At 71.0% G+C, this 458989-nt stretch carries 411 protein-coding genes, 4 tRNA genes and 3 pseudogenes (2 of these 418 only partly in view); 236 read left to right on the plus strand and 182 right to left on the minus strand.

Annotation, left to right across the window (positions count from 1 at the left end):
• From AB0N80_RS03140 to AB0N80_RS03165, 6 genes are all read right to left on the minus strand, one after another.
• Window positions 1-1434: the 5' portion of a DUF4118 domain-containing protein gene (locus AB0N80_RS03140; RefSeq protein WP_363577503.1), read on the minus strand. Its footprint begins 1140 nt before the window's first position; the window shows 1434 of its 2574 coding nt (coding positions 1-1434); the start codon lies at window positions 1432-1434; its stop codon lies beyond the left edge, outside the window.
• Window positions 1435-1616: 182 nt separating this feature from the next.
• Window positions 1617-2207 (minus strand): K(+)-transporting ATPase subunit C, encoded by a 591-nt coding sequence (gene kdpC / locus AB0N80_RS03145; protein ID WP_363577505.1) that lies wholly within the window; start codon window positions 2205-2207, stop codon window positions 1617-1619.
• Window positions 2208-2219: 12 nt separating this feature from the next.
• A complete protein-coding gene (gene kdpB / locus AB0N80_RS03150) occupies window positions 2220-4457 on the minus strand; it encodes a potassium-transporting ATPase subunit KdpB (RefSeq protein ID WP_363577507.1) in 2238 nt (745 codons plus the stop codon).
• On the minus strand, window positions 4457-6142 hold the full coding sequence (gene kdpA / locus AB0N80_RS03155; protein ID WP_363577509.1) for a potassium-transporting ATPase subunit KdpA: 1686 nt from the start codon (window positions 6140-6142) through the stop codon (window positions 4457-4459). Before kdpA ends, kdpB begins: the two co-directional genes overlap by 1 nt.
• 2 nt (window positions 6143-6144) lie before the next feature.
• Complete coding sequence (kdpF, locus tag AB0N80_RS03160; RefSeq protein WP_363387959.1) at window positions 6145-6234, minus strand: K(+)-transporting ATPase subunit F; 90 nt, start codon at window positions 6232-6234, stop codon at window positions 6145-6147.
• Entirely contained in the window at window positions 6231-6371 is a 141-nt protein-coding gene (locus AB0N80_RS03165; RefSeq protein ID WP_363387956.1) for a hypothetical protein, read from the minus strand. Before AB0N80_RS03165 ends, kdpF begins: the two co-directional genes overlap by 4 nt.
• A 395-nt stretch (window positions 6372-6766) precedes the next feature.
• Here AB0N80_RS03165 and arfB point away from each other — a divergent pair, with 395 nt between their 5' ends.
• On the plus strand, window positions 6767-7195 hold the full coding sequence (gene arfB, locus AB0N80_RS03170; RefSeq protein ID WP_315993963.1) for an alternative ribosome rescue aminoacyl-tRNA hydrolase ArfB: 429 nt from the start codon (window positions 6767-6769) through the stop codon (window positions 7193-7195).
• Window positions 7196-7303: 108 nt separating this feature from the next.
• Here arfB and AB0N80_RS03175 read toward each other — a convergent pair whose 3' ends face one another.
• From AB0N80_RS03175 to AB0N80_RS03190, 4 genes are all read right to left on the minus strand, one after another.
• Window positions 7304-7663, minus strand: coding sequence for a PLD nuclease N-terminal domain-containing protein (locus AB0N80_RS03175; RefSeq protein WP_315993962.1), 360 nt, complete (start codon window positions 7661-7663; stop codon window positions 7304-7306).
• Window positions 7664-7763: 100 nt separating this feature from the next.
• Window positions 7764-9857: an APC family permease gene (locus AB0N80_RS03180; protein WP_315993961.1), complete on the minus strand. Its 2094-nt coding sequence runs from the start codon at window positions 9855-9857 to the stop codon at window positions 7764-7766.
• 146 nt (window positions 9858-10003) lie between these two features.
• Window positions 10004-10420: an ester cyclase gene (locus tag AB0N80_RS03185; protein ID WP_315993960.1), complete on the minus strand. Its 417-nt coding sequence runs from the start codon at window positions 10418-10420 to the stop codon at window positions 10004-10006.
• A gap of 205 nt (window positions 10421-10625) precedes the next feature.
• Window positions 10626-11474, minus strand: coding sequence for a serine hydrolase (locus tag AB0N80_RS03190; protein ID WP_315993959.1), 849 nt, complete (start codon window positions 11472-11474; stop codon window positions 10626-10628).
• Between the two features lie 48 nt (window positions 11475-11522).
• On the opposite strand from AB0N80_RS03190, the gene AB0N80_RS03195 reads away from it, so the two are divergent.
• Window positions 11523-12626: a VanZ family protein gene (locus AB0N80_RS03195; protein ID WP_363577512.1), complete on the plus strand. Its 1104-nt coding sequence runs from the start codon at window positions 11523-11525 to the stop codon at window positions 12624-12626.
• A 62-nt stretch (window positions 12627-12688) separates the two neighbouring features.
• Here AB0N80_RS03195 and AB0N80_RS03200 read toward each other — a convergent pair whose 3' ends face one another.
• Together AB0N80_RS03200 and AB0N80_RS03205 are read right to left on the minus strand one after the other, a co-directional pair.
• Window positions 12689-13270, minus strand: a complete 582-nt coding sequence (locus AB0N80_RS03200; RefSeq protein ID WP_315993957.1) for a GNAT family protein — start codon at window positions 13268-13270, stop codon at window positions 12689-12691.
• Window positions 13271-13317: 47 nt separating this feature from the next.
• Window positions 13318-14067: a LysM domain-containing protein gene (locus tag AB0N80_RS03205; protein WP_315993956.1), complete on the minus strand. Its 750-nt coding sequence runs from the start codon at window positions 14065-14067 to the stop codon at window positions 13318-13320.
• Window positions 14068-14246: 179 nt separating this feature from the next.
• On the opposite strand from AB0N80_RS03205, the gene AB0N80_RS03210 reads away from it, so the two are divergent.
• The 4 genes from AB0N80_RS03210 to AB0N80_RS03225 all read left to right on the plus strand — a co-directional run bounded on the left by AB0N80_RS03210 (window position 14247) and on the right by AB0N80_RS03225 (window position 17640).
• Complete coding sequence (locus tag AB0N80_RS03210; RefSeq protein WP_363577515.1) at window positions 14247-15500, plus strand: wax ester/triacylglycerol synthase domain-containing protein; 1254 nt, start codon at window positions 14247-14249, stop codon at window positions 15498-15500.
• A gap of 149 nt (window positions 15501-15649) precedes the next feature.
• The gene (locus tag AB0N80_RS03215; protein ID WP_315993954.1) at window positions 15650-16240 is read left to right on the plus strand and encodes a hypothetical protein; all 591 of its coding nucleotides are present in this window, start codon (window positions 15650-15652) and stop codon (window positions 16238-16240) included.
• A 66-nt stretch (window positions 16241-16306) separates the two neighbouring features.
• Window positions 16307-17053 (plus strand): YcnI family protein, encoded by a 747-nt coding sequence (locus AB0N80_RS03220; protein WP_363577517.1) that lies wholly within the window; start codon window positions 16307-16309, stop codon window positions 17051-17053.
• A gap of 2 nt (window positions 17054-17055) precedes the next feature.
• Window positions 17056-17640: a copper resistance CopC family protein gene (locus AB0N80_RS03225; protein WP_363578170.1), complete on the plus strand. Its 585-nt coding sequence runs from the start codon at window positions 17056-17058 to the stop codon at window positions 17638-17640.
• A 136-nt stretch (window positions 17641-17776) separates the two neighbouring features.
• Here AB0N80_RS03225 and AB0N80_RS03230 read toward each other — a convergent pair whose 3' ends face one another.
• Complete coding sequence (locus AB0N80_RS03230) at window positions 17777-18649, minus strand: neutral zinc metallopeptidase (RefSeq protein ID WP_363577519.1); 873 nt, start codon at window positions 18647-18649, stop codon at window positions 17777-17779.
• Window positions 18650-18917: 268 nt separating this feature from the next.
• Between AB0N80_RS03230 and AB0N80_RS03235 the strand changes: the two genes are divergently transcribed.
• From AB0N80_RS03235 to AB0N80_RS03250, 4 genes are all read left to right on the plus strand, one after another.
• Window positions 18918-20225 (plus strand): extracellular solute-binding protein, encoded by a 1308-nt coding sequence (locus tag AB0N80_RS03235; protein WP_315993951.1) that lies wholly within the window; start codon window positions 18918-18920, stop codon window positions 20223-20225.
• 91 nt (window positions 20226-20316) lie between these two features.
• Window positions 20317-21189, plus strand: a complete 873-nt coding sequence (locus AB0N80_RS03240; RefSeq protein ID WP_363577521.1) for a sugar ABC transporter permease — start codon at window positions 20317-20319, stop codon at window positions 21187-21189.
• Window positions 21186-22085 carry a carbohydrate ABC transporter permease gene (locus AB0N80_RS03245; RefSeq protein ID WP_315993949.1) on the plus strand — a complete coding sequence of 300 codons (900 nt, stop codon included), beginning with the start codon at window positions 21186-21188 and terminating at the stop codon, window positions 22083-22085. Before AB0N80_RS03240 ends, AB0N80_RS03245 begins: the two co-directional genes overlap by 4 nt.
• A gap of 2 nt (window positions 22086-22087) precedes the next feature.
• A complete protein-coding gene (locus AB0N80_RS03250) occupies window positions 22088-22837 on the plus strand; it encodes an alpha/beta fold hydrolase (protein ID WP_363577523.1) in 750 nt (249 codons plus the stop codon).
• Window positions 22838-23154: 317 nt separating this feature from the next.
• On the opposite strand, the gene AB0N80_RS03255 is transcribed toward AB0N80_RS03250, so the two are convergent.
• The 3 genes from AB0N80_RS03255 to hisD (AB0N80_RS03265) are packed head-to-tail and all read right to left on the minus strand — an operon-like array spanning window position 23155 to window position 25981.
• Window positions 23155-23913 carry an aldolase/citrate lyase family protein gene (locus AB0N80_RS03255; protein ID WP_363577525.1) on the minus strand — a complete coding sequence of 253 codons (759 nt, stop codon included), beginning with the start codon at window positions 23911-23913 and terminating at the stop codon, window positions 23155-23157.
• Entirely contained in the window at window positions 23910-24668 is a 759-nt protein-coding gene (locus AB0N80_RS03260; RefSeq protein ID WP_363577527.1) for an SDR family oxidoreductase, read from the minus strand. Before AB0N80_RS03260 ends, AB0N80_RS03255 begins: the two co-directional genes overlap by 4 nt.
• Window positions 24665-25981, minus strand: a complete 1317-nt coding sequence (gene hisD, locus AB0N80_RS03265; RefSeq protein WP_315993945.1) for a histidinol dehydrogenase — start codon at window positions 25979-25981, stop codon at window positions 24665-24667. Before hisD (AB0N80_RS03265) ends, AB0N80_RS03260 begins: the two co-directional genes overlap by 4 nt.
• 110 nt (window positions 25982-26091) lie before the next feature.
• Between hisD (AB0N80_RS03265) and AB0N80_RS03270 the strand changes: the two genes are divergently transcribed.
• The 4 genes from AB0N80_RS03270 (at window position 26092) to AB0N80_RS03285 (ending at window position 30195) form a co-directional block, all read left to right on the plus strand.
• Window positions 26092-27090, plus strand: coding sequence for a LacI family DNA-binding transcriptional regulator (locus AB0N80_RS03270; protein ID WP_363387897.1), 999 nt, complete (start codon window positions 26092-26094; stop codon window positions 27088-27090).
• A gap of 126 nt (window positions 27091-27216) precedes the next feature.
• Window positions 27217-28197 (plus strand): ester cyclase, encoded by a 981-nt coding sequence (locus AB0N80_RS03275; RefSeq protein ID WP_315993943.1) that lies wholly within the window; start codon window positions 27217-27219, stop codon window positions 28195-28197.
• Between the two features lie 19 nt (window positions 28198-28216).
• Window positions 28217-29383: a cupin domain-containing protein gene (locus tag AB0N80_RS03280; RefSeq protein ID WP_363577530.1), complete on the plus strand. Its 1167-nt coding sequence runs from the start codon at window positions 28217-28219 to the stop codon at window positions 29381-29383.
• Complete coding sequence (locus AB0N80_RS03285; protein WP_363578172.1) at window positions 29383-30195, plus strand: nitrilase-related carbon-nitrogen hydrolase; 813 nt, start codon at window positions 29383-29385, stop codon at window positions 30193-30195. The genes AB0N80_RS03280 and AB0N80_RS03285 overlap by 1 nt, the downstream gene beginning before the upstream one ends.
• Before the next feature lie 57 nt (window positions 30196-30252).
• Here the strand turns inward: AB0N80_RS03285 and AB0N80_RS03290 are convergent, their stop codons facing one another.
• Entirely contained in the window at window positions 30253-31167 is a 915-nt protein-coding gene (locus AB0N80_RS03290) for a LysR family transcriptional regulator (RefSeq protein ID WP_363577532.1), read from the minus strand.
• A gap of 78 nt (window positions 31168-31245) precedes the next feature.
• On the opposite strand from AB0N80_RS03290, the gene hisD (AB0N80_RS03295) reads away from it, so the two are divergent.
• Window positions 31246-32565: a histidinol dehydrogenase gene (hisD, locus tag AB0N80_RS03295; RefSeq protein WP_363577534.1), complete on the plus strand. Its 1320-nt coding sequence runs from the start codon at window positions 31246-31248 to the stop codon at window positions 32563-32565.
• 117 nt (window positions 32566-32682) lie between these two features.
• Here the strand turns inward: hisD (AB0N80_RS03295) and AB0N80_RS03300 are convergent, their stop codons facing one another.
• Window positions 32683-33897 carry an amidohydrolase gene (locus AB0N80_RS03300; RefSeq protein WP_363577536.1) on the minus strand — a complete coding sequence of 405 codons (1215 nt, stop codon included), beginning with the start codon at window positions 33895-33897 and terminating at the stop codon, window positions 32683-32685.
• A 208-nt stretch (window positions 33898-34105) separates the two neighbouring features.
• Between AB0N80_RS03300 and AB0N80_RS03305 the strand changes: the two genes are divergently transcribed.
• Window positions 34106-35299 (plus strand): FAD-dependent oxidoreductase, encoded by a 1194-nt coding sequence (locus AB0N80_RS03305; RefSeq protein WP_363577538.1) that lies wholly within the window; start codon window positions 34106-34108, stop codon window positions 35297-35299.
• Window positions 35300-35333: 34 nt separating this feature from the next.
• On the opposite strand, the gene AB0N80_RS03310 is transcribed toward AB0N80_RS03305, so the two are convergent.
• The 6 genes from AB0N80_RS03310 to AB0N80_RS03335 form a co-directional block, all read right to left on the minus strand.
• Window positions 35334-37913: a glycoside hydrolase family 78 protein gene (locus AB0N80_RS03310; protein WP_363577540.1), complete on the minus strand. Its 2580-nt coding sequence runs from the start codon at window positions 37911-37913 to the stop codon at window positions 35334-35336.
• On the minus strand, window positions 37910-38950 hold the full coding sequence (locus AB0N80_RS03315) for an NAD(P)-dependent alcohol dehydrogenase (protein ID WP_363577542.1): 1041 nt from the start codon (window positions 38948-38950) through the stop codon (window positions 37910-37912). The genes AB0N80_RS03310 and AB0N80_RS03315 overlap by 4 nt, the downstream gene beginning before the upstream one ends.
• Window positions 38947-39843 carry a carbohydrate ABC transporter permease gene (locus tag AB0N80_RS03320; protein WP_315993935.1) on the minus strand — a complete coding sequence of 299 codons (897 nt, stop codon included), beginning with the start codon at window positions 39841-39843 and terminating at the stop codon, window positions 38947-38949. The genes AB0N80_RS03315 and AB0N80_RS03320 overlap by 4 nt, the downstream gene beginning before the upstream one ends.
• 5 nt (window positions 39844-39848) lie before the next feature.
• Entirely contained in the window at window positions 39849-40733 is an 885-nt protein-coding gene (locus AB0N80_RS03325) for a sugar ABC transporter permease (protein WP_315993934.1), read from the minus strand.
• Between the two features lie 68 nt (window positions 40734-40801).
• A complete protein-coding gene (locus AB0N80_RS03330) occupies window positions 40802-42091 on the minus strand; it encodes an extracellular solute-binding protein (RefSeq protein ID WP_363577545.1) in 1290 nt (429 codons plus the stop codon).
• Between the two features lie 93 nt (window positions 42092-42184).
• Entirely contained in the window at window positions 42185-43210 is a 1026-nt protein-coding gene (locus AB0N80_RS03335) for a LacI family DNA-binding transcriptional regulator (RefSeq protein WP_315993932.1), read from the minus strand.
• A gap of 456 nt (window positions 43211-43666) precedes the next feature.
• Here AB0N80_RS03335 and AB0N80_RS03340 point away from each other — a divergent pair, with 456 nt between their 5' ends.
• Window positions 43667-44989: a septum formation family protein gene (locus AB0N80_RS03340; RefSeq protein WP_363577547.1), complete on the plus strand. Its 1323-nt coding sequence runs from the start codon at window positions 43667-43669 to the stop codon at window positions 44987-44989.
• A gap of 28 nt (window positions 44990-45017) precedes the next feature.
• On the opposite strand, the gene AB0N80_RS03345 is transcribed toward AB0N80_RS03340, so the two are convergent.
• Window positions 45018-46019: a LacI family DNA-binding transcriptional regulator gene (locus tag AB0N80_RS03345; protein WP_363577549.1), complete on the minus strand. Its 1002-nt coding sequence runs from the start codon at window positions 46017-46019 to the stop codon at window positions 45018-45020.
• A gap of 37 nt (window positions 46020-46056) precedes the next feature.
• The gene (locus AB0N80_RS03350; RefSeq protein WP_315993929.1) at window positions 46057-47736 is read right to left on the minus strand and encodes a glycoside hydrolase family 13 protein; all 1680 of its coding nucleotides are present in this window, start codon (window positions 47734-47736) and stop codon (window positions 46057-46059) included.
• 190 nt (window positions 47737-47926) lie between these two features.
• On the opposite strand from AB0N80_RS03350, the gene AB0N80_RS03355 reads away from it, so the two are divergent.
• Window positions 47927-48451, plus strand: a complete 525-nt coding sequence (locus tag AB0N80_RS03355; RefSeq protein WP_315993928.1) for an adenine phosphoribosyltransferase — start codon at window positions 47927-47929, stop codon at window positions 48449-48451.
• 127 nt (window positions 48452-48578) lie between these two features.
• On the opposite strand, the gene AB0N80_RS03360 is transcribed toward AB0N80_RS03355, so the two are convergent.
• Entirely contained in the window at window positions 48579-49802 is a 1224-nt protein-coding gene (locus tag AB0N80_RS03360; protein WP_363577552.1) for an FAD-dependent monooxygenase, read from the minus strand.
• A gap of 64 nt (window positions 49803-49866) precedes the next feature.
• On the opposite strand from AB0N80_RS03360, the gene AB0N80_RS03365 reads away from it, so the two are divergent.
• On the plus strand, window positions 49867-50358 hold the full coding sequence (locus AB0N80_RS03365) for a MarR family transcriptional regulator (protein WP_315993926.1): 492 nt from the start codon (window positions 49867-49869) through the stop codon (window positions 50356-50358).
• A 51-nt stretch (window positions 50359-50409) separates the two neighbouring features.
• Here the strand turns inward: AB0N80_RS03365 and AB0N80_RS03370 are convergent, their stop codons facing one another.
• Window positions 50410-51450 carry an Lrp/AsnC family transcriptional regulator gene (locus AB0N80_RS03370; RefSeq protein ID WP_363577554.1) on the minus strand — a complete coding sequence of 347 codons (1041 nt, stop codon included), beginning with the start codon at window positions 51448-51450 and terminating at the stop codon, window positions 50410-50412.
• Window positions 51451-51613: 163 nt separating this feature from the next.
• On the opposite strand from AB0N80_RS03370, the gene AB0N80_RS03375 reads away from it, so the two are divergent.
• The 6 genes from AB0N80_RS03375 to AB0N80_RS03400 are packed head-to-tail and all read left to right on the plus strand — an operon-like array spanning window position 51614 to window position 57861.
• Window positions 51614-52513, plus strand: coding sequence for a polysaccharide deacetylase (locus AB0N80_RS03375; RefSeq protein ID WP_315993924.1), 900 nt, complete (start codon window positions 51614-51616; stop codon window positions 52511-52513).
• A gap of 27 nt (window positions 52514-52540) precedes the next feature.
• Entirely contained in the window at window positions 52541-53854 is a 1314-nt protein-coding gene (locus tag AB0N80_RS03380) for an MFS transporter (protein WP_315993923.1), read from the plus strand.
• Window positions 53854-54639, plus strand: coding sequence for an SDR family oxidoreductase (locus AB0N80_RS03385; RefSeq protein WP_363577556.1), 786 nt, complete (start codon window positions 53854-53856; stop codon window positions 54637-54639). The genes AB0N80_RS03380 and AB0N80_RS03385 overlap by 1 nt, the downstream gene beginning before the upstream one ends.
• Complete coding sequence (locus AB0N80_RS03390; RefSeq protein WP_315993921.1) at window positions 54636-55643, plus strand: 2-dehydropantoate 2-reductase; 1008 nt, start codon at window positions 54636-54638, stop codon at window positions 55641-55643. Before AB0N80_RS03385 ends, AB0N80_RS03390 begins: the two co-directional genes overlap by 4 nt.
• Window positions 55640-56797: a M20 family metallopeptidase gene (locus tag AB0N80_RS03395; RefSeq protein WP_363577559.1), complete on the plus strand. Its 1158-nt coding sequence runs from the start codon at window positions 55640-55642 to the stop codon at window positions 56795-56797. Before AB0N80_RS03390 ends, AB0N80_RS03395 begins: the two co-directional genes overlap by 4 nt.
• Entirely contained in the window at window positions 56794-57861 is a 1068-nt protein-coding gene (locus AB0N80_RS03400) for an oxidoreductase (protein ID WP_363387858.1), read from the plus strand. Before AB0N80_RS03395 ends, AB0N80_RS03400 begins: the two co-directional genes overlap by 4 nt.
• A gap of 44 nt (window positions 57862-57905) precedes the next feature.
• Here the strand turns inward: AB0N80_RS03400 and hpxO are convergent, their stop codons facing one another.
• The 4 genes from hpxO to AB0N80_RS03420 all read right to left on the minus strand — a co-directional run bounded on the left by hpxO (window position 57906) and on the right by AB0N80_RS03420 (window position 60834).
• The gene (gene hpxO / locus AB0N80_RS03405) at window positions 57906-59090 is read right to left on the minus strand and encodes an FAD-dependent urate hydroxylase HpxO (protein WP_363387855.1); all 1185 of its coding nucleotides are present in this window, start codon (window positions 59088-59090) and stop codon (window positions 57906-57908) included.
• 8 nt (window positions 59091-59098) lie between these two features.
• A complete protein-coding gene (gene uraH / locus AB0N80_RS03410; protein ID WP_363577561.1) occupies window positions 59099-59419 on the minus strand; it encodes a hydroxyisourate hydrolase in 321 nt (106 codons plus the stop codon).
• Between the two features lie 46 nt (window positions 59420-59465).
• Window positions 59466-59993, minus strand: coding sequence for a 2-oxo-4-hydroxy-4-carboxy-5-ureidoimidazoline decarboxylase (gene uraD, locus AB0N80_RS03415; RefSeq protein ID WP_363577563.1), 528 nt, complete (start codon window positions 59991-59993; stop codon window positions 59466-59468).
• 214 nt (window positions 59994-60207) lie between these two features.
• Window positions 60208-60834, minus strand: a complete 627-nt coding sequence (locus AB0N80_RS03420; protein ID WP_315993915.1) for an XRE family transcriptional regulator — start codon at window positions 60832-60834, stop codon at window positions 60208-60210.
• A 160-nt stretch (window positions 60835-60994) separates the two neighbouring features.
• Between AB0N80_RS03420 and AB0N80_RS03425 the strand changes: the two genes are divergently transcribed.
• From AB0N80_RS03425 to AB0N80_RS03465, 9 genes are all read left to right on the plus strand, one after another.
• Window positions 60995-62683 carry an NCS1 family nucleobase:cation symporter-1 gene (locus AB0N80_RS03425; RefSeq protein ID WP_315993914.1) on the plus strand — a complete coding sequence of 563 codons (1689 nt, stop codon included), beginning with the start codon at window positions 60995-60997 and terminating at the stop codon, window positions 62681-62683.
• Window positions 62680-63666, plus strand: coding sequence for an aspartate/glutamate racemase family protein (locus AB0N80_RS03430; protein WP_315993913.1), 987 nt, complete (start codon window positions 62680-62682; stop codon window positions 63664-63666). Before AB0N80_RS03425 ends, AB0N80_RS03430 begins: the two co-directional genes overlap by 4 nt.
• Before the next feature lie 10 nt (window positions 63667-63676).
• Window positions 63677-65011 (plus strand): allantoinase AllB, encoded by a 1335-nt coding sequence (allB, locus tag AB0N80_RS03435; protein ID WP_363387846.1) that lies wholly within the window; start codon window positions 63677-63679, stop codon window positions 65009-65011.
• Between the two features lie 104 nt (window positions 65012-65115).
• Complete coding sequence (locus AB0N80_RS03440) at window positions 65116-66237, plus strand: acetamidase/formamidase family protein (RefSeq protein ID WP_363578174.1); 1122 nt, start codon at window positions 65116-65118, stop codon at window positions 66235-66237.
• Window positions 66234-66419 carry a hypothetical protein gene (locus AB0N80_RS03445; RefSeq protein ID WP_363577566.1) on the plus strand — a complete coding sequence of 62 codons (186 nt, stop codon included), beginning with the start codon at window positions 66234-66236 and terminating at the stop codon, window positions 66417-66419. The genes AB0N80_RS03440 and AB0N80_RS03445 overlap by 4 nt, the downstream gene beginning before the upstream one ends.
• A 23-nt stretch (window positions 66420-66442) precedes the next feature.
• A complete protein-coding gene (locus AB0N80_RS03450) occupies window positions 66443-68113 on the plus strand; it encodes an AtzH-like domain-containing protein (protein WP_363577568.1) in 1671 nt (556 codons plus the stop codon).
• A 232-nt stretch (window positions 68114-68345) separates the two neighbouring features.
• Entirely contained in the window at window positions 68346-69578 is a 1233-nt protein-coding gene (locus AB0N80_RS03455; RefSeq protein WP_363387837.1) for an alanine--glyoxylate aminotransferase family protein, read from the plus strand.
• A 43-nt stretch (window positions 69579-69621) separates the two neighbouring features.
• Complete coding sequence (locus AB0N80_RS03460; protein WP_363577570.1) at window positions 69622-70905, plus strand: allantoate amidohydrolase; 1284 nt, start codon at window positions 69622-69624, stop codon at window positions 70903-70905.
• Between the two features lie 237 nt (window positions 70906-71142).
• Complete coding sequence (locus tag AB0N80_RS03465) at window positions 71143-72000, plus strand: PhzF family phenazine biosynthesis isomerase (protein ID WP_363577572.1); 858 nt, start codon at window positions 71143-71145, stop codon at window positions 71998-72000.
• Window positions 72001-72226: 226 nt separating this feature from the next.
• On the opposite strand, the gene AB0N80_RS03470 is transcribed toward AB0N80_RS03465, so the two are convergent.
• The 3 genes from AB0N80_RS03470 to AB0N80_RS03480 all read right to left on the minus strand — a co-directional run bounded on the left by AB0N80_RS03470 (window position 72227) and on the right by AB0N80_RS03480 (window position 76783).
• Window positions 72227-75247, minus strand: a complete 3021-nt coding sequence (locus AB0N80_RS03470) for a molybdopterin cofactor-binding domain-containing protein (protein ID WP_363577574.1) — start codon at window positions 75245-75247, stop codon at window positions 72227-72229.
• Between the two features lie 85 nt (window positions 75248-75332).
• Complete coding sequence (locus AB0N80_RS03475; protein ID WP_363577576.1) at window positions 75333-76166, minus strand: FAD binding domain-containing protein; 834 nt, start codon at window positions 76164-76166, stop codon at window positions 75333-75335.
• A gap of 2 nt (window positions 76167-76168) precedes the next feature.
• Window positions 76169-76783, minus strand: coding sequence for a pyridoxamine 5'-phosphate oxidase family protein (locus AB0N80_RS03480; protein WP_363577578.1), 615 nt, complete (start codon window positions 76781-76783; stop codon window positions 76169-76171).
• A 108-nt stretch (window positions 76784-76891) separates the two neighbouring features.
• On the opposite strand from AB0N80_RS03480, the gene AB0N80_RS03485 reads away from it, so the two are divergent.
• On the plus strand, window positions 76892-77914 hold the full coding sequence (locus tag AB0N80_RS03485; protein ID WP_363577580.1) for a methylenetetrahydrofolate reductase C-terminal domain-containing protein: 1023 nt from the start codon (window positions 76892-76894) through the stop codon (window positions 77912-77914).
• A 177-nt stretch (window positions 77915-78091) separates the two neighbouring features.
• On the opposite strand, the gene AB0N80_RS03490 is transcribed toward AB0N80_RS03485, so the two are convergent.
• Window positions 78092-78757, minus strand: coding sequence for a methyltransferase domain-containing protein (locus tag AB0N80_RS03490; protein ID WP_315993903.1), 666 nt, complete (start codon window positions 78755-78757; stop codon window positions 78092-78094).
• A gap of 38 nt (window positions 78758-78795) precedes the next feature.
• Here AB0N80_RS03490 and AB0N80_RS03495 point away from each other — a divergent pair, with 38 nt between their 5' ends.
• Window positions 78796-80253: an FAD-dependent oxidoreductase gene (locus AB0N80_RS03495; RefSeq protein WP_363577583.1), complete on the plus strand. Its 1458-nt coding sequence runs from the start codon at window positions 78796-78798 to the stop codon at window positions 80251-80253.
• Between the two features lie 51 nt (window positions 80254-80304).
• On the opposite strand, the gene AB0N80_RS03500 is transcribed toward AB0N80_RS03495, so the two are convergent.
• Both AB0N80_RS03500 and AB0N80_RS03505 read right to left on the minus strand, forming a co-directional pair.
• Window positions 80305-80931, minus strand: a complete 627-nt coding sequence (locus AB0N80_RS03500) for a CDP-alcohol phosphatidyltransferase family protein (protein ID WP_363387809.1) — start codon at window positions 80929-80931, stop codon at window positions 80305-80307.
• Complete coding sequence (locus AB0N80_RS03505) at window positions 80924-81619, minus strand: TVP38/TMEM64 family protein (RefSeq protein WP_315993900.1); 696 nt, start codon at window positions 81617-81619, stop codon at window positions 80924-80926. The genes AB0N80_RS03500 and AB0N80_RS03505 overlap by 8 nt, the downstream gene beginning before the upstream one ends.
• A 73-nt stretch (window positions 81620-81692) precedes the next feature.
• Between AB0N80_RS03505 and AB0N80_RS03510 the strand changes: the two genes are divergently transcribed.
• From AB0N80_RS03510 to AB0N80_RS03525, 4 genes are read left to right on the plus strand one after another with little or no spacing between them, the layout of a single operon-like run.
• Window positions 81693-82937: an ABC transporter substrate-binding protein gene (locus AB0N80_RS03510; protein ID WP_363577585.1), complete on the plus strand. Its 1245-nt coding sequence runs from the start codon at window positions 81693-81695 to the stop codon at window positions 82935-82937.
• Window positions 82934-83809 (plus strand): ABC transporter permease subunit, encoded by an 876-nt coding sequence (locus AB0N80_RS03515; protein ID WP_363387800.1) that lies wholly within the window; start codon window positions 82934-82936, stop codon window positions 83807-83809. Before AB0N80_RS03510 ends, AB0N80_RS03515 begins: the two co-directional genes overlap by 4 nt.
• Window positions 83806-84642, plus strand: a complete 837-nt coding sequence (locus AB0N80_RS03520; protein ID WP_363578176.1) for an ABC transporter permease subunit — start codon at window positions 83806-83808, stop codon at window positions 84640-84642. The genes AB0N80_RS03515 and AB0N80_RS03520 overlap by 4 nt, the downstream gene beginning before the upstream one ends.
• Window positions 84639-85679, plus strand: a complete 1041-nt coding sequence (locus AB0N80_RS03525; RefSeq protein ID WP_315993897.1) for an ABC transporter ATP-binding protein — start codon at window positions 84639-84641, stop codon at window positions 85677-85679. The genes AB0N80_RS03520 and AB0N80_RS03525 overlap by 4 nt, the downstream gene beginning before the upstream one ends.
• A gap of 113 nt (window positions 85680-85792) precedes the next feature.
• On the opposite strand, the gene AB0N80_RS03530 is transcribed toward AB0N80_RS03525, so the two are convergent.
• The 4 genes from AB0N80_RS03530 to AB0N80_RS03545 form a co-directional block, all read right to left on the minus strand.
• Window positions 85793-87262 carry a hypothetical protein gene (locus tag AB0N80_RS03530; protein ID WP_363577588.1) on the minus strand — a complete coding sequence of 490 codons (1470 nt, stop codon included), beginning with the start codon at window positions 87260-87262 and terminating at the stop codon, window positions 85793-85795.
• Between the two features lie 204 nt (window positions 87263-87466).
• The gene (locus AB0N80_RS03535) at window positions 87467-89353 is read right to left on the minus strand and encodes an FAD/NAD(P)-binding protein (RefSeq protein WP_363577590.1); all 1887 of its coding nucleotides are present in this window, start codon (window positions 89351-89353) and stop codon (window positions 87467-87469) included.
• On the minus strand, window positions 89350-90702 hold the full coding sequence (locus AB0N80_RS03540; RefSeq protein ID WP_363577592.1) for an NtaA/DmoA family FMN-dependent monooxygenase: 1353 nt from the start codon (window positions 90700-90702) through the stop codon (window positions 89350-89352). The genes AB0N80_RS03535 and AB0N80_RS03540 overlap by 4 nt, the downstream gene beginning before the upstream one ends.
• A complete protein-coding gene (locus AB0N80_RS03545) occupies window positions 90699-91904 on the minus strand; it encodes an LLM class flavin-dependent oxidoreductase (RefSeq protein ID WP_363577594.1) in 1206 nt (401 codons plus the stop codon). The genes AB0N80_RS03540 and AB0N80_RS03545 overlap by 4 nt, the downstream gene beginning before the upstream one ends.
• Window positions 91905-92219: 315 nt before the next feature.
• Between AB0N80_RS03545 and AB0N80_RS03550 the strand changes: the two genes are divergently transcribed.
• From AB0N80_RS03550 to AB0N80_RS03575, 6 genes are read left to right on the plus strand one after another with little or no spacing between them, the layout of a single operon-like run.
• Window positions 92220-93635, plus strand: coding sequence for an FAD-linked oxidase C-terminal domain-containing protein (locus AB0N80_RS03550; RefSeq protein ID WP_363577596.1), 1416 nt, complete (start codon window positions 92220-92222; stop codon window positions 93633-93635).
• A gap of 43 nt (window positions 93636-93678) precedes the next feature.
• Window positions 93679-95325: an ABC transporter substrate-binding protein gene (locus tag AB0N80_RS03555; protein ID WP_363577598.1), complete on the plus strand. Its 1647-nt coding sequence runs from the start codon at window positions 93679-93681 to the stop codon at window positions 95323-95325.
• Between the two features lie 35 nt (window positions 95326-95360).
• Window positions 95361-96377, plus strand: coding sequence for an ABC transporter permease (locus AB0N80_RS03560; protein WP_315993890.1), 1017 nt, complete (start codon window positions 95361-95363; stop codon window positions 96375-96377).
• Complete coding sequence (locus tag AB0N80_RS03565; RefSeq protein WP_363577601.1) at window positions 96374-97282, plus strand: ABC transporter permease; 909 nt, start codon at window positions 96374-96376, stop codon at window positions 97280-97282. Before AB0N80_RS03560 ends, AB0N80_RS03565 begins: the two co-directional genes overlap by 4 nt.
• Entirely contained in the window at window positions 97279-98925 is a 1647-nt protein-coding gene (locus AB0N80_RS03570; protein WP_363577603.1) for an ABC transporter ATP-binding protein, read from the plus strand. The genes AB0N80_RS03565 and AB0N80_RS03570 overlap by 4 nt, the downstream gene beginning before the upstream one ends.
• Window positions 98922-100106: a PLP-dependent aminotransferase family protein gene (locus tag AB0N80_RS03575; protein WP_363577605.1), complete on the plus strand. Its 1185-nt coding sequence runs from the start codon at window positions 98922-98924 to the stop codon at window positions 100104-100106. The genes AB0N80_RS03570 and AB0N80_RS03575 overlap by 4 nt, the downstream gene beginning before the upstream one ends.
• 136 nt (window positions 100107-100242) lie before the next feature.
• Here AB0N80_RS03575 and AB0N80_RS03580 read toward each other — a convergent pair whose 3' ends face one another.
• On the minus strand, window positions 100243-101253 hold the full coding sequence (locus AB0N80_RS03580) for an LLM class flavin-dependent oxidoreductase (protein ID WP_363577607.1): 1011 nt from the start codon (window positions 101251-101253) through the stop codon (window positions 100243-100245).
• A complete protein-coding gene (locus tag AB0N80_RS03585) occupies window positions 101250-101966 on the minus strand; it encodes a GNAT family N-acetyltransferase (RefSeq protein WP_363577609.1) in 717 nt (238 codons plus the stop codon). Before AB0N80_RS03585 ends, AB0N80_RS03580 begins: the two co-directional genes overlap by 4 nt.
• Before the next feature lie 169 nt (window positions 101967-102135).
• Here AB0N80_RS03585 and AB0N80_RS03590 point away from each other — a divergent pair, with 169 nt between their 5' ends.
• Both AB0N80_RS03590 and AB0N80_RS03595 read left to right on the plus strand, forming a co-directional pair.
• Window positions 102136-102636, plus strand: a complete 501-nt coding sequence (locus AB0N80_RS03590) for a GNAT family N-acetyltransferase (protein ID WP_315993884.1) — start codon at window positions 102136-102138, stop codon at window positions 102634-102636.
• A gap of 99 nt (window positions 102637-102735) precedes the next feature.
• Entirely contained in the window at window positions 102736-104034 is a 1299-nt protein-coding gene (locus AB0N80_RS03595; protein ID WP_363577611.1) for a SpoIIE family protein phosphatase, read from the plus strand.
• Between the two features lie 16 nt (window positions 104035-104050).
• Here AB0N80_RS03595 and AB0N80_RS03600 read toward each other — a convergent pair whose 3' ends face one another.
• The 7 genes from AB0N80_RS03600 to AB0N80_RS03630 form a co-directional block, all read right to left on the minus strand.
• Window positions 104051-104566, minus strand: a complete 516-nt coding sequence (locus tag AB0N80_RS03600) for a GNAT family N-acetyltransferase (RefSeq protein ID WP_363577613.1) — start codon at window positions 104564-104566, stop codon at window positions 104051-104053.
• Between the two features lie 67 nt (window positions 104567-104633).
• Window positions 104634-105635, minus strand: a complete 1002-nt coding sequence (locus AB0N80_RS03605; RefSeq protein ID WP_363577615.1) for an ABC transporter substrate-binding protein — start codon at window positions 105633-105635, stop codon at window positions 104634-104636.
• Between the two features lie 199 nt (window positions 105636-105834).
• On the minus strand, window positions 105835-106617 hold the full coding sequence (locus AB0N80_RS03610) for an amino acid ABC transporter ATP-binding protein (RefSeq protein ID WP_315993880.1): 783 nt from the start codon (window positions 106615-106617) through the stop codon (window positions 105835-105837).
• The gene (locus tag AB0N80_RS03615) at window positions 106614-107642 is read right to left on the minus strand and encodes an amino acid ABC transporter permease (RefSeq protein WP_363387708.1); all 1029 of its coding nucleotides are present in this window, start codon (window positions 107640-107642) and stop codon (window positions 106614-106616) included. The genes AB0N80_RS03610 and AB0N80_RS03615 overlap by 4 nt, the downstream gene beginning before the upstream one ends.
• Window positions 107643-107953: 311 nt before the next feature.
• Entirely contained in the window at window positions 107954-109279 is a 1326-nt protein-coding gene (locus AB0N80_RS03620; protein ID WP_363577617.1) for a M20/M25/M40 family metallo-hydrolase, read from the minus strand.
• 12 nt (window positions 109280-109291) lie between these two features.
• A complete protein-coding gene (locus AB0N80_RS03625) occupies window positions 109292-109642 on the minus strand; it encodes a carboxymuconolactone decarboxylase family protein (protein WP_363387702.1) in 351 nt (116 codons plus the stop codon).
• A gap of 122 nt (window positions 109643-109764) precedes the next feature.
• A complete protein-coding gene (locus tag AB0N80_RS03630) occupies window positions 109765-110472 on the minus strand; it encodes an SDR family oxidoreductase (RefSeq protein ID WP_315993876.1) in 708 nt (235 codons plus the stop codon).
• A 231-nt stretch (window positions 110473-110703) separates the two neighbouring features.
• Here AB0N80_RS03630 and AB0N80_RS03635 point away from each other — a divergent pair, with 231 nt between their 5' ends.
• Both AB0N80_RS03635 and AB0N80_RS03640 read left to right on the plus strand, forming a co-directional pair.
• On the plus strand, window positions 110704-111735 hold the full coding sequence (locus AB0N80_RS03635; protein ID WP_363577620.1) for an alpha/beta hydrolase fold domain-containing protein: 1032 nt from the start codon (window positions 110704-110706) through the stop codon (window positions 111733-111735).
• Between the two features lie 270 nt (window positions 111736-112005).
• Window positions 112006-113382, plus strand: a complete 1377-nt coding sequence (locus tag AB0N80_RS03640) for an amidohydrolase family protein (RefSeq protein ID WP_363577622.1) — start codon at window positions 112006-112008, stop codon at window positions 113380-113382.
• Between the two features lie 147 nt (window positions 113383-113529).
• On the opposite strand, the gene AB0N80_RS03645 is transcribed toward AB0N80_RS03640, so the two are convergent.
• The gene (locus tag AB0N80_RS03645) at window positions 113530-113901 is read right to left on the minus strand and encodes a hypothetical protein (protein WP_363387692.1); all 372 of its coding nucleotides are present in this window, start codon (window positions 113899-113901) and stop codon (window positions 113530-113532) included.
• A 141-nt stretch (window positions 113902-114042) separates the two neighbouring features.
• Complete coding sequence (locus AB0N80_RS03650; protein ID WP_363577624.1) at window positions 114043-114801, minus strand: SDR family NAD(P)-dependent oxidoreductase; 759 nt, start codon at window positions 114799-114801, stop codon at window positions 114043-114045.
• A gap of 68 nt (window positions 114802-114869) precedes the next feature.
• Between AB0N80_RS03650 and AB0N80_RS03655 the strand changes: the two genes are divergently transcribed.
• On the plus strand, window positions 114870-115454 hold the full coding sequence (locus tag AB0N80_RS03655; RefSeq protein ID WP_363577626.1) for a TetR family transcriptional regulator: 585 nt from the start codon (window positions 114870-114872) through the stop codon (window positions 115452-115454).
• An 84-nt stretch (window positions 115455-115538) separates the two neighbouring features.
• Here the strand turns inward: AB0N80_RS03655 and AB0N80_RS03660 are convergent, their stop codons facing one another.
• The 8 genes from AB0N80_RS03660 to AB0N80_RS03695 all read right to left on the minus strand — a co-directional run bounded on the left by AB0N80_RS03660 (window position 115539) and on the right by AB0N80_RS03695 (window position 125069).
• Entirely contained in the window at window positions 115539-116750 is a 1212-nt protein-coding gene (locus AB0N80_RS03660; protein ID WP_363387683.1) for an MFS transporter, read from the minus strand.
• Window positions 116751-117009: 259 nt separating this feature from the next.
• The gene (locus AB0N80_RS03665) at window positions 117010-117789 is read right to left on the minus strand and encodes a creatininase family protein (protein WP_315993869.1); all 780 of its coding nucleotides are present in this window, start codon (window positions 117787-117789) and stop codon (window positions 117010-117012) included.
• Window positions 117786-119117, minus strand: a complete 1332-nt coding sequence (locus AB0N80_RS03670) for an FAD-binding oxidoreductase (protein WP_363577628.1) — start codon at window positions 119115-119117, stop codon at window positions 117786-117788. The genes AB0N80_RS03665 and AB0N80_RS03670 overlap by 4 nt, the downstream gene beginning before the upstream one ends.
• A gap of 212 nt (window positions 119118-119329) precedes the next feature.
• Window positions 119330-120511: an ABC transporter substrate-binding protein gene (locus tag AB0N80_RS03675; RefSeq protein WP_315993867.1), complete on the minus strand. Its 1182-nt coding sequence runs from the start codon at window positions 120509-120511 to the stop codon at window positions 119330-119332.
• A gap of 125 nt (window positions 120512-120636) precedes the next feature.
• A complete protein-coding gene (locus AB0N80_RS03680; protein WP_363577630.1) occupies window positions 120637-121527 on the minus strand; it encodes an ABC transporter permease in 891 nt (296 codons plus the stop codon).
• A complete protein-coding gene (locus AB0N80_RS03685; protein ID WP_167494159.1) occupies window positions 121524-122300 on the minus strand; it encodes an ABC transporter ATP-binding protein in 777 nt (258 codons plus the stop codon). The genes AB0N80_RS03680 and AB0N80_RS03685 overlap by 4 nt, the downstream gene beginning before the upstream one ends.
• Window positions 122301-122328: 28 nt before the next feature.
• Entirely contained in the window at window positions 122329-123594 is a 1266-nt protein-coding gene (locus AB0N80_RS03690; RefSeq protein ID WP_363577632.1) for an amidohydrolase family protein, read from the minus strand.
• Between the two features lie 281 nt (window positions 123595-123875).
• On the minus strand, window positions 123876-125069 hold the full coding sequence (locus AB0N80_RS03695; RefSeq protein WP_363577634.1) for a glycosyltransferase: 1194 nt from the start codon (window positions 125067-125069) through the stop codon (window positions 123876-123878).
• Between the two features lie 233 nt (window positions 125070-125302).
• Here AB0N80_RS03695 and AB0N80_RS03700 point away from each other — a divergent pair, with 233 nt between their 5' ends.
• A complete protein-coding gene (locus tag AB0N80_RS03700; protein ID WP_363577636.1) occupies window positions 125303-126550 on the plus strand; it encodes a glycosyltransferase in 1248 nt (415 codons plus the stop codon).
• 4 nt (window positions 126551-126554) lie between these two features.
• On the plus strand, window positions 126555-127568 hold the full coding sequence (locus tag AB0N80_RS03705; protein WP_363577638.1) for a glycosyltransferase: 1014 nt from the start codon (window positions 126555-126557) through the stop codon (window positions 127566-127568).
• A gap of 53 nt (window positions 127569-127621) precedes the next feature.
• On the opposite strand, the gene AB0N80_RS03710 is transcribed toward AB0N80_RS03705, so the two are convergent.
• From AB0N80_RS03710 to AB0N80_RS03725, 4 genes are read right to left on the minus strand one after another with little or no spacing between them, the layout of a single operon-like run.
• Entirely contained in the window at window positions 127622-128569 is a 948-nt protein-coding gene (locus AB0N80_RS03710; RefSeq protein ID WP_315993861.1) for a PDR/VanB family oxidoreductase, read from the minus strand.
• A gap of 16 nt (window positions 128570-128585) precedes the next feature.
• The gene (locus AB0N80_RS03715; protein WP_315993860.1) at window positions 128586-129236 is read right to left on the minus strand and encodes an XRE family transcriptional regulator; all 651 of its coding nucleotides are present in this window, start codon (window positions 129234-129236) and stop codon (window positions 128586-128588) included.
• Window positions 129233-130531, minus strand: coding sequence for an amidohydrolase family protein (locus tag AB0N80_RS03720; RefSeq protein WP_363577640.1), 1299 nt, complete (start codon window positions 130529-130531; stop codon window positions 129233-129235). The genes AB0N80_RS03715 and AB0N80_RS03720 overlap by 4 nt, the downstream gene beginning before the upstream one ends.
• Window positions 130528-131547, minus strand: a complete 1020-nt coding sequence (locus AB0N80_RS03725; RefSeq protein ID WP_363577642.1) for an XdhC family protein — start codon at window positions 131545-131547, stop codon at window positions 130528-130530. Before AB0N80_RS03725 ends, AB0N80_RS03720 begins: the two co-directional genes overlap by 4 nt.
• 50 nt (window positions 131548-131597) lie before the next feature.
• Here AB0N80_RS03725 and AB0N80_RS03730 point away from each other — a divergent pair, with 50 nt between their 5' ends.
• From AB0N80_RS03730 to AB0N80_RS03750, 5 genes are all read left to right on the plus strand, one after another.
• Window positions 131598-132167: an NTP transferase domain-containing protein gene (locus AB0N80_RS03730; protein ID WP_315993857.1), complete on the plus strand. Its 570-nt coding sequence runs from the start codon at window positions 131598-131600 to the stop codon at window positions 132165-132167.
• A 234-nt stretch (window positions 132168-132401) separates the two neighbouring features.
• Entirely contained in the window at window positions 132402-133520 is a 1119-nt protein-coding gene (gene chvE, locus AB0N80_RS03735) for a multiple monosaccharide ABC transporter substrate-binding protein (RefSeq protein WP_315993856.1), read from the plus strand.
• A gap of 117 nt (window positions 133521-133637) precedes the next feature.
• Entirely contained in the window at window positions 133638-135167 is a 1530-nt protein-coding gene (gene mmsA / locus AB0N80_RS03740) for a multiple monosaccharide ABC transporter ATP-binding protein (RefSeq protein ID WP_315993855.1), read from the plus strand.
• Between the two features lie 5 nt (window positions 135168-135172).
• Window positions 135173-136393: a multiple monosaccharide ABC transporter permease gene (gene mmsB, locus AB0N80_RS03745; RefSeq protein ID WP_315993854.1), complete on the plus strand. Its 1221-nt coding sequence runs from the start codon at window positions 135173-135175 to the stop codon at window positions 136391-136393.
• 123 nt (window positions 136394-136516) lie between these two features.
• Window positions 136517-137728, plus strand: a complete 1212-nt coding sequence (locus AB0N80_RS03750; protein WP_315993853.1) for an ROK family transcriptional regulator — start codon at window positions 136517-136519, stop codon at window positions 137726-137728.
• A 159-nt stretch (window positions 137729-137887) separates the two neighbouring features.
• On the opposite strand, the gene AB0N80_RS03755 is transcribed toward AB0N80_RS03750, so the two are convergent.
• The 6 genes from AB0N80_RS03755 to purS all read right to left on the minus strand — a co-directional run bounded on the left by AB0N80_RS03755 (window position 137888) and on the right by purS (window position 142567).
• The gene (locus AB0N80_RS03755; RefSeq protein ID WP_315993852.1) at window positions 137888-138817 is read right to left on the minus strand and encodes a 2-hydroxyacid dehydrogenase; all 930 of its coding nucleotides are present in this window, start codon (window positions 138815-138817) and stop codon (window positions 137888-137890) included.
• The gene (locus tag AB0N80_RS03760; protein ID WP_363577645.1) at window positions 138814-140286 is read right to left on the minus strand and encodes an FAD-dependent oxidoreductase; all 1473 of its coding nucleotides are present in this window, start codon (window positions 140284-140286) and stop codon (window positions 138814-138816) included. Before AB0N80_RS03760 ends, AB0N80_RS03755 begins: the two co-directional genes overlap by 4 nt.
• Window positions 140287-140288: 2 nt before the next feature.
• Window positions 140289-140783 carry an ureidoglycolate lyase gene (locus tag AB0N80_RS03765; protein WP_363577647.1) on the minus strand — a complete coding sequence of 165 codons (495 nt, stop codon included), beginning with the start codon at window positions 140781-140783 and terminating at the stop codon, window positions 140289-140291.
• 102 nt (window positions 140784-140885) lie between these two features.
• Complete coding sequence (locus tag AB0N80_RS03770; protein WP_363387641.1) at window positions 140886-141599, minus strand: GntR family transcriptional regulator; 714 nt, start codon at window positions 141597-141599, stop codon at window positions 140886-140888.
• A gap of 12 nt (window positions 141600-141611) precedes the next feature.
• Window positions 141612-142319 (minus strand): phosphoribosylformylglycinamidine synthase subunit PurQ, encoded by a 708-nt coding sequence (gene purQ, locus AB0N80_RS03775; RefSeq protein WP_315993848.1) that lies wholly within the window; start codon window positions 142317-142319, stop codon window positions 141612-141614.
• Entirely contained in the window at window positions 142316-142567 is a 252-nt protein-coding gene (purS, locus tag AB0N80_RS03780) for a phosphoribosylformylglycinamidine synthase subunit PurS (RefSeq protein WP_076673305.1), read from the minus strand. Before purS ends, purQ begins: the two co-directional genes overlap by 4 nt.
• A 403-nt stretch (window positions 142568-142970) precedes the next feature.
• Between purS and AB0N80_RS03785 the strand changes: the two genes are divergently transcribed.
• From AB0N80_RS03785 to AB0N80_RS03805, 5 genes are all read left to right on the plus strand, one after another.
• Window positions 142971-144245, plus strand: a complete 1275-nt coding sequence (locus AB0N80_RS03785; protein WP_315993847.1) for an extracellular solute-binding protein — start codon at window positions 142971-142973, stop codon at window positions 144243-144245.
• 150 nt (window positions 144246-144395) lie between these two features.
• A complete protein-coding gene (locus AB0N80_RS03790) occupies window positions 144396-145481 on the plus strand; it encodes a sugar ABC transporter permease (protein ID WP_363577649.1) in 1086 nt (361 codons plus the stop codon).
• On the plus strand, window positions 145478-146383 hold the full coding sequence (locus AB0N80_RS03795; RefSeq protein WP_315993845.1) for a carbohydrate ABC transporter permease: 906 nt from the start codon (window positions 145478-145480) through the stop codon (window positions 146381-146383). The genes AB0N80_RS03790 and AB0N80_RS03795 overlap by 4 nt, the downstream gene beginning before the upstream one ends.
• Before the next feature lie 29 nt (window positions 146384-146412).
• Window positions 146413-147867: a family 1 glycosylhydrolase gene (locus AB0N80_RS03800; RefSeq protein ID WP_315993844.1), complete on the plus strand. Its 1455-nt coding sequence runs from the start codon at window positions 146413-146415 to the stop codon at window positions 147865-147867.
• A 34-nt stretch (window positions 147868-147901) separates the two neighbouring features.
• Window positions 147902-148915, plus strand: coding sequence for a LacI family DNA-binding transcriptional regulator (locus AB0N80_RS03805; RefSeq protein ID WP_363387629.1), 1014 nt, complete (start codon window positions 147902-147904; stop codon window positions 148913-148915).
• Here the strand turns inward: AB0N80_RS03805 and AB0N80_RS03810 are convergent, their stop codons facing one another.
• Window positions 148916-149707, minus strand: a complete 792-nt coding sequence (locus AB0N80_RS03810) for a MerR family transcriptional regulator (protein ID WP_363577651.1) — start codon at window positions 149705-149707, stop codon at window positions 148916-148918.
• Window positions 149700-150212 (minus strand): VOC family protein, encoded by a 513-nt coding sequence (locus AB0N80_RS03815; RefSeq protein WP_363577653.1) that lies wholly within the window; start codon window positions 150210-150212, stop codon window positions 149700-149702. Before AB0N80_RS03815 ends, AB0N80_RS03810 begins: the two co-directional genes overlap by 8 nt.
• A 129-nt stretch (window positions 150213-150341) precedes the next feature.
• On the opposite strand from AB0N80_RS03815, the gene AB0N80_RS03820 reads away from it, so the two are divergent.
• Window positions 150342-150962, plus strand: a complete 621-nt coding sequence (locus AB0N80_RS03820) for a hypothetical protein (protein ID WP_363577655.1) — start codon at window positions 150342-150344, stop codon at window positions 150960-150962.
• Between the two features lie 10 nt (window positions 150963-150972).
• Here AB0N80_RS03820 and nhaA read toward each other — a convergent pair whose 3' ends face one another.
• The 3 genes from nhaA to AB0N80_RS03835 all read right to left on the minus strand — a co-directional run bounded on the left by nhaA (window position 150973) and on the right by AB0N80_RS03835 (window position 154930).
• Window positions 150973-152304 (minus strand): Na+/H+ antiporter NhaA, encoded by a 1332-nt coding sequence (nhaA, locus tag AB0N80_RS03825; RefSeq protein ID WP_315993839.1) that lies wholly within the window; start codon window positions 152302-152304, stop codon window positions 150973-150975.
• 216 nt (window positions 152305-152520) lie between these two features.
• Window positions 152521-153858 carry a solute carrier family 23 protein gene (locus tag AB0N80_RS03830; RefSeq protein WP_315993838.1) on the minus strand — a complete coding sequence of 446 codons (1338 nt, stop codon included), beginning with the start codon at window positions 153856-153858 and terminating at the stop codon, window positions 152521-152523.
• Between the two features lie 139 nt (window positions 153859-153997).
• Window positions 153998-154930, minus strand: a complete 933-nt coding sequence (locus AB0N80_RS03835) for a phosphoribosylaminoimidazolesuccinocarboxamide synthase (RefSeq protein WP_315993837.1) — start codon at window positions 154928-154930, stop codon at window positions 153998-154000.
• Between the two features lie 122 nt (window positions 154931-155052).
• Here AB0N80_RS03835 and AB0N80_RS03840 point away from each other — a divergent pair, with 122 nt between their 5' ends.
• The 3 genes from AB0N80_RS03840 to AB0N80_RS03850 all read left to right on the plus strand — a co-directional run bounded on the left by AB0N80_RS03840 (window position 155053) and on the right by AB0N80_RS03850 (window position 159268).
• Entirely contained in the window at window positions 155053-156819 is a 1767-nt protein-coding gene (locus tag AB0N80_RS03840) for a BCCT family transporter (protein WP_363577658.1), read from the plus strand.
• Between the two features lie 254 nt (window positions 156820-157073).
• A complete protein-coding gene (locus AB0N80_RS03845) occupies window positions 157074-157694 on the plus strand; it encodes a helix-turn-helix transcriptional regulator (RefSeq protein ID WP_363577660.1) in 621 nt (206 codons plus the stop codon).
• Window positions 157691-159268 (plus strand): DHA2 family efflux MFS transporter permease subunit, encoded by a 1578-nt coding sequence (locus tag AB0N80_RS03850; RefSeq protein WP_363577662.1) that lies wholly within the window; start codon window positions 157691-157693, stop codon window positions 159266-159268. Before AB0N80_RS03845 ends, AB0N80_RS03850 begins: the two co-directional genes overlap by 4 nt.
• A 67-nt stretch (window positions 159269-159335) precedes the next feature.
• Here the strand turns inward: AB0N80_RS03850 and AB0N80_RS03855 are convergent, their stop codons facing one another.
• The 3 genes from AB0N80_RS03855 to AB0N80_RS03865 form a co-directional block, all read right to left on the minus strand.
• Window positions 159336-159548 (minus strand): hypothetical protein, encoded by a 213-nt coding sequence (locus tag AB0N80_RS03855; RefSeq protein WP_363577664.1) that lies wholly within the window; start codon window positions 159546-159548, stop codon window positions 159336-159338.
• 39 nt (window positions 159549-159587) lie between these two features.
• The gene (locus tag AB0N80_RS03860) at window positions 159588-159926 is read right to left on the minus strand and encodes a class I SAM-dependent methyltransferase (protein WP_363577666.1); all 339 of its coding nucleotides are present in this window, start codon (window positions 159924-159926) and stop codon (window positions 159588-159590) included.
• Window positions 159927-160010: 84 nt separating this feature from the next.
• Window positions 160011-160973, minus strand: a complete 963-nt coding sequence (locus AB0N80_RS03865) for a LacI family DNA-binding transcriptional regulator (protein ID WP_363577668.1) — start codon at window positions 160971-160973, stop codon at window positions 160011-160013.
• Between the two features lie 88 nt (window positions 160974-161061).
• Between AB0N80_RS03865 and AB0N80_RS03870 the strand changes: the two genes are divergently transcribed.
• From AB0N80_RS03870 to AB0N80_RS03895, 6 genes are all read left to right on the plus strand, one after another.
• On the plus strand, window positions 161062-162585 hold the full coding sequence (locus tag AB0N80_RS03870; protein ID WP_363577670.1) for a mannitol dehydrogenase family protein: 1524 nt from the start codon (window positions 161062-161064) through the stop codon (window positions 162583-162585).
• A gap of 75 nt (window positions 162586-162660) precedes the next feature.
• Complete coding sequence (locus AB0N80_RS03875; RefSeq protein ID WP_363577672.1) at window positions 162661-163665, plus strand: L-idonate 5-dehydrogenase; 1005 nt, start codon at window positions 162661-162663, stop codon at window positions 163663-163665.
• 44 nt (window positions 163666-163709) lie between these two features.
• Window positions 163710-165110, plus strand: coding sequence for an MFS transporter (locus AB0N80_RS03880; RefSeq protein WP_315993828.1), 1401 nt, complete (start codon window positions 163710-163712; stop codon window positions 165108-165110).
• Window positions 165111-165198: 88 nt separating this feature from the next.
• Window positions 165199-166425 (plus strand): D-mannonate dehydratase ManD, encoded by a 1227-nt coding sequence (manD, locus tag AB0N80_RS03885; RefSeq protein WP_315993827.1) that lies wholly within the window; start codon window positions 165199-165201, stop codon window positions 166423-166425.
• Window positions 166415-167038 carry a bifunctional 4-hydroxy-2-oxoglutarate aldolase/2-dehydro-3-deoxy-phosphogluconate aldolase gene (locus tag AB0N80_RS03890; protein WP_363577674.1) on the plus strand — a complete coding sequence of 208 codons (624 nt, stop codon included), beginning with the start codon at window positions 166415-166417 and terminating at the stop codon, window positions 167036-167038. Before manD ends, AB0N80_RS03890 begins: the two co-directional genes overlap by 11 nt.
• Window positions 167035-167967, plus strand: coding sequence for a sugar kinase (locus AB0N80_RS03895; RefSeq protein ID WP_363577676.1), 933 nt, complete (start codon window positions 167035-167037; stop codon window positions 167965-167967). The genes AB0N80_RS03890 and AB0N80_RS03895 overlap by 4 nt, the downstream gene beginning before the upstream one ends.
• Before the next feature lie 125 nt (window positions 167968-168092).
• On the opposite strand, the gene purD is transcribed toward AB0N80_RS03895, so the two are convergent.
• Complete coding sequence (gene purD / locus AB0N80_RS03900; protein ID WP_363577678.1) at window positions 168093-169364, minus strand: phosphoribosylamine--glycine ligase; 1272 nt, start codon at window positions 169362-169364, stop codon at window positions 168093-168095.
• 257 nt (window positions 169365-169621) lie between these two features.
• Between purD and AB0N80_RS03905 the strand changes: the two genes are divergently transcribed.
• On the plus strand, window positions 169622-169978 hold the full coding sequence (locus tag AB0N80_RS03905; protein WP_076673345.1) for a sterol carrier family protein: 357 nt from the start codon (window positions 169622-169624) through the stop codon (window positions 169976-169978).
• Between the two features lie 102 nt (window positions 169979-170080).
• Window positions 170081-170416 carry a potassium transporter Trk gene (locus tag AB0N80_RS03910; protein ID WP_363577680.1) on the plus strand — a complete coding sequence of 112 codons (336 nt, stop codon included), beginning with the start codon at window positions 170081-170083 and terminating at the stop codon, window positions 170414-170416.
• Window positions 170417-170419: 3 nt separating this feature from the next.
• Here the strand turns inward: AB0N80_RS03910 and AB0N80_RS03915 are convergent, their stop codons facing one another.
• Window positions 170420-171031: a zinc-binding alcohol dehydrogenase gene (locus AB0N80_RS03915; protein ID WP_315993822.1), complete on the minus strand. Its 612-nt coding sequence runs from the start codon at window positions 171029-171031 to the stop codon at window positions 170420-170422.
• Window positions 171032-171123: 92 nt separating this feature from the next.
• Here AB0N80_RS03915 and purM point away from each other — a divergent pair, with 92 nt between their 5' ends.
• Genes purM through AB0N80_RS03930 form a run of 3 tightly spaced genes read left to right on the plus strand, consistent with a single transcriptional unit; the run spans window position 171124 to window position 174965 of the window.
• Window positions 171124-172266 (plus strand): phosphoribosylformylglycinamidine cyclo-ligase, encoded by a 1143-nt coding sequence (purM, locus tag AB0N80_RS03920; RefSeq protein WP_315993821.1) that lies wholly within the window; start codon window positions 171124-171126, stop codon window positions 172264-172266.
• 6 nt (window positions 172267-172272) lie between these two features.
• Window positions 172273-173748, plus strand: coding sequence for an amidophosphoribosyltransferase (gene purF, locus AB0N80_RS03925; protein ID WP_315993820.1), 1476 nt, complete (start codon window positions 172273-172275; stop codon window positions 173746-173748).
• A complete protein-coding gene (locus AB0N80_RS03930) occupies window positions 173745-174965 on the plus strand; it encodes an MFS transporter (RefSeq protein WP_363387566.1) in 1221 nt (406 codons plus the stop codon). The genes purF and AB0N80_RS03930 overlap by 4 nt, the downstream gene beginning before the upstream one ends.
• A 150-nt stretch (window positions 174966-175115) precedes the next feature.
• Here the strand turns inward: AB0N80_RS03930 and AB0N80_RS03935 are convergent, their stop codons facing one another.
• Window positions 175116-175298 carry a DUF3073 family protein gene (locus tag AB0N80_RS03935; protein ID WP_116537293.1) on the minus strand — a complete coding sequence of 61 codons (183 nt, stop codon included), beginning with the start codon at window positions 175296-175298 and terminating at the stop codon, window positions 175116-175118.
• A gap of 178 nt (window positions 175299-175476) precedes the next feature.
• Between AB0N80_RS03935 and AB0N80_RS03940 the strand changes: the two genes are divergently transcribed.
• Window positions 175477-175992: a universal stress protein gene (locus AB0N80_RS03940; RefSeq protein WP_315993818.1), complete on the plus strand. Its 516-nt coding sequence runs from the start codon at window positions 175477-175479 to the stop codon at window positions 175990-175992.
• Window positions 175993-175996: 4 nt separating this feature from the next.
• Here the strand turns inward: AB0N80_RS03940 and AB0N80_RS03945 are convergent, their stop codons facing one another.
• From AB0N80_RS03945 to AB0N80_RS03955, 3 genes are all read right to left on the minus strand, one after another.
• Complete coding sequence (locus tag AB0N80_RS03945) at window positions 175997-176602, minus strand: PadR family transcriptional regulator (protein WP_315993817.1); 606 nt, start codon at window positions 176600-176602, stop codon at window positions 175997-175999.
• Window positions 176602-177447 (minus strand): DUF4097 family beta strand repeat-containing protein, encoded by an 846-nt coding sequence (locus AB0N80_RS03950; protein ID WP_315993816.1) that lies wholly within the window; start codon window positions 177445-177447, stop codon window positions 176602-176604. The genes AB0N80_RS03945 and AB0N80_RS03950 overlap by 1 nt, the downstream gene beginning before the upstream one ends.
• 363 nt (window positions 177448-177810) lie before the next feature.
• Window positions 177811-177975 carry a hypothetical protein gene (locus AB0N80_RS03955; RefSeq protein ID WP_298870623.1) on the minus strand — a complete coding sequence of 55 codons (165 nt, stop codon included), beginning with the start codon at window positions 177973-177975 and terminating at the stop codon, window positions 177811-177813.
• A gap of 237 nt (window positions 177976-178212) precedes the next feature.
• Between AB0N80_RS03955 and AB0N80_RS03960 the strand changes: the two genes are divergently transcribed.
• The 5 genes from AB0N80_RS03960 to AB0N80_RS03980 all read left to right on the plus strand — a co-directional run bounded on the left by AB0N80_RS03960 (window position 178213) and on the right by AB0N80_RS03980 (window position 183606).
• On the plus strand, window positions 178213-178482 hold the full coding sequence (locus AB0N80_RS03960; protein WP_363577682.1) for a Rho termination factor N-terminal domain-containing protein: 270 nt from the start codon (window positions 178213-178215) through the stop codon (window positions 178480-178482).
• Between the two features lie 5 nt (window positions 178483-178487).
• Window positions 178488-179453 (plus strand): DNA topoisomerase IB, encoded by a 966-nt coding sequence (locus tag AB0N80_RS03965; protein WP_363577684.1) that lies wholly within the window; start codon window positions 178488-178490, stop codon window positions 179451-179453.
• Window positions 179454-179622: 169 nt separating this feature from the next.
• A complete protein-coding gene (locus tag AB0N80_RS03970) occupies window positions 179623-179985 on the plus strand; it encodes a CrcB family protein (RefSeq protein WP_363389413.1) in 363 nt (120 codons plus the stop codon).
• Window positions 179982-180347 (plus strand): fluoride efflux transporter CrcB, encoded by a 366-nt coding sequence (gene crcB / locus AB0N80_RS03975; protein ID WP_363387554.1) that lies wholly within the window; start codon window positions 179982-179984, stop codon window positions 180345-180347. Before AB0N80_RS03970 ends, crcB begins: the two co-directional genes overlap by 4 nt.
• An 82-nt stretch (window positions 180348-180429) precedes the next feature.
• Entirely contained in the window at window positions 180430-183606 is a 3177-nt protein-coding gene (locus tag AB0N80_RS03980; protein ID WP_363577686.1) for an efflux RND transporter permease subunit, read from the plus strand.
• A gap of 592 nt (window positions 183607-184198) precedes the next feature.
• On the opposite strand, the pseudogene AB0N80_RS03985 reads toward AB0N80_RS03980, so the two are convergent.
• The 3 genes and pseudogenes from AB0N80_RS03985 to AB0N80_RS03995 all read right to left on the minus strand — a co-directional run.
• Window positions 184199-184822 (minus strand): annotated as a pseudogene (locus AB0N80_RS03985) (DUF998 domain-containing protein); the annotation flags it as partial.
• Between the two features lie 241 nt (window positions 184823-185063).
• Entirely contained in the window at window positions 185064-185969 is a 906-nt protein-coding gene (locus AB0N80_RS03990; protein ID WP_315993811.1) for an aldose 1-epimerase family protein, read from the minus strand.
• Window positions 185966-186589, minus strand: coding sequence for an antibiotic biosynthesis monooxygenase (locus tag AB0N80_RS03995; RefSeq protein WP_315993810.1), 624 nt, complete (start codon window positions 186587-186589; stop codon window positions 185966-185968). The genes AB0N80_RS03990 and AB0N80_RS03995 overlap by 4 nt, the downstream gene beginning before the upstream one ends.
• 364 nt (window positions 186590-186953) lie before the next feature.
• Here AB0N80_RS03995 and AB0N80_RS04000 point away from each other — a divergent pair, with 364 nt between their 5' ends.
• Window positions 186954-189152: a DEAD/DEAH box helicase gene (locus tag AB0N80_RS04000; RefSeq protein ID WP_363577688.1), complete on the plus strand. Its 2199-nt coding sequence runs from the start codon at window positions 186954-186956 to the stop codon at window positions 189150-189152.
• Between the two features lie 88 nt (window positions 189153-189240).
• Here AB0N80_RS04000 and AB0N80_RS04005 read toward each other — a convergent pair whose 3' ends face one another.
• Complete coding sequence (locus tag AB0N80_RS04005) at window positions 189241-190344, minus strand: Rv2578c family radical SAM protein (RefSeq protein WP_363577690.1); 1104 nt, start codon at window positions 190342-190344, stop codon at window positions 189241-189243.
• A gap of 127 nt (window positions 190345-190471) precedes the next feature.
• On the opposite strand from AB0N80_RS04005, the gene AB0N80_RS04010 reads away from it, so the two are divergent.
• The gene (locus AB0N80_RS04010) at window positions 190472-191164 is read left to right on the plus strand and encodes a hypothetical protein (protein ID WP_315993807.1); all 693 of its coding nucleotides are present in this window, start codon (window positions 190472-190474) and stop codon (window positions 191162-191164) included.
• A gap of 46 nt (window positions 191165-191210) precedes the next feature.
• Here the strand turns inward: AB0N80_RS04010 and AB0N80_RS04015 are convergent, their stop codons facing one another.
• Window positions 191211-193184: an AAA family ATPase gene (locus tag AB0N80_RS04015; RefSeq protein WP_363577692.1), complete on the minus strand. Its 1974-nt coding sequence runs from the start codon at window positions 193182-193184 to the stop codon at window positions 191211-191213.
• Window positions 193185-193299: 115 nt separating this feature from the next.
• On the opposite strand from AB0N80_RS04015, the gene AB0N80_RS04020 reads away from it, so the two are divergent.
• On the plus strand, window positions 193300-194457 hold the full coding sequence (locus AB0N80_RS04020; protein ID WP_315993805.1) for a M15 family metallopeptidase: 1158 nt from the start codon (window positions 193300-193302) through the stop codon (window positions 194455-194457).
• Window positions 194458-194545: 88 nt separating this feature from the next.
• Here the strand turns inward: AB0N80_RS04020 and AB0N80_RS04025 are convergent, their stop codons facing one another.
• Window positions 194546-195568 (minus strand): pirin family protein, encoded by a 1023-nt coding sequence (locus AB0N80_RS04025; RefSeq protein WP_363577694.1) that lies wholly within the window; start codon window positions 195566-195568, stop codon window positions 194546-194548.
• A complete protein-coding gene (locus AB0N80_RS04030; RefSeq protein WP_315993803.1) occupies window positions 195565-195876 on the minus strand; it encodes a GNAT family N-acetyltransferase in 312 nt (103 codons plus the stop codon). The genes AB0N80_RS04025 and AB0N80_RS04030 overlap by 4 nt, the downstream gene beginning before the upstream one ends.
• A gap of 189 nt (window positions 195877-196065) precedes the next feature.
• On the opposite strand from AB0N80_RS04030, the gene AB0N80_RS04035 reads away from it, so the two are divergent.
• Genes AB0N80_RS04035 through AB0N80_RS04060 form a run of 6 tightly spaced genes read left to right on the plus strand, consistent with a single transcriptional unit; the run spans window position 196066 to window position 202352 of the window.
• Window positions 196066-198330: a carbon starvation CstA family protein gene (locus tag AB0N80_RS04035; protein ID WP_363577696.1), complete on the plus strand. Its 2265-nt coding sequence runs from the start codon at window positions 196066-196068 to the stop codon at window positions 198328-198330.
• An 11-nt stretch (window positions 198331-198341) separates the two neighbouring features.
• Complete coding sequence (locus AB0N80_RS04040; RefSeq protein WP_363577698.1) at window positions 198342-198578, plus strand: YbdD/YjiX family protein; 237 nt, start codon at window positions 198342-198344, stop codon at window positions 198576-198578.
• 13 nt (window positions 198579-198591) lie between these two features.
• Window positions 198592-199764 (plus strand): histidine kinase, encoded by a 1173-nt coding sequence (locus AB0N80_RS04045; RefSeq protein ID WP_315993800.1) that lies wholly within the window; start codon window positions 198592-198594, stop codon window positions 199762-199764.
• On the plus strand, window positions 199761-200465 hold the full coding sequence (locus AB0N80_RS04050) for a LytTR family DNA-binding domain-containing protein (protein ID WP_363387526.1): 705 nt from the start codon (window positions 199761-199763) through the stop codon (window positions 200463-200465). The genes AB0N80_RS04045 and AB0N80_RS04050 overlap by 4 nt, the downstream gene beginning before the upstream one ends.
• 43 nt (window positions 200466-200508) lie before the next feature.
• Window positions 200509-200901, plus strand: coding sequence for a heavy metal transporter (locus tag AB0N80_RS04055; protein WP_315993798.1), 393 nt, complete (start codon window positions 200509-200511; stop codon window positions 200899-200901).
• Entirely contained in the window at window positions 200898-202352 is a 1455-nt protein-coding gene (locus AB0N80_RS04060) for a cation acetate symporter (protein WP_363577700.1), read from the plus strand. Before AB0N80_RS04055 ends, AB0N80_RS04060 begins: the two co-directional genes overlap by 4 nt.
• Window positions 202353-202392: 40 nt before the next feature.
• On the opposite strand, the gene AB0N80_RS04065 is transcribed toward AB0N80_RS04060, so the two are convergent.
• Window positions 202393-202908 carry a CGNR zinc finger domain-containing protein gene (locus tag AB0N80_RS04065; RefSeq protein ID WP_315993796.1) on the minus strand — a complete coding sequence of 172 codons (516 nt, stop codon included), beginning with the start codon at window positions 202906-202908 and terminating at the stop codon, window positions 202393-202395.
• 25 nt (window positions 202909-202933) lie between these two features.
• Between AB0N80_RS04065 and AB0N80_RS04070 the strand changes: the two genes are divergently transcribed.
• The gene (locus AB0N80_RS04070; protein ID WP_315993795.1) at window positions 202934-203128 is read left to right on the plus strand and encodes a hypothetical protein; all 195 of its coding nucleotides are present in this window, start codon (window positions 202934-202936) and stop codon (window positions 203126-203128) included.
• Between the two features lie 92 nt (window positions 203129-203220).
• On the plus strand, window positions 203221-204480 hold the full coding sequence (locus AB0N80_RS04075; RefSeq protein WP_363577703.1) for an FHA domain-containing protein: 1260 nt from the start codon (window positions 203221-203223) through the stop codon (window positions 204478-204480).
• A gap of 169 nt (window positions 204481-204649) precedes the next feature.
• Here AB0N80_RS04075 and AB0N80_RS04080 read toward each other — a convergent pair whose 3' ends face one another.
• The 10 genes from AB0N80_RS04080 to AB0N80_RS04125 all read right to left on the minus strand — a co-directional run bounded on the left by AB0N80_RS04080 (window position 204650) and on the right by AB0N80_RS04125 (window position 213432).
• Window positions 204650-205981: a S8 family serine peptidase gene (locus tag AB0N80_RS04080; protein WP_315993793.1), complete on the minus strand. Its 1332-nt coding sequence runs from the start codon at window positions 205979-205981 to the stop codon at window positions 204650-204652.
• Window positions 205978-207315: a type VII secretion protein EccB gene (eccB, locus tag AB0N80_RS04085; protein WP_315993792.1), complete on the minus strand. Its 1338-nt coding sequence runs from the start codon at window positions 207313-207315 to the stop codon at window positions 205978-205980. The genes AB0N80_RS04080 and eccB overlap by 4 nt, the downstream gene beginning before the upstream one ends.
• 4 nt (window positions 207316-207319) lie before the next feature.
• Window positions 207320-208654 carry a type VII secretion integral membrane protein EccD gene (eccD, locus tag AB0N80_RS04090; protein WP_363577705.1) on the minus strand — a complete coding sequence of 445 codons (1335 nt, stop codon included), beginning with the start codon at window positions 208652-208654 and terminating at the stop codon, window positions 207320-207322.
• A 155-nt stretch (window positions 208655-208809) separates the two neighbouring features.
• Complete coding sequence (locus AB0N80_RS04095) at window positions 208810-209097, minus strand: WXG100 family type VII secretion target (protein WP_315993790.1); 288 nt, start codon at window positions 209095-209097, stop codon at window positions 208810-208812.
• A 1-nt stretch (window position 209098) separates the two neighbouring features.
• Window positions 209099-209416 (minus strand): WXG100 family type VII secretion target, encoded by a 318-nt coding sequence (locus tag AB0N80_RS04100; protein ID WP_076673392.1) that lies wholly within the window; start codon window positions 209414-209416, stop codon window positions 209099-209101.
• A 41-nt stretch (window positions 209417-209457) separates the two neighbouring features.
• Window positions 209458-210999 (minus strand): hypothetical protein, encoded by a 1542-nt coding sequence (locus AB0N80_RS04105; RefSeq protein ID WP_363577707.1) that lies wholly within the window; start codon window positions 210997-210999, stop codon window positions 209458-209460.
• Window positions 210996-212297, minus strand: a complete 1302-nt coding sequence (locus tag AB0N80_RS04110; RefSeq protein ID WP_363577709.1) for a S8 family serine peptidase — start codon at window positions 212295-212297, stop codon at window positions 210996-210998. Before AB0N80_RS04110 ends, AB0N80_RS04105 begins: the two co-directional genes overlap by 4 nt.
• The gene (locus tag AB0N80_RS04115) at window positions 212294-212692 is read right to left on the minus strand and encodes a hypothetical protein (RefSeq protein ID WP_363577711.1); all 399 of its coding nucleotides are present in this window, start codon (window positions 212690-212692) and stop codon (window positions 212294-212296) included. Before AB0N80_RS04115 ends, AB0N80_RS04110 begins: the two co-directional genes overlap by 4 nt.
• Before the next feature lie 112 nt (window positions 212693-212804).
• The gene (locus AB0N80_RS04120; RefSeq protein WP_315993786.1) at window positions 212805-213092 is read right to left on the minus strand and encodes a WXG100 family type VII secretion target; all 288 of its coding nucleotides are present in this window, start codon (window positions 213090-213092) and stop codon (window positions 212805-212807) included.
• Between the two features lie 28 nt (window positions 213093-213120).
• Window positions 213121-213432: a WXG100 family type VII secretion target gene (locus AB0N80_RS04125; RefSeq protein WP_055831852.1), complete on the minus strand. Its 312-nt coding sequence runs from the start codon at window positions 213430-213432 to the stop codon at window positions 213121-213123.
• Window positions 213433-213792: 360 nt separating this feature from the next.
• On the opposite strand from AB0N80_RS04125, the gene AB0N80_RS04130 reads away from it, so the two are divergent.
• The 8 genes from AB0N80_RS04130 to AB0N80_RS04165 all read left to right on the plus strand — a co-directional run bounded on the left by AB0N80_RS04130 (window position 213793) and on the right by AB0N80_RS04165 (window position 229679).
• Window positions 213793-215091: a hypothetical protein gene (locus AB0N80_RS04130; protein WP_363577713.1), complete on the plus strand. Its 1299-nt coding sequence runs from the start codon at window positions 213793-213795 to the stop codon at window positions 215089-215091.
• Entirely contained in the window at window positions 215088-216128 is a 1041-nt protein-coding gene (locus AB0N80_RS04135) for an FHA domain-containing protein (protein WP_363577715.1), read from the plus strand. The genes AB0N80_RS04130 and AB0N80_RS04135 overlap by 4 nt, the downstream gene beginning before the upstream one ends.
• The gene (gene eccCa, locus AB0N80_RS04140) at window positions 216125-220129 is read left to right on the plus strand and encodes a type VII secretion protein EccCa (protein WP_363577717.1); all 4005 of its coding nucleotides are present in this window, start codon (window positions 216125-216127) and stop codon (window positions 220127-220129) included. Before AB0N80_RS04135 ends, eccCa begins: the two co-directional genes overlap by 4 nt.
• A 107-nt stretch (window positions 220130-220236) precedes the next feature.
• Window positions 220237-222273, plus strand: a complete 2037-nt coding sequence (recQ, locus tag AB0N80_RS04145) for a DNA helicase RecQ (RefSeq protein WP_363387482.1) — start codon at window positions 220237-220239, stop codon at window positions 222271-222273.
• A gap of 167 nt (window positions 222274-222440) precedes the next feature.
• Window positions 222441-224543 (plus strand): acyl-CoA dehydrogenase, encoded by a 2103-nt coding sequence (locus AB0N80_RS04150; RefSeq protein ID WP_363387479.1) that lies wholly within the window; start codon window positions 222441-222443, stop codon window positions 224541-224543.
• A 166-nt stretch (window positions 224544-224709) separates the two neighbouring features.
• On the plus strand, window positions 224710-225279 hold the full coding sequence (locus AB0N80_RS04155; RefSeq protein WP_363577719.1) for a DNA-3-methyladenine glycosylase I: 570 nt from the start codon (window positions 224710-224712) through the stop codon (window positions 225277-225279).
• Between the two features lie 196 nt (window positions 225280-225475).
• A complete protein-coding gene (locus AB0N80_RS04160; protein WP_363387473.1) occupies window positions 225476-227029 on the plus strand; it encodes a DEAD/DEAH box helicase in 1554 nt (517 codons plus the stop codon).
• A 310-nt stretch (window positions 227030-227339) separates the two neighbouring features.
• Window positions 227340-229679, plus strand: a complete 2340-nt coding sequence (locus tag AB0N80_RS04165; protein WP_363577721.1) for an excinuclease ABC subunit UvrA — start codon at window positions 227340-227342, stop codon at window positions 229677-229679.
• 125 nt (window positions 229680-229804) lie between these two features.
• Here AB0N80_RS04165 and AB0N80_RS04170 read toward each other — a convergent pair whose 3' ends face one another.
• The 8 genes from AB0N80_RS04170 to AB0N80_RS04205 form a co-directional block, all read right to left on the minus strand.
• On the minus strand, window positions 229805-230281 hold the full coding sequence (locus AB0N80_RS04170; protein ID WP_315993777.1) for a dehydrogenase: 477 nt from the start codon (window positions 230279-230281) through the stop codon (window positions 229805-229807).
• Window positions 230282-230562: 281 nt separating this feature from the next.
• Window positions 230563-231315, minus strand: coding sequence for an SDR family oxidoreductase (locus AB0N80_RS04175; RefSeq protein ID WP_363387464.1), 753 nt, complete (start codon window positions 231313-231315; stop codon window positions 230563-230565).
• Between the two features lie 95 nt (window positions 231316-231410).
• Window positions 231411-233159: a sodium:proton antiporter gene (locus AB0N80_RS04180; protein ID WP_363577723.1), complete on the minus strand. Its 1749-nt coding sequence runs from the start codon at window positions 233157-233159 to the stop codon at window positions 231411-231413.
• Between the two features lie 46 nt (window positions 233160-233205).
• On the minus strand, window positions 233206-234450 hold the full coding sequence (locus AB0N80_RS04185) for an aminotransferase class V-fold PLP-dependent enzyme (RefSeq protein ID WP_363578178.1): 1245 nt from the start codon (window positions 234448-234450) through the stop codon (window positions 233206-233208).
• A 31-nt stretch (window positions 234451-234481) separates the two neighbouring features.
• A complete protein-coding gene (locus AB0N80_RS04190; protein WP_363577725.1) occupies window positions 234482-235405 on the minus strand; it encodes a hypothetical protein in 924 nt (307 codons plus the stop codon).
• Window positions 235406-235410: 5 nt separating this feature from the next.
• Window positions 235411-235668, minus strand: a complete 258-nt coding sequence (locus AB0N80_RS04195; RefSeq protein WP_055959528.1) for a glutaredoxin domain-containing protein — start codon at window positions 235666-235668, stop codon at window positions 235411-235413.
• Between the two features lie 79 nt (window positions 235669-235747).
• Complete coding sequence (locus AB0N80_RS04200) at window positions 235748-236875, minus strand: glycosyltransferase family 2 protein (RefSeq protein WP_315993773.1); 1128 nt, start codon at window positions 236873-236875, stop codon at window positions 235748-235750.
• Window positions 236876-237034: 159 nt separating this feature from the next.
• Window positions 237035-238189 (minus strand): xylanase, encoded by a 1155-nt coding sequence (locus AB0N80_RS04205; protein ID WP_363577727.1) that lies wholly within the window; start codon window positions 238187-238189, stop codon window positions 237035-237037.
• 106 nt (window positions 238190-238295) lie between these two features.
• On the opposite strand from AB0N80_RS04205, the gene AB0N80_RS04210 reads away from it, so the two are divergent.
• The 3 genes from AB0N80_RS04210 (at window position 238296) to AB0N80_RS04220 (ending at window position 242187) form a co-directional block, all read left to right on the plus strand.
• Window positions 238296-239252: a Gfo/Idh/MocA family oxidoreductase gene (locus AB0N80_RS04210; RefSeq protein WP_363577729.1), complete on the plus strand. Its 957-nt coding sequence runs from the start codon at window positions 238296-238298 to the stop codon at window positions 239250-239252.
• A gap of 53 nt (window positions 239253-239305) precedes the next feature.
• Window positions 239306-240499 carry a chromate efflux transporter gene (chrA, locus tag AB0N80_RS04215; protein WP_363577731.1) on the plus strand — a complete coding sequence of 398 codons (1194 nt, stop codon included), beginning with the start codon at window positions 239306-239308 and terminating at the stop codon, window positions 240497-240499.
• 104 nt (window positions 240500-240603) lie between these two features.
• On the plus strand, window positions 240604-242187 hold the full coding sequence (locus tag AB0N80_RS04220; RefSeq protein WP_315993769.1) for an AMP-binding protein: 1584 nt from the start codon (window positions 240604-240606) through the stop codon (window positions 242185-242187).
• Between the two features lie 51 nt (window positions 242188-242238).
• Here the strand turns inward: AB0N80_RS04220 and AB0N80_RS04225 are convergent, their stop codons facing one another.
• From AB0N80_RS04225 to AB0N80_RS04240, 4 genes are all read right to left on the minus strand, one after another.
• Window positions 242239-244299 carry an MDR family MFS transporter gene (locus tag AB0N80_RS04225; RefSeq protein ID WP_363577734.1) on the minus strand — a complete coding sequence of 687 codons (2061 nt, stop codon included), beginning with the start codon at window positions 244297-244299 and terminating at the stop codon, window positions 242239-242241.
• Between the two features lie 550 nt (window positions 244300-244849).
• Window positions 244850-244922, minus strand: a tRNA-Phe gene (locus AB0N80_RS04230).
• Window positions 244923-244986: 64 nt separating this feature from the next.
• Window positions 244987-245060, minus strand: a tRNA-Asp gene (locus AB0N80_RS04235).
• A 30-nt stretch (window positions 245061-245090) separates the two neighbouring features.
• Window positions 245091-245163 (minus strand) — tRNA-Glu (locus AB0N80_RS04240).
• A gap of 213 nt (window positions 245164-245376) precedes the next feature.
• Between AB0N80_RS04240 and AB0N80_RS04245 the strand changes: the two genes are divergently transcribed.
• On the plus strand, window positions 245377-246825 hold the full coding sequence (locus tag AB0N80_RS04245; protein ID WP_363577736.1) for a M23 family metallopeptidase: 1449 nt from the start codon (window positions 245377-245379) through the stop codon (window positions 246823-246825).
• A gap of 57 nt (window positions 246826-246882) precedes the next feature.
• Here the strand turns inward: AB0N80_RS04245 and AB0N80_RS04250 are convergent, their stop codons facing one another.
• Window positions 246883-247416, minus strand: coding sequence for an inorganic diphosphatase (locus AB0N80_RS04250; RefSeq protein ID WP_136586076.1), 534 nt, complete (start codon window positions 247414-247416; stop codon window positions 246883-246885).
• Between the two features lie 204 nt (window positions 247417-247620).
• Between AB0N80_RS04250 and tilS the strand changes: the two genes are divergently transcribed.
• Window positions 247621-248643: a tRNA lysidine(34) synthetase TilS gene (tilS, locus tag AB0N80_RS04255; protein WP_363577738.1), complete on the plus strand. Its 1023-nt coding sequence runs from the start codon at window positions 247621-247623 to the stop codon at window positions 248641-248643.
• On the opposite strand, the gene AB0N80_RS04260 is transcribed toward tilS, so the two are convergent.
• Window positions 248636-249940 (minus strand): MFS transporter, encoded by a 1305-nt coding sequence (locus tag AB0N80_RS04260; protein WP_363577740.1) that lies wholly within the window; start codon window positions 249938-249940, stop codon window positions 248636-248638. The genes tilS and AB0N80_RS04260 overlap by 8 nt on opposite strands.
• Before the next feature lie 131 nt (window positions 249941-250071).
• Here AB0N80_RS04260 and hpt point away from each other — a divergent pair, with 131 nt between their 5' ends.
• The 12 genes from hpt to lysS all read left to right on the plus strand — a co-directional run bounded on the left by hpt (window position 250072) and on the right by lysS (window position 261210).
• On the plus strand, window positions 250072-250623 hold the full coding sequence (gene hpt / locus AB0N80_RS04265) for a hypoxanthine phosphoribosyltransferase (RefSeq protein WP_315993764.1): 552 nt from the start codon (window positions 250072-250074) through the stop codon (window positions 250621-250623).
• A gap of 123 nt (window positions 250624-250746) precedes the next feature.
• The gene (gene ftsH, locus AB0N80_RS04270) at window positions 250747-252750 is read left to right on the plus strand and encodes an ATP-dependent zinc metalloprotease FtsH (RefSeq protein ID WP_315993763.1); all 2004 of its coding nucleotides are present in this window, start codon (window positions 250747-250749) and stop codon (window positions 252748-252750) included.
• Window positions 252751-252756: 6 nt separating this feature from the next.
• On the plus strand, window positions 252757-253344 hold the full coding sequence (gene folE / locus AB0N80_RS04275) for a GTP cyclohydrolase I (protein WP_363387412.1): 588 nt from the start codon (window positions 252757-252759) through the stop codon (window positions 253342-253344).
• A complete protein-coding gene (gene folP, locus AB0N80_RS04280) occupies window positions 253341-254132 on the plus strand; it encodes a dihydropteroate synthase (protein WP_315993761.1) in 792 nt (263 codons plus the stop codon). Before folE ends, folP begins: the two co-directional genes overlap by 4 nt.
• The gene (gene folB, locus AB0N80_RS04285) at window positions 254132-254500 is read left to right on the plus strand and encodes a dihydroneopterin aldolase (protein ID WP_363577742.1); all 369 of its coding nucleotides are present in this window, start codon (window positions 254132-254134) and stop codon (window positions 254498-254500) included. The genes folP and folB overlap by 1 nt, the downstream gene beginning before the upstream one ends.
• Window positions 254501-254538: 38 nt before the next feature.
• Complete coding sequence (folK, locus tag AB0N80_RS04290; RefSeq protein ID WP_363577744.1) at window positions 254539-255024, plus strand: 2-amino-4-hydroxy-6-hydroxymethyldihydropteridine diphosphokinase; 486 nt, start codon at window positions 254539-254541, stop codon at window positions 255022-255024.
• A complete protein-coding gene (locus AB0N80_RS04295; RefSeq protein WP_363577746.1) occupies window positions 255021-255506 on the plus strand; it encodes a DUF3180 domain-containing protein in 486 nt (161 codons plus the stop codon). The genes folK and AB0N80_RS04295 overlap by 4 nt, the downstream gene beginning before the upstream one ends.
• Before the next feature lie 154 nt (window positions 255507-255660).
• On the plus strand, window positions 255661-256215 hold the full coding sequence (locus tag AB0N80_RS04300; RefSeq protein WP_363578180.1) for a PH domain-containing protein: 555 nt from the start codon (window positions 255661-255663) through the stop codon (window positions 256213-256215).
• Window positions 256212-257963 carry a PH domain-containing protein gene (locus AB0N80_RS04305; protein WP_363577748.1) on the plus strand — a complete coding sequence of 584 codons (1752 nt, stop codon included), beginning with the start codon at window positions 256212-256214 and terminating at the stop codon, window positions 257961-257963. Before AB0N80_RS04300 ends, AB0N80_RS04305 begins: the two co-directional genes overlap by 4 nt.
• A complete protein-coding gene (locus tag AB0N80_RS04310; protein WP_363577750.1) occupies window positions 257960-258682 on the plus strand; it encodes a DUF2520 domain-containing protein in 723 nt (240 codons plus the stop codon). Before AB0N80_RS04305 ends, AB0N80_RS04310 begins: the two co-directional genes overlap by 4 nt.
• Window positions 258679-259533, plus strand: a complete 855-nt coding sequence (gene panC / locus AB0N80_RS04315) for a pantoate--beta-alanine ligase (protein WP_363577752.1) — start codon at window positions 258679-258681, stop codon at window positions 259531-259533. The genes AB0N80_RS04310 and panC overlap by 4 nt, the downstream gene beginning before the upstream one ends.
• A gap of 156 nt (window positions 259534-259689) precedes the next feature.
• A complete protein-coding gene (lysS, locus tag AB0N80_RS04320) occupies window positions 259690-261210 on the plus strand; it encodes a lysine--tRNA ligase (RefSeq protein WP_363387392.1) in 1521 nt (506 codons plus the stop codon).
• Here lysS and AB0N80_RS04325 read toward each other — a convergent pair.
• Window positions 261161-262315 (minus strand): DUF4192 family protein, encoded by a 1155-nt coding sequence (locus AB0N80_RS04325; RefSeq protein ID WP_363577755.1) that lies wholly within the window; start codon window positions 262313-262315, stop codon window positions 261161-261163. The genes lysS and AB0N80_RS04325 overlap by 50 nt on opposite strands.
• Before the next feature lie 114 nt (window positions 262316-262429).
• Here AB0N80_RS04325 and AB0N80_RS04330 point away from each other — a divergent pair, with 114 nt between their 5' ends.
• From AB0N80_RS04330 to AB0N80_RS04340, 3 genes are all read left to right on the plus strand, one after another.
• Entirely contained in the window at window positions 262430-262627 is a 198-nt protein-coding gene (locus AB0N80_RS04330) for a hypothetical protein (RefSeq protein ID WP_315993752.1), read from the plus strand.
• Between the two features lie 65 nt (window positions 262628-262692).
• A complete protein-coding gene (gene cls, locus AB0N80_RS04335; RefSeq protein ID WP_315993751.1) occupies window positions 262693-264159 on the plus strand; it encodes a cardiolipin synthase in 1467 nt (488 codons plus the stop codon).
• Between the two features lie 87 nt (window positions 264160-264246).
• Window positions 264247-264999, plus strand: a complete 753-nt coding sequence (locus AB0N80_RS04340; RefSeq protein ID WP_363387385.1) for a hypothetical protein — start codon at window positions 264247-264249, stop codon at window positions 264997-264999.
• 17 nt (window positions 265000-265016) lie between these two features.
• Here AB0N80_RS04340 and AB0N80_RS04345 read toward each other — a convergent pair whose 3' ends face one another.
• Both AB0N80_RS04345 and AB0N80_RS04350 read right to left on the minus strand, forming a co-directional pair.
• Entirely contained in the window at window positions 265017-265250 is a 234-nt protein-coding gene (locus AB0N80_RS04345; RefSeq protein WP_315993749.1) for a helix-turn-helix domain-containing protein, read from the minus strand.
• Entirely contained in the window at window positions 265247-265873 is a 627-nt protein-coding gene (locus tag AB0N80_RS04350; protein ID WP_363577757.1) for a hypothetical protein, read from the minus strand. The genes AB0N80_RS04345 and AB0N80_RS04350 overlap by 4 nt, the downstream gene beginning before the upstream one ends.
• A gap of 189 nt (window positions 265874-266062) precedes the next feature.
• On the opposite strand from AB0N80_RS04350, the gene AB0N80_RS04355 reads away from it, so the two are divergent.
• The 3 genes from AB0N80_RS04355 (at window position 266063) to AB0N80_RS04365 (ending at window position 269932) form a co-directional block, all read left to right on the plus strand.
• Window positions 266063-268588, plus strand: a complete 2526-nt coding sequence (locus AB0N80_RS04355; protein ID WP_315993747.1) for an ATP-dependent Clp protease ATP-binding subunit — start codon at window positions 266063-266065, stop codon at window positions 268586-268588.
• 71 nt (window positions 268589-268659) lie between these two features.
• A complete protein-coding gene (locus AB0N80_RS04360) occupies window positions 268660-269169 on the plus strand; it encodes an amino-acid N-acetyltransferase (protein WP_363577759.1) in 510 nt (169 codons plus the stop codon).
• 100 nt (window positions 269170-269269) lie between these two features.
• Window positions 269270-269932 carry a hypothetical protein gene (locus AB0N80_RS04365; protein ID WP_315993745.1) on the plus strand — a complete coding sequence of 221 codons (663 nt, stop codon included), beginning with the start codon at window positions 269270-269272 and terminating at the stop codon, window positions 269930-269932.
• Between the two features lie 139 nt (window positions 269933-270071).
• Here AB0N80_RS04365 and AB0N80_RS04370 read toward each other — a convergent pair whose 3' ends face one another.
• Window positions 270072-271607, minus strand: a complete 1536-nt coding sequence (locus tag AB0N80_RS04370) for an amino acid permease (RefSeq protein ID WP_363577761.1) — start codon at window positions 271605-271607, stop codon at window positions 270072-270074.
• A 151-nt stretch (window positions 271608-271758) separates the two neighbouring features.
• On the opposite strand from AB0N80_RS04370, the gene AB0N80_RS04375 reads away from it, so the two are divergent.
• The 6 genes from AB0N80_RS04375 (at window position 271759) to AB0N80_RS04400 (ending at window position 277435) form a co-directional block, all read left to right on the plus strand.
• A complete protein-coding gene (locus AB0N80_RS04375; protein WP_363577763.1) occupies window positions 271759-273114 on the plus strand; it encodes a glutamine synthetase family protein in 1356 nt (451 codons plus the stop codon).
• On the plus strand, window positions 273095-273871 hold the full coding sequence (locus AB0N80_RS04380) for a gamma-glutamyl-gamma-aminobutyrate hydrolase family protein (protein WP_363577765.1): 777 nt from the start codon (window positions 273095-273097) through the stop codon (window positions 273869-273871). The genes AB0N80_RS04375 and AB0N80_RS04380 overlap by 20 nt, the downstream gene beginning before the upstream one ends.
• A complete protein-coding gene (locus AB0N80_RS04385) occupies window positions 273868-275223 on the plus strand; it encodes an aldehyde dehydrogenase family protein (RefSeq protein ID WP_363577767.1) in 1356 nt (451 codons plus the stop codon). Before AB0N80_RS04380 ends, AB0N80_RS04385 begins: the two co-directional genes overlap by 4 nt.
• A 118-nt stretch (window positions 275224-275341) precedes the next feature.
• Window positions 275342-276121, plus strand: a complete 780-nt coding sequence (locus tag AB0N80_RS04390) for a 3-oxoacyl-ACP reductase (protein WP_363577769.1) — start codon at window positions 275342-275344, stop codon at window positions 276119-276121.
• Between the two features lie 24 nt (window positions 276122-276145).
• The gene (locus AB0N80_RS04395) at window positions 276146-276862 is read left to right on the plus strand and encodes a GntR family transcriptional regulator (RefSeq protein ID WP_363387362.1); all 717 of its coding nucleotides are present in this window, start codon (window positions 276146-276148) and stop codon (window positions 276860-276862) included.
• A gap of 162 nt (window positions 276863-277024) precedes the next feature.
• Entirely contained in the window at window positions 277025-277435 is a 411-nt protein-coding gene (locus tag AB0N80_RS04400) for a dehydrogenase (RefSeq protein WP_315993738.1), read from the plus strand.
• Between the two features lie 484 nt (window positions 277436-277919).
• Here AB0N80_RS04400 and radA read toward each other — a convergent pair whose 3' ends face one another.
• Both radA and AB0N80_RS04410 read right to left on the minus strand, forming a co-directional pair.
• Complete coding sequence (gene radA / locus AB0N80_RS04405) at window positions 277920-279287, minus strand: DNA repair protein RadA (protein ID WP_363577772.1); 1368 nt, start codon at window positions 279285-279287, stop codon at window positions 277920-277922.
• Window positions 279288-279454: 167 nt separating this feature from the next.
• Window positions 279455-280408 carry an L-lactate dehydrogenase gene (locus AB0N80_RS04410; RefSeq protein ID WP_363577774.1) on the minus strand — a complete coding sequence of 318 codons (954 nt, stop codon included), beginning with the start codon at window positions 280406-280408 and terminating at the stop codon, window positions 279455-279457.
• A gap of 125 nt (window positions 280409-280533) precedes the next feature.
• Here AB0N80_RS04410 and AB0N80_RS04415 point away from each other — a divergent pair.
• Window positions 280534-280623: transfer RNA gene (locus tag AB0N80_RS04415), tRNA-Ser, on the plus strand.
• A gap of 90 nt (window positions 280624-280713) precedes the next feature.
• Entirely contained in the window at window positions 280714-281190 is a 477-nt protein-coding gene (locus AB0N80_RS04420; RefSeq protein ID WP_363577776.1) for an SRPBCC family protein, read from the plus strand.
• Window positions 281191-281313: 123 nt separating this feature from the next.
• Here AB0N80_RS04420 and AB0N80_RS04425 read toward each other — a convergent pair whose 3' ends face one another.
• Genes AB0N80_RS04425 through AB0N80_RS04465 form a run of 9 tightly spaced genes read right to left on the minus strand, consistent with a single transcriptional unit; the run spans window position 281314 to window position 290823 of the window.
• Window positions 281314-282324: a LacI family DNA-binding transcriptional regulator gene (locus AB0N80_RS04425; protein WP_315993735.1), complete on the minus strand. Its 1011-nt coding sequence runs from the start codon at window positions 282322-282324 to the stop codon at window positions 281314-281316.
• A 12-nt stretch (window positions 282325-282336) separates the two neighbouring features.
• Window positions 282337-283170: a hypothetical protein gene (locus AB0N80_RS04430; protein WP_363577778.1), complete on the minus strand. Its 834-nt coding sequence runs from the start codon at window positions 283168-283170 to the stop codon at window positions 282337-282339.
• Entirely contained in the window at window positions 283167-284081 is a 915-nt protein-coding gene (locus tag AB0N80_RS04435) for a sugar kinase (RefSeq protein ID WP_363577780.1), read from the minus strand. The genes AB0N80_RS04430 and AB0N80_RS04435 overlap by 4 nt, the downstream gene beginning before the upstream one ends.
• The gene (locus AB0N80_RS04440; RefSeq protein ID WP_363577782.1) at window positions 284081-285361 is read right to left on the minus strand and encodes a DUF4038 domain-containing protein; all 1281 of its coding nucleotides are present in this window, start codon (window positions 285359-285361) and stop codon (window positions 284081-284083) included. Before AB0N80_RS04440 ends, AB0N80_RS04435 begins: the two co-directional genes overlap by 1 nt.
• A 31-nt stretch (window positions 285362-285392) precedes the next feature.
• Window positions 285393-286658 (minus strand): enolase C-terminal domain-like protein, encoded by a 1266-nt coding sequence (locus tag AB0N80_RS04445; protein ID WP_363577784.1) that lies wholly within the window; start codon window positions 286656-286658, stop codon window positions 285393-285395.
• Complete coding sequence (locus tag AB0N80_RS04450; protein WP_363577786.1) at window positions 286655-287536, minus strand: NAD(P)-dependent oxidoreductase; 882 nt, start codon at window positions 287534-287536, stop codon at window positions 286655-286657. Before AB0N80_RS04450 ends, AB0N80_RS04445 begins: the two co-directional genes overlap by 4 nt.
• Window positions 287533-288462 carry a carbohydrate ABC transporter permease gene (locus tag AB0N80_RS04455; RefSeq protein ID WP_315993729.1) on the minus strand — a complete coding sequence of 310 codons (930 nt, stop codon included), beginning with the start codon at window positions 288460-288462 and terminating at the stop codon, window positions 287533-287535. The genes AB0N80_RS04450 and AB0N80_RS04455 overlap by 4 nt, the downstream gene beginning before the upstream one ends.
• Complete coding sequence (locus tag AB0N80_RS04460; protein ID WP_363577788.1) at window positions 288459-289403, minus strand: sugar ABC transporter permease; 945 nt, start codon at window positions 289401-289403, stop codon at window positions 288459-288461. Before AB0N80_RS04460 ends, AB0N80_RS04455 begins: the two co-directional genes overlap by 4 nt.
• Before the next feature lie 58 nt (window positions 289404-289461).
• Window positions 289462-290823: an extracellular solute-binding protein gene (locus AB0N80_RS04465; RefSeq protein WP_363577790.1), complete on the minus strand. Its 1362-nt coding sequence runs from the start codon at window positions 290821-290823 to the stop codon at window positions 289462-289464.
• Between the two features lie 202 nt (window positions 290824-291025).
• On the opposite strand from AB0N80_RS04465, the gene AB0N80_RS04470 reads away from it, so the two are divergent.
• Window positions 291026-293986, plus strand: coding sequence for a sugar-binding protein (locus AB0N80_RS04470; protein ID WP_363577792.1), 2961 nt, complete (start codon window positions 291026-291028; stop codon window positions 293984-293986).
• A gap of 58 nt (window positions 293987-294044) precedes the next feature.
• Complete coding sequence (locus AB0N80_RS04475; protein ID WP_363577794.1) at window positions 294045-296795, plus strand: family 78 glycoside hydrolase catalytic domain; 2751 nt, start codon at window positions 294045-294047, stop codon at window positions 296793-296795.
• Between the two features lie 14 nt (window positions 296796-296809).
• Here AB0N80_RS04475 and AB0N80_RS04480 read toward each other — a convergent pair whose 3' ends face one another.
• The 3 genes and pseudogenes from AB0N80_RS04480 to AB0N80_RS04490 all read right to left on the minus strand — a co-directional run.
• Window positions 296810-297838 (minus strand): agmatine deiminase family protein, encoded by a 1029-nt coding sequence (locus tag AB0N80_RS04480; RefSeq protein WP_315993724.1) that lies wholly within the window; start codon window positions 297836-297838, stop codon window positions 296810-296812.
• Window positions 297839-297897: 59 nt separating this feature from the next.
• Window positions 297898-300771 carry an aminotransferase gene (locus AB0N80_RS04485; RefSeq protein ID WP_363577796.1) on the minus strand — a complete coding sequence of 958 codons (2874 nt, stop codon included), beginning with the start codon at window positions 300769-300771 and terminating at the stop codon, window positions 297898-297900.
• A 365-nt stretch (window positions 300772-301136) separates the two neighbouring features.
• Window positions 301137-302810, minus strand: a pseudogene (locus AB0N80_RS04490) (amidase); the annotation flags it as partial.
• Between the two features lie 120 nt (window positions 302811-302930).
• On the opposite strand from AB0N80_RS04490, the gene AB0N80_RS04495 reads away from it, so the two are divergent.
• Both AB0N80_RS04495 and AB0N80_RS04500 read left to right on the plus strand, forming a co-directional pair.
• A complete protein-coding gene (locus AB0N80_RS04495) occupies window positions 302931-303611 on the plus strand; it encodes a phosphatase PAP2 family protein (RefSeq protein WP_363387313.1) in 681 nt (226 codons plus the stop codon).
• Window positions 303612-303627: 16 nt separating this feature from the next.
• Complete coding sequence (locus AB0N80_RS04500) at window positions 303628-304437, plus strand: DUF1206 domain-containing protein (RefSeq protein WP_363577798.1); 810 nt, start codon at window positions 303628-303630, stop codon at window positions 304435-304437.
• Window positions 304438-304447: 10 nt separating this feature from the next.
• On the opposite strand, the gene AB0N80_RS04505 is transcribed toward AB0N80_RS04500, so the two are convergent.
• A complete protein-coding gene (locus tag AB0N80_RS04505) occupies window positions 304448-305074 on the minus strand; it encodes a TetR/AcrR family transcriptional regulator C-terminal domain-containing protein (RefSeq protein ID WP_315993720.1) in 627 nt (208 codons plus the stop codon).
• Window positions 305075-305269: 195 nt separating this feature from the next.
• Here AB0N80_RS04505 and AB0N80_RS04510 point away from each other — a divergent pair, with 195 nt between their 5' ends.
• Window positions 305270-306382, plus strand: coding sequence for a PQQ-dependent sugar dehydrogenase (locus AB0N80_RS04510; RefSeq protein WP_363387306.1), 1113 nt, complete (start codon window positions 305270-305272; stop codon window positions 306380-306382).
• Window positions 306383-306388: 6 nt separating this feature from the next.
• Here AB0N80_RS04510 and AB0N80_RS04515 read toward each other — a convergent pair whose 3' ends face one another.
• A complete protein-coding gene (locus tag AB0N80_RS04515; RefSeq protein WP_363387303.1) occupies window positions 306389-307195 on the minus strand; it encodes a DeoR/GlpR family DNA-binding transcription regulator in 807 nt (268 codons plus the stop codon).
• A gap of 234 nt (window positions 307196-307429) precedes the next feature.
• On the opposite strand from AB0N80_RS04515, the gene AB0N80_RS04520 reads away from it, so the two are divergent.
• The 5 genes from AB0N80_RS04520 (at window position 307430) to AB0N80_RS04540 (ending at window position 312787) form a co-directional block, all read left to right on the plus strand.
• Window positions 307430-308722 (plus strand): sugar ABC transporter substrate-binding protein, encoded by a 1293-nt coding sequence (locus AB0N80_RS04520; RefSeq protein ID WP_363577800.1) that lies wholly within the window; start codon window positions 307430-307432, stop codon window positions 308720-308722.
• 73 nt (window positions 308723-308795) lie between these two features.
• Entirely contained in the window at window positions 308796-309725 is a 930-nt protein-coding gene (locus AB0N80_RS04525; protein WP_315993716.1) for a sugar ABC transporter permease, read from the plus strand.
• A gap of 1 nt (window position 309726) precedes the next feature.
• Complete coding sequence (locus tag AB0N80_RS04530) at window positions 309727-310626, plus strand: carbohydrate ABC transporter permease (protein WP_363387296.1); 900 nt, start codon at window positions 309727-309729, stop codon at window positions 310624-310626.
• A 33-nt stretch (window positions 310627-310659) separates the two neighbouring features.
• On the plus strand, window positions 310660-311523 hold the full coding sequence (locus tag AB0N80_RS04535; RefSeq protein WP_076673539.1) for a ketose-bisphosphate aldolase: 864 nt from the start codon (window positions 310660-310662) through the stop codon (window positions 311521-311523).
• A gap of 19 nt (window positions 311524-311542) precedes the next feature.
• Complete coding sequence (locus AB0N80_RS04540; RefSeq protein ID WP_363577802.1) at window positions 311543-312787, plus strand: ADP-dependent glucokinase/phosphofructokinase; 1245 nt, start codon at window positions 311543-311545, stop codon at window positions 312785-312787.
• A 15-nt stretch (window positions 312788-312802) separates the two neighbouring features.
• Here AB0N80_RS04540 and AB0N80_RS04545 read toward each other — a convergent pair whose 3' ends face one another.
• Together AB0N80_RS04545 and AB0N80_RS04550 are read right to left on the minus strand one after the other, a co-directional pair.
• A complete protein-coding gene (locus AB0N80_RS04545) occupies window positions 312803-313906 on the minus strand; it encodes an FUSC family protein (protein ID WP_363387288.1) in 1104 nt (367 codons plus the stop codon).
• Between the two features lie 96 nt (window positions 313907-314002).
• The gene (locus AB0N80_RS04550) at window positions 314003-314968 is read right to left on the minus strand and encodes an alpha/beta fold hydrolase (RefSeq protein WP_363577804.1); all 966 of its coding nucleotides are present in this window, start codon (window positions 314966-314968) and stop codon (window positions 314003-314005) included.
• Between the two features lie 79 nt (window positions 314969-315047).
• Here AB0N80_RS04550 and AB0N80_RS04555 point away from each other — a divergent pair, with 79 nt between their 5' ends.
• A complete protein-coding gene (locus tag AB0N80_RS04555; protein WP_315993711.1) occupies window positions 315048-315287 on the plus strand; it encodes a DUF3072 domain-containing protein in 240 nt (79 codons plus the stop codon).
• Between the two features lie 31 nt (window positions 315288-315318).
• Here AB0N80_RS04555 and AB0N80_RS04560 read toward each other — a convergent pair whose 3' ends face one another.
• The gene (locus tag AB0N80_RS04560) at window positions 315319-315807 is read right to left on the minus strand and encodes a MarR family transcriptional regulator (RefSeq protein WP_363577806.1); all 489 of its coding nucleotides are present in this window, start codon (window positions 315805-315807) and stop codon (window positions 315319-315321) included.
• 148 nt (window positions 315808-315955) lie between these two features.
• Between AB0N80_RS04560 and AB0N80_RS04565 the strand changes: the two genes are divergently transcribed.
• On the plus strand, window positions 315956-316483 hold the full coding sequence (locus AB0N80_RS04565; protein WP_315993709.1) for a MarR family transcriptional regulator: 528 nt from the start codon (window positions 315956-315958) through the stop codon (window positions 316481-316483).
• A 93-nt stretch (window positions 316484-316576) separates the two neighbouring features.
• Window positions 316577-316831 (plus strand): hypothetical protein, encoded by a 255-nt coding sequence (locus tag AB0N80_RS04570; RefSeq protein WP_363577808.1) that lies wholly within the window; start codon window positions 316577-316579, stop codon window positions 316829-316831.
• Window positions 316832-316873: 42 nt separating this feature from the next.
• Here AB0N80_RS04570 and AB0N80_RS04575 read toward each other — a convergent pair whose 3' ends face one another.
• The gene (locus tag AB0N80_RS04575; RefSeq protein ID WP_363387277.1) at window positions 316874-317185 is read right to left on the minus strand and encodes a hypothetical protein; all 312 of its coding nucleotides are present in this window, start codon (window positions 317183-317185) and stop codon (window positions 316874-316876) included.
• A gap of 127 nt (window positions 317186-317312) precedes the next feature.
• Here AB0N80_RS04575 and AB0N80_RS04580 point away from each other — a divergent pair, with 127 nt between their 5' ends.
• Window positions 317313-317630, plus strand: a complete 318-nt coding sequence (locus tag AB0N80_RS04580) for a hypothetical protein (RefSeq protein WP_055959437.1) — start codon at window positions 317313-317315, stop codon at window positions 317628-317630.
• Window positions 317631-317633: 3 nt separating this feature from the next.
• On the opposite strand, the gene AB0N80_RS04585 is transcribed toward AB0N80_RS04580, so the two are convergent.
• Window positions 317634-317960: a hypothetical protein gene (locus AB0N80_RS04585; protein WP_315993706.1), complete on the minus strand. Its 327-nt coding sequence runs from the start codon at window positions 317958-317960 to the stop codon at window positions 317634-317636.
• Between the two features lie 115 nt (window positions 317961-318075).
• Here AB0N80_RS04585 and AB0N80_RS04590 point away from each other — a divergent pair, with 115 nt between their 5' ends.
• The 7 genes from AB0N80_RS04590 to treZ all read left to right on the plus strand — a co-directional run bounded on the left by AB0N80_RS04590 (window position 318076) and on the right by treZ (window position 326890).
• Entirely contained in the window at window positions 318076-318228 is a 153-nt protein-coding gene (locus AB0N80_RS04590; RefSeq protein WP_315993705.1) for a hypothetical protein, read from the plus strand.
• A gap of 43 nt (window positions 318229-318271) precedes the next feature.
• On the plus strand, window positions 318272-318949 hold the full coding sequence (locus AB0N80_RS04595; protein ID WP_315993704.1) for a GTP pyrophosphokinase family protein: 678 nt from the start codon (window positions 318272-318274) through the stop codon (window positions 318947-318949).
• A gap of 43 nt (window positions 318950-318992) precedes the next feature.
• Entirely contained in the window at window positions 318993-319844 is an 852-nt protein-coding gene (locus tag AB0N80_RS04600; protein WP_363577811.1) for a transposase, read from the plus strand.
• Window positions 319841-320323 carry a glutaminase gene (locus AB0N80_RS04605; RefSeq protein ID WP_363577813.1) on the plus strand — a complete coding sequence of 161 codons (483 nt, stop codon included), beginning with the start codon at window positions 319841-319843 and terminating at the stop codon, window positions 320321-320323. Before AB0N80_RS04600 ends, AB0N80_RS04605 begins: the two co-directional genes overlap by 4 nt.
• A 97-nt stretch (window positions 320324-320420) precedes the next feature.
• The gene (gene glgX / locus AB0N80_RS04610; RefSeq protein WP_363577815.1) at window positions 320421-322643 is read left to right on the plus strand and encodes a glycogen debranching protein GlgX; all 2223 of its coding nucleotides are present in this window, start codon (window positions 320421-320423) and stop codon (window positions 322641-322643) included.
• A gap of 5 nt (window positions 322644-322648) precedes the next feature.
• Window positions 322649-325054 (plus strand): malto-oligosyltrehalose synthase, encoded by a 2406-nt coding sequence (gene treY / locus AB0N80_RS04615; RefSeq protein WP_363577817.1) that lies wholly within the window; start codon window positions 322649-322651, stop codon window positions 325052-325054.
• Between the two features lie 84 nt (window positions 325055-325138).
• Window positions 325139-326890, plus strand: a complete 1752-nt coding sequence (gene treZ, locus AB0N80_RS04620; protein ID WP_363577819.1) for a malto-oligosyltrehalose trehalohydrolase — start codon at window positions 325139-325141, stop codon at window positions 326888-326890.
• Between the two features lie 39 nt (window positions 326891-326929).
• Here the strand turns inward: treZ and AB0N80_RS04625 are convergent, their stop codons facing one another.
• Window positions 326930-328048 carry an ROK family transcriptional regulator gene (locus AB0N80_RS04625; RefSeq protein WP_363577821.1) on the minus strand — a complete coding sequence of 373 codons (1119 nt, stop codon included), beginning with the start codon at window positions 328046-328048 and terminating at the stop codon, window positions 326930-326932.
• 53 nt (window positions 328049-328101) lie between these two features.
• On the opposite strand from AB0N80_RS04625, the gene AB0N80_RS04630 reads away from it, so the two are divergent.
• On the plus strand, window positions 328102-330240 hold the full coding sequence (locus tag AB0N80_RS04630; protein ID WP_363577823.1) for an alpha-galactosidase: 2139 nt from the start codon (window positions 328102-328104) through the stop codon (window positions 330238-330240).
• 27 nt (window positions 330241-330267) lie between these two features.
• Here AB0N80_RS04630 and AB0N80_RS04635 read toward each other — a convergent pair whose 3' ends face one another.
• The 4 genes from AB0N80_RS04635 to AB0N80_RS04650 all read right to left on the minus strand — a co-directional run bounded on the left by AB0N80_RS04635 (window position 330268) and on the right by AB0N80_RS04650 (window position 334187).
• Window positions 330268-331308, minus strand: a complete 1041-nt coding sequence (locus AB0N80_RS04635) for a sodium:calcium antiporter (protein ID WP_363387253.1) — start codon at window positions 331306-331308, stop codon at window positions 330268-330270.
• 157 nt (window positions 331309-331465) lie between these two features.
• A complete protein-coding gene (locus tag AB0N80_RS04640; RefSeq protein ID WP_363577825.1) occupies window positions 331466-332281 on the minus strand; it encodes a tryptophan-rich sensory protein in 816 nt (271 codons plus the stop codon).
• A 246-nt stretch (window positions 332282-332527) separates the two neighbouring features.
• On the minus strand, window positions 332528-333256 hold the full coding sequence (locus AB0N80_RS04645) for a GMP synthase (protein WP_363577827.1): 729 nt from the start codon (window positions 333254-333256) through the stop codon (window positions 332528-332530).
• 208 nt (window positions 333257-333464) lie between these two features.
• Window positions 333465-334187 carry a LysR substrate-binding domain-containing protein gene (locus AB0N80_RS04650; RefSeq protein ID WP_363577829.1) on the minus strand — a complete coding sequence of 241 codons (723 nt, stop codon included), beginning with the start codon at window positions 334185-334187 and terminating at the stop codon, window positions 333465-333467.
• A gap of 34 nt (window positions 334188-334221) precedes the next feature.
• Here AB0N80_RS04650 and AB0N80_RS04655 point away from each other — a divergent pair, with 34 nt between their 5' ends.
• Entirely contained in the window at window positions 334222-334611 is a 390-nt protein-coding gene (locus tag AB0N80_RS04655; RefSeq protein ID WP_363577831.1) for a DUF1304 domain-containing protein, read from the plus strand.
• A gap of 111 nt (window positions 334612-334722) precedes the next feature.
• Here the strand turns inward: AB0N80_RS04655 and AB0N80_RS04660 are convergent, their stop codons facing one another.
• From AB0N80_RS04660 to AB0N80_RS04680, 5 genes are all read right to left on the minus strand, one after another.
• Entirely contained in the window at window positions 334723-335130 is a 408-nt protein-coding gene (locus AB0N80_RS04660; RefSeq protein WP_076673580.1) for a transferase, read from the minus strand.
• A gap of 398 nt (window positions 335131-335528) precedes the next feature.
• Window positions 335529-336305, minus strand: coding sequence for a DNA-formamidopyrimidine glycosylase family protein (locus tag AB0N80_RS04665; protein ID WP_363577833.1), 777 nt, complete (start codon window positions 336303-336305; stop codon window positions 335529-335531).
• Window positions 336298-340989, minus strand: coding sequence for an ATP-dependent helicase (locus AB0N80_RS04670; protein WP_363577835.1), 4692 nt, complete (start codon window positions 340987-340989; stop codon window positions 336298-336300). Before AB0N80_RS04670 ends, AB0N80_RS04665 begins: the two co-directional genes overlap by 8 nt.
• Window positions 340990-341169: 180 nt before the next feature.
• Window positions 341170-342765: an ABC-F family ATP-binding cassette domain-containing protein gene (locus AB0N80_RS04675; RefSeq protein ID WP_363577837.1), complete on the minus strand. Its 1596-nt coding sequence runs from the start codon at window positions 342763-342765 to the stop codon at window positions 341170-341172.
• 278 nt (window positions 342766-343043) lie between these two features.
• A complete protein-coding gene (locus AB0N80_RS04680; RefSeq protein WP_363577840.1) occupies window positions 343044-343709 on the minus strand; it encodes an alpha/beta fold hydrolase in 666 nt (221 codons plus the stop codon).
• Window positions 343710-343871: 162 nt separating this feature from the next.
• Between AB0N80_RS04680 and AB0N80_RS04685 the strand changes: the two genes are divergently transcribed.
• Window positions 343872-344486: an NUDIX hydrolase family protein gene (locus AB0N80_RS04685; RefSeq protein ID WP_315993683.1), complete on the plus strand. Its 615-nt coding sequence runs from the start codon at window positions 343872-343874 to the stop codon at window positions 344484-344486.
• Window positions 344487-344568: 82 nt separating this feature from the next.
• Window positions 344569-346491, plus strand: a complete 1923-nt coding sequence (locus AB0N80_RS04690) for a M3 family metallopeptidase (protein ID WP_363577842.1) — start codon at window positions 344569-344571, stop codon at window positions 346489-346491.
• 89 nt (window positions 346492-346580) lie between these two features.
• Here the strand turns inward: AB0N80_RS04690 and AB0N80_RS04695 are convergent, their stop codons facing one another.
• Window positions 346581-347648 (minus strand): low specificity L-threonine aldolase, encoded by a 1068-nt coding sequence (locus AB0N80_RS04695; RefSeq protein WP_315993681.1) that lies wholly within the window; start codon window positions 347646-347648, stop codon window positions 346581-346583.
• Between the two features lie 101 nt (window positions 347649-347749).
• Here AB0N80_RS04695 and AB0N80_RS04700 point away from each other — a divergent pair, with 101 nt between their 5' ends.
• Window positions 347750-350947: a DEAD/DEAH box helicase gene (locus AB0N80_RS04700; RefSeq protein ID WP_363577844.1), complete on the plus strand. Its 3198-nt coding sequence runs from the start codon at window positions 347750-347752 to the stop codon at window positions 350945-350947.
• A 114-nt stretch (window positions 350948-351061) separates the two neighbouring features.
• Here the strand turns inward: AB0N80_RS04700 and AB0N80_RS04705 are convergent, their stop codons facing one another.
• Entirely contained in the window at window positions 351062-351607 is a 546-nt protein-coding gene (locus AB0N80_RS04705) for a TetR-like C-terminal domain-containing protein (RefSeq protein ID WP_363577846.1), read from the minus strand.
• 57 nt (window positions 351608-351664) lie between these two features.
• Here AB0N80_RS04705 and AB0N80_RS04710 point away from each other — a divergent pair, with 57 nt between their 5' ends.
• Both AB0N80_RS04710 and AB0N80_RS04715 read left to right on the plus strand, forming a co-directional pair.
• Entirely contained in the window at window positions 351665-352489 is an 825-nt protein-coding gene (locus AB0N80_RS04710) for an SDR family NAD(P)-dependent oxidoreductase (protein ID WP_363577848.1), read from the plus strand.
• Window positions 352490-352562: 73 nt separating this feature from the next.
• Window positions 352563-354137 carry an MFS transporter gene (locus tag AB0N80_RS04715; RefSeq protein ID WP_363577850.1) on the plus strand — a complete coding sequence of 525 codons (1575 nt, stop codon included), beginning with the start codon at window positions 352563-352565 and terminating at the stop codon, window positions 354135-354137.
• Window positions 354138-354139: 2 nt separating this feature from the next.
• Here the strand turns inward: AB0N80_RS04715 and AB0N80_RS04720 are convergent, their stop codons facing one another.
• Both AB0N80_RS04720 and AB0N80_RS04725 read right to left on the minus strand, forming a co-directional pair.
• Window positions 354140-354862 (minus strand): SDR family oxidoreductase, encoded by a 723-nt coding sequence (locus tag AB0N80_RS04720; RefSeq protein WP_363577852.1) that lies wholly within the window; start codon window positions 354860-354862, stop codon window positions 354140-354142.
• A gap of 219 nt (window positions 354863-355081) precedes the next feature.
• The gene (locus AB0N80_RS04725) at window positions 355082-356479 is read right to left on the minus strand and encodes a DUF6421 family protein (protein ID WP_363387208.1); all 1398 of its coding nucleotides are present in this window, start codon (window positions 356477-356479) and stop codon (window positions 355082-355084) included.
• A 108-nt stretch (window positions 356480-356587) separates the two neighbouring features.
• Here AB0N80_RS04725 and AB0N80_RS04730 point away from each other — a divergent pair, with 108 nt between their 5' ends.
• The 3 genes from AB0N80_RS04730 to AB0N80_RS04740 all read left to right on the plus strand — a co-directional run bounded on the left by AB0N80_RS04730 (window position 356588) and on the right by AB0N80_RS04740 (window position 359047).
• A complete protein-coding gene (locus AB0N80_RS04730; protein WP_315993674.1) occupies window positions 356588-357076 on the plus strand; it encodes an Lrp/AsnC family transcriptional regulator in 489 nt (162 codons plus the stop codon).
• Between the two features lie 86 nt (window positions 357077-357162).
• Window positions 357163-358350 carry a histidine kinase gene (locus AB0N80_RS04735; protein WP_363577854.1) on the plus strand — a complete coding sequence of 396 codons (1188 nt, stop codon included), beginning with the start codon at window positions 357163-357165 and terminating at the stop codon, window positions 358348-358350.
• Between the two features lie 46 nt (window positions 358351-358396).
• Window positions 358397-359047, plus strand: a complete 651-nt coding sequence (locus AB0N80_RS04740; RefSeq protein WP_315993672.1) for a response regulator transcription factor — start codon at window positions 358397-358399, stop codon at window positions 359045-359047.
• A gap of 9 nt (window positions 359048-359056) precedes the next feature.
• On the opposite strand, the gene AB0N80_RS04745 is transcribed toward AB0N80_RS04740, so the two are convergent.
• Together AB0N80_RS04745 and AB0N80_RS04750 are read right to left on the minus strand one after the other, a co-directional pair.
• On the minus strand, window positions 359057-359566 hold the full coding sequence (locus AB0N80_RS04745) for a GNAT family N-acetyltransferase (protein WP_363577856.1): 510 nt from the start codon (window positions 359564-359566) through the stop codon (window positions 359057-359059).
• On the minus strand, window positions 359563-360072 hold the full coding sequence (locus tag AB0N80_RS04750) for a hypothetical protein (RefSeq protein ID WP_363577858.1): 510 nt from the start codon (window positions 360070-360072) through the stop codon (window positions 359563-359565). Before AB0N80_RS04750 ends, AB0N80_RS04745 begins: the two co-directional genes overlap by 4 nt.
• Window positions 360073-360211: 139 nt before the next feature.
• Between AB0N80_RS04750 and AB0N80_RS04755 the strand changes: the two genes are divergently transcribed.
• Window positions 360212-360832: a 2-phosphosulfolactate phosphatase gene (locus tag AB0N80_RS04755; protein WP_363577860.1), complete on the plus strand. Its 621-nt coding sequence runs from the start codon at window positions 360212-360214 to the stop codon at window positions 360830-360832.
• A gap of 142 nt (window positions 360833-360974) precedes the next feature.
• On the opposite strand, the gene AB0N80_RS04760 is transcribed toward AB0N80_RS04755, so the two are convergent.
• The 3 genes from AB0N80_RS04760 to AB0N80_RS04770 form a co-directional block, all read right to left on the minus strand.
• Window positions 360975-361463 (minus strand): SprT-like domain-containing protein, encoded by a 489-nt coding sequence (locus tag AB0N80_RS04760; RefSeq protein ID WP_363577862.1) that lies wholly within the window; start codon window positions 361461-361463, stop codon window positions 360975-360977.
• Window positions 361464-361493: 30 nt separating this feature from the next.
• Window positions 361494-362021, minus strand: a complete 528-nt coding sequence (locus AB0N80_RS04765; RefSeq protein ID WP_315993667.1) for a hypothetical protein — start codon at window positions 362019-362021, stop codon at window positions 361494-361496.
• Between the two features lie 108 nt (window positions 362022-362129).
• Window positions 362130-362996, minus strand: a complete 867-nt coding sequence (locus AB0N80_RS04770; RefSeq protein ID WP_315993666.1) for a fused MFS/spermidine synthase — start codon at window positions 362994-362996, stop codon at window positions 362130-362132.
• A 235-nt stretch (window positions 362997-363231) separates the two neighbouring features.
• Between AB0N80_RS04770 and AB0N80_RS04775 the strand changes: the two genes are divergently transcribed.
• The 5 genes from AB0N80_RS04775 to AB0N80_RS04795 all read left to right on the plus strand — a co-directional run bounded on the left by AB0N80_RS04775 (window position 363232) and on the right by AB0N80_RS04795 (window position 374130).
• Complete coding sequence (locus tag AB0N80_RS04775; RefSeq protein ID WP_363577864.1) at window positions 363232-363984, plus strand: 5-oxoprolinase subunit PxpA; 753 nt, start codon at window positions 363232-363234, stop codon at window positions 363982-363984.
• Complete coding sequence (locus AB0N80_RS04780) at window positions 363978-365576, plus strand: urea amidolyase family protein (RefSeq protein WP_315993664.1); 1599 nt, start codon at window positions 363978-363980, stop codon at window positions 365574-365576. Before AB0N80_RS04775 ends, AB0N80_RS04780 begins: the two co-directional genes overlap by 7 nt.
• A 273-nt stretch (window positions 365577-365849) precedes the next feature.
• A complete protein-coding gene (locus AB0N80_RS04785) occupies window positions 365850-369347 on the plus strand; it encodes a DNA-directed RNA polymerase subunit beta (RefSeq protein ID WP_315993663.1) in 3498 nt (1165 codons plus the stop codon).
• A gap of 56 nt (window positions 369348-369403) precedes the next feature.
• Complete coding sequence (rpoC, locus tag AB0N80_RS04790) at window positions 369404-373279, plus strand: DNA-directed RNA polymerase subunit beta' (protein ID WP_315993662.1); 3876 nt, start codon at window positions 369404-369406, stop codon at window positions 373277-373279.
• A gap of 251 nt (window positions 373280-373530) precedes the next feature.
• On the plus strand, window positions 373531-374130 hold the full coding sequence (locus AB0N80_RS04795) for a hypothetical protein (RefSeq protein ID WP_315993661.1): 600 nt from the start codon (window positions 373531-373533) through the stop codon (window positions 374128-374130).
• Between the two features lie 18 nt (window positions 374131-374148).
• Here AB0N80_RS04795 and AB0N80_RS04800 read toward each other — a convergent pair whose 3' ends face one another.
• Window positions 374149-374733, minus strand: a complete 585-nt coding sequence (locus AB0N80_RS04800; protein WP_315993660.1) for a hypothetical protein — start codon at window positions 374731-374733, stop codon at window positions 374149-374151.
• 118 nt (window positions 374734-374851) lie between these two features.
• Here AB0N80_RS04800 and AB0N80_RS04805 point away from each other — a divergent pair, with 118 nt between their 5' ends.
• From AB0N80_RS04805 to AB0N80_RS04875, 15 genes are all read left to right on the plus strand, one after another.
• On the plus strand, window positions 374852-375970 hold the full coding sequence (locus AB0N80_RS04805) for an ABC transporter (RefSeq protein WP_363577866.1): 1119 nt from the start codon (window positions 374852-374854) through the stop codon (window positions 375968-375970).
• 16 nt (window positions 375971-375986) lie between these two features.
• A complete protein-coding gene (locus tag AB0N80_RS04810) occupies window positions 375987-376469 on the plus strand; it encodes a hypothetical protein (RefSeq protein WP_363577868.1) in 483 nt (160 codons plus the stop codon).
• A gap of 123 nt (window positions 376470-376592) precedes the next feature.
• Window positions 376593-377255: a spermidine/putrescine ABC transporter substrate-binding protein gene (locus AB0N80_RS04815; protein WP_363577870.1), complete on the plus strand. Its 663-nt coding sequence runs from the start codon at window positions 376593-376595 to the stop codon at window positions 377253-377255.
• 123 nt (window positions 377256-377378) lie between these two features.
• Window positions 377379-378515: a serine/threonine-protein kinase gene (locus tag AB0N80_RS04820; RefSeq protein ID WP_363387172.1), complete on the plus strand. Its 1137-nt coding sequence runs from the start codon at window positions 377379-377381 to the stop codon at window positions 378513-378515.
• Window positions 378512-384487 carry an Ig-like domain-containing protein gene (locus tag AB0N80_RS04825; protein WP_363577872.1) on the plus strand — a complete coding sequence of 1992 codons (5976 nt, stop codon included), beginning with the start codon at window positions 378512-378514 and terminating at the stop codon, window positions 384485-384487. Before AB0N80_RS04820 ends, AB0N80_RS04825 begins: the two co-directional genes overlap by 4 nt.
• Before the next feature lie 41 nt (window positions 384488-384528).
• Window positions 384529-385494 carry a MoxR family ATPase gene (locus AB0N80_RS04830; RefSeq protein ID WP_315993654.1) on the plus strand — a complete coding sequence of 322 codons (966 nt, stop codon included), beginning with the start codon at window positions 384529-384531 and terminating at the stop codon, window positions 385492-385494.
• A 39-nt stretch (window positions 385495-385533) separates the two neighbouring features.
• The gene (locus AB0N80_RS04835) at window positions 385534-386910 is read left to right on the plus strand and encodes a DUF58 domain-containing protein (protein ID WP_363577874.1); all 1377 of its coding nucleotides are present in this window, start codon (window positions 385534-385536) and stop codon (window positions 386908-386910) included.
• Window positions 386907-389417, plus strand: a complete 2511-nt coding sequence (locus AB0N80_RS04840) for a transglutaminase domain-containing protein (protein WP_363577876.1) — start codon at window positions 386907-386909, stop codon at window positions 389415-389417. Before AB0N80_RS04835 ends, AB0N80_RS04840 begins: the two co-directional genes overlap by 4 nt.
• Entirely contained in the window at window positions 389414-391096 is a 1683-nt protein-coding gene (locus AB0N80_RS04845; protein WP_363577878.1) for a DUF5684 domain-containing protein, read from the plus strand. Before AB0N80_RS04840 ends, AB0N80_RS04845 begins: the two co-directional genes overlap by 4 nt.
• Complete coding sequence (locus tag AB0N80_RS04850) at window positions 391093-391956, plus strand: hypothetical protein (protein WP_363577880.1); 864 nt, start codon at window positions 391093-391095, stop codon at window positions 391954-391956. The genes AB0N80_RS04845 and AB0N80_RS04850 overlap by 4 nt, the downstream gene beginning before the upstream one ends.
• A gap of 352 nt (window positions 391957-392308) precedes the next feature.
• Complete coding sequence (gene rpsL, locus AB0N80_RS04855; protein WP_013584051.1) at window positions 392309-392677, plus strand: 30S ribosomal protein S12; 369 nt, start codon at window positions 392309-392311, stop codon at window positions 392675-392677.
• A 5-nt stretch (window positions 392678-392682) separates the two neighbouring features.
• On the plus strand, window positions 392683-393153 hold the full coding sequence (gene rpsG, locus AB0N80_RS04860) for a 30S ribosomal protein S7 (RefSeq protein ID WP_013584050.1): 471 nt from the start codon (window positions 392683-392685) through the stop codon (window positions 393151-393153).
• A gap of 87 nt (window positions 393154-393240) precedes the next feature.
• Window positions 393241-395355, plus strand: a complete 2115-nt coding sequence (gene fusA / locus AB0N80_RS04865; RefSeq protein WP_076673646.1) for an elongation factor G — start codon at window positions 393241-393243, stop codon at window positions 395353-395355.
• Window positions 395356-395516: 161 nt separating this feature from the next.
• On the plus strand, window positions 395517-396710 hold the full coding sequence (tuf, locus tag AB0N80_RS04870) for an elongation factor Tu (RefSeq protein ID WP_076673648.1): 1194 nt from the start codon (window positions 395517-395519) through the stop codon (window positions 396708-396710).
• A gap of 225 nt (window positions 396711-396935) precedes the next feature.
• The gene (locus tag AB0N80_RS04875) at window positions 396936-397823 is read left to right on the plus strand and encodes a hypothetical protein (RefSeq protein WP_363577882.1); all 888 of its coding nucleotides are present in this window, start codon (window positions 396936-396938) and stop codon (window positions 397821-397823) included.
• A gap of 16 nt (window positions 397824-397839) precedes the next feature.
• Here the strand turns inward: AB0N80_RS04875 and AB0N80_RS04880 are convergent, their stop codons facing one another.
• Genes AB0N80_RS04880 through AB0N80_RS04895 form a run of 4 tightly spaced genes read right to left on the minus strand, consistent with a single transcriptional unit; the run spans window position 397840 to window position 402215 of the window.
• Window positions 397840-399069, minus strand: coding sequence for a hypothetical protein (locus tag AB0N80_RS04880; protein WP_363577884.1), 1230 nt, complete (start codon window positions 399067-399069; stop codon window positions 397840-397842).
• Window positions 399050-400426, minus strand: coding sequence for a hypothetical protein (locus AB0N80_RS04885; protein WP_363577886.1), 1377 nt, complete (start codon window positions 400424-400426; stop codon window positions 399050-399052). Before AB0N80_RS04885 ends, AB0N80_RS04880 begins: the two co-directional genes overlap by 20 nt.
• On the minus strand, window positions 400423-401517 hold the full coding sequence (locus AB0N80_RS04890) for a glycosyltransferase family 4 protein (RefSeq protein WP_363577888.1): 1095 nt from the start codon (window positions 401515-401517) through the stop codon (window positions 400423-400425). Before AB0N80_RS04890 ends, AB0N80_RS04885 begins: the two co-directional genes overlap by 4 nt.
• Window positions 401514-402215, minus strand: a complete 702-nt coding sequence (locus AB0N80_RS04895) for an acyltransferase (protein WP_363577890.1) — start codon at window positions 402213-402215, stop codon at window positions 401514-401516. Before AB0N80_RS04895 ends, AB0N80_RS04890 begins: the two co-directional genes overlap by 4 nt.
• A 386-nt stretch (window positions 402216-402601) precedes the next feature.
• Between AB0N80_RS04895 and AB0N80_RS04900 the strand changes: the two genes are divergently transcribed.
• Complete coding sequence (locus AB0N80_RS04900) at window positions 402602-404371, plus strand: DUF4012 domain-containing protein (protein ID WP_363577892.1); 1770 nt, start codon at window positions 402602-402604, stop codon at window positions 404369-404371.
• Window positions 404372-404560: 189 nt separating this feature from the next.
• Here the strand turns inward: AB0N80_RS04900 and AB0N80_RS04905 are convergent, their stop codons facing one another.
• Both AB0N80_RS04905 and AB0N80_RS04910 read right to left on the minus strand, forming a co-directional pair.
• On the minus strand, window positions 404561-404845 hold the full coding sequence (locus tag AB0N80_RS04905) for a hypothetical protein (protein ID WP_363577894.1): 285 nt from the start codon (window positions 404843-404845) through the stop codon (window positions 404561-404563).
• The gene (locus tag AB0N80_RS04910) at window positions 404842-405258 is read right to left on the minus strand and encodes a GtrA family protein (protein ID WP_363577896.1); all 417 of its coding nucleotides are present in this window, start codon (window positions 405256-405258) and stop codon (window positions 404842-404844) included. Before AB0N80_RS04910 ends, AB0N80_RS04905 begins: the two co-directional genes overlap by 4 nt.
• A 155-nt stretch (window positions 405259-405413) precedes the next feature.
• On the opposite strand from AB0N80_RS04910, the gene AB0N80_RS04915 reads away from it, so the two are divergent.
• From AB0N80_RS04915 to AB0N80_RS04925, 3 genes are read left to right on the plus strand one after another with little or no spacing between them, the layout of a single operon-like run.
• Entirely contained in the window at window positions 405414-406178 is a 765-nt protein-coding gene (locus AB0N80_RS04915) for a glycosyltransferase family 2 protein (protein WP_363578182.1), read from the plus strand.
• Window positions 406179-406180: 2 nt separating this feature from the next.
• Window positions 406181-406657 carry a VanZ family protein gene (locus AB0N80_RS04920; RefSeq protein WP_363577898.1) on the plus strand — a complete coding sequence of 159 codons (477 nt, stop codon included), beginning with the start codon at window positions 406181-406183 and terminating at the stop codon, window positions 406655-406657.
• 32 nt (window positions 406658-406689) lie between these two features.
• Window positions 406690-408192 carry a hypothetical protein gene (locus tag AB0N80_RS04925; RefSeq protein WP_363577900.1) on the plus strand — a complete coding sequence of 501 codons (1503 nt, stop codon included), beginning with the start codon at window positions 406690-406692 and terminating at the stop codon, window positions 408190-408192.
• Window positions 408193-408211: 19 nt separating this feature from the next.
• On the opposite strand, the gene AB0N80_RS04930 is transcribed toward AB0N80_RS04925, so the two are convergent.
• Both AB0N80_RS04930 and AB0N80_RS04935 read right to left on the minus strand, forming a co-directional pair.
• Window positions 408212-408817, minus strand: a complete 606-nt coding sequence (locus AB0N80_RS04930) for a low molecular weight phosphatase family protein (protein ID WP_363577902.1) — start codon at window positions 408815-408817, stop codon at window positions 408212-408214.
• Window positions 408814-410238 (minus strand): polysaccharide biosynthesis tyrosine autokinase, encoded by a 1425-nt coding sequence (locus tag AB0N80_RS04935; RefSeq protein ID WP_363577904.1) that lies wholly within the window; start codon window positions 410236-410238, stop codon window positions 408814-408816. The genes AB0N80_RS04930 and AB0N80_RS04935 overlap by 4 nt, the downstream gene beginning before the upstream one ends.
• A 160-nt stretch (window positions 410239-410398) precedes the next feature.
• Here AB0N80_RS04935 and AB0N80_RS04940 point away from each other — a divergent pair, with 160 nt between their 5' ends.
• From AB0N80_RS04940 to AB0N80_RS04950, 3 genes and pseudogenes are all read left to right on the plus strand, one after another.
• Window positions 410399-411817, plus strand: coding sequence for a hypothetical protein (locus tag AB0N80_RS04940; protein ID WP_363577906.1), 1419 nt, complete (start codon window positions 410399-410401; stop codon window positions 411815-411817).
• Window positions 411814-413688, plus strand: a complete 1875-nt coding sequence (locus tag AB0N80_RS04945) for a DUF4012 domain-containing protein (RefSeq protein WP_363577908.1) — start codon at window positions 411814-411816, stop codon at window positions 413686-413688. Before AB0N80_RS04940 ends, AB0N80_RS04945 begins: the two co-directional genes overlap by 4 nt.
• 115 nt (window positions 413689-413803) lie before the next feature.
• A pseudogene (locus AB0N80_RS04950) lies at window positions 413804-414733 on the plus strand (IS481 family transposase).
• Between the two features lie 592 nt (window positions 414734-415325).
• Here the strand turns inward: AB0N80_RS04950 and AB0N80_RS04955 are convergent.
• Window positions 415326-415511, minus strand: a complete 186-nt coding sequence (locus AB0N80_RS04955; protein WP_363577910.1) for a hypothetical protein — start codon at window positions 415509-415511, stop codon at window positions 415326-415328.
• Window positions 415512-416470: 959 nt separating this feature from the next.
• Here AB0N80_RS04955 and AB0N80_RS04960 point away from each other — a divergent pair.
• The 3 genes from AB0N80_RS04960 (at window position 416471) to AB0N80_RS04970 (ending at window position 419341) form a co-directional block, all read left to right on the plus strand.
• Window positions 416471-416878 (plus strand): hypothetical protein, encoded by a 408-nt coding sequence (locus AB0N80_RS04960; protein WP_363577912.1) that lies wholly within the window; start codon window positions 416471-416473, stop codon window positions 416876-416878.
• A gap of 422 nt (window positions 416879-417300) precedes the next feature.
• Entirely contained in the window at window positions 417301-418383 is a 1083-nt protein-coding gene (locus AB0N80_RS04965) for a glycosyltransferase (protein ID WP_363577914.1), read from the plus strand.
• Between the two features lie 49 nt (window positions 418384-418432).
• The gene (locus AB0N80_RS04970) at window positions 418433-419341 is read left to right on the plus strand and encodes a glycosyltransferase (RefSeq protein WP_363577916.1); all 909 of its coding nucleotides are present in this window, start codon (window positions 418433-418435) and stop codon (window positions 419339-419341) included.
• Window positions 419342-419361: 20 nt separating this feature from the next.
• Here AB0N80_RS04970 and AB0N80_RS04975 read toward each other — a convergent pair whose 3' ends face one another.
• The 4 genes from AB0N80_RS04975 to AB0N80_RS04990 form a co-directional block, all read right to left on the minus strand.
• Complete coding sequence (locus tag AB0N80_RS04975) at window positions 419362-420801, minus strand: lipopolysaccharide biosynthesis protein (RefSeq protein ID WP_363577918.1); 1440 nt, start codon at window positions 420799-420801, stop codon at window positions 419362-419364.
• On the minus strand, window positions 420798-421841 hold the full coding sequence (locus AB0N80_RS04980; RefSeq protein ID WP_363577920.1) for a polysaccharide pyruvyl transferase family protein: 1044 nt from the start codon (window positions 421839-421841) through the stop codon (window positions 420798-420800). Before AB0N80_RS04980 ends, AB0N80_RS04975 begins: the two co-directional genes overlap by 4 nt.
• Complete coding sequence (locus AB0N80_RS04985) at window positions 421841-422713, minus strand: glycosyltransferase family 2 protein (protein WP_363577922.1); 873 nt, start codon at window positions 422711-422713, stop codon at window positions 421841-421843. Before AB0N80_RS04985 ends, AB0N80_RS04980 begins: the two co-directional genes overlap by 1 nt.
• A gap of 106 nt (window positions 422714-422819) precedes the next feature.
• On the minus strand, window positions 422820-424211 hold the full coding sequence (locus AB0N80_RS04990; protein WP_363577924.1) for an O-antigen ligase family protein: 1392 nt from the start codon (window positions 424209-424211) through the stop codon (window positions 422820-422822).
• 318 nt (window positions 424212-424529) lie between these two features.
• On the opposite strand from AB0N80_RS04990, the gene AB0N80_RS04995 reads away from it, so the two are divergent.
• Genes AB0N80_RS04995 through AB0N80_RS05005 form a run of 3 tightly spaced genes read left to right on the plus strand, consistent with a single transcriptional unit; the run spans window position 424530 to window position 427821 of the window.
• Window positions 424530-425615 carry a glycosyltransferase family 4 protein gene (locus AB0N80_RS04995; protein WP_363578184.1) on the plus strand — a complete coding sequence of 362 codons (1086 nt, stop codon included), beginning with the start codon at window positions 424530-424532 and terminating at the stop codon, window positions 425613-425615.
• Complete coding sequence (locus AB0N80_RS05000; RefSeq protein ID WP_363577926.1) at window positions 425612-426583, plus strand: glycosyltransferase family 2 protein; 972 nt, start codon at window positions 425612-425614, stop codon at window positions 426581-426583. Before AB0N80_RS04995 ends, AB0N80_RS05000 begins: the two co-directional genes overlap by 4 nt.
• Complete coding sequence (locus AB0N80_RS05005) at window positions 426559-427821, plus strand: right-handed parallel beta-helix repeat-containing protein (protein WP_363577928.1); 1263 nt, start codon at window positions 426559-426561, stop codon at window positions 427819-427821. The genes AB0N80_RS05000 and AB0N80_RS05005 overlap by 25 nt, the downstream gene beginning before the upstream one ends.
• On the opposite strand, the gene AB0N80_RS05010 is transcribed toward AB0N80_RS05005, so the two are convergent.
• Entirely contained in the window at window positions 427805-430357 is a 2553-nt protein-coding gene (locus tag AB0N80_RS05010; protein ID WP_363577930.1) for a FlgD immunoglobulin-like domain containing protein, read from the minus strand. The genes AB0N80_RS05005 and AB0N80_RS05010 overlap by 17 nt on opposite strands.
• A 995-nt stretch (window positions 430358-431352) precedes the next feature.
• Here AB0N80_RS05010 and AB0N80_RS05015 point away from each other — a divergent pair.
• From AB0N80_RS05015 to AB0N80_RS05030, 4 genes are all read left to right on the plus strand, one after another.
• On the plus strand, window positions 431353-431847 hold the full coding sequence (locus tag AB0N80_RS05015) for a hypothetical protein (protein WP_363577932.1): 495 nt from the start codon (window positions 431353-431355) through the stop codon (window positions 431845-431847).
• A gap of 245 nt (window positions 431848-432092) precedes the next feature.
• Window positions 432093-432917, plus strand: coding sequence for a helix-turn-helix domain-containing protein (locus tag AB0N80_RS05020; RefSeq protein ID WP_315993618.1), 825 nt, complete (start codon window positions 432093-432095; stop codon window positions 432915-432917).
• A 144-nt stretch (window positions 432918-433061) separates the two neighbouring features.
• Entirely contained in the window at window positions 433062-433649 is a 588-nt protein-coding gene (locus AB0N80_RS05025; RefSeq protein WP_315993617.1) for a hypothetical protein, read from the plus strand.
• Between the two features lie 152 nt (window positions 433650-433801).
• Window positions 433802-434017 carry a hypothetical protein gene (locus tag AB0N80_RS05030; protein ID WP_363577935.1) on the plus strand — a complete coding sequence of 72 codons (216 nt, stop codon included), beginning with the start codon at window positions 433802-433804 and terminating at the stop codon, window positions 434015-434017.
• Window positions 434018-434107: 90 nt separating this feature from the next.
• On the opposite strand, the gene lepB is transcribed toward AB0N80_RS05030, so the two are convergent.
• On the minus strand, window positions 434108-434824 hold the full coding sequence (lepB, locus tag AB0N80_RS05035) for a signal peptidase I (RefSeq protein ID WP_363577937.1): 717 nt from the start codon (window positions 434822-434824) through the stop codon (window positions 434108-434110).
• Window positions 434821-435906 carry a PqqD family peptide modification chaperone gene (locus AB0N80_RS05040; protein ID WP_363577939.1) on the minus strand — a complete coding sequence of 362 codons (1086 nt, stop codon included), beginning with the start codon at window positions 435904-435906 and terminating at the stop codon, window positions 434821-434823. Before AB0N80_RS05040 ends, lepB begins: the two co-directional genes overlap by 4 nt.
• 485 nt (window positions 435907-436391) lie before the next feature.
• Between AB0N80_RS05040 and rpsJ the strand changes: the two genes are divergently transcribed.
• The 32 genes from rpsJ to AB0N80_RS05200 all read left to right on the plus strand — a co-directional run bounded on the left by rpsJ (window position 436392) and on the right by AB0N80_RS05200 (window position 454429).
• On the plus strand, window positions 436392-436700 hold the full coding sequence (gene rpsJ, locus AB0N80_RS05045; protein ID WP_013584016.1) for a 30S ribosomal protein S10: 309 nt from the start codon (window positions 436392-436394) through the stop codon (window positions 436698-436700).
• Window positions 436701-436708: 8 nt separating this feature from the next.
• On the plus strand, window positions 436709-437368 hold the full coding sequence (gene rplC, locus AB0N80_RS05050) for a 50S ribosomal protein L3 (protein WP_076673698.1): 660 nt from the start codon (window positions 436709-436711) through the stop codon (window positions 437366-437368).
• A 2-nt stretch (window positions 437369-437370) separates the two neighbouring features.
• Entirely contained in the window at window positions 437371-438033 is a 663-nt protein-coding gene (rplD, locus tag AB0N80_RS05055) for a 50S ribosomal protein L4 (RefSeq protein WP_076673700.1), read from the plus strand.
• Window positions 438030-438329 carry a 50S ribosomal protein L23 gene (gene rplW / locus AB0N80_RS05060; RefSeq protein ID WP_013584013.1) on the plus strand — a complete coding sequence of 100 codons (300 nt, stop codon included), beginning with the start codon at window positions 438030-438032 and terminating at the stop codon, window positions 438327-438329. The genes rplD and rplW overlap by 4 nt, the downstream gene beginning before the upstream one ends.
• 24 nt (window positions 438330-438353) lie before the next feature.
• Window positions 438354-439193 carry a 50S ribosomal protein L2 gene (gene rplB, locus AB0N80_RS05065; RefSeq protein ID WP_013584012.1) on the plus strand — a complete coding sequence of 280 codons (840 nt, stop codon included), beginning with the start codon at window positions 438354-438356 and terminating at the stop codon, window positions 439191-439193.
• A gap of 12 nt (window positions 439194-439205) precedes the next feature.
• On the plus strand, window positions 439206-439487 hold the full coding sequence (gene rpsS, locus AB0N80_RS05070; RefSeq protein ID WP_013584011.1) for a 30S ribosomal protein S19: 282 nt from the start codon (window positions 439206-439208) through the stop codon (window positions 439485-439487).
• A gap of 22 nt (window positions 439488-439509) precedes the next feature.
• The gene (rplV, locus tag AB0N80_RS05075) at window positions 439510-439908 is read left to right on the plus strand and encodes a 50S ribosomal protein L22 (RefSeq protein WP_136585944.1); all 399 of its coding nucleotides are present in this window, start codon (window positions 439510-439512) and stop codon (window positions 439906-439908) included.
• Window positions 439908-440666: a 30S ribosomal protein S3 gene (rpsC, locus tag AB0N80_RS05080; RefSeq protein ID WP_058230882.1), complete on the plus strand. Its 759-nt coding sequence runs from the start codon at window positions 439908-439910 to the stop codon at window positions 440664-440666. The genes rplV and rpsC overlap by 1 nt, the downstream gene beginning before the upstream one ends.
• Complete coding sequence (rplP, locus tag AB0N80_RS05085; protein WP_013584008.1) at window positions 440666-441085, plus strand: 50S ribosomal protein L16; 420 nt, start codon at window positions 440666-440668, stop codon at window positions 441083-441085. The genes rpsC and rplP overlap by 1 nt, the downstream gene beginning before the upstream one ends.
• The gene (gene rpmC / locus AB0N80_RS05090) at window positions 441085-441399 is read left to right on the plus strand and encodes a 50S ribosomal protein L29 (protein WP_058623969.1); all 315 of its coding nucleotides are present in this window, start codon (window positions 441085-441087) and stop codon (window positions 441397-441399) included. Before rplP ends, rpmC begins: the two co-directional genes overlap by 1 nt.
• Window positions 441399-441725, plus strand: a complete 327-nt coding sequence (rpsQ, locus tag AB0N80_RS05095) for a 30S ribosomal protein S17 (RefSeq protein WP_076673706.1) — start codon at window positions 441399-441401, stop codon at window positions 441723-441725. Before rpmC ends, rpsQ begins: the two co-directional genes overlap by 1 nt.
• Before the next feature lie 35 nt (window positions 441726-441760).
• A complete protein-coding gene (gene rplN, locus AB0N80_RS05100; protein ID WP_013584005.1) occupies window positions 441761-442129 on the plus strand; it encodes a 50S ribosomal protein L14 in 369 nt (122 codons plus the stop codon).
• 2 nt (window positions 442130-442131) lie between these two features.
• On the plus strand, window positions 442132-442491 hold the full coding sequence (gene rplX, locus AB0N80_RS05105; RefSeq protein WP_076673708.1) for a 50S ribosomal protein L24: 360 nt from the start codon (window positions 442132-442134) through the stop codon (window positions 442489-442491).
• Between the two features lie 2 nt (window positions 442492-442493).
• Window positions 442494-443084: a 50S ribosomal protein L5 gene (rplE, locus tag AB0N80_RS05110; protein ID WP_315993613.1), complete on the plus strand. Its 591-nt coding sequence runs from the start codon at window positions 442494-442496 to the stop codon at window positions 443082-443084.
• Window positions 443085-443176: 92 nt separating this feature from the next.
• On the plus strand, window positions 443177-443575 hold the full coding sequence (rpsH, locus tag AB0N80_RS05115; RefSeq protein ID WP_013584002.1) for a 30S ribosomal protein S8: 399 nt from the start codon (window positions 443177-443179) through the stop codon (window positions 443573-443575).
• A 6-nt stretch (window positions 443576-443581) separates the two neighbouring features.
• Entirely contained in the window at window positions 443582-444118 is a 537-nt protein-coding gene (rplF, locus tag AB0N80_RS05120; protein WP_363577941.1) for a 50S ribosomal protein L6, read from the plus strand.
• Between the two features lie 2 nt (window positions 444119-444120).
• Entirely contained in the window at window positions 444121-444480 is a 360-nt protein-coding gene (rplR, locus tag AB0N80_RS05125; protein ID WP_043361012.1) for a 50S ribosomal protein L18, read from the plus strand.
• Window positions 444481-444500: 20 nt separating this feature from the next.
• Window positions 444501-445157, plus strand: coding sequence for a 30S ribosomal protein S5 (gene rpsE, locus AB0N80_RS05130; protein WP_235561317.1), 657 nt, complete (start codon window positions 444501-444503; stop codon window positions 445155-445157).
• Window positions 445157-445342 (plus strand): 50S ribosomal protein L30, encoded by a 186-nt coding sequence (gene rpmD / locus AB0N80_RS05135; protein ID WP_013583998.1) that lies wholly within the window; start codon window positions 445157-445159, stop codon window positions 445340-445342. Before rpsE ends, rpmD begins: the two co-directional genes overlap by 1 nt.
• Complete coding sequence (rplO, locus tag AB0N80_RS05140; RefSeq protein ID WP_264629984.1) at window positions 445342-445875, plus strand: 50S ribosomal protein L15; 534 nt, start codon at window positions 445342-445344, stop codon at window positions 445873-445875. The genes rpmD and rplO overlap by 1 nt, the downstream gene beginning before the upstream one ends.
• Before the next feature lie 109 nt (window positions 445876-445984).
• Window positions 445985-447307: a preprotein translocase subunit SecY gene (gene secY / locus AB0N80_RS05145; protein WP_315993612.1), complete on the plus strand. Its 1323-nt coding sequence runs from the start codon at window positions 445985-445987 to the stop codon at window positions 447305-447307.
• Complete coding sequence (locus AB0N80_RS05150; RefSeq protein ID WP_363387050.1) at window positions 447304-447891, plus strand: adenylate kinase; 588 nt, start codon at window positions 447304-447306, stop codon at window positions 447889-447891. Before secY ends, AB0N80_RS05150 begins: the two co-directional genes overlap by 4 nt.
• A 1-nt stretch (window position 447892) precedes the next feature.
• A complete protein-coding gene (gene map / locus AB0N80_RS05155) occupies window positions 447893-448732 on the plus strand; it encodes a type I methionyl aminopeptidase (protein ID WP_315993610.1) in 840 nt (279 codons plus the stop codon).
• On the plus strand, window positions 448732-449436 hold the full coding sequence (locus AB0N80_RS05160) for a thioredoxin domain-containing protein (RefSeq protein WP_363577943.1): 705 nt from the start codon (window positions 448732-448734) through the stop codon (window positions 449434-449436). The genes map and AB0N80_RS05160 overlap by 1 nt, the downstream gene beginning before the upstream one ends.
• Window positions 449437-449576: 140 nt before the next feature.
• Complete coding sequence (gene infA / locus AB0N80_RS05165; RefSeq protein ID WP_013583992.1) at window positions 449577-449798, plus strand: translation initiation factor IF-1; 222 nt, start codon at window positions 449577-449579, stop codon at window positions 449796-449798.
• 60 nt (window positions 449799-449858) lie between these two features.
• Complete coding sequence (rpmJ, locus tag AB0N80_RS05170; RefSeq protein ID WP_005050492.1) at window positions 449859-449975, plus strand: 50S ribosomal protein L36; 117 nt, start codon at window positions 449859-449861, stop codon at window positions 449973-449975.
• A gap of 143 nt (window positions 449976-450118) precedes the next feature.
• Window positions 450119-450493, plus strand: a complete 375-nt coding sequence (gene rpsM, locus AB0N80_RS05175; protein ID WP_076673723.1) for a 30S ribosomal protein S13 — start codon at window positions 450119-450121, stop codon at window positions 450491-450493.
• Between the two features lie 36 nt (window positions 450494-450529).
• Complete coding sequence (gene rpsK / locus AB0N80_RS05180) at window positions 450530-450928, plus strand: 30S ribosomal protein S11 (protein ID WP_013583990.1); 399 nt, start codon at window positions 450530-450532, stop codon at window positions 450926-450928.
• Between the two features lie 175 nt (window positions 450929-451103).
• The gene (locus tag AB0N80_RS05185; protein ID WP_058230893.1) at window positions 451104-452093 is read left to right on the plus strand and encodes a DNA-directed RNA polymerase subunit alpha; all 990 of its coding nucleotides are present in this window, start codon (window positions 451104-451106) and stop codon (window positions 452091-452093) included.
• Between the two features lie 43 nt (window positions 452094-452136).
• Window positions 452137-452694: a 50S ribosomal protein L17 gene (gene rplQ, locus AB0N80_RS05190; protein ID WP_315993608.1), complete on the plus strand. Its 558-nt coding sequence runs from the start codon at window positions 452137-452139 to the stop codon at window positions 452692-452694.
• A 116-nt stretch (window positions 452695-452810) separates the two neighbouring features.
• Window positions 452811-453668: a tRNA pseudouridine(38-40) synthase TruA gene (gene truA / locus AB0N80_RS05195; protein WP_363577945.1), complete on the plus strand. Its 858-nt coding sequence runs from the start codon at window positions 452811-452813 to the stop codon at window positions 453666-453668.
• A 68-nt stretch (window positions 453669-453736) separates the two neighbouring features.
• Window positions 453737-454429 carry an endonuclease/exonuclease/phosphatase family protein gene (locus AB0N80_RS05200; protein ID WP_363387035.1) on the plus strand — a complete coding sequence of 231 codons (693 nt, stop codon included), beginning with the start codon at window positions 453737-453739 and terminating at the stop codon, window positions 454427-454429.
• 62 nt (window positions 454430-454491) lie between these two features.
• Here the strand turns inward: AB0N80_RS05200 and AB0N80_RS05205 are convergent, their stop codons facing one another.
• Window positions 454492-455046 (minus strand): hypothetical protein, encoded by a 555-nt coding sequence (locus AB0N80_RS05205; protein WP_363387032.1) that lies wholly within the window; start codon window positions 455044-455046, stop codon window positions 454492-454494.
• A 160-nt stretch (window positions 455047-455206) separates the two neighbouring features.
• The gene (locus AB0N80_RS05210) at window positions 455207-456979 is read right to left on the minus strand and encodes a DUF4012 domain-containing protein (protein ID WP_363577947.1); all 1773 of its coding nucleotides are present in this window, start codon (window positions 456977-456979) and stop codon (window positions 455207-455209) included.
• 78 nt (window positions 456980-457057) lie between these two features.
• On the opposite strand from AB0N80_RS05210, the gene AB0N80_RS05215 reads away from it, so the two are divergent.
• Window positions 457058-457696, plus strand: a complete 639-nt coding sequence (locus AB0N80_RS05215; RefSeq protein ID WP_363577949.1) for a hypothetical protein — start codon at window positions 457058-457060, stop codon at window positions 457694-457696.
• Here AB0N80_RS05215 and AB0N80_RS05220 read toward each other — a convergent pair whose 3' ends face one another.
• Complete coding sequence (locus tag AB0N80_RS05220) at window positions 457697-458812, minus strand: hypothetical protein (protein ID WP_315993602.1); 1116 nt, start codon at window positions 458810-458812, stop codon at window positions 457697-457699.
• Window positions 458812-458989, minus strand: the end of a protein-coding gene (locus AB0N80_RS05225; protein WP_315993601.1) for a PAS domain-containing sensor histidine kinase. It continues 1490 nt past the right edge of the window; the window shows 178 of its 1668 coding nt (coding positions 1491-1668); its start codon lies off the right edge, out of view; the stop codon is at window positions 458812-458814. Before AB0N80_RS05225 ends, AB0N80_RS05220 begins: the two co-directional genes overlap by 1 nt.

Here is a 458989-nt window from a genome sequence, read left to right on the forward strand (position 1 = left end):
CTGATCGACGACGATGCTCACGAGCATCGCGATGATCACGTACAGCCCCAGCGCGATCGCGTGCACGGGGTCGGAGATCGTGACCGTGTACAGCGGCTGGATGAAGAGGAAGTCCAGCGTCACCCCCGACAGCACCGCCGCGAAGACCGCCGGCCAGATGCCGCCGATGAGCGCGACGATCACCACGAGCAGCTGGTAGGCCAGCACGTCGGTCGTGATGGAGTCGTCGGACCCCGTCGACAGCAGCAGCAGCGAGATGAGCGGTCCGCCCGCGAGGGCGGCCACGAAGCCCAGGATGCGACGCTTCGCGCTGAGCGCGGGGCCGGTCAGGCGGGGGAGGGCGAAGCGCCCGCCCGCGCGCGCGTGGTTGACGATGTGCACGTCGATGTCGCCCGAGAGGCGGATGACGGTCGCGCCGATGCCGGGACCGGTGAGGGCGGTGGCCAGGCGTCCGCGGCGGCTCACGCCGATGACGAGCTGCGAGGCGTTCACCGATCGCGCGAAGTCGACGAGCGCGGTGGCGGGGTCGTCGCCCACCACCTGGTGGTAGCTGCCGCCGAGGGTCTCGACGAGCGCGCGCTGCTCGGCGAGGGCACCGGGGGCGCTGGCGCGCAGGCCGTCCTGCGTCGACACGTGCACGGCGAGAAGCTCGCCGCCCGCCGATCGGGCGGCGATGCGCGCGCCGCGGCGCAGCAGGGTCTCGCCCTCGGGGCCGCCGGTGAGGGCCACGACCACGCGCTCGCGCGCCTGCCACGACCCCTCGATGCCGTGCTCGGAGCGGTAGCGCTGGAGCGCCGAGTCGACCTCGTCGGCGAGCCACAGCAGCGCGAGCTCCCGCAGCGCCGTCAGGTTGCCGAGGCGGAAGTAGTTCGACAGGGCCGCGTCGATGCGCTCGGCCGGATACACCGAGCCGGCCGCGAGGCGGTCGCGCAAGGACTGCGGCGCGAGGTCGACGACCTCGATCTGGTCGGCGGCGCGCACCACGGCATCCGGGACCGTCTCGCGCTGGGTCACGCCGGTGATCTTCTCGACGACGGCGTTGAGGGAGTCGATGTGCTGCACGTTCACGGTCGTGATGACGTCGATGCCCGCGTCGAGCAGCTTCTCGACGTCGTTCCAGCGTTTATCGTGACGCGAGCCGGGCGCGTTGGTGTGCGCGAGCTCGTCGACCAGCGCGATGTGCGGGTGCCGCTCGAGCACGGCATCCAGGTCCATCTCGTCGAGCGCGACGCCGCGATGCGCGACGCTGCGGCGCGGAACGACCTCGAGGCCCTCGGCCTGGGCGGCCGTCGCGAGACGACCGTGGGTCTCGACGATCGCGATGACGACGTCGCGCCCCTCGTCGCGCAGGCGGCGCCCCTCTTCGAGCATTTCGTACGTCTTGCCGACGCCCGGCGCCATACCGAGCAGCACGCGCAGCCGCCCGCGCTTCACGCGAGGCTCCCCGGCTTCGGCTGCGCCGGAAGCCCGTCGAGTGTCCAGGACACGCCGGTTCCGCGGCGGGCGCGCGGCGTGTCCTGGACACTCGGCAGGGGTGCTCCGAGCGCACGGCGCCGCCGCCGCGCGGGAGGCGCGACGGCGGCGGGTGACAGACGCATGTCCCTGATTCTCGTCTCTCAGAGCGCGTCGAGCGCGCGATTGAGCGCGACGACGTTCACGCGGGGGTCGCCGAGGTACCCCAGGTCGCGCGGGATCGTGTGCGCGTCGACGAGGGATTCGACCTCGGATGCCGAGAGGCCACGGGCCTCGGCGACGCGGGCGACCTGTCGTTCGGCGTTGGCGACCGAGATGTCGGGGTCGAGCCCGGATGCCGAGGCGGTCAGGGCATCAGCGGGGATCCGACCCGATCCGTCGAGCTCGACCGCGGCGGCCGTGCGCTCCTCGATCGAGGAGATCAGGTCGTCATTCTCGGGGCCGAGGTTCGACCCGCTCGACGCCGCGGAGTCGTAGCCGTCGCCCGCGGCCGAGGGACGGGACTGGAAGTACCGCGGGAGGGCGTTGCCGTCGGCATCCGTGAAGGACTGCCCGATCAGCTGCGAACCCGCGACCTGCCCGTCGGCCGTTCTGATGAGCGAACCGTTCGCCGCGAACGGCAGGGCGATCTGGCCGACGGCGGTGATCAGCAGCATGTAGCCGACGCCGAGGAGCAGGGTGAAGACGAGCATCGCGCGGACGGCGACGCCGGCGGTACGCAGGGTGGTGCGCATCAGGGGGGCCTTTCAGAAGCCGGGGAGCAGGCTCACGACGAGGTCGATGAGCTTGATACCGATGAAGGGGACGAGGACGCCGCCGAGCCCGTACACGAGCAGGTTGCGGCTGAGGATGCTCGAGGCGCTCGCCGCGCGGTACTTCACACCGCGCAGGGCCAGCGGGATGAGCACGATGATGACGATCGCGTTGAAGATGATCGCGCTGAGCACCGCGGATGCCGGCGAGGACAGCTGCATGATGTTGAGCACCGCGAGCCCGGGGAACACCCCCATGAACATCGCCGGGATGATCGCGAAGTACTTCGCGATGTCGTTGGCGAGCGAGAACGTAGTCAGGGCGCCGCGGGTGATGAGCAGCTGCTTGCCGATCCGGACGATGTCGATGAGCTTGGTCGGGTCCGAATCGAGGTCGACCATGTTGCCGGCCTCTTTCGCGGCCGAGGTGCCCGTGTTCATCGCGACACCCACGTCGGCCTGGGCCAGGGCGGGCGCGTCGTTCGTGCCGTCGCCGGTCATCGCGACGAGGTTGCCGCCCTCCTGCTCGCGCTGGATGAGGGCGAGCTTGTCTTCGGGGGTGGCCTCGGCGAGGAAGTCGTCGACGCCCGCCTCGGCGGCGATCGCCTTGGCCGTGAGGGGGTTGTCGCCCGTGATCATCACGGTGCGGATGCCCATCGCGCGCAGCTCGCCGAAGCGCTCGCGCAGGCCGTCCTTGACGACGTCCTTGAGGTGGATGACGCCGAGCACGCGGCCGACGCCGGTTCCGGTCCCTTCAACAGGCTCAGGGACCTCGGTCGCGTGCTCCGCGACCTCGGTTTCAGAGGTGGCTGAGCCCGTCGAAGCCACCGGGCCCCGCGCCGGCGTCCACGTCGCGACGACCAGCGGCGTGCCGCCCGACTGCGAGATGGCATCCGTCGCGTTCTGCAGCTGCGCGCGCAGCGCCTCGGGAACGGGGGAGCCGGATGCCGCCAGCCAGGCCACCACGGCCGACGCGGCGCCCTTGCGCACCTGCGTGCCGTCGGCGAGGTCGAGGCCGCTCATGCGGGTCTGGGCCGTGAAGGGAACGGGCTCCGCGCCGCGGGGCATCTCGGCGACGATCCCCTGGGCCGCTGCGAGCTCGACCACCGAGACGCCCTCGGGCGTGGGGTCGGCCTGCGACGACAGCGAGGCGAACTCGGCGAGCATCGGCCCGCCGACGCCGTCGAGAGGCACGAAGGCCGACGCGCGACGGTTCCCGTAGGTGATCGTGCCGGTCTTATCGAGCAGCAGGGTGGTGACGTCGCCCGCGGCCTCGACCGCGCGTCCCGACATGGCCAGGACGTTTCGCTGCACCAGGCGGTCCATGCCCGCGATGCCGATGGCGCTGAGCAGCGCCCCGATGGTCGTCGGGATCAGGCAGACGAGCAGGGCCACGAGCACGGGGATCGACACGGGGGATGCCGCGTACGAGGCGATCGGGTTCAGCACGAGCACGACGACGACGAACACGATCGACAGGCTCGCCAGCAGGATGTTGAGCGCGATCTCGTTGGGCGTGCGCTGGCGCGACGCGCCCTCGACGAGCGCGATCATGCGGTCGACGAACGTCTCCCCGGGCTTCGACGTGATCGTCACGACGATGCGGTCGCTGAGCACGCGCGTACCGCCGGTGACGGCGCTGCGGTCGCCGCCCGACTCGCGCACCACCGGTGCCGATTCGCCCGTGATGGCCGATTCGTCGACGGTCGCGATGCCGTGCACGATGTCGCCGTCGCCGGGGATCAGCTCCCCGGTCTCCACCAGCACGATGTCGCCGACGCGCAGGTCGCCCGAGGGGACGTCTTCGGTGGCCGCGTTCACCGCCCCGGGGTCCGTGGGGGAGTACGCGACGACCCGCCGCGCCGAGGTCGTCGTGCGCGTCTTGCGCAGAGTCGCCGCCTGCGCCTTGCCGCGGCCCTCGGCGACCGACTCGGCGATGTTCGCGAAGAACACCGTGAGCCACAGCCAGATCGCGATGCCCCAGGTGAAGCCGAAGGGCAGGGAGCCGTCGGCAGCCCCGAGGAACGGCTCGGCGACCGCGATGAGGGTGGTCAGCGCGGCGCCGACCCAGACGAGGAACATCACCGGGTTGCGCCACTGCGCGGCCGGGTTCAGTTTCTTTGCCGCGCCGGGGAGGGCGGCGACGATCTGCGCGGTGCTGAAGGCTCGGCGCGGGGCATCGGAGGTGGGGGCCGACGCTTCGGGCGCCGGGGCGTGGGTGAGGGTGGACATCAGCGGGTCAGTCCTTCAGCGAGGGGTCCGAGGGTGAGGACGGGGAAATAGGTGAGGGCGGTGACGATCACGGCGACACCGGCCAGCAGGCCCGCGAACTGCGGGCGGTGCGTGGGCAGGGTTCCGACCGTCGCCGGCACGGCATCCTGGGCCGCGAGGGCGCCGGCGAGGGCCAGCACGAACACGATCGGCAGGAAGCGGCCGAGCAGCATCGTCACACCGAGCGCGGTGTTGAACCACGGGGTGTTGGCGGTGAGGCCCGCGAAAGCCGAGCCGTTGTTGTTCGCCGCCGACGTGAACGCGTAGAGCACCTCGCTGAGGCCGTGTACGCCCGGGTTCCAGATCGACGTGGTCTCGACGTCGGAGCGGATGGCCGGAACCCCGAAGCTCAGGGCGGTCCCGGCGAGCACGAGGGTGGGGGTGACGAGGATGTAGAGGCTCGCGAGCTTGATCTCGCGCGGCCCGATCTTCTTCCCGAGGTACTCGGGCGTGCGGCCGATCAGCAGGCCGCCGACGAACACCGCGATCACGGCGAGGATCAGCATGCCGTACAGGCCCGAGCCGACACCGCCGGGGGCGACCTCACCGAGCATCATGTTGATCATCGGCATCATGCCGCCCAGCGCCGTGTAGCTGTCGTGCATCGAGTTCACCGCACCGGTCGAGGTGAGGGTGCTCGTCGAGCCGAACAGCGTCGAGCCGAAGATGCCGAACCGCACCTCCTTGCCCTCCATCGCGCCGCCGGCGAGGCCCGGGGCGGTACCCGCCCCCACCGTCTCGGCCCACGTGAGCAGAGCCGTGGATGCCACGAAGATCGCGGCCATCACCCCGAGGATCGTGTAGCCCTGGCGGTCATCGCCCACGATGCGGCCGAAGGCGCGGGGCAGCGAGAACGGGATGACCAGCATCAGGAAGATCTCGAAGAGGTTGGTCCACGGCGTCGGGTTCTCGAACGGATGGGCGGAGTTGACGTTGAAGAAGCCGCCGCCGTTGGTCCCGAGCAGCTTGATGGCCTCCTGGGATGCCACCGGCCCACCCGGGATCGCCTGCGCCGCCCCGGCCAGGGTCGTGGCATCCGTGAAGCCGTTGAGGTTCTGGATGACACCGCCGGCGAGCAGCACGAGCGCGGCCACGATCGAGAAGGGCAGCAGCAGCCGGTAGGTGCCGCGCACGAGGTCGACCCAGAAGTTTCCGATCACGCCGCTGCGGCGGTACGCGAAGCCGCGCACCAGGGCCATCGCGATCGCGATGCCCACGGCGGCCGAGACGAAGTTCTGCACGGTGAGGGCGGCGAACTGCACGGTGTACCCGAGCGTGGTCTCGCCGGAGTACGACTGCCAGTTCGTGTTGGTCACGAACGAGACCGCGGTGTTGAACGAGAGGGCCTCGCTCGGCGCCTCGAGACCCAGGGCGAACGGCAGCAGCGGCTGCAGGCGCATGAGGGCGTAGACGAAGACGACGCTCACGAACGAGAACAGCAGCACCGACCGCAGGTAGGCCTGCCACGTCTGTGCGCTGCGGGCGTCGACGCCGATCAGACGGTAGGTGCCGCGCTCGACGGCGAGGTCGCGCTCGCCGGTGTAGATGCGGGCGATGTGGTCGCCGAGCGGGCGGTAGGCCAAGCCCAGCGCGACGACGAGGGTGAGGCCGGTCAGGACGATCGACCAGATGCTTCCACCGTCCATGGTCAGAACTTCTCCGGTCGGACGAGGGCGACCACGAGGTAGACGACGGCGGCGACCGCGAGCACCGCGGCGAGGATCGAGAAGAAGGTCATGACCGGTCGCCTCCGCGTCCTACGGGGCGGGCGGACGAGGAACGAGCCTCGGGGCCCAACTTCTCGACCCCCTTGGCGACGAGCGCGACCAGCGCGAACAGCGCGGCGGTCACGGCGAGGAAGACGACATCGAGCACGACGACTCCAGGTTCGGGACGGAACCGCGGGCGAGCCGCGGGCGCCGCGGGGCGGCACGTCTGTCGATACAACTCCGCCGGGCCGCGGCATCCTCGGGCCCTAACGCTTTCCCTACGGGTCGCTCACGGACCCATACGGAGTGCTTACGGGGCGGCTGTGCGCACAGCTCCTGCGGAAAGGGGGCCGCCCGACTCTGAACCGCTTGATGAGGTCGGATGCGCAGGAGCTGTGCAGCGGGCCGGTCGAGCCGCCTCCGCGGAGCGCACCGCCGGCGAGCCCCCGGGTTCCGCGGCCGGCAGTGCACGACTCCTGCGCCGTGTCCCGCCGGGGGCATCGAGACCACCGCAGCCGCGGATCCTGCAGGAGATGTGCGCCGACCGCGCATGATGGAGACATGGCCGAGAACGACGTGCGCGTGAGCGCGGGGCTGGTGATCCCCGCGTCCGAGCTGTCGTGGCGGTTCTCGCGCTCGTCGGGCCCGGGCGGTCAGGGGGTGAACACCGCCGATTCGCGCGCGGAGCTGATGTGGGATGCCACGGCATCCGCCGTTCTCTCGACCGTGCAGCGCGAGCGCGTGCTCGAGCGGCTCGGCGACCGGCTGGTCGACGGGGTGCTGACGATCGCGGCTTCCGAGCATCGGGCGCAGCTGCGCAACCGCGACGCGGCCCGCGCCCGGCTCGCCGCCCTCGTGGCCGAGGCGGTGCGGCCCCCGGCTCCGCCGCGCCGGGCGACGAAGCCGACCCGCGGGTCGAAGGAGCGCCGCCTGCAGGCCAAGCAGCGTCGCACCGACGTCAAGCGGATGCGGCAGCGCCCGACGGACTGACGGGCGCGCGCCCGCGTCGGCCCAGCCATCCCCGCCGAGTGTCCAGGACACCCGGACGCTCCGGAGATCCGCCCGGGTGTTGTGGACACTCGACCCTGGTCGGGCGCGTCAGGCGCCGCCCTCGGCGCGGCGGCGACGCACCTGCTCCTCGAGGTCGGCGAGGTGCATCTCGCGCTCGAGGTCGGCGATCTGCTGCTCCGTCGTGCGTGCGTCGCGCGGGGCCGGGGCGGGCGACGGGTCGGGCTGCCTCTGCCACCGCCGCGGGTCACCGAAAGTCAGGGGAGCCGTGCGCTGCTCGTACTCGCGCCCGATCGTGAACCACAGGATCGACCCGATCAGCGGCAGCAGCACGATGAAGAACACCCACACGAACTTCGGCATGTGCTTGACCTGGTCGTCGCGGCGCGTGATGGCATCGATCAGCGCGATCACCATCACGACGAGGGTCAGCAGGGCGAGGATCGGCATGGCCCCCACCCTGGCGGAGCACTCCGCGCGGCGTCCACCTTCTGGCCGCGTTGCGAAACGCCGAACGCCCCCGCCGCGTGGCGAGGGCGTCCGGATCGGTTCAGGATGCCGGATCCGACGGCGTCTTCTTCACGCGCTGCGCCGGGACCTCGGCGATCGGGCGGCCGCTGCGCGATTGGCCGGGCAGGGGGCGCGACCGGCGTCCGTAGATGAGCTCCGACGAGTCGAGCAGCCACGGCACGAGCGTGATCGAGACGCCGTGCACGAGCATGAGCTGCTGGGCCAGGCGGCGCGAGCGGCGGTTGTGGAGGATCGACTCCCACCAGTGCCCCACGATGAACTGCGGCAGGTACACGGTGACGACGGCGGAGCCGTTGTTCGCGCGGTACTTCTTGATGAACGTCGACACGGGCGAGCTGTAGGTGCGGTACGGCGAGTCGATGATGACGAGGGGCAGGGGCATGTTGTGCTCCGCCCACTCCCTCTGCAGCTTCGCCGCGTCTTCGTCGGTGATGGCGACGTGCACGGCGAGGGTCTTGTCGTGGTTGGCGGCGAGGGCGTAGTCGATCGCCTTCATCACGGGCTTCTGCAGGCGGTTGACGAGGACGATGGCGACGTCGCCCGACGAGCCGAAGTGCACGTCGTCGTCCATGCGGATCTCATGCTCGACGTCGCGGTAGTACCGGTTCACGCCGATCATGAGCACCGCCAGGATCGGGATGGCGATGAACACCAGCCACGCGCCGTGCGTGAACTTCGTGATGGTCACGATGAGCAGCACGAGCACGGTCATGGCCGCGCCGACGGAGTTGATCCACAGGCCTGCGATGGCCGAGCGGCGTTCGATCGCCGCCGACTGCTGCTTCGCCGCCTCGGGGGGCAGGTCCTTCAATCCGCGCAGCGTGCGGCGCCAGTGCTTGACCATGCCGATCTGGCCGAGCGAGAACGACACGAAGACGCCGATGATGTAGAGCTGGATCAGCGTGGTGAGGTTGGCCTGGTAGACGATCAGCACACCGATGGCGACGATGCCGAGGATGATCATGCCGTTCGAGTACACGAGCCGGTCGCCGCGGGTGTTGAGCGCCTTCGGGGCGTAGCCGTCGCGCGCGAGCACCGACCCGAGCAGCGGGAAGCCGTTGAACGCGGTGTTGGCCGCGAGCAGCAGCACGCACGCGGTCGCGGCCTGGATGATGAAGAACGGGATGCTGCCCATGCCGAAGGTCGCCGCGGCGACCTGGGCCATGAGGCTCGGCTGCGGGTTGTTCGCGCAGTCGAACCCGATGAGGTGGCAGGGGTTCTCGGCGTAGTGCACGCCCGAGATCAGCGCGAGCGCGGTGAGGCCCACGAACAGGATGATCGCGATGCCGCCCATCATCGTCAGCGTCGTCTGGGCGTTGCGGATCTTCGGCATCCGGAACGCGGGCACGCCGTTCGACACGGCCTCGACGCCCGTGAGAGCGGAACAGCCGCTCGAGAACGCGCGCAGGACGAGCAGGATCAGCGCCGCCTGCGTCAGCGACTCCGCCTGCACCGCGTACTGCGCGCTCGAGGCGACGGGGGCGAAACCGAAGAGGGTGCGACCCAGGCCGACGACGATCATCACGCCGACCGACCCGATGAACAGGTAGGTGGGGATCGCGAAGACGCTCGAGGCCTCGCGCACGCCGCGGAGGTTGACGATGACGATGAGGATGACGAACCCGACCGCGATCTCGACGCGGAACGGGTTGAGTTCCGGGAGCGCCGAGATGATGTTGTCGACACCGGATGCCACCGACACGGCCACCGTGAGCACGTAGTCCACGAGCAGGGCCGCTGCGACGACGACCCCCGGCACTTCGCCCAGGTTCTTGCTGGCGACTTCGTAGTCGCCGCCGCCCGAGGGGTAGGCCTTGATGAGCTGACGGTAGCTGAGCACCACCACGACCAGCAGCACCACGACGGCCACCGCGACCCACGGGCTGAGGGTCAGCAGAGCCGTTCCGCCGATGAGCAGGATCATCAGCAGCTCCTGCGGGGCATAGGCCACGGAGGAGAGGGCGTCGGAGGCGAAGATGGGCAGCGCCATCTTCTTAGGGAGGAGCTGCTCGTCGAGTTTCTCGGACGTGAGAGGCTCGCCGATCAGAATGCGTTTCGCGATCGGCGTCTCTTCGCCGTCAACGCGACTTTCGTCAGTCACGGCGCGCGACATTACGCGCACTCCAGGCTCTGCGCAATCTGACGCGCACGGCGTTCACCGGATGGTCGACCTCCACGGATCCTCCCGGACGACCTCCATCGGGTGAAGGACGTCGTCCGGGAGTGCCGAAGGGTGTTCTCGCGGGTGCGATCTGTCCGTCACGCGTCGGGCGCGAGGCCCAGCTGGGTGAGGATGCCCAGCTCGTCGCTGCTTCCCCAGCGCTCGGCGAGCTTGCCGTCGACGAAGGTGCTGATCTGTACGCCGCGGATCTTCACCGGCCGGCCTGTCGGAGCGTGGCCGCGGAACTCGCCGGTCTGCGTCCCGGTCAGCGTGTACGCGAACGCGACGCTGTCGTCATCCGCGACGAGCTTCTCCACCGCGAGTGCCATGTCGGGGAACGCCGTCCGCAGCTCGCCGAAGAACGCGGCGTACCCGCGCGGACCTTGCTCCTGACCGGGCGCCGGGTCGTGGTCGACCGAATCGGGAGCGACGAGGTCGTCGAACGCGGCGAAGTCGCCCGCGTTCACCGCCTCGCCGAATGCCTGCTGGGATGCGATGTTCTGCTCACGAGTCATGGGATCTCACCTTTTCTGCACGCCACCGGTGCCTGAATCGACCGTGCTGGTCGCGAGCGACGGTATGCCGCCACCTCGGTCGTCACCGGAGGGTTGACCGTCGGCGGTCGGCCTGCTGTGCCGGGTGTCGCGGCGCCACGACGCCGGGCACGAGATGCGGCCCCGTCGAAGGATGGGCCTCGACGCGGGAGCGGTCTCGACGGGGTCAGGCGGCGCAGCGCTCGGCGATGTATGCGGCGATCGCGTCGGCGCCGACGTGGTCGTGCGCGGTGATCGTGACGACGGTGTCGGCGACGAAGACGAGCAGTTGGCCGTGCGCGCCATGCAGCCGCCACGCGGCACCGGGGCCGTCCCATCCCGCGAGCGCGTAGCGGCGATAGCCCTCTCCCGCGCTCCCCGTTCCGATCCACGCCGTGTGCAGCGCATCCACCGTCTGCGCCGAGACGAGGCGGCGCCCGTCCCACATGCCGCGGTCACGGATGAGCTTTCCGAGACGGGCCATCTCCTCCGTGCGGAGGGAGAGTCCCTCGCCACCGAGCACCCGCCCGAGCGGGCAGCGTCGCCATGCGACGTCGTCGAGACCCAGCGGGGTGAACAACCGCGGTCGCAGGAACTCCTCGACGTCGCCCGTGCGCTGCGACAGCGCGTGCATCGCGGTGTACGTGCTCGCGTTGGAGTACTGGAAGACGCGCCCCCGCGTGGGGCGGGAGAGGAACTCGGCGGCGACGTCGGGCCAGTCGGTCATCATCGTCTCGGAGTAGGGGAAGTCGATGCCGCTCGACATCGACAGGAGGTGGCGGAGGGTCACGTCGGTGGCGGCGGGCAGCAGCTCGCCCACCGGGGCGTCCAGCGCCGCGAGACCCTCGTCGGCCGCGATCCCCGCAGCGAGCACCGCGACGGCCTTGGCGACCGAGTGGATCTCCTCGCGCTCGTCGGGCGCCCAGCGGTGTTCCGCGACGGCGTCGCCGACCCGCACGTGCAGTCCGTGGGCGCGGAAGCCCGTGTCGTCGATGCGGGCGACGAGCTCGTCGCGGAGGCGGGTGGCGCGGCACATGTGCACAAGGCTACGGAGGCCCGACCGACCTCCCCCTAAGCTCGCGGGGTGCACAACATCGTCGGATCGGGGCTGCTCGCCGTCTTCGCGGGTGCGGTGGTCGCGGTGCTGGCGTTCGTGCCGTTCGTCGCGGTCAGCTATCGCCGTCGCGGGGGATTGACGCTGTGGCGCACCCTGCTGTGGGCGGGCGCCGCCGTGTACTTCTGGGCGATCTGGACGTACACGCTCATCCCCCTGCCCGACGGCGACGCCTACCGCTGCGCGGGGGTGAACCTCCGCCCCTTCGAATTCGTCGACGAGATCCGCGCGGCGGTCGCCGTCTCGGGCCGCTACCTCACCGACCCCGTCGTGCTGCAGGTGGCGTTGAACGTGCTGCTTTTCCTCCCGCTCGGGTTCTTCCTCCGCGTCCTCGGCGGACGCGGCATCCTGATCGCCGGAGTCGCGGGCCTGGTCGTCTCGGGGGTCATCGAGACCACGCAGCTCACCGGCGTCTGGGGGATCTTCCCGTGCGCCTATCGCGTCTTCGACGTCGACGACCTGATCGCCAACACCTCGGGAGCGCTCCTCGGGTCGGTACTCGCGTTCGCGGTGCCCGCGCAGCACCGGGGAGTGCAGAAGAGCCCGGATGCCGAGCAGCCCCGCCCGGTCACACGTCGCCGTCGGTTGCTCGGCATCGTGTGCGACGTGGTGGGCGTGTGGCTCGTGGGCTTCGCCGTCTCGGTGGCCGTGCAGGCGGCGATCGCCCTCACCCTGGGGGATGCCGCGACCTTCTCGACCGACGAGGTGGCCTCGCTCGCGGGGACGCTGGCCTCGGCCGGCCTGTGGCTGGTCGTGATCCTGACGACGGGGAGGTCGATCGGCGACCTCGCCACGCGCGTGCGGTTCACGAACGGTGTGCTGCCGGCGTGGGTGGCGCGGCCGCTGCGCTTCCTCACCGGGGCTGGAGCGTACGCCGTGCTCGCGGGGCTGCCCGCGCCGTGGTCGTTGACGGCCTTCGTGCTCGCGCTCGCGACCGGGGCGCTCCTCGTCGTCTGGCGTGACGGGCGGGGTCTCACCGGGTGGATCGGGCGCCGCCGCCTGGTCGACGACCGGGCGGGAGTGGTGAGTCCGTCGGTCGACGCGTCGTCGTCGGCCCGCGGCACCCTCGAGTGACGGCGAAGATCGCCATCCGTCACAGCGCGTTCCAGCCCTGGATCTGACGGCCCGGGTGGACGTCACCGGTTCGCGGCGAACTCCTCGGCCAGCACGCCCATGAGCACCTCGTCGTGGAAGCGACCTCCGTGGAACGCCACGGCGCGGCGCACGCCCTCACGCACGAATCCGGCCTTCTCGTAGGCGCGAAGGGCTCGCGTGTTGAAGGCCCAGACCCGCAGTTCAACCTTGTGCAGGCCCAGCTCGTCGAAGCCGTAGCGGAGCATCGTGCGGGTGGCATCCGTGCCGTAGCCGCGGCCGACCGCGTCGGGGCCGATCATGATCGCGAACGTCGCGACACGCGCGGGCAGGTTTCCTCCCCACAGCGTCGCGTGGCCGATGAGGCGCCCCTCCTCGTCGTCGATGCTGTAACCCGCGCCGCCGGGGGAGTCGTTGCGGCTCCACGCCTGGAACATCTCCCGCACGGATGCGACGGGCCGATGCTGCACGCCGCCCTGCTGCAGGACCGCCGCGTCGTCGCGGCGCCACCAGTCCACGAGGGCGTCGAGATCGGCGTCGGTGGTCGCCCGCAGGCGGACGCATTCGCCACGGAGCAGGTCGGCACCGTAGGCGAGCGCGGAGGAGGTGTCGCGAAGGTCGTCCATCCATCGACCGTAACGGGGCGTCGCCAACAGACCCAGAGGAAAGGGCCTCAGGCGAACATCTGCCGCAGCGCGGCGAGATCTCCGGCGTCGAGAGCGCGGGCGATCACGTCCGCGTCGTCGGCCGAGGGGAACAGGCCCGCCAAATCGTCCCGGAAGATCGAGCGCATTTCGTCGAGATCATCGGCATGGGCGGCGACACGCATCGCCTCGATGGCGCGCTGATAGGGGATCTGCTGATAGCCCCCGGGGGCATCGGGGGGACTGAAGTACGGGATCCACGGAAGCGATCCATCGGGATGCAGGAGCAGCACGTCTCCGGGCTGGATCACGCGCGTGTGGTTGAGGTCGGCGATGCTCAGCGGGTTGGCGATGCAGAAACGATCGCCGATCGCGTAGAGCGAGTCGCCCGGTTCGACGGTGTAGGTCATGACGACACCGTCGTCGTCCACTCCCACCGGACCGGCGGCGAGCTCGCGCGGGCCTCGGTCGATCAGGTCGTCGTTCAGGCTCGCGCTCATCCTGCCGAAATGGATCCACCGCGGGATATCGCACCCTTCGGGGTCGTTCCGCCGGATCATGAGGCCGTTGCCGACGTCCACGTAGCCCTCGCCGAGCCCGGTCGCGTCCGTCTCTCCCGCGCCGGATGCCGCGGTCTCGGTCGGGGAGGGAGCGGGCACGGCCGCACCGATCGACGTCACGTGCGTGAAAGCGGCCGACACGGCGGGAGCGGCGAGCGCGAAGAGCCCGCCGACGACGACGATCGACACCCCGCTCGCGATCGCTGCTGCCTTCTTCATGCGCTCACCCTACGGGGGTGCCTTCGCGGATGCCGGCGATTCTGCGGACGCGGGCCGCACCCTCGCAGAGGCGGTGTCCCCTGCCTGGCGATGACCGGAGGGATGCGTGTCGCCACCCCCGAGGCGTCTCGGTCGGGAGAAGGACCGTGCTGCGCCACCCGCCGCGCTACCGTGACCCCATGAGAGAGCCGCTGTCGCCGGCGGACGCGCGCATCCTGGCGCTGGAGTCCGACGTGGTGCGCGGGCACGCCCTGAAGCTGCTCGTGCTCGAGCCGGGCCCGTCCCTCGACCTCGAGGCCGTGCGCGCGAGCGTCGCCGAACGCCTGGGTGCCTTCCCGCGCGGCCGTCAGGTCGTGGTCGACGACGGCGAAGGACCCGCGTGGGTCGACGCGGCCGAGGTCGAGGTCGCGCACCACGTCCGCCGCTTTGCCGCGGGCGACCCGGCGGACCTGCGCGCGGTCGTCGGGCGGCTCATGTCGGAACCCCTCGACCGGTCGCGGCCGTTGTGGACGATCGACCTCATCGGGCCGCTCGCCGACGGGCGCGAGGCCGTGGCCGTGCGCCTGCATCACGCGCTCGCCGACGGACTGACGGCCGTGCGCTTCCTCGAGGCGGTGGTCTTCGAGCCGCACGACGCCCCGGCTCACGAGGTCGGCATCCGCGATCCCGCGGCGCGCCCGACGCGCTGGAGCGAATGGGAGCGGATGCCGCTGACCGTGGCCCGCGAGCTCGGCCACCCGGGATCGCATTCGCCGTTCGACCGCCCTCTCACCGCACGCCGTGCCCTGGCGTTCGTCGACGTGCCCCTCGCCGAGGCGCGGGCGGTCGGTGCGTCTCGCGCCGCGCACGCGACCGTCAACGACGTGCTCCTCGCCGTGATCGCGGGGGCGCTGCGCCGACGGCTCCTCCACCACGGCCACACGCCGCGGGTGAACGCCCAGGTGCCCGTGAGCCTGCACGAGAAGGGGGAGGATGCCGCGGCATCCGGCAATCGCGACTCCTTCGTCGACGTGGGCCTGCACCTGCACGAGCCCGACGACCTGCGCCGACTCGACCTGCTGAGCGCGCAGATGCGCGCACGCAAGAACGGACGCGATGCCCGGGCGCTCGACGAACTGTTCCACGCGCTCGCGTCGGCGGGGCCCCTCGGAACGTACGTGCGCGGCCTCGCCGACGACCCGCGCGAATTCGCGCTCGCCATCTCGAACGTGCCCGGTCCCCGCGTCGCGGTGGCCGTCGCCGGGCGCCGCGTCGGACACGTCTACACGTCGTCGGAGCCGGGCCCCCGCCACGCGCTGCGCGTCGCGGCGATCTCCAACGACCGCTGGCTGGGCGTCGGCTTCTGCGTCGACCCCGCCGCGGTGCCCGACGTCGACGAGCTCGCGGACGCCGCGCACGACGCGTGGGAGGCGCTGCGCGCCGGGACCGAGTGAATCGGTCGCGGTCGCGACCCGCCCCGGCATCCGGCGTTCACGTGTCGCGTCCCGGCCCCGCTCGATGCCGGGACGGCACCCGTTTCGATGCCGTGACACCGCACGCACCGGCACCGGCCGCGCCGCCTAGGCTGGACGCGGAGGGTCGGATGTCGTCGAGAGCAGGGCGCGCGCAACGCGTGGGCCGCGGTGTCGCCGCGGCGGCCGTCGCGACCTTCATCGCGACCGTCTCGCACGCCTCCGTCGGGGCGGAGCTCCCTCCCACGCTCAACGCCGTCCTCGCGCTGTGCCTCGCCGCCCCCGTCTGCGTGCTGCTGGCGGGGCGCACGGCGTCGTGGTGGCGCCTCTCGCTCGCGGTCGTGCTGAGCCAGGCGCTGTTCCACGGCATCCTGGCGCTCGATCTGAGCGGGAGCGGCGCGGGGCCGATGTCGCACCACGGTGCCGCGCCGCTTCTGCTGGATGCTGCCGCCACGGGGCCGGCGCACGCCGCGCATTCGCCCTGGATGTGGGTCGCGCACGCGTTCGCGGCGGCGGTCACGATCCTGGCCCTCGGTCGCGGCGAGCGGGCGGTGCGGGCGATCGCGCGCTTCTTCGTCGCGGTGCTTCTGCGGCTGCGCCCGTTCCGCGGACCGGCGGCGCGCACGGATGCCGTCCGCACGGCACCCGAACCACTGCTGCTGACGACGGCGATGACGGTGCTGTCGCCGATGAGGCATCGGGGTCCGCCGCGCGCGGCGTGACCTCCGACACCCTCCTTCGCGGCGCGTCCGTCTGATCGGCGCGCCCATTCGCAGAAAGCAGCACCCATGTCTCGCAAGACCATCCTTCGTCGTACCCTCGCGGGCCTCGCCGCCGGCGCCGTCCTCGCCATCGGCGCGCCGCTCGCGGCGTCCGCGCACGTCACCGTCAACCCGAACACCGCGACGCCGGGCAGCTACGCCACGGTGAACTTCCGCGTCCCGACCGAGTCCGAGACGGCATCCACCGTCAAGGTCGAGGTCGCCCTGCCCACCGACACCCCGCTCAGTTCCGTGCTCGTCGAGCCGGTGACCGGGTGGACCGCCACGGTCGAGAAGGGCGCCCTCCCCGCCCCCGTCGAGGTCGACGGCAACACCATCTCGGATGCCGCACTGAAGATCGTCTGGCAGGCCGACCCGGGCATCGGCATCGGCCAGGACCAGTTCCAGATCTTCTCGGCCGTGCTCGGGCCGGTGCCCGACACCGGGCACCTGCTGCTGCCGGCGACGCAGACCTACTCCGACGGGGAGGTCGTGGAGTGGGCGGCGACGCCCGACCAGGTCGCAGCCGACGACACGCTCGAGCCCGCGCCGGTGCTCTACATCAACGACGCTCCGCCGGCCGGGGAGCACAGCCACGGGACGTCGACGACGGCGGCCTCCGCCACGGACGACCACTCCAGCGAGGCGAGCGCCACGACGAGCGACTCCTCGTCGGGCGTCGCGCTGGGGCTCAGCATCGCGGCCCTCGTGGTCGCCGCGGCCGGTGCCGTTCTCGGCGCCCTCGCCTTCGCGCGTCGTCCGAAGCGCGCGTGAGCATGCGCTCCCGCACCGCGCTTCGCCGCGCACTCGCCGGGGCGGCGGTGATCGCTGCGGCGATGACCGCCGCCTTCGGCGGGGCCACGGCCGCATCCGCGCACGACAGCCTCGTCTCGTCGTCTCCCGCGGAGGGCGACAGCGTCTCGAGCCTGTCGGAGGTCACCCTCGACTTCAGTGCCAACCTGCTCGGCGCCGACGGGGGGAACCTCGTCATCGTGGTGGGGCCCGACGGCCGGCACTACGAGAGCGAGTGCGCTGCTCTCGCCGGTCCCACACTGACGACCGCCGTCGCGCTCGGGGCACCCGGCGACTATCAGGTCGAGTGGCGCGCGGTGTCGTCCGACGGTCATCCGGTGTCGGGCGTCATCCCGTTCACCTGGACGGGCGAGAGCGCGTCCGACGGCTCGGAGCAGTCGCCCTGCGCCGCCGCCGTCGGCGCGGGGGAGGCCGCACCGGAGACGGATGCGGTGTCGCCGGCAGGGATGTCCGGCCTCACCATCGGACTGCTCGCGGGCGGCGGTGCCGTGGTGGTCGTCGGCATCCTCATCGTCATCATCCTCCGCACCCGCAGCCGCGAGGACTGAGTCCTCGGACCGCCCGCCGTCGGACGTCCACGTCCGCGGCGGGCGGCTCGTGCCGGGGTGAAGTCCTGCGGACGACGGCATCCGGATGCCGGGACGGCGGCTCCGGGGCGCCCGACGCCGGACGCCGGGGCCCGGACTACAGGCTCGAGCCCGCCACCGAGAAGGTGTCGCAGGCGTTCACACCGCCCTGGCGGCCCGCGTCGAACCACCGCGTCCGCTGCTCGCTGGAGCCGTGCGTGAAGCTCTCGGGGTTGGTGACCTGGCCCGCCTCGGCCTGGATGTGATCGTCGCCCACCGCGGCCGCCGCCGAGAGCGCATCGGTGATCTGCTGCTCGGTCGGGGGCTGCAGATACGGCGTGCCGTTCTCATCGACCTGCTCGCCGGCCGCGGCGACCCAGGCGCCGGCGTAGCAGTCGGCCTGCAGCTCGGTGCGCACGCCGTTGCTGTCGGGGCCCGTGCCGTTGTTCGGGTACTCCTGCATCACCCCGGTGAGGTTCTGCACGTGGTGGCCGTATTCGTGGGCGAGCACGTAGAGCTGGGCGAGGGGACCGGCGGTGGTGTCGTACTGCTCCCGCAGGATGGAGAAGAACGTCGGATCGACGTACACGGTCTCATCCGGCGGGCAGTAGAACGGTCCCGTCGCGTTCGACGCCGTCCCGCACGAGCTCGACGTCGCCCGGTCGACGATGATCAGCTGCGGCTCCCGGTACCCGTCGAGGCGCTCCTGCCAGAACTGATCGATGCTGAGGGTCGCCGCCGCGAGGCGGCACGTGTCGTCGTTGTTGGCATCCTGTCCCGTCGAACAGTTGGCGATCGCCTCACCGCCGCCCTGGGGCGCGGCGGGGGCGCCGCCGCCGAGGAGCCCCGACAGGTCGGTGCCGGTGAACGCCGAGATCAGGAACACCACGATCGCACCGAGTCCCACCGCGCCGCCGCCGACGGCGGCGACCGTTCCGCCGCGCCGCTTGGCCGAGTTCCCGCCGACGCGGGCATTGTCGTTGAACGTCACGGCGTTCACGGTACGCGCGCCGACAGCCGCGAACACGGGGCTGGACTTCTCACCGCCGAGTGGGAGCACACCTCCGTGAGCGACCCGGCGCCGGGCGCCGACCTGGCGTGCCCAACGTGTCGATGAGACCGGATGCCCCATCTTCTTGTCTTGCGCCCCGGGCCGCGCCGCCGCCCATGCTCATACGTATTCACGAAACACGATCGTTACCGTCCGATGTGAACGCTTAGGCTTCCCTAAGCGCTATGCATACGTATACGGTTTGGCCATGTCATCCACCAAGAAGCGCGCTATCGCCCTCGCCGCCGTCGCGGCCGTGGGTGCACTCGCCCTCTCCGGATGCGGCGCGGGTAGCCGCACGGGGAACGCGAATGCCACCGAGGTCACCTGCGACTACACCGCCCCCGAATCCGCGACCACGGTCAACGTGCTCGCCTACAACTCCTCCGCCATCGATCCGTTCACCGACACGATGGTCTCCAGCTGCACCAAAGATGATGTCACGGTCAAGCACGACCCGATCGACTTCGGCGGCCAGGTCACGAAGACCACGGCCACCCTGTCGGGGGACACCGGCAGCTACGACATCGTCGAGACCTACGGCTTCGTCATCCCGAGCCTCGCCGTCGACGACAAGCTCGTCCCCCTCGACGATCTGTTCGCCGAATTCGCCGACAAGTACGACCTGAACGCGATCAGCGAGTCGATGCGTCAGGGCATGTCGTACGACGGCAAGCTCTACGCCCTGCCCATGCAGGCGCAGATGTTCGTCATGGCCTACCGCACCGACGTCTTCGACGAGCTCGGCCTCGAGGTCCCCCAGACCTTCGATGACATGATCAGCGCTGCCGAGGCCATCAAGGCCTCGGGCAAGATGCAGTACCCGATCGCGCTGCCGTGGCTCGCCACCGCCGACGTGACGACGAGCTTCCAAGCCGTCATGAACTCGCTCGGCGGCGACTTCGTCGACGCGAACGGCACGGTCACCCTCGACACCCCGGAGGCCAAGGAGGCGCTCCAGGCCATGCAGAGCCTGCAGCCCTACATGGACCCGCAGGTGACCACCTTCGACCAGCCGAAGGTGCAGCAGCAGATGTACAACGACACCGCGGCGATGTCGATCATGTTCTCGGGGCGCATGAGCGATCTGACCAAGTCGGAGAACAGCAAGCTGTCCGAGAACTTCGGCTTCGCGGCACCGCCGAAGGTCTCGACGTCGGCGCCGTACCTGTACGACCGCCTCTCGATCGACGGATGGTCGATCCCGTTCAACACCAAGCTCGACCACAAGATGCTGTTCGAGATGATGGCTTCCGCCGTCAGCGAGGACGCGTCGAAGGCCTCGGTCCCGGCGGCCTACCCCGCTCGCGAGGGCATGGTCACCGCCGACAACTCGCCCTACGGGCAGGCTGCCAACGACTCCATCGCGGGTGCCATGCCGCCCGTGGTCTCGCCGGTGCTGGCCCCGATCAGCAACGAGATCACGCCGATCGTGGCGCAGTTCCTCGCCGGCGGCCTGTCGGTCGACGAGGCGACGGCGCAGATGCAGGCAGCGGGGGAGAAGATCGCGGGCTGACGCCCGCCATCGCCCGCATCCACCGGTGAACAGGAGGGCCCGGCCCGGTCGACGACGACCGGGCCGGCGCCCCACTGAGAGGAGTCGTCCCGTGAAAGCACGCGAGTTCTGGGTGTTGTTCGCCCCCAGCCTGGCCATCATGAGCGCTCTGCTCGTGTTCCCCCTTCTGCGTACCGTGCAGTGGAGCTTCGAGAACGTCCGGTACGGCGTCCCGGGGACCTTCGTCGGTCTCGCGAACTTCACCGACGCCCTGAGCGATCCGCGATTCCATCGGGCCGTCGTCTTCACCATCGCCGTGACGGTGGTCACCACCGCCATCCTGCTCGTCTTCGGGTATCTGATCGCCATCGCGGTCAACACCCTCCGCCTGTCGCGACCGCTGGTCCTCGGCATCATGCTCGTGTCGTACGTGCTGCCCAACCTCGTCGGCGCCGTCGCCTTCTCGTGGCTGTTCGACGACAACTTCGGAGGGGTGGTCAATCGATTGATCGGCTTCTTCGGCGGAACGCAGGTGCTCTGGTTCACCGATCAGGTGCCCAACGCCCTGCTCGTCATGCTGAACACCGTGTGGCAGATGCTGCCGTTCGCGATGCTCATCATCCTCGCCGGTCTGCAGGGAGTGCCGGTCGAGTTGCGGGAGGCCGCTCGTATCGACGGGGCGAACGCGTTCCAGACGCACCTGCAGGTCATCATCCCCACCATCCGCGGGGTGCTGGGCTTCGTCTGCCTCATCACGATCATGGATGTGCTGCGCATCTTCGACGCCCTGATCCCGTTGTCGCCGCAGGCGGAGACGATCGGCAACGAGTCGATCATGCTCTACGTCTATTCCGTGGCCTTCGCCAACGGCGCACAGGAGCTCGGTCTCGGCAGCGCCATCAACGTCCTGACCATCCTGCTGATCCTGGTCATGCTCATCCCCTTCATCCGGGGCATCTTCAAGGAAGCGAAGGCGGCCCGATGACCCTCCGCACCGAAGCGCTCTCCACGCGCGCGATCACCACCGGCGACATCGAGGGCAAGAACCGACGGCCGCGGCCGCGGCGCCGCATCCGAGGTGTCACGGGGTTGCTGCTCGGCATCCTGTGCTTCCTCATGCTCAGCCCGTTCATCTGGATGACGCTGTCGGTGACGAAGCCGACCGACGTCGCCTTCGCCAACCCGCCCGTCCTGTCGGGCTACGAGCCGACGCTGAAGGCGTTCGTCGACCTCTGGGAGACCACCTACTTCGCCGACTATCTCGTCAACACCCTCTCGGTGGCGGTGATCTCCACGTTGATCGCCCTCGTCATCGGCATCCCCGCCGCATATGCGCTCTCGCGGTTCCCCAGCTACATCTCGGCCCTCCTGCTCGTGCTGGCCCTGATCTTCCGGGCCCTGCCGCGCTTCGCCGTGGTGCTGCCGATGTACGACATCAGCCGCGCGCTCGGGATCTACGACACCACCTTCGCGCTGGCCATCGCCCTCGTCGCGATCAATCAACCGTTCACGATCTGGCTACTGCGCAACTTCTTCGCCGAGATCCCCCGTGAGCTGGACGAGGCGGCCATGATCGACGGCTGCACCCGCATCGGCATGCTGCGCCGGGTCATGATCCCGCTGATGGGACCCGGCATCCTGACTGCCGGCATCTTCGTCTTCCTCTTCGCGTTCCAGGAGTATCTGACGGCGCTGGTGCTCACCGACACCTCATCGAAGACGGTCCCCGTCTTCATCGCCACGCAGCTCGGTCAGACGCTGCCGATGCTCCAGCAGGCGGGCGCGGCGTCGATGCTGCTGACGATCCCCGTCGTCGTCATCGCCTTCATCGCGCAGAAGTACCTCGTGGCGGGTCTGAGCGACGGCGCCGTCAAGGGCTGAGGGTGTCGGCTGCGCCCCTCGTCCTGCTGGCGGGGATGAACTGCACGACCGACCTGTGGACGGGGTGCGGTCTTGACGACGCCCTCACCCCGGCGGTGGATGCCGACGACCTCGACGCCCAGGTCGACCGGCTTCTGCGGACGCTGCCCGGACGGTTCGTGATCGGCGGCCTCTCGCTCGGCGCGATCGTCGCGATGGCGCTGGCGGTGCGCGCGCCCGAGCGCGTCGTCGGCCTGTGCGTCACGGCGGCCAACGCGAAGGCGCCCACCCCGCGGCAGCGCGGGGGGTGGGCGGTGTGGCTCGAACGGCTGTCCGCGGGGGAGTCGCCCGCCGCACTGCAAGCCGGCATCCTGCCCGTCCTGCTGTCGGCGAGTGCGCGCGAGACCCGCCCCGACCTCGTCGAGCGGACGATACGCATGGCGGAGGAGACTCCGTCCCGGGTGCTCGAAGCGCAGCTGCGCCTGCAGGGGAGCCGCATCGACCTCCTGCCGCACCTGCGTTCCACCGCCGTGCCGACGCTCGTCGTCGCGGGGGCGGACGACGCGCTGTGCCCACCGGATTTCCACGACGAGATCGCCGCGGCGCTGACGGGTGCGCGTCAGGAGCGGCTCGAGGCGGGGCACCTCGTGCCGCTCGAGCGACCGTCCGAATTCGGCGCCCTCGTGCGCGCGTGGCGGGCCGGGACGGATGCCGTGCCGCGCGGTGCATCGGCACGCTCGGGTCGCACCGGAGCGAGCCACGGTCCGCTCTGACGCCGGCAGCCGGCTGCGCGCGGCCGGGCGCTCAGGTACCGTCTCGGATGGCGCTCGGGTCCTCGCCATCATCGATCCGACCCGGGCGCGTCTCGTCGATGAGCCCCGCCCTGGGGGAGGGTTCCTTTGCCGCGGATGGTCTCTCCCCGGCGCGCGGGGCGACCACGCGGGGCAACTGACGCCGGGCGCGGGAGGCGCGTTCGCCGCAGATGGTCCTCCCGGCGTGCGGGGCGACAACCCGGGGCAACTGGCCGCGGGAGGCGCGTTCGCCGCAGATGGTCAGGGGTGAGAGGGGCGGGCCGGGGGCTCAGGCGAACTCAATCGACAGCCGCCCGAAGGCCGCGGAGGTGCGTCATGAGCGATGACGCGAGGTTGTAGACCACGAGCCTCGCTCCGTCGTCGAAGGCCGCCGCCGCGGCGGCGGGGGTGCCGACGATGTCCATGCGCATCTTGCCCGCCGCCGCCACCGCGCGGTTCACGACTGCGGTCGCCTCGGGGAGGGGGAGGTCGTCCGGGCCCGTGGATGCCCCGAGGTCGGCCGGCCCGATCATGATCCCGTCGAGGCCGGGCGCGGCGGCGATGGCGGCGGCCGCGGAGACCCCTGCGGGCGACTCGATCATCCCGAGCACGAGGGTGTTGCGCAGGTACCAGTCGCGGTGGTCTTCGGGCGCCGTTTCGCCGAAGCGTCCGGCCCGGCTGTAGGTCGCGAAGCCGCGCGTGCCGACGGGCGGGTAGTGAGCGGCCGCGACCACGGCTGCCGCCGCGGCCGCGTCGTCGATGTGCGGCACCAGCACGCCCTGTGCGCCCTGGTCGAGCACGCGCAGGATCGCGCCGGGGTCGTCCTCGCCGACGCGGACGATCACGGGCACGCCGTGCATCGTCGCGACCGCGATGTGCTGACGCAGCGCGATGACGTCGGCGGGGCCGTGCTCCGCGTCGATCAGAACGAAGTCGAACCCGGCGACGGCGAGCATCTCGGTCAACTCTTCGGCGGGCATGCGCAGCAGTGCACCGATGAGCCGTTCCCCGGACTCGGCACGCGCGCGGAGCGAGACCGGTCGGCCCGGCGGGTTCACGCGATCATCCCCGCGGAGAGATCGACGTCGGCGCCGCACATGCCCGGCATCGCCAGCATGGCCACGACCGCCGCTCCGACCTCGGCCTCCGTCACCATGCGCCCGAGTGCTGCGCGCGAGACGAACGCGGCCTCGGCTTCGGCGGCGGTGCCGCCCGAGCGCTCGGCTTCGCGTCGGAAGTTGCGGGCCATGCGCTCCCCCTCGACCGGCCCCGGCGACAGCGTGTTGACGCTGACCCCCGCGGGGCCGACCTCGAAGGCCAGCGTGGCCGTGAGGCCGAGGACCGCCATCTTCGACGCGGTGTAGGGCGTGCGGTGCGCGAGGGGCCTCTTGCCCGAGACGGAGGCGAGATTGACGACGTCGCCGGCTCCTCGCGCGACCATCGCGGGCAGGAACTCGCGGCACATGAGAAAGGTCCCGCGCACGTTGACCGCGAAGACCTCGTCCCATTCGTCGACGCCGATGTCGGTGAGGGCGGCCACCGGGCCCGCGATGCCGGCGTTGTTGACGAGGATCGAGACCTCGGTGCCGGCGAGCGCCTCGCTCAGAAGAGCCACGGAGTGCTCGTCGGCGACGTCGCAGACGAGCGCGCGCGCCGATCCCGGCAGCCGATCCGCGACGGCGTCGAGCGCGTCGCGCCGGCGCCCCACGACGACGAGGTCGGCCCCGGCGGTCGACAGGGCGTGGGCGATCGCCGCTCCGAGACCGCTGCCTCCTCCCGTGACCAGCGCGGTGCGTCCGGTCAGATCGGTCATCGCGCTCCCGCCGTGCTCTGCTCGATCCAGGGGAAGGTCGCGTCGCCGTGGCGCCATGCGCGCGCGTCGCCGGAGCGGGCGTGGCCCTCGAAGAGCTCGACGCGCGCAGCGCGGCCGCAGACCTCGCCGAGCATCGCGGAGGACGCGGGGTCGGTGATCTCCTGGTACGTGATCGTGCGGAGGTACTTGCCCACCCAGAGGCCGCCGGTGTAGCGGGCGGCGCCGAGCGTCGGAAGCACGTGATTGGTGCCGATGACCTTGTCGCCGTACGAGACGCAGGTGTTCTCGCCGAGGAACAGCGCCCCGTAGTCGTGCATCTTCTCGAGCGCGGCGCGGGGCTCGCGCGTGAAAATCTGCACGTGCTCGAAGGCGAACGAGTCGGCGAGGGCGTATGCCTCCTCGAGATCGTCGACCACGATCACCTGGCCCCAGTCGCGCCACGCGGGCTCGGCGTAGTCGCGCGTGGACATGCCGGGCAGGATCTCCTCCACCAGCTCCATCACGCGTTCGCCGAGGGCCCGCGAGGTCGTGATGAGCACGGCCGGCGATTCGGGCCCGTGCTCCGCTTGCGAGAGCAGGTCGACGGCGGTCAGGAACGGATCGGCGTCGTCGTCGGCGACGATGAGGATCTCGGTCGGGCCCGCGAAGAGGTCGATGCCCACCTCGCCGAACAGCTGCCGCTTCGCCTCGGCGACGTAGGCGTTGCCGGGTCCGGCGATCAGGTTGACGGGGGCGATCGTCTCGGTGCCCACCGCCATGGCCGTGACGGCCTGGACCCCGCCGAGGATGTAGATCTCGTCGGCTCCGGCGAGCTTCATCGCCGCGACCGTCGCCGCGGGGATCTCGCCGCGGATCGGCGGGGTGCACGCGACGACGCGCGGGACGCCGGCCACCTTGGCCGTGATGATCGTCATGTGCGCGGATGCCGTGAGGGGGTATTTGCCGCCCGGGATGTAGGCGCCGGCGGCCCGCACGGGAACGTGCTTCTGTCCGAGGTGCACGCCGGGCAGGGTCTCGACCTCGATGTCGACGAGCGAGTCGCGCTGTGCCTGCGCGAACGTGCGCACCTGCTCCTGGACGAAGCGGATGTCCTCGATCACCTGGGGGTCGAGGGTGGCCATGATCTCCGCGACGCGCGCGTCGTCGAGGCGGAAGGGCTGCTCCCACCGATCGAACTGCGCTGCGTACCGGCGCACCGCGTCGTCTCCCTGCGTGCGGATGTCGTCGATGATCGTTCCCACCCGGGCGGCGACGTCGCTCTGCGCGGTGTCGGTGAACGACTTCGTGGGCGCCTTCTTCAGGTAAAGGGGCATCTTCGCATCCTCTCGTTGCATACGTATGCTCACATCATGACTGCGTATGCACGCGGGGTCAACCTTTCGCTAGACTTCGACCCTCAGCACTGAGCCGCCAGGGGGGATCCATGGCCATCACGAGCAGAGACGTCGCTCGACTGGCCGGCGTCTCGCAGCCCACCGTCTCCCGCGCTCTGCGCGACGACCCCCGCGTGTCGGAAGACACCAAGAAGCGCGTCCGCGACGCCGCCGCGCTCCTGGGATACGTGCCCAGCGAGGCGGGGCGCGCGCTGTCGTCGGGGCGGACGCGCCGCATCGGCCTGCTCGTGACCGACCTCGACAACCAGTTCTATTCGCACATCATCGCCCCCCTCCACCGCGAGCTCGAGACCCACGGCTATCAACTGGTGCTGCACACCGAGACCACCGACGAGTCGGTGGCGGAGCGTCTCATCGCCAACGGCCTGGACGGCGTCATCCTCGCCACGACCACGGTGGAATCGGTCGTGCCGCTGCGCCTGCGCGACAGGGGTCTGCCCTTCGTGTACTTCAACCGCACGGCGGCGCTCGTCGACGCGGATGCCACGGTCGTCGCCCCCTCCGTCGGATTGCAGGATGCCGTCGATCGCGGCCTCGCCCTCGGGCATCGGCGCATCGGGGCGGTGCTGGGGCCGCAGAACACCAGCACGGGCCGTTCCCGCGAGCGCGCCTTGCGCGCAGCCCTCGCCGACCGCGGAGTCTCACTGGACGCCGATCTCGTGCGCCACGGACCGTTCGACACCGACGCGGGCGACGCCGCGACCGCGGAGCTGCTGGCGCTCGAGGGTGCTCCCACCCTCATCTTCTGCGGCAACGACGTCATGGCCTACGGGGCGCTCAACGCCGCCCGGCGGGCGGGTGTGCCGGTGCCCGACGGCGTCTCGATCATCGGTTTCGACGACCTGCCCCCGGCATCCTGGCCCATCATCGAGCTCTCAACCATCGCCTACGACTACGTGCAGATGGCGCGCGAGGCGGGACGCCTCATGGTGCGCCGCATCGAGGAGCGCCCGCAGGAGTACGCCCACGTGGAGTTCGCGACGACCTTCATCGAGCGCCGCACGCTCGCCGCCGCCGTCACGCGCTGACCCTTCGGCGCGGACTCGAGCGGGAGATGTCCGGCGTGCGCAGGACTCTTGCGTGGCGGTTGTGCATACGCATACACTGCCGACATCGCCCGCGCCGACCTGGCGCCACACACGAAGGAGCCCCGAGTGCCTCTCGACCCGGTCGCCTACCAGCCGTACGCGGATCCCGATGACTTCATCCGCGAGGTCACCGATCTGATCTGGGTGGACCGTTCCATCAGCTTCATCCGAGACAACTACGAACCCGACTCGATCGTCCACGGGGCGTACGGCACCTCGACCACCCGCGACGAGGTCATCGAGGGCACCCTCATGCGCATCTCGGCGACCCCCGACCGCACCGGACAGGCGGAGGACGTCATCTGGGAGGCGCGCGGAGACGATGCGTTCCTCAGCTCGCACCTGGTGCTGTCGGGGCACCTGCAGTCGTCCGACTACAGCCGCACGATCGCCAACTGCCTGTACCGCCGCGGCCGCATGGTCGAGGAGTGGGTCGTTCGCGACACCCTCGCCGGCGCCCTCGTGCTGCAGAGCGATCTCGACGAGCTCGCCCGTGCGCAGGCGTTCCGCGGCTACACCGGCACCTGGACCGAGCCGGCTCCGGCCGACCCCATCGCGGTGGGCGACTCGGGGCCCCGTCCCGACGACTACCGCCCCGAGGTCGAGCGCGTCGTCGAGATGATCCAGACGGTGTGGAACGACCGCGACCTGCAGAAGGTCGAGAAGTTCTTCCATCGTGACCTGGTGCTGCTGACCGTCGGCAACCGCCTCGTCATCCGTCCCGAGGGGTACCGCCGCGCGCTGCTGCGGTTCCTCGAGTCGTTCCCGGCCGGGCGGTTCGAGATCCGCGACATCCAGACCAACTACGACGTGCGATACGCGGGTCTGCGCGTCGCGGTCACGTGGAAGTTCGTCGGCGACTACAACGGCGTCGCGAACTACGGCCCCCTCACCGGTCGCCCCGTCGACGTACTGGGGATCTCGCAGTTCACCTTCCACCAGGGGGCGCTGGTGAAGGAAGTGCGGCTGTGGGACGACATCGCGCTGCGCGCGCAGATCGCCGGAATGCGAGGCGACGAGCCCGTCGTCCTCGGCAACATCTACTGATCCAACGAAGGAACACATCATGAGCACCGACCACGCGAGCCCCTCCACAGACGTCGACGGGGCCGAGATCCAGCGGCGAACGATCCGCAAGAGCGACTGGGCCCCGCACAACGCGGCCTTCATCGACTGTCGCACCCCCGGGTCCGACCGCAAGTCGAACTACGCCTTCATCGGCGGCGGCGTCTCGCAGAACGCGGGGCAGGTCATCAACCTCACCGAGGAGCACGGCTTCAACACCGGAGCCGCGGGGATGCCGAACGGCATCTCGAACAACCTGCACCTTCACTTCACGGCGGAGGTGTTCGTCAACCTCGGCGGCGAATTCCGCCTGCGCTGGGGGATCGACGGCAAGCAGGGCGAGTACGTCAGCACCGACGGTGACATCATCTCGATCCCGACCTGGATCTTCCGCGGTTTCACGAACGAGGGGCCGGACGACGGCATCCTGTGGACCGTCCTCGGGCGCGACGTGACGGGGGGCATCATCTGGGGGCCGTCCGTACTGAAGGAGGCGGAGTCGTACGGTCTCTATCTCACCGCCGACAACCAGCTCATCGACACCGTCGCCGGTGACGAACTGCCCCAGGACGTGGCGCTCATCAAGCCCATTCAGCAGCGGTACATCGACGAGCTGACCCCGTTCTCGGTCGAGCAGATGCGTGAGCGGGTCGTCCAGCCCGGCGACCGCGTCTACAGCGCCAACGCCCTCTTGTGCGCGAGCCTGCCGGGCGGTGCCGCAGAACTGAGCCTCGCCATCGGCTACGGCATGACCGAGGACCGCCGTCAGGTCCCCCGCATCCACGAACCCCACTCCTTCAACATGGCCTGGGTCCGTGCCGCCGAGGACGAAGGCATCCTGCGCCACCGTCACGACAAGAACCAGGCGATGCTGGTCAAGAGCGGACGCTGGGCGGTCACGCTGAACGGCGACCCCTCCACGACGGTCGAGCTGGACCCCTCGGACTCGTTCTCGGTGCCCGCGGGCGCCTGGCGCGCCTTCCGGTGCATCGAAGCCGGCGACAGCGGCGCCGGAGAGCTGCTCGTGGTCAACTCGGGAGACGACCGGGTGTACCTCGAATGGGCCCCCGAGGTCGTGGACGCAGCCCGCGACGCCGACTGGATGCTCGACCCCAACGGCTACCTCGCGCCCGTCGGCGTGATGGTGACCGCGACCGAGGACGACTGATCTCCCCTCGGGAGCTCGTCGTCGCCGCGACCTCCCCCCGCATCGTCGTGGGGGAGGTCGCGGCCAACCTCGAGGCGGTGCGCGCCGCCGTCGCCGACGCCGCTCATGCCGGTGCGCGACTGATCGTCGTGCCCGAGCTCGCCCTCAGCGGGTACGTCTTCGCCGACGTCGCGGAGGCCCGGTCCGCGGCCGTCGCCCGCGACGATCCCCGCTGGGAGGCGATCGCGCGGGAGCTGCCCGAGGGGGCGGTCGCGGTCATCGGCTACGCCGAGGATGCCGGACCCCGGCTGTTCAACACCGCGGCGCTGCTCTCGCGCGTCGCCCGGCTGGGCGACTATCGCAAATCGCACCTCTGGGGCGAGGAGTCGATGTTCTTCGCGCCGGGGGACACCGCCGGCGCCGTCGTGGAGACGCCCGTCGGTCGGATCGGGGTGGCCATCTGCTACGACAACGAGTTCCCCGAGGTTCCGCGGCGCCTCGCCCTCGCCGGGGCGGAGGTGCTCGCGCTCCCGGTGAACTGGCCCCTGGTCGACCGGCCCGCGGGGGAGCGCGCCCCCGAGACGATCCAGGCGATGGCCGCCGCCCGCTCCTCGCGCCTGGCGACCGTGATCGCCGACCGCCACGGGGTCGAGCGCGGCGTCGTGTGGACAGGGGGCACGGCGATCATCGACGACGACGGGTGGATCGCGGCGGCGCCGGAGGGCAGCGGCGGCTCGGCCGTGGCGACGCTGCGTGTGCGGCATCCGTCCGACAAGTCGCTCCCGCCGTTCAACGACCTGTTCGCCGACCGGCGCCCCGAGCTGTACGGCTGAGGCCGCCGTGCGGAGCGGGACGCGCCGGCGCGCGTCAGCCGCGGACCCGCGGGTGCGTCAGGCGACCGCGCTGCGTCCCGCACGCGCGCGCAGCATGTCCTGCGCCATGTCGGCCAGGCGGCGGGCCGCCGGTGACAGTTCCGTCCCCTCTCGCCGCGCGAGCGCGATCGTGTCGTAGAGGGGTTCGGTGAAGGGAGCGATCCGGATGCCGGCGGGGAACGCCGGCGATTCGGCGATCGAGCGCGAGACGATCGTGTCGGCGGTCCCGGAGCCCACCAGGCCCAACGCCGTCTCGACGTTCTCGACTTCGATCGCGGGCTCGAGGAGGAGCCCCTGGGCGCTCGCGCGCTCACGCAACTGGCGCCGGGTGGGATCGTCCCAGCCCGCGTAGGCGTCGTACAGCACGAGTTTCGCGGCGGCGACCTCGGCCAGGGTCACGGGGTGCGCCGGTGCGTCGGCGCGAGCCGAGGCGTAGACGACTTCGTCGCGCATGAGCGGGGTGATCGTCAGGCCCGCGTCGTCGACGGGGAGCACGAGGAGTCCCGCCTCGATCTCGCCCGCGGCGATGGATCGCGCGACCAGGGCGGAATTGATGCCCACCAGCCGCACCCGCACCCCGGGATACTGCTCGTGGAACCGTTGCAGCAGATCCGACAGCTCGTAATAGGCGGCGTTGCGCAGCACGCCGAAGGTGCAGGTGCCGGACTCGAGCGCGGTGAGTGCACGCATCGCCTCGACCCCGTGATGGATCGCGCCCACCGCGCGCTCCGCATGCGCCCGCAACGCGAGGGCCGACTCGGTCGGTACGAGGCGCCGCCCTCCGCGTTGGAACAGCCGCACGCCGAGCTCGCGTTCGAGGCGGGCCACGAGCTCTGAGACCGAGGCCTGCGTCGAGTCGAGTTCGACCGCGGCGGCGGTGAACGACCCCCGTTCCAGAGCGGTCAGGAAGGCGCGCAGCTGGGTGATGGTCACGAGCCAATGGTAAACCCGATGGTTTGCATCGTATCCATCGTTCTTGTGGGGGTGGACCGGGAGATCTAGCGTCGACTCATGCGATTCACTCCCGCGCTCCTCGAGCGCCTCGACGGCTCCTTCCACCACCTCAAGACGCCGCTCATCGACGCCCCCGCTGCTCAGCGCGACCCGGCGGTCATCGAGACCGTCTCGGCCATGCTCAGCGATATCGGTCGTCGGGGGATGGATGCCGTGCTCGATTACGCGCGTCGACTCGACCGCTACGAGGGCGGCGACATCGAGCTCACCACCGCGCAGATCGCCTCGAGCGGCGACCGCCTCGCGCCCGATCTCCGCGCGGCGATCGAGCTGGGGTCCGAGCGGACGAAGGCGTTCGCCGCCGAGCAGCGCGGTCGTCTGACCGACTTCGAGACCGAGCTGGTCCCGGGACTCGCCACGGGCGTGCGCTATGTCCCCGTGTCGCGTGTCGGCGCCTACCTGCCCGCGGGGCGCTTCCCTCTCACCGCGAGCGCGTTCATGACGGTCGGGGTCGCGAAGGCGGCCGGTGTGCCGACGGTGATCGCCTGCACGCCCCCGCAGCCCGATGGCGGCGCGAACGACGCCGTCGTCTACGCCGCCCACCTCTCGGGGGTCGATCGCGTGTTCGTGCTGGGCGGAGTCCAGGCGCTCGCCGCGATGGCCTACGGCCTGCTCGGCGACCTCCCCGTCGACATGCTGGTGGGCGCCGGCAACGCCTACGTCGCCGAGGCGAAGCGTCAGCTGTTCGGAACCGTCGCGATCGACCTCCTCGCGGGGCCCTCCGAAGTGGCCGTGCTCTCCGACGACAGTGCCGACCCCGAGATCGTCGCGGCCGACCTTCTCGGGCAGGCCGAGCACGGCCCCAACTCTCCCGCGGCGCTGGTGACCACGTCGCACGAGCACGGGCAGGCCGTGATCGCCGCCGTCGAACGTCAGCTCGAGACGCTCGCCACGGAGCCGATCGCGGGTCCCGCGTGGCGCGACTACGGCACCGTGACGGTCGCGGCCGACCGCGAGACGGCGGTCGCCCTCATGGACGACCTGGCGCCCGAGCACCTCGAGGTGATCACGGCCGACGACGACTGGTACCACGACCACCTTCGCAACTACGGGTCGATCTTCCTCGGGCCCTGGAGCACGGTCGCCTACTCCGACAAGGGCATGGCGGGGACCAACCACGTCCTGCCCACCGCGGGCGGCGCCAAGCACAGCGCCGGCCTGTCGGTGTCGCGCTTCGTCAAGCCGCTCACCTACCAGCGCATCAGCCGGGACGCCACGCCGGCCCTCGCGGAAGCGGTGCAGACGATCTCCGATTCCGAGGGCATGGCCGCGCACAGCGCGACGGCGACCATGCGTCTGGCGACCTACGCGGAGTGAGGACGGGGCGGACGGCCGCTCCCCGACCCGTCGCGTATCCGCACGCCGGGTCGGGACGCGGCCGTCCGGGGCTGAGCCGCTCGCGGGGTCGGTCCCTCCCGCGCACGGCGCCCCGCGTCAGTCCAGGAACTCCCGCGCCGCGACGACGAGGTTCTCGACACCGCGATCGATCGTCGGCTGCATGACCGGAGCGAAGAAGGGCGAGTGGTTCGTCGGGATGTCGCGCTCGATCGTGCCGCCGGCCACGGCATCCGCGAATTTCTGCGGGTCCACCCCGCCCCAGAACCAGAACACCAGCGGCGCGCCCGAGTCGCGGGCGAACCATGACACGTCCTCGCTCCCGGTGAACATACCCGGGTCGACGACGCCGGCCTCGCCGAACGCCCGACGGAACGCGGCCGTCAGGCGGGAGGTGGCATCCGGGTCGTTGATGGTGGGCGGCAGGGAGTGGTCGGTGGTGATGGTGGGTTCCTTCTCGGCTCCGGATGCCGCCGCCTCGGCGCGGACGATCCGCTCGACCTTGCCCATCACGCGCTCGCGCGCCGCGTCGTCGGGGTAGCGCAGGCTCAGCTCGAGCTTCGCCTCCGCCGGGATGATGTTGTTCTTCAGGCCCGCGTGGATCGAACCGACCGTCACGACGGCGACGTCGCGCGGGTCGACTTCGCGCGAGACCACGGTCTGCAGGCGCATCACGGTGGCGGCGGCCATGACGACCGGGTCGATCGTGGAGTGCGGGCGCGAGCCGTGACCACCGCGGCCGTGGAGTACCACGGTGAGACCGTCGGATGCCGCCATCTGGGTGCCCGCGCGCACGCCGATGACGCCCGCGGGCAGCGGCGTGACGTGCTGGCCGAGCACGATGTCGGGCTTCGGGTAGCGCTCGAGCACGCCGTCGGCGATCATCGCCTGCGAGCCCGCGCCGTACTCCTCGGCGGGCTGGAACACCGCCACGACGGTGCCCGACCACTCGTCGGTCGTCGCGACGAGCCGCTCGAGCGCCCCGATGAGGGCGGTCACGTGCATGTCGTGACCGCACGCGTGCATGACCGGAACGGCGTTGCCCGCCGGATCGGTGCCGCGGGCGGTGCTGGCGTAGGCGAGACCGGTCTGCTCCTCGACGGGGAGACCGTCCATGTCGGCGCGCAGCCAGACGACGGGGCCCGGGCCGTTGTCGATCCGGGTGACCACACCGGTGCGCCCGACGCCTTCTTCGACCTCGAGGCCGAGGTCGGCGAGGTGGCGGGCGATGACGCCCGCCGTCCGCGTCTCCTGGAACGACAGCTCCGGGTGGGCGTGCAGATCGGTGTAGAGGCTTTCGAGGTCGACGCTCATGGATCGAGCCTAGTTCGCGACCCCTCGCCCGCGCCCGCCCGGCCGCCCTTTCTGTCGAGTGTCCGAGACATGCCGCGAGGCGCGTCCGAGACGCGGCGTGTCCTGGACACTCGACCTGCTTCCTGCCGGACCGGGGCGGGCGCTACCGGATGCCGCGCGCGCCCGCAAGCCGTCCGGTGCGGTCAGGTCGGGCGGGGACGCTGAGCGCATGACCACGACACACTTCGACTACCTCATCGTCGGCGGCGGGATGGTCGCCGACACCGCCGCGCGCGGCATCCGCGAGATCGACGCCGACGGATCGATCGGCATCCTGAGCGACGACATCGACGAGCCGTACACGCGCCCCGCCCTCAGCAAGAAGCTGTGGACCGACGACGAGTTCACGTGGGACAAGGTGCCGCTGGGCACCGCCGCCGACACCGGCGCCGACATCCGGCTGCGCACGCGCGCCACGGCGGTCCGCCCCGAGGAGCACGAGGTGGATGCCGACGGCGAGACCTTCTCGTACGGCAAGCTCCTTCTCGCGACGGGAGGGAAGCCCGTCGCCCTCCCCGTCGACGACGCATCGAGCGGCGAGCGGGTGCTGTCGTTCCGCACCGCGGAGGACTACCGGCGCCTTCGCGCCCTGGCCGAGGACGTCGACCGCATCGCGGTCGTCGGCGGCGGGTACATCGGGTCCGAGCTCGCGGCGGCCCTCGTGCAGAACGGTGTCGACACCGTCCTCATCCACACCGGTGCGGTGCTGGGCGACGCGGTCTTCCCCGCGGCGCTCGCCGAGCGTTTCGAGACGCTGTTCCGCGATGCGGGCGTCGAGATCGTGGCGGGATCCAAGGTCGAGGGCGGATCGGCGGATGCCGACGGCGTCACGCTCGGGCTCGAGAACGGCGACGAGGTGCGCGCCGACGCCGTCGTGAGCGGTCTGGGCATCGAGGTGGCCACCGACCTCGCCGAGAAGGCCGGCCTCGCGGTCGACGACGGCGTGCACGTGGATGCGCAACTGCGCGCCTCGGTCGACGACGTCTACGCCGCCGGCGACGTGGCGAGCTACCCCGACCGCCTGCTCGGGCGTCGCCGGGTCGAGCACGTCGACAACGCCAACGAGCAGGGCAAGGCCGCAGGCCGCAACCTGGCGGGCGCCGCCGAGCCGTACACGCACACCCCCTACTACTACTCGGCGGTGTTCGGCATCCGGTACGAGGCGGTCGGAACCCTGGACTCGTCGCTCGAGACGGTGGAGGACTGGATCGACACCGACCACGGGGTCGTCTACTACCTCGACGACGACCGTGTCGTGGGCGTGCTCCTCTGGAACGTCGAAGAGGCCCGGGATGCCGCCCGCGCGGTGCTGGCGGAGGCCGACACCCTGACGCGCGACGACCTGGTGGGCCGCATCCGCTGACCCGTCTGAGCCGCGGCGGCGCCGACAGGCAGCGTCACACCGGTGCCGGCACGTGCGCGGCCACGGTGTACGTGTGCACTCCGGATCCGACCTCGAACGTCTCGCCCCCCGGCAGTGCGACGACTCCCGTCGTTCCGGTCGGGACCGCGACGTCCACGTGGAGCTCGCCCTCGTCGACGTGCCACGCGATCGAGGCCCGCCCGTAGGGCGTCTCGTGGGCTGCGCGCGCGAAGGTGAGACCGCCGCCCGGCTGGGGCCGGAAGGCGATCCGGCGGTAGCCGGGGTCGATCGGAGCCAGACCTCCGACGGTGCGGTGGATCCAGTCGGCCACCGCGCCCAGGGCGAAGTGATTGAACGACGTCATCCCGCCCGGGTTCACCGTCCCGTCGGGGAGAAGGCTGTCCCAGCGCTCCCACGTCGTCGTCCCTCCAGAGAGGACCGTGTACATCCACGAGGGGCATTCGCGCTCGAACAGGAGGTCGTACGCGGCGTCGAGATGCCCCGAGTGCGTCAGCGCGTCGGTGATCAGCGGTGTTCCGGCGAAGCCGGTGGCGATCCGGTTCCCTCCCCGGCGCACCAACGTCGCCAACCGCTCTCCCCAACGGGCGACCTCCTCTTCGCCCTCGGCCAGGTCGAACTCGATCGCGAGCGCATAGGCGGTTTGGGCGTCGCTGGTCAGGAGGCCCGAGGCGGCCACGTACTCGCGACGGAACGCTGCCTTCACCTCGGCCGCCAGGCGCGCGTACGTGCGCGCGTCATCGACCTTGTCGAGCACCTCCGCCATCTTCGCGAGATGACGGCTCGACCACGCGAAGTAAGCGGTCGCCACGAGGTAGCGATCCGTGGTGGCGTCTGCGGGGTCGTGCGGCGGTGCCGCCGGGTCGAGCCAGTCGCCCAGCTGGAAACCGGTGTTCCACAACCGATCCGGCCCGGCGAGCCGAGCCACCAGATCCACCCACCTGCGGGCCGAGTCGTACTGCTCCCGAAGGATCTGTGCGTCGCCGAACTGGCGATAAAGGGTCCACGGCGTCAGCACCGCGACGTCGCCCCATGCTGCACCCGGGCGGATCGGCGTCCACTCGTCTCCTCCGGGGATGACGGGGACGTACCAGGGCACCGTCCCGTCGGGGAGCTGCTCGACCGCGACGTCGCGCAGCCACGACCGGAGCATTCCCGAGCAGTCGTAGAGGTATGACGCCGCGGGGGCGAACACCTGCAGGTCGCCGGTCCACCCCAGCCGTTCGTCGCGCTGCGGACAATCCGTGGGGATGTCGACGAAGTTATCGCGCATCGACCATCGGACGTTCTCGTGCAGGCGGTTGAGGAGCGGGTCCGACGACTCGAACCAGCCCGTGCGCTCCATGTCGGTGTGGTAGACCCGCGCGACGACCGCGCCGGGCGCGATCTCGCCCGGCCACCCGTCGATCTCGGCGTAACGGAACCCGTGAATGGTGAAACGAGGTTCCCACTCGAGCGGCGAGCCGTCCGTGATCAGCACATCCGTCGCCGCCGCGCCCCGAAGGGGTCGCGTGTACAACTCGCCGTCCTGGAGGACCTCGGCATGGCGGAGTGTGATCTCCCGCCCGGACTCGGCGTGCACGCGCAGGCGCAGCCGACCGGAGATGTTCTGCCCGAAGTCGAGGATCCAGCCTCCGGACGCGCCCCGGACGACGGAGACGGGAGCGAGCTCCTCGGTGCACCGCACGGGTGCGCCCTCGGGCGCGACGAGCGTTCGATGATCGACCGGGAGCGCCCTCGCGGGCCTCCACGACGGGTCGGCGGCGCCCGCCCATTCGTCCTGCTGCAGACGGGCGTCGTACCGCTCGCCCTCGTAGAGACCGGTGGTGACGATCGGGCTCGCCGCGACCTCCCAGGCGTCATCCGTCGCGACGACGACGCGGCCGCCGTCGGCGTATTCGATCTCCAGCTGGGCGATGAGACCGATGTCGCTGCCGTAGAGGTTCGGGTATCCGCCATGGAAGCCCAGCCGGCCGCGGTACCACCCGTCGGCCAGCCACGACCCCACGGTGTTGCGCCCGGAGACGAGGTGCTCGGTCACGTCGTAGGTGTAGTACCTCAGCCGCTCGCCGTACACGGTCCACCCGGGGGACAACGCGTCGTCGCCGACGCGGACGCCGTTAATCTCGACCTCGTACAGGCCGTGCGCGCTCGCGTACAACCGCGCGCGTGCGATCGGACCGACGAGGTCGAAGGCGCGGCGGACGCGAGGCGGGCGCCGCAGGGCCTCCGCGTCCTCCGCCCAGTCGGGACCCACGACCGACGCGATCCAATCGCCTTCGCGCAGGAGCCCCGCCTCGACGGGGGCGGGTGTCGACCACTCCGACGTCGAACCGTCCTCACCGTGCACGCGCACGCTCACCTCGGCCCGCTCCCGCGACGTCAGTGGGGAGAACGGCCAGGTGACCAGCACGGAGTCGGTGTCGGCGATGAGAGCGGTGGTCTCGACTCGCCCGTCCGCGGACAGAGCGACCTCGTACGCGCGCTGGCGCCATCCGGCGGGAGCCGTGGTCTTCCACGACAGGCGGGGTGCGGCGACACCGATGCCGAGGGCGCGCGGCAGGTGCTCGAACGTGACGGGGGATACCTGGATCATGCGGGGGGATTCTCATCCTGCTGGGGGTGGACCATGGGTTTGAGGGCGGACGGATCGCGGCCCGGCAGCATGAGCGCGTTGTGCACATCGCTGAGCGGATGGACGCTGGTGACGAGCCGGCGCAGATCGATGCGTCCGCTCGCCGCCAGTGCGATGGCGTCCGGATATTGGTGCGCGTAGCGGAACGTCCCGGTGAGGGTGATCTCGCGGGACTGGATGACGTCGAGGGGAACGGACGTCTGCCCGTCGGGCGACATGCCCACGAGAACGGCGCGACCGGCGGGACCGAGGGCGGCCAGCCCCGTGCTGATCGCCGCACCGACGCCTGAGCACTCGATGAGCACCGTGAAGCCCGGGGGGAGCTCGTCGGCACTCACGTCGATGGTGTCGGTCGCGCCCGCCTGCATCGCGGCGACGAGGCGATCGCCGGCCACGTCGCTGACGCTCACGTCGGCACCCGCCGCCCGGGCGACCTGGAGGACGAGGAGTCCGATCGGGCCCGCGCCGCTGACCAGAACGCGGTCCCCCACGGTGACCGACGCCTTGCCGACCGCCCACATCGCCACGGCGAGTGGCTCGATCAGGGCCGCCTCGTCGTCGTCCAGGCTGTCGGGGACATCGTGGGCGAAGTCCGAGTGGGTCACCACATGGGTGGCGAAGGCGCCATCCACCGGTGGCGTCGCGAAGAACCGCACGTCGGGACACAGGTTGTAGCGTCCCGCTCTGCACAGGGCGCACCGCCCGCAGGGAACGCCCGGTTCGAGTGCCACGCGGCTACCGATCCGATTCCGTGGAACGCCCTCTCCCACCTCCACGATGACGCCCGACGCCTCGTGGCCGAGGACCAGGGGCGCCGATACGACGGTGCTGCCGATGCGGCCGTCGCGGTACCAGTGCACATCCGACCCGCAGACGCCGACCGATCGGACTTCGACGAGCACCTCGCTCGCCCCGAGCGGTGCGATCGCGCGCGTCTCCACGACGGTCTTCTCGACCGCCGTCATGACGGCGGCGTGCACGGGCTGCGCCGCGCTCACCCCTTGACCGCCCCGCTCGCGAGGCCCGCCATGATGCGCTGGTTGAGAACGAGATAGATCGCCAGGATGCCGAAGACGTTGATGCAGATGGCGGCGAAGAGCGGACCGTACTGGGTGGCGCCGAACTGCCCCGTGAAGTTGAGCAGGCCCACCTGCACCGTTCGGAGCTGCGAGGAGTTGGTGAACGTCAGGGCGATGAGCAGGTCGTTCCAGAAGAAGAAGAACTGCACCAAGCCGACGGTCACGATCGAGTTACGCGCCATCGGCAGGGCGACCGCGCGGAACGAGCGGAAGATCGATGCGCCGTCCAGCGTCGATGCCTCGAAGACCTCGCGCGGGATGGCTCGGAAGTACGTCGCCATCATGAACACCGTCAGGGGGAGCCCGGTGGCGGTGTAGGTGATGATGAGCGGCCACAGCGAGCCCGTGAGGCCTGCCTGGAAGTACACGGAGAACAGCGGGAGGAGGATCATCTGACCCGGGACCATGATCCCTGCGAGGAAGAGGAGCAGGATGCCGCCTCGCCCTCGGAACACCATGACCTCCAGCACGAATCCGGCGGCGACGCCCAGCACGAGCATGAGGAACAACGCGGGGAAGACCGCGAGCACGCTGTTGAGGAGGTAATGGCCGATGTTGCCGGTCACCCAGGCGTCGGCGTAATTCTGGAAGTTCAGTGCCCGAGGAAGGGCCCAGGTGGGCGCATTGAGGAACTCGTCCTGGCTCTTGAAGGAGTTCATGAGCAGCCAGAGCAGGGGCAGCACCTCGATCGCGACGAGAAGCGCGATGAGGAGCGTTCCGGGAAGACGTCGCAGTGACGCGCGGCGCACCGGCGGGCGGCGACGGTCGCGCTCGACGGAAGTCGGGGTCTGGGGCAAGGTGGCGGTGGACATGGAGATCAGCCCTTCGTGACGTCGCGTCGCGACGACCGGAAGATGAAGACGGTCACGATCAGGCAGAGCATCGTCAGCAGAAGCGCGATGGACGCGCCGTAGCCGTACTCGCCGTAGCTGAACGACGTCTGGAACATGTAGAGGGTCAGCGGCGTGGTGGCCGTGCCCGGCCCGCCGTTGGTCAGCGCGACGATCGAATCGAACACCTTGAGCGTGCCGTTGATGGAGAAGATGATCGACGACAGCAGCACGGGCAGCGACAGGGGCAAGACGATGCTGCGGACGAGACGGAATCCGGTGGCCCCGTCCAGACGGGCGGACTCCATGATGTCGTCGGGGATGTCGAGAAGGCCGGTGTACAGCAGCACCGCATAGAAGCCCATCGAGCGCCAGAGGTCCATGATCACGAGCACGACGATCGCGCTGACCGGGCTTCCGAACCAGTCGATCGACTCGACTCCGAACATGTTCAGGATGCCGTTGACGGGACCGGTCTGCGGTGCGACCTCGAACAGCTTCTGGAACATCAGCGCGACGGCCACGGTCGGGATGATCACGGGGAAGAAGACGAGCGTACGCACGACACTGCCGCGGTTGCGCAGGACGAACACGTAGAACAGCGCCAGGAGATAGCCGAGCAGCACCTGGCCGGCGGTGATGATCACGGCGTACAGAAGCGTGAAGCGGAGCGCCTCGCCCACGCGCGGGTCGCTGAACAGGCGTGCGAGGTTCTCCACGCCCACGTACTCGAAGCCCGAGATCGCATTCCCCTCGAAGAGGGTGTAGCCCAACGACCACACCACGGGGATGAGCATGACGAGGGAGTAGACGACCAGCGCCGGGCCGAGCAGCAGCGCGATCGCCCTCTTATCGCCGAGGACCTTGTGCATAGCGGATGTTCCTTCGCATCGATGGCGGAGGCGAGGACCGTTCGCAACGGCCCTCGCCTCCCCGAGGGTCAGCCCAGGTCTGCCTGGACCAGGCTCATGAAGTCCTGCGGCGAGATGGCGCCCGTGACCAGCTGAGCGGCGTTCTTCTGGCTCGTCTCCGTGGCCTTGGCGTTGAAGAGGGCCTCGAACCACAGAACCGACTCCTGCGTCGATGCGATGCGGTCCTGGACGAGCGCGGTGAGGTCGTCGACCTGCACGTCGCCATTGACCTTGAAGCCGGAGATCGTATCGGCCTCGGAGAGCGACTGCGCACCGTAGTTGTTCGCGATGCACGTCAGCCACTTGCCGGTGTCGTCGGTGTACGCCTTCGCCGACAGGGCCATCGGGAGTCCGACGTTCGCCGGGGTCTGGCTCGAGTCGCCCGCACCGCCTGCGACGTCGGGGAACGGCATGAAGCCGATGTTGTCGGAGCCGATCTGGTTCGCGGACTCGTCGGCGAAGTTCGCCAATGCCCAGCTGCCCATGTAGAAGAAGGCGGCCTTCCCGGTCAGGAAGGTGTTGAAGGCCGTGTCGTAGTCGATCGACCCCACGCCCTGACCGAAGTACCCGTTGGCGCCGAGGTCGGCGACGGCCTGAGCGGCCGCGACGTACTCGGGATCGGTGAGCTTGGCGTCACCGTCAGCGACCTTCTGCAGGGCGTCCGGGCCGAGGTCGCGGAAGATGTAGCCGCTGATCAGGCGGGTGATGGGCCACCCCTGCTCGCCGGAGGCGGAGAAAGGCTGGACGCCTGCGGATTGCAGCTTCGCTGCGCCGGCGGAGAGCTCGTCCCAGGTGCTCGGCACATCGATGCCGTTATCGGCGAGCAGCTGCTTGTTGTACCAGACGCCCTCGATGTTGTACTGGTACGGCAGCACGTTGAATCCGCCGTAGAGCTGCTCGATGGTCGAGATGGCGGCCGGCTCGATCTGGTCGATGACCCCGAGGTCGGTCAAGGTCTTGTCGAGATCGAGGACCTGACCGCCCTGGGCGAGCTCCTTGGTCAAGGCGGGGGCGTTGCCCGCCGCGTACTGCGCCGGAAGGGCGTTCTGGCCGGCGAGGAGCTGCAGCTTCTGGTCCAGCTGCGTCTGCGGCACCGTCTCGACCTGAAGCGGCTGGGCGTCGTTCTCGGCCTTGCACTGGTCGGTGCTCAAGCTGGTGAGCAGCTCGGGAATGGTCGTGTTCTCCTGGTTGACCAGGAACGAGAACGATGTCGCACCCGCCGACCCGCCGCCGGCGCACGCGGTGAGGGCGAGGAGCCCGGCGGCACCGAGCGAGGTGATCGCGACCATGCGGCGCGAGCGCGGGAATGCTGTGGACACTTTTCCTCCTTGAAAATGCGCCTCGATCATTGAAGCGCTTCAAGAGGATTATGCATGGGTGCAGAAGACGCGTCAACTCATTTTTGAAACGCTTCAGTCTCGGAGTGGCGTGGCCCGCTCGCGCCCGACGGTGCTTTCGCGCACGACCAACTCGGGGCGCAGCATCGTGGTGACATGTCGGTGCTCAGCAGGGTCCTCATCGATCTCGGCGAGGAGCAGGCGCAGTCCCTCGCGCCCCATGTCGAGACCCTTCATCTGAACGGATGTGAGCGGGATCATGCCGCCCCAGGCGGCGGAGTTGTGGTCGCACCCCATCACCGCCACGTCTCTCGGCACCTCGACGCCCCGGGCGCCGAAGACCTGGATGATCGCCATCGCCAACAGGTCCGTGACGGCGATGACGCCGTCGAGACTGCCGCGACGGACGTCCTCCACGAGTCCCTCGGCCGCCCGCAACCCTCCCGGCGGATCGAGGTTCTCCGTCGGGACCTCCTGCAGGGTGACGCGCCCGCCCTCCTCGGCGACGGCGCGCCTCACGCCGCGGCGCCGAAGCGCGACGGGCTGCAGATAGTCCCGACCGCCGACGAACGCCAAGCGGGTGCGTCCGTTGTCGATGAGATGTCGCGCCGCGAGGTAGCCGACCTCCTCGTTGTCGACGAGGACCTGGCAGCAGTCGTTGCGCCCCGTATCGAAGTTCAGGACCACGGTCGGCCGACCGTGGGTGCGGATGCGCGCGACGTCCTCTCCGGCGTCCTCCATCGGGGCGAGCAGGATCCCCCCCACTCGAGCTCCGTCGAAGAAGTCGAGATCCGCTCGCTGCTGGTCTGCCCTGTTGTCGCTGTTGGCCATCAGGACGTTCATGCCGAGCTCCGACGCGTACCGCTGTGCGCCGCGCGCGATATCGACGAAGAGCGAGTTGCTGATGTCGATCACGACCAGTCCGATGCTGCGCGATCGCCCCGCGGCGAGTTGCTGGGCGTTCGTGTTGCGCACGAAACCCAGTTGCTCGATCGCCCCCTGCACCCTCTCCAATGTGGCGGGGGCGACCTTGTCGGGGTGGTTCAAGACGTTCGACACGGTGCCCAGCGCCACCCCGGCAGCGCGCGCGACATCCGACATGCTCGGCGTTCGCCTCGTGTGCTGCACCACGCCCCCTTCGACCGCCGTGACTCTGAGATGGATGCTAACCGATCGGCGCGATCGATTTGATGCGCTTCAACGCGGACCGGAGCGCTCGACGCCTCCGTGGCGATCCTCGAGGACAAGCCGCGATATCCGCGCAACCCGCTCGCGTCCCGATCCACGGAGGCCGGCCATCACGGGGCGGACGATCCGCGTCGCCCCGCGACGCGCCCCGCGAGCGGCGCGCGCGGGTGATCCTCGCGAGCGATGCGGAGACGCGGCGTTGACCGGCGAGCGGGCCGCGGTCGCACGGAGGGGCGACGCGTGCGGCGCGATGGTCCGTGAGCGGTGCCTCCCGCACTCGCGCGGCCCGGCAGGGGTGTCACACCGCACGACGGGTCTAACCTGGACGCGCGCTGTGAGTCTCGCGGCGCGCGACACCCGGGAGCACCCATGGCCACCGCCGAGCTTCGTCTCACCCTGCCCGTCGACCGTGCCCGCGACGCCGTCGCGGCGGCTCTCACCGAGCAGGGCTTCACGGTGCAGCCGACCCCGGGCGGATCGCTCGACGTCTCGCGCGGCAGCCTGGGCACGACGCTCGTCGCGGGCGCGTTCGCCGGGCAGGACATGCACGTCCGGTTCGACGTGCACCTCGCCGAGATAGCCGAGGGTGCGCTCGCGTCGTTCGAGCACTCGACCGCCGGCGGGTTCCTTAAGGGTGGGGCGATCGGCGCCGCCAAGGCGGGCGACGTCGTTCGCGAAGCCGCGCATCTCGCGGGCCAGCGCCTCGCGTCTCAGGGGCTTCTCGTCGATGCTGCGGAGGCTGCCCCCACCGGATCGGGGGATGCCGCGGCTCCTTCGCCCGGTGATGCCCCGGCCGCGTGGCCCGCGCCGGTCGCTCCGGCGCCGCCGGCCGCCGAGGGAGAGCCCGCGGCCCCCGCCCCGCTGTACGTCGGAGCGCCCCCGGTACCGCCGAGCGGATATCCCGGTTCCTCCGGGTACCCCGGCTATCCGGGAGCGGCCGCGCCGTCGGATACGCCGTACGCGCCCGGAGCCTCGCCCTCCGGGGCCGGAACGTCGCCATACGCCCCCGACGCGGCATCCGGGACCTCCGAACGCACGAACGGCGTGGCGATCGCCGCGATCATCATGGGCTTCGTGCTGCCGATCGGCGGGATCATCGCCGGGGCCGTCGCCCTCGCCCAGATCAAGCGCACCGGCGAGAAGGGCCGTGGCCTCGCGATCGGCGGGATCATCGCGGGCGGCGTCATCACGGTGCTCTCGATCGTCGCGATCTTCGCGCTCGTGCTCCTCGCGATCTTCGGTGCCGGCGTCGCGTCCTCCTCGAGCGATCCCTTCGAGCTGCCCGCCGAACCGGGAGATGGAGGGGTGACGATCGGCCCGAGCGAGCAGGCGCCCGGTGGTGCGTACACGCTGCCCGTGGGGGCGTGCCTCGACGACATCCCCAGCGGCTTCATCTCGCCCTCCAACCTGGTCGACTGCGCCCAGCCGCACACCTACGAAGTCTTCGGCGGCTTCTTCCTCGCCGACGGCGCCTTCCCCGGTGACGACGCGATCGAGTCGTCGGCTTACGAGGGCTGCGACGCCGTCTACCCCGACTACGTCGGTGTTCCGTGGGAGCAGTCGACGCTCGCGTACACGTACGTCTCGCCGACCGCGGAGACCTGGGCCGAGGGCGACCGCGAGATCTCCTGCATGCTCTACGACCCCGAGGTGGATCAGACCACCGGATCGCTGCGGGGCTCCGCTCGCTGAACGCGTCGTCCGCGGCCCGGCCGCCGCGTCACCGAGACGGAGCGGCGGTCGAGCCGCGGTCGACCAGCTCGAACGGCAGCGTTCCGCGACCGCGGGCCGGCTCGGCGCCCTCGAGCTCGGCGAGCACGGCGTCCGCGGCGCGTTCGCCCTGGCCCCGCGCGAACTGGTCGACCGTGGTCAACCCGAACCAGCGGCCGAGCTCATGTCCGTCGACGCCGATGATCGAGACGTCCTCGGGCACGCGCAGCCCGCGTTCGCGCGCGGCGAGGATCGCGCCGATGGCCATCTCGTCGGATGCCGCGAACACCGCTGTCGGTGCATCGGCGGCCTCGAGGGCGCGCGCTGCTGCCGCCGACCCGCCCTCGATGGTGAAGTCGGCCGGCTCGACGCGGGCGTCGGTGATCCCGGCATCGGCGAGCACCTCCTCGAAGCCGCGTCGACGCAACGACGGCACGGTGGATCCGGCGTCGATGACGGCATCCGCGCCGATGTGCGCGAGGCGGCGGTGCCCCAACTCGAGCAGGTGCGTGGTCGCGAGGCGACCGACGGCCAGGTCGTCGACGGTCAGGGTGGTCAGCAGGGGGTTGGGTCCGGCGATCGCGACGATCGGGACGCCGAGGCCGCGCAGCGACGCCGACTCCTCGGCATCCAGCTCGAGGGCGATCGTGATGACCGCGTCGATCCGGCGGCGGCGCAGGTGGTCGTCGAAGACGCGGCGGCGTTCGGCGGGGTCGGCGCTGACGCTGTAGAGCGTGATGTCGTAGCCCTGGCGCACGAGGGCATCGGAGATGCCCGCCAGCACGGTGCTGAAGAACCACCGGTCGAGGAAGGGCACGACCACTCCGACCGCTCGCGTGCGCCCCGAGGCGAGGCTCGATGCGGCGGCTGACGCCACGTACCCGAGCCTCTCGGCCGCGGCGACCACGCGACCGCGCGCCGCGGCCGAAACGGGGCCGCGCCCGCTCAACGCGCGCGAGACCGTGGCCGTCGACACTCCCGCCGCGCGGGCGACGTCGTCGATGCCGACCACGGTCTCGTGCGTCGTCCGAAACGGTGGATGCCGCGGCTCAGGCCGCCGCGATCCAGACGGTCGTGTCGGCGGGCAGGCGGTCGCCGTCGAGGGGGCCGCTCGCGATCAGCACCTCTCCGGCGGGCAGCTCGACGGCGGCATCGCCCAGGTTCGCGACGACGAGCAGCGACCCGTTGCGGAACGCCACGACGTCGTCCCCGAGACCGTCGACCCACTCGAGGTCGCCGGCGCCGAGGTTGCGGGCGCGGCGCTCGGCGAGAAGCGAGCGGTAGAGCGTGAGCGTCGACGAGGGGTCGTCGACCTGCTGGTCGAACGCGAGGTCCGCCCACTCGGCCGGCTGGGGCAGCCACGACGCACCGGTGTCGTTGAACCCGTATGCCGGCGCATCGGCCGTCCAGGGCAGCGGCACGCGGCATCCGTCGCGGCCGTAGCGCTCGCCGTTCGTGCGGAACCAGGTGGGGTCCTGGCGGGCGTCGTCGGGCAGATCGATGACCTCGGGCAGGCCGAGCTCCTCGCCCTGGTAGAGGTACGACGAGCCGGGCAGTGCGAGCATGAGCGACGTGGCGGCGCGGGCGCGACGCAGGCCCTTCACCGGGTCGGGCTGGCCGGGGGAGGCCGGGCCGATGCCGGCGCCCTGCGGGTTCTCGGCCGTCAGTGCCAGGCGCGAGGCGTGACGCACGACGTCGTGGTTCGACAGCACCCACGTGCTCGGGGCGCCGACGGCGCCGTACTCGTCGAGCGACTCCGTGATGACGTCGCGGAGGGCGGCGGCATCCCACTTCGTCTCGAGGTAGTGGAAGTTGAACGCCTGGTGCATCTCGTCGGGGCGCACCCACAGGGCGGTCTGCTTCACCGTCGGCAACCAGGCTTCGGCGCAGAGGGCACGGTCGCCGTCGTACTCGTCGAGCACCTCGTGCCACTCCCGCCAGACGTCGTGCACACCGGGCTGGCCCCAGTAGGGGACCTCCTCGGCGTCGCCGCCCATGGAACCCGCCTCGGGGTCGGGGCTGTAGTCGGGCAGGCCCTCGGCCTTGATGAGGCCGTGCGCCACGTCGACGCGGAAGCCGTCGACCCCGCGGTCGAGCCAGAACCGCAGCACGTCGCGGAACTCCGCGCGCACCTCCTCGTTGGTCCAGTCGAAGTCGGGCTGGCTCTCGTCGAAGATGTGCAGGTACCACTGGCCGGGCGTGCCGTCGGCCTCGGTCACGCGCTTCCACATGCCGCCGCCGAACACGCTCTCCCAGTTGTTGGGGGGCAGCTCACCGTTCTCACCCTTGCCGTCGCGGAAGATGTACCGCGCGCGCTCCGGGCTGCCGGGCGCAGCCTCGAGCGCCTGCTGGAACCACACGTGCTGATCGCTGGAGTGGTTGGGGACGAGGTCGACGATGACCCGGATGCCACGCTCGTGGGCCCCGGCGAGCATCGCGTCGAAGTCGGCCAGGGTGCCGAAGATCGGGTCGACATCGCGGTAATCGGCGACGTCGTAGCCCGCGTCCTTCTGCGGTGAGGTCTGGAAGGGGCTGAGCCAGATGGCATCCACTCCCAGATCGCGCAGGTCGTCGAGGTGCGCGGTGACACCGGGCAGGTCGCCCAGGCCGTCGCCCGAGGCGTCGGCGAAGGAGCGGGGGTAGATCTGGTAGATGACGGCGGTGCGCCACCACTCGGAGCCCGGGGCCGAGACGAGATCGGCGCGCGCGCCCTCCTGCGTGAAAGTCATGCGCCCCACGTTACTGCAAGCGCTTACAGTCACGTCAACCGCTCCCTCATCGCCGCGTACGCCCGCCCCCCTCCGCCGCGTCGAGTGTCCAGAACACGCCGTGATCGCGCGGGCTGCTGCGGCGTGTTCTGGACACTCGACGGGGGAGAGTGCGGGGGCGGCAGGGGAGAGCCGCGATTAGGCTGAGGCGGTGCCCGACGCCTCCGCCCTCTCCCGCGCTGAATCGCTGATCACCAGCATCCCCGACTACCCGAAGCCGGGCATCGTCTTCCGCGACATCACCCCGCTGCTGACGGATGCCGCAGCCCTGCGGACCGTCGTCGAGGCGCTCATCGAGCCCTTCGCGGGCCGCTTCGACGCTGTCGCGGGGGTCGAGGCGCGCGGGTTCCTGCTCGCCGGCGCCGCCGCGATCGCCGCGAACGTGGGTCTCATGCCGATCCGCAAGGCGGGCAAGCTGCCGCGCCCCGCGGCGACGATGTCGTACGACCTCGAGTACGGCTCGGCGCAGATCGAGATGCACGACGACAACGCCGCGGGCGCGCGCGTCCTGCTTCTCGACGACGTGCTCGCGACCGGCGGAACCCTGCGCGCCGGGCGCGACCTGCTCGAGGCGGTGGGCAGCGAGGTCGTCGGGATCGCGACGCTGCTCGAGATCGACGGCCTCGGTGGCCGCGACGTGCTCGGCGACGACGTGCACGCGGTCTTCCGCGTCTGAACGGCTGCGTTTTGCGCGTCTGAGACGCGGCACGGAGATCCGGCTCACCGCGGCGTCCGACGGTGCCCGCCGACGTTGCGAGGTCACCACGGGTCGACTCCTGGCGCGCCTGCTCGCGGCGCCACCGTCATTCGTGCGCGGCACTCCGCGTGAGAAGGTCGGGGAGCGGCTGCTCGGCATCGGCGACCTCCGTGAACGTCGCGGTCACGTGCGACAGGGGCGGAGCGGTCATGACCTTGGTGATCACGGCGCGCGCGGCCAGACCGAACCGGGTGCGCGGGTAGGCGAAGCGCAGCATCCCGCGGGGGATGCCCTGGATGCGGTCGACGAGCGGTCGCATCCAGGCGTCCATCTGCTCCAGTGCGTCGTCGAGAGCGTCGCGGCCCGGTCGCCCCTCGATCTGCGAGAGGAATGCCGCGAGCACGTAACCGCCGGTCAGCGCGAGCGACGCGCCCCCGCCGCCCATCGGTGTGACGCACCACGCCGCGTCGCCGATGACGCACACACGCCCGCGGTGCCATCCGGGCATGCGGATCTGCGTCAGCTCGTCGATGTAGACGTCGTCGGAGTCGTCGAAGCCGTCGAGCACGCGCGGAGCCTGCCAGCCCGCGTCGGCGTACCGCTCGCGCAGTACGCGCAGGGCCTCCTCGCGATCGCGGGAGGCGAGGTGATCGTCGCCGGCGTAGGCGAGGATCGCCCGGGTGGTGCCGTGGGGGTCGGGACGCAGGTGCACCTGCCGGCCCTCGACGGCGTTGTACCAGCGCCAGCGGTCGTCGTCGTCGGGCGTGCGGGGGATCGTGCCGAACGCCATCGTCACCCCGAGGGGGCGGGCGTCGATCTCGGTCGACGCGAAGAGGAGGTCGCGAGTGCTCGAGCGCACCCCCTCGGCGACCACGAGGAGGTCGGCCTCGAGCCGCCGCCCGTCGTCGATGGTCACGACCACCCGATGCTCGTCGGTCTCATCGACCTCGGCGATCGACGCTCCATAGACGACGGGCGTGCCGACGGGGAGGGCGTCGAGGATCGTGCGCGCGAAGTCGCCGCGCAGCACCTCGAGTTCGGCCGTCGCCCCGTCGGCTCCGTCCGAGGGGAGCTCACCGATGACCTCGCCTCTCGCGTCGACGATCACCGTCCCCGTCTCGGTCGTGTTCTTCGCGCGGATGGCGTCGGTGAGTCCCATGCGCTCCAGCACGTCTCTCGCGACCCCGCGGACGTCGACGTTCTGGCCTCCGTCGCGGAACGACGTCGACTTCTCGATCAGCGTCACCTTCCACCCGATGCGGCGCAGCCACCAGGTTGCGGACAGGCCGGCGATGCTCGCGCCGGAGACAAGGGCATGCGGGGCGGTCATGGGAACTCCTCGAGGTCGGTAGAGAAAGCTTTACGGCAAAGTCACTTGACTGTAAAGTCATTGCGTGACCGGATCCGATGCGCTCTCCACCTCGTGGTCGACAGACGAGGTCGCCGTCATGCACGGCCTGCGTGACTGGTCGCTGGCCTCCGAGGAGCTGCACCGCCACCTCTCGGCGTGGATGGCGCTCCCTGTGACGGATGCCGACGCACTCGGCCGCATCGTGTGGGCTGAGCAGTCGGGGCACCCGCTGTCGCCCGCTGAGCTGGCGCGGCAGATCGGGATGACCTCCGGGGCCGTGTCGGTGCTGATCGACCGCCTCGAACGGGCCGGGCACGTCGAGAGGCACCGTGGGGACGCCGACCGTCGGCGCGTGAACCTGCGTCCGACGTCGGCGGCGAGGGCGGGGACGGCGGATTTCCTGGACGCGGCCGGAACGGAGATCGCCGCCGCCGTGCGCGACACCCCTGCCGAGGAACTGCGTGTGGTGCGCGCGTTCCTGGACCGCATGACCTCGGCGTCGGGGGCCGCGAACACACGATTGCGCGCGGGCTGAGCGCGGCCGTCTCTGCTGCGCCGACCCGCGAGGCTCCGGAGGTGGTTCCGCTCAGCGGCGCAGCACACCCTCGACGGAGTCGCCGAGGCGCAGGCCGTCGCGATCGACCCAGTACCGGCGTTCGAGCCGCAGGCCCGCGACCGACTGCACCGATCTGACGCCGGCGAGGGTGCCGAGGTCGTCGCGCACGAAGCGGGCGAGATCGACGGGCCCGGCGAAGACGCCCGCGAGGCTGACCGGCGCCGAGCCGGTGACGGTCGACAGCAGGCGCACGCTGGGGTGCGCGGCGAGGGTGTCGAGCGCGCCGCGGATGTCGCGCGGCCGGACATCGATGGTGACGACCGCGTTGAGGGGGAAGCCCATGAGGTCGGGCTGGATCTCGATGCGGGGGGAGATGGCCCCGGAGTGGATGAGGAGCCGCATCGCGCGGGCGGCGGTCGTGGGCGAGACGCCGAGCGTGCGCCCCACCTCGGCGGCGGTGACGCGGCCGTTCGCGCCGAGCATCCGCATGGTCTCGAACTCGAGGTCCGACAGCTGCTCGAGGTCGCGGAGCGGTTCGCCGTCGGCCACGGAGGAGTGCTTCTCGAGCTCCGCGGTGCGCGCAGCGTCGAGTCGGCGGTACCGCCACGATTGTCCGACCTTCGCGGGCTCCAGGATCATCCGGCTGTCGATGGCGCGCACCCCGGGGATGGAGGGGATCGTCGAGGTCAGCAGATCGTGGGGGTCCGACCCGCGCAGCGGGAACAGGTTGGCGTAGATGTCGGCCGCGCCGCTGGTGCGCAGCACGAACTGCACGTCCGGAATGCGCAAGAGCTCGCTCACGACGGCCTCGGAGTGCCCGGGGGTGGAGGTGACCCACAGCTCGAACGGGTTGCTCGAGGTGATCAGCTCCCAGGCGAACCGACCGACGACCCGGAGAAGGCGTTCGTCCTGCAGGCGCGCGAGGCGCCGGGACGCGGTACTGGTGGGGATGCCGAGGATGTCGGCCAGTGCGGCCGTGGGGACGCGGGGGGCGATGTGCAGGGCCGCGACGATGTCGAGATCGGTCTCGTCGAGCTGGGGTCGGACCGCGCGCGCGTCTGATCGGTGCACGGTCTCAACCTATCTCAGCCGCTTCTCGCTGGCCGGAACGCGAATATCCCATTCGAGGAAACATCGACGACACATTTGCCCATCATGCTTGCCTCCAAGTTTGTTTATTCCTACAGTTGCCTGCATCGATGACGCAGGTGTCGTCGAGGGCCAGGAGGATCGCATGGACGAGCAGCAACCGTGGCAGTGGGACGAGAGCGTGTGGCGCGGCCACGTGGAGCACGTCCGGGCGGGGCGCCGGCTCGTGCACGACGACCCCGCACAGCGATGGCCGTCGGGCGCGCGGGTCGCCGTGCTGCTGTCGTTCGACTCCGACCACGAGTCGATCCCCCTCCGCGACGGGGAGACGTCACCGGGTCGGATGGCGCAGGGCGAGTTCGGCGCACGGTTCGCGGTGCCCCGGATCCTCGACCTGCTCGCCCGGTACGAGGCGCCCTCGTCGTTCTACATGCCCGCGGTCTGCGCTCTGCTGCGGCCGGACGAGGCGCCGTCCTACGTCGCGGGCGGTCACGAAGTCGCCGTGCACGGCTGGATCCACGAGCGCAACACCGCACTCGGCCACGACGACGAGCTCGAGCTCGTCAGCCGGTGCCTCGATGTCTTCGAGCGGCAGATCGGACATCGCCCGACCGGCATCCGGACCCCGTCGTGGGACTTCTCGGGGTCGACGCTCGCCGTCATCCGCGAGCTCGGGTTCGTGTACGACTCCTCGCTGATGGCGGATGCCGACCCCTACGAGCTGCTGGAGCACGGCGAGCGCACCGGGGTCGTCGAGATCCCGGTCGAGTGGATCCGTGACGACGCCCCGTACTTGATGATGGACCGATTCGGCGGCCTCCGTCCCCACATGCCGCCCCGCAGCCTCCTGCAGATCTGGATCGACGAGTTCGACGCGGCGCGCGAGGAGGGCGGGGTCTTCCAGCTGACCATGCACCCGCACATCATCGGGCACCGCTCGCGCCTGCGGATCCTCGATGAGCTGCTCCGTCACATCCGCTCGTTCGACGACGTGTGGATCGGCACCCACGCCGACCTGGCCGCCCACGTGCGCCCCCTCCTCTGACCCGCACCGCCTCGAGAGAGAATGCAGATGACCTCCACCGCACCCGAGACCGTCCACGCGACGAAGCTCAGCAAGAAGGGCAAGAAGGCGATCGTCGCCGGCTCGATCGGCAACGCCGTCGAGTTCGTCGACTGGGCCGTCTACTCGACGTTCTCGTCGATCTTCGCCCACCACTTCTTCCCCGCGGGCAACGACGTCGCGGCCCTGCTGTCGACGCTCGCCATCTTCGCCGTCGGCTTCATCATGCGTCCCATCGGCGCCGCGGTCATGGGGACGTACGCCGACCGTTTCGGCCGCAAGAAGGGCCTGCTCTTCACCATCACCCTGATGGCGGTCGCCACCCTCGTGATCGGCCTCGCTCCGACCTACGAACAGGTCGGCATCTTCGCGCCGCTGCTGCTCGTGCTCGCCCGCCTCGCCCAGGGCTTCGCCGCGGGCGGGGAGTTCGGCTCGGCGTCGGCGTTCCTCGTCGAATCCGCTGCTCCCCAACGGCGTGGATTCGCCGGATCGTGGCAGCAGGTCTCGGTCGCCGCGGGAGTACTCATCGCGTCGGCGCTCGGTTTCACGATCACGACCGCGCTGCCGCCGGAAGCGGTCGACAGCTGGGGCTGGCGCGCCGCCTTCATCTTCGCCGCCTCGCTCGGATTCGTCGGGCTGTGGCTGCGGCGGGGCATCGAGGAGACGCAGTCGTTCGCGACCGGCCGGGAGCGCGTCGACGGCTCCGCGAAGCCCGCCCGCCACAACGCCTTCGTGCGCATGTTCCGCGACCACCCCAAGGCCACTCTGCGCGTCTTCGGCATCACCATCGCCGGCACCCTGCTCTACTACATGTGGGTCAACTTCATGCCCACCTACGCGGCGGTCACCACGGGCATCCCGCTGAACCAGGCACTGCTGGCGAACGTCATCGCGATGATCATCTTCATCGTGCTGCTGCCCTTCGGGGGTCTGCTCTCCGACAAGATCGGTCGCAAGCCCACCATGGCGGCCTTCGCGGGCGGCTTCCTCATCTTCGCGTGGCCCGCCTTCCAGCTGATCGGCGGGGGATTCTGGGCGCTGCTGGCCGTGGAGATCATCGGCATCGTGCTGCTGGTCGGCTACTCGGCGAACTGCGCGGTGATCATGGCGGAGCAGTTCCCGCCCGAGGTGCGCGCGACGGGCATCGGCCTCCCGTACGCCCTCGCGGTCGCCTGCTTCGGCGGCACCGCGCCGTACATCACCACGTGGATGAATACGAACGGCTACGGCGGATGGGTCTGGCTCTACGCGTCCATCGCCGCGGCGATCGGCCTCGCGGTGTACCTCACCATGCCCGAGACCAAGGGCAAGGAGCTGGACTGATGCGTCACGTCCTCGTGACCGGGGCGGGGTCGGGGATCGGCCGCGAGATCGCCCTCGCCTTCGCACGACGCGGCGAGGCGCTCACCGTCGCCGACCTGCACGCCGAGCCCCTCGCCGAAACGGCCGCCCTGGCCCTCGACGCGGGCGCGCCGAGCTGCGCCACGACGACGGTCGACCTCCGCCAGGCCGACGCCCCCGCCGACCTGATGCGCACGGCGTGGTCGACCGCGCCCGTCGACGTGCTCGTCTCCAGCGCGGGCGTGTACCCCGCGACGCCCTTCCTCGACCTCGACGCGCACACCTGGGACCGCGTGCTCGACGTGAACACGCGGGCGCCCGTGCTGCTCACCGTGGCTCTCGCGCGCCGCGCCATCGAGGCCGGGCGTCCGGCATCCGTCGTCAACATCTCTTCCGGAGCGGCGCTGCGCGCTCGACCGGGAGCGGCGCCGTACTCGACGTCGAAGGCGGCGCTGGAGGCCGCGACCCGGGCCTCGGCCCTCGAACTCGGGCCCCATGGCATCCGGGTCAACGCCGTCTCGCCGGGGTTCGTCACCGTCGATTCGCGCGTGAATCCCGTCACAGACGAGTACGCCGCCGCTGTCGGCGACACGCCTCTCGGTCGCCGGGGGACGCCCGCCGACATCGCCCGCGCCGTCGTCTGGCTCGCGGGTGGAGAAGCCGAATGGATCACCGGGGAGGTGCTGCGCGTCGACGGCGGATCGTCGACCGGCGCGTGGCACCTCCCGCAACACTGGGCCGCCACCGGCCAGGGAGAGCACGAATGACCTCGAATTACACGATCATCGGCGCGGGAGCCATCGGCGGCACCCTCGCGGTGCACCTGCATCGGGCCGGGGCGGAGGTACGCCTGATCGACACGGATGCCGAGCACATCGCCGCCGTGCGCGAGCGCGGCCTGCGCATCGAGCACCCCGGTGGGGCGTTCACGGCGCGCCTGCCGATCTCGACCCCCGAGGAGGCTCCCGACGAGCTCGGCGCGGTGCTCCTCGCCGTCAAGGCGCAGGCCACCGACGCCGTCGCCGAGTGGATCGCGCCGCGTCTCGCCCCCGACGGGTGGGTCGCGTCGATGCAGAACGGTTTGAACGAGGCCACCATCGCCCGGCACATCGGCGTCGACCGCACGGTCGCCGCCTTCGTCGACCTGTTCGCCGACGTCGTCGAGCCCGGTGTGGTGCGCGACGGCGGCATCGGCGACATCGCGCTGGGCGAGCACGCCGGCGGGTCCAGTGACCGCGTCCGCGCACTCGCCCACGATCTGCGCGAGTGGGGCACGCCGATCGTCTCCGACAACGTGCCCGGATTCCTGTGGTCGAAGCTGGGATTCGGCGCGATGCTCGTGGCATCCGCCCTCGCCGACGACGACATGGGCGACCTGATCGACCGCCACCGCGCGGGCCTGCACGCCCTCGTGCGGGAAGTGCTGGAGGTCGCGGTCGCCGAGGGGATCCACCTCGAGGGGTTCGACGCCTTCGTCCCCTACGACTACCTCGGCGAGGCGAGCGCCGCCGACGCCGCGACCGACGGGCTCGTGGCCTGGCTCGCCCGCCAGACGAAGAAGCGCTCGGGGATCTGGCGCGACATCGCCGTGCGCGGTCGACGCACCGAGGTTCCGACGCAGTACGCGCCGGTGCTGGAAGCGGCCGAACGCCGGGGGATCCCGGCCCCGCTCACGCGGTGGCTGGTGTCGCGCATCGAGCAGCTCGAGACGCACGCCATCGCGATGGACGAGGCGCACCTCGACGAGCTCGACCGGATGGTGACGGCATGAGCGCGCTGGTCACGGCCGCCGAGGCCGCGCGCGAGGCGCTCATCGCCGACCTGACGGCGTACACGCAGCAGGAGACCCCCTCGGACGACCTCGACGCCCTCGCGGAGGGACTCGCGTGGGTGCGCGCCTTCGTGACGCGTCACCTCGGCGCCCCCGACGCGGAGCGCGTGATCGACGCCGCTCCCCACGGCGATGTCGCCGTGCTCGACTGGGCGGCGACGGGCGGCGGCGCGGGGTCCGTCGCGATCCTCTGCCACTACGACACCGTGTGGCCCCTCGGCACCCTCGCCGAGTGGCCCGTCACGGTCGACGGCGACCGGCTCACCGGCCCCGGCGTCTTCGACATGAAGGCGGGTCTCGTCCAGGCGACGCACGCGATCGCGATCGCCCGCGCTCAGGGACTGCCGCTGCCCGCCATCCGTCTCGTGCTCAACGGCGACGAGGAGATCGGTTCGCTCGGCTCCCGCCCGCACATCGAGGAGGCCGTCACGGGCCGCGACGCCGTGCTGGTCTTCGAGGCGAGCGCCCGCGGCGCGCTCAAGACGGCGCGCAAGGGCGTGGGGATCTTCCGCGTCACGACGCACGGCGTCGAGGGCCACGCGGGGCTCGACCCGGAGCGGGGGGTCAGCGCCATCGACGAGATGGCCCGCGTCGTGCTCGCCTTGCACGCGCTCGCGGACCTCGGTGCCGGGACGAGCGTCAATGTCGGCACCGTCGCGGGTGGGTCCCGCTCCAACGTCACCGCCGGTCGCGCCGACGCCCTCGTCGATGTGCGCGTGACCGACGTGGCCGAGAGCGAGCGGATCGATGCCGCGCTCGCCGCCCTCGAGCCCCACCGCGCGGAGGCGACGCTGGACATCGCCGGCGGGTGGAACCGACCGGTCATGCCGCGGAGCGCATCGACGGTGGCGCTGTTCCGCATCGCGGAGGCGGTGTCGGCGGAGCAGGGATGGGCGGTCGAGGAGATCTCGGTCGGCGGCGCCAGCGACGGCAACTTCGCCGCCGCTCTGGGGCTGCCGGTGCTCGACGGCCTCGGCGCCGTCGGCGACGGCGCGCACGCGCGTCACGAGTGGATCTCCATCGACGGCATGGTGCAGCGCACGGCGCTCGCGGCCGGCATCCTCGTGCGCCTGGGCGGAGGGGATGCCGCGTGACCGGCATCGTCGAGCCGATGAGGCTGCGCGAGCTGACGCTGCGCAACCGCATCTGGATCGCCCCGATGTGCCAGTACTCGGTCGATGCGTACGACGGCATCCCCACCGAGTGGCACCGGGTGCACTACGGCGCGCTCGCCGCGGGCGGCACCGGTCTGCTCGTGGTCGAAGCGACGGCGGTCGTCCCCGAGGGGCGCATCACCCGCCAGGACACCGGGCTGTGGAACGAGGCGCAGGTCGAGGCGTGGCGCGGCATCGTCGCGTTCGCCCACGCGCAGGGCGCGGCGATCGGCGTGCAGCTGAACCACGCCGGCGCCAAGGCGAGCACCTTCGCAGGCTTCGGCCGCGACGGCGACGAGCGGGGCTCCGTCCCCGTCGAGCAGGGTGGCTGGCAGACGGTGTCGGCCTCGGACGCGCCGGTCATGGGTCTGGCGGCGCCGCGCCCGGCCACGACCGCCGAGCTCGAAGCCGTCGCCGAGGCATTCGTGGCCGCCGCGCGCCGTGCGGACGACGCGGGCTTCGACGTGGTCGAGGTGCACGCGGCCCACGGCTATCTGCTTCACCAGCTGCTGTCGCCGCTGTCGAACCGTCGCGACGATCGCTACGGAGGCGACCTCGCCGGCCGGGCGACCCTGTTGCTCGACATCGTCCGTCGCATCCGGGCGGAGCTGCCGACGGTGCCGATCATCGTGCGGTTGTCGGCGACCGACTGGGTCGAGGGGGGTCTCACCCCCGACGATGCCGCCACCGTCGCGGGGTGGGCGGTCGAGGCGGGAGCGGATGCCGTGGACGCCTCATCCGGAGGGCTCGTGCTCGCCGACATCCCCGTCGGGCCGGGCTATCAGGCGCACCTCGCCGAGCGCATCGCCCGGGAGGGTGTCGTCGCCTCGGCCGTCGGTCTGATCGAGACGGCGCAGCAGGCGGAGGAGGTCGTGCAGCGCGGCGTCGCCGCGGTGCGTATCGGGCGCGCGGCCCTGCGCGACCCGAGCACGCCTCTGCGCTGGGCGCGTGAACTCGGCGCGACCGTCGATTGGATCCCGCCGCAGCGCCTTCGGGCGTACTGAACGCGGGCAGGCGCGGCCGCGACGGTCGTCCGGTATCGGCGCCCTCAGCCCAGGACGCTCGCGCCCAGCTCCACCGGGCTGCCCTCGATGTTGCCGACGATCCCCCGGATGACACCCGTCCCGTCCTCGCGGCGCAGGCCCTCGTACCAGGCCTGCGTCGCATCGACGTCGAAGGCGTGCGTCTCGAACGCCCGCTTCCGGGCGCGCAGCACGAGGTCGCCCGCGCGCTCGGTGCGGATGCGCTCATAGCGCTTCAGCGAGTCCTCGACGCCCAGGGTCGAGGTGGCGAAGACGATGCCGAGGGCGAAGCTGTCCTCCAGGGCCGAGCAGGCGCCCTGGCCGATGTCGGGCGCGGTGTTGTGCGCGGCGTCGCCGAGAATCGCGACCCTCCCGCGCACCCAGGTGTCGAAGGGGTCGATGTCCCAGATCTCCACGCGGTTGAGCGACTCGTCGGGGTCGATGCCGTCGAGCAGGGCCCGCACACCGGGGGCGCCCCACGCGCCGAACGCCTCCTCGAGCGCGGCCATGCGGTCCTCGAGCACCCCCGAGGGCCCCGGCACGTCGACGAAGAAGTAGAAGCGGTCGCCCGCGACGGGCATCACCGCGCACCGTTTTCCGTCGCCCACGTACGTCGTCCACTGGTCGAGCGGTCCGATGCGCTCGTCCGCGGCGACCAGACCGTTGTAGTTGACGTATCCGGAGTAGGACCGCTCGGGACGGATGCCGGTGGGCTCCGTCACGTAGTCCCGCACGATCGAGCGCGCCCCGTCGGCGCCGATGAGCAGGTCGGCGGTGTCGGTCGACCCGTCGGCGAAGGTCGCGGTGACGGTCTCGCCGTCGTCGGCCACGGCGACCAGCTGCATACCGAGGCGGATGTTCGCCGGGCCGACGGCATCCATCATCAGGGCCTGCAGGTCGGCGCGGGCGACGGGATAGGGGCGCTGGCCCGTCTGCGCGGTCACGGGGGCGAGGCTGAAGCGGCAGAGCTCGTCGCCGGTGTGGCCGTCGTAGTAGGCCATGTCGTCCATCCGCCCGCCGAGGGCGGCGACCTGCGGACCGAGGCCGAGCCAGTTGAGCACCTTCACGCCGTTCGACCACAGCGACAGGGCGGCTCCCACCGGGCGGTTCTCGCGCATGCGGTCGTAGACCACGACCTCGTGGCCGAGCTTCTGCAGGGCGAGGGCGGCCGAGGTTCCGCCGACACCCGCGCCGATGACGATGACCTTCATGACTCTCCTCAGCTGCCGCGGTAGGTCGAGTAGGCGAACGGGCTCAGCAGTAACGGCACGTGCAGATGAGCCTCACCGGCGACGGTGAACGCGACCACCGCCACGGGGTGGAACGACGCGACGCCGCGCCCGCGGAAGTAGGCCCCCGTACCGAACGTCAACGCGTAGTCGCCGTCGTCGAGCCGGTCGGGGCCGAGGGCGAGGCGACCGTCGGTGTCGGTGGTCGCGGAGTCGATCGTCGCGCCGTCGAGGTGGGCCAGCGTGACGGTGACGCCGGCCGCGGGGGTGCCGGCCGTGGCATCCAGGATGTGGGTGGTCAGGTGCGTCATCGCAAGACTCCTCGGGCGGCTCGTGCGGGGGTGAGGGCGCTGCGGGTCACTCCGCGTCCTCCGGTTCGGCGGGCGCGTCGTCGGCGAACGTGGTTCGCAGGCGCAGCAGGGCGATCTCGGCGAGCTGTCGCGTCGCCTCGATCGTCTCGGCCGCCGGGTCGTTCGTCAGCCGACGCTCGAGCTCGGCCCGCATCTCGCCCGGCGTGCGTCCGGCGGCGCGGATGAGGAAGACACGGCCGAAACGCCCCTCGTACGCGGCGTTCCCTGCGGCGATGGCCGCCACGTCGTCGTCGGCGGCGGATGCCATGGATCCCTGCTCGCGACGGGATGCCGCGGCCTCGGCCCCCTCGCCCGACACCTTCGCGCCGATGCGGGGGTGCGCGTGCAGGGCGGTGGCGAGGTCGTCGGGCGACCACGCCGACGCGAGGTCCGCGGCGTAGGCCGCGAGGGCGTCGACGTCGGCGTACGGCCGGCCGTCGACGATGGCGTCGACCCATCCGGGGACGTCGGCCCACACGCGGACCACGGCCGAGGCCTCCGCGTCGTCGAGGGCGTGGAAGTGGCGCAGGAGCATGCGGGCCAGGCTAGGCGGGCCGCGTTACGGGGCTGTGGCGCGATGTGTCGGCGATGTTGCTGTGGGGAACATTTCGGGCGTGTGCGGCGTCACGAGAACAGGGGATGCCACCGGAACAGGCCAATTCGGCGGATTCCGGCCTGTTCTCGTGCCGGCGCCTGTTCTCATGACGTGGCGGGTGCGCGGCGGGAACCGCCGGTGACGATCGCGCGCGTCAGGCGTGCACGATCAGCCAGTGCGCCACGGCATCCGTCCCGCCGGTGTTGTGCAGACGGTGGGGGACCGAACAGGGATAGCTGATCGCGTCGCCGGCGCGCAGGATGACGCGCTCGGCCTCGAAGTCGATGGTGAGCTCGCCTGCGACGACGGTGCCGACCTCGTATCCCTCGTGGTGGAAGAGGCCGTCGGCGCCGTGCGCGGAGGCCCCGGGCGGGTAGATCGACTCGAAGTAGTCGACGCCGGGGGAGGAGCCCGGGGTCAGGCGACGGAACGAGACGCCGCTGTCGAGCACGATGTCGGGCGATTGCCCCGCGCGCTGCAGGGTGAAGCCCGAGGGCCCGACGGGATCGACGGGACGATCGGATGCCGGATCGAACGCCGCGACGAGCGGCACGCCGAGGGCGTCGGTGATGGCGATGAGCCGCGAGACGCTCGGCTGCATCACGCCGCGCTCGATCTGCGAGACGGCGCTGGGGGAGATGCCGAGGGTCGCGGCCAGCGCGCGTGCGGAGATGCCGCGGGCCTGACGGAGGTCGCGGATGCGCGCCCCGACGGATGCCGACGGCTCGGCCGCCACGGCCGCGTCGTGTTCGACGGCGTCGGCGAGGGGCGGCTGCGTCATGCCCCGAGTCTAGGCAGCCGCCGAGTGTGAAGGAGCGACTTCACATGCTCGTTACATGAGCGAAACCGTCACGGTCGTGTGAACCCATAACTTCACATCAGAGCTCCACTCCGGCCGCGGACTCCACGTCGTGGCATCCATCCGTCCTGAGAGGAATGACATGACATCCACCCCGCTCACCGGCCCCCACGATCTCGTGGAGGCCGCCGGCCACCCCCACGGGGGCGGCAACATGAAGCCGCACTACGACGACCGGCTCGCCAACGAAGACCTCGCTCCGCTGCGGAAGCAGAAGTGGTCGAGCTACAACATCTTCGCGTTCTGGATGAGCGACGTGCACTCCGTCGGCGGCTACGTCACCGCCGGCTCGCTCTTCGCCCTCGGCCTGCAGTCGTGGCAGGTGCTCGTGGCGCTGATCGCCGGAATCGTCATCGTGCAGGTGTTCGCGAACCTCGTCGCCAAGCCGAGCCAGAAGACCGGCGTCCCCTACCCGGTGATCAACCGCGTCGTGTTCGGCATCCGGGGTGCGAACATCCCCGCGATCATCCGCGGTCTCATCGCGATCGCCTGGTACGGGGTGCAGACGTTCCTTGCGGCCGAGTCGCTGAACATCGTGTTCCTGAAGTTCATCCCGGGTTCGGCGGCCCTGCTCGACGTGTCGTTCGCGGGCCTGTCGGCGCTCGGCTGGATCTCGTACGCGATCCTGTGGACCGCGCAGTTCCTGCTGTTCTGGAACGGCATGGAGGTCATCCGCCGCTTCATCGACTGGGCGGGTCCGGCGGTCTACCTGGTGATGATCGTGCTCGCCGTCTACCTCGTGTCGCAGGCCGGCATCGAGAACATCTCGTTCACCCTCTCGACCACCCAGCTCGACTTCTGGGCCTCGATCCCGGTGATGTTCGCCGCGATCGCGCTGGTCGTGTCGTACTTCTCGGGCCCGATGCTCAACTTCGGTGACTTCGCCCGCTACGGCAAGAGCTTCGCCGCGGTGAAGAAGGGCAACTTCTGGGGCCTGCCGATCAACTTCCTCTTCTTCTCGCTCCTCACTGTCATCACCGCCTCGGCCACGGTGCCCGTGTTCGGTGACCTCATCACCGACCCGATCGCGACCGTCGAGCGCATCGACACCCCGTTCGCGATCCTGCTGGGCGGACTCACCTTCGTGACCGCCACGGTCGGCATCAACATCGTCGCCAACTTCATCTCCCCCGCGTTCGATTTCTCCAACGTCGCCCCGAAGAAGATCTCGTGGCGCGCGGGCGGCATGATCGCGGCGGTCGGCTCCACGTTCCTCATGCCCTGGAACTGGTACTCCAACAGCGACGCCATCCACTACTCGCTCGGCGTGCTGGGTGCGCTGATCGGCCCGCTCTTCGGCATCCTGATCGCCGGCTACTACTTCGCGGCGCGTCAGCGCGTGAACGTCGACGCGATGTTCACGATGGATGCCGCGGGCCCCTACTGGTACCGCAACGGATTCAACCCGAACGCGGTGAAGGCCGTCATCGCCGCGGGCGTGCCGACGGTGGCGATCGCGATCTTCCCGAAGCTCTTCGCCGACCTGGGGATGTTCGACGTCTCGGCGGTCAGCGACTACAGCTGGTTCATCGGTTGCGCGTTGGGCCTGGTGCTCTTCCTCCTCTTCGAGCGGCTCGATCCCCGCGTCCCGACCTTCGACGGCGAGACCGAGGGGATCTCCGACGGGACGACGGATGCCGTCGAGGCCCCCGCCGAGGCCGATGCCCTCGTGCTCGCGCGGACGGCTGCGGACGCCACCGACGCCCCCTCGGGCGCGCCGTCGCCGCAGCGGGCGCCGGGCGTCGCCGGTGGGCGTGAGGCGCTCGCGTGAGGATCCTGCTCCTGAACCCCAACACCTCCCGGGCGATGACCGCGAAGATCGCGGATGCCGCTCGGGGGGTGGCGGGGCCCGACGTGGTCATCGACGCCGTATGCCCGGCGACCGGAGCGCCGGCCATCGAGAGCCACGTCGACGAGATCGCGGCGGCGGCGGCGGTCGTGGAGCTGATCGTGGCCGATCGCGACGGCGTCGACCCGGCGGACGCCTATGTGATCGCGTGCTTCGGCGACCCGGGGCTCGACGCGGCGCGCGAGCTGGTCGAGGTACCCGTGATCGGGATCGCCGAAGCAGCCATGCATCTGGCTGCGGTGTCGGGGCGGCACTTCGGCGTCGTGACGACGCTGAGCCGCACCCTCGGCCGGGCTCGCGACCTCGTCGCGCGGTACGGCATGGATCGTGCCTGCGCCTCGCTCGCGGCCACCGGCATCCCGGTGCTCGATCTCGAGGACACGGGCTCCGTGGCGGTGGAGACCATCGCCCGCTACAGCGCGGATGCCGCGGCCTCCGGCGCCGACGTGATCGTGCTCGGCTGCGCGGGAATGGCGGATCTGTGCGCCGAGCTCACGGCCCGCGTCGGGGTACCGGTCGTCGACGGGGTGGCGGCGGCGGTGGGGATGGCATCCGGGATGGTGCGGATGGGCTTGGGGACGAGCAAGCGCGACGAGTATGCGGCGCCGCCGGTTCGCGAGCCGGTGCGCGCGGGGAGCGGCTTCGCGGCGACGGTGGGGCCGGAGCGTCGGGAGGCGGCGTTCGCGGGTGGCCCCGGGGCGTCGGTCGTGCCCGGTGTCGGGGGTGCGGCGTTCGCGGGTGGCCCCGGGGCCACTGCGCACGCCCCGGGGCCACCGGCGGCATCCGGCTGCGAGATCCCGCGCGGGGGCTCCGGACACCGGCGCGACTCCTCCCCAGGTGGCGCAATTCCGGGTGTTCCCACAGATGTTGATGACGGTTACATTCGTGAAACGCAGGGCGCTTAGCGTGAACGGCATGAGCACACGGATCGCCGCGCGTCGGGTCTTCCTCGACGGCGCCTTCGCGCCCGCCACCCTCGTGATCGACGACGGTCACATCGCGGCGCTCGAGTCCTTCGACGCCACCGCCGACACGGTCCTTCCGCAGGACGCGACGCTGCTGCCGGGCCTGGTCGACTCGCACGTGCACTTCGACGAGCCCGGCCGCACCGAGTGGGAGGGCTTCGCGACGGGAACGGCGGCCGCGGCAGCGGGCGGCGTCACGACGGTGGTCGACATGCCGCTGAACAGCGTCCCCGTGACGACCTCGGTGGAGGCGTTGGATGCCAAGCGAGCGGCCGCGCGCGGCAAGCTCGCCGTCGACGTGGCGTACTGGGGCGGCGCGGTGCCCGAGAACCTCGGGTCGTTGCGCGCCCTCTCCGACGCCGGCGTCGTCGGTTTCAAGTGCTTCCTCTCGCCCAGCGGCATCGACGAGTTCGGCCACCTCGACGCTGTTCAGCTCGAGCAGTGCCTCGCGGAGCTCGCGGTCTTCGACGGCCTCCTCATCGTGCACGCCGAAGACCCCGCTCATCTGCCCGCGCACGGCGCGCTCGGACCCCGGTACCGCGACTTCGAGGTCAGCCGCCCGCCTCTGAGCGAGCGCGCGGCGATCGAGCGCGTGATCGGTGCCGCCCGCCGAACGGGCGCCCGCGCGCACATCGTCCACGTCTCCGACGGCGGCGCGCTCGACGCGGTGCGGGCGGCCAAGGCCGAGGGCGTGCGCCTCACGGTCGAGACGTGCCCGCACTACCTCACGCTCGATGCCGAGGAGGTGCCCGACGGCGCGGGGGCGTTCAAGTGCTGCCCGCCCATCCGCGGCGCGGGCAACCGCGATCTCCTGTGGGCCGGAGTCGTCGACGGGACGATCGACGCCATCGTGAGCGATCACTCGCCCGCGACGGTCGAGCTGAAGAGCAACCCCGACTTCGGCCTCGCCTGGGGCGGCATCGCGGGCCTGCAGACCGGTCTCTCGGCCATCCACACGACCGCGCGCGAGCGGGGGCTCGCGTTCGAGACCCTCCTGCCGCTCATGACCACGGGGCCCGCGCGCATCGCCGGTCTCGCAGGCCTCGGAGTGATCGAGCCCGGCGCTCCGGCGCACCTCGTGGCCTTCGCCCCCGACGAGCAGGTCGTGGTCGACGCGGCGAGTCTCGAGTACCGCAATCCGGTGTCGCCGTGGCACGGCAAGACGCTGACCGGCGTCGTACGCGAGACCTGGGTGCGCGGTTCGTCGGTCTATCGCCGAGGGGCGCCCGTCAGCGAGCGGGAGGGGCGCGAGCTCCTGCGCGAGGCCGCGGCGGTGCAGGCGTGACTCCCGCGCCCGAGGCCCACGAGCCCGTCGCCTCCGCCGGAACGAAGGTCCCTGAGCCCGTCGAAGGGACCGGCTCTCACGCCCGCACGTCGACACCCGTCCCCATCCTCCAGCCGGGCGTCGGGTTCGTCCCCGGCGACCACTACCTTCCCGCCACACAAGCCACCGTGATGTGGGGGCGCCTTCCGTGCGCGGCCGATGCGCCCGCGCTCGAGATCGGCTCGGGCGAGAGCGTGACGTTCGACACCGTCAGTCACGAGGGCATCCTCGACGACCAGGGCAAAGACCCCCTCGCCTTCTTCGCGGCCCACGGCGTGCCCGCCGATCACGTGCTCGACGACGCGATCGAGATCGCGGCATCCGTCGCACGGGATCCCTTCGCCGACGGACCGCACGTCGTGGTGGGGCCCGTGCACGTGCGCGGGGCCCGCCCCGGCGATCTGTTGAAGATCACCGTCGAGACCCTGACCCCGCGCGTCCCGTACGGCGTGATCTCGAACCGCCACGGCAAGGGGGCGCTGGTGGGCGAGCTGCCGCGCGGCGAGCACAACGTCAGCGTCTTCGCCGCCGTCGCCGAGCGCGAGGGCGTGCTGCACGGAACCCTGCCGATCGTCGAGGGCGGCGACCCGATCGTCGCTTTCCCGCTCGCCCCGTTCCTCGGCACGATGGGCGTGGCCGTCGCGGCCGACGAGCGACCGCACTCGGTGCCGCCGGGCACGCACGGCGGCAACATCGACATCAACCTTCTCGTCGAAGGCACCACGCTGTTCCTGCCGGTGCAGGTCGACGGGGCCCTCGCGTATGTCGGCGATCCCCACTTCGCCCAGGGCGACGGCGAGGTCGCGCTCACCGCGCTCGAGGCCTCGTTGCGCGCGACGCTGCGCTTCGAGGTGATCCCCGCAGATGCCGCCCGCGCGGCGTTCGGCGAGGTGACCGGCCCGCTCGTGCGAACGCCCGAACATCTCGTGCCGACCGGCATGGACCCGGACCTCGACGCCGCGATGCGCGCGTGCGTCCGTGCATCGCTGGCGCTCATCGGGGGACGGTGGGGCATGGACGAGCACCTCGCCTACGCCTATCTGAGCGCCGCCACCGACTTCGACATCTCGCAGGTGGTCGACATCGTCTCGGGCGTGCACGCGCGGATCCGTGAGGCGGATTTCGCCGAGATCCCGTCCGTGGAGCCCGTGCCGCTCGCATCTGCTCACGAGGGAGGCATCGCGTGAGCCCGATCCTGGCCGCAGCCCTGGCCCGCGCCGAAGCGGCTGACGTGTGCGTCGAGTCGGCGACCGACGTCGCCGCGCCGCTGCCGCCCGCGAATCGCGTGTCCGGAAGTCCCGAACGAATCCCTCGGCTGTCGGTCTTCCGCGGACACCCGACGCAGCAGAAAGGCGGGCGACGCTCGTGACGGATGCCGAACAGGGACAGGCCGTGGCCGTTCCCGCAGACGACGCGGCGATGCCGGACGACCTGCGCGCAGCCTTCGACGCCTACGAGAGCGCGATCGTCGCGAACGACCTCGACGCTCTCGACGCCTTCTTCGCGCCCGGGACGCAGACCCTCCGAGGCGATACCGCGGGTCTGCTGGTCGGGCACGACGCGATCAGCGGTTTCCGGGCTCTGCGCGGCGGCGTTCCGCCGCGCGAGATCGCCGAAATCCTCTACCGCCCTCTCTCCTCGGGACGCCGGGCCGCACCCGTCGCCTCGGACGACGTCCGTGACGATGCCGGCGCCCCGGGCACCCCGGCAGGCGGCGGCGACGGCGATGTGGCCCTTCTCGTCTCGGTCTCGGCGTTCCGAGGCGGTGGGCGCGGTCTGCAGACGCAGATCTGGCAGCGCATCGACGGGCGATGGCTCATCACGGCCGCCCACGTCACCCCGCGGACTCCCGCGCTCGACCGCACGATCTGGCGCAGCGTCGGCGACCCGTTCCTGCAGGGCGCGTGGGAGGGACCGCTCGCGGGCCTCACGGTCGCGGTGAAAGACCTGTTCGCGATCGCGGGCTTCCGCATCGGGGCCGGCAATCCCGCCTATCTCGAAGAGGCACGCCCCGAGAAGGCCACGGCCCCCGCCGTCGCGGATCTGCTGAGAGGGGGTGCCTCACTGCGCGGCATCGCGCGCACCGACGAGTTCGCCTACTCGATCGCGGGCGACAACGTGCACTACGGCACCCCGCCCAACGGTGCCGTCGTCGGAGCCCTCCCCGGCGGGTCCTCGAGTGGACCGGCGTCGGCCGTCGCCCTGGGCCACGCCGACATCGGCCTCGCGACCGACACGGCCGGTTCCATCCGCGTGCCCGCGTCGTACCAGGGTCTGTGGGGGCTGAGAACGACCCACGACCTCGTTCCGCGCCAGGGCATGCTGCCCCTCGCGCAGTCGTTCGACACGATCGGCTGGCTCACCCGCGACGGCGACACGCTGCAGCGCGTGGCCGACTGGTGCCTCAGCTACGACGGCTCGGCCTCGACCGAGAGCGTCTACGGAGCCTCGGGCGATGACCTGCCGTGGCGCTTCCTCGTGCCGGAAGAGATCCTCGACTGCGCCGACCCCGACACGCGCGAGGCCTTCTCGCGGTTGCTGGCGTCGCGCGCGGCATCCGACGATCCGCCGTCGTTCCGCGCCGTGCACACGGGCGAGGTGGATGCCGCCTTCACCGCGTTCCGCACCGTGCAAGGCGCCGAGGCCTGGCGCAACGACGGCGAGTGGCTGCGCGCGCACCCCGGGGCCGTGGGGGAGGCGGTGGCCGAGCGCTTCCGCGCCGCGTCGCAGATCACCGCCGCCGAGGAGTCCCGCGCCCGCGCCGACCTCGAACCGATCGCCGCGCACCTGGCGGAGCTCGTCGACGGCGCCGTGCTGATCTTCCCGACCGTCCCCGGCCCCGCGCCGTTGCGCACCGCCGACGTGGATGCCGTCCGCGCGGCGACCCTGCGCATGACCGCGCCCGCGGCGGCGGCGGGCCTGCCCGCGATCTCAGTACCGCTCCTGACGGTCGGGGGTGCGCCGGTGGGCGTGTGCCTGGTGTCGCGCGCCGGCACCGACATCGCGCTCGTCCGTCTCGCCCGTCGGCTGGCCGCGCTGGTCGGGGCGGGGGACGGGCGATGAGCCGCCGGCCGGCCCCGACTCGGTCCGCGGCCCGCTCCGTTCCGGCGGCGCCTCGCTCTGCGCCGACACAACCCCTGCAGTTGCCCCGTTCGGCGGCATCCGACGCCTCGATCGCCCGGATTGCCGAAGTCGTGCCGACCCGCGGCACCGCTCGCCCCGTGCCGATCCGCGTCGCAGCCCGCCCCGCGTCGCTCCACCCCGCCTCCCGCCCCACCCGCACCACGGAGTCCCGATGACCCACCTCCCCGGCCCGATCGACCCGCCCGCCCGCCTGCTCATGGGCCCTGGCCCCATCTCGGCGTACCCGAGCGTGCTGCGCGCGATGGGCGCCCCGCTCGTCGGCCAGTACGACCCGTTCATGACGGCGACGATGACCGAGACGCAGGAGCTCTATCGGCGGGTCTGGGGCACCGACAACGACGCCACGCTGCTCATCGACGGCACGAGCCGTGCCGGTATCGAGGCGGCCATGGTCTCGCTCATCCGCCCCGGGGACCGCGTGCTGGTGCCCGTCTTCGGGCGGTTCGGCCACCTGCTCGCCGAGATCGCCGAGCGGGCCCTCGCCGAGGTGCACACGATCGAGGTGCCGTGGGGGCAGGTGTTCCCGGTGTCGACGATCCGCGAGGCGATCGAGCGGGTGCAGCCGCACCTCGTGGCGTGCGTGCAGGGCGACACCTCCACCACGATGCTCCAGCCGCTCGACGAGATCGGCGAGATCTGCCGTGCGCACGGCGCGCTGTTCTACACCGACGCCACGGCCTCGCTCGGCGGCAACCCCTTCGAGATGGATGCCTGGGGCCTGGATGCCGCGACCGCGGGACTGCAGAAATGCCTCGGCGGCCCCTCCGGATCGGCGCCGATCAGCCTGTCCGCGCGCGCGGTCGAGGTCGTCCGCTCGCGTGCCCGCGTCGAGGCCGGCATCCGCGAGGAGGGCGATGCCGTGGCATCCGACTTCATCCGCTCGAACTACTTCGACCTCGCGATGATCCTCGACTACTGGGGACCGCGCCGCCTCAACCACCACACCGAGGCGACCACCATGCTCTACGGCGCGCGGGAGTGCGCGCGCGTGCTGCTGCTCGAGGGCCGCGACGAGGTCATCGCGCGACACCGGCTGCACGGCGACGCCATGCTCGCAGGTGTCGAGGGGCTCGGGCTCACCGTCTTCGGCGACGTCGCGCACAAGATGACGAACGTCGTCGCGGTCGAGATCCCGGATGCCGTGGTCGGAGACGCGGTGCGGAGCGAGCTGCTGAGCGACTTCGGCATCGAGATCGGCACCTCGTTCGGTCCGTTGCACGGACGCGTCTGGCGTATCGGGACGATGGGGTACAACGCTCGGAAGGACGCCGTGCTGACGACGCTCGCCGCCCTCGAGGCGGTGCTGCGCCGTCACGGGGCGACGGTGTCAGCAGGTGGAGGTGTCGAGGCAGCGCAGGGCGTGTACGCGGGGGCGGGCGCGTGATGCGCAGCGTCGCCCACCGAGAGACGTCGACGGGACGCCGCGCATGACCGCCGCCAGACGCCTGCAGGTCGCCCCCGAACGCATCGCGGCGGCATCGCGCCGTGTCATGGGTCGCTGCGAGGAGCTCGCGCGGGTCACGGCGACGCCCGGGAGCATCACGCGCGTCTACCTCTCGCCCGAGCATGCACGCGTCAACCGCCTCGCGGCGGAGTGGATGCGCGAGCTCGGCATGACGACTCGCCAGGACGCCGCCGGCAATCAGGTGGGGCGCCTCGCCCCCGCGGGATCCCCCGACGCCCCCGCTCTCCTGCTCGGGTCGCACCTGGACACCGTCCCGGACGCCGGACGCTTCGACGGCATCGTCGGGGTGCTGCTGGCGCTCGAGGTCGTGCGGCTTCTGCGCCGTGTCGACGATGACGGTGCGGCATCCAGTCCCTTCCCCTTCGCGCTCGAGGTCATCGCTTTCAGCGACGAAGAGGGGACGCGCTTCGGCAAGGCCCTGCTGGGCTCGTCAGCGGTCGCCGGGCAATGGGATGCCGCGTGGTGGGACCTCGCCGATGCCGACGGCATCACGCTGCGCGAAGCGTTCCGCGACTTCGGGCTCGACCCGGGCCGCGTGGGCGAGGCCGCGCGGCGACCCGACGAGCTCGTCGCCTACCTCGAGGCGCACATCGAACAGGGACCCGAGCTGCACCGCAGCGGGCAGGCGCTCGCCGCGGTGTCGTCGATCGCCTCGGCCCGGAGGTTCCAGCTGGTCGTCGAGGGCGAGGCCCGACACGCCGGCGGCACGCCCTACGACATGCGGCGCGACGCTCTGCTCGGGGCGAGCGAGGCCGCCCTCGCGGTCGAACGCATCTGCCGGGGCGAGCATCACATCATCGGGACGGTCGGGCAGCTCGAGGCCTTCCCGGGCGCCGTGAACGTCGTGCCGGGGGAGGCGCACTTCTCACTCGACCTGCGCGGGGAGTTCGACGACACGCGCGATCACACGTGGGCGGAGATCTCGAGCGAGCTCGACGCGATCATGGGACGTCGGGGCCTGCGGTGGCGCGCCCGAGAGGTGCACAGCGCTCCCGCGGTGTTCTGCGCACCGCTGCTGCAAGACGTCGTCCGCGCGGGTATCGGGGCCGACGCCCCGACCCTCTTCAGTCGCGCCGGTCACGACGCCATGTCGATCGGCGCGATCACCGGGGTCGGAATGCTGTTCCTGCGCAACCCCGACGGCATCAGCCACCACCCCGATGAGGCGGTCACCGGGGCCGACGTCGCGGCCGGACTCCGGGCGCTCGCCGAGGCGGTGCTGCACCTCGGGGCGGAGGTGCGCTGAGGGGTGCTCCCAGGCGCCGGCCATGGCTCCGGGGCGCGGTGTGCGCGGGTGCGGCAGCCGCAGGGGCGCCGGCCATGGGCCCGGGAGCGCGGTGCGTGCGGTGCGGTAGCCGGAGGGGCGACGGAAGTGGCCCCGGGGCGGCCGCGGTGGCCCCGGGGCCACCTGGGGACAACGCTCCTGACGGGCTTGCAGGGTGAGCCCATCGAGAACCCGCAGTCGCACCGCGAGAATGGACGCATGACCTCCGCTCCCGAGATCCTCGAACTGCTCGCCTTCGCCGCGGAGCCGGGCGGAGGCAATCCGGCGGGAGTGGTTCCGGATGCCGTGGGCCTCGATACCGCGCAGATGCAGCGGATCGCGACCGACCTCGGCCACCCCGAGACGGCGTTCGTGGGGCAGCGCGACGGCCGCCGGGTCGCCGTGCGGTACTTCTCGCCGGGAGCCGAGGTGCCCTTCTGCGGGCACGCCACGATCGCGACCGCCGTCGCGCTCGCCGAGGCCGAGGGTGTCGGCCCGTTCATGTTCGAGACCGCGGCCGGCGTCGTCGAGACGTCGACCGAGCGTGACGCCGAGGGCCGCGTGACCGCCGGCTTCCGCAGCGTCGAGCCGCACCTCGAGGCCCTCGATCCGGAGGTCGCCGACCGCCTGCTGGGCATCCTGGGTCTGCGCTCCGACGACCTCGATGAGCGGATGCCGCTCGCCCAGGCCTTCGCCGGCAACCTGCACCCGGTGGTCGCGATCGCCTCTCGTGAGACGTTCGACGCGTTCACCTTCGATCCCGCGGTCCTTCGCACGCTCATGGACGAGCGCGGATGGAAGGGCACCGTCATCACGGTCCACATCGGGGGCGACCTCGTCGACGGCCTCGTCGCCGAGGCGCGCAATCTCTTCCCCGTCGGTGAGATCACCGAGGATCCCGCGACGGGTTCCGCCGCCGCCTCTCTGGGTGCGTACCTGCGCGAGCGGGGCGGCCTCGCCGCGCCGTTCGCCTTCACGGTGCTCCAAGGTCGGCATATCGGGCGACCGAGCGTGCTCGAGGTCGAGGTCCCGGCATCCGGAGGCATTCTCGTGCGGGGAACCGCGACGCCCCTGTGACGCGGGGTTCGGGGCGCATTCCGTCGTTCGGGGCGCGAGTCGTCCGCCCCGAACGACACGGTGCGCCCCCAGCCCGGCGAGGGCCTCGCCGGCTTCACCGTCATCTCGTTCGGGGCGGGTTCTTGCGTTCGGGGCGTGAATCTTCCGCCCCGAGCGACGAAACGCGCGCCCAGCCCCTCCGCTCGGCCTCAGCCGACGACGCAACGGGAGCCGAGCCGGACCCCGCTCATTTCCCGCCCGCCAGCCGCCACACCCGATCGCGCGAGAACGGCAGCTCGTAGCCGCGACGACCGAGTGCGCGCGAGACGGCGTTGCCGATCGCCGCGCCCACCGGGTTGTACGGCGATTCGCTCATCGACTTCGCGCCGAAGGGGCCGAGGCTGTCGTCGGTCTCAGCGAAGTACACCTCGGTGTCGGGCACGTCGGCGAACTGCGGAACCCGGTAGGTGCGGAACACCGGGTTCTGCACCACGCCGTCCTCGAGGAGCACCTCCTCGTACAGTGCTCCGCCGAGCGCCTGCGCGGCCCCGCCCTCGATCTGCCCGCGGCACTGCGCAGGGTTGATGACGACCCCGGCGTCGGCCGACTGGATCGACTGCAGCACCTTCACGGTCCCCGTCTCGGGGTCCACCGCGACCCGGGCCGCGTGCACGTTGAAGGCGAGAGAGCGCAGGTCGCCGAACTCCGCGCCGTCCGCGGTGAGCTCGTTCCCGCCCCCGGCCGCGACGATCCGTCCCCACGAGACGACCTCTCGGCCCACCCGGATCCCGGATGCCGTGAACTCCATGTCGTCCCTCCCGGATGCCGAGTCCGCGAGGGGCGCCTCATCCCCGTATGCCGCCGCGGGGCGTCCGATCGGCGTCCTCGACCCGACGGCGGATGCCGCGACCGCGAGTTCAGCGGCATCTCCGGTCGCGAGTTCCCGGGCGATGTCGACCATCCGCCGCCGCAGCGCCGTGCAGGCGCCGAAGAGGGCCTTGCCCGCGACCACCGTGCCGGCCGAGGCGAAGGCCCCGGTGTCGTGGCGGACGGCGTCGGTGTCGGCGGCCCACAGCTCGAGGCGCTCGGGAGCGGCGTCGAGCACGGTCGCGGCGATCTGCCGGTGCACGGTCGAGGTGCCGTTGCCGAACTCGGCCGTGCCCACGCGCAGCAGGTACGTGCCGTCGCCGCGCAGGGTGGCGGTGGTGTGGGCGATGTGGCCGCGCGGTGCCATCGTGGCGATCATCGCTGTCGCCATGCCCTCGCCGACGAGCCATCCCTCGGGGGCCTCGACGCCGTTGCCGCGGCGCAGCGCGTCCTGCGCCAGGTCGAGGCACTGGTCGAGGCCGTAACTGCCCCAGATCAGGTCTTCCTCGTGCGTCTCGCCGTCGTCGGGGTGCAGCGGATCGCCCTCGCGCACGGCGTTGATGCGGCGCAGGTCGAAGGGGTCGATGTCGAGTTCCTGGGCGAGGGCGTCCATCGCCGATTCGACGGCGAACACCACCTGTCCGAGGCCGTATCCGCGGAACGCCCCCGACGGCGGGTTGTTGGTATAGACCGCTTCGGCGTCGATCCACTTCGCCGGAACCCGGTAGAGGGTCGTCGACTCCGCGCACGAGTGGAACAGCACACCGATCGCGTGGTTGCCGTAGGCGCCGGTGTCGCTCAGCACGTCGATCTTCATCGCGGTCAGCCGCCCCGCGGCATCCGCCCCCAGCGTCGCGCGCACGCGCATCGGATGCCGCAGCGACGCCCGCACGAACTGGTCGGTGCGCGAGAACTCGTACGCCACCGGGCGCCCGAGCTTCAGCACGGCCAGGGCCGTGAGGTCTTCGGTGAAGAGCTCCTGCTTGCCGCCGAAGCCACCGCCGACTCGCGTGGCGTAGACGCGCACGCGGTCGCGCTCGAGGCCGAAGACGTGCGCGAGCTCGTTGCGGGCGAGGAACGGCACCTGCGTCGATGAGCGGATGACGAGGCGCCCGTCGTCGTCGAGCCATCCCACGGCCGCATGCGTCTCGAGCGCCGCGTGCGTGACGCGCGAGGAGCGCCATTCGCCGGTCACCGTCGCGTGACTGGTCGCGAGGGCGGCGTCGATGTCGCCGCCGTGCCCGGTGTGGAACCCGGCCACGACGTTGCGTCCGGCATCCATCACGCGGTCCGCGGGGGTGCGGTCGGGGTGCAGGAGGGGCGCCCCGGGGCGCCGGGCCTGCTCGGGATCGAAGACGGCGGGCAGAACGTCGTAGTCGATGCGCACCGCGCGGCAGCCGGCATCCGCCGCCTCCGCCGTCTCGGCGACGACAGCGACCACGCGCTGGCCGACGTGTCGCACGACGTCGTCGAGCATGCGGGTGTCGTCGGGGTCGTCGGTGCGGTGCTCGTGCCGGCCCGTGGAGTAGCGCACGTCGGGCACGTCGGCGTGGGTGAACACGGCGACGACCCCCGGTACGGCAAGCGCCTCGGACGTGTCGATCGCGCGCACGCGGGCGTGGGCGTGCGGGGAGGTCACGACCCGCAGCACGAGGGCGGGGCCGCCGGGCACGGGCTCGTCGAGGGTGAACGGTTCGCGTCCCTGCACGATGCGGCGCGCCGCCTCGGGGATGACCGAGGTGCCGACGCCCGCGGTGGGGGAGGCGGCGGGCGCGGACGACTCCTGCAGATCGGTTCCTGCGAGGGCGGACGAAGGTCGGTCGAACCGCTCCGCAGGAGGAGTGCGCGCGATCAGGGCGGGCCCTGCGTCGCCCGGAGTGCGGTGATGGCCGCCGCAGCCGGCGCCGCACGCGGCAGTGTCGGTGTCCGCGCCGCCCGCGTCCGCCCCGCTTCCGGTCTCGCGCACCGGACCGAGCACCGAGGCCCGGATCGCTTCGCGGATCGGTCGGTACCCGGTGCACCGGCACAGGTTGCCCTTCATGCGGCGGTCGAGGTCGTCGAGGTCGTCGGCGGTGAGGGTGGATGCCGTGACGCTCATGCCGGGGGAGCAGAAGCCGCACTGGAACCCGAAGCCGCTCGCGAGCGCCTCTTGCACGGGGTGCAGGTCGTCGCCGGGGGCGAGGCCCGCGGCCGTGGTGACCGCACGCCCCTCGAGGCGCACGGCGGGCACGATGCACGAGTGGGTGGGCGTGCCGTCGAGCAGCACGGAACAGGCGCCGCAGTCTCCGGCGTCGCACCCCTTCTTCACCTCGACGTGCCCCGTCTCGCGCAGCAGCGTACGGGCGCACTGACCGGCCCGCGGCTCCACCTCGACGGGGGAGCCGTTGACGTGGAACCTCATCCGGCTGCCTCCCCGGCGGTCGTCGCCCGGCCCCTCGGCGCGGCGGACGGGTGCGCTCCCCCTCGGCCCGGGAGGGATGCCGCCGTCATGCCGCACCCCGCTGCGGCTCGCGCTGGAACTCCGCGCGCAGGCGCTCGGCGAGCACGATGCTCACTCCGCGGCGCCAGTCGGCGCTGCCGAGCGGGTCGCTGTAGAAGTCGGTGGCGCCGGCCACGGCATCCCGCAGTTCCCCGGCTCCCGGCACCCGTGCGAAGCGCAGCACGCGCGGGCGGCGCACCGCCGCCGTCACGACGAACACGCTCGATCCGTCGGGGTCGACGCGCGCGGTGACCACCGCACCGGAGCGGCCGAGCTCGGCGAGGGCGATCTTGCGCAGGCCGACCTGGGCGGTGAGGGCACGCAGCGGGATGTCGAGCGCGCGCACGACCTCTCCCGGCGCGAGCGAGGTCGCGGCGTTGTCGACGACGAGGTCGGCCACCGCGATGCGGCGCTCGCCGCCGTCGGGCGTCCACACCAGTGCCGTGGCATCCAGGGTCGACAGCAGCGCGATCATCGCGCCGGCCGCGAACGCCTGGCAGACGTTGCCGCCGACGGTCGCGGTGTTCCAGATCTTGAACGACGCCAGCAGGGCGTCGGCGGCGGGGCGGGCGAGAGCGAGGGAGGTCCACGCGAGCGGGGCCTCGTGCTCGACCCACGCCAGCAGGCGCGCGATGGTGCAGGTCGCACCGATCCGCAGGCCCTCGTCGGTCACTTCGAGGTCGGGCCAGTCGAGGCCGGTCAGGTCGACGAAGCCGGTCGTGCCCGGCTGCGGCTCGCTCATGAGCCAGGTTCCGCCGGCGATGACGACCTCGCCGTCGCGCAGCGCGAGGTCGGCGCGCGTCCGGGCGACGCGGTGCGAGGTGACGCTGGTGATGTCCATGCTCAGCCCGCCAGGATCCGGCCGGTCCAGCGCCCGTCGGCGAGCGCGTAGTGCTGGCGCGTGCTCTGCCCGAGGGCGTCGCCCCTCCAGAACGTGAGCGTCACGGGGCGCACGCGGAAGCCCACCCATCGCTCCGGTGGGTCGAGCTCGGGATGCGCGGCGTCGAACTCCGCCCACAGGTGCCTGCGTTCGAGCACGTGCAGGTGGGCGTTCTCGTCGGTGTTCAGCCACGCGAGCAGCTGCAGGTAGCGCGAGCGCCGGCGGTACACCTCGGCGGCGTCGGCGGGGCCGACCCGCTCGACGATCCCCCGCACGACGAGCTGGCGGCCCACGTCAGGCCAGACGACCGACATGGCCGCGACCGGGTTCGCCGCGATCTGCGCCACCTTCGCGCTCGCGGCATCGGTGTGGAAGTACAGCCCGGTGAGGTCGCGATCGCTGACCAGCACGTGCCGCAGCGAGGGCAGGCCGTCGCGGCCCATCGTCGCCAGCGCGGCGAGGGGGCGGAGCTCGCTGTCGTGCGGCGGCAGCCAGCGCACGAGCAGCGTCAGCGGATCGTCGACGAGTGTGTCGACGTCGTCGACGTCGGAACCGAACGTGGTGCCGGCCGTGATCATGGCGACCTCCGAGGATGCTGCGGGTATCGACGAGCGTAGGCAGCGCGCGTTTCGGCGATGTTGCCGCCATGAACATTCGTCGAAACACGGCGTTCGTACACTCCCCGCATGAGCGTGCTGCCCCTCATCGACTCGTGTCCCAAGCGCATGGAGTACGGCCCGTGCGGCGGGGTCGGCTTCGACGGCTCCTGCGAGGTCGACGCGGCGCACCGGTGCGCGTTCGTCCACCGTCCGACCGTGCCGTGGACGGGCCTGGACCGCACCACGGCGGTACGGCCCGCACCGCGCACCGCCGCCGCGACCGCGACCCTCGACGCGCTCGGCACGCGCCCCTGGATCGTGGCCGATCTGCCGGCGCGGGCGCTGAGCGTGGCATCCATCGACGCGTGCGCCGGAATCCTCACGGGAGAAGTGGATGCCGTCCTGGCCGGCGACGCGGGAAGCGCCCGGGTGCAGTTCCCTCCCGCGTACCGCGCGCACCTGCTGCAGCGGCGCGGCCTGCGCGTGTGGACGGGGCTCAACATGCGCGACCGCAACCGGGTGGCGATCGAGGGGGAGCTCGCCGCCCTCGCGGTCGAGGGCGTCGCCGGGGTGCACTGCGTGACGGGCGATCACACGCAGACGGGGCACCGCCCCGACGCCGCACCCGTGTTCGACCTCGACTCCACCGAGGCCGCCGCCCTGGCCCGCGCCGCCGGGCACGTCGTGTCGGTCGCCGCCTCTCCGGCCGCCCCTCCCGTCGACCGGCGCGCGGCGCGGCTGCGCGAGAAGCTCCGCGCCGGCGCCGACGTGTGCTTCGTCAACCACGCCGGTGGGGCGGAACCCGTGCGCCGTTTCATCGACGAGGTCGGGGACGGCATCCGATTCCTCCCCTGCGTGCCGGTGGTGGTCGACCACGCCTCGGCCGATCTGCTGGAGTCGATCACGACGCTCGTGCTGCCCGAGGACTTCCTCGCGCGCGTGCGGCGTGCTCGCGACCCCCGCGCCGAGGGGATCGCCCTCGCGGTGGCGATGGCGCAGGAGATGCTTGCGCTCCCCGGCGTCGTCGGCGTCAACCTGTCGGGCGGACGCGAGGGTGCGGAGGAGTCGTTCGCCGAGGCTCTCGCCGAGATCGGGCGGCGCCTGCGCTGAGCGCGCGGGGGCGGCCGCGGCCCCCGGCGGGTGTCCGGGGGTGCCGCGCGCGTCGCGGGGATGCGACGTGTCCGGGGCGCTCGACGACTGGGCGGTGCCGGGGGCGCGGCGCCGCGGGCGATGCGGGTGGGGCGATGTCGCCGGGCGCGGTGTCCGGCGACGCGGGGCAGCGCCGTGTCAGCGCGTGACGGCGGGGGAGAGGTCGGCCGCCACCGCGACGAGATGGCCGCCCTTGCGCTCGGCGCGGGCGATGCCGCGGGAGTCCGCGGCGTCGCGCTCGAGCAGCCGCCACGGGTGCGCGTCGATGTCGGCGCCTCCGGTCGCGCACGCCAGCAGGGCGAGGGGCTCGAGCACGCGCCAGCGGCCCCGCGGGCGCTGCATGTCGACGATGCCCGCGCGACCGCCCGGGCGCACCGCGGCGCACGCGCGGCGCCAGGCCTCGTCGCGCGCAGGGATCACGCTCAGCGCGTAGGTCGAGAACACGGCATCCGCCGCGCGCCCCCCGTTCGCTGCGACGATCGTGGAGGGGTCGAGGGTCGCGGCATCCGCCGACACCAGGGTCACCGAATCGTTCCACCCCGACGCGGCGACCCGACGACGGGCCACGGCGAGCATGTCGGAGCTGCGGTCGACACCGACCACGCGCCCCGTCGGTCCCACGGCCGCGACGAGCCCGGCGAAGTTCAGACCGGTGCCGCAGCCGAGGTCGATCACGGTGTCGCCGGGTCTCGGGTCGAGAAGGCGGATGCCGGCCTCTCGGCCCGCCCGGTACACCCAGCGTTCGCCCGAGAGCACGTCGTACCAGCGTGCGCCGACGCCGTAGCGGCGCATCGGTGTCGTCATCGCGCCACCCCCTCTTCCGACCACCCTAGGCTTCGGGGATGACCTCCGTCTCGCGTCGCCGCGCCCGTCCGCTGACCGCCGTCGAAGCGGGTCGGGCGGAGTGGGACCTCGTCGTGGTCGGGGCCGGGAGCGCGGGACTGGTCGGAGCCCGCACCGCGGCCGTGCTCGGGGCGAGGGTGCTGCTCGTCGAGGCGAACGGGTTCGGCGGGGAGTGCCTGTTCACCGGCTGCGTCCCGTCGAAAGCGCTCATCGCCGCGGCCGACGCCGCGCACGACGCACGCGTCGCGGCGCGGATGGGCATCCACGTCGACGGGGTGCGAGTGGACTTCGCCGCCGTGATGGCCCACGTGAAGGGCGCGATCGCCGCGATCGAACCCGTCGATTCGCCCGAGACGCTCGCCGAGACCGGCGTGTACACGCTGCGCGGCCGTGCGCGGTTCGACGGTCCCCGCTCGCTGGTCATCGAGGGAGTCGGCATCCGCTTCCGCGATGCCCTCGTCGCGACCGGCAGCACGCCGATCGTGCCGGAGGGCGTCGACGTGCTCACGAACGAGACGCTGTGGGACCTCGACGAGCTGCCCGCGACGCTGCTCGTGCTGGGCGGGGGAGCGATCGGATGCGAGATGGCCCAGGCCTTCGTCCGCCTCGGCTCGCGCGTGACCCTCGTGCACCGCGGTGACCGGCTGCTGCCGAAGGAGGATCCCGCCGCGAGCGCCCTGGTGCTGTCGGCCCTGCGCGCCGACGGCGTCGACGTGCGCCTGGGGATGACGCTCGCCGAGGCCTCCCGCGGCGTGGGGGGCACGACCGCGCGGCTCGCTGACGGCACGACGGTGGTCGTCGACCGCGTGCTCGCTGCCCTCGGCCGCCGTGTCGACACGACGGGACTGGGGGTGGAGGCCGCGGGCGTCGACCTCGACCGCGCGGGCGCGATCGCGGTGGACCGCACCCTCGCCACGAGCAACCCGCGCATCCGCGCCGCCGGCGACGCGACGCCGCTGCCGCGCTTCACCCACACCGCGGGGATGTTCGGCAGCATCGCCGCCACCAACGCGGTGCTCGGCCTGTCGCGTCGCGTGCGTCTCGACGACGTTCCGCGCGTGACGTTCACCTCTCCCGAGGTGGCGGCGGTGGGGACGTCGACGGTGGATACGGCGGACTCGGACGTGCGCATCGTCGAGACCGCGCACCACGACCTCGACCGCGCGATCGCCGAGGGTCGCACCGCGGGGTTCACGCGGCTCGCGGTCGACCGGAAGGGACGTGTGGTGGGCGCGACGATCGTGGGTCCGCGCGCCGGGGAGTCGCTCGGGGAGCTCTCGACGGCGGTGTCGCGCGGGCTCTCGGTGCGCGACCTGGCCGGCGTGCTGCACGCCTACCCGACGTACTCGGATGCCGGCTGGAACGCCGCCGTGCGCGACGCCCAGGGCGCCCTGCGCACGGGGGCGGTCGCGGCGGTGATCCGGCTGCTGCGGCGCGTGCGGCGGCGCCGGGGCTGACTCGCGGCCCGGACCCGCGCGGCGCCTCCCGGGGTCGCCGCTCCCCGGCGGTCACCGCAGCAGGCGGTACCCGACCACGACGCGCTGCACGGCGCTCACCCCGACGAAGAGCGCCCACGCCAGCGCGATCCACCCCGCCCAGAACGGCAGCAGCAGCCAGAGCGCGTGCACGATGATCGTCTCGGTGCCCTCGGCGATGCGCCCCAGGAACGACAGCGATCGCCCGTCGTCGATGCGGCGCCCGGTGCGTTCGGCGATCGACGAGAACGCCAGGAAGGCCGTGCCGTTGACGTAATAGGTCAGCAGCACGAGCAGGAAGGGCCACCACGGGATGCCGAACGCCGCCGTCGCGCCCCACGCGACGCCGAAGACGCCGGCGCCGTAGGCGATGAAGTCGGCCGCGATGTCGAGGAAGCCGCCCGCCTCGCTCTCCCCGCCGTCGCCTTCCGCCCGGCGCCGCCGCGCGAGCGTGCCGTCGAGCCCGTCGGCCACCCGCGACAGCAGCCACAGCACGGCGGCGACGACCCACCATTGCGCAGCGGCCGCACCGGCCGAGGCCAGGGCGAGCACGAGGCCGGCGACGGTGAGCCGGTCGGGCGTGATCCCGGGACGGTCGAGGGCCGCGGCCGCGGCATCCAGGGGGCCCGAGAGCGCTGCGCGCATCGTGCGGTCAAGCACCGGGGGCTCCCCGCTGATCCCGGCGACGGCGCACGATCGCCCCGGCGACGAGTCCGCCGATCACGAGCACGCCGATCGCGGCCAACGCGGTCCAGAAGCCGGGGCCCAGCTCCCACCCGAACGCGCCGAGGGCCACGTACGCGGCCGACCCCGGGAGGATGCCCACCGCGGTGCCGATGGCGTAGTCGCGGCGCCGCACCGAGGTCAGGCCGGCGCCGTAGTTGATCAGCGTGAACGGGATGACGGGGATGAGCCGGGCGCTCAGCACCGCGAGGAGACCGCGGCGTCCGAGCGCGGCATCCAGGCGGGCCACCCGCGCCCCCGTGAAGCGTTCGACGGCCTCGCGGCCGAGGGCGCGACCGATCAGGAAGGATGCCGCGGCCCCGAGCAGGGCGCCGACGTAGACCATCGCGAACGCCACCGGAAAGCCCCACACCAGACCGGCGGCGATCCCCAGCACGTTCTTGGGGGCGGGGCTCAACGTCAGCGCCGCGTACAGCAGCGTGAAGAGCACGACGCCCGTCCAGCCGACCTGGGTCGACCACGCGCGGATCTGTTCGACGTCGTGCGGGACGAAGACGAAACCAACCGTTGCGACGACGGCGACGAAGACACCGAGAAGCACCAGGCGGAGAAGGGGTCGGCGCATCGCACCGCCCGCGGGTGCGTCGGTTCGGTTCGGTTCCATCGATCACCCTCCGCTTCCCCATACCCTAAGTCCGCACGCGACCTGCGGTCGCCGGTCCCGACCGAGGAGCCCCATGACCCCCCTTCGACACCGACGTCGTCTCGCCGCGATCACCGTGGCCGCGGCATCCGCCCTGTTCGCCCTCACCGGCTGCGCCGCGCCCGCGGCCCCCGACACGGCGGAGTTCGCCGACTGGGATGCCGTGCTGTCGGCCGCGAAGGGTCAGACCGTGCAGCTGTGGATGTACGGCGGCGACGACCAGGGCAACGCCTACATCGACGACGTGCTCGCGCCCGCGGTCGCGGAGTACGGCGTGACGCTCGAGCGCGTTCCCGTCACCGACACCCGTGACGCGCTGAACCGCGTCTTCACCGAGCTGCAGGCCGGCCGCGACGACGGCAGCGTCGACCTGGTGTGGGTCAACAGCGACAACTTCCGCACGGGCAAGGATGCCGGGGCGTGGCGCTGCGGCTGGACGGGGATGCTGCCCTCGATGGCGAACACCTCGGCCGACGACCCGCTGCTGCAGTCCGACTTCGGCACCCCCGTCGACGGCTGCGAGGCGCCGTGGCACAAGGCGCAGTTCACCCTGGCGTACAACGCCGAGGCGATCCCCGACCCGCCGACCACCCTCGCCGGGGTGCTCGACTGGGCCGACGCCCACCCCGGCCGGTTCACGTATCCCGCGCCGCCGGATTTCACCGGCTCGGTGTTCGTGCGCGAAGCCCTGGCGAGCGTGTCGGGCGGAGCCGACGAGGTGCCCACGGCCTTCTCCGAGGACGCCTTCGACGAGCTCGCACCGGCCCTGTGGAGCCGGCTCGATACGCTCGCGCCGAACCTCTGGCGCGGCGGCGACACGTACCCCGCCAACGAGACCGAGCTCGGCCGGCTGTTCGCCGACCGTCAGGTCGACATGACCATGACCTACGGCCCGGCGACGCTCACGGGCCTCGTGGCTGACGGCACCTACCCCGCGCAGACGAAGGTGCTGACGCTCGAGGACGGAACGGTCGGCAACGCCAGCTTCCTCGGCCTGCCCGTCAACTCCGACGCCGCAGCGGGCGCGATGGTCGTCGCGAACGTGGCCCTCTCGGCCGAGCAGCAGGCGAAGAAGGCCGAGCCCGACGTGTGGGGGCAGTTCCCCGTGCTCGACCTGAACGCCCTGTCGGCCGAGGACCGCGCCCTCTTCGACGCCCTACCGGTCTCTCCCGTGGTGCCGCCGTACGACGAGATCTCGCGCAACGCGCACGGCGAGCTCGCCGCCGAATGGGTCCCCGCGCTCGACGACGGCTGGCGGCAGAACGTGCTGTCGCGGTGACCTGGGCGCCCGTCGCCCGGCGCGCCGGCTCGCCCCGCGAGAAGCTGCGCGGGGCGCTGCTGGTGCTGCCGGCCGCCGTGCTCTCGCTCGTGGTGCTGGGCGGCGGCATCGGGGCGACGGCGCTGCAGGCGTTCGGGCTGCTGCCGGTGGTGGGGCGGCCCACCCCGGGGGTCGCGGCCTTCACCGCGCGTCCGGGCGAGCTGTTCGCCGCCGTCGGCGTCTCGCTCAGCGTGGCCGCGGTCAGCACCGTGCTGGCGGTGATCATCGGCACGCTCGCGGCGATCGTGATCGTCTCGCGCACGCGCAGCAGCCGCGCGGTGGCCGCCCTCGGCACCCTCACCGTCACCATCCCGCACCTCATCGCCGCGGCCACCGTGGGGCTGCTGCTGTCGGACGCCGGCGTGCTGCCACGCCTGCTCGGCATCCCTCCCGAATCGTGGGCGCCGTGGGTCGGCGGCCCGCTGTGGGGCGCCGCGATCGTCGAACTGGCGTGGAAGGAGTCGGCGTTCATCGCCCTCATCGTCACGGGCACGCTTGCGACCCGCATCCAGACCTACGACGAGACCGCAGCGCTGCTCGGCGCGGGTCGCGCGCAGCGCTTCCGCCACGTGCTGCTGCCGTTGACGGCGCCGACGATCCTCATCGGAGCGGCGATCAGTTTCGTCTACGCTCTCGGCTCCTACGAGGTGCTGTGGTTGCTGGGACGCACCTCGCCCGAGCCGCTGCCCGTGCTCGCGGTGCGCCTGTTCCAGGGCGTGTCGCTCGACTCGCGACCCGAGGCGGCCGCAGTGGCGCTGGTGACGAGCGCGCTCGCCCTGGCCGCGGTGGCCCTGACCTTCGCCGCGCTCCGGCGGACGGCGGCGTGGCGATGACCGCCGTCGACAGCCCCCTCACCCGCTCGCGCGGCGCCGGCAAGGCTCTGCGGCGACTGCTCGCCGTCGTCCTCGCGGTGTGGTTCGCTCTGCCCTTGCTGCCGCTCGTGCTGTGGTCGTTCGCCGACCGCTGGAGCTTCCCGTCCGTGCTCCCCACCGCCCTCGGCATCCGCTCGGTCGACCAGGCGATCGCGTTCGGCGCGGTGCCGGCGCTGGGCCGCTCGCTCGTGCTCGGGATCGTCGTCGCGATCACGGCGACGCTGTTGGGTGCGCTCGCCGCCCGCGCGCTCACCTTCGGGGCCGTGCCCGGGGCGCGGTTCGTCTCGGTGCTGCTGCTCGCGCCGATCGCGCTCCCGCCCTTCGCCGCGGTGCTCGGCGTCAACGTCGTGCTGCTGCGCGCGCACGTGCCCTCGCTCGTCGGGGTGGCGATGGTGCTGACGGTCATGGCGCTCCCCTACACGGCGTTCGTGATGCGCACCGCCTACGGCGCCTACGACCGCTCGTACGAAGAGGAGGCGCGTCTGCTCGGTGCCGGGCGCCTGCAGGTGCTGCGGCGCGTGCAGCTGCCGCTGATCGCGCCGGCGCTCGCGCGCGCCGCGTTCCTCGCCTTCCTCGTGGCGTGGAGCGACTACATCGTCACGCTCATCGTCGGCGGGGGAGAGGTGGTCACCCTGCCTCTCGTCGTGGCGTCGGCGGCCGCGGGCCTCGGTAACGACGCCGCCGTGGCGCTGATGTCGCTGTCGGCGATCGTGCCCCCCGTGATCCTGCTCGTCGGCGTCCTCGCTCTGGGGCATCGTCGGCACCCCCGCACCCGGAAAGAGGTGGTCACGTGAGCGCCGACCTGGTCCTGACGGGCCTGACCAAGACCTTCCCCGCCTCGACGGCCCCCGCTCTCGACGACCTGTCGCTGACGGTCGCCGCGGGAAGCTGCACCGCGGTGCTCGGACCCAGCGGCTCGGGTAAATCGACCCTGCTGCGCGTGATCGCCGGCCTCGAGACCCCGGATCGAGGGACGGTCGCCATCGCCGATCGGGACGTCGCCCCCATCCCCGCCGAGCAGCGCGGCGTCGGCATGGTCTTCCAACGGTCGCTGCTGTTCCCGCACCTGTCGGTGCTCGACAACGTCGCATTCTCGGACCGGGTGTCCGGGATGCCGCGTGCCCGCGCCCGCGAGCGCGCAGAGCGGTACCTCGACACCGTGCGCCTCGCCGGCTACGGCCGACGCCGGGTCGGGGAGCTGTCGGGCGGGCAGGAGCAGCGCGTCGCGATCGCGCGCGCCCTCGCCGCCGAGCCCGCCGTGCTGCTGCTGGACGAACCGTTCAGCGCGCTCGACTCGGCGCTGCGGGCCGACATGCACGACCTGCTCGAAGCGGTGCGCGCCGACGTCGCCCCGACGATCCTGCTCGTCACGCACGACCGCGACGAAGCCGCACGGGTCGCCGACCGCATCGCGCTCGTCGAGCACGGCCGGCTGCTGCACGAGGGCACGGTCGTCGAGGCCTACCGCCGCCCGGGGAGTCTGCGCGCGGCCGAGCTCATGGGCACGCGCAACGCCGTCCCCGGCGAGGTGCGCCGCGGCATCCATCGCAGTGCGCTCGGTGAGCTCGCCGCGACGGGTCTCGCCGACGGAGCGGCGACGCTCGTCTTCCGCCAGGAGGACGTGCGGGTGGGCGACCGACCGGATGCCGCCTCCCTCGGCGTCGTCGGAACGGTCGGGGCGCGGCGGCCGGTGGGTGCGCGCAGCGAGGTGACGGTGCGCGCGGGCGCGCTGACGCTGCACGCGGAGGTGCCATCGGTGTCGGGCCTGCGGCCCGGCGATGAGGTCGCCGTGTCGATCGCGGCCGAGCTCGCGCACGTCGTCGCGGGCTGACGTCGAGCGGGGCGGCCCGGCCGACGGGGCGCGCAGAGCGCACCTGATCAGCCCGTACCGGCAGCATGCGCCGCGAGCCGAGATCCTCCGACCCGCAGCTTCCCGCACGCGGCTCAGGCCGTACGCGCGCCCGTCTCGCGCACCGCGGTCAGACCCGAGGGGCGCGCGGTCACCGTGGCGCCCGGACGCACCGTCGGCAACGGCAGGATGCGGCGGAGCTCCCCATTCTCTCCCGGGTCGAGCACGGAGTGCTGCACGCACGCGGGCACCAGACGGCCGTCCTCGGGGTGCGCCATCGCGTACATGCACGCGCCCAGGCGCTCCTGCGTCTCGCGCAGCAGCGGGTCGTCGGCGACGACGCCCTCTTCCATGAGCTTCCACGCGGGCGCGACCTGCTCGGCATCCATGAAGTTGTGGATCACGAAGGTCTTGAACGACACCTTGCCGCGGCGGGCCGCCGACACGACCTGTCGCAGACCACCCGCGCGGCGCAGCACGCGCGCCATCAGGCCGATCAGCGGAGGGATGTCGCGCGGATGCGACGCGAGAGCGCGCACGACCTTGACGGCCAACACGTGACGGGGGATGCCGCCGAAGATCATGCCGCCGAAGTGCGACAGGAACCTGTCACGGGCCGCGATGTCCTTCGGGTCCTCGGGGTCGAGCACGGGGGCGAAGGTCTTTCCGACGCGCACACCCACGGTCGAGCGGTTGCAGCGCGGGTCGCCGAACTGCGTCGCCTGCCACGGCAGCTTCTGCCCCGCGCCGGCCTCGATCTTCTCCCACACCGCGTCGATCGTGACCTCGCCGAAGTCCTCGCGCCAGCGGCGGTCGTCGCCGATGAACGCCGCCGGCTGGAACGACATCATGTCGAACGGCATCTCGAGCACGTCGCGCGTGACCTGCTCGACCTCCGCGACGTTCGAGGGGGTGACCGTCATGTTGTGCGCGAGGTAGCTGCTCACGCCGTGGTCGCGCTTGAGGTCGACGAACATGCGGGCGAACTTCTCGCGGAACGGGTTGAGCTCCGCCTCGCCGCGGGGGCGCACGGCACCGCGACGGCCGCGCATGAGCGAGTCGAAGTGCGCCGCGAACGACACCTTGTCGAAGCGCGGCTTGCCGTCCTCGTCGAGGACGACGTCGAGCAGGTAGTCGTAGTCGAAGTCGCCGTGCGTCATCGACATGGGCTCACGGCCGACGGCGCGCATGGCGAGCAGGGAGCGGGCGTGGTCCTCGGCGCTGAGCAGGCTCACCTCGCCGCCGATGAGCTGGGCATGGGCGCGTGGTCCGCGCACCTCGCGCAGATAGTCCATCTGGCGGGTGACGTTGTCGACGGTGTGGTCGCCGTCGATGCGTACCTTGTTGGCGTCCGCCGAGTGGTAGCAGGGCGAACACGTGAGGTTGCACTTGGGGAAGACGCCGTGCGTCCCCTCGCACCCGACGGCGCTGCGCCCGAGCAATTGACTCGGCGTCTTGGCGTGTTCAGGCAGTTCCGCCCACCGCCGGTCGAGGGCGCGGCGCGTCTCGGGGTGGATGGGGCGGGTGTCGAGTTCGAACCGCCGGAGGGTCGTCGCCAGTCGCATGTCGTCCTTTCGTGGCGTCGTCGCACTACGAGAAGTCTTCGCCGCGCGCCCGGGTTCGGATTGCGCAGGGCTCCATCCTGCCCCCACGCGGCGTCGATGCGGCGCGCCGGGGCTGATCGGCGCCGAAGAATCCCGTGGATGCGGTCCTGCCGGAGGTCGGGACGCACAGTGGCCTCCGGGCCTCCGCGCGGGTTCCCGATCGGATCAGCGGATGCCGGCGACCCGACGTGTCGTGACGGCGGCCATGACCGCCCCCGCGACGCGGTCGGTGTGGCGGAGCGAAAGGGCGTTGGAGTTCGGTCGGGTGAAGGCCCCGGCCTCGAGCCCCGCGGTGAAAGGACCCAGCGCGAAGAGCGTCTCCTGCGCGATGCCGTCGCGCGAGACCACCCGCCCGTCGGGGTCGACGTCGATGCGGCCGAGGGAGCCGGCGAACTGCTCGTCGGCCACGTGCACCTCCCGCCCGTGCCGGGTCGCGAGCTCGCGCAGGGCCGGGTTGTCGCTCGCTGCCGCGGCGGGTGCGGGCAGCCACGCGTCGACGAGAGCGGCGGCGACGACCTCGCCCCCGCGGCGGAGGGAGGTCGCGACGAAGCCCCGGGGCGGGTCGAGGTGCACCGCCAGGTCGGGACCGAGGAAGCGCACGACGCCCGCGTCGGCGAGCGCGAGCAGCTCCTCCAACCGGTGCGGCGGCGGGCCCGACGCGACGTAGCTGAAGAACGTGTGCCAGGTGACGGGCAGGTCGACCGCGCGCGAGCGTGCGCTCCATCGATCGACCGGGATGTCGCCGAGCGCGAGGAACGACCCGAGGATCGTGAGGAACAGCGCCTGCGTCGTGCTGTGCTCCGCCGAGGTGCGCAGCAGCAGATCGTCGGCGATGTGCCGGCGGACACGCGCGTGCACCGCCCGCTCATCGAGGAAGGTCTCCTCGCCCAGCGGGACGTCGAGGGTGCGCACGTCGAAACGGTCGAGGGGATTCGGCACCACCTCGGCGACGGCGCGACGCAGCGCCGCCGTGTCGCCGTCGACGGCCCGCAGCGTCGCGCGGAACGCCTCCCACGTGGTGCCGACCCGTTCGGGATGCCCGGTGAAGAGCTCGCGATAGTGCGCCCACACGAGCTCCCGCGCGATGAGCGGCCACACGTCGTCGACGAAGTCGATGCTGCCCGGTCGATCCAGCAGCTCGGCGATGGCCGCGGGCGTGAGCACTTCGCGCTCGGGTGCATCGCCCTGCACCTGGGACGCCACCTTCGACCGGTACGGCACACCGCGCCGCGACCCGAGATGCAGACGCGGCTCGCGCCCCGAGGCGGTGTAGGCGAGCTTCCCGTCGGCGCGGCGCGAGAAGCGGCCCCCGCGTCCCTGGGTCAGGAGCACGACGGCATCCACCGACGCCAGTCCCATCCCCCGCACGATGACGTCGGCGCCGGGTGCGAGGCGCGACAGGTCGGCGTCGGCGGTGAAGGCCGGCTCGAGGTAGACGAAACCCGCGGCGGCGGCTGCGGCGCTCACGTCGAGGGCGGTGCCCTCGGGCTCGCGTCCGTTGTGTCCGACCGCGTAGACGACGACGTCGCCGCTCAGGCGCGTGCCGTCGGCGAGTGCGACCTCCCACCCTTCGGGGGTGTCGTCGACCCACTGCACGCTGCCCGGATGCCATCGCACCTCGACGCCGGGCGGGGCGATGGCGACCGTGCGACGCCAGAACCAGTCGAGGTACAGGCTCTGCAGGCGGCGCGTCGGAAAGCTGTCGCCGCGCAGACCGTGCACCTCGTCGGTCAGCGCGGGATCGTCGATCCGCACATCGGGCAGGCGCCCGTCGCGCACGCGCTCCGCCCACTCGATGAGGGAGGGGCCCGAGCGCACCGGACCGGAGATCACACAGCTGTCGTCGGTGAAGACCGTCACGTCGCGCGCCATGGAGTTGAGTTTCAGCAGCGGTGACTGTTCGTACCGCCAGATGCGGCCGCCCCCGGGCGGGAACGGGTCGACGAGCGTGATGCGCAGGGGCGCGGCCGTGGCGCGCGTGCGCCGTGCGAGCAGGCGCTCCACGAGCATCACCGCCCGCGGTCCCGCCCCCACGATCACGACGTCGCTCACGGCGCGGTGACCCGTTCGCGAACCGCCGGCAGCCCCAGCAGGTCGTGCAGCGTCGCACCCTCGTCGTACGAGCGGCGGTACGAGCCCCGCTCCTGCAGCAGCGGCACGACCCGGTCGGCGAACTCGTCGAGACCGTGCGGGGTGACGTGCCCGACCACGGTGAACCCGTCGGTCGCCCGCTCCTGCACGTAGCGGTCGATCTCGGATGCCACGTGCTCCGGCGTCCCGACGAAGGTGTGGTTCGCCGTCAGGCGGATGACGAGTTCGCGGATGCTGAGGTTCTCGGCCGCGGCCTGGTCGCGCAGCTGCCCGACCCGGGCGCGGATCGCGGCGTGCCGGCCCGCGAAGCCCTGTGCGGTCTCGACGCCCGTGTCGGGCTCGACGTCGGGGAGAGGCCCGTCGGCGTCGTAGTCGCTGAGGTCGCGGTTCCAGATCTGCTCGAGATACGTGACCGCCGTCTGCGGGCGCACCTGGGCGAGGGCGATCTCGCGCGAGCGCTCGCGGGCTTCCGCGGCGGTGTCGCCGAGCACGAAGGTCGCGGCGGGCAGGATCTTCAGGGAGTCCTCGTCGCGGCCGTGCGCGGTCAGCCGCCCCTTCACGTCTCGGTAGAACTGCTGCGCGTCGGCGAACTCCGTGTGCAGCGAGAAGATCACGTCCGCGTGCGCGGTGGCGAAGTCGCGACCGTCGGCCGAGTCGCCCGCCTGCACGATGACCGGCCGCCCCTGCGGCGAGCGGGGCACGTCGAGAACGGCGTCCACGTCGAACAGGCGCGACGCGTGCCGCACCCGCGCGATCGCCCCGGCCCGCAGGAACGTTCCGGTCTCGGCATCCGCCTCGATCGCGTCGTCGCGCCACGAAGACCACAGCGCCTTCGACAGCTCGGCGAACTCCGAGGCCCGCACGTAGCGGTCGGCGTGGTCGAGGTAGCCGCCGCGGCGGAAGTTGGCGCCGTGGAAGGCGTCGGAGCTGGTCACGGCGTTCCATCCGGCACGGCCGTTCGACAACAGGTCGAGGGTGCCGAGCTGACGCGCGAGCTCGTACGGTTCGTTGAAGGTGGTGTTGAGCGTGCCGACGAGCCCGATGTGCTCGGTGACCGCGGCCAGCGCCGTGAGGATCGCGAGGGTGTTCGGGCGCCCGGCGACGTCGAGGTCGTGCAGCTGCCCGCGGTGCTCGCGCAGGCGGAGCCCCTCGGCGAGGAAGAGATAGTCGAACAGGCCGCGCTCGGCGGTGCGGGCGAAGTACTCGAACGACGAGAAATCGATCTGGCTGCCCGCGGCCGGGTCGGTCCACACCGTGGTGTTGTTCACACCGGGGAAATGGGCGGCGAGGTGGATCTGCCGACGGGTCATGCGCCGACCTCCTGACGGGCGTAGCGACTGGCGGGGCGGGGGAGTCCGAGACGTTCGCGCAGCGTCGCCGCTGCGTCGTCGGGCCGCAGGATGCCGGCCTCCGCCGCCCGCGGGACGACGCTCGCGGCGATGGCCTCGAGGTCGGCGGGCAGGCGGGCCGGACGCAGGCGGATGCCGTCGACCCCGGCCGCGGCCAGGGCCCGCAGCTCGTCCACGACACCGTCGGCGGTGCCGACGACCACGCGGGCGTCGGTGGTGAGCGTCGCCCGATCCTGCAGGCGGTCCCACACGGCGGAGGCGGCCTCGCGCGTCTCCTCGACGAGCACGAGCACATCGGCGAACACGCGCAGCGGCTCGTCGAGCGTGCGCACCGCGTCCGCGGCATCCCGCAGCTCATTGAGGATGCCGGTCACCGACGCCGCGTCGGAGGGGGTGATGAACACCAGGTCGGCGTGCTCCGCGGCGAAGCGGTAGGGCACGCTCTGGTGCGCGAGGGCGGTGATCAGCGGCTGGCCCTGCGGGGAGCGCGGCACGATCGAGGCGCCGGTGATCGAGAAGAACTCGCCCGCGTAGTCGATGTTGTGCACGCGGTCGCGGTCGAGGAATCTGCCCGTCTCGAGGTCGCGCACGATCGCCTCGTCCTCCCACGAGTCGGCGAGCCGGCGGATCACCTCGGCGACCTCGCCCGCCTCGCGGAACGCACCGAGCAGCGCCGGGTCGTCCTCGACCCGACCCGACGCGGGCAGGCCCGCAGGGCCGCCGGTGCGGCGTCCGAAGTTGGCTCGCTCCTGCTCCGTCGATCCGGCCACGAGCCGCACGCCCCCGCGTCCGCGGCTCGCGTGATCGAGCGTCTGCAGCCCGGTCGCGACGTGGAAGGGCTCCGGGTGCGCCGTCGTCACCGTGGGCACGAGGCCGATCCGGCCCGTGACCGGGGCCAGGAACGACGCCAGCAGCACCGCGTCGAGGCGCCCGCGGACGCGGTCGCGCCGCGTCTCGGCATCCGGTTCGCTCGAACGGCCGCCGAGGCTGAGCGCATCCTCGATCGTGGCGAAGAGCACCCCGGCGCCTTCGGCGGTGCGGATCAGATCGCGCCAGTACGCGGCTGATGTCAGTGCGGTGGGGTGGGCGCCGGGCTCGCGCCAGGCGGCGGGATGCCAGCCGGCCCCGTCCAGGGCGACGGCGAGGTGGATGCGGTCCGGCATCGAGGCTCCTTGTTCTGCGGGCGGCGGATCAGCGGGCGGCGGATCGTCTTCACTGTCGCGCGAGGGTGGCGCGGGCCTCAATCGGTGACGTAACGCAACGCCTCGCAGCGACACGTTCGCCGACGAGGCCGCGGAACTTAGCGCTTCCCGCCGGACGACGCACTCCTCGGAGCGGTCTGTGACGCCGCGCGACGCGGCGTTTCCGACGGTGACGGGGCGCTACGGCCCGTGTCGGCCGAGGTGAGGGCGGCGGCACCGGGGCCTACCTTCGGCCGGAGTCCCGTCGCCCATCGCATCCCGGAGAGAGGTTCGCCCATGAGCACTTCCGTCGTCGTCGCCCCGCTCACCGGTCTGCCCGCCCTGCTCGACGCCGTGCGCGAGGTCGCCCCGCACCTCGACGTGCGCGCGCCCTCGGCCGCGACGGCCCCCTTTGCCTTCGACGCCGGAACCGCTCCCCGTCACGGGGAGGCGGACGAGGACGGGCCCGCGGTCGCCTTCCCCTCCACCGTCTCCGAGGTGCAGCAGCTCGTGCTCCTCGCCGGGCGGCACGGGGTGAGCATCGTCGCGCGCGGTGCCGGCAGCGGGTTGTCGGGAGGCGCCTCGGCGACCCGTCATCAGCTCGTGGTGTCGACGGACCGTCTCGATCGCATCGTCGAGGTCTCGCCCGCCGACGAGGTCGCGGTCGTCGAACCCGGCGTCCTCAACGCCGCCCTCAACGAGAGGCTCGCGCCCCTCGGCCTGTTCTACGCCCCCGACCCCGCGAGCTGGCGCATCTCGACCATCGGCGGCAACATCGCCACCAACGCCGGGGGCCTGCGCTGCGCCAAGTACGGCGTCACCCGCGAGTCGGTGCTCGCCCTCGACGTCGTCCTCGCCGACGGGAGTCTCGTCTCGATCGGCCACCGCTCGATCAAGGGCGTCACCGGCCTCGACCTCGTCTCGCTCTTCGTCGGATCCGAGGGGGTGCTCGGCATCGTCGTCGGGGCGACCGTCCGCATCCGACCACTCCCCGTCGCCCGCCGCACGGTGACGGCGTTCTTCGACTCCACCGCGGCGGGGGCCGCCGGCATCGGCGCCATCACCGCGTCGCGCGTGCGCCCGAGCGTCATCGAGTTCCTCGACGAGCCCACCCTCGTCGGCATCGACGCCGCGCAGGAGTCGGGACTCCGTGCCCGGGGCGCGGCCCTGCTGCTCATCGAACTCGACGGCTTCGGTATCGACGAGCAGACCGCCGAGCTCACCGTCGCCCTCGAGAGCGCCGGCGCTCGCGTGCGCGTCGAGAGCGACGCGGATGCCGAGACGCTGTGGGAGCTGCGACGGTCCGGGCGCCGGTTCGACGACGACTCGTGGTTCGTCGGTGGAGATGTCGCCGTGCCGAAGTCGCGCATCGCCGAGGTCTTCGCGGGCTTCCCCGCCCTCGAGGAGCGCTATGGCGTCGCCGTGAGCGCCGTCGCTCACGCCGGAGACGGCAACCTGCACCCCGTCATCACCCTGCCCATCCCCGCCGGCGCTGATCCCGCCGCCTTTCCCGCGGTCCTGCACGACGCGGCCGACGACCTCGTCCGCGCGGCCCTCGCCGTCGGCGGCACGGTCAGCGGAGAGCACGGCATCGGCACGGTCAAGCGCGAGCTCGCGGCTGAAGAGCTCGCGGAACGCGTGCGCGTGGCCCAGCTCGCGATCAAGGACGCGCTCGATCCGACCGGGCTCTTCAACCCCGGAAAAGCCCTCTGAAACCCGTTCCCCACAGCACCTCCCCACAGCACAAGGACTCGTCATGAACCTTCGTCTCCGACGCCTCCTCGGCGTCGCCTCCGCCCTCACCGTCGGGGCCGTCCTGCTCAGCGGATGCGGCGCCGGTACCGCAGCCGGCCCGGCCGAGAGTTCGACGCCGAAGCCCGGCGGCGACCTCGTCTTCCTGATCGACTCGCTCGGCGCGACCTGGATCCCGAACAACAGCGCGATCTCGAGCTACCAGGGCCAGATCTGGGGCAACCTCACCGACAAGCTGATCTACGTCGACGCCGAGGGCACCCTCAGCCCGTGGATCGCCGAGAGCTGGGACGAGAACGCCGGCAAGACGCAGTTCACCCTGCACCTCAAGGACGGCGTCACCTTCTCGGACGGCACGCCCCTGGATGCCGCCGCGGTCGTCGCGAACATCGACATCTGGGCCAAGGGGCGCCCCGACGACGGCATCAACCGCATCGGCCTGTTCCCCTCGGCGAACTACGTGGGCGCCGAAGCGGTGGATGCCACGACGGTGACGGTGTCGTTCTCGGCTCCGACCCTGAGCTTCCTCCCGACCCTGGCCTACCACGGCTCGATCCTGATCTCGCCGGCGACCCTCGCCCTCCCCGCCGCGCAGCAGGCCGACCTCACGAAAGACATCGGCAGCGGCCCGTTCGTCGTCGAGAAGGTCGCCGAGGGCGACAGCGTCGTGCTGAAGAAGCGCGACGACTACGACTGGGGCCCCGAGGCCGTCGGCCACGAGGGCCCGGCCTACCTCGACACGATCACCTACAAGCAGGTCGCCGAGCCCACCCTGCGCACCGCCTCGGTCGAGTCGGGCCAGGCGCAGGTGGCGTACAACGCCAGCCCGCAGGATCTCGAGGCGCTCAAGGGCGAGGGACTGACCGTCGAGACGCCCCGCTACCTCGGGTTCGTCAACGGGTACGCCCTGAACACCTCGGTGGCTCCCTTCGACGACATCACGGTGCGCCGGGCCGTGCAGCACGGCATCGACCGTGACGAGATCCTCTCGACGGTCTACACCCCCGACTGGTTCGCGGCCGAGTCGCTGTTCCAGAGCACGGTGCCCGAGGCCACCGACCACACGGCCGACTTCGCGTACGACCCCGACAAGGCCGCGGCCCTGCTCGACGAGGCGGGCTGGACGAAGGGCGCCGACGGCGTCCGCACGAAGAACGGCCAGAAGCTGTCGTTCACGCTCTACCCCAACCCCTACCTCCAGGCGTCGCAGTCCGTCGATGAGCTCGTCGACCAGCAGCTGACGAACCTCGGCTTCGAGGTGAACCTCGAGACCTACGACGTTCCGACCTACGGGCAGAAGGTCATCGGCAACGCCGCGGTCCCCGCGAACGAGATCACCCGCAGCTTCGTCGACGTCGGGACGGTGGCCGGCGTCCTGACCTCGCAGAAGAAGGGCGACGAGGACTGGTTCAAGGTCGGCACGTCGGATGCCACGCTGAACGACCTGTCGACGCGCATCGCCACGGCCACCGACCGCGACGCCCGCGCGAAGGTGGCCGACGAGCTGCAGGGCTACATCCTTCAGCAGGGCTACTTCGTGCCGCTCACCCAGATCGTGCAGCGCGTCTACGTTCAGGCGCCCGAGGTGAACGGCGTCTCGTACAACGGCCTCGCCTACGCGTACTACCTGGACGCCTGGCTCACCCGCTGACGTCCTCCCGACCTTCGCGAACGAAAGGAGAGAGCATGCTCGGCACCTACGGCCGCTTCGCGCTGCGGCGCACGGGCCAGGCGCTCGTCGTCGTGCTGCTGGCGTACCTGTTCACGTTCTTCGTGATCAGCATCCTGCCCGGCGACCCGATCACGAGCACCCTGCGCAACCCCGACAACGGCTTCACCGAAGACGACATCGCCCGCATCGTGTCGTACTACGGCCTCGACCAGCCGTGGTGGGTGCAGCTGGGGTCGTCGCTCGGGCGCTTCGTCGTCGGCGATCTCGGCGTCTCCCTGCGCTCGAACCTGCCCGTCGGAACCCTCGTGCTCGACGCGCTCGGCTCGACGCTCAGTCTTGCGGCGGCCGCCCTGCTGGTCGCCGTGGTGCTGGCCGTCGCGATCGCGTACGGCACGCAGTTCCTCCCGCCCCGGTTCGGTCAGGGAGTGCTGCGCTCGCTGCCCTCGCTCTTCCTGTCCGTGCCGAACTTCGTGATCGGCCTGCTGCTGATCCACGTGTTCGCTTTCGGGCTCGGGCTGTTCAGCATGATCGACACCGAGACGCCCTGGGGAACGTTCTTCGCGGCCGTGGCCCTCGGCATCCCGGTCTCGGCGCAGCTCGCCGAGGTGCTCATCGCCTCGCTCGACCACGAGTCGCGGCAGGAGTACGTCGCGGTGGCGCGCTCACGCGGCCTCGGTCAAGGCGCGCTGTTCCTGCGTCACCTCGTGAAGCCCTCCGCGCTGCCGACGGTGACCGTGCTCGCGCTGATCGTCGGCGAGCTGCTGGGCGGCGCGCTCATCACGGAGGCGATCTTCGGTCGCGTGGGCATCGGGACCCTCGTGGAGCAGGCCGTCGCGAGCCAGGACCTTCCGGTGCTGCAGGCGGTGGTCTCTCTCGCGGCGATCGTGTTCGTCGTGGTCAACCTCGTCGCCGACCTGGCATACCCGCTCCTCGACCCGCGGGTGTCGATCGGCTCGCGCGGGAGCACCGTCGCCGCCCCCGCGGCCGATGCACCCGCACCGGCGCTGCGTGAAGAGGTGAGCATCGTATGACCGCCGCACCCCTGTCCCCGGTCGCGGCCCCGGTGCCGTCCGCGGCCGACCCGTCGCCGGGATCGGTGTCGGGATCCGCCCCGGGCGGGCCGCTCGCCCGCATCCGTGGCATCCGTCTGTCCGTTCCGGTCGACGTGATCGTCTCGTTCGGGGTCGTCGCCGTGGTCGTGGCGTTCTCGCTCGCGCCGTGGCTCTTCACCGCGCAGAATCCGGCGCAGGGCGTGCCCGCCGACAAGCTGCAACCGCCGAGCGCGGCGCATCTGCTGGGCACCGACCACCTCGGTCGCGACCTGTTCGCCCGCATCGTCTTCGGCGCGCAGTCGTCGGTGACGAGCGCCCTGGTCGCCGTGGCGATCGGGGTCGTCGTCGGGGGCCTCATCGGCCTGCTCGCCGGGTTCCTCGGCTCGTGGACCGATACCGTGCTCGCCCGCTTCGTCGACGTGCTGTTGGCGATCCCGGCGTTCCTGCTCGCCGTCGTGATCGTCAGCTCGCTCGGCTTCCAGACGATCAACGCCGCGATCGCGACGGGCGTCTCGGCCGTGGCGGTGTTCGCGCGGGTCATGCGGTCCGAGGTGCTGCGCGTGCGCTCGTCGGTGTTCGTCGAGGCGGCGCGGCTGCAGGGCGGATCGACCCTGCACGTGCTGTTCCGGCACGTGCTCCCCAACGCCTCGCGCTCGCTCATCCCGCTCGCCGTGCTGCAGTTCGGGCTGTCGATCCTCGTCATCGCGGGGCTCGCCTTCCTCGGCTACGGCGATCCGCCCCCGGCATCCGACTGGGGTCTGCTCATCTCGGCGGGCAAGGACTACCCGCGCGCGCCGTGGCTCGTCGTGTGGCCGGCCCTGGTGACCGTGGCCACCGTGCTCTCGATCAACCGCATCAGCCGGTGGCTGAGGAGGACGTCATGACCATCACCCTTCCCCTCCGCGAGGAGGCGGGCGCGACGCCCGCGCCCCTGCTGCACGTGCAGAACCTCTCGGTCGCGTACGGGCGCACCCCCGTGGTGCACGACGTGTCGTTCTCGATCCCGCGCGGCGGCAGCCTCGCGCTCATCGGCGAATCCGGGTCGGGGAAGTCGACGATCGCACGGTCGGTGCTGCGGCTTCTGCCGCGCGACACCGGTCGGGCGAGCGGGCGCGTGGAGTTCGCCGGCGACGAGGTGCTGGGGCTTTCCGAGACGCGGTTCCGGCCGTTCCGCGGCCGCCGCATCGGTTTCGTCCCGCAGGACCCCTCGCACGCGCTCAACCCCGTGCGCACGGTCGGCGCGCAGGCGCTCGAGGCGGCGGCGCTGACCGACGCCCCCGGCCGCCGCGCGGCCGTCCTCGACATCTTCGCCCGGGTGGGTCTGCCCGACCCGGCCCGCGTCTACGACTCCTACCCGCACCAGCTATCCGGCGGCATGCTGCAACGCGTGCTGATCGGCCTCGCGGTGCTGCCGCGGCCCGATCTGCTCGTGGCCGACGAGCCCACGAGCGCCCTCGACGTCACGATCCAGAAGCGCATCCTCGACCTCCTCGACGAGCTGCGCGGCGAGCTCGGAATCGGTCTGCTGCTGATCACCCACGATCTCGCGATCGCCGCCGAGCGCACCGACGAGATCGTGGTGCTCAAGGACGGGCGGGTCCAGGAGGCGGGCGCCACCGGAGACGTCTTCGCCGCGCCGACGTCGGATTACACCCGGCAGCTGCAGGCCGACGCCCCGGCCCTCAACCCCGACCGCTACCGTCACGCCGACGGGCGCGGGGTCGACGCGTGGACCACCGACACCACCGCCGCCCGCATCGAGGTGCGCGAGATCTCGAAGAGCTTCGTCGTCGACGGCACCGCTCGCGCCGCCGTGGCCGGGGTCTCCTTCCGCGTCCCGCCGGGCACGACCCACGCGCTCGTGGGCGAGTCGGGTTCGGGGAAGACCACCACCGTGCGCCTGCTGCTGGGGCTCGAGACCCCCGACGCCGGCGAGATCCTCGTCGACGGCGCGGCGGTGACCGGGCGCACCGAGGCGGAGCTCCGCGGCATCCGTCGTCACCTCCAGCTCGTGTACCAGAACCCCTTCACCTCCCTCGATCCCACGTGGAGCGTCGGGCGGATCATCCGCGAACCGCTCGACCGGTATCGCGTCGGCACGCGCACCGAGAGGTCCGCCAAGGTCGCCGAAGCCCTGGATGCCGTGGGCCTGCCGCCGCAGCTCGCTCGCCGCCGCCCCGACGCGCTGTCGGGCGGCCAACGTCAGCGCGTCGCGATCGCGCGCGCCCTGGTGCTCGAGCCCGACGTCATCGTGCTCGACGAGCCGACCTCGGCCCTCGACGTCACCGTGCAGGCGGGGGTGTTCGACGTCCTCCGCCGCCTGCAGCGCGAGCGCGGCCTCACCTACCTGTTCGTCTCGCACGACCTGGCGCTCGTGCGGCAGATCGCCGACACCGTCTCCGTGCTCCGGGGCGGACGCGTGGTCGAGGCCGGGCGCGTGGCCGACGTGCTCTCGCACCCGCGCGAGGAGTACACGCGCGCCCTCGTCGACGCGATCCCGTCCCCCGATCTCCGGAGCTCCCGATGACCGTTCTCGCCCCCTCCCGTCCCGTGCTCGTCCGGGCTTTCAGCGCGCCGAAGGGGTTCGGCGACCAGACCCTGCGCGAGCGCCGTCCGGACGCGATCGAGCTGCTCGGCGGCATCCCGGATCCGTCCGTGCTGCCGACCGCCGAACTCACCGAGGCCACGGCCCGCGTGCTCGCCCGGCCCGGCGCGCCGTCGCTGCAGTACTCGCGGACCGAGGGCATCCCGGCGCTGCGCGAGTGGATCGCCGCCCACGAGGGCGTGGCCGTGGAGCGGGTGCTCGTCACCAACGGCGGATTCCACGGGCTCGCCATCACGGTGCAGACGGTGCTGGAGCGCGGCGACCTCGTCGCGGTCGACAACCCGGTGTTCCCGCTGTTCCTGCGCGGGCTCGAGCTCGTCGACGCGCGCGTGCTGCCCATCCGCGTGGGGGCCGAGGGGCTCGACGTCGATGCGCTCGCCGCGGAGCTGCGCGCCGGAGCCCGGCCCGCCGCGGTCTACACGGTGCCCGAGTTCCACAACCCGTCGCAGTCGTCGCTGCCCACGGCTCGCCGCCGCGAGCTCGTCGACCTGGCCGAGAAGTATGGCTTCGTCGTCTTCGCCGACGACCCCTACCGCGAACTGCGTTTCCACGGCGAGCCCGAGTCGCTCGCCCCGTTCCACGACTCCGACCACGTCATCCACGTCAACACCTTCACCAAGACCCTCGGCCCGGGTCTGCGCCTGGGCTGGGTCGTGCTTCCCGAACGCCTGGTCCGGGATGCCGTGGCCCTGCGCAGTCGCCAGGACTCGCACTCGTCGACGCTCGTGCAGGCCGTGGTCGCCGAATTGTTGACGGGGGACGCCGGGCTGTTCGACCGGGTCCTCACGGGCGCGCGGGAGCTGTACCGGTCGCGGGCGCACGCCCTGGCCGAGGTGCTCTCGGCATCCGGTTCCTTCGACGTCACGGTGCCCGACGGCGGACTGTTCCTCTGGCCGCGACTCGTCGACGACCGGGTGGATGCCGATCGCCTCGCCGCCGACGCGAGCGCCGAGGGCGTGGAGTACCAGCGCGGCTCGTTCTTCCCCTCGGGGCCGGGGACGGATGCCGACCGGCACCTGCGCCTCGCTTACGGCGACGTCGACGAGGAGCGTCTGCGCGAGGCGGCGGCGCGGTTGGAGCGGGCGGTGGCGCGGCAGCTCTGAATCGCGCGGCGGGACCGACCGCACTCGCGCAGGCTGGGCGGTTCGCGGCTCTCGCGAGCCGCGCGACCCCGAGTTCTGCGCGGTTGCGGTGAGCGGCGCCCGGTCAGTGATCGCCGGTCTCACGCCGCGACGGGCGTCAGGTGGCAGGCGCCCATCCCAGCAGCGGCCCGAGACGCCCCGCGATGTCGTCCAGGATCTGCGCGTAGTCATCGGCCGCGAAGTCGAACGGCAGCGCGAAGGCCACCTCGTCGACCTCCGGGAACGCCCGCGACGACAGCAGGCGCTCCGCGATCTGCTCCGCGGTGCCGACGAGGTCTTCGGCGAAGAGCAGCCCGCGCGGGCCCTGGGGGATGCCGACCCGCCCACGCCGCGCATCGGCATAGGCCTCGTAGCGCCGGCGCTGTTCGGGAGTCGCCGAGTCGGTGGGGATGACGACGAGTCCCTGCGAGACGCGGGCGTGCTCGCCCGCGGGATGCGACTCGCGGTACAGCCGGATCTGCGCGTGCTGCTCCTGGTCGAAGTCGGTGCTCTCGCCCGCCTGCACGACGCTGCTGGTCAGCAGGTGGAAGCCGTTCTCGGCCGCCCAGGCCGCCGACCGGGCGCTTCCCGCCCCGTACCAGAGGCGTTCGGCCAGGCCGGGGGAGTGCGGCTCGACGCGCTCGGAGAACTCCTCGATCCCCTCGATGCCGGCGCGGGTGCTCACGGGTTCGCCGGAGATGAAGCGGCGCAACCGCGCGAGGCGTTCGTACCCGAACTCCTCGTGCTCGACGGTGTCGGGGTACAGGGCAGCGGCGACATCATCGAGACGCGGGGGAGGGCCCACCGAGAAACCCGGCTCAAGGCGACCGCCGGAGAGGACATCGACGGTGGCGAGGTCCTCGGCCAGCCGCAGCGGGTTCTCCCACCCGAGGGGGATCACGGCCGTCCCGAGCCGGATGCGACTCGTGCGCTGTGATGCCGCGGCGAGCACCGCGACGGGAGAGGAGATCCCGTACTGCAAGTGGCGATCGCGCAGCCATGCGCTGTCGAAGCCGAGGTCCTCGCCCCGCTCGATGATCGACAGCGTCGTCTCGTGTCCAGCCCGCGGATCGTCGCGGTCGAACAGGCCGATGGTGAGGAAGCCGAGGGAGCGCAGGCGGCGGGTCATGCCGGCGTACGCACCGCCGCGAAGCGGTTGCGCCGCCGCAGCGCGAAGCCGAGCTTCTCGTACGCGGCGATCGCGTTGACGTTCGTCGCGGCGGCGTGCATCATCGCGCGATCGCCGCGCTGCTGGATGTGGAAGGCGACGTCGAGCACGAGGCGCGAGGCGAGCCCCTGCCGCCGGTGGTCGGCATCCACCGCCACCGCACTGATCTCGGTCCAGCCGGCGGGATGCAGACGCTCGCCCGCCATGGCGACGAGACGACCCTCCCGACGGATGCCGATGTACCGACCGAGCTCGTACGTGCGGGGTCGGAACGGGCCCGGCTGGTTGCGCTCGACGAGCGCGATCATGTCGGCGGCGTCATCGGCCCCGAGCTCGATCGCCTCCTCGAAAGGGCGCGTGTGCAGGGCGTCGGTCTCGACGAGCTGCACGCCCTCGCCGCCGCCGAGGTACTCCCAGCCCGCCGGGAGCTCGCCCTCGTAGCCCGACAGGCCGACCTCGGCGCCGGGTCCGACGAGCTCGTGCAGGGCGTCCCACACCCCGGGCTCGTCCCACGAGCGCACGGCGACGAAGGGTGCGACGTCGGCCGGATAGCGCCGCGCGAGGTCGCCCCCGATCGCGAACGAGGCGTGCGGGCCGGCGAGCGAATGCCACGCGGCGTTGTCGAGGACGGTGGCGTCGGCGTGGGGGAGAGGCAGGGTCGAGGCGGAGGTCACCGGGACACTCTGCGCCGGTCGCGGGCGCGGTGCAACTCGTCGGTCATCACGCGCAACCCGGAGCCGCGAGGAGGGCTGCCATTTCGTGTCCCGAGCGACGCTGAGAGGCGTGTTACCGGTCGTTTCGCCGTCTCGTTCCGTCCTCCGGGACGAAGGCGATACTGACCAGATGACGGCTTCGCACGCGACATGGGTCCTCGAGAGCGTCGACTGGGACGACCGCCGCGCGGTCGCGCTGCGCGAGGCGATGGATGCCGAGGTCTCCCCACGCTATGCCGAGGTCTTCGCCGCCTTCGATGCCGAGGTCGCCGCGCTTCTCGCCGAGGACTTCGCGGTCGATCCCGCGAGCATCGTCGACGCGGTGCTGGTGATCGACGCGTCGGGGGAGCCCGTCGGGCACGCGGCGCTTCGTGCCCTCGGCGACGAGCTGGAGGTCAAGCGGGTGTACGTCGACCCGAGGGCGCGGGGCCGGGGCGCCAGTCGCGCGCTGATGGCGGAGCTCGAGCGCCTGGCGCGCGGGCGCGGCGCCGACAGACTGATCCTGCAGACCGGCGATCGTCAGCCCGAGGCGATCGCGCTCTACGAGAGCATCGGGTACCGGGCGGTCGAGGTCTTCCCGCCGTACCAGCGGTTCCCGTCGTCGAGGTGCTTCGCCAAGCCGCTGCGCTGACCGAGCGCGGGGCACCCGACGCTTGCGCGACGCGGCCGAATTCTGTGCGGTTCCGGACCAGATCGGCCGCCATCCCGGCATCCGCTGTTGACTGGGAGGGTGACCCAGGAGCTTCCGCGCACCCGTGTCCGGCCGTCGAGCGCGGGGGCGAGGCTTCTGCCCGCCGTGCAGACCTCGTGGGAACCTCTCGCGAAGCAAGCCGTCGTGGCGGCTCTCGTCGTGGTGGCGGGCGTCGCGAGCGGGGCGATCCCCTGGCTGCTCGTCACCGATGCCGCGCGCATGTGGCAGGGCGTGGGTGTGGCACTCGCCCTGGTCGTGGTGACGCTGCTCATGGCGCGATGGCCCGCCCTTCGCCGGGCCGAGATCGTGGTCCCGCTCGGTGACTTCCTCGCGATCGGGTTGCTGCGGTACGGCACCGGCGACAGCCAATCGGTCTTCTTCGTCATCGTCGTGCTCCCGGTCATCTGGATCGCAGCCGGACGCGGCCGGTGGCGGATCCTCGTCCCGCTGCTCGGGGTCTGCGCGGCGCTCCTGCTGCCGCTGCTGCTCTCTTCGGAGCGCGGCCTGACACCCAGCGAGCTCGTCCGCCTCTCCATCGCGATGCTCGTGTACGCCGCGGTCGGCGGGGTGGTGAACGAGTTGTCGCGTCGGTCCCTGCTCAAGCTCTCGCTTTCGCAGCACCGTCGACGGCTCGCCGAGGCGGAGGTGTCGGAAGCCGCTTTCGTGCAGCGCTCGCTCCAACCCGCCGACGGTTCGGATCTGCCGGACGCGTTCCGGGTCGCGGGTGCGTGCGTTCCGGCTCGAACGGTGGGCGGCGACTTCTTCGACTGGTATCCGACGCCCGACGGGGGCGCGGCCGTCACCCTCGGCGATGTGATGGGCAAGGGCGCGGGCGCCGGCATGATCGCCGCCGCGGTGCGCACGGTCATCCGCAGCGGTCGCGACGATGCGGATCCGGCCGTGGCCTTCGAACGGACGGCGGTCGGCCTGAGCACAGGGCCGACCGATATGGTCGGCGCGCAGTTCAGCACGTGCTTCCATGCGCGCATCGCCCCCGACGGCACGATCCGGTGGGTCGACGCCGGTCACGGTCTGACCGTGCTGCGGCGCAGTGACGGCGCTGTCGAGTTCCTCCGGTCCGGTCACCTGCCCGTCGGTGTCGGCACCAGCTGGTCCAGCTTCGACGCGGCTCTGCATCCCGGCGACAGCCTCGTCAGCGTGAGCGACGGAGTGCTCGACCTGTTCGGAGGCTCCCTCGACTCGATCGACCGCTACGCCGCCCTGGTCGCCGCGCACCACGACATCGACGCCCTCGTGGACGACCTCATCACCCGCGCCGGCGCCCAGGAGCAGGACGACGACGTCACGGTGCTCGCCGTCACGTGGTCGCCACGCTGAGCGGATCCGGAACGTCTCAGAGGTCGTATCCGAAGGCCTTCAGGTCGAGGAAACGCCCCGGTTCCACCTCGACGGGGTTCTCGCGTTCCGTGAGCCGGCGGAACCCCAGCTTGCCGTAGAGCGCGTGGGCGCCGAGCATCTCGGGCCCGCTGTTCATGACGACGCGCGCCGCCCCGCGCTCGCGCGCGATCGCCAGCACGTGCCGCGTGAGCAGCTCCCCGATGCCACGACCGCGCGCCGACGGTGCCACGGCCAGCTGACAGAAATCGAGTTCGCCGTCCTCGGCGAGGGGTGACAGGCGCTCGCCGGGTCGGGGCGTCCACAGCGTGCCCACGATCTCGCCGCCGTCCACCGCGACCCAGACCTCGCCCTGCGAGACGCGGCCCGCGACGTCGGCGAGCGAGTCGAGATACGCCTCGGACAGGCCGTCGTAGCTGTGGCGGTAGGCGTCGGCGGTGACGCGACCGGCCTCGGCGTACTCGTGCGGTTCGACCAGACGGATCGTCACGGTCGATGGGGGCGTGGGGGGCATGGCATCCATTCTTCTCGCAGGACAGGCGGCGGGGCCCGGTCGCTGACGACCGGGCCCCGCCGGAGGGTCAAGACTTCGGGAGTCCGGGAGGGTTGATCTCGCTCTCGTCGACGCCCTCCGACGTCAGGCCCCAGGCGTCGAGCACCTTCGCGTAGGTGCCGTCGGCGATGTAGGCGTTCAGCACGATGCCGACGGGCTCGATGAGGCCGTTGCCCTTCTTCGTCGCCGCGGCGATGTCGGCCGCGAGCGGCCAGCCGCCGGGGATGATGCCGACGAGCTTCGTCTGGCCGGTCTCGCGCGCGGCCCAGGCGGCGGTCGCGTTCGGGCCAAAGGTGGCGTCGACGCGGCCCGACTGCAGGGCGAGGGTCGCGGCGGCGGTGTCGTCGTAGTAGTTCAGCTCGGCGGGGGCCTTGCCCGCGGCGGTCAGCTCTTCGTTCCACTTCAGCAGCACCTTCTCCTGGTTGGTGCCGGAGCCCACGACGATCTTCAGGCCCGAGATGTCATCGGCCTCCTCGATCTTCGAGATCGCGCTGTCGGAGCGCACGTAGAAGCCGAGCAGGTCCTGGCGGTAGCTGGCGAAGTCGTACAGCTCCTTGCGCTCGTCGGTGACGGTGACGTTCGCGGTGATCAGGTCGTACTTTCCCGATTGGATGCCGAGCGGCCAGTCGGCCCACGCGACCACGACCGGGTTGTACTCCAGGCCGAGACCCTCGGCGATGAGCTCACCGATGTTCGGCTCCGTGCCGGCGACATCGGTCGCGGCTGTCGTGCCCTCGGGCTGGTAGCTGAGCGGCGGGACGAAGGCGCCGACCGCCACGGTGAGTTTGCCGGGTTCGATCGGGGTGAAGCCGCTCGCCTTCAGGGCGGCGACGGCCTCGGGCACGGCCGTGCCCGTGATGCGGGGGATGTCGCCCGTTTCGGGGTTCGCGCCGGCGGTGGCCGTGGGGGCGGCCGCTGCCTCCGCCTCGACGGGGCGGGTGAGGCCGATCGTGACGCCCACGCCGACGACGGCGACGAGGGCGGCGGCGATCACGCCGAGGGCGATCCCCTGTTTCTTGCTGAGGGCCATGGTGTGTGTCTCCTTGTGAGGGTGGGGTGCCGCGGCGCAGGGTCGCGTCGCGGGGTCGGAGGTGGCTGAGCCTGTCGAAGCCACCGGGCGCATCGTGGGTGTCGGTCCCTTCGACGGGCTCAGGGACCTGGATTGCACCGGGCGCTTCGCCGGTCCCGGTCCCTTCGACGGGCTCAAAGACCTGTGTCGGGGGTGCGCGTCAACCGAGCACCTTCGCGAGGAACTCGCGCGTGCGCGGGTGCTGCGGGCGCACGAGCACGTCGTCGGGCGTGCCCTGCTCGACGATGCGCCCCTGGTCGAGGAACACCACGCGGTCGGCGACCTCGCGGGCGAAGCCGATCTCGTGCGTGACGATGACGAGCGTCGTCCCGAGCTTCGCCAGGTCGCGGATGACGTCGAGCACCTCGCCCACGAGCTCCGGGTCGAGGGCGCTCGTCGGTTCGTCGAACAGCAGCACCTTCGGTTGCAGTGCCAGGGCGCGGGCGATCGCGACGCGCTGCTGCTGGCCGCCCGACAGCTGCCGCGGGTAGGCGTCGGCCTTGTGCGCGAGCCCGACGCGGTCGAGCAATCCGCGCGCGAGTTCGGCGGCACCATCCTTGCCGAGGCGTCTCAGGGCCAGGGGTGCTTCGGTGACGTTCTCGAGCGCGGTCAAGTGCGGGAAGAGGTGGAAGTTCTGGAAGACGATGCCCACCTGGGTGCGACGTCGCAGCACCTCGCGCTCGCGCAGTTCGTGCAGTCTGCCGTGGCGGAGCTCGTAGCCGATGAATTCCCCGTCGACGGTGACCGAGCCGGCATCCACGGTCTCGAGGTGGTTGATCGTGCGCAGCAGCGTCGACTTGCCCGAGCCGCTCGGGCCGAGCAGCGCCACGACTTCGCCGGGGTGCACCGTCAGGTCGATGCCTTTCAGCACCTCGGTGCCGTGGAACGCCTTGTGGACGTTGCGGACCTCGACGAGTCCGCGGGTGGGGGCGATGGCGCTCATGCGCGCACCCCCTTCGCGGCGGCGGGGCCGTCGGCATCCGTTCCGCCGGGAGGGGCGTCGCCGAGCCGTGCCCATTGCGCGCTGACCCAGCGGCGGGTGCGCTGCACCGGCGTCGGCGGAAGAGCGCGGGCCGAACCGCGGGCGTAGTGCCGCTCGATGTAGTACTGCGCGACGCTGAGGATCGTGGTGATGAGCGTGTACCAGACGACCGCGACCAGCAGCAGCGGGATCACGCGACTGTTGCGGTTGTAGATGACCTGCACGGCGTAGAACAGCTCGGGGATCGCGATGACGAACACCACCGACGCGCCCTTCACGAGCCCGATCACCTCGTTCGTGGCGTTCGGCACGATCGAGCGCATCGCCTGCGGGAGGATGATGCGGAACAGGCGACGGGATGCCGGGATGCCGAGGGCCGCAGCCGCTTCGTGCTGGCCCGGGTCGACCGAGACGAGCCCTCCGCGGATGATCTCGGCGGAGTACGCCGCCTGGTGAAGGCCCAGGCCGAGGATCGCCGCGGCGAAGGCGCTCACGAGCTGCACGGTGGGGAACTCGACGATCCAGAAGTCGGTCGTGAACGGGGTGCCGAGGCCGAGCGTCGGGTAGAGGTAGCCGAGGTTGTACCAGACGATGATCTGCACCACGAGCGGCACCGACCGGAAGAACCAGATGTAGCCCCACGCGACGGCGTTCAGCAGAGGGGAGGCCGACAGGCGGCCGAGGGCCAGCAGGGTCCCGAGCGCGAAGCCGACGACGGCCGAGATCGCGGTGAGCCCGAGCGTGTACCCGATGCCGATCAGCACCGGCTCCGCGAAGAAGTACTGCGCGAAGGTGCCCCACATGTAGCGGTCGTTCGTCACGAGGCTCCAGGCGAACTGGGCGACGACGAACAAGAGCAGGGCGCTGAAGATCCAGCGCCACCAGTGGCGGGTGGGGACCACGGCGATCGTGCCGAGGTCGACCTCGGCGGTCGACGCGGCAGGCGGTGCCGTGCGGTCGGCGGGTGCCGGCGCGGTGGTGGTCATGGCGTGCTCCTCGAGACTCCGGAACGACGCGGGGGCGTCGGTGGGTGAGGGTCACGGTACGACCGCCTCGGAGAGCTCCGCGAGGCGCGGGTTCACGGGTCGAAACGCTCCGCCACGCACCGAAACCCGGTGTCACGGGCGGTAATGCGCTCGACGGCAGAAGGGCGGCGCGCTAGCGGTGCGGACCGGGGTGCCGCGGTCCGGAGAGGCGCGCTGAGACACCGGCATCCGGAAGGCTTCCCACGGTGGGGACCCGACCTCGCCGGAGTCCGGCGCGGCTCGCGGTGCGGACCGGGCTCCCGGGCGGTGTTTCAGGCCTCGCGCAGGATCCGCGCCGTCACCCGCGTGCCGAACGCGAGCGCCTCGACGGGAACCCGCTCGTCGGCGGCGTGGAATTGTCCGAACACGTCGAAATCGGCGGGCACGCGCAACGGCACGAACCCGTACCCGCGGATGCCGAGCCGGCTCAGGTGCTTGTTGTCGGTGCTCGCCGGCAGCAGGTACGGCACGACCACCCCGTCGGCGTCCTCCGCGCTGATCGCGCGCTGCAGCACCCCGACCAGCGGTGCGTCGACGGGCGACTCGATCGCCGCGATGTCGCGCGCCCACGTCACCTCGACGTCGTCGCCGACGACGGCGGCCAGCGCCGCGCGCACCGCGTCGTGCTGCCCGGGGACGATCCGCACGTCGAGGACGGCGCTCGCCGAACCGGGGATGACGTTGGGCTTGCCGCCCGCGGTCAGCACCGTGGGCGACGCGGTGTTGCGCTGCCCCGCGTCGAGGAGGGATGCCGCGAACCCGAGGTCGTCAATCCGCCCGCCCGCGCGCTCCCAGGTCTCGACGAACCGTTCGAGCGTCGCCGTGCGGACCACGGGGAACGTGTGCGCACCGACCGCGGCGACGGCCTGCGCCAGGCGCACGACGGCGTTGTCGGTGGTCGGACGCGAGCCGTGCGCGGCGCGGCCTCGGGCGGTGAGGGTCGCGGTCGAGACCCCCTTCTCGGCTGTGGCGACGAGGTACGCGCGCCGGTCACCGGGCAGCGGTAGCGAGAACCCGCCCACCTCGCTGATCGCCTCGGTCGCCCCGGCGAACAGCTCGGGGCGGTTTCGCACGATCCATCGCGCACCCCACACGCCCCCGGCCTCCTCGTCGGCGAAGAACGCGAAGATGAGGTCGCGGCGCGGCACGATCCCCTCGCGCCGGAATGTCCGCGCGATCGCCAGCAGCATGCCGGCGAAGTCCTTCATGTCGACGGCTCCCCGGCCGTACAGCATGCCGTCGTGGATCTCGGCGCCGAACGGCGGATGCGTCCAGTCGGCGGCATCCACCGGCACCACATCGAGGTGCGCGTGGGCGACGAGGGCACCGGCATCCGGATCCGACCCGGCCAGGCGTGCGATCACGCTCGCCCGCCCGGGAACGGGCTCGACCAGCGTCGTGTCGTACCCGGCGTCTTCGAGCTGCGCCTGCACGAACCGCGCCGCCCGGGTCTCGCCGTCGCCGATCGTCGCGGGGTCGCCGGTGTTGACGCTGTCGATGCGGATCAGGGCGCGGATGAACTCCAGCGCCTCCGCCTCGAGGGCGTCGGGCTGCGGGCCGCCCGGCTGCGGCGACCCGGCCCCGGTCTCGTCGTCCACGGGGAGGAGCCGTCAGTGCTCGTGGGGACGGGCGTCCTCGCCGAGCTTGAACGCCAGGCGGCCGTGCGCGTACCCGCCGCCCGCGCGGATGGCGGTGGCGACCCAGGCGGCCTCGGCCAGCTCGGCCTCGGTCGCACCCGCCTTGACCGCGTTCTGCGAGTGCCCGTCGATGCAGTAGACGCACTGCGTGGTGATGCCGACGGCGAGGGCGATCAGCTCGCGGTACTTCAGCGGGATCGCGCGCCCCTCGGGAGCGAAGACCGCCTGATCGAACGCGGCGAATGCCGCGAGGATGTCGGGCGTCTCGTTCTTGTAGACCTTCGTGTAGGTCTTGTCGGCGGTGCGGTCGAAGTACTCGGACATGTGCTCTCCAGGTCGGGAACGGCGGGACGGATGCCAGAGCCCCACCGTAACCACCGCCCTCCGGCGCGCCGCGGGGCCGCCGTCACGCGCGGTCACACGCCGCTATTCACCGCGCCCCCGCCTCAGTGCATGATCATCCCGCCGGTGACGTTGATCGCCTGCCCCGTGAGGTAACCGCCCGCGGGGGAGGCGAGGAAGTGCGTGACCCCGGCGACGTCCTCGGGCACGCCGAGTCGGCCGAGCGGTGACTTCGCGCTCCACGCCCTCACGTCGTCCTCCGAACGCGTGTCGGCGCCCATGTCGGTGAGCACGTAGCCGGGGCACACGGCGTTGACGCGGACGCCGTGGCATCCCCATTCCTGTGCGCCGGCGCGCGTGAGGGCGACGACCGCCGCCTTCGAGGCGGCGTAGTGCCCCTCGCCGCCGCCACCTTGTTTGGCGGCCATGCTCGCGATGTTGACGATCGTGCCGCCTCGCGCCTCGAGCATCCGGGGGGCGACGGCCTGCATCGTCACGAGCGTCGCTCGGGCGTTGACGTCGAGGACGAGATCCCAGTCGTCGACGGTGATGTCGAGCAGCGATGCGTGCTGGAACACCCCCGCGCAGTTCACGAGCACGTCGATCCCGCCGAGCGCCTCGACGGCTTCTCCGACCGCTCGTCGCGTGTCGAGGGGATCCCGCAGGTCGACGGCGAAGAACGCGGATGCCGCATCCTCGGCCGGGGCGCGGCGATCGAGCACCGCGACCCGGTCCCCGTCGGCGGTGAACCGGGCCACGATGGCGGCGCCGATGCCGCCCGAGCCTCCCGTGACGATGACGCGCTGCGACATGAGGTTCCTCCCGCGGGCATCGGGTCGCCCTGGCGGTCACGGTACGCCCGGCCCCGTACGCCGCGGAGACGGCGCTGTTTCGCGGCGGTAACAGGCGTCGGGGGGTGGGGAGGCGGCGATGTTTCGGCGGCGTGAAGCTTCGTCATGACGGCGGCGACGGCGGCATCCGGCGGTCTACGCTCGGGGCGTCGTGCGATCAGCGGCATCCCGAACCCCACCGGAAGGACCCCCGTGACCGACGCCGTGCACCCGGCCATCACCGATCCGCCCGTGCGTGCGCACCTCGCGCGCCTCGCCGCTCAGGCAGGGACGATCCCGTCCGGGGCGACGGATGCCGACGGCGACGACGCCACGCGGATCGCCGAGCTGCGCGCGAACCCGTCGTGGGTGCGTCTGCCCGACGACCACGACCTCGAGTCGTTCGACCTGGATGCCGACGGCCTCGCCCTGCGCCTGTACCGGCCACGCGCCGGTCACCGCGGCACGCTCGTGTTCGCTCACGGCGGGGGATGGGTCGCCGGGGACCTCGACAACAACGACGCGCTGTGCCGCGCGCTGGCGCTCGCCGCCGGGACGCAGGTGCTCAGCGTCGACTATCGACTGGCGCCCGAGCATCCCTTCCCGGCCGGACTCGACGACCTCGAGAGCGCGCTGCGCTTCGCGGCGACCGGAGTGGATGGGCTGATCGACCCCGCGCTGCTCGGAGTCGCCGGGCACAGCGCGGGCGGGAACCTCGCGGCCGCCCTCGCCCTGCGTGCGCGGGACGGCCGCGCTCCCGGCATCCGGGTGCAGGTGCTGCTGTGCCCCGTTCTCGACGCCCCCGATCCCGACCGTCCCAGCTACCGCGCCCACACCGAGAACCTGCCGCTGACCGCGAAGGGGATGCAGTGGTACTGGGGGCTGTACCTGCAGGATGACGGCGGCGGGGCGCCCGTGGCCGCGTCGCTACCGCGGCCGGATGCGGCCGGTGCGGCGCCGGGTGGCACGACGGGGAACGGCGCGGCTGAGGTTCCCGTGGAGGCCGCGCCGCTGCGGGCGCCGGAGCTCGCCGGCTCCGCGCCGGCGGTGATCGTCGCGGCGGCCGTCGACCCGCTCTCGGACGAAGCCGAGGAGTACGCCGCGCGGTTGGCGGCATCCGGAACCCCCGTCGAATTCGTGCGGCGCGAGGGCGTGCCGCACCTTTTCCTCGTGTTCCCGTCCACGCCCGCGCGCGACGAGGTGCTCGCGCAGATCGCACCGGCGGTGCGGGCGGCGTTCGCCTGACCCGCTCGACCCTCGTCCCACTTGTGGTGGGTTGAGGGGCGCTGCACAGGCCCTTTCTGGGACACGCACCGCCAGAAGTGGGACAAGGTTCTGCTGGGGCGCTGCCTTCGCGCTGCGCTGCGCACCCCTGTCCCACTTGTGGTGGGTTGAGGGGCGCTGCACCGGCCGTTTCTGGGACATGCACCGACATAAGTGGGACGAGGCTCCCTGCAAAACCCCCGCCACCGGCCCGGAACACCGCGGAAACACGCCATTGTTACCGTCATCAACATGTCGCTCCTCGTCTCGAACGCACGTCTCATCACGGTCCCCGCGGGCACCGACGACCCCGGCTACATCGAGCGCGGGTACATGCTCGTGCGGGACGGCCGTATCGCCGCGATCGGTGCGGGCGACCCCGATCCGGGAATCACCGCCGACGAGGTCCTCGACGTCGACGGCAAGTTCGTCGCCCCCGGCTTCGTCTCGAGCCACAGCCACCTCTTCACGAGCGGTTCGCGCGGACTCGGCGTCGACCAGACGCTGTACGGCTGGTGCACCTCCATGTTCAGCGTGCTCAACAACGCCTCGCCCGACCAGATCTATTGGGCGACGCTGCACGGTTCGCTCGACTTCCTCGCCAACGGCGTGACGACCGCCTACAACTTCACCGACCCGCTCCTGCCGTGGGAGCCGATGGTCGAGGGCAAGCGCGCCGACGGCGGCGGCATCCTGCGCGATCACGCCTGGCACACCCGACAGGCCGACGGATGCCATGACGCCGGGCTCCGCTTCGTCGACTCCATCGCGCTCGACGCGACCGTCGGCACCGACGACGAGATCTTCGCCCGGTTCGAGGCCTCCCTCGATCACGTCCTGGCCATGGACCCCGACATCGCGCTCGGTGCCTCGATCATGGGCCAGGTGCAGTGGTCGACCCGCCCCGACGCCGCCGAGATCGAGGTCGCCGTCATGGACCGCTTCGGCGTCACCAACCAGGCGCACTTCCTCGAGACGTACGAGGCGATCGAGCACCAGCAGACGAAGTTCCAGCTGTACAAGAACGCCGGCGCCCTCCGCCCCGGCATGATGTTCGGCCACTTCATCCAGACGACGCCGGAGATCATCGCGGATGCCGCCGCGGGCGGCGCATCGATGTCGTGGCAGCCGGCATCCAACGGGCGTCTGGCGTCCGGCATCGCGCACGTGCCCGAGATGCTGGAGCAGGGCATGAAGGTCGGCATGGGCCTCGACGACCAGGCCTGCACCGACGTCGCGGACCCGTGGCAGAACATGCGCATGGGCATGTTCATGCAGCGCGCCCGCACCCACGACCCGCTGTCGATGATGCCCGAGCGCGTGCTGCGCCTGCACACCCTCGGGGGAGCGGAGATCATGGGTGTCGACGACCGGGTCGGCAGCCTCGAGGTGGGCAAGTTCGCCGACTTCGTGGTCGTTGATCCGCGGAAGCCCGACGTCGGCCCGCTGTGGAACCCGGTGCGCAGCTACGTGCTCGCGTGCGGCCTCCGCAACCTGACGCAGGTCTACGTCGGCGGCAAGCTCGTCAACGAGAACGGCGTCTCGACGAACCCGCTCGCGGTCGAGGCGTCCGAGGTGCTGCACACGCAGCTGCCCGCGCTGGCGGAGGAGTTCGGCGTCATCCTCTAGTCCGACGATTCCGCCAGCCCTGCCGCTCCGTTCTGCCCCGCGCCTCGCGCGCGCGGCGGTTCCTATCGCCCCGAGCGTCCAGAACACCCGGACGTGCCGTGGCAGGCGCCCGGGTGTTCCGGACACTCAACCACGGGGACGCGCGCGTCACCCCCCGAACTCGGCCCGCACCTCGGCGATGTCTCCGAGCTCGTCCCGGAGCCGCGCGACGAGCTCCCCGCCCTCGGCGACCCATCGATCCCGGTCGGGGATCTCCTCGTCGAGGTCTCGGTCCTGCCAGTGCTCGTTCCAGGCCTCGAGCGCGTCCTGCAACTCGGGCGAGAGCGGCAGGACGTCGCGCTCGAAGGGATAGTTCTCGGTGCAGCTCTCCCACAGGGGAAGGCAACTGACCCACTCCGGGAAGACGCGGATGAGCCGACGACCGTCCTCGAGCCGCGGCGGCTGGGTGGATCGCAGGGACCGTTCCTGCCAGCTCCGGTGAGCCAGGCGCGATCGCTGCTCCTCGGTCTCGGGCTCCATGAGAACCACGCTACGCGTCACGTGATCGCCGCCGAGAGGATTCCCGTCCGCTCGACAGGCTCAGAGTCCTCGCTCGCGGGCGCGGCGGAGGCGCTTGAGCTCGCCGGAGCGTCCGGCCGAGCGCGCGGCGGTGAATGGCCGTCAGATCACCGACCATCCCCCGTCGCTCGGCAGCAGCGCGCCGTTGACGTTGGCGGAGTCGTCGCTCAGCAGCCAGGTGATGGCGGCGGCGAGCTGTTCGGGCTGGGCGACGGGCGGGACGACGACCTGCAGGAGAGGGCCGATGCGTCCCGCGGCGTAGGCGCTCCCCATCGGAGCCTCGATGTTCGTCGCGACCGCTCCCGGGGCGACGGCGTTCGCGCGGATGCCCTGCGGTCCGTGGAAGAACGCGACGCTCTTGGTGAATCCGGCGATCGCGTGCTTCGACGAGGTGTACGCCACACCGGCGGCGGATCCGCGCAGCGCCGCCTCCGAGGCGACGTTGACGATCGCGCCCCCGCCGGCCGCGATCATGAGGGGGAGCACGGCGCGCGTCAGGCGCATCGGGCCGGTCAGATTGACGCTCAGGACCCGGTCCCAGGTGGCGTCGTCCACCTCGCTCGGAGGCAGGAAGGCATCCATGATCCCGGCGACGTTCGCCAGTCCGTCGACGTGATCCCCCGCCGCCTCGACGAGGGCGGCGATGGTGTCGGGCGCCGAGACGTCTCCGACCACCGTCTCGACGGCGAGGCCGCTCAGCTCCTCGCGCAGGGCGTCCAGCCGCTCGGCGACGACGTCGGTCGCGATGACGCGGCCGCCTTCGTGCGCGATCCGCGTCGCCGTGGCGCGCCCGATGCCGGACCCGGCGCCGGTGACGATGATGGTCTTGTCTGCGAATCGTGCGACGGTCGACGCGGTCATGATCTTCTCCTCCGTGAGGGCGCGAGTGCGCCACTCCCGGTTTTAGCACTCAGTGCCGAAAGGTGTCTATGGAACATCCGAACGAGCGTGCCGCGGGGCGTCCGCGCACGATCGATCCCGGCCGCGTCTCCCTCGTCGCACTCCGTCTCTTCGATGAGCAGGGGTTCGACGCGGTGTCGATGGACGACGTCGCAGCCGCGGCCGGGGTGAGCAGGCGGTCACTGTTCCGCCTGTTCCCGAGCAAGGCCGCTCTCGTCTGGGACGGGTTGGAGGAGTCGCTCGAGCGCTTTCAGGCCGCTCTGACCGAGAGCGCGGAGGAAGACCCGGTCTGGGAGGTGATCCGCCGCGCCTTCGAGGCCAGCGCGGCCATCCCCGCCGAGTCGATCGAAGTCACGCGCCACCGGCTTCGCGTCATCCGTGCGAACCCGTCCCTCGCGCAGCTCGGTGCGCCGACGATCGGGACGATGACGGATGCCGCGGCGCTCTTCGCCGCGGAACGGACGCACGCGCGACCCGACGACTTCTCGATCGTCGTCCGCGTGCATGTGCTCGCCGCGGCGGTCGATGCGTCCGTAGCCTGGTGGGCGCTCCACGGGGGCGAGGAGACTCCGCGGAGTGTGGCGGGGCGAGCGCTCCGTGAGATCGCGATCTGATCTCGAGGGCCGGGTCTCGCGCGTGCGTCCCGGGCTCTCGACGGACTCGGGGACCTCGCTCGTGCAGCGCCGCTGCGTCCGTGGTCACCGCCGCGCCACCCGCAACAACGCCTCACCCGCAGCCGCGATGCCCGCGGCCAGCGCCAGCGACACCGCGATGGTGATCAGAGCGGTCGCGGGCCCGGTGGCATCCAGAGCCGCTCCGGCGATCACGCCGCCGATCGGCACGCCGAGCGACATCGCGGCGGTCGGGTAGGCGAGCGTCTCGGTCACGCGGCCCTCGGGGGCGCGCGCGGATGCCACGAGGATGCCGGAGACCATCACCGGCGACACCGCGAGACCGAGCAGCAGGATGACGCCGAAGAGCAGCGGCACCGAGCCCTGGGCGAACGGGAGCCCTGCGGCGACGACGGCGGCCAGGGCGGCGAAGCCGATGTACCGCGCGGCGGGGGACAGTCGCCACGTCCGCGCCCCGGTCACGACCGATCCGATCGCGATGGCCACCGCGAGGGCGCTGAAGGCGGGCCCGGCGAGCCAGGGACGGTCGCCGACGTCGGCCCACCCGACGAGGCTGACGTCGAACGCCCCGAAGACGCCGCCGAGCGCGACGCAGGCCAGGGCGATCGGCACGACGCCCGCGGGCGGGAGGACGAGCCCGCGGCGCGCCCCGCCCGGCTGCGGGGGAGGCTGCGTTGCGCGCTGGGCGGCGAGCCATACGCCGCCGACCACTCCGAGCCCGAGCGAGCCCAGCATCGCCACCGCCGGATCCAGGGCGGCGGCCACCGCCGTGATCGCGGGCGGACCCGCGATGAACACCATCTGATCGGCGATCGTCTCGAGCGCCAGCGCCGGGGTCCGCTGGGACTCCGGCGCGAGCACGGTCCATCGCGCACGCACCGCGGAGGTCAGGTCGGGGGTGGCTGCTCCCGTCGCGAACGCCGCGACAAGCCACGTCCAGAACGGCGCGCCCGTCAGCACGAGCGCGAGCAGACCGGATGCCGCGAGCACGAGGCATCCGAGCGAGATCAGGATGACGCGGGCCTGGCCGTGCCGGTCCATCCGCGACGACCAGAGAGGTGCGGCCACGGCCATGCCGCCCACGAGCGGCGCCACGACGAGTCCCGCCGAGGCGAAGCTCCCGGTCGTGGCCGACACGAGCAGGATGATCCCGAGCGACAGCGTCGCGCGCGGGAAGCGCGCGAGGATGCCGGCGGCCACGAAGCTGCGGGCCCCGGGGAGGCCGAGCACCTGTCCGTAGGCGCGGACGCCGGTGGCCGGCGCGGCCGTGACGCTCATGCGGGCACCGTCATATCCGTCGGCCGCCGGGCTGAGGCCGTCGCTGCACAACTCCTGCGGATACCACGCCTCGGGCCCGCGTGAACGGGCGTGGCCCCGGTTCTGCAGGAGTCGTGCGGACGTGGCCGAGTATCCACGGTCGCCGGGGCCGGCGCGAGGCCGCGCCCGGAAGCCGCACAACTCCTGCAGCACGCGCGCGGCATGCCCGCTGCGGTCGTGGGACGCCGCATGTGCCGGAGTTGTGCGCGCTTCGAACCCTTCACGCCGTGTAGTCGAATCGGCTGATCTCCTCGAGCGCCTCGACGACGAACGAGACGCTGTCCTCGAACAGCTCCGCGCCGTGGGCGGCGTTCGCCCCCGTCGGGTCGCCGAGCACGCCGGTGGGGCCGAAGTCGTTCGAGAGCCACCCGAAGGTCACGGGCTTGCCGTTGAAGCCGATGTGCCGGAAGTCGCCGATGTGCGCCGGAACCGTGGCCTCGAATTTCGTGGCGTCCACGAGCTCGGGGCGCAGGTGCATGATCATGCTCGTCTCGCCGTGACCGGCATGGATGCCGGTTCCGTGCTCGTCGGGGCCCCCGTCGGTGCCGTCGAACGAGGGCACGCGCGCGGCGGGCATGAAGAACGTGCGCAGTCCGAAGCGGCGCCGCAGCTCACGGTTCGCGACGTTCAGCAGCGCGACGTTGCCGCCGTGGCCGTTGAGGAACACGAGCGTGCGCGCCCGGGTCGTGAGGATCGAGCGGCCGATGTCGACGATGGTCTGCAGCATGGTCTCGGGCGTGAGCCACAGCGTCCCGGGGGCCCACGAGTGCTCGTCCGACTTCGTGATCGACAGCGTCGGCAGCTGCCACACGTCGAGCCCCTGGGCGGCGGCGCGCGCGACGGCGGCCGTGGCGGACGCCTCGGCGACGATGGCATCCGTCGCCAGGGGCAGGTGCGGTCCGTGGTGCTCGATCGCCCCGGTGGGCAGCACCAGGATCGAGTCCTCGGTGAGGGCCTCGGCGGCGGCGGAACCGCTCAGCTCGGCGAGAAGACGGGTCATGAGATGATCGCTCCCTTGCGCGCGCCGGTGTAGTCGGGGTTGAGCTTGCCGGGGTTCAGCAGGCCGTTCGGGTCGGTGAGGCGCGCGGTCTCGACCGTCTGCTCGACGTTGAAGTCGACGTTCCACTGGTGGGGGTTGTGCACGCCCACGCCGATGGCGTTGAGCGCGGCGATGCCGCGGTAGACGTCGTCCTCGCTGACATAGGGGGCTGCCAGCATGCCGATCGGGAACGCCTTGGTCGACTCGATGTGCAGCTTGCCGCCGGCGAACACGCTCTCGACGGCCTCGATGTCGTCCGCGAGCGGCGCACCCGCGACCTCGAGGTGGAACACCTCGTGCGGCTGGCTCTTCTGGTACCACTCGATCGGGTGGTTGTAGCTCAGCATCGACAGGCGGATGCTGGCCTGCGGCCCCTCGCGCACCGCCTCGACACGTCCGCCCGCGCCCTCGACGATGGCGGTGATCTCCTCGATCAGCGACGCGTCGACGATCGCGCGCAGGCTCGATCGGCCCTCGGGGATCGCCTCGTCGGAGGGGAGGGATGCCGAGATCTCGGGCCCGTCGCCCGACACGAGCCGCGGGGTGGGCTCGAGATTGCCGATGGTCTGCAGCACGGCGAGGGTGCCGGCGAAGTCGGGGAAGCTCGCCCACAGCCCACGCCACTCGCGCAGCGGTTCGAGGCGGACCGTCGCGCGCACGATGACCCCGGCGGTGCCGTAGTTGTGCACGTACTTCTGGGCCTCGCCGCCCTCGACGTGGATGATCTGGTCGCTGCCGTCGGCGTGCACGACGTCGAGGGCGGCGACGAAGCCCCGATCGTTGGAGCCGTGTGCGATCGACCCGGTGCCCCCGGAGCCGCCCGAGAGGAAACCGCCGATCGTGGACTGCGCGGTCGACGGGTACATCCACAGCGCCTGGCCGGCGGCCCACGCGGCCTGCTCGAGCAGCACCATCGGAGTCCCGGCCTCGGCGGTGATGTACCCGTCGCCGACCTCGACGATGGCCTTGGCGCGCGTGGTGTCGATCACGAGGCCGCCCTGCATCGGGATGGCCTGACCGTAGTTGCCGGTGCCCTTGCCGCGCACGGTGATCGGTACCCCGTGACGGGATGCCGCGGCCACGGCCGTGGCGATCTGCTCGGCGTCGGCGGCGAACACGACGAGGTCGGCGAGGCCCAGGGGGAGCTTCGCGGCGATGATCGGCGACATCGGGGAGCCGTCGACGCTGGCGCGCTCGCGCACGCGCGGTTCGGTGCTGACGGCGGCGGGGCCGAGCAGGTCGAGCAGTTCGTCCTCGAGGGAGAGGACGCGGGTGGCGGTGTCGCTCATTGGTGTTTCTCCGGGTGGGGCGGGTCGGGTGGATGCCGCGGTGCGGCCGAGCTCGTCGTCGTCACCGGTGGTGCGGTGGGGTGGAGGTGGCTGAACCTGTCGAAGCCACCGGGGGTGTCGGGGGCTCCGGTCCCTTCGACGAGCTCAGGGGCCCGGGGCGCGAGAGGGGGCCGAACGGCCCGGCCCGCACGAGGCGGACCGGGCCGAGCGGGTCAGAACGAGATCGAGGTGTCGATGAACTCGTTCGTGTAGAGGTCGGCCGGGGTGTAGCCCGACGCGGGCGGGGTGCCGAGGTCGGTGTAGACCTTGCCGGCCTTGTCGAAGAAGTCCGCGAAGCGGTCGTCGTCGAAGTTGCCGTAGGTGGAGTCGGGGCCGTCACCCACGAGGCCGAGGTCGACCTGAGTCTTCACGGAGTAGTCGGCCACGCCCTGCGTGTAGGTCCAGCCGGTGGCGTACTCGTCGACGAGCTTCAGGATGAGGTCGTTCGCGGCGGAGGGGTCCTTGTAGTACGCGACGCCGGCCTTCTGCAGCACGGGCACGAGCTTCGACAGGCACGGCGACAGCTCGTCGAAGGAGTCGGACTTGACCGAGACCGACGACTGGTAGGTCTGCCACCCGGCGTCGTGGATCAGGGCGAAGTCGACCGGCTTGCCCCAGGCCGACACCTCGTTCTGGTAGACGTACGGCTCGGCCGAGGCGAAGCCCTGCTGCATGTCTTTGCCGCCGGCGGCGACGAAGTTCGAGGGCGTGCCGTCGTACGAGCCGTCGAGGATCGCCGAGTCGGCGAGACCGGCGCTCTTGAGGTACTCGATGTAGGCGGAGCCGTCGAAGTAGCGCCAGACGCCGCCCTTCGCCGTGAGGGCGGCCTTGACGTCATCGATCGTCTTGACGTCGGGGTAGGTCTCCGGGTCCCACATGACCATCGTCGGGCTGATGTCGAGAGGGGCGAAGACGGCCTTGGTGGGCGTGGTCGACGAGAGCTGGATCGCCTCGTCGGTGCTGATGTAGCCGAGGGTGATCGCGTCGTCCTGGTACATCTGCGCCGAGACCGTCTGGAAGCCGATGGCGGGGCCGCCGGCTCGGATCTCGAGGTTGACGCCGGTGTATTCGCCGTCCGACATAAGGGGACCCGTGACCGCCTTGGTGTTGGCGTCGATCGTGTAGTCGTCCTTGATCATCTCGTAGAGGTGACCGTGCTCGGCCTCGGGGTTCCAGTCGGTCTGGACGACGATCGTCGAGGGGCAGTCGGTCGAGAGGTCGACCGAACCGATCTCCATGTCGGAGGAGGCGGCCGGCGCACTCTCCGCCGCGCTGCCGGCGCAGGAGGTGAGGGTCAGGGCGATCGCGACGGCGCCGGTGACGGCGGTGCCGCGGAGAAGGGTGGAGCGCTGCATGCTGGTTCGCTTTCTGTGACGTCGGTGGTGCTCGGGTGCGGGAGGGGGAGCTGCGGTATTTCGGGTACGCCGGATGTCGCCTCCGGCGCCTGCGCGCGGGAGGGCGGTGCGGTGGCATCCGGGGTCTAGAGGGCGCTTTCGTACCAGCGGCCGACGGCCACCTTCGACAGCCAGCCGAAGAACGCGAAGATCGCGACGCCGAGCAGGCAGGCCGCGAGGATGGCGGCGAACAGCTCGGCGCTCTGCAGGCGCGACTGGTAGTTGGCGATGAGTGAGCCGATGCCCGGCTCGCCGCGGCGGAAGAAGTAGTCACCGACGATCGCGCCGATGACCGACAGGCCCGCCGAGGTGCGCATGCCGACGAAGATCGAGGGCAGGGCGGCGGGGAGGGTGAGCTTGGTCAGCACCGTCCACTTGTTCGCCTTCTGCAGGCGGAACAGCTCGCGCTGCGACTTGTCGACCGACTGCAGGCCGAACAGCGTGTTCGAGACCATCGGGAACAGGGCGATCAGCACGCAGACGATCACGCGGGCGGTGAACTCGTACCCGAACCAGAAGCCGACCAGCGGCACGAGCGCGAGGATCGGGATGCACTGCAGCATCACCGCGTAGGCGTAGGTCGAACGCTCGACCCACCGCGCCAGCGACATCGCGATCGCCCAGCCGATGCCGAGGATCATCGCCACCGCGAGGCCGGTGAGCGCGACGCCGGTCGTCCGGAACAGGGCGATCCAGATGTCGGCGCCCACCTGCGGGTCGAAGAACCCCAGCGTGAACATCTCGTGCGGCATCGGCATGAGGAAGCCCTTGCCCGACGCGGCCAGGGCGATCGACACGGCGTACCAGCCGCCGAGCAGCACGACGAGGACCGCGAGCGGGGGACCGATGACGGCGGCGCGGGATCCGAAGCCCCGACGCCGCGGTGCCGTGCGGGTGCGGGGCGGCTCGATCGGGGGAGTGGATGCCGGGGGTACGGCCGCCTCGTCGACGACGGGCTCAGCGGAGGTGGTGCTCATGAGTGTCCTTCCCGGAGGGCGTGGGAGACCTCGCCGACGAGCTTCGCGAACTCGGCGGTGTAGCGGATCTCGGGGTCGCGCGGCATGTCGAAGGGGACCTCGAACGTGTCGACGAGGTGGCCGGGGCGACCCGACATCACGACGACCTTCGTGGAGAGGTAGATGGCCTCCGAGACCGAGTGGGTGATGAAGAGCCCGCCGAACTTCTGCTCGACGAAGATCTTGATGAGCTCGTCGTTCAGGCGTTCGCGGGTGATCTCGTCGAGCGCACCGAAGGGCTCGTCGAAGAGGAAGAGCTCGGGGTCGAGCGTGAGGGAGCGGGCGAGCGAGGCGCGCATCTTCATCCCGCCCGACATCTGCTTGGGGAGGTGCTTCTCGAACCCCTTCAGGCCGACGAGGTCGATCGCCCACTGGGCCTTCGGGGTGCGCACGCGCTTGGGCTGCCAGTTGAGCTCGGCGAGCAGCTCGACGTTGGCCTGCACGTCGCGCCACGGCAGCAGGGTCGCGTCCTGGAAGACGTAGCCGATGCGGTCGGTGTTGACGGTAGCGGTGCCCTCGCTGGCGGATTCGAGACCCGAGGCGATGCGCAGCAGCGTGGATTTGCCGCAGCCCGAGGGGCCGACGACGCTGACGAACTCGCCGCGCTCGACGGTGAGGTCGACGCCCGAGAGGGCGGTGGTGCCGTTGGGGAACGTCATGGCGACGTTGCGGAAGTCCAGGATCGGCGCGGTGGGATCCGCGACGGATGCCGGGGCGGGGGAGGCCAGGGTCACGGGGGCGCTCACTTTCCGTGGGGTCGGGTTACGACGCCGTCGCGGGTGCGGCGGTGCGGATGGGGACGGACGAGGAGAGGGCGGCGGTCTCGGTCGCGACGCGGGTGCGGCTGACGAGACGTCCCCGATGGATGACGACGCGGTCGGCAGTGGCGAAGGCGACGGCTTCGCCGAGGGAGTCCGCCTGGATCGCCACCAGTTCCGCCCGCGCGCCGGCGACCGGTCCCGCGAACGGCAGCCCCATCACGTCTCGTGCGCCGACGGTGACGGCCTCCAGAGCGTCCTCCGGGGCGAGGTGCCCGGCGCTGACGAGCAGCGAGGCGGTCTCGAGGTGGTCGCAGCGGCCCACCGGGTTGAAGGGGTCGCGCACGTTGTCGGCTCCGGCCGCGACGCGGACGCCGGCGGTCCTGAGCCGTCCGATCGGCGCGATCCCGCGGGGCACGGCGTGCTCGGCATCCCATCCCTGCAGGTACAGGTTGGTGATCGGCAGGGCGATGACGCCGATGTCGGCGGTGCGGACCTGCTCGGCGAGGGCGGTGAGGTCGGCCGCGGGCATCATGCTCAGCCGCACGCAGTGGCCCGCGGTCCGTGGCCGGTGCCAGCCGGTGACGGCTCGGGCGTAGGCGGCCAGGGTGTCGGCTCCCGCGAGGCTCTCGTCGGTGTGCAGGTCGAGGCCGACGTCGCGGCGCCGGGCGAGGGCGACGAGGCGTTCGAGGTCGGCGACCGGGTCGTCGGCGAGATGCGGCGCACCGCCCACCAGGTCGACGCCCGCGTCGAGCGCGGCCTCGAAGACCTCGTCGGCGACCGTGGGGCCGCCGAGGGCCACGAGCTCGAGGTCCATGACTCCCGCGAGCTCCGCCCGCAACCGGACCAGGGCGCGGACACCGGTGAGGGCGTCCTCTCCGCGCAGGAGGTCGACGTGGGTGCGGACGGAGGTGATGCCGGATGCCAGCATCCGCAGCGCCGTGGAACGGGCCCGGCGCAGCGTGTCGTCCTCGTCCAGGGTCAGGGCGAAGGCGTGCCAGCTCTCGATGGCGCGCTCGAGGTCGCCGAACGGGGGCCGGATGGCATCCCACGACTGCGACTTGTCGAGGTGGGCGTGCGGCTCGGCGCCGGCGGCGGTGACGAGGTAGCCGGGGAGGTCGAGCACGACGCCGTCGGTCTCGGGCAGCGGGGTGCCGGCCGGGACCACCGCGAGCACCGTGTCGCCGTCGAGCGCGATGTCGACGACGTCGCCGGAGGCGAGTCGCACACCCCGCAGAGCGGCGATCGAGACGGGTGGAACGGCGGACACGAAGACCTCCGGAGAGTCGGGAAGGCAGGAGTCGAGACGAGCGCCACGGCGATGGGGCGAGCCGCTCGGGGCGGCTGCGTCAGTGTTGGTGTGAGCAACATCCGGCGGTGATCCGATGCTAGGAAGCGTGCGTTTCCGCCGTATTTCTCCCGCGTGACCCTCATGACAAACATGTCGACAGGCTGCGGTTCGGTGCGCGAACGCGGGATGCCGACAGCGTCCATGCGTTCGTCGCGGACGACGCGCGCCCCCCGCCTCTCGCGAGGGTGATCGACGTCGGCTCAGCGCGCCCGAGCGAACATCCCGCGCGCGTCGGCGTAAACCGCCTGCACACGGTCGACGTGGCGACCGAAGTCGAGCGCGGCGGCGCTCGCGGCGGCCCCCCGGGCCAGTCCCTCCCGCAGCGTCGCATCATGCGCGAGGCGACGCAGGGCGCGGGCCAGCGACTCCGGTGTGGCGTCCGTCGTCACGAGTCCGTTCTCGCCGTCTCGCACGAAAGCGCCGGCGGCCTGGGGGGTCGCGATCACCGGGCACCGCATGAGCAGGCTCTCGGCGATCACGAGCCCGAACGTCTCGGGCCAGAGCGAGGGGAACACCAGTGCCGTCGCGGAGGCGATCAGGTCGGCCTTCTGCTGGGCGTCGACCCATCCGACGTAGGTGATCCGCCCCGTCGCCGCCGCGCGTTCGATGGTCGGCCGCTCGGGGCCGTCGCCGGCGACGACCAGCTCTGCGTCGATGTCGGCCTGCCGCCACGCCCGCAGCAGCAGGTCGATGCCCTTGGTCGCTTGGAGCTTGCCGAGGAAGACGAAGCGCGGGCGGGTGCGTCCCTCGTTCTCGATGCGGGCGGGTGAGACGGCGGGTGCCGGCCACCCGTGCGGAACGACCCGCTGCTCGACACCCTCGGCGGGCATGCCCAGGGCATGGTGACGGGCCAGTGCGCGCTCGCTCGGGAACACCAGGATGCTGGCGCGTCGGGCCGCGAGCCAGATGGCGCGAGCGCGCAGCCGCTGCACGTCGCCGAGGCGCGCGGGCTCGTGTCCGTCGCGGATGGAGGTGGACGTCGTGTCGACGAGGCAGTAGTCGTGCGCGGTGTGCACCACCGCGCCGTGTCGAGCCCGGAGCACCTGAGCGCCCACGCCTTGGAAGCGGTGGACGTGCACCACTGCGTCGGACCGCGCCTCCTCCGGCATCCAGGTCGCCGGTCCGAGGGTGCCGAGCACGTCGAGCGCGTGGAACGCGACCTTGGCGGCGGTGCCCGCTCCGTGCTGGTCGGGGCGATACGGGCGATAGGTCGCGCGCACGCGCACGGCCACGCCGGCTCGGCGCGCCCGCTCGACGGTGTCGGGGTCGGTCCACGCGGTGAGGATCTCGACCTCGTCACCCCGCCGGGCCTGCTCGGAGGCCAGGGCGAGCACGTACGACTCGGCCCCGCCCAGCGGTGCGACGAAGCTGCTCTGGACGTGCGTGATCCTCACCTCGGCTCCTTTCCCGGGCGGACACTACGCGTCGGTGGAAGCGTCGACGCCCCCGGTCTCGCGTGGCCGCGCGGCATCGTGAGCGCGCACCGTCCCCGTTCTCACCCGCTGGCGGAACTCGCCGCGACCGGCTGCTTCACCCGCCCTGTGCGGGAGCACGGCCGGGGGAGTGCGCGAGCGATATCCGCAGAGTGGGCTCGAGCGCCGCGCCGTCGGCGCCGGGGAGGAAGCACGTGAGGATCGTCAGTGTCGCGCCGGTGGTGCCGGTCGACGGCATTCCGCACGCCGGAGGCCAGTACTACCTCCGCCACCTGCGGGCGCTCGCCGACGACGGACACGAGGTCACCCTCGTCGCCCCCGACTCCGACGACAATCGCGCGGCCCGCGCGCGATCCACGGTGACCGCGACCATCGTCCTCGTGCCTCTCCCCGCCCCCCGACGCGGTCTGCGGCGCCTCACCGCTCTCGACGAACGGCAGCAGCGGCGGTTCTTCCCCGTCCGCCCGGTGAGGCGCGTGCGCCGCGCCTTCGCCCAGTCGGCCGAGGTGCGCGCTCTCTTCGCCGCGGCCGATGCCGTGGAGTTCCAGTGGACGCAGATGGGGTGGTTCGCCCGCTGGGTGGGGGCTCCGGCCCGACGCCTCGTCTTCGCGCACGACGTCATGCTGCAGAGCGCGGAACGCTTCCTCGCCGCGGCCGGATCGCGGTGGTCTCCCCGGGGCCTCGTCGCCCGCGTGCGACTCGCCACCGTGCGCCGTGACGAGCGGCGGGTCTACACCGACGTCGACACCGTTCTCGTCTTCAGCGCGAAGGATGCCGCGGTGGTGCACCGCGCGGCGCGTTCCGCGGCCCCGGTCCGCGTCGTGCGGCCGCCCCTTGCCGAGCCGGCCGTGCCGGGTGCCGCCTCCGGTGCCGCGTCGGCCGTCGCGACGGCCACGGGTGGGGGAACGGTGCTGTTCGTGGGGGCGTTCGACCGCTCCGTCAACGCCGACGCCGCCCTGTGGACCCTGCGCGAGATCGCTCCCCGCGTCCACCGGCGGCACCCGGGCGCGCGGTTCGTCTTCGCGGGCGCGAACCCCACCGACGAGATGCGGCGGGAGGCGGAGCTCGTGCCCGACACCGTCACGGTGACCGGTCGCGTCGACTCCCTCGAGGAGTACTACGCCGACGCCGCCCTGGTCCTCATCCCGCTGCGATCGGGTGCCGGCGTGAAGTTCAAGACGGTGGATGCCATGGTGCGCGGCATCCCCGTCGTGTCGACCTCGATCGGCGTCGAGGGCATCGTCGACGACGTCCTCTCGGCCTTCGCCGTCGCCGACGACGCCGCGGGTCTGGCGGACGGCGTCTGCGCTGCGCTCGACGATCCTGCCGGCGCGCGCCGCCAGGCTCGCGCGGTGCAGCCCGCGGCGGCTGCCGAGTTCTCGGTGGAGCGCTTCCGGCGCACGCTGGCCGATGTCTACGCCCCCGCCTCCGACGAAAGCTGAGCTCGTGACCTCTTCTTCTCCTCTCCCCCGCGTGGTCGGGGCCACCGTCACCTACGGCGCGCGATCGGCGTCATGTCTGGCGACCGTCGACGCGTTCCTCGCCGCGGGGGTGAGGGAGGTCGTCGTGGTCGACAACGGCTCGACCCCGTCGTCCCGGCAGGCGCTTGTCGAGTATGCGCGCGAGCACGCGCCGCGGGTGCACCTGCACCACCTGGAACGCAACGAGGGATCGGCGCTCGCGTTCGGGATCGCCCTCGCCCGGGCCGTCGAGGCGGGGGCCGACCATGTGTGGGTGCTCGATGACGACAACCTTCCCGCCGGCGACGCGCTGGCGGCGCTCCTGCGCGAGGAGCGGGCTCTTCGCGCGGCGGGACACGGGCTGTGCGCGGTCGCCCCGACCCGGGCCCCGGGAGCCTCGCCCGCCGAGGTCGCCGAGGCGATCCGGGTGGAGCAGGCGCGGGAGCAGCCGCGCGAAGACCGGTCGTTCGCCGGCGTCGAGCTGACCCTCTTCGCCCGCCGCGCGGGGGAGCGCCTGGGGCTGCGGCGTCCGGCGGCTGCGAGCGGGGCGGATCTGGCCTACGCCCCGTATGGGGGGCTCCTCGTGGGGGCGGACGTCATCCGGCGCATCGGCTTCCCCGACACCGCTCTCGTGCTCTACGGCGACGACCTGGAGTACACCTCGCGCATCGTCGCGGCGGGCGGGCTCATCCGTCTGTCTCGCGACGCCGTCGTGGTCGATCCGCGCGGCGAGCGATGGATGCCGCCCGGGTTCGAGGTCCTGGCGATGTTCCGGTCCACGAACGACGCCCTGCTGTACTACTCGGTCCGCAATCGCATCCACCGTGAGCTGCACACCGGTCGTAGGCGCAGTCCCGCCCGCTCGGTGAATGCCGCCCTGTTCTGGGCCCTGTGCCTCGGCTGTACGGTGCTGACGGGGCGTCCCGGGAAGCTGCGCGTGCTCCGTCTGGCGGCTGCCGATGCGCGGGCCGGCCGTTTGGGTCGCCGCGTCGAGTTCTGAGTCGCCGTGCGCGAGGGGTCCTGCGACCAGCGGGTGATCGTGAGGGTGAAGCCCTAGAGCTCGAGGGTGATCCGATCGCACGCGGCTCGCGAGACGCACGGCATCATCGTGCGGTTGGCCTCCTGCTCTTCCGGAGACAGCACGGAGTCGCGGTGCTCGACGTCGCCGTCGACGACCGCGACCTCGCAGGTGCCGCACGTGCCCACGCGGCAGCTCGAGGGCACGACGATGCCGTTCTCCTCGACCACGTCGAGGATCGACCGCTCCGGCGGAACGGTCACGGTCAGGCCCGACATCATGAGGTCGACCTCGAAGGGCTCCGTCCACACGGGCGGACCGAGCACCTTCGCCTCGAAGCGTTCGACGTGCAGGCTCCCGCGCGGCCAGACCGCCATCGTGGCGTCGAGGGCCTCGAGCAGACGCGCGGGTCCGCACGCGTACACGACCGTGCGGGCGACGGGCGTGCCCAGGCGTCGGGGGATGTCGAGTCGGCGCCCCTCGTCTGCGGCGAACACCTCGACGCGGTCGCCGTGGCGCTGCTCGAGCTCATCGACGAAGGCCATCGTCGCACGCGACCGTCCGACGTAGAGCAGGGTCCAGGCGGCCCCCGCCGCCTCCGCGGCCTCGATCATGGGCACGATCGGCGTGATCCCGATGCCGCCGGCGACGAACACGTACGAGCGCCCCGCGGTCGGGGCGAAGAGGAAGTGGTTCGCGGGGCCCCGGACCCGCAGCGTGGCCCCGACGTGCGCGTTCTCGTGCAACCACACCGAGCCCTCGCGCTCGCGGAGCACCCCGATGCGCCACGTGCCGCGCGCGCTCGGCGAGCCGCACAGCGAGTATTGCCGCTCGAGTCCGTCGGGCAGCACCACGTCGATGTGCGCCCCCGGTGACCAGTGCGGCAGCGTCCCCGTCGCGCGCTCGAGGTCCAGCACGACGATCCCGTCGGCGGCATCCCGTCGCTCCCGCACCACGGCATCGAAGCTCACCCCTGCGCTCACGCGTTCTCCTCCTCGGTCAGACGTCGGTCGGATCGTCGGCGCCGTCGCCGTGGACGACCTCCTTGACGATCAGCAGGCGATAGGGCGTGCCGTCGGGCGAGTGCCAGCGGTGCGGCGTGCCCGAGCGGCAGTACACCGAGTCGCCGACGTGCAGCGTGCGCTCGCCGAAGGCGCCGAACGAGATCACGATCGAGCCCTCGAGCACCGTGAGGAACTCGTCCTCGTCGTGCACGTAGTGATCGCCCGGCTGCGGGTTGGACCCCGTGAACTCCAGCGGCTCGAAGCGGCGCGGGCCCTCCGCGAGCAGGCGCGCGGTGCCCTCCGCGTACGGACCGGTCACGCCCTCTCCGGCCGCGACGAACGACGGCTGCGCATCGGCGTCGGCACGCGGGGGCTCGGAGCCCGCGATCAGCTCGACCCGGCTCGTACCCAGGGCTCGTGCGAGCCGCTCGAGACTCGCCATGCTCGGCCGGGCGAGCCCGCGCTCCAGCTGGCTGAGGAACGGATGCGACAGCTCGGCCGCCTCGGCGAGCTGGGTGAGCGTGAGCCCGCGCGCCTTCCGCAGGCTGCGCAGGTGCGCGCCGAGGCGCTCGTCACTCGTGGGGGTGTGCGTGTCGGGGGTCGGAAGCGCGGAGAGGGGGACCGCCGGTGGAGCCATGGACGTCATCGTGCCACCCTCTCGAAGAGGCGGGCGACGATCTCGCCCTCGTCGGCCGTCGCGAGGCGGCCCTCGTCGACCACGATCCGCCCGCCCACGACGACCGTGCGCGGGCGCCGGCCGGGCGAGGCCCAGAGCAGCCCCGCGACGGGATCCGCGACGCCCGCATCGGCCACGCCCGAGACGTCCCACAGGCACAGGTCGCCGGCCGAGCCCGGCGTCAGGCGTCCGAGTTCGGGGCGACCGAGACCGTCGGCGGAGCCCTCCGTGGCCATCGACAGCACCTCGGATGCCGGCAGCTGCGGTCCCACCAGCGCCGAGACCTGCATCGCCAGGCGCGCGTCCGCGAGAAGATGGCCCGCGTCGTTGCTGCCGCCGCCGCTGGTTCCCAGGCCCACCGCGATTTGCGCGTCGAGGAGACGCCGAACCGGGGCGACTCCCCAGCCCATCGGCACGTCGCAGCCGGGCGCATGGGTGGCAGTGGCCCCGGATGCCGCGAGGCGGGCGATCTCGTCGGGGGCGACGTCGCAGAGGTGGGCGAGCGTCACGTCGGGAGCGAGCCAGCCCCACTCCTCGAGCAGATCGAGGGGTCGTCGTCCGTAGCGCTCGAGCGCGATCGCGACGTCGACCACCTCGTTGGCCTGCGTGCGTCGTCGGAGCCCGTGGCGTCGGGCCACCTCGCCCAGCAGCTCGAACGTCTCGCGGGGATCGCTGTGCACCCCGGCGGGCCCGACCGCGACCTGCAGCATCCCGTCGACCGAGACGCCGCCGGCGCCCTCGGGCACGAGCGCCGAGACGATCGCCTCGGCCGAGGCGGCGGCCTCCTGCGGGTCGTCGCGCGCGGTTCCCCGCACGAACGCGAGGCGTGCACCGAGCCCCGCGGCGGCGTCGGCCGCGGCCCGCGCCATCCCGACGGTGTCGGCACCGCTCGGCCAGGTCAGATGGTGATCGGCGACCGTCGTCACCCCGCTCAGCAGCGCTTCGGCGAGGCCGGCACGCGCGGCGAGCAGCGTCAGGTCGGGGTCGACGCCCGCTTCGCCGTATGCCGACGCCATCGCCGGAAGCCACTCGCGCATCGGGATGCCGCGGGTGCCGGGGAGCGTACGGAACGCGGTCTGCAGCAGGTGGTGGTGGGCGTTGACCAGGCCCGGCGTCACGACGCACCCGCTCGCGTCGACGACCCGCGCTCCGGTGAGGTCGGCCGCGTCGACGACCCGCCCGTCGGCGATCACGACGTCGCCCGTGCGCACGCGGCCCGCCGCCTCGACGACGGCCACGGCGCCGCGCACCACGAGCGCGCTCATGCGGTCCTCACGCCGCACGCGAGGCCGGCGTCGTCCGCGGCCGAGACCCGGGCGCGCGCTCCCGAGGAGGGGCCGTGTCCCGCGGCACCCGGTCCGTGCAGCCTCGCCCCCGCCTTCTCGCGCAGGGGTCGTGCGCTCGCCGCGTTGCGGGATGCCACGATCTCGGCGATCACCGACAGGGCGGTCTCTTCGGCAGAGGCGCCTCCGAGGTCGAGGCCGAGAGGGGAGTGGAGCCTCGAGAGCTCGGCATCCGTCACCCCCGCGTTCCGCAGCAGTTGCGCGCGGCGCGCGACGGTCGCCCGCGCGCCCATCGCGCCGACGAAGCCCACCGGCATCCGCAGTGCCGTGCGCAGGGCGGGGATGTCGAGGCGCTCGTCGTGCGTCAGGACGCACACAGCGGTGCGCTCGTCGGCGTCGCCGACGGTCGCGAGGTACTCGTGCGGAGCGGCGACGACGACCTCGGCGGCGTCGGGGAAGCGCTCGCGCGTGGCCAGGAGCGCCCAGTCGTCGCACACCGTGACCCGGAATCCGGCGGCCGCGCCGAGCCGGCACAGCGCCGCGGCGTGCTCGCCGGCGCCGAGGACGATCAGGCGCGGGGCCGCGGGCCGCTCGAGCACGACCGGTCCTCCGTCGAGGTCGAGGCGCACGGTCGCCTTCCGTCCGGCGCGGGCTGCTTCGAGCGCCGGGCGGACACTGTCGTCGAGCGGGTAGGCCACGACGTCGACCGCACCCCCGCACGCGAGGCCCGCCACGATCGGGGTGACGGTGCCGTCGTCGGCGAACCCGAAGCGCGCGCGACGCACGTGTCCGGTGCGCAGGGCGTCGAGACCGAGCATCACGGCGTCGTTCTCGACACAGCCTCCGGAGATCGATCCGATGACGCGCGCGTCGCGCGTGACGACGAGGGTCGCGCCCACGCCGCGCGGGGCGCTGCGCACCACGGCGGTCACCGTGACGGCCGCGAGCGGCACCCCGGCATCCATCAGAGGCACCAGGTCGGCGGCCAGATCGAGCATGGGACGACGGTAATCGGGGCGTGTTTCGCGCACGCTACGCTGTCGTGACCATGCCCGCCGCGCCTCCCGTCGCCGTCTCGGGGCTCGTGCTGGCCGCGGGCGCGGGTCGTCGTTTCGGCGGTCCCAAGGCTCTCGCGCGCACCCCCGCGGGAACGCCGTGGATCGCCCTCGCCGTCCGCGCGCTGACGGAGGGCGGATGCCGCGACGTCACGGTCGCGCTGGGAGCCGGGGCTGAGGAGGCCGTCGCTCTCGTTCCTCCTGTCGCGACGATCGTGACCGTGGCCGACTGGGAGTCGGGGATGGCGGCCTCCCTGCGGGCCGGCCTCGGCGCGCTGGGATCCGGGGCGGGGATCGCCGCTGTCGTCGTCCCCGTCGACACCCCGGGGATGCCGCCCGCGGCGGTGGCGCGCATGCTCCGGCACGCGGATCGGGACGCGCTCGCGCAAGCGGCGTACGCCGGGGCCCCGGGTCACCCCGTGCTGCTCGGCCGATCGCATTGGGCCGCCGTCGCGGACGCCGCCCGGGGCGACGTGGGTGCGCGGCCGTACCTCGTCGCGCAGGGCGCGTCGCTCATCGAGTGCGGCGATCTGTGGTCGGGCGCCGACCGCGACACCCGCTGAGGACTGTCTCGGCCGCGTCTTTCCGGGGATCCGGCACGTTCGGTCACGGTCTGATCACGGCGTGGGCAATTTTGACGTGCCTATAGACAAAACCCCCCGCGGTGGATATTTTTTCGGAGCCGTCATAATTCGACGGACCAGAGTGCCGGGACGATGACGTACCCGATCCGACGCCGGGGAGGGCGCGGGTACGGACCACACGGTCCCTGCTGTTCAGAGAGGAACGCAGATCACATGCTGAAGAAAATCCTGACCGGTGCGGCCATCGCCGCGCTCGCGGTGGGCCTCGGAGCCTGCAGCTCGACGCGCCCCGCCGAGGGCGGCGGAGACGCCGCCGGCGCGAGCGGCGACTGCAACGTCGGCATCGCGATGCCGACCCGCAGCCTCGAGCGCTGGATCAACGACGGCGAGCAGCTGCAGAAGAAGCTGCAGGATGCCGGGTGCACGGTCGACCTGCAGTACGCCGACAACAAGACCGACCAGCAGATCAGCCAGATCCAGAACCAGATCTCGGGTGGCGCGAAGATCCTCGTCATCGCCGCCATCGACGGTTCGACGCTCGGCCCGGTCCTCGAAGAGGCCAAGTCGCAGAATGCCACCGTCATCGCCTACGACCGCCTGATCAACGGCAGCGAGAACGTCGACTACTACGCCACCTTCGACAACTACAAGGTCGGCACCCTGCAGGGCCAGTACATCGAGGAGCAGCTGGGCCTGAAGGACGGCAAGGGCCCGTTCAACCTCGAGCCCTTCGCCGGCAGCCCCGACGACAACAACGCCAAGTTCTTCTTCGCCGGTGCCTGGGACGTGCTCCAGCCCTACGTCGAGAAGGGCCAGCTGGTGGTCCCCAGCGGCAAGTCGCCCGCCAACGACGACGCATGGGCGTCGATCGGCATTCAGGGCTGGGCGTCCGACAAGGCGCAGGCCGAGATGGACAACCGTCTCTCGTCGTTCTACGGCGACGGCAAGAAGGTCAACGTCGTGCTCTCGCCCAACGACAGCCTCGCCATCGGCATCGAGGCGTCGCTGAAGTCGGCCGGCTACACCGCCGGCGCCGAGTACCCGATCATCACGGGTCAGGATGCCGACAAGGCCAACGTCAAGGCGATCCTCGACGGCACGCAGTCGATGACGGTCTGGAAGGACACCCGTGCCCTCGGCGACCGCGTCTTCACGATGATCCAGGAGATCAAGGACGGCAAGGAGGTCGAGGTCAACGACACCAAGACCTACGACAACGGCAAGAAGGTCGTCCCGTCCTACCTGCTGACCCCCGAGGTCGTCGTCAAGGACGACGTGCAGTCCAAGCTCATCGACTCGGGCTTCCTGAAGGCCTCCGACGTCGGGCTCTGATCCCCATCGGCCGGGGCGGGCTCGCCCGCCCCGGCCCTCTCGCGGCGGGGCGGGTTCGCCCGCTCCGCCGCTCGATCCTCGCCATCGCAGCGAGGGAGCTGACGGAGGAAACACACCATGACCGAACCGATCCTGCGCATGGCGGGGATCTCGAAGTCGTTCAACGGCGTGCCGGCCCTGGCCGACGTGTCGATCGACGTGTACCGCGGTGAGGTCCACGCGATCTGCGGCGAGAACGGCGCCGGCAAGTCGACCCTGATGAAGGTGCTCAGCGGCGTCTACCCGGCGGGCTCCTTCGAGGGCACCATCACCCTTGAGGGCGAGCGGATGGAGTTCCGCTCGATCAACGACAGCGAGGCCGCCGGCATCGTCATCATCCACCAGGAGCTGGCGCTGAGCCCCTACCTCTCGATCGCCGAGAACATCTTCCTCGGCAACGAGAAGTCCAAGCGCGGCGTCATCGATTGGAACGCCACCAACACCGCCGCCGCCGACCTGCTCAAGCGCGTGGGGCTCCGCGAGAACCCGGCCACCAAGATCTACGAGCTCGGCGTCGGCAAGCAGCAGCTGGTGGAGATCGCGAAGGCACTGGCCAAGGAGGTCAAGCTCCTCATCCTCGACGAGCCGACCGCCGCCCTCAACGACGACGACTCGGCGCACCTGCTCGACCTCATCGACCAGCTGCGCACGCAGGGCATCACGTGCATCATCATCAGCCACAAGCTCAAAGAGGTGCTGCGCATCGCGGATCGCATCACGATCATCCGCGACGGCCGCACCATCGAGACGATGCACCGCTCCGACCCCGACACCGACGAGGGGCGCATCATCCGCGCCATGGTCGGCCGCGACCTCAACAGCCTGTTCCCGCCGCGCGAACCCGACATCGGCGAAGAGCTGTTCCGCGTCGAGAACTGGACCGTGCACCACCCCGTCGACACCGAGCGCGTCGTCATCCAGGACGCGTCGTTCATGGTGCGCGCGGGCGAGATCGTCGGCTTCGCCGGTCTCATGGGCGCCGGTCGCACCGAACTCGCGATGAGCATCTTCGGTCGCATGTACGGCACCGGCATCTCGGGCGAGGTCTACAAGAACGGTCAGCAGATCGACGTGCGCACCGTCGACGCGGCGATCAAGCACGGCATCGCCTACGCGACGGAGGACCGCAAGAAGTACGGTCTCAACCTCATCGGCGACATCCAGGTCAACGTGTCGGCATCCGCTCTGGCCCGCCTCGCCCGCCTGGGCGTGGTCGACCGCTATCGCGAGTACAAGGTCGCCGACTCCTACCGCTACAAGATGAACATCAAGGCGCCCAGCGTCGCCGCGATCACCGGGCGCCTCTCCGGCGGGAACCAGCAGAAGGTGGTCCTGTCGAAGTGGATGTTCACCGGACCCGACGTGCTGATCCTCGACGAGCCCACCCGCGGCATCGATGTCGGGGCCAAGTACGAGATCTACGGGATCATCAACGAGCTCGCGGCCCAGGGCAAGGCCGTCATCGTCATCTCGTCGGAGCTGCCCGAGGTCATCGGCCTCTCCGACCGCATCTACACCATCTCCGAGGGACGCATCACGGCCGAGGTCAGCCGCGACGACGCGACGCAGGAGACCCTCATGCGGCACATGACCGCCGGAAGGAACTGACAGCAATGGCCACCGCATCCACCCAGACGGTCGAGGCGCCGACGCAACCGGGTCCGCGCCGCCGCGGCATCCTGTCGCGCATCAACTTCCGTCAGTTCGGCATCCTCGCCGCTCTCGTCATCATCATCGTGTTGTTCCAGGTGCTCACGGGCGGGCGCCTGCTCATGCCGGGCAACGTCAACAACCTCATCCAGCAGAACGCCTATGTGCTGATCCTCGCGATCGGCATGGTGATGGTGATCATCGCCGGCCACATCGACCTGTCGGTCGGTTCGGTCGTCGCGATGGTCGGCGCCATCGCCGCGATCGCGATGAATCAATGGGGTCTGCCCTGGTTCGTCGCCGTACTGCTCTCGCTCGTCGTCGGTGCCGTGGTCGGTGCGTGGCAGGGCTTCTGGGTCGCTTTCGTCGGCATCCCGGCGTTCATCGTCACCCTGGCCGGCATGCTGCTCTTCCGCGGCCTCACGCTCGTGCTCCTCACCGGTGGCACGATCAGCGGCCTCCCCGACGGCTTCACCGCGATCGGCGCCGGCTGGCTGCCGCCGTTCCTGGGCTACCTCGGCAACTGGGACTCCCTGACCCTCGTGCTGGGCGCGATCGCGTGCGTGCTGCTGATCGTCCAGCAGCTGCGCACCCGGGCCACACTGCGCCGCCTCGAACTGCCCCGCGAGCTCGCGTGGTCGTTCTGGCTCAAGAACGCCATCGCGGTCGTCGCGATCATGGCGGTCGCCTTCACGATCGCCGCCTACAACGGCACCCCGATCGTGCTGATCATCCTCGCCGTGCTCGTGCTGGCGTACACGTTCGTGCTCAACCGCACCACGTTCGGTCGCCACATCTACGCGATGGGCGGCAATCTCTTCGCCGCCGTGATGAGCGGCGTGAAGACGAAGTGGGTCAACTTCTTCATCTTCGTGAACATGGGCGTGCTCGCGGGTCTCGCCGCGGTGGTCAGCACTGCTCGCGCCGGTGGCGCCGTGGCATCCGCCGGTCAGAACTACGAACTGGATGCCATCGCCGCGGTGTTCATCGGCGGCGCCGCCGTGCAGGGCGGCATCGGAACGGTCGTGGGCGCGGTCGTCGGTGGCCTCGTCATGGGCGTGCTGAACATGGGCCTGTCGATCCTGAGCGTGGACGCCGCCTGGCAGATGGCCATCAAGGGCATCGTGCTGCTCCTGGCGGTCGCCTTCGACATCTTCAACAAGCGCCGCAACGGCGGTGTCTGACCGGATGGGGAGCGCGGCCCCGGGGCCCGCTCCCCATCCGCGTCGCCGCTTCACCCGCCGCGTGCTCCGCTGCGTTTCTCGTCCGTGTGACTCCGATGGGATGATGGGGGAGGTGCTCCCCTCATGACCCCTGCCGTGTTCGAGCCCGCGACCCCGCTCGCGCCCCCGGCCGGTCGTACGACGAACGACCTGATCCGGCAGCAGAACCTCGCGTCGGTGCTCGCGCTGCTCCACTCTCGGGGAGCGCTCTCACGCGCGCAGCTGGGGGCGATGACGGGGCTGAACCGCTCCACCGTCACCGGGCTCATCATGGAGCTCACCGAGCTCGGCCTCGTGCGCGAGGCGCCGAGCGGGGAGCGCACCGGCAAGGTCGGGCGCCCGACCCTCGACCTCGAGCCGGAGGACCACGTCGCCGCCCTCAGTGTGCGGGCCGAACCCCACGCGGTCACCGTCGCGCTCGTCGGTCTCGGGGGAGTGGTCCACGCCCGACTCCGACACGACACGGCCTCGGCGCCCTCGCCCCGCCGCTTCGTGCAGATCGTCGCGTCGTCGGTCGAGGCGATGCGCGCCGACATCGACCGGCACTACCGCGTGGTGGGGGCGGGTCTCGCCGTGCCCGGGCTCGTCAACGCCAACGGCTCCGTGCTCGTCTCGCCCACTCTCGGCTGGCGGCGCGATCCGGTGTCCGCTCGGCTGAGCGACGAGCTCGGGATGCCGGTGACCGCGGGCAACGACGCCAGCATCGGCGCCCTGGCCGAGTCGCGTTTCGGGGTCGGGGTGGGCGTCGGCAACCTGCTCTACCTCGGTGGCGCCATGCACAGCATCGGCGGCGGCCTCATCATCGACGGCACCCTGCTGCGCGGCACCTCCGGCTATGCCGGGGAGCTCGGGCACACCGTCGTCGACCCGCGGGGTCGCGCGTGCGTGTGCGGACGTCGAGGGTGCCTCGAGGCCGAGGTCAGTCTCGACATCCTCGAACCGCTGCTGGGCCGTCGCAAGCTCGACGAAGACGAACTCGACGTGGAGCTCGGCGTCGCCCGCAACCCGCGCGTGATGACCGAGGTCACGCGTCAGGTCGAGATGCTCTCGCTCGCCCTGACCAACTTCGTCAACGCCTTCGCCCCCGAGACCGTGGTGCTCTCCGGATACCTCGGGGCGCTGCTCTCGGTGAGCCGTGAGCGTCTCGCCGACGCCGTCCGCGTGCATCCCCTCGGCGCCGAGGGTCGCACCATCCGGCTCGAGCGTGCGCACCTGCGGTCGCGGCTCATGCTCATCGGCCCGGCGGAACTCGCCTTCGCCGACCTGCTGTCGAACCCGGCGGGCTTCCGCGGCTGACCGCCGTGGTCCAGCGGCCCGCCGTCGCCTCGCGGCCTCGCGCCCCGTCCCCCCCGCGCCCGCGCCCCGGCGAATCCCCGTCGAGTGTCCAGGACGCGCCGCATCCGCCGGACGGCGGCGGCGTGTCCTGGACACTCAACGGGTGAGGGGGCGGGGGCGTCAGCCGCCGAGCACGACGTTCAGCGGCTCCTCGCCCGCGGCGAGGCGTTCGATCTGACGGCGGACCAGGCGCGCGATGCGCGGGCGCATGGCATCCGTCGCCCCTCCCACGTGCGGGGCGATGAGCACGCCCGGAAGGCTCCACAACGGGTGGCCCTCGGGCAGCGGCTCGGGGTCGGTGACGTCGAGCGCCGCACGGATGCGACCGCGCCGCACGTGGTCGACCAGAGCGTCCGTGTCGACCAGCGGTCCACGTCCGACGTTCACGACGAGCGCGCCGTCGGGCAGGGCCGAGAGTGCCGCGTCGTCGAGGATGTGGCGCGTGGAGTCGCCGCCGGGGAGCGAGGCGATGACGATGTCGGTGTCGGCGAGAACCTCGGCCAGCTTGCCGAGGGGGAACACCTCGACGTCGTCCTGCAACCGGCCGTGTGAGGCGACGGCGCGCAGGTGCACCTCGAAGGGCTTCAGGCGCGCGGCGATCGCGCGGCCCACCCCGCCGAAGCCCAGCAGGGTGACGCGGGCGTCGGCGAGGCCGGGCGCCCCGCCGCCGGTCCACTCACCGCGGTCCTGGGCGCGCACGAACTCGGGCAGTCGACGTCGAGCGGCGAGGGTGAGGGCCACGGCGAGCTCCGAGGTCGCCGTCTCGTGCACGCTCGCCGCATTAGCGAAGACGAGTCCCTCGGGCAGTCGTCCCTCGACGTTGTCGTACCCGATCGACTGGCTCTGCACGAGCCCCACCTCGATCTCGCGCAGACGCTCGATCACGCCGGTCATCGACATGTACGGCGGCACCACCATGTCGAAGCGTTCTCGGGGAGCGGCATCCTGCATGTCCCACACGACCACCTCGACGCCGTCGGGCAGTGCGCCCAGGTCGTCGCGCAGCTGGGGGGTGGGCACGGACACGAGAAGAGGGGTGGAGGTCGTCACCCGATCGACGCTACCCGCGGATCCCGCGGCGGGGAGGAGTCTTGCGCGCGGCGGCCGATGTGCACGCCCACCGGCACGTCGTAGGCGAGGTACTCCGTGAGCAGGCGGTCGGAGTCGTGCTCGAACAGGCGACGCGAGAGGGCGGCGGCGAGTTTCGTGGCGCCGCCGACGAGGCCGGGGATCTGATGACTCAGCATGCCCTGGCTGATCCGCGCACCGTGATTGAACATGTGGATGCGCGACAGCGCCGAACGGCCGGGCGCACTTCGGCTGACGAGCCCGAAGTCGTCGTCGAGGTATGGGAACGCCGCCAGCCCCGGGTTCTGCGCGATCTGCGCGGGCGGCAGGCGATCGCTCCACCGCACGGCGTCCGCGGCGACGCCCGCCAGCTCGGGGCGCCGTTCCAGCTCGGCCACGATCCCCGTCGCCGCGAGCACGACGTCGTAGTGATGGATGCCGTGCGGCGTCGCCACCGCGATGTCGCGGCCCGTCCACGACACGCTCTCCCACGGCGAGGAGGTGAGGAAGCGGAACGTGTCGAACGCGTGCGCCCGCCACAGCGCGTTCTGCGTCGCGGGCTGGTCGACCGCGGAGAGGTGCACGTTGAACGCCCATTTCTGCGCGTCGGTGAAGGAGCCGTAGTTCTCGATGAGTCCGGCGAACTCCATCCAGCGGTACGGGCTCACCTGCGGCATCGACGGGCGGCGCATGTGCACGTCGACGCTCGCCGCCCCGTGCTCGAGGGCGGTGGCGGCGTTGTCGAACGCCCCGGTGCCGGCCCCGAGGATGCCGATGCGCAGGCCCGCGAGGGCGGAGAAGTCGATGTCGTCGTGCGTGTGATGGACGCGATCGGCCGGCAGGCCGTCGAGCAGAGGGGGAAGGTGCTTACCGCCCGCGCCCTCGATGCCCGTGGCCAGCACGACGTGCCGGGCGGGCAGCATCCACTCTCCGTCAGGCCCGTCGAGGTGCAGGGTCAGGGGGTCGTCGGCGCCCCCTACGACGAGGGAGCGCACACGGGTGGATGCGACCGTGGTCACGGCCGAGGCGTCGCGGTACCAGTGCAGGAAGCCCTGCCACGCCACCGTCGGGAAGTACTCGATGGCCTCCCAGGCCGCGTCGCCGTAGACGGCCTCGAACCACGCCCGCGGGCTCACCGCGGGGGTGCCCCAGGTCGGCCACGCGATGTCCTTCGGGGTGCGCAGCGTGTGCATGCGCGCGTAGGTGGTCCACGGGCCGGCCGCGTCGGCGGGGGCTGCGTCGATCACGACGACGTCGTCGATGCCGCGGCGCCGCAGGCCCCGGGCGAGGACCAGACCGGCTTGACCGGCGCCGACGATGACCACCGGGCGCACGCCGTCGCGGGTGCCGGCCCACGAGCGTCCGTCCCCGGCGCTCAGCTCCGCCTGGTGCGCGGCGTCTCGTTCGAGGGACGCGAGGCGTGCGGCGGCGTCGGGGAGGGGGGTGAGCACCCTCACTCCCCGTCGATCACGACGCGCACACCGTAGGCGTCGTCGAGACGGTGGTTGTGGTGGTCCGAGACGTTGGTGTCGTCGAGCTCGAGGTTGACGAAGTCCATGCTCGGGTCGGCGAAGAAGGGGCCCGCGTGCCAGGTGCCCTTGCGCATCGTGACGGCGGTGCGCGGTGGGATGCGGAAGGCCCGCAGGTCGCCGAGCGCGGGCTCGTCGATGCCGGGGGCGGCGACGGCAAGGGTCCACTCGACGTCGCCGACGGCCATCAGCGTCTGCGTCGTCTCGAGGTGACGGGTCACCCGCACGAATTCGGCGGGCTTGTCATCGAGGTGCATGAGGTAGAAGCGCGGGATGCCGCCCGACACGTCGAGCACGGCCTCCTCGGCGGTGAACGGAGTGCCGTCCTCCAGGGGGGTCAGTACGACGCCGAAGGGCTCGAAGGCCTCGGCGGAGACGACCTCGGATCGCAGGGGGTGGACGGTCAGGGTGTCGGTCATGACGGCTCGCTTTCGTCGGGTGACCCTGACGTTACGCTTGTCCAACAAGGCGCTGAACGTCTTGTCGGACAAGTTCACCGTGCTGTTACGCGTCCGAAACGCTCACGCCCGCACGCGCCGGATCAGCGCGTTGCGCAGCCCCGGGGGTGCGGGGAGCTGAACCTCGCGCGACCAGTAGCCGATGGCGTCGTCGGCGCCGTACCCGCAGTAGGTCATCTCGATGACCGGCGTCGCGGGTGTCGACGACAGCAGGGCCGCGCGTTCGGCATCCAGGCCGCTCGCCTCGATCCACAGCGTCTCCCATGCCACGCGCACGCCGTTCGCGGCTTCCGCCAGAGCGAAGACCGGGCTGTGGGGGTCGAGCTCCCCCTCGCGCGTGATGGGCACGAGGTCCTCGGCGAGGGCGTACGGCTCCCCATCGACGCGCCACATCTTCACCGTGCGCAGCACGCTCGTGCCGTCGGGGAGATCGTCGAATCGATCGATGCCGGGAGTCAGCATGACGCGCTCGGACGACACCAGGTCGAGGGCCGCGTCGTAACCGGCGGAACGGATCGACAGGAGATGATCGAACTGCTGGTCGATGCGGCGCCCGACGCCCGGCAGGCGCCGGTTCGGCGAGGTGCGCGCCCCTTGCGTGCGGTGGACGTATCCGCGCTCCTCGAGGCGGATCAGCGCCTCGCGCACCGAGTTGCGACTCGCGCCGGTCAGCTCGGCCAGGCGCGGCTCGGACGGCAGGGTGTCGGCATCCGCTCGCCAGAGGTGCAGGATGCGATCGATCAGCGCGTCCTGATCGGGGGCGCGCTTGTCGGTCACGGCGGGGCCGGGTCAGGCGGCGGCGTTCACCGCGGCGGCGATGGCCGACGTGAAGAAGCCGAGGCCGTCGACGCCCGAGCGCATCGCTGCGGCGGTGCCCGGGCCGAAGCCGGGCTCGACCGCGTGCTCGGGGTGGGGCATGAGTCCCACGACGTTGCCGCGCTCGTTGGTGAGGCCGGCGATGTCGTCGAGGGAGCCGTTCGGGTTGACGCCGACGTAACGGAAGGCGACGAGGCCCTCCCCGTTCACGCGGGCCAGGGTCTCGGCATCCGCGATGTATCCGCCGTCGGCGTTCTTCAGCGGGATGACGATCTCGTCGCCCTCGGAGAAGTCGCTGGTCCACGCCGTCGAGGCGTTCTCGACGCGCAGGCGCTGGTCGCGACGGATGAACTGCTGGTGGGCGTTGCGGATGAGGCCACCGGGCAGCAGGTGCGCCTCGACCAGCATCTGGAAGCCGTTGCAGATGCCCAGGACGGGCATGCCCTTGGCTGCCGCGTCTTTGACCTCGGCCATGATCGGCGCGAACGCGGCGATGGCGCCGGCGCGCAGGTAGTCGCCGTAGCTGAAGCCGCCGGGCAGCACGAGGGCGTCGACGCCCTTCAGGTCGTGCTCACCGTGCCAGAGCGCGACGGGCTCGCCACCGGCGAGGCGGATCGCGCGCTGCGCGTCGCGGTCGTCGAGGGAGCCGGGGAAGGTGATGACCCCGATGCGTGCGGTCACCGCTCGATGACCTCGATGTTGACGACGTCTTCGATGACGGCGTTCGAGAGCATCTCGTCGGCGAGCTCGCGGGCCCGGGCGAGCGTGGCCTCGTCGACCTCGCCCTCGACGGTGAGCTCGAAACGCTTGCCGATGCGGACGTCGGAGAAGCGGTTCTCGCCGAGCCGCGAGAGGGCGCCGGCGACGGCCTTCCCCTGCGGGTCGAGAAGCTCGGCCTTGGGCATGACGTCGACGACGATGGTGGGCACTGCAGCTCCAGAAGTCGGGTGGCGTTGTGGAAGTCATCTTACGCGAGCGCGCCGACGCCTCGTGGTGCGGGGTGCGCTGCGGTGGTGGGGGTGTGGTGGGGCGCGGGTGGGGCGCGCCACGGGCCCGCGGACCGCCGTCGGGTGGAGCGCGGCGGGAGGGGGCGTCGCGCCGCTCCACCCCCGGGTGTGACTGCTCGCAGCAGGGATGAACGCCGCGCCCGGGGGTTTCCCCCGACGGCGGGCTTTTCCTGACCCGAACACTCGCCGGTCTCGGGCCGATAACGGTATGGGAGCGCTCCCTTGACGCCGTGGGAGCGATCCCATACTCTCGACCCGATCGGTGAGAGCGCTCCCACAGCGCGACTGCTCACACCGCTTCACACCCACCACAAAGGAGTGATCTGTGAACACCCATGCCCTGCGCCGGACCGCGCTCGTCGCCGCGGTCGCGTCCACCTCCGCCCTCGTCCTCGCCGGTTGCTCCGGCGCCGGGGGCTCCGCCTCGGGCGGAGACGGCGACGTGACCCTCACCATCGCCACCTTCAACGACTTCGGCTACACCGACGCGCTCCTGCAGGAGTACATGGACGCGCATCCGAACGTGAAGATCGTGCACAACAAGGCCGCCACCAGCAACGAGGCCCGCGAGAACTACTTCCAGAAGCTCGGCAAGACCGGCCTCGCCGACATCGAGGCCATCGAGGTCGACTGGCTGCCCGAGGTCATGGAGTACGCCGACCTGCTCGCGCCCGTTCCCGACGACCTCAAGAGCCGTTGGCTCGACTACAAGGTCGAGGCCGCCACCAGCGCGGACGGCAAGCTCGTCGGCTACGGAACCGACATCGGTCCCGAGGGCGTCTGCTACCGCTCCGACCTGTTCGCCGCGGCGGGGCTGCCCACCGACCGCGCCGAGGTCGCCGCGATGCTCGAGGGCGACTGGTCGACCTACTTCGCGGCGGGCGACACGTACGTCGCCGCCACGGGCAAGGCCTTCTTCGACTCCGCCGGCGGCACGTACCAGGGCGCGATCAACCAGGTCGAGGCCGCGTACGAGAACCCGGATGACGGGTCGATCACCGCCACGAGCAACCCCGAGGTCAAGAAGATCTACGACCAGGTGCTCGCCGCCAGCGCCACGCAGTCCGCCCACCTCGGTCAGTGGTCCGACGACTGGTTCGCGGGCCTGTCGAACGGCGCGTTCGCCACGATGCTCTGCCCTGGCTGGATGCTCGGCGTGATCGAGGGCAACGCCCCCGAGGTGAAGGGCTGGGACATCGCGAACGTCTTCCCCGGCGGCGCGGGCAACTGGGGCGGTTCGTACCTGACCGTCCCCGGCAACGGCAAGAACGTCGAAGCCGCGCAGGAGCTCGCCGACTGGCTGACCGACCCCGAGACCCAGGTGAAGGCGTTCGAGAACGCCGGCACGTTCCCGAGCCAGACCGACGCGCTGAAGGCCGACGCCCTCACCGGCAGCGTCAACGCGTACTTCAACGACGCTCCGGTCGGCGAGATGCTCTCCGAGCGCGCGCAGGCCGTGAAGGTCTCTCCCTTCAAGGGCCAGTTCTACTTCCAGATCAACGACGCGATGCAGAAGGCCCTGACCCGCGTCGAGGACGGAACGCAGAGCGCCGCCGACTCGTGGAAGCAGTGGGCGACCGAGGTCGACGCCCTGTCCTGACCCCGCGATCGGATGCCAGGGGCCGCGGGCTCGCGCCCCTGGCATCCGTCGCCCGTCCCCTTCTCGCGTGAGGGGTCGAGACCCGTCGCTCCCGCATCGTCGCGGGCGATGGCTTCCGGCCCCTCGCGCAACGGAAACGGAGCACAGATCGTGACCAGCACACTCGAACGCCCCACGGGGGGCGCGGCGCCGCAGACGCGCGCCCGCGAACCCCGACGCGTGGGATTCAGCACGCGCCGCAGCACGTGGGACCTCAAGCTCTCGCCCTACCTCTACATCTCGCCGTTCTTCATCCTGTTCGCGATCACGGGGCTCTTCCCCATCGCGTACACCGCCGTGATCTCGTTCATGGACTGGGACCTGGTGCGCAACTCCGGCGAGTTCATCGGCTTCGACCAGTACGCGTGGGTGCTCTCGCAGCCCAAGTTCTGGATCGCGCTGCGCAACACCTTCAGCATCTTCCTGCTCTCCAGCGTCCCGCAGCTGATCGTCGCCATCTTCATCGCCGCGATGCTCGACCAGAACATCCGCGCCAAGACCTTCTGGCGCATGAGCGTGCTGATCCCCTACGTGATGGCGCCGGTGGCCGTCGCCCTCATCTTCAGCAACATGTTCGGCGACCAGTACGGCGTCGTGAACACCACCCTGCAGAACCTGGGCCTGCCCGCGGTGCCGTGGCATTCCGACGCGTTCGCCAGCCACATCGCGATCGCGACGATGGTCAACTTCCGCTGGACCGGGTACAACACCCTCATCCTGCTCGCTGCGATGCAGGCGATCCCGCGCGAGTACTACGAGGCCGCGACGGTCGACGGCGCCGGCAAGATCCGCCAGTTCTCCTCCATCACGTTGCCGAGCCTCAAGCCCACCCTGATCTTCGTCATCATCACCGCGACGATCGGCGGACTGCAGATCTTCGACGAGCCGCGCATGTACGACCAGTACGGCACGGGCGGAGCCGACAACCAGTGGCTCACCGTGACCCTGTGGCTCTACAACGTCGGCTGGGGGGAGTGGAACTTCGGCCGCGCCGCGGCCCTCGCGTGGATCCTGTTCCTGATCATCCTCGCCATCGGCGCGATCAACATGGTCGTCACGCGTTCGCTCGTGCGCGACGACGGCAGCCGCGATCCCCGCAGCCGCCGCGAGCGGCGGGCGCAGGCCCGGGCCGCCGAAGAACGATTGAGGGCGGATGCCGCGTCGGTCGGCATCCGCGGAGAGGAGACGCGTCGATGACCGCCGTGAACGCCGCACCCGTCCCGATCGTGGAACGCGACACCCCGTCGCCTTCGCGCCGCCGCCCGCGTCCGGTGCGCGGATCGCGCCCCGGCTGGATCGTCTACGCGAGCCTCGGTGCGGTGCTGCTGGCCAGTGTCTTCCCCTTCTACTGGTCGCTGTTGATCGGCTCGGGCGACTCCTCCACCATCCGCGACGCGAACCGCTCGTGGATCCCGGGCGGGAACTTCTTCACCAACGCCGCCGCCGTGATCGGCGACTCCGCGGTCAACTTCTGGCCCGCGCTGCTGAACTCGATCATCAGCTCCGGCCTGATCGCGGCATCCGTCGTCTTCTTCTCCACCCTGGCGGGATGGGCGTTCGCGAAGCTGCGTTTCCGCGGCGGGCCGTGGCTGCTGGTCTTCGTCGTCGGGACGATGGCGGTGCCGATGCAGCTGGGCGTGGTCCCGCTCTACATCCTCTTCAGCGAGCTCGGGTGGACCGGGCAGCTCGGCGCGATCATCATCCCCGCCCTCACGAGTGCGTTCGGGGTGTTCTGGATGACGCAGTATCTGCGTCAGGCCGTGCCCGACGAGCTCATCGAGGCGGCCCGTGTCGACGGCGCGAGTTCGTTCCGCACCTTCCTCACGGTGGGCGTGCCCGCCGCGCGCCCTGCGGCGGCGATGCTCGGCCTGTTCACGTTCGTGAGCGCCTGGAACAACTTCTTCTGGCCGTTCATCGTGCTCGACCGCCAGAACCCGACCCTGCCGGTGGCCCTGTCGCTGCTGCAGTCCAACTACTTCGTCGACTACTCGATCGTCCTCGCGGGCGTGCTCCTGTCGACGATCCCGCTGCTGCTGCTGTTCGTCTTCGCGGGCAAGCAGCTGGTCAGTGGCATCATGCAAGGGGCGGTCAAGGGATGACCCTCGCGCCCACGGAAGGAACCCGATCCATGTCCACCACCCGTTCGTTCCCCGACGGCTTCCTCTTCGGCGCCGCGACCGCCGCCTACCAGATCGAGGGCGCCGCTTTCGAAGACGGCCGCACCGCGTCGATCTGGGACGCCTTCAGCCGCGTCCCCGATGCCGTCATCAACGCCGACAACGGCGATGTCGCGTGCGATCACTACCACCGCTACGCCGACGACGTGCAGCTGATGAAGCAGCTCGGCCTGCAGACGTACCGCTTCTCGACCTCGTGGTCGCGCGTGCGCCCCGACGGCGGCGCGCTCAACGCGAAGGGCGTCGACTTCTACAAGCGCCTCGTCGACGAACTGCTCGATGCCGGCATCCTGCCCTGGCTCACCCTGTACCACTGGGACCTCCCGCAGGCCCTGCAGGAGCGGGGCGGGTGGACCGTGCGCGAGACGAGCGACCGCTTCACCGAGTACGCGCTCGACATGCACGACGCCCTCGGCGACCGCGTCGACGTGTGGACCACGCTGAACGAGCCCTGGTGCTCGTCGTTCCTCAGCTACACCGCGGGCATCCACGCCCCCGGGCACTACTCGCAGGCCGAGGGGATGCTCGCAGCCCACCACCTGCTCCTCGGTCACGGGCAGACCGTGCGCGAGCTGCGGGCGCGCGACTCCTCGCTCAACCTCGGCATCACGCTGAACCTCACGGTGGCGGATGCCGTGAATCCGGCCGATCCCGCCGACCTCGACGCCGCGCGGCGCGTGGACGGGCAGTTCAACCGGTGGTTCCTCGACCCGATCTTCCGCGGCTCGTACCCGGCCGACATCATCAAGGACTTCCGCGACACCGACGCCGAGGCCGTGGCGCGCTGGCAGGAGGCCGTCCACCCGGGCGACCTCGAGGTCATCTCGACCCCCATCGACTCGCTGGGCGTGAACTACTACCACGGCGAGTTCGTGGGCGGCACGCCGCCCGAGGTCGACCCGCCCGCGGGCGACGCACCCACCACGCGTCCGATCGGTGTGCCGTTCCCGGCGCACGAGAAGCTCTACTGGCACGACCGCGGCCTCCCTCGCACCAACATGGGCTGGGAGGTGCAGCCCGAGGGCCTGACGCGCCTGCTGGAGCGGGTGAGCGAGGAGTACGCCGCTCCCGCCGACGTGGCTCTGTACGTCACCGAGAACGGCGCGGCGTACGACGACGAGGTGGTGGCCGACGACGGCGACGAGCGCGTCCACGACATCGACCGCGTCGAGTTCGTCGAGGCCCACCTCGGGGCCGTCCTCGACGCCGTCGAGCGCGGCGTCGACGTGCGCGGCTACTTCTACTGGTCGCTCATGGACAACTTCGAGTGGGCCTGGGGCTACGCCAAGCGTTTCGGCATCGTGTACGTCGACTACCGGACCCAGGAGCGCGTTCTCAAGGACTCGGGCCGGCAGTACGCTCGCATCATCGCCGAGCGTGCTCTGGCCGCGGCCCCCGCGGTCTAGAGCTCGACCGCCGGGTACGCCAGGAGGCAGGGCTATGGAGATCGCACCCGTTCGCGGTACCGCCACGATCGAAGAGGTCGCGGCGCGGGCCGGCGTCTCCCGCTCGACGGTGTCACGCGTGGTCAACGGTTCCACGGCCGTCTCTCCTGCCGCGCTCGAGGCCGTGCGCCGCGCGATCGACGAACTGCAATACGTTCCGAATCGCGCGGCGCGCTCCCTGGCCAGCCGGCAGACGCGGGCGATCGCACTGGTCATCCCCGAGCAGACCGACCGCTTCTTCGGCGATCCGTTCTTCGCCTCGATCGTGGCCGGAATCGGCGAGGTGATCGGCGACAGCGACTACATCATGAACATGCTGATCGCCAGCGACGACGCCAGCGCGAAGGCGCTCGCTTATCTGCGCGGCGGCAGCGTCGACGGGGCGATCGTGGCCTCGCACCACACCAGCGACACCTTCCTCGACCGCGTCGCCGACGTGGTGCCCGTCGTCTACGGCGGGCGCCCCGCCCGGGTGCGCGCCGACGACTACTACGTCGACGTCGACAACGTCGAGGGCGGCCGGGTCGCGACCTCGTACCTGCTGGCCCGAGGACACCGCCGCATCGCCACGGTGTCGGGTCCGACCGACATGCCCGCCGGCATCGACCGTCTGCAGGGCTTCCGCGACGCGATGGCCGAGGCGGGGCTGCAGCCCGTGGCCGTCGAGAACGGCGATTTCACCGAGGTGGGCGGGGCGCTGGCGATGGCCCGCGTGCTCGCCGCGGGCGAGCGCCCCGACGCGGTCTTCGTGGCGAGCGATCTCATGGCGCGCGGTGCCTACACGGTGCTGCGCGAAAAGGGCCTGGAGCCCGGGCGCGACGTCGCCGTGATGGGTTTCGACGACTCCGCGGTGTCGACGGCCCTCAGCCCCGCCCTGACCACGGTGCGGCAGCCCTCGCTCACGCAGGGGCGGTACATGGCATCCGTGCTGCTCGACATCCTCGCCGGGCGGCCGGCTGCGCACGCGACGATCCTGCCCACCGAGGTCATCGAGCGCGGCTCCGCCTGATCACTCCCAGCGTGCGGTGTCGGGGTCGATGCCGTGTGCGCGGGCGCTCGCCTCGATCGCGTCGCGCAGCCACGTGGCGAGCCCGGGGCGGATCGCGTCGTAGTGCGCGGCGAAGCGCGGGTCGGCTGCGTACATGCGGCCGAGGTGCACCTGCATCTGCCGGGTGAGGGGGAAGTACTGCGAGAACACCGTGCGGTGCCGCTCGACGAGCGCGTCGGCCAGCGCGTCACCGGGCTCGACGCCGGAGGCGACGGCGTCCGCGAGCTCCTCCTCCACGGCGGAGACCGCCCGCGTCACCTCCGCCCAGTCGTCGACGGAACGGGATGCCGAGCGCTCGGCGTACTGCTGCCATTGCGGTGATCCGCCATAGGCGTCTCGCGCCTCGGCGGGCCAGCTCGTGTCCCAGCCGGGCCCGAACGTCTCGTGCTGCTCGTCTTCGGAGAGGAGGATGCCGCGCTCTTGCGCCGCGATCATGCGCTCGAGGTCATCGTCGACGATCTGCAGCTGCGCGATGCGCTGAGAGACGTGGGCCCGCTGGACCCGGAGCTGTGCGGCGACGTCTCCTCCGGGCTCGTCGATCACCGCGCGGATGGCATCCAGGTCGAGACCGAGCTCGCGGTAGACCACGATGCGGCGGAGGCGCTCGAGGTCCTCGTCCGTGTAGAGCCGATAGCCGGCGCTCGAGCGTGCGGCCGGGCGCGCGAGACCGATCTCGTCCCAGTGATGGAGCGTGCGCACGGTGAGACCGAGCCGAGCGGCCGTCTCGCCCACCGGCATCCCCTGCTCACTCATGGGACCCATTGTCGTCGCGCCCGATCCCCACCGACTGCAGGTTCCGGCCTGCGACGGTCGCCGGGTCGAACACCTTGGCCGCGGTGAAGACGACCCGCGCCTTCTCGGGGGTGATCACCTCGACGTCCCGGGTGTTCCACGGGGTCTCGCGCACCTCGGGAACGGTGCCGAGGGCGCGCACCGACGAGACGACGGTGTCGATCTCGTCGAGGACGCAGGCGAAGCTCACGCTGGCGGGCGGGGCGCTCGAGCTCTTCTCGCCGACCACGAGCAGCACGTCCTGGAAGGCCCATCGTCGAAGATGGACCATCTGCCCGGGGATCGCGAACAGCTCGAAGAAACCGAGGCCCCGCGTCCAGAAGTCCACGGATGCCGGCAGGTCGGCGGTCGAGAGGGTGACGAACATGGGCATGCCGTAGATGCCGCGGTACAACGGGGGCGCGACGGCATCCGGTCCGGGAGGGGGCACGGGGCTGACCGCGAAGGCCTCGAAATTCTCGTCCATGGCCCCAGCGTCGGCCCTCACGCCGCGTGAGGGTCAAGAGCGTGATGAAGCAGCGCTGCTCTCGGGGCCATGGTGAGCGCGGAGAGCGGTCGGTGCGGGACAGCGCCGTCACGCGGAGGGGGTCTCGCCATGAACCGTGCATTCATCGCCGTGTCCGGCGCGCTGCTGATCGCCGCTGCGGCCCTTCTGACGGGGTGCGTCCCCGAGCCCCCCTCGCCGGCGTCGACCGCGACCGTCGACTCGCCGTCGGCGACCGCCCCGAGCGCCTCGCCGACGGGCTCCGCATCGACCCCGACCCCGACGGCCGCGCCGACCGCCCCGACCGCCCCGACCGTCGACCCGGCCGCCATCCCGGAATCCTGCGACGATCTCGGCGCGGCGGCGACACGGCAGCAGACGGTGGGGGGCCTGACCGCCCAGCACGCCGACGGGTTCGTGCGGCCGGCACCCGCGAACGCGACGAGCGAGCTGTCGTGCAACTGGATCCAGGAGGAGTCGGCCGGCGTTCTGCTCCTCATCAGCACCGCGTCCGCCGCCGAGGTCTCCACCGGGGTCGACGGGCTCGCCGCCCAGGGGTACGAGTGCCAGGCCGCGGAGGACTTCGGCGCCCAGTACTGCGTGAAGGCCGGCGGCACGGCGCAGACCGAAGACGTCGTGGTCGCTCGAGACGGCGTGTGGATCTCTCTCGAGACCGTCAACGTCGACGCGCGCGCGTGGCTGTCGGAGATCTCGTCGCAGATCTTCGGCTGACGGTGACGCCTCAGCGTCGCGGCTGCTCCGGCTGCTGGTACACGTCGGGGACGTCGTCTCCGTCGGCATCCACCTCTTCGGCGAGGGCGAGCTGCTTGTAGCGCCGGTTGCGCACGAGCAGCACGGCCGCGGCGAGGACGGATGCGAGCAGCGAGGCCGCCATGATCGCGATCTTCGCGTCGTCGGTGTGCGGGGAGCCGGCCGGGAAGCTGAGCTCGGCGATCAGCAGCGACACCGTGAAGCCGATGCCCGCGAGCAGCCCCACCCCGGCGAGGTCGATCCACTTCAGGGCCGGGTCGAGGCGCACCTTCGTCACGAGCGTGAGCAGGCGCACGCCGAGCAGGATGCCGACCGGCTTGCCGAGCACGAGGCCGGCGACGACGCCGATGGTCACGGGGTCCATCAGGGCGCGGACGATCCCCTCGCCGCCGCCCACGGCGACACCCGCGGCGAAGAACGCGAAGATCGGCACGGCGATGCCGCTGGAGAGCGGACGGAAGCGGTGCTCGAACTGCTCGGCGAGGTCCATGCCGTGGTGCTCCGGTTGGCGCTTGGACGCGGCAACGGGGATGGTGAACGCCAGTGCCACACCGGCGATCGTGGCGTGCACGCCCGAGGCGTGCAGGAACGCCCACGCGGCGAAGCCGATCGGCAGCAGCACGACCCAGGCACCCCACGCGTTGCGCGAGAACCACGCGCGGGCGCGGTGGGCGATCACGCCGTAGACGACGACGAGCACGGCGAAGACGCCGAGGGGGAGGAGCTGGATGTCGGTCGTGTAGAAGATCGCGATGATCGCGATCGCGATCAGGTCGTCGACGACCGCGAGCGTCAGCAGGAAGATGCGCAGCGGACCGGGCAGGTGCGAGCCGACGAGGGCGAGGACGGCGACGGCGAACGCGATGTCGGTGGCCGTGGGGATGGCCCACCCCGCCAGCAGACTCGGCTGCGTGTGCACGATCGCGACGTAGATGAGGGCGGGCACGGCGACACCGGCGAAGGCCGCCGTCACGGGGACGATCGCGGTGCCGAATCGGCGGAGGCTGCCCGAGACGATCTCGCGCTTGAGCTCGAGGCCGACCATGAAGAAGAAGACGGCGAGCAGGCCGTCGGCCGCCCACGACCCGACGCTCAGCTCGAGGTGCCAGGGCTCGTAGCCGAAGCGGAAGTCGCGCAGCGCGAAGTACGCGTCGGCGGCGGGGGAGTTGGCCCAGATGATCGCGATGATCGCGGCGACCACGAGCAGCATTCCGCCCACGGACTCCTGACGGAGCAGTGTGGTGACGCGGTGGACTTCGCGGTAGCCCGGCCAGCTCGGCGCGCGCGTGTGGGTTTCGGTCATGGAGGAGGTCCCTTCCGGGGTCGATCGACAGATCGTCGACCAGACTTCCCGACACGCCTCGACCATTCTATCGGCCGTGCGGGCGGCATTCGCCTGGGGCCGGACCATCCGCGAGATCGCAGCCCACGGACGAACGCACACGCCCCGGCAGGTTCGGAACGTGTGCGCTCGTGCGCATCGGATGATCTCGGCACCGGATGCCGCGACCCCGGCGGCTCAGCTCGGGTCGCCGCCCAGCGGGCCGACCGCGGGGATCGGGCCGCCGTCGTCGGCGCCGGTCTTGCGGGCGCGGGCGATCGCGTTGCCGAGGTGGTAGATCACCAGGGCCGCGACCGAGCCGAGCACGATGGCGCCGAGCTGGAAGTCGCCCCACTGCATCGTGAACCCGGCGATCGCGAGCACCAGGGCCACCGCGCCGGTGTACTGGTTGACCGGACGTGAGAAGTCGACGCGGTTGTCGACCCAGATCTTGATGCCGATGATGCCGATCAGGCCGTACAGCGCCGTGGTCACGCCGCCGAGGACGCCCGGCGGGATGGTGTTGAACACCGCGCCCACCTTGGGTGAGAGGCTCAGCACGATCGCGGCGAGACCCGCGACCCAGTAGACCGCGGTCGAGTACACGCGGGTCGCGGCCATCACCCCGATGTTCTCGCCGTACGTCGTCGTGCCCGAGCCGCCGAAGGTTCCCGCGAGCGTCGTGGCGACGCCGTCGGCGATGAGGGCGCGCCCGGTGGAGCGGTTGGCGGTGGCATCCGTCATCGCCGCGACCCCGCGCACGTGTCCGACGTTCTCGGCGACGAGCACCAGGACGACCGGCAGGAACATCGCGATGACCGACCAGGTGGCCGGCTTCGTGAAGTCGGCGATCTCGAAGGTCGGGAGCCCGACCCAGGGGGCCTGCTCCACGACGGAGAAGTCGATGAGGACCTCACCCGTCGTCAGCTGGATGATGACGGTCGCGACGTAGCCCACGATCACGCCGAGGAAGATCGAGATGCGGCCGAGGAAGCCGCGGAACAGCACGCTGAACAGGATGACGGCGACGAGCGTGATGGTGCCGGGCAGGGGCTGCACCTGGAAGTTCGACCACGCCACCGGGGCGAGGTTGAAGCCGATGAGGGCGACGATGGCGCCCGCGACGACCGGCGGCATGACCTTGTCGACCCACCCGAGGCCCGCGAACTGCACGACGAAGCCGATCGCCGTGAGCAGCACGCCGACCGCGACGATCCCCGCGAGGGCGGAACCCGTGCCGGCGGTGGTCGTGGCGGCGGTGATCGGCGCGATGAACGCGAACGACGACCCCAGGTAGCTGGGGAGGCGGTTCTTCGTCACGAGCAGGAACAGCAGGGTTCCCACGCCCGAGAACAGCAGCGTCGTCGACACCGGGAACCCGGTGAGCACCGGCACGAGGAAGGTCGCGCCGAACATCGCGATGACGTGCTGGAGGCCGATCGCGACCGTCGCGCCCCAGTTCAGGCGTTCGCCCGGGGCGACGACGGCTCCGGGTGCGACGGTGCGGCCGTCGCCGTGCAGCTTCCAGCGGAACATGTGTCTCCTTGCGAGGGGTGGTCCCTTCGACAGGCTCAGGGACCTCATGGGGTGGTGCTCAGGGACGGGGTGGGGTGGGGCTCGGGGGCCTCGTGCGGCAGGGGCGGTGGCTGAACTCGTCGAGGCCTCCGCGGGCGGGTCAGGACGCCGTGAGCAGGCGCAGGAGGGTCGCGTAGCGCTCGCGCGTGCGCTCGACGATCTCGGCGGGGAGGACGGGGGGCTCTCCCTGCTTGTCCCAATTCGCCGACAACCAGTCGCGCACGATCTGCTTGTCGAAGCTCGCCATGCGCTCGGCGGGGGTGGTGCCGGTGCGCCAGGCCTCGGCATCCCAGTACCGGGACGAGTCGGAGGTCAGAACCTCGTCGGCCAGGGTCAGCACGCCGTCGGCGTCGAAGCCGAATTCGAACTTCGTGTCGGCGAGGATCAGCCCGTGGGCCTCGGCGGTCGCGGAGGCGCGGTGGTAGACCTCGAGCGACAGATCACGCAGGGCGGTCGCGGTCTCGGCGCCGACGAGCTCGACGGAGCGTTCGAACGTGATGTTCTCGTCGTGCTCGCCCATCGGAGCCTTCCACGCCGGTGTGTAGAGCGGCTCAGGGAGGCGGTCGCCGTCGTTCAGGCCCTCGGGGAGGGGGATGCCGCACACCGTGCCCGACGCGCGGTACTCGGCCCATCCCGACCCGGTGAGGTAGCCGCGCACGACGCACTCGATCGGCTGCATGTCGAGGGAGCGCACGAGCATCGCGCGCCCCTGTACGGCATCCGGGATCAGGCTCACCGTCTCCTCGCCTTCGAGGCGGTGGTCGGAGACGAGGTGGTTCGGAATCGACGGCCCGCCGTCGCCGCCGGCGAGCTGGTCGAACCACCACAGGCTGAGGGTCGTCAACAGCTCGCCCTTGTCGGGGATGCCGGGTTCCAGCACGTGGTCGAAGGCGCTCACGCGGTCGCTCGCGACGACGAGGAGGTGTGCGGGAGTGGCGTCGGGGGCCGTCTCGGCGGGCACGTAGAGGTCGCGCACCTTGCCGGAGTAGACGTGGCGCCAACCGGCGAGCTCGAGGGGGGAGGCGGAGGTCACCCGCTCATTATCGCGGGTACGCGCGTCGCGTCCACGCGGCGCACTCGCGCGGATTCTCGCACAACGCCGCTCGCGGCGCCTGCCCCCCGGGCGAGGGGGGGCGGCTGACTACCCTCGGAGGAATGACCGATGACACCTCCGGACCCGCGGTAGCCATCGATCCTCACGCGGGCAGCCGGCACAAGACGATCCGCGGCTGGGTGTTCTGGCCCGCCGCCGCCATCGCGCTCGCGTTCATCGCCTTCGCGCTGTTCTTCCCCGCCGCGGCCGAGGCCACGTTCGACACAGTGCAGACGACCATCGTCTCGACCTTCAACTGGTACTACGTGCTGATCGCGGCGTTCTTTGTCGTCTTCGCCCTGGCGATGGGCTTCAGCCGCTTCGGCAACATCAAGCTCGGCCAGGATGACGACGAGCCCGAGTTCTCGACGATGTCGTGGTTCGCGCTCCTCTTCGCCGCCGGCATGGGGATCGGCCTCGTCTTCTACGGCGTGAGCGAGCCGCTCAGCCACTTCGTCTCGCCCCGCCCCGGCGTCACGGGCACCCCCGCGGAGCTCGCGCAGCAGGCCATGTCGCAGACCTTCCTGCACTGGGGCGTGCACGCGTGGTCGATCTACGTCGTGCTGGGCCTCGCGCTCGCCTACGCCTTCCACCGTCGCAAGCGTCCCCGCACCATCCGGTGGGCGCTCGAACCGATCCTCGGCGCGCGCCTCGTGCAGGGCGGCTGGGGCAACGCGGTCGACGTCGCCGCCCTCGTCGGCACGCTCTTCGGCGTGGCGACCTCCCTCGGTCTCGGCGTCATCCAGATCAGTGCGGGTCTCGACTTCCTCGGGGTCGTACCGCCCAGCATCATCAGCCAGGCCGTGATCATCGGCATCATCACCGGCTTCGTCCTGTTCTCGCTGCTGTCCGGCGTCGGTAAGGGCATGAAGTGGCTCTCGAACATCAACCTCGTGCTCGCCGGGCTGCTGATGCTCTTCCTGCTCTTCGTCGGCCCCACCGAGTTCCTGCTCCGCGACGTCGTGCAGTCCATCGGCAACTACATCCAGAGCTTCGTCGGCCTGTCGTTCACCGTCAGCGCCTACGCGGGCGACGACGGTGTGGCCTGGCAGGGCGCGTGGACGGCGTTCTACTGGGGCTGGTGGATCTCGTGGGCCCCCTTCGTCGGCATCTTCATCGCGCGCATCTCGCGCGGCCGCACGGTGCGCGAGTTCGTGGTCGGTGTGATCCTGGTGCCCACGCTCGTCGGCATCCTGTGGTTCACCGTGCTCGGCGGGACCGCGATCTACGGCGAGCTGACCGGCACGGCCTCCTACACCGGTGCGGACGGGTCGGTCGACGTGTCGACGGCGCTGTTCCAGATGCTCGAGGGGGTCCCGGGTTCGGCTGTGCTGATCATCGGCTTCCTCATCCTCATCGCCGTGTTCTTCGTGACCTCGGCGGACTCGGGCGCTCTGGTGATGAGCATGATCGCGACCGGCGGCGAGGAGGAGCCCAAGAACTGGGTGCGCGTGTTCTTCGCCCTCGCCACCGCCGTGATCGCCTTCGCCCTGCTCATCGCGGGTGGACTCCAGGCGCTGCAGACGGCGGCGATCAGCATCGCGCTGCCCTTCAGCGTCGTGCTCCTCGCGATCTGCTGGGCGACGGTCGTCGCCTTCCGCCGCGAGATGAAGGCGTACGACAGGGCCGAGCGTGCGCAGTTGCGCGACGCGATCGGGCAGCACTACGGCCTCGAGGTCGAGGAGCCCAACCAGCGGGGCATCTTCGGCCTGCCGGCCCGCTGGCGCCACCGCCGGTCCGCCGCGGCGCCGGGCGAGGGCGCCGCCGGCGCGCCCGTCGCCGACAAGGACGCCCCCGAGACGGTGTCCGGTTCGTCCTCGTCAGGCTGAGTCCACTGTTCGACGCGAAGACGCCGCCCCGGTCCGCCGGCGCGGCGTCTTCGTCGTGAGTGGGCGGTGCGCAAGCCCACCGGCCACGGCAACCGCCGGGCGTTGACTGTCCCCGACACGCCGCACCGCGCGTGCGGGGTCGGCGTGTTCTGGACACTCGACGTTCACTCGCGCGGACTCGCGCGGCGGGCGCGTGAGGCGTATAGTCCATGTGGACTAGTCGAGACGGACCACATGAGCGGAGGAGTAGACGGATGCCGGAAAGCACTCGCCTCACGCCCGTCGCGGTCATGATCCTCGCCACCCTCCGCGAGGCGGACATGCACACCTACGAACTCGTGCGCCTGTTGCGCGAGCGAAAGGACGACCGGCTCGTGCCCCTTCAGAAGGGCACGATCTACCACACGGTCGCCCGGCTCGAGCGCGACGGTCTGCTCGCCGAAGCGGGCGTCGACCGCGAGGGGAACCGTCCCGAACGCACCACCTACACGCTGCTCGACGCCGGTCGCCGCGCGGTCGAGGAGTGGGTGCGCACCGAACTGCCGCAGATCGAGCGCTCGGCCGACTTCCGCGTCGCGCTCTCCGAGGCGCACAATCTCGAGCGCGACGAAGTGGTCGCCCTGCTCGATCGACGCCGTGCCCTGCTCGTCGCCTCGGCGCACGAGCACCGCACGGGCCTGGACGGGGCGGCCCATCGCGGCGTCCCCGACCAGTTCATGGTCGAGGTCCAGCGGCAGGCCGCGCTCCTCGACGCCGAACTCGCGTGGCAGGACGCCCTGCGCGCGCGCCTCGCCGACGGCTCCCTCGCCTGGGGCCCCGACGAGATCCCGGAACACTTCACGAAAGAACGCGTCTCGAAGGAGACCACCCCATGACCGATTCCCGCGCCGCATCCGCGGCAACCTCTTCCACCGGATCGACCCGCACCGGGTCGCACGGCACCCCTGCCCGCAGCCCCTGGCCCGCCCTGTGGGCCCTGGTCATCGGCTTCTTCATGATCCTGGTCGACACCACGATCGTCTCGGTGGCCAACCCGGCCATCAAGGCGGCCCTCGATCCGGACACCAACAACCTCGACAACGTCGTGTGGGTCACCAGCGCCTACCTGCTCACGTACGCGGTGCCGCTGCTGATCACCGGCCGCCTCGGCGACCGCTTCGGCCCCAAGAACATCTACCTCGCGGGCCTCGCGATCTTCACCCTCGCTTCGCTCGCGTGCGGTCTCGCCCCCACTCTCGAGGTGCTGATCGTCGCCCGCGCCGTGCAGGGCCTGGGCGCCGCCCTCATGACGCCGCAGACGATGGCGGTCATCACCCGCACCTTCCCGCCCCAGAATCGCGGTGCGGCCATGGGTCTGTGGGGAGCCACCGCCGGTGTGGCGACGCTCGTCGGTCCCCTCGCAGGGGGCCTGCTGGTCGACGGCCTCGGCTGGGAGTGGATCTTCTTCATCAACATCCCCGTCGGCGTCATCGGCTTCATCGCCGCCGTGATCCTGGTCCCGCAGCTCCCGCGCACCGCGCACAAGTTCGACATCCTCGGTGTCGTCCTGAGCGCCGTCGGGCTCTTCCTCATCGTGTTCGGGCTGCAGGAGGGCGAGCACTACGCGTGGGCGGCCTGGATCTGGGGCATGGTCATCGCCGGCGTCGCCGTCATGGCGGTGTTCATCTGGACCCAGGCGCGCAGCACGGGCGAGCCCCTCGTGCCGCTCGATCTGTTCCGGGACCGCAACTTCTCGATCGCCAACCTAGCCATCGCCGCCGTCGGTTTCACGGTGACGAGCATGGCCCTGCCGCAGATGTTCTACCTGCAGCTGGCCCGGGGTCTCACGCCCACCGAATCGGCGCTGCTGCTGGTGCCGCTCGCGATCCTCTCGGGCGTGCTGGCCCCCTTCGCCGGCAAGCTGCTCGATCGCACCGACCCGCGCTTCCTGCTCGTGCCCGGTCTTCTGCTGGTCGGCGGATCGCTGGGGCTGTACACGGCGCTCATCCTGAACGACGCCCCGATCTGGGCCTTCCTCATCCCCGCGGCGTTCATGGGCATCGGCAACGCCGGGATGTGGGGCCCGCTGGCGACCACCGCGACGCGCAACCTGCCGCCGCGGCAGGCGGGCGCCGGTGCGGGCATCTACAACACGACCCGTACCGTCGGCTCGGTCATCGGCTCGGCATCCATCGCCGCCTTCATGCAGGCCCGCCTCGAGGCCAACCTGCCGGGGGCAGCGGATGCCGGGGCCAGCTTCGGATCGGGACCGCTCCCGGAGCAGGTGGTCGGCGGATTCTCGCAGGCGATGGGTCAGTCGCTCCTGCTGCCGATCGTCGTGATCGCCGTCGGCCTCGTCGCGGTGCTGTTCATGCGCCGTCCCGCGATGATCCGCCCGCACGGTGCTCCGCGCGACGCGGGCTCCGCGCAGCAGACGGCGCAGGCCGCCCCCGCCTCCGCGGGGGAGTAGGACCCGGATGTCGGACGCCGTCACCCCGTGCGGGTGGCGGCGTTCGTCGTTCGTCGGCTCGGCGACCTCACGCGCGCCGCTCGCAGCGCAGCGCTCCGACCGCGCGCTCGCCCCGTGCCTCACGCGCGTGCGTCTCGATCACGTCGAAGCCGACGGCATCCACTCGACGAGCCAGCTCGCCGGCCGGCCACCGCCAGGCGCGCGTGACGGCGTGGTCGAAGGGCTCCAGCGACGTCCCGACGAAGAAGCCGACGAGCAGACCACCACCCGGGCGGGTCACGCGCGCGAACTCCCGCAACGGCGTCGAGATCTCCTCGGGCTAGTGGTGGATGGTCGAGAACCACGACAGGATGCCCCCGAAGGCGCCGTCCGCCGCGTCGAGTCCGTCGATCGAACCGACATCGAATCGCACACCGGGATGCGCCGACCGTGCGTGCTCCACGAATCGCGGCGCGAGGTCGACCCCACGCACATCCACGCCGCGGTCGGCCAGGTGTCGCGTCCAGTGGCCGGGGCCGCAGCCCGCATCGAGGACCGGGCCCGAGAGCCGCCCGGCCCACGCGTCGACGATCGCGCGGTCGACCGGGTGCACGGCATCCATCGATCCGAGCGCGGTGATGTATTCGTCGGCTCGGGCCTCGTACGCGATCGCGCTCATCCGTCGAGGGTACGGTGCAGGGCGGGGGTCGGGTCGGCCACCGAGCACGCGGGAGGCCTGTTATCCCGTCAGAACGCCTCGCCGTCAGGCGGGCGGCGGCGCGGTCGACCCGCGGACGATCAGCTCCGAGGGCAGGACCGCCGCAGCGTCGGGGGTGGTGCCGCTCATCGACTGCAGCAGCAGGTCGACGGCGAGGGCGCCGGACCGGCCGATCGGCATGCGGACGGTGGTGAGGCTGGGGGTGACGGCACCGGCGAGATCGATGTCGTCGATCCCGACGATGCTCACGTCGTCGGGGCATACCCGGCCGAGCTCGCCCATGCCGGCCTCCAGGCCGAGCGCGACGAGATCGTTGTAGGCGATCACGGCGGTGGCCCCGCTCGCGATGGCCGCGGCGGCGTTCGCTCGCCCACCCTGGATCGACGCGGCGTGATTGCTCAGGCGGGTGAGGCGGATGCCGAAGCGCTCGCAGGCGCGCGCGACGGTGTTCGCGCGCTGGTCGTCGGCCCAGGAGCCGTGGGGGCCCGAGGCGTAGGCGATGTGCGCGTGTCCGAGGGCGGCGAGGTGCTCGACGGCCTGGCTCGGGCCGCGGTCGGCGTCCATGATCACGCACGAGGCGCCGGGGATCAGTCGGTTGATCACGACATGGGGCGTCTCGCCGATCAGGGAGAGCACCTCCTCCTCGGGCAGGCGCGGGGAGCACAGCACGAGGCCGTCGGCCTTCATCGCGAGCTCGATGGACTCCCGCTCGCGGCGCAGATCTTCGTCGGCGTCGTAGAGCACGATGCGATGGCGCCCGTGCCACGCCTGGCCCTGGATGGCCTTCAGGAGGGTCGCGTAGACCGGGTTCGCGGCATCCGGGACCACGACCGCGATCGTGCGCGTCCCCATCGGAGCCTGGGGGGCCGCGTAGCCCAGCTCGGCGGCGGCGACGCGCACCCGCTCGAGCGTCGCGGGGGCGAGGCGGTCGGGTTCGCCGAAGGCGCGGGAGGCCGTGGCGATCGAGACGCCCGCATGCCGCGCCACCTCGGTGAGATTCGCCGTCATCCGTGCTCCTTCGTGCAGTCCTCCCATCATCGTGCATGGTTCCATGAAAACGGTTGACAAGTTTGTACAAACAACGCACACTGCTTGTATGCCGATCATCGACGATCCCTCCGGACCGACCGCGAGCCTGCACCGCGGCGCGCGGATGTCCGTCGCCTCTTCTCCCGCCCCGAGAGCCGCCGGCATCCTGCATCTCGGTCTCGGCAGCTTCCACCGGGCCCACCAGGCGGTCTACACCGCTGCGGCCCTCCGCGCCGAGGGCGGGGACTGGGGCATCGTCGGCGTGGCCTCCCGCTCGCGCCGGGTCGTCGACGCGCTGCACGCCCAGGACCACCTCTACGCCGTCGCCACGGTCTCGCCCGAGGCGACGACACTCGACATCCCCGGCGTCCACACCGATTCGTACGTCGCCGCCGCCGATCCGGCCCGAGTGGTCGCCGACCTCTCCGACCCCCGCATCCGGATCGTGACGCTGACGGTGACCGAGAACGGCTACAGCTTCTCGCCCTCGACGCAGCACCTCGACGTGACCGATCCGCGCGTGCAGGCCGACCTCCGCGGCGGCGCACCCATGTCCACCATCGGCCAGCTCGCCCGAGGCCTGCAGGCGCGGGCCTCCGCCGGCGGGGCGCCCCTCTCGATCCTGAGCTGCGACAACCTGCTCTCGAACGGCTCGCACACAGAGAAGCTCGTTCGCGAGTTCCTCCAGGAGCTCCCGGATGCCGAGGGCAGCGACGTCCTGACCTACCTCGACCGTGCCGTGACGTTCCCCTCGAGCATGGTCGACCGCATCGTCCCCTCGACCACCGCCGAGCTGACCGACCGCGTCGCCGGACTCCTCGGCGTGCGCGACGAGGTCCCCGTCCCGGCCGAGCCTTTCACCATGTGGGCCATCGAGGACCGCTTCGCCGGCGGTCGACCCGCTTGGGAGGCCGGAGGCGCCGTGTTCACCGACGAGGTCGGCGCGTACGAGCAGCTCAAGGTGCGCCTGCTCAACGGCACGCACTCGCTCATCGCCTACCTCGGCGCTCTGCGGGGGGTTCCGACGATCCCGGATGCCATCGCCCTGGCCGACATCGAAGCCGCCGCCGCGGCGGTCCTGCGCGGCGAATACGAGCCCTCGGTCACCGCTCCGGCCGGGGTGGACATCGAGCAGTACGAGCGCGACCTGTTCGCCCGGTGGGGGAACAGCGCGCTGGGGCACCGCACGAGTCAGGTGGGCTCCGACGGATCGGTGAAGCTCGGGCAGCGCATCCCGGGGCCGATCGCCCACGCCCTCGACCGCGGGGAGTTCCCGCACCTCATCGCGCTCACGGTCGCCGCCTACCTCGCCTGCGTCGCCCCGCCGGCCGGCTTCGACCCCGGCCCGCACGCCGAGGCGATGACCGACCCCGCGCGCGAACGGCTCACCGCGGTCCCGACGCGCGACGGGCGCGACCTCGCGCACCGCGCCATCGTCGACCTGCGGCTGTTCGGCGACGACGTCGCCCATCGGACGGCCTTCGTCGACCGGGTCGGCGACCTCGTCGACACCATCGTGCGGCGCGGCGTCGAGAGCGCGATCGCCGACAGCCTTGCGGCGGCCGGCAGCCTGGCGCACCCCGCGACCTGACCCCACCCCCGGTGCTCCCCGAGCGCCCCACCACCCCTGCGCTCCCGAAGCGCGAGACGACAGGAAAGAGACGCGATGAAGCTCCTCGCGATCCACGGCGCGGAAGACATCCGCTGGGAAGACCGCCCGACGCCCGAGCCGGGCGAGGGCGAAGTGCGCCTGCGGGTGCGCTACGTCGGCATCTGCGGGTCCGACCTGCACTACTACTTCCACGGCAAGAACGGCGAGTACGCCGTGCGCGAGCCCCTCACCCCGGGCCACGAGCTCTCCGCAGAGGTCGACCTCGACCCCTCCGGGCGTCTCGCGCCAGGGACCCCGGTCACCGTGCACCCTGCACGGTTCGGGCCGGAAGTCACCGGCCTCGAGGACCGCCCGCACCTGCGCGCCGGAGGCGACTACCTCGGCAGCGCCGCGGGCTTTCCGCACCGCCAGGGCGGGGCCGCCGAGATGCTCCTCGTCGAGGAGCACATGATCCGCGTCCTCCCCCCGGGGCTGTCCCTCGAGCGCGCCGCGCTCGCCGAGCCCCTCGCCGTCGCCATCCACGCCGTGGGCCTCGCGGGAGATCTGACCGGTAAGCGCGCTCTCGTCATCGGCGCCGGGCCCATCGGCCTGCTCGTCGTCGCCGCGGCCGTGAACGCGGGCGCCGCGATCGTGGGCGCCGGCGATGTCCGGCCCGAGCCTCTGGATCGGGCGCGCGCTCTCGGCGCGACCGAGACCTTCCTCGTGGGCACCGACGCGATCGCCCCCGAGTCGTTCGACGTCGTCTTCGAGTGCTCGGGAGTCGGTGTCGCCCTCACGCAGGCCGTTCGCGCGACCCGCCGCGCCGGCACCGTCGTGCAGGTCGGCATGCTCCCCGACGCCGAGATCGGGGTGAACCTCGCCCCGATGCTCGCGAAGGAGGTCACTCTGCGCGGCGCGTTCCGCTTCTCGACCGAGATCAACGACGCGATCGCCCTGCTCGCATCCACCGACGCCCTCGACGCGGTCGTCTCGCACGTCCTCCCCGCGACCGACGCGGTGGCCGCGTTCGCCACGGCGCGCGACTCCTCGGCCTCCGCCAAGGTCCTCCTCTCCCTCTGACCCGCTTCACCGAACGATCATCATCACTACGAAGGAGTAATCCGATGAGCAGCTCTTCCGCCCCCGGCGTCGACGCGTCGTCGTCGACGCCCGTCGCCAAGCGGTCCGTGGGCGATCTCGCCCGCGCGGCCGTCTCGGGCTGGCTCGGCACCGCGCTGGAGTTCATGGACTTCCAGCTCTATTCGCTGGCCGCCGCCCTCGTCTTCAGCCAGATCTTCTTCGCCGGGGGCGACGCCGCGATGGCGGTCGTGCTGGCGATGGCCACCTACGGCGTGGGCTACGTGGCCCGCCCGGTCGGCGCGTTCTTCTTCGCCCGCATCGGCGACAAGATCGGTCGCAAGCAGGTGCTGTTCTACACGATCCTGCTCATGGGGGCCGCGACGACGCTGATCGGCGTGCTGCCCACGTACGAGCAGGTCGGCATCCTCGCCCCGATCCTCCTCGTCATCCTCCGCCTGGCCCAGGGCTTCGGCGCGGGTGCCGAGATTTCGGGCGCGGGCGTCATGCTCGCCGAGTACGCCCCCGACAACCGTCGCGGCGTCGTGGCCTCGCTGGTCGCCCTGGGCACGAACTGCGGCACGCTGTTCGCCTCGGGCATCTGGGCGATCCTGCTCGCCGTGATGATGGAGAGCGACGTCATCGCGTGGGGGTGGCGCATCCCCTTCATCGGCAGCGCGATCATCATGCTCTTCGCCCTGTGGGTGCGCTTCAACCTCAAGGAGAGCCCGGTCTTCGAGGAGCGCACCGATGTCGTCGACGGCAAGGCGCTCTCGCGCGCCGAGCTGCAGAAGGTCGCCACCGAGACCAACGACATCCGCACGCTCGAGTCGCTGCAGAAGAAGCCCCTCAAGGCCGTGCTCGTGTCGTTCTTCCTCCGCTTCGGCCAGGCCGGCAACTCCGGCATCGTGCAGACCTACCTGATCTCGTTCATCACGATCACCCTCGCCATCTCGAAGGAGGTCGGCCCCGAGATCGTCATCGTCTCGTCGCTGATCGGCTTCGTCACCATCCCCGTGGTCGGCTTCCTCGGCGACAGGTTCGGCCGCCGCCGCATGTACATCGTCATGTCGGCGCTGTCGCTGCTGCTGATCGTCCCGACCCTGCTGCTGATCAACTCGCGCGAAGTGGGTGCGATCTTCGTCGGCTACGCGCTGATCCACAACATCTCGGTGCTGGGTCTGGCGTCCATGGAGAACATCTCGATCCCCGAGATCTTCGGTGCCCGCAACCGCTACACCCTCACCGCCGTCGTCCGCGAGATCGCCGCCATCATCGCCACCGGTATCGGCCCCGTCGTCGCCGCCGCGTGGGTGGCCGCCGCCACGGGCAGCATCGTCCCGATCATGGTGCTCATGGGGGTCTTCACCGCCTCGGCCCTGGTCGCCGCGATCGTCGCCCCCGAGTGGACCGGTCGCGACCTGACCGACCCGCGCGCCGCGATGTGACCGCGGGGCGCGACGCCCCGCACCCCGGGCGGGCTCGTGACGGCGAGCCCGCCCGGCATCCCTCTTCCCTCCTCGAGAAAGACCCCGCATGAGCATCGAATCCGTCGACGTCATCGTCACCAGCCCCGGCCGCAACTTCGTCACCCTGAAGGTCACCACCAGCGACGGCGTCGTCGGATGGGGGGATGCCACCCTCAACGGCCGCGAGCTGTCGGTGGCGTCGTACCTCTCCGACCACCTCGCCTCGATGCTCATCGGCCGCGACGAGGACCGCATCGAGGACACCTGGCAGTACCTCTACCGCGGCGCGTACTGGCGCCGCGGACCCGTGACCATGGCCGCGATCGCCGCGGTCGACATGGCGCTGTGGGACATCAAGGCCAAGAAGGCCGGGATGCCGCTCTACCAGCTGCTGGGGGGCGCCAGCCGCGACGGCGTGCGCGTCTACGCCCACGCCTCGGGCACCGACTTCGCCGCGCTTTCGAACGCGATCACCGGCTACCGCGAACTCGGCTTCACCGCCGTGCGTGTGCAGACGGGCGTCCCCGGCCTCGGCCAGATCTACGGCGTCTCGGCCGCGGGCCCGGGCGTGCGCTACGACTACGAGCCGGCCAAGCGCTCCGGCGACCGCCCCGCCGAGGAGACCTGGGACACCCGCCAGTACCTCAACCACATGCCCGGGGTGTTCGCGAAGATCCGCGAGGAGTTCGGCACCGACCTGCGCCTCCTCCACGACGGTCACCACCGCATGTCGCCGATCGAGGCCGCCCGCTTCGCGAAGGACGTCGAGCCCTACGACCTCTTCTGGCTCGAGGACGCCACCCCCGGCGAGGACCAGACGGCGCTGCGCCTCATCCGTCAGCACTCGACGACCCCGCTCGCGATCGGCGAGGTCTTCAACACCGTGTACGACTACCAGACGCTGATCACCGAGCGCCTGATCGACTACGTGCGCTCGGCCGTGACCCACACCGGCGGCATCACCGCGATGAAGAAGCTCCTCGACTTCGCCGCGATCTACGGCATCCGCTCCGGCATCCACGGCCCCACCGACATTTCGCCCGTCGGAATGGCCGCTGCCCTGCACCTGGATCTGGCGATCCACAACTTCGGCATCCAGGAGTACATGCCGCACAACGAGCAGACGCTCGAGGTGTTCCAGACCTCGTTCACCTTCGACAAGGGCTTCCTGCACCCCGGCGACCAGCCCGGTCTTGGCGTCGAGCTCGACGAAGAGGCCGCCGGCGCGTTCGAGTACACGAAGGCGTACCTGCCCGTGAACCGCCTCCTCGACGGGACCGTCCATGACTGGTGAGCTCCCCTCCCGCACCGTCGCCTCGAAGCTCGTCGTCGTCGCCCGGGCGTCCGCCGCGTCGGATTACGCGCCGGTGCTCGCCGCTCTCGCCGAGGCGGGCGTGCAGAGCGTCGAGCTGACGCTCACGACGCCGGGCACCTTCGACGCCTTCGCCGACCTGCGCTCGTCGTTCGACGGCGACCTCGGCATCGGCACGGTCACGAACCTCGATCAGCTCGAGCGCGCGATCGCCGTCGGCGCCGACTACGTCGTCACCCCCATCACCTCGACCGCCCTCGTCGAGCGCGCGGTCGCCGCCGGCATGCCGATCGTCCCGGGTGGTCTCACTCCCACCGAGCTGTTCGCCTCGTGGTCGGCGGGCGCCTCGGCGGTGAAGGTCTTCCCGGCCGGACAGGTCGGCCCGGGGTACCTGAAGGACCTGCGCGGACCGTTCCCCGACATCGCCGTCGTCCCCTCCGGGGGAGTGGATGCCGACTCCGCGGCCGCGTGGCTCGCCGCGGGCGCCGTGGCCGTCAGCGTCGGCGGCCCGCTCCTCGGCGATGCGTTCCGAGGCGGCGACCTCGGCGCGCTCCGCGACCGGGCGAGGCGGTTCGTGGAGGTGTGCGCGTCGTGACGCGCGTCGTCACCCTCGGCGAGACCATGGCGCTCGCCCGCACGACCGAGATCGGCTCGCTCCGGCACGCGTCGGGGCTCGCGCTCGGCATCGGTGGGGCCGAGAGCAACGTCGCGGTCGGGCTGCGGCGCCTCGGCGTCGATGCGTCGTGGCTCGGTCGGGTCGGTGACGACCCCCTGGGCGAGCGGATCGCGCGCGAGCTGCGCGGGGAGGGCGTCGACGTCCACGCTCTCGTCGATGCCGGAGCGCCCACGGGCCTGATGATCAAGGAGCGTCCGTCCGCGGCATCCACCGCCGTGCACTACTACCGCCGCGGCTCGGCGGGGTCCCGCGTGAGTGCCGCCGATGTGCCCGACGGGTGGGTCGAAGAGGCGGCGCTGCTGCACGTGACGGGCATCACGCCGTTGCTGTCCGACACCGCCCGCGCCACCGTGCTCGCGGTCGTCGAGCGGGCCCGCGACGCGGGCGTGCCGGTGAGCTTCGACATCAACTACCGTTCGGTGCTCGCCGCCCCCGAGATCGCGGGGCCGCTGCTGCGCGAGATCGCGGAGCACGCGACCCTCGTCTTCGGCGGCGTCGAGGAGCTCGAGCTGCTGGGGCCGGATGCCACCGCCTCGCTCCTCGCGGAAGGGGTCGCACAGGTGGTCGTCAAGCGCGGCCCCGAGGGGGCCGCCGTCTTCACGCCCGACGGCGTGACCGAGGCTCCGGGCTTCGTGATCGAGCCGCTCGACACCGTCGGCGCGGGGGACGCCTTCGTGGCCGGCTATCTCAGCGCCTGGCTCGAGGAGCGGTCGGGCGCGGACGCCCTCGTCCGGGGCAATGCCTGCGGGGCGATGGCCTGTCTCGTGCCCGGCGACTGGGAGGCGGCCCCGACGCGGCGCGACCTCGAGCGCTTCCTCGTCGGCGGTGGGGATCCGGTGCGGCGCTGAGCGTGACAGTCGCGCCGCACTGAGCGGTCCGCGGCCGATCGGTGCGCGGCGGGTGCGGGGCGCCGGGGATGCGGTCGTGTCGGGATGCGATCGAGGCGGCGGAGGTGTGGCCTCCTCGCCCGCTGTCAGTCCTGAGCGACCCTCGCCGCGATGTCGGTGCGGAACTGCCCGCCCTCCAGGCCGATGCGCTCGAGCCCCGCGTAGGCGGCCTCGCGCGCCTCGGAGAAGGTCGTGCCGGTCGCGACGACGGAGAGCACGCGTCCGCCCGTCGCGATCAGTTCGCCGTCGCGGTCGGCCGTGGCCGCGTGCGCGACGTGCACGCCGTCGACTTCCTCGGCCTCGTCGATCCCGGTCAGCACGCGGCCGGTGATCGGCGCCTCGGGGTAGCCCTCGCTCGCGAGCACGACGGTGACGGCGGTGGCCTCCGCGAACGCCGGGCGGGGCTCGTCCTCGAGCGTGCCGGATGCCGCGGCCAGCAGCAGCCGCGACAGCGGGTCGACAAGGCGCGGCAGCACGACCTGCGTCTCGGGGTCGCCGAAGCGGGCGTTGAACTCGATGACCTTGACGCCCTGCTCGGTGAGGATGAGTCCGGCGTAGAGGAGCCCGATGAACGGGGTGCCCTCGGCATCCATCTGCCGGATCACGGGCTCGGCGATCACGCGCGTGACGTGGTCGACGAAGGAGTCCTCGTCTCCGAAGCGGCCCGACAACCAGGGCAGCGGCGAATACGCGCCCATGCCGCCGGTGTTCGGGCCCTCATCGCCGTCGCGCAGGCGCTTGAAGTCCTGCGCGGGGCTGAGGGGGGCGACGTGATCGCCGTCGCTGAGGAAGAAGAGCGAGACCTCGGGCCCGGAGAGGAACTCCTCGATGAGCACGGCACCGGTGGGCAGGTACGTCTCGGCGTGGGCGATCGCGGCGGCGCGGTCACTCGTCACGATCACGCCCTTGCCCGCGGCGAGGCCGTCGGCCTTGACCACGTAAGGCGCCCCGTACGCGTCGAGGGCGGCCTCGACGGAGGCGAGGTCGTGAGCGCGCGCCGAGCGTCCGGTGGGCACGCCCGCGGCATCCATGATGCGCTTGGCGTAGGTCTTGGATCCCTCGAGCTGAGCTGCGGCCTTGCCCGGACCGAAGACCGGGATGCCGTGTGCGCGCAGCGGATCCGCCACGCCCGCGACGAGCGGGGCCTCGGGTCCGACGACGACGAGGTCGATGGCCTCGTCCTTCGCGAAGGTCAGCACCGCGGTGGGGTCGAGGGGGTCGAGGCCGACCAGGTGCGCCTCGCGCGCGATGCCGGCGTTGCCCGGCGCGGCGAAGATCGCGTGCGAAGCCTCTTCGGAGCGCAGGGCGAGGATGATGGCGTGCTCGCGCGCGCCCGAACCGAGGACCAGGATTCTCACGCGGCCAGCCTACCGAGCGGCGGGCGTCGGCTCCGGCGAGGGTTCGCGGGCGCAGACTGCGTGATGCGCGCGACCTCGGTCGGCAAGGGCGCGGGGGAGCTGAGTTCGCGCAGATCGCCGACGTCATGTGGGGAGCCTCGCCGGAACCGCCGCGCCCCGATCGCAGCGCCCCTGCCCGCCCCCTTGGGTCGTCCCGCCGCTCCGCCCGTGGCGTCGCCCATGGCCCGCCCCCGTCGCCCCCGAGTAGCGTGGATGCCATGCCTCCCCGCCGTATCGAGACCGGAGACGGACGCGCCGCGCTCGCCGCCGTGGCCGCCGGAGACGCTCCCCGCCCGGCGACCGCCACCGCGGTGCGCTACCTGCTGCAGCTGCTGGCGGAGAAGGCGCCGGGCAACTCCGTCGAGATGCGCGTACCGCCCTTCGGCGCCGTGCAGGTGATCGAGGGCCCGCGCCACACCCGCGGCACTCCGCCCAACGTCGTCGAGACCGATGCCGCGACCTGGATCGCCGTCGCCACCGGCGAGGAGCACTGGACGGATGCCGTCACCGCCGGCCGCATCGTGGCATCCGGGGTGCGCGCCGACCTGAGCGCGCTGCTTCCCCTGCGGCCGTAGGCCCTCGGCCTCCATCCCTGCCCTCTCCGTCCGGCCCGCCGCCGGTGCCTCGACGCCGAAGAACCCGACCCGCTCGCGGCGCAGCGGTGGGAGAATGTGCCTATGTCCGACCAACCCGCTCCCGAACGACCGGTGTACGTCCGCGACGACATCGAGACCGTCACGGTGCGCCGCGCCCCCAAGTACGGCGTCTTCCTGGCCGCGGGTGCCTTCCTCGGCATCCTCGTCGCCCTCATCCTCACGGTCGCCATCGACGGCAGCGACGCGAGCCCTTACACGCAGGTCGTGTACTCCGAGATGCAGGTCTTCGGCTTCACGGCGCTCATCTGCGTCGTGGCGGGAGTGGCGGTCGCCGCGATCGTCGCCCTCGTCTTCGAGCGCGCCCTCGGCGCACGCACCCGCCAGGTGACCGTCGACCACGAGCAGTTCGAGGTCTGACCCTCACGCCAGTTCGGCGATGATCGGGTGGATCGCGGTGTCGAACGCGACCACGTCGCTGCGCAGACCGTCGGTCACCGCGACGGTGAGCGAACCGATCCACCACACGCCCCGCTGAGCCAGCGGCAGCACCTGCACGTTCAGCTCGAACGAGTGCGCCCGGCGGCCGACGACGCGCTCGTGCGCCGCTATCGCGCTCGCGTACGCGCGATACGACACCCCGGGGCGAGCCGCGGATTCCCGTGCGTAGCGATCGTGGGCGAGTCGGGCGAAGTCGACGGCGTCGTCCGCGTGCCGGGCGATGGCCCTGCGCAGCACATCGGCGCCCTCCACCGGCAGGGCGACGAGGGTGTCGAAACCATCGACCAGTTCGAGCGGCACCGGCGAGGGGTGCGCCTGCGGTTCCACCGTCAGCGCCCAGTAGCTCCGCCACTCGCGCTCGAGCTGCTGCTGGGCGGCATCCGTCCGCTCGTCGATCATCGGCGAGGGAACGCGTCGGAGTGCGGGCAGCTCCTCCGGAGAGCGGATGCCGAGCGCCTGTCGCAGATAGAGCGCGACGAGCACCGGCTGAGCCGCGTCTTCGCGGATCACCCATTCCGGCTGGCCGCCCGTCATGGCGCCATTGTAGGGAGGCGCGGAGGCGGGTGGGGCGGGCCTTGCGTCGAGCTCCGAACACCCGCGCGTGTCACCCCGGGTAGTCTGTTGCGGTGGCCTCCGCTCCCCACGAAAACCCGTACTCCGCCGCAGGCGTCGATACCGCCGCCGGAGATCTCGCCGTCGAACTGATGAAGTCCGCTGTGCGTCGCACGCACGGCCCCGAGGTGCTCGGGGGCGTGGGCGGCTTCGCCGGTCTCTTCGACGCCTCCGCGCTGCGCGACTACGCCAAGCCGCTGCTCGCGACCAGCACCGACGGCGTCGGTACCAAGGTCGCGATCGCGCAGGCGATCGACAAGCACGACACGATCGGCGAAGACCTCGTCGGCATGGTCGTCGACGACATCGTCGTGGTCGGTGCGCGTCCGCTGTTCATGACCGACTACATCGCGTGCGGCAAGGTCGTGCCGCAGCGCATCGCCGACATCGTCGCGGGCATCGCGCGCGGCTGCGCCATGACGGGCACCGCGCTCGTCGGCGGCGAGACCGCGGAGCACCCCGGTCTGCTCGGCGTCGACGACTACGACGTCGCGGGAGCCGCGACCGGCGTGGTCGAGGCCGACCGCGTCCTCGGCGCCGACCGCGTCAAGAGCGGCGACGTCGTGCTGGCCCTCGCATCGAGCGGCCTGCACTCCAACGGCTACTCGCTCGTGCGTCACATCATCACGGGCGCCGGCATCGCCTACGGCTCGGCTTCGGCGGAACTCGGCGCGACCTGGGGCGAAGCGCTCCTCGAGCCCACGCGCCTGTACACCTCGCCGCTGCTGCGTCTGCTCGACGACGCGGCGGTCGGCTCCGGCATCCATTCGCTCAGCCACGTCACCGGCGGCGGCATCGCCGCGAACCTCGCGCGCGTGCTGCCGCAGAACACGTGGGTCGACGTGGATCGCTCGACGTGGAGCCCGTCGCCGGTGTTCCGCGTGCTCGCCGACATCGGCGGACTCGACCTCACCGCGACCGAGGGCACCTGGAACCTCGGCATCGGCTTCCTCGCCGTCGTGGCGCCCGAGATCGCCGATGCCGCGACCGCGGCGCTCACGGCCGACGGCATCGCCACCTGGCAGGTCGGAGTCGTCCGCGACGACCAGCGCCCCGAGGGCGACTACGAACAGGGCGCGAAGGGCGTCGACGGCGGCGCCGTCCGTCTCGTCGGAACCTACGCGGATGCCGGTCACCCGGCGAACGGAGCGAAGTAACACCCCATGTGCGGCATCGTCGGCATGGCCGGGCAGGGCCCGGTCAACCAGGAGATCTACGACGCGCTCCTCCTCCTCCAGCACCGGGGACAGGACTCCACGGGCATGGCCACGGCCGAGTCCAGCGGCGTGTTCCACATCCACAAGGCCCGCGGCCAGGTGCGCGAAGCGTTCCGCACGCGCGACATGCGCGCCCTCCTCGGCGACATCGGCCTCGGGCACGTGCGCTACGCGACCAAGGGCACGGCATCCAACGAAGAAGAGGCGCAGCCCTTCTACGTCAACGCCCCCTACGGCATCGTGCTCGTGCACAACGGCAACCTGACGAACACGCGCGAGCTGACGACCGAGCTCTTCCACAAGGACCGTCGTCACCTCAACACCAGCAGCGACACGGAGCTGCTCGTCAACATCCTCGGCTCCGAGCTGCAGTCCGAGATCACCGGACCCGACCTCGACCCCGCGCAGGTCTTCCGCGCGGTCGGTCGCGTGCACGAGCGCGTCGAGGGCTCCTACGCCTCGATCGCGCTCATCGCCGGCTACGGGCTGCTCGCGTTCCGCGACCCGTTCGGCATCCGTCCGCTCATCCTCGGCAAGCGTCCCGCGGCGCAGGTGCCCGGCGGTGAGCCGCGCGACGAATGGATTGTGGCATCCGAGTCCCTCGTGCTCGAGAACGGCGGCTTCGAGGTCGTCCGCGACGTCGAGCCGGGTGAGGCGGTCTTCATCACCCTCGACGGCACCCTGCACGCCCAGCAGTGCGCCGAGAAGACGATGCTCGCGCCGTGCTCGTTCGAGTACGTCTACCTCGCGCGCCCCGACTCGGTCATGAACGGCGTCTCGGTGTACGAGACCCGCCTGCGCATGGGGGAGCGGCTCGCCGACACGGTCGCCAAGTACACTCCCGCGGGCGCCATCGATGTGGTCATGCCCATCCCCGATTCGGCACGTCCGGCGGCGATGCAGGTGGCCCGAAAGCTCGGGATCGAGTACCGCGAGGGCTTCTACAAGAACCGCTACGTCGGCCGCACGTTCATCATGCCCGGGCAGGCGGTGCGCAAGAAGAGCGTGCGCCAGAAGCTCAACGCGATGTCGACGGAGTTCCAGGGCAAGAACGTCCTCCTCGTCGACGACTCGATCGTGCGCGGTACCACCAGCCGCGAGATCATCCAGATGGCTCGGGATGCTGGGGCCAAGAGCGTCACGTTCGCCTCGGCCGCACCTCCCGTGCGCTACCCCCACGTCTACGGCATCAACATGCCCTCGCGTCACGAGCTCGTCGCGCACGGGCGCACGATCCCGGAGATCGCCGAGGAGCTCGGCTGCGACTACCTGGTGTACCAGGAGGTCGAGGACCTGAAGGCCGCCATCATGGAGGGCACCGACCTGGTCGACCTCGACATGAGCTGCTTCGACGGGCGCTACGTCACGGGCACCGTGTCGGAGGAGTACCTCGCCTGGGTCGAGGGCAGTCAGGAGTCTTGACCCCGGCGAGAGCGGCGGGAACGCTCGCACTGGCCGCTTCGGCCATCGTGCTGCTCGCGTTGACGCTGCGCATCGCCGTCGCGTCGTTGTCGCCACTGCTGCTGATCATCGGCCGCGACTTCGCGCTCCCGGCCGCGGTGGTCGGTCTCATCGGCATGGCCCCTCCCGTGGCGTTCGCGCTCGCCGGCATGGTCGCGCCCGCCATCGAGCGCCGCCTCGGTCTCGAGCGCAGCGTGCTCATCGCCGCCGTCGTCGCGGCGGTCATGCTCGGCCTCCGGGCGGCCGTGGTCGACGCGTGGACGCTCCTCGCCGCCACGGCGGGGGTGTTCGCGGCGGTCGGCGTGGCCAACGTGCTGATCCCCGCGGTCGTGAAGAAGTACTTCCCCGAGCGCATCGGCCTGATGACCACCGTGTACACGACCACGATGGCGGTCGCGACCTTCACGCCACCGCTGGTCGCGGTCCCGCTGGCCGACGCTGTCGGGTGGCGCGGATCCTTCGCCGTCTGGGCCGTCGTGGCGCTCGCGGCCGTGGTGCCCTGGATCGCGATGAGCCTGCGGGCGCGGGCCTCCCGCGCCGACATGGTGGAAGAGCCCCGCACCTCGGTGCTGTCGCGCGTGGTGCGCGTGCCGCAGACGTGGGCGCTCGTCGTCACGTTCGCGGTGAACTCCTCGATCGCCTACGGCCTGTTCGCCTGGCTCCCGCCCCTGCTGATCGATGTGGCGGGGGTGGATGCCGCCACGGCCGGCGGTCTGCTGGCGCTGTTCGCCTTCATGGGGTTGCCGGTGTCGCTCGTCGTTCCCCTGCTCGTTCAGCGCATCGGTCGGACGACGCCGTTCTACGCGGCGGCCGTGATCTCGGGTCTGCTCGGGGCGGGCGGCCTGCTTCTCGCCCCGACGGCGGCGACCGTGCTGTGGGTGGTGCTGATCGGCATCCCGCCCCTGCTCTTCCCGATGGTGCTCGTGCTCTTCGGGCTGCGCACGCGTGCGCACGAGACGGCGGTCGCCCTGAGCGGTCTCGTGCAGAGCGTCGGCTACGGCCTGGCGGCGCTGATGCCGCTCGCGATCGGCCTGACCCACGAGATCACCGGCGGGTGGACCGCGGCCCTCGTGCTGCTCGGGCTGGCGGTCGCGTGCGCCGTGCCGGCGGGCATCGTCGTCGCGCGGCGCGAGAGCATCGAGGACGCGTGGGAGCGCCGCACCGGGCGCACCTGGTGACGGACGCCACCGGGCGTGGTCACCGAGAGGTGCACGTGCGAACGGCGGTGACGATGTCGTCACCGCCGTTCAGCGTCGAGGGTCGGCGAATCGCGTTGTCGCTCACCCGACGCTGAGGCGTCGGCGCGTGAACGAAACGAGCGGAAGGCGTCAGGCCTTCTCGTCTTCGTATTCGTCGGAGTACTGGTCGGCCCACTTGTCGACGTACGCGTCTTCACCCGCCGCGGGTGCGCCGAGCTCGCGCTCGAGCGCCGAGTAGTTCACCGAGTAGGTGTCGTACTTCAGCTCACGGGCGATCTTGGTGTTCTTCGCCTTCTGACGGCCACGCCCCATGCGAGACCCCCTCACGATCGACGTCGAGGGCCGCATTGCGGGCCCTGCGTATTGCGGTTCCGGACCGAGCCGGTAAGAGTAACAGCCAGGATATCACGGCGCATTCCGGCCCAGCCGTCCGGCCCGAGAGGGCGCGGATGACGGGCGGCTCGGCGCCGGTGTGGCGAGAGGAGCAGGCATGACCGAACAGTCCCGTTCGCACGGCGCCGCGGGAGCGGTGATCGCCGGAGTGGTTCCCGGACAGTCGCCGCGGGTCGTGCGGGAGGCGGCCCGCTACGCGGCGCTCGCGGGAGCGCCCCTCGTGGTCGTGCACGTCGACACGACCCGGTTCGTCGCGTTCGAAGACCCCGACGGCTACGTGCACTCCTCCACGGTCGATGTGGCGGGTGCGGCGTCGAAGGCGGCGCTCGAGGAGGTGCGCCGCGCGGCCACCGAGGCCCTGGCCGGCGACGACGTGAGCTGGAGCGTGCAGCAGGAGATCGGTGACCCCGCGCTCGCGCTGATCCATCTCGCCGACCAGCTCGAGGCCTCTCTCCTCGTCGTCGGCACGCGCAAGCGCGGGCTGGGCGAGTCGCTGCGGGAGTTCCTCACCGGATCCGTCGCGGCTCGGCTCACGCATCGTCAGCGCCGACCGGTGCTCGTCGTCCCCGTGGGCGAGCCGGCCGGCGCCGACGATCAGCTGCCGTGGGAGTGACGCCCTAGCTCCGCAGGGCGTGCGCGACGGCGTCCGACGCCCGTTGCAGCGCCTCTTCGATCCCGTCGACCCCGGATGCCGAGAGCTCGCCGCCCCGGGCGACGTGCGCGCGGAGCTCCGAGCGCACGCGTCCGCGGAACTCCGTGATCGCCGCGTCGGCGCGCGACAGCTGCTCACGGCTGCGCGAGCGGGCGTCGTCGGCGGGAGTCGTCTGCGCCTGTTCGCGTTCCTCGCGGGAGGCGGCGGCGAGGTCGGCGCGCAGGCTGCGCATCGCGTCGCGGACGCTTCCGCGCACCTCGTCGGCGATGAGCCGGACGCTGTCGGCGAGTCCGGCCTGGATGCCCTCCAGGTCGCCGGAGCGCTCGGCGACCTCGGCGCGTCCGGCATCGGTGATCTCGTAGACGGTCTTGCGGCCGTCGACGGTCTTGGTCACCAGCCCCTCTTCCTCGAGCTTCGACAGGCGCGGGTAGATCGTGCCGGCGGAGGGGGAGTAGGTGCCGCCCGTGCGCTCGGACAGGGCCTGCATGAGGTCGTAACCGTGGCGGGGGGCCTCGTCGAGCAGGCTGAGGATGTACAGGCGCAGATCGCCGTGGGAGAAGACGGGGCTCATCACCACTCCTCCTCTCCGGCGAGCTCCTCGGGGCGCAGGCCCGAGATGCCGCGGCGTAGCACCGTGATCTCGCCTGAGACGGTGTTGGCCCGGACGTCGACGAAGCTCCCCGCGAGGGTGCCGGTCGATCCCGAATAGGTGGTGGGGCCCTTGCCCGAGCGCACGATGCCGTCGATCTGCACGCGGCCGCTCACCGAGCGCGAGACGTAGTTCGCCGGGAGCGACCGATCGAGCCGGATGGTCGCGGTGCCGCTGACGGAGTTGAGCGAGATGGACTGGGTGTGACCGCTGGAGTCGACGAGCATCGCCCCCGAGACGGTGTCGATCGAGGCCTTCGTGATGCGGCCGGTGGCGGCGACGTCGCCCGAGACGCTGTTGGCGCTGAGCGCGCCGTCGAGCTCGCGCACCTGCAGGTCACCGGAGACGGCGTTCAGGTCGACGTCGCCCTCGATGCCGTCGACGATGATGTCGCCCGAGACGGTGTTCAGGCGCACGTCGCTGCGCAGGCCCGCGACCAGGGCGCTCGCGCTGACGACGCCGAGCGTGAGGGCGACGGTGCGCGGCACGGCGACGCTGATCTCGGCCTTGGGGCCGCCGGCACCGAAATTACGGAAGACCTCGAGGAAGTTGTCCCACCGCAGCTGGGGGTGGTCGATCTCGAGACGGCCGTCGACCATCTCGATGCGGAGGTCTTTGACGGTGACGCCGTGCACCTCGATGCGGGCGTCGGGCTCGTCATGGGCGATCACGTCGACCTGCCCGCCGACGAGGCCGATCTTCAGTTCGCGCAGGGCCGCGACGTCGATGACGCGCGTCTCGCCCGGATGGACGATCCATTTCTCCATGGTCTGGTCTCCTCACTCGCGATATATCGCGTTGAGTCGAGTATCGCGATATATCGCGTTCGAGTCAACCCCCGCCGCGTGGGCGGTGGCGGCGTCCGGTGGTTTCGACGCGCTCAGCCACCTCTCGGTGCAGATGGTGACGTCCGGTGGCTTCGACGGGCTCAGCCACCTCTGTGTGGGCGTGGCACTGGGCCTCGCCTTTCGCTCCGCGCCGCTCCGGAGTTCCCTGAGCCTGTCGAAGGGACCGGGACCCCCGGAAACGACGGATGCCACGCCCTCGGTGAGGACGTGGCATCCGGGGCGGGAAGACCCGCCGGGAGTCGAGGGCGACGCGCACCCGAAACGCGTCGCTCCTCGATGAGGTCAGACGGGCTTGCGTCCGCTGATGAGACGGAACAGCAGCACGATGAGGGCGATGAGGCCGACGATGATGGCGATCCACAGCAGGAAGTTGGCCGCCTGGCCCAGTCCGCTGAAGATGGCGATGACGATCGCGGCGACGATGATGATGATGAGGAAGATGTTCATGGGGGGCTCCTTCTTCCCCGCGCGATGGCGCGGGACCTGGCGAGTAGGTCCATCCGCTGCGCTCCGCGCGAACGCCGCACGCACCGGATGATCGGTATCCACCGTGCCACCGGTGAGGGGCGCTGTCGGTGGGGTTGACGCTGCGCGAAACCGGCTGGTAGCCGCGTGGTTGTCAACCCCGCGGACGCCGCGACGGGCGCGCCCGTAGCGTCGGATCCTCGACGGAAGGAGACGGCCATGCCCCAGGGGCGAGGATCCAACAGCCTGAAGGACCCCGAACTGTACGAGGAGTTGCGCGCGCAGGGCGACTCGAAGGAGAAGGCGGCCCGCATCTCGAACGCCGCCGCCGCGCAGGGAGGCGACAGCATCGGTGAAAAGGGCGGCCACGCCGAGAACTACGAGGACCGCACCGTCGACGAGCTGAAGAAGCGCGCGAAGGAACTCGGCATCACCGGCTACTCCGGCAAGAAGAAGGCGGAGCTGATCGACATGCTCCGCTCGCACTGACGCGCATGGCGCGACTGATCCGCGTCCGGCCCTACGAGGATCCGGGGTATCGCCGGGTGCGCTCGGGGTCGGGGTTCCGCTTCGTCGATCACACCGGGGCGGCCGTTCCCGACCGCGACGCCGAGCGCGCGCGCGGTCTCGTCATCCCGCCCGCGTGGCGCGAGGTGTGGATCGCGCGAGAGCCCAACGCCCACATCCAGGCGGTCGGCACCGACGAGGCCGGGCGGCGCCAGTACACGTATCACGCCGACTGGTCGAAGCGTCAGGACAAGGGCAAGTTCTCCCGTGCCCTGCAACTCGCCGAAGCCCTCCCGCGTGCTCGCGCTCGCGTGACGCAGTCGCTGCGGCGCAGCGACATCGATCGGGAGCGCGTGCTGGCGGTGTCGTTCCGCCTGCTCGACCTGGTCGCACCCCGCGTCGGCAACGCGCGCTACTTCGTCACGAACGGCAGCCGAGGGCTCACCACCCTCCAGCGCAGGGATGCCACGGTCGAGGGTGATCTCGTCCGGCTGTCGTTCCCGGCGAAGAGCGGCAAGCGCGCCGATCTGCGCGTGCACGACGCCGAGCTGGCATCCCTCATCGGAGAACTCGCGCTGGGGCGACCGCGAGCGGCGCTGCTGAGCTACAAGCGCGGACGGCGACGCGTTCCCCTCACGCCGGGCGACGTCAACGCGTACGTGCGCTCCCTCACCGGAGGACCGTTCAGCGCGAAGGACTTCCGCACGCTCCGCGGCACGATCATGGCCGCCGAATCGCTCGCGAAGGTCGGAGCCGTCGGCGGCAAGAACGAACGCAAGAAGGCCGAGGTCGCCGCTGTCCGCGCGACGGCGGAGGCGCTCGGCAACACCCCCGCCGTGGCGCGGTCGAGCTACATCGATCCGCGCGTCTTCTCGCTGTACCGCAGGGGCCGCACGATGGAGTTGGGCGGATCGAAGGATGCCGCGATCAGACGCCTGATCCTCGGGGAGTGACGGCGGCACGCGTGCCCGCACCGGTCGTCGAGCGTCTCCGGGACACCCGGACGCCGCGGAGGATCGGCCGGGTACCGTGGGCGCTCGACGACGGTGAGCGGGCCGGACGTGAGCGAACGCCGGCGGGCGCCGGGGGAACGCGGCGGCGGCGTAGGGTGGCGCGGTGAGCATGTGGCGTGACGCGGTCCTCGTCGCGGTGGGCGGTGCCATCGGCACGGCCGTGCGCGCGGGACTCACCCTCGGTCTCGGCGACGACCTGGGTTCCGCCCTCGTGCCGATCATCAACGTCGTGGGGGCGTTCGCGATCGGCATCCTGTTCGGATGGCGGGCCCGGATGCCGGAGTCCTCGCGCGCGCAGCGCGTGCAGCTCTTCATCGGCACGGGGGTGCTGGGCGGGTTCACCACCTACAGTGCGCTCGCCGTGGAGTCGGCCGACCTCGCGCTGCTGTGGTGGGGAGTGGCGACGGTGCTCGTCGGCACCGCGGCCGCCTGGGGCGGCGTGCTGCTCGGGCGCGGGGGGCGCGCACGATGACGCCCCTGGTCTTCGTCGCGGTCGCCTTCGCCGGCGGCGTCGGCGCGGCGCTGCGATACCTGCTCGACGTCACGATCCGCCGCCGCACGGGCGAGCGGTTCCCGTGGGGCATCCTGGTCGTCAATGTGACCGGGGCGCTGGCGCTCGGCATCCTGAGTCCGCTCCCGGCGGACGAGGCGTGGCGCTGGATCCTCGGCACGGGGCTGCTCGGGGGGTACACGACCTTCAGTGCGGTCGCGGTGACCACCGCCCTGCTCGCCGAAGAGGGGCGTACGCGGGCCGCGGTGTCGTACGCCCTGCTGTCGTTCGTCGGGTCGGTGCTCGCCGCCGCCCTCGGCCTCACGGTGGGTTCGCTGCTCTGAGCCGCGCCGGGCCGCGGAGGGGCATGGGATACTGGCCTCTCGATACACCCCTGTATCGAATCGTGATCCCGGAGGGTCCTTCGTGTCGTACCTGGCCGTTCTGAGCCTGAAGAACCGTGCCCTCATCGCCCTCGTCACGATCGTCGCGGCGATCTTCGGCGGCCTCGCGCTGACGAGCCTCAAGCAGGAGCTCATCCCCTCGATCGAGTTCCCCCAGCTCGCGATCGTCACGACGTACCCGGGCGCCTCCCCCGAGGTGGTCGAGGCCGACGTGTCGACGCCCGTCGAGAACGCGATCCGCGGGGTCGAGGGTCTCGAGTCCACCACCGCGACCAGCACGACGAACTCCTCGATCGTGTCGGCGTCGTTCACCTACGGCACCGATCTCGCCGCGGCGCAGCAGAAGATCCTGGCCGCGATCGCGCGCATCAACGATCAGCTGCCCGAGTCGGCCGACACCACGGTCGCCTCCGCCAGCATCGACGACTTCCCCGTGATCCAGCTCGCGGTCACCGGCTTCACCGACGCGCAAGCCACGCAGTCGATCCTGCAGAGCAGCGTCATCCCCGATCTCGAAGACGTCGACGGCGTCAACGGCGCCCAGATCGTCGGCGGCACCGGCCAGCGCGTCACCATCACCCCCGACGCGACGAAGCTCGGCGACCGCGGCTTCAGCCAGCAGGCGATCACCGACGCCCTCGACGCGAACGGCGTGCTCTTCCCCGGCGGCTCGCTGACCGAGGGCGATCAGACGCTCACCGTCCAGACGGGCACCAAGCTCACCAGCGTCGACGAGATCGCCGCCCTTCCGCTCGTGCCGACGGATGCCGCGCAGTTCCAGGCGGGGCAGACGACCATCGGCGACGTGGCGTCCGTCGAGCTGCAGACGGACCCCGTGACCACCCTCTCGCGCGTCGACGGCCAGCCCGCGCTGACCATCGCCGTCACCAAGCTCCCCGCGGCCAACACGGTCGACGTCTCTCGCGGCGTGCTCGCCGCCCTGCCGGGTCTCGAGTCGCAGCTCGGCCAGGGCGCGACCTTCACCGTGGTCTTCGACCAGGCGCCGTTCGTGACGCAGTCGATCGAGGCGCTCGCGCAGGAGGGGCTCCTCGGTCTCGTCTTCGCGGTCGTCGTGATCCTGATCTTCCTCATGTCGGTGCGCTCGACGCTCGTCACCGCGATCTCGATCCCCACGAGCGTGCTCATCACCTTCGTCGGGCTCCAGGCCTTCGGCTATTCGCTGAACATCCTCACGCTCGGCGCCCTCACGATCGCCATCGGCCGCGTCGTCGACGACTCCATCGTCGTCATCGAGAACATCAAGCGGCACTACGTCGGCGACGCGGAGAAGATCCCCACCATCATCCGGGCCGTGCGCGAGGTCGCGGCCGCCATCACGGCATCCACGATCACCTCCGTCGCGGTGTTCCTGCCGATCGCGTTCGTCGGCGACGTCACGGGGGAGCTGTTCCGCCCGTTCTCTCTCACGGTGACGATCGCGATGGCAGCGTCGCTGCTGGTCTCGCTGACGATCGTGCCCGTGCTGGCGTCGTGGTTCCTCAAGCCGGGGAAGGTCGTGCGGGATGCCGAGGGCAACGCCATCGACCCCGAAGCGGCCGACGCGCCCCCCTCGCGTCTGCAGAAGGCCTACGTTCCCGTGCTCAGCTGGACGCTGAAGCACTCGTGGGTGACCCTGGGCCTCGCCGTGCTGGTGCTCGGTGGCACGCTCGCCTCGGTGCCGCTCCTCAAGACGGACTTCCTGGGCGACTCGGGCCAGAACACCTTCACCGTGACGCAGAAGATCGGATCCGCCCCGAGCCTGGATGCCGAGGACGCGGCGGCGCAGAAGGTCGAGGCGGTGCTGCTCGACACCGAGGGCGTGGAGACGGTGCAGACCTCGATCGGCTCCAGTGGTTCGGCGCTGCGCGACGCCTTCTCGGGAGGCGGTTCGGGCATCACCTACTCGATCACCTCGCAGTCGGGCACCGACCAGGTGGAGCTGCGCGAGCGCGTGCGCACCGAACTCGAGAAGCTGACGGATGCCGGTGAGATCGAGGTCTCCGCGCAGGGGAGCGGTTTCGGCTCGACCGACATCACGGTCGACGTGACCGCGCCCGACGCGACGACGCTGCAGCAGGCGAACGACGCGGTCGTCGCCGGTCTCGACGGACGCGACGGCATCGGCCAGGTCACCAGCAGCCTGTCGGCCTCGCTGCCGTTCGTGTCGGTGCGCGTCGACCGCGACGCGGCCGCCGAGCGCGGCCTCTCGGAGCAGACCGTCGGCGCCCTCGTGTCGGGCGCCCAGCAGCCGCGCCAGGCGGGCACGGTCGAGCTCGACGGTCGGGGCGTGACGGTCTACCTCGCGACGGCCAACCCGCCGCAGACCATCGACGATCTGCGTGCCCTCGAGATCCCCAGCGCCCGGGGCGCCGTGCGCCTCGACGAGATCGCCACCGTCGAGCAGAGCCAGACTCCGCCCTCGATCACCACCGCGCGGGGACTCCGCACGGCATCCGTGACGGTCACCCCCACGACCGACGACCTCGGCAGCTCCTCCGCGAGCGTGAACGCGGCCCTCGCCGACGTGCAGCTGCCCGAGGGAGCCACCGCGAAGGTCGGCGGGGCCGTCACCGACCAGCAGGACGCCTTCGGTCAGCTCGGTCTCGCGCTGCTCGCGGCGATCCTCATCGTGTACGTCGTGATGGTCGCGACGTTCAAGTCGCTGCGCCAGCCCCTCGAACTGCTCGTGTCGGTCCCGTTCGCCGCCACCGGCGCCATCCTGCTGCTGCTGGTGACGGGCGTGCCGCTCGGCGTCGCCGGGATGATCGGGGCGCTCATGCTCGTGGGCATCGTCGTGACGAATGCCATCGTGCTGATCGACCTCGTCAATCAGTACCGTGCGCGCGGGCTGAGCGTCCACGACGCCACGATCGTCGGTGGGGCGCGACGTCTCCGGCCGATCCTCATGACGGCGCTCGCCGCCATCTTCGCCCTGGTGCCGATGGCCCTCGGCATCACGGGCCACGGTGGGTTCATCTCGCAGCCGCTCGCGGTCGTCGTGATCGGCGGCCTCGTGTCGTCGACGTTCCTGACGCTGCTCGTACTGCCGACCCTTTACAACCTCATCGAAGGAGCGAGCGAACGTCGACGGGCGCGGCGTGCCGCGCGCGACGAGGCGTCGTCGCCGTCGATGGGCGCTGCGCCGATCGCGGACGACGGGCACCCGCTGAGCCGACGCGAGCTGCGCGAGAAGCACTGACGGCGCGCGGGCCCGCGGCGGGGCTCGCTCCGCTCGTCACGGCGGTGCGTCCGCGGCGCGGTCCGCACCCGCCCGCCTGAGCGACGATCGCGGGGCGGGCGGCGGATGCCGCGGGGCCCCGCGCCGCGAGGGGAGCCGAGGTCGTCGCGGCGTCGTCGCGGGCGTTCGCCCGAGTGGCGGTTGCGAGCGACCGCGTCGAGTGGGGGTCGGTCGTGGTCGCTCCCGCGCGGGGGCCGCGTGCCGAGGACGCCGCAGCGGAGCGGAGCCGGTCTGCGCCGACCGAGCGCATCGACGAGGCGCGGTCGATGCGTCCTTCGGCGCGGGCCGCGAGCGATGAGGCGGGGCGGCCGGCGAGGAGGGCGAGGACGCTCATGCGACGAGCGGTACGACCCGGGCCGCTGACGCGCGGGGAGCGGGTGCGCGACACGGACGCGGCGGCGGTCGTCGAGGAGACGACGCCGAGGGAGCCGGCCAGACGGCGGCTGCGCGCGCGGCGACCCGCGAGGTGGGCGCCGGAGCGCGAGGAGTCCGCGTGCGCGGGAGTCACGGCCCGTGAGGCGGCGCCGGCCAGTACATGCGTGAACATTCCCGACCAGGCGAACATCGCGGTGCACGAGATGGTCTCGAACAGAGCGAGATTGATCGTCGCCGAGACGAAGAGGGCGATCGAGACGACCAGCCACACGGTGGCGATCACGGTGCTCACCGCCATCCGCTTGCCGAGGCGGTTGAACATGATCGGCGCGCTGATCAGGAGGGCGAGGAAACCGAGGACCATCGAGCCCGCGACGCGATCGTGGAGGTCTTTGTCGGTGTTCAGCGGAATGCAGCCGACGAGAGCGAGATTGACGCCGACGACATTCAGGCAGATGAATGCCACGGTCGCAGCCCCTCGGCGCACCGGTCCCCGGCCGAGCCGACGGACGTCGCGGCGCACGCAGAACGCGAAGACCACGACGATGACCCCGCTGACCTTGAGTGTGGTGTTGAAGAACGCGCTCGAGAGGTCGCCGAAGATTCCCAGCTGGCTGAAATGCAGCTGCCACCACAGCGGGTCGCTCGTCGTCGCGATCGCCAGCAGCAGGCCCGTCACGAGCACGGTCAGGGCGGCGGCCCCGATGTGCAGCGACGGGAGAGAGCGCAGACGGCGGGTGAGGCCGGTCAGGTGCGACGTCGACAGGGAGAAGGGGACGGCGGAGCGGAGCGCGCTGCTCATGATGGGGGATCTTTCCTCGTGACGGAACGAGGATCCCCCCACATCGCGAGACCCTCGGCCCCCGTCGGCTCATTCGGGTATGAACCGGGGCGAACCTTGACCCTTTGCCGCCCCCGGCCTTGACGGAAATCCGTCACGACGAATGGTATCGTTCGCGTCGCCCAAATAGGTACGGGGTTGTCCCAGCTTTCCCCAGGTCATATGCGAGATTTCATGTCCCCCAAATGGGGGACAAGGACACCTATGCCGAGAAGCGAACTCCCCATTCCCGGTGGAGAATGTCTCCCGGTTCGAGCCGTTCGAGATCGTCCCCCGTGGCGAAAGCGTTCGCGGGCGCCGTCATCGGCTCGATCGCGACGGCGAGGGAGTGGCCGGGGTAGCGGTCGGTCGTGAACACCTGCGCCCAGCGGAACCCCTCGTCCTGCCAGAGCTCGACGCGAGCCCCGTCGGGGGCGGTCAGGGTGTGGTGCGCGAGGCCCTCGGCATCCCTGTCCAGGCCTCGATAGCCGTTGTCGAGAGCGGCGTCGCCCAGGCGCACGCCCGCGCGCAAATCGGTGCCCGCGCCCACGGGGACCTCGTCGACGGGGATGTTGCGGTCGTCGAGGACGAGCGTCGTCGTGCCGGTCGAACGGACCACGAGGTCGGCGGTGGGAACCCCGCCGATCTGCAGGTAGGGGTGCACGCCCAGCGCGACGGGAGCGGCCGTCGCTCCGACGTTCTCGATGTCGTGGGCGACGTGGAGTCCGTCGTTCCGGAGGGAGAAGGTCACACGGGTGCGCAGGTGGAACGGATAGCCGGTCTGCGGGACGACGTCGGCTCCGAGCACGAGTCGTTCGTCGGACTGCTCGATCGGCTCGTACGCGCCGAAGCGCAGCAGGCCGTGGCTCGCGTTGCCGAACTTCGGCTCGCTGATCGCCAGCTGCAGGTCGGCGCCGTCGAAGGAGTACCGGCCGTCGCGGATGCGGTTCGGCCACGGGACGAGGACCACCCCGGATGCCGCGGGCGTCGGCACGTCATCGGGGTAGCGGGGCACGAGGTCGACGCCGTCGACGGTGAGCGCGCGCAGAGCGGCGCCGACCTGGGCGATCTCGGCGGAGGAGTGCGCGCCGCGCAGGTGGAAGCGCCGGCCGGTGGGATCAGCGGTCATGACGAGGCCTTTCGGGAGCGGGGCGGACGCTGCAACCACGGACGGAGCAGCCGGGTGACCCACGGCAAGACGGCGTAGGTCATGACGGGGGTGAGCATGAGGGTGGTGGCGAGCACGCGCAGGGGCAGGGGGATCTCGGCGAACCCCGGGACGAAGCCCAGCAACCACGACGCGAGGAGGTTCGTGGGGAAGAATCCGACCCAGATCGTCACGGCCTGCTTCCACCGAGGGGGAGCGGGGGGCACCGGCTGCTGCACGGGGGAGGTCGTGGCATCCGTCGGGGCGAGGACCGAGCCGAACGCGGCGTCGAACCACCCCTCGATGCCGGTGCGCCGCTCGGTGCGCTCCTCGCGCGCGAACGGGCGCCCGGAGTCGAGCCACCATTCACGCTGCGAGGAGGTCTCCCACTGCTCGAGCGTGGTGATGTCGCGGAAGCGGTACAGCATGTACCAGAGGTCGCTGTCCTCGCCCGCGCGCACCCAGCCCGAGCCGAGGAAGCCCGGGAACGCGGTCGCGAGGTCGGTGCCGGCCTGCATCCAGGAGGTCGCTTCGGCGGTGCGCGTCGGGTCGATGCGCCGCTCGATCGCCACCGTGATGGGGTGGGCGTCGGTGTCTGCCATGCGTCCATCTTCGGTCCTGTCGGCGCTTCCGTCGGCACCGGCCGTGACGAGAACAGGCGATGTCGCGAGAACAGGGGGCTCTCCGCCGAATCGGCCTGTTCCGGTGGCATCCCCTGTTCTCGTCGCACGCGGCGACCCGGGGCGTGGATGCCATTCCCAGGCGCGGGCTGTAACGTGGGGCGGTCGGCTCTGGACACCGCGTGTGATGCGCGGATGGGTTTGTGAGTCCAAGGGGCCGATGGACAGGACGCGATCGCGGCCTCGACCATCATCAGTGAATGGCCCCCGGCCGACGACAGTCCGGGTATCTCACCGCCACGAGCGGTGTCGCTGTTTCGCGCGAACAGAACCCAGGAAGTCCCCCATGCCCAAGAACAAGAAGCCCGCCGGCGGTCGCGCCGCGAAGAACTTCGAGCCGCGCTACGGCGCCAAGACCTCGTTCCAGGACCGCAAGCGTCGTCCCGGTGCCGAGGGCCCCGTCAAGCCCGGCAGCAAGAGCCCCAACCACCGCGGCTACCGCGCCGAGACCGAGGCCGCCCCCGACAAGCGCCGGTGGAGCGCATCGGATCGTGCCGGCCGCGACGAGGCCCGTGGCATCCGCCAGTCCGCTCGCGACGACCGTCCCGCCCGTTCGTTCGACGACCGTCCCGCGCGTTCGTTCGACCGGAACGACCGCCCTGCCCGGTCCTTCGATCGGAACGAGCGTCCCGCCCGGTCCTTCGACCGGAACGAGCGCCCGGCGCGTTCGTTCGATGGTGACGAGCGTCCGCGTCGTGACGCGGGTGAGCGCCCGGCCCGTTCCTTCGACCGGAACGACCGTCCGGCGCGTTCGTTCGACCGCAGCGAGCGTTCGGCGCGTTCGTTCGATCGTGACGAGCGTCCGCGTCGTGACGCGGGTGAGCGCCCGGCCCGTTCCTTCGACCGGAACGACCGTCCCGCGCGTTCGTTCGACCGTGACGACCGTCCGGCGCGCTCCTTCGATCGCAACGACCGTCCCGCGCGTTCGTTCGACCGGAACGACCGTGCCGCGCGGTCCTTCGACCGGAACGACCGTCCGGCGCGTTCGTTCGACCGCAACGATCGCCCGGCGCGTTCGTTCGATCGGGACGACCGTCCCCGTCGTGACGCCGGTGAGCGTCCAGCGCGTTCCTTCGACCGCAACGATCGTCCCGCGCGGTCGTTCGACCGTGACGAGCGCCCCCGTCGCGACTTCGGCGACCGCCCCGCCCGTTCGTTCGACGAGCGTCCGCGTCGCGCCGACAGCCCGAGCCGCTCGGATTGGAACGCCAGCCCGAAGCGCTCGGCCGAGCACGAGCAGCGCGTCGACGTCGTGCACGAGCGACTGCAGGCCGAAGCGGTGGATGCCGCGACCGTGACCGGCGCCGGCTTCGCCGAGCTGGGTCTCGGCGACAACATCGTCCGCGCTCTCGCGGGCCTCGGTGCCGACAAGCCGTTCCCGATCCAGGCCGCGACCGTGGCGCCGATCCTCGAGGGACGCGACGTTCTGGCCCGTGGCCGCACCGGCTCGGGCAAGACCATCGCCTTCGGTGCGCCGCTCGTCGAGAGCATCCTGCGCGCCCAGGCCGGTCAGCGTCGTGAGTTCGGTCGCGCGCCGAAGGCGCTCATCCTCGCGCCGACCCGCGAGCTCGCCCTGCAGATCGACCGCACGGTGCAGGTCATCGCCCGCAGCGTGGGGCTCTTCACCACGCAGATCTACGGCGGCGTCCCCCAGGCGCGTCAGGTCGGTGCGCTGAAGAAGGGCGTCGACATCATCATCGGCACCCCGGGTCGCATCGAAGACCTGCTCAACCAGGGGAAGCTCGATCTCTCGCAGGTGCAGGTCGCCGTGCTCGACGAGGCCGATCACATGTGCGAGCTCGGCTTCCTCGAGCCCGTGCAGCGCATTCTGCGCGCCACCGCGAAGGGCAGCCAGAAGCTGCTGTTCTCGGCCACGCTCGACCGCGAGGTCGCGGCCCTGGTCGACGAGTTCCTCGTCGAGCCGGCCGTCTACGAGGTCGCCGGTGAAGACCAGGACTCGAGCACGATCGAGCACCGCGTGCTCGTGATCGAGCACCGCGACAAGGCGCAGATCCTCGACTCGCTCGTCGATCGCGAGGGCAAGACGCTCGTGTTCGCCCGCACCCGGGCCTACGCCGAGATGCTCGCCGAGCAGTTCGACGACGCCGGTATCGCCGCCGTCGCGCTGCACGGCGACCTGAACCAGCAGAAGCGCACGCGCAACCTCGAGAAGCTCACCTCGGGTCGCGTCAACGTGCTCGTGGCCACCGACGTCGCCGCTCGCGGCATCCACGTCGACGACATCGATCTGGTCATCCAGGCCGACGCCCCCGACGAGTACAAGACGTACCTGCACCGTTCGGGCCGCACCGGCCGCGCCGGTCGCAGCGGCACGGTGGTGACGCTCATCACGCGTCAGCGTCAGCGCCGGATGACCGAGCTGCTCGACCGTGCGGAGATCGAGGCGCCGTTCGAGCCGACGCAGCTGGGCGACGACGTGCTCGAGGAGATCTCGGGTCGTCAGCTCTCCGACGTCACGTCGTAATCCGTCACACCGGTAAGCCCCCGTTCGCGTTCGCGCGGCGGGGGCTTTCCCGTTGCCGTCGGTGGCCGCGACGTCCCGGCCTTCGCCGTCAGAACAGCCTCGGCTCGCTCGCCGGCGCGACCCGGGGGCGAGGGGATATCGGGCCCCGGGTCGCGCGAACCGGCCCCAGGCGGCTCGTGGCAGGGGTGCGGGCCGCGAGTCCCGGTTGTGGGCGACCACGTGGGTGGTCGTCTTCGTCCCACCCGTCGAGTCGGTGCAGGCGCAACAGCGGGCGGAGGCGCTTGCCGAGCCACGTGCGGTACGCCTTGGGTGCGGTGACCGAGACGCCGGGATAAAGGCCGCGGTAGGACGACACGAGGTGCGGGTGCTCGCGTTCGAGCCACTCGAAGAACCACTGCTTGGCGCCCGGGCGCAGGTGCAGTGCGCCGTAGACCACCCTCGTGGCGCCGGCCGCACGCAGGCGGGCGAGGGCGTCGTCGAGCGCCGGGATCGAGTCGGTGAGGTGGGGGAGGATCGGCATGAGGAACACCGTCACGCGGAATCCCGCCGCCGTCGCGGTGCGCACCGTCTCGAGGCGCGCCTCGGCGCTGGGGGTCCCCGGCTCGATCGAGTGCTGAAGAGCGTCGTCGAAGACGGCGATCGACATCGCGAGCGACACCTTCACCTGCTGGGCGGCGTCCGCCAGCAGCGGCAGATCGCGCCGCAGAAGCGTGCCCTTCGTGAGGATCGAGAAGGGTGTTCCGGTGTCGGTGAGGGCGCCGACGATGTCGGGCATCAGGCGGTAACGCCCCTCGGCCCGCTGATAGGGGTCGGTGTTCGTGCCGAGCATGACCGGTTCGCGCGCCCAGGATCCGCGCTGCAACTCGGTCCGCAGAACGTCCGCGACGTTGACCTTCACCACGATCTGCGAGTCGAAATCGGCGCCGGAGTCGAGGTCGAGATACTCGTGCGTCTTGCGGGCGAAGCAGTACGAGCACGCATGGCTGCAGCCGCGGTACGGATTCACCGTCCAGTCGAACGGCATGGCCGACGCGCCGGGCACGCGGTTCAGGGCGGTCTTGCACAGCACCTCGTGGAACGTCATCCCCGCGAACTCGGGGGTCGTGACCGACCGGACGAGACCGTCGATGCGCTCCATGCCGGGCAGCGCCGCCGTGTCGTCGACGCCCAACTGCTGACCCTGCCACCTCATGCGAACAGTCGAACACATGTTCTACCCAGAAGCAAGGCCGACCTCTCCAGATGCGTCCGCATGCACGAACCGCGAACCGCTACTGTGGCTGCGAAGCCCGCCCCGCGCGGGTGGACAGGGGGCGGACATGGATGCGGACCGGCACGTGTGGGGGCACACGCTCGTGAACGGGTCCGCGCGCCGGGTGGAGTCGCTGCATCCCTCCTTCGTGGTGCGGCATCCCACCCTGTCGGGATGGATCTGGCTCGGCGTCGCGGTGGTGCTGCTCGTGGTCTGCGAGATCTGGGTGGAAGACGAGACCGCCGGCGTCGTCCTCTCGCTGCTCGGCGCCCTGCCGTCGCTCGGCGCGACGCTGCTGGTGCTCGCGCAGACGCCGCGCACGCATCTCGCGTACGAGGAGTCCATCCTCGGTCACTTCTTCGCGCGGTTCTTCGCGGTCCTCGGCGCGCTGATCCTGTGGGTCGGCTCCGTCGTCCTCGGCGCGGCGGTCGCGGTGCAGCTGGCCGAGGACACCGGGGCCGATCCCGAGAAAGCGTGGGTCGAGGCCTTCGAGATCTTCGGTGCGGTCGTGCCGTTCATCGTCGCGATGCTCTGGGCCGTGCTCGTCTTCCGCTGCGTCGGTTACATCGCGCGCCTGCGCGGGTGGGCGGGCGTACCCGAGCGCCATCGGATCCCCGACGAGTTCCTCACCGAGCTGCCGCACACCCGGCGCGTCGTCATCGGGCTCGCGCACCCCTCGCTCCTGTTGGTCGCGGGAGTGCTGAGCATCGTGGTCGCCCTCTTCGCGGCGGCCGAGGTCGCATCGAGCGGCATCGCCTGACGCGCGGCGCGCAGGTGTCGCGGCGGGACGAGCGGTCGCGACCACCTCAGTCGGGCAGACGGGCCGCGATGAACCGCAGGGCCTCTGCGCCCGCCGTGAAGGACTCCTCTTGTTCGCGTCGTACATGGTCGGGCAGGTCGGGCTCCGCCAGGATCCCGCGCGTCACGCGCTGCCCGCCCGCGAGGATCTCCACCAAGAACTCCTCGTCCCCATCCGCCAGCGACACCGGCAATTCCGCGTCGTCGAGCGGCCACCCGCTGGGAGCGAGGGGGCCGGGATGCCGCGCGGCCGCCGCGCTGCCGGCAGCTTGAAGCCGTTCCGTGCGGGCCGCGATGACCGGGTCGCCGCCGACGCGTTCGACGGAGCCGGCGTTGCCGAGCTCGGCGTAGACGGTGTGCCAGACGGGCATCGGGAAGCTCAGCTCGTGGGTCGGCTCCGAGGTGTCGACGAGCGGGTCTTCGACCTCCTGGTCGAACGCGATCGAACCGACCGTGTCGTCGCCGACGGTGTCGAGGGCGACCCAGTGGCCGTCGGTCTTGTCGTGGTAGCCGATCTCCCCCGAGGGCGACACCTGCATCGAGGGGCCGCCGGGGCGCGGAACGAAGGGGGTCTCGGTGGCGATGTACGCAGAGGGGGACGGTGGAGGGGTTTCGGGCCGTGCCCCCAGGAGCACGCGCGTCAGAGCGGCTCCCGAGTCGAGGAGCTCGTCGAGGGCCGCCGTCAGATCGTCATCGGTCGGTGCCTCCTCGCCCCGGACGGCGGCGCGGAGCACGGTGCCGCGCAGCAGCTCCTTTGCGAACGAGCCCGTCGTGCCCTGCGCGCGGTCGGCTGCGGCCTCGATCGCCTCCGCCGACAGCGGCAGACCCTGGGCGTAGCGACGGAACAGTCGGCGTCGGTCGGCGTCGTCGGGGAGCGGGATCTCGACGCCGAGGTCGACGCGACCCGGTCGGGCGGCGAGAGCCTCCTCGAGGATCTGCACGTGATTGGTGGTCATGACGAAGGCGATGTCGGCATCCGGTTCCAACCCGTCCAGGGCGTCGAGCACGTCGAAGAGCACGGGCTCGGGCGAGAAGCCGCGATCGGCCGCCACCAGGTCGATGTCTTCGAGCACGACGAGGGCGGGGGCGAAGGTGCGCGCGATCTCGGCCGCCGCGGTGATGAAGCGGATGCTCGATCCGGTGAGCACGACGGCCGTCGTCTCCGGCGTGCGGGCGAGCAGGTGGCGCACCGTGAGCGTCTTGCCGGTGCCGGGAGGACCGTAGAGCAGGACGCCGCGCTTGAGGTGCTGTCCGGCGGAGCGCAGGGCCTCGCGGTGGTCGCCGATACCCACGACGTGATCGACGATCCGCTGCAGAACCCCCTCGCCGAGCACGATGTCGTCGGCGCCGACCTCGGGGCGGGGCAGGAAGGTGGCCCCGGCCTCGTGCCCGTACTCGGTCGGCACGAACGACAGCACGTGGCCGCGCAGCACGCTGCGCTCGATCATCAATCGTCGGATCTCCACGAGCGCCGCCGCCGTGGCATCCGGGTCCGCGCCGATCACTTCGAGCTGGGGCTGCGACGGCATCGACCGCGGGTTCGCCGAGCGCTGCACGATCGCGAGCGGGTGACCGTCGAAGGCGAGCAGCCGCACGCCGAACGAGACGACCCGCCGCTGGGCGGTGGCGCTCACGTCGCGCGACTCGTACGACACCGGTCCGGGAGCGAAGTGCGAGTAGGGGCCCGCGAACAGCTCGGATGCCGACACGTGCAACCGCTGCTCGCCCCCGGTCACGCCGATGAGGCGTCCGCCGCCGCGTTCGGTGAGCTCATCCAGGGCGATGTCGGCGTCGACGTAGCGGTGCGCCGACAGGGTCTCGGTGGTGACCGGGAGTGTGGTGACGTCCACGCCGAGATGAGCGCTCAGCTCCTCGCCGAGCGGGGTGCGCTCACCTGCTCTGTCGTCGGCGACGACGCGGTTCACGGTCTCGAAGTAGCGGCTCATGGCGCGCATGAGTGCGCGGTCGTCGTCGTCGAGCATGGTCCCCCCGGTCGGCTCACGGTGACCCCAGACTGCCGGGCCGACGTGAGTCGGGCAACCTCCGGCCTGCCACGGGTCGACCGCAGCGGGCGTCCGGGAGACAATGGACGCAGTGATGTCCCCCGATCCCGAGCTCTCTCCCCGCCGCGCCGCGCGCGCGGAGGCCGAGCGACTCGCGACGGCGGCTGTATCGGTGGCCCCGGCGCCCATCACCCGACGCCAGTTGCGGGAAGCGGCGACCGGTGCCCTCGCGCTCCCGGCGCGGCCCGACGAACCGGCCGCGACGCCGCGGGGCGCGACGAGAGGTCGGCTCCCCGACCTCTTCGCCCCCCTGCCGCTCCGGCGCCGGCGGCGCCTCGCGCTCGTCGCCGGGGCGGCGGTCGCGGTGCTGGTGGGTGCCGTGGTGGTGGGGGCCGCGACGCTCGGGCGCAGCGCGGATGCCGAGGGCTCGGCCGCGGCGGACGCCTCCGTCGTGTCGGCTGCGGTCGCCGGTCCCCCCGCCGTCCCCGACGACGGGCTGCCGGTTCCGCAGGTCGCCGCCGTCGCCGCGACCGCCACCCCGTGCGACGACCCGGCCTTCACCACTGCCCTCTCGCAGGGCGACGACACCGCCGCGATAGCCGCTGCGGGCGGTGGGGCGGCGTTCCGCTCCGCGGTGGCATCCGGACTCGCCCCCTGCGTCTCGCTCAGCGACCCGGATCGTGAGTGGCTCGTCGTCAACAAGCAGCGCCCGCTCGATCCGCTCGACTACTACCCGGGCGACCTCGTCATGCCGTCGAACGTGCGCGCTCTGGAGCAGTCGGCCCTGCGCGCCGCTCCCGCCGAAGCCCTCAGCGCGATGGTCCGCGCGGCCTCCGACGCGGGGGTGGGTGAGATCGGTTATCTGAGCGCCTTCCGCTCCTACTCCACGCAGCAGTCCACGTATGCCGGTCGCGTCGCCGTGGGCGGCGTGGCCGAGGCCGATCGCGAGAGCGCACGCCCGGGGTTCAGCGAGCACCAGACCGGAAAGGCCGTCGACATCGTGCCGTGCAACGGCTCTTGCGCGACGCTCGACGACGTGGCGGCGTCGGCGCAGGGCGCCTGGGTGCGGGAGCATGCCTGGGAGTTCGGCTTCATCACGCGCTATGCCGAGGGACGCGAGGATGTCAGCGGCTACGAGCCCGAGGCCTGGCACCTGCGTTTCATCGGGCCGGAGCTCGCCCAGGCGTACCACGACGGCGGATACACCACCCTCGAGGAGTTCTTCGGGCTCCCGGCGGCGCCGACGTACTGAGCGTCGGGCAGGCGGCGTCCCGACGCTACGAAGATGCACGCGGCTCCGCCGTCCCGCCCCCTGCGCACGGCCTCCGTCGAGCGGGCCGTCAGACCCGGCGTCGTCGCGCGGTAAGGCGCACCCCGGGCAGGGACGGCGCGGGGATGCGCTCGGGCCCGTGGTCGACGACCTCGCCGAACCGGGAAGAGCGGGCCTCCCACGCCTCGCGTGCCTCGGCGATCTCGTCGTGCGAGCGGCCGACGAAGTTCCACCACATCACGATGTCGGCCTCGAAGGGCTCCCCGCCCAGCAGGAAGACCCGGGCGCCCTCGTCGCTGCGCAGCTCCAGGTGGTCGCGTCCGGTGCCGAGGTAGACCAGCCGCGTGTGATCGACGGATGCCGTCGACCCGGGCTCGATCGCGGGCGCCGGTCGTCTCGAGGCGTCGGCGTCGACGGCATCCACCCCCGTCGTCGCTTCGGCGGCGCCGACCATGCCGGAGACGGCGTACTCCCACGTGGGGTCCAGGGGGATCCGCACGGTGGCACCGGCGGCCAGGCGCAGCTCCGCGCCGACGATCGGCGTGTGCACGGTCGCCGGCGACGAGATTCCGCCCAGTTCGCCCATCACGACGACCGCGTCGGATCCGTCGCCCAGGTCGAGCACGGGCAGGTCTTCGTGGCGCTCGAAGGCGGGGGCGCCGTGCCGACGCGACTCGGGCAGGGCCACCCACAGCTGCAGCGCGTCGAGAGGGATCGGTCCCTCGCCCACCGAGTACTCCGAGTGCGCGATGCCCGCGCCGCTGGTCATGAGGTTCAGGACGCCGGGCCGCACGACGACGTCGCTGCCCACGGCATCCCGGTGCCGCACCTCGCCCACGATCGGCCAGGTGACCGTCTGCAGGCCGATGTGGGGGTGCGGTTCGACGCGCATGAGGGTCTGCTGCGGACCGAACCGGTCGAGGAAGCACCACGCGCCGACCATCGGCAGCGAGCGGTGCGGGAGGGTGCGATGCACCTCCATGCCGCGCACGCCGCCCAGCGGCACCTCGCGCGCCTCGACCACGAGCGCGCGCGGCCCGTCGCACTCGACCGGGCCCTCCGCCTCGGGCGGGGCGACGTCGAGGCGGGTCACGACGCCTCGTCGGCGCCCTCGGGCCACTCGACCGAGAGGCCATCGACGTCGTGCTCGCCGAGGTAGTGCGCGACGAACGGGCACGAGGGGATGACGGTGTCGCCGCGGCGCGCGAGGTCGGACAGTGCCTCGCCGGCGAGCTTCGAGCCGAGACCCTTCCCCTTGAAGGCCGGGTCGATCTCGGTGTGGGGGAGCTCGACGCGGTCACCGGCGGGCTCGAACTCCAGGAACCCCCCGAGCTCGTCTCCGACGTGGATCTCGTAGCGGTGCGCCTCGTCGTTGCGGGTCACGGTCAGTTCGTCGGCCATGGGGTCTCCTGTCGTCGGTGCTCACAGCAACGTATGCGCTGGCATGGATGTTCCGCCATCCCTGGACACGCCGCGCCGCTCGTCGCACCGTTCGCGCCGCTCACCGCACGATCGACGGATGCCGCGGGCGTCGGGGCACGGCATCCGCTTAGTGTCGGCGAGTCCGCAGCGCCGCGAACAGGAGGCATCATGAGCGCATCCGTCGACGACGACGTCGTCACCGACCCGAACCTTCCGCCCGTCGCGGTCCCGCCCGACAAGCTCGAGAGCCGGTGGACCCCCGCGAAGATCGCCCTGTGGATCGGGATCGCCCTGCTGGGCGGCCTCGGCTGGACGATGCTCGCGATCGTGCGCGGGGAGACCGTCAATGCGATCTGGTTCGTGTTCGCCGCCGTCTGCACGTACCTCATCGGCTACCGCTTCTACTCGAAGGTCATCGAGCGCTACATCACGCGCCCCGACGACCGCCGCGCGACCCCCGCCGAGCGGAAGGCCGACGGCAAGGACTTCGTCCCCACCGACCGCCGCGTGCTCTACGGCCACCACTTCGCCGCCATCGCGGGCGCCGGTCCCCTCGTCGGCCCCGTGCTCGCGGCCCAGATGGGCTACCTCCCGGGCACGATCTGGATCATCGTCGGCGTGATCCTCGCCGGTGCGGTGCAGGACTACCTCGTGCTGTTCTTCTCGATGCGCCGGGGCGGCCGCACGATCGGCCAGATGGCCCGCGACGAGCTCGGGAAGATCGGCGGGACCGCCGCGATCCTCGCGAGCCTGCTCATCATGCTGATCATCGTCGCGATCCTCGCTCTCGTCGTCGTGAACGCCCTCGGCGAGAGCCCGTGGGGCGTGTTCAGCGTGTCGATGACGATCCCGATCGCGCTGTTCATGGGCCTGTACCTGCGCTACATCCGCCCGGGCCGCATCACCGAGATCTCGATCATCGGCTTCGTGCTCCTCATCGGGGCGATCGTCGCCGGCGGCTGGGTGGCCTCGACCGAGTGGGGCTACGCGGCCTTCCACCTCGACCGCTCCGTCATCGCGTGGGGCATCATCATCTACGGCTTCGTCGCCGCGGTGCTGCCGGTCTGGCTGCTGCTCGCTCCCCGCGACTACCTCTCCACCTTCATGAAGGTCGGCGTGATCGTGATGCTCGCCGGCGCCATCGTGCTCGTGCGCCCCGAGATCTCGGTCCCCGCGTTCAGCGAGTTCGCCGGTGGCCAGACGGGCCCGGTGTTCAGCGGCCCGATCTTCCCGTTCCTCTTCGTCACGATCGCCTGCGGCGCGCTGAGCGGTTTCCACGCCCTCATCGCCTCGGGAACGACCCCGAAGCTCGTCGAGAAGGAGCGCCAGACGCGCTTCATCGGCTACGGCGGAATGCTCATGGAGTCGTTCGTCGCGATCATGGCGCTCGTCGCCGCCCTCTCGATCGACCGCGGCATCTACTTCGCCATGAATTCCTCGCCCGCCGCCACCCTCGGCACCGTCGAGGGCGCCGTCGCCTTCGTGAACGGACTGGGCCTGGCCGGGGTGAACCTCACGCCCGACATGCTCACCTCCACCGCCGCAGCGGTGGGTGAGACCTCGATCGTCTCGCGCACGGGCGGCGCCCCGACCCTCGCGCTCGGCCTCGCGCACATCATGCAGCAGGCCCTCGGCGGTCAGGCGATGATGGCCTTCTGGTACCACTTCGCCATCATGTTCGAGGCGCTGTTCATCCTCACGGCGGTGGATGCCGGAACCCGCGTGGCCCGCTTCATGCTCCAGGACTCGATCGGCACCGTCATCCCGAAGTTCAAGGACCTCTCGTGGCGGCCCGGAGTCTGGATCTGCACCGCGATCATGGTCGCGGGCTGGGGCTCGATCCTCATCCTCGGCGTGACCGATCCGCTCGGCGGCATCAACACGTTCTTCCCGCTGTTCGGCATCGCCAACCAGTTGCTCGCCGCGATCGCGCTCGCCGTGGTGCTCGCGATCGTCGCCAAGCGCGGCCGCTCGTACTTCCGCTGGTTGTGGATCGTGGCCGTGCCGCTGGCGTTCGCCGCGGTCGTGACGATCACGGCATCCATGTACAAGATCTTCTCGCCGGTCCCGGCGGTCGGGTACTGGGCCAACCACTTCGCGTTCCGCGGGGCGCTGGCCGAGGGCAAGACCGAGTTCGGCACCGCCAAGAGCGTCGCCGCCATGGAGACCGTCGTCCGCAACACCTTCGTGCAGGGCGTGCTGTCGGTGATCTTCGTCACGCTCGCGATCGTCGTGATCGTCATGGCCGTGATCGTGACGGCGAAGGCTCTGCGCGCCGGGGGAGGGGAGAACCTCGAAGACGCGCCGGTTCCGTCGCGTCGCTTCGCCGCGGCGGGCTTCCTCGCCACGAAGGAGGAGCGCGCCATCGAGAAGCAGTGGGAGGCCCTCCCGGCCGACCACCCCGACCGTCCGACCGCGTCGTCGCACCACTGAGGCCGTCGATCATGGATCGCACGGATGCCACGGCCCCTGGCCCCCGCGAGAGCATGGGCACCCGCTTCGCGCGGGTGGGCCGTGGCATCCGGTGGTACGTGACGACCCTCATGGGCGATCGCGCTTACGACGTCTACGTGCGTCACCTCCGAGCGCACCACCCTCAGGCGCAGCCGATCACGGAGCGGCAGTTCTGGCGTCAGCGATCCGACGAGCAGGACCGCAACCCCGGCGCCCGCTGCTGCTGAGTAGGCTGCCAGGATGCTCGACGCACCGTTGCTCGCGGGCGCCGTCGGTGTCGTGGTCGGCGCGGTCCTGACCCTGGCCCTCGTGTCGGCCCGGCGCTTCGCGCGCGGCTCACGCGATCTCGGCAGCGACGTCGACCGCGCCACGCACCGCACCCTGCACGTCGCTGCAGCCGCCGCGGCGGCGCTGCGCGGCGGCCGCGACGAGCCCGACGCCGAGCGTGCGGCCACGCACCTGCGCGCGCTGCTCGGAGCGGATGCCGTGGCGATCGTCGAATCGGGGGCCGACCGGGTGGCGCTCGACGGATCCGAGGCGCTGGCGACCTCCGCGCGCCGCATCGCCGCACGGGTGTACGACACGGGACGTCGGCAGGTGTTCTCCGAGGAGGGCGGGTCGGCGGTGGGCGCGCCCATCGTCGTCGACGGACGGGTGTGGGGAGCGGTCGTCGCGTTCGCCGACCAGGCGCGAGGCCCGCTCGTGCGCGCGACCGGTGACGTCGCCGACTGGTGCGCGGCCCAGATCGAGCTCGCCGGCCTCGACGCGTCGCGGGCGGCGTTGGCCGAGGCGGAACTGCGGGCGCTGCGCGCGCAGATCAGCCCGCACTTCATCTACAACGCCCTGACCGCGATCGCGTCGTTCATCTCGACCGACCCGCCGCGGGCGCGCGATCTCGTGCTCGAGTTCGCCGACTTCACGCGGTACTCGTTCCGTCGGCAGGGGGAGTTCACGACGCTGTCGGAGGAACTGCGCAGCATCCACTCCTACCTGGAACTGGAACGGGCGCGCTTCGGCGAGCGGCTCACCGTGCGGCTGCGCATCGCCCCCGAGACCCTGGCGACCGTCATCCCGTTCCTCTCCGTGCAGCCCCTCGTCGAGAACGCCGTTCGGCACGGGCTCGAACCCGGTGAGGGCGGAGGAGTGCTCACCGTGACCTCGATCGACGACGGCACGCACACCGAGGTGATCGTCGACGACGACGGGGTGGGGATGGATCCGCACGAGCTGGCGGCGCTGCTCGACCTCGACGCGCCGTCGACGCACGTGGGGCTGCGCAACGTCGACGCGCGTCTGCGCCAGCTGTACGGGCCCGCCGGCGGCCTCGTGGTCGAGACGAACGTCGGCTCGGGCACCTCGGTGCGTCTGCGCGTGCCCAAATCGCAGCCGCTGCACGAGACGGCGCACGCGTGAGCGTCGAGGTGCTCGTCGCCGACGACGAGGCTCCGGCGCTGCGCGAGCTCGCGGCGCTGCTGTCAGCCGACCCCCGCGTCGACGTGGTGCACACGGCGAGCGGCGGCGCGGAGGCGCTGCAGGTGCTCGAGCGGGGAGGAGTGGCGGTGGCCTTCCTCGACATCCACATGCCCGGGATCTCCGGATTCGACCTCGCGCGAGCCCTCGCGGGGCTGCGCGTGCGCCCGGCGGTGGTGTTCGTCACAGCCGATGACTCCGGAGCGGTGCGGGCCTTCGACCTCGAAGCGGTGGATTACGTGCTCAAGCCCGTCCGCGTGGAACGGCTGTCCCGCGCGCTCGGGCGAGCCCTCGCGACCGGGGTGGGCGCCGATGCGGCGGACGACGAGACGATCCCCGTCACGGTGGGCTCCGCGACGCGGTGGGTGCGACGGGCCGAGGTGCGCTGGGTGCAGGCCAACGGCGATTACTCGCGGCTGTACACCCCGACCGGCGATCACCTGGTGCGCGTGACCCTCTCGGAGCTCGCCGACCGCTGGGCCGACGCGGGTTTCGTGCGCGTGCACCGGTCGTACCTCGTCCATCGCGACGCGGTGCGGGAGGTACGTCTGTCGGGAACGGCCCCCACGGTCCTGCTGGGCGACATCGAGCTCCCCGTCAGCCGCCGCCTCGTCGCGGCCGTGCGGGAGGCGATGCGGCGATGAGGGCGCAACCGGTCGCGGAGGAGCGACGGGAACGGCGGATGCCATGAGTCCGGACCCCCGTCCGTTGCCGCGCGTGCGGGTCACGGCATCCACCGCCGGTCGTGTCGCCCGGCCGCTCACGCGCGGGTTCGCGCTCCCGGGGCGCGTGGCCGACGAGGCCGACGCGGTGTTCTCGCGCGGTCTCGTGCGCGCGCAGCTCCGCCTCGCTCTCGCGTGCGCGACGTCGTTCGTGGTGATGGCCGCGGCGCTGACGGGGGTCATCGCGGCCCTGCCCGCGCTCGGAGACCCGGTGCTGTGGGTGGTCCCCCTGTCGTGGCTGCTGCACGCCTACGGCTTCTATCCGCTGATCCTGGTGTTCGCCGTCATCTATGCGCGAGCCGCAGCGCGCAACGAACGGCGTTATCGGCAGCTCGCCGACCCCGGGGAGGCCGGATGAACCCGGTGTTCGATCTGACGGCGGTCGGTCTGCTCGTCGTGGTCACCGCGGTCCTCGGGTTCGCCGGAATCCGCACCTCGCGCACCCGCAGCGACTTCTTCGTCGCCTCGCGCAGCGTCGGGAGCGTGTGGAACGCGTCGGCCATCAGCGGCGAGTACCTGTCGGCGGGCACGTTCCTGGGACTCGCGGGGCTCGTGCTGCTCTCGGGGGCGGAGGGCTTCTGGTTCCCCATCGGCTACGCCGCCGGCTATCTGCTGGTGCTGCTGTTCGTCGCGGCTCCCCTCCGCCGCAGCGGCGCCTACACGATCCCCGACTTCGTCGAGGCGCGCCTGGAGTCCCGCACCGTCAGACGGGTCACCAGCATCGTCGTCCTCGTGATCGGGTGGCTCTACATCGTGCCGCAGCTGCACGGGGCGGCGCTCGCGCTGGGCGTCGTGGCCGACGTCCCCCCGTGGACCGGCGGGGTCGTCGTCGCGGTGCTGGTGGCGGCGATCGTCGCCGCGGGAGGGATGCGGGCGATCACCGCGGTGCAGGCGTTTCAGTACTGGCTCAAACTCACGGCGCTGCTCGTACCCGCGGTGTTCCTGCTCGCTGCCCTGTCGGGCGGCGGCCGCGACATCGACCCGGTGCAGGTCTTCCCCGTCGAGAGTGGACCGGGGGCGCTCGACGTGTACGCCACCGCGTCGCTGCTGCTGGCCCTGCTGTTGGGCACGATCGGCCTGCCGCATGTGCTCGTGCGGTTCTACACCAGCCCCGACGGGGCGTCGGCGCGGCGCACGACGGTGGTCGTCATCGTGCTCATCGGGGCGTTCTACGCGGTGTCGTCGACCATGGGGCTCATCTCTCGCGTCGTCGCCCCCGATCTCGCGCTCCCCGGGCTGGCGGACACGGTCGTGCTCGCCCTGCCCTCGCGCCTGTTCCCGGGGCTCGTCGGGGAGCTGCTCACGGCCCTGCTCGTCGCGGGCGCGTTCGCGGCGTTCCTGGCGACCTCGTCGGGGATCGTCGTCTCGCTCGCCGGGGTGGTGAGCCAGGATCTCTTCGGCGGCGGGGTCAGGTCGTTCCGTCTGTCGGCGGTGCTGTGCACCCTGGTGCCGCTCGCCGTCGCGCTGCTGACCGAGCCGGCCGGCCTGGTCGCGAGCGTCGGTCTCGTGTTCGTCTTCGCGGCGTCGACGTTGTCGCCGGTGCTGCTGCTCGGGGTGTGGTGGTCGCGCCTGACCGCGCGCGGGGCGGTCGCGGGCATGATCGTGGGCGCCGTGTCGTGCGGCGCGGCTCTGGTGGCGGGCGGGATGCTCCGCGGCGCGGGCGGGTGGGCGGTGGTGTTCGCGCAGCCCGCGGCGTGGGCGATCCCGCTCACCACCGCGGTCATCGTCGGCGTGTCGCTGAGCGACCGCGGGGGCGTGCCGGTGCGCGTGGAGCGCTACCTCGCCCGGTTGCACACGCCCGATGCGTGAGGCCCAGGGCGGATGCCGCGGGTCGGGACCGCGGCGCTCCTCAGCCGCGGGCGCGGTGGCGCCGGACGGCGGCGCGGTTCGCGCAGCGCACCGAGCAGTAGCGCTGACGGCCGTTCCGCGTGACATCGACGACGACCCGATCGCAGGGCTCCGAGGCGCACCGACCGAGGCGGTCCATTCCGCGGGTGACCAGGTGCAGTGAGGTGCCGACCGAGATGACGGCCGCGAGCACGCGCGGGAGCGCCTCGTCGCTGTCGCGGTAGTGCAGGTGCCACCCCTCGCCGTCGTGGTCGGTCAGGCGCGGGAAGGCCGCGACGGCCGCCATCTGCGCGTTCAACATCGCGGCGCGGGCCGCCGGGTCGGACTCGTCCACGACGCGTAGCCAGTCGTCGATGACCACCCGCGTCTGCGCATGGTCGTCGGATGCCACGGGGAAGCGCATCGTCATCCCCCTCTCGATCGTCCGCTCCTCGATCCCCGCGCGGTCGTCCGGCCAGTCGTTCGCGAGCGAAGCGGCGAGCAGGACCGCGTACTCCCCGTAAGGGTTGAGGTGCATAACGGCATTACATCACGCTGGTTCCATGACCGCCTCCCGAACCCGATCGGCCGCCGCTGCGGCATCCGTCCACGAACACGGCTGGATCACCGCCTCGGTGCACGCCACGAGCGTCGGTCACGTGCGCTACGTGCGCTGTGCGGGGTGCGGCGGGTGGCGCGTGGATGCCGATGTGGCGACGGCGGCGCCGCCCGCCGCCGTCTCGCGTGTCGTCGTGTGAGGCGCACGGGGCCGGCGTGCGCCGTCGCGGCGTCGGACGTCCCGCGGCGCTGTGCGGCGCCACCCGTCGGCGCCGTCCGCACGGTAGCGTCGATGAAGACCGTCGACGGAGGACGCATGGATGCCCTGACCCTGATCGCCACGATCGCGGGAGCGGTGCTGGCGATCGCGCTCGTGCTGCACGTCTGGTACGCGATCGGCCTGTCGCGCGTGCTCGCCGCGCACGGCGGCGAGCCGTGGCGTGCCTGGGTGCCGCTCGTGAACGAGGCGGAGGTCTTCCGTCTGGGCCGGCTCGACCCGGTGCGTGCCGTGCTGCTGATCGTGCCGTTCGTGAACGTCTACGGGCTCGTGCTCAAAGCGACCGCGGCGAACCGGATCGGCGAGGGCAGCGGTCGCGGGGCCGGAGCGACGGCGCTCGCGGTGGTCCTGCCGCCCGCGTGGGCCATGCTCCTCGCGCGGACCCCGCAGACGGCGGATGCCGAGGCGTCGGCTCCCGCGCAGATCACCGTTGCCGAGTCGGCCCGTGCCGACGAGGCCGACGGGCCCATCGCGGCGGTGCCGGGCATGCCGACCGCCGCAGCGACCACGGCGCCTCCGATGCCTCCCGCCGCCGGAGCCGGAGCGCGACGCGCCGCCTCGGAGCACGATGAGCCGTACGCGCTCCCCGTGCTGCCGGGGCCCCGCGAGATCGGTGCGGACGGGCCGGCGGCCGACGTCGAGCAGACCGCGTCGACGGCCCTCGACGGCGAGGTGGCGGCGACAGCGGCTCCGGCGACCGCGGCGCCTGCACCCGCCGCGCCGGTCACCGCCGCTCCCGTGACGCGGACTCCGGATGCCGGGTCGACGCCATCGGACGCCTCCACCGCAGCTCAGGCGGAGGCGGTCGACGCGCACCTCGGCGACCCGACCGGCGACCGCGTGTCGGAGACCACGGATTCCACGGCCGAACGCTCGGCCGGTCGCACTGACCTCGCCGCTCCCGTCGACGAGTCGACGCAGACCGCCCGTCCGCGTTCGCGCCGGCGGGGGGAGTGGACCGTCGCGCTCCCCGACGGTGCAGCGGTGGCGCTCACGGGTCGCACGGTGGTGCTGGGACGCAAACCCTCGAACGCCGACGAGTCGGTGCAGTACGTGGCCGTGCACGACGACAGTCGCACGATGTCAAAGGAGCACGCCCGCCTCGACTGGACCGTCACCGGCTGGACGATCACCGACCTCGACTCGACGAACGGCGTGACGCTCGTCCACGATGACGGACGCGTGGAGCGGCTGTCGGGCGGCGCCACGGCTCCGGTGCCGACCCGCTTCCGTCTCGGCGACGCCGGTCTCGAAGTGCGACCGGCGGCGGGCTGAACCCGGCGCGACAACGTCCGCGGGTCGATGCTCGCGTTTGCGGAGGCGCGCGGCCGAGCCGTCGCGTGCGCGCCGCTGTGCGATCGCGCCGTCACCCGCTGGCGCGACCGCGCCGTCGCCCGCTGGCGCGATCGCGCCGTCACCCGCTGGCGCGATCGCGCCGTCGTCCTCAGTCCGTGGCGGTGTCGTCGCCGTAGAGTCCGCGCCCGGTCGGCGCCGGACGGCGCGCGCCCGTGTCATCGCGGCGACGACTGACGAAGACCGCCATCGCGCCGATCGCGCCCAGCAGCACCAGCGCCCCCGCACCGATGCCGGTCGCCATCGTGATGGCCGCGGCATCCGGACCCGGGCCCACCGTGATGCTCACCGGGGCGGGCGTCGCCGTCGGGTCGGGTGAGGCGGACGACCGCACGAAGGGGTTCGAGGGTCCGCGCAGGCCCGATCCCGGGACGAGCACGAGGGCGTCGTAGGGCTGCACCACGCCCCATCCCGAGGTGTTGGACCGCGCGTCGGGCTGCCCGCGCACGGCGGTCACCTCGAGGCGGTACGCCCACTGGTCGGGCGTCTCGTCGGGATGCGCGGACGCGACGAGCGCGGCGGCGGCCGAGACGTATGCGGCCGCGTAGCTGGTCGCGGGGGCGTCGCCGGCCACCACGCAGTCGCCGCCCTGCGGCCACGACGAAGCGATCGCCTGGCCGGGCGCCGAGAGCTTGACGTGCGATCCGCGGATGCTCGCACTGGTCACGGCGCCCGACGTATTGGTCGCGGCGACGCCGATCGCGCCGGGGAAGCCGGCCGGGTAGCGCACGCCGTCCTTGTCGTCCTCCTCGACCGCGGCCTCCGAGTCGCGGTTGCCGGCGCTCGCCACGACGAGGCTTCCCTTCTCGCGCGCGTAGGCGACGGCGGAGGAGAGACCGCCGTCCTCGGCGGTCGTGCTCATCGAGACATTGATGATCTGCGCGCCGAGGTCCGCGGCGATCCGGATGCCGTCGGCCATGCGCGCGGTGTTGGGACCGAACCCCGCGTCCTTCAGCTGGTCCGACGTGCCGGCGAAGACGCGGATGGGGAGGATCTTGGCATCCGGGGCGAGACCCTGCACACCCGACTTGGAGATGACCTGTGCCGCGATCTGGCCGGCGATCACCGTGCCGTGGCCGTAGACGTCGGTGCGGGCGGTGGAGTCCGTGCCGTCGGGCACGAGGTTGATCCCGGGGAGCACGGAGGCGTCGAGGTGCGGGTTGGGCGCCACGCCGGAGTCGACGACGGCGACCACCACCCCCGCGCCCTTGGTGATCTCCCACGCGGCCGCGCTCTGCAGTTCGCCCAGGGCGGGGGGTGTGTCGGGAACGCGCGTCGAGGCGAGGCACGTGTCCTCCGAGGCCGAGAGCACCGGACGCGGCGCAAGCGGCGCGGCGTGGGCGGTCATGGGCACCGCGGCCGCCAGGAGGCCCGCGACGAGCGCGACCGCGCCGAGACGCGCGGCCCCGGCGCGACGGATCACTTCGCCTCCGGGGTGCGCTGCGCCGCGCTCTCGCTCAACGACGGACCCGTCGCCATCAGGGCCGTCCAGCCGTCGGGGATCGAACCGATGTCGTCGGACGAGTAGCCCAGGCGGGCGATGGTCTCGTCGTTCGCATTCGGGAGCGGGTAGGCGGTGCCCGTGGCATCCACCAGGGTCAGCACGCTGGTGTTCTGGTCGCCGCGCCCGCCGGCGCGGACGAGCGCGCCGTGGCTCGGGTCGACCCGCACGCCTGGCGAGACGGCGGTCGAGGTCGACTGCGTGGCCAGGGTCGAGACCGCCTGGCTCTCGGCGCCCTCGGCGCCCTCGAGCACGGCGCAGGGACGCTGACCGCTCGGGACCGTCTCGAAGCCCGTCGACGGCCACTGGTCGCCGATGCCCTTCGAGGCCGTCGCGAGACCGCGGATCTCGCTTCCGGTCACTTCCGTGACCTCGCCCTTCAGCGCGCTGCCACTGCCGAGCTGGTACAGCTGCCACGCGAGCGGAGACAGGGTCTCGAGCACCCCTCCGGTCTGCACGAGGAAGCGCTCGTCCTCGGGGGCGCCCGCCTGGCGGACCACCTGACCGACGCGCAGCGAGGTTCCCGAGACGCTCTCGCCGTAGTTCTTCAGGGTGATCGGGGTGAGCGCCGTGCCCGCGGTGAACAGGTCGAGCCACGACGCCGGAACGGTGACGGGGTCGAGCGCCGAGATCCCCGCGGCGCGCAGCACGGCGTCGGGATCCTCACTCGACACGGCGAAGCTCCGCTCGCCCTGGATCACGTGGAGGATGCCGTCGACCGAGACCACCACAGCCCGATCCGGCGCGGGAGTGGGGCCGGTGGAGGTCGAGACGCGCACGTCCAGCGCCGCGTCGTCGGACACGCAGGCGCTCCACCCCGTGTTGACGAGGCCGGATGCCGGCGGAAGCTCGTCGGGTGCGCCCGTGATGCCGAGGGTGTCGCCGACGGGGGTGCCCGCGAGGGTGGCCTGGTCGGTCGAGATCACGCCGTACTCGTTCGCCGGCAGCAGCAGACGCGCGCTGGCGGTGTTGATGACGGGGTGAAGGGTGCCGTCGACGGTCACGAAGCGCGCGCCGGTGTCGGAGACCAGCACGAGCTTGCCGTTCTCCCACCCGGTGGGCAGGCCCGGCCGGATGAGTCCGTAGAAGACCCCGACGAGGACGACGATGACCGTCAGCGCGATCGCGGCGATGACGGCACGCAGGGGAGCGGTCGGCTGCAGTTCCTTGCCGCCCGGGGCGCCGCTGACGAAGGCGGTGAGAAGGCGGCGGCGCGAGAAGTTCTGCGCCTCGATGAGATCGCCCTTGGTGGCCATCGCGTCAGGCCAACCCGGACGAGATCACCGCGAGCGGCAGCAGCGCCGCGAGCACGAGCAGCTCCGCGGTGTCCGCCACGCGGATGAGGCGCAGGCGGGTCTTCGGCGCGAGCAGGGTGATCGTCACGACGCTGACCGTCGCGACGAGCAGGACGACGAGGATGCCGACGCGCAGACCCGGCTGGGCGAGCGAGGCCACGACGCCGGCGACGACGAGCCCCAGGATGCCGGTGGCCATGACCGTCAGCACACCCGAGCGCGCGTAGGTCTGCCGCGAGGGGAACATCATGCCGGCGAAGGCGAGGGCGCACACGAGTGCGCCGGTGGCGTTCTGCGCCGCGACGAGGGGCGTGGCCACGATGATCGCCACGGCGAGAGCCAGGCGCAGCGCGATGAGGATGCGCTTGCCCTGCGCGACACGGGCGGCGATGTCGTCGGCGTCGATCGGCTGCGGATCGGCGAAGATCTCGACGTCGTTCTGCGGGGAGGCCACGCGGAGGCGGGTCGTGCTCATCGCGAGCCACGGGAGGGCGCCGGCGAGCGTCGCGACGATCCCGACCATGAGCGTCCACACCGTCGGGGCCGGGAAGAACGCGGCGAGCGTGCCGGTGACGCCGAGTGCGCCTCCGGCGACGAGCGGGGTGAGCTGGAGCTCGGCGCGATCGCGCGTGAGCGCCAGGGCGACGCCGGCGACGATGAAGGCCCCGCCTCCGGCGGCGGCCAGCGGCCACCCCCACATGTCGAACGAGGCGGGGATCGCGAGGAACCCCGCGACGGCGGCGAAGACGGATGCCGCCATGCCCAGGCCCTGGCCCGCTTCCCGCTGACCGAGCCGGGCGACCACGGCCGAGACGACGAGCAGCACGAGGGCGCCTCCGCCGGCCACGAGCGCCCCGAAGGGCAGGGCGCGGCCCGCCGCGAGCAGCAGGACCGCGCACACCCCGAGCAGGGCGAGGCTGACGGCCAGCGCGGTGCGGGCGTTGTCGCGGGTGGTCCACGGACGGTTCTGCTGGGCGGTGGCGTCGATGACCGCCTCGACGATGTCGTCGTAGACGCGCGGCTGCGCGACGAGACCGCCGCGGACGAGCGTAAGCACTTCGCCGTCGACGATGCCCTGCGCCGAGGCGCCGAGCGAGGGGTCGATAGTGGATCCGTCGGCGCGCTGCAGGGCGTAGCCCGCGGAGGTCATCGAGGCATCGAGCACTCCGAGCGATCGGGCGAACCCGGGCAGGAACTCGATCACGGGTACCTGGGCTGGGATCGCGATGTCGAGCCGCCGCCCCTCGCTCTGCACGGAGAGTCGCAACAGCGCTCGTGTCGCGTTCATGACGTCAGCCATCCGCGGCCCCCTCTTTCCGGACCGAAGCCCCCTGCGGTCAGACCTCGAAATCCTATCGCCGCGCGTCGCGGCGGCGGTCGAGCGCCGTGCGGTGATCCCTCACCGCCGAGCCCTCGGTGTCGATCGCCCGGCGGTGAGGGATCAGCGCAGAGCGGTCACTGGAACCGCGCGGCCGAGGCCCGGTCGGCCGAGACGTAGTCGTCGGCGATCGAGTCGGTGGCGTTCGAGATGCGCGACAGGGCGTCGCGCATCTGCTCGAGCGTGGCGCTCCACTGCTGCTGGGCGTTGTTGTAGGCCACCTGCGCGGTGCCCTCCCACCCCCCGCGCAGGCGGGCGACCTCGGCATCCAGTCCGCCGAGGGCGGCGTCGATGCGGGCGCTCTCGGAACGCAGCCGTGCAGCGGCGGCGTGCAGTGCTTCGGGGGTGACGCGTAGATCGCCCATGTCACTCTCCTCCGAGCAGCGAGCCGAGGCCCTGGATGGTGGTGCGGTGCTGCTCCTCGACCGCCTCCTGGTCGCTCGCGGTCGCCCGCAGGGCGGCGCTGAGGGTCACGAGCACGTCGTTCAGGCGCGTGGCTCCGGCCGTCCACTCGTTCACGAGCGCGTTGTACGAGCTCGCGGCGTCGCCCGACCAGTTGGCGGCGAGCTCGTCGAGCTCGGCGAGCACGCGGCGGGCGCTGTCGCTGATGTCGGCGTGCGCGCCCATCACCACTTCGGCGCCACGGACGAGCGCGCCCTCTTGGGCGGAGATGCGATCAGACATCGTCTTCTTTCCTGTCGGTGAAGGTCATCGGGCGACGCGGGTCACTCGTCGCGGCCGCCGGCCTGGGCGTTCTCGGACCGGGGACCGATCTGCTCGTCGTCTTCCATGCGCGGAGCGATCGGACCCGCGAGGCCGCGTGCCTCGTCCTTCTTGCGCTCTGAGCGAGAGCCGGGGCCGCCCATACCGCCCACCCCGCGCGTACCGGCACCCGCGGTGCGGCCGGATGCTGCGGCGGCACCGGACCGACCGGCACCGGCCGCGCCGGTGCCCGGGCGACCGTTCGCCGCGCCCGCGCGCCCGCCGGACGCGCCTGTGGTCGAGCCGCCCGCCCCACCGATGCCACCGGCGCGCGTGCCCGCAGCACCGAGGCCGCCGGCTCGTGCACCCGCGCCGCGCGCGGTGGAGTTCGCCGAGCCCGTTCCCGCCGCGCCGAGCCCGCCGACGCCACGTGTTCCCAGACCGCCGCCGGCGCCGGGGCGTCCGAGCAGACCGCCGGAACGCGCACCGCCGGCGCCACCCGCGCCGACCGATCCGCCCGCGGGGCCGCCGAAGAGACGGCCGCCGGGTACGCCGGGAGCACCCGCGCCGCCACCGATGCGTCCGAGCGCGAGCGCTCCTCCGCCACCGGCGATCACGCCCGCGCCGAGACCCGATCCGAGCCCCGCCCCGGGGCCGCCGGGGGAGCCGACGAGCCCGCCGCCGCCGCCGGGCGCCGTCGGGATCCCACCCGGGAGGGTGGGGCTGCCGCTGATGGGGCCGTCCGGGGTGGGGTCGGGCGGGACGTTGCCGATGTCGATCGGCGGCTGCCCTCCCGGCGTCTGGCCGGGAGGGTTCGGGAACGGCCCGTACTCGCTCGGGGGAGGCTGGATGCCGCCGCCACCGCCACCGCCACCGCCGCCGCCGCCGGGAGGCAGAGCGATCTCGCCGCCGCCGTTTCCGCCGCCCGGGCCACCGCCGGACACGTTCCAGTCGGGGTACGACTCGAAACTCCGTTGCTGCGATCCGTACCCGCCTTCCGGTACCTCTGTCTTGGTCGGCGGGAGGGCGGTACCCGAGATCACCACCGACGAGAAGGTCGGCGGCGGGTCCAGCTTCACGGCATCCATCTCACCGGAGTGCGTCTCGACCGCGGTGCGTGCGGCCTCCTCGCGCTGCGATGCCATGTAACCGTTGATCGCGCGGCTGGCTCCTTCGCCGGCCAGGAACGCGACCGGCCCGAACACGATCGACGCGCCGGCGGCCGCCCCGCGGACCATCGCTTCCTGGTTGCCGTTCATCTCGCCCGGTGGCAATGACGCCGCCGAGTCCCGCGCCCAGCGACGCACCTCATTCGCGTCGATCAGACGACCGTTGACGTGCTCACGCAGATACGTGATGTGCTCGCCGATCTCGGCGGCTGACGTCGCGAACCTCTCACGCGCCGCGTTTCCGGCATCTCCGTCGATGCCGGTGTCCTTCGACGCCGCATCGAGGACCTGCCTCAGAGATTCGAGGGCATTGGCGAGCTCGAAACGGGTGGGCATGTCCCACGGAACGCCACCCTCCGCGAGGTTCTGAAGGCGCTGCTCCCACGTACCTGTCACGGCGTGTTCCCCTTTCCGGCCTTGCGGCGTCGGGTGATGACGATGAGCACGATCACGACGGCGGCCACCACGAGGAGGATGCCGATGCCGATGACGGCCCAGATGACGAGTGATGCGATATCGAAACCGGATGACGGTGGTGCGGCGTCTTCGTACTGGTCCGCGCTGCGGGGTACGGTCACCGGGACGAAGCCATCGGTCTTGGCCGTGTCGATCTGCTCCTGCGTCGGTGCACCCACGGGCTTGCTCATGAGGGGCGACTCGTCGGGGAAGGTGGTCGGATCGACGCTCAGCAGGGTCGGGAGCCACGCGGCCCCGTACCCGTAGCCGTCTTCGGTGCGGGCCGGTTCGTGCTGCGTAGCGTTCGTGGTCGCGATCAAAGAGTGCACGAGCTGATCGCCGGTGGCGTCGGGGTACTTCTGCGCGGCGAGGGCGAGCATGCCCGCCACCACCGGCGCGGCGTAGGACGAACCCGTCGCCGCCCGCGACGCGTTCCAGTCGCCGTCGATCCCGACGGTCGGCAGGTTGATGCCCGCGGCGACGACGTCGGTCTTCGGGACGACGAAGAGTTCTCCGGCCCCGTCGGTCTGCACGGCGCCCTCGCGGTCGATGGCGGTGGCCGCGACGACACCGTTGAAGCTCGCCACGTCCGTTCCGCTGTCCACGGGCGTGTCGGCATTGGGTGTGCCCACGACGATCGTCGCCCCGCGCGCGAGGGCATACGCGATGGCCGGTGCGTCGTTCTCGTACGCCCGCATCTGGACGGACGTGGTGATGATCTTGGCGCCCTCGTCCACCGCCTTCTTCACCGCGTAACCGAATTTCGAGACGTCGTCGTCCGTGTTCGGGCGGCAATAGTCCTCATCTCTGAGGTCGAGCGTGCCGTATCCGTAGAAGGTGACGTCGGCGTCGGGAGCGATACCGCGGATGCCGCTCGCACCGGTGCCGTTGCCGATGAGCAGGGCGGCCATGGTGGTGCCGTGGATGGAGGGTTCGGTCGCCGTCTCCGACACCGATTCGGTGCGGGACTTGCAGAGCTGGGTGTCGCTGACGGTGAGGTTGCGGCCCTCGAAGATCGGCTGGCCGGGATCGATCTGTGCGTCGATGACGGCGATCTTGACGCCCGACCCCGTGATGCCGGCATCGTGCGCGGCCTGCACCTGATACGTGTCGTACCACCAGTCGTAGTCGCCGCCGGCTGCGGCCTGGGCGGTCGGTGCGACCCCCGCGATGGCGAGGACGCTGATCGCCAGCGCCCCACCCGCCGTGCGCAGGGTTCGAAGGCGGCGTCGTGTCACTGGGGTGCTCCGCCGAGAGCCGAACGGACGCCGGCCGCGCCGCCGGTGGGTGCCGGCTGAGCGGGTGCCGACTCGGGCTGCGACGCCGACTCGACGAGCGAGAGCGCGTTCTGCGCCATCGCCGAGCCCGACGTGTCGGTCTCCTGAAGTGCTTGCGCGGCCTGCGAGAGGGCGTCGGCACTTCCCGCAATGGTCTGACGCAGCTTCTCGACCTCGGCGGCCACTTCCTGCGCGCACTGGCGCACGCGCTGTGTCAACGCTGCCGCCGCGGGCTCCGTGCCGTTGCCGTCGACGATCTCGATGGTGCCCGAAGAGGGGATCTCCTCCGGCACCTGCGTCAGCTGCAGAACGCGCTGGATGGCGAGGTCGAGGTTGAGGAAGATCGAGTCGGCCATGGGGGATCACTCGTTTCTCTGTGATCGGGATGCGAAGGGGGAATCCGCGCGGGACGAGCGCGCGAGCCCAGAGAACCGGCGGCCGCCGCAGCGACCGCCGGTCCGGGGTGGCTCAGGCGAAGCGGCCCGCGGCCGACTTGTCGGTCGAGGTGTAGCCCTGGGCGATCTCGTCGGTCTTGCCGGCGATCTGCTGGAGCAGCTCGTTCAGGCGGGTGATGGACTGCGTCCACTGGGCCTGCGCCTGGTCGTAGGCGGTCTGCGCCTCACCGTCCCAGGAGGAGCGCAGGGCGTTGACCTGCGACTCGAGCTCGTCGAGACGGGTGCGGATGCCGGAGGCGCCGTTGCGGATCTGACCGGAGAGGGCGATGACCTGCTCGGGACGAACGGACATGGACTGCATGAGAGTTCCTTCTTTCGTATCGAGCGGGTCAGCCGAGCAGCGAGCCCAGGTTGCCGATGGTCTGCTGGTGCGACTCTTCCGAAGCCGCCTGGTCGCGCTCGGTGCCGCGAAGGGCGTCTTCGAGCGTGACGAGCACGTTGTTGAGCTTGGTGGTCTCCTCGTTCCAGCGCTGCATGAGCTGCGTGTACGAGCCGGCCGCAGCTCCCGTCCAGAAGCCGGCCACCTGGTCGAGTTCGGTGCGGACCTTGCGCACCTGCTCGTCGATGCCCGACTTCGCGGTGTTGACCGCCTCGGCCCCGCGACGAAGCGCACCCTCCTGGGCTGCGATGAGATCTGCCACGTTGTCTCCTCGATGTTCCTCCGGGGCACGCCCGGGCGTTGCGGATCATGTCTGCACGCACGGGATTCGGCCCCGAGCGCGGGATCGATGGAGTGGCCGGAGCCCCCCACCGGCCTTCGAACATACGTAATGCTCTGCGACGCGACAACCCTCTTGCGCATTTTGAAAGATGACAAAACTCTCATGTTTAGTCCCGGTGATGAGTGGAAACGTGAGACCCGCCTCCGTGCGGGCGGATACGCTGGTGCGGTTGAGCCGGCCCTCGGGTCGGTGGCGCGAGAACGAGGGGGACCGTTGGGCGCGGAAGTGATGCAGGGGCGACGCGTCGCCCTCATCGACGGCGCGTCGAGATTCGACCTCGTGGTGCCTCTGCGTGCCGAGGTCGGAGACGTCCTGCGCGCCGCGGGCACGGCGACCGAGCGGGATGTGCGCGTGGTGGGGCTCTCGGGTCGCGAGATCGACCGCTCGACGGCGATGACCGCGCTCGAAGACGGAGTCGTCCTCGTGCTGGTCGATCCCGCCGCCACGATCGAGTCGGCTGAACGCCGCTCGACGCGGGCGCCGATCGCCGCGCGGGCGACGGCCGTATGGATGGTGCTCGCTGCGGCGGGCGGCATCCTGGCCTTCCTCCGTCTGCTCGACGCCGTCGCCCTTCCTGCCGACGTGCGCGCTCCCGTCGCCGCCACGTCCTTGCTCGCCGCTCTCGCCGCGGCCACGGTCTTCTCGCTGCGCGCGCGGCCGCGCACGCCGACACTCGCTCCCGTCGTGGCCGTCGCGGCCCTCGCCTTCGGCGGGGGAGTGGCGATCGTGCCCGACCTTCCGGCCTCGTCGGCGCAGGTGGCGGTGTTCACGGGTCTCCTCGCTGCGGCCGTCACCACCGGAGTCGGCGGAGTGATGGGGGCGACGCAGACCCTGCGCGCGCAGAGCCGCACCGCGACGATCGTCTCCGCCATGCTCGCGGCCGTGTGGGCGCTCGCGCTCCTGCTGCACCTCGACCCCTCGGCCCCGGCCGCCGTGACCCTCGGGCTCGTCCCCGTCGCCCAGCGCATCCTGCAGTCGAGCCTCGTCGACGTCGAACCCGGCACGTTCATCGACTACGGACGCTTCCAGAGCACCCGATGGACGGTGCGGCAGAGTCTGCCCGACGAGGTGCGCACGATCGAGGCCGATGACGCCGACGCCCTCGTCGAACGCTCGACCGCCCGGCTCACGGTCGGCGTCGTGCTCCTGGTCGCGGCGGGAGCCGCCAGCGCGTTCACCGCCCTGCCGACCTTCGCGGTCGCCGATCCCGTGGTGCTCGGCGGGCGCATCGCCCTCGCCGTCACGGTGGTGCTCGCCCTGCTGCTCGGCTCGCGCAAGAGCACGGTGCCCTTCCTCCGGTGGGTGGCCCGATTCGGCGCCGCCGTGGTCCTGGCGGCCGTCTTGACGGCGCTCGTGCCCACGATCCCGTCCGACATGCTCGTCGTCGTCGCTGGGGTCATCCTGCTCGCGGCCCTCGCCGTCGCGCTCCTGGTGGTCCCGGTGGGACGCGGCCTGCGGTCGTTGGGATGGTCGCGCACGGGTGACGTGTTCGAGGCGCTCGCGACGGCCCTGTCGCTTCCGGCGGGCATGCTGGCCGCCGGAGCGATCGAGGTCGCGCGTGCGATGATGGCGACATGACGCAGTCGCCGCCGTTCGGCGTGCCCGCGACGGTGGGGGTGCGCATCGGCGCCTTCAGCGTCGACGCCGCCCTCGTGGTCATCGCCGCCGGCGCGGCATCCCTCCTCGCCTCGCCCGTCCTCGGTGCCGCGGTCGCCGCGGAAGCCCTGCTGGGCCTGTGGATCCTCCAGGCGCGCCTCGGCTTCGGTCCGGGTGCGTTGTTGTTCGGCCTGCGCACCTCGCGTGCGGAGGCGCCGCTCGTGCCCGGTGCGGGAAGGGCCTTCGTCCGCGGGTCGCTGGTGCTGCTCGGGGGTCTCGTCCTCGTCGCCGGAGCCTGGGTCGTCGTCGCCTCGGCCGGCTTCGACCGCTCGGGCCTGCGGCGTTCCTGGGCCGACCGCGCGGCCGGTACCGTCCTGGTCGCCGCTCCCCGGGATCGGCAGGATCAGGATGCCGACGGCTCCTTCGCCCTTGCCGAACCCACCGTCCACGCGCGCTCCTCGGCCGGCCGCGAGCCGCTCCGCGTGTCCGCCGCCGCCGCGGCGCTGCCGACCGCGCCGGCGTGGGACACCCCGCTGCTGGCCGTCGATGCTCCGGCCGCGACCGATGCCCCGGCCGCCGTCGACGCCCCCGCCGCCGCGGGCGGGCGCACCCCCGCGGCCGCACCGCCCGCGCGGGCGGCCGAGGAACCGGTGGTCACGGGTGCCGTCGGACGCGCGCAGCTGCTCGTGGTCTTCGACACCGGACAGCGCGCGCAGGTCGACCTGCCCGCCGCGGTCAACTTCGGGCGCGCCCCGGTCGCGACGGAGCCCGCAGACGTGCTGATCGCCGTCGACGACCCCGACCGTCTCATCTCCAAGACGCACCTGCGCCTCGAGCACGACGGCGAGACCGCGTGGGTCATCGACGCCGGTTCCACGAACGGCTCGGAGCTCATCGACGACGACGGAGCCGTCCACCCCCTGCAGCCCGGTGCGCGCACCCTGCTCGAAGACGGCACCCGGGTGCGTCTGAGCGAGCGCGTGTTCACCCTGAGCCGACTGATCGGAGGTCCGGTGTGAGCACGGGCCCGCGTATCGCCCCGCCGTCCCTGCCCAACGGGCGGGTCGTGCTGCAGCCGCCGCCCGAGCTCGTCCCGAACGAGGGCGGCAGCGGCATCCTGACCTCCCTCCTGCCGATGCTCGGCAGTGTCGGCGCGATCGTGATGGTGACGATCTCCAACAGCGGACCGACGGGCTTCCTCATCGGCGGCATGTTCCTGCTGTCGTCGCTGGGCTTCGTGGCGGTGAACGGCTGGCGCCAGCGTGCGCAGCGCAATGCCGAGGTGCTCGGCAACCGGCGCGAGTACCTCGCCTATCTGTCCGAGCTGCGCGAGACCGTGCGCGTGGCCGCACGCAAACAGCGCCGCCACGGCGGGTGGATCATGCCCGCCCCCTCGGCCCTGCCCTTCATCGCCGAGGAGCGCTCGCGCGTGTGGGAGCGTCAGCCCGGCGACGAGACGTTCCTGCTCGCCCGCATCGGCGTGGCCGATCAGCCCCTGAGCCTCACCCTCGAGGCCCCCGAGCTTCCGCCCCTGGCCCAGCTCGACCCGGTGGCCGCCTCGGCGGCGCACCGCTTCATGCTCACGCACGAGATCCAGCGCGATCTGCCGCTGGGCTTCCCCCTCGGCGAGTACGCGCGTATCGAACTCGTCGGCCCCGACGAAGAGGCCGTCCGCAGCCTCGCCCGCTCGCTCGTGGCCTCGGCGGCCACGCTCCACGACCCGGAGGACGTCATCATCGCCGTCCTCGCCGGACCCGCGCAGATCGGCGCATGGGACTGGGTGAAGTGGCTGCCGCACGCGATGTCGTCGCGCGTGCAGGACCGACTCGGACCCGCGCGCATGATCGCGGCATCCCCCGACGAGCTGATGGACATGCTGCCGGCCCAGCTCGCCGCGCGCGCCCGCTTCACTCCCGGCGGCGGGGTCACCCCGCACGTCGTGCTGGTGATCGACGGGGTCGAGTCGTCGTCGAACGCCCCGCTGACCGGGCTGGAGGGCGCGCAGGGCGTCACCGTCATCGACCTCCCCACCCGCTGGGACGAACTCGACGACCCGACGGTCGGTCGCGTGGCCCTCGCGGACGCCCCGGTCGCCGTCCGTACGCGGCGCGGCGAGGCCGCCCCCGCCACTGCGCCGGCGGAGTTCATCGACGGCGCCGGACGCGCGCAGTCCTTCGTCCCGGATGCCATGACCGTCGCCGAAGCGGAGGCGACCGCGCGCCGCCTCATGCCGCTGCGCCCCGCCCCGATGGTCGTCGTCGACGCCCCCACGACGCAGGGCCAGGCGGAGCTGACCGAGCTGCTCGGTCTGCCCGACGTGCGCGCGGTCGACTTCGATCAGGCGTGGACGCCGCGCCTGGAGCGCGATCGCCTGCGCGTGCCCATCGGTCAGGAGCCCTCGGGCGCGCCGCTCGTGCTCGACCTCAAGGAGTCCGCCTCGCAGGGCATGGGCCCGCACGGCGTGATGGTCGGTGCGACCGGATCGGGCAAGTCCGAGGTGCTGCGCACCCTCGTGCTCGCCCTCGCGATGACCCACTCGCCCGAGCAGCTCAACTTCGTCCTCGTCGACTTCAAGGGTGGAGCGACGTTCGCGGGCATGGCCGAGATGCCGCACGTGTCGGCGGTCATCACGAACCTCGGCAGCGAGCTCGCCCTCGTCGACCGCTTCCAGGACGCCCTGCAGGGCGAGGTCGTGCGCCGCCAGGAGCTCCTGCGCGCCGCGGGCAACTTCGCCAACGTCGGCGAGTACGAGGCGGCGCGGCGCGGAGGACGCACCGACCTGGCGCCCCTTCCGGCGCTGCTGATCGTCGTCGATGAGTTCTCCGAGCTGCTGACCGCCAAGCCCGAGTTCGTCGACAGCTTCCTCAACATCGGCCGCGTCGGCCGCTCGTTGCACGTGCACCTGCTCCTGGCATCCCAGCGCCTCGAAGAGGGCAAGCTCCGCGGCCTCGACACCTACCTGTCGTACCGGATCGGTCTGCGCACGTTCTCGGCATCCGAGTCGCGCACCATCATCGGCACGCCCGACGCCTACACGCTTCCGCAGGAGCCCGGCGTCGGCTTCCTCAAGAGCGACACCGAGAACCTCGTGCAATTCCGCGCGGCCTACGTCTCCGGGCGCCCGCGCGGCACGGCCGGCGTCGATGTCGCCGACCCCGCGTCCGTCTCGGGCGGTCCCGCCCGCGTCGAGGTGTTCACGGCCCTCGCCCAGCCCGACGACGACGGGTCCCCGGAGGAGATGGATGCCGCGCCCGCGGCCATCGCGGCCCCCGTGGCGGAGAAGCGCTCGACGTTCCAGATCGCGGTCGACCGCATGAAGGACCGCGGCCCCGAGGCGCACCAGGTGTGGCTGCCTCCGCTCGCGGAACCGTCGCCCCTCGATGCCCTCATGCCGGATCTGGCCGAGGATCCCGAGCTCGGACTCGTGTCGCACCGCTGGCGCAGCGCCGGCGCCCTCACGGTGCCGATCGGGCTCGTCGACATCCCGCTCGAGCAGCGCCGCGACCACTTGACCGTGTCGCTCGGTGGCGCCGCGGGTCACGTGGCGATCGTCGGCTCGCCCCTCAGCGGAAAGTCCACGCTCGCGCGGACCCTCGTCTCGGCCCTGTCGTTGACCGGGACCCCGCGGGAGTTCCAGTTCTTCGTGCTCGACTTCGGCGGGGGCGGCTTCACCGCGATGCAGCAGCACCCGCACGTGTCGGGCGTCGCGACGCGCACCGAGCCCGAGGCGGTGCGTCGGGCCGTCGCCGAGGTGGAGGCCGTGCTCGACGCGCGCGAGCAGTACTTCCGCCGCAACGCCGTCGACTCCATCGAGACGTACCGTTCGCGTCGCCGCGAGGGGCGCCTCGACGACGGCTTCGGCGACGTCTTCCTCGTCATCGACGGCTGGTCGACCCTTCGCTCGGAGTTCGAGCCGCTCGAAGCCCGGGTGCAGACCATCGCCGCCCGCGGTCTCAGCTTCGGCGTGCACGTCGTCGTCACCGCGAACCGGTGGCTCGAGATCCGGGCGAACCTCAAGGACCTCATCCAGACCCGGCTCGAACTGCGCCTGGGCGACCCGACCGACTCCGACGTCGACCGCAAGCAGGCGGCGAACGTGCCCGTCGGGCAGCCCGGCCGCGGTCTCAGCGCGTCGAAGCTGCAGATGCTCACGGCGGTGCCGCGCGTCGACGGATCCGACGACCCGGCCACGATCGCCGACGGCGTCACCGACATGATCGGCCGCGTGGCGGCGGCGTGGCACGGTGAGCCCGGCCCGAAACTGCGCCTGCTGCCGGAGAACATCACCCTCGACGAGGTGCGCGCGCTCACCGAGCCCGGCGACGGCCGCATGCTGCTCGGCATCGAGGAGGCGCAGCTCTCGCCCTTCGGCGTCGACCCCCGCGTCGAGCCGCATCTGTTCGTGTACGGCGACTCCGGAATGGGCAAGTCGTCGTTCCTGCGCGCGGTGGCGAAGGAGATCCAGCGCCTGTACACCCCCGCCGAGGCGAAGATCTTCGTCGTCGACTACCGCCGTGCGCTCCTCGGGGAGATCCCCGACGACTACCTCGGCGCCTACCTGACGTCGCACGACCTCGCGACCGGGGGCATGAACGACCTCGCGCAGTATTTCTCGACGCGCGTCCCCGGGCCCGACGTCACCCCGACGCAGCTGCGCGAACGCAGTTGGTGGAAGGGGGCCGAGGGCTTCATCCTCGTCGACGACTACGACCTCGTCGCGACGAGCCAGGGCAACCCCCTCGCCGTCCTGCAGCCGCTGCTGGCGCAGGCGGGCGACCTGGGCCTGCACGTGGTGCTCACCCGGCGCTCGGGCGGCGCCAGCCGCGCGGCCTACGACCCGATCATCCAGCGGTTCACCGATCTCGGAGTGACCGGCATCTTGCTCGGCGGCAACCCCGAGGAGGGGGCGCTCATCGGCCGCGTCAAGCCGGAGCGCGCTGCTCCCGGCCGCGCGCAGATCGTCAGCCGGGAGCACGGGCTCGTGGCATCCCAGCTCGCGTTCTCGCCACCGACGCACTGAGTGCTCCTGTGCCGCGGCGTGCCGCGTGCCTCCTCCCCAGCCGCCCCGTCATCCCCATCGGATGACGGGGCGGTGTCGGTGTCGGCGGCCCGGGTTACCGTGGTGGGGTGACATATCCCGGCGCCGCCCCCGAGTCGTACGCCGACGCTCCGCCCGAGTCGTACGACGTCCCCGACGACCCGTACGCCGGCGCGCGGTGGGACCCCGACCAGTTCGCTCCGCCCGACGATTTCGATGCGCCACCGCCGCCGGTCGACCCCGCGTCGGCCTTCGCCCGCGCGGCCGCCGCGACGGGGACGGCCCGCGAGCTGCCGGCGGTGCGCGACTTCACCGGCCACGACCCGCGCGCCGTTCTGCACGAGGTGTACGGCTACGACGCGTTCCGCGGCGACCAGGCCGACATCGTCCAGCACGTCGTCGACGGCGGCGACGCGGTCGTGCTCATGCCGACCGGCGGCGGAAAGAGCGTCACGTATCAAGTGCCGGCGCTCGTGCGTCCCGGTACGGGGCTGGTCGTCAGCCCCCTGATCGCCCTCATGCACGACCAGGTCGAGGCGCTCATCGCCAACGGTGTGCGGGCGGGGTACCTCAACTCCACGCAGGCGCCCGCCGAGCGCCAGGCCGTCGAGCAGGCATACCTGGCCGGCGAGCTCGACCTCCTGTACGTCGCGCCCGAGCGGTTGAACGGCGCGCAGACCCTCGGGCTGCTCTCCCGCGGTCGCCTCAGCGTCATCGCGATCGACGAGGCGCACTGCGTGTCGCAGTGGGGTCACGACTTCCGCCCCGACTACCTCGCGCTCGGCGACCTCGCCGACCGGTTCCCCGGCGTGCCGCGCATGGCGCTCACCGCCACGGCGACGCCCGAGACCGCGCAGGAGATCGTCGAGCGCCTGCGCCTGCGCGACGCCCGCGGCTTCGTCGCGAGCTTCGACCGTCCCAATATCCAGTACCGCATCGACGCGAAGGTCGACCCGCGTCGGCAGCTGGTGCAGTTCATCCGCTCGCAGCCCGAGGGCTCCGCCGGCATCGTCTACGCCCTGAGCCGCAAGACCGTCGAGCAGACCGCCGCCTATCTGGCATCGCAGGGCCTCGACGCCCTGCCCTATCACGCGGGTCTCGACGCCTCGGTGCGCGCGGCGCATCAGTCGCGTTTCCTCCGCGACGACGGGGTGGTGATGGTGGCCACGATCGCGTTTGGCATGGGCATCGACAAACCCGACGTGCGCTTCGTCGCCCACATCGACCTGCCGAAGTCGGTCGAGGGCTACTACCAGGAGACCGGTCGTGCAGGCCGCGACGGCGACCCGTCGGTGGTGTGGATGGCCTACGGACTGGGCGACGTCGTGCAGCAGCGCCGCATGATCGATCAGTCGCCGGGTGATCGTTCCTACAAGATGCGCCTCGGTCAGCATCTCGACGCGATGCTCGCGCTGTGCGAGACGGTCGGATGCCGCCGGCAGAACCTTCTCGACTACTTCGGTCAACGCTCCGAGCCCTGCGGCAACTGCGACACGTGCCTCACCCCGCCCGACACCTGGGACGGCCTCATCGCCTCTCAGAAGCTGCTGTCGACGATCGTGCGCCTGCAGCGCGAGCGCGGGCAGGCGTTCGGCGCCGGTCACCTCATCGACATCCTGCGCGGGGCGAAGACCGAGCGCATCGCGCAGCAGGGGCACGATCGCCTGAGCACCTACGGTCTGGGTGCCGATCTGTCCGACCAGGACTGGCGCAGCGTGATCCGCCAGCTGCTCGCGCGCGGCATCATCGTGGCCCAGGGCGACTACGGCACGCTCGCGCTGAGCGAGGCGTCGGCCGGAGTGCTGCGCGGCGAGACACCCGTCCCTCTGCGTCGCGACGCCCTCGGCCGCACGGGTGGCGGCGGGGGGAGTCGTCAGCGCAAGTCGAGCGCCGACGACGTCGCCCCTGACGATCGCGAGCTGTTCGAGGCGTTGCGCGCGTGGCGGGCCGAGAAGGCGCGAGAGCAGGGTGTTCCGGCCTACATCGTGTTCGGCGATGCCACCCTGCGCGCGATCGCCGCCGCCCGCCCCGGCGCGATCGGCGACCTCGACGGCATCACCGGTATCGGCGCCAAGAAGCGCGAGGCGTACGGCGACGGCATCCTGACGGTGGTCGCGGCGAACTGACCCCCGCCACTCCGGCGTGCGGGCCGCCGTTCGGGAATGTTGACCCCCCACAACGACCCCGCGCGGACGGATGCGCGTCCGTTGTGGTGAACCGACAGGAGGTTTGAGTGGTCGTTGTGGGACACCTACCGTGGAGTCATCCCTTTGCAACGTCGAAAGGTGCCGAAATGACCGACGCCGCCGTCCGTCCCACCACGCCCGCCACGAGCACGCGCACGCCCGTGGGCGGAGCGCCCACCGCCGCGCACACCGCGGCCGAGGCCGCCGAAGCCCGCATCGACACCGAGCGGGTCACCGATCTGCTGCTCGGCACGTGGGCCGAGACCCGCCGCGAGGCGCGCGAGATGATCAAAGACCCCGCGCTCTGGCGCGACGACAGCCTCGGCATGGATGCGCACCGCGAGCGCACCCTCAGCCAGCTCCACCTCCTCGTGCAGAACAAGGCCGTGCACCGGGCGTTCCCGAAGCGCCTCGGCGGTGAGGAGAACAACGGCGCCAACATCGCCGGCTTCGAAGAGCTCGTCGCGGCCGACCCCAGCCTGCAGATCAAGTCGGGCGTGCAGTGGGGCCTGTTCGGCTCGGCCGTGCTGCAGCTGGGCACGCGCGAGCACCACGACAAGTGGCTCCCCGGCATCATGAGCCTCGAGATCCCGGGCGCCTTCGCCATGACCGAGACCGGACACGGGTCCGACGTCTCGGCGATCGGGACCACCGCGACCTACGACCCCGAGACCGAGGAGTTCGTCATCCACACGCCCTTCCGCGGTGCGTGGAAGGACTACCTCGGCAACGCCGCCCTGCACGGCAAGGCCGCGACGGTGTTCGCCCAGCTCATCACGAAGGGCGTCAACCACGGCGTGCACTGCTTCTACGTGCCGCTGCGCGACGAGGAGGGGAGCTTCCTCCCCGGCATCGGCGGAGAAGACGACGGTCTGAAGGGCGGTCTGAACGGCATCGACAACGGTCGTCTGCACTTCGACCAGGTGCGCGTCCCTCGCACGAACCTCCTCAACCGCTACGGCGACGTCGCGGCCGACGGCACGTACTCGAGCGAGATCGCGAGCCCGGGACGCCGGTTCTTCACGATGCTCGGCACCCTCGTCCAGGGACGCGTCTCGCTCGACGGCGCGGCTGCCTGGGCATCGGCCATCGGTCTGACGATCGCGATCACCTACGGCAACCAGCGCCGCCAGTTCGACTCGGGCAGCGGCACCCCCGAGGTGACCCTGCTCGACTACGGCAAGCACCAGCGGCGCCTCCTGCCGCGCCTGGCGACCACCTACGCCGAGATCTTCGCGCACGACGAGTTCCTGCAGAAGTTCGACGGCGTCTTCAGCGGAAAGGCCGACACCGACGCCGACCGCGAAGACCTCGAGACCCTCGCCGCCGCCCTCAAGCCCCTGTCGACCTGGCACGCGCTCGACACGTTGCAGGAGGCGCGCGAGGCGTGCGGAGGACAGGGCTTCCTGTTCGAGAACCGCCTGGTCGGTCTGCGCGCCGACCTCGACATCTACGTCACCTTCGAGGGCGACAACAACATCCTTCTGCAGCTCGTCGGCAAGCGCCTCCTCGCCGACTACGCGAAGCAGTTCAAGGGCAAGGATGCCAAGCAGCTCGCCGCCTTCGCCGTCGGCCAGACCGCCGGCAAGCTCTTCCACGGAGCGGGCATGCGTCAGTTGGGTCAGGCCGTCAGCGACTTCGGCTCGACCGCCCGATCGGTGGAGAAGGGTCTGCGCGCCGAACAGCAGCACGAGCTCCTGGCCGGCCGTGTCCAGCAGATGATCGCCGACATCGCGGGGCGCCTCCGTCCGGCATCCAAGCTCTCCCGCGACGACGCGGCGGCACTGTTCAACGAGAACCAGGCCGAGCTCATCGAGGCCGCGCGCGCGCACGGCGAGCTGCTGCAGTGGGAGGCGTTCACCGACGCCATCAACCGCGTCGACGACCGCGACACCCTGAAGGTGCTGACCTGGCTGCGCGACCTGTTCGGACTGCAGCTGATCGAGAAGCACCTCGCGTGGTACCTGATCCACGGTCGGCTCTCGACGCAGCGGGCTGCCGCCGTCTCCAGCTACATCGATCGCCTCTGCGCGCGGCTGCGTCCGCACGCGCAGGACCTCGTCGACGCGTTCGGCTACGGCCCGGAGCACATCCGCGCGTCGATCGCGTCCGGCGTCGAGGACGACCGGCAGAACGAGGCCGCGTCGTACTACGCCGCCCTGAAGGCTTCGGGCGACGCCCCGGTTCCGGAGAAGAAGCCCGCGCGCTAGCGGCATCCCTGTCGTCAGAACAGGGGATGCGACGAGAACAGGCCGATCCGTGCAGGGTCGGCCTGTTCTCGTGTGATCCCCTGTCCTCGCACGACCCGCGCTCGAGCCGTGCGTGCAGCGCGCTCCCTGATCGTTCGATGTCGGCGGTCCGGCCTAGCCTGGGAGCATGAACGACCTCGTGACCGGAGCCGACGGCGTCACCCGCTGCGCATGGGCCGGTTCCGACGCGGAGTACCAGCGCTACCACGACGAGGAGTGGGGCACCCCGCTGCACGGCGACCGCCCGCTGTTCGAGAAGATGAGCCTCGAGGGTTTCCAAGCGGGCCTCGCCTGGATCACGATCCTGCGCAAGCGTCCGCGCTTCCGCGAGGTGTTCCACGACTTCGAGCCGTCGGTCGTGGCGCGGTTCGGCCCCGACGACGTCGAGCGTCTGCTTCAGGATGCCGGCATCATCCGCCACCGCGGCAAGATCGAGGCCGCGATCGGCAACGCGGCGATCGTCGCGGCCACGGGCCCGGGCGAGCTCGATGCACTGATGTGGTCGTTCGCCCCGGCATCCCACACGCCCCCGGCGACCTTCGCCGAGGTGCCCGCTGTGACGCCCGAGTCGACCGCGTTGAGCAAAGACCTCCGCCGCCGCGGGTTCCGCTTCGTCGGACCGACCACCATGTACGCGCTCATGCAGTCGTCGGGCATGGTCGACGACCACGTTGCGGGGTGCTGGCGTGCGGCCTGACGGCCGCGCGGCCCGAAACCGGTAGACTGGACCCAGGAGCTTTCGCTCCGCGCGTCGTCGAACGCACCGGCCCCTTCTTCTCGGGCCTTTGACCTTCACGGCGAACGGATGCGCCACCCGGCGCCTTCGCCCACTTGGCCGCAGCATCGCGGCATCCCGAACCGCCGTGCGCGCGTGCGCCGCGGCAGGAGTATTCATGACGTCCCAGACTTTCGCCGACCTCGGCGTGCCCGCCCCTCTCATCGACGTTCTCGCCGCCCAGGGCAAGAACGAGCCCTTCCCGATCCAGGCCGACACCCTGCCCGACACCCTCGCCGGGCGTGACGTGCTCGGCCGCGGCAAGACCGGCTCAGGCAAGACCCTCGCCTTCTCGCTGCCGTTGGTCGCGCGTCTCGCCGCGTCCACCGATCGCCGTCGCGGACGCAAGCCCCGCGCGCTCGTGCTCGCCCCGACCCGCGAGCTCGCGAACCAGATCGACGAGGTCATCAAGCCCCTCGCCCAGCCCTTCGGACTCGTCACCACGACCGTCTACGGCGGCGTGAACCAGAAGCGTCAGGTCGACGCGCTGAACGCCGGCGTCGACATCCTCGTCGCGTGCCCCGGCCGCCTCGAAGATCTCATCGGCCAGGGCTTCGCGAACCTCGGCGACATCGAGATCACCGTCCTCGACGAGGCCGACCACATGGCCGACCTCGGCTTCCTCCCCGGAGTCACCCGCCTGCTCTCGCGCACCCCCGCCGACGGTCAGCGTCTGCTGTTCTCGGCGACGCTCGACAACGGCGTGGACAAGCTCGTCAAGCGCTTCCTGCGCAACGAGGTCCTGCACTCGGTCGACGAGGCGCACTCGCACGTCGCCGCGATGACGCACCACGTCTTCGCCCCGGCCGACGCGGATGCCAAGAAGGACCTCGTCCAGACCCTCGCCTCGGGCACGGCGCGACGCATCCTCTTCATGCGCACCAAGCACCAGGCCAAGAAGCTCGCGAAGCAGCTCACCGCCTCGGGCATCCCCGCCGTCGACCTGCACGGCAACCTGTCCCAGCCCGCTCGCGACCGCAACCTCGCCGCCTTCGGCGACGGCCGCGCGAAGGTTCTCGTGGCCACCGACGTCGCCGCCCGCGGCGTGCACGTCGACGGCGTCGAACTGGTCGTGCACGTCGACCCGCCCGTCGAGCACAAGGCGTACCTGCACCGCTCCGGCCGCACCGCCCGCGCGGGCTCCGCCGGCGATGTGGTGACGATCATGCTGCCCGAGCAGCGTCGCGACACCCTCGACATCCTCCGCAAGGCGAAGATCTCCGCCACCCCGCAGCCCGTCACCCCCGCCTCGCCCGAGGTCGTGGCGCTGGTCGGCGAGGTCGCGCCGTACGTCAAACCCGAGCCGGTCGTCGCCCAGCCGCAGGGCGGGGGCCGCTCGCAGGGCGCCAACGCCCAGCGCAAGCGCGCCGCCCGCACCCCGGGCCAGGATGCCGCAGCCCCGGCCGCCGGTGGCGGTCGCCGTCGTCGCGGACGCGGTGGCAGCGGTGGCGGTCAGGGTTCCGAGGCTCCCGCGGCCGCCGGTCACGCGCCCCAGGGCGGGCGCGGCCAGGGCCAGCGTTCGGGTGCCGGACGCGGACAGTCGGCCGGCGGCGCCCAGCGCGCCGGCGCCGCCCGTGCCCAGGGCGCGGGTCGCTCGGCATCCGGTGCCCCGACGACCGGCATGGTCGTCGGCGCCCGTTCGCCGCGCACGAATCGCCGCGCGCAGGGCTGAGCCCCCGTCCCCGGTGCCCCCGCAGATCCGTCTGCGGGGGCACCGTCGTGTTCCGGTGGGGTCTTCCGGCTCCGCCCGTCCCGTGTGCGCAACGGCGGACGCCGGGGGCGGTCGCCGGTGTCGCGGCGTGTCGGGGCCCCGACCCGCCGCCTTCCGCCCGCCGCACCCGCACGCCGCACCCCCGCCCGCCGCACACGCCGCACCCCCGCCCGCCGCACCCGGCATGCCGCCCGGACCGGCGCACCCCGCGCCCTCGCTGGCCGATGTCGGTGGTCTGCGCCACACTGGGGACGATCCCGAGGAGGCGCCCATGACCGGTCCCGACGCCCACGACGTCATCCGCGTGCGGGGCGCGCGAGAGAACAACCTCAAAAACGTCGACCTCGACGTGCCCAAGCGGCGTCTCACGGTGTTCACCGGGGTCAGTGGGTCGGGAAAGTCGTCGCTGGTGTTCGGCACCATCGCGGCCGAGTCGCAGCGGCTCATCAACGAGACCTATCCCACCTTCGTGCAGCAGTTCATGGGCGAGCTGTCGCGGCCCGACGTCGATGCCCTCGAGAACCTCAGCGCGACCATCCGCGTCGATCAGGAGCGCATGGCCGCGAACGCCCGCTCCACCGTCGGCACGGCCACCGACGTCCACGCCATGCTGCGCGTGCTCTTCAGCCGCCTCGGTCAGCCGCACGTCGGGTCGTCGCAGGCGTTCTCGTTCAACGTGCCCTCGATCTCCGGAGCGGGCGCGGTGACGATCGCGACGGGTGCGAAGAAGGGGCAGAAGGAGCGCCGATCCTTCGAGATCACCGGCGGGATGTGCCCCGAGTGCGAGGGCCTCGGCCAGGTCGGCGACCTCGACCTCGACCAGCTCGTCGATGCGTCGCTCTCGCTGAACGCGGGGGCCATCCTCGTGCCCGGCTACACGGCCGACGGCTGGATGGTGCGCGTATTCAGCGAGTCAGGCTTCCTCGACCCCGACAAGCCCGTGCGCGACTTCACTCCTCAGGAGCGCGATGATTTCTTCTACAAAGAGCAGACGAAGGTGCGCATCGCGAACACCAACATGACATACGAGGGGCTCGTCCCCAAGATCACCAAGAGCATGCTGCAGAAAGACCGCGACGCGCTGCAGCCGCACGTCCGCGCCTTCGTCGACCGCGCGGCCACGGTCGTCCCCTGCCCGGCGTGCGAGGGCACGCGTCTCAACGACGGCGCGCGCTCGTCGCGTATCGGCGGCGTCAACATCGCGGATGCCGCAGCCATGCAGATCACCGACCTCGCCGCCTGGGTGGGCACGATCGACGACCCCTCGGTGGCACCGCTCGTGCAGGGTCTGCGCGAGACGCTCGACGCCTTCGTCCACATCGGCCTCGGCTACCTCTCGCTCGACCGTTCGAGCGGCACGCTGTCGGGCGGGGAGGCGCAGCGCACCAAGATGATCCGGCACCTGGGCTCGAGCCTGAGCGACATCACCTACGTGTTCGACGAGCCCACCGCGGGCCTGCACCCGCACGACATCCAGCGCATGAACGAGACGCTCCTGCAGTTGCGCGACAAGGGCAACACGGTGCTCGTCGTCGAGCACAAGCCGGAGGTCATCGACATCGCCGACCACGTGGTCGACCTCGGTCCGCGCGCCGGCCGCGAGGGCGGCGTGATCCAGTTCGAGGGCGATGTCGCGGGGCTGCGGGCTTCCGACACCCTGACCGGTCGCTTCCTCGACCACCGCGCGCACCTCAAAGACAGTGTGCGCGAGGCCACCGGCGCGCTCCCCATCCGTGGGGCGAGCCAGCACAATCTCCGCGGTGTCGACGTCGACATCCCGCGCGGAGTGCTCACGGTGGTGACCGGGGTCGCCGGCTCCGGCAAGTCGTCGCTCATCCACGGCAACCTCCCCTCGTTCGACGACGTCGTCGTGGTCGACCAGACCGCGATCAAGGGCTCGCGGCGCAGCAGCCCCGCGACCTACACCGGCATCCTCGACGCGGTGCGGGCGGCGTTCGCCAAGGCGAACGGGGTCAAGCCGGCGCTGTTCAGCGCCAACAGCCAGGGTGCGTGCGCCGCATGCAAGGGCCTCGGCGTCATCGTGACGCAGCTGGGGTTCCAATCCACGGTCGAGACCGTCTGCGAACTGTGCGAGGGCACCGGGTTCTCCGACGACGTGCTCGAGTACACGCTCGACGGGAAGAACATCGCCGAAGTGCTCGCGATGTCGGTCGCCGAGGCGGGGGAGTTCCTCGTCGCCGGTCCGGCGGTGGCCGTCCTCGGTCGGCTGCGCGATGTGGGGCTCGGCTACCTCACGCTGGGACAATCACTCAGCACGCTGTCGGGCGGAGAACGCCAGCGCCTCAAGCTCGCGATCTCGATGGCGAAGTCCGGTGCCGTCTACGTCCTCGATGAGCCCACGACAGGACTGCACCTCGCCGACGTCGACACGCTCCTTCGGCTCCTGGATCAGCTCGTGGATGCCGGCAACACCGTCGTCGTGATCGAACACCATCAGGCGGTGATGGCGCACGCCGACTGGCTCATCGACCTCGGCCCCGGGGCCGGTCGCGACGGCGGCTCGGTCGTGTTCGAGGGGACGCCCGCGGACCTCGTCGCCGAGCGCTCGACGCTCACGGGAGAGCACCTCGCACGCTACGTCGGCGGCTGATCGCCGGGGCGGTCGCGCGCGTCGTCGGTCTCCGGGCACGGGGCCCGGCGCACGTCGCGTCGGCACGCGACGAGGTTCCGGTCCCGCAGCTCGCGGTGCGCCGCCGTCTCCGCGGGGGACTCCGGTCAGCCGCGCGCGGGGAGCGATGCGTCGTGCAGGTGCCGGTCGCCGTGCGACAGCACCTTCACCATGACGCCGCGGCGGCGCAGGTCGGCCACCGCGCGCGTTTCGTCTTCGCGCGTCAGACCGAGCGCGTGAACGCTCGCCACCACGAGCACATCGCCGCGCGTCAACGTGCCGAAGAATCGGTCGAGTCGGTTCGCCCATCCCTCGAGCGTCTCGGGAGCCGGGTGTCGGAAGCCCTCGATGGGAACCCCGAAGCGCGTCAGGTCGTCACGCTGCTGCACGACGGTGGGCATGTCGGGACGCGACACGACCAGTCCGACGAGGCGGGACCCCGCGGGGCGGGCACGCCACCAGTCCCGATCGCTCTGCAGCTCGGTGAAGCACTTCGGGCACTCGGCCGCGGTATGCATCACGGGCACCGCGGCGCTCCCGGCGGCATCCGTGGATGACGGCATCGTCGGGATCGGATCGCTCATGGAAACCTCCGCGACCATTGTGCCCCACGCTCCTGCGAAACCGCCCCCCGGGCCACGCCCGCGGCCCCTCGTCCCGCCGAGGGCGATGAGTGGCCCGGGAAGTGCCCTTCACGCAGTCCCGCGCCGGGCATACGTGGGACACGCTCGCTACCGCGAACGCCGACACCGACGCCACCCCCAACGCCAACGTGACCCCCACCCCGGCCCGACCCACCGCCCTCAGCCCCCGCACACGGAAGGGCCCGCCGCACGCGACGTGCGACGGGCCCGGGAGTCGGGACTCAGTGGGCCGAGTACCCGCCGTCAACGAGGTGGTAGCTGCCCGAGATGAACGACGCGGCGTCGCTGAGCAGGAACAGCGTCAACGCGGCGACCTCGGAGTCCGTGCCGAGGCGTCCGGTCGCGTGCTCGTTCTCGAGGTGCGTCAGGGCCTCGGGGGTCAGGCTCGAGCGCACCAGCGGGGTGTCAATGAAGCCCGGGCCCACGGCATTCGTGCGCACGCCCTGCTTCGTGTACTCGAGGGCGGCGACCTTCGTCAGACCGACCAGCGCGTGCTTGCTGGCGACGTAGGCCGCGTTCTGCGCGATGCCGACCGACCCGAGGACGGATGCCATGTTCACCACCGCACCGCCGCCGGAGGCGACGATGGCCGGCAACTGGAACTTGAGGCCGTAGAAGACGCCGTCGAGGTCGACCGCGCGCACGCGGTCCCAGGCCTCGATGTCGTAGTCGCCGATGTTCTGGGGCGGGGCGCCGATGCCGGCGTTGTTCACGGCCAGGTGGAGTCCGCCGAAGGTCGAGCGGGCGAAGGCGACGGCCGCCTCGGAGTCCTCCCACTTCGCGGTGTTCTGCGCGAAGGCCGCAGCGGTTCCTCCCGCGTCGGTGATCTGCTGCACGACGCCCTGGGCGGCATCCTCGTTGATGTCGGTCACGACGACCGACGCGCCTTCCGCGGCCAGCTCCCGCGCGATCGCGGCTCCGATTCCGCTTCCGCCACCGGTGACGAGGGCGACCTTCTGGGCGAACCTGCTCATGGATGCACTTCTCTCCCGCCGTCGAGTCATCGCGGATCTCGCGGTGACCGCATGCGCGTGAATGAAAACCCCGACGCCGGCCGCGGTATTCCGCGTCAGTCGTCCTCGCCGTCGTCGATGCGCAGCTCGAGGCTGAGCTGGTCGGCATCGAGTTCGGCGAGGGCATGCCTGAGCGCGGCCGTGCTGTAGCGGCCGTCGCGGCCGACGTCGTGCAGACGGCGGCGCATCGCCTCGATCGAGGCGAGCCGCAACTCGAGGAAGTCGCGCACGCGCATCGAAGCCTCCTCGTCGGGCGGCTGCACGAGGCGGGCGCCCGCGCGCTCGATCATGTCGGCCGGGAAGGCGGCGCCGTCCCGCCGGACGAGCGAGCCCGACTGCACGGCCGCGATCGCGGCATCCCGGAGCTCCGCGTCGAGGGCGCGTTGCTCCTCGCGCGACGGTCCCTCGCCCCCGTCGCCCGCGAGTCCGACCCGGCGGACGACGGCCGGCAGGGTCAGCCCCTGCAGGACCAGGCTGAACAGGGCGACCAGGAAGGCGACGAAGATCAGCAGCGGGCGTTGCGAGGTGTCCTCGGGGAGGGTCTGCGCCGCCGCGAGGGTCACCACGCCGCGCATTCCCGCCCAGACGATGACGCTCCCATGCCGCGCGCCCAACGGGGTGTCGCGGTAGTAGTTCAGATCGGCCAGGGTGCGCGAGATGCGCGCGCGCATCCACCCGATGCGCCGCGCGGCGCGAGCGGGGTCCTCGGCCCGGATGCCGAACTGCTCGGGCGCCGTGCGGTAGGCCTCCTCGAACCGGTCGAGGCGGCGCTGCGCGTCGTCGACGCGTTCCTGGTGACGGTCGGCGCGGCGACTGCGCCGCCCCTGGATCCAGATGAGCCACGACACGTACAGCGCACGGGCCGCGAGGGTGATGCCGAGCGCCGAGAGCGCCAGCCACGTCCCGTGCCAGAGGCCCTCGTGCTCGCGGAGGTTGGCCGTGACGATGTCCTTGAGCTCGAGTCCGAAGACGAGGAAGACCCCGCCCTCGAGGATCAGCTCGATCGTGCGCCAGTTGAGTCGGTCGCTGATGCGCTGCTCCGGGGTGAAGCGCCGTGCCGCGCCCTGTCCGGTCACGATGCCCGCGACCACCGCGGCGACCAGACCCGAGCCGCCCAGGTGTTCGGTCGGCAGGTAGGCGATGAACGGCACGGTGAAGCTCAACGCGGTGTTCGCGGCGGAGTTCGTCACACGCTCGCGCACGCGGAGGTTGACCCAGCCGACGACGGCGCCCAGCGCGAGGGCGATCGCCACGGCCCACGCGAACGAGGCCAGGGCATCGCCGAAGGCAAATCCGGATGCCACGGCTGCGACCGCGGTGCGCAGCAGCACGAGCGCGGTGGCGTCGTTGAGCAGGCTCTCTCCCTCGAGCATCGTCACCACGCGCGGCGAGATGCCCAGGCGCTTGGCGATCGAGGTGGCCACGGCATCCGTGGGGCTGAGGATGGCGCCCAGCGCGATCGCGAGAGCGAGCCCGAGGCCGGGGATGACGGCCCAGAAGAAGAGGCCGAGCACGAGCGAGCTGAAGACGACGAGCAGCACCGAGAGCCCGGCGATGGGGGCGAAGTCGCGCCGGAACTCGATGGCGGGAAGCTGCACCGCCGCCGAGTACAGCAGCGGCGGGAGAACCCCGATGAGGATGACCTCGGGGTTGACCGCGAAGGCGGGGACGAAGGGGAGGAGGCTCACCCCCGCGCCGATGGCGAGCAGCACCAGGGGTCCGGCGATGTTGAAGCGCGGCCCGATGACCGTGGCGAGGGCGACGACCACCACGCCGGCGACGACGACGAGGAGCGGATCGATCACCCTCCGAGGCTAGCCCTCCGCCTCTTACGTTCTCGACCGCGGGGTCTCAGCCCTCCGCGCGGAGGGCGTCGGCGACGGCGTGCAGTCCCGTCAGCGTCTCGGTGAAGCTCGTCGACAAGGGCGACAGCCCGATGCGCAGACCGTGCGGGTCGCGGTAGTCGGGGATCACGTCGTCCTCCCACAGCCGAGCGGTCACCGCACGCATCGCGGGGTGCGACAGCGTCAGATGCCCTCCGCGCTCGGCGGCATCGCGCGGAGACGCGAGGCGCACCCCGAGAGGAGCCAGGATGCCGTCCGCCGCGCGCACCGCGAACTCGGTCAGCGCGATCGACTTGCGTCGAACCGCCGCGATGCCCGCCTCCGCGAGCAGGTCGAGGGTGTCCTGCATCGCGATCATCGCGAGCACCGGAGGCGTCCCCGACAGGAAGCGGCGCATGCCGTCGGCGGGGTAGTACTGCGGCCCCATCGAGAAGACGTCGGCCGCCCCCATCCACCCCTGCACCGGCTGGGTGAGGCGGCGCTGGTGGCGTGCGGCGACATAGGCGAACGCCGGGGAGCCGGGGCCGCCGTTGAGGTACTTGTAGGTGCACCCGACGGCGAGGTCGGCGCCCCACGCGTCGAGCTCCATCGGCACCGATCCGGCGGAGTGGCACAGGTCCCACAGCACGAGCGCTCCCGCCTCGTGCGCGATCGCGGTGAGCGCGAGGCCGTCGGCGAGGTACCCGGAGCGGTACGAGACGTGGCTGAGCAGCACCACCGCGGTGCGCGGGCCGACCGCGTCGCGCAGCAGGTCGGCATCCACGCCCCGCTCCGTGTCGACCTCCACCCAGACGACGCGGGCGCCCCGCTCGGCCGCGATGCCCTCGACGAGGTAGCGGTCGGTGGGGAAGTCGTCGCGCCCCACCACGATCTCGACCCGCTCGGGGTCGGCCGTGCTCTGCGCGTCGAGCGCGGCGCGGATCAGCTTGTACAGCAGCACGGTGGTGGAATCGCCGATCACCGTCTGCCCGGGGGCCGCACCGAGCGCGAGCGATCCGATACGGTCGCCGATCGCGAAGGGGAGCTCCATCCACGCTTCGTCCCAGCCGCGGATGAGGCGGCCGCCCCACTCCTCGGTCACGAACCGGGAGAGTCGTTCGGCGGTGGCCCGGGGCGGTCGGCCGAGCGAGTTGCCGTCGAAGTACACCAGCGGGGTCTCCGCCCCGACGAAGGCGTCGCGATACGACGCGAGCGGATCGTCGGCGTCGAGGGCCGCCGCCTCGACCTCGAGGGAGGCGTGCGGCACCTCCATGCGGTCGACGGATCCGAAGGCGGGGGAGGGGTCAGTCGACACGCGTGAGCTCCTCGGTCGGGACGACCGTCCCCCGGCTCAGCCAGGTGGGCACGTCGTCGGGGTCGGTGGGGGTCGGACCGGCGATGAAGGTCGAGACGGCGTCCGTCGCCGTGGAGCCGGGCCAGGGATCCTTCAGGGTGGCGACGAGGGCGTCGCCGCGAACGCCCGCCTCGTGCAGGGCGAGCAGCTCGCGGCGGTTCAGCCCCACCGGCAGGGGACCGTTGCCGAGGTCGGTGCCGTACAGCACCCGCCCTCCGCGCGCGGCGAAGGCGCGGACGTTCGCGATCGCCAGGCGCCGGGCCTCGCCGCGGTGGATGTCGAGGGTCGAGATCCACGCCTGCCCGGCCGCGACGGCCCGCGAGATCACCCGGCGCGACAGCGGAGCGTCGAAAGGGGCGTGGGCGAGGGCCGAGACGCCGGCGTCGATCGCGCGCTCCACCTGGCCGTCGCCCTGCGCGTGCGCGACGACCGCGATTCCGCGCTCGCGCGCGCTCTCGACGATCGCGGCGAGCGTGTCGTCGTCGGGGACGGGGCCCGCGTCGGCATGGAGGGCGACCTTGATGACCGACGCGCCGGCATCCGCTTGCGCGTCGACCGCGGTGCGCGCTCCTCCGTCGACTCCCGGATGCCGCGAACTGCCCGTCACGACGCGCACGACGCTCTCCGGCGCCCATGGCCGCCCGGCGGGGTAGCCGCCCGGGACGGTGAGGAACGCTCCCGCGTAGGCGACGCGGGGGAGCCCGTCCGGGCGCCGGGCGAGCGCGACGGGATCACCGCCGAGGTCGACGACGGCGGCGATCCCGCGCCGGGAGAGGTCGGAGGAGTCGACGAGGTGCAGATGCACGTGGTGGTCGACGAAGGCCGGCAGCATCGTGCCGCTCTCGCCGGTCAACGCCCGTCGGACCGACCGCACGGTCGTCAGATCAGCGAGAGTTCGCGGAGCTTGGCCTCGACGTCGGCGTTGGAGGGCTCGACGTGGTGGCTGGAGTCGGGGTAGACGACGACGGGGATGCTCGTGCGACCCGAGATCTCCTTGGCGACGTCGGCGGCGGCGGGATCGGCGACCAGATCGACGTACTCGTAGTCGATGCCGAGCTCGTCGAGCTGCTTCTTGGTGCGGATGCAATCACGGCACCAGTCGGCGCCGAACATACGGATGGATGCGTCGGAAGACATGGCTCCAGCGTACGCCGCCCGCGCTCAGCGGGCGCTGAGAACCCCACCTGACGGGTGGCGCATGACCGCTGGCCCGGGCTCAGGCGGTGACTTCGTCCTCGAGGGGCTCGATGGCGTGGACGACCTTCCCGACGCGGCTCTTCTTGGGCGCGTACACGACGAGCGCGTGGAAGACGAATCGCACGATGAAGGCGGCGATGAGCGTGAGCGCGGCGGCGACGACGCTCTGGATGTGCGCCTGGCTGACCAGGACCCAGATGACCGGGATGCGCACGATGGCTTCGACGCCGTTGAACGTGAACGACTTGATGAACCGGTGTCGCATGAGCCCGGACTCCGCGCGCATGTCGGCGAAGACGAGGTACTCGAGGGCGAGGAAGTTCGCCACGATGGTCACGACGCTCGCGATCACCGCGGCGATGAGGTACTGAACGCCGACGGCCTGAAGCGCCCACATGATCACGAGGTTCGCGACGGCCCCGAGACCGCCGACGAGGGCGAACGCGGACATGCGGCCGAATCGCAGCATCGTGAGCTGGGTGAGGAAGCGCATGCCCTGGCTGAACGACGCCTTCGACTCGCCGGCGAAGCGGGGAGCGAACGAGAAAGGCACCTCGGCGACGCGCATCTGCTTGCGCGCAAGGATCTCGAGCAGGATCTTGAAGCCGCGCGGCTGCAGGGTCTCGACCTCGAGGGAGCGCCGGTCGACGAGGAAGAACCCCGTCATGGGGTCGGAGCAGTTGTGCAGCTTCTTGGGGAACATGGCCTTGGTGAGAAGCGTGGACGCCCGCGACACCGTGGTGCGTACGGCGTTGGCCAGACCGTCGGAGGTTCCGCCGGCGATGTAGCGGGATGCCACGACCACGTCGGCATCGCCCACCTCGGCGCGCGCGAGCAGTTCGGCGATGACCTCCGGCGGGTGCTGCAGATCGCCGTCCATGACGACGCAGTAGTCGGACACCGCGGCCTTGATGCCCTCGACGACGGCGCCACCGAGCCCGCCCACGGGCTCGTCGCGGTGGATGAGGCGAACCGGAACGGCGGAGGTCGCTGCGACGGCCCGGATGATGTCGGGGGTGTCGTCGCGGGAGTCGTCGACGAAGATGATCTCCACGTCACGACCGAGCAGGGCGTCCGTCGTGCGACGAACGAGCTCGGCGACGTTCGGACCCTCGTTGAAGGTCGGAACGATGACGGAAATATCCATGTGTGCTCGCGTTTTCTCGGTAAGACAGAAGTACACAGCGTAGACCGGCCGACGCGTGCCCAAATTGGGATTGTGGAGGAGTTACCTGGGAGCTAGCGGGTGTTCACCCCAGCGTCCGGCCAGAAACCGCCCGTTACCGGCGCGATATCGCGTCGACGCTCAGCCGATCTTCGCTTTCAGATCGTCGACCGTCATTCCGTAATTGATACGGACGACAGGCAGGGCCAGCTTATCCGTGCCGATGCGGACATACCCCGGCTCGATGGTGCGTCCGAGCTCGAAGCCGGCTCGGCGCACGCCCTCCTTGGTCGTGTCGTTGTAGTGGCCGAACGGATACGCGACGACCTCCTTCGCCCCGAGGATCCGTGCGGACTGCTCCAGATCGGCGGCGATCGTGTCGGCATCCTCGTTGACCATGCGCCCCTTGCCGTCGGCGCCGGCGCGATGCATGTCGTGCGTGTGCGAACGCTGCAGCACGAAGGTGTTCGGTGTCGGTTCGGTGCGGAACGACGTGATGACGAACGACGTGGTCAGCATGTTCTTGCCGTCGACGATGGGAGCGGCGAGTTCGAGCCAGCTGGAGTCCGCGTCGTCGTCGGTGATGATCACGGAGTGTCGGGGCAGGAAGAGGGCTCCGTCGATGAAGGCGCTCAGCTCGTCCCACGTCGGCAGGTAGAAGTCCGCGTCCTTGATGTACGTCATCTGGGCATCGAAGTCGCCGACGTACGCGTAATTGCCGCGTAGCCAGCCGTCTTCTCCCTCGGGCTTCCGCGTGAACTGGTGGTACATGAGGATCGGGATGCCGGCATCCTCCGCCGCGTTCGCCTGGGGCGTGACCCACCCGGCGTGCAGCACCCGTTCGCGATCGGTGCAGGTCACGAGGTCGGCGCCGTTGACGCGGGTGGAGGCGGTCAGTGCGGAGGCGTCGGAGGTGGTCGGGTACCAGCCGGCGAACACCCGGCCGTCCGCGCGCGGGATCGGAAGCGCCTCGTAGCGGACCCCCTGCGTCTGCACCTGCGGGTCGAGGGCGATGCCGTCGCCCGCGAACGAGACCGCGCAGGCGTTCGGGTCGGTGGTGGTCGACAGCAACCGCTGCGCCGGGGAGAGAGGCGTCGGCGTCGGGGTGGGCGTCGGGGAGCTCGACGGCGCTCCGCTCGCGGCGCTCGTCTCGGACGGCGCGATCGGCGCACGGGTGAGGGCGAAGACGGCGACCGCCCCGGCGATCAGGGCGACGGCGACGGTCGCGACGAGGGTGCGCCGCGCGCGGACGCGGCGGCTGGCGCGCCGACGGCGGGCGGCTCGGGTGGTCGTCATGATGCCTCGGGATCGGGTGGGGCGGCTCGCCGCGATCCTAGCGGGGCGCTTCGCGCGCGCCCGGGACCCTTCGCGTCGCGATGCGCGGGCGCGAGAGGATGGGCGCATGATCCGTATCGGCATCGTCGGCACCAGCAGCATCTCCGAGCGTTTCGCCGAGGCGGTGGGTGCGGTGGACAACACGGTGGTCTCGCGAGTGGCCTCTCGAGACGAGGGCCGGGCGCGCGCCTTCGCCGACGTGATCGGCGCCCCCGGTGTCGCGGTCGGGCTCGACGACCTCCTCGCCGCCCCCGACGTGGATGCCGTCTACCTCGCCAGCCCCAACTCCGTGCACGCCGCGCAGATCGCTCAGGCGGTGGATGCCGGCATCCCGACCCTCGTCGAGAAGCCGGCCGTGCTGTCGGCCGCCGACTGGGACACCGCGGTGGGACGTGCCCGGGCGCGGGGCGTGGTGCTTCTCGAGGCCATGCGCACCGCTTACGACCCCGGGCTGTCCGCCGTGCGCGACCTCCTTCCGCGTCTCGGCGCGGTGCGACGGGTCTCTCTGCGCTACGAGAAGAGATCGGCGCGGTACGACCACGTCCTCGCGGGAGAGCAGACGAACATCTTCGACCCGGCGCTCGGGGGCAGCGCGCTGCGCGATCTCGGGGTCTATCCCCTGCATGCCCTCGTCCGCCTGTTCGGCGAGCCGAGGTCGATCCAGGGCGCGCGCGTGGGCATCGCCTCCGGGACCGACGGTCTCGGCAGCGCCCTCGCCGTCTACGACGGATTCATCGCCGACGTCGCCTGGTCGAAGATCACCGACACGGCCCTGCCGAGCGAGATCCAGGGCGAGGACGCCTCGCTCGCGATCGATGCCGTCGACGCGCCCCGACGGCTCATCGTGACCCCGCGCGGTCGGGCCCCGTACGCGATCGAGGTCGACGCCCCCGACAACCCGATGGTGGGGGAGGTCGAGCGTCTGCGACAGGCGATCGAGGGCGCCGACATCGCCGGGGACCAGGACCTCACCGCGGCGACGTTGCGCCTCGTCGACGAGCTGCTCGCCGTCCCGCTGGCGTAGACGGAGGTCCACGAGTTCACCTGTCGTTTCCCCCACGGCGAGAGGATCGACGGATGCGGCGGGCGGGATCGGTGGGCGAGGTCTTCCTCGCGTTCCTGAGGCTGGGACTCACCTCCTTCGGCGGTCCCGTCGCCCACCTGGGGTACTTCCGCGACGATCTCGTGACCCGGCGCCGCTGGATGGACGATCGGGCGTACGCCGACCTCGTCGCCCTGTGCCAATTCCTCCCCGGACCCGCATCCAGCCAGGTCGGGTTCGCGATGGGGCTCCAGCGCGCGGGCATCGCGGGCGCGCTCGCGGCCTTCGCGGCCTTCACCCTCCCCTCGGCGGTGCTGCTCGTCGCCTTCGCGGCGGGCGCGGCCGTGATCGGCGGACCGATCGGCGACGGGATCCTGGACGGGCTCAAGATCGTCGCGGTGGCGATCGTGGCCCACGCGGTGTGGGGGATGGCCCGCACCCTCGCGCCCGATGCCCGCCGAGCCGGGATCGCGGTGGTCGCCCTGGCCCTCGCGCTGCTGCTCCCCGCCGCTCCGGGGCAGCTCGGCGCGCTGGCGATGGGCGTCGTCGCGGGGCTGCTCCTGCTGCGCGGTGCGGACGAACCCCCGGGGGTCGAGCTGCCCCCGTTCGGCGTCCCCCGCGCGGCTGCCGTGTCGTGCCTCGTGCTCTTCGCGGTCGGGCTCGTCGCTCTCCCGCTGCTCGCCGCGGGTACCGGGGCGGGGGTGCTCGCCCTCGCCGATGCCTTCTTCCGCTCGGGCGCCCTGGTCTTCGGCGGCGGTCATGTCGTGCTGCCGCTGCTGCAGGCCGGTGTCGTGCAGACGGGGTGGGTCACGCCAGAGGCCTTCCTCGCCGGCTACGGCGCGGCGCAGGCCGTGCCCGGCCCCCTCTTCACGTTCGCGGCCTATCTCGGCGCCGTCTCCGACGTGGGACCGGGCGGCGTCGCGGGCGCCGCGATCGCGCTCGTGGCGATCTTCCTCCCCGGGTTCCTCGTGCTGCTCGGAGTCCTCCCGTTCTGGGATGCCGTGCGCACGCGGCCGCGTGTTCGGGCGGCCATGCGCGGGGCGAACGCCGCCGTCGTCGGCATCCTGGGCGCTGCTCTCTACACTCCCGTGTTCACCACCGCGATCACGGGGCCGGGGCCCCTCGTGCTCGCGGTGGGGGGATTCGTGCTGCTGGTCGCGGTCAAGACGCCGGCGTGGGCGGTGGTGCTCGTGGGGGCGGCCGGCGGCGTCATCCTGTCGCTCACCTGAGCGGCGGCCGAGAGCCGGTTCCGCACGGGGTGACACCGCGTCACGCCGATGCCAGGATGAGCGGACGGCCCCGGCCGCCGCGCCTGTTTTCGAGGGAGAGAACCGTGTTCCAGAGCCCCTATCCGAGCATCGACGTTCCGGATCAGAGCATCTACGACTACCTGTTCGCCTCGCTGGGGGACGACGATCTCGACCGGGTGGCCCTGGTCGACCCGTCCAGCGGGGCGGAGACCACCTACCGCGCCCTGCGCGCGCAGGTCGACGCCTTCGCCGGGGCGCTCGCCGCACGCGGGGTCGACACCGACACGGTCGTGGCGATGCTGTGCCCGAACGTGCCGGCTTTCGCGACGGTGTTCCACGGCATCCTGCGTCTGGGGGCTGCGATCACCACCGTGAACTCCCTCTACACGGCCCGCGAGATCGAGAACCAGCTGCGCGACGCCTCCGCCACCTGGCTCGTCACCGTCTCACCGCTGCTCGCGCAGGCGAAGGCCGCGGCCGACGCAGCGGGCATCGCCGACGATCACGTGATCGTGCTCGACGGTGCGGACGGGCACCCCGATCTGCGCTCGCTGCTCACCGAGGGCCGGACGCCGCCCGAGGTGTCGTTCGACCCTGCCACGCACGTCGCCGTGCTGCCGTACTCGTCGGGCACGACCGGAGTGCCGAAGGGGGTCATGCTGTCGCACCGCAACCTCGTCGCGAACGTGCACCAGTGCCGATCGGTCATCGAGATCTCACCCGACGATCGCGTTCTCGCCGTGCTGCCGTTCTTCCACATCTACGGGATGACGGTGCTGCTGAACCTCGCTCTGCGTCAGCGGGCGACGCTGGTCACCATGCCCCGCTTCGACCTCATGGAGTTCCTCCGGGTCGTGCAGGAGCACCGCTGCACGTTCCTCTTCATCGCGCCGCCCATCGCGGTCGCCCTCGCCAAGCACCCCGCCGTCGACCAGTTCGACCTCTCCAGCGTGCACAGCGTCTTCTCCGGTGCGGCCCCGCTCGACGGCGAGACCGCCGAGACAGCCGGCCGGCGCATCGGTGCCCGGTTCTTCCAGGGCTACGGCATGAGCGAGCTGAGTCCCGTCTCGCACGCCATCCCCGCCGGCTCGGGATTCCCGGTCAGTTCGGTCGGCGTGCTCATCCCGGGGTGCGACGCCAAGCTCGTCGACCCCGAGACCGGCGCGGAGCTCGAGCAGCACGGTGACGACGGGCTGACCGCGCCGGGCGAGATCTGGGTGCGCGGCCCCAACGTCATGCTCGGCTACTTGAACCGGCCCGACGCCACCGCCGAGACGCTCGACGCCGACGGCTTCCTGCACACCGGTGACATCGGCGTCCACCACGTCGACGGCTACTTCACGATCGTCGACCGGTTGAAGGAGCTCATCAAGTACCACGGCTACCAGATCGCCCCCGCCGAGCTCGAGGCGCTGCTGCTGTCGCATCCGAAGATCCAGGATGCCGCCGTCATCGGCGTGCGCGGGGACGACGGTGAGGAGATCCCCAAGGCGTTCGTCGTGGCGGCACCGGATGCCGGCCTGACGGCGGAGGACGTCATGGCGTTCGTCGCCGGCCAGGTCGCGCCCCACAAGAAGGTGCGGCGGGTGGAGTTCATCGACGTGGTGCCCAAGTCGACGTCGGGGAAGATCCTGCGGAAGGACCTGCGCGCGCGCGAAGCGGTGTGAGACGACGAAGGGCGGGGCGTCTAGCGACGGCCCCGCCCTTCGTCGTTCAGGTCACGGCGTGAGCAGGGCGCCGGTCTGCGCGGCGGACTCCTCCGCGCGCTTCTCCTCATCGTCGCGGCCGCGACGCTCGTCTGCGGCTTCCTGCAGCGCCGACTTCGCGCGCAGCGGGGGCGTGCGGAAGAACAGCGACAGCACGAACGCGAGCAGCACCACGCCCATCGCCACCCAGTAGACGCTCGTCGCCGACGAGTTGAAGCCGACCAGGAAGGGCTTGGTCAGACGCGCGTCGGCGCCCACGAGGAAGGAGGTGTCGTCCAGGGTCGAGTCGCCGATCGAGGTGTTCTCACCGCCGTCCGCGAATCGCTCCTCGAGCGTCGTCGCGACGGTGTCGACGAAGGCCGCGCGGTCGGCGGCGTTCGAGAAGTCCAGGCTCACCGATCCGTCGCTGCCCACGCGGGCGACCGGAATCTGCTGCTGGATCTGCGTCGCGGCGGCCGACGTCGCCTGGGTGATCGCCGCTTGCGTGGCCTGCGCCTGCGCGGCGGCCGGGATCTGCCCCGCGGCGACCTGCGCCGCCACGGCCTGAGTCGCGGCATCCTGTGCTTGCTGCACGCCCTGCTGCACCTGCTGGGTCACGGCATCGGTCGTCTGGGTCACGATGGGCGTGTAGATGCCCGACATGATCTTCTCGTTGGCCGGTGCCGAGGCGACCGTGGGGTCGAAGGCGGCGTCGAGGGCGTCGGTGAGGGTGCCGCGGTCGGAGAAGGACCCGATGATGTTCGACGGCATGAGCGTGAACAGCAGCGAGAGCAGGACGGCCGTGCCGAGCGTTCCACCGATCTGGCGGAAGAACGTCGACCCGCTCGTCGCCACGCCCATGTCGCGCAGACCCACGGAGTTCTGGCTGGCGATCGTGAGCGTCTGCATGAGCTGGCCGAGGCCCAGGCCGATCACGAGCATCGCGAGCGCGACGTGCCAGTAGGGGCTGTCGTACTTGAGGAAGGTCAGCAGGAAGAAGCCCACCGACATCAACGCCGTGCCGAGGATCGGGAACATGCGGTAGCGACCGGTGCGCGCGATGATCTGACCGCTCGCGATCGAGGCGATCATGAGGCCCAGGATCATCGGGAGCATCTCGAAGCCGCTCTCGGTCGGCGTCGAGCCGAGCACGAGCTGCAGGTAGAGCGGCAGGGTGAGCATCGCGCCGAACATGCCGAAGCCCACGAGCACGCCGATGATCGTCGCCATCGAGAAGGTGGGGGAGCGGAAGAGCTTCAGCGGGATGAGCGCGTCGTCCTTCATCTTCGTCTCGGCGATGATGAAGGCCAGGATGCCGAGGGCCCCGACCGCGTAGCAGGCGATCGCGATGGGCGAGCCCCAGCCCCACTCGCGCCCCTGTTCGGCCACGAGCAGCAGCGGGACCAGCGCGACGATGACGGTCGTGGCGCCCCACCAGTCGATGCGCACCGAATGGCGCGGCTGCTTGGGGATGTGCAGGAACCGCCACACGATCGCGAGGGCCGCGATGCCGATCGGCACGTTGATGAGGAACACCCAGCGCCAGCCGGTGATGAAGAGGATCTGGTCGGCGCCGGCGAACAGACCGCCGACGAGCGGGCCGATGACGCTGGAGATGCCGAAGACGGCGAGGAAGTAGCCCTGGTACTTCGCGCGCTCGCGCGGGGCGAGGATGTCGCCCATGATCGCCAGCGGCATCGACATCAGGCCACCGGCGCCGAGGCCCTGGATGGCGCGGAAGGCGGCGAGCTCGGCCATCGAGGTCGAGAAGCTCGCGAGCACGGATCCGACGATGAAGATGAGGATCGCGAGCAGGAACAGCGGGCGACGGCCGAAGATGTCGGAGAGCTTGCCGTAGATGGGCGTCGAGATCGTCGAGACGATCAGGTAGGCGGTCGTGACCCAGGCCTGCAGGCTCAGGCCCTGGAGGTCGTCGCCGATCGTGCGGATCGAGGTTCCGACGATCGTCTGGTCGAGGGCGGACAGGAACATTCCGGCCATGAGGCCGAAGATCACGAACATGATCATGCGGTGGGTCATGACCGTGTCGGTGGTGCCGGTGTGCGCGCGCCGGCTGCGGGTGATGTCTGACATCTGTCCTCATCGAGAAGGGGTGGCGGGCGGCTCGATCGGGCGGGGCCGGGCGCCAGGTGTTTGCTAAAAGTCAACAAATAGTAGCGCCGTCCACCGGGGTCGGGGAACCACCTGCGGGTCGGCATCGCCCCGGGCCCGCAGAAATACCCCCGTGGGGGGAGTCGCGCCCCGGACCGGCGTCCGGAGCGCGAGCGGTCCGTGCCCGTGCGCGCGCGGCGGGGTGCGGCGGGCGCCGGCGGCGGGCGCGGGCGGGGCGCGGGCGGCGGGGTGCGGCGGGCGCGGATCGTGGCGGCCTCGCGCGAGAACAGGGAATCGCACCGGGACAGGGCGATGTCGGGGCTGGTCGTCCTGTTCTCGAACCCTCGCCTGTTTTCACACGTGGCGCGTGGGGGAGGCAGACGCCCGGCGCGGCAGGTCAGCGTGCTGCGGTGGCTCGACGACCGAGCGGTCGGAGCCATGCGGGGCGGCATCCCTCGCCGGGGAAAAGCAAAACCCCCGCCATGTAGAAGCTAGGCGAGGGTTTCTGGGACCGTTGTAATGACGGTCCGTGTGGCTCCGACGGGCGTCGATCCCGTGACCTCACGATTTTCAGTCGTGCGCTCTACCAACTGAGCTACAGAGCCGAGCGGCATGTCTGCCGCTTCCTAAACGAAAGGCCTCCTCGAAAGAAGGCCCGTCGCTGTGGAGCGACCCTGACGGGACTTGAACCCGCGACCTCCGCCGTGACAGGGCGGCACGCTAACCAACTGCGCTACAGGGCCATGCATTTTCAATTGTACTTCACCGGAAAGTGACCCCAACGGGATTCGAACCCGTGCTACCGCCGTGAAAGGGCGGCGTCCTAGGCCGCTAAACGATGGGGCCGGATGAGGCGAAAACCTTGCGATTTCCTTCTCGCTTGCCGACGACCGAGCCTACTTCACATCTCGCGAGATTGCCAATTCGGGGCGTGGCGTACGCGGCTCGCGCGTGTCGGGGGCGCAGGATGGGCGCTGCCGACGGGAACTCGCCCTGTTGTGTGTGTGACTCGTGTTGCTACTGTGAGTCGAGTTGCGACCGGTGAGATGAGGTATTCCCGTGACGCTCGAGCGCCCCGTTGAGTCAGACGATTGCGGCTGCGCGCCCACCGCGAGCGAGCGGCGGCGCCTGTGGCCGACGTTCGATCGACGCAGCGCGCTGAAGTTCGGTGCCCTGAGCGCCGCGGCCCTCGGCGCGTTCGGCGCTGCGGCATCCGGGTTCTCCTCTCCCGCCGTCGCCGCCGACTACCCCTCGTGGGCCGACGTCGAGGCGGCGCGGGCGAACGAGTCGGCGAAAGCCGGCGAGATCGCCCGCATCCAGGGCCTCATCCAGGGCCTGCAGTCCGAGGTGGCGCGCACGCAGGCCGAGGTCGTCGCCCGCTCCGACGAGTACTACACGGCGCAGCAGGCCTACCTCGACGCCGATTACCGTGCGCAGCAGATCCAGGCGCAGGCCGACGCCGAAGCGGCCAAGGCCACCGACGCCGCGGCCAAAGCCGGCAAGGTCGCCGCGCAGCTCTATCGCTCCGGCGGCGACGACACCTCGCTCGACCTCTTCTTCTCGGGGTCGGCCGCCAGCGCCGACGACCTGCTGGCCAAGCTCGGCACGATGGACAAGCTCATCGAGCGCAACCGCTCGGTGTACGCGGCGGCCGTGACGGCGCGCGATTCCGCGACGCAGCTGAGCAACCAGGCCAACGACGCCCGCACCGAGCGCGATCGTCTGCAGAAGATCGCCGAGGAGAAGATGGTGGCCGCCCAGCAGGCCGCCCAGGCCGCGCAGGAGGCGCTGGCCGCCCAGCAGGCGAACCAGGTGGTCCTCGAGGCCCAGCTGGCTGCTCTCCAGGACACCACGGCCAAGACCGTCGCCGACTACCAAGCTGGTGTCGAGGCCGAGCGCAAGGCCCGCGAAGAGCGCGAGCGGAAGGCTCGGGAAGAGGCCGAGGCGCGGGACCGCGCCGAGCGCGCGCGTCGCGAGCAGGAAGAGCGCGACCGGCAGAACAACAACAACAACGGCGGTGGCGGCGGCGGTGGAGGCGGCGGCTCCAACAGCGGCGGGGGTGGCGGAGGCGGCGGCCAGGCCACCGGCTCCGGCTGGGCGCGTCCGTCGTCGGCCGGAACCACCTCGGGCTACGGCCCGCGATCGAGCCAGTGCAACGGCAGCTACTGCGCGAGCTCGTGGCACCTCGGTCTCGACTTCGGCGCCGGCTGCTACTCGCCGATCTACGCGGCGTCGGCCGGGCGCGTGACCTACGCCGGGTACAACGGCGGCTACGGCAACTACATCCGCATCCAGCACGACGACGGGTCGGCGACCGGCTACGCGCACATCGTCAACGGCGGCATCTACGTGTCGTACGGCCAGCGCGTCGGCGCGGGGGAGCAGATCGCGGCGACCGGCCAGACCGGCAACTCCTTCGGCTGCCACCTGCACTTCGAGGTCTACCCGCCCTGGGGCGGTACGACCGATCCGGCCCCCTGGCTCCGCGATCGCGGCGTCTGGGTCTGAGCCCGGCACGAGAAAACCCCCGGTCCATCGACCGGGGGTTTCTTCGTGTCACCGAACTCAGAGGGTGTTGGGAGCCTCGCCCGCACCCTGCGTCTTGGTCTGCGCGTCGTGCTCGTCGAAGCGCGTGAAGGCCTCGGCCACGAGACGCTCGGCCTCGGCGGCGTTCGCCCACTCGTCGACCTTGACCCACTTGTTGGGCTCGAGGTCCTTGTAGTGCTCGAAGAAGTGCGAGATCTCCTTCTTGGTCCACTCGTCGATGTCGTCGACGTCCTGGATGTGGTCCCATCGCGGGTCCTTCGCGAGCACGGCGACGACCTTGTCGTCTCCACCGGCCTCGTCGCTCATCTTCAGCACGCCGACGGGACGCACCTTGGCCAGGATGCCGGGGTGCAGGTCGCGGTCGAGCAGCACGAGCACGTCGAGCGGGTCGCCGTCTTCGCCGAGGGTGTTCTCGAAGAAGCCGTAGTTGGCCGGGTAGCCGAACACCGTGTAGAGGATGCGGTCGAGGTAGACGCGGCCGGTGCCGTGGTCGACCTCGTACTTCACGCGGCTGCCGCGGGGGATCTCGATGACGGCGTCGAAAGCGCCCATACTCGTGCTCCTTAGATCTGTGGATTTCCGCGGCCCAGCCTAGCCGGAGCGTCCTTTGTCCCGCCGGTTCCCTGCCCCCCGACACAACGATGGAGATCCGTGCGGCACCCCGCGGACCCGCCCCGGACGTGCTGGAGGCTCTGACGAGGTTTCCCGTGTTGTGTTCGCGGCGGCCCTTCTGCCGGGAGGGATAGCGTGGACGCCATGCACGAACGGCGACCCGGTCTCGACCCTGCCGTCGCCGAGGTGCGCCGCGCCGTGCGCGCAGCCCTCGAGGGTCGCCAGGGTGCCGTGATCGTGGCGCTGTCGGGCGGGGCCGACTCGCTCGCCCTCACGGCGGCGACGGCGTTCGAGGCGGCGCGGCTCGGCATCCGGGTCGAAGCCGTCGTGATCGATCACGGGCTGCAACAGGGATCGGATGCCGTGGCGCATCGTGCGGCCGAGGCGGCGCGCGGGCTCGGCATCGACGCGCGCGTGGTCGCGGTCGAGGTCGGGTCCGCGGACGGACCCGAGGCCGACGCCCGCACCGCCCGGTACGCGGGCCTCACCGGCGCAGCGGCGGAGGTCGGCGCGGACGTGGTGCTGCTCGGGCACACCCTGGACGACCAGGCGGAGACCGTGCTGCTGGGTCTCGCGCGGGGGTCCGGGGCGACGAGCCTGGGCGGCATGCCGGCCGAGCGACGGGATGCCACCGGCCCGACGTGGCTGCGACCGCTGCTGGGCGTGCGCCGGTCGGCGACCGTAGCGGCGTGCGCGGCCGAGGGGCTCGAGCCGTGGGCGGATCCCTACAACCTCGATCCCGCCTACACGCGGGTGCGGGTGCGCGAGCGGGTGCTGCCCGCACTCGAGGACGAGTTGGGACCGGGCGTCGCCGAGGCGCTGGCGCGGACCGCCGAGCAGTTGCGCGAAGACGCGGCGGCCTTCCAGGACATGATCGACGAGACCATCGAGGACATCGTCGAGCACGCCGAGGCGGGGATCTCGATCTCGGTCGCCGCCCTCGCCGCCAACCCCGCGGCGCTGCGCAACCGGATCGTGCGCCACGTCGTCGAGAGCGAGTTCGGCGTGTCGCTGACCCGGTCGCAGACCCTCGAGGTCGCCCGTCTCGCGGTCGATTGGCGCGGGCAGGGACCGATCGACCTGCCCTCGTGCGTCGCCCGCCGGGTGGGTAATCGGATCGAGATCGTCGCGCGCGCGAGCGCTCCTGATCGCCGTCGGCTCAGCTGACGGAACGCTGTCGTGCGAGACGCTTCTCGACCGCCGACATCGTCGTGATCGACACCAGGGCGATCGCCGCCAGCCCGATCGTCAGCAGTGCGAGACCATCGAACAGGAGCCATTGGGCGAAGACACCGCCGAGCAGGTTGCCCAGAAGATATCCGGCGCCGACCACGACCGAGTACGCGCCCATGATGAGTCCGCGGTCGTCGCGGAACTCCGCCGAGATGTCGCTCAGATGGGTCAGTGCGGCGGGGGTGAATCCCGCCTCGAGGAACACCCCGATCATCACCAGCGGCAGCGCGGCCGCCAGGGGCGCCCCGCGGTTGGCGAGCATCAGCCCGACCGAGGCGATCAGCGCACCTGCCGCCGTGACGAAGAGCACCGGGATGGTCGGAAGGCGCCCGATGAAGAAGGCCCACGCGACGATGCACAGGCTGAAGAAGAGCACGTAGACACCGAGGACGATCGACAGTCCCGCCTCGTCGCCGCGGAACGCCCCGGGGAACAGCTGACCGTCCGCCCGCACGTCGCCGGCCAGCACGAAGGTGATCTGCGAGGTCACCCACGTGCCCAGGATCGCGTTCACGGCGATCCACCCCGGGAGGAACGCCAGCAGGCGCGGTTGGACGAGGACGCGCACGCGGTCGCCGAGCGAGGCGCGGGCGGGAGTGATCATGGATGCCGGCCCCGGCCGGAGGAAGACCAGCACCAGCAGGGACGCGACGACGTAGACGGCGGCGAGGACCGCGAACGTCCAGAGCCCGAGCGTGCCGTAGAGAAGGGGCCCCGCGACGGCGCCCAGGGCGATCCCGCCCGACGATGACAGCTCGTACAGGCTCGTGACCCGCCCGCGGCGTCGCGGATCGCCGTCGCTGGAGTCGGCGAGCAGCCCGAGCGTCGTCGGAGCCGCGATCGCCGCGCCCGCGCCGTCGAGCAGGCGCGATGTCCCGACGATCACGACGACCAGGGCGATCGACGGCACGGCCGCGAGCAGCGAGGCTCCGGGCGTGAGCAGGACGCCTGCCGCAGCGAGCAGGGGGGCGGTGACCAGAAAGATCTTCCGCCCGCGTCGATCGCTGGCGGACCCGGCGAGCGGGGCGAGCACGAGCTCGGCCAGGAAGCCGGTTCCCGACAGGATGCCGAGCAGCAACGGCCCCACCGAGGTCCCCTGTCGGGAGAGGTCGACGAAGTAGGACCCGAGCGCGAGAGCACCCGCGGCCGAGGCGATCCGCAGCAGGAGTTGGGCGAGGATGACGGCGCCGGTGCCGCGCGTTCGTGGCGGGGATGACGTGGTGGAGGTCATCGATTCCCTTCCGGAGTGAGCAACGGCGGCCGGAAGGCGACGCTACCGCCCCCGGTGCCCTCCGGGCGGCACGACGGCGATCCGCATCGCCGGGGAACGGCATCCGGAATCGAGCGACGTAGACTTCTCCAATGCGCGCGGCCGACATCTCCGACGACATCAGCGAAGTGCTCCTCACCGAGGAGCAGATCCACGACAAGCTCGCCGAATTGGCGACGCAGGTCGTCGCGGACTACGAGGGCCGCGACGTCGTGCTCGTGGGCGTGCTCAAGGGCGCGGTCATGGTCATGGCCGATTTCGCCCGTCACCTGCCCATGCACGTGTCGATGGACTGGATGGCCGTGTCGTCCTACGGCGCCTCCACCCGCTCGAGCGGCGTCGTGCAGATCCGGAAGGACCTCGACACCGACATCACGGGAAAGCACGTCCTGATCGTCGAGGACATCATCGACTCCGGTCTCACCCTGAGCTGGCTGCTCGAGAACTTCGCCTCGCGCGGGGCGGAGTCGGTCGAGGTGCTCGCGCTGCTGCGCAAGCCCGACGCGATGAAGGTCGAGGTCGACTGCCGGTACGTCGGTTTCGACATTCCCAACGACTTCGTGATCGGTTACGGGCTCGACTACGCGGAGAAGTACCGCAACCTGCGCGACGTCGCGGTGCTCGCGCCGCACGTGTATTCCTGAGGCGTTCGGAGCGGAGTCTCCGTACGCCCTCGACGAACGCACAGGCCCGGCATAGTCCACGGGCGTTAGCCTGATGCGACCGCGTTTCTGCGGAGGATCACGAAAGGGCTGGGCTCGCCCACCATGAATTTCAAGAAGATCACGCGCAACCCGATCGTCTACGTTCTGCTGGTCGGTCTGCTTCTGGTCATCGGTTTCTCCCTCATCTCCAACCTCAGTGGTGCCCGCCAGGTGTCCACCAAGGAGGGTCTGGACCTGCTCAAGGGCGGCACCGTCACTCAGGTCGTCACCAACGATCCCGATCAGCGCGTCGATCTGACGTTGTCGCAGCCCTTCGAGGGCGCGAACGACGTGCAGTTCTATTTCAGCCAGGCCCGCGCGGACGAGGTCGCCAGCGCGATCGACGCCGCGGCCCCCGCCGACGGCTTCAACGACGTCGTGCCCAAGCCCAGCTGGTTCGACGGCCTGATCGGCTTGCTGCTCCCGCTGATCCTCCTCGGCCTGCTGTTCTGGTGGCTGCTGTCCAGCGCTCAGGGCGGCGGCAGCAAGGTCATGCAGTTCGGCAAGTCGCGCGCGAAGCTCGTGACGAAGGAGACGCCCACCGTCACCTTCCAGGACGTCGCGGGCTCCGACGAGGCGATCGAAGAGCTGGACGAGATCAAGGAATTCCTGAAGGACCCCAAGAAGTTCGAGGAGGTCGGTGCGCGCATCCCCAAGGGCGTGCTGCTGTACGGCCCTCCCGGAACCGGTAAGACCCTGCTCGCCCGCGCCGTGGCCGGCGAGGCAGGCGTGCCGTTCTACTCGATCTCCGGCTCGGACTTCGTCGAGATGTTCGTCGGTGTCGGCGCCAGCCGCGTCCGCGACCTGTTCAACCAGGCCAAGGAGAGCTCGCCGGCGATCATCTTCATCGACGAGATCGACGCCGTCGGCCGTCACCGCGGCGCCGGCATGGGCGGCGGTCACGACGAGCGTGAGCAGACGCTGAACCAGATGCTCGTCGAGATGGACGGCTTCGACCCCAAGGTCAACGTCATCGTGATCGCTGCGACCAACCGCCCCGACATCCTCGACCCCGCCCTCCTGCGTCCGGGCCGCTTCGACCGTCAGATCGGCGTCGATGCCCCCGACCTCAAGGGCCGCCAGCGCATCCTCGAGGTGCACGGCCGCGGCAAGCCGCTGTCGGACTCGGTCGACCTCGAAGTCGTCGCGCGCAAGACGCCCGGGTTCACCGGTGCCGACCTCGCCAACGTGCTGAACGAGGCGGCCCTGCTGACCGCGCGCTCGAACGCGCAGCTCATCGACAACCGCGCCCTCGACGAGGCCATCGACCGCGTGATCGCCGGACCGCAGCGTCGCACGCGCGTGATGAAGGACAAGGAGAAGCTCATCACGGCGTACCACGAGGGCGGTCACGCCCTCGCCGCGGCGGCGATGAACCACACGGACCCCGTGACGAAGGTCACCATCCTCCCGCGCGGCAAGGCGCTGGGCTACACGATGGTGCTGCCGCTCGACGACAAGTACTCCGTCACCCGCAACGAGCTGCAGGACCAGCTGACGTACGCCATGGGCGGCCGTGTCGCGGAGGAGATCGTCTTCCACGACCCCACCACCGGCGCCTCGAACGACATCGAGAAGGCCACGAGCATCGCCCGCAAGATGGTCACCGAGTACGGCATGACCAACGAGGTGGGCCCCGTGAAGCTCGGCTCGTCGTCGGGCGAGGTGTTCATGGGCCGCGACATGGGACACGGCCGCGACTTCTCGGAGCGCATCGCCGAGCGGGTCGACGCCCAGGTGCGCGCGCTCATCGAGCAGGCGCACAACGAGGCGTACCAGGTCATCAACGACAACCGCGACGTGCTCGACCGCCTGGCCCTGGCGCTGCTCGAGAAGGAGACGCTCGACCACATCGAGCTCGCCGAGATCTTCACGGACGTCAAGCGCCTCACCCCGCGCCCGCAGTGGCTGTCGTCGGGCGATCGTCCCGTGTCGAACCAGCCGCCGGTCGATGTCCCGCGTCGCCAGGCTCCGGCCGGCATCGCCGCGTCCGCCGAGGCGGAGGCGCAGACGCAGGCCCAGGCGCAGCCCCGTCCGAGCGGACAGACGCGCCCGGCGACCGCCTGAGGCGCCGTGGCCGTCGATCGAGAGCGGGTCGCAGCCCTCGTCCGTGAGCTGCTGGAGGCGATCGGGGAAGATCCCGATCGCCCCGGGCTGCGGCAGACCCCGACCCGGGTCGCCGACAGCTGGGCCGAGTTCTTCTCGGGCGTGAACCAGGATGCCGGCGCCCCGCTAAAGCACACGATCTCGGTGTCACGCGGGCCCGCGCCCGACACGCTCCCCTCGGGAGCGGTGATGCTGCGCGACATCGCGTTCCGCTCGATGTGCGAGCATCACCTGCTGCCCTTCCGCGGCCGCGCCCACGTGGCGTACCTGCCGGGCGAGGAGGTCGTGGGCCTCGGGGCGCTGCCGAAGGTCATCGACATCCTGGCCGCCCGTCCGCAGGTGCAGGAGCGTCTCGGGGAGCAGATCGCCGACGCCATCGCATCCGCCCTCGATGCGCGGGGTGTGCTCGTCGTCCTGGATGCCACCCACGAGTGCGTGACCATGCGCGGCGGACGACAGCTCGACGCTTCGACCGTGACGATCGCCGCGCGCGGTGCGTACGCCGAGCCGGTCGCCCGTGCCGAGCTCGTCGCCCTGATCGGAGCACGCGCGTGACACTCGTGATGGCGATCGTCAACGTCACCCCCGACTCCTTCAGCGACGGCGGGAGGTACCTCGATCCCGACGTGGCGATCGCGCACGCGCGCCGTCTTCGCGCCGAGGGGGCCGACCTGCTCGACATCGGCGGGGAGTCCACACGACCCGGCGCCGAACGGGTCTCGCCCCGGGTCGAGCAGCAGCGCGTCCTGCCCGTCGTCGCCGCCCTGGCCTCCGAGGGGGCGTACGTCAGCATCGACACCATGAACGCCTCGACCGCCGCAGCCGCCGTCGCGGTCGGAGCCCGTCTCGTCAACGACGTCTCAGGAGGTCTCGCCGACCCCGAGATGCTCGACGCCGTGGCGCAGAGCGGTGCGGAGATGGCGATCGGCCACTGGCGCGGGCCGTCGAGCGAGATGTACGCGCGAGCGGAGTACGTCGACGTCGCCGCGGAGGTGACCGCCGAGCTCGACGAGCGCGTCGCGGCCGCGGAGGCCGTCGGGATCCCGTCGTCGCGCATCGTCGTCGACCCCGGTATCGGGTTCGGCAAGCGCGGCGAGCAGAACTGGCGGACTCTGGGTGCGCTGCCCGCGCTCGTCGCCCGCGGCCGACGCGTGCTCGTCGGCACGAGCCGCAAGAGGTTCCTCGCCGACGCGCTCGGCGACGACGCCGACCTCGCGCGCCGCGACCTGGCCACGGCCGTCACGAGCGCCCTCGCCGCCCAGGCCGGCGCCTGGGCCGTGCGCGTTCACGACGTGCCGACCACCCGCGACGCGCTCGCCGTCGCCCGCGCTTGGGAGTCCTGATGGATGCCGTCGACCACATCACCCTGACGGGCGTCCGCGCCTTCGGATACCACGGGGTCTATCCCGACGAGAAGCGCGACGGGCAGGAGTTCATCGTCGACGCGACGGTGGTCCTGCCCCTGGCCCGCGCGGCCGAGACGGACGACGTCGCCGACACGGTGCACTACGGCGAACTCGCCGAGCGGATTGCCGTGATCGTGTCGGGCGAGCCGGTCGACCTCCTCGAGAAGCTCGCCGCGCGCATCGCCGACGAGGTGCTCCGCGATGAGCGGGTCGAGTCCGTGACCATCACCGTGCACAAGCCTGCGGCGCCCATCCCCGTCCCCTTCGCCGACGTGTCGGTGACGATCACGCGCGGGCGCTCGTGAGCGTGCGACTGGCCCACGGCATCGGAGAGGCGCCGCGCATGTCCCCCGTCGCCGCGGTGATCGCCCTGGGCGCCAACCTCGGGGAGCGGGCCGAGACGCTCGCCGCAGCCGTCACGGAGGTGCGGGCGCTGCCCCTCACCACGGACGTCGCGGTGTCGACCCCGATCGAGACGACCGCCGTGACCCTGGACGGCGAGGACGACGACGCCCCCCGCTATCTCAACGCCGTCGCGACGCTGCGCACGCGACTCGCCCCGACGGCGCTGCTCGCCGCCCTGCACCGCATCGAGGCGCGACACGGGCGCGTGCGCCGGGAACGCTGGGGCGACCGCACGCTCGACCTCGATCTCATCGCCTACGGCGGGGAGATCATCGACCGCGACGACCTCGTGGTGCCGCACCCGCGCGCGCACGAGCGCGAGTTCGTGCTGGTGCCGTGGCTCGACGTCGATCCGGACGCCGTGATCCCCGGGCGCGGCCGGGTCGACGCCCTGCTCGCCGAACTGCGGGGAGGGGCGCGATGAGGCGCACGGGTGCCGGCATCCTGCTCATCGGCGCCATCATCGGCGGCGTGGTCGGCTTCGTCCTCGACACGATGCTCACCGCGATGGGGCGCGCGACGTTCACCCCCGCGGCGAGCCTGCCCACGATCCTCGCGCTGGTCGGTGCGGTCATCGTCATCCTGGCGGTGCCGGTGTTCCGTGCGACGCGCGGGCGCAGCGAGCGGCGCATCGATCCTTTCCGCGCCCTGCGTGTCGCGATGCTCGCGAAGGCGTCGTCGCTGGTGGGGGCTGCCGCGTTCGGGTTCGGCGTCGGACTCCTCGCGTTCCTGCTGAGCCGGCCCGCGACCCCCTCGCTAGGCTCGATGGGATCGATCATCGCGACGGTCGTGTGCGCGGTCGTCCTCGTCGTCGCGGGGCTCGTGGCCGAGCAGCTGTGCACCCTCCGGAAGGACGATGATGACGACACCCCCGGGAACACCCCCGCCGGACCCGTCGGCATCTGAGGTGGTGGGCGCCGACGCGTCAGGCGCCGACGCGGTGCGCGCCGATGCGGCGGGTGCCGACGCGGTGCGCGCCGATGGGGCAGGCGCCGACGCGGTGCGCGCCGATGGGGCAGGCGCCGACGCGGTGCGCGCCGATGGGGCAGGCGCCGACGCGGTGGGCGCCGATGGGGTAGGCGCCGATGCGCTCGACGCCCGGACCTTCTCGCGCGTCCTGGAGCCGCGCGCCGCCGGCCGGCTCCCGCTCGGCGAGGGCACGTGGCACCAACTGGCGCGCGCGTACGTGTGGGTGCAGCTCATCTCGCAGGGAGCGGTATTTCTCCTCGTGCTCGCGGTGGCCATCGGCGTCCAGGCCTTCACAGGAGTGCCCTGGCCCTGGATCCCCGCCGGCATCGTTCTCGTCGTGACGGCGATCGGGCTGCTCGTCACGCCGCGGCAGGCGCGCTCCTTCGGGTACCAGCTGCGTCAGGACGATCTCGTCTTCCGCCGCGGCATCCTGTGGCAGCGCGTCGTCGCGGTGCCGTACGGGCGGATGCAGCTCGTCGACATCACGCACGGCCCGCTCGACCGCGGATTCGGTATCGCGCAGCTCAAGCTCGTCACGGCCGCGGCCTCGACGGGTGTGACGATCCCGGGGCTCACGCAGGAGGCGGCCGAGCAGTTGCGCGACACGCTCGTCGCCGTGGCGGAGACGCGACGGACCGGACTGTGAGCGACACCGACGATCGCAACCGCGGCGAGGCGGTCGGGACCGGCGCAGGGGTGACGCCGCCGCCGTCGAGCGACGCGCCGGGGCCTCCCGCGGGGGCGCCCGTCGACGCCGCGGACGCGTCAGCGGGCGACGAGAGCGGCCTCGTGCCGGGTGTGGGCGTGCCGTCCGGCGACGGGGGCGTCATCGCGCCGGGCGCGAGCGGGCGGGAGGGGGCGCGGGCGGTCGTGCGCTCGCCGTACAGCGACGGTGAATGGCACCGACTGCACCCGTTGACGCCGTTGCTGCGCGGCGGCCTGTCCCTGCTCGTCATCGTGGGCCTCATCGTCGCGAATCTCCGCGAGCGGCTGCTGGAGCTGTTCTTCCCCGTCTTCACCGACCTGCCGCCCGGGGCCGTTCCGCCCGACCCGGTCGACTTCCTGCTGGCGAACAACCTCATCCTCATCGCGGCGGGAGCGGCGCTGGTGGTCCTCCTGGTGCTGCTGGGGCTCTTCCGACTGTCGTGGCGCTTCCACACCCTGCGTATCGGCGACGACGACGTCGAGGTGCGCTCGGGTGTGCTCTTCCGCACCCATCGCCGAGCCCCGCTGGACCGCGTGCAGGGCGTGAACCTGACCCGTCCGATGGTCGCGCGCCTTCTCGGGCTGGCGAAGCTCGAGGTCGTGGGGGCGGGCCTGGACGCCAACGTCAAGCTCGAGTACCTCTCGGGCAAGGATGCCGAGGCGGTCCGCGGCGACATCCTGCGGCTGGCGTCGGGCCGGCGTCTCGCCGAGGCGGGTGCCGGGCCGGGCGCGAAGCGCTCCCGCGTCACGGCGGCCGCCGACACCGTCGCCGACGGGCTGCAGGGCATCGTCGACGGTGAGGACTTCTCCGATACCGAGCCGGAGAGCATCGTCCGCATCCCCGTGGGTCGACTCGTCGCCTCGCGTGTGCTGAGTGGCTCCACCCTCGTGCTGATCGCCTTCGTGATCGGCATCGCCGTCGCGGCCTCCGTCTCGACGCTGTGGCTGCTCTTCACGGTCGTGCCGATGTTCCTCGCGTTCGGTGCGTACTACGTGCGCTCGATCGCGCGAGGGCTGCGGTACTCGATCGCGCCGACCTCGGACGGAGTGCGGGTGACGTTCGGACTCTTCACCACGGTGAGCGAGGTGATTCCGCCGGGTCGGGTGCACGCGATCGAGGTCCGTCAACCGCTCATGTGGCGTCCGTTCGGCTGGTGGGCGGTGACGGTGAACCGGCTGTCGGGACGCTCCTCCACCGACTCCAGCGCCGATCAGGTCGCGGCGGTGCTGCCCATCGGCACACGCGCAGACGTCGAGCGGGTGCTGCGGATCCTCGCGCCCGGCTTGTCGAGCGAGGAATGGACACTCGTGTTCCGTGACGGCATCCTGGGTCCGGTGGATGACGACCCCTACGTGACGACTCCGCGCCGCGCGCGGTGGCTGCGGCCGCTGTCGTGGCGCCGCAACGGCGTCCTTCTCACCGCCGACGCGCTGCTGCTGCGCCGGGGCTGGGTGTGGCGCTCGCTGACCGTGCTGCCGCTCGCCCGGCTGCAGTCGATCGGTGTGCGCCAGGGTCCGCTCGCCCGTGCGGCCCGCACCGCGACCCTCACGGGTCACGTCATCACGGGCACGGTGCAGACCCATCTCGCCGCGATCGACCGAGACGACGCGCTGCGCGTGTTCGAAGCCACCGCGCGCGGCGGCGTGGCGGCGGCCGCGGGTGACCGCACGCACCGGTGGGCCGGATGAACGCCGGTCGCGACGGGCGCCTCGGCGTCGGCGTGATCGGTGCCGGGCGGGTCGGACCGGTCATCGCGGCGGCTCTCGCGGGCGCGGGACATCTCCTGACGGGGATCACCTCGGGGTCGGATGACGATCGCGTCGAGGCGATCCTCCCCGGGGTGCCGCAGCTCACGGCCGACGAGGTCGTGCGCCGCAGCGAACTCGTGGTGATCGCGGTGCCGCACGACCAGCTGCCCGGACTGGTCGCGGGACTCGCCGAGCTCGGTGCCTGGCAGCCCGGACAGCTCGTGCTGCACACCGACGCCGCACACGGTGCGCGGGTGCTCGATCCCGCCGCGCAGCGGGGGGCCATCCCTCTCGCCATCCACCCCGCGATCGTCTTCACCGGCGCATCGTCGATCGACCTCCGCCAGCTCGCCCAGGCGTACGCCGCGGTGACGGCGCCGGCGCCCGTGCTGCCGATCGCCCAGGCGCTCGCCGTCGAGCTCGGGTGCGAACCCGTGGTCGTGGCGGAGGCGGATCGGCCGACGTACGCGGAGGCGATCGCGACGGCGACGGAGTTCTCCCGCTCGATCGTGCGTCAATCGTCGGAGCTGCTGAGCCGCGTCGGGGTCGACAATCCCGGCGGGTACCTGTCGGCCCTGGTGCGCTCGAGCGTCGACCAGGCGCTCGTCGAGGGCAGTGGCGCGGGCCGCCTCGACGGCGACGCTACGATCGACGGATGATCGCCACCCTCGAGGATCTGCGCGCCCGACTCGACGAGATCCGAGGGACCGACCGCGCCGCACAGGGACCGCGTATCGCCCTCGTGTCGACGCTCGGAGCCCTGCACGAGGGCCACGTCGACCTCATCACGCGCGCTCGGGAGCGGGCCGACGTGGTCGTGGTCTCGACCTTCGTCAACCCGCTGCGGTTCCGCACGGCGGACGACACCGCGGCCTACCCCCGCTCTCCCGAGGCCGATGCGCGCGTGCTCGACGACCTCGCGGTCGACGTGGTGTTCGCGCCGAGCGCGGCGGAACTGCTGCCGGCCGGCACGGCCACCACGCGGGTGTCGGCGGGTGACATCGGACTCCGTTACGAAGGGCGGGTGCGCCCCTTCTACTTCGACGGAGTGCTGACCGTCGAGGCGAAGCTCTTCCACCTGGTCGCTCCCGATGTCGCCGTCTACGGGGAGCGCGACCTGCAGCGCGTCTTCCTCGTGCGGCGGATGGTGCGCGACCTGGACTTCCGCGTCGGGATCGACACGGTTCCCACGGTGCGCACCGACGACGGCCTGCCGGTGTCGAGCCGGATCGCCCTGTTGGACGAGGCGGATCGCCGCGCGGTCGCCAAGCTCCCGCGTGCTCTGGAGGCCGCGGCCTCGAACGCCGACATGGGCGTCGACGCGTGCATCGCGGCGGCCCAGTCGGCGCTCATGGGCGAACAGCGCATCTCCCTGGAGTACTTGAGCGTCGTCGACCCGGCGACCTTCCTGCCGGTCGATGAGGGCCACCGCGGCCGCGCGTTCGCGCTCATCGCCGCGACCGTCGGGGGCCATCGATTCATCGACAACGCGGAGATCTCGCTGCGCTGACGCGCCGCAGGCCCGACGCCACCGGCGCGGGAGCGCCGTGCGGGCGTGGGCTCGCCGAGGTCGACGGCCTCCGACCGGTGACGGCCGGGGGTCGCGGTGCCCCGAGGGGCCCGGGCCGGGCGAATACACTGGGGAGGACCCCGAGGAGCTTCCACGATGACCGACGCGCCCGCGAACGACGCCGCCGAACCCACCGAAGACGAGGTCTTCGAGCAGAAGGCGGTGCGCCTCGCCAAGCGCGAGCGACTGCTCGCCGAGCGCGACGACGCCGCGGGCGGCGCCTACCCGGTGTCGGTGCCGGTCACCACCACCATCACCGCGGTGCGCGCCCGCTTCGGAGAGCTCGAAGCCGGCGCGGAGACCGGCGAGACCGTCGGCGTCGCGGGCCGCGTGGTGTTCAGCCGCAACACCGGGAAGCTGTGCTTCGCCTCGCTGCAGGCCGGGGACGGCAGCCGCATCCAGGCGATGGTCTCGCAGGGCGCGGTCGGCGAGGAGTCGCTGCAGGCGTGGAAGGAGCTCGTCGATCTCGGTGATCACGTGTTCGTGTCGGGCGAGGTCATCTCGAGCCGCCGCGGCGAACTGTCGATCATGGTCGCCGAGTGGCGCATCGCGGCCAAGGCCGTGCTGCCGCTGCCCAACCTGCACACCGAGCTCAGCGAGGAGAGCCGCGTGCGCAGCCGCTTCCTCGACCTGATCGTGCGCGACCGCGCTCGCGAGACCGTGCTCGCCCGCGCGAAGGTCAATGCGAGCCTGCGCCGCACCTTCACCGAGCGGGACTTCGTCGAGGTCGAGACCCCGATGCTGCAGGTGCAGCACGGTGGTGCATCGGCGCGACCGTTCACGACGCACTCGAACGCCTTCGACACCGAACTCTTCCTGCGCATCGCGCCGGAGCTCTACCTCAAGCGCGCCGTCGTCGGCGGCATCGACCGCGTGTACGAGATCAACCGCAACTTCCGCAACGAGGGGTCCGACTCGACGCACAGCCCCGAGTTCGCGATGCTCGAGGCCTACCAGGCCTATTCCGACTACAACGGCATCGCCGATCTCACCCAGACCCTCATTCAGGATGCCGCGATCGCGGTCGCCGGTTCGACCACCGTCACGTGGGCCGACGGCACCGAGTACGACCTCGGCGGCGAGTGGGATCGCATCTCGATGTACGACTCGCTGTCGGCGGCATCCGGTCATGAGGTGACGCCCGAGACGTCGCTCGACGAGCTGCGCGCTCTCGGCGAGAAGTCCGGTGTCGACGCGCCGCCGCACGAGACGCACGGCAAGTGGGTCGAGGAGCTGTGGGAGCACTTCGTGAAGGGCGGCCTGACGCGCCCCACCTTCGTGATGGACTTCCCCGTCGACACGAGCCCTCTCGTCCGCGAGCACCGGTCCATCGCGGGCGTCGTGGAGAAGTGGGACCTGTACGTGCGCGGGTTCGAGCTCGCCACCGGGTATTCCGAGCTGGTCGATCCGGTGATCCAGCGCCAGCGTTTCGTCGAGCAGGCGAAGCTCGCCGCGCGCGGCGACGCCGAGGCGATGCCGATCGACGAGGAGTTCCTCCGGGCCCTCGAGCACGGCATGCCGCCCACGGGTGGCATGGGCATGGGCATCGACCGTCTGCTGATGGCCATCACCGGGCTCGGGATCCGCGAGACGATCCTCTTTCCGCTGGTGAAGTAGGCCTCTCGAAGACCCATTCCGGGAGGCGGCCCGCGTCGAGCAGGCTCAGCATGATGGTGCTCAGACCATGCTGCGAGTCGATGCGGAGCGCCTCTTCGGCGTAGGTCGCCGCGTGCGACGAGCGCCCCTGGGCCCACGCCAGCCACGAGCAGGCCGACAGGGGCCCGGGTCGGCGATCGAGCGGAACGGCCGCGGCGACTCGCCGAGAGGTCTCCAGCGCGGTGCGCAGGCGCTCGGGATCGGGCCGCTCGCCCTCTCCCCACATCGGGCGCGCGAGGTCTTCCGGGAAGGGCGTGCCCGCGCTGAACGCGGTCTGCGCGCGCAGCACCGCATCGCCGGTGGCGACGTCGGCGGCCCACTGCATGAGGGCGACGTCGCGCAGCGAGGGCCGCTCGAGGCAGAACGCCAGGGCTGCGATCACCGGCGACCGCATGCCCCCCGTCGCGGTGACCGCCCTCTCGAACAGGGCGGGCGGATCGGTCAGCAGCGACACGACCTCGTCGGCCTGCGCGCGGCGCGCGAGCGGCAGGCGACGGCGGTCCCTCGGCCGACCGAGGGCGTCGTCGACGTCGCCGAGCAGTCGTGCCACCCATTCCACGGCCTCGGCGTCGACCGCGGGCAGCGCTGCGGCGGAGAACTGATCGGTGCGGGGGAGACCGTCGGGCACCCGAGCCGCTGCGTCGGAGATCTCGGACAGCAGGCCCGGAGCCGCACCCGCGGGGTCGAGATAGCAGGCCCAGGCGTCGGGACCGACGACGAGGGCGTCGAGCACCCGCAGGCCGCAGATGCCCGCGCGCGAGACGACCTCGTCGATCAGCGCACGTTCCGGGAGCCCGGAGTCGCCGGCCACCGCCTCGTCGGTGTACACGACGGGGACGATGGCATCGGTGGAGGCGACCTTGCATGCCATGCCGATGACGGTCGACGCGATGCTCTCGGCTTCGGCGGGCCCGCCGCGGGGGAGATCGACGCGCATGGCCCCGAGCGATCGACCGTCGGCGAACGGGACGACGACGAGGCTGCGCCGCGGTGTGCACTCCAGCACGTGCGGCACGAGGGCGAGGAAAGAGGCGGACGAGGCGGTGCGGACGACGGTGGGGATCATGAGCACGAGGGTGCCGGGGGACGGGATCCCGGCGCGGCGTCGGAAAGCTCGATCGTGGATAACCCGGCGCCCCCGGCGCGTGGGGAGGAGTGGTGCGCGGGTATCCTGGACCGTATGGATGACACCTGGGTCGCGATGCTGTGGGCGATCCTGCCCACGATCGTCGTCTCGGTCGTGTTCTTCTTCATCCTCCGCAACGTGATCCGCATGGACCGCACCGAGCGCAAGGTCTATTCGCGCATCGAGGCCGAGGAACGCGCGAAGCGCGGACTTCCGCCGGTCGCCTCCCCCGGCGACGGCTCCGCGAACTGACGTACGCGCGACGGGTGTCGGGGCCCGTCGCTACGCTGGGTGGACAACCCCGCCCAGGAGGACACGTGATCAACGCCACGTTCGACGCGAGCTGGCTCGTCATCACGCTGTTCGTCGTCGATCTCGTGGTGCGCATCGCCGCGATCATCATCGTCCCGCGCAACCGCCGTCCCACCGCCGCGATGGCCTGGCTTCTGGCGATCTACTTCATTCCCTTCCTCGGGGTGTTCCTCTTCCTGCTCATCGGCAACCCGCGCCTGCCCCGCACGCGCCGCCGCAAGCAGGCCGCCATCAACGAGTACATCCACGACACCAGCGCGTCGCTGGAGTTCGGCACCCTGCGCCCCAACGCCCCCGACTGGTTCCGCGCCCTGGTTCGCCTCAACCGCAACCTCGGGGCGATGCCGATCGCCGGAGACAACGCCGCCACGCTCATCGCCGATTACCAGCAGAGCCTGGATGCCATGGCCGAGGCCATCCGCCGCGCCACGCGGTACGTGCACGTCGAGTTCTACATCCTGCAGACCGACGACTCGACCGACAACTTCTTCCGGGCGCTCGAGGAGGCGGCCGAGCGCGGCGTCGTCGTCCGCGTGCTGCTCGACCACTGGGCAAATCGTGGCAAGCCCTTCTACAAGCAGACCCTCCGGCGCCTCGAGGCGATGGGCGCGCACTGGCACCTCATGCTGCCGGTGCAGCCGCTGCGCGGGCGCTACCAGCGGCCCGACCTGCGCAACCACCGCAAGCTCCTCGTCATCGACGGCGACGTCGCCTACATGGGCTCGCAGAACGTCACCGATTCGTCGTACAACTTGCGCAAGAACATCCGTCGCGGCCTGCACTGGGTCGACCTCATGGTGCGCGTCGAGGGTCCGGTCGTGGCCAGCATCAACGCCGTCTTCCTCTCGGACTGGTACAGCGAGACCGACGAGACGCTGACCGACGAGATCGACCTGTTCTCGGTGAGCTCGGGCCCCGGAGACCTCGACTGCCAGATCGTGCCCTCGGGTCCCGGCTTCGATTTCCAGAACAACCTCAAGCTCTTCCTCGGGCTGCTCTTCGCCGCACGCGAGCGCATCATCATCGTCAGCCCCTACTTCGTTCCCGACGAGGCCCTCCTGCTCGCGATCACGACGGCGTGCCAGCGCGGCGTCCACGTCGAACTCTTCGTCTCCGAAGAGGGCGACCAGGCGATGGTCTACCACGCCCAGCGCAGCTACTACGAGGCGCTCCTGCGCGCGGGAGTGGTCATCTGGATGTACCGCAAGCCGTTCATCCTGCACAGCAAGAGCGTCACGATCGACGACGAGGTCGCGGTCATCGGCTCGAGCAACATGGACATGCGTTCCTTCGGTCTGAACCTCGAGGTGTCGATGCTGGTGCGGGGCGAGGAGTTCGTCCGCGACATGCGCGCCGTCGAGCACACCTACCGCAGCCTCAGCCGCCAGCTCACCATCGAGGAGTGGAAGCGTCAGCCCCTCCGCTCCACGATCCTCGACAATTTGGCGCGGCTCACTTCCGCGCTGCAGTGATCCCCCGGCGTCAGCGCGTGGCGGTTCTCGCCGCCGGCATCCAGGAATCTCCGCCATCATGGGGCGGAACTCGCCCCGGAGGTTCGCATGTCCCGTGATCGCCTGTCCCGTCACCGTCTGACTCTCGTCGCCGCACTCGGCGCCGGCCTGCTGGCCGTCGGTGCTCTCACCGGCTGCGCCACCGGCGCGTCGTCGTCGCCGGAGGCGGCCCCTTCGACCGCGACGTCGAGTCCGGATTCCGGGGCGTCGGCGTCGCCCGCGGAACTCGGCGCCGCCTGGCTCGACGCGGGTCGCGCGATCGCCGTCGTCACCCGCGGGAGCTCGACGTGCGTGCCCGTGGTCAGCGGCGAGCCGAGCGCGTCCGCAGACACCCTCACCGTCACCCTCGAGGAGTCGGCGCGTACGGACTGCACGCGTGACATGGCTCCGCGGGCCACGCTGGTGGGCGTGCCCGCGGGCGTCGATCCGACTCGACCGCTCGAGGTGACCGTGCAGGGCGCGGCCGAAGGCCGCACGACCCTCGCGGCGCTGACCACCGCCCCGTCCGACGCGGGGCAGTTCGCGCCGAGCGCCGGGTGGGTCGACGCCCGCACGATCGCCCTCGTGACCTACGGCAGTTCGGGCTGCCCGCCCACGGTGGAGTCGGTCACCACGACCGGAACGGAGATCGCGGTGCAGTTCGCCGCCCCGCCCGCCGATCAGGTGTGCACGATGGATCTCGCCCCCCGCATCACCCTTGCCGACGTCGGAGACGGGGCGCCCGCCGGAGCGGCGTCAGTGGTTCTGTCGGGCGACGGCGTCGACGCGACGGACCCCATCCCGGTGCTCGGCTCGCGCTGAGCGCCGTCTGAGGGGCCTCATGGGGCGACGACCAGCAGGTCGCCCACCTCGCACTCGAGCACGCGGCAGATGGCCGACAGCGTCGAGTAGCGGATCGCCCGCGCCCGATCGTTCTTCAACACCGAGAGGTTGACGACCGAGACGCCCACGAGCTCGCTGAGGCGGGTCAGCGTCATCCCGCGTGCTTCCAGCAGCTCATCGAGACGGCAGTGGATGCCGGTGGGCCCCTCGTCGGCGACCGCCGGGCTCATACGAGCCCCTCCGTGTCGCGACGCAGGCGGTCGCCGACCGCGAAGACGGTGCTGGAGAGTCCCGCGACGAAGCCGATCACGATGAGGATCGGGAGATCGATCTGCTGGGTCAGTCCGCGGTCGTAGGTGCGATCCGACAGCCAGGCGAGGGCACCGTTCGCGACCATGTTCTGGAAGAACGGCACCGCGAAGGCCGCGATGAGCGAGACCATGCCGACCGCGACCACCAGTCGGGTGTGCCGGCGGCTGAAGATCTCTCCGCGGAGGATGCCGATGCACAGGATCAGGAGCAGAGTCACCACCGTCACGACGGCAGCGGCGAAGGTCCCCTCCGCCAGGAACAGCGCCCAGAGCGAGGCGAGGGGGAGCGAGGGGGCCGTGACGACCGCGCCGGTCAGCTCGACGGGCACCGACGCTCCGTCGGGGCCGATCGGTGCCTGGGCGATGGCGTCGAGGAAGTCGACGGGGACACGCACGTCACGGTTGCCGGCTGCCGCGACGATCGTTCCCACGGAGCGGATCACCGCCCAGAGGGCGATGGCGACGCCGGCGACGATGAAGAGCAGGAAGCTGCCGGTGTCGCCGCGGGAGAGGGTGCGCGAGGTGGATCGGGGGGATGCCATGGTCGCTCCTTAACGATATTCGTTGTTATCGATCGTCGATAAGGTATCGATGATCGATGGGTTTCGCAATGCCGGGTGTCACGGCGGTATGCCCACGGCGAACACGCGTCTCTGGCATCCGGGCGCTGGTTACTCTCGATGTACGGCGCGCGGAGGCGTGCCTGTCAGCCCATTTCTGGAGGGACTGAGATGTTCGAGAGATTCACCGACCGTGCCCGTCGTGTGGTCGTCCTCGCCCAAGAAGAGGCGAAGATGCTCAACCACAACTACATCGGCACCGAGCACATCCTGCTCGGGCTGATCCACGAGGGCGAGGGTGTCGCTGCCAAGGCGCTCGAGTCGCTCGGCATCTCGCTCGACGCCGTGCGCGAGCAGGTGCAGGACATCATCGGCCAGGGTCAGCAGCAGCCGACCGGCCACATCCCCTTCACGCCGCGTGCGAAGAAGGTGCTCGAGCTGTCGCTGCGCGAGGCGCTGCAGCTCGGCCACAACTACATCGGCACTGAGCACATCCTGCTCGGCCTCATCCGCGAGGGCGAGGGCGTCGCAGCGCAGGTGCTCGTCAAGCTCGGCGCCGACCTCAACAAGGTGCGCCAGCAGGTCATCCAGCTGCTCTCGGGCTACCAGGGCAAGGAGCCCGCGGGAGTGGCGACCGGTGCCGGCGAGCAGCAGTCCTCGGGTGCGCAGGGCGGCTCGGCCGTCCTCGACCAGTTCGGACGAAACCTCACCCAGGCCGCGCGCGACAACAAGCTCGACCCCGTCATCGGGCGCGAGAAGGAGATCGAGCGCGTGATGCAGATCCTGTCGCGCCGGTCGAAGAACAACCCCGTCCTCATCGGCGAGCCCGGTGTCGGAAAGACCGCCGTCGTCGAGGGCCTCGCCCAGGCCATCGTCAAGGGCGACGTCCCCGAGACGCTGAAGGACAAGCAGGTCTACTCGCTCGACCTCGGTTCGCTCATCGCCGGTTCCCGCTACCGCGGCGACTTCGAAGAGCGCCTGAAGAAGGTCACCAAGGAGATCCGCACGCGCGGCGACATCATCGTCTTCATCGATGAGATCCACACCCTCGTGGGTGCGGGAGCCGCCGAGGGCGCGATCGACGCGGCATCCATCCTCAAGCCCCTCCTCGCCCGTGGTGAGCTCCAGACCATCGGTGCCACCACGCTCGACGAGTACCGCAAGCACTTCGAGAAGGATGCCGCTCTCGAGCGCCGCTTCCAGCCGATCCAGGTGGCCGAGCCGAGCCTGCCCCACGCGATCAACATCCTGAAGGGGCTGCGCGACCGCTACGAGGCGCACCACAAGGTGCAGATCACCGACGGCGCGATCGTCGCGGCGGCCAATCTCGCCGACCGCTACATCAGCGACCGCTTCCTGCCCGACAAGGCCATCGACCTGATCGACGAGGCCGGTGCCCGCCTGCGGCTGTCGATCCTGTCGTCGCCGCCGGAGCTGCGCGAGTTCGACGAGAAGATCGCCAAGGTCCGCGAGCAGAAGGAGCAGGCCTCCGAGGAGCAGGACTTCGAGAAGGCCGCGTCGCTGCGTGACGAGGAGAAGTCGCTCCTCGCCGAGCGTCTGCGCCTCGAGAAGCAGTGGCGCTCGGGCGATGTCGCCTCCCACGCGGTGGTCGACGAGGGCCTGATCGCCGAGGTGCTCGCCCAGGCGACCGGCATCCCGGTGTTCAAGCTCACCGAGGAGGAGTCCAGCCGCCTCATGTTCATGGAGAAGGCCCTGCACCAGCGGGTCATCGGCCAGGAAGAGGCGATCGCGGCCCTCTCGCGCACGATCCGTCGTCAGCGCGCGGGCCTCAAGGACCCCAAGCGCCCCTCGGGCTCGTTCATCTTCGCCGGCCCCACCGGTGTCGGAAAGACCGAGCTCGCCAAGGCGCTCGCCGAGTTCCTGTTCGACGACGAGGGCGCGCTGATCTCCCTCGACATGTCGGAGTTCGGCGAGAAGCACACCGTCTCGCGCCTGTTCGGTGCCCCTCCCGGGTTCGTCGGCTTCGAAGAGGGCGGCCAGCTCACCGAGAAGGTGCGCCGCAAGCCGTTCTCGGTCGTGCTCTTCGACGAGATCGAGAAGGCCCACCCCGACATCTTCAACTCGCTGCTGCAGATCCTCGAAGAGGGTCGCCTGACCGACGGTCAGGGTCGCGTCATCGACTTCAAGAACACCGTGATCATCATGACGACGAACCTCGGTTCGTCGGCGATCGCCGGTGGTCCCGTGGGCTTCCAGGTCGAGGGCAGCGCCCAGACCTCGTACGAGCGCATGAAGGGCAAGGTCGACGAAGAGCTCAAGCGCCACTTCAAGCCCGAGTTCCTCAACCGCGTCGACGACGTGATCGTCTTCCCGCAGCTGAACAAGGACGAGCTCCGTCAGATCGTCGGCCTGTTCGTCAAGCGCCTCGCCGACCGTCTGCTCGACCGCGACATGACGGTGGAGCTGTCGGACGACGCGAAGGACAAGCTCATCGAGATCGGGTTCGACCCCACGCTCGGTGCGCGTCCGCTGCGCCGCGCCATGCAGCGCGAGGTCGAGGACCGTCTGAGCGAGAAGATCCTGCACGGTGAGCTCGAGTCGGGCGACCACGTGAAGGTCGGCGTCGAGAACGGCCAGTTCACCTTCGACACCGCCCCGCGCGGAGAGAAGGTCGCGATCGGCGTCGGGACGGCCGGCGAGATCGCCGCGACGCCCGACACCCTCGCCGGGAGCTGACGCGTAACAGACAAGGGACCTGGATGCCACGGCATCCAGGTCCCTTCTGCGTTGCGGCGTACGCTGGGACGATGACCTCATCCGCGCCGTTCGTCGTCCGCCCTGCCGGAACGGCCGACGTCCGACGCATCCACGAACTGCTCGAGCCGTTCGTGCAGAAGCGCATCCTGCTGGGCAAGGACCTCGTCGTGCTCTACGGTTCGGTGCAGCAGTTCGTCGTCGCCGAGGCCGACGGTGTCGTCATCGGCTGCGGTGCGCTGCACGTGATGTGGGACGATCTCGCCGAGATCCGCACGCTCATCGTGCACGACGACTGGCTGCACCACGGCGTGGGGCGGGCGATCGTCGAAGACCTCGAGCAGCGCGCGCGAGAGCTGGGCGTCGTCCGGTTGTTCTGCCTGACCTTCGAGGTCGACTTCTTCACGCGGCGCGGATTCGCGCCGATCGGCGAGCAGGTCGTGGACCCCGACGTCTATTCGCAGCTCGTGCGGAGCCCTGACGAGGGCGTCGCGGAGTTCCTCGACCTCGCGCACGTGAAGCCCAACACGCTCGGCAACACCCGGATGCTCAAGCACCTCTGATCGTCCCCGCCTCCGCGGACAGGCCCGGAAGAGCCTGTGAGCGCGCCGTTGCGTGCGCGCCGTGGAATGCGGCCACGGCCGTGGCGCCTACCCTGGAACCATGACCGATGCCCCCCGTAGGCGGAGGCAGTCCCCGGCGGTCTACCGTCGTCGTCGTCTCGCGGCGGGCCTCCTGGCCCTCGTCGTGATCGGCCTCGTCGTGTGGCTCGTCGCGGCTCCGCCGTGGCGCTCCGCCCCGACAGCGCTCGACGCCCCCGCGCCCGCCGAGAGCACTCCCGCCGTCGCCCCCTCGTCGTCCGCCCCCGCGGCGGCACCGTCGACCTCTCCGACGCCGACCGCCAGCGCGCCCTCGGGGCCCGTCGAGTGCAGCGCGGCCGACATCACCGTCGAGGCGCTCTCCGACAAGGGCGAGTACGGCCAGGGGGAGAACCCGCAGCTGTCGATCCGGCTCACCAACACCTCGGCGAATCCGTGCACGATGAACGTCGGCACCAGCGCGCAGTCGTTCACCGTCACGAGCGGATCCGACGTCTGGTGGCGTTCGACCGATTGCCAGACCGAGCCGAGCGACATGGAGGTGACCCTGGCCGCCGGACAGGTCGTCACCAGCTCCGCCCCGCTCACGTGGGACCGCACGCGGTCGTCCGTCGGGTCGTGCGAGAGCGAGCGCCCGTACGCCCCGGGCGGAGGGGCGACGTATCACCTGAGCGTGTCGATCGGCGGCATCCCGTCCGCGGGGACGGCGTCGTTCGTGCTGCAGTGACGCCGGGTCGCGGCATCCCTTCGGGGCGTAATCCTCGCGCCCCGAACGACGGAGCGCGCCCCGAACCCGGGGGCTCCCTTGCCGAGGGAACGCGGCGGAGGGGCGGATGCCGCGGCATCCGCCCCTCCGCCGTTCTCGCTCAGGAGCGTCGGTCGCCGAAGACCTCGCCCTCCATCGCGTCGTAACCCTCCCTCTGCGGGTCGCCGTGCAGTCCGCCCGACAGGGCGTACTCCTCCTCGGGGGAGAGGACCAGGCGGTGGCGGCCGTAGACGGCGAAGGCGATGAAGATCACCGCGTAGACGACGATGATCGCGACGATGGCCAGCAGATACGCGGGGTTCAGCAGCAGCCCGAAGAACACCACCGCGGCGATGATCGCGGCCGAGTAGGCGCCGAACAGCCCCCACGGGCTCTTGTAGGGCCGGACGGCGTTCGGGAACTTCCGCCGCAGGACGATGAACGCGACCATCTGCAGGAAGTACGCCAGCACCGCGCCCCACACGGCGATGTTCAGCACGATCGCTCCGGCGGGGCTCGCGTCCCCGCCCGCCGCCTGCACGATCACCAGCGCGAGGAAGCCGAGGACCGCTCCGAACACGAGGGCGACCCAGGGCGTCTTGCGCGCCCCGGTGAGCGACAGCCAGCGCGGGTAGTAGCCGGCGCGCGAGAGCGAGTACATGTTGCGGCCATAGGCGAACATGATGCCCATCAGGGACGCCAGCAGCCCGACCAGTGCGAGCAGCGAGAGGAGGGCCGCGGCCTGATCGCCGACCATCGCGCGGAATCCGTCGAGCAGGGGCTCGAGCGACCCGCCGGTCTCCTCGGCTCCGAGAACGCCGGTGTTCAGGAACAGCACGATGAGGCCGGTCACGATGAGGGTGCCCCGCGCCCAGAGGCCGGCGCGCGGGATGTCACGGGCCGGGTCGTGCGACTCCTCGGCGGCGAGAGGGAGCTCCTCGATGCCGAGGAAGAACCACATCGCGAAGGGCAACGCGAGCAGGATCGAGCCCACGCCGAAGGGCAGGAACTCGGTGTTGCCGTCGGTGGGGGCGATGTTCCACAGCGAGCCCCAGTCGAACGCGCCGGACATCAGCGCCATCGCGCCGAAGACGACGATGATGCCGATCGAGATGATCGAGACGACGATGGCGAAACCGAACGAGATGTTCGCCCCCGCGGCGTTCAGAGCGATGAACAGCGCGTACAGGATGATCCACCACACGAAGGCCGGAAGGCTCACCCCGGTCAGCAGTTCGAGTGCCGAATCGGCGTACTGGCCCGAGAAGTAGACCACGACCGCCGTGGTCGCGACGTACTCGATCGTTTCGGCCAGGCCCGTCGCGAGACCGCCCCAGGGGCCCATCGCCGAGCGGGCGAACGAATACGCGCCGCCGGTGTGGGGCATGGCGGCGGCCATCTCGCCGATCGAGAACGTGAGGCCGTAGTACATGACGACGAGGACGACGAAGGCGATCAGCATGCCGCCGAAACCGGCGAAGCCGATGCCGAAGTTCCACCCCGAGAAGTCGCCCGAGATGACCGCGGCGACCGCGAGACCCCACAGGCCCCACACGCCCGCCGAGCGTTTCAGGGTGCGTTTCTCGAAGTAGCCGGCATCCGTTGCCGTATAGGTGGCTCCGGCGACCTTTTTGCGGGAACTGCTCGAGGTGGACATGTGACCTCCAAGAAGATGCGGGCAGGCGTCGGGCTCGCCTTTGCGGAAGATCATGGCCCTCTATTGGTCGACCTGTCTACCTTTGGCGTGTAAGTTCCTCGTTACGTCCTCCGCACCGGAGGGCGTCGGAGAGGCGAGAGGGACACGACACATGGCGGGCAATCTCACCACCGACGACCTGGATGCCGCGATCGAGGCGGGAGAGATCGACACCGTCGTCGTCGCCTTCCCCGACGCGCAGGGCCGGCTGGTCGGAAAGCGCGTGGCCGCGCGGTTCTGGCGCGACGAGGTGCGGGGGCACGGGGCCGAGGCGTGCAACTACCTGCTCTCCGTCGACGTCGACCTCAACACCGTCGACGGCTACGCGATGTCGAGCTGGGAGAAGGGCTACGGCGACATGCTGCTCATCCCCGACCTCGACACCCTCCGTCGCATCCCGTGGCAGCCGGGTACGGCGTTGGTCTTCGCGGACCTGGCGTGGGAGGACCGCGAACGAGTCGTGCAGTCGCCCCGCGGCATCCTGAACGCCCAGCGCGAGCGGCTCGCGGAGCGCGGTCTCACCGCCTACGCGGGGACGGAACTGGAGTTCATCGTCTTCGACGACTCGTTCCGCGACGCATGGGCGAAGGGATACACCGGGCTCACCCCCTCGACCGACTACAACGTGGACTACAACCTCCTGGCCACCACGCGCCTGGAGCCGTTGCTGCGCGACATCCGTCTCGGCATGGACGGAGCGGGAATGTACTGCGAGGGCGTGAAGGGCGAGTGCAACTTCGGTCAGCAGGAGATCGCCTTCCGCTATGCCGAGGCGCTCGAGACCGCCGACAATCACACGCTCTACAAGAACGGCGCCAAGGAGATCGCCGACCGCCACGGCAAGTCGCTGACGTTCATGGCGAAGTTCAACGAGCGCGAGGGCAACAGCTGCCACATCCACCTCTCGGTGCGCGGCGACGGCGGCGATCCCGTCATGGCGGGCGACGGGGAGCACGGCTTCAGCCCGCTCATGGAGCACTGGATCGCCGGCATCCTGGCCACCCTCCGCGAGTTCACGCTGCTGTACGCCCCCACGATCAACTCGTACAAGCGCTACGCGAAGGGCTCGTTCGCACCGACCGGTGTCGCGTGGGGCGTCGACAACCGCACATGCGCGCTGCGCGTCGTCGGCCACGGGGCATCGCTGCGGGTCGAGAACCGCGTGCCCGGGGGAGACGTGAACCCCTACCTGGCGATCTCGGCCATCATCGCCGGAGGCCTCTACGGCGTCGAGAACGAGCTCGAGCTGCCCGCCCCGCTCACCGGCAACGCGTACGCGGCGGGCGTCGACACCCTGCCCACGACCCTGCGCGAGGCGGCGCGACTCTTCAGTGAGTCGGCGATCGCCCGCGCCGCCTTCGGCGACGACGTCGTCGAGCACTACCTCAACCAGGCGCGCATCGAGGTCGAGGCCTTCGACGCCGCCGTGACCGATTGGGAGCGGGTGCGTGGTTTCGAGCGCCTCTGATCCGAGCAGGACCCCCGTGGTGGGGCTCACCACCTATCTCGAACGAGCGAAGCAGGGCGTGTGGGACGTGCGTGCATCGTTCCTGCCGCAGCAGTACTTCGACGCGGTGACCGCCTCGGGCGCCGCCGCCGTGCTGCTCCCGCCGCAGCCCCGACCCGCCGAGGCCGCCGCCGCCGTGCTCGAGGGCCTCGACGGGCTCATCCTCACCGGTGGTCTCGACGTGCAGCCCGAGCTCTACGGCGACGAACGGCACCCGACCACCGACCCCGCGCGCGCCGACCGCGACGCGTGGGAGATCGCGCTGCTCGCGGGGGCGCGGGAGCGCGGCATCCCGGTCTTCGGCATCTGCCGCGGGCTCCAGCTCATCAACGTCGCGATGGGCGGGACGCTGCACCAGCACCTGCCCGACGCGCTCGGCACCGAGCGGTACCGCATCGGCGGCGGCGTCTTCGCCGAGAACGTCGTCGAGGTGGATGCCGACACCCGCCTCGCCGGCCTCGTCGGGGCCGGCGCGCTCACCGTCCACAGCTACCACCATCAGGGAGTCGACCGCGTCGCCGAGGGTCTCGTCGTCACCGCCCGGACGGACGACGGTCTGGTTCAGGCCGTCGAGACCGAGGGGGACGACTACCTCGTCGCCGTGCAGTGGCATCCGGAGGAGAACGCCGAGGACCGGCGGTTGTTCCTCGGGCTCGTGGCCGCCGCGGCACGCTACCGCGCCTCGCATTCCTCCGCGCACCAGGGAGTCTCCGCATGAGCACCTTCACCGTCATCGACCCCTCGACCGGATCGCCGATCACGACGCTGCCGCGCGCCGAGATCGAGCAGGTGGATGCCGCCGTCGCCGACGCCGTGCGCGCGCAACGCGCGTGGGCCGGGCTCGCCCCCGTCGCCCGCGCCGACGCGCTGCGGGCGTTCGCGCGCGTCGTCGAGGCGCACGTCGAGGAACTCGCCGCGCTCGAGGTGCGCAACTCGGGCCACCCGATCGGGTCCGCCCGGTGGGAGGCGCAGCACGTCGCCCAGGTGCTGAACTACTACGCCGGTGCCCCCGAACGCCTGATCGGATCGCAGATCCCGGTCGCCGGCGGTCTCGATGTGACTTACCACGAGGCCTACGGGGTCGTCGGGATCATCGTGCCGTGGAACTTCCCCATGACGATCGCCGCGTGGGGCTTCGCGCCCGCGCTCGCCGCGGGCAACGCCGTGGTGCTCAAGCCCGCCGAGCTCACGCCCCTGACCGCCATGCGTCTCGGGGAGCTCGCCCTCGAAGCAGGTCTCCCGGAGGGGCTGTTCCAGGTCATCGTGGGGTCGGGCTCGGTCGTCGGTCAGCGGTTCGTCTCGCACCCCGACGTGCACAAGGTCGTCTTCACGGGGTCCACCGAGGTCGGGACCGAGGTCGCTGCCGGGTGCGCGCGGATGCTCAAGCCCGTCACCCTCGAGCTCGGCGGAAAGAGCGCGAACATCGTCTTCGCCGACGCTGATCTCGAGAAGGCCGCGGCGGGGGTGCCGGGGTCCGTCTTCGACAACGCCGGCCAGGACTGCTGCGCCCGCAGCCGCCTGCTCGTCGAGCGGAGCGTCTTCGACCGGTTCCTCGAGATGCTCGAACCCGCGGTGGCCGCGTGGAAGGTCGGCGACCCGCACGACGAGTCGACCCAGATGGGCCCGCTCATCTCGGCATCCCACCGCTCCACCGTCGAGAGCTTCCTCGACGGCGTCGATGTCGCCTTCCGAGGATCGGCGCCCGAGGGTGACGGTTTCTGGTTCGCCCCGGCCGTCGTGCTCGCCCAGCCCGGCGACCGCATCGCGCGCGACGAGGTCTTCGGGCCCGTGCTCGCGGTGATGCCGTTCGACGACGAAGCGGATGCCATCCGCCTCGCCAACGACACCGCCTATGGCCTCGCGGGCTCGATCTGGACCGAGAACCTGGGGCGTGGCATCCGGGTCTCGCGCGGGGTGCGCAGCGGTGTGCTGTCGGTGAACTCGCACTCGTCGGTGCGCTACGCGACCCCCTTCGGCGGTATGAAGGCGTCCGGCCTCGGCCGGGAGCTCGGTCCGGATGCCGCCGAGCACTTCACCGAGGTGAAGAACGTGTTCTACGCCACCGAGTGATCTGCCCCTCGCCCCCCTGTCCCACTTATGACGGTCCTCGTCCCACTTATGGCCACTTCGGAGGCTCCCAACCAGCCATAAGTGGGACGAGGTTCGGCTCGAAAGGAACCACCGCACCATGACCATCGACCTCACCCAGCGTCTGCGCGACCGCGTCGCCATCATCACCGGCGGGGCCAGCGGCATCGGCCTCGCGACCGCCCGCCGCTTCGCCGCCGAGGGCGCGCGCGTCGTCATCGCCGATCTCGACGAGACCACGGGCACGACCGCCGCCACCGAGGTGGGCGGGGTGTTCCGACAGGTGAACGTCGCCGACGAGGCATCCGTCGACGCCCTCTTCGACGGCGTCGCCGCCGACCTCGGCAGCGTCGACATCGCCTTCAACAACGCCGGCATCTCGCCGGCCGACGATGACTCGATCGAGACGACCGAGCTGCCTGCCTGGGATCGCGTGCAGGACGTCAACCTCAAGAGCGTGTACCTGTGCTCCCGCGCGGCGCTGCGGCACATGGTGCCCGCAGGCCGCGGCTCGATCATCAACACCGCCTCGTTCGTCGCGCTGCTGGGCTCGGCGACCTCGCAGATCTCGTACACCGCGTCGAAGGGCGGAGTCCTCGCGATGACCCGCGAGCTCGGCGTGCAGTTCGCCCGGCAGGGGATCCGGGTGAACGCCCTGTGCCCGGGACCGGTGAACACCCCCCTCCTGCAGGAGCTGTTCGCCAAGGACCCCGAGCGGGCGCAGCGCCGACTCGTGCACGTGCCGATGGGCCGGTTCGCGGACCCCGCCGAGATGGCCGCGGCGGTGGCGTTCCTGGCATCCGACGACGCGTCGTTCATCACCGCGACGGCCTTCGTGGTCGACGGCGGGATCACCAACGCGTACGTGACGCCCCTGTGACCTGGGGCATGACAGGCTGAGGTGATGACCGAAGCGCCGTTGGACGATCTGCGCCGGGCCGTCTACAGACCCGTCCGCAGCGGCAACGCGCTCGAGGACACCACCGCGCGCATCGTCCAGACCGTGCGGTTGGGCCTGGTCGCTCCGGGGGAGTCGCTGCCCGCCGAGCGCGAGCTGGCGGCGCTGTACGGCGTGAGTCGCGACACGGTGCGCGAGGCGATCCGCGAGCTCGCCGACGCCGGGTGGCTCGAGACGCGGCGCGGTCGCTACGGCGGGACGTTCGTCGTCGATCCGGTGCCGCGTCCGTCGGAGCCGGCCGTGGTGTCGCCCGCCGAGCTCAGCGACGTCGTCGCCCTGCGCGGCGTCCTCGAGCCCGGGGCCGCGTGGGCGGCCGCCGGGCGCTCGCTCTCCGCCGACGAGCGCGACGTGCTGTGGGCCCGGCACGAGGCCGCCGCCGTCGCCGGGGGAGTGGACTACCGCCGGCTCGACACGCTGCTGCACCTGACGATCGCGGAGCTCGCCGGCATCCCCTCTCTCGTTCCCCTCGTCGCCGACAACCGCGCGCGGGTCAACGCGTGGCTCGACACGTTCCCGCTGCTGCCCCGCAACATCGATCACTCCACCTCGCAGCACGCCGCGATCGTGTCGGCGATCCTCTCGGGCCGACCGGATGCCGCCCACGCGGCGATGCGCGATCACCTCGCCGGATCCGAGGCGTTGCTCCGGGGGTTCCTGGCGTAGGTCGGCTGCCCAGCGGCGTCGCGGCCTGGCATGCCCGTTCGGGACGCGTTCCTCGCCGTAGGGCGTGGGATCGCAGGTTCCGCCCCGAACCCGGGATTGCGGCGGCGGGCGGACGCCGGGGCGGGAGGGGCGGGGAATGGATGCCGCGGATAGGCTCGGAGGATGGCCGGGAGCAAGAAGCGCAAGGGAAAGAAGCACGACATGGACTTCAAGAACACCGCGCTCACCGATGCCCTGCAGACGCAGGACATGGCCGCCATCGCCTTCGCTCTCCGGCACGGACCCACGGTCGTTCCGCTCATGACCCCGGGAGACGCCGACGACCCGCGCAGCGTGGGCGAGGTCTGGACCTACCGCGACCCGAACACCGGACAGCTGGCGCTGCTGCTCTTCAGCGACGCGGCGCACAAGCCCGAGACACTGCCGCCGCACGTCGCCTTGCAGTCGCCGCAGTGGCTCCGATCGTTCCTCGGCGCGCATCAGGATGCCATCACCACGGTGTTCATCGACATCGCGGGGCCGCACCCGATCCAGGCGTCGCCCGCCGACCTGATCGCCGCGCTCGACGCCTGAGGCGACGGCCGCGGCGCGATTACCGGCGGCTCGCCGCCGTCCGTGTGCACAGCGGCGGGTGGAGGTGTCGACTCGCCGGTGGAGTGCGCGTACTGGACGGCGTGTCGTCCAGCGGGCCCGCCGTTGTGCTCGGACGGGGCGGTGGGCGAGCAGTGGGGCGTGGCGGTCGTCGCGGGTGCTCCGGCCGGGGGATGCGTCGAAGGTGAAAGACCCGAGTCGCGCGGGTGAAGGACGCGTGCGAGACTCGACGGCATGGAGTACGTGATCGCCGGCGCCGTGTGCGCCGCCGGACTTGTCATCCCCGTCGTCCTGGGAATTACCTCCCCGCACCGCCGTCGCCGGTCGGCTCCTCCGGGCCGCTGACGGCGGGGACGTTCAGCCCGCCCCGGGCGCCGCGAACGGGGGGACGGCTGGCGTTCCCGTCACGGTATGCATCGCCCTCGGTGGGGCGACCGCCGCTGTCGCGCCGAACGTCGGGGGAGGGTCAGAATTCCGGGTCGGTGTCGTCGCGCGGGACGCCGCGCACCTGCAGCTCGTTCAACGCCTGCGCGAGCTTGCGCGACGAGGCGTCGAGCACGGTGTGATAGCCCAGCCGCTTCGCCTCGGACGCGCGCTGAGCGGCCTGCGTGACGTTGCGGATCTCGCCCGTGAGCGTCAGCTCGCCGATCGCCGCGAGACGCTTCGACACCTTGCGGTTCTTCACCGCGTTGGCGACGGCGATGGCGATCGCCAGGTCGGCGGCGGGCTCGACGAGGCGCACACCGCCCACGGTCGAGACGTACACGTCGCGGTCGGAGAGCGTGAGACCCATGCGGCTCTCGAGCACCGCGAGCACCATCGCGACGCGGGAGGAGTCGACGCCGTTCACGATGCGGCGGGGATTGGGAGCCGTCTGCCGCACGGCCAGGGCTTGGATCTCGACCGGCAGGGCGCGGCGGCCCTCCATCGCGATCGTGACGCAGGTTCCGGGCTCGGGCTCGCCGTGGCCGAGGAAGAGGGCGCTCGGGTCGGCGACCTCGGCGATACCGGTGCCGGTCATGTCGAAGCACCCGACCTCGTCGGTGGGGCCGAAGCGGTTCTTCAGCGCTCGCACGAAGCGCAGCGAGGTCTGACGGTCGCCCTCGAAGTGGCACACGACGTCGACGAGATGCTCGAGGATGCGCGGACCGGCGATCGAGCCGTCTTTGGTGACGTGGCCGACGATGATCACCGGGAGCCCGCGCTCCTTCGCGACGCGGATGAGAGCGGACGCGACCTCCCGCACCTGCGCGGGCTGCCCCGCCGCCCCGTCGCTGTGAGCCGACGAGACCGTCTGGACGGAGTCGACGATGAGCAGCCCGGGCTCCACCTGGTCGATGTGCCCGAGGATCGTGGCGAGATCGGTCTCGGCCGCGAGGAACAGCTCGTCGTGCAGTGCTCCGGTGCGCTCGGCGCGCAGGCGCACCTGCGCGGCGGACTCTTCGCCGCTGGCGTAGAGAACGCGGCGTCCGGCGCGGGCGCTCTGCGCCGCGACCTCGAGCAGCAGGGTCGACTTGCCGACGCCGGGCTCGCCGCTCAGCAGGATCGCGGCGCCCGGGACGACGCCCCCGCCGAGGACACGGTCGAACTCGCCGACGCCGCTCGTTCGACGCGGGGCGTCTTGCGTGTCGATCTCGGTGATGCGCCGCGCGGCGCGGGCCGCTCCCGGCGCCACCGGCGTGATCGATCGGACGATGCCGGTCTGCTCGGCGGCCTCGACCACCGTGCCCCACGACTGGCACTCGCCGCAGCGCCCGACCCACTTCAGCGTCGTCCACCCGCACTCGGTGCACCGGTAGGGAGCGGGAGCGGTTGCCGGACGACGGGATGCCATGGGTTCAGGCTACGCGGGGCCTCCGACATCGACCGCGCCTCGTCCACGGCATCCGGAATCGGCACGTCCGGGGAGCGCGCCGATGAACGCCCCCTGTGCGGGAAAACGGCGCGAGAGCGTATCTATCGGCAGGGAGAGCGTTCATCGCGGGTGGAGGCGAGGGCGCCTCAGCCGCGGAGCGAGTCGGCGACCGTCGTGAGGGCGTCCGCCGAGCGGCGCAGGAGCGTCTTCTCGTGGTCGGAGAACGGCGTCGCGGCGATGGGCACCGCGCCCCGTGCCGACACGATCGACGGCACCGACAGGGCCATGCCGTCGACGCCGTGGAAGTTCGACAGGACGGTGCTCACGGGGAGGATCGCGTGCTCGTCGCGCAGGATCGCCTCGACGATGCGGGCGCTCGAGAGCCCGATGGCGTAGTTGGTGGCGCCCTTGCCTTTGATCACCTTGTAGGCGGCGTCACGGACGTCGACGGCGATGGCATCCAGTTCGTCCTGGTCGAAGTAAGAGCCGTCGGGCAGCTCGAACTCCGTGATGGGGACCGAGCCGATCGTCGCGGTCGACCACAGGGGGAACTCGGTGTCGCCGTGCTCGCCGACGATCCACGCGTGGACGCTCGAGGTGGCGACGCCGGCGCGCTGGGCGATCTTCCACCGCAGGCGCGACGTGTCGAGCACCGTGCCGGAGGCGAAGATGCGCCGCGTCGGCAGGCCGGTGGCCTCCTGAGCGAGCACGGTGAGCACGTCGCACGGGTTCGTGACGATCACGTAGATCGCGTTCGGGGCGACCTCGAGCAGCTGCGGCATCATGTCGCGGATGATGCGGGCGTTGGTGGCGGCGAGCTCGGTGCGGGTCTGGCCGGGGTTCTGCTTCGCTCCGGCCGTGATGACGACGACGTGCGACCCCTCGGCGACGGCGACGTCGCTGCCGCCGGTGATGTCGCTCGATCCGGTGAACTGCGTGCCGTGGGCGAGGTCGAGCACCTCGGCCTCGACCTTCTCGGCGGCGATGTCGTACAGCGCGACGTGGCGGGCCGACCCGCGGATGAGAGCCGCGTACGCGACGCTCGCCCCCACGCTTCCCGCGCCCACGACCGTCAGCTTCGAGTTCTCGATCACGCTCATGGCTCGATCCTGGCAGCGCGCGCGAAACGGCTCCACAGGGGTGCTTCGACGGTGGAGGAACGGATGCCGGATGCCGATCCGGCGCCGATTCGCGGCATCCCGGAGAGTGTCGTAAGCTAGTCGGCGGTGACGTGTCCGAGCGGCCGAAGGTGCAACACTCGAAATGTTGTGTAGGTTCACCCCTACCGTGGGTTCAAATCCCACCGTCACCGCCACCACGAAGGCCCTGAATCCTCACGGATTCGGGGCCTTCGTCATGTTCTTCCCGAGATGTGCGGACAGGTGCGGCCTGCCACGATGAGTGCATGCCCGTCATCGAGTCCCGCTGCGTCGTCCCGGTCGATCCGAGCACGGCGTTCGCCGTCTCGCAGACCACCGGTGAGATCCGCAAGCGATGGGATCCGTTCATCCGACGCCAGTACTTCGTCGACGGCGCGACCGCCCCGGGCAAGGGCGTGCGGACCCACACCGTGCAGCGTTTCGGCTTCCGCATGGAGAGCGAGTACGTCTCATACAACCCGCCGTCGAACGTCGGCATGAAGATGACGAAGGGGTCGTGGTTCTTCGAACGACTCGCTGGCGGGTGGAAGTTCACCCCCGTCGCCCACGACCCGCACAGCACTCTCGCCGTGTGGCGCTACAACTTCGCGTGCCGCCCCCGGTGGCTGGCGCCGCTCGCCGAACGGATCGGCGCGCTGCTGCTGCAGCACGACATGGACCGGCGCATCCGGGGCTTCGCTCGAGGATGCAGCGACCCGCTCGTGCTGGCCGCGGTGCGCTGACCGCGTCGCCGGCGTAGGGCGACGGGGAGCCCCGTTGTGCGGCGGCTCGTTTTCTCTCGATCCCGTCACCGATTCCGGCGAAGGAACGACACTCGGGCCCGCGCTCGAGGAACCGCCTCGCGCTCAGCGGGCGGTCGAGCGACCGAGGACGAGCTGCGCGGGCTCGACGTGGCGGCCCGGGGCGTATTCGGTGCCGCCGATGACGTCGGCGAGGTAGTTCGCGGCACGGTCGCCGAGAGCGCTCAGGCGCAGATCGATCGTGGTGAGACTGTCGTCGTCCTGGCCGGTGGAGCCGGCGAGGTTGTCCATTCCGGTGATCGCGACGTCGTGGGGGACGCGGATGCCGGCCTCGGCCAGCACCCCGGCGACGGCGGTGGCGATCGTGTCGTTGCCGCAGCACACGCCGTCGAAGGCGACGCCCGAGGCGATGAGGCGCTGGGCGGCCGCGCGGCCCCACGCCTGCGACCAGTCGCCGCGCAGCACGAGGGCGGGGTCGAGCGCGAGTCCCGCCTCGCTCAGCGCGTCGGAGAGCCCCGTCGAGCGGTCGCGTGCGGAGCGGTCGTGGTCGGCGGCCGAGACGTGGGCGATGCGACGGCATCCGATCGAGACGAGGTGCTCGCCGGCGAGGCGACCGGCCCCGTAGCCGTCGTGGAGGAACGACGCGTCCTCGGCGTCGTCGGAGTGGCCGTAGGCGTAGACCACGGGCACCGTGAAGCCGGCGCTGATGGAGTGGATGTCGGAGCTCGAGCCGTCACCGATCACGAGCAGGCCGTCGATGCTGCGGGCGCGGAGCTTGCGGGCCGTCGCCGCGAACAGGGCGCGGTCCAGATGGGCGTCGGAGACGAGCACGGAGAGGTCGCGAGCGCCGAAGGCGGTGGTGGCGCCGGTGAGCACCGGCATCGTGAAGGCACCGGGGGCGTTCACGGTCAGCACCGCGACGGTGGCGCTGCGCCCCTGCGCGAGGAACTGCCCCAGGGCGTTGGGCTGGTAGTCCAGGCGCTTCGCGACGGCCAGGATGCGTTCGCGCGTGGTCTCGGAGACCTTGCCCTGTCCGCGGAGCACCTTCGACGCCGTGGGAACCGACACTCCTGCCAGAGCCGCCACGTCGCGGAGGGAGATCGCGTCTTTCGCCATTGCGGATCGATCTTAGGCCGTCGCGGCGCCGATGCCGCGGACGTGCAGGGTCACCGTCGAGCGCACCGTCGCCCCGGGGGCGACCTCGATCGAGCCGAGGGCGTCGCCCGGCTGGGCGTACGGGTCGGACGAGGGCTCGAGTCCCACGGCATCCACCTGCGCCCACCACGGGAAACCGGTCGATCCGCGGCGCTCACGCCAGACGAACAGGCGGGGGAAGAGCCGCGCGTCCCAGCTCAGCTCGAGCGCGAGCTCACGACCCTCGACGGTGAGCGAGCCCGCGGCCCCCGAGACGTCGTCGAAGCCCGCCGACGGCGCCGGGGCGACCGCGAGGCCGCCGCCGCCGGTCGAGACCACGGCGTCATCGAACAGATCGCCCGCGAAGGCCGGGTGCTCCGCCCACCCGATGCGGGCGGTCTCGGACGAGTGGTTGTGCACGGCGGTGTCGACGCGCAGTCCGCTCTCGACGAGCGAGACGACGCGGTCGACCTCGAGGGGGACCGTGCGCAGGTGCACGCGGGCGCGACACGAGGCGCCCTCCTGCGACAGCGTCCACGTGCGCCAGGCCGCCTCGCCGTGGAACGGCTGCGTCGGCGCGACGCCGGCGGGGGCGTCACCCGCGCGCGGGAGCAGGACGTGCCACCCGCCCGGGTAACGGCGGTGCCACTCGCCGCTGGAGTCGGGGAGCGAGAACGCGTCGCGCGCCTCGTCCGCCCAGGGGGTGGTCGCGAGGATCTCCCGGCCGGTCGGCACATGGGTCAGGCGGGCGATGCGCGCCCCCTCGGCGTCGACCTCGACGAGCAGGTCGTCCGATCGCAGCGCGACGCGCGCCGGCCCGGCGCTCACGCGGCGACCTCGGCGAGGCGGTCGCGGGAGGGGAAGCCGGTGTGGTCGCCCGGGTCGGCGACGACGCGGGCGGCGCACCACGCGGCACGGCGCAGGGCTCCGTCGACGGGGAGCCCCTCGAGGACCGCGGTGATCCACCCGGCGGCGAACGCATCGCCCGCGCCGACCGGGTGGTGCGGCGGGGGGATCTCCACGGCGGGCGAGCGTCGCACGCCCGCGGCGTCGCCCGCGACGGCTCCGTGGCGGCCGAGCTTGACCACCACCGTGCGCGGTCCGCGGGCCAGGAGGGTCGCGACGGCCTCCTCCGCATCGTCGAGGCCCGTGAGCACCCGCGCCTCGTCTTCATTGCACAGCAGGGTGTCCACGTGCTCGATCACGTCGTCGACGGCGTCACGCAGCCCGGCGTCGTCGATGAGCTGCGGCCGATGGTTCGTGTCGAGCGAGACCGGGATGCCGCGACCCGCCGCCTCGTGCACCACGCGTTCGAAGAGCGCACGCGGCCCCTCGCCGAGGGAGGCCGTGATGCAGGAGACGTGCACCAGGTCGACGTCCGCGAGATCGTCGGCCGTGAAGTCGGCGGCGGTGAGTCCGGAGGCCGCCGAGCCGACGCGGTAGTGCTCGCTGCGCACCAGGTCGTCGCTCAGGCGCTGCTTGACGATGAGACCGGTCTTCTCCCCGGGCGCCGCGCGCACGAAGCGGTCGTCGATCCCCTCGGCCGCGAGCGTCGCGCGCACGAGGCCGGCGAAGGCGTCGTCGCCGAGGCGCGACATCCACGACGAACGGTGGCCGAGACGAGCCACGCCCACGGCGGTGTTCAGCTCGGCTCCGGCGACGGCGACCATCGACGGCTCCCCGCCGGCATCGACGAAGAAGGTCGCGAGCGCCTCGCCGAGGGTGAACACGTTCGCCATCAGCGGCCGATCGGTGCGAGTCCGCGGATGACGTAGAGGGCGTCGCCGGGGAACTCCGGCTGCGCGAGCCGCACGCCGCCGTCGACGAGACTCCAGCGCGCGGCGTCCGGGCGGCGCGCGGCGAGGTCGTACACGCTCACCTCGAGATCCGCGTCGGCGCGCCCGCGCAGGGTCAGGGCGAACGCCTCGGGCGCGTACACCGCGACGACGCCGTCGGGCGTGCGGCCCGCGACGGCGCCGGAGGGTTCGTCGACCAGCAGATCGTCGTCGCCGTCGAGGCCCCACAGCCGCTCGGCATCCACGATGCGCCGCACGAGGGCGACGTCGTCGGCGCCGGGGAAGGCCGCGGCCACCGCGAACGGGAAGGGATCGCCGTGCACGTCGGCCGCGGCGAAGCCCTCGCCCCGCCGGTGCCACGACCACACGCCGTGCGCGCCGTAGCCGAGGCCGGCCGCGGCGCCCGCGACGACACCCGTCCAGCTCGCCCGGCGGACGTCGGCGGCGGAGTGCCGTGCGCGCCCGGCGAAGCGCCCGAGCCCCTCGTAGCAGGGCTCGAGGTTGATGATCGGGCGGTCGACGTCCATCGCGCGGTAGTACCGGGTCAGCTCGGCGGGGAGGGTGTCCCAGGCCTCGTTGTGACCGGACTGCAGGCCGTGGAAGTCGAGCAGTCCGCCGTCGGCGAGGGATGCCGGCATCCGGGCCGTGGGAGTGTCGTGCCAGGTGATCAGCTGGTCGGGCGCGAGTTTGCGCACCTGCGCCGCGACCGCGCTGTAGCGCGCGAGAGCGGTGTCGTCGTTGAGGTCGTCGTCGCCCGAGACGATCCAGATCGGGTCGAAGCGCGCGAAGCGGGCGACGGCGTCGGCCACGTACGACGCCGTCTGCTCGGCATCCATCACGTGATCCGGGGTGAGACCGGCCCCCCACGTGCCGGGCACGAAGTTGTTCCACAGCAGCACGAGCATCGGCGTGAAGCCGTGCGCGCGGGCGGCGGCGAGCACGCGCTCGGCGTCGTCCCAGTAGGCGGGGTCGCCGGCGGCGAAGTCGAGCCGCCCGTCGCGGATCGCGTAGGGCGAGAGCGTGCCGCTGGAGCGATCGTGCTCGATCGGCAGGATGCTGAACAGCAGCGCGTTGAAGCCCTGACGACGCCGGCGCTCGAGGTGATCGAACCACTCGTCGGGGCGGGCGCCGCCGAAGGCGGCCCAGACGGTGTCGGCCAGGAGGAAGGCGGGCTCGCCGTCGCGGAGCAGCCAGCGCCGCGAGGGCGCGAGGGACCAGGTCATGCGGGATCTCTCTTCGGAGGGGGCGGAAGGGTCAGGGGGCGATCAACGCGCCGTCGGGCGCGCGCACCTTCGCGGCCCACGCGTCGTGGCCGGACAGCCCTGCGGGGAAGCGGGCGGCGGCCTTCTCGTCGACCTCGATGCCCCACCCGGGGGCGTCGTTGGGGGTCAGCCAGCCGTCGACGATGTCGATCATGCCGGGGAACACCTCGTGGGCCGCCTCGTTGTAGACGTGCCCCTCTTGGATGCCGAAGGCGGGCGAGGTGACGTCGAGGGCGACGGCGGCGGCGACCGCGAACGGCGAGGCGTCGCCGGGGGAGTGCCAGGCGGTGCGCACGCCCTCGATGTCGGCGAGGACCGCGAGGCGCCGGGCCGCGCTCACCCCGCCGACGTCGGAGAGGTGCGCGCGCAGGTAGTCGACCTGGTGCTCGCGCACGAGCCGGGCGGCATCGGTGAACGAGGTCGCCAGTTCGCCGACCGCGATCGGCACGGGTGACGCCTGACGCACCTCGCCGAGACGGTGCCAGTGCTCGGGGGCGAGCACGTCCTCGACGAAGAAGGGGCGGTAGGGCTCGAGACTGCGCGTCAGCGTGATGGCCTGGCTCGGGCTCAAGCGCGAGTGCACGTCGTGCAGCAGTTCGACACCGTCGCCGAGCTCTTCGCGCACGTGCGCGAAGAGGCGCGGCGTGGCGACGAGGTAGTCCTCGACCCGCCACCCCGCGGCGTGCTTCGCCCAGGCGAACTCGCCGACGAGCGGGGGCGCCCCGTAGTGGCCCGCGCCCTGCTGGCCGGACTGGATGCGCACGTGACGCTGTCCGGCCGCCATGAGCTCCCGGACGTGGTCGGTGGTCGCCGCGGCATCCGCGCCCTCGGCGTGCAGGTACGTGTCGGCGGCGGCGCGGACCCGCCCACCGAACAATTCGTACACCGGCATCCCGGCTCTCTTGCCGGCGATGTCCCACAGCGCCATGTCGAGCCCCGACAGCGCGTTGTTGCCGACCGGTCCCTCGCGCCAGTACCCGGTGAAGCGCACGAGGCGCGTGAGGTCGTCGATGTCGCCGGGGTAGCGGCCGACGACGAGCGGGCGCACGTGCTCGAGGAACGCCACGACCGCCTTCCAGCGCTGCGTGAACGTCGCACAGCCGTAGCCGTAGAGGCCCGGCTGGTCGGTGTCGACGCGCACCACGACGAGCGGGATCCCCTCGGGGGCGGTGACGATCGCGCGGAGGTCGGTGATGCGGACGTCCTCGCGCGGCAACCAGGGCTGTGGGAAGGCCGTGTCGGTCTCGGCGAGGGTCATCGTTCGCTCCTGATCAGGGACGCCCGTTCGGTGGCGGTGCCGTCGTGGATGGATTCGCTCGGCGCGAAGCCCAGCAGGTCGCGGGCCGCGCTCGTGTCGACGAGGGCGGCGCGCCCGACGACCGGGTGCGCGAGGACGGTGCCGGGGGCGTATCGCGCCACCAGCTCGGCCGAGTCGATCGGCAGCAGGGTGTCGGCGGCACTGAGGGGGATCACGGGCGCGCCGACGACGTCGGCTTCGAGCGCGCGCTGCACCGCGCGGGTGGCGTCGTGCATCGTGAGGTACGCCCAGCCCTCGCGGGCGAGCCGACCCGGGTCGGCCTCGAACTCGAGGGCGACGTCGCGCAGCACGTCGGGCCACTTCACCAGGGGGAAGCGCAGCGCGACGACGTCGAGACCGTAGCGGCGGTGGGCGTAGGCCGCGGTGCGCTCGTCGACGAGCTTGGACAGCGAGTACGCATCGGCGATGTCGGGCGGCGTGTGCGCGTCGAGCGGGAAGGCCGGGGGGAAGGCGCCGTGGGGGTTGTTCGGGTATCCGATGGCATTGATGCTGCTGGCGATCACGGCCCGACGCACCCCTCGCTCGCCGGCGCGGGTGAGCACGGTGAAGGTCGCGGCGGTGTTGACGCGGAACACGTCGATGGGGGTGCCGAGGGTGGGGTGCGGGATCGCGGCGAAGTGGGCGACGGCGTCGACGTCGTCCATCGCGCGCTCGACCACGTCGGGCGAGGTCGCGTCCCCCTCGACGAGGCGGTCGGCCGGGTGGTGCGACGAGAACGACAGCGACAGGGCGGTGACGGAGTGACCGGCGGCGACGAGGCTCTCGCTGACGGCGCGGCCGATCTCTCCGTCGGCCCCCGTGACGAGGATGCGGCTCATCCCTTCACCCCGCCCGCCATGCTCGCGCCCCGCAGGAACTGGCGCTGGAAGACGAGGAACAGCGCCACCGGGATGACGAGCGAGAGGAACAGCGCGGCCATCTGCACGCTGAGCTCGGTCTGATCGGCCAGGCGCGGCAGCGCCACCGAGACCGGCTGGTTGTCGGGGGTGGGCAGCACCAGCAGCGGCCACAGGTAGTCCTTCCACGACGCCACCACGGTCAGCAGGCCGACGACGCCGAGGATCGGTCGCGCCAGGGGCAGGACGATGCTCCACAGGATGCGAAGCGGGCCGGCGCCGTCGATGCGCGCCGCCTCGTACAGGTCGGCGGGGATCGCCTCGAGGAAGCGCGAGATGATCAGCACGTTGAAGGCCGTCGCGCCCGCGGGGAGCCAGACCGCCCACCACGTGTCGATGAGCGAGATGCCGAGGACCGGCAGTTCGCGCACCGTGAGGTACAGCGGCACGAGCGAGACGATGCCCGGGATGAAGAGGGTGGCGAGGATCGCGCCGGAGAGCACCTTGCCCCAACGCGGGCGCAGCACCGTGATGACGAAGGCGGCGGTCGTCGAGACGAGCAGCGTGGTCACGACCGAGCCGGCCGCGAGGATCGCGGTGTTGGTGAGGTAGTGACCGATGCGGCCGCGTTCCCACGCGATGCCGAGGTTCTCCCACTGCACGACGCCGCTGGAGAAGAAGGAGAACGGGCCGCGGATGAGGTCCTGCGTCGGCGAGACCGCCGCGAGGGCGAGCCAGACGATCGGCCCGAGGCCGGCGATGATCAGCGCCGCGAGCACGAGGACGTGACCGACGCCGAGGCTGATCCGCACGGAGGGGCGCGAGCGGTCGGCATCCGAGATGTTGGTGCGGGTGAGGGGCTCGGGGGCGGCGGCGGGGCGGCGGCGACCGAGGGAGAGCAGGCTCATGAGCGGCTCCAGCTGCGCGTGAGGCGGAAGTAGGCCAGGGAGAACAGGCCGAGGACGAGGGCGAGGAGCACGCTGAGCGCGGTCGCCGCCCCGTAGTCGACGCGGGTGAAGGCGTAGTCGTAGATCGTCATGAGCAGCGTCTTCGTCGCTCCCTGCGGACCCCCGCCGGTGAACAGGAACGGCTCGGTGAAGACCTGCATCGTGCCGATGATCTGCAGCAGCAGCATCGTGCCGATGATCCCGCGCATCTGCGGGAGGGCGACGTGCCAGACGCGGCGCCAGATCCCGGCGCCGTCGAGCTCGGCGGCCTCGTACAGCTCGCCGGGGATGCTCGTCAGCGCCGCGATGTAGATGATGACCGCGGTTCCGGCTCCCGCCCAGGTGGTCTCCAGGACGATCGAGGGCATGGCGCTCGCGGGGGAGTTGAGCCAGGGCAGGGGACCGATGCCGATCCACCCGAGGACGGTGTTGAACAGGCCATCCGCGTCGGGGGCGTAGAAGAACTTCCACAGGAGGATCGCCACGACCGGCGGCACCATGACGGGCAGGTAGGCGAGGGCGCTGAAGTACCAGGCGCGCGAGCGCATCTCGGAGATGAACACCGCGAGGGCGAGCGGCACCGGGAAGCCGAAGACGATGGCGAGCACCGTGTACAGCACCGTGTTGCCCGCGGCCTGCGGCAGACCCGGATCGCTCAGGACGTAGACGAAGTTGTCGAGACCGACGAAGTCGCTCTGCCCGGTCAACACGACGCGCTGCACGCTCATCACGAGCGAGCTGAGGATGGGTCCCCACGAGAAGTAGGCGTAGACGAGGATCGCCGGGGCGGCGATGAGCAGCGCGGTCAGGCCGGGGCGCCAGGGGCGTCGCCGGCGGGCGGTGCGCGCGGGAGTGGCGGTGGTTCGCGCGGCGGTGCGCGGACGCTCGTCGAGATCGGTCATGGACGTCTCCGGGGGAGGGAGGGGCGGGCCGCGCGGCGACCCGCCCCGGGTGGGGTGATCAGCGGCTGAGGCGCGACTGCACGTCGGTCTGAGCGGTGCTGAGCAGGGAGGGGATGTCGGCGTTCTGATCGGTCAGGACCGTCTGGACGACCGTGTCGAGGGCGCCGTACACCTCTTGCGCGTTGTTGACCGGCTCGGCGACGACGGGGATGGATGCCGACGCGTCGAGGTACGGGGTGAAGTTCGCGCTCGGGACGTTGATGTAGTCCGCGATCCAGTCGAAGTACGTGGAGTACTGGTCGCTGTTGACGACGGGAAGCCCCGGGAGGCCCGTGACGGAGCCGGCCTCGTTCGACGCCTTCGCATCGTCGACGGCGGTGGTCTCGTCGAGGTAGCGCTGCAGGTAGAAGAACTTCACCCACTTGACCGCAGCGGCCTGCTGCTCGGCGCTCGCCTTCGGGTCGACGATCTGCACCGTGCCGCCGCCGAGGGTCCCCTCGTCGGCCTTGGCCTGCGGCATCCCGCCGATGCCGAAGCTGTCCGCGGGCAGCTTCAGGTTCTGCACGATGTTGTAGTACGAGTCGCTCGCGCCGATGATCATCCCGATCTTGCCGGCGGCGAAGTCCTGGCCCTGGGTGGGGATGTCGTAGAGGGTGTTCTCAGGCATGGTGCCGTCCTTCCACCGCATGTCGCTGATCAGCTGCAGCGCCTGCGTGGAGGGCTTGTCGTCGAAGGTGGCCTGCGAGCCGTCCTCGTTCTCGACGGTGCCGCCGAACGAGTAGGTCATGCCCGAGAACTGCCACCCGCCGGTGTTCGCGGTGGTGAGGACGGAGAAGCCGGCGGCGCCCGTGGCGTCGTGGATCTTCTTCGCGGCGGCGCGCACCTCGTCCCAGGTGGCGGGCGGGGAATCGGGGTCGAGACCGGCCTTGGTGAACAGCTCGCGGTTGTAGACGAGGCCGAAGGAGTAGGCGTTGGTGGGAATGGCGTAGGCGCGCCCCTCGCTGTTCTCGGCGAGCTTGAGCACCGTGGGGTTGAGGCTGTCGAGGAGGCCCTCGTCCTTCAGGACGTCGGTGAGGTCGGCGGCCTGGCCCCGCTTGATGAGACCGGCGGGTTCGGTCAGCGGCACACTCATGACGGTGGGCAGGCTGCCACCGGCCGAGAGTGCCTGGAAGGTCGACGCGTCGTAGCTCGTCTCGACCGGCTCGAGAGTGATGTCGGGGTTGGCCTGCTGGAAGGCTTCGACACGCTTGTCGAAGTAGGCGCGGTCTTCGGGTCGGTCGGCGCTGGGCCGGTCGCCGATCTGAATCGAGACCTTGCCGTCGGTGGTCCCCGTGGAGGGGGAGCTGCAGCCGGCGAGGGCTGCGACCGACAGGCCGCCGAGTGCGATCACGGCGGCGACGGAACGGACACGTTTCGTCATTGAAACTCCTTGGCGAAGAGCGGAAGCAAGAGGGAAATCGCTTGCCCTGAGATGTCTAGCACCTCATGGGCTGAGCGTCAAAGTGTGATTCGCTTCGGTGCGCCGTCGCGCATTCCGGTGTTGACAGATCGATCAGCCTCTCCCACACTGCTGGAGGGCAAACGCTTGCCTAGATTCCGAATCCGCTCGACGAGGAGAATTCGTGTCCGCCACTGCTGGAAACCGTCCCCCGCGCGTTCGCGGCGGCCTCATCGGGACGGGGTTGCTGTGCGCAGCGCTCCTGGTCCCGGCATCCCCCGCCCTCGCCGCCGCTCCGAGCGTCGCGCTCACACCGCTGGTCACCGGCAACCTCTTCCGCCAGGGGGAGATCCCGCGGATCGCCTATGCCACCGACGCCGCCCGGGTGGCGTGGACGGTCACCGACCAGACCGGCGCGGTCGTCGCCGACGGCGCCGAGGATGCCGACGGCACGCTCGAGCTGCCGGCATCCGGCCTCGGCTGGTACGCGCTCGCCGTCTCGGTCGACGACGACGCCGCGCGGGCCGAGACGAGCTTCGCCGTGCTGCCCGATCGCGATGCCGCCGACTCGGCGACCGCACGTTTCGGAGCGGCGACGCATTACGGGCAGTCGTGGAGCGTCGACTCCCTGCCCACGCTGGCCACGGGCGGCTTCGCCCAGCTGCGCGACGAGGTGTACTGGAGCGAGGTCGAGACGCAGAAGGGCGTGTACGACTGGGACCGCCCGCGCGCGGAGTTCCTCGACGCGGCGCGGGAGGCCGGCGTCCGTCCGCTCCTTCTCGCCGGCTACGGCAACCCGCTCTACGACGGGGGCGACGGGCCCACGAGCGACGAAGCCGTCTCCGCCTACGCGGCCTACGCCGCCGCCATGGCGACCGAGTTCGGCGACCAGGCCACGGGGATCGAGCTGTGGAACGAGTGGGACCTGGGGCTCGGGGGCAACACCCGCACCTCGCCCGAAGACTACGTGAACCTTCTCGCCGCGGCCTCCCCGGCCGTCAAGGCGGCGGCGCCCGACCTGCCCGTCATTGGGCCGGCGGTGGCGAACCTCAACACCGATTGGCTCGAGCAGACGTTCCGCCTCGGGGCGCTGCAGTACGTCGACGGGATCGTGCTGCACCCCTACAGCTACCCGGTCTCGGCCGACGCCCTCGACGACACCCTCACGCGCATCGACGCGCTCGTGCGGCAATACAACGGCGGGGTGAGCAAGCCGCTGTGGATCACCGAGCACGGCTGGCCCACCGGCACCAACGCCCGCGCCGTCTCGGAGCGCGAACAGGCGTCCGACATCGCCCGTTCCGCCGTGATCGCCGCGGCGCACGACGCCGCGCGCTACTACGTGTACGACCTCGTCTCCGACGGCGTCGACCCGGCCGAGACCGAGCAGAACTTCGGTCTGCTGCGCGCCGCCGACGACACGCGCGGGGCCTACACGCCGAAGCCCGCTTTCGCGTCGTACTCCCTCGCCGCCGCGCAGCTCGAGGGAGCGACCTCCGCCGGTCGCGACGATGCCGTCGCGGGGGTGCGGCAATACCTCTTCGACACGGCGGAGGGCCCGCTGCGCGTGCTCTGGGCGGATACCGCGCAGACCCTGCGGCTGAGCGGCACCGGCGCCGTGACGGTGACCGACGCCTACGGCCGAGCCGACACCCTGGATGCCGACGGCGGCGACGTCGTCGTCACGGTCGACGACGACCCGCTCTACGTGCGCGGCGACGTGACCGGCGCCGCAGCATCGGAGACGTCGGTCTCGTTGGACGCCGGTGTGGTGGGAGCGGAGGTGACCGGTCGCTGGAGCGTCGCGGGCCGCTCGGACGGCGCGGCGACCACGTGGCGTCTGAACCTTCCGGACGGGCGTGCGTTCACACAGAGCACCGACGGCACCGCACCCGCGACCACCGCCATCTCCGCGCCCGCACCCACGTCGACGGGATCGTACGAGACCGTGGCGCGGCTGTTCGACGGCGACCGCGCCGCCGGCCTGCTGCGGGCGCGCACGACGATCGAGGAGCCGGTCGCCCTGACCGGAACGCAGGCGATCTCGGCGGACGGCACGGACGTGCTCCGGCTGAGCCTGAGCAACGCCTCGGCATCCGACCTTCCCCTCCAGTCCCTGACGTACACCCTGGGCGGAACGGATGCCGCGGCCGACGTGCCCGCCGTCCTGCCCGCGAGCGACGCCGTGACCGTCGACGTCCCCCTCGGCGAGCTCGACGCGCGCACGACGTTCTCCGCGGAGGCGATCGTCGACGGCGCCGCGGTACGGGTCGAGGGCGCCGTGGCGCCCCTCGACGTCGCCGCTGCCTATGGTGCGGCCCGCCACCGCGTCTCGGTCGACGGCACGCTCGACGACCTGACCGGCCTCACACCGGCGACGTTCACCCCGGAGGGGACGGACACTCCGCCCGCCGTCGACGACCAGTCGGCGCGCGCGTGGCTCACCTGGGACGACGACGCGTTGTACATCTCGGCCGAGGTCGTCGACGACGTGCACGACCAGCCGGCGACGGGCGCGAACATCTGGCAGGGCGACTCCGTGCAGTTCACCGTCGCCGGTGGCGCGCCGGGGGCGGCGAGCGTGTGGCACGAGTTCGGCATGGCGCTCACCTCGGAGGGGCCGCAGCTGTACCGCTGGCTCTCGGTCGGTCAGGGTGCGGGCGTCGTGCCCGGCACCGAGGTCGCGATCTCCCGCGATGAGGACACCCACCGCACCGTGTACGAGGTGTCGGTGCCCTGGACGGCGCTCGCCGGAGTCGATCGCGACGCCGCGCTGCTGTCGAGCGCGATCATCGTGAACGAGGCCGACGGCCAGGGCCGTGACGGCTACCTGGCCTGGGGCGGAGGCATCGCCGCCGAGAAGGACTCGGCGCAGTTCCACGCCGTGCGTCTGCTCCCCGCGGTCGAGCCGGAGCCGGGCACCCCGACCGATCCGGGGACTCCGACCGACCCGGGCACCCCGGCGCAGCCGGGTGGCGGCCGGGGGTCGGCGGACCCCGCGCCCGATGCCGGGGGTGCCACCGGCTCGGGGGCGCTCGCGAGCACGGGGACTCCCGCGGTGCTCGGCATCCTGTTCCCCGCCCTCGGCGCGCTCCTCCTCGGCGCGGGAGCGCTGATCGTCCGCCGGCGACTCGCCCGGCGCTGACCCCTCTCGCGATGCCGCCGTCGTGTCCGGCGGCGGCATCGCGACCGAAAGGACCCGTGTGATCTCTCCGTCCGTGCGGCTGATCGGCCCGCGCATCGGCCGCCGCCGCGACGTCTCCGTCGCCGCGGAGCCCCGCCCTCCCGTGTCGTGGACCGTCGACGCGCCGACGGGATGGCGGGCCGAGAGCGCCGAGCTGCGTCTCGACGACGCCGAACCGGTCGCGGTGCCCGCCCACGGGGTGCTGGTGCCGTGGCCCTTCGCCGACCTGGCCGCCGGCGCCCGCCACACTCTGCGCGTGCGCGTGCGAGGCGTCGACGACGAATGGATGCCGTGGAGCGGGCCCGCCGAGATCGAGGCGGTGGTCTTCCCCGGGCCCTGGACGGCGCCGCTGCTCGCCATCGACGGCCCCGACACGGAAGCCGCGCCGTTCGCCGTGCGGCGCGAGATCTCCGTGGCCGACACCGTGATCGCCGCGCGCCTGTGGGTCACGGCCCACGGTGTCTTCGACGCGGCGATCGACGGCATCCCGGTCGACGACGCGCTGTTCGCGCCGGGGTGGACGGCCTACCGGAAACGGCTGGGTCTCGCCACGACCGACGTGACCGCGCTGCTGCGCCCCGGCGCGACCCAGGTGCTGTCCGTCCGCGCCGCGGGCGGGTGGTTCACCGAACGGTACGGGTTCGGCGACACCGCCGAGCGCTTCTACGGCGACCAGGCCGCCGTGGGAGCCGTGCTGCGGCTGACGCACCGCGACGGGCGCGTCGAGGAGATCGGCTCCGACGAGCGGTGGCGGCTGACGCGGCGCATCGAGATCGTCTCCAGCGGGCTGTACGCGGGCGAGCGCGTCGACTTCCGCCGCGCGCAGGGCGGGTGGCGCGAGCCCGGTTTCGATGCGTCCGGGTGGGAGACCCCCGCGTGCATCGCGCCGATGAGCCTCCCGGCGGTGATCGACGTGGAGCCGGTGCGCCGCGTGCGCACCCTCCGCGGGTCGCGGGTGCTACCGAGCGCCGCCGGCACCCTTCTGCTCGACGTGGGCGAGAACGTCGTCGGGCGGGTGCGGCTCGTCGCCGACGGGGTCGCCGGCTCGCGCGTGACCGTGCGGCACGCCGAGGTGCTCGAGGACGGCGCCCTGAACGTCCGGCCCCTCCGTGCGGCGGCGGCGATCGACGAGTTCGTGCTCGACGGGACCGGGCCCCGCGTGTGCGGACCGGCCTTCACGTTCCACGGGTTCCGCTACGTCGAGATCACCGGCGGTGCGGTCGATCCTGCGAGCGTGGTGATCGACGTCCTGCGCACCGACCTCCGGCGCACCGGGTGGTTCTCGTGCTCCGACGATCGGCTCGACCGACTGCACGCCAACATCGTGCGCAGTTTCGAGGGCAACGCGCTCGCGCTGCCGACCGACTGCCCGCAGCGCGACGAGCGTCTGGGGTGGACGGGTGACGCGCAGGTGTTCGCCGCGACGGCGATGACGCTGTTCGACGCCGGCGCCTTCTACGCGTCCTGGCTGCGCGACCTGCGCGCCGAACAGGAACCGCGCGGGGGACGGGTCCCCACCGTCGTGCCCGACCCGCTGCCGGCGCTCGGCGACGTGATGGCCGCGGGATGGGGGGATGCCGTGACGATCGTGCCGTCGGTGATGGCCGCTCGTCTCGGTGACGAGGTGATCGTCGCGGAGCTGCTGCCCTCGATGCGGGCGTGGGTCGACGCCGTCGCCGAGGCGGCGGGACCCGGGCGGCTGTGGGAGACCGGCTTCCAATACGGCGACTGGCTGGACCCCACCGTCTCGCGCCCCGACAAGGCCAAGGCCGACCCGGGACTCGTCGCGACGGCGTACTTCTTCCGCTCCGCCGACCTGGTCGCGCGCGCCGGCGGCGGGGAGGCCTACGCGCGGCTGGCGGAGGAGGTGCGCGCCGCGTTCTGCGAGGCGTACCTCACCCCGGCCGGGCGTCTGGCATCCGATGCCCCCGCCGCCTACGCTCTCGCGCTCGCCTTCGGGCTCGTCCCGGCCGAGCGCCGACAGGCCGCGGCCGATCGTCTCGCCTTCCTCCTGCGCGCCGGCGGATACCGGATGGCGACGGGGTTCCTCGGCACTCCCGTCGTGCTCGACGCGCTCCTCGACAACGGCCATGAGGCCGCAGCCGAGAGCCTGCTGCTGCAGACGATGTGTCCCTCGTGGCTCTACCCGCTGTCGATGGGCGCGACGACGATGTGGGAGCGCTGGGATGCCGTGCGCCCCGACGGGACGGTGCATCCCTCGGGGATGACGTCGCTCAACCACTACGCGCTCGGTGCCGTCGGCGACGTGCTGCACCGACGGGTGGCGGGCCTGGGGGTCGAGAAGGCGCGCGTGCACGTGCGGCCGTGGTTCGTCGAGGCCCTCACGTGGGCGGAGGCGGTGCACGACACCCCCTTCGGTCGCGCCCGGGTGCGGTGGCGGCGCGCGGGGGAGGCGATCGCCGTGACGGCGACGGTCCCGCACGGCATGCTCGCGCGGGTCGAGCTGGGCGATCGGCCGGTGTTCGAGGTCACGGCGGGGGAGCATCGGTGGATGGTCGACGCACCGCTCGCGCCGCCGCGAGAGCCGGTCGGCGTCGACAGCGACCTCGCCGTCGTCGCCGACACCCCCGGCGCGTGCGCGGTCGTGTCGGCCGCCCTGGGCGCGCACGACGTCGACATGCAGGTCGAGTTCGACGCCTACATCCGCTGGGTGCCCGGCCGCCTCCTGCGTGCCGAACTCGCCGCCGTGGCCGCGCCGCCGGCGGTGGTCGCCGCCGTCGACGCCGCGCTGCGCGATCTGGATCGCTGAGGGCGCGCCCCCGCTCAGCCCACCTTCGGCTGCTGCTGCGTGATGCAGTGGATGCCACCGCCGCGATCGAAGATCGGACGCGAGTCGATCGTCACCACGCGTCGGCCGGGATAGGCGTCGGCGATGATCTCCGCGGCGCGCGCGTCGGCGGCGTCGTCGCCGAAGCCGCACAGCACGACGCCGTCGTTGGTGACGAGGTGGTTGATGTAGCTCCAGTCGACCCAGCCGTGCTCGTCGCGCAGGGTGGAGGGGGCGGGGACGCCGGTGATCGTCACCGACCGACCGAGGGCGGCGAAGGCGTCGGTGAGCTCCCGTCGAACGAGGACCGAGACCTCGGCGTCGGGGTGCGCGGCATCCGTCTGCTCGTGCACGAGGACGTGGTCGGGCGAGGCGAAGGTCGCGACGATGTCGACGTGGCCGTTCGTGCCGAGGTCGTCGTAGTCGCGGGTGAGGCCGCGCGAGAGCCAGATGGCGTCGGTCGCGCCGATCGTGCGCGCCATCTCGGCCTCCACCCGCGCGCGGTCGGCGAAGGGGTTGCGCCGCGGGTCGAGCTGCACCGTGTCGGTGAGCAGCACGGTGCCTCGACCGTCGACGTGCAGGCCGCCGCCCTCGGCCACGAGCAGCGAGTCGATGCGCTCGGCGCCGGCGTGCGCGGCGACCACGCGCGCGAGCAGCGCCGACTTCTGCCACTCGGCCCAGTCGGGGGCGCCCCAGCCGTTGAAGATCCAGTCGACGGCTCCGAGCACGCCCGGGCGGTCGGGGTCGACGACGAAGGTCGGGCCCACGTCGCGCATCCAGAACTCGTCGAGGGGCGCTTCGACGATCTCGACGTCGGTCGACAGCATGCGCCGGGCGCGCGCGATCTCGGTCGGATCGACGACCATCGTCACGGGCTCGAACTGCGCCACGGCGTGCGCGACCTCGGTCCACGCGCGATAGCCCTCGTCGCGGGTCTCGGCACCCTCGCCGAGGGTGACGCCCTCGCGCGGGAAGGCCATCCACGTGCGCTCGTGCGGGGCGGATTCGATGGGCATGCGCCACATGGCGGGCTCCTGGGGTTCGGTACGGGGGCGGATTCAGCGGCGGGGGATGCCGCGCGGGGTCAGAAGCCGGTGCTCAGCACACGGTCCAGCGCATCGACGAAGACGTCGACCGAGGCCCGCGTGATCACCAGCGGAGGCTTGATCTTCAGCACGTTCTGGAAGTCGCCGGTCGGCTGCATGATGACGCCCCGCTCGAGCAGACGGTCGCAGATCGCCGCGGTCTCGGTCGTGGCGGGTTCGAGGGTCTCGCGGTCGCGCACGAACTCGAGCCCCAGGTAGAGCCCCGATCCGTGCACGGCGCCGACGAGGTCGTGCCGCTCGCCGAGCTCTTCGAGGCGGCGCTGCAGGTGTCCGCCGACGACCCGCGCGTTCTCCTGCAGGCCCTCTTGCTCGATCACGTCGAGCACGGCCATGCCGATGGCCGACGACACCGGCGATCCGCCGGTGGAGGAGAAGAAGTAGCCCTGCGTACGGTAGCGGTCGGCGATCTCCCGGCGCGTGATGACGGCTCCGAGCGGGTGCCCGCCGCCGATGGACTTGGCGACCGCGACGATGTCGGGAACGGCATCCTGCTGCTGGAAACCCCAGAACCACTCGCCGAGCCGTCCGTAGCCGACCTGCACCTCATCGGCGATCGCGAGACCGCCGTGGCGGCGGACGGCCGCGTACACCTCGCGCAGGTATCCGTCGGGGAGCGCGACGCCGCCCGCGTTGCCGAAGTACGTCTCGGCGATCATCCCGGCGGGTCGCCGACCGGATGCCGCGAGCCCATCGATCACCGCGACCGCCTCGGGGGCGTACCGCACGGCATCCGCTCCCCGGTGTCTTCCGCGGTAGGAGTTCGCCGCGTCGACGGTGTGCACCCACTCGGGTCGCGTCTCGAGGGCGAAGGGGTTGTCGGCGATGGAGGTCGACACCGCATCGCTGGCGTAGGTCCAGCCGTGGTACGCCTCGCGCATCGCGACGATGTCGGGGCGTCCGGTCGCCGCCATCGCCAGGCGGATCGCGAGGTCGGTCGCCTCCGACCCGGAGTTGACGAAGAAGACCGTGTCGAAGCCGTCGGGGAGGGTCGCGGCGATGCGGTCGGCGTAGTCGGCGATCGCGCGGTAATGGAAGCGCGAGTTGGTGTTGAGCAGGTGCATCTGGCGCGATCCCGCCGCCACGACGTGCGGGTGGGCGTGACCGACCGAGGCGACGTTGTTGACCATGTCGAGGTAGACGCGGCCCTCGACGTCGATGAGCAGCTCGCGCCACCCGCGTTCGATGCGCGGCGGCACCCCGTAGTAGTGCTCCTGCACCTCGGCGAGCACCTCGTGGCGCCGTTGCAGGGAGTCATCGTGCGCCGGTGCGGTGGGAGGGAGGCCGAGGGCGGCTCCGGGATCGCCGGCGACCTCGCGCCACGCGTCGGCGAGGGCGCGGGTGGTGCGCGGGGGAGGGACGAGCCCGTCGACGCTCCGCCGCACCGACAATCGCGTCCGCGCGGGGAGGGTTCCGGATGCCGCAGCGGCGGCGGCTCCGCTGATCGTCAGGGCCTCGGCATCCTCCGTCACGATGAGCGCATCGCCGTCGACGCGGGTGTCGCCGTCGAGGAGCAGCGGTTCGGCGAGCCACACGAGCACGTCGGTGGGCACGGTCTCGGCGGTCGAGGGGAGCGGGTCGGTCGTTCCGGTGAGGCGCGCGCGCCACGCGGGGACGGTCGCGATGTCGGCGCCGGCGTCGAGTGCGGCGAGGGCCGCGTCGTCGAGGGTCGCGGCGTCGAGCCAGGCTCCCGCGTCGTTGAGCGGAGACTCGGTCGAGGCGTCCAGCTCGACGCGGCGCCCGGGCGGCAGCAGCGGCGTCCCGGTCCAGCCGGGCTCGCTCCGCCGCGGGCGACCGAGGGCCGCACGCGTCGCCGCGGTGAGGACGGGGAGGGGCACGGATGCCGCCTGCTCGAGGATGCGGAACTCCCGCTCGAGCGCCCCCGAGGCGTAGTCGTTGGCGTCGTCGAGGCGCACCTGCGCGCGCCCGCTGAGCACGAGGACGGCTCCGCGGAGGACGACGAGGGGCCAGAGCGCCGTGATCTCGTCGTCGCCGAGGTCGCGCGCCCGGTCGAAGGCGCGGATCGCGGGGAAGGCGCTCTCGGGGGTGGCGCCGTCGTGGTGCAGCACGGAGGAGACGGTGACGGCGATCTCGCCCACCCGCCACGACGCGCACACGTCGCCGAAGTCGATGACGGCGTCGGGCACTGTCGCGCCGGGGGCGCGCAGGACGTTGTCGTCGGTGACGTCGAAGTGCCCGGCCTGCAGCGGGAGGGCGTCGGCGACGGGCGCGAGGGCGGCCCGGGCCGCGTCGGCGGCGCGCTGCACGGTGCCGCGCACCTCGGCGTCCGGATCGAGGGGGAGCAGGGTGTCGATCACGCGCGCGGCGTGGCGGAGGTCCCACTGCAGCACGCGGCCGCTCGCGGGGTGCGTGAAGTCGGCGAGCGCGAGGCTCACCGCACCGGCAAGGGCGCCGAGTCCCTCCACGACCGCGGGCGCGAGGTAGCTCGAGCCGGTGAGCGTGCGCCCCGCGATGTTCTCGATCACGCGCGCGTGGATGCGCCCCTGGCTGGAGTCCCACCAGGTCGACATCGGCCCGTGAGGGCCGTCGACGATGCGGGGGATGCGCACGTGCGGGCTCCGTTCGGCTACGCGGGACGCCGCGGCATCCTGCAAGTCGATCTCAGCCTCGCTGAAGACGGGATTGCTGAGCTTCAGCACGCCGAGGGGCTCAGTCGATCCGCGAGGGAACACACGGAAATTCTGGTCCTGCTGACTGCCGAGCGCCTGCACGTCGATCTCCACGCCGAACGTCTCGGCGAAGAGGGACTGCACCTCGTCGTCGCGGAGCGTCGGGGTGGGCAGGTCGACCTGGCGGAAGTAGTCGAACACCGGGACGGGGGTCGTGTCGTTCACGGGCTGTTCCTCGGGTGATGCGGGTGTCACAGGGGAGAGTCGGATGCCGTGCCCACGGCGCCGGCGACGGCTCCGCCGGCGTCGCGCACGGCGACGACGACGAGCGGACCGAAGGGAGCGACCCACTCGCTCACGGGCTCACCGTACGCGTCGGGCGCGACGCGGGCCATCCCGCGGAGGTGGTCGCCCTCGACCTCCACGTCGACCCGCACGCCGTCGACGTAGGCGGCGTGGTCGCGGGCCGTGCCGCCGGTGATCGTCGCGCGGAAGCGCACGAGTCCGCCGTCGCGGCGTACCTCGTCGACGACGACCGCGAGCTCTCCCTCGCCCGTCGGCCGGGGGGCGGCGAACAGCGCCTCGTCGGGCAGGGCGGGCGTGCGCGCAGGGGCGGTGCGGCGCTGCCCGAGGCCGGCGATCGCGGCTCCGAGCTGCACGAGGCGGACGTCGCTGTAGGCGGGCCCGGCGATGGTGAGGCCCACCGGCATCCCGGTGTCGTCCATGGTGCCCATCGGCACGGTGACGGTCGGGATGCCGAGGTGGCGGGGTACGAGGTTGCCGTTCGAGACCCAGACGCCGTTGCGCCAGGCGATGTCGGCCGAGGCGGGGTTCACGTCGGCGTCGGCGGGGCCGACATCGGACTGCGTGGGGAAGATCACGGCGTCGATACCCTCGGCGTCCATCCACTGCTCGACGTCGACGCGGCGGGTGTGCTCGAGGCCGCGGAGGCCGTCTTCGAGGCTCGCGACGTCGCGCCAATCCGACTCCCACTCCGCGGCGCGGGCGACGTACTCGCCGATGTCGTACGAGATGTCGTAGTGCCAGATGCCGTAGCGGTCGGGCAGGGCGCCGGACGGGTGGGGGAAGATCAGCGCGGGGTCGGCGTCGGACAGCCGGGGCAGCGCCGGGTCGCCGTTGGTGCGGAGGAACGTGTCCATCGCCCACACCGCGAGGTCGCCCACCTCGTCGTCGAGGAACTCCCGCGTGACGAACCCGCGGTCGAGGAAGTCCTCGTCGCCGTCGTGCAGCTTCTCGTAGCGGTCGACGACGGGGAAAGCGGTCTCGACCACCTCGGCGCCCGCGGCCTCGAGGTCGCCGCGCAGGTCTTCCCACAGTCGCATCACGCTGTCGCGCGTGAGGATGGGCGAGGCGTTGTCGGGATCGCCGTTGACGTAGATGCGGGGCACCGCGAGCCGCAGGCCCGCGAGCGGCAGGGGCTCCAACCGGGTGAAGGAGTCGGGGCGCACCTCGGACGGGCGGGGCAGCGGGATCCACGGCTGGGTGCGCCACAGGTCGCCTTCGGTCTGCGGGTCGTCGGCGACGACGGCGTCCAGCACGTGCTGCAGATCGCCGATCGTGCGGGTGTGCGGCACGACGACGTCCATCGTCGGCACGAGCGGCCAGTTGCCGCGCACCGAGATGACGCCGCGCGAGGGCGTGTACGCGACGAGGGCGTTGTGCGAGGCCGGCGCGCGACCCGACGACCAGGTCTCCTCGCCCAGGCCGAAGGCGCAGAAGCTGGCGGCTGTGGCGGTTCCCGAGCCGTTGGACGAACCCGAGCCGAACGCGGAGGTGAGGTATTCGCCGTTGTACGGCGATTCGGCGCGTCCGTGGACGCCGCGCTGCATGCCGCCGGCCGCCATCGGGGGCATCGTGGTCAGTCCGAGGAACACCGCCCCGGCCGCGCGCAGGCGCTCGATCGCGAAGGCGTCGTCGCCGGCGATGAGGTCGCGGAACGCCGGGGAGCCGGATGCCACGGGCAGACCCTCGACGCGGTAGCTGTCCTTGGCCGTGAAAGGGATGCCGTCGAGGGGGCCGATCGTCTCGCCTCGGGCGCGACGCCGATCACTCGCCCGCGCGTGCGCGAAGGCCCGGGGATCGAGCACGGGGACGCTGGTGAGCCGGATGCCGGTGCGGTCGTACGCGGCGATGCGGTTGAGGTACCGGGCGACGAGCTCGACGCTCGTGACATCGCCGGCGTCGAGGGCGGCGCGCAGCCGGTCGATGTCGGCTTCGACGACGGTGAAGGCCTCGGTGGTCATGGCAGAAAACCTACACCGTTTGTTTTGTGAGTTCGAGAGGGATTTCCGTCCCCACGAGCGTTCCCCCCCCCACTCGGCAAGAGCTACCCCTGGGCGGCGCCGTCCTGGCACGATTCGAGGATGGATGCCACGACCGACGAACCCGCACTCCTGCCCGACCGCCCACGCACCGATTCACGCCGACCCGTCGCGCTGATCGTGGGCGTCGTCGCGACCGTGCTCTTCGTGGCGCTGCGGCTCGCGGTCGACCTCGACGGGGGTGCGCCGCTCGCCTTCGACCAGTGGTGGGACGACACCATGGCCGCGCTCGCGAACCCCGTCGTGGTGATCATCGCCTGGATCCCCGCCACGGTGGGCGGCACCATCGGCATGATCGTGATCGGCATCTCCACCACCATCGTGTTCCTGCTGGTCAAGCGCCCGTGGGACGCCCTGAACGTGGCGGGGGCCATCGCCCTGGTCGTGCTGATCGGCGCCCCCCTGGCGGCCGTCATCGCCCGCGCGCGGCCCACCGACTCGCTGGCCGAGACGCAGGCGACCTCGTTCCCCTCCGGTCACACGGCGGTGGCCACGACGATCGCGATCACGCTCGCGCTCATCCTCCGCCGCGGATGGATCTGGGTCGCGGGGACGGTCTGGGTGCTGCTCATGATGTGGAGCCGCACCTACCTCCACGCGCACTGGCTGTCGGACGTCGTCGCCGGCTTCCTCGAGGGCGTCGCGGTGTCGACGCTCGTGTGGGCGCTGGTGGAAGTGTGGCGCGTGCGTCGCGCGCAACGGGTGGCCGAGGTCGACTCCTGAGCGCTAGCGTGCACGGATGACTTCCGCCTCCGCTTCCTCCGCGGCCGATAAGGCACAGGACTCCACCGCCTTCCGCGTCGCGGCGCGGATCGGCTACGTCGTCCTCGGGCTGCTGCACCTGCTCATCGGGGCGATCGCCATCTCGATCGCGACCGGCGGCGGGGGCGAGAGCGCCGATCAGAGCGGTGCGATCCAGCAGGTGGCGGCGGCGCCGGCGGGAATGCTGCTGCTCTGGGTCATCGTCATCGGTCTCGCCGCTCTGGCCGTGTGGCAGATCGCGGATGCCGTCGCCGAGCGCGATCCGGATACGAAGAAGCGCTGGGCGCACCGCGCGAAGTACGTCGGAACCGCCGTCGCCTACGGGGCGATCGGCGCCACGGCCCTCACGGCGGTGCTCGGAGGCCGTTCCGAGTCGGCCGACTCCTCCCGCACGCTGAGCGCCCAGCTCATGGCGATGCCCGGCGGCGTCTTCGTGCTCGTCCTCATCGGGCTCGTCGTGGCGGCGGTGGGCGTCGCGTTCGTGGTGCGCGGCGTCACGAAGGCCTTCTTGAAGCGGCTGTCGAGCCCGGGCGGGGAGATCGGCCGCGGAATCCGCATCTTCGGGATGGTCGGCTACATCGCCAAGGGCATCGCGGTCGGCGTCGCCGGCATCCTGTTCCTCGTCGCCGCCTCCGCGCACGATCCGAACGCCGCGGGCGGACTCGACGCGGCGCTGCGCGCTCTCGCCGGGCTCCCCTTCGGACAGTTCGTGCTGTGGCTCGTGGGCGCGGGACTCGTCGTGTACGGCCTGTTCTGCTTCGCCCGCGCGCGCTACGCCCGCATGTGACGAGCGTCGCTCAGGCGGCGCGGGGCCGAGCTCCGGCGATGAGCAGCGACAGGCCGAGTTCGAACGCGCGCGTGGCGACCGGATCCACCGGGTCGTGGGCGGAGAGCGTGGCGTAAGCGGCGGCGAAGCGCGGCACGGCCGCCTCCTGCCCGGTCGGGTCGAACATCACCGCCGGTCCGCTCATGTCGAGCACGCTGCCGAGGATGAACGACTCGAACGCCGTCAGCAGCGGCAGGATGTCCTCGCTCGTCCAGCCGACGCCCTCGGCCGCGACGGCGAAGTCCTCGTACTGCGACATCAACAGCGGCGCCGACGAGCGGTGCGACATGAGGAGGGGGATCGTCCTCGGATGCCGGCGGAAGGCGTCGCGGTACGAGCGGGCCCAGAGCAGGAGCCCCTCCTCCCACTCCCGGTCCCGCAGGAACGACGAGTCGATGCGCGACGACACGAGCGCGCGCACGTCCTCGACCAGCGCGGCCAGATTGGGCACGTGGTTGTAGAGCGAGGTGGGGTGCACCTTGAGGCGGTCGGCGACGCGGCGGATGCTCGCGCCCTCGCTGCCGTCACGGTCGACGAGGGCGAGGGCGGCGCGGGCGATCGCGTCGCGCGAGAGCTTGGGCTGGGTCGGCCGGGGCACGGCGGGGCCTTTCGGTGGTGTCCGACCACGGTACGCGATGCGCGTGGCGCGGGCCGTGCGCGGCTGCGCGGGACGCTGAGGCATCCGCCCGCGCGGGGTGCGATCGCCGGGGATCGCAGCGGGCGTCCGGGCAACCCCCACCCGTCACCCAGGCGGGTCGGATATCCCAGGAGGACCACGCCGACGAGGAGACCCATGACCGCTCCAGCCGCTTTTCCCCGTCGACGCGCGGGTGTCGCCGGTTTCATCGCCCTCGGGCTGACGGCGCTCGCCGGGTGTGCGCCCGAGGGGCGGACGGATGCCGTCCCCACGGCGTCACCGTCCACCTCTCCCCGCGTGTCGGCGCCCGGCTCCGCGCCCGCCCTCGGCGACCCCGCGGTCGTGGTCGACGGACTGACGACGCCGTGGTCGGTGGCGTCCTCCGGCGGCGTGATCCTGCTCAGCCAGCGCGACACCGGCGAGATCCTCGAGGTCGTCGACGGCGACGCGCGCCTGGTCGGGGCGATCCCGGGCGTCGCGCCCGGCGGGGAGGGCGGACTCCTCGGCATCGCCGTCCGCGACGGCTTCCTCTACGCGTACGCGACCACCGCGGACGACAACCGCGTGCTACGGTCGCCGCTCGAGGGCGAGCCCGGGGCACTGCGCCTGGGCGCCGCGCAGACGGTGCTCGACGCAATCCCGTCCGCGAACATCCACAACGGCGGGCGCATCGCCTTCGGGCCCGACGGGATGCTCTACGTCACCGCGGGCGACGCGTCGGAACCGCGAGCCGCCCAGGACCCGGAGGCGCTCGGCGGCAAGATCCTGCGCGTGGCCGCCGACGGCTCGATTCCCGCCGACAACCCCTTCCCCGGCTCGCCCGTCTGGAGCCTCGGCCACCGCAACCCGCAGGGGATCGGGTGGGATGCCGAGGGCACCATGTACGCGTCGGAATTCGGTCAGAACACGTGGGACGAGCTGAACGTCATCGAGCCGGGCGCGAACTACGGCTGGCCCGAGGTCGAGGGCATCGGCGGGCGGGACGGGTTCGTCGATCCGGTGCAGCAGTGGGCTCCCGCCGAGGCGAGCCCGAGCGGCCTCGCGGTCGTGGACGGCGCGGTCGTGATCGCGAACCTCCGTGGCCAGCGGGTCCGCGTCGTGCCGACGTCCGACCTGGCGTCGGCCGAGGAGTATCTCGTGGGCGACTACGGCCGCCTGCGCGATGTGGTCGCCGCGCCCGACGGGGCCGTGTGGGTGGTCACGAGCAACACCGACCGCGGCGGAGGCGACACCGACGCCATCCTCCGGGTGCCGCTCGTTCGCGACTGAGGGCGCTCAGGGCGTGAGGACGGTGACGCCCGCCTCGGCGAGGGCCGCGGCGAGGTCGGGCGACGGCGGCGCGTCGGTGATGAGGTAGTCCGCCTTCTCGAGCGGCGCGATCTGCGCGAACAGGCGGCGATCGAGCTTCGAGGAATCGGCCAGGATCGCCGTGCGATCGGCTTTCTGGATCATCTCGGTCATCATCGTGGCGTCGCCGAGGTTGCTCGTCGAAAAGCCCGAGCCGTCGACCGCGCCGACCGCGATGAGCGCGTAGTCGCACCGGATGTCGACCTCGGGGGAGTGCGAGTTCATCGCGAGCGTGACGGGCCCCGTCGTCGCCTGCGTGATCGTGCGCACCGCGCCGCCGAAGATGAAGAGGTCGCGGAACGCCGAGGGCGAGATCTCCGCCGGGATGCGCAGATTGTTGGTCGCGATCGTCAGGTCGCGGTGGTTGCGCAGGGCGCGGGCGACGGCGAGCGTTGTGGTGCCGGCGTTGAGCATCAGTACGGAACCGTCTTCGATCAGCTCGACGGCGAGGGCCGCGATGCGTTCCTTCTCGGCGATCTGCATCTGCGAGCGCACGTCGAGGCCGCGATCGCGACCGGGAACCGACATGGCGCTGACGGCTCCGCCGTGCGTGCGCACGACGATGCCCTCGCGGTCGAGCTGGTCGAGGTCGCGGCGCACGGTGTCGATGGAGACGCCGAAGTGCGAGGCGAGGTCGACCACGGTGACCTGGCCCGAATCGGCGACGTAGGCGGCCAACTCCGCTTTGCGCCCCGCCGGCAGTCGCCGCTTCGTCGTGGCTGTGGATGCGTCCATGCGGTCGTGTCTAGCACAGGACCGCACGAACAGCGGCAGAATTCGCGGCAAAACAGCACGGAAGTGCGCTTCCGTGCGTGAATGTGCCCCGATTGCCCGCATTTGTTTGCCGGAATTGTCACGAATCTGCATCAGTCCCTTGACCCGCCCGGCAGACCGGCGCATACTCGTGCTGAAAGACGCAAGAACGCGCAGAACAGCGCGAAATGCAGCAGATCTCAACGAGGAGAAACGATGGACAACAGCGGGCGCCGGCGTCGGAACGCCATCAAGCTCGTCGGAGTCGCGGCAGCGGCCACGACCCTCCTGGCCATGGCGGGGTGCTCGTCGAACACCTCGGCCACCTCGGCCGACGGAGACGTCACGATCGAGTTCGCGCAGTGGTGGGAGCCGGAGCTCGGCGACGGCCAGTTCCGCGGTCTCATGGACCAGTTCGAGCAGGAGAACCCCGGCATCAAGGTCGACCTGGTGAGCGGCCCCTACGCCTCGACGAAGGAGCAGCTCTTCGCCGGTGCGGCCTCCGGCACCATGCCCGACGTCGTCGGTCTCGACGGTGCGTGGGTGAGCGACTTCGCCAAGCAGGGCGTCATCGCCGACCTGTCGCAGCTCATGAGCGACTCCGGCTACGACGACAGCCAGCTCGCCAGCCAGATCAAGGTCGACGGCAGCACCTACATGATCCCGGTGGTGAACTTCGTCTACCCGATGTTCACCAACGACGGTCTGCTCTCGCAGGCGGGCGTCTCGGCCCCGCCGTCGACGCGCACCGAGTTCGCCGACGCGGCGAAGAAGATCAAGGCCCTCGGCGGCGACGTCTCGGGCTGGGTGCTCCCGCTCTCGCTCGAGGCCCCCAACGGCGTGCAGAACGACGTCATGTCGTGGGTCTGGGCCTCCGGAGGCTCCATGTTGAAGGACGGGCAGCCCGACCTCACCAACTCCGACGTGTCGTCGGCGACCGACTACATCCAGCAGCTGTGGGATGACGGCGTCATCGCTCCGGGGTCCTTCACCATGAAGGAGCAGGACAAGGTGGAGGAGTTCACCAACGGTCGCGTGGGGATGATGATCGACTCGCTCGCGCACATCAACCTCATCCGCGAGTCCAACCCCGACCTGACCTTCTCGATCTCGGCCATCCCCGCCGAAGACGGTTTCTCGGGCGAACGCGGCATCCCCTACGCCTCGTGGGGCATCGGTGTCGCCGAGAACTCCGAGCACAAGGACGCCGCCTTCAAGCTCGTGCAGTTCCTGATGAGCAAGGACGTCAACAGCGAGCTGTCGACCATGGCGAAGGCCTTCCCCGGCAACACCGAGAGCGTGCCCACGTTCGTGGAGGACGACGAGCTGTTCAAGACGGCGTTCGACATCTACAAGGAGGGCTACCCGGCGAACGAGTTCACCGGTCTCCCCGTCGCCGAGGAACTCATGCGCCAGTTCGGCGAGCAGTTCCAGTCCGCGCTCGACGGTCAGCAGTCGATGAGCGACGCGCTGAAGAAGACGCAGGACGAATGGACGTCGGAGTTCTGATCCGACCCCGATCCGGGATGCCGCACCGCCTTCGCGGGTGGTGCGGCATCCCGCCCATCGAAAGCCGCACACCATGACCATGCGCACCCTGACTCCCCCCGACACCGAGGTCATCGTCACCGGACGACCGGTCTCGCGCCGCACCCGGCAGCTCCGCAAGGCAGGCGAGGCCTACGTCTTCCTCTCGCCCACGCTGATCCTGCTGTTCGTCCTGATGATCGTCCCGATCGTCATGGTGATCGGCTACTCGTTCCAAGACAACGTCATCCTGAACAAGAGCCCCGAGGTCGTCGGTGCCGACAACTACGTCGCGATCCTCACCGACCCCGGTTTCTGGAAGGCCACCGGCAACACCCTCTTCTTCACGCTCACCAGCGTCGCCGCCCACCTCGTCCTCGGGCTGTCGTTCGCGATGATGCTGAACTCCCGCCTCATCGGCGCCGTCCCCCGGGCGATCTTCCGCGGCCTGTACGTGCTGCCGTGGCTGTTCACCGTCGCCGTCATCGCGGTGCTGTGGCGGATGCTGCTCGCCCCCAACGGCATCGTCAACTTCCTGCTCAACACGAACATCGAGTGGCTCGCGTCGCCGCAGCTCGCGCTGGGCACGGTGACTTTCATCAACATCTGGGCCGGCTACCCGTTCTTCATGGTGAGCCTGCTCGCAGGGCTCCAGGGCATCCCGAGCGACCTCTACGAGGCGGCGACCGTCGACGGCGCCAGCCCCGCGCAGCGCTTCTGGAACGTCACCATCCCTCAGCTGCGTCCGATCATCGTCAGCCTCGTCCTGCTCGATCTCATCTGGACCTCGCAGCAGTTCGCCCTCATCTGGCTGACCACGGGCGGCGGGCCGATCGACGTGACCGAGATGCTCAGCACCTTCACCTACAAGCTCGCATTCGCCAAGTACGACTTCTCCATGGCCTCCACCTCAGCGGTGCTGGTGCTGGCGATGTCGATGATCATCGCGGTGCTCTACGTCCGCCACCAGAAGGCGAGGGACTGACATGGCCCTGACCACCCCCGCGCGCCCGCGCGTGTCGACCGCGCCGGCACGCCGGCGCCCGTCGAGCACCGTCGCCCGACGACGCCTCGCCAAGACCGCCGTCATGGTCGGTCTGATCCTCGGCGCCGTCTTCGCCGCCGGTCCCGTGCTGTGGATGCTGTCGAGCTCGTTCAAATCGAACACGCAGATCTTCGAGCTGCCGCCGCGTCTGATCACCGACACCTTCTCGTTCGACGCCTACGTGTCGATCTTCACCAACCCCGAGACCGTGCGGTTCTTCATCAACAGCTACGTCGTGGCGGGAGCGGTCACGATCCTGACGCTCCTCGTGGCCATCCAGGCCGCCTACGCCTTCAGCCGCTTCGAGTTCCGCGGCAAGCGCATCGTCAACGTCATCATCGTCAGCGTGCAGGCGGTGCCGCCCATCACACTGCTGATCCCGTACTTCGGTCTCATGGTCGGGCTGGGGCTGTACAACACCTACCCCGGGCTGATCTTCACCTACATGGTGTTCACGCTGCCCTACGCGATCATCATGATGACCGGGTATTTCAACACCCTGCCGAAGGAACTCGACGAGGCCGTCCGCGTCGACGGCGCCGGCTCCTTCACGGCCCTGTGGCGCGTGCTCGTGCCGATCTCGATCCCCGGGATCGTGTCGGTCGGCATCTACACGTTCATGATCGCGTGGAACGAGTTCCTCTTCGCCCTGACCCTCACGCGGACGATCGACATGCGCACGGTGCCGATCGGCATCCAGCTGCTCATGGGCCAGCACTCCTACGAGTGGAACCAGATCATGGCGATGAGCATCCTCGGCTCGATCCCGGTGCTGGTGCTCTTCCTCTTCTTCCAACGCTTCTTCATCAGCGGCCTCACGGCCGGCTCGGTGAAGAGCTGATCCCGACCAACCACCCCGAACAAGGAGAAATCCGTGCTCTACACCGGCAAGTCCATCCTCGACGTGGCGAACGCCCACAGCTTCGCCATCCCGGCCTTCAACATCAGCGACTGGGCGATGTTCACCGGGATCATGGACATCAGCGAGGAGAAGAACGCTCCGGTCATCATCGCCATCCACCCCGACGAGGTGTCGCACATCACGACCGACCTCATCCCCGCCATGCACGCCCGCGCCCACCGGTCGAGCGTGCCCGTGGCCATCCACTGGGACCACGGCGGAACCTACGAGCAGATCATCACCGCGATCCAGGCCGGGTTCACCTCGGTCATGATCGACGCCTCGCTCGAGCCCTTCGAGCAGAACGTCGCCCTGACCCGCAAGGTCGTCGAGGCCGCGCACGCGGTCGGCGTGCAGGTCGAGGGCGAGCTCGGCACGATCGGGGCGAACGACAGCTACGGCGAGTCGGGTGCGGCCGAGATCATCTACACCAACGTCGATGACGCCGTGCGCTTCGTCGAGCAGACGGGCGTCGACAGCCTCGCGATCGCCATCGGCACCTCGCACGGGCTCTACCCCTCCGACAAGAACCCCGAGCTGCGCCACGACCTGCTCGAGCAGATCAAGGCGGCCGTCGGCATCCCGCTCGTGCTGCACGGCGGCTCCAGCAACCCGGATGCCGAACTCGCCCGCGCCGTGTCGCTCGGCATCAACAAGATCAACATCTCCAGCGACATCAAGGTCGCGTACCACGACCGCATGCGCGAGGTGCTCGGCACTGACCGTCGTCTGCGCGAGCCCAACGCCATCCAGCCCGAGCCGATCGCGGCGATGAAGGTGACGGCGGCCGAGAAGATCGACCTGTTCGGCGCCGCCGGCAAGGCCGACCTGTACTGATCGGAGGATGATCGGCGCCATGGCAGAAGACCTCGTGCTCGGGCTCGGCGGAACCGTCGACTACGAGATCCGGTGGGATGCCGCCGTCCTGTCCGCACTCGCGGAGGGGTACGGCATCCGTTCCGACGAGCTGACCACCACGACGCCGATCATCGACGAGCGGGCGCTCGTCGTGACGGTGCTCGCCTTCCTCGCCACGGGCGGGGGAGGCGAGCGCTTCGTCCTCTCCTCCGACATCGTGGAGCGATTCGCGGCGCACTTCGACGTCGAGATCACCCTCGGCGGGACCGGAGTACGGGCGGGGATCGCCCTCGACCGCATCGGCGTCCCGACCGTGCAGCACCTCGTGAGCATCGACGACAACGTGCGCAGGCTGCTCCCGCGGTCGATGCGGGTGGTGTCCTCGGCCACGCGCGACACGCTCGATCCGCACCTCATCGTGCAGTACCCCGAGGGGACCACCGTGCGCCTGGTCGACGCGGAGGTGACCGCTCCCTCGTCGAACCGCCTCATCTTCGCCAATGACGCCCCGAACCGCGAGATGGCGATCGCCGCCGAGCTCGCAGATGCCCTCGCCGACGCCGCCGCGTTCCTCGTCTCGGGCTTCAACACGATGCAGGATGCCGACCTGCTGGCGCGCCGGCTCGACGACCTCGTCGCGGCGATGCGGCGTCTTCCCGCGGACGCCCTCGTGTACTACGAGGACGCGGGGTTCTATCAGCGCGAGCTGTCGGCGGTCGTTCGCGCGCGCCTGCTCGACCGCATCGACGTCTACGGGATGAACGAGGACGAGCTCCAGGAGTACCTCGCCCGGCCCGTCGACCTCCTCTCCCCCGACGACGTCGTCGCGGCGCTCGCCGAGGCCCACGCCCTCATCCCGGCCCGCGCGCTCGTCGTGCACACGAAGTACTGGGCGATCGCGGTGGGGCCCCGCGCCGCGGCCCACCGGCCCGGGCTCGAGAGCGCGGTGCGCACGGCGGCGACGCGCTACCGCCTCGGCGATGCCTGCACCGCCGCCGACCTCGACGAGACGGCGCGTCTGCCCCGTCACGCCGGGGGAGCGGCGGTCGTCGCGGAGGCGGAGCGGGTTCTGTCCGCCGCCGGGGTCGCCGCGTTCGTGGTCGACACCCCGCACCCCACCACCATCGGTCTCGGCGACACCTTCGTCGGAGGGTTCCTCGCGGCCGTTCCGGCGGCGGCGCGGATCGCGACCGCCGCGGCCCTCGGACGGGCCCTCGACGCGGCGGCGATGATCGCGCGCTGATCGCAATCGCTCGGCTCACCGCGCCCCGGTGTCGGCATCCGGGTCGGAGAACGGCCCACACGCCGCGATGACCCGGCGCAGCGCCACGGCGGCCTCCCACCCGTCGAGAGGCTCGTCATCGGCATCCAGCCGTCGAAGGCGCTGCGTGTAGGCGGTGAGCGCGGTGTCGGCCTCGTGGAGCTGCACGGCGGTGCCCTCCGGCTCGGGCGGTGTGGTCACCAGGCGCGACACCGCGCGAACGGCCGCGGCGAGGGTGCGGCGCGCATCGTCGGGAAGCCGCGTGTCGGCGTCGGGTCCCGCCGTGAGCCGGGTGAGGGCGGCGACGAGCTCGCGGGTCGCGTCCGCGGTGCCGGTCAGCGCGTCGAGACGTCGCCGGCCGAGGTCGCGAGGCGCGTGGAGGCGGCGCCCGCGGGGGTTGTACCGACGGCTCTCGTCGGCCAGATCCACCTCCTCGCGCACGTCGGCCAGCGTCGCCATGAGCCCCTCCGTCGCGGCCTCCGCGGCCTCGGGGTCGAAGGCGTGACCGGCCAAAGCGTCCCCCATGCGGTCCAGGGCGGCGCCCAGCGCATCGCGCAGCCGCGTCAGACGATCGTCGGCCCGCCCGACGCGCAGCGGAGGCACGACGACGAGGTTCACCACCACGCCCACCAGCACGCCGAAGGCCATCGTCATGAGGTACGACGACGAATAGCCGTCGGGGTCCGCGCCGCCCAGGAGCAGCACGAACAGCGCCGCGATCGCCACCCAGTCGCGGCCGACGCCGAGGGCACGCACCCCGGCCAGCAGCACGCCGATCAGGATCACGACCGCGACCGCGACGATGCGGGGGAGGCCCGTTCCCACCACCGCGAGCGATCCGAGTCCCAACCCGATACCGAGGGCGAGTCCCACCAGCGCCTGGACGCCGCTGGACGCCGAGCGCGCGACCGTGGGGTACATGCTCACGAGCACGCCGAGCGGGGCGTAGTACGAGTACTCGCTCTGGGCGAAGGGAACGAACGGCGCGAGGTACCAGGCGAGGGCGGCGGCCACAGCGGTCTTGGCCGCCAGCAGCAGCCGATCGGCGGAGACGGCGTCGGCCCACCAGCGACGGGGATCGAGGGCGGGGGGAACGGTCATGGGCGCGGAGTGCGGGGGCGAGTCGGCACGTTCCCATGCTGAACGTCGGGCGCACGGTCGTCGCGGGGGTTGCCGCGCCGGAGCAGTCGAGGTACGTCAGCGCCCGGGACGGTACGCGTTCCACAGCACGTGCGCGTGCCGGGCCTTCGCCTTCTCCACCCCGTCGTCGTCGTCGCGCGCCGCGCTGAACCACTCCGCGAGCCGGCTGCCCACGGCCCCGAGCACCATGCGCACCTCGGCGTGCCGCGCCGGCGGGACCGCGGCCTCTGCCGCCGGCATCCGCCCCTTCCGGGGGAGGTCGTCGTCGATGTGGCGCAGCACGAGCCGGGCGACCCCCACCGCGTGGCTGTTGACGACGCAGTGCGCCGCCCCCTCGATCTCCCACCGTCGCGCATCGCGGGCGCGCGTGACCAGGCGCGAGTGCAGTCGCCGTGGCGAGGGGCGGTCGAACTCGCCGCGCAGCAGCAGCAGCTTCGCGTGACCCGCCCCGATGCGGTCGGAGATGCGGTACCGCAGCATGTAAGGGAGCGTCTCGAGGAAGTAGACCAGGCCGCACAGCAGGTACGCCGAGACTGCGAGCAGTGCGACGTGCAGGGATTCGCGGGCGGTCGACTGCACGAAGCGCACCGCCTGCACCACGGCTCCCGACTCCTCCTCGTCGACGACCGGGCTCACGAGCACCGCGTGCGACAGCTCGGGCCGGCGCGAGAGCACCTCCGTCACGACCTGGGTCCCCATCGAATGCCCGATGAGCACGGGGTCGGTCAGGCCGTAGTGGTCGAGCACGCCCTCCACCTGGTCGGCGAAGAAGGAGGCGGTGGGCTGTGCACCGGATGCCGGCACTCCGGCGAACCCGGGGAGGTCGAGGGCGTAGACCTCGCCCCTCTCGGCCAGTAACGGCGCGAGGAATTCGAAGTAGGTCGACGCCACCCCGATGCCCGCGATCAGCACGAAGGAGCGCCCCTCGGTCGCGCCGGTCGACAGGCGTGTGATGCGCGTGCGGGCACGGGAGGAACGGTACGACTCGACCTGCACGTCGATCGAACGGTGGTCGGAGGCCATCCTTCAAGGATGCCGCACCCGGTGGGGCGACCTGTCAATCCCGGGGGGTGTGCCGGACTCCGCCGCCTAGCCTGCCGGAATGAGCGATACCTCCCGCGAAGAAGAGACCCTGGGTGCCGTCCGCGAGGGTGAGAACCCCGCCGAGAAGGACCCGTCCGACTGGGTCACCGGTGATGAGCCGATGACCGCTCCCCAGCGCAGCTACCTCGACACCCTCGCTCGCGAGGCGGGCGAGGAGATCCCGGCCGACCTCACGAAGGCCGAGGCCTCGGAGCAGATCGACCGCCTGCAGAACGAGACCGGTCGCGCCACCGAGTGACCGGCGTCGCCGAGCGTCCCGTACGTGCCGATCAGGCCGTGCGGGACGCTTCGTCGTCCGCGGCCATGGCGTCCGTGTCCGCTCGCTCGCCCCGCGAGATGTCGTCGAGGAAGTCGGCGACGATGCGGCGCTCCGCGGGCCCGAGCTTCGCCGCGGCCGCGGTGGCCGACGCGCGCCGTACCGACAGGATGCGGCGGGCGGGGGAGGAATCGGCGATCGTCTCGCGCACGACGATGGACCGTCGGTCGCCGGGGTAGGGCTCGCGCTCGACCCACCCGGCTTCGGCCAGGCGGTCGATGAGCGCCGTGGTCGCCGCCGAGGAGATCCCCAGCATGGCGGCGAGCATCCGCGGCGTGACCGGCTCGTCGTCGGGCAGCCGCTGCAGCAGGAAGCGCAGCACCTTCGCGTCGTTCGGGCCGATCCCCAATGTGGACAGAGCCGCACGCTCGGAGGCGATGCCCGAGTCGGTGAGGTCGTTGAGGGCTTTCACCACGTCGTCCGTGCTCGCCGTGCCACTCATTTCGCCTCCCCTCAGTCTCGCTGCGCTAGTGTCTCCGATGTCGATCTACGCGTGTGTCGAGTAGATAGCTGATCTACTTACCATCGTACCTGTGCACCACGCGCATCGGCAGGGGGCTGGACGAGCTCCCCTGACGTAAGCTGCCCTGGTGGAAAACGGGTCCGAGTCGTCGCGTTACTGGTACGGCGCGAGCGAAGAAGATCGCCGCCGCCGCGCCGTCGACGTCCTGCAGGCCTTCCGCGTGTACCGTGCGGCCGAGGTCGCGATGCGGCGTCGCACGCGCGAATCGATGTCGATGGGCGAGAACGAGCTCCTCGTTCTGCGATACCTGCTCAAGGCGGCCGGGCAGGACCGCCAGGTCTCGCCCAGCGAGCTCACGCGCTACCTCGGCGTCTCCACGGCGTCGACCACCGCGATCGTCGACCGTCTCGAGAAGACCGGCCATGTCACGCGCGTGCCGCACCCCACCGACCGTCGCAGCATCTTCATCGTGGCCACCGCGGCGAGCGACGAGGAGGTGCGCGCCACCCTCGGGTCGATGCACTCCCGCATGATGGCGGCCGTCGTCGACATGACGCCCGAGGAGAGCTCGGCCGTCGTCGCGTGTCTCGGTCGTCTGCAGGATGCGGTCGATCAGGTCGACCCCCACCCCGTGACGGTGGACGCCGCGCAGTGAGCGGATGCCGGTCGCACGGGCGCTAAGAAGGTAGCCGACCTTCCTTCCTCCGCAGCATTAGGCGCCCCGGCGGAGCCGTGAAACCATGAAGTCATGGATGACAAGGCGGTGGATGTGACCGAGACCGCTCGTGCGTCCGATGCCCTGCCGTCGGTCGACGGCGTGCAGGTCGCCTCGTTCCGCGGCGTCCTCTCGCGTCTGCGCGAAGACTATCCCGGCGAAGATCCCGCCCGCATCGAGGCGATCGTCCTCCGCGAATGGGAGGCGTTCTCCGCTGGCCGGCCGCTGGTCGTGCCGACCGCCGTCGAAGAGGGAGCTCGCGAGATCCTGGGCCAGCCGCCGGCCTGAGCGGGACAGCAGGCGAGGGCGTACACGAGCGCCGCGTCCGGCTCAGGCTCCGGGTCGATCCGGTTCCGGGACGAGCAGCAGACCGCCGGAGGAGTTCGCGGACGTCGCGAGGGCCTCGATCCAGGCGCGACTGAGGAGGGCGGGCTCGGGCTCGTCGAACACGAACCGCAGCGGAATCGACGGGTGCAGCCAGACGGTGCTGCGCCCCACCTCCTGCCCGGGGCCGTGCGTCCACGACAGGGTGAAGCTCTCGCCACGACGCAGCTTGGTCGCGATGACCACCTTGACGTGCGCGAGGGCGCGGTCCTCGATCTCGATCGGCGTCGCAACGTCGCCGTAGTACAGCGTTCCCACACCCGAACGCTACTCGCCGAGAGACCGACGGCTCCCGGGGGTTGCCCCACGGGCGGTGCGCGTGGCACCCGACCGGCCGGATCGCGGTTCCCGGACGAAGCTGCGTTCCTCGACTAGGATTTTCCGCATGGGCCGATTCATCTACGACACCGTCGCGAACGCCGTCGACATCGATGACCGCACGCTGGCGCACCTTCGCATCGTGGTGATGAACAAGCTGCGCCGCTCCGAGTCGTTCATGTTCGATGTCGAGGTCGGCGACGGCAGCGGTCGCCGCAGCTTCTGGATGCACCCGTCGGTGCCGATCCAGTTCCACTTCTACGGCAGCCGTCAGCCGCGCATCAACCGCGTGTGGGTCGAAGACCTCATGCTCGCGGCATCCGGCCCCAACGGCCTGGCCATCACGCCGGAGCCGAGCGAGGACGCCCACGTCGAAGAGGGCTGACCTCTAGCGCTTCTCGGCGTCCTGCGCGGGAGCGACGTCCTCGGGGACGAGCATGATGCCGCCCGAGGAGTTCGCCGAGTCGGCGAGCCGCTCGATCCATTCCCTGCTGAGGGTCGTGGGTTCGGCATCGTCGAAGACGAACCGCAGGGGGATCGCCGGGTGCAGCCACAGCGTGCTGCGACCGCGCTCCTCGTCGTCGCGGTGCCGCCACGAGAGCGTGAAGCTCTCGCCGCGGCGGAGCTTCGTCGAGATCACGACTTTCAGGTGGGCCAGAGCGCGGTCCTCGATGTGCACCGTGGTGCCGCTTCCGCCGTAGTGGATGGTCCCCATGCCCTCACGATACGCCAGGGGCCGCGCGGATACGCCCGCCATCGACGGGTGTCAAGACCACCACTCGCGTCCCGAGGGCCTATCACAGTGGAGGCACTGCACGGAAGGAGGCGCCGTGACACATCCCCCCACCCCTCGGCATCCCGAACCGGCGGGCGACCCCGACGACCTGCCAGAGGTCTTCCGCGGACTGATCGGCATCGACGTCGTGGACGGTGAATTGGTTCCGCGCGCGACGGAGCCGCCGCGCGCAGCTCCGCCCGCATGATGCTCCCAGCGACCTCGTAGCCGCCGCGGCTACCGTCGGAGGCATGTCGGACCCGCTGGACGATCAGCAGATCACCGTTTCCGGGGCGGCGTTGCGGGCTCTTCGCGACGAGTTCCAGCGTTTCCTCATGGAGTACCGTTTCGGGCTCGCGGAGGTCGAGACCAAGATCTCGATCCTGCGCGAGGAGTTCCAGGAGATGCACGCCTACAACCCCATCGAGCACGTCTCGAGCCGGGTCAAGTCGCCGGACAGCCTGGTCGACAAGGTGCGGCGGAAGGGCATCGACGCCGACTTCGACTCCATCCGCTCCGCCATCACCGACATCGCCGGCATCCGGGTCACCTGCAGCTTCATCGACGACGCCTACCGGCTCTCCGATCTGCTCACCCGGCAGGACGACATCACCGTCCGCGACGTCAAGGACTACATCGCCGAGCCGAAGGCGAACGGGTACAAGAGCCTGCACGTCATCGTCGAGGTGCCGGTGTATCTCTCGACGGGGCGGGTCGACGTCCCGGTCGAGGTGCAGTTCCGCACCATCGCGATGGACTTCTGGGCGAGCCTCGAGCACAAGATCTACTACAAGTACGACCGGCTCGTGCCGGCGGACCTGCTGGCCGAGTTGAAGAACGCCGCCGACACGGCCGCCGAGCTCGACACCCGGATGGAACGTCTGCACCGTGAGATCCGCGGTCCGCGCCCGGGCGTCGTCTCGCTCTGATCCGCAGGTGGTCGACGCGGCCGAGGGCGACGACAATGAGGGGATGAGCGACGACGCCGCCCGCCTGGACGAAGCCGCCGCCGAGCTGCTCGCCCTGCCTCCCGCACGGTTCACCGCCGCCCGGAACGAACGCGCTGCCGCCGCGGGCGGTGCCCTCGGGCGCGGTATCGCGAAGCTGCGGAAGCCGACGGTGGCGGCGTGGGCCGTGAACCTCCTCGTCGTCGACGGGCAGCTGGGGGAGGCCGTGGAGCTGTCGCGCGCCCTGCACGAGGCCCAGGACGACCTGGACGCCGCGGAGCTGGCGCGTCTGGGGCGCCAGCGCCGCCAGCTCGTCGCCGCCCTGGCGCGCCGCGCGGCCGACCTGGCGGCCGAGGCGGGCACCCCGCTCAGTGCGGCCGTCACGGATGCGGTCGAGAAGACCGTCAACGCCGCGGTGGTCGATGCGACCGTGGCGGCGGTGGTGCTCACCGGCAGACTCGTCGCCGCGATCGACCTGGCCGATCTCGACGCCTCCGCCCTGGGCGCCGCTGTGGCGGGCTCGGTCCCCGCCGCGGCCCCTGCCCCCGCTCCGCCCGACGACCTGGCGGCGCGTCGCGCGCGCAAGGCCGCGGAGCGCGCGGTGCGCGAAGCGGAGCGCGCGCAGGCGGACGCCGAACGCGAGAAGGCCGCGGCCGACAAGCGTCTCGCCACGGCCCGTGAGCGTGCAGATCGACTGCGCGAGCGGGTCGACGGGCTCCGCGCCGACCTGCGCCGTGCCGAGGCCGAAGCGACGGAGGCCGAGGGGACGGTGGCCGAACACGAGAAGACGCAGCGCCACGCCGCGGTGGCCGCCCGCGACGCGGCGCGCGCACGCGAACGCGCGGAGGCCGCGCGAGACGCGGGAGCGGACGCATGACCGACGCCGCGACCCTGTTCGATGCCGCCCGGGCCCGTCTCGTCGACGCCCCGCGCGAGCGGATCGGCGAGCTGCAGGAGGGGCGGCGGCTGCTCGGCATCCGGCGTGCTCCCCGCATCGTGCCGCGTGGAACGGCGTGGCACCTCGGGGTGCTGCTCATGACCGATGACGAGGTGCTCGCGACCGGCGACATCGTCCGAGCCCGCGCCGAGGTGCGTCGTGGTTTCGCGGCGGAGTCGCAACGGCGCCGCGCCGAGCTCGCCGCCGCCGCCGCTCGCGGCGGTGTTCCCGAGGGCGAGACGGTGCACATCGGGTGGCATCCGGTGGATCCGTCCCGGCTCGAGGCGGCCTCGCGGCCGCTCGCGGTGCGAGAGGGAGAGACGCTCGTGCGGTGGAGCGTCGCGGGCGGCTGGATGCCGCTGGCGAGGTACCTCGACGAGCGCGTCGAGCTGCTGCGGCATCCGCCCGAGCGCGCGTGAGATCCCCCGTGCACAAAGACCCGCGCGCATAGTCGGGGGCGCCCCGGGTGTCAACAGCCGTGACCCCGCCCGTTCGCGGAAACGACGCTGGTCTATCGTGAGCGACGTGCAGCAGGTATGGCCAGGATCCAGTTATCCCCTCGGGGCCACTTACGACGGTAACGGGACGAATTTCGCCCTGTTCAGTGAGGGGGCAGAGAAGGTAGAGCTCTGCCTCTTCGATGAGGACGGAACGGAGACGTGCTTCGAGCTGATCGACGTCGACGCGTTCGTCTGGCACGCCTACCTCCCCAACATCCTCCCCGGGCAGCGGTACGGCTATCGCGTCCACGGCGAGTACGACCCGGCGAACGGCAAGCGCTTCAACCCCGCGAAGCTCCTGCTCGACCCGTACGCGAAGGCCGTCGAGGGACAGGTCGACTGGGGCCAGGCGGTCTTCAGCTACGAGTTCGGCGACCCCGACTCGTTCAACGACGAGGACTCCGCCCCGCACATGATGAAGGGCGTGGTCGTGAACCCGTTCTTCGACTGGTCGGGCGACCGCCAGCCGAAGATCCCCTACGCCGAGAGCTTCATCTACGAGGCGCACGTGAAGGGCCTCACCCAGCTGCACCCCGACGTCCCCGAGGAGCTGCGCGGCACCTACGCCGGCATCGCGCACCCGGCCGTCATCGACCATCTCAGGAAGCTCGGCGTGACGGCGATCGAGCTCATGCCGGTGCACCAGTTCGTCAACGACTCCACGCTCGAGGAGAAGGGGCTGTCGAACTACTGGGGCTACAACACCATCGCGTTCCTCGCCCCCCAGAACACCTACTCCTCCACCGGCGACCACGGTCAGCAGGTGCAGGAGTTCAAGGCCATGGTCAAGGCGCTGCACGCGGCCGGCATCGAGGTCATCCTCGACGTGGTCTACAACCACACGGCCGAGGGCAACCACATGGGCCCGACGCTGTCGATGCGCGGCATCGACAACGAGGCCTACTACCGCCTCGAAGACGACGACAAGCGCTACTACACCGACTACACCGGCACCGGCAACAGCATGAATGTGGGCAACCCCCACACGCTGCAGCTGATCATGGACTCGCTGCGCTACTGGGTGCTCGAGATGCACGTCGACGGCTTCCGCTTCGACCTCGCCTCCACCCTCGCGCGCGAGTTCTACGAGGTCGACCGCCTCGCGGCGTTCTTCGAGCTCGTGCAGCAGGATCCGATCGTCTCGCAGGTCAAGCTCATCGCCGAGCCGTGGGACGTCGGCCCCGGGGGCTACCAGGTCGGCAACTTCCCGCCCCAGTGGACCGAGTGGAACGGCAAGTACCGCGACACGGTGCGCGACTTCTGGCGCGGCGAGCCGCAGGCCCTGGGCGAGTTCGCCTCGCGCCTGACCGGTTCGGCCGACCTCTACGAGCACTCGGGCCGTTTCCCGGTGGCATCCATCAACTTCGTCACCGCTCACGACGGCTTCACGCTGCGCGACCTCGTGTCGTACAACGACAAGCACAACGACGCCAACGGCGAGGACAACAACGACGGCGAATCGCACAACCGCTCCAGCAACATGGGCGTCGAGGGTCCCACCGACGACCCCGAGGTGCTGAAGCGTCGGGCGCAGCAGCAGCGCAACTTCATCGCGACGCTTCTGCTCAGCCAGGGCGTGCCGATGCTGCTGCACGGCGATGAGCTCGGCCGCACGCAGGGCGGCAACAACAACGGCTACGCCCAGGACAACGAGATCACGTGGGTGGACTGGTCGAACATCGACGCCCCGCTCATCGAGTTCACGGCTGCCCTCGCCCGCCTGCGCAAGCAGCACCCCACCTTCCGCCGCAGCCGGTTCTTCGACGGCCGCCCCGTGAAGATGGAGGAGGGTGCGCCGGTTCCCGACGTGGTCTGGCTGCGCCCCGACGGCTCGCTCATGCAGCCGGAGGACTGGGACAACGGCTTCGGTCTCGCCGTGGGCGTCTTCCTCAACGGCCAGGGCATCCGCGAGCGCGACCGCCGCGGCGAGTCGATCAGCGACGACCACTTCCTCGTGCTGTTCAACGCCGGCGACGACAAGGTCGACTTCCAGCTCCCCGACTTCGACTACGCCCCGAAGTGGGACGCGTACGTCGACACCGCGGGGGAGCGGGCGAACACCGAGCCGCTCGAGCCCGGTGAGACGCTGCCGCTCGAGCCGAAGTCGCTGATCGTGCTGCGCGAGCACCACCTGCCCGAGCCCGAGGTCGACCACTCGGTCGCCGCCTCCCTCACGGCGCAGATCCCGGTGGTCGGCACCGACGACCTGCCCGGCCAGGCGCCCAAGCCGGAGCTGTGAGCGACATGCGGACTCCGCTCTCGACCTACCGCCTGCAGATCCGCGAATCGTTCACCCTCGACGACGCCGCCGAGGTCACGGGATACCTCCGTGACCTCGGGGTCTCGTGGGCGTACCTGTCGCCGATCCTCGAAGCCACCCCCGGCTCCGACCACGGCTACGACGTCGTCGACGTCTCGCGCGTCGACCCCGCGCGCGGGGGTGCGGAGGGTCTCGACCGCTTCGTGCGTTCTGCGCGCGCCGACGAGCTCGGCATCCTGATCGACATCGTGCCCAATCACATGGGCGTCTCGGAGCCGCGCAGCAACGCGTGGTGGTGGGACGTGCTGCGCCAGGGCCGCGCGTCGACGCACGCGGACGCGTTCGACATCGACTGGGACTTCGGCGGCGGCAAGGTGCGCGTGCCGGTGCTCGGCGATCACCTGGACGCGGTGGTCGACGAGATCTCGTACGACCCGGCGCCCGCCGACGATGCACCCGACGGTCTGATCCGCTACTACGACCACGCTTTCCCGGTAGCGCCGGGAACGGGGACGGATGCCGCGGCCTCGGGCTCGCGCGACGCGATCGAAGCCCTCCTCGACGCCCAGAACTTCGAGCTGCGGTTCTGGCAGGACGAGGCGGACGACCTCAACTATCGGCGCTTCTTCGCCGTCACGACCCTCGCGGGTGTGCGCGTCGAGGTGCCCGAGGTGTTCGACGCCACGCACGTCGAGATCCTCCGCTGGGTGCGCGAGGGGCTCGCCGACGGCCTGCGGGTCGACCACCCCGACGGTCTCGTCGACCCGGGCGGCTACCTCGACCGGCTCGCGGTCGCGCTCGAGGAGGCCGGTGACGGCGAGGTCGGCTACGTGCTGGGCGAGAAGATCCTCGAGCACGGCGAGGCGCTTCCCTCCTGGTGGAAGACCGCCGGCACGACCGGCTACGACGCCCTCGCCGAGATCGACCGCGTGCTCACCGACCCCGCGGGCGAGGCGGCGCTCGACGGCCTCGATGCGCGCCTGCGCGCCGACAGCGACCTCGCGCCGCTCACCGGCTGGCACGACCTGATCCACGACACCAAGCGCAAGATCGCCGATTCGATACAGGTCTCGGAGATCCGCCGGCTCGTGCGCGGCCTCCCGACGGCCCTCCGCGAGGAGTTCGAGGCCGACGTCCTCCAGGACGCCCTCGCCGAGATCCTCGCGTGCTTCCCCGTCTACCGCTCCTACCTCCCCGCCGGTCGTGCGCACCTCGACGCCGCCGCGGGCGAGGCCGAGGTGCGCCGGCCGGAGCTCGGCGACGTGATCGAGAAGCTCGTCCCGGTGCTCGCCGACACGAGCCTCGAGGTCGCGTGGCGGTTCCAGCAGACGACCGGGCCCGTCATGGCCAAGGGCGTCGAGGACACGGCGTTCTACCGCTACACGCGGCTGGGCTCGCTGACCGAGGTGGGCGGCGACCCCGGCGAGTTCTCGCTCGGCGTCGCGGGCTTCCACACCGCGCAGGCGCTGCGGCACGCGTCATGGCCCACCGCCATGACGACCCTGTCGACGCACGACACCAAGCGCGGCGAGGACACGCGCGCCCGCATCGCGGTGCTCGCGGAGATCCCGGAGCGCTGGGCCGAGGTGCTGGCGGATTTCCGGGGTATCGCCTCCACCGGGCACGGCCCCTTCGACGCGCTGCTGTGGCAGGCCATCATCGGTGCCTGGCCGGCCTCGGCATCCACTCCTGAGGGGCTGAAGATCTACCGCGAACGCCTGCACGCCTACGCCGAGAAGGCGGCACGCGAGGCGAGCGAGGTCACCGGATGGTGGGAGCAGGACGAGGCTTTCGAGGAGCGCATGCACGCGGTCGTCGACGCGGCCACCGGTCCCGCCGCCGAGCGCGTCCGCGCCTTCGTCGACGAGATCTCGCCCGCAGGCTGGTCGAACGGTCTTTCGGCGAAGCTGCTGCAGATCATGGGCCCCGGCGTCCCCGACGTCTACCAGGGCTCGGAGCTGTGGGAGCAGTCGCTCGTCGACCCCGATAACCGTCGTGCTGTCGACTTCGCCGAGCGGCGTCGGATGCTCGCCGAGATCGACGCCCCGGGGGCCCGCCCTCCGGTCGTGGATGCCACGGGGGCGGCGAAGCTGCTCGTCACCTCGCGCGCGCTGCGGCTGCGTCGGGAGCACCCGCTGGAGATCTACCGTCCGCTGGAGGCTGCCGGGGTGGCATCCGATCACGTCGTGGCGTTCGATCGCGGCGGCGTCTTCACCGTCGCGACGCGCCTGCCCCACGGGCTGCAGGCCGCGGGAGGGTGGCGCGAAACGGTCGTGCTGCTGCCGGACGTGCCGGTCGTCGACGTGCTGACCGGTCGCTCGTTCGCCGGTGGCCCGACCCCCCTCGCCGACCTGCTGGCGTTCCTCCCGGTCGCCCTGCTGATCTTCTGACCTGAACGCGTGAGGCGCCGAGATTCGTCGCCTCACGCGCTCCCGCAGCGACAATTTCTGGCACCTCACGCGTAAGGACATCTCATGAGCATCGACGTTTGGGCACCCAAGAGCACGCGGGTGCGGCTGCGCCGGCTGGACGACAGCGGCGACACCGTCGTGGAGGACATCGAGATGACGTCGGCATCGGACGGCTGGTGGACCGCGCCGATCGACCTCGCCGACGGTGAGCGCTACGGCTTCGTCCTCGGCGACGGCGACGACCTGCGTCCCGATCCGCGGTCGCGCCGCCAGCCCGGCGGCGTGCACGAGGCGTCGGCGTGGTTCGACCCCTCGGTGTACGCGTGGAACGACAGTGCCTGGACGGGCAAGCAGCTCGCGGGCGGGCTGATCTACGAGCTGCACCTCGGCACCTTCACGCCCGAGGGGACCCTGGATGCCGCGATCGGGCGCCTCGACCACCTCGTCGACCTCGGCGTCACCCACGTGGAGCTGCTGCCGGTGAACGGCTTCAACGGCACGTGGAACTGGGGCTACGACGGCGTGCTCTGGTACACGGTGCACGAGGCGTACGGCGGACCCGAGGCCTACCAGCGCTTCGTCGACGCGGCGCACGCCGCGGGCCTGGCCGTCATCCAGGACGTCGTCTACAACCACCTCGGACCCTCGGGCAACTACCTGCCGGAGTTCGGCGAGTACCTCCGCGAGGGCAGCCGCAACACGTGGGGCGACTCGGTCAACCTCGACGAGGATGCCGTGCGCGCCTACATCGTCGAGAACGCCCTGATGTGGATGAGCGACTACCACGTCGACGGGCTTCGCCTGGATGCCGTGCACGCGCTGCTCGACCACCGCGACCCGCACGTGCTGCAGGAGATCGCGGAGCGCACCGACGCCCTGTCGGCGCACCGCGGCATCCCGCTCACGACCATCGCCGAGAGCGACATGAACGACCCGAAGCTCATCCTGCCTCGCGAGGCGGGCGGGTACGGGCTCACCGCGCAGTGGTCGGACGACTGGCACCACACCGCGCACGTCGCCCTCACCGGCGAGACGATCGGCTACTACGAGGACTTCGCCGATCGGGATGCGTTCCGCAAGGTGAGCGAGGGCGGCTTCTTCCACGACGGCACGTACTCGTCGTTCCGCGAGGAGAAGCACGGCAAACCGATCCCGGAGGACGTGCCGAACTGGCGCCTGGTGACCTTCGCCCAGGACCACGACCAGATCGGCAACCGCGCGGCGGGCGATCGCCTCTCGCAGTCCCTCGACTACGACCATCTCGCCGCGGCAGCCGTGCTGACGCTCACCGCTCCCGGGACGCCGATGCTCTTCATGGGCGAGGAGTGGGGCGCCACCACGCCCTGGCAGTTCTTCACCTCGCACCCTGAGCCCGAGCTCGGGAAGGCCACCGCCGAGGGGCGCATCGCCGAGTTCGCGAAGATGGGCTGGGACGAGTCCACCGTCCCCGACCCGCAGGACCCGTCGACCTTCGAGAACTCGAAGCTCGACTGGGACGAGGTCGGCGAGGGCGACCATGCGCAGCTGCTCGGTCTCTACCGGGAGCTGGCGAAGCTCCGGCGCGAGCGCCCCGAGCTGACCGACCCGTCTCGCGACGGGTTGTCGGCGGCGGCCCGCGAGGCCGAGGGTGGACGCGTGTACGAGCTGCGTCGCCGTGACCTCGTGGTCGTGGTCAACCTCTCGGATGCCGAAGCCTCGGCATCCGTCGCCTCCGGTGCGCGCGTGCTGCTCGCCACCGCGGAGGGCGTGGTGCTCGACGGCACTGCGCTGATCGTGCCGGCGGGGGCGAGTGCGATCGTGGGGCCGGTGCTCTGACGTCTCGCTGACGGCCCCGTCCCGCGCCGGACGGGGCCGTCAGCGTGTCTGCGGGATGCGCCCCATCTCGGCCTGGATCGCCACGGCTGCAGCTCCCCGTGCCCACGCCGAGAAGCCGGCACGGTCGACGTGCACCCGCACCGGTGTCGAGCCGCTGGGACGGACGCGCGCGAGGGCCTCGTCGACGCGGTCCCGCGCGAGGTCGACGATCGCGGTCGCCTCGCCGGCGAGCACGATGTCGGCCTGCAGCGACAGGTTCGCGGCCAGAGCGCACAGGATGCCGAGGGCCTCGCCGGCGTCGTCGATCGCGGCCCGGGCCGTCGGTTCCCCGTCGCGGGCGAGCGAGAACACGTCGTCCGCGCCCACCGTGCGTCCGAGGTCCCGCGACACCCGCGCGGTCAGCGCGCCGGTGGTCAGCAGGGCGTCGGCGCAGCCGCGATGTCCCTGCGGGCAGGTGGGGCCGTCGGCGAGGAGGGGGAGGTGTCCGACCGTGCCGTGGGCCGCGTCGGGGGAGCGGACGGTGCGCCCCTCCACGACGAGGCCGAGACCGACACCGGCGCCGATCGTCACGACGGCGAATCCGGGGATGCCCCGTCCGACGCCGAACCAGCGCTCGGCGTCGGTGAGGGCCACCACGTCGTTCTCGAGCGCGACCGGGATTCCGAGCCGCTCGGCGAGCATCTCGGCGAACGGCACGTTCCGCCACTCGAGGAACGGGGCGTCCAGGGCGACACCGCCCTGCACGTGCCCCCCGAGTGCGACGCCGACGCCGCGTACCCCGCTCACGGCCTCCACGAGGCCCGCGATCGTCGTGGCGACCGCGTCGGGGGAGGTGTCGGCGAGGGCGCTCTCGTGCGCGGCGATCACCTGGGCGCGCATGTCGGTGGTGACCAGGTACAGACGCTCACCGGTCAGCTTCACTCCCACGAAGGTCCCGGCGGTGGGGGAGAGGTCGAGAGGACGCGATGGGCGGCCGACCGATCCCGGACCGCCGCCGTCGTCGTCGCGCTCGACGAGCAGCCCCGCGTCGAGCAGCGGACGCGTGAGACGGGTCAGGCTCGCCGGTGACAGGTGCAGGCGCGTCGCGAGAGCGCTGCGAGAGAGCGGCCCGTGGATGAGCACCTCGCGCGCGACGGCGGCTTCGCTGTCGGTGAGCATGGCGGCCTCCTCGTCGATCGAGCGCGAATAACTTCCGTGATAAAAATAATGCCATGTCGCATCCCGTCACCGCCGCCGAGACCGCCGTTCATCTCCGCAACGGCGGGACGAGCGTCGTCGTCGACCTCACCGCGCACCCGGCGCCCGCGATCATCCACTGGGGCGCCGACCTCGGCGAGCTCGGCGCGGAGGCCCTGTCGTCGCTGGTCGTCGCCGCGCAGCCGCAGCGCGTCTCGGGCGGCATCGACCAGACGCCCCGCCTCGCGATCGTGCCGACCGCGGCGGCCGGGTGGCCCGGCGCCCCCGGGTTCGTGGGAGGGCGCGGCGGCGTGGTGCAGGGAACGGTCTTCTCCCTGGCATCCGTCGATCCGACCGTCGACGCCGTGACGCTGCATCTCGTCGACGCGCAGCGCTCCCTGCACCTTCGCGCGGAGCTGCGGGTGGACGCCGCGGGAATGTTCACGCAGCGGCTCACGCTGGTCAACGACGGCGCCGACGACCTCGTCGTGCAGGCGCTGCAGCCGACCTTCCCGGTGCCGTGGGAGGCGACCGAGATCCTCGACACGACCGGGCGTCATCTGCGCGAGCGCTCGGCGCAGCGTCACGCCTTCACCTTCGGCACGCACCTGCGCGAGAGTCGTCGGGGCCGACCGGGTGCGGACGCCACGCTGCTCCTGGCCGTCGGACGGCCGGGCTTCGGGTTCGAGAGCGGGCTCGTGCACGGCATCCACGTGGGGTGGAGCGGCGATCAGCGCGTGTTCGCCGAGCGGCTGCCGCTCGGCGAGGCGCTGCTCGCGGGAGGCGAACTGCTCGCGTGGGGCGAGATCGTCGTCGCCCCCGGCGCCGAGGTGTCGTCGCCGATCGTGTACGGCTCGTGGGGCGAGGGGCTCGATCAGCTCGCGTCGCGCTTCCACGCCACGTGGCGCGCGCGTCCGCAGCACCCGCGACGCCCGCGCCCGATCACCCTGAACACCTGGGAGGCGGTGTACTTCGACCATCGTCTGCCGAAGCTGCTCGAGCTCGCCGACGTCGCCGCCGAGATCGGCGTGGAGCGCTACGTGCTCGACGACGGGTGGTTCCGCCACCGCCGCGACGACACCGCGGGCCTGGGCGACTGGTTCGTCGACGAAGGCGTGTGGCCCGACGGTCTGAGCCCGCTGGCCGATCACGTGATCGACCGGGGCATGGAATTCGGTCTGTGGTTCGAACCCGAGATGGTCAACCCCGACAGCGACGTCGCCCGCGCGCACCCCGAATGGATCCTGCGCGGGCGCGACGAGCTGCCGCCCTCCGCCCGCCAGCAGCAGGTGCTGAACCTCGCCCGCCCCGACGCCTACGCCTACCTGCTCGAGCGCATGACGGCGGTCCTGCGGGCCTACCCGATCGCGTACGTGAAGTGGGATCACAACCGCGACCTCGTGGATGCCGCGACCGGGCCCGGCGGAGGCTCGGCCGTGCACGCCCACACGCTCGCCGTGTACCGCCTCATCGACGAGCTCAAGGCCGCGTTCCCCGGACTCGAGATCGAGAGCTGCGCCTCGGGGGGAGCGCGGGTGGATCTCGGCATCCTGGACCGCACCGACCGCATCTGGACGAGCGACTGCCTCGATCCGGTCGAGCGGCTCGAGACGCAGCGTCACACCGCGCTCGTCGTTCCGCCCGAGATGATGGGCATGCACCTGACCACCCCGCACGTGCATTCGACGGGGCGCACCGTGTCGCTCGCGTTCAGTGGCGCCGTGGCCCTGTTCGGCCATTTCGGCATCGAATGGGATCTCACGGCCCTCTCCGGCGACGACCGGGCGCTCGTGGCCGAGTGGGTGGCGCTCGCCCGTCGGGTGCGGCCGCTCGTGGCGACCGGGCGCCTGGTGAACGTCGACACGACCGACCCCGGGCTCGACGTCCGAGGCGTGGTGTCTCCCGAGCGCGACCACGCCTTCTTCACGATCGTGCAGACCGAGACGCTCATCGCCTCCCCGGCGGGCCGCGTGCGTCTGCCCGGGCTCGACCCCGACCGCCCGTACCGGGTGCGGCTCGTCACTCCGGGTGGGCTCGTGCAGGAGCCGGCGCAGTCTCCGCTGCCCTGGGCGCACCACGACACCGTGCTCACCGGGCGGCAGCTGGCCGTCGCGGGCCTGCGGCCTCCCGTCCAGAACCCCCAGCAGGCGGTGGTCGTCGAGCTCTCCGCGTGATCGGGTCGCGATCGTGATGGCTGCGGCTCAGGCGGAGATCGCGAACAGCCCGCCGACGCCCACGGCGTAGAGCACGAGCACGACGAACGAGTCGACGCCCATTCCGATGATCCGTCGCTGCGGACGGAAGATCAGGCCGACGACGTACACGAGCGTCAGGAGAGCCGCGAGCGCGGTCAGGTAGATGTCGGCGCCGTTCGCGCGCGGGAGCACCGCCGATCCCGAGATCACCGTGGCCAGCAGGAACAGCACGGGCAGGAAGGCGTTGCCGCCGAAGATGTCGCTGATGGCGAGGTTGTCGTCGCCCTGACGGATGGCCTGCAGGCCGGTCGAGATCTCGGGCAGGGATGTCGCCAGGGCCAGCACCGTCGCACCGAACAGTACGCCCGACAGACCGATCTGGGAGGAGGCCGCGTCACCGGCGCGTTCCAGGACGACACCGGCGACGAGCGTGGCGAGCGCGGAGACCGAGAAGACCGTCGCGGCCTTCTTGGTGCTCATCTTCTTCTTCGCGGGCGCGGGCTTCGGGCTCGCGTCGGGGGCGCGGCCGTCCTCGTGCCAGGGCAGGTGCTTTCCGGCCCGCTGCACGAGCACCAGCCCGATGATCCACAGCGCGGCGATGAGGACCACGTCGGGCGTCAGTCGCAGCACCTCCAGGCTGTCGGGCAACTGGCTGCCGGCGATGACGACCGCCAGGACCGCCACCACGACCAGCCCTTCCAACACCAGGGTGAGCGAGGCTGCACGGTAGGTGAGCGGCTTGACGCCGCGACCGCGTTTGCCGAAGGCGTCGAGGATGACGAGCACGACGGTCTGCAGGGCGATCCCGCCGAGGATGTTGCCGACGGCGACCTCGAGGTTGCCCGACATCGCGGCCGACACGGTGATGGCGATCTCGGGCAGGTTGGTCGCCACCGCGAGCACGATGAGCCCGCCCAGGGCGCTGCCCAGATGCAGCCGCGCGTCCAGAACGTCGGTCGCCTTCGAGAGCTGGATGCCGGCGACCCACACCACCGCGGCGGCGGCGACGAAGATGACGACGAGAAGGGCGAAGGGCAACGAGTCCACGCACCGATCAGACCACCGGTCGCCGTGGCATCCGATGCTCTTGCGCGGCGGATGCCGAGGGGTTAGGTGTCGTGGCTCCGTCGGGGCCCCGTTCGCCCAGGCCGTCGACGCGGCAGCGGATCGGGCGCCCCGCACGCCCTCGCGCGCTCGTGCCCGGTCAGTCGACGTTCGGGCGGATCAGGCGCAGTGTGCTCACGATCGCGGGGGGCACCAGCACGACGACGGCCACGATGATCGCGGTCACCCCGATCGGTGCGCTCTGGGGCTGTCCGCCGAAGCGCTCCACGGCCAGCCAGCTGAGGCCCCAGGCGAGGGCGAGCGCCGGAGCGACGCGCCACGAGCTGCGCCAGGCGATCGCGAGTCCGATGAGCGCCACGACGATCAGCACGGCGATGCCGATGGCATCCGCCCCCTCTTCCCACGACGGCGGGACGACGGTGGTGAGCCACGCGGCGGTGTTGGCCACGGTCGCGAGGGTCACCCACCCGAGGTGCACGCCCGTGACGCCGTCGATGAGCACGGAGTCGACCACGCCGCCGCGCGGCTCGCGGGTGGCGACGGCGACGCGGAAGGTCCAGCCCAGAGCGGCGAGGAGCAGGACGATCACGACGACGGTGAGGAACAGCGTTCCGAAGCGGGCGGCGACCAGCCAGAGTCCGTTCAGCGTCATGGTGAGCGCGATGAGCCAGCCCAGGGCGCGCTGGCGCGGGTTCGTGCGCTGGCGGGGGAGAGCCTGCCAGATCGCGTAGACGATGAGACCGAGGTAGATGATCGACCAGATCGAGAAGGCGGGTCCCGCCGGCGCGAGGTACGACCCGTCGGTGTCGAGGGCGCCGCCCTGCTGGTCTTCGACGGCGGAATTGCCGAAGGCACCCGCCCCGATGACGGCCGCGATGAGCATGAACGACACCGCGGAGAGGACGACGATCTGGCGCGCGAGGTCTGCGCCCCGCCACTGAGCTGTTGCGTTCATACCAAGAACACTAGAAAAGCTAGGTAAATCCGTGCCTCGGGCTTGACTTTCCCGACCCCGACGTCACGTCGCCGGGCCGTCGTCCCTGCACATCGGCGGCATCCGCCGATGGCGCGCCGGCGTGCGGGCCGAGCCGCGCAGCGTGTCGCCGCGTCGGCCCGCCGTCGCGCGCTCCGCCGTCGCGCGGCCCATCGCTGAGCGGCCCGTCGCTGCGCGGCCCGTCGCTGCGCGGCGGAACGGCGCCGGCTAGGCGGCGACGGCGCGAGCGGCGAACGAGCGCAGAAGCCGGGTGGGCTGCTCGACCGACGCGGTGCGCACGTGCGCCGACACCTCGTCGAACGCGTCGGCGTCGAAGTACCCGGCATCCCGGTACACGACCATGCGCTCCACGAACGCCTCGGTCGTCGGTTCGGGGTGGAACTGCGTCGCCCACAGCGCGCGCCCCGCCCGGTAGGCCTGCACCGGACAGGCCGCGTTCTCGGCCAGCAGCGTCGCCCCCGGCGGCACGCTCGCGGTGCCCTCCTTGTGCGCGGTCAGGGCCTCGAAACGCGGTTCCAGGATGCCGAACAGCTCGTCGGCGCGGCCCGCGTCGGTGAGCGAGATGTCGGCGGGGCCCGTGCCCTCGGGATGGCCGAGGGTCACTTCGCCGCCGAGGAAGCGCGTGACGACGCCGATCCCGAAGCACGTGAACAGCGCGCTCGTCCGGCCCTCGATCGCGGCGGCGGCCAATCGCTCGAGATCACTCTCGAGGCGGCGCTGCACGTCGGTCTTGTCGGGGTCGGTGACGTTGAACGGGCTGCCTCCCACGACGACCGCGGCGAACCGGTCGAGGTCGGCCGGGAGCGGCTCGCGCACGAGGTCATGGTGCACGAGCTCGTCGTCGCGCACCCCCAGCCCGTCGCGGAACGACGCCCACTCCGCCACCGCCGCGACCCGCTGAGGGCGCGCGCAGACGTACAGGAGGGGGGCGGTCACTCAGGGATTCTATGCGGGCCGCGCCGACACGACGCAGGTCTGGACATGCGCCGAAATCATTCCCGGGGAAACGGACCCGCGCATTCCCGAGCGAGGGAACGACATTCGGGTCTCGCATCGCGCGGCACCCGCATTCACGCGCAGGAATCGGGGTTCCCGCACGCCGACGGGAACGGACGGATGCGGTGCGCCGTGCACCCGGCGTCCCTCAGCGGGAGGAACGAGCGGTGCGACCGCGCACGATCCCGACGAAGGTCTCGACGTCGTCGGTGGTGTTCTCGCGCAGCCACGCCAGGGCGACCGTGGAGCGCGGGCCATCGGCGAGGACGCGGTAGTCGACGTCGCGGCGCTGATGAGCACGGGCGAGCGACATCGGAACGATCACGACGCCGACGCCCGCGGCCACCGTCGCGATGGCCTCGGCGGTGTCGGCCGGGGGCGCGAACGCCGGGGCCACGGCATCCGGAACCTCGGTGTGCAGCACGTCGTCGGCGGGGACGATCACGATCTCGCCGGCCAGGTCGGCGAGGGTGAGCTCATCGGCTGCGAGGAGGTGCGACTCGGTGGCCGTCACCACCACGGGGAGTTCTTCGTACAGCTCGATGACGTGGACGTCGTCGGATGCCGCGAGGGGAAGCCGCACCAGGGCGGCGTCGACGTCGCCGAGGGCGTCGCGCTGCGTCGCGACGGCGATCTCGCGCAGTTCGAGGGCGACGTGCGGAAGGCGCTCGCGCCAGACGCCGATCCATTTGCCGGGCGTCGCCCCCGGGACGGCGCCGAGGCGGAATTCGCGCGGCTCGGGGGGAGGCGTCGGCTCGGCGCGGCGCGGGGTCTTCGGCGCGGGGCGCGGCCGTCCCTTCGACGCCGCACGAGCGGGCCCCCCTCGTCGCGATGCGCCGCCGCGACCGCGGGAGCCCGAACCGTTCACCATGGTCCCAGGCTAGCCGCGCCGCTAACGTGGGGGGATGACCGGCGTCCTGGCACTCGCCTTCGCGGGGCTCGCGGCCCTGCTGCACGTCTACATCTTCGTGCTCGAGAGCGTGCGGTGGACGCGGCCCCAGACGTGGAAGGTGTTAGGCATCGCCGATCAGCGCGCCGCTGAGATCACGAAGCCGATGGCCTACAACCAGGGGTTCTACAATCTGTTCCTCGCGATCGGCGCCGCCGTGGGCGTGGTGCTGTGGATCGTGAACGGCACGGGCGACGTCGCGGGGCGGACGCTGCTGATCTTCTCGCTCGGTTCGATGCTCGCGGCCGCGCTCGTGCTCGTCACCTCGGGGCGGAAGTACCTTCGCCCCGCCGCCATCCAGGGGACGCTCCCGCTCCTGGGACTCGTGCTGACGATCCTCGCCTGACCGGCCGGCCACCACACGCCCCCGGCGGCGCGCCGGCATCCCGCCCGGGGAAAACGAAGACCCGCACGCTCCGTGGAGTCGTGCGGGTCGATGAACGCCCCCTCGGCGGGGTCAGGCCGCGAGGCGCAGGCCCCGGCGATCGGTCGCGACGGCTTCGCCGTCGTTGATGATCTCGTCGTCGCCGATGAGCGACCCCACCGCGATCCGCGCGTTGTGGCCGACCTGGGTGCGGACGCCGATGTGCGCTCCGGCGCCGATGACCGCTCCCGCACAGATGTGCGCGTGCGGTTCGATGCGGGCCTCCGGACCGATGACGGCGTCGGATTCGATCCATGCGCCGCGACCCACTCGAACACCGGCCGCGATCTGAACGCCGGGTTCGACGTAAGCGCCGTTCTCCACGAGCGCCGACGGGTGGACCTTCGCGCCGTGCGCGACGAGTCCTCGACCATTGACGTGCTTGCGATAACGCAGCGTCTCGCCGTGGTCGTTCTCGATGTCGATGTAGTTCTTTCCCACGATCCCCTCCGGTCGGCCTTCGGGTATGCCGACATGTCTGACAACGGGTGGGGAATGCTCTTCATTCCCTCGAATGGTTCTTCGTCGCCCCTCCCGCTATCGGTTTCCTCGATATCGAGAGATCGTCTGCGGGCCGTCGTCCGGCGTTGTGTTGTCCCCTTGTTCTCGCATGTCGAACCGACAGCTGCGGCCGGGTTGACAGCGGCCTGCGGGAGCGTCGGTTTTCGAGCGGATGCCGTGGCGCGGGCGCATGCTGCGGACCCGCCCGGTGCGAGGCGGATCCGCGGGCAGACGGGCGCGCGACACGGGCGGGAGATCCGGACTCGCGTGGTGCGAGGCGGGCCCGCGGTGCGTCGCCGCACGTGAGGCGGACTCCCGTGGTGCGGGGCGGGCCGCGGTCAGCCGGGTTGGCAGGTGGGGCACCAGAACACGTTGCGCTCGCTGGTGTCCGTCGCCCCCAGGGTCGTGGTGCGGATCGGGGTCCCGCAGCGCCGGCAGGGCGCGCCCTCTCGCCCGTAGACCCAGAAGCGGCGACCGGGCCTGCTGTCGCCGGTGAACGTGCGCTCCGGGCGCGGCAGATTCGCTCGGATCATGCGCTCGCCGAGGGCGATCGTGGCGCGGGCGTCGATCTGCGTCGCGGGGGTCGTGGGGGCGATTCCCCGCACGAAGAGGAGCTCGTTGGCGTAGACGTTGCCGAAGCCCGCCACGTTGCGCTGATCGAGCAGGGCGACATGGGCGGCCCTGTCGTCGACCGCGACCCGTCGCACCGCCTCCGCCTCGTCCCAGTCGTCCGCGAGCAGGTCGGGGCCCAGGTGCCCGATCACGGTGTGCTCGTCGGCGGTGCGCAGCACCTCGACCATGGCGAGGTCGAAGCCGACGGCATCCACGCCCTCGACCCCGACGATCGCGCGGGCCTTGAACGCGGGGCGTCGCCATCGCTCGCCGGGACGGTAGAGGTCCCAGCGGCCCTCCATCTTGAGGTGCGAGTGCAGGGTGTACCCGCCGATGCGGTGGAGCAGATGCTTGCCTCGGGCCGCGACCTCGTGAACGGTCTCGCCGCGCAGGTCGGCGGTGGCGCTGCCGGGCACGCGGATGTCGAAGCGCGTGACGACCTTGCCCGCCAGAGCGGCGTTGAGCTTCGCGGCGGCGCGGTAGACGGTATCGCCCTCAGGCACGGGCGGCCTCTCGCAGGGTGTCGCCCGCGGTGAGCTTGCGCAGCGTCAGGCCCTTCGGCGACTCCACGAACCCCGCCTCGCGGAGGGCGCGCCCGACGGCCGTGCCGTAGACGAACTCGCCGTTCACCTGTTCCACCGTCAGCGTGTCGAGCCGCCTCTTCCGTGCCGTCTCCGCGAGATGGCGGGCAGCGGCCTGCAGCGACGCCTCGTCATCGGTGAAGGCCAGGGCGCTGCGCCCCCCGCGCTCGAGGTACAGCGTCAGCTCGCCGTCGACGAGCACGACCAGCCCTCCGGCCTTGCGTCCGGGCCGGTGCGTGACCCCTTCGATCGCGGGCCAGCCGAGCGCGGCGCCGTAGGGGTTGGCGGGGTCGGTCGCCGCGAGCGTGACGGTCCGCAGCGGTGGGGGATCGGCGACCGCGGCGAACTCGCGCAGGCGATCGACGGTCGCGGATGCCGCGAATTGCGCGGCGCCCAGCTTTTCGATGACGTAGCCGCGTCGGCAGTGCCCGGCCTCCTCGAACCCGGCGAGGATGCGGTAGACCTGTGCGAACCCGCCCGGCACCCCCTCCGACTGGACGGCGCCGCGGGTGACGACGCCGTATCGGTCGAGAAGGAGGCTCGCGGTCGCGGTCGCGCGCGCCGCGGCATCCGGTTCGCGCTCGGGCAGGAGCGACCAGCGTCCGCCGAGCGAGGGCGGACGCGGAGCCGAGGTCGCGCGGGGCATGGCCGCGCCGCGGTACATCCGGGCTCGCGGAGCCCGCCGTGCGACGCGGTGCGACTGCCCTCCGCCACTGAGCAGGGTGCGCACGGGAGCGAAGGTGTCGTTCGTCACGCGCCCCGCCCAGGTGAGCGCCCACAGGGCGTCGTTGACGGACTGCTCGTTCTCGGCGCCTGCCAGCTGCTTCAGCTGCGCCGCGAAGTACGCTCCGCCCCCGGTGAGCGCCGCGAGCAGCCGCGCCTCGAGCGAGTCGGGGGCGGGGTCGTCGGCGTCATCCGGATCTTGCAGGGTGAAGGGCGCAGCCTCCGCCGGATGCAGGGCGATCCACCCGTCGCGGCCCGGCAGGGTGCCGTGGCCCGACCAGACGACCTCTCCCGTGGCGGTCAGCTCGTCGAGCAGGGCGGGGGTGTAGTCGGCGACGCGCGAGGGGAGCACGAGCGACTCCCACGCGCTCGCGGGGATGGGAACCCCCGCCAGCTGCTCGACGACGGCCAAGACGCCGTCGATGCCCTCGAGCGGTCGACCGAGGTGCTGCCACACGGGCAGGAACCGCGCATAGGCGGCGGGCGGCACGGGCTCGACGCTGCCCCGGATCGCGGCGAGGGAGCGCATGCGCAGCCGCCGCAGCACCTCGACGTCGCACCACTCGGTGTCGTCGCCGCGCGACCCGCCGCCGGTCCCTGAGCCCGTCGAAGGGTCCGGGAGGAAGAACCCGCTCGACAGGCGCCCCTGCGATTCGAGGCGCTGCAGAGTGAGACGAGCGACCGCGACCCCCACTCCGAGGCGCTCGGCCACGGCATCCGTCGTGAACGGGGCGCGCGTGCGGGCGTAGCGGGCCACGAGGTCGCCGAGCGGATCGGCGAGCGGTTCGAGGAAGGCGTTCGGGATGCCGACGGGCAGCGCCGCGCCCAGCGCGTCGCGCAGACGGCCGGCGTCTTCGATGCCCGCCACGCGCGCGACACCGGCGATCGTCACGCGGATGGCGCGACGATCGTCGACGAGCGTCGCGAGGTGCTGTTCCGCCTCGGCGACGGCGTCCCCCTCACTGTCGAGACGGGCCGCCACCTCGGCCGCCTCGAGGGGGCCCAGGATGCGCAGCAGGTCGGCGACCCCCTCCACTCCCCGAGCGCGACGGTCGGGGTCGAGGCGTTGCGCTTCGCGCTCGAACTGCGCGATCACCTCGCGGTCGAGCAGCTCGCGCATCTCGACCTTGCCCAGCAGCTCGCTCAGCAGGGCCGGATCGACCGAGAGTGCGGCGGCTCGACGCTCGGCCAGGGGGGAGTCGCCCTCGTACATGAAGGCGCCCACGTAGCCGAACAGCAGATCGCGGGCGTACGGCGAGGGCTGCGAGGTCGTGATCTCGACGAGGCGGATCCTCCGCTCGCCGATCTGGCGGGTGAGGCGCAACAGGGCGGGCAGGTCGTAGACGTCTTGGAGGACTTCGCGCAGCGTCTCGAGGATGATCGGGAAGCTGGGATGCCGCTTCGCCACCTCGAGCAGCTGAGCGGAGCGCTGCCGCTGCTGCCAGAGGGGGGAGCGGCGATTGGGGTTGAGTCGGGGGAGCAGCAGGGCACGAGCGGCGCATTCGCGGAACCGCGAGGCGAACAGCGCCGAGCCGCCGACCTCGTCGGTCACGATCTGCTCGAGCTCGTCGGGCTCGAAGACGAAGAGGTCGGCGCCGGGCGGTTCGGCCGCGGCATCCGGAACGCGCGCGATGATGCCGTCGTCGCTCGCCACAGCGGCGCCCTCGACGCCGAGCCGTTCGCGGATACGCGCGTTGACGGCCAGGGCCCAGGGCGAATGCACCTGCATGCCGTACGGGGAATGGAGGATGATGCGCCAGTCGCCGACCTCGTCGCGGCTGCGCTCGACCGTGAGCGTCTTGTCGGTGGGAAGGCTCCCCGTGGCCTCGCGCTGCTCGGCCAGGTAGGCGAGGAGGTTGGTGATGGCGTTGTCGTCGAGTCCGGATTCGCGCAGCCGCTCCTCGGCCTTGGCGCGGTCGACTCCGGCGATGTCTCGCGAGAACTTCCCCAGCGCCTCGCCGAGTTCGGCGGGGCGCCCGATGCCGTCACCGTGCCAGAACGGGAGCTTTCCGGGTTGTCCGAACGCCGGGACGACGTTCACGCGGTCGTGGGTGATCTCCACGATGCGCCAACTGGTCGTGCCGAGGGTGAACACGTCGTTGACCCGCGACTCGTAGACCATCTCTTCGTCGAGCTCGCCCACGCGGGCGTTCTGCGATTCTCCGGCGACGAAGACGCCGAACAGGCCACGGTCGGGGATGGTGCCACCGCTGGTCACGGCGACACGCTGGGCGCCCGGGCGCCCCGTCAGCGTTCCGGCATCGCGGTCCCACACCAACCGGGGACGCAGCTCGGCGAACTCGTCGGAGGGGTAGCGGCCGGCGAGGAGGTCGAGCGTCGCCTCGTAGGCCGACCGGGGGAGGGACCGGAACGGTGCGCTGCGCTTGACCGTGTCGAACCATTCCTCGACGTCGATCGATCCCAGGGCCGAGGCGGCGACGGTCTGCTGCGCGAGGATGTCGAGCGGGTTCTGGGGCACGGAGATGGCCTCGATGCGCCCGCCCAGCATGCGTTCCGTGACCACGGCCGTGTGCAGCACGTCGCTGCGGTGCTTCGGGAAGAGGGCGGCGCGGCTCACCTCGCCGACCTGGTGGCCCGCGCGCCCGACGCGCTGGAGCCCGGATGCCGCGCTCGGCGGCGACTCGACCTGGATGACGAGGTCGACCGAGCCCATGTCGATCCCGAGCTCGAGACTGCTCGTGGCCACCACGCAGCGCAATGCGCCCGACTTGAGCTCGTCTTCGACCTGGGCCCGCTGTTCCTTCGAGACCGAACCGTGGTGAGCCTTCGCGAGGATCGCGGACACCCCGGCGGACGAACCCGCCTGCGCCATCTGGACCGCCGGCACGGTCGGCTCGGGCACGTCGATGCCCTGGCGCTCGGCGTAGATCTCGTTCAGTCGTCCGGTCAGCCTCTCGGCGAGCCGACGGGAGTTCGCGAACACGATGGTCGATCGCCGCTCCAGGATGCGATCGACGATGGCCTCCTCGACGTGGGGCCAGACCGACCCCGCCATCTCGGTGCTCTCGGGGCGCTCGGAGAACCACTCGCCCTCGCCGGCGTCGTCGGGCGCAGGGGATCCCGGCGGCGGAGGCGGGTTCAGCATGTCGTCGACGGGCACGACGACCGAGAGGTCGAAGGCCTTCGTGGCCTTCGGCGCCACGATGTCGACGGGCTGCGCTCCGCCGAGGAACCGCGCCACCTCGTCGATCGGCCGCACCGTGGCCGACAGACCGATGCGCTGGGCGGGCGCATCGAGGAGGGCGTCGAGACGCTCGAGGCTCACCGCGAGATGCGCACCACGCTTGGTGGCGGCGACCGCGTGCACCTCGTCGATGATGACCGTGTGCACGCCGCGCAGGGTCTCGGCCGCCTGGCTCGTGAGCATCAGGTAGAGCGACTCGGGGGTGGTGATGAGGATGTCGGGCGGATCGGTGACGAGCTTCCGGCGGTCGCTCGAGCTGGTGTCGCCCGATCGCACGCCCACGCTCACGGCCGGGACGTCGATGCCGAGCCGTCGTGCCGACTGGCCGATGCCGACCAGGGGAGAGCGGAGGTTGCGCTCCACGTCGACGCCCAGCGCCTTCAGGGGAGAGATGTACAGGACGCGGGTGTTCGTCGCCGGGGTCTTGGCGGCGGTCTTCCTGCCCCGGCGCGCGGGCGCGGCATCCGCAGCCTCGGGGGCCTTCTCACGGAAGATCCGGTCGATCGCGAAAAGGAAGGCCGAGAGGGTCTTGCCCGAACCGGTCGGGGCGACGACGAGCGCATTGCGACCGGACGACACGGATTCCCACGCGCCCTTCTGCGCGTTGGTGGGCGCGGAGAAGGCGCCCCGGAACCAGTCCTGCGTCGCAGGACCGAATTTCTCGAGCACGTCGGCCATGCCGACATCCTCTCCCGGACCTCCGACATCGGCTCGGGCTTGACGTTCGCTGGTCGCGGAACAGCGGCATCTCGTCACACCGAGCCGTGAGAGCGGACGAGGAGCGAGACCGTCCGGGATCGGGCGCGGGGGCGGGAGATCTCGGAACAGGCGCGCGGCCTCGGCGCCCAGCCGCCCGCCTCATGGCGCGTTCTCGGACAGGCGCCCGTCGTCCACCCGCAGCCGGAGGTCGAGGCCGAGGCGCGCGAGGAACGCGTCGTCGTGGCTGACCACGAGGACGGCGCCCCGGTAGGCCTGGAGCGCCGCAACGAGCTGATCGACCGTGTCGAGGTCGAGATTGTTGGTCGGCTCATCGAGCACGAGCAGCTGCGGCGGGGGATCCGCGAGGAGCAGCCGCGCGAGCGCGACGCGGAAGCGCTCGCCGCCGGACAGCGACCCCACGGGTCGACCGACGGCATCCCCGCGCACGAGGAACCGTGCCAGTCGATCGCGCACGAGCGCCACCGGAACGCGCGGCGCCGCCGCGCACACGGTGTCGAGGACGGATGCCGCGTCGTCCAGGCCGTCGAGACGCTGCGGCAGATAGCCGATGTGCTCGACGCTCGCTCGCGCGCGGATCGGCCCTGCGGTGTCTACTTCGCCCACGAGGCTCTCCAGCAGCGTCGTCTTGCCGATGCCGTTGCGACCCACCAGGGCGACGCGCTCGCGACCCGTGACGATCCACTCGCGTTCGCCGTCGCCGAGGGACAGGATCCGTCTCCCGGCCGCGTTGCCCGGATCGGGCAGGTCGATGCGCACCACGTCGTCATCGCGCACCCGGGCCGACGCTTCGCTCAGCGCCGCGCGCGCGGCATCCTCCTTGCCCGTCATCTCCGTGCTCAGCCGCCCGGCGCTCACCTGCGCCGCGTTCGCCCGTCCTCCCGCGATGATCTTGGGGACGCGCTTCTCGACCTGCGCCTTGTGCGCGACGCGCGATCGGGTGGCGAGCTTGTCGTACGACTCGATGCGCTGGCGACGCTCGCGGCGCAGGGACCGGGCCGCGTCGCGCTCGGCGCGCACGGCGGCCTCCTGTTCCGCGTCGCGCTGCGCACGCCACGCGCTGTAGGGGCCGCCGACGACGCTCAGGGTGCGGCCGTAGAGCTCGGCCGTGGCATCCATGCGCTCGAGCAGGCCGACGTCGTGACTGACGACGATCAGCGTGCCGGGCCAGCTCTCGACGAGCTCGCTCACGCGCGCCCGGGCGTCGCGGTCGAGGTCGTTGGTCGGTTCGTCGAGGAGCGTGATGTCGGCCGCGCGGGCGCGGAGCCCGACGAGCGCGGTGAGCATCGTCTCCCCTCCCGAGAGCTCCCCGACCGTGCGGTCCAGGGCATCGAATGCCAGACCTGCCTCGGCGAGCAGGGTGTGGGCGCGGGCCTCGACATCCCAGTCGTCGCCGACCGCGTCGAAGTGGTGCGGTGCCACGTCGCCCGACTCGATGGCGCGAAGGGCGGTGAGCGCCGTCTCGACGCCGAGGAGTGCCGAGACGGGCCGGTGCGGATCCGCCGCCGGACGCTGCGGGAGCATGACGACGTCACCGGATGCCGAGACCGTGCCGGACGTGGGGGTGAGGTGCCCCGCGGCCACGCGCAGGAGCGTGGACTTGCCGGCTCCGTTTCGGCCGACGAGACCGGTGCGCCCCCGGCCGAGGGCGCCGGAGACCTCGTCGAGGGCGACGGTTCCGTCGGGCCACACGAGGCGGACGCGGTCGAGAACGAGAGAAGGGGAGAGAGCTGACATGACGGGACTCCGGGGACGCGGGATGCGCGGACACCGGACCCGTCCGCGTCAGCGGAGGGCGGCCGAGAAAACGGCGGGTCGACGGGTCAGCGCGCGGACAGGGGCGCGGAAGCGTCGACGTTCTTCACCGGAGGAGACCTCGTTCTCGGGGACAGGAATATCCACCGTAACCGCAGACCGGTCGTGGGGGAACCCCCGGCCGCATCGAGGGAGGGCGCCACGACATCCGTGAGCGTGGGCATGGCCGCCGGTGCGCGAGGTCGCACCGGCGTCACGGCTCACCCGGTGCTCGGCGACGCGAGCGCGAGTCGCGCGTCGAGGAACGCCCGTACGTCGTCGAGCTCGTCCTGCGAGATCGAGTGGGTGAGACCCGGGTAGACACGGCCGCTGAGCTCGCTGTGGACGGGGAGCCACTGCGCCGTCGCGTCGACGAGGGCCGCGGGGATGACGTCGTCCGCCGCTCCGCGTCCCCAGAACACCGGGGGTCGACGCGCGGCGAGGACGGCGTCTCCCGGGAGCTCCCCGCCCGCGGCGTACCCCGCGAGGACGACCGCGAAGGAGACGGCGTCGGGATCGGCGCGCAGCGTCTGCAGGGCCACCGCGCCGCCCTGCGAGAACCCGAGCAGGCCCACGGGCGCCGCGCCCACGGCATCCCGGACCCAGGCGAGCACCGCACGCGCGGCCAGGGTGACGGCGTCGGGGTCGCGACCGTCGAGGCCCTCGATCGGGTACCACGACGCGCCCGGCATGGGCCACGGCGGCGCGAGGGGCGCCCGCACGCTCGCGACCACGAACCGTTCGGGCAGGTACGGCGCGAGACCGAACAGGTCGTGCTCGTCGGAGCCGTAGCCGTGGAGCAGGAGGAGCACCGGCCGGTCGCCGCGCTTGCTCGGGGGGACGGACCACCGCACGACGGACGGGTCGAGGGAGGGATGCGCACTCATGCCGCCATTGTGGCAAAGGCCTCCGACACGGCGGCATGCGCGAGGGGTGGCGCGGGCGAGGACCCGGGAGCCGTCGCGCGCGGACCGCCCCGGACGATCGCCCGGCGACCGCGCCGGCATCGGAAACGCGGCATCCGGAGCAGACGTTGATATACAGGGAGCATGCCCGTGCGCACCCCCGACCCCGAACCCGGCGACAACGGCGACGAGCGCGAACCGCTCTCCGCCTCGTTCTCAGGCGCGCAGGGAGGTCCCCACCCCAATCCGGGCTGGCTGAGCGAGGTCGAGCTCGCGGAGGCGCGTCGACGCCTGCCGATGCTCTACGTCGAGGCGCTCCCGGTGCGCACCGACGGCATGGGCGCGGTGACGCAGGTCGGTATCCTGCTGCGGGCGACGCCGCTCGGCGAGATGACCCGCACGTTGGTGTCGGGCCGCGTGCGCTACGGCGAGACGGTGCGCGACGCGCTCTTCCGCCACCTCGAGAACGACCTCGGACCGATGGCGTTCCCCCTGCTGCCTCCGCAGCCCACCCCGTTCACGGTGGCGGAGTACTTCCCGCTCCCGGGCGTGAGCGCCTTCCACGATGACCGGCAGCACGCCGTGTCCCTCGCGTACGTCGTGCCCGTCACCGGCACGTGCGAACCGCGCCAGGACGCGCTCGAGGTCACGTGGCTGTCGCCGCAGGAAGCGGCATCCGACGCGCTCTCCGACGAGATGGAGGGCGGTCGCGGCACGCTCATCCGGCTCGCGCTGGCCTCGGTGGGCGCCCTGCGCTGACCTTTCCTCCCCAGCGGCGGGTCGCCCGGAGGTTCTCCACCGCCCATTGCCCGGCGTCGGAGGCTCTGCCTAGGGTCGGAGGATGCCGGATTCTCCCCTGGAACCCCTGACCCTGCCCCGCGACCTCGACGGCTGGCGCGCCTTCGCCCATGAGCGCCCGCGCACTCTTCTCGATCGGGTCGCGGAGATCGACGCGCGACTCGTCGCCGAGGCCGAAATGACGCTGCGGGAGCGTCTCGCGCTCTGGAACGAGGCGGATCTCGCGCTCGCCGAGGCCGCGGCGCCCTCCCACCTCCTCAGCGAGTCGCACCCCGATGCCGGGGTCCGCGACGCCGCCGAGAAGCAGGCGCAGGCCGTGGATGCCGTGCAGTCGCGCCGCCTCCTCGACCGCGGGCTGTGGAGCGTCTTCGCCGAGGCCGACCCCGACGGGCTCGACGCCGACGAGCAGCGCTTCCTCGAGCACGTGCGGCGCGACTTCCGTCGCGGGGGCGTCGACCTCGCGGATGCCGACCGAGAGCGCGTGCGGGAGCTGACCGATCGCGACACCGAGCTGTCGCTGACGTTCTCGCGCAACATCCGCGAAGGCCGCCGCGAGATCAAGGTCCCGGCGTCGGCGCTCGACGGCCTGCCCGACGACTTCCTCGCGGAGCACCCCGCCGACGACGAGGGGATGGTCACGCTCACCACCGAGTACACCGATCTCATGCCCGTGCGCGAGTATGCGCGCGACCGGTCGGTGCGCCACGCGCTGGTGGGCGCGTACAACGACCTCGCGTGGCCCGGCAACGAGCCCGTGTTGGCCGAGCTGCTCGCCGTCCGTGCCGAGCGGGCCCGGATCCTCGGATACGGCGACTGGGCCGATTACGAGACCGAGACGCGCATGATCGGCTCGAGCGCCGCGGTCGCCGCGTTCCTCGAACGGGTCGCGGAGGCGGCGGCCCCGGCGGCGACCGCCGAGTACGAGCGCGTCCTCGCCCGCCTGCGCCGCGACGACCCCGCCGCCGACGCCGCCACGATCGCGGACTTCTGGTACGTCCTCAGCGCGCTCAAGCGCGAGGAGTACGACGTCGACGCGCAGCTGGTGCGATCGTACTTCCGCTTCGACCGCGTGCTCGACGGGGTGCTCGCCACCACCGGGCGCCTGCTCGACGTGGAGTACGTGCCCGTCGAGGCTCCCTCGTGGCACGACGACGTGCGCACGTACGACGTCGTCCGCGCGGGCGAGCGACTCGGTCGCATCCACCTCGATCTCCACCCCCGCGAGGGCAAGTACAACCACGCCGCATGCTTCGGACTCGCCTCCGGCATCGCGGGACGCGCGCTGCCGGAATCGGTCCTGCTGTGCAACTTCTCGCGCGGACTGCTCGAGCACGACGAGGTCGTGACCTTCTTCCATGAATTCGGTCATCTCGTGCACGACATCCTCGGCGGCCACCAGAAATGGGCACGGTGGACGGGGGTCGCCACCGAGTGGGACTTCGTCGAGGCGCCCAGCCAGCTGCTCGAGGAATGGGCGTGGGACGCCGAGGCGCTCGCCGCCTTCGCCGTGAACGACCAGGGCGAGTCCATCCCCGCCGACCTCGTCGCGCGCATGCGCACGGCCGACGCCTTCGGGCGCGGTCTCGAGGTGACCAGGCAGCTCGGGCACGCGACGACCTCGTACCGCCTGCACGTCGATCGGCCCGCCGACCTGCAGTCCGCGGTCGACGGCTACTACCGCGCCGCGAGTCCGGTGACCCCGCTCGACGGCTCGCACTCGTATGCCGGGTTCGGTCACCTGACGGGCTACGGGGCCTGCTATTACACCTACCAGTGGAGCCTCGTCATCGCGCGCGATCTGCTGTCGGCGTTCGGCGACGACCTCTTCGACGTCGACACGGCGACGCGTTACCGTCGCGAAATCCTCGAGCCCGGCGGCACGCGCGACGCGCGCGAGCTCGTCGAGGCCTTCCTCGGACGCGAGAGCACGTTCGACGCCTACCGCGACTGGCTCGCGGGGGCCTGAGACGACGAGGGCCGCGGCATCGGCGATCCGGATGCCGCGGCCCTCGCTCTCGCGTCGATCCCGCCCGCGACGGGTGTCGATGCGTCAGATCACGCGGCCGTCTCGCGCGCGATCGCGGCGACGAAGGCGTCGATGTCGTCTTCGGTCGTGTCGAAGGAGCACATCCAGCGCACCTCGCGGCGCATCTCGTCCCAGTCGTAGAACCGGAAGCTCGCGCGCAGGCGATCGGCCACTCCGACCGGCAGGGTCGCGAACACGCCGTTGGCCTGCGTGGGCTGCGTGAATTCGACGCCCTGGATCGAGCCGTCGGCGAGACCCGCCTCGACGCCCGCGCGCAGGCGCTGCGCCATCGCGTTGGAGTGCCGGGCGTTGCGCAGCCACAGGTCGCCGTCGAGAAGGGCGACGAGCTGAGCCGAGACGAAGCGCATCTTGCTCGAGAGCTGCATGTCGAGCTTTCGGAGGTACGTCAGACCGGTCGAGGCTTCGGGGTCGAGCACGACGATGGCCTCGCCGATCATGGCGCCGTTCTTCGTTCCGCCAAAGCTCAGCACGTCGACCCCCGCGTCACGGGTGAAGGCGCGCAGCGGCACGTCGAGGGCGGCGGCGGCGTTCGCGATGCGCGCGCCGTCCATGTGCAGCCGCATGCCGTGCCCGTGCGCGTGCGCCGCGAGCTCGCGGATCTCGTCGACGCTGTAGAGGGTGCCCAGCTCGGTCGACTGCGTGATCGAGACCACCAGCGGCTGTGCGCGGTGCTCATCACCCCAGCCCCAGGCCTCGCGGTCGACGAGCTCGGGTGTGAGCTTGCCGTCGTCGGTGGGGACCGTGAGCAGCTTGATGCCGCCCACGCGCTCGGGTGCTCCGCCTTCGTCGACGTTGATGTGCGCGGTGGATGCCGAGATCACGGCGCCCCAGCGGGGGAGCATCGACTGCAGCCCGACGACGTTGGCGCCCGTGCCGTTGAAGACGGGGTACGCCTCGACGCCGTCGCCCAGCAGCGAGACGAACAGCTCCTGCAGGCGCGCGGTGTAGACGTCTTCGCCGTACGCGACCTGGTGGCCTTCGTTGGCCGTCGCGATCGCGGCGAGCACGTCGGGGTGGATGCCGGAATAGTTGTCGGACGCGAAGCCGCGCACCGACGTGTCGTGGAGGGAAGTCACCCCTCCAGCGTAACTTTTCCCGGCTCCTCCCCAGGGGGGATCGCTCCACGGATATCCGCACACCGCGTCGGGGTGTCGGCGGTCCCGACCACAATGGAGGCATGCGGTTGGACCCCGAAGCACTCAGCATCGCCGGCGAGATGTTCTCGGCATCCGCGATGATGCGCGCCGACCGCCTGCTCGTCTACGGTTCGGTCGAGGTGGGCGACGCCCGATCCGTCAGCGGCGTGCTGGTCGTCACGGCGCAGTCCTTCGGGGCGTCGGGGTACGAACACCTCGAGCTCCGCGTCCCCGACGATCTGTCCCGCCTGTCGGGCTGGTGCTCGTGCGGGCGCGGCCCCGAGTGCGAGCACTCGTGCGCGGCGGCTCTCGTGCTGTTCGACCGCCTCATCTCGGCGGGGCGCCCGCCCCGCGCCGAGTGGCAGCGCTCGCTCGACGAACTGTTCGCCGCCGCCCCGGTCGTCGACGACGAGGCCCCTTTCGATCTCTGCCTGTTCCTCTCCATCCGTCGCGGCGGCGGGCGCGGGTACGGAACGGCGCTCACCCTCAGCGCGCGGCCGGGGGTCCGGGGCTCCCGCGGCACGTGGATCAAGGGCCGGGCCGGCTGGTCGGCCCTCGCGGCCCTTCCAGCCGATCCGCGGGCACGCGCCGCGCTCGACAGCCTGGGGCGATTGGGGCGCTTCAGCGCCGGCGCGTACCTCTCCGACGAGTGGATGCCGCTCTCCGCGGTCCCGCCCCACTCGCTGTGGCTGCAGCTCGAGGCGGTCGTCGCCGCCGGGGTCCCGCTCGTGTCGGGTGCCGGTGTCCATCACCCGGTCCGCGTCGTCGACGAGCCCGTGACCGCGGCGGTGTCGCTCGACCGCCGCGGCTCCACCCTGCACGTGCGCGGGACGGTGGAGGGCGTCGACGTCGAGACGGCCGCCCTGCCCTCCTGGGTGGTGGGCGACCCCGCCGTGGCCGTGGCCTTCGTCGCCGACCGCGACGGCGACGACGAGCGGATCACGCTCGCGCGGCTGGCGACACCCGCGTCAGGACCGGTCCGCGGGCTGCTCGCCCGATCGAGTGCGCTCACGGTCGACGAGCGCGGATCCGAGACCTTCCTGCACGACTACCTCCCGCGGCTGCAGCTCGACGCGCCGGTGGTGTCGCCGCGGGGCACGGTCGAAATTCCTCCGGCGCCGCGCCCCGTGCTCGAGGTGACCGTCGAGCATCTCGAGGGGTCCACGTCGCTCGCGACGCGGTGGGACCGCTCATCGACGCAGGGCCGTCGGCACGACGAGCACGAGGGCGCCGTGTGGCGCGCGGTCTCCGCCCTCGCCGATGAACTTCGGATCGACATGCCCGCGCCCTTCACGACGGGGACCGCGCCGGCCCGCGCGATGGCGCCCGCGACGGCGGCCGTGTTCGCCGGCGAGATGCTGCCGCAGCTGAGGGCCCTCGCGTCCGTCCGCGTGGAGGTGCGCGGCGACGACCCCGAGTACCGCGCATCGGCCCAGGCTCCCGTGGTGCAGCTCAGCACCGGCCCCGACGACGGCAGCGACTGGTTCGACCTGAACGCCCGGGTGACCGTGGGCGACGTCGAGGTCGACTTCACCGCCCTCTACACCGCCCTGGCGCTCGGCGACCGGGTTCTCTTCCTGGGCGACGGGGAGTACGTCCGGCTCGACAGTCCGGAATTCGATCGCCTCCGGTCCGTCATCGACGAGGCCCGGACCCTCGCCGATCGGCCGGGCGACGAGCTGACGATCAACCGCTACAACGTCGGGCTGTGGGACGACCTGTCCGAGCTCGGCATGCTCGCCGTCCACGAAGCCGAGTGGTGGCTGCGCGTGCGGGGGCTGACCGACGAGGCGTCCCTCACCCGGATCGAGCCCCCGGAGGGCCTGCGGGCGACCCTCCGCGACTACCAGCGCTCGGGCCTCGACTGGCTCCACTTCCTGCGCACCCAGGGGCTCGGCGGCATCCTCGCCGACGACATGGGACTGGGCAAGACGGTGCAGACGATCGCGATGATGGAAGCGGCGCGTGCCGACGACCCGACGCTTCCGCCCTTCCTGATCGTCGCGCCGACGAGCGTCGTGGGCAACTGGGCACGGGAGTGCGCGACCTTCGCGCCCGACCTCGAGGTCCGAACGATCGCCGCCACACGGGCGCGGCGTGCGAACAGCATCGCCGAGGCCGCGGCCGGGGCGCACGTCGTCGTCACCAGCTACGCCCTGTTCCGTCTCGAGCAGGAGCAGTACGCCGAGGTCGCCTGGTCGGGACTCGTGCTCGACGAGGCGCAGCAGATCAAGAACCCGTCGTCTCGCGGATACCGGGCGGCCCGGGCCCTCGCGGTGCCCTTCACGCTCGTCATCACCGGCACGCCGATGGAGAACAACCTCCTCGAGCTGTGGGCGCTCATGTCGCTGGTGGCGCCGGGACTGCTCGGAACCCGCGAGTCCTTCACCGAGCTGTACCGCACGCCCATCGAGAAGGGCGCCGATGCCGGACGGCTCGATCTCCTGCGCCGGCGTATCCGGCCGTTCCTGCTCCGGCGGACCAAAGATCTCGTCGCCGCCGAACTCCCGCCCAAGCAGGAGACCATCATCGAGGTGGCCCTTCACCCCGCGCACCGCAAGCTCTACGATCGGCGGTTCCACCGCGAGCGTCAGCGTCTGCTGGGGCTGCTCGACGACGACGCCGAGGGCAACCGGTTCGCGATCTTCCGCTCCCTCACGATGCTGCGGCAGCTGGCGCTCGACCCCGCGCTCGTCGACGAGGGCGACGCGCCCTCGGCGAAGCTCGACGCGCTCGAAGACCTGCTGGTCGAGGCGGAGGCGGAGGGGCATCGCGTGCTCGTGCTGAGCCAGTTCACGCGGTTCCTTCGAGCGGCTCGCCAGCGCTGCACCGACGCGGGCCTGGCATCCGGGTATCTCGACGGCACCACGATCAACCGTCAAGCCGAGATCGACCGGTTCCGTGACGGTGATGACCCGGCGTTCTTCGTCTCGCTCAAGGCCGGCGGGGTGGGGCTCAACCTGGTGGAGGCCGACTACGTCGTGCTGCTCGACCCGTGGTGGAATCCCGCCGTCGAGGAGCAGGCGATCGACCGCGCCCACCGCATCGGGCAGACCCGACCCGTCATCGTGTACCGGTTGGTCTCCTCCGACACCGTCGAAGAGAAGGTCGTGGCCCTTCGAGAGGCGAAGTCCGAGCTCTTCTCCCGTGTGCTCGACGGGGGCGCCGACGACGGCGACGTCAGCTTCGCCGGGGGACCGCGTCTGACGGCCGACGACATCCGGAGCCTCCTCGACTGAGCCGCACGCAGGGCGCCGCTCGATCGCGGAGCCCGTTCGGCGTCGCGACCTCGGGGTGGTCCGTCCGACGGTGCGATCGCGAGCGATCCTCCGGCGGTCGCGGAAAGCCGTCGCTCAGTTCGCCGTCGCTCGCACCGTCCGGGTGACGTGGCGTGCGATCCATTCCCGGCTGAACGGCTGAGAGCGCAGGAGCCAGCGGTGCAGGAGGGGGCCCACGAAGAGCTCGGCGCACTCCTCGGTATCGACGGCGCCGGCATCCCGGAAGCGGCGTGCGATCGCCGCCATCTGCGGAGCCAGGAGCAGGGCGCGGTACTGGGCGGCCACCTCGGCGTCGATCTGCACCTCCGCGGTGACCGCGCGCAGGAGAGGCTCCGTCTCCGCTCCCGTGAGTTCGGAGACCATTCCGGTTGCCAGGGTGACCAGGTCGGCGCTCAGATCGCCGGTGTCCGGGACGACGACATCTCCGTCAGGACCCTCGCTGCGAGCGAGGAGGGCGTCGAACACGATCGCGCCGGTCGTCGGCCACGACCGGTACAGGGTCTGCTTGCTGACCCCCGCACGTGCGGCGACTCCTTCCATGCTCAGCGACCCCACCCGACCCTCGCGGAGGAGGCCGAGGACGGCGTCGTGCACGCGTTTGCGGGTCGCCGATCTCGCCATGCGGCCATCGTATGCGAGAAACGAGACGGTCCGTCCATTTTCGCGTACGGTGACGCTATGACCTCTTCGAAGACGTGGATGATCACCGGCGCGAGCAGCGGCCTGGGGCGGGCGCTGGTCGCCCGCGTCCTGGCGGCCGGTCACACCGTCGTCGCGACAATTCGACCGGGGAAGGAACTCCCCACCCACGACAGGCTCACGGTCCTTCCGCTGGACGTGCGCGATCGGGGGGCGGCGCGCGCCGCGGTCGAGACGGCCGCCGCGAGTGGGGGAGGGCTGGACGTCCTGGTGAACAACGCCGGGTACGGCCTGATCGGCGCGGTCGAGGAGGTATCCGAGGACGAGGTTCGCGCAGTCGTCGAGACCGACATGCTCGGGCCGCTGTGGCTCAGTCAGGCAGTGGTTCCCCTGATGCGAGCGCGGGGATCGGGGCGCATCGTGCAGATCTCCACGGTGGGCGGTGTCGGCGTGATGCCCCTTCTCGGCCTCTACAACGCCTCCAAGTGGGGATTCGAGGCGTTCAGCGAGGCGCTGGCCGCCGAGGTGCGAGGATTCGGCGTGCGCGTGTCCATCATCCAACCGGGTGCCCTCGACACCGACTGGGCGGGCTCGAACATGCGCTTCGCGCAGGCTCTCCCCGTCTACGACGACCTCCGCACGCGGCTGTTCGGTCGAGCCGAGATCCCCTGGCCGGCGTCATCCGAACCGACCGGTGGAACGCGACCGGAGGATGCCGCGGAGCAGATCTTCGCGCACGTGTGCGACGACGGCGATGAGCGTCTGCGCGTGCTGATCGGCGAGGACGCACCGGTTCAGGTCCGCGCGGCTCTCGACGCACGTCTCGCCGACTACGCCCGCGACCCCCGCTTCCCGACCGTGTGAGCGGTGGACACGGCGCCGGACCGGGTGGCGAACGGGTCTGGCCGATGTCGGAGGGCGGGTCTAGCGTGTGCTCATGTCCGCTCCGCAGCCTCCCAAAGCCCTGGTGGCCGGCGCCGTCGAGGGTGGGCAGCGCACGTTCCTGGCCGTCCTGATCAACACCGCCGCCGCCAACGTCACGACGAGTTTCCTCTGGTTCGCGCTCACGTTCTGGGTCTACCTCGAGACGCGTTCGGTGCTGGCGACGGGCATCGTGGGTGGCGCCTACATGCTGCTGCTCGCGATCTTCGCGATGGTCTTCGGCTCCCTGGTGGACCGGCATCGAAAGCATCGCGTCATGGTCTTCTCCGGCGTGGTGACGCTGGGAGCCTTCCTCCTCGCGGGCGCGCTCTGGATCGCCTTCCCGGAGGCGGCGCTGCTCGATCTCGGCGGACCGTGGTTCTGGCTGTTCTCCGGGATCATCCTGGGCGGCGCGGTCATCGAGAACCTCCGCAACATCGCGCTCTCGACCACCGTCACCCTCCTCGTGCCGGTCGAGCGTCACGCGAACGCGAACGGCCTCGTCGGCACGGTCCAGGGTCTCGCGTTCGTCGTGACGAGTGTCTTCAGCGGGCTCTCGGTCGGATTCCTCGGCATGGGGTGGACGCTGGCGATCGCCGTGGGGCTCACCATCGTGGCGCTCGTGCACCTCCTCACGATCCGCATCCCCGAACCTCGTCCGGCGGCGGGCGTCGAACGGGGTCCTCTCGTCGACCTGGGCGGAGCCGTGCGAGCGGTCCGAGCCGCACCGGGGCTGTTCGCCCTCATCGTCTTCTCGACGCTCAACAATCTCATCGGCGGCGTCTACATGGCGCTCATGGACCCCTATGGTCTCGAGCTGTTCCGCATCGAGATGGACGGCCGTGTCTACGACGCCGAAGTGTGGGGCGTCGTCCTCGCGGTGACCGCGACCGGTTTCATCATCGGCGGGGGGCTCGTCGCGAAGTTCGGACTCGGCAAGAACCCGATCCGCACCATGCTGTGGATCGTCATCGCCATGGGCGCGCTCGGAGCGGTGTTCACGCTCCGCGACTGGTGGTGGCTCTACGCGATCGGCATCTGGGTGTACATGGCGCTGATCCCTCCCGTCGAGGCGGCGGAGCAGACCGTCATCCAGAAGGTCGTGCCGTTCACCACCCAGGGCCGTGTCTTCGGCTTCGCCGCGGCATTCGAGTCGGCGGCCGCCCCGATCACCTCGTTCCTCATCGCCCCGATCGCCCAGTTCGTGGTCATCCCCTACATGGAAGGAGCGGACGGACGCGCTACGTGGGGATGGCTGCTCGGCGACGGACAGTCGCGCGGCATCGCGCTCGTCTTCGTGATCGCGGGTCTCGTCATGGTCGTGGTCGGCGTACTCGCCTTCTCCACGCGGTCGTATCGCGTCCTGTCGGCGCAGTACCGATCGGCCGCTGTCACCGGCGATGTCGCTGCCGCGCCCGCCGCATCCGATGACGGGGATGCCGTCGGCGCCGGGGCCGTCGTCCCTGTCACGGCGTCTGCGGCGGCGGCGGTTCCCGATGGGTCGCGCCGTGACGACGCCGCGACACCCGGCGCCTCAGACCGAGAGTCGACGGAACGCGGGGCCGCGCGCGATCCCCATCCCGGAGGCTGACCTCAGGCGCCCGCCCCGACCTCGATCACGACGTCGTTGAACGCGTCCGCCGTGTCGTCCCACAGGGCGACGAAGGCGGCGGCCAGGGCCTCCTCGAGACCGTCCAGGCTCTTCACGCGGAAGATGACGGCCGCCGCGGAGATCGCGCGTCCCGCGTCGCGGGCGTTCTTCGCGAATCCCTGGGCGACCGCACGCGTCCACGCCTCGCTCGCAGCCTTGACGGCCGCGTAGTTCGCGCCGCCGGCGAGAGGGCGGGCGACCGAGGTCGACGACACGATGGCGAGACGGCCGGCGGGCGAGGCCCGCAGGTCCTCGTCGAAGGCGCGGCTGACGGCCCGGAGCGCTGTGAGCGAGCGGAGCAGGAACGCGAAGTCCTCGTCACTCTGACCGGCCAGCCCGCCGCCGCCACGCCATCCCCCGACGAGGTGGAGGACGCCGTCCACGTCGCCGTGCGCGGCGTGCACGCGCTCGCGCAGCGCGGACACCGCATCCGCGTCGGTGAGGTCGCACAGCTCCGCGTGGGCACCGGGCGCGTCCGCCGCGGCCTCGGTCAGACGCGTCGCGTCGGAGCCCACGATCACCACCCGCGCGCCCGCCTCGAGCAGCGCGCGCGCCGCGGCGCGGCCCACCGCGCTCGTCCCGCCCGCGAGGAGGACGAGGCGCCCCCGCACCAGCTCCTGTGCCTGCTCCGGCGTCGGCGTCTCCGTCTGCCTCACGTCGCTCATGCGTCCTCCGTCATGCTCGGCCGGTCACGTTCCCTCGAGTGTCCTCGTCACAAGCCGCGCGCGCGAGTGCCCCGCGGCTCGTGCCAGGGGCCGCGACCCTGTCCAGTGTCCAAGACACGCCGCTCCTCGCGGCCCAGCGCGGCGTGTCCTGGACACTCGAACGCTCGTGAGTGCGGCCGCGGCGCCGCGGCGCGCCCGAAGCCGGGCCGGGCCCCGGCGTCAGTCCGTCCCGCGGATGCCCTCCGTGGAGGCGATCACCGGGCGCATCTTCTTCTCCAGCGCCTCGAAGAACATCGACAGGGGGAACTCGTCGTCGAGCACCGCGTCGGTGTACCCCTTGGGCAGGCCCGCGAGCACGTCGTCGGGGAGGCCTCGCGCCCATACCGAGGCGGGGTGCGGGGTCACGACTGCGCGCACGAGGTCGTACGCGGCGAGCCAGTGCGCCGTCTTCGGTCGGTCGATCGAGCGCCAGTAGAGCTCGTCGATCGCGTCGGCCAGGGCCACGACGGCGGCCGGCACCTCGTCCCAGTCGAACGCGAGCGACGTGTCGGTCCAGTGCAGCACGCGACGCTGGTGGAGCCACGCGAAGAGAAGCTGCCCGCCCAGTCCATCGTAGTTGCGCACGCGCGACCCGGTGATGGCGAAGCGGAAGATGCGATCGAAGATGACGGCGTACTGCACGAGCTCGGCGTGCTCGAGCATCGCGCGCTCCGCCTCGTCGAGGTCGTCGCGCGCCGAGAGGCGGGCCTGCAGCGACACGCACTCGCGGAAGGCGGTGAGATCGCACCGCAGTTCCTCCAGCGAGTAGAGGAAGAACGGCATCCGCTGCTTGATCATGAACGGGTCGAAGGGCAGGTCGCCGCGCATGTGCGTGCGGTCGTGGATGATGTCCCACATCACGAACGTCTGCTCGGTCAGCGCCTGGTCGTCGAGCATGCGCGCGGCGGCCCCGGGCAGGTCGAGCTTCGTGATCTCCGCGGCGGCGCGCGTCACCCGGCGGTACCGCGCGGCCTCGCGGTCCTGGAAGATCGCGCCCCAGGTGAAGGTCGGGATCTCCCGCATCGCGACCGTCTCGGGGAAGAGCACGGCGGAGTTCGTGTCGTAGCCCGCGGTGAAGTCGATGAGGCGCAGCGAGACGAACAGGCGGTTGGTGTACTCCGTCTCCAGGCGGGCGATGAACTCGGGCCAGATCGCCTCGACCAGCACCGCCTCGACGTGACGCGAGCTCGAGCCGTTCTGCGTGTACATGGGGAACACGACGAGGTGACGAATGCCGTCGACCCGGTGCTCCTGGGGCTGGAACGCCACGAGGGAGTCGAGGAAGTCGGGCGTCCCGAGCCCCTCGGCCTTCCACCGACGGAAGTCGGCGACGGAGGCGGAGAGGTAGGCGGCGTCGTGCGGGAACAGCGGCGCGAGGGCGTCGATCGCTTCGACGACGTCGTCGATGAGGGGCCCCGCGGCGGCGGTGTCGTCGATCGAGCCGTCCTTCGCCTGCAGCGTCTGCAGCGCCGTCGCGGCGGCCTTGAGCCGGGTCCAGGCGGGGGTGTGCTCGACCGCGTCGACGGTGCGACCGCCGAGCAGATCCTGGTCAGCACGGATGGGTGTCGCGGTGGTCATGGCATCCTCCGATCGGGACTGTAAATATTCCTGCTAAAACGTCATGCTAACGGAAAACTTACGGCACGCACCAGGGTGCCGTTCGGGTGCACTGCTACTGTCGAGCGCATGACCGAGGTCCCCGCGCGCGCCCCCCGCCTCGACGACGCGGTGGACGCGGCGATCGTCCGCGAGATCTCGATCGATGCTCGTGCGACGCTCTCGCACCTGTCCGAGCGCGTCGGCCTCTCGGTCTCCGCCGTGCAGTCGCGTCTGCGCCGCCTCGAGGCCCGGGGCATCGTGCAGGGGTATCGTCCGATCCTCGACGCCGAGGCCCTGGGTCGTCCGCTCGCGGCCTTCGTCGAGATCACCCCGCTCGACCCCGCCCAGCCCGACAACGCCCCCGAGCTGCTCGCTCACCTGAGCGCGATCGAGGCCTGCCACTCGATCGCGGGCGAGGCGGCGTACATGCTCTTCGTGCGGGTCCCGACGCCGCGCGATCTCGAGGCGCTGATCCGCGACATCCGTGCCGCCGCACAGGTCAACACGCGCACGACCGTCGTGCTGCAGACCTTCTTCGAAGCGCGCCCGATCGAGCCCGCCGACTTCCCCGGCTGACGCCGCCCCGGTGTCCTCCTTCCGAGGCTCCCGGATACATCCCCAGGCGGATGCCGCGCCCGGCGTCGCCGCGTAGCGTGAGGACGATGCTCACCCTCCGCCCGCTGCAGCGCTATCAACTGGTCACCGACCTCGGTGTCGCCGGTGTCTTCGGGCTGCTCGCCCTTGCGGTCGAGCTGGCGGGCACCACGAGCGGGGCGCTGGCCCCTCTCGCCGTCGTCGGGGAGAACGTCGGCGCGGTCCTCGTCGCCCTCGCCCTCACCGCTGCGCTGGCGATGCGCCGCCTGCAGCCCGGACTCGCCCTCGTGCTGGCCTGGGTGGGGGCATTCCTGCAGATGGGCTTCGGACGTCAGCCGTCGCCCACCGACCTCGCCATCTTCGCCGTGCTCTACACGACCGCCGCCTACGGCAGCAGGCGGGTCTTCTGGTGGGGGTTCGCCTCGGGCATCGCGGGGGCGGCGATCGTCCCCCTCTATCTCGTGGGTCGGGGCTTGTCGGCGCCGCTCACGATCAACGACTGGTTCGCCGTGGGCGCTCTGCTGCTGGCATCCGGGTTCGCGCTCATGCTCGCATGGGTGTCGGGCGCCCTGGTGCGCACGGCCGTGCGCGCCGCAGCGAACAGTCGGGCGCAGCGCGCCGCCGAGGCCGAGACGATCGCCGAGCAGCAGCGCGTGCGCATCGCCCGCGACATGCACGACGTGGTCGCGCACTCGCTCGCGGTGGTCATCGCGCAGGCCGACGGCGCACGGTACGCGGCCGCCGCCGATCCCGCGGCGGCCTCCGACGCCCTCGCGACGATCTCGTCGACCGCGCGGGCGGCCCTCACCGACGTGCGTGTGCTCCTCAGTCAGCTGCGCCACAGCCAGGGAGAGGGCCCCCAGCCGACTCTCGCCGACCTCGATCAGCTCTTCGACCGGGTGCGTGCGGCAGGTGTCGAGCTCGATGTCCGTGTCGACCCGGTCCCGCCCGGCGAACCGCCCGCCGCGATCCAGCTGGCGGTCTTCCGCATCATGCAGGAGGCCCTCACCAACGCGCTCCGCCACGGCGTCGATCCCCGCGTGCGCGTCCGTCTCGGGTGGTTCGCCGACCGCGTCGAGCTGTCGGTCCGCAACGCCCGCTCCACGTCTGTCGCCGTGGGCGAGCCCGCTGCCGGCGGCCACGGGCTCATCGGGATGCGCGAGCGCGCACAGCTCGTCGGCGGTCGACTGACGGCCGAGCCCGAGTACGGCGAATTCGTCGTCCGGGCCACTCTTCCGATCGGCTGCCCGCAGTGAGCGGACGGATACCGAGAACCCATCCCCGCACGAGAGGCTCCCTCGCATGACCGCCCCCGTCCGCATCGTCCTCGTCGACGATCAGGCCCTGTTCCGCGCCGGCATCCGCATGGTGATCGACTCGCAACCCGACCTCGAGGTGGTGGGAGAAGCCTCCGACGGACGGGAGGGGATCGAGGTCGTGCGGGCGACGCGCCCCGACCTCGTGCTGATGGACGTGCGCATGCCCGTGATGGACGGCCTGACGGCGACGGCCGAGATCCTGCGCGAGCCCGACGCACCCCGCGTGGTCGTGCTCACGACGTTCGATCTCGACGAGGCGGCCGCTCGGGCGATCCAGCGCGGCGCGAGCGGATTCCTGCTGAAAGACGCCGAGCCGGAGTTCCTGCTCTCGGCGGTGCGGACCGTGCACGCCGGCTCCGCCGTCATCGCGGCGGAGGCCACCCGTGAACTCTTCGCCCACATCGCCGACGGCGCCGGTGCCGAGCCGGTCCCCGAGGCCTTCGGCGCGTTGACCGAGCGCGAGCAGGAGATCTTCGCGCTCGCCGCCACGGGGCTCAGCAACGCCGAGATCGCCGAGCGCGAGTTCCTGTCGGAAGCGACCGTGAAGACCCACATCAGCCGCATCCTGACCAAGCTCGCGGTGCGCGACCGCGTGCAGCTCGTGGTTTTCGCCTACCGGCACGGGCTCGTCTGAGGCCGGCTCTCACCTCGTCAGGCGCAGCTCCGTCAGCGACCCGCCCCATCGCTCGTCGGCCCGGGCGGCACCGTCGGGCGCGAAGCCGTGCTTGGTGTAGAACGCGAGGGCGCGCTCGTTGTCCGACAGCACCCAAAGACTGGCGGCGCCGGTCCCGACGGCTGCCTGCAGCAGCGCCGCCCCCGCGCCCGTGCCGTAGTGGCTCGCGAGCACGTACAGGGCGTACAGCTCCGACTCCGACCGCGGGCGATCGGCGTCGCGCGTCGGCCCGCCCGAGGCGAAGCCGATCACGCGGTCGTCGACGACGGCCACCCAGGCATCCCCGAGGCGCTCGGCTCCCGGGGGTGTCTCCCCGCGCAGCCGCGCCGCCCACCGCCATTCCGAGAGCTCGACGTCGAGCTGTTCGACGAGCGCGCCGGGCACTTGCGCGGTGCGTGCCTCGCGCCAGCTCTGCACGTGCACGTGGGCGATGCACCGGCTGTCGCCGGGCGTCGCCGCGCGCACGTGCACGTCGCTCATCCCTCGGCGTTCGGCTCGTCTTCGGGGTCGTGCGCCCAGGTCGGGGCGAGCGCTCGGATCCGGGCGGCGCGCCACTGCCACGTCGCCCACAGCCCGGGCCACAGCGCGGGGGCCGTCGCGCCGCCGATGGTGAGGCGCTCCCGCCACAGGGTCTTCCCCGGCTCACCGGGGGCGGCGGAGACCGCCATCTGGTGGTCCCACACGTCGAGGGTCGAGAGCGGTCCGGTCAACGGAACGCCCCAGTCGCGGAACACGCGGACGCGACCGTGCGCGTCGCTGGTCTCCCGATCCGCCACCGAGATGAGCTGGCGCCCGACGGGCACGACACCGGCCACGCTCATCTGCACGGGCACGTCGTCACCGGATTCGAAGGTGGGGGGCATCTGGGTCAGCCCGTCCACGGAGAGAAGGGGTCCGTACAGCTCCGCGACCGCGCGCGGGGAGTGCAGGGCGCGCCACGCGGCGTCGGGGTCGCAGTCGATCACGAACTTCAGCAGGATCCGCATGTTCAGATGGTGCCCGATCCGCCTGGGGGTGAGCGATGGGTTGACGGCCGCGCCGTGACGAACCGCCCCCCGCCGTGGCATCCGTCATCAGCGGGGAGGACCGGCGGGCGCGACGTCCCCGTCGTTCTAGCATCGAGGGATGCCGATCGACCCCGCCCTGTCGCAGTCCGACTACCAGGTGCGCCTGGAGTGGGGCCTCGGTGGGCTCCGCCGTCTCGCCCCCGCCCACGTCGTGGTGATCGTGCAGCCTCTCGGCCTGACCGCCCACGCCCTCGCCGCCGTCGAGAACGCCGCCGGCCTCGACGTGTCGGCGGACGACGACGAGGTGGCCGCGCTCGCGCGGGCGGCGCACGAGACGGGCGCCCACGTGGTCGCGGCAGGTCTGCGCAACGCGGCGGCGGTGGCGGCGCACGTGCTCGAGGTGCAGCGCTCCCGCGGCGAGCGCACCAGCATCTCGATCCTCGCCGCCGGGTCGACTGACGAACAGGGTGTGCGCTTCGCCGTCGAGGACCTTCTCGGTGCGGGCGCCGTGATCGCCGCCCTCGGCGACCTCGGCATCGACCACGCCTCGCCCGACGCCGCCGTCGCCGGCGAGGGTTTCCGTGCCCTGGGCGGGGCGGTGCGCCACCTGCTCACGGCGAGCGGCGGGGGACGCGCGCTCGCCGCCGACGGGGGTCGCGACGCCGTGCTCGCCGCGGCCGCGCGCGACGCGGCATCCGTGGTCCCGGTGCTGCGCGACGGGGTCTTCGTCGGCGCGTGAGCCCCGAGGCCCGGGCGTCAGCCCGCGAACGGCGTTCGAGGCCGAAGTGTCATCAGTGCCGGCCGGGACGGATGACGCGACGACGTCATCGGACCCGCCCCTCGCGGACGGCCGCGGGCCCGGCGACACCCGCCGCAGGCCATCACCGCGGAGTGGCGGCAGCGCGACGTTCGGCGCGCGTGATGTCGCGGTGCACCCACGACAGCGCGAAGCGCGGGTCGAACGACGGAGCGCATTTCGCGCAGGACGTCGGCCGCGTCGCGCGTCGGTGACGATAGGCGACGTGCCCGGCGGGGCAGGTGCCCACCCACGGGGCGAGCTCGTTCGCCGTCTCTCCGGCGTGGGTCGTGCCGCCGACGTAGCCGAGCTCGAGCGCCGTGCGCTTCCAGCGCGGCCCGTGGCCGGCCGAGAGCCCCGCGAGCGCGTGCGCGACCTCGTGCAGGAGCGTCTGATGGTTGGTGTCGTCGTCGTATCGGGCGGCCAGATACCGCGAGACGCTGATGCGCTTGCGGCTGTAGTCGCACAGCCCCGCGCGTCGCTTGGCGTTGTCGAACGCGAACGTCCACGACGCGTCGAGGTGCAGGGTGATCAGCGCCTCGGCCCACGTGCGTACGCGCTGCAGATCGGACATGACCGGAAGATTAGGCGTGGCCTACGACATTCAGCTCGCGACGACCTCGCGCGTGCGTCGACGGTCGGCTGCGTCGATCGCCAGCAGCGTGGACTCGAGCTGCGCGTCGGTGGCTCCGGCGTTCTGACGGAGGAAGAGCGCCTGCTTGAAGTCGCGACGGGCGCCCTCGTAGTCGCCCTCGTCGTAGTGCACCTTGCCGCGGTGCTGCAGCGCGAAGGCGGCGATGCTCGCCCAGCCCTGTCCCTCAGCCTCTTCGGCGCACATGGTGAGCTCCTGCTCGGCGGCGGCGTAGGCGCCCCGGCACTGCATGATCGTGGCGTGCAGGATGCGCGCGCGCAGCAGATCGCGGCGGGTCCCGGCCATGCGGGCCACGCGCACGGACTGCTCCGAGACGGCCAAGGCCTCGTCGAACCGGTCGAGCACCTTCAGCAGCCACACCCGCTCGAGGAGGGCGTGCAGACTGCGCTGCGACCCGATCTCGTCGAGACGCTCCTGGCACTCGCGGGAGTCGGTGATCTCACGCAACGTGTCGGGGTCGTACCCGTGGATGTAGCTCACCGTCGCTCCTCTCGGTCGGGCAGGAGTTCCAGTCTGCGCCGACCTCGTGCCGACACCGCACGCGCCACGCGGTCGAGGGGCGAAAGCCCCTGCCCGACATCCGCGACGTCAGCGTTCGAAGATGGATGCCGAGGGCTTCGGCGACGGCGTCGCATCGGCATCCGTGGCGGGACGCGACCCGCGCATGAACTCGACGATCTCGCCGCCCTGGGCCACCTTCGCGGGGTGGGGTCCCGCCGCCATCAGGCGCGGCAGCCACTCGACGGGAAGGGGCGCGGCGGAGGCGGCGACCACGAGGTTGCCGAACCGGCGACCCTTGAGCACCTGCACCTCGGCGAGCACGATGACCTCGGGGAGGACCTCGCGGATGGTTGCGACCTGCCGACGGGCGAAGGCCAGGCCGGGTCCGTCCGAGACGTTGACCAGGAGGACACCGTCGGGTGCCAGGAGACGGGATGCCGCGCGGTAGAACTCCACCGTGGTGAGGTGGGCGGGGGTCTGTGCACCCGAGTACACGTCGCTGACGAGCAGATCGACGGCCCCGTCCAGGCCCGCGGGCAGCCGACCGAGTCCCTCTCGCGCGTCGCCGATGCGCACGCGCACCGAGGCGCCGCGAGGAAGGGGCAGGTTCTCGCGCACGAGGTCCCACAGCGCGGGCTCGAGTTCGATCACCTGCTGACGCGACCCCGGCCGCGTGGCCTCCACGTAGCGGGGGAGCGTGAGGGCACCCGCGCCCAGGTGCACGGCGGTGAGGGGCTGGCCCGGCATCCGGAGCCGGTCGATGACGGCGCCCATCCGCGCGACGTACTCGAAGTGCAGGTGCGTCGGGTCGTCGAGGTCGACGTGCGACTGCGGGGTGCCGTCGACGACGAGCTCCCAGCCCGAGACGAACCCCGAAGGAGAGACGCGCGCGAGCGACCCGTCCGATAGTCGAGCCGTCGGGGCGTCGTCGGGTTCGATGCGCATGCGGGCCATGCGTTCACGCTACCGGCCCGCCCCTCGCCCGCGGGGCGGCCGCCGGGCGGGGCGTCGATCGGGCCGGGCGGCGGTGAGGGGGCTCGGGCGGCGGCGAGGCCCGACCGGGCGTCGGGAACGAGGGATCCGTCGAGGACAGGATGCCGCGGGCTCCGAGCGTCCTGTTCTCGGGGCATCCCGTGTTCCGGTGAGGGGCGCGGCACCGCCCCGGCCGCCCCGCCGCTACCGTGGCAGCATGCAGGTGGACCTCAACGCCGACCTCGGCGAGACGGTCGGCGGGATGCCGACCGCCGACGACGAGGCGATGTTCGCCGTGGTGTCGAGCGCCAACGTCGCCTGCGGCGCGCACGCGGGCGACGCCGCCTCGATGCGGGCCTCCGTCGAGCGGGCCCGCCGCTTCGGCGTCGCCGTCGGAGCGCACCCCTCGTACGACGACCGCGACAACTTCGGCCGCGTGCGCCGCGACCCCGCCCCCGCCGACCTTCGCGCGAGCATCGCGGCGCAGCTCGACGCGCTCGCCGCGGCGGGTGCCGAGCTGCGCTACGTCAAACCCCACGGCGCGCTGTACCACGCGGTGATCGACGACGCGGGGCAGGCGGCCGCGGTCGTCGCCGCCGTCGCCGACCACTCCGCCCGCCTCGGTCGGCCCCTGCCCGTGCTCGGTCTGTCGGGGGCGATCGCCGAGGCTGCGGTATCCGCGGGACTTCCTTTCGCGCGCGAGGCCTTTCTCGACCGCGGTTACACCCGCGACGGCGCGCTCGTCCCGCGCGGGACCCCGGGAGCCCTGCTCGACGACCCCGCCCGGGTGGCGGAGCGCGCGCTGCGGCTGGTGCGCGAGGGAGTGGTCGACGCCGTCGACGGCACCTCCCTCCCGGTCGACGCGGCCTCCCTCTGCCTGCACGGCGACAGCCCCGCCGCGGTCGAGATGGCGCGGGCGGTGCGCATCGCTCTCGACGACGCCGGTGTCGCGGTGCGCGCTCCGTGGTGACGTCCTCGGGGGATGCCGATCGCGCGGCATCCGTCACCCTGCGGCCCATGGGGGAGCGGGCCGTGTTGGCCGAGGTCGCCGACCTCGCCGGTGTCGTGGCCCTGCACGCGGCCCTCGCCGTCGCGCCGCCCGCGGGCGTGGAGGAGCTGGTCCCGGCCGCGCGCACCGTCCTCGTCGCGTTCGACCCGCGCCGCATCGGTCGCGCGGCGGTCGAGGAGTGGATCCGCCGCGCCGCCCTCTCGCCCGCCGGAGCCGCGCCGCCCGGCCCTCTCGTCGAGGTGCGGGTGCGCTACGACGGCGCCGATCTCGACGAGACCGCCGCGCTGCTGGGCATCCCCGCGGGCGATCTCGTGGCCCGGCACGCGGGGGTGGAATGGACGGTGGCCTTCACGGGCTTCGCCCCGGGGTTCGCCTACCTCGTCAGCGACGAGTGGCGCCACGACGTGCCGCGCCTGGCGCAGCCGCGCACCCGCGTGCCGGCCGGGGCCGTGGGGATCGCGGGCGCCTTCAGCGGGGCCTATCCGCGTGAGACCCCGGGAGGCTGGCGGCTGATCGGTTCGACCGACGCGGTGCTCTTCGATCCGGATGCCGCCACGCCGGTGCTGCTGCCCCCGCGAGCGCGCGTGCGTTTCGTCCCGGAGCGCGAGCGCGTCGCCGCCGGACCCCTCGCCGCGCCGCCGCCTCCGGAGGCGGCGACGGGCTCAGCCCCCTCCGCAGCTGTCGCGACCGCCGACGCCCGCCCCGCCCTCCGCGTCCTCCACCCCGGCGCGTTCACCACCGTGCAGGACCTCGGCCGCGCCGGTCGCGCCGCCCTCGGTGTCGCGCGCTCGGGGGCCCTCGATCGGCGGGCGCTGCGCGTGGCCAACCGCCTGGTCGGCAACGACGAGGCGGCCGCCGGTCTCGAGATCGCCCTCGGCGGCTTCGTCGCCCGCGCCGAGCGCGACGCGTGGGTGTGCGTGACCGGAGCCCTGGTCGACGTCGTCGTCGACGGCCGCGCGGTGGACGCCTACGCGCCCCAGTTCGTTCCCGTCGGGGCCGAGGTGCGCCTCGGGTCCGCTCGTGCGGGGCTGCGGGCCTACCTCGCCGTCCGCGGGGGGATCGCCGCCCCGGCCGCTCTGGGCTCGCGAGCGCGCGACGTGCTGGCGGGGCTCGGCCCCGCTCCCGTGCACGCGGGCGATGTGCTGCATGCCGGGTCCGCGGCATCCGCCGTTCCCGTGGTCGACGCCTTCCCCTGGACGGTTCCTCCCTCGCTGCACGAGGTCGCCGTCGCGGAGGGTCCCCGTTCCGACTGGTTCGCGGCCGACGCATGGGCGACGCTTCTCGACACCCCCTGGAGCGTCTCGAGCGACGTGGATCGCGTCGGCGTCCGTCTCGACGGCCCCGCCCTCGACCGCGGTCGACACGACGAGCTGCCCAGCGAAGGGATGCGTCCGGGGGCGATCCAGGTGCCTCCGCACGGCCGCCCCGTCGTCCTGCTGGCCGATGGCCCCGTCACCGGTGGTTATCCCGTGATCGCCGTGGTGACGGATGCCGCGTTGGATGCGCTGGCGCAGGTGAGACCGGGCGATCGCGTGCGGTTCCGGCGCGTCTGAGGGCGGGCCCGAGAGGGAATGGGCGACAGGCGCACGCGGTTATACCGCAGGTCCGCAGACGCGTCAAGAATTCGACTGGACACGGCGAGTCCTGCCGCGTATGCTTGGACTTTGCGCTCCTCGATTCCCCCTGCCCTCATATGGTGGTCGGCTGAGCCTGCCCGTCCCCGCCTCACCGCGGTGTGCGACGAGCAGGTTATCGGGGCAGGAACGCACTCCACCTGACGACAAGGAATCACGAGCCCCTCGCCCGGGCTTCTGGAGGTTATTCCCTTGGCTGCTGCGAGCAACGCATCCACCACCACCACCCCGAAGAGCGGACGCGGAGCATCCCGCCTCTCGTTCGCGAAGATCTCCGACAAGCTGACCGTTCCCGATCTGCTCGCGCTGCAGACCGAGTCGTTCGACTGGCTCGTCGGTAACGAGGCCTGGAAGGCGCGCGTCGCCGAGGCCCAGGCCGCCGGTCGCACCGACGTGCCCGAGATCAGCGGTCTGGAGGAGATCTTCGAGGAGATCTCCCCGATCGAAGACCTGAGCGAGACCATGCAGCTCTCGTTCACGAACCCGTACCTCGAGCCCGAGAAGTACTCGATCGAAGAGTGCAAGGAGCGCGGCAAGACCTACGCCGCCCCGCTGTACGTCGAGGCCGAGTTCATGAACCACCAGACCGGTGAGATCAAGACGCAGACGGTCTTCATGGGCGACTTCCCGCTCCAGACCGACAAGGGCACGTTCATCATCAACGGCACCGAGCGTGTCGTCGTGTCGCAGCTCGTCCGCTCGCCCGGTGTCTACTTCGACAAGACGCCCGACAAGACCTCCGACAAGGACATCGTCTCGGCCCGTGTCATCCCCTCGCGCGGTGCCTGGCTCGAGTTCGAGATCGACAAGCGCGACCAGGTCGGCGTGCGCATCGACCGCAAGCGCAAGCAGTCGGTCACCGTCTTCCTCAAGGCCCTCGGCCTGACCAGCGAAGACATCCTCGCCGAGTTCAGCGGCTTCGACTCGATCGAAGAGACGCTGTCGAAGGACACGATCCTCACCAAGGAAGACGCCCTCCGCGACATCTACCGCAAGCTGCGTCCGGGCGAGCAGGTCGCCGCCGAGGCCGCGCGCGCGCTGCTCGACAACTTCTACTTCAACGCCAAGCGCTACGACCTGGCCAAGGTGGGTCGCTACAAGATCAACCAGAAGCTCGGTCTCGACAAGCCGCTGAGCGACTCGGTGCTGACCGTCGACGACATCGTCGCGACCATCAAGTACCTCGTCCGCCTGCACCGCGGTGACGTCACGTTCGACGGCACCCGCAACGGCCAGGCCGCGGAGATCCGCCTCGACACCGACGACATCGACAACTTCGGCAACCGTCGCATCCGCGCCGTCGGCGAGCTCATCCAGAACCAGGTCCGCACCGGTCTGTCGCGCATGGAGCGCGTCGTCCGCGAGCGCATGACCACGCAGGACATCGAGGCGATCACGCCGCAGACCCTGATCAACGTGCGCCCCGTCGTCGCCGCGATCAAGGAGTTCTTCGGAACGTCGCAGCTGTCGCAGTTCATGGACCAGAACAACCCGCTCGCGGGTCTGACCCACAAGCGCCGCCTGTCGGCCCTGGGCCCCGGCGGTCTGTCGCGTGAGCGCGCCGGCGTCGAGGTCCGTGACGTCCACCCCTCGCACTACGGCCGCATGTGCCCCATCGAGACCCCGGAAGGCCCGAACATCGGTCTGATCGGCTCGCTGGCCTCGTTCGCCCGCATCAACGCGTTCGGCTTCATCGAGACGCCGTACCGCCGCGTCGTCGACGGCCGTGTGACCGACACGATCGACTACCTCACCGCCAGCGAGGAGAGCGACCACATCGTCGCCCAGGCCGGTGTGGCCCTGCAGGCCGACGGTCACTTCGTGGAGGACCGCATCCTGGCCCGCCGCGGTCAGGGTGGCGAGGTCGACCTGTTCCCCGTCGACGAGATCGGCTACATGGACGTCTCGCCGCGCCAGATGGTGTCGGTGGCGACCTCGCTCATCCCGTTCCTCGAGCACGACGACGCCAACCGCGCCCTCATGGGTGCGAACATGCAGCGCCAGGCCGTGCCGCTCGTGCGCAGCGAGTCGCCCGTCGTCGGTACCGGTATGGAGGGCTTCGCCGCGATCGACGCCGGTGACGTCGTCACCGCCGACAAGTCGGGTGTCGTCCTGGAGGTCTCGGCCGACGTCGTGACCATCCAGCTCGACGAGGGCGGAACGCAGGACTACTTCCTCCGCAAGTTCGACCGCTCCAACCAGGGCACGTCCTACAACCAGCGCGTGGTCGTCTCCGCGGGTGAGCGCATCGAGGCCGGCGAGGTCATCGCCGACGGTCCCGCGACCGAGAACGGCGAGCTCGCCCTCGGCAAGAACCTCCTCGTGGCGTTCATGACGTGGGAGGGTCACAACTTCGAGGACGCGATCATCCTCAGCCAGGACCTCGTGAAGGACGACACGCTGTCGTCGATCCACATCGAGGAGTACGAGGTCGACGCGCGCGACACCAAGCTCGGCAAGGAGGAGATCACCCGTGACCTCCCCAACGTCAGCCCCGACCTGCTGAAGGACCTCGACGACCGCGGCATCATCCGCATCGGCGCCGAGGTGCGTCCCGGCGACATCCTCGTCGGCAAGGTCACGCCCAAGGGCGAGACCGAGCTCAGCGCCGAGGAGCGCCTGCTCCGCGCGATCTTCAACGAGAAGAGCCGCGAAGTCCGTGACACCTCGCTGAAGGTGCCCCACGGCGAGCAGGGCACGATCATCGCGGTCAAGGAGTTCAACGCCGAAGACGGCGACGACGAGCTCGGCTCGGGCGTCAACCGCCGCGTCGTGGTCTACATCGCCCAGAAGCGCAAGATCACCGAGGGCGACAAGCTCGCCGGCCGCCACGGCAACAAGGGCGTCATCGCCAAGATCCTCCCGATCGAGGACATGCCCTTCCTGCCCGACGGCACGCCGGTCGACATCATCCTCAACCCGCTCGGCATCCCCGGTCGAATGAACTTCGGTCAGGTCCTGGAGCTCCACCTCGGCTGGATCGCCCAGCAGGGCTGGAAGGTCGAGGGCACCCCGGAGTGGGCCGCCCAGCTGCCCGAGTCGGCTCGCGAGGCCGCCCCCGGCACGAAGGTCGCGACCCCGGTGTTCGACGGCGCCTTCGAGGCGGAGATCGCGGGTCTGCTCGACTCGACGATCCCCAACCGTGACGGCGACCGCATGGTCGACTCCTCGGGCAAGACGCTGCTGTTCGACGGCCGCTCCGGCGAGCCGTTCCCGGCGCCCATCTCGGTCGGCTACATGTACATCCTGAAGCTGCACCACCTGGTCGACGACAAGATCCACGCGCGTTCGACGGGTCCCTACTCGATGATCACCCAGCAGCCGCTCGGCGGTAAGGCCCAGTTCGGTGGCCAGCGCTTCGGTGAGATGGAGGTGTGGGCGCTCGAGGCCTACGGTGCCGCGTACGCGCTGCAGGAGCTCCTCACGATCAAGTCCGACGACATCCTCGGCCGCGTCAAGGTGTACGAGGCCATCGTCAAGGGCGAGAACATCCAGGAGCCCGGCATCCCCGAGTCCTTCAAGGTGCTCATGAAGGAGATGCAGTCGCTCTGCCTGAACGTCGAGGTCCTCTCGGCCGACGGCACCGCCGTCAACCTGCGCGACACGGATGACGACGCCTTCCGCGCCGCGGAGGAGCTCGGCATCAACATCTCCAGCCGCTTCGAGTCCTCGTCGATCGACGAGATCTGAGCTTCCAGCTCAGCGACCCAGCTCAGATTTCAGAGAATTCCGACACAGGAGAACCAGTGCTCGAATCAACCACTTTCGATCAGATCCGTATCGGTCTGGCCACCGCCGACGACATCCGTCGTTGGTCCTTCGGTGAGGTCAAGAAGCCCGAGACGATCAACTACCGCACGCTGAAGCCCGAGAAGGACGGCCTCTTCGGCGAGCAGATCTTCGGACCCTCCCGCGACTGGGAGTGCGCCTGCGGCAAGTACAAGCGCGTCCGCTTCAAGGGCATCGTCTGCGAGCGCTGCGGCGTCGAGGTCACCAAGTCCTCGGTCCGCCGTGAGCGCATGGGCCACATCGAGCTCGCCGCGCCCGTCACGCACATCTGGTACTTCAAGGGCGTGCCCTCGCGCCTCGGCTACCTGCTCGACATGGCGCCGAAGGACCTCGAGAAGGTCATCTACTTCGCCGCCTACATGGTCATCTCGGTCGACGAGGATGCTCGTCACCGCGACCTGGCCACGCAGGAGAACAACATCCGTCTCGAGCTGAAGACGCTCGGCGACCGCCGCGACGCCCGCGTCGCCGCTCGCCTCGCCAAGCTCGAGGAGGAGCTCGCCGCTCTCGAGGCGGAGGGTGCCAAGGCCGACCAGAAGAAGAAGGTCAAGGACGCCGCCGAGAAGGACATGACGGCGGCCCGCAAGAACGCGGACGAGCAGATCGCCAAGCTCGAGCGCGTGTGGGAGGACTTCCGCACGCTCGAGGTCGGCGCCCTGAAGCCCGAGGACGACGTGTTCCACGAGCTCCAGGACCGCTTCGGCCAGTACTTCGAGGCCCACATGGGCGCGGAGTCGATCAAGCGTCGCCTGGAGACCTTCGACCTGCAGGCCGAGGCCGATAGCCTTCACCTGCAGATCTCCGAGGGCAAGGGTCAGCGCAAGATCCGCGCGATCAAGCGCCTGAAGGTCGTCAACTCGTTCCTGCAGACCGGCATGTCGCCGGCCTCGATGGTGCTCGACGTCGTCCCGGTGATCCCGCCGGAGCTTCGTCCGATGGTGCAGCTCGACGGTGGCCGCTTCGCGACCTCCGACCTGAACGACCTCTACCGTCGCGTGATCAACCGCAACAACCGCCTCCGTCGCCTGATCGACCTCGGTGCCCCCGAGATCATCGTCAACAACGAGAAGCGCATGCTGCAGGAGGCCGTCGACGCGCTGTTCGACAACGGCCGCCGCGGTCGCCCCGTCACCGGTACCGGCAACCGCGCCCTGAAGTCCCTGAGCGACATGCTCAAGGGAAAGCAGGGTCGCTTCCGCCAGAACCTGCTCGGAAAGCGCGTGGACTACTCGGGCCGTTCCGTCATCATCGTCGGACCCCAGCTCAAGCTCCACCAGTGCGGTCTGCCCAAGCAGATGGCTCTCGAGCTGTTCAAGCCGTTCGTGATCAAGCGCCTGATCGACCTCGGTCACTCGCAGAACATCAAGGCCGCCAAGCGCGCCGTCGAGCGCTACCGTCCCGAGGTCTGGGACGTGCTCGAGGAGATCATCCGCGAGCGCCCCGTGCTGCTGAACCGTGCACCCACCCTGCACCGTCTCGGCATCCAGGCGTTCGAGCCCCAGCTCGTCGAGGGCAAGGCGATCCAGCTGCACCCGCTCGTGTGCGCGGCGTTCAACGCCGACTTCGACGGTGACCAGATGGCCGTTCACCTGCCCCTGTCGGTCGAGGCCCAGGCCGAGGCCCGCGTGCTGATGCTCGCCTCGAACAACATCCTCAAGCCGTCGGACGGCCGCCCGGTGACCCTGCCCTCGCAGGACATGATCATCGGTCTGCACCACCTCACCACCCTCAAGGAGGGTGCTGTGGGCGAGGGCCGTGCGTTCGGTTCGGTGGGCGAGGCGATCCTGGCCAAGGACGAGGGCACCCTCGACCTGCAGGCCAAGGCGCGCATCCGCATCCCCGGACTGACGTTCCTCGAGGGTCAGGCGCCCGAGGGCTACGAGACCCACGGTCTCGTCGACGCCTCGCTCGGCCAGGCGATCTTCAACGACACGCTCCCCAAGGGCTACCCGTTCGTTCGCGAGCAGGCCGACAAGGGCAAGCTGTCGCAGATCGTCAACAAGCTCGCCGAGGAGTACCCCAAGGTGGAGGTCGCTGCATCGCTCGACCGCATCAAGGACGCTGGTTTCTACTGGGCCACCCGTTCGGGTGTCACCGTGGCGCTGAGCGACATCCTCACCCCGCCGAACAAGGCGGAGATCGTCGCGGGCTACGAGAAGCAGGCCGCGAAGGTCCAGGGCCAGTACGAGAAGGGTCTCACCACCGACGCCGAGCGTCGTCAGGAGCTCATCAAGATCTGGACCGAGGCGACCGACGAGGTCCAGAAGGCGATGCGGGACAACTTCCCCGCCGACAACACCATCAACCGCATGGTCTCGTCGGGCGCCCGTGGTAACTGGCTGCAGATCCGCAACATCGCGGGTATGCGCGGCCTGGTGAACAACCCCAAGGGTGAGATCATCCCGCGTCCGATCATCTCCTCGTACCGCGAGGGTCTGTCGGTCGCGGAGTACTTCATCGCGACGCACGGTGCCCGTAAGGGTCTGGCCGACACGGCCCTCCGTACGGCCGACTCGGGGTACCTGACGCGTCGTCTCGTCGACGTCTCGCAGGATGTCATCATCCGCGAGGAGGACTGCGGCACGTCGAAGGGCCTCGAGCTCCCGATCGCCGCGGCCGACTCGACCGGTTCGCTGGTCAAGGACGCCAACGTCGAGAACTCGGTGTTCGCCCGCACGCTCGCCACGGCGGTCGTCGACGCGCAGGGCACCGTGCTGGCCGAGGCCGGCGACGACGTGGGCGACGTGCTCATCGACAAGCTGGTCGCCGGTGGCGTCGAGACGATCAAGGTCCGCTCCGTGCTGACCTGCGACTCGGCCGTCGGTGTCTGCGCGAAGTGCTACGGCCGTTCGCTCGCGACCGGAAAGATCGTCGACATCGGCGAGGCCGTCGGCATCATCGCGGCCCAGTCGATCGGTGAGCCCGGTACCCAGCTGACGATGCGTACCTTCCACACCGGTGGTTCCGCGTCGGCCGACGACATCACGCAGGGTCTGCCCCGCGTGCAGGAGCTGTTCGAGGCGCGTACCCCCAAGGGTGCGTCCCCGATCGCCGAGGCCGACGGTCGCATCACGATCGACGAGACCGACAAGGCCAAGAAGGTCATCCTCACGCCCGACAACGGCGACGAGCCGGTGGTCTACCCCGTCCTGAAGCGCGCGACGCTCCTGGTCGAGGACGGCCAGCACGTCTCGGTGGGTGAGCCCCTCCAGGTCGGAACGCTCGACCCCAAGGAGGTCATGCGCGTGCAGGGTGCCCGCGAGGTGCAGAAGTACCTCGTCAACGGCGTCCAGGGCGTGTACCGCTCGCAGGGTGTGCCGATCCACGACAAGCACATCGAGGTCATCGTCCGACAGATGCTGCGCAAGGTCACCGTCGTCGACCACGGCGACACCGACCTGCTGCCCGGTGAGATGGTGGACTTCAAGCGCTACCAGACCATCAACCGCGAGACGGTCGGCGAGGGCAAGCGCCCCGCGTCGGGTCGTCCCGAGCTGATGGGTATCACCAAGGCGTCGCTGGCGACCGAGTCGTGGCTGTCGGCCGCGTCGTTCCAGGAGACCACCCGCGTCCTGACGCAGGCGGCCATGGAGGGCAAGAGCGACCCGCTCGTCGGCCTCAAGGAGAACGTCATCATCGGAAAGCTCATCCCCGCCGGAACCGGTCTTGCGAAGTACCGCAACGTCACGGTCGAGGCGACGGAAGAGGCGAAGAGCGAGCGGTACCCCAACCGCATCTTCGCGTCCGACGGTGCGTACTCCGACGCCGACCTGAGCTACGTCGACTTCGACAGCTTCTCGACGGACGACTTCACGCCCGGCACCTACAACTGATCGCGGGGTGGAGCCGCTCGCCGGCTCCACCCTGATCGACGGATGCCACGCCTCGGCGCGGCATCCCGATCACCCCGAAGGCCCCCGGCTCGCGCCGGGGGCCTTCGTCGTGCGTGCGGAGCGTCTCACGTGGACGGCGCCGGTGTCGCGTCGTGCCGACGGCGTGTCGCGCGGGTGTCGGGACCGGGACGCGGCGTGTCGAGAGGAGGGTGCGCCGGGGGTGTGCGCCTACCGTGGATGCGGAGGAACCCATGGCCCGAATCGGTGGACGCAGCCTGTGGTTGGCATGGCCGGCCGGCATCTTCTGCGCCGCGGCCGTGGCGGCGCTGGGGATCCTCGCCGCGCCCGGCATCCCGACCGCCGTGAGCTTCGTGGGCGACACCCTGCGCGCGACGACCGATACGCCGACGGCCACCGCGGCCCCTGCCGCGGAGCCCGCGGGCGACTGCCGCCACCTCTACTCTCAGCCCCTGTGGTCGTCCCTGGTGTGGTCGCCCGAGGCGTTGCTGTGGCAGCGCCGCACCGCCCCGCTCTCGACCCCCGAGGCGGTGGCGGCCGCGAGTCCCACCGTCGTCGTCACCTGCCACTGGCGCGGCGTCGACGGGCGTTTCGTGGAGACGACCGTCTCGACGGTCACGCCCGAGGGGGCGGCCGCGGCGCAGGCGACGCTCGCCGCGCAGGGATTCGGCTGCGCGGCCGACGGCGATGTCACGCACTGCGAACGCGCGACCGGCGACGTCCTCGAGGTCCACGACCTGCGCGGGGATCGCTGGGTCTCGTCGACCCTCACGGGCTGGATGCCGGACGCGTACGCCGCGACCGTGGCATCCCACGCGTTCTTCGGGGAGTGAGCGCAGGCCGTCGCGCGATCAGCCGAACACCGAGGAGATGATGCTCGCGGTGTAGCCGGTCGGGGCGAGGTTGGAGTACTGGGTGTCGACCAGCACGTCGTCGCGCCAGAAGAGGGTGCGACCGTCGTTGACGGGGTAGGTGTCGTTGATCCAGGTCTTCTCGCAGCGGGTGCCCTCATCGGGCGTGTAGCAGCTGAAGCCCTGGGTGGTCACCAGGTCGTTGAGCATGTCGAGGGCGGGGCCGCGGTCCACGCGCGAGATGGTCGTCATCAGACTCGTGGTGTCGGCGGCGGGGTCGCGCCAGATGCAGATCAGCGATCCGTCCGACTGCACGCCGGACGGCCCCAGCGAGGGGTCGTTGAGCGGCACCGTCCCGAGCTGCGAGAGGACGTCGGCGGAGAGCATCGCGCGGCAGTCCGCGGGGATGCGCACGGCCGTCGCGGTCTGCGTGATGGTGGGGATCGGGGTGGGACTGGTCGAGACGACCGGCGCCGACTCCTGCGGAGACGCCTCGTCGGCCGAGGGCGCGCACGCCGTCGTGCCGAGCGCGGCCGCGCCGACGATCGCGGCGACGAGGGCCGTGCGAGTCAGGCGACCGGGCATGCGTTCAGCCTAGGCGTCTCATCGGACTCAGGCGAGACGCACATCCACGGCACGCCTTCCGGGTGACACGCCGGGCGCGGGTTAGCCTTGCGGCGCAAGCACCGCGTGAGGAGACCCCATGAGCGACCACCAGCCGCACGGCGACCCCGTCGCTGAGCCCACGAACTCGTACGGAGACCCCGTCGCCGAGCCCCGTGACGACGCGCACGACGTGGTCGGGCGCGCCCACGAGGGCCTCGCCGACGCCGAGGCCGCGCAGCGCGACGCCGTCGACAGCGACGCGGCCCAGGCCGCCTGGGACGAGCGCGAGGCGCACGAGCGCGACGAGGCCGCCGCACTGCGCGACGCCCGGAGCGAGCACACGGCTCCGGTCGTGCACGATGCGTCTCCCGTCGAGCCCCAGGTCTCCGCCGCCGCCGGGCGCACGTCATCCGTCGATCTGGACGACGAGGACGCACGCTGGGCCGCCTACGCCGCGTCGGCCGAACCCGAGCACGACGCGCCCACCGCACGATACGCGACCGCCGAGACCGAGGCGCCCCGTCACGACGACGCGCCGACGACGGTCGCACCGGCCGTCGCCGCGGGGGTCGCAGGGACCGCCGCGGGCGCGTCCGCCACGACCGCGACGCCCGTCGCCGACGAGCCCACCCGTGCCGTCGGGGCACCGCAGCCCATCTTCGTGCAGGCTCCCGAGGCGCCGCGTCCGCGCGGCAACCGCGGCGCCGCCGGCGCGATCGGCCTGCTCGCCGCCGTCGTCTTCGCGGTGCTCTACCTTGCGGCGACGCTCGGCCTCGGCCTGCTGACCGGCGCCTTCGGCGTCTCGGAGCTCGGAGGCGAGGCGCTGGCGGCGCTCGCCACCGCGGGCCTGTGGGTGCCGACCGTGGCGTTCTTCCTCGGCTTCTGGTTCCTGGGCGCCCTCATCAACCGGGGTCGCTGGGGTCACTGGGTGGTGTGGGGTCTGGTCGTCGGCGTCATCGCCTGGGCGGGGCACCTTCTGGGCGTGCTGTTCGCCGCCCCCTTCTGGCGCATCACCTCGAGCGAGTCGCTCGACCTGCTGCAGAACAACGTCCTCGCGCCGCTGGCGATCGTGGCCTTCGTGCTGGGGCGCGAGCTCACCATCTGGTTCGGCGCCTGGGTCTCGGCACGGGGTCGCCGCGTGACCGAGATCAACGCCGAAGCGCAGCGCGAGTACGAGCGCACGCTCGAGGCCGGTCCTCAGCTCTCGCAGCGCTGAGATCGACACGGATGCCATGACGAACGCGCCGCGACCGGCGGGGGTCACCCCGCCGGTCGCGGTCGTCTTCGCGGCGGTCACCTTCATCGCCCTCTCGATCGGCGGGCTCGGGGTGGCGAGCCTCGCGTTGGACGCCGACGTCATCCCCGTCCGCGGGCTCGGCTCGATCCCCGGCGTCATCGGGCAGGTCGCCGCTCTCGCCCTGTTCGCCGGGGTGCTCCTGTGGGGCCTGCGTGCGGACCCGCCGGGATACCTCACCGCGGTTCCGTGCGCCATCGCGGCTTTCGTCGGCGAGGCCGCAGGGATCGTCGTCGGCGCGGTCGTCAGCGGAGCGGACCCGGCACGCGGTCTCGCCGCTGCCGGGAGCGTCGTGCTGGGCTTTCCCGGGCCCGTGATCGCGGCGGCCGGGCTGCTCGCCGGCCTTCTCGGGGTGTTCCTGTGCCGGACCCGATCCGAGGGGCCCCGATGGCGGTGGGAGGACGACGAGGACGCCCCCTGATGATCACGCGCGGCCGATCCGGCACTCCTGTACGGACGTCCTGGCGCCTCCGCGCGGACGTCCTGGTGCCTCCGCGCCGTGGCATCCCCACGTGCCCGGGCGTGTCGCACTAACGTAGGCGCCGTGGAGCGGTCGCTCGAGAGTCAGGTCAGCCAGGCCGTGGATGCCTGGCTGCGATGGCTGCCGCGCTGGGAGCCCGCGAACCATCGCGGTCGCGTCGCCCCGTGTCGCCGGTGCTTCGGCTCGCCGGTCCTGTCCGCCGCGGGCCTGGGCTCCGACGTTCCGCACGGGGTGCAGCACGGTCTCTCGACGCGCGTGAAGGGCATCGTCGACCACGCCGTCGCCGACTACACCTCGCGCAACCTCCCGATGCTGCAGGCCGAGCTCGATCAGCAGGCCGAGCGCAATCGCCGCCGCTCGTATCGGCCCGCCGAGGGGCTCGAACCGGAGTTCGACGGGATGCCGCTGGACCCCGACCCCGAACCCGGGTCGCCCTTCCTCTTCACCCTCTCGGGTCTCGCCGCGGAGGAGGACGCCGAGATCCCGGCCCTCCCGCCCCTGTCGGATGCCGCCAAGGCGGCGCTGCGGCAGGAGGTCGGTCTGGCCGACGACTACGCGAACATGATCGGGCGGGAGGTGTGCACGCTCCTCCTGCACCATCGCCTGCGCATCCAGGCGGCCGTGGCGGAGTACGTCGAGCCGCAGATCGCAGCGCTGCTCGACGACCTCACCCGCTCCCTCGACGCGCCGTTCGATCCGCGCGAGCCCGACGCCCCGGCATCCTGAGCGCGCTCGGTGTCCTGCGGTCACCTGTGCACAACGCGCAGGGCCGATGAAGACTGCTTTGTTAGCATCGACGGGTTGTGCGCTCGCTGAGGTGCGGGCGCGTCGTCCGGGGGAGGGGGCTCGATGCCGCAGCGGCTTCCGTCGTCGCCGCCCATCCTGCCCGGGCTGGCCTACATCCGTCCTCTGGGGTCGGGCGGTTTCGCCGACGTCTTCCTGTACGGGCAGGACATGCCCCGTCGCGACGTCGCGGTGAAGGTCCTCCCCAGCGACGTGCGCGACACCGACCTGCTGCGCATGTTCAACGCCGAGGCCGACGTGCTCGCGCACCTGTCGGCGCACCCCTCGATCGTGACGGTCTACCAGGCGGGCATCTCGGCCGACGGGCGCCCGTACATCGTGATGGAGTTCTGCCCGGGCTCGCTCGCCCAGCGCTACCGCGTCGAGCGCATGCCGGTGGCCGAGGTGCTGTCGATCGGCGTGCGCATGGCCGGAGCTCTCGAGTCGGCGCACCACGCGGGGCTCATCCACCGCGACGTCAAGCCCAGCAACATCCTCGTCACCACCTTCGGTGCCCCCGTGCTGGCCGACTTCGGCATCTCGTCGTCGCTCGTGCGCCAGGGGGCCGATGAGATGCTCGCCATGAGCGTGCCGTGGAGCGCCCCCGAAGTCGTCGCGGAGCAGACCGCCGGCACGATCGCGAGCGAGGTGTGGAGTCTGGGCGCCACCGTCTATTCGCTGCTGGCGGGGCAGAGTCCGTTCGAGCGGCGCGAGAAGGGGCAGAATTCGCGCGAGCAGCTGCGCCGCCGCATCGCTCGCGCCTCCTACACGGCCATCTCCCGGTCCGACGTCCCGCCGTCGGTGCAGGACGTCCTCGCGAAGGCCATGGCGCGCGACCCCGCCCAGCGCTACCCGAGCGCGCGCGCCTTCGGCGAGGCGCTGCAGGGGGTGCAGGCCGAGATGGGCGTGCCGGCGACCCCGCTCGAGGTCCCCGCGGCCGAGTGGGCACCCGCCGCCCGCTCCATCGACTTCGCCGACGGCACCGTCCGCGGCCCCGCACGCTCGCGCATCGAGCGCGAGATCTCGCGCAAGACGCGGGACTCCTCGGGCATCACCGGGTACGCACGTGACGAAGACACCGACATCCAGGCCCCGGTCTCGACCGCGTCGCGGGCGCTGCCCTGGGTGCTGGCCTCCGCGACCCTCGTCACCGCCGGCGCGGTCGTCGTCGCGGCGCTCTACGCCACGGGGGTGCTGCGATGAAACGCCGCACGCTGGTCGGGCTCGCCTCCACCCTCGTCGCCGCGACCCTCGTCGTGACCGCGAGCATCGTGTGGCCCGGCCTCGACGCGCAGCAGACCCCTGAGGTCGACACCTCGGTGTGGGCGCTGCAGACCGGTGAGGGGCAGCGCTACGCACGCGTGAACACGACGGTCGGCGAGCTCGACACGGTGCGCACCGCGGGCAATCCGAGTCAGGTGGCGCAGGCGCACGACGGTGCGTACCTGTTCACCGACAGCTACAGCAAGCTCACCCGCATCGACGAGGCGCAGCCCGTCGACCTGGAGCAGGACCAGCTCGAGGCCGCCCCCGACACCCCGCCCGGCACCACCTCGGTCGCCACGGCGGGCGACTACGTCGTCTACCGCACCGACACGGGAGCCCTCTTCGCGGGGCGGCTGAGCCAAGCGGGTCAGCGCGCCGCCGAGCTCGACCCCTTCGGAACCGCCGGTGACGACGAGGCCGTGTCGTACACGGCGGATGCCATCGCCCTCGACGACCGGGGGATGCTCTTCGCCTACTCCTCGGTGGACCAGTCCGTGATCCGGTACGACATCGACGCCGACGAGGTGCGCGCGCGCGACGCCCTCGACGTGACGGTGACCGCTCCGGTGATCTCGGCGGCCGGCGACACCTGGGTGCTCGTGGATCCCGAGGCCGGCCGCGTGTGGATGCGCGGCACCGACCCGGTCGACCTCGACCTGGGGGACCAGGTCTCGGTCGGCGACGCCGACGCGGGAGCCGATGCCGTCTTCGTCGCCGACGATCAGTCGCTCTGGACGATCCCGACCGACGGGTCCGGACCCCGGCGCGAGGTGGGCGGGGGAGGCAACATCCTCGGGCAGCCCGCGCGCCCGCTGACCCACCAGGGCGTCACCTACGCCGCGTGGCTCCTCCCGGGCGACAGTCGGGGCACCCTGTGGCGGTCGGACCAGGGCGAGACCGACCTCGCCTACGACGGAGCCACGATGCCCGACCAGCGGCGCCCGGTGTTCGTCGCGACCGATCACGCCGTCATCCTGAACGAGACGCGCACCGGCTGGGTGTGGACGGTGCCCGACGGCGCCCTCGTGGCATCCAGTCAGAACTGGTCGCTCGACGACCGCACCGAAGAGGCCGCCGTCCAGAGCGAGGAGCAGCTGAGCGTCGTCCTCGACCCCAAGCCGCCCATCGCCGAACCCGATGCCTTCGGGGTGCGGGCGGGGCGGCTCAACACCCTTCCGGTGCTGTTGAACGACCACGATCCGAACGAAGACGTGCTGAGTATCGTGCCCGAGAGCGTCACCGGGCTCGATCCCGGCTTCGGCAGGCTCTCGCTCATCGACTCCGGTCAGCGGCTGGCGGTGCGCGTCGAGCCGGGAGCAACCGGCACCGCGACGTTCAGCTACGCGGTGACCGACGGCACGACGGCCGACGGACTCACGTCGGCACCCACCACGGTCACCCTGACGGTCTCGCCGGCGGAGTCGAACGCCGCCCCCGTGTGGTGCGGCACCGACAAATGCCTGCAGCAGTGGCCGACCCCCGAGGTCGCGCGCGGCGGCACCCTCACGGTCCCCGTCATGCCCGGCTGGGTAGACCCCGACGGAGACCCGCTCCTGCTGCTCTCGGTCGACAACCCGAGCGGCGTCGGCACGGTCGCCGCCACCCCCGGCGGAGACGTCGTCTACCAGCATGCCGACGACGGGTCGGGCGGCGAACAGAGCATCCAGCTCGACGTCACGATCGCCGACACCGCAGGGGCCACCACGACCAAGCCCCTCGTCATCCGGGTGGCTCCCGATCCCACTCTCGCGGTGCAGTCCTTCGCCACCGTCGACACGGTCGGCACCTCCCTCGCCGTCGACGTCGGCCTGCACGTCACCGGCACCGCCGGGGAGATCTCCCTCGGCTCGGTCCGCGTCCTCGACGATGCCGCCGCGACCGCGACCGTGGTCGGCGGCAGCACGGTGTTCGACTTCACGGCATCCGAGCCCGGTGTGTACCGCGTCGACTTCACCGTCAACGCCGGGGGTCGCGACGCCACGGGGACGGCTCGCATCACGCTCCTGCCCGCCGACGCGCCCGCCCAGTTATCGACCGCCCCCGTCGTGGCCTTCGTGCGCCCGCAGGAGGATGCGACCCTCGACGTGTTCAGCGCGGTGTCCAACCCCACCGGCCGCGTGCTGCTGCTCAGCGACGTGACGCCCGCGGCCGAGGAGGGGGCCTCCCTCACCGTCGACACCGTCGGGCAGAACGATCTGCGCGTCTCGGGCTCCACCGCCGACGGCGGCGCGGGGCTGCTCGGTACCGTCGACTACACCGTCAGCGACGGAACCGACGACGAGGGCTCCCGCGTGAGCGGCGAGGCGACCGTCTACCTTCTCCCGCCGGCTCCCGAGATCGCGCCGATCGCCGTCGACGACACCGTCACGGTACGCGCGGGGGCGCAGATCGACATCCCGGTGCTCGACAACGACATCTCGCCGGCCGGAGGGCGACCGAGCCTCGACCCCTCCAGCGTGCAGGCTCAGCCGGCGAGCGACGCGCTCGCCTTCGCGTCGGGCGGCGTGCTGCGCTATCTGGCGCCGACCACGCCCGGCTCCTACGAGGTGACGTACCGCGTCTACACCACCGGTACGCCCGCCCTTTGGGACGAGGCGACCGTGCGCATCACGGTCCTCGGCGGCGAGGCCAATCGGGCGCCCCTCCCCGACACCCTCCAGGGGCGCGTCCTCAGCGGAGGCACGACGACGATCGATTTCCAGGGATTCGGCGTCGACCCCGACGGTGACGCCGTCTCGCTCGACCGCATCGTCGCCCAGCCCGACCGGGGCACGGCATCCGTCTCCCCGGACGGGTCGTCGATCGTCTACTCGTCCGTGCCGGGCGACCGGGGGCAGGTGTCGTTCCGCTACCGCGTGGCCGACTCCTCGGGCGCCACGGGCGAGGGCACCGTGCGCATCGGAATCCTGGATGCCGAGGCCAACCCGAGTCCGATCACCTTCACCGACTACGTGCAGGTGCAGGCCGGGGGAGACCGCACGATCCGGGTCAGTCCGCTCGCGAACGACATCGATCCCACGCAGGGGCGACTGACGCTCACGGCGGTGCGGCCCGACCTTCCCGAGACGCTCGTCGACGGCAGCGCCAACCCGGAGTACGCGCGACTCGACGGGTTCGTCGACAGCGTCAGCGACACCGGCGTGGTCCTGCGCTCGGGCGACGAGCCCGGCACGATGTCGTTCCTGTACGACGTGGAGTCCGATTCCGGCAACACCGGGCGCGGACTCATCGTGGTCAAGGTGGTGCGCGAGAGCGTGCCCGATTACCCCGTGGTGACCGACACCGTGCTCACGGTCGAGAACCGCGACGACTTCACCACCGGGGTCGACGTGATCGCGGGCCGCGCGACCTGGTCCGGCGGTGAGGTCGGCGACCTCGAGGTGGCGCTGTGGGGGCAGCCCACCGACGTGCGCCTCGACGGCCGGCGCATCTCCGGCGAGCTGCCCGCGACCCGTCGCGTCATCCCGTTCGCGATCACGGGCCGTGTCGGCGACGCCGACGTCACGACCTACGCGTTCCTCCGCGTGCCGGGCGACGACGACCTGACCCTCGCGCTGCGCCCCGGGTCGGCGCAGCGGGTCGATGAGCTGGCCTCGGTGCAGTTCGACATGGCATCCCTCGTCGCCCTTCCCCGTCGGGCCGCGCTCGAGGTCGGCACCGACGTCTCGACCACCGGCGTCCGCGCCGAGGGACGCTGCTCCGTCACCGGGTCGGTCGTGCAGTACGACGCCGGGACGGGATCGCCGTGGACCGACGCATGCCAGGTGCCCGTGCGGGTGGCGGGGACGCAGGACTGGACCGTGCTCTCGGTGCCCATCGGGGTGGTCGCCCGCGATCCGCAGCCGGAGCTGCGCCCGGGTTCGCTCACGGTGGGCCCCGGTGAGACGGCCATCTTCGACCTGCGAAACATGACCTCGTGGCAGCTGGGGCGTGAGGACTGGGCCGGGATCCGGTACGCCCTCGACTACAGCGGCTCCGCGTTCCAGGTCTCGCTCGACGGATCGGTCGTGACGGTGGTCGGCGCCGACCGCTCCGTGCCCGGCACCGACAACGCCGCCGTCATCTCCGTCACCAGCCACAACGCCGTCGCCCCCGCGCGGCTCGTCCTCCGCGTCGGCGCGGCGCCCTCGACGCTGCCCCAGGGCGGAACGACGTCGTCGCAGTGCTCGCAGGCTCAGGGCTCGAGCTGCTCGATCGACGTCATCGGCATCAGCGGTGAGGTCAACCCGCTGCCGCGGACCCCGCTCGAGGTCGTAGGCGTGCGGCCCACGGCGGCGTGCACGGGCGTGACCTTCGCCGTCGGCTCGGCGTCGAGCGTCGTCGCTTCATGGACGGCCGACGCCCCCGGCGCCACCTGCAGCGCCAGCGTCACGCTCCGCGACGCCCAGGGGCGCTCGACCGCGTCCACGCGCGATGCCCGTGTCGTGCTCGACCTGCTCGGTTACCCCCGTTCGCCCGCGAGCGTGCGGCAGACGGCTTTCGCCGACGGCTCGCTGACGCTCCGCGTCGATCCGGGCGAGGCCCGTCGCGCCTACCCGGCGCTCAGCGGGTTCACGGTCCGCTCCGGCGGCGAGGTCGTCGCGCAGTGCGGCCCCGATGGCGGGTGCCCCGTGATCTCGGCCCCGAACGGCGAGCAGCGCGAGTACGTGGTGACGGCGGTGAACAGCGTCGGCGAGTCGCGCGGCGCCGTGCGCACGACGGCATGGGCCTACGCCTCCCCCGACAGGCCGAAGTCGGGCGACTTCGCGCCCGTGAACAACGGGGGTGACGGAGGCGTCGCTGATCTCACCATTCGCGGCATCGACTCCGCCGAGACCGGCTCCCTCGAGATCGTCAGCGCCGCGGGGCAGAAGCGCACCGTCGACGTCGGCCGCAACCAGGAGAACATCTCGGTCGACGCGTTCCCGGTCGGGAGCAACTCCTCCACGCAGCTCACGGTCACCCCGATCTCGCGCTTCACCGTGCCGCCGGGGCTCGGCGGCTCGCAGAGCGGTCAGGCGCTCGTCTTCACCGCGCACGGCGTCGGCAAGCCGCAGCAGCTCGGCCTCACACTCACGTCCGAACCCGAGGGCGGCGGCAAGGTGACGATCGTCGCCACCGGTTCGGCGTCGAAGAACGGCGACGGTTCCGAGGTGCGCTACGGCTTCGCCATCGACGGCTCGTGCCGCGTCGGTGACGACGGGCCGCGCCGCGAGTTCCCGGGGAAGGACGACGGGGTGACCTACACGGTCCGCATGTGCGTCGATTCGGTCTACGAGGGTAAGAGCTACGGCTCCGACCAGATCGAGCAGAGCATCGACGCCGCGCAGGACACCTCCGCCCCGCAGGGCTACACGTTCCGCGTGAACGCGCGGCCCGATGTGAGCGGCGACACCGCCCGATGGAAGATCACCCGCATCGAGGCGGGCGACAAGCCGCCGCGCAACAACTCGGTCGTCTACGACAACTGGGACAACGGCACCTCGGCGTACGACAGCGATCCGAACATCGGCGTCTACTTCCAGCACGACCTCTGGCCGACGCGTTCCGACCGCGGCGTCGTGAAGCCGGCCTCCGGCAGCGCCCCGTACCAGGTGCAGGCGAGGGCGTACATCGACTCCTGCGTCGCCGGCAGCGAGCTCAAACTCGGGTGGAAGACCAGCAACGGCGAGGCGCGTACCTCCACCGACCGCTCCGGCGTCGTCTACTACGACAAGAGCGGCAAGAAGCTCGACGCGAGCGACCCGACCGTCGTGCCGAAGGGCGCCACGCGCGTCGAGAACGCGAAGGTCCAGGTCAGCTGGTCCGCCAAGGGCTGGGGTCTGGATGACGCCACGCTCGTCACGGGCGGCACCTGCGACCCCGGCAAGGCCGACCCCTCCGAGCCGCCGAAGGGCGACCCCTCGCAGCCGCCCCAGGGCAACGGCTGATCCCGGCATCCATCCATCCCCCACAGGAAGAACGCACCGACATGACGATCACCCAGGAGCAGGCCACCTGGTTCTCCCAGACCTTCTCGCAGATCGCCGACAACGTCGAGCGTGCGGTGCTCGGCAAGCGCCACGTCGTCGAGCTCGTGCTGACCGCGATGCTGAGCGACGGGCACGTGCTGCTCGAAGACGTCCCCGGCACCGGCAAGACCTCGCTCGCCCGCGCCGTCGCGCAGTCGGTGCAGGGGACGAACACCCGCATCCAGTTCACGCCCGACCTGCTCCCCGGTGACATCACGGGCATCACCGTCTACGACCAGAAGAGCGGCGCGTTCGAATTCCACAGTGGGCCCATCTTCGCCAACATCGTGCTCGCCGACGAGATCAACCGCGCGAGCCCCAAGACGCAGTCGGCCCTGCTCGAGGTGATGGAGGAGGGCAAGGTCACCATCGACGGCGTCTCGCGCGAGGTGGGCGTGCCCTTCCTCGTGCTCGCCACGCAGAACCCCGTCGAGCAGGCCGGCACCTATCGCCTCCCCGAGGCCCAGCTCGACCGCTTCCTGCTGCGCACGTCCCTCGGCTACCCCGACCACGCGGCGACCGTGCGCATCCTCGACGGCGCCCCCGTCGCCACCGCCGACCTGCGCCCGATCATCACCCCCCAGGCGCTGGTGGGCATGGCCGATCTCGCGGCATCCGTCTATGTCGACGCGCTCGTCCTCGACTACATCGCCCGACTCGTGGATGCCACCCGCACGGCCGACGAGGTCCGCCTGGGCGTCAGCATCCGCGGCGCGCTCGCCCTCACGCGCGCCACGCGCGCGCGGGCCGCGTCGCAGGGCCGCACCTACGCGACGCCCGACGATGTGAAGGCGCTCGCCGTGCCCGTGCTCTCGCACCGGCTCATCCTGCACCCCGAGGCGGAGTTCGACGGGGTCACGCAGGAGGCCGTGGTCGGCCAGGTCCTGCTCGACACGCTCCCGCCGACGCAGCGCGAGAGCGCGTGACGCCCGTGCGCCGTGTCCGCACGGATCGGGGGGTGGGCCATGCCTGATCCGAACGTCACCGAGTCGCGGCTCACGCGCACCTCGGCCGCGACCATGGCCACGGGCTCGCGCACGTCGATCACCTCGACCGCCACCCGCCGGCAGCGCCGTATCGTGCGCGCCGTGGTGCAGGTCGCCGAGACATGGCGCGTCATCACCGAGGCGGTGGCCGCGGCCCTGTCGTGGGCGGGGCGCACCGTCCGTCCCGCCGGCGCCGTCGTCGCGATCGCGGCCACAGTGGGCCTCGCGCTCGGCGTCGTCTTCGGCTGGGTCGAGTGGATGGTGGCGGGCTCGGCGGCGCTGCTGCTGCTGCTCATGAGCGTCCCGTTCCTCTTCGGCGCACGCGCCTACGACGTCGATCTGGCTCTCGAGCACGAGCGCGTCACCGCCGGGAACGGCGTCACGGGCGAGATCGTCGTCCGCAACGACAGCTCGCGGCCGACGCTGCCGGGGCGTCTCGACATCCCCGTCGGTCGCGGTCTCGTCGAATTCGGGGTGCCGTTCCTGCGGCCGGGGCACAGCAGCACCGAGCCTCTCGAGATCCCGCCGCTGCCGCGCGGTGTCGTGCGCGTCGGGCCGGTGACCACCGTGCGCAGCGACCCGGTGGGACTGCTGCGACGCGAGCACGCCTTCGACGACGTCCACGACCTCTTCGTCCATCCGCGCACGGTCGGCCTGCCGTCCACGAGCGCCGGACTCGTCCGCGACCTCGAGGGCAACGCGACCCGGCGTCTCGTCGACGCGGACATGTCGTTCCACGCCATCCGCGAGTACGCTCCCGGCGACTCGCAGCGCCAGGTGCACTGGAAGTCCACGGCCAAGACCGGGCGCCTGATGGTACGCCAGTACGAGGAGTCGCGCCGCTCGCGGATGGCGGTCGTGCTCGCCGCTGCGACCCAGGAGTACGCGGATGCCGACGAGTACGAGCTCGCCGTCTCGGCCGCCGCCTCGTTGGGTCTGCGTGCCGTGCGCGATGCGCGCGACATCGACATCGTCACGGGCTCGGAGATCCCCCGCGTGGTGAAGGGCCGGCTCCGGGCGATCCGTCACATCCCGGTGGTCTCCCCGCGGGCGATGCTGGACGGGTTCAGCGCCATCCAGCGCCACGAGAACACCATGCCCGTCGAAGACGTCTGCCGGCTGGCATCCGAGGCGAACGAGCGCCTGTCGATCGCGTTCCTCGTCACCGGCTCCCTCGTGCCCCTCGCCCGCCTGCGGCAGGCGGCGCTCGCGTTCCCCGCCGACACCGCGGTCGCCGCGGTCATCTGCGACGAACGCGCGCACCCGCGGATGCAGAGCGTGGCGGGCCTCACCGTGCTCACCATCGGCACCCTCGACGACCTCTCCGGTCTTCTGGTGCGGGGAGCCACCTCGTGAGCGGCTCGCGCGACCGCGCGCCCCGGCGTCGCCGTGAGGCGTCGTCGGCTCCGCGGTGGACCGCCGCCGCGCTGTACACCGCGGTGTCCGCGGCGCTCGCCGCGGTGGCGGCATGGCCCATCTACACGGCCGTGTCGTTCCTCGTCCTCGTCGTCGCGGCATCCCTCGCCGGGGCGGCCGTGGTGACGCTCGTCGCGTGGCGGCGCGGGAGCGGATGGGCTCTCGCCGCCGGGCTCGTCGCCGCCTTCACGCTCCTGGCCGTCCCTCTCGCGGTGCCGTCGCGCCTGACGTCGCCGCTGGACGTGCTGCGCGGGCTCGGCGAGTCCTATGCCGGGGTGGTCGTCGCCTGGAAAGACCTGGTCACCGTCGACCTGCCGGTCGGTGCGTACCGCAACCTCCTGATCCCCGCCCTCGTGGTCTTCCTCGTCGGCACCGCGCTCGCCCTCGCGCTCGCGGGGCGCACCGACCGATGGGCGGCCATCGCGGTCGTCCCCGGTCTCGGGATGATCGGTTTCGGCCTGTTCTTCGGCCGCACGGCGACGAGCGCGCCGCTCACGATCGGACCCGTCGTCCTCGCCGCTCCCGTGGAGACGGTGGTGGGCCTGGCGGCGCTGCTGTCGGCCGTGCTGTGGCTGGCCTGGCGCGCCCACGACGAGCGTGCCCGCGCGCTCCGCCGCGCGAGCGAGGTCTCCGCCGCGCAGGTGGCCCCGGGGCGCTCCCGCACCGACCGCCGACGCGCCGCGCTCGGGGTGGCGATGGTCGCCCTCGCCGCGGTCGTCACGGTCGCCGTCGTGCCGTGGGTGTCGCGGGGAGCGGAGCGGGAGGTCCTCCGTTCCGCCGCCGGACCGCAGGAGCAGATCGCCGAGGCCGTGAGTCCCCTCGCGCAGTACCGCGCCATGTTCTCGGACGCCCGGGCCGACGAGGTGCTGTTCCGCGTGAGCGGCGAGGGGACCCTGCCCGAGCGCATCCGTCTGGCCACTCTCGATGCCTACGACGGAGAGATCTTCCGCGCCTCAGGCGAGGAGGGAGCGGGCTTCGTCCGCCTACCTTCGACCCGCGACGCCGGCGACGGTCGCACGATCGCAGCCGAGGTAGAGATCGTCGATCTCGACGGGATCTGGATGCCGACCGCCGGCCGTCTCGCCTCGGCGACGTTCGAGGGCGATCGGCGCGGCGCTCTGGCCGACCGCTTCTACTACAGTGCTTCCGCCGAAGCGGGGGTGCAGACCTCCGACGGAGGCCTGCGCGCGGGGGACCGCTACGAGCTCTCGGGTGTGGAGCCCGCCCCCGTCGACCTCGCGTCCGTGACAGCTCCCGGAGCGCCGCAGGGGGTGTCGGGCGGAGACAACCTGAAGAGGTGGGTCGAGGAGCACGCGACAGGCTCCGACGGCGCAGCCCTGCAGGCCCTCGTCCAGCTGCTCCGGGAGCGCGGTTATCTCAGCCACAGCCTGGCCGCGCCGGGCACCGCCGCTCCCGCGTGGACCGCCGACCTTCCCGGCTATCAGCTGCAGCCGAGCGCCTCGGGTCACTCCCTCGCGCGCATCGACCGCATGTTCGAGCGTCTCCTCGATCGCGAGGACGACCCGCGTGCGGAGGCGACCGGCAACTACGTCGCCGCCGTCGGCGACGACGAGCAGTTCGCGGTCGCGACGGCGCTCATCGCCCGCGAACTGGGCTTCCCCGCCCGCGTCGTCGTCGGTACGCGGTTGGAGACCGCCGACCCGACCCTGTCGGCGTGCGACGCGGGGGAGTGCCGACCGCGCGACCTGACCGCGTGGACGGAGGTCGAGGGCGCCGACGGTCGGTGGGCGGCCGTCGACGTCACCCCGCAGTGGGAGCAGTCGCCGAGCCTCGAGGTCACCCAGCAGCAGGACCCCGAGAACGTCACCGAGGTGCGTCCCGACACCGTCGAAGAGGTCGTCCCGCCCGAGCCCGTGCAGGAGGACGACTCCCGCGACGACGACTCCCGCACCGACGAGGGCATCGATCTCGCGTGGCTCTGGCCGCTGCTGCGCACCGCGGGCATCGCCGTGCTCGTCGTGCTGGTGCTGTTCGGGCCGTTCCTGGCCGTGCTCATCGCCAAGGCGCTGCGCCGCCGCGGCCGTCGACGCGACCCCGATCCGAGGGGAGCGATCGCCGGCGGGTGGGACGAGTACGTCGACGCCGGACTCGACGCGGGGCGTTCCGTGCCGCGTGCATCGACCCGTCGCGAGGTCGCTGACGCGTTCGCGACGCCCTCCGGCATCCGCCTGGCCGCTGATGCCGATCGCGCCGTGTTCGCCGCCGACCGGATCACCCCCGACGAGGTCACCGCCTTCTGGCGCATCGTCGACGACGAACGTCGCGTCCTCACCCGTCAGCGCGGCTTCTGGCGCCGAGTGCGCGCGGCCGTATCGTTGAGATCGTTCCTGCGGTTCCTCGCCCCCCGGCCTTCTCGGCGGGGGTCGCCGCATCGCGACGAGAGGGGGAAGCGTTCCGCCACGGCGGCGGGGCGCGACACGACATGACCGATTCGACGACGCTGGTCCTGGGAGCGAGCTCGCTCGCCCTGGTCGTGGTGCTGTACGTCTGGCTCGCCCTCGCCCTGGCCGCGATGTTCCGCAAGATCGGCGAGCCGGTCTGGAAGGCGTGGGTGCCGGTGGTCAACGTCGCCACCGTGCTGAAGCTCGGCGGGTTCTCGCCGTGGCTCGTGCTGATCAACCTCGTGCCCCTCTTCGGCTTCATCGCCTTCTACGTGGTCCTCGTCGTGGCGGTCCACCGCATCACCGTCGGATTCGGCGCGGGCGGCGGCCTCACCGTGCTGGGCGCCGTCTTCCTCGTCGTCTGGGCCAGCGTCCTCGGCTTCGGCTCCGCACGGTGGGAGGGCGACGCCGCCCGCGGTGCCGACGAGGACTCCGCACCCGTTCGCCGCGGACGCGACTTCCAGGGCCCGTACGTCCCGCTGATCGGCGGGTGGACGCCCGAGGCCGAGCCCGCCCCGGACGACCGCCCCGCAGCCGACCGCCCCGCAGCCGACCGCTTCGTCGACGCGGCGCCGCCGGTGTCGGAGCCGGTCGTGCAGCCCTTCGCCGCCCCCGCCGGTTCGTTGGCCGATGCGGTCCCGTCCCCGAGCGACTGGGCCCCGCCGACCGATCTCGCGCCGGCCCGTCTCGACGGACACCGCTCGACGGACCGGTCCGTTCCCGCCGCCTCCGGATCGGTCTTCGAGGTGCTCGACGCGCTGCGCGACGGCGCTCCCGCGGGGGCCGACGGGGCCGCGCCGCGAGATCGGGCCGATCAGCAGGCCGGGCCCGCCGACGTCGACAAGAAGCCGGATGCCGAGCAGTCCCCGGCGGGGTGGGTCCCGCGTTTCGCCGAGCCGCCGGCTGAGCCCGATGCCGACGCCCTCGCGACCCGCGCGCTGCTGCTGCCCGGAGCTCCCACCCGTGGCGCGTCACCGGCCGCGCGGCGCACGAGTGATCCCACCGATGTCGAGTCGGCCTCCCCCTCGGCGGCATCGGCGTCCCCCTCGGCGGATGCGGCACCCGACCATCCCGTCGACGACGGCCCGTCGCCGTGGGCTGCTCCCGCGCGCCGCGAGGCGGAGGAGCTGGACGAGGCGCCCGCGATCATCCCGGAGGCACCGCTCACGCGGCCCGCGCCGACGCCGGTTTCCGCTCCCCGCGTCTCCCGGACCCCCGCCGACGAGTTCCCCGAGCTCTCCGAAGCGGTCTCGGCCGTACCCGACGCCCCCGACGCGGGCGCTCCGCGCTCGGCCCGCACGTCGGTGTCGGCGTTGTACACGCGCCCGGAGGTCCCGTCGGACGACGACTTCGACGCTCTCGACCGCACGGTCGTGGCGCGGCGCAAGCGCATCCCATGGGCGCTGATCGCCCCCAACGGCGAGACGGTCGATCTGACGTCGTCGGTCGTCATCCTCGGCCGTCGTCCCGGCCCGGATGCCGCGCACCCCGACGCTCAGCTCGTCCCGATCGTCGACGACACGCGGACGGTCTCGAAGACGCACGCGCGCCTCGAGCTGCGCGGCGACACCTGGTACGTCACCGACCTGGAGTCGACGAACGGCGTGCTGTTCGCCACGCTCATGGGCACCGAGGTGGAAGCTCCTCCCGGCGAGGAGATCGAGGCGGGCGAACGGTTCTTCCTCGGCGACGCGGAGGTGCGCCTCACGCGGAGGAACGTGTGAGCGGCCCGTTCGATCGAGCGGACGATCCCGACGAGGTCACGCTGTGGGCGGGCCGACTGCGGGCCTGGCCGTCGAATCCGCCGGCCGCGGCCGACGGCGGCTCACCCGCGGCCGCCGACGCGGACGACCCCGACGACGCCACCGTGCGGTCCCACGCGGACGACCTCGACGACGCCACCGTGCGCTCCGACGTGCGGGAGCCGGACGACGCGACGGTGATCGCTCGTCGTGCGGATGCCGTTGCGGAGCCGGACGACGCGACGGTTATCGCCCGGCGCGTCGACACCGCAGCGGACGCCGACGATCGCACCGTGGTCGCGCGGCCCGCCGCTCCGGAGGCGGAGCTCGAGGACGCGACCGTGCGTCGTGCCCCGGTGCAGGAGCGCACGGCGCGCAGCCCGGAACTTCTCCCCGCCGACGACACCCAGCCGGGGCTCCGTGCCCGGCGCTCGTCCGCGCCCGCCGTCGACGAGCCACCCGACGACAGCACTCGACCGCGTCGCGCGCCCGACGGAGTCGACGACACCCAGGCGGGTACGCGCCGCGCGCGTCGTGCCGATGCGGCCGATGCCTCCGCGAGCCGACGGTCGGCGGACGCGGGACCGCAGGCCGTCGACGGGGCGGTGCGTGAGGCGCGCGTGCCCGCCGCCCTGGGGCGCGAGATCTACGATCCGCGGGTCGATGCGCCGATCCGGGTGGCGCGTTCCGTGCCGCCTGCGCGGTCCGGGCTCCGCGACCATCCCGCCCTCGTGCGGCCGCGGCCGGCTCGACGGGGCGCCTGGCGAGCACTGCTGATCGGTACCGCGGTGGTCCTGCTGCTGGCCGCCGGCGCGGCGGCGGCGGTGCTGCTCCTGGGCTGAGCGGGCGGCATCCTGACCGTCGGCTGGGGGAGACGCGTGCACGTTTGCCCGTCCTCCGGGGAACGCGTATCATTGAGCGGGTGTGCGTTCACGCGCGCCGTGCGTCGTGCCTTCGGGTAGGTCGTGCGGATCAACGCTCGCACCATCTCAGGGACTGGTCTGCGAACAGGTCACCCCCACGGCATATCCACCACAACCGCGTCCGATCATTCTGACGCGCGGTGGATCACACGTGAGCCCGACACGTCACGAATCGCAAGATGAGCGACATGACGGGGGAGACACGACCGCTGTCACCGTGCAGCACCCCGGGCGGCCCGAGAGGAACCGCCCGGCCAATCAAGGAGAGAACGTGCCAACCATTCAGCAGTTGGTTCGCAAGGGCCGCTCGCCGAAGGTCTCGAAGACCAAGGCTCCCGCGCTGAAGTCGAACCCCCAGCAGGCCGGCGTGTGCACCCGCGTGTACACGACGACCCCCAAGAAGCCGAACTCGGCCATGCGCAAGGTCGCCCGCGTCAAGCTGCGCAACGGCACCGAGGTCACCGCGTACATCCCCGGTGAGGGTCACAACCTCCAGGAGCACTCGCTCGTGCTCGTCCGTGGTGGTCGTGTGAAGGACCTCCCCGGTGTCCGCTACAAGATCGTCCGCGGTGCGCTCGACACCCAGGCTGTCAAGAACCGTAAGCAGGCTCGTAGCCGCTACGGCGCGAAGAAGGGCTGAGAACCATGCCTCGTAAGGGTCCCGCCCCGAAGCGTCCCGTCGTCAACGACCCGGTGTACGGCGCCCCCGTCGTCACCCAGCTGGTCAACAAGATCCTCGTCGACGGCAAGAAGTCCATCGCCGAGTCGATCGTCTACGACGCCCTCAAGGGTGTCGAGGCGAAGAACAGCCAGGACGCCGTCGCCACGCTGAAGAAGGCGCTCGACAACGTCCGTCCCACCCTCGAGGTCAAGAGCCGCCGCGTCGGTGGCTCGACCTACCAGGTTCCCGTCGAGGTCAAGCCGCACCGCGCCAACACGCTCGCGCTGCGCTGGCTCGTGAGCTACGCGAAGGGTCGTCGTGAGAAGACGATGACCGAGCGTCTGCAGAACGAGATCCTCGACGCCTCGAACGGCCTCGGTGCCGCGGTCAAGCGCCGCGAAGACACCCACAAGATGGCCGAGTCGAACCGCGCCTTCGCGCACTACCGCTGGTAAAACCCGCGGAGGGTCCGTGATCGAACCCCGGTCACGGACCCTCCGATGGGCCCGGCATCAACCTCCCAACAGGTAAGGAAGACACCCGTGGCACAAGACGTGCTCACCGACCTCCACAAGGTCCGCAACATCGGCATCATGGCGCACATCGATGCCGGCAAGACGACGACGACCGAGCGCATCCTGTTCTACACGGGCGTCAACCACAAGATCGGCGAGACGCACGACGGTGCGGCCACGACCGACTGGATGGAGCAGGAGCAGGAGCGTGGCATCACGATCACCTCCGCTGCTGTGACGTGCTTCTGGGAAAAGAACCAGATCAACATCATCGACACCCCCGGTCACGTCGACTTCACCGTCGAGGTGGAGCGTTCGCTCCGCGTGCTCGACGGTGCCGTCGCCGTCTTCGACGGCAAGGAGGGCGTCGAGCCCCAGTCCGAGACCGTGTGGCGTCAGGCCGACAAGTACGACGTCCCCCGCATCTGCTTCGTCAACAAGATGGACAAGCTGGGCGCCGACTTCTACTTCACGGTCGACACCATCGTCAACCGCCTGAAGGCCAAGCCCCTGGTGCTCCAGATCCCGATCGGTGCCGAGAACGACTTCGTCGGCGTCGTCGACCTGGTCTACATGCGTGCCCTGGTCTGGCCCGGCGACGCCAAGGGTGATGTCACCATGGGCGCCAAGTACGAGATCCAGGAGATCCCGGCCGACCTCGTCGAGAAGGCGCAGGAGTACCGCGAGAAGCTCCTCGAGACCGTCGCCGAGTCCGACGACGCCCTGCTCGAGAAGTACTTCGGTGGCGAAGAGCTCACCCACGAGGAGATCAAGGGCGCCATCCGCAAGATGACGATCGCCAGCGAGGTCTACCCCGTGTTGTGCGGTTCGGCGTTCAAGAACCGCGGCGTGCAGCCCATGCTCGACGCCGTGGTCGACTACCTCCCCTCGCCCCTGGACGTGCCCGCCATCGAGGCGCACGACCCCAAGGACGAAGAGGTCGTCATCGAGCGTCACGCCGACCGCGAGGAGCCCTTCGCGGCGCTCGCGTTCAAGATCGTGACGCACCCGTTCTTCGGTCGCCTCACCTACATCCGCGTGTACTCGGGTCACCTCGACTCCGGTGCCCAGGTCGTCAACGCGACCAAGGGCAAGAAGGAGCGCATCGGGAAGATCTTCCAGATGCACGCCAACAAGGAGATGCCGGTCGACTCCGTCACCGCCGGTCACATCTACGCGGTCATTGGTCTGAAGGACACCACCACCGGTGACACCCTCTGCGACCCGCAGAACCAGGTCGTCCTCGAGTCGATGACGTTCCCGGAGCCGGTCATCGAGGTCGCCATCGAGCCCAAGACCAAGGCCGACCAGGAGAAGCTGGGTGTCGCCATCCAGAAGCTCGCCGAAGAAGACCCGACGTTCCGCGTCGAGCAGAACGCCGAGACCGGTCAGACCGTCATCAAGGGCATGGGCGAGCTCCACCTCGACATCCTGGTCGACCGCATGAAGCGCGAGTTCAAGGTCGAGGCCAACGTCGGAAAGCCCCAGGTGGCGTACCGCGAGACCATCCGCAAGGCGGTCGAGCGTCACGACTACACCCACAAGAAGCAGACCGGTGGTTCGGGTCAGTTCGCGAAGATCCAGTTCGCGATCGAGCCCCTCGAGGTCACGGCCGACAAGACCTACGAGTTCGAGAACAAGGTCACCGGTGGTCGTATCCCGCGCGAGTACATCTCGCCGACCGACCAGGGCTTCCAGGACGCCATGAACGTCGGCGTGCTCGCCGGCTACCCCATGGTGGGTGTCAAGGCGATCCTCCTCGACGGTGCTTCGCACGACGTCGACTCGTCGGAAATGGCGTTCAAGATCGCCGGCTCGATGGGCTTCAAGGAGGCCGTCCGCAAGGCGAACCCCACCATCCTCGAGCCGATCATGGCCGTCGAGGTGCGTACTCCCGAGGAGTACATGGGCGACGTCATCGGCGACCTGAACTCGCGTCGCGGCCAGATCCAGTCGATGGAAGACGCCGCCGGCGTCAAGGTCGTCCGGGCCAACGTGCCGCTGTCCGAGATGTTCGGCTACATCGGTGACCTGCGCTCGAAGACCTCGGGCCGTGCCGTCTACTCGATGGAGTTCGACAGCTACGCCGACGTCCCGAAGGCCGTGGCCGACGAGATCGTCCAGAAGAACAAGGGCGAGTAACACCGCTCTCACGGATGCCGGGAATCCCGGGTTCTGCTCGGGTTCCCGGCATCCGCACAAACTGAATACCGACTCTCTAGTAATCTGAGAACCATCCCCGCGAAGAATCGGTCGCAATCCAGCGCCCGAGACCTCGCAACCAACGTCCTGAGGAGGACCCAGTGGCTAAGGCCAAGTTCGAGCGGACCAAGCCGCACGTGAACATCGGAACGATCGGTCACGTCGACCACGGCAAGACCACGCTCACCGCTGCCATCTCGAAGGTGCTCGCCGACAAGTTCCCGTCGGCCACCAACGTTCAGCGTGACTTCGCGTCGATCGACTCCGCGCCCGAAGAGCGTCAGCGCGGTATCACGATCAACATCTCGCACGTCGAGTACGAGACCCCCAAGCGTCACTACGCTCACGTCGACGCCCCCGGTCACGCCGACTACATCAAGAACATGATCACCGGTGCCGCTCAGATGGACGGCGCGATCCTCGTGGTCGCCGCCACCGACGGCCCGATGGCTCAGACCCGCGAGCACGTCCTGCTCGCCAAGCAGGTCGGCGTGCCCTACCTGCTCGTCGCGCTGAACAAGAGCGACATGGTCGACGACGAGGAGATCCTGGAGCTCGTCGAGCTCGAGGTCCGCGAGCTCCTGTCGTCGCAGGACTTCGACGGCGACAACGCCCCCGTCGTGCGCGTCTCGGGCCTGAAGGCTCTCGAGGGTGACGAGCAGTGGGTCAACTCGATCGTCGAGCTCATGGAGGCCGTCGACTCCTCCATCCCCGACCCGGTGCGTGACAAGGACAAGCCCTTCCTCATGCCCATCGAGGACGTCTTCACCATCACCGGTCGTGGAACGGTCGTCACGGGTCGCGCCGAGCGCGGTACCCTCGCGATCAACTCCGAGGTCGAGATCGTCGGCATCCGCCCGACGCAGAAGACCACGGTCACGGGTATCGAGATGTTCCACAAGCAGCTCGACGAGGCCTGGGCCGGCGAGAACTGTGGTCTGCTCCTCCGCGGCACCAAGCGTGACGACGTCGAGCGCGGCCAGGTCGTCGTGAAGCCCGGTTCGGTCACCCCGCACACCAACTTCGAGGGCACGGCGTACATCCTGTCCAAGGAAGAGGGCGGCCGCCACAACCCGTTCTTCACGAACTACCGCCCGCAGTTCTACTTCCGCACCACCGACGTGACCGGCGTCATCACGCTGCCCGAGGGCACCGAGATGGTCATGCCCGGTGACACCACGGAGATGTCGGTCGAGCTCATCCAGCCCATCGCCATGGAAGAGGGCCTCGGCTACGCGATCCGTGAGGGTGGCCGCACCGTCGGTGCCGGTACCGTCACCAAGATCCTCAAGTAAGTCCTTCCAGACTTCACTCGGCACAGGCCGGGCCTTCGGGCCCGGCCTTTGTCGTTTCCCGATGCCGTTGACGGCGCCGCCGTACGTCGAGACCGAGCGCGGCGATCGTCCGTGCCCGCTCGTGCGTGATAGTCCGTGTCCGTGTCCGTGTCCGTGTCCGTGTCCGTGCCCCCACCGCGGGGACGGGAACAGGGGCGGGGCGGATGAAACCCGTAAGCTGATCGGGTGAGTGACGCCCCCGCCGAGCCCAATCGCCGCTCCCGCCGCGAGGCGCGCGCGACCTCTGAGAGCCCCATCGCACCTGACGTGTTCGATGGACTCGTCGACCGCGGGGGAGATGCCGCGACCCGGCCCTTCGACGCGTCGGACCGCCGTCGCGACGCGGTCGAGGCTGACCGCCCGCGCACGCCTGCCACGGCTCGGTCGGAAGCCGTCGCGCCGCGCGAGCGCATCGCCTCCGGTTTCGTCGGCACCTGGAAGCCGCTCGCGGCAGCCGCTGGTGCTCTCGTCATTGCGGTCGCCGTCGGTTCGCTGGCCTCCGTCGCCTTCGACGGTGCGACCGGTCGCAGCGTAGGCAGCGTCCTCGCCGCATTCCTGCTCGGTGCGACGGGAATGTCACTGATGGTGCGCACGCGCCTCGCCGGGTTCTTCTCGCTGCGCGGGCTCGACGTGCTCTGGGCGCTCGTCGCCGGGGCTGTTCTGCCGTTCATCACCGGCGTCTTCGCGAGCAACCTCGGCTTCCCGGCCCTCGCCGCCCTGTCTCCGCGCTGGCTGCTGCTGGGCGTCGTCGCTCCCTTCGTCGTGGTGCTGGGGCTGACCTTCTTCGCCATCGCTTTCGTCTACCCGGCTGCGGAAACCTTCGCGGCGACCTACCTGTCCCCGGTGTGGTCTCGTGTGGTGGCGGGCGCCGTCTCGGCGGTCGCTTTCGCGATCGTCCCGCTGGTGTTCTCTGGGACGGTGTCCGGGATGCCGCGCGCGCTGCTCATCGGCCTGGGCATCGCCGCATCCGTGTTTGTGGCTCTTTCCCGGCGCGTGTGGGGTCCCGTGTTGATGAGCATGGTCTTCACTGCCGTGTGGGTGGCCATGTCGGTTGCGGGTTACGTCCTCGCCTGACGACGCCTGAGGGGCGTCAGCGGCCGCGCAGCACCGGCGTCGCGGCGACCGAGAGCGCAGCCAGAGAGGCGAGCTGGACGGTTGCGACTCCGGCGGCGGCCCCGGCCACTCCCGCAGCCGCTGCTCCGATGAGCACTGCCGGCACGATCAGTACCGCTCCTACACACACCGACGCGAGGTACGCGCCGTCGCGTCCACTCGGGAGCACCACGCACATTCCGAGCGCCGTCGCCAGGGTCATCGCGGCGAGGGCGACGCCGCCGAAGAGTGCGGTGGGGGCGCTGAGCTCGAATCCAGGACCGAGCGCGATCGGGGTGGCCCAGGGGACGACGAGGGCGAAGGCGCCCCCGAGACCCAGGGCGAGCAGGGCGTGGACGCCGACCGCGCGGCGCATGCGACGCAGCCCCGCCGCGCCGTCCGCCGACGCGACCCAGCCCTGGAAGGACCCGGTGACCATGTACACGCCGATGTAGCCGTACTTGAGCACCCGATCGAAGGGCGCGAAGCCGACGGCGGCGGGCGAGGTGGCGACACCGAGCGCCGACAGCGGCGCCGTCTCGGAGAAGGTCAGGAGCCCTGCGGAGAGGGCGGTGCGCCATCCACGGCGGTAGGCGTTCCCGGCATCCGTCAGGGCGGCGCGAGCCGAGAACTGCTCGCGCAGTCCGATGAGCCACGTCGAGGTGAGGAAGGCGGCGAGGGTGCCGACGAGCAGCACGAGGGGATAGACGAGAGGGATGCCGGTGAGCAGCGCCGCGAGGGCGCCGGCGAGGTTCAGCACGATACGGGGGAGGGCGTCGAAGACGAGCGACAGCAGGGGGCGACCGATGCCGACGGCGTACCAGCTGAGGGACAGGCCCTGGAGCGAGAACGCCAGCGCCGAGACGACCGCGAGGGCGTGGTCATCGGCGTGGCTCGCGATCGCGGCGACCAGCGCGACCAGCGGCAGGACGACCACGCTGTTGGCTCCGCGCACGAGGATGCTCGCCCGGAAGACGCGGGAGGGGTGGTTCGAGCGCGCCGCCTCGACGGGCCCGCGCACGGCCCACCCGAACGTGATGATGGTCGCCGCGAGCGTGCCCAGTGCCTGTCCGATCGCGATCTCGGCGAACCCGGTGGGGCCGGCGGCGCGGGTGATCAGGGGGAGGGCGATGAGGGGCGAGATCGCGGACAGGGCCGAGACGGCGGTCAGCAGCGCGACGCTGCGCGCGCGGTGGGGTCGCGGGGCCTCAGGCGCGGGTGAGGTCACGTTCGTCCTCGGTGAGGGGCCGCAGCAGTACAGCGATGAGGATCCACGTGATGGCGAACCAGAACATGCTCGTAAGCGTCGCCGAGAGCAGGTACGACGCGAGCAGGCCGGCCGCGACGGGCTTCCGTTCTCGAGGCACGTAGACGAAGACGGCGACGAACAGGGCGATGAGCAGGCCGAGGCCCACGATGCCGCCGTCGTAGAGCACCTGCACGGGCAGCATGATGATGTGCCCGCTGATCCCAGGGGTGCCGGGCTGCTCGTGGCGCAAGCCGAAGGTGTTCGTCCCGTTGCCGAGCCAGAGGTTGACGCCCGTCATTTCCTGCGCGGCGAGCTGCGCTACCTCGACGCGGAACGCGATCGTGCCGCCCTGGAAGTCGACGTCGCCGATCTTGTTCTGCTGCTCGGGGTTGGTCGGGTCGGGCTCGCGGGTGGGGGCGGGGGTGGGCGTCGCGCCGGGGGCGATCGCGCTGGAGGCGGTGGGGGCGGCGGTCGGCGGGAGGGTCCGGTCGGCCGGGGCCGTGCCACCGAGGGCCGCGACGATGCCGTAGGTGACGATGAGGCTGCCGACGAGGACCCCCGCAGGTACGATGCGCCGCAGTCGCTCTCGCCGGGCGGACCGGTGCGAGAACAGCGTGTACACGGCGAAGACGCCGAGTCCGAGGACGAGGCTGAACACCGCGGTGCGCGTCTGCGAGGCGACGAGCCCGAGGGGGACGCTGACCGTGATCGCCGCGACCTCCCACCGCCCGATGCCGCGACGGGTGATCGTCAGCAGCGTCCAGAAGATCAGGATGGACGCGTAGATGTTGGCTTCGAGCGCCGTCACACGCGCGACGTAGACCTCGTAGAGGTAGTCGAAGTCGGCGCCGAGCGCGACCCGTCCGCGGGTGAGGTTCGCGACGGCGTAGGCGGCGAAGCCCACCAGTGCCCACGGTGCGACCGACAACCGCCCCAGTCGTCCGGCGAGCTCCGCCCCCTCGGCGATCGCCATGAGCGACACCAGCAGGAGCAGGTCGATCACGAGCCAGATGAGGATCGACGCGCTCCACGTCAGACTCGGCGAGAAGATGAGCGTCGTCACGACGTTCCAGGCGACGAAGGCCGCGAAGACGAGCGGAACCGGATGCCGGAGGGCGCGCAGGAACGCCGGCCGGAGCGCCGGATGCAGCGTCATCCACGCCGCGAGCACGAGCGGCACCACCTGCTCCACCCGCACGCGGAACCCGAGGACCTCGGCATCGTAGCGGCCGAGGAAAGAACTGACGACGACAGCGCCGACGAGCACCAGGGTGAGCAGGCGCGTGCGTCCCGTGAGGGTCGGGCGGGCGTAGGCGGTCGCGGTGGGGAGGATCATGAGCCGGCGACGAGGTCCCAGAGTTCGGCGCGGATGCGTCGGTCGAACGTGTCACGTGCGAAGAGCTTCTCGAAGCGCTCCCGAGCGGCCGCGGCGGCGTCGCGGATGCTGTCCTCGTCGAGCGAGTCGAGTGCCGCGGCCCATGCCTCGACGTCCCCGGGGGGCACGACCAGCGGACTGTCGCCCACGATCTCCCGGAGGCCTCCGGCGTCGCTCACGAGCAGGGCGCGGCCGGCGCCGAGAGCCTCGATCGCGATGGTGGGGAGCGGATCGGGGAGCACGCTGGGGACGACGACGACATGTGCCGTGTCGAGGTGCGAGCGGACGTCGGGGGTGCGCCCGACGACCGTGATCTGCGAGCCCCGCGCCGAGTCCTCCACGATCGCGCGCACGTCGACGGCCTCGCCGATGGGCGGTGCATCGCCCAGGATCTCGAGGGTGAGGTCGGAGCGCGACGCTCGGTTCCACGCGGCCAGGAAGACGCGGTGTCCCTTCCACGCGTTCCATCGGCTCGCGATGACGACGCGGATCCCGTTCGCGAACGACGGCAGGTCGGTCGGCGGTGCGGTGTCGAAGCCGTTGTGAACGACGGTCGTGCGCCCCCGAAGGTGAGACGGGAGCGCGCGGGCGACCGCGGAACTGACCGCGATGATGTGGTGCGCGTAGCGGAGGAACGGGATGACGGATCGCGACCGGGCATCGATGTGTTCGTGCAGGTGGAGCACGACGCGTGCACCGCTCAGACGGGCCGGGGGAGCGGTCAGCGCCGCTGCGGCGGTGTTGACGTACACGAGCCTGGGGCGGGCGGCGACGAGGCGCACCCCGGTCGAGAGGGCGCGCATGGCCAGGCCGACCAGGCGGGTGGGTCGCAGGTAGGCGCGGCGCATGATCGGGAGGGGGAGGTGGCGCACGACGATGCCGCGGGCCGAAAGGGCGCTCGACAGTTCGCGCTCGGGATAGTCGACGTCCGTGGGCAGCCACACCTCCAGATCGAGATCGTCGGGAACCGTGCGCAACACCTCCAGCAGCACGCGGTCCGCGCCGTACATCTCGTCGGACGGGTGGATGACGATGGCTCGTCGACGGGTCACGAAACGCTCCGCGTCTTGATTTCGCGCGCCGGGATGCCCCCGTACACCGCGCCGGCGGGAACGTCACGCGTCACGACCGCGCCCGCGGCTACGACCGCTCCGTCGCCGATCGACACGCCCGAGGTGATGGTCACGCCGCTGGCGATCCAGCATCCCGAACCGATCGTGATGGGCGACCAGTGCACGCCCTGGGATTTCACGTCGGCGGTGGGATCGGCCATCACGTGATCCTCCGCGAAGACGCGGACGCCGGGGCCGAGCATGGTCTTGTCGCCGATAACGACCCCTCCGGAGCAGCCGATGTAGCAGCCCGGCGACAGGCTGCTGCCGTCGCCCATCACGAGGCCGACGCCGATGGCGCGCGAGTAATAACTGCTGGGACGGATGAGAGTGCCGGTCCCGATGGACACACCGTTGCCGAGTCGGATGCCGTCGCGGCTGAGGCCTTGGATCTCGGCGTAGTCCTCGACGACGAGATCGGCCCCGACATGCACGAGGTGGGGGTTGCGCACGCGCACTCCGCGGCCGATGAGGGGAACGCCTCCCCGCGATCCTAGGCGCGGCGCGAGCACGGCGCCTCGCACCGCCATCGGACCGACCTTCGCCGCCAGCTGAACACTGACCACGGGCCACCGGTCGCTTCCGGCCTCGCTGAGCCGCTGGCGCTGCTCGCCGATGATCTTCTGCACGATACCCATGACGGTTCAGCGGGTCCTTTCGGGACGCATGAAGCCGGGCACGACATCGTGGGCCGGTGTGACGGGGGGCACGCGAGTCAAGCGCCGAGCGCCCCTGACCGCGATATTCGATGACCCCACCTTTGAAGTATTCCCGGGTGTCATCCGGGAATCTGGGATCTTCCCGGGAATGCCGGTCAGGAACGTCGCGACGGGCGGGCGCGCCGTCGGTGATTCGTGGTCCACGTGTCTCCCCCAAGCCTCGCCGACCGCGGAGGAGGATACCCGTTTCGCTGCTCGAGGAAATGGCTGCTCAGGGGGCTCCTACCGGACTCAGGTAGCATACCGATCGCGCGGCAGGTGCCCGTCGCGCCCGACGCCGGACCACCGACTCGCGGCGTGATCGGATGGAAATGTCACTTCGCTCTTCTCGCCGTCCGCGGCCGATTCTCGTCGCCTGGGTCGCTCTCGGTGCCCTGTGTGCCGCTCTCGTCGCCGTCGTGGCCGCAGTGGGCATCGGGGCATTCGTCGCGCAGAAAGAGCTTCGTGCTGCCGTCCCGGTCGTCTCGAAGATGCAGGACGAATTCGATTCCGACGACCGGACGGCCCTGAACGATTCGATCGCGGAATTGCAGTCGCACGCCCGTGCCGCGCGGGGTGCGGCGGACACCTGGCTCTGGTGGATCGCGGAGCAGGCACCTTTCGTCGGTGCCTCGCTGCACGCCGTCCGCGAGTCGACCGTCGCGGTCGACGAACTCGCCAACGGCGTCCTCCCGCAGCTCGTCGACGTGGATCCCGCCCTCCTCCGTCCGCAGGGGGGCGCCTTCGACATCGCCGCGCTCTCCGAGCTGGCGGGTCCGGTCGCCGCCGCCTCCGAGGCGGGGGAGCGTGCCGCCGACGCCCTGTCCGGAGTGAACCTCCGCCACGTGCCCGGCCTGCTACGGGAGCCCCTGTCTCAGCTGACCGGCGCGGTCGGTGCCCTGCAACCGGCCCTGTCCCGTGCCGATGCGATCCTCCCGCAGCTCCCGTCGATGATGGGTCAGGACGGATCCAAGAACTATTTGCTCCTGGTCCAGAACAACGCGGAGGCCCGCGGACTGGGGGGAATCCCGGCATCCGTCGTCCTCCTGCGCGTCGAGAACGGGAAGATGGACATCGTTCAGCAGGCGTCCAGCAGCGACTTCGCCAACGAGCGCGAGTCGCCCATCATCCCGCTCGACTCGGAACTCGTGAAGCTCTACGACGACAAGATCGGTCGGTGGTCGCAGGACGTAACCTCCACACCCGACTTCAGCCTGTCGGCCGAACTGGCCACGGCGTACTGGACCGAACGGTTCGGCACGCCGGTCGACGGTGTCATCGCGATCGATCCGGTGGTGCTTTCGTACATTCTGAGCGCGACCGGGCCGATCACCCTGGCCACCGGGGACGAGTTGACGTCCTCGGATGCCGTCCGCATCCTCCTGAGCGATGTGTACGCGCGATACCCGGACAACGAGGACCAGGACGTGTTCTTCGCTTCAGCGGCCGTCGAGATCTTCGACGCCATCTCGTCGGGGGACTTCTCGCCGATCCCGTTCGCTTCCGCGATCGTCCGTTCGGTCGATGAGAACCGTGTCTACTTCCACTCGTTCGACGAAGCGACCCAGGACGCCTTCAGCGGTTCGCGGATGCTCGGGCCGCTGCCGGCACCGGAGGACGGGAAGGACGCCACCGTCGGCGTCTTCGTCAACGACCTGACCGAGGCCAAGCTCAGCTTCTATACCGACATGTCGACGGAGTTGTTCGTCGACCGGTGCTCCGCCGTGCCGACCTATACGGCGGTAGTGACGTTCGCGAACGGCCTCGACGAGGCGACGTCGAGCGGGCTCGTGCGGTATGTGAATGCCGGAGCGCACTACCCCAAAGGCACGATCGGCACCGACCTGCAGTTCTACGGGCCCATCGGCTCACGCTTCGTCAATGCCGTCATCGACGGCACGGACGTCGCGATCACCACGGGCGAGCACCTCGGGCGACCCGTGGGACGTATGTGGGTCGTCAACCCGCCGGAGTCGGTACACACGCTCGCCGTGAAGTTCGAAGGCACTCCGGACGACAGCGACGACCTCGGTCTGGTGCACACGCCGATGGTGAACCCCGTTGCCAGCTCGATCGTCGAGGTGCCGTGCGGGTGAGCCCGGGGGTTTCCCCCGGCGCGTGACCGCGAAGCGCGCGGACGGGGCCGTAGCCCACGCCGGGGCAACGCGACCGACGTAGAGTGCGGGTGCGACGAGGACCAGGTGCGAGGCGAGGCCGAACGGCGCTCACCCCGAGCGGACTGCCTCGCCGGCTTCGCGCCGGTGGCGCGGGCGCGCCCGAGCGGATCAGAGGACGGCGAAGAGGTACAGGTAGGCGGCCAGGAGGCCCAGGTTGGTCAGACCGGCGATCGGCGCCAGCATGCCGAACGATCCGCGGCGCACGATCACGGCCACGACGGCGAGTGCCAACCCCACCACCGCGCCGGCGGTGCTGAGCGCCAGGGTGCTGGTGAGGGAGATCGTCTCCACGAATGCCGCCCAGATCCGCGCGACCACCGCCAGCTGGACGCCGAGGGAGGCGAACGCAGCCAGGAGCGACAGCGTGCCGAGGACGCGGGGGGCGGTCTTCACGGAGCGAGCCTACCCGAGGGGCCGTCGGCGCCCGGAATCGTGCGCGCGGGAGGGAACACGACGAGGTGGTAGAGCAGGAAGCGGATCACCGTCACCCCGCCGATCGACACCAGGTTGACCACATTCAGTCCGACGGCGTCCGCTTGGCCGAAGACCGCCTCGAGAGAGCGCGCCCCGAGCCAGACCGCGCCGGCTCCGATCCCCGTGCACACCGCGTTGACGAGGAGGAACCGGACCATCTGCCGCCCCGCGCCCGCGCGATCCCTCGAACGGAAAGCCCACTCGCGGTTCCCGACGTAGGCGTTGACGAGCGCGATGAGAGAGGCGATGACCTTCGCGGCGACGGGGCCGACCCCGAGCACGAGGAGCAGGTTGAATGCGGCGATCTCGATGATCGTGCTGATCGCGCCCACGATGAGGAAGCGTGCAGACAGAGCGCCTGCACGACGAAGATTCCGGCTGCGCCCCACGAGTGTCATACGCTACATGTTCAGGGGATGTGACGGGTGAGGTTACCCCGATAGGGAACGGGGAATCCACGGTGCAGGCTCAAGACCACTACGCGGTCGTGATACCCGCGTTCAATGAGGCTGAGGGGCTCCCCGCGTTCCTCTCCGAGATTCGCGCGTCCTTCACTGCGCACGGTACCTCTGTCACCCTGATCGTCGTGGACGACGCCTCGACCGATGACACCTCGACGGCGGCGGACGATTACGCCGACGTCGTGCGCGCACCGAGGAATCGCGGCCACGGCCCGACGGCGCTCGCGGCCTACGCCGAGGGCCTTCGAAGCGGGGCGGACGTGATCGTGCACGTCGACGGTGACGGTCAGTTCCACGGCGACGACATCGTCCGCGTGGCCGCTGCCCTCGACACCATGGCGGCGGACGTGGTCCACGGGGTGCGACGCGGGCGGACCGATCCGTGGTTCCGACGCTGCCTGAGCGCGCTCGTACGCTTCGCCGTCCTGACGCTGTGCGGCCGTTCCGTTCCCGACGTGAACACCCCGCTGCGGGCCTACGACCCGAACGTGCTCCGCCGCCTGATCGACGGCGTGCCCGATGACGCGCTGGTCCCGCACGTGCACTTCTCCATCGCCGAGGCGCGCGGCGGTCTTCGCGTGCGTTACGTGGGCGTCGAGAGCATCCCTCGTCGTGGCGGCGCCACGCAGGGGACGATGTGGGGCGGGGGCCGCACGCGCGTCGTCCTGCCGCCTCGGCGTCTCGTGCGCTTCGCGCGACAGGCCCTCGCCGAACTTTGGCGGGTCGACGTGCGGCGTGCCCCCGGCCGCATCGGACGCCCCGGCGGCCGCGGCGCGGCGGTGCGCGGCTGACCATGCGCCTCCTGATCGCCGCGGTGGGTCTCGTGCTGTGTGGCGCCGTCGTGCTCGCGGCGACCCTCTCGCCGACCCCCATCGACCAGGGCTACGCGGGTGCAATCGAGCGGGTGCTGTCCGTCCTCCATCGCAACGGGGTCCCCGGGTGGTTCGGCTACCGATGGGTCGAGTTCACGGCCAACATCGCGATGTTCGTTCCTCTCGGGTTCTTCCTCGCCCTGGTGTTCCCGACGCGCTTCCTCTGGCTCGCCCTCCCGCTCGTCCCCGCCTTCTCCTTCGTCCTCGAGACCCTGCAGTTCTTCGTCCTGCCCGCACGGTTCGCCTCGATCAACGACGTGGTGGCCAACACGATCGGGGGATGGCTCGGTGTCGCGGTCGCGGCGTCGACCGTCGCGGCCGTCCACCTCCGGGATCGACGGGTGCTTCGGCGCTGGCGCGAGCAGAACGTCATCGGTGTCCGCGAGCCCGTCTCGTGAGGCGTCCTTCGCGTAGCGCATCGCTCCTCGCCGTGGCATCCGCTGTTCTCGTCAGTGTGGCCGCGTTCGTGCCGATGATCGTCTCGGGGCACATCACCCGCGACTCGGGGGTGTTCGCCTACACCGGGATGGTGGTGTCGCGCGGCGGGATGCCCTACGTCGATTCATGGGACCACAAGGGCCCCCTCCTCGCCGCGATCGAGACGGCGGCGTGGCAGATCGGCGGCGGGATCGTCGGAGCCCCGATCCTCGAGGGGATCGTCCTCGCGGCCGGTCTCGGCGTCTCCGGAGTCATCTGGGCGCGGTGGCTCGGGAACGCTGCCGCTGCGGTCGTCCTGCTCACCGGCGTGACGTACCTCGCGGTCTTCGAAGGCGGCAACTTCACGGAGACCTGGCTCTTCCCCTTCCAGCTGGTGGCCTACAGTCTGGCGGCCCATGTCGCCCTCACGCGCGGCCGCGAGGCCTCGGCGCGGATGGCCGCCGCCGGAGGGCTCGTGGTGGGGGCGGCCCTCTCGGTGGGACTCTTCACGCGGATGAACAATGTGGCGGGTCTGGTCGTCCTCGTCGTCGCGGCAGCCGTGCTCCTGCGTCGACGTCTCGTCTTCGTGGGGGCCGTCGTAGGGGTGACGGCGGCGATCGGCGCCGCGCTGGCGCTCTGGCTCCTCACGGGCGACGCGCTGTGGGCCGCATTCGACCAGTACGTGCGCTACAACCTCTTCTATTCGAGCGGTGCGGGCGGGGGCGATCGCCTCGGTTCGTTCGCCACGCTCTCGCAGACGCTCGTATCCGGCGCGGTGGTCGTGGGGACGCTCGTTCTGCTCGGTGCCTGGGCCGTCGTGCGTCGACGCGCCGGTGCGGAGAGCCGGCACCTCCCCGCCATCGTGGTGTTGCTCCTGGTCGTCGCCGGGGCGGACGCCCTCTCTCAGATGGCATCCGGACGCCCGTACCCCCACTACCTGGTCGTCGCCGTGGCGGGTTTCGCGGTCCTCGTGGCCGTGCTCGGCTCTGTCGTCCTCCCGGCCGTGCGGGCTCACGTGTCGAGGAGGGCACCGCTACGGCGCCGGCTCGCGTCGGCAACGGTCATCGCCGCGGCGCTCGTCCTGACGGTGTCGAGCTCGACGGCCGGGGCTCTGCAATCCGCGCGAACCGTCCGCGGCGCGGGCGTCTTCCTGGCGGGCTCGTATCAGGCTCAGCTCGTGGAGCGGGTCCGCGCCGAGACGTCTCCCGACGACCGGGTTCTGGTGCACGGCGCCGAGACATGGATCCTCGCCTCCGCCGAGCGGCTCTCGCCGACATCCATCACGTACTCGCTCCCGGTCGAGCAGGGCTACGGGGGCCTTGCCGCCCAGTATCTCGCCGATATCACGTCGTTCCCGCCGGCTCTCATCGTCGAGTCGCCGGTGTCGTGCGGCATTTCGATCGAGTGCCCGCCCGACGAGGCCCACTTCGAAGGCCTCGCCCCGTGGGTGGCGTCGGCCTACGAGCTCGAGGGCGACGTGGTCGGGTTCCGGTTCTGGCGGCGCATCGCGCCGTGATGTTCGCCTGCGCGGCGGGTCAGCGGGTCGAGACGGCGCGGGCGCCGGCCACCAGATAGGCCGCGACGCGATCGGCCGCGGGGGAGAGCTCGGAGAACGACAGCGCGTACGTCTGGTCCGAGCGGCGGTACGGATCCACGATGTCGAACTCGTCCGGGCTCGCCGGCGGTGCGACCGTGCCGCGCAGCGCCGCGGCGTGTGCCACCGCGGCGCGCATCCCGTCTTCGGGCGTCTGCGCGCCCGAAGCGGCGACGGCGTGTGCGAGGCCCGGCTCCAACTCGTCGGCGATTCGAGCGAGCTCACGCAAGGTGAAGGCGCGGCGCATGGCCGCCGGGAGCGACTCCACCACGAGGCGACGGTGCTCGCGCGACATCGCGACGATCAGGTCCGCGCCACGGACCATTCCCGCGTCGATCTGGCGTGCCCGGTGGGCGGCGGTGTCGACGCCGCGCGTCGCCGCCAGCTTCTGCGCCTGCTCGGGCACACCGCTTCCGACGAGCGCACCCGTTCCGGCGCTCTCGACCCGCACGTCGCCGACGGCGCGCAGCGCGTCGGCGAGGATGAGCTCGGCAACGGGGGAACGACAGATGTTGCCCGTGCAGACCGAGAGGACCGAGAAGGTCACTTCTCGTCCGTTCGCTCGCGCCGCGACCGACGTTCCCGCGCACCGGCCGTGGCGGTCTCCTCCGGGGCGCTGTACGAGTACGCACCGTAGCCGTAGCTGTCCGGACCCTTGGAGGGAAGCATCGTCACGATGACGCCGAACAGACGGCTCCCGATCGCGTTCAGCTTCTCGACGGCGGCGGTGAGCTGGGGCTTCTTCGTGGTGCCCGAGGCCGCGACCATCAGGACGCCACTGGTGAAGCGGGAGATCACGGCGGCATCGGTGACGAGCAGGAGCGGCGGAGCGTCGACCAGCACGTAGTCGAACGCGTCGGCGAGGGCCTCCAGAGTCCGCTGCATGGACTGGCTGCCGAGCAGTTCCGACGGGTTGGGGGGCGTCCGACCCGAGGGGAGGACGAACAGCTTGCCCGTACCCCACTGCTGGAGGACGTCGACGAGCTCGGCGCGTCCGATGAGGACGTCGGTGAGGCCGACGCCACCCTCGATGCCCATGTAGTCGGCCACGCGGGGCAGGCGCAGGTCACCGTCGACGAGCGCCACACGGGCGCCCGTCTCCGCGAGAGCGATGGCGAGGTTGGCCGTCGTCGTGGACTTGCCCTCGCCGGGGCCTGCGCTCGAGACGACGAAGGACCGGGACGAGCCGTCCACGTCGATGAATTGGAGGTTCGTGCGGAGGCTGCGGAAGGACTCGGCACGGGGGTTGCGCGGATCCGCGTGTACGATGAGCGGGCGCTTCTTGGCATCCGGGTCGAGGGCGATTCCGCCCAGGACCGGCGCCTCGGTGGCGGCTTCGATGTCGTGCAGCGAGTGGATACGGGTGTCCAACACCGACCGCAGGACGGCGATGCCGAGGCCCGCGGCCAGACCGACGATCAGGCCGAGGGCGACGTTGATCGGGGTGTGCGGGGACGAGGGTGATGTCGGTACGAGGGCGGGAGCGATGGTCTCGACGCGGACGAGGCTCGCAGCCTCGCCGTCCGGCTTCTCCAGACGGTTCACGACGACGTCCGAGAAATTGGTCCCCACGGAGTTCGCGATCGAGGCGGCCGTGTCGGCGTCGGCCGCGGTGGCTCTGATCGTGATGATCACCGAGTTGGTGGGCGAGGACGCCTGAATCGACCCGGCCAGCTGCTGCGCCGTCATGTCGAGGTTGAGATCGTCGATCACCCGGTCGAGGACCACAGCGCTGTCGACGACGTCGACGAAGCTGACGACGGCCTGGCGGGCGAAGCTGGTGCCCTGAGCGAGCTCGCTGATGCCCGAGCTGTCCGACCGGACCGACACGTACAACTGCGTGCTCGCCTCGTAGGTCGGAGTCTGCAGGAGCGAATAGCCGTACGCTCCTGCACCGCCGAGAATGGTCAGCGCAAGGATGAGGATCCAATTGCGGTGCAGGATCCTGAGATAGTCGCGCAGTTCCAAGCCTCGTCCATTCGCTGATCGGCAGATGAGCGGGTGCCCGGCGGATAGGTGCGAATTCTCGGGCTATTCTTTCCCGAAGCAATTCGCGCCGATCTCGGCGCCCCCTCCACTACCCTACGACATTCGCAGAACGGCGCCGAGAAGGCGCCCGGGAGACGGCATGAACGATCTCAAGACGCTGTTCGGCACGAGCGTGGAGCCCGGCGCCTCGCAGCCTGGCCCCGATTCGTCCGCGGCGCAAGCGAATTCTCTGCGCTCTCTCGTCGGTGAGTCCGCCACGAACGTCCCCGATGCCGTGAAAACGAATGGCCTGCGTGATCTCGTCGGTGCGGGTGCGGCGGAGTCGGCTGATTCGGGCCCGTCATTGTCGGCAATCGTCGGTGCGTCCGCGCCGTCCACGGCATCACGTGCCTCCGACCTGACGTCGCTGGTGGGTGCGGCGTCCTCGTCAGCCCGGTCGGCCTCTCCCGCCGCGGACCTGTCGGCGCTCGTGGGGCGCGAACCCGGTCGTCGCGCTGACGAGGCCGGATGGCGCGCTCCTGAGCTCGCACAGGTGGGCCGTCGCCCCCTCTTCGGGGGGCGACGAAGAGTGGGCGCGGTCAATTACTTCAGCGTCGCGGCCGCGACTCTCGCCGTCCTCACCCTCGTGGGGACCGCCTCCTTCGCCGTCGTGCAGCGGGCGACGGCCAACCCCGCCGACGAGGCGATGATCAGCCTCCGTGAGCGCGAGGCGGAGCTGGCGAACGAGACGAAGGTTTTGCAGACCGCCGCCGATCTGTACGCGGCGTCCGTCTCCGAAGCCGCGTCGCTCGCGGATTCGAGTGCCCCCGTCCTCGCGGGATTGAGTGGTCGGGTGGACGCCTCCGTCCTGGCCTCGGCGGAGTCCTCGCGCACGGCGTTGCAGGAGGCCGCGGAGTCCGCGGTCCCGGTGTCGGTCCCCGTCTATCAGCGAGGTGCCATCGACGAGAAATCGCTGACCGATGTCGGTCAGGCCATCGACGGCGTCCGGCTCGCGGGCGAGTCCCTCCCACCCCTCGTCACGGATGCGCGCGACGCGCGTTCACAGGTGGTCGCAGCCCTCGCCGCTTTCCGCACGGAACTCAAGACCGTCGGGACCGCGATCGAGAGCAGCACCGCGGCGCTCCTCGCCGCCAATGACTCGGCGGGCTCGGCTTTCCGCTCGGCGGTCAGCGACGCGGCGTCCAAGGTGGCGGCGGCGCAGCAGGCTGGTGGCGACGGGCTGTCGGAGATGACCGCCTTCGCGTCGGCCGTCGACGCCCTCCGCGCCGAGGACGCGCGCGTCCGCGCGATCGAGGAAGCGGAGCGCGACGCCGAACCGGTGACGCCGACGCCGCGGAACCCCGGGAGCGGGACGCGTCCCGGCGACACCTCGAACCCCGGTGGGGGTTCGTCGTCCGACGGTGGCACCGACCCCGCGCCGTCGCCCTCCCCGGAGCCGTCGCAGCCGTCGCCGGAACCGTCCGTCGAGCCGACGCCGGAGCCCTCGCCGACCGAGGAGTCCCCGGGCGTCGAGATTCCCACGGTGCCGTCGGCCGGCCTCTTCGGAGTGGGCCTGTGAGCTCTTCGAACGAGCCGTCGCTCCGTCGGCGACGGGGAGGCGGCGCAGCGCCGTCGACCCGTTCCCGCGCCCGCGTCGCGGCGTCGATCTCGGGCTGGACACTCGGCGCGCTCGGCTTCGCCGTCTTCGGTGCCGCTGCCGTCTTCCTCGCCTTCGGCCATGAGGCGGGCACCGTCCGCACCGATCTGCTCGGGGCGCAGACCAAGCTCTCGTTCGTGCCGCAGATCGTCGCGAACCGCGACATCAACGGGCTGAATCAGGTGTCGGGCGAGGTGCTCGAGATGACGGAACGGGCGGATGCCGGAACCGTCGGTCCGCTCTGGGATCTGGCGTCCTCGGTACCGGTGGTCAAAGAGAACACCGACGCGGTCCGACAGCTCACGGCGATGACGCTCGACCTCACCCAGCGCGCCCTGCCGCCCACCGTGGCCCTGCTCTCGGCGTCCGACTTCTCCTCGCTCGCGGTCGAGGGCGGCGGCATCAACCTGGAGCCGTTCCGCCAGGCGGAGGGCGCGCTGCCGGAGATCACCGCAGCTTTCACCGACGCGAAGGTCGTCACCGACGGCATCGACCGCGGCGGTCTGCTGCCGCTCGTGACGGAGCCGCTCGATCAGGTCGCCACGATCGTCGACCAGGCGGCGCCATCGCTGACCCTCGTGCAGAAGTACCTCCCCTCCCTCCTCGCCGCGGCCGGCGGCGACGGTCCGAAGACCTATCTCGTGGTCTTCCAGAACAACGCCGAGATCCGCGCGACGGGCGGTAACCCGGCGGCATCGAGCGTGATGGTCGTCGACAACGGTCGCATCGAGCTTAAGGAGCAGTCCGACTCGATGGCGTTCTACGCCGCGGGACAGGCGGGTCGCTCCGCTCTGGATCTTCCCGAGAGCACGCTGTCCCTGTACCCGGACACCTTCACGCGTTACTCGCAGGACTACACCTTCACCCCCGACTTCCCGACGACGGCCCGCCTGTTCGAGTCGGTGTGGAACCGCACCGATGGCTCGCAGTTCGACGGCGTCATGTCGATCGACCCCGTGGTTCTGGCGCACATGCTCGAGGTGCTCGGCCCGGTCGATCTGCCGACCGGGGAGCAGATCACCGCGGACAACGCCGTGCAGCTGCTGCTCAGTGACGCGTACCAACGCTTCGGCGACGCGGGCGACAATGGTCGCTCGTCCGACGAGTTCTTCGCGCAGGTGTCGTCCACGGTCTTCTCGCGCCTCGCCGGCGGTCAATGGAACCCGATCGCGATGTTCGACCAACTGGCTCGGAGCGCTCAGGAACAGCGCGTCAATCTGTGGTTCACGGACGAACAGGCACAGGCCCTGGTCACCGAGGTCGGCCTCGACGGAGGCCTCCGTCCGGACAACAGCGCGGCGACCCAGCTCGGTATCTACCTGAACGACTTCTCGATCGGAAAGCTCGAATACCACCTGTCGACGGAGGTGTCCGCGACCTGCAGTGCCGCTGATCGAACCATCAGCGTCTCGATGAACATGCGCAACAGCATCACCGACGACATCACGAATGCCTACACGCTGGGGTTCCGCAACGACTCGTATGGGCTGCCGAAAACGACCATGATGCTCGACACGCTGTTCTTCGCTCCGCCCGGCGCGACGATTACGGCTATGGATCCGAGCGAAGGCGACGTCCCATCGCTCTCACGGAGCGGGGTTCAGAATGGCAACGTCGGGGAGAGCCGCCTCGTGACGCTCGGCCAGGGGCAGACGCGCACGGTGTCGTACACGGTCCAGCTGCCGGCTGGGCCCTCGGGACCGCTCGACCTCCGTCACACGCCGACGGCGAGTGACACGCCCGTCACGATAGATCCGTCGTGCGACGTCTTTGTCGAGGGGTTCGCATCGTAAACCGCTCCATCGGCGGACTAGGGGTACTGACCCGGATCGCTGTTGACGTAGGAGAGACCTCCGGGGTCGAGTTGGAGCTGTCTAGTTCTTCAGCTCGAACGCACGGAGGTCTCTCGTGTCTCACGACAATGCCCGGCTGACTCCGGCCGGTCGGTTGATGATGGGTCACCGCATCCAGCCGGGGCGTGCGGTGGCGCATGTCGCGGCCGAGATGGGCATCTCGCGCACGACCGCGTGGCGGTGGTGGCGTCGGTTCCGTGAGAACGGGCCGGCGGGTCTTATCGACCGTTCCAGCGCCGCCCGAACACATCCCGTCAGGACGGGGCCGTGCGTGGAGACCCGCATCCAAATCCGACGGACGCTGACCACACGCGGGCCAGTATTCATCGCCGCGAAGCTCGGTATGCAGGCTTCGACGGTCGGGCGTGTGCTGCGCCGTCACCACGTTCCGCTGCTGCGGGACCTGGTTCCCGTCGCCGGGGCAGTAATCCGTTCAAGTAGATATCGACGTAAAGAAACTGGCCCGTATCCCCAGCGGAGGCGGATGGCGGGCCGACTCGACCCAGACATCGGCCGTTCATCGCACCTCGCACCACAAAACGGGCTACGACTACGTCCGCACCGTCATCGACGACCACTCCCAAGTGGCCTACGCAGAGATCCATGACGACGAGAAAGGCGCCACCGCCGCTGGCGTGCTCCGCCGCGCCATCGCGTTCCACGCCGACCTTGGCGTGAAGGTGGAACGCGTCATCAACGACAACGCGTTCGCCTACCGACACTCTGCCGCGTTCCGCGGCGTGATCGACGCGCACGGCATCACTCAGAAATTCATCCGCCCGCACTGCGCCCGGACCAACGGCAAAGTCGAACGCCTGAACCGCACCCTCGCAACCGAATGGGCGCCCAACCCGTCGCATTCAACAGCAACAGAACCGCGGCCTTGCCCAGATGGCTTGACCACTACAACCTACACAGGCGCCACCTCGGCATCGGAGGAGCCCCCATCGACCGAATCAACAACGGTCGATGCCAGTACACCTAGTCCGCTCCGTGGGCGCAGACGGAGGACCGCACCCCCGCGGCAGCCTCCCTGAAGACGAGAGCGGCTCTCGTGGCTCCATGCTGATGGTGGCCGCGCCCACTGGAACCCCGGTTCATGGTTCCGGCTTCGGTGACGTCGACGGGGGCCAGACCTACGGCGTCCCAGGTGGCTGGGGCATCGTCTAACGCGTATACACCGAGGAAGAGTGGGCGCAGATCACGGCGACGTGGGACGCCTGGGTGCGGTCGCAGGGGAGTGGTTCATGAGCGGCACGTGAGCCGTCGAAGAGATCTATCGCTTCATGTGCGTGGGAGCGCCGTGCCTGATCAGCGTCTCCAGCGACGGCCCGACAACGGAACCTCCGAACCTGCGCGTGACGGAGGGCTCGTGACGGACGTGGCGGCTCGACGTGAACCCCGAGGTCTCGGGCATAGAGGGAGTACGCCGGCTGCGCTCTGTCGGACATCAGATGGCCCCCAGGGCTCCCCGGCCTCGTGCGCGAAGCTGCGACGAGAGGGTCCAGGACGGCCACGGCGGTCCGGCCTATGGAGAGCGGATTGCGTTGTGAAGCACCTTCAAAGTGGCCTGGCGCTCACCTGCTGAAGAACGCGCTGTCGATGGCGGCGCCAACGAGGAGCACAGAGCTCGCGACGGCGAAGCCCGCGCAGCTTATAAGAATGAGCGCGATCGAGCTGGGCATGGGCCGACGGGTGGTGCGCTCCACTTCCATGCCGCCTAGCATGTCATGCGCTCGAATCCGTCGGACGATGTCGACCACGGCGAAAGTCCACATCGCGATTTACAGCAAGACACACCATGCGCCCGCAAATCCCACCCACCAAGCGCTCTGCATCTTTCGCAGGAGATCCGTGCCGTTCTTGCGAACGACCTGTTCTTGGCCCTTCCCGATGCTGCGAACTAGGCGTTGATGATTCGCTGTGATGAAAACGCCAATGACCATTGCCACGGTCCCCACGACAAGGTTCGGCGTTGCCGTTTCCGTCACACCTGCTCCCTCGGCGGTGCCAATCGCGATGGGCAGAGCGATTATCGTGAGCAAGAGGTCAGCCCAGGCGGCGTGCGATGAGGGCGTTGCACCACCCCACGGGATGTCAGGGGCCGCCTACGCAAAGCATTTCAAGCACGACAACCAGCAGGCGACACGAGCGATCCAAGTTTGGCCTCGCCCGGACTTTGCATGAATAATCAGCGTCCGGAAACTCAACACAAGCTGGGCGTCAGCTATGCTTCCGCTGGGCGCAACCCGCGCGCCCACCGGGCTTTGGGGGGCACATGCGAAGGACGTTGGCGGCAATCGGGGCGATCGCAGCGGTCACCCTCTCGCTCATCGGGGGACCCGCGTCAGCGGCAACAACCACCACCACCACCTCCGCCGCGGCGGCACCCCGAGCGACATCCGACATCCAACTCCGCTGGTGCTCCTGGGGTAGCGGCGACCGGTGCTACCCCCGTGAGGACGCAGTCATTCCCTCAGGCTCGAATGTAAACGCGGTCTGCTGGGGGAAGGGCGAGAACGTTACCGGCGCATACCGAACCGACCACTGGATCTACGTCGCTTACGGCTCCCTGAAGGGCTGGGCCCACTCCTCCCGCATCGCCAACAGCGGCCTTCACGTCCGGGTCGCCACCGGAGGCGACCAGCTCTCGAGCTGCAACGCAACGCGCCAAGACATCTCCGCCACCAACTTCGCTCTGCAATTTGTCAACCGCGCCTACATGTCAAAAGGCCTGGCGCGGGAGCTGTTCCCGGAGGCCGAGTGGGGCTACTCCGGCGGAGTGTCACTCGTCGGCCGCCTCTCGGGCAACAGCCCCAAGCTGCCCTACTGGGGCTACTACGCCACCGGCAAGACGATCCCTGGCGCAGGCAAGGCGATCGACATCTTCAGCCAGCACTACGCCGCCACCGCGACCACCTCGGGGATCCCTCCGATCGGAGCGCTCGTGTTCTACGGCCCCGACATCACCAACGGCTTCCAAGGCCTCGAGGGCATCAGCGTGGGTAGTGGCAAGGTATTCATCGCCCCGGGGAAGCGGACCGATGACCGCAACTCCCTCTTGACGACCAGGATCGTGGATGTCACGGGCGTACCCTCCGGCCAGTACCTCGGATGGGTGATGCCGTAGCGGAAAAATTCCCGCGAAGCCTAACTGGCCCCGGTCTGCGTCCAGACGGAACGGGGCCGTTCGCATTCGGCGGACAGCGACGGCGTTGCGCCACTCCACGGGCTCCCAGCGCCCGCCGTTGCAGGGCATTTCGAGCACGACTATATGGTCGTTCAGGTGACCACTACAACCTACACAGGCGCCACCTCGGCATCGGAGGAGCCCCCATCGACCGAATCAACAACGGTCGAGGCCAGTACACCTAGGAACGTCTCCCGCGCGTCCCTGACGACCAGTTCGACCGCGGGTGCGTTCAATTCGAGAACGGCGGCGGCGCAACAGGCCCACTGAAAGGCCCCAATGTAGGCTGGGAAAGCATCTTGAGACGCGGTGCAGAACCATCGGAGAGCGGGAGCACCCACGGCATGACATTCTCTGTCGCAATGATCGGTACGCGTGGATATCCAAGCTATTACGGCGGGTTCGAGACCGCCGTAAGGAAGCTCGCGCCGTTCCTGGCCGACGACGGCTGGGACGTCACCGTGTACGGCCGTGCCGGTGCGACTAAACCCGAGGATCCGGAGCGCGATCTGCGCGTCCACACGGTCGTCACTAGGGGAGTGGAGAGCAAGTCTCTCAGCACTCTGTCTTACGGCCTGACTGCATGCCTCCACGCCTTCCGGAAGAAGCCTGACGTCGCTTTGGTGATGAACGTGGCCAACGGCTATTTCTTGCCGCTTCTGAAGGTGCGCGGCATCCGGACGCTCGTCAACGTCGACGGAATCGAATGGGACCGCGCGAAATGGGGGCGGCTCGCGAAGTTCGTGTTCAAGACCGGAGCGCGTCTGACCGCACGATTCGCGGACGACCTCGTCTTCGACTCGCGCGAGATCGAGCGTCGCTGGAACGAGGAGTTCCGGCGCGACGGGCGGTTCATCCCCTACGGCGGAGATGTCGTGGCCTCGCTCCCCGTGGAGGCCGGTCTCGAGCACCGGGGCTACGTTCTCGCGGTGGCTCGGTTCGTCCCGGAGAACACGATCCCCGAGTTCCTCGAGGCGGCCGAGCAGATCGCGGCGACCCACCCCGTCGTCATCGTCGGATCCTCCGGCTACGGCGGCCCTCTCGACGAGGAGGCCCATCGCCTCTCGGAAGCGAACCCCCGGGTCCACGCGCTCGGCCACATCAGCGACGACAACCGGCTGCTCGCGCTGTGGCAGCATGCCGGCGTCTACTTCCACGGCCACAGCGTGGGCGGTACCAACCCGACCCTCGTCCAGGCCATGGCCACCGGCACGCCGATCGTCGCTCGCGACACCGTCTACAACCGTGAAGTCCTCGGTGAGGGGGCGCACCTGTGCGCGCCCGAGCCCACCGCGATCGCCGACGCCGTCCTCGAGCTCATGGCGGATGCGGACGCGCGGGCCGAAGCCTCCGCGGGAGCGGCGGAACGTGCCGCGCGGCACTACACCTGGACCTCTGTCTGCGCCGACTACCGGGACGCTCTCCTCCGACTGCTCCGCGCCTGACCTCCCCGCCATCCGCCGCAGAGCATCCCGCCCGTCCCTAGGAGTCCCAGTGCCAGATTCCCCGCGCTCCATCGTCCTCGCCGTGGCGACCTATAAGCGGCCGAGTGACCTGGCCGCCCTCCTCGGCTCGATCGAACGGATGCCGGATGCCGACCGCATCCGTCTCGTCGTGGTGGACAACGACGCGGCGGGTTCTGGTCGCGAGGTCGCTTTGGCGAGTCCCCTCGCCATCGACTACGTGGTCGAGCCGCAGCCGGGGATCGCCGCGGCACGCAACGCGGCTCTGGATCGTCTGCCGTCCGACGCCACGCATCTCGTATTCGTCGATGACGACGAAGTCGTTCCCCGGGAGTGGCTCCAGGCACTATGCGCCGCCGAGGAGGCCTACGGGGCGGAGATCGTCTGTGGTCCGGTCCGCACGATCTTCCCGGTCGATGCGCCGGCGTGGATCGAACGCGGGGGCTACATGCAGCGCAATCCCGAGCGAGAAGGTCTGACGGATCGCACACCGGCCACCAACAACACCCTCGTCGCGCTGACCGCATTCCACCGTGCCGGCTCACCCCGATTCGACGAGAGCTTCTCGGCGACCGGCGGCAGCGACACCGACTTCTTCACGCGGGTCATCCACGCCTCCGGCGCGAAGGTCGCGTGGGCGCCATCGGCCGAGGTCGCGGAGACGGCGCCCGCGGATCGCCTCCGATTCCGTTGGATCATGCGTCGGTACATCCGGATTAACAACGTCTCCGGTCGTCTGTTGCTGAGGACACGCCCTGCCTGGAAGGTGTCGGCGACGGCGATCGGGCATATCGGCGTCGGCCTCGTCAGGACCGGCGGCGCCCTGGTGACCGGCCGTGGTCTGCGGTTGCAGGACACCGCGCACATCACCCGCGGGCTCGGCTGGCTCGGCGCCGTCAGCGGACGTCACGTGCAGGAGTACCGGCGCGCACCGCGCTGAGTCCTGTCCGTGGTTCCCGCTCAACGGCGGCGGATGAGCGCGCGCACGGCACCCAGGCGGCGTCGATGGCTGGGGACGACGACGTTGACGCCGACGGACCAGAGAGCGGCGGAGGCAGCCGCGATGGTCAGGGCCACCGGGCCCTGGAACACCACGGTGCCGAGGAAACCCGCGACGGCGATGGGGACGCCGGTCACGACGACGGCCACCAGCCCCGACCACGTGAGCGACGCGGCGGGAAGTCCAGACGTACGGCCAGCCCACCACATCTGAATGATCCAGAAGAGGAAGTAGCCGATCGACCCTCCGATCCCCACGCCGACCGGGCCCCACGGAGCCCCGACGAGGATCGCCACGACGACCAGCGGCTGCGTCACGAGGTAGATCGTGAGCTGCTTCCCGGTCAGACCCAGCGACACGAAGATCCAGTAGGGGACCTGCCCGAGTGCTCGGAAGATGCCGACGAGGGCGAGCGCTTGCAGGATTGGCGCCGCGGGAAGCCAGCGTTCGCCCAGGACCAGCAACACGACCGGTTCGGCGAAGCCCACCAGCGTCGCGTAGAAGATCGTGGCCAGGGTGACGGTGAAGTACTGGCCGGTCCGGATGTACTCGATGAAGCGTGCCCGGTCGTCCTGGATGCGGGAGAGGACGGGCACCGCGACGCGGGAGAGCGGGGCCGTCAACTGATTCAGGGGGAGGACGACTAGCTGGAATGCCCTGCTGTAGAGGCCGACGACGCTCGAGCCGAACAGGATGCCCAGGACGACCGTGTCGATGTTCTTGGCGGCGTATGCAATCCCCTGCGTCCCTGCGAGAGCGCCCCCAAACCGCAGGAACCGCCGGATGGAGGTGGTTCGCGACGGGAGCGAGGGATGCCAGCGCGCGAGGATGACGTCCATCGTCAGCGCCAACGCCGCCACGGTGAGGGCCTGGGCGACGAGCGCCCAGTATCCGAACCCGCAGAGTGCGAGGACGATCGCGAGGACGAGCGCGACGGCCTGCGGAGCCGCTTCGGTCACGCCGAGGGTCATGAAGCGCATGTCGCGGTTGATCTGCGCCTTGAATTGAGCGGCGACGCCGTTGAGCAGGAAGGTCACCGACAGCACCTGCGTGATGGGGACGAGCGCGGATTCGCCGTAGATCGCGGCGATGCCCCAGGATCCCAGGAAGACGGCGATTGCCAGGACGAGCCCGATGGCGCTGTTCAGCCAGAACAGATTGCTCTTCTCCGCCGCCGAGACGTTCTTGGCCTGCACCGCGGCCATCGAGAGCCCGAGGTCGCGGAGGAGTTCCCCGAGTCCGATGACGGCGGTGACCATAGCCAGGTAGCCGTAGTCCGTCGGGTCGAGGAGGCGAGCGAGGACGACGATCGATACGGCGAGGAGCCCCAGGCGGACGCCCTGCCACAGCAAAGTGGCGCCGGCTCCGCCGAGCGCGCGACGTCCGAGGCCGGTGGTCAAGAGCGGGTCGCCAGCGCGCGATGCGCGATCTCGCGGATGCGGTGGCGTGCAGCATCGACGCGCTCGGCGATCTCGGCGGAGCGCGCCGCCTGGCGCTCGAGGGTATCGACGAGCTGCTGGGTGCTCATCCCGTCGGATGAGACGGTCATGTCGGTGTAATCGATCGCGTCGAAGTGGCGGCCGACCTTGGCGTCCGGCTCCGCGACCAGATTGACCGGAACGGCCCCCTCGGCCGCGGCGACGATGAGTACATGGAGTCGATCGCTCAGTGCGACCGCCGTCTCGAGGTAGATCTCACGCAGCCGATCCTCCTGCGCCGCGTGGTCGGCGACGACCTCCCAGTCCAGCAGATCGCCGCCCAGATCGCGGTGGAGCTCCTTGCTCCGCTCGGAATCTCGAGCCACCTGCGTGATGACGGTAACGGTCAAGCCGTTGCGCTCAGCGAAGGCACGGATCGCGGCCGCCGTTTCCTCAGAGAGGGGCTGTCGATCACCGCGGTAGGAGACGACCAGGCGGTGGCGCCGCTTCGCGTCGTCGGGGGCACCCGGGAGGAACCCCCAATCGGGCATCACCTCGCCGAACCCGAAGTGCTCCCGCGAGGCGACATCTCGCCACGCGACCATCGACGAGAGACGGTAGAGGCGGCGGAAACGGGCGATGACCGCAGAGTTGGGCTTGCGCTGTCCGACCCCGAGTCGCAGCGCGCGCCCGCCGCGCACGCGAATGGCGAGGATCAGGGGGAGGAGTCGCCGCTGACCCTTGTAGATGTCCTCCTGGAGGAGCAGTTCACCGGGCTTGTCGACCCACCATGTCCGTCCGCGCAGAACGGACCGGTAAGCGGATCGCCTCCACGTGTCGGCGTCGCGGTAGACGACGTCCGAGGCGCGCAGCCGCAACGAGTCGATGAAGTCGGCGCTCGCCTCACCCAGGAGGATGTGCAGTTGTCCGGCACGGGAGAGCTCGTCGAAGAATGCGCGTCGAAGGATCACGTCGCCGATGTTGTCCTCCTGGCCGGTCCCCCGAACGTATATGCGTCGCATCAGGTGTTCTTTCGTCGAAGGGAGTATTTGACTGTGGCCCCGACCGCGTAGAGCACGGCCGCTGCTCCGGGGCGACCGAGACGGACACCCGCCCAGAGGGTCCGTATCATCGCGGCGGGCGATCCGGTGCGGCGGGCGAAGCCGAGGGATTGCGTCAGGACGAAGTCCCCAAGGAGACGGCGGTCGTCGGACAGGAAGCGTCGCGCCCACGCGATGGAGCCCTGCGGGGCGATGCGCTTCGATACCGACCCTTCCGTCGCGTAGTAGCTTGCGAGCGGTTCCCACGCCTGGAACACGCGCAGGTCCGGATGCCGCGCGGCGACCGACGTGAGCCAAGACACGTCCTGATGGAACTTCAAGTCGACGTCGAAAGGGACCTCGAGCGCGAGGGTGCGGGGGAAGAGGAGCGTGGAGGCCTGGATGAACCCGTGCCCGCTTCGGGGGGTTCGTTTGGCGAACATGTAGGTTCGCACGTCCTCGCCGGCGGCGATGGGGAAGCTCGGCTGGATCAACTCCGTGCCGTCCGCCCTCTTCATTCGCGTCCGGGAGGTGGCAAGCCAGGGGCCGGTCGCGTCCGCGACGAGCTCCGAGAGGACCGAGACCTTAGTCGGGGACCACTCGTCGTCGTCGTCCAGCAGGCCGATGACGTCACCGGTCGCTTGTTCGACACCGCTTTGGCGACCGGCGTTGCCACCGGCGCCGGGACCGACGCGGATGATCCGCACGCGGTCGTCGGCGGGGAGACCGAGTTCGTCGGTCGTGTCCGCGGCGACGATGATCTCGTGCACCGGAACCGTCTGCGCCAAGACGCTGTCGACGGCGCGGGACAGTTCCGGTCGACCGATCGTCGGAATGACGACGGACAGTCTCACGATTTCTCCTCATTCTTCGGGATGGACGGCGGGGGAGTGCGGAAAGGCGAGGAATGCGGGGCGGAAACCCGGGCGAGGCCATCGTCCGCGAGCTCCGCCCGCGCGGTCAGGAGCGCGCCACGGCCGTGGTGATTCTCGGCGCACGCCTGCGGCGAGCGAGACCGGGGAGCGGCTCGGTCGCCGGGGTGTCGTCCTTCTCCTGCGCCTGGGCGACGACCGCGAGGCCGACGACGATCCAGAGCAGGAAACTGACAGGGCTCTCCTGCAATGTCGGCAGGACGATCTGCGATACCACCGTGGCGCTCAGCGCGGCGGCCGCGAGGAAGCCCGCCGACGTCCGCGAACGCGTCGCCCGGGCGGCGAGAGTGCCGAGGAGGACGAGGAAGAGCACGAGGACGAGAGGGCCGGATTCGAGCGCGATGAGAAGCCAGAAGCTCTCGACATGGTAGTTCGTCTCGAATTGCAGCGCACGAGGTCCCACGACTCCCAGCCCCATGCCCAGGGGATGCAGGACCAGCTGCTGCAGCCCCTCCTGGAGGCTCGCGGCGTGCCCGCCGAACGAGGTGTCCGTCTCCTCTTCGAGCGCGCCTCCGATGTACAGCACGGCTGCCGCGACGGTCGCCACGCCGGCGACGGCGAGGAAGCCCGCCGAGAGGAGCTGGGAGCTTTTCCGCAACGAGCGGGCGATGAGGACGGCAGCCAGGATCACCCCACCGAAAAGTCCGCTCCGCGACTCCGAGAGCAGGATGGCGACGGCGGGCAGCACCGTGAGTGCGAGTCGGCGCGAGGGGCGTAGACCAGGCGCGCACCAGACCACGGCGAGGGAGATGAGCAGGGCCGCGGCCATCTCGTTGGGTGCGACGTACGGGCTGAAAGCGCGTGGAGACAGGCTCCCGGACGAGAACAGGGACGTCGGGAAGCGTTCCCCGGCAGGAACCGGCAACCGTCCGATGTCGAGCAACCATTGCACGCCGCGGGACCATGTGGCGATGGCGATGATCGAACTGACCTGCGCCATGACGATGACGGCGCCCATCATGCGACGGACGTGGCGGCCCTCGACGAACGCGGGAACGAGGACGAGGAGCAGCAGGGGCTCGTAATCGTTGCGCCATCCGTAGAGTCCCTGCTCAAGCGACGGGGAGAACGCTCCGCTGATGAGCGGGAGCAGCACGAGCAGGCCGACCAGGACCGCGATGCTCGTCGGCGCACGGTTGAACCGTCGGTTGACGAGCGCGGCGATGAGCAGAAGTCCGATGACGGCGTCTTTCAGAACGCCGTACGCGGTTCCGATCGCCCCCGGGGCGACCTGTGAGATCAACGCGTTGAGGGGCAGCAGCACGATGAGGGCGTAGACACCAGCGAGCGGAAAGCGCAAGACCGCGACGACCACGGTGATGCCAATGATCCCGATGAGGACGGGAATGGGGCCGACCGCGACCACGAGCGCCATGAAGACCAATGCCGCCGCGATAGTGATGAGAATCGACCGTTTCACCGTCATGCCTCCCCCCGGGATGTCGGGCACCTATTTCCAGGCGCTTCGACCAGGATATGCGCAGCCCCGGTCGCGGTGTGGCATCGTCGGGTAGCATCGATGAAGGCACGGGCGCCCGTACATCGATCATTCAGGGGTATAGGTGCGAACAGAAATCCATTTCAGGCCCGTTGTCCTCTTGTCGATGGCCGCTTCTGAATCGGGCCGCATCCCGTTTTCGACGCAACGCGCGACCCCCTTTCGCGCAGCATTCCGGCGGGTGTCGTCGTGCGCGTGATGCTATGCCACCCCTCGGCCGAGCTCTACGGCAGCGACCGCATGGCGCTTGAGGCTGCCGTCGGGTTGATCGACCGCGGGATTCACGTCACCGTCGTCCTCCCGGTCGATGGTCCGTTGCGCGACGAGCTCCGCGCCGCCGGCGCGGAGGTCGTCATCCATGACGTGCCCGTGTTGCGGAAGTCGGCGATGAAGCCCGGGGGGTTCGTGAGGCTCGTCCGCGACCTCGTTCTGCGAGGACCGCGAATGGCGGCTGCGCTGCGGCGGACCCGTCCCGACCTCGTCTACGTGAACACCATTGTCCAGCCCTGGTGGGCGCTGGCGGCACGGTTGGCGCGGAAGAAGGTCGTCGTACACGTGAGAGAGGCCGAAGTGGATCCACCGGCCGTGGTTCGCCGGGCCCTCCTCTCGCCGCTCCTGCTCGCGCATTCGGTGATCGCCAACAGTCGGTTCACAGAGCGACAGATTCTTCGGGATTGCCCGGGTGTGCGTTCCCGCACACGCGTCATCTACAACGGGAAGGACTGGTCCTCCTACGTCGTCGCGCATGAAGCGAGTCAGGAAGGGGTTTTCCGGGTCCTCTATCTCGGGCGGCTCAGCCCCCGGAAGGGGACGGATGTCGCTGTGCGCGCGGTCGCCCTGCTCCGCGAGACGGGAGTCGACGCACGATTGACCCTGGCGGGAGCCGTGTTCCCCGGGTACGAGTGGTACGAGCGCGATCTGACAACCCTCGCCGACGAGCTCGGGCTCGACGCGGGCGTCCTGACGTTCACGGGATTCGTCTCTCGGACGCAGGAGCTGTTCTCGACGGCGGACGCTCTCGTCGTGCCGTCGCGTGCCGAACCCTTCGGCACCGTGGCGGCCGAGGGGCTCGCCGCGGGCGTACCGGTGGTCGTCTCGGACGTGCAAGGACTGGTCGAAATCGTCACGGACGGTGAGGACGGGCTGGTCGTGCCGCCGGATGATCCGGATGCCCTGGCCTCGGCGCTGCGCACGCTGGCGGACGATCCGCTGGCGGGGGCCACGCTCGTCGAGAAGGGCCGACGGAGCGTGCACGAGCGCTTCTCGCGCGAGCGTTATCGCGCTGCCATCGCCAACGAGATCCAGCGAGTGGGGGAGTCCCGGTGAAGAAGACGGAGGCGGGCGGCCTGCCCCTCACGACAGTGATCCTGGTCACGTACAACTCCGGAGCCGATCTGGAGCAGTGCGTACGCACGCTCGGTCCCTCGGAGGCGTTCAAGGTCGTGGTCGTCGACAACCGCTCCGTGGACGACTCCGTCGACATCGCCCGTCGGTTGCAGTCCGAGGGCCTCGTCGCGCGCGTGATCGAGAGCCCCACGAACGATGGCTTCGCACGCGCGGTGAACCGGGGCATCGAGTCCTCGGACCCGGGTGGGCTGTTCCTGCTCAACCCCGACGCGCGCATCACCGGCAGCGACCTTCTGCGTCTGGTCGAGAAGGCGCAGGAAGATCCTCGGATCGGCATCCTCGCCCCACTGGTCGACAGTGGACCGCAGGTGCCCACGCTCGCCGCGGGGAAGCAGCCCCGACTGTGGCCCCTCTTCACCCACTTCACCGGATTGGCGCGGGCGTTTCCGCGGGTGCAAGTGCTGCGCGGGCGGCATCTCTACCGAGAGCACCACTCCTACACTCAGGATGTCGAATGGGTCTCCGGCTGCGCGCTGTACCTCGCCCCCGCAGCGCGGTCCTCGGTCGGGACCCTGTCCGATCGATGGTTCATGTACGGGGAAGACATCGAGCTCGCCGACCGCGTGCTCCGACACGGTTTCCGGGTCGTGCTGGATGCCGATGTCGTCGCGACGCACGAGATCGCCGCGTCCGTCAACGCGGCGGGCTCGGCCGTATCGACGATGTGGGCCGAGAACACGTTCGACTTCTACGTCTGGCGGTTCTCACCCGGTCCGGTCAGACGCTTCCTGTGGCGCCTCATCTTCTCCGCCGGTCTGGGTTCACGCGCACTGCTCCTGGCGGTCAAGTCCGCGCGGTCAGGGCCATCCGCTCCCGCGATGCGAGCGCGGGCGGCACGGTTCCGACGATTCGCGGGTGCGGTATGGACGACGAAACCGGCTCGGTAACCTCGCGAACGCTGACGCGCCGCGGCGTCCTGGCGCTCGCTGGAGCGTCCGTCGTGGCGGTCGCGCTGGCTTCGTGTCGCCCCGAGCCAGAGGAGCCCGATTACGCCGTCGAACTGAATGCCCTCCTCAGTCAGGCCGCGCAGGGTGATCGCGTCGTCCTTCCATCGGGGTCTCGGACGGTGCGATCCACGGTGAGACTCCGTTCAGGGGTGGAGCTCGCCGCTCATCCGGACGGGTCGACTCTCACGCTCGCCGATCACACCGACTCCCCCTTCGTGCTGGCCAACGGCATCAGCGGGGCACGTGTGACGAACGTCACATTCGACGGCGGGACGCAGTCCGTCGACGCGGTGTCCCTGCAGATCGACGCCAGTTCGGACATAGTCGTCAACGGCTGCGGCTTCGTCCGTATGAAGCACGCAGTGCACGTATATGCAGATTCCGGCGCGACGTCGGAGCACATCACCGTGGTCGGCTGCACCTTCGATCAGATCAGCGACTTCGCCGTCCGCATCGACGCACAGGCCCAACACATCGAGGTGACCGGCAACACCGTCTCCGCGGTCGCGAAGGGTACAGCCCCATCGCCATCGGCCATCTACGTGCGGGGACGCGACGTCGTGGTACGCGGCAACGTGGTCCTCAGTTCCTACGACACGGGGGTCATGGTCGCAGGCGATGGCGCGCGCGACGTGACGGTCGAAGCGAACACCCTCTCAACCGACATGGTGAGCATCTATTTCGGTAACGGAGCGCGGTCGGGGACCGTCTCCAAGAACACCGTGACCTCCCAGCGTGATTTCGGCGTCCACGTGCACGACCGAGCCGGAGGGCCCGTCGACCTCACGGTCACGGGAAACACCATCGGGCCGACCGGAAAAACCGGAGTGCAGATCGAGGGCGTTCAACGGGTGACGCTCACCGACAACAACATTCGCGACGTGGCCCAGCAGGACGGCAACCCCGACTATTGGCGGTGCGGAGTCGCCGTCACGAAGCTCCGGGACGAGGGTGCTCGATCCGTTCTGATCGAAGACAACAACATCTCCGGCGAGGCCGGGAAGATGGTCTACGGGGTCCTCATCATGGCGGGGACCAGCAATGTCATCGTCACGTCGAACACCGTCAGCGGGGCGGCCGACGCCTCCTACCAGGTCGCTTCCAGCGGAGGGCCCTTCCTGGTCGAGCGCGGGGACGGGTCGGTCGTGGCCCGCCAGGGGGTCACCCGGAAATGGTGAACGGGCGGCCCCAGGCCACGCTCCTCCCGTCGGGTCCGAACGCCTCGAGTCGATAGCGGTATGCCCCGGGCGCCGCGTTGGTGCCGTCGGATCGTTTCCCGTTCCAGACGATGTCCCGCGGCCCCGACGCGTACGCGCGGGCGTCGGTGATGGTGCGCACCAGCTGCCCCGTCGACGTGTAGATCTGCATGGTGAGCGTCGTGCGGTCGCCCGCGACGGTGCGCAAGGTCACGGACTCGCCGGGTCGTACGGTCGACGGAGTCACCAGGTGCGTCGACACGACGAATTTTGGCATCGACGACACGGTCACCGTCGCCCCCAGCGCGTCGTCGACGGTGAGCGCCTGGAGCGCCCCGCGGTCGTACGCATAGGCCGTGGTGTTCGAGACGGGGAGCTTCGTCGTGACCGCTGCGTCCCGGTAAACGGCCTGGGTCACGAAGTTCCGACCGTAGAAGATGTTCCCCCGTGTCGTCGTCCCGTAGTGGGCGGACACGTCGTCGAGGATGATCCGACCGCGCGTCTTGCTCGTCGTGGATTTGAAGACATGGACTTCGGTCACGGTGATCGGATAGTCGATCTTCTTGTCGACGTTCGACCCATAGCTCTTGAAGCTGGGGTTCAGACCGTCGAAGAACAGCGTCTGTCGGGACCACTTCTCCGTTCCCGCGTTGCCGACCTTGCCCTCGAACACCTCTCCCTTGGCATCCCGGATCTTCATATAGACGGGACTGTTGCTGTTGTCGCCGTAGGCCCAGAGCGAGATGGCGCTCGGTCGTCCCTCCACGGGGAGGTTGAGGATCAGTGACGTGCCCTCTGCCGTGGAAGCGCTGTAGTTGTAGTCGAGCGCCACCGCCCCGGTGCCCGCAACGCGGGACGAGGTCGCCGTGAGTGTCGACGTCGCCCCCTGGCCGACGGACCGCGTCGTGATTCCCGCGGTGCTCGCCATGTCACTGAGCACCGTCGTGGAGCCGGCTGACGGGGACGCCGTCCCCGCCGCGACGGATCCGGCGATTCCCGCCGCCGTGCGAGCGAGGGCGGCGTAGGCAGGCTTCTTTCGGCCCGACTGCTCGATGAGTCCGAAGTTGTCGAGCCTGCTACCGCTAGTGCCGAACTCGACGAGGTTATACCAGGCATAGGCCGCTACTCCATGCCCCGCCGCGTCGATCATGGAGCGGCTCAGGTAATCGGCCTGTTCGGCCTCCGAGACGCCGGCGCCCGCCGCGCACGTGGTGCAGGTGGACCACCCAGTCTCAGTGATCCAGATCGACTTCCCCGGAGCGTTGCGCGCCAAGAAGGACTCGGTCGCGGAGATCCAGCTGTCGAGCGTGCTCGGTTCCGGGGCCCCCTCGACGTAGGTGTGCAGACCCAGCCCGTCAAACGACCCCATCGCTCCGGCATCGCGCAGACCGTTCAGGTACTGCTCCGAGTACCCCGCCAGGCCGCCGGTCACCACGATGGCGTCCGGCTGGACGCGCTTGATCGCCGCGTAGGTGTCCTTCAGGAGGCGAGCGTAAGCCGACGCGTCGGGCGCAGGCTTCCAGTACTGGACGATGTTCGGTTCGTTCCAGATCTCCCAGACCTTGACCCGATCCTTGTAGCGCTCGACGGTTGCGACGGCGTAGTTGACGTAGTCGGCGTAGTCGGACGGCGGGTAGTAACGCGCCGTGGAGCTGGCGGTTCCGCTCGGTGCGCTCGATGCCCAGTCGGCGGAGTACACGAGTTTGCCGATGATGTCGATGTTGCGAGCGCGAGCGACGGCGACGGCCTGATCAAACTTCGGCCAGTCGAAGAACCCCTTACGGGGCTCCACCCGGTTCCACTCGAACTCCTCGCGTGCGTAGCGGATGTAGGCGTCCTCCATCGCAGCCGCATCCGTGTCCGCCTTCAACAGGCTCTCGTAGGTCGTCAGCGAAGAGTTGACGGCCGCGACGGAGCCGCGTGTCGCCGACTCCGCGCGCTGCGCGGCGCCCAGGAGGTACGGGGTCGCGATCGTCGACGGGGCGGCCAGATCGCCGTTGGGCGTGGCGTCGTACTCCAGGAGTCCTCGGACGACACCGGCGAGAATACCGCCGCCATCCGAGCGACCGTCCCATCGGATAGTCTGGGTCGTCGCTGTCTGCGCGGTCCCCCGGAACGTCCGGGTCGCGCCGGACGGATCGATCAAACGAAGGCGGTAGTCACCGGCCGCGCCGCTCGCGAAGGTGATGCTGCTGGTGCCGGCGCCGGGGATGATGGACCGCGATGTGGTGGCGGGAGCGGTCCACCCGCTGTCGTCGACCCGCAGGTTGTCGACGCGCACCGAGCCGGTCGCGGGCTGCGAGCCGTTCCGCACGATCACGAGGCGAAAGAGAGCGGCGGGACCGTCGATCAGCCCGTCGCCGTTGCCGCCGGTGGTGGCCGCGGGTGCGCGCGACAGATCGACCGTCACCGTCGACCAGCCGGTGTTGTTGATGTTGCCGACCCGGTAGTAGAGGACCTCGCCCGTCGCGTCGCGCAGCCGGAGATACATCGTGTTGAAGCTGCCATCGCCCTTCACATCGAGCTTGAGGCCCCGCAGCCCAGTGGTCGGTAGGTCTGCAGGGGTTGCACTACGCCCGATTTCGAAGGTACCGCCGCCGAGGTCATAGTCGAGCTTGAGAGAGCGCCCGCCCTCGGTGGCGTCCGTTGATGTCGATAACGAGCCCTTGCCGGCGACGATTGTCCAATCGTCCTGGGAGGAGAAGCTCTCGGCGGCGACGAGACCGGGCGCCGCAAGGGGAATCAGCGTCGAACTCTCGTCGACGGGAGGTTGTGTCGAGGGAATCGGACTGGATGTCGGTGACGCCGTCGGTGCAACGCCCGCGTCGGCGGTGGGGCCGGGTGTTGCTGACAAAGAGGGGCTCGGTGCGGCTGTTTGGCTCGTTGAGCCGGGGGCGGGGGTTTCCGAAACGATGCCCGGAGTAGAGGAGAGCAACGCCACGAGGGCGATGCCGAGCAGGGTCTTCATCCGAGCAGTCCAATCAGGGGCAAGGCGGCCGTCTTGCCGCGACGGTCGACATAAAAATAAGTGGATTGGCGCCGGCTAATCGCCGCGCGCTGACGCCGCTTGCTGTTGCAACTGGGAATACGCGCGGACGTTCAAACGAGAGAAAGGGGGAGGGGCGGGGGGCATTCGGACTGTGCGACGGTCACCCGGGAGGGTAATAGCCGGCCGACGCTGTCTTTCGGACAGTGTGTACCGCTTCGTCTCGCGCGACAAGCCAAAATAAGAGCATTGCGCTTTCCCGACCGGTGGTGCGTTCAGTCGTCACGTCACGCGGTGAGGGGCGGCCGGAATGTACATATGCCGCGTTTCGCTGCTGTGACCTCGCGCATTCGTAACGCTTCCACCTTTCTGGTCTGAAGGACGGAATCTTTCTCCACGGAGTCAAGACGCCCCTGCTGTCGGGGCGTAGGCGAGATCGAGAGCGAGCAGCGGCTCCAAGGCCGCGTCGAGATCTAGGCCTGTGTGGCCTCGACGGCTCATGAAGCCGCGAGCAACGCCTTGCCACCTTGACGCAGCTGGGCATCTACCTGAACGACTTCTCGGTCAGCAAGCTGGAGTACCACCTCTCAACCGAGGTCTTCGCCTCGTGCAACGCAGCGGATCGCACCGTGAACGTCAGCATGAACATGCGCAACGGCATCACGGATGACATCACGAACGCGTACACGCTGGGCTTCCGTAACAGCTCCTACGGCCTGCCTCCGCGCACGATGATGCTGGACACGCTGTTCTTCGCACCTCCCGGCGCGGCGATCACGGCGATGGACCCCGGGCAGGGCGACATCGCGTCGCTGTCGCGCAGCGGCAACGAGAACGGCAACACCGGCGAGAGCCGTATGGTCACGCTCGGCCAGAACGAGACCCGCACCGTCTCGTATACCGTGCAGCTGCCCTCCGGCCCGCTCGGTCCGCTCGATCTGCGCCACACCCCGACGGCGAGCGACACCCCGGTCACGATCGATCCGTCGTGCGACCCGTTCGTCGCCGGTTTCTCCAGCTGACGATCCTCGACCTCTTCGGGCCACCGCCGGGCTCTGAGGGGGAGGAAGGATGCCGTGAGCGTCACCGCTCGCGGCATCCGGCTGCGCGAATTGTGCAAGTCTTAGCGCAATCTTGACAATCCCTTGACGTTCCGCCGCGAAAGCATTGCGGTCCTCCCGATTGCATGGGTGATGCGCTGGGCTGCGATCCGGCGCGACGATCGCGCATCCGGTGCGGTCCTGTCGTACTGCGTCGGGGGGCGTCGGTGGTCATCGCGGTCAACGACACCGCTCCGATCGAAGCCGGATTCGGCAGCGTGCGTATTCGCGCGAGTGTTCACGCGCGGCCGGTGTCCGTGGCATCCGGAGCCGCGGACGACGAGGTCTCCCTGCTCATCGCGCTCGACCGCCCTCCCTCCATTCGTGGGGCGGTGACCGAGAAGGGGCCGAGCACGGCACTGCTCGCCTCACGAGCGCAGGCGGCGATGACCCCGGCGGCGAAGTGCCACCTCGTGCTGACGTTCCCCGCTCAGGTGCTGAACGGCATCGGGATCGAGGCTCCCTTCGCGCACGCGATCGATACGCATTCCGCCCTCTTCTGGCCGTTCTTGACCTTCGCGTGGACCTGCGCGACGACGCGAGACCGGCAGACCGGGCTTTCGCTCTACTTCATGGAGCGACTGCTGCAGGAGATGATCGTCGGCGTCGTCGTGGCGTCGCTGAAAGCCCGGCACGACAAGCCCGCGGCGGACCTGCACGCGGCCGCCCTGTCGGTCATCACCGCGCGCGTCGGGGATCCCGACTTGACGGCGGCGTCCGTCGCCGCGGAGCTGAACACGTCGTTGCGCACGTTGCAGCGGCAGTTCACGGCGCGCGGCACGACGATGGACCGCAGCATCCGGGGCGCGCGTGTTCGGCACGCCATGACACTGCTGCGCGATCCAGCGTATTCCTCGCTCTCGATCGAGCGGGTGGCGCACACCTGCGGTCTCGCGAACGGCTCGTCTCTTGCTCGGGCGTTCGCCGCTGAGGGGCATCCCTCTCCGACGCGCGTGCGCGCTGCGCGCCGCCCGCACGCGGTTCGCGCCTGACGCGCCATCTCTCATACCCGAGACGCCGTCTTCCGCCACTCACCCGCGTGCTCACCGCCCCGCGTCGAGATCATCGCCGTGTTGTCACCTCGTTCTTCACCCGATGACGGACGAGACATCCGATCGAACCCCTGGGGGGCACACATGAGCACCGAGAACTCCGAGACCGCCACCGGCTCCGTCAGTCGTCGCGCCGTCATCAAGACCGCCGCGTGGGCCGCGCCCGTCATCGCCGTGGCCGTCGCCGCGCCGCTGGCCTCCGCCAGCACGACCGGACCGCAGCCTGTGCCGTCGGGGTCCGCGAGCACGCTCGACGGTGGCACGTCGATCTCCACCTACCGTGGCGGCAACCCGAACGAGATCCGTATCAACCAGTCGACCTCGGGCTTCGGGTTCTTCATCTACGACGGAAACGGCGACGAGTATCCGGCCGGTTCCTACTACGCGTCGGCGCCCACGATCACGGTGAAGTGGTCGGGATCGGGCGACTACACCCCGATCCTCCAGAACCTGCGCGGCTGGACCCAGTCCGGCGGCACGGTCGCGTCTGGGACGTCGGGCAGCATCACGTTCTCGTACTCCGGCCAGCTGCTCAACGGCTCGGCGAACCGCGTTCCGGCTCCGTACGTCATCCTCCGCCCGACCTCGGGAAACACTCTGCCGCCGACGCGCGCCGTCGTCGAGGCCTCGGCCGTCAACTTCGAGACGATCGACAGCGGCGTCACCATCTGATCCACCGGTGACACGAGGGCGTCGCGCACACCGCGCGGCGCCCTTCGTCGTCCGTGCGCGTCAACGTCTTCCCCGCGATGACCACGCGCGCCACAATGAGCGGTGAATCGACCCGGCGTTCCGGCCGGATCGACCGAGTGAGGGGGAACGCCATGGGCGTCGACGACATCATCAACAAGGGCAAGAAGCTCCTCGACGAGAACCGCGACAAGATCGAAGAGGCGCTCAAGAGCGAGAAGGCCGAAGAGATCAGCGACAAGATCCTCGACGGCGCCGCCGACGCGATCAAGAAGGTCGTGCCGGCCGAGCAGCACACAAAGGTCGACGAGGTCCGTCAGAACGTCGACAAGCACATCGGCAACGCCTGACACCTATTCGCGCCGGCGCCGTTCCCACCTCGGGGGCGGCGCCGTCGTCGGACGGACGCCGCGGACGGGGGAGCGGCGGCCCGCCCGCCGTCAGTCCAGTGGGCCGAACGCGCGGTCGAGGGGCCACACGATCGCGCGTACCTCGCCGATCATGTCCGCGCGGTCGACGAAGCGTGCGCAGTCCGTGGATGCCGGGGCTCCTCGGCATCCGACGACCGAGTCGGCCGAGTTCGCCCGGTTGTCGCCCATCACGAGGTACTGGCCCTCGGGAACGTCGATGGGGCCGAAGCATCGCGAGGACGTGGGGGCGCTCTCGCAGTCGAGCTGTCCAGCGATGAAGGGCAGGTCGTTGCGAACGTACTCCTCGTCGAGCGCGATCCCGTCGACCTCGACCTGCCCCTCAGCGCTGCAGCACCGCACCGTCGACCCCGGTGTCCCCACGACGCGCTTCACGAGCGCGTCGAGGTTGCTCGGTCCGAATCCGACGAGGTCGCCGACCCACCCCGCCGCCGTCCGCAGCGCTCCGCGCGGCGCGGCATCCGTCTTCCACCCGTCCGGGCGCGAGAAGACGACGACGTCGCCCTGCGCAGGGTCGGACATGGCGAGCGAGATCCGGTCGGCCACGATGCGGTCGCCGGTCTCGAGCGTGGGCGACATCGACTCCGACGGCACCTGGAACGGCTTGACCAGGAACAGCTGTACGAGGGCCAGCACGATGAACGCCGCGATCACGTGGGTCACGGGCGACCGGCGCACCCGTCGCCATCCGCGCGCACGCGGCACCGGGGGAGAGGTCCGGTCGGTCATGCGGCCTCGATGAACCCGCGTGTGCGCAGCTCGTCGAGAGTGGAACGGATCACCGCCGACGCGCTCCCCTCCGCCGGCTCGCCGAACTCCGCCTCCGCCGCCTCGGCGATCGTCTCCTCGGACGCCCCCGCGAGACACAGCGTCCACACGAGGCGTCCGAGCTGCTCGAGCGCCGTCACCACACCGTCGCGGAGGATGCACGCGCGGCCGTCCACGAGGATCGCGTCGTCGTACGCGGTGGCCCGCCACGGACCCACGGAGTCCGTGCGGCGGGGGAGCGTCCAGGCTTGGGCGCGCGGCGGGGGCGCATCGAACATCTGCTGCACGAGGGCCGGGAGCTCGGTGGCATCCCGGTAGATCAACCGGGTGGGGGCGCCGATCGTGTCGAACAGTCGCGCCAGCCGCTGCAACGGGGCCGGCATCTCCGGCAGATAGCTGATCTGCGGGGTCAACTCGCAGACGGCGTCGATGAGGTCGACGACTTCGGGGCCGACCGTCGGGGACCCGGGTCGGCGGTCGATGAGCGTGAGCCCGACGAGCCGGAGCGGCACAGCGGGCAGACCCTTCAGCCCGAAGTGGCTGGGCGCGATCTGCTCCTTGTGGACGAGCCCCTCGGTGATGACCGAGAGCGGCTTGCGATAGGGGCTCACCGCGAGGTCGTCGGCGACGGCCACGGTCTCGTCGCTCACGTAGCTGAAGTGCTGTCCCAGATGACGGGATGCCGTGGTCTTGCCGCGACCGGAGGGTCCCACCAGCGCGATCGTGCGGCCGTCCTCGGTGGCCACCCCGGCAGCGTGCAGGAGCAGCCGCGTGCCGCGGAGGGCGTCGAGCGCCTCCAGCGTGACGAGGGTGGAGAGGTTCGAGAGCCCGCCGTCGGGGTCGACGAACGCGTCGGGGTGGAGCTCCAGCACGCGACGACCGCGGGTGTCCTCGGCCCCGACGCGGCAATCGCGCCACGCCTCCAGGATGCGGGAGCGCATCCGGTCCGGCAGGGGGGCGTCGGTGCGCATGTCGACGACGACGCCCATCGCGTCGACGGTGCATACGGTCGCGGGTGCAGACCCGTCGTCAGCAGGACTCATCCGTGCCTTCCTGTCCGGCCGGAGACGCGCGATGGTCGTTGTGATCGCCCCCCAGGCGCGACCATCCTATGGCGCAGCTCCGCCGGTTCGGGATGGGTTCGAAGGGTGATCCTGAGCATCCGCCGCACGCGACACGCCCGGGTTTGCGACACGTGCCGGGGGTCCGTAGACTAGTCCAGTTCCACACTCCGGCGTGCGCTCGGCGCGCGCCAGGATCACTGTCTCGGCAGTGCACAGGCGGCGCGGAAGCGCAGGGTCCTGGGCCGCGGGCAGCAGAACACCACACCGAACCCCTCATCCTTCACGGGATTCGCATGCGTGCGTGCGCGGGGCGGGCCGGAGGCCACGACGTGGCATCCGGTTTGACAGCTGAACAGCGGTGCAGCATCTCTCGCGTGAGCGAGGGGAAGTGCCAGGGTGCGTCAGCACCACCGTGCGTCCAATGCCCCAGGTCGGGTAAGACGCTGAAAGAGAGAGAGCAGACAATGGCGGGACAGAAGATCCGCATTCGCCTGAAGTCGTACGACCACGCCGGGCTCGACTCGTCGGCGCGCAAGATCGTCGACACCGTGACCCGTGCCGGCGCCACCGTGGTGGGCCCGGTTCCCCTTCCGACCGAGAAGAACGTCGTGTGCGTCATCCGGTCGCCCCACAAGTACAAGGACAGCCGCGAGCACTTCGAGATGCGCACCCACAAGCGCCTCATCGACATCATCGACCCGACGCCCAAGGCCGTCGACTCGCTGATGCGCCTCGACCTCCCGGCCGATGTCAACATCGAGATCAAGCTCTGAGGTTCGACATGGCTGACATCAACTCCAAGATCTCCAAGGGCCTCCTCGGCACCAAGCTCGGTATGACCCAGGTGTGGGACGAGAACGGCAAGCTCGTTCCCGTCACCGTCATCGAGGTCGCCCCGAACGTCGTGACCCAGCTGCGCTCGCTCGAGAAGGACGGCTACAACGCCGTTCAGATCGGCTACGGCCAGATCGACCCCCGCAAGGTGAACAAGCCCCTCACGGCTCACTTCGACGCCGCCGGTGTCACCCCGCGCCGCCACCTCACCGAGGTGCGCACCGCGGATGCCGCCGACTACTCGCTGGGCCAGGAGCTCACCGTCGACGGTCTCTTCGAGGCCGGCCAGCTGGTCGACGTCGTCGGCACCAGCAAGGGCAAGGGCACCGCCGGTGTCATGAAGCGTCACAACTTCAAGGGTGTCTCCGCATCGCACGGTGCGCACCGCAACCACCGCAAGCCCGGTTCGATCGGCGCCTCGTCGACCCCGAGCCGCGTCTTCAAGGGCATGCGCATGGCCGGCCGTATGGGTGGCGAGCGCGTGACCGTCCTCAACCTCACGGTGCACGCCGTCGACGCCGAGAAGGGCCTGATGCTCGTCAAGGGCGCCGTCCCCGGTGCTCGTGGCCGCATCGTCTACGTCCGCAACGCAGTGAAGGGTGCCTGATCATGGCTGACTCGACTCTCGCGCTCGACGTCGTGAAGGCCGACGGCAACAAGGCCGGCTCTGTCGAGCTGCCCGCCGCGCTCTTCGACGTCAAGACGAACATCCCCCTCATCCACCAGGTCGTCGTGGCGCAGCGCGCCGCGGCTCGCCAGGGCACGCACTCGACCAAGCGTCGTGGCGAGGTCTCGGGTGCCGGCCGCAAGCCCTTCAAGCAGAAGGGCACGGGTAACGCCCGTCAGGGCTCGATCCGCGCGCCGCACATGACCGGTGGTGGCATCGTCCACGGGCCCAAGCCCCGCGACTACAGCCAGCGCACCCCCAAGAAGATGATCGCCGCCGCCCTCCTGGGTGCGCTCAGCGACCGTGCTCGTGGGCAGCGCCTCCACATCGTCGACAGCTTCGCCATCGAGGGTGCGCCCTCGACCAAGGCCGCCGCTGCCGCGCTGAAGGCCTTCGGTGCCGTCAAGAACGTCCTGGTGGTCATCGACCGCGACGACGAGCTGACGATCAAGAGCGTGCGCAACCTCGCGTACGTCCACGTGCTGACCGTCGGCCAGCTCAACACGTACGACGTGCTCGTCTCCGACGACATCGTCTTCACCAAGGCCGCCTACGACGCGTTCGTCGCGTCGAAGAGCGCTGCCACCGAGGAGGTCTCGGCATGACCACCGTCAACAAGGACCCGCGCGACATCATCCTGAAGCCGGTCGTCTCCGAGAAGAGCTACTCGCTCATCGACGAGGGCAAGTACACCTTCCTGGTGGACCCCCGCTCGTCGAAGACCGAGATCAAGCTCGCGATCGAGAAGATCTTCGGCGTCAAGGTCGCTTCGGTGAACACGCTGAACCGTCAGGGCAAGGCCCGTCGGACCCGCTTCGGCATCGGCAAGCGCAAGGACACCAAGCGTGCCATCGTCACGCTGAAGTCCGGCACCATCGACATCTTCACGTCTGTCGGCTGACGGTCGGGATAGAGGACAAGAACAATGGCTATTCGCAAGTACAAGCCCACGACCCCCGGTCGCCGCGGCTCGTCGGTGGCCGACTTCGCCGAGATCACCCGATCGACGCCTGAGAAGTCGCTGCTGCGCCCGCTGTCGAAGACCGGTGGCCGCAACAACCAGGGCCGCATCACCACGCGTCACATCGGTGGTGGCCACAAGCGTCAGTACCGTCTGATCGACTTCCGTCGTAACGACAAGGACGGCATCGACGCCAAGGTCGCTCACATCGAGTACGACCCCAACCGCACCGCACGCATCGCGCTGCTGCACTACGCGGACGGCGAGAAGCGCTACATCCTCGCCCCCGCGAAGCTGTCGCAGGGCGACGTCGTGGAGTCGGGTGCCGGCGCTGACATCAAGCCCGGCAACAACCTGCCGCTGCGCAACATCCCCACCGGTACCGTGATCCACGCGATCGAACTGCGTCCCGGCGGCGGAGCGAAGATGGCCCGTTCGGCCGGCGCCTCGGTGCGTCTGGTCGCGAAGGACGGCCCCTACGCGCAGCTGCGTCTGCCCTCCGGCGAGATCCGCAACGTCGACGTGCGCTGCCGCGCCACGATCGGCGAGGTCGGCAACGCCGAGCAGTCGAACATCAACTGGGGCAAGGCCGGCCGCATGCGCTGGAAGGGCGTCCGCCCGACCGTGCGTGGTGTCGCCATGAACCCGGTCGACCACCCGCACGGTGGTGGTGAGGGTAAGACCTCCGGTGGTCGTCACCCTGTTTCGCCGTGGGGTAAGGCCGAGGGCCGCACCCGCCACGCGAACAAGGAAAGCGACAAGCTGATCGTCCGCCGTCGCACCGCCGGCAAGAAGCGCAAGTAGGAGTAGAGGAAGATGCCTCGCAGCCTTAAGAAGGGCCCCTTCGTCGACGAGCACCTGCTTCGCAAGGTCGTCTCGCAGAACGAAGCCGGTTCCAAGAACGTCATCAAGACCTGGTCGCGCCGTTCGATGATCATCCCCGCCATGCTGGGACACACCATCGCCGTGCACGACGGTCGCAAGCACATCCCCGTGTTCGTGACCGAGACCATGGTCGGCCACAAGCTGGGCGAGTTCTCGCCCACCCGCACCTTCCGCGGCCACGTGAAGGACGACAAGAAGGGCCGTCGCCGCTAAGGCGACCGAGGAGGAGAGAGAAATGGTGGAGTCCATCGCACGTGTGCGACACATCCGCGTGACCCCTCAGAAGGCTCGTCGTGTCGTCGCGCTCATCAAGGGCAAGCAGGCCGAAGAGGCCCTCGCGATCCTGAAGTTCGCGCCGCAGGGCGCGAGCGAGCCGATCTACAAGCTCGTCGCCTCGGCGATCGCGAACGCTCGCGTCACCGCCGACAAGACGAACGAATACCTGGATGACGCCGACCTGTACGTGAAGAACGCGTACGTCGACGAGGGCACGACGCTCAAGCGTTTCCAGCCCCGCGCTCAGGGTCGCGCCTTCCAGATCAAGAAGCGCACGAGCCACATCACGGTCGTGCTCGCGACGCCCGAGGCCGCTGAGGCAGCCCCGGCTCGCGCCAACAAGAAGGCGAGCAAGTAATGGGACAGAAGGTCAACCCGTACGGCTTCCGCCTCGGCATCACCACCGACCACGTGTCGCGGTGGTTCTCGGACTCGACGAAGCCCGGTCAGCGTTACGCCGACTACCTCGCCGAGGACATCAAGATCCGTCGCCTGCTGACCACGTCGCTCGACCGCGCCGGTGTCAGCAACATCGAGATCGAGCGCACGCGTGACCGCGTCCGCGTCGACATCCACACCGCCCGTCCGGGCATCGTGATCGGTCGCCGCGGCGCCGAGGCCGAGCGCATCCGCGCCGACCTCGAGAAGCTCACCGGCAAGCAGATCCAGCTGAACATCCTCGAGGTCAAGAACCCCGAGGCCGACGCTCAGCTCGTCGCGCAGGGTGTCGCCGAGCAGCTGTCTGCTCGTGTGGCGTTCCGTCGCGCGATGCGCAAGGGTCTGCAGGGCGCTCAGCGCGCCGGCGCCAAGGGTGTCCGCATCCAGGTGTCGGGCCGCCTCGGCGGCGCCGAGATGAGCCGCTCCGAGTTCTACCGCGAAGGCCGTGTGCCCCTGCACACCCTGCGCGCGAACATCGACTACGGCTTCTACGAGGCCAAGACGACCTTCGGCCGCATCGGCGTGAAGGTCTGGATCTACAAGGGCGACCTCACCAACAAGGAGCTCGCCCGCGAGCAGGCCAACGCGCCCAAGTCGCGCGGTCGTGACGACCGCGGTGGCGACCGTCGTCGTGGCCCGCGCAACGAGGCCCCCGTGGCAGAAGGAGCGTCGGCGTAATGCTCATCCCCCGCAAGGTCAAGTACCGCAAGCAGCACCACCCCGGTCGCTCGGGTCAGGCCACCGGTGGCACCACGGTGTCGTTCGGTGAGTTCGGCATCCAGGCGCTGACCCCCGCGTACGTGACGAACCGTCAGATCGAGTCCGCTCGTATCGCCATGACGCGTCACATCAAGCGTGGTGGAAAGGTGTGGATCAACATCTACCCCGACCGTCCGCTGACCAAGAAGCCGGCCGAAACCCGCATGGGTTCCGGTAAGGGTTCCCCCGAATGGTGGGTCGCCAACGTCAAGCCGGGTCGCGTCCTCTTCGAGGTCGCGGGTGTCAACGAGGAACTCGCTCGTGAAGCACTCACCCGTGCCATCCACAAGCTGCCGCTGAAGGCACGCATCATCAAGCGCGAGGAGGGCGACGCGTAATGGCGATCGGCACCAAGCAGCTCGCTCCGAGCGAGCTCGACACGTTCGAAGACCAGCGCCTCGTCGAGGAGCTGCGCAAGGCCAAGGAAGAGCTGTTCAACCTGCGCTTCCAGTCGGCCACCGGCCAGCTCGAGAGCCACGGTCGCATCCGTGCAGTCAAGCGCGACATCGCGCGTCTGTACACCGTGATCCGTGAGCGCGAGCTCGGCATCCGCGCCACCCCGGCTCCGGTCGAGGCTCCGGCGAAGGCGAAGAAGAGCAAGGCGAAGAAGGCGGATGCCGCTGACGACGCCGCGAAGGAAGAGGCGGAGTAATGGCTACCGCGAAGAAGGCCGAGGCGCAGGTCGCCGGTCACGAGCACGCCGAGAACGATGTTCGCGACGAGAACGCCCGCGGTTACCGCAAGGCGCGTCGTGGCTACGTCGTCAGCGACAAGATGGACAAGACGATCGTCGTCGAGGTCGAGGACCGCGTGAAGCACCCGCTCTACGGCAAGGTCATCCGCCGCACCTCCAAGGTCAAGGCGCACGACGAGACCAACTCGGCGGGCATCGGCGACCTGGTCGTCATCAACGAGACCCGTCCGCTCAGCGCCACCAAGCGCTGGCGCCTGGTCGAGATCCTCGAGAAGGCCAAGTAAGCCTCGCGGCTTGCTTGGAACCCAAGGAGTAAAAAGTGATTCAGAACGAATCCCGGCTGAAGGTCGCCGACAACACCGGCGCCAAGGAGCTGCTCACCATCCGCGTGCTCGGCGGCTCCAACCGCCGCTACGCCGGCCTGGGTGACGTCATCGTCGCCACGGTCAAGGACGCGATCCCGGGTGGAAACGTCAAGAAGGGCGACGTGGTCAAGGCCGTCGTCGTCCGTGTCGTGAAGCAGACCCGCCGTCCCGACGGCTCGTACATCAAGTTCGACGAGAACGCCGCCGTGATCCTGAAGAACGACGGGGAGCCCCGCGGCACCCGTATCTTCGGACCGGTCGGTCGTGAGCTTCGCGACAAGAAGTTCATGAAGATCGTCTCGCTCGCCCCGGAGGTCATCTGATCATGGCGAAAATCAAGAAGGGCGACCTGGTTCAGGTCATCTCGGGCGCCAAGCCCGAGCGCGGCGGCGACCGCGGCAAGCAGGGCAAGGTCCTCGAGGTCCTGTCCGAGCAGAACCGCGTCATCGTCGAGGGCGTGAACTACGTCACCAAGCACAACCGCGTGGGTCAGTCCCAGCGCGGCACCAAGACCGGTGGCATCGAGACGTTCGAGGCCCCGATCCACATCTCCAACGTCGCGCTCGTCGACCCCTCGACCAAGAAGCCGACCCGTGTCGGTCACCGTGTCGAGGAGCAGGTGAAGGACGGCGTCAAGCGCACCGTCCGTGTGCGCTACGCGAAGAAGAGCGGCAAGGACCTCTGAATATGAGCACCGACACTGCCGCGGTGGCTGGCAAGATCCAGCCCCGCCTGAAGCAGAAGTACAACGCCGAGATCAAGAAGGCGCTGCAGGACGAGTTCGGCTACGAGAACGTCATGCAGATCCCCGGCCTGGTCAAGGTCGTCGTGAACACCGGTGTCGGCGAGGCTGCTCGCGACAGCAAGGTGATCGATGGTGCGGTCGACGACCTCACCAAGATCACCGGTCAGAAGCCCGTCGTCACCAAGGCCCGCAAGTCCATCGCGCAGTTCAAGCTGCGCGAGGGCCAGGCCATCGGTGCGCACGTCACCCTCCGCGGCGACCGTGCGTGGGAGTTCATCGACCGTCTCGTCAACCTCGCCCTGCCCCGCATCCGCGACTTCCGCGGTCTGTCGGCCAAGCAGTTCGACGGCAACGGCAACTACACCTTCGGTCTCCAGGAGCAGTCCGTGTTCCACGAGATCGATCAGGACCGCATCGACCGCGTGCGTGGTTTCGACATCACCATCGTCACCACCGCCAAGACCGACGACGAAGGCCGTTCGCTGCTCCGCCAGCTCGGGTTCCCCTTCCAGTCGGCCGACCAGCAGGCCTGACCCCTCGGGCCCCCGGGTTTCCGGGGGCCCGTCATCGAAGGTCGGCTGTCGCGTAACGGCAGCCGAAACCTCATGAAAGAAAGAAGCAACACATGACGATGACAGACCCGGTCGCAGACATGCTGACCCGTCTGCGCAACGCGAACTCGGCGCACCACGACTCCGTGTCGATGCCGAGCTCGAAGCTGAAGACGAACATCGCCGCCATCCTCAAGCAGGAGGGTTACATCGCCGACTGGAGCGTCGAAGACGCCCGCGTCGGCCAGACCCTCAACATGACGCTGAAGTACGGTCCGAACCGCGAGCGGTCGATCGCCGGCATCAAGCGCGTCTCCAAGCCCGGTCTTCGCGTGTACGCGAAGTCGACCGAGGTCCCCACGGTCCTCGGCGGACTCGGCGTCGCCATCCTGTCCACCTCCTCCGGTCTCCTCACCGACCGTCAGGCCGAGCAGAAGGGCGTCGGCGGGGAAGTCCTCGCCTACGTGTGGTGATCTGACATGTCGCGTATTGGACGTCTTCCCATCGACATCCCAACCGGAGTCACCGTCTCGGTGAACGGCCGGGAGGTCAACGTCAAGGGCCCCAAGGGCGAGCTCGCGCTCACCGTTGCCCAGCCCCTCGAGGTGTCGGTCGAGGAGAACCAGGTTCTCGTCACCCGCCCCGACGATGAGCGTGAGTCGCGGTCGCTCCACGGCCTGACCCGCACCCTCATCAACAACAACATCATCGGTGTCACCCAGGGCTACTCCAAGGGCCTCGAGGTCGTCGGCACGGGTTACCGCGTGGCGCAGAAGGGCAGCTCGATCGAGTTCGCCCTCGGCTTCTCGCACCCCGTCCTGATCGACCCGCCCGCGGGCATCACCCTCACGGTCGAAGGCAACAACAAGGTCACCGTGAGCGGCATCGACAAGCAGGCCGTCGGCGAGGCCGCCGCCAACATCCGCAAGATCCGCAAGCCGGAGCCGTACAAGGGCAAGGGTGTGCGGTACGCGGGCGAGGTCGTGCGTCGCAAGGCCGGAAAGAGTGGTAAGTGACCATGGCTGTCAAGACAAAGTCTGTCGCTCGTGCTCGTCGTCACGCGCGCCTTCGCAAGAAGGTCGTCGGCACCGAGCTGCGCCCCCGTCTCGTCGTGACGCGTTCGGCGCGCCACGTGTTCGTCCAGGTCGTGGACGACAGCAAGGGCCACACCGTGGCCTCCGCCTCGACCCTCGAGACCGACCTGCGCGGTTTCGACGGTGACAAGACCGCCAAGGCCCGCAAGGTCGGCGAGCTCGTCGCCGAGCGTGCCAAGGCCGTGGGCGTCTCCGACGTCGTGTTCGACCGTGGCGGCAACCGCTACGCGGGACGCGTCGCGGCGATCGCCGACGGAGCTCGCGAAGGAGGGCTGAACCTGTGAGTGACAACAAGGAGACCGAAGTGACCGAGCAGACTGCACCGGCTGAGGGTGCGGCTGCGGCTCAGGCCCCCGCCGAGCGCGAGCGCGAGCCCCGTCGCGGTGGTCGCGAGCGCAACACCAACCAGCGCGACCGTGGTTCGCGCGACCGCAACGAGAGCCAGTTCCTCGAGCGCGTCGTCACCATCAACCGCGTGTCGAAGGTCGTCAAGGGCGGCCGTCGCTTCAGCTTCACGGCGCTCGTCGTCGTGGGTGACGGCAACGGCGTCGTGGGTGTCGGTTACGGCAAGGCCCGCGAAGTGCCCCTCGCGATCTCGAAGGGTGTCGAAGAGGCCAAGCGCAACTTCTTCCGCGTCCCCCGCTCGGGCTCGACCATCCCGCACCCCGTCCAGGGTGAGGCCGCCGCCGGTGTGGTGCTCCTGCGCCCCGCCGCCGCCGGTACCGGTGTTATCGCCGGTGGTCCCGTCCGCGCCGTCCTCGAGTGCGCCGGCATCCACGATGTCCTCTCGAAGTCGCTCGGCTCGTCGAACACGATCAACATCGTGCACGCGACCGTCGAGGCTCTGAAGGCGCTCGAGGAGCCCCGCGCCGTGGCCGCCCGCCGTGGCCTGGAGTTCGACCAGGTCGCCCCGGCCCGCCTCGTGCGCGCCGAGGCCGCCGCTCAGAAGGTAGGTGCCTGATGGCCGAGCGTCTGAAGGTCACGCAGATCAAGTCCAAGGTGAGCGAGAAGCAGAACCAGCGTGACACGCTGCGTTCGCTCGGTCTCAAGCGGATCGGCGACTCGGTCGTCCGTCCCGACGACGCGCAGACGCGCGGCTACGTCAAGACCGTCGCCCACCTCGTCAAGGTTGAGGAGATCGACTAATGGCTGCCAAGAAGGACGAGACCGCTACGGTCGACGCCCCGAAGAAGGCGACGGCCGGTAAGACGGCCGCCAAGAAGGAAGCGCCCGCGGCGCGCCCCGGCGTGCTCAAGGTCCACCACCTGCGTCCCGTCCCGGGCGCTCACACCGCGAAGACCCGTGTCGGTCGCGGTGAGGGCTCCAAGGGTAAGACGGCCGGTCGCGGTACCAAGGGAACCAAGGCCCGTTACCAGGTCAAGGTCGGCTTCGAGGGTGGGCAGATGCCGCTGCACATGCGCACCCCGAAGCTCCGCGGCTTCAAGAACCCGTTCCGCGTCGAGTACCAGGTCGTGAACCTGGAGAAGCTCGCCGAGCTCTACCCGCAGGGTGGCGACGTGACCGTCGCCGACCTCGTGGCCAAGGGCGCCGTCCGCAAGAACGAGAAGGTCAAGGTGCTCGGCACCGGCGACATCTCGGTCGCGCTGACCGTTTCGGTCGACAAGGTCTCCGGCTCCGCTGAGCAGAAGATCGTCGCCGCAGGCGGCTCCGTCAACTGACGCCCGACCCCGCAGGGGCCGGCGGCCTTACGGCCGTCGGCCCCTTCTGGGTTAGTCTGATTTGGTGTGCGCCCCGTCGCGCGCCGAGATCGTTCTGGAGGAATCTCCCTTGTTCAGCGCCATCGCGCGGGTTTTCCGCACGCCCGACCTGAGGCGGAAGATCGCCTTCACGCTGGGCATCATCGCCATCTACCGGCTGGGTGCCCACGTGCCGACGCCCTTCGTCGACTTCCCCAACGTTCAGCAGTGCCTGAACCAGTCGGGCGGCACCGAGGGCCTGCTCTCGCTGGTCAACCTGTTCTCGGGTGGCGCGCTGCTCCAGCTGTCGATCTTCGCGCTGGGTGTGATGCCGTACATCACGGCGACGATCATCGTGCAGCTGCTGCGCGTGGTGATTCCGCACTTCGAGACGCTGTACAAAGAGGGCCAGGCAGGGCAGGCCAAGCTCACCCAGTACACCCGCTACCTGACGATCGCGCTCGCGCTGCTGCAGTCGACCACGCTCGTGACCGTCGCCCGCTCGGGTCAGCTCTTCGGTTCGGCCGGCGTTCCCGAGTGCCAGCAGCTGCTCACCAACGACATCTGGTGGGCGCAGCTGCTCATGATCATCACGATGACCGCCGGTACGGGCCTGGTCATGTGGTTCGCCGAGCTCGTCACCGAGCGTGGCGTGGGCAACGGTATGTCGATCCTCATCTTCACCTCGATCGCCGCGACCTTCCCCGGTGCGATGATCTCCATCCTCAACGCCCGCGGAGTCGAGGTCTTCCTCCTCGTGCTGGCGGTGAGCATCGTCATCGTGGCGCTCGTCGTGTTCGTGGAGCAGTCGCAGCGGCGCATCCCGGTGCAGTACGCCAAGCGCATGGTCGGGCGCCGCACCTACGGCGGTACCAACACCTACATCCCGATCAAGGTGAACATGGCCGGCGTCGTGCCCGTGATCTTCGCCTCGTCGCTGCTGTACATCCCCGCGCTCATCGCGCAGTTCAACCAGCCGCAGGCGGGCCAGGAGCCGCAGCCGTGGGTGACGTGGATCTCGCAGTACCTCACGCGCGGTGACCACCCGCTCTACATGCTGATCTACTTCCTCCTGATCATCGGATTCGCCTACTTCTACGTCGCGATCACGTTCAACCCGGTCGACGTCGCCGACAACATGAAGAAGTACGGCGGATTCATCCCCGGCATCCGCGCGGGCCGCCCCACGGCGGAGTACCTGGACTACGTCCTGACCCGCATCACGCTCCCGGGCTCGATCTACCTCGGCCTCATCGCGCTGCTGCCCCTGGTGGCGCTCGCGACGGTCGGCGCCAACCAGAACTTCCCGTTCGGCGGGGCCTCGATCCTCATCATCGTGGGTGTCGGTCTCGAGACGGTGAAGCAGATCGACGCGCAACTCCAGCAGCGTCACTACGAAGGGCTGCTGCGATGACCGCGCGTCTTCTGATCGTCGGACCGCAGGGATCCGGAAAAGGAACGCAGGGTGTTCGCGTCGGCGAAGCCCTGGGCATCCCCGTCGTCTCCACCGGCGACGTCTTCCGCGCCAACGTCAAAGACGGCACCGAGCTCGGCCTCCAGGTGAAGTCGATCATCGACGCCGGTGATCTGGTCCCCGATGAGCTCACGAGCGCGGTCGTGCGCGACCGCCTTGCGCAACAGGATGCCGCCGAGGGATTCCTCCTCGACGGATACCCGCGCAACCTCGCGCAGGTGCTGCACCTCGATGAGTTCCTGGAAGGGCGTGACGAGGCGCTCGACGCCGTCATCGCGCTCGTCGTCCCCCGCGAGGAGTCGTTGTCGCGCCTGACCGCGCGCGCGGCGGAGCAGGGGCGAGCAGACGACACCGAAGAAGCCATCGCGACGCGACTGGGGATCTACGAGCGGGAGACCGCCCCGATCCTCGACGTCTACGGCACGCGCGGCATCGTCGACGAGATCGACGGTGTCGGCAGCCTCGACGAGGTCACGGCTCGTATCTTCGCGGCGCTCGACGCGCGCGGCATCTCGGCTCGCTGACGTGGGACTGCGCTCCTCGATCTACAAGAAGCCGGCGCAGCTGCGCTCGATGATCGAGCCCGGACTGATCACGGCGGACGCACTGGATGCCGTCCGTCGTCTCATCGAGCCCGGTATGACCACCCTGCAGCTCGACGCGGAGGCCGCGCGTCTCATCGGCTCGCGGGGGGCGAAGTCGAACTTCCAGATGGTGCGCGGCTACCGCCACACCATCTGCGCATCGGTCAACGAGCAGGTGGTGCACGGCATCCCGAACGAACGACCTCTTCAGGCCGGCGACATCCTGTCGATCGACGCCGGTGCGGAGTTCCAGGGGTGGAACGGTGACTCAGCCTTCACGGTGATCGTGCCGGGCGATGCGCCGGACGCGCTCGTCGCCCCCCGCCGCCGTCTCTCCGAGGTCACGGAGGGTTCGCTGTGGGCCGGCATTGCTGCTCTCAGCCGCGCGACCCACCTCGGCGAGGTCGGTGCCGCGATCCAGTCCTACATCGAGGAACACGCGCCCGAGGGCGGGTACGGCATCCTGCGCGATTACGTCGGCCACGGGATCGGGCGCAAGATGCACGAATCGCCCAGCATCTTCAACTACGCGGTCGAGGACCGCGGTCCGGAAGTACGCCCCGGTCTGGCTGTGGCGATCGAGCCCATGGTCGTCATCGGAGACCAGGCAACCCTGGTCGAGGACGACGGGTGGACCGTGTCCACCGTCGACGGCACAGACGGCTCCCACTGGGAACATAGCGTCGCGGTGCATGATGGGGGCATCTGGGTCCTCACCGCTCACGACGGCGGTGCCGAGAAACTGGCGCCGTTCGGTGTGGTGCCGAAGGAGATCGACTGATGATGATGGCGGCTGTCCGCAAGTCCACGAACTGGTTCGCGATCGGGATCACGGCCGCGGTCGTGGTGGTCGTGCTGGTCGTGGGTGGCGTGGTCTGGTTCGCCAACAGTCAGGCGACCTCGCCGGGAACCCTTCCGCAGTCGTCGGCCGTGAACACGGAGACGGGCGCGATCTCCGTCGGCACGGGGGAGAAGACGGTCGACACGTATGTCGACTTCATGTGCCCGATCTGCAACCAGTTCGAGCAGAGCTACGGCCCGACACTCGACCAGCTCGTCGCCGACAACGAGATCACCCTCAACATCCACCCGATCTCGATCCTCGACCGCGCATCGCAGGGGACGCAGTACTCCACGCGTTCCGCGAATGCCGCGTACTGCGTGGCGGTCGACGACGCCTCCAACATCCCGGCTTTCGTGAAGGCGATGTACGCGCAGCAGCCGACGGAGAACACCTCGGGTCTCGACAACGCCGCACTGGCGTCGATCGCGACGTCGGCGGGTGCGTCGGATGCCGTGACCTCGTGCATCGACGACGGGACCTACTCGAAGTTCGTCACGGCGATGACGCAGAAGACCCCGGTGCAGCCCGGGCAGAGCGGAATCGCCACGCCGACCATCGCCGTGGACGGGACGGTGCTGTCGAACCAGTCCGACCTCACCGGCGATCCGCAGAAGGACATCGTCGGTCGACTGAACGGCTGACGCGAGCCCCGCGAGTTGCCGGGGCGAGTATTACCACGTATGCTTGATCTTTGGTGCGTTGCGCCTTCCTTGGCGTGTCGAGGCACCGAATCCCCATCCACCGCAGACCGGCCGGTCTGCAACTGAGCGTGAGCGAGTTTATGGCGAAGAAAGACGGTGTCATCGAAATCGAGGGCACGGTGTCCGAGGCACTGCCCAACGCGATGTTCCGTGTCGAGCTGACGAACGGTCACAAGGTGCTCGCCACCATTTCGGGCAAGATGCGACAGAACTACATCCGCATCATCCCCGAGGACCGCGTCGTCGTCGAGCTGAGCCCGTACGACCTCACCCGTGGTCGTATCGTCTACCGCTACCGCTGAGTCCGGCCGAGAAGTAACGAGCCGCACCCGCGGTCTCGAAGACAGCGAAACAGGAACATCATGAAGGTCAACCCCTCCGTCAAGCCCATCTGCGACCACTGCAAGGTGATCCGTCGTCACGGGCGCGTGATGGTGATCTGCAAGAGCAACCCGCGCCACAAGCAGCGCCAGGGCTGAGCTTCCAGCTCGACACCTTTTCCAACTGAATACATATCGGCAGGATCAGATCCCTCCCGCGCAGGCGGGTGGGGGACACCTCGGGGCGGAGGCCCGAGCACCGATCCTGCTCCACACCTCCACGACACTCTGAGGAGAGCCGCATGGCACGTCTCGCCGGCGTCGACATCCCGCGCGACAAGCGCGTGGTGATCGCACTTACCTACATCTACGGCGTGGGCCGCACCCGCTCCGTCGAGATCCTGAACGCCACTGGCATCAGCCAGGAGATCCGCGTCAAGGACCTCACCGACGACCAGCTGGTCGCGCTTCGCGACCACATCGAAGGCACCTACAAGGTGGAGGGTGACCTCCGTCGCGAGGTCGCCGCCGACATCCGCCGCAAGGTCGAGATCGGTTCCTACGAGGGCCTGCGCCACCGCCGCGGCCTCCCGGTGCGCGGTCAGCGCACGAAGACGAACGCGCGTACCCGCAAGGGTCCCAAGCGCACCGTCGCCGGCAAGAAGAAGGCGCGCTAAGCCGCGGGCTGAGCGTCAGGATTCAGGAGAACGCACATGGCACAGGCCAAGTCCGCCGCGCGCAAGCCGCGCCGCAAGGAGAAGAAGAACATCGCCGTGGGTCAGGCCCACATCAAGTCGACGTTCAACAACACCATCGTTTCGATCACGGACCCCTCGGGTGCCGTCATCAGCTGGGCCTCGTCCGGCGGTGTCGGATTCAAGGGCTCGCGCAAGTCGACGCCGTACGCCGCCGGCATGGCCGCGGAGTCGGCCGCTCGCCAGGCGCAGGAGCACGGCGTCAAGAAGGTCGACGTCTTCGTGAAGGGTCCGGGTTCGGGTCGTGAGACCGCGATCCGCTCGCTGACCGCTGCGGGTCTCGAGGTCGGCTCGATCCAGGACGTGACGCCGCAGGCTCACAACGGCTGCCGTCCGCCGAAGCGCCGCCGCGTCTGACGCGTCCGTTCCCGGGGAGTGCTCGTCGCTCCCCGGGAACGCCGCGCTCACGCGCGACTCAGACTTCCGGATGCCGCGAGACCGTTGAGGTCGAGCATCATCCCGCGAGTACAACTCAACACCTCACCCCATTACACGTGTCATATAGCGGGCACGTGATCGAAAGGAACACATAGTGCTCATCGCACAGCGTCCCACTCTGACCGAGGAGAAGATCGGGGAGTTCCGCAGCCGTTTCGTCATCGAGCCGCTGGAGCCCGGTTTCGGTTACACGATCGGCAACGCGCTGCGCCGCAGCCTCCTGTCGTCGATCCCCGGCGCGGCCGTCACGAGCATCCGCATCGACGGCGTCCTGCACGAGTTCAGCACCATCCCGGGCGTGAAGGAAGACGTCACCGAGATCATCCTGAACATCAAGCAGCTGGTCGTCTCGAGCGAGCGCGACGAGCCCATCACGGCGTACCTGCGCAAGACCGGCGCCGGTGAGGTCACCGCCGCCGACATCTCCGCTCCGGCGGGTGTCGAGGTGCACAACCCCGAGCTGGTCATCGCGACGCTCAACGACACCGCGAAGTTCGAGCTCGAGCTGACGATCGAGCGTGGCCGCGGCTACGTCTCGGCCACGCAGAACCGCAACGAGTACGCCGAGGCCGGTCAGATCCCGATCGACTCGATCTACTCGCCGGTGCTCAAGGTCAGCTACCGCGTCGACGCCACCCGTGCCGGCGAGCGCACCGACTTCGACAAGCTCGTCCTCGACGTCGAGTCGAAGGCGTCCATCGCGCCGCGCGACGCCGTCGCTTCGGCCGGCCGCACCCTCACCGAGCTGTTCGGTCTCGCTCGCGAGCTGAACGTCGAGGCCGAGGGCATCGAGATCGGCCCCGCGCCGGTCGAGACCGTCCTCTCGAACGAGCTGTCGATGCCGATCGAAGACCTCGACCTGTCGGTCCGCTCGTACAACTGCCTCAAGCGCGAGGGCATCAACACCGTTTCGGAACTGGTCGCCCTCTCCGAGACGCAGCTGATGAACATCCGCAACTTCGGTCAGAAGTCGGTCGACGAGGTGCGCGACAAGCTCACCTCGCTCGGACTGTCGCTCAAGGACTCGGTGCCCGGTTTCGACGGCGCCCAGTTCTACAGCGGCTACGACGAAGAGACCGTCTGACCCCGGTCGGACCCGACCGAACCTTTCACTGGAGTAACACGACATGCCTAAGCCCACGAAGGGTCCCCGCCTCGGAGGCGGCCCGGCCCACGAGCGTCTGCTTCTCGCGAACCTCGCGGCAGCCCTGTACACGCACAAGTCCATCAAGACGACCGAGACGAAGGCCAAGCGCCTGCGTCCGCTCGCCGAGCGTCTCATCACCTTCGCCAAGCGCGGCGACCTGCACGCGCGTCGTCGCGTGCTGAGCGTGATCGGTGACAAGGAGGTCGTGCACACCCTCTTCACCGAGATCGCGCCACTGGTGGCCGAGCGTGACGGCGGATACACCCGCATCACCAAGGTCGGCAACCGCAAGGGCGACAACGCCCCCATGGCCGTGATCGAGCTCGTCCTCGAGCCCGTCGCCAAGAAGGCGTCGTCGAAGGCCGCTGCGGCTCCTGCCGCTGCCGCCCCGGCCGCCGAGGAGCCCGCTGCGGAGGAGCCCGCCGTCGAGGAGACCTCGACCGACGAGGCCGCCGACGCCGGCGCCGAGTCGCCCGAGGAAGGCGCGGCTGCTGAGGCCGCCGCCGATGACGCCGTCCAGGACGACGCCAAGGCCTGAGCTTCCTGCTCGCACGGAGCCCCCACCCATCAGGGTGGGGGCTCCGTCGTTTTCTCGGCCGTCCCCGACCGGGGGATCCGTCGTTTCCCCGGCTGCGGCGCTCGTAGGCTGGACGTGTGCGCATACGTCTCGACATCGCCTACGACGGCACGCATTTCCGGGGATGGGCGCGGCAACCGCGGCTGAGGACGGTGCAGGGCGAACTCGAAGGGGCGCTCGAACGCATCATCGGCGGCTCGCCCCGTCTCGTCGTGGCCGGGCGCACCGACGCGGGAGTGCACGCCTCCGGCCAGGTGGCGCATCTCGACCTCGACGACGCGCAGATCACCCGCCTGCCGCGACGGCGTCGTGACAACGATGAGGGTGACGCGGTCGCCGCCCTGGCCGGTCGTGTCCGCGGCGTCCTCGGCGCCTACCCGGATGTCACGGTCCGTCGCACGTCTCTCGCGCCGGAGGGCTTCGACGCCCGCTTCTCGGCGGTGTGGCGTCGATACTCCTACCGTCTGGCCGACGCGGAAACGGACTACGACCCGCTCGATCGCTCGAGGACGACGACCGTTCGCAGCGCTCTCGACGTCGAGGCGATGGATGCCGCCGCCGGTCGCCTCATCGGGCTCCACGACTTCGCCGCTTACTGCAAGGCCCGCGAAGAGGCGACCACCATCCGCACCCTCCTCGAATACGACTGGCACCGTGGCGACGACGGCGTCCTCGTGGCGAACGTGCGCGCCGATGCCTTCTGCCACAGCATGGTCCGCGCGCTCGTGGGCGCGTGCGTCGCGGTGGGGGAGGGGCGCATCGCGATCGACGACGTCGTGGCGATCCGCGACGCTCGCATGCGGATCCCGGAGACGAAGGTTCTCGCGGCCCGGGGGCTCGTCCTCGCTGAGGTCGGATACCCCGCCGACGACCTGCTCGCGGCGCGCGCGGAGCAGACGCGGAACCGACGGGACGCCGACGAGTCGGCATCCTGAATCGACCTCACGGCGGCTGCGCAACCCCTCAGGAGCGGCATCGGCGCGAGTCGTAGGCTGGCTCCGCCATGAAGGTCATCTCGTACAACCTCAATAAGCACCGCGCTGCGGGTGAGCTCGCCGCGCTCGTCGAGCAGCACGAGGTGGACGTGCTCTGCCTGCAGGAGTGCGACTCCACGGACATTCCGGAGCGGATCGGCGGCCTCCGATTGGCGGATGCCACCCAGCGCAATCGGCTCGGTCTCGCGCTGTACTACCGCGAGAACACGTTCCGCGCCGAAGAGGTCCGGGCGATCGCGTTGAAGAAGTCGCTTCACGACTACGTGCTCAAACCGGCCGAGGAACGGATGCTCGGCGTGCGCCTGCGCGACATCGACCACGGGCGAGACGTCATCGTCGCCTCGTTCCACGCCGCGCCCCTGACCGCGCTCAACTCGCTCCGCCGCCATCAGATCCGGACGGCGCTCACGGAGCTGCAGAACCTCGGCCCGGGGTTGCCCGCGCTGATGGTCGGCGACTACAACTACCCCGTCTTCAAGGAGAACCTCGGGCAGAAGGTGCGCGATCAGGGCTACGAGCTGACGCTCAGCGACACACGGACGTACACGCGGTACCGCTTCTTCCGCGGGCATTACGACTTCGCGACGTCGATGGGATTCGACATCGCCCACATCAAGACGCTGCCCCAGGGACAGAGCGACCACCTCCCGATTCTCATCACCGCGGAGGTCACCCCATCGCGTGCGGGCGCCCTCGACTGAGTGCTCGGCAACGCCGAAGAGGGGGGCCGTCCGAGGACGGCCCCCTCTTCGTGTCAGGAGGGTCAGCTCTTCGAAGCGCGGCGGCGGCGGATGGCGGTTCCGATGCCGACGGCCGAACCGCCGACCAGGAGGGCCGCGCCGGTGAGCCAGAGGCCCGTCGTGGTGCCCGCATCGAAGCCGGTGACCGCGAGACCGCCCTGGGCGGGTGCGCTCGGTGCGCCGACCGGGGTGACGGTCACGCTCGAGTGGAGGACCACGCCGCTGCGGGTGCCGGTGAAGGTGAACGAGTAGACGCCCGTCGCGTTCGCCGGGAAGCGAACCTGCGCGTGGATCTTGCCATCGACGGCTTTCGTCCGCAGCGAATCGTTGGTCTCGGTCGCGATGGACGCGAGGGCCACGCCCTTCGCGGCCACACCGGTGATCGAGATGGCGACGTCTTCATCACCGTCGAAGCCCTCGCGATCGGTCGTGAACGTCGCGCTGCCGCCCGGAGCGACGACGGGCGGCGTCACCGAGATCACGGCGGGGTCGGTGTAGGCGTTGGCGGCCGCGGGCGCCAGCACAGCGGCGGCGGCGAGCGAGAGCGCCGCGACGGCCCGGATGATCGTGGTCTTCATGGTGTGCCCCATCTGCTTGGCGTGGTCGAGCCGGTGTTCGAAAAGCGGAACGCGCCGCTCCACCGGGGAGTCTCGCGGAGGAGGAGTGCGCGGTGCGGCGTGTCCCGTTCCCTTTCACGCCCCGTGCCTCGCGACTTCACCCGCAGCCGCCGAAGAGGGGTCACCCAGCGGCCGAACACGCCCCCACGTCGGGCGTCTCGCGTGGATCCCGCGTCGGCGTGGACAGGATCTCGAGGCGGGGGGTGGTCGGCATCCGGATGTCGAGGTCCAGGACGCCCGTCTGGCCGGGGGACAGCTGCACGGACCACTTGACCACGGCCCGGCCGTCGTGCAGACCGCCCGCGAAGCCCGGGGCGACGGCTCCGTCGGACGACGTGCGTCTGTCGACGACCTCGGCCCCCGGCGGAAGGTAGACGTACACGCCGGTCAGCGCGTCGCCGGGACGGACGCCGTACTCGCCCCCACCCGTCACGTAGGGCGGGAGCGTGGAGGGCTCGGGCGCGTCGTTGCGCAGGCTCACCCGGAGGGTCGCCAGGCCGGCTGCGCACCATCCGATCGCCGTGCGGGGGTGCAGGTAATAGTCCATCTTCGAGCCCGTGCCGTCGTTGAGATAGACCCCGACCGTTGTGCGGGTGTCATCGGACACGGGAAGAGCGCCCTGCAGCGTCGATCCGTCGAGCACGGCCTGGTCGGCGGCATCCGCGTTCCACACCAGGAGGCGGCGCTCGTCGCCCGCCCGCGTCAGGGCCTCGACGAGAGCGGTCGAGTCGCCGCGTCCTTCCGCCAGAGCCCCGAAGACCGCGGCGGCGGCGCTCTGGAAGAAGGCGTCCTGTTCGCGCGGATCAGCGAAGCGGCGGTACACCTCGTCGAGGAGGAGGGGAACGGCATCGTCGCCGTCGATCACCTCGCCCGTGGGGAGGGTGACGGGTCCGGTCGCCCGCAGCAGATACGACAGCGTCACCGGGTCCAGCGCGACGACCGCATCGACCTCTTCGCCGTGCGTGCGGCGCCACATCTCACGGGCGACAGCGGCACCGACGGCGAAATCGGGAACCTGGGTGGTGTTCTGCAGGTACCGGGCCGGACGCGTGTCGAAGACGCCGCGCACATCGTCGGGCAGAGGCAGGACCGGGTCGTCGACGAAGGCGGTGACATCGGCGCTCGACGCCTGAGCGACGAGGGCGAGGCGCCCGGCATCGGCATCCACCTGGGCCACGGCCCCGACCACCCCGCCGAGGGATCGCCACTCGGCGTTGTTCTGGAAGAGCAGGAGGGTGGAGCGTCGGCCGTCGGCCCCGAGCATGCGAGGGACCAGGGTGGTCGCGCGCTCCAGCGCCTCGGCGGCGGTGGCCGCCCTATCCAGCGCGGCGGAGGTCGAGGAGACGGCCGTGGACACGGCCCCGAGGAGAGGCTCGTGGTCGATCTCGGCGATACGGTCGACGGCCATCCGCAGCCGCGTCGCCGCATCGGCGGCCGCGGGCCGCGCGGCCGCGATCCGCGCCACGTCGATGGCCCCATCGGGCGTGTGGACGGCGCCGGGTGCGAGAACGGCGGCGGCGGCTCGGAGAGGGAGGACGGCGGTGGATGCCGCGTCGTCCACCGACGCGGCGACGGTCCTCACAGCGGCGAGCTGCGGTCCGATCCAGGGCAGGATCTCGGCGCCCCTCCACACCGGGTCGCCGGTGAGGGCGCGCGCGGCCGAGGTGTCGGGGGCGGCTTCGCCGAGGCGCTCGATCGCTCCCGCCGGATCGGCGACCTCGGTCGTCGCAGAGCCGACCGTCGCCTGCGCCGACCGCAGGTGCTGCACGGCCGACGCGCCCCGAAGCCCGATCCAGACCGCACAGCCGAGGCCGACGATGGACACGCCGAGCACCACGGCTGCGAAGACGGCGGGCGCACGACGGCGAGGGACCGAAGGGGACGAGCGTTGCACGCGCATACCTTAGACACCCGGCGGCAGCCACCCGTCCTCGGACACCTACACTGAAGGGAACGATCCGGGGGAGGACGAATGGGGCTCGCAACGAGGCGCGGCAGGCTCATCGGTGCCGCGGCACTGCTGGTCGCGGGTGCGTTCGCTCTCGCCGGATGCGGCGCTCCTCCGTGGGCCCAGGGAGGAGGACCGGCGACGGCCTCGGCTTCGCCGACACCCACGGCATCCTCCGCTCCGCAGCCCGTCCGCAACGACCTGAGCAGCGGCTCGACGCAGCGGCCGTTGACCGCGGGGGCCGTCAGCGCCACGGTCGACTACTGGTCGACGCTGTCGATGGACCGTTGGACGCCGACGGCGTTGAAGCCCGTGAGCCTGTCGATGATGACCACGGTCTCCCCGGATGACGGGCAGAAGGTCTACCTGCAACGGGCCACCATGACGGCCGTCCCCGGCAACGCGGCGCAGTCGTTCTCACCGCTGGCGGCGCAGACCGATCAGACCGATGCGCCGGGCTATCTCGTCCTGTCTCCGTACAGCTATTCGCAGACGTTCAATGTCGGGGAGGTGCCGGCGGAGGCGACGTTCGTCACCCTCCAGTTCACCTTCGAGTTCTTGGTGCAGACCACCCCGACATCGAACGAGTTCGCCAAGCAGACCGCCAGTGACACCCTCACCGTCGCGATCGCCGGCGGCGGAGAGGCCGGATCCGGCGGCTGATCAGGCGCGCACGCGCTGCCAGCGGTCCCCGCCCTGCAGGGTCGCCTCGGCGGCCGCGCGATCGGCATCCGCGATGAGGGTCGGCAGGTCGAAACCGCCCATCTCCGCGGCGACCCATCCCACGCTCGCCGAGAGCTGGACACCGACGGATGCCGATCCATCCAGTTCGGTGATGCGTCGCAGCACCGTGCGCACCTGTTCGCGAAGGACGGAGTCCGGACGCGCCAGGACGACCACCACCCGACCGCGCGTCTCTCGGCCCAGATCGGCTTCGGCGGGGAATGTCTCGACGACGACTCTCTCGAAGTCCTCGACGAGTCGCATCCAGGCGTTCTCGCCGGCGGCGCTGCGCAACTGCTGAGGGTCATCCAGTCGGACGGTGAGGACCGCCCAGGACTCCTCCCGGGCCTGAGCCGCGCGGCGCAGGCGGTCGGACGCGGTGACGACGAAGTGGGGCCACGAGGATGCCGCCCGCCGCCCACTGGGCGACACCGACGTGAAATACAGCAGCGACACCGTGGCGCAGACGAGGAAGACCAGCATCGCCAGACCATTGAGCACACGCGGCAGGGCGAGGTCGCCGATCGTCGCGGGGGCGGAGAGCCCGGAGATGAGGATGCCGGCGCCCAGGGCGACGAATGCCGCGGAGACGATCGTGAGGGGCAGGGCCATCCGCTCGAGCCGATCGGCCGCGCGACGCAGCTCGGCGAGCGTGAGGCCGGCGAACACCGCCGCAGCGAGGAACGCGAGTCGGAACGCGAGCCCGTAGGCGCTGACATCGACGACGGACACGAAGACGATCGCCGTGACGATGGCCTGCAGGCCGCCGATCCACGGCAGCGAGGCGACCCCGCGACGCGCGCGGAACCCCGACCAGATCAGCGCCGGGGCGCCCAGCATGAGCCCCAGACCGGCCCTCCGCACGGTCTCGTCGTCGAGGATCGCGCCGGTCACGGAGACCCAGGTGCTGGTCATCGCCAGGACGAAGGCGAGCGACCACAGCAACGCGGAGCGGGAGGGCCGGTGGAGGAACCCCAGCCCGATGATCATCACGGTGCCTAGCGTGGCCACCGTCGCCTGCGCCAGGCCCAGATTGGACAGGACGTCGTCGGGCATCATGCGGCTTCCGCCTCGCTGCGCACCGGAAGGATGACGGTCACCGTGGTGCCGGCGCCGAGCTCGCTGTCCAGAAACAGCGAACCGCCCTGGTCCTCCACGATGGTGCGGATGATCCCCATTCCCAGACCCGTGCCCGGGGTGGAACTGTCGCGCACGCTCTGGGCGCGGAAATAC

Origin of the sequence: Microbacterium sp. NPDC089188, from assembly GCF_040685155.1 — a bacterium.
Classification (GTDB): Bacteria; Actinomycetota; Actinomycetes; order Actinomycetales; family Microbacteriaceae; genus Microbacterium; species Microbacterium galbum.

Excerpts from the sequence above, each read along its gene's own strand:
- AB0N80_RS04745 (WP_363577856.1), bottom strand. The coding sequence starts at position 359,566 with ATGAGCGACGTGCACGTGCGCGCGGCGACGCCCGGCGACAGCCGGTGC.
- AB0N80_RS03820 (WP_363577655.1), top strand. The coding sequence starts at position 150,342 with ATGAACCGTGCATTCATCGCCGTGTCCGGCGCGCTGCTGATCGCCGCT.
- AB0N80_RS03765 (WP_363577647.1), bottom strand. The coding sequence starts at position 140,783 with ATGACCGACACCCTGACCGTCCACCCCCTGCGATCCGAGGTCGTCTCC.
- AB0N80_RS04355 (WP_315993747.1), top strand. The coding sequence starts at position 266,063 with ATGTTCGAGAGATTCACCGACCGTGCCCGTCGTGTGGTCGTCCTCGCC.
- AB0N80_RS04700 (WP_363577844.1), top strand. The coding sequence starts at position 347,750 with ATGCGGTTGGACCCCGAAGCACTCAGCATCGCCGGCGAGATGTTCTCG.
- AB0N80_RS04115 (WP_363577711.1), bottom strand. The coding sequence starts at position 212,692 with ATGGCCGACTCGATCTTCCTCAACCTCGACCTCGCCATCCAGCGCGTT.
- rpsQ (WP_076673706.1), top strand. The coding sequence starts at position 441,399 with ATGGCTACCGCGAAGAAGGCCGAGGCGCAGGTCGCCGGTCACGAGCAC.
- AB0N80_RS04800 (WP_315993660.1), bottom strand. The coding sequence starts at position 374,733 with ATGCCCGGTCGCCTGACTCGCACGGCCCTCGTCGCCGCGATCGTCGGC.
- AB0N80_RS04460 (WP_363577788.1), bottom strand. The coding sequence starts at position 289,403 with ATGACCGATCTCGACGAGCGTCCGCGCACCGCCGCGCGAACCACCGCC.
- AB0N80_RS03235 (WP_315993951.1), top strand. The coding sequence starts at position 18,918 with ATGTCATCCACCAAGAAGCGCGCTATCGCCCTCGCCGCCGTCGCGGCC.
- AB0N80_RS03670 (WP_363577628.1), bottom strand. The coding sequence starts at position 119,117 with ATGAGCGACACCGCCACCCGCGTCCTCTCCCTCGAGGACGAACTGCTC.
- AB0N80_RS03660 (WP_363387683.1), bottom strand. The coding sequence starts at position 116,750 with ATGAGCGTCACGGCCGCGCCGGCCACCGGCGTCCGCGCCTACGGACAG.
- AB0N80_RS03915 (WP_315993822.1), bottom strand. The coding sequence starts at position 171,031 with ATGACGGGCGGCCAGCCGGAATGGGTGATCCGCGAAGACGCGGCTCAG.
- AB0N80_RS04440 (WP_363577782.1), bottom strand. The coding sequence starts at position 285,361 with ATGACCTGGTCCCTCGCGCCCTCGCGGCGCTGGCTGCTCCGCGACGGC.
- AB0N80_RS04810 (WP_363577868.1), top strand. The coding sequence starts at position 375,987 with ATGACGAACGCGCCGCGACCGGCGGGGGTCACCCCGCCGGTCGCGGTC.
- hpt (WP_315993764.1), top strand. The coding sequence starts at position 250,072 with ATGCGCGCGGCCGACATCTCCGACGACATCAGCGAAGTGCTCCTCACC.
- AB0N80_RS04560 (WP_363577806.1), bottom strand. The coding sequence starts at position 315,807 with ATGAGTGGCACGGCGAGCACGGACGACGTGGTGAAAGCCCTCAACGAC.
- AB0N80_RS04995 (WP_363578184.1), top strand. The coding sequence starts at position 424,530 with ATGGCGCTTGAGGCTGCCGTCGGGTTGATCGACCGCGGGATTCACGTC.
- mmsA (WP_315993855.1), top strand. The coding sequence starts at position 133,638 with ATGACCGAACCGATCCTGCGCATGGCGGGGATCTCGAAGTCGTTCAAC.
- AB0N80_RS04370 (WP_363577761.1), bottom strand. The coding sequence starts at position 271,607 with ATGTCCACCTCGAGCAGTTCCCGCAAAAAGGTCGCCGGAGCCACCTAT.
- AB0N80_RS05150 (WP_363387050.1), top strand. The coding sequence starts at position 447,304 with ATGACCGCGCGTCTTCTGATCGTCGGACCGCAGGGATCCGGAAAAGGA.
- AB0N80_RS04070 (WP_315993795.1), top strand. The coding sequence starts at position 202,934 with ATGACCGCCTCCCGAACCCGATCGGCCGCCGCTGCGGCATCCGTCCAC.
- AB0N80_RS03380 (WP_315993923.1), top strand. The coding sequence starts at position 52,541 with ATGACCTCCACCGCACCCGAGACCGTCCACGCGACGAAGCTCAGCAAG.
- AB0N80_RS03880 (WP_315993828.1), top strand. The coding sequence starts at position 163,710 with ATGAGCAGCTCTTCCGCCCCCGGCGTCGACGCGTCGTCGTCGACGCCC.
- AB0N80_RS05160 (WP_363577943.1), top strand. The coding sequence starts at position 448,732 with ATGATGATGGCGGCTGTCCGCAAGTCCACGAACTGGTTCGCGATCGGG.
- AB0N80_RS04760 (WP_363577862.1), bottom strand. The coding sequence starts at position 361,463 with ATGTCCGATCTGCAGCGCGTACGCACGTGGGCCGAGGCGCTGATCACC.
- rplO (WP_264629984.1), top strand. The coding sequence starts at position 445,342 with ATGGCTGCCAAGAAGGACGAGACCGCTACGGTCGACGCCCCGAAGAAG.
- rpsC (WP_058230882.1), top strand. The coding sequence starts at position 439,908 with ATGGGACAGAAGGTCAACCCGTACGGCTTCCGCCTCGGCATCACCACC.
- AB0N80_RS03960 (WP_363577682.1), top strand. The coding sequence starts at position 178,213 with ATGCCCCAGGGGCGAGGATCCAACAGCCTGAAGGACCCCGAACTGTAC.
- AB0N80_RS03185 (WP_315993960.1), bottom strand. The coding sequence starts at position 10,420 with ATGACTCGTGAGCAGAACATCGCATCCCAGCAGGCATTCGGCGAGGCG.
- rplR (WP_043361012.1), top strand. The coding sequence starts at position 444,121 with ATGGCTGTCAAGACAAAGTCTGTCGCTCGTGCTCGTCGTCACGCGCGC.
- AB0N80_RS04795 (WP_315993661.1), top strand. The coding sequence starts at position 373,531 with ATGGCCCGAATCGGTGGACGCAGCCTGTGGTTGGCATGGCCGGCCGGC.
- AB0N80_RS03815 (WP_363577653.1), bottom strand. The coding sequence starts at position 150,212 with ATGGACGAGAATTTCGAGGCCTTCGCGGTCAGCCCCGTGCCCCCTCCC.
- chrA (WP_363577731.1), top strand. The coding sequence starts at position 239,306 with ATGCGGCGGGCGGGATCGGTGGGCGAGGTCTTCCTCGCGTTCCTGAGG.
- AB0N80_RS03310 (WP_363577540.1), bottom strand. The coding sequence starts at position 37,913 with ATGATCCAGGTATCCCCCGTCACGTTCGAGCACCTGCCGCGCGCCCTC.
- rpmC (WP_058623969.1), top strand. The coding sequence starts at position 441,085 with ATGGCGATCGGCACCAAGCAGCTCGCTCCGAGCGAGCTCGACACGTTC.
- AB0N80_RS04250 (WP_136586076.1), bottom strand. The coding sequence starts at position 247,416 with ATGGGCGCTTTCGACGCCGTCATCGAGATCCCCCGCGGCAGCCGCGTG.
- AB0N80_RS05040 (WP_363577939.1), bottom strand. The coding sequence starts at position 435,906 with ATGAGTCCTGCTGACGACGGGTCTGCACCCGCGACCGTATGCACCGTC.
- AB0N80_RS03395 (WP_363577559.1), top strand. The coding sequence starts at position 55,640 with ATGAGCGCGCTGGTCACGGCCGCCGAGGCCGCGCGCGAGGCGCTCATC.
- AB0N80_RS04750 (WP_363577858.1), bottom strand. The coding sequence starts at position 360,072 with ATGCGGATCCTGCTGAAGTTCGTGATCGACTGCGACCCCGACGCCGCG.
- AB0N80_RS04885 (WP_363577886.1), bottom strand. The coding sequence starts at position 400,426 with ATGATCCTCCCCACCGCGACCGCCTACGCCCGCCCGACCCTCACGGGA.
- AB0N80_RS04520 (WP_363577800.1), top strand. The coding sequence starts at position 307,430 with ATGGACAACAGCGGGCGCCGGCGTCGGAACGCCATCAAGCTCGTCGGA.
- uraH (WP_363577561.1), bottom strand. The coding sequence starts at position 59,419 with ATGACGCACCTGACCACCCACATCCTGGATGCCACGGCCGGCACCCCC.
- AB0N80_RS03520 (WP_363578176.1), top strand. The coding sequence starts at position 83,806 with ATGACCGCCGTCGACAGCCCCCTCACCCGCTCGCGCGGCGCCGGCAAG.
- AB0N80_RS04330 (WP_315993752.1), top strand. The coding sequence starts at position 262,430 with ATGGATGACACCTGGGTCGCGATGCTGTGGGCGATCCTGCCCACGATC.
- AB0N80_RS03565 (WP_363577601.1), top strand. The coding sequence starts at position 96,374 with ATGACCGCCGCACCCCTGTCCCCGGTCGCGGCCCCGGTGCCGTCCGCG.
- AB0N80_RS04965 (WP_363577914.1), top strand. The coding sequence starts at position 417,301 with ATGATCGGTACGCGTGGATATCCAAGCTATTACGGCGGGTTCGAGACC.
- AB0N80_RS03615 (WP_363387708.1), bottom strand. The coding sequence starts at position 107,642 with ATGACCACCACCGCGCCGGCACCCGCCGACCGCACGGCACCGCCTGCC.
- mmsB (WP_315993854.1), top strand. The coding sequence starts at position 135,173 with ATGGCCACCGCATCCACCCAGACGGTCGAGGCGCCGACGCAACCGGGT.
- AB0N80_RS03465 (WP_363577572.1), top strand. The coding sequence starts at position 71,143 with ATGACCTCCGCTCCCGAGATCCTCGAACTGCTCGCCTTCGCCGCGGAG.
- rpsK (WP_013583990.1), top strand. The coding sequence starts at position 450,530 with ATGGCACAGGCCAAGTCCGCCGCGCGCAAGCCGCGCCGCAAGGAGAAG.
- AB0N80_RS03860 (WP_363577666.1), bottom strand. The coding sequence starts at position 159,926 with ATGAGCGCGATCGCGTACGAGGCCCGAGCCGACGAATACATCACCGCG.
- AB0N80_RS04075 (WP_363577703.1), top strand. The coding sequence starts at position 203,221 with ATGAAGACCGTCGACGGAGGACGCATGGATGCCCTGACCCTGATCGCC.
- AB0N80_RS03480 (WP_363577578.1), bottom strand. The coding sequence starts at position 76,783 with ATGATCACGGCCGGCACCACGTTCGGTTCCGACGTCGACGACGTCGAC.
- AB0N80_RS04445 (WP_363577784.1), bottom strand. The coding sequence starts at position 286,658 with ATGACCCTCGCCGAGACCGACACGGCCTTCCCACAGCCCTGGTTGCCG.
- rplW (WP_013584013.1), top strand. The coding sequence starts at position 438,030 with ATGACCACCGTCAACAAGGACCCGCGCGACATCATCCTGAAGCCGGTC.
- AB0N80_RS03945 (WP_315993817.1), bottom strand. The coding sequence starts at position 176,602 with ATGAGCCCCGTCTTCTCCCACGGCGATCTGCGCCTGTACATCCTCAGC.
- AB0N80_RS04595 (WP_315993704.1), top strand. The coding sequence starts at position 318,272 with ATGTCGGACCCGCTGGACGATCAGCAGATCACCGTTTCCGGGGCGGCG.
- AB0N80_RS04100 (WP_076673392.1), bottom strand. The coding sequence starts at position 209,416 with ATGTCTGATCGCATCTCCGCCCAAGAGGGCGCGCTCGTCCGTGGCGCC.
- AB0N80_RS04640 (WP_363577825.1), bottom strand. The coding sequence starts at position 332,281 with ATGAACGCAACAGCTCAGTGGCGGGGCGCAGACCTCGCGCGCCAGATC.
- rplF (WP_363577941.1), top strand. The coding sequence starts at position 443,582 with ATGTCGCGTATTGGACGTCTTCCCATCGACATCCCAACCGGAGTCACC.
- AB0N80_RS04740 (WP_315993672.1), top strand. The coding sequence starts at position 358,397 with ATGACCGCCCCCGTCCGCATCGTCCTCGTCGACGATCAGGCCCTGTTC.
- AB0N80_RS04410 (WP_363577774.1), bottom strand. The coding sequence starts at position 280,408 with ATGAGCGTGATCGAGAACTCGAAGCTGACGGTCGTGGGCGCGGGAAGC.
- AB0N80_RS04685 (WP_315993683.1), top strand. The coding sequence starts at position 343,872 with ATGCCCGTGCGCACCCCCGACCCCGAACCCGGCGACAACGGCGACGAG.
- AB0N80_RS04065 (WP_315993796.1), bottom strand. The coding sequence starts at position 202,908 with ATGCACCTCAACCCTTACGGGGAGTACGCGGTCCTGCTCGCCGCTTCG.
- AB0N80_RS03425 (WP_315993914.1), top strand. The coding sequence starts at position 60,995 with ATGACATCCACCCCGCTCACCGGCCCCCACGATCTCGTGGAGGCCGCC.
- AB0N80_RS04735 (WP_363577854.1), top strand. The coding sequence starts at position 357,163 with ATGCTCACCCTCCGCCCGCTGCAGCGCTATCAACTGGTCACCGACCTC.
- AB0N80_RS05220 (WP_315993602.1), bottom strand. The coding sequence starts at position 458,812 with ATGCCCGACGACGTCCTGTCCAATCTGGGCCTGGCGCAGGCGACGGTG.
- AB0N80_RS03800 (WP_315993844.1), top strand. The coding sequence starts at position 146,413 with ATGTCCACCACCCGTTCGTTCCCCGACGGCTTCCTCTTCGGCGCCGCG.
- AB0N80_RS04830 (WP_315993654.1), top strand. The coding sequence starts at position 384,529 with ATGACGATCACCCAGGAGCAGGCCACCTGGTTCTCCCAGACCTTCTCG.
- AB0N80_RS03470 (WP_363577574.1), bottom strand. The coding sequence starts at position 75,247 with ATGAGGTTCCACGTCAACGGCTCCCCCGTCGAGGTGGAGCCGCGGGCC.
- AB0N80_RS03180 (WP_315993961.1), bottom strand. The coding sequence starts at position 9,857 with ATGTCGCGCGCCGTGACTGACGAAAGTCGCGTTGACGGCGAAGAGACG.
- AB0N80_RS04720 (WP_363577852.1), bottom strand. The coding sequence starts at position 354,862 with ATGAGCGACGTGAGGCAGACGGAGACGCCGACGCCGGAGCAGGCACAG.
- AB0N80_RS03995 (WP_315993810.1), bottom strand. The coding sequence starts at position 186,589 with ATGGCAGACACCGACGCCCACCCCATCACGGTGGCGATCGAGCGGCGC.
- rplV (WP_136585944.1), top strand. The coding sequence starts at position 439,510 with ATGGTGGAGTCCATCGCACGTGTGCGACACATCCGCGTGACCCCTCAG.
- AB0N80_RS03720 (WP_363577640.1), bottom strand. The coding sequence starts at position 130,531 with ATGAGCGCGCTCGTGGTGCGCGGCGCCGTGGCCGTCGTCGAGGCGGCG.
- AB0N80_RS04980 (WP_363577920.1), bottom strand. The coding sequence starts at position 421,841 with ATGCGACGCATATACGTTCGGGGGACCGGCCAGGAGGACAACATCGGC.
- AB0N80_RS04655 (WP_363577831.1), top strand. The coding sequence starts at position 334,222 with ATGACCGGCGTCCTGGCACTCGCCTTCGCGGGGCTCGCGGCCCTGCTG.
- AB0N80_RS04345 (WP_315993749.1), bottom strand. The coding sequence starts at position 265,250 with ATGAGCCCGGCGGTCGCCGACGAGGGGCCCACCGGCATCCACTGCCGT.
- AB0N80_RS03475 (WP_363577576.1), bottom strand. The coding sequence starts at position 76,166 with ATGGACATCACCAGCGTCACCTCGCACCGCGTCGCCCGGACGCGCGCC.
- AB0N80_RS03325 (WP_315993934.1), bottom strand. The coding sequence starts at position 40,733 with ATGCACAAGGTCCTCGGCGATAAGAGGGCGATCGCGCTGCTGCTCGGC.
- kdpB (WP_363577507.1), bottom strand. The coding sequence starts at position 4,457 with ATGTCCACCCTCACCCACGCCCCGGCGCCCGAAGCGTCGGCCCCCACC.
- AB0N80_RS03645 (WP_363387692.1), bottom strand. The coding sequence starts at position 113,901 with ATGGAGCCCGAGACCGAGGAGCAGCGATCGCGCCTGGCTCACCGGAGC.
- AB0N80_RS04210 (WP_363577729.1), top strand. The coding sequence starts at position 238,296 with ATGATCCGTATCGGCATCGTCGGCACCAGCAGCATCTCCGAGCGTTTC.
- AB0N80_RS03890 (WP_363577674.1), top strand. The coding sequence starts at position 166,415 with ATGACTGGTGAGCTCCCCTCCCGCACCGTCGCCTCGAAGCTCGTCGTC.
- AB0N80_RS04205 (WP_363577727.1), bottom strand. The coding sequence starts at position 238,189 with ATGACGACCACCCGAGCCGCCCGCCGTCGGCGCGCCAGCCGCCGCGTC.
- AB0N80_RS03300 (WP_363577536.1), bottom strand. The coding sequence starts at position 33,897 with ATGAGCGTCGACCTCGAAAGCCTCTACACCGATCTGCACGCCCACCCG.
- AB0N80_RS03805 (WP_363387629.1), top strand. The coding sequence starts at position 147,902 with ATGGAGATCGCACCCGTTCGCGGTACCGCCACGATCGAAGAGGTCGCG.
- AB0N80_RS03950 (WP_315993816.1), bottom strand. The coding sequence starts at position 177,447 with ATGGAGAAATGGATCGTCCATCCGGGCGAGACGCGCGTCATCGACGTC.
- AB0N80_RS04515 (WP_363387303.1), bottom strand. The coding sequence starts at position 307,195 with ATGGACGCATCCACAGCCACGACGAAGCGGCGACTGCCGGCGGGGCGC.
- rpsG (WP_013584050.1), top strand. The coding sequence starts at position 392,683 with ATGCCTCGTAAGGGTCCCGCCCCGAAGCGTCCCGTCGTCAACGACCCG.
- AB0N80_RS03600 (WP_363577613.1), bottom strand. The coding sequence starts at position 104,566 with ATGCCCCCCACGCCCCCATCGACCGTGACGATCCGTCTGGTCGAACCG.
- panC (WP_363577752.1), top strand. The coding sequence starts at position 258,679 with ATGATCGCCACCCTCGAGGATCTGCGCGCCCGACTCGACGAGATCCGA.
- AB0N80_RS03490 (WP_315993903.1), bottom strand. The coding sequence starts at position 78,757 with ATGACGACACCGATGCGCCGCTACGGCGTCGGCGCACGCTGGTACGAC.
- AB0N80_RS04450 (WP_363577786.1), bottom strand. The coding sequence starts at position 287,536 with ATGAGCCGCATCCTCGTCACGGGGGCCGACGGAGAGATCGGCCGCGCC.
- AB0N80_RS03350 (WP_315993929.1), bottom strand. The coding sequence starts at position 47,736 with ATGACTTTCACGCAGGAGGGCGCGCGCGCCGATCTCGTCTCGGCCCCG.
- AB0N80_RS03940 (WP_315993818.1), top strand. The coding sequence starts at position 175,477 with ATGACCGAACAGTCCCGTTCGCACGGCGCCGCGGGAGCGGTGATCGCC.
- AB0N80_RS04675 (WP_363577837.1), bottom strand. The coding sequence starts at position 342,765 with ATGTCAGCTCTCTCCCCTTCTCTCGTTCTCGACCGCGTCCGCCTCGTG.
- infA (WP_013583992.1), top strand. The coding sequence starts at position 449,577 with ATGGCGAAGAAAGACGGTGTCATCGAAATCGAGGGCACGGTGTCCGAG.
- AB0N80_RS04360 (WP_363577759.1), top strand. The coding sequence starts at position 268,660 with ATGACCTCATCCGCGCCGTTCGTCGTCCGCCCTGCCGGAACGGCCGAC.
- AB0N80_RS04920 (WP_363577898.1), top strand. The coding sequence starts at position 406,181 with ATGCGCCTCCTGATCGCCGCGGTGGGTCTCGTGCTGTGTGGCGCCGTC.
- AB0N80_RS04550 (WP_363577804.1), bottom strand. The coding sequence starts at position 314,968 with ATGGCCTCCGACCACCGTTCGATCGACGTGCAGGTCGAGTCGTACCGT.
- hisD (WP_363577534.1), top strand. The coding sequence starts at position 31,246 with ATGCGATTCACTCCCGCGCTCCTCGAGCGCCTCGACGGCTCCTTCCAC.
- AB0N80_RS04650 (WP_363577829.1), bottom strand. The coding sequence starts at position 334,187 with ATGGTGAACGGTTCGGGCTCCCGCGGTCGCGGCGGCGCATCGCGACGA.
- AB0N80_RS04805 (WP_363577866.1), top strand. The coding sequence starts at position 374,852 with ATGAGCGACCACCAGCCGCACGGCGACCCCGTCGCTGAGCCCACGAAC.
- AB0N80_RS03730 (WP_315993857.1), top strand. The coding sequence starts at position 131,598 with ATGCCCGCCGCGCCTCCCGTCGCCGTCTCGGGGCTCGTGCTGGCCGCG.
- AB0N80_RS04835 (WP_363577874.1), top strand. The coding sequence starts at position 385,534 with ATGCCTGATCCGAACGTCACCGAGTCGCGGCTCACGCGCACCTCGGCC.
- AB0N80_RS05005 (WP_363577928.1), top strand. The coding sequence starts at position 426,559 with ATGGACGACGAAACCGGCTCGGTAACCTCGCGAACGCTGACGCGCCGC.
- AB0N80_RS04495 (WP_363387313.1), top strand. The coding sequence starts at position 302,931 with ATGGATGCCACGACCGACGAACCCGCACTCCTGCCCGACCGCCCACGC.
- AB0N80_RS04690 (WP_363577842.1), top strand. The coding sequence starts at position 344,569 with ATGCCGGATTCTCCCCTGGAACCCCTGACCCTGCCCCGCGACCTCGAC.
- AB0N80_RS04325 (WP_363577755.1), bottom strand. The coding sequence starts at position 262,315 with ATGATCCCCACCGTCGTCCGCACCGCCTCGTCCGCCTCTTTCCTCGCC.
- lepB (WP_363577937.1), bottom strand. The coding sequence starts at position 434,824 with ATGACCGACCGGACCTCTCCCCCGGTGCCGCGTGCGCGCGGATGGCGA.
- AB0N80_RS03850 (WP_363577662.1), top strand. The coding sequence starts at position 157,691 with ATGACCGATTCCCGCGCCGCATCCGCGGCAACCTCTTCCACCGGATCG.
- AB0N80_RS04400 (WP_315993738.1), top strand. The coding sequence starts at position 277,025 with ATGGCCGGGAGCAAGAAGCGCAAGGGAAAGAAGCACGACATGGACTTC.
- AB0N80_RS04005 (WP_363577690.1), bottom strand. The coding sequence starts at position 190,344 with ATGAGGTGGCAGGGTCAGCAGTTGGGCGTCGACGACACGGCGGCGCTG.
- AB0N80_RS04820 (WP_363387172.1), top strand. The coding sequence starts at position 377,379 with ATGCCGCAGCGGCTTCCGTCGTCGCCGCCCATCCTGCCCGGGCTGGCC.
- rpmJ (WP_005050492.1), top strand. The coding sequence starts at position 449,859 with ATGAAGGTCAACCCCTCCGTCAAGCCCATCTGCGACCACTGCAAGGTG.
- allB (WP_363387846.1), top strand. The coding sequence starts at position 63,677 with ATGAGCACACGGATCGCCGCGCGTCGGGTCTTCCTCGACGGCGCCTTC.
- AB0N80_RS03270 (WP_363387897.1), top strand. The coding sequence starts at position 26,092 with ATGGCCATCACGAGCAGAGACGTCGCTCGACTGGCCGGCGTCTCGCAG.
- AB0N80_RS04225 (WP_363577734.1), bottom strand. The coding sequence starts at position 244,299 with ATGTCAGACATCACCCGCAGCCGGCGCGCGCACACCGGCACCACCGAC.
- AB0N80_RS04630 (WP_363577823.1), top strand. The coding sequence starts at position 328,102 with ATGTCGCATCCCGTCACCGCCGCCGAGACCGCCGTTCATCTCCGCAAC.
- AB0N80_RS03190 (WP_315993959.1), bottom strand. The coding sequence starts at position 11,474 with ATGTGCCGCGCCACCCGCCTCCGCGACGAGCTCGTCGCCCGCATCGAC.
- AB0N80_RS03575 (WP_363577605.1), top strand. The coding sequence starts at position 98,922 with ATGACCGTTCTCGCCCCCTCCCGTCCCGTGCTCGTCCGGGCTTTCAGC.
- folK (WP_363577744.1), top strand. The coding sequence starts at position 254,539 with ATGTCCCCCGTCGCCGCGGTGATCGCCCTGGGCGCCAACCTCGGGGAG.
- AB0N80_RS04375 (WP_363577763.1), top strand. The coding sequence starts at position 271,759 with ATGGCGGGCAATCTCACCACCGACGACCTGGATGCCGCGATCGAGGCG.
- AB0N80_RS04010 (WP_315993807.1), top strand. The coding sequence starts at position 190,472 with ATGGATGCGGACCGGCACGTGTGGGGGCACACGCTCGTGAACGGGTCC.
- AB0N80_RS04155 (WP_363577719.1), top strand. The coding sequence starts at position 224,710 with ATGAACGACCTCGTGACCGGAGCCGACGGCGTCACCCGCTGCGCATGG.
- AB0N80_RS03655 (WP_363577626.1), top strand. The coding sequence starts at position 114,870 with ATGGAACATCCGAACGAGCGTGCCGCGGGGCGTCCGCGCACGATCGAT.
- AB0N80_RS03385 (WP_363577556.1), top strand. The coding sequence starts at position 53,854 with ATGCGTCACGTCCTCGTGACCGGGGCGGGGTCGGGGATCGGCCGCGAG.
- AB0N80_RS03990 (WP_315993811.1), bottom strand. The coding sequence starts at position 185,969 with ATGACCGCTGATCCCACCGGCCGGCGCTTCCACCTGCGCGGCGCGCAC.
- kdpA (WP_363577509.1), bottom strand. The coding sequence starts at position 6,142 with ATGGACGGTGGAAGCATCTGGTCGATCGTCCTGACCGGCCTCACCCTC.
- AB0N80_RS03605 (WP_363577615.1), bottom strand. The coding sequence starts at position 105,635 with ATGGCCCTCAGCAAGAAACAGGGGATCGCCCTCGGCGTGATCGCCGCC.
- AB0N80_RS04095 (WP_315993790.1), bottom strand. The coding sequence starts at position 209,097 with ATGGGCGATCTACGCGTCACCCCCGAAGCACTGCACGCCGCCGCTGCA.
- AB0N80_RS04580 (WP_055959437.1), top strand. The coding sequence starts at position 317,313 with ATGGGCCGATTCATCTACGACACCGTCGCGAACGCCGTCGACATCGAT.
- nhaA (WP_315993839.1), bottom strand. The coding sequence starts at position 152,304 with ATGACCGAAACCCACACGCGCGCGCCGAGCTGGCCGGGCTACCGCGAA.
- ftsH (WP_315993763.1), top strand. The coding sequence starts at position 250,747 with ATGAATTTCAAGAAGATCACGCGCAACCCGATCGTCTACGTTCTGCTG.
- AB0N80_RS03510 (WP_363577585.1), top strand. The coding sequence starts at position 81,693 with ATGACCCCCCTTCGACACCGACGTCGTCTCGCCGCGATCACCGTGGCC.
- kdpC (WP_363577505.1), bottom strand. The coding sequence starts at position 2,207 with ATGCGCACCACCCTGCGTACCGCCGGCGTCGCCGTCCGCGCGATGCTC.
- AB0N80_RS03220 (WP_363577517.1), top strand. The coding sequence starts at position 16,307 with ATGTCTCGCAAGACCATCCTTCGTCGTACCCTCGCGGGCCTCGCCGCC.
- AB0N80_RS03795 (WP_315993845.1), top strand. The coding sequence starts at position 145,478 with ATGACCGCCGTGAACGCCGCACCCGTCCCGATCGTGGAACGCGACACC.
- rplE (WP_315993613.1), top strand. The coding sequence starts at position 442,494 with ATGAGCACCGACACTGCCGCGGTGGCTGGCAAGATCCAGCCCCGCCTG.
- AB0N80_RS03210 (WP_363577515.1), top strand. The coding sequence starts at position 14,247 with ATGAGAGAGCCGCTGTCGCCGGCGGACGCGCGCATCCTGGCGCTGGAG.
- AB0N80_RS04585 (WP_315993706.1), bottom strand. The coding sequence starts at position 317,960 with ATGGGGACCATCCACTACGGCGGAAGCGGCACCACGGTGCACATCGAG.
- AB0N80_RS04365 (WP_315993745.1), top strand. The coding sequence starts at position 269,270 with ATGACCGATGCCCCCCGTAGGCGGAGGCAGTCCCCGGCGGTCTACCGT.
- AB0N80_RS04455 (WP_315993729.1), bottom strand. The coding sequence starts at position 288,462 with ATGAGCCTGCTCTCCCTCGGTCGCCGCCGCCCCGCCGCCGCCCCCGAG.
- kdpF (WP_363387959.1), bottom strand. The coding sequence starts at position 6,234 with ATGACCTTCTTCTCGATCCTCGCCGCGGTGCTCGCGGTCGCCGCCGTC.
- AB0N80_RS03460 (WP_363577570.1), top strand. The coding sequence starts at position 69,622 with ATGACCGCCGCCAGACGCCTGCAGGTCGCCCCCGAACGCATCGCGGCG.
- AB0N80_RS04465 (WP_363577790.1), bottom strand. The coding sequence starts at position 290,823 with ATGACGAAACGTGTCCGTTCCGTCGCCGCCGTGATCGCACTCGGCGGC.
- AB0N80_RS03715 (WP_315993860.1), bottom strand. The coding sequence starts at position 129,236 with ATGACGTCCATGGCTCCACCGGCGGTCCCCCTCTCCGCGCTTCCGACC.
- AB0N80_RS04055 (WP_315993798.1), top strand. The coding sequence starts at position 200,509 with ATGAGTCCGGACCCCCGTCCGTTGCCGCGCGTGCGGGTCACGGCATCC.
- folB (WP_363577742.1), top strand. The coding sequence starts at position 254,132 with ATGGATGCCGTCGACCACATCACCCTGACGGGCGTCCGCGCCTTCGGA.
- AB0N80_RS03200 (WP_315993957.1), bottom strand. The coding sequence starts at position 13,270 with ATGGACGACCTTCGCGACACCTCCTCCGCGCTCGCCTACGGTGCCGAC.
- AB0N80_RS03970 (WP_363389413.1), top strand. The coding sequence starts at position 179,623 with ATGTGGCGTGACGCGGTCCTCGTCGCGGTGGGCGGTGCCATCGGCACG.
- AB0N80_RS04680 (WP_363577840.1), bottom strand. The coding sequence starts at position 343,709 with ATGAGTGCGCATCCCTCCCTCGACCCGTCCGTCGTGCGGTGGTCCGTC.
- rplD (WP_076673700.1), top strand. The coding sequence starts at position 437,371 with ATGGCTGACTCGACTCTCGCGCTCGACGTCGTGAAGGCCGACGGCAAC.
- arfB (WP_315993963.1), top strand. The coding sequence starts at position 6,767 with ATGGCCGAGAACGACGTGCGCGTGAGCGCGGGGCTGGTGATCCCCGCG.
- AB0N80_RS04775 (WP_363577864.1), top strand. The coding sequence starts at position 363,232 with ATGCAGGTGGACCTCAACGCCGACCTCGGCGAGACGGTCGGCGGGATG.
- AB0N80_RS04020 (WP_315993805.1), top strand. The coding sequence starts at position 193,300 with ATGTCCCCCGATCCCGAGCTCTCTCCCCGCCGCGCCGCGCGCGCGGAG.
- AB0N80_RS04030 (WP_315993803.1), bottom strand. The coding sequence starts at position 195,876 with ATGGCCGACGAACTGACCGTGACCCGCAACGACGAGGCGCACCGCTAC.
- AB0N80_RS04940 (WP_363577906.1), top strand. The coding sequence starts at position 410,399 with ATGAACGATCTCAAGACGCTGTTCGGCACGAGCGTGGAGCCCGGCGCC.
- AB0N80_RS04710 (WP_363577848.1), top strand. The coding sequence starts at position 351,665 with ATGACCTCTTCGAAGACGTGGATGATCACCGGCGCGAGCAGCGGCCTG.
- AB0N80_RS04435 (WP_363577780.1), bottom strand. The coding sequence starts at position 284,081 with ATGGCGAACGTGTTCACCCTCGGCGAGGCGCTCGCGACCTTCTTCGTC.
- AB0N80_RS05200 (WP_363387035.1), top strand. The coding sequence starts at position 453,737 with ATGAAGGTCATCTCGTACAACCTCAATAAGCACCGCGCTGCGGGTGAG.
- AB0N80_RS04530 (WP_363387296.1), top strand. The coding sequence starts at position 309,727 with ATGGCCCTGACCACCCCCGCGCGCCCGCGCGTGTCGACCGCGCCGGCA.
- eccD (WP_363577705.1), bottom strand. The coding sequence starts at position 208,654 with ATGGCTGACGTCATGAACGCGACACGAGCGCTGTTGCGACTCTCCGTG.
- AB0N80_RS04555 (WP_315993711.1), top strand. The coding sequence starts at position 315,048 with ATGAGCGATACCTCCCGCGAAGAAGAGACCCTGGGTGCCGTCCGCGAG.
- AB0N80_RS03625 (WP_363387702.1), bottom strand. The coding sequence starts at position 109,642 with ATGTCCGAGTACTTCGACCGCACCGCCGACAAGACCTACACGAAGGTC.
- AB0N80_RS03875 (WP_363577672.1), top strand. The coding sequence starts at position 162,661 with ATGAAGCTCCTCGCGATCCACGGCGCGGAAGACATCCGCTGGGAAGAC.
- AB0N80_RS04295 (WP_363577746.1), top strand. The coding sequence starts at position 255,021 with ATGAGGCGCACGGGTGCCGGCATCCTGCTCATCGGCGCCATCATCGGC.
- AB0N80_RS04195 (WP_055959528.1), bottom strand. The coding sequence starts at position 235,668 with ATGTCTTCCGACGCATCCATCCGTATGTTCGGCGCCGACTGGTGCCGT.
- crcB (WP_363387554.1), top strand. The coding sequence starts at position 179,982 with ATGACGCCCCTGGTCTTCGTCGCGGTCGCCTTCGCCGGCGGCGTCGGC.
- treY (WP_363577817.1), top strand. The coding sequence starts at position 322,649 with ATGCGGACTCCGCTCTCGACCTACCGCCTGCAGATCCGCGAATCGTTC.
- AB0N80_RS04625 (WP_363577821.1), bottom strand. The coding sequence starts at position 328,048 with ATGCTCACCGACAGCGAAGCCGCCGTCGCGCGCGAGGTGCTCATCCAC.
- rplX (WP_076673708.1), top strand. The coding sequence starts at position 442,132 with ATGGCGAAAATCAAGAAGGGCGACCTGGTTCAGGTCATCTCGGGCGCC.
- AB0N80_RS04040 (WP_363577698.1), top strand. The coding sequence starts at position 198,342 with ATGGATCGCACGGATGCCACGGCCCCTGGCCCCCGCGAGAGCATGGGC.
- AB0N80_RS03680 (WP_363577630.1), bottom strand. The coding sequence starts at position 121,527 with ATGAGCACCACCTCCGCTGAGCCCGTCGTCGACGAGGCGGCCGTACCC.
- rplQ (WP_315993608.1), top strand. The coding sequence starts at position 452,137 with ATGCCTAAGCCCACGAAGGGTCCCCGCCTCGGAGGCGGCCCGGCCCAC.
- AB0N80_RS03590 (WP_315993884.1), top strand. The coding sequence starts at position 102,136 with ATGACGGCTTCGCACGCGACATGGGTCCTCGAGAGCGTCGACTGGGAC.
- AB0N80_RS03750 (WP_315993853.1), top strand. The coding sequence starts at position 136,517 with ATGACCCCTGCCGTGTTCGAGCCCGCGACCCCGCTCGCGCCCCCGGCC.
- AB0N80_RS04120 (WP_315993786.1), bottom strand. The coding sequence starts at position 213,092 with ATGCAGTCCATGTCCGTTCGTCCCGAGCAGGTCATCGCCCTCTCCGGT.
- treZ (WP_363577819.1), top strand. The coding sequence starts at position 325,139 with ATGAGCATCGACGTTTGGGCACCCAAGAGCACGCGGGTGCGGCTGCGC.
- AB0N80_RS04960 (WP_363577912.1), top strand. The coding sequence starts at position 416,471 with ATGTCAAAAGGCCTGGCGCGGGAGCTGTTCCCGGAGGCCGAGTGGGGC.
- AB0N80_RS04605 (WP_363577813.1), top strand. The coding sequence starts at position 319,841 with ATGACCGACGCCGCGACCCTGTTCGATGCCGCCCGGGCCCGTCTCGTC.
- rpsS (WP_013584011.1), top strand. The coding sequence starts at position 439,206 with ATGCCTCGCAGCCTTAAGAAGGGCCCCTTCGTCGACGAGCACCTGCTT.
- AB0N80_RS04135 (WP_363577715.1), top strand. The coding sequence starts at position 215,088 with ATGACGCAGTCGCCGCCGTTCGGCGTGCCCGCGACGGTGGGGGTGCGC.
- AB0N80_RS03830 (WP_315993838.1), bottom strand. The coding sequence starts at position 153,858 with ATGTTCCGCTGGAAGCTGCACGGCGACGGCCGCACCGTCGCACCCGGA.
- AB0N80_RS03390 (WP_315993921.1), top strand. The coding sequence starts at position 54,636 with ATGACCTCGAATTACACGATCATCGGCGCGGGAGCCATCGGCGGCACC.
- AB0N80_RS04200 (WP_315993773.1), bottom strand. The coding sequence starts at position 236,875 with ATGGATATTTCCGTCATCGTTCCGACCTTCAACGAGGGTCCGAACGTC.
- AB0N80_RS04420 (WP_363577776.1), top strand. The coding sequence starts at position 280,714 with ATGCCCGTCATCGAGTCCCGCTGCGTCGTCCCGGTCGATCCGAGCACG.
- AB0N80_RS03570 (WP_363577603.1), top strand. The coding sequence starts at position 97,279 with ATGACCATCACCCTTCCCCTCCGCGAGGAGGCGGGCGCGACGCCCGCG.
- AB0N80_RS03335 (WP_315993932.1), bottom strand. The coding sequence starts at position 43,210 with ATGTCGGATGTCGCGCGCGCTGCCGGGGTGGCGCTGGGCACCGTGTCG.
- hisD (WP_315993945.1), bottom strand. The coding sequence starts at position 25,981 with ATGCCCCTTTACCTGAAGAAGGCGCCCACGAAGTCGTTCACCGACACC.
- AB0N80_RS04845 (WP_363577878.1), top strand. The coding sequence starts at position 389,414 with ATGACCGATTCGACGACGCTGGTCCTGGGAGCGAGCTCGCTCGCCCTG.
- AB0N80_RS03865 (WP_363577668.1), bottom strand. The coding sequence starts at position 160,973 with ATGACGGCGAATCTCACCGAGGTGGCGCGGCATGCGGGCGTCTCGATC.
- AB0N80_RS03175 (WP_315993962.1), bottom strand. The coding sequence starts at position 7,663 with ATGCCGATCCTCGCCCTGCTGACCCTCGTCGTGATGGTGATCGCGCTG.
- AB0N80_RS03205 (WP_315993956.1), bottom strand. The coding sequence starts at position 14,067 with ATGAAGAAGGCAGCAGCGATCGCGAGCGGGGTGTCGATCGTCGTCGTC.
- AB0N80_RS04150 (WP_363387479.1), top strand. The coding sequence starts at position 222,441 with ATGACCGACGCCGCCGTCCGTCCCACCACGCCCGCCACGAGCACGCGC.
- AB0N80_RS04900 (WP_363577892.1), top strand. The coding sequence starts at position 402,602 with ATGGAAATGTCACTTCGCTCTTCTCGCCGTCCGCGGCCGATTCTCGTC.
- rplB (WP_013584012.1), top strand. The coding sequence starts at position 438,354 with ATGGCTATTCGCAAGTACAAGCCCACGACCCCCGGTCGCCGCGGCTCG.
- AB0N80_RS04725 (WP_363387208.1), bottom strand. The coding sequence starts at position 356,479 with ATGACCACCGCGACACCCATCCGTGCTGACCAGGATCTGCTCGGCGGT.
- AB0N80_RS03640 (WP_363577622.1), top strand. The coding sequence starts at position 112,006 with ATGTCGCTCCTCGTCTCGAACGCACGTCTCATCACGGTCCCCGCGGGC.
- AB0N80_RS04705 (WP_363577846.1), bottom strand. The coding sequence starts at position 351,607 with ATGGCGAGATCGGCGACCCGCAAACGCGTGCACGACGCCGTCCTCGGC.
- AB0N80_RS04770 (WP_315993666.1), bottom strand. The coding sequence starts at position 362,996 with ATGGCCCGCATGCGCATCGAACCCGACGACGCCCCGACGGCTCGACTA.
- AB0N80_RS03540 (WP_363577592.1), bottom strand. The coding sequence starts at position 90,702 with ATGACCCGTCGGCAGATCCACCTCGCCGCCCATTTCCCCGGTGTGAAC.
- AB0N80_RS04340 (WP_363387385.1), top strand. The coding sequence starts at position 264,247 with ATGTCCCGTGATCGCCTGTCCCGTCACCGTCTGACTCTCGTCGCCGCA.
- AB0N80_RS03375 (WP_315993924.1), top strand. The coding sequence starts at position 51,614 with ATGGACGAGCAGCAACCGTGGCAGTGGGACGAGAGCGTGTGGCGCGGC.
- AB0N80_RS04175 (WP_363387464.1), bottom strand. The coding sequence starts at position 231,315 with ATGAGCAGGTTCGCCCAGAAGGTCGCCCTCGTCACCGGTGGCGGAAGC.
- AB0N80_RS04600 (WP_363577811.1), top strand. The coding sequence starts at position 318,993 with ATGAGCGACGACGCCGCCCGCCTGGACGAAGCCGCCGCCGAGCTGCTC.
- AB0N80_RS03870 (WP_363577670.1), top strand. The coding sequence starts at position 161,062 with ATGCCGATCATCGACGATCCCTCCGGACCGACCGCGAGCCTGCACCGC.
- AB0N80_RS04385 (WP_363577767.1), top strand. The coding sequence starts at position 273,868 with ATGAGCACCTTCACCGTCATCGACCCCTCGACCGGATCGCCGATCACG.
- AB0N80_RS04500 (WP_363577798.1), top strand. The coding sequence starts at position 303,628 with ATGACTTCCGCCTCCGCTTCCTCCGCGGCCGATAAGGCACAGGACTCC.
- chvE (WP_315993856.1), top strand. The coding sequence starts at position 132,402 with ATGCTGAAGAAAATCCTGACCGGTGCGGCCATCGCCGCGCTCGCGGTG.
- AB0N80_RS03455 (WP_363387837.1), top strand. The coding sequence starts at position 68,346 with ATGACCCACCTCCCCGGCCCGATCGACCCGCCCGCCCGCCTGCTCATG.
- AB0N80_RS04895 (WP_363577890.1), bottom strand. The coding sequence starts at position 402,215 with ATGGGTATCGTGCAGAAGATCATCGGCGAGCAGCGCCAGCGGCTCAGC.
- tilS (WP_363577738.1), top strand. The coding sequence starts at position 247,621 with ATGCACGAACGGCGACCCGGTCTCGACCCTGCCGTCGCCGAGGTGCGC.
- AB0N80_RS04755 (WP_363577860.1), top strand. The coding sequence starts at position 360,212 with ATGCCGATCGACCCCGCCCTGTCGCAGTCCGACTACCAGGTGCGCCTG.
- AB0N80_RS03340 (WP_363577547.1), top strand. The coding sequence starts at position 43,667 with ATGGCCACCGCCGAGCTTCGTCTCACCCTGCCCGTCGACCGTGCCCGC.
- AB0N80_RS03845 (WP_363577660.1), top strand. The coding sequence starts at position 157,074 with ATGCCGGAAAGCACTCGCCTCACGCCCGTCGCGGTCATGATCCTCGCC.
- AB0N80_RS03630 (WP_315993876.1), bottom strand. The coding sequence starts at position 110,472 with ATGTCGCAGCGCGTCATCGTCACGGGAGGCTCGGGCGGCATCGGCGCC.
- AB0N80_RS04060 (WP_363577700.1), top strand. The coding sequence starts at position 200,898 with ATGAACCCGGTGTTCGATCTGACGGCGGTCGGTCTGCTCGTCGTGGTC.
- radA (WP_363577772.1), bottom strand. The coding sequence starts at position 279,287 with ATGGCATCCCGTCGTCCGGCAACCGCTCCCGCTCCCTACCGGTGCACC.
- uraD (WP_363577563.1), bottom strand. The coding sequence starts at position 59,993 with ATGCTCCTGCGCCACTTCCACGCCCTCGACGACGCGGAGGCCTCGGCC.
- AB0N80_RS03725 (WP_363577642.1), bottom strand. The coding sequence starts at position 131,547 with ATGCTCGATCTGGCCGCCGACCTGGTGCCTCTGATGGATGCCGGGGTG.
- AB0N80_RS03320 (WP_315993935.1), bottom strand. The coding sequence starts at position 39,843 with ATGTCCACCGCCACCTTGCCCCAGACCCCGACTTCCGTCGAGCGCGAC.
- AB0N80_RS04015 (WP_363577692.1), bottom strand. The coding sequence starts at position 193,184 with ATGCTCGACGACGACGACCGCGCACTCATGCGCGCCATGAGCCGCTAC.
- AB0N80_RS04165 (WP_363577721.1), top strand. The coding sequence starts at position 227,340 with ATGACCGGTCCCGACGCCCACGACGTCATCCGCGTGCGGGGCGCGCGA.
- AB0N80_RS03215 (WP_315993954.1), top strand. The coding sequence starts at position 15,650 with ATGTCGTCGAGAGCAGGGCGCGCGCAACGCGTGGGCCGCGGTGTCGCC.
- AB0N80_RS03280 (WP_363577530.1), top strand. The coding sequence starts at position 28,217 with ATGAGCACCGACCACGCGAGCCCCTCCACAGACGTCGACGGGGCCGAG.
- AB0N80_RS04545 (WP_363387288.1), bottom strand. The coding sequence starts at position 313,906 with ATGACCGTTCCCCCCGCCCTCGATCCCCGTCGCTGGTGGGCCGACGCC.
- AB0N80_RS04350 (WP_363577757.1), bottom strand. The coding sequence starts at position 265,873 with ATGGCATCCCCCCGATCCACCTCGCGCACCCTCTCCCGCGGCGACACC.
- AB0N80_RS03965 (WP_363577684.1), top strand. The coding sequence starts at position 178,488 with ATGGCGCGACTGATCCGCGTCCGGCCCTACGAGGATCCGGGGTATCGC.
- rpsJ (WP_013584016.1), top strand. The coding sequence starts at position 436,392 with ATGGCGGGACAGAAGATCCGCATTCGCCTGAAGTCGTACGACCACGCC.
- AB0N80_RS04670 (WP_363577835.1), bottom strand. The coding sequence starts at position 340,989 with ATGGCCGACGTGCTCGAGAAATTCGGTCCTGCGACGCAGGACTGGTTC.
- AB0N80_RS03910 (WP_363577680.1), top strand. The coding sequence starts at position 170,081 with ATGTCCGACCAACCCGCTCCCGAACGACCGGTGTACGTCCGCGACGAC.
- eccB (WP_315993792.1), bottom strand. The coding sequence starts at position 207,315 with ATGGCCACCAAGGGCGATCTCATCGAGGCGCAGAACTTCTCGCGCCGC.
- AB0N80_RS03935 (WP_116537293.1), bottom strand. The coding sequence starts at position 175,298 with ATGGGGCGTGGCCGTCAGAAGGCGAAGAACACCAAGATCGCCCGTGAG.
- rplP (WP_013584008.1), top strand. The coding sequence starts at position 440,666 with ATGCTCATCCCCCGCAAGGTCAAGTACCGCAAGCAGCACCACCCCGGT.
- rpsM (WP_076673723.1), top strand. The coding sequence starts at position 450,119 with ATGGCACGTCTCGCCGGCGTCGACATCCCGCGCGACAAGCGCGTGGTG.
- AB0N80_RS03245 (WP_315993949.1), top strand. The coding sequence starts at position 21,186 with ATGACCCTCCGCACCGAAGCGCTCTCCACGCGCGCGATCACCACCGGC.
- rpmD (WP_013583998.1), top strand. The coding sequence starts at position 445,157 with ATGGCCGAGCGTCTGAAGGTCACGCAGATCAAGTCCAAGGTGAGCGAG.
- AB0N80_RS03505 (WP_315993900.1), bottom strand. The coding sequence starts at position 81,619 with ATGGAACCGAACCGAACCGACGCACCCGCGGGCGGTGCGATGCGCCGA.
- AB0N80_RS04000 (WP_363577688.1), top strand. The coding sequence starts at position 186,954 with ATGCCCAAGAACAAGAAGCCCGCCGGCGGTCGCGCCGCGAAGAACTTC.
- AB0N80_RS04510 (WP_363387306.1), top strand. The coding sequence starts at position 305,270 with ATGACCGCTCCAGCCGCTTTTCCCCGTCGACGCGCGGGTGTCGCCGGT.
- AB0N80_RS03675 (WP_315993867.1), bottom strand. The coding sequence starts at position 120,511 with ATGCAGCGCTCCACCCTTCTCCGCGGCACCGCCGTCACCGGCGCCGTC.
- AB0N80_RS04160 (WP_363387473.1), top strand. The coding sequence starts at position 225,476 with ATGACGTCCCAGACTTTCGCCGACCTCGGCGTGCCCGCCCCTCTCATC.
- AB0N80_RS03810 (WP_363577651.1), bottom strand. The coding sequence starts at position 149,707 with ATGAGTGAGCAGGGGATGCCGGTGGGCGAGACGGCCGCTCGGCTCGGT.
- AB0N80_RS04045 (WP_315993800.1), top strand. The coding sequence starts at position 198,592 with ATGCTCGACGCACCGTTGCTCGCGGGCGCCGTCGGTGTCGTGGTCGGC.
- AB0N80_RS04480 (WP_315993724.1), bottom strand. The coding sequence starts at position 297,838 with ATGTGGCGCATGCCCATCGAATCCGCCCCGCACGAGCGCACGTGGATG.
- AB0N80_RS05205 (WP_363387032.1), bottom strand. The coding sequence starts at position 455,046 with ATGAAGACCACGATCATCCGGGCCGTCGCGGCGCTCTCGCTCGCCGCC.
- AB0N80_RS03905 (WP_076673345.1), top strand. The coding sequence starts at position 169,622 with ATGCCTCCCCGCCGTATCGAGACCGGAGACGGACGCGCCGCGCTCGCC.
- AB0N80_RS03955 (WP_298870623.1), bottom strand. The coding sequence starts at position 177,975 with ATGAACATCTTCCTCATCATCATCATCGTCGCCGCGATCGTCATCGCC.
- AB0N80_RS03545 (WP_363577594.1), bottom strand. The coding sequence starts at position 91,904 with ATGCCGGACCGCATCCACCTCGCCGTCGCCCTGGACGGGGCCGGCTGG.
- lysS (WP_363387392.1), top strand. The coding sequence starts at position 259,690 with ATGACCGACGCGCCCGCGAACGACGCCGCCGAACCCACCGAAGACGAG.
- AB0N80_RS04390 (WP_363577769.1), top strand. The coding sequence starts at position 275,342 with ATGACCATCGACCTCACCCAGCGTCTGCGCGACCGCGTCGCCATCATC.
- AB0N80_RS05025 (WP_315993617.1), top strand. The coding sequence starts at position 433,062 with ATGAGCACCGAGAACTCCGAGACCGCCACCGGCTCCGTCAGTCGTCGC.
- AB0N80_RS03420 (WP_315993915.1), bottom strand. The coding sequence starts at position 60,834 with ATGACGCAGCCGCCCCTCGCCGACGCCGTCGAACACGACGCGGCCGTG.
- AB0N80_RS04260 (WP_363577740.1), bottom strand. The coding sequence starts at position 249,940 with ATGACCTCCACCACGTCATCCCCGCCACGAACGCGCGGCACCGGCGCC.
- AB0N80_RS04540 (WP_363577802.1), top strand. The coding sequence starts at position 311,543 with ATGGCAGAAGACCTCGTGCTCGGGCTCGGCGGAACCGTCGACTACGAG.
- AB0N80_RS04825 (WP_363577872.1), top strand. The coding sequence starts at position 378,512 with ATGAAACGCCGCACGCTGGTCGGGCTCGCCTCCACCCTCGTCGCCGCG.
- hpxO (WP_363387855.1), bottom strand. The coding sequence starts at position 59,090 with ATGAAGGTCATCGTCATCGGCGCGGGTGTCGGCGGAACCTCGGCCGCC.
- AB0N80_RS04185 (WP_363578178.1), bottom strand. The coding sequence starts at position 234,450 with ATGGAGGTGCCGCACGCCTCCCTCGAGGTCGAGGCGGCGGCCCTCGAC.
- purF (WP_315993820.1), top strand. The coding sequence starts at position 172,273 with ATGTGCGGCATCGTCGGCATGGCCGGGCAGGGCCCGGTCAACCAGGAG.
- AB0N80_RS03485 (WP_363577580.1), top strand. The coding sequence starts at position 76,892 with ATGAGCGTGCTGCCCCTCATCGACTCGTGTCCCAAGCGCATGGAGTAC.
- AB0N80_RS05030 (WP_363577935.1), top strand. The coding sequence starts at position 433,802 with ATGGGCGTCGACGACATCATCAACAAGGGCAAGAAGCTCCTCGACGAG.
- AB0N80_RS04035 (WP_363577696.1), top strand. The coding sequence starts at position 196,066 with ATGAGCGCATCCGTCGACGACGACGTCGTCACCGACCCGAACCTTCCG.
- manD (WP_315993827.1), top strand. The coding sequence starts at position 165,199 with ATGAGCATCGAATCCGTCGACGTCATCGTCACCAGCCCCGGCCGCAAC.
- AB0N80_RS04525 (WP_315993716.1), top strand. The coding sequence starts at position 308,796 with ATGACCATGCGCACCCTGACTCCCCCCGACACCGAGGTCATCGTCACC.
- AB0N80_RS05215 (WP_363577949.1), top strand. The coding sequence starts at position 457,058 with ATGGGGCTCGCAACGAGGCGCGGCAGGCTCATCGGTGCCGCGGCACTG.
- AB0N80_RS03580 (WP_363577607.1), bottom strand. The coding sequence starts at position 101,253 with ATGACCCGCCGCCTGCGCTCCCTCGGCTTCCTCACCATCGGCCTGTTC.
- rplC (WP_076673698.1), top strand. The coding sequence starts at position 436,709 with ATGGCTGACATCAACTCCAAGATCTCCAAGGGCCTCCTCGGCACCAAG.
- AB0N80_RS03360 (WP_363577552.1), bottom strand. The coding sequence starts at position 49,802 with ATGACCGCCCCGCATGCCCTTGTCTCCGGCGCGAGCATCGCCGGCCTG.
- AB0N80_RS04570 (WP_363577808.1), top strand. The coding sequence starts at position 316,577 with ATGGATGACAAGGCGGTGGATGTGACCGAGACCGCTCGTGCGTCCGAT.
- AB0N80_RS03840 (WP_363577658.1), top strand. The coding sequence starts at position 155,053 with ATGACCGATGACACCTCCGGACCCGCGGTAGCCATCGATCCTCACGCG.
- AB0N80_RS03555 (WP_363577598.1), top strand. The coding sequence starts at position 93,679 with ATGAACCTTCGTCTCCGACGCCTCCTCGGCGTCGCCTCCGCCCTCACC.
- AB0N80_RS04730 (WP_315993674.1), top strand. The coding sequence starts at position 356,588 with ATGACCGAGGTCCCCGCGCGCGCCCCCCGCCTCGACGACGCGGTGGAC.
- AB0N80_RS04170 (WP_315993777.1), bottom strand. The coding sequence starts at position 230,281 with ATGAGCGATCCGATCCCGACGATGCCGTCATCCACGGATGCCGCCGGG.
- AB0N80_RS04310 (WP_363577750.1), top strand. The coding sequence starts at position 257,960 with ATGAACGCCGGTCGCGACGGGCGCCTCGGCGTCGGCGTGATCGGTGCC.
- AB0N80_RS03305 (WP_363577538.1), top strand. The coding sequence starts at position 34,106 with ATGACCACGACACACTTCGACTACCTCATCGTCGGCGGCGGGATGGTC.
- AB0N80_RS04715 (WP_363577850.1), top strand. The coding sequence starts at position 352,563 with ATGTCCGCTCCGCAGCCTCCCAAAGCCCTGGTGGCCGGCGCCGTCGAG.
- AB0N80_RS03550 (WP_363577596.1), top strand. The coding sequence starts at position 92,220 with ATGAGCACTTCCGTCGTCGTCGCCCCGCTCACCGGTCTGCCCGCCCTG.
- AB0N80_RS03610 (WP_315993880.1), bottom strand. The coding sequence starts at position 106,617 with ATGAGCGCCATCGCCCCCACCCGCGGACTCGTCGAGGTCCGCAACGTC.
- AB0N80_RS03260 (WP_363577527.1), bottom strand. The coding sequence starts at position 24,668 with ATGACCGATCTGACCGGACGCACCGCGCTGGTCACGGGAGGAGGCAGC.
- AB0N80_RS03665 (WP_315993869.1), bottom strand. The coding sequence starts at position 117,789 with ATGACCCGTCTTCTCGCCGAGCTGAGCGGTTCCGCCGCCGCCGAGGCC.
- AB0N80_RS03225 (WP_363578170.1), top strand. The coding sequence starts at position 17,056 with ATGCGCTCCCGCACCGCGCTTCGCCGCGCACTCGCCGGGGCGGCGGTG.
- AB0N80_RS04425 (WP_315993735.1), bottom strand. The coding sequence starts at position 282,324 with ATGGCGAAAGACGCGATCTCCCTCCGCGACGTGGCGGCTCTGGCAGGA.
- AB0N80_RS04395 (WP_363387362.1), top strand. The coding sequence starts at position 276,146 with ATGACCGAAGCGCCGTTGGACGATCTGCGCCGGGCCGTCTACAGACCC.
- AB0N80_RS03495 (WP_363577583.1), top strand. The coding sequence starts at position 78,796 with ATGACCTCCGTCTCGCGTCGCCGCGCCCGTCCGCTGACCGCCGTCGAA.
- AB0N80_RS03530 (WP_363577588.1), bottom strand. The coding sequence starts at position 87,262 with ATGCGACTGGCGACGACCCTCCGGCGGTTCGAACTCGACACCCGCCCC.
- rpsH (WP_013584002.1), top strand. The coding sequence starts at position 443,177 with ATGACGATGACAGACCCGGTCGCAGACATGCTGACCCGTCTGCGCAAC.
- AB0N80_RS03650 (WP_363577624.1), bottom strand. The coding sequence starts at position 114,801 with ATGACCGCGTCGACCGTCGCACGATTCGCAGACAAGACCATCATCGTC.
- AB0N80_RS03560 (WP_315993890.1), top strand. The coding sequence starts at position 95,361 with ATGCTCGGCACCTACGGCCGCTTCGCGCTGCGGCGCACGGGCCAGGCG.